General features: G+C 67.4%; 423 protein-coding genes, 10 tRNA genes, 2 pseudogenes and 2 riboswitches (2 of these 437 cut by a window edge). Of the genes and pseudogenes, 242 read left to right on the forward strand and 193 right to left on the reverse strand.

Features of this window, described 5'->3' with window-relative positions; all coding sequences use genetic code 11:
- The 4 genes from ACSQ86_RS11515 to ACSQ86_RS11530 all read left to right on the forward strand — a co-directional run.
- Positions 1–264, forward strand: the 3' portion of a protein-coding gene (locus tag ACSQ86_RS11515) for an aconitase X swivel domain-containing protein (protein WP_093109296.1). 192 nt of this gene lie to the left of the window's left edge; 264 of the gene's 456 nt are visible here — the last part of the coding sequence; the start codon falls outside the window, past its left edge; it ends in the stop codon at positions 262–264.
- Positions 261–1,961, forward strand: coding sequence for a dihydroxy-acid dehydratase (locus tag ACSQ86_RS11520; RefSeq protein WP_436308871.1), 1,701 nt, complete (start codon positions 261–263; stop codon positions 1,959–1,961). Before ACSQ86_RS11515 ends, ACSQ86_RS11520 begins: the two co-directional genes overlap by 4 nt.
- Positions 1,962–2,077: 116 nt before the next feature.
- Complete coding sequence (locus ACSQ86_RS11525; RefSeq protein WP_436303726.1) at positions 2,078–3,202, forward strand: porin; 1,125 nt, start codon at positions 2,078–2,080, stop codon at positions 3,200–3,202.
- 284 nt (positions 3,203–3,486) lie between these two features.
- Entirely contained in the window at positions 3,487–4,446 is a 960-nt protein-coding gene (locus ACSQ86_RS11530; RefSeq protein ID WP_093109293.1) for a Bug family tripartite tricarboxylate transporter substrate binding protein, read from the forward strand.
- Positions 4,447–4,450: 4 nt separating this feature from the next.
- Here the strand turns inward: ACSQ86_RS11530 and ACSQ86_RS11535 are convergent, their stop codons facing one another.
- From ACSQ86_RS11535 to ACSQ86_RS11550, 4 genes are all read right to left on the reverse strand, one after another.
- On the reverse strand, positions 4,451–5,272 hold the full coding sequence (locus ACSQ86_RS11535) for an aldo/keto reductase (RefSeq protein WP_436308872.1): 822 nt from the start codon (positions 5,270–5,272) through the stop codon (positions 4,451–4,453).
- Between the two features lie 3 nt (positions 5,273–5,275).
- Positions 5,276–5,614, reverse strand: coding sequence for a helix-turn-helix domain-containing protein (locus ACSQ86_RS11540; protein WP_436308873.1), 339 nt, complete (start codon positions 5,612–5,614; stop codon positions 5,276–5,278).
- A complete protein-coding gene (locus tag ACSQ86_RS11545; RefSeq protein WP_436308874.1) occupies positions 5,611–5,949 on the reverse strand; it encodes a type II toxin-antitoxin system RelE/ParE family toxin in 339 nt (112 codons plus the stop codon). Before ACSQ86_RS11545 ends, ACSQ86_RS11540 begins: the two co-directional genes overlap by 4 nt.
- Positions 5,950–6,097: 148 nt before the next feature.
- Positions 6,098–7,096: an IS1595 family transposase gene (locus tag ACSQ86_RS11550; protein ID WP_436303730.1), complete on the reverse strand. Its 999-nt coding sequence runs from the start codon at positions 7,094–7,096 to the stop codon at positions 6,098–6,100.
- 67 nt (positions 7,097–7,163) lie between these two features.
- Between ACSQ86_RS11550 and imuA the strand changes: the two genes are divergently transcribed.
- The 4 genes from imuA to ACSQ86_RS11570 are packed head-to-tail and all read left to right on the forward strand — an operon-like array spanning position 7,164 to position 13,186.
- Positions 7,164–7,964: a translesion DNA synthesis-associated protein ImuA gene (gene imuA / locus ACSQ86_RS11555; RefSeq protein WP_436303732.1), complete on the forward strand. Its 801-nt coding sequence runs from the start codon at positions 7,164–7,166 to the stop codon at positions 7,962–7,964.
- On the forward strand, positions 7,933–9,246 hold the full coding sequence (locus tag ACSQ86_RS11560) for a Y-family DNA polymerase (protein WP_436308875.1): 1,314 nt from the start codon (positions 7,933–7,935) through the stop codon (positions 9,244–9,246). The genes imuA and ACSQ86_RS11560 overlap by 32 nt, the downstream gene beginning before the upstream one ends.
- Positions 9,239–12,559, forward strand: coding sequence for an error-prone DNA polymerase (locus ACSQ86_RS11565; protein ID WP_436308876.1), 3,321 nt, complete (start codon positions 9,239–9,241; stop codon positions 12,557–12,559). The genes ACSQ86_RS11560 and ACSQ86_RS11565 overlap by 8 nt, the downstream gene beginning before the upstream one ends.
- A gap of 51 nt (positions 12,560–12,610) precedes the next feature.
- Positions 12,611–13,186: an NnrU family protein gene (locus tag ACSQ86_RS11570; protein WP_436308877.1), complete on the forward strand. Its 576-nt coding sequence runs from the start codon at positions 12,611–12,613 to the stop codon at positions 13,184–13,186.
- On the opposite strand, the gene ACSQ86_RS11575 is transcribed toward ACSQ86_RS11570, so the two are convergent.
- Positions 13,187–13,672 carry a SixA phosphatase family protein gene (locus ACSQ86_RS11575; RefSeq protein WP_436303736.1) on the reverse strand — a complete coding sequence of 162 codons (486 nt, stop codon included), beginning with the start codon at positions 13,670–13,672 and terminating at the stop codon, positions 13,187–13,189. It lies immediately after the preceding gene.
- 144 nt (positions 13,673–13,816) lie between these two features.
- Here ACSQ86_RS11575 and ACSQ86_RS11580 point away from each other — a divergent pair, with 144 nt between their 5' ends.
- Together ACSQ86_RS11580 and fusA are read left to right on the forward strand one after the other, a co-directional pair.
- Positions 13,817–14,614 carry a hypothetical protein gene (locus tag ACSQ86_RS11580; protein WP_436308878.1) on the forward strand — a complete coding sequence of 266 codons (798 nt, stop codon included), beginning with the start codon at positions 13,817–13,819 and terminating at the stop codon, positions 14,612–14,614.
- Positions 14,615–14,722: 108 nt separating this feature from the next.
- Positions 14,723–16,783, forward strand: coding sequence for an elongation factor G (gene fusA / locus ACSQ86_RS11585; RefSeq protein WP_436303738.1), 2,061 nt, complete (start codon positions 14,723–14,725; stop codon positions 16,781–16,783).
- Positions 16,784–16,815: 32 nt separating this feature from the next.
- Here fusA and ACSQ86_RS11590 read toward each other — a convergent pair whose 3' ends face one another.
- The 3 genes from ACSQ86_RS11590 to ACSQ86_RS11600 all read right to left on the reverse strand — a co-directional run bounded on the left by ACSQ86_RS11590 (position 16,816) and on the right by ACSQ86_RS11600 (position 20,609).
- The gene (locus ACSQ86_RS11590; RefSeq protein WP_436308879.1) at positions 16,816–18,348 is read right to left on the reverse strand and encodes an amidase; all 1,533 of its coding nucleotides are present in this window, start codon (positions 18,346–18,348) and stop codon (positions 16,816–16,818) included.
- 28 nt (positions 18,349–18,376) lie between these two features.
- On the reverse strand, positions 18,377–19,360 hold the full coding sequence (locus ACSQ86_RS11595; protein WP_436303740.1) for a Bug family tripartite tricarboxylate transporter substrate binding protein: 984 nt from the start codon (positions 19,358–19,360) through the stop codon (positions 18,377–18,379).
- A gap of 112 nt (positions 19,361–19,472) precedes the next feature.
- Complete coding sequence (locus ACSQ86_RS11600; protein WP_436308880.1) at positions 19,473–20,609, reverse strand: NAD(P)/FAD-dependent oxidoreductase; 1,137 nt, start codon at positions 20,607–20,609, stop codon at positions 19,473–19,475.
- 186 nt (positions 20,610–20,795) lie between these two features.
- Here ACSQ86_RS11600 and ACSQ86_RS11605 point away from each other — a divergent pair, with 186 nt between their 5' ends.
- Positions 20,796–21,362, forward strand: a complete 567-nt coding sequence (locus tag ACSQ86_RS11605) for a helix-turn-helix domain-containing protein (RefSeq protein ID WP_436303742.1) — start codon at positions 20,796–20,798, stop codon at positions 21,360–21,362.
- 47 nt (positions 21,363–21,409) lie between these two features.
- Entirely contained in the window at positions 21,410–22,333 is a 924-nt protein-coding gene (locus ACSQ86_RS11610) for a hypothetical protein (RefSeq protein ID WP_436308881.1), read from the forward strand.
- Between the two features lie 18 nt (positions 22,334–22,351).
- Here the strand turns inward: ACSQ86_RS11610 and ACSQ86_RS11615 are convergent, their stop codons facing one another.
- The 6 genes from ACSQ86_RS11615 to ACSQ86_RS11640 all read right to left on the reverse strand — a co-directional run bounded on the left by ACSQ86_RS11615 (position 22,352) and on the right by ACSQ86_RS11640 (position 25,502).
- Positions 22,352–22,759: a GreA/GreB family elongation factor gene (locus tag ACSQ86_RS11615; protein WP_093109278.1), complete on the reverse strand. Its 408-nt coding sequence runs from the start codon at positions 22,757–22,759 to the stop codon at positions 22,352–22,354.
- Between the two features lie 322 nt (positions 22,760–23,081).
- Positions 23,082–23,489: an FHA domain-containing protein gene (locus tag ACSQ86_RS11620; RefSeq protein WP_436308882.1), complete on the reverse strand. Its 408-nt coding sequence runs from the start codon at positions 23,487–23,489 to the stop codon at positions 23,082–23,084.
- A 293-nt stretch (positions 23,490–23,782) separates the two neighbouring features.
- Positions 23,783–23,856 (reverse strand) — tRNA-Gly (locus ACSQ86_RS11625).
- 61 nt (positions 23,857–23,917) lie between these two features.
- Positions 23,918–24,394, reverse strand: a complete 477-nt coding sequence (locus tag ACSQ86_RS11630; protein ID WP_436303745.1) for a c-type cytochrome — start codon at positions 24,392–24,394, stop codon at positions 23,918–23,920.
- A complete protein-coding gene (locus ACSQ86_RS11635) occupies positions 24,391–25,074 on the reverse strand; it encodes a TetR/AcrR family transcriptional regulator (RefSeq protein WP_436303746.1) in 684 nt (227 codons plus the stop codon). Before ACSQ86_RS11635 ends, ACSQ86_RS11630 begins: the two co-directional genes overlap by 4 nt.
- A gap of 2 nt (positions 25,075–25,076) precedes the next feature.
- Positions 25,077–25,502: an ester cyclase gene (locus tag ACSQ86_RS11640; RefSeq protein WP_093109274.1), complete on the reverse strand. Its 426-nt coding sequence runs from the start codon at positions 25,500–25,502 to the stop codon at positions 25,077–25,079.
- A gap of 210 nt (positions 25,503–25,712) precedes the next feature.
- On the opposite strand from ACSQ86_RS11640, the gene ACSQ86_RS11645 reads away from it, so the two are divergent.
- A complete protein-coding gene (locus tag ACSQ86_RS11645) occupies positions 25,713–27,137 on the forward strand; it encodes an FAD-binding oxidoreductase (protein WP_436308883.1) in 1,425 nt (474 codons plus the stop codon).
- A gap of 16 nt (positions 27,138–27,153) precedes the next feature.
- Here the strand turns inward: ACSQ86_RS11645 and ACSQ86_RS11650 are convergent, their stop codons facing one another.
- Together ACSQ86_RS11650 and ACSQ86_RS11655 are read right to left on the reverse strand one after the other, a co-directional pair.
- Positions 27,154–28,110, reverse strand: a complete 957-nt coding sequence (locus ACSQ86_RS11650; RefSeq protein WP_436308884.1) for a cupin-like domain-containing protein — start codon at positions 28,108–28,110, stop codon at positions 27,154–27,156.
- Between the two features lie 107 nt (positions 28,111–28,217).
- Positions 28,218–28,589: a DUF2784 domain-containing protein gene (locus ACSQ86_RS11655; protein ID WP_436303748.1), complete on the reverse strand. Its 372-nt coding sequence runs from the start codon at positions 28,587–28,589 to the stop codon at positions 28,218–28,220.
- A gap of 150 nt (positions 28,590–28,739) precedes the next feature.
- Here ACSQ86_RS11655 and alaS point away from each other — a divergent pair, with 150 nt between their 5' ends.
- Genes alaS through ACSQ86_RS11670 form a run of 3 tightly spaced genes read left to right on the forward strand, consistent with a single transcriptional unit; the run spans position 28,740 to position 33,670 of the window.
- Positions 28,740–31,364 (forward strand): alanine--tRNA ligase, encoded by a 2,625-nt coding sequence (gene alaS / locus ACSQ86_RS11660; protein WP_436308885.1) that lies wholly within the window; start codon positions 28,740–28,742, stop codon positions 31,362–31,364.
- A 5-nt stretch (positions 31,365–31,369) separates the two neighbouring features.
- Positions 31,370–32,401, forward strand: coding sequence for a 2-dehydropantoate 2-reductase (locus tag ACSQ86_RS11665; protein WP_436308886.1), 1,032 nt, complete (start codon positions 31,370–31,372; stop codon positions 32,399–32,401).
- 15 nt (positions 32,402–32,416) lie between these two features.
- On the forward strand, positions 32,417–33,670 hold the full coding sequence (locus tag ACSQ86_RS11670) for a D-amino acid dehydrogenase (protein WP_093109270.1): 1,254 nt from the start codon (positions 32,417–32,419) through the stop codon (positions 33,668–33,670).
- On the opposite strand, the gene ACSQ86_RS11675 is transcribed toward ACSQ86_RS11670, so the two are convergent.
- Genes ACSQ86_RS11675 through ACSQ86_RS11695 form a run of 5 tightly spaced genes read right to left on the reverse strand, consistent with a single transcriptional unit; the run spans position 33,661 to position 37,716 of the window.
- On the reverse strand, positions 33,661–34,410 hold the full coding sequence (locus tag ACSQ86_RS11675) for a transporter substrate-binding domain-containing protein (protein ID WP_436308887.1): 750 nt from the start codon (positions 34,408–34,410) through the stop codon (positions 33,661–33,663). The genes ACSQ86_RS11670 and ACSQ86_RS11675 overlap by 10 nt on opposite strands.
- A 41-nt stretch (positions 34,411–34,451) precedes the next feature.
- Entirely contained in the window at positions 34,452–35,264 is an 813-nt protein-coding gene (locus ACSQ86_RS11680) for a substrate-binding domain-containing protein (RefSeq protein WP_436308888.1), read from the reverse strand.
- Positions 35,265–35,310: 46 nt separating this feature from the next.
- Positions 35,311–35,496, reverse strand: a complete 186-nt coding sequence (locus ACSQ86_RS11685) for a hypothetical protein (protein WP_436303753.1) — start codon at positions 35,494–35,496, stop codon at positions 35,311–35,313.
- 4 nt (positions 35,497–35,500) lie between these two features.
- The gene (locus ACSQ86_RS11690; protein ID WP_436308889.1) at positions 35,501–36,844 is read right to left on the reverse strand and encodes a DUF5666 domain-containing protein; all 1,344 of its coding nucleotides are present in this window, start codon (positions 36,842–36,844) and stop codon (positions 35,501–35,503) included.
- Positions 36,841–37,716, reverse strand: coding sequence for a DUF6502 family protein (locus tag ACSQ86_RS11695; protein WP_436308890.1), 876 nt, complete (start codon positions 37,714–37,716; stop codon positions 36,841–36,843). The genes ACSQ86_RS11690 and ACSQ86_RS11695 overlap by 4 nt, the downstream gene beginning before the upstream one ends.
- Positions 37,717–38,241: 525 nt before the next feature.
- Here ACSQ86_RS11695 and ACSQ86_RS11700 point away from each other — a divergent pair.
- Positions 38,242–38,577, forward strand: coding sequence for a hypothetical protein (locus tag ACSQ86_RS11700; RefSeq protein ID WP_436292467.1), 336 nt, complete (start codon positions 38,242–38,244; stop codon positions 38,575–38,577).
- Positions 38,578–39,605: 1,028 nt separating this feature from the next.
- Complete coding sequence (locus ACSQ86_RS11705) at positions 39,606–39,944, forward strand: hypothetical protein (RefSeq protein WP_436308891.1); 339 nt, start codon at positions 39,606–39,608, stop codon at positions 39,942–39,944.
- Here the strand turns inward: ACSQ86_RS11705 and ACSQ86_RS11710 are convergent.
- From ACSQ86_RS11710 to ACSQ86_RS11730, 5 genes are all read right to left on the reverse strand, one after another.
- Positions 39,941–41,251: an MFS transporter gene (locus ACSQ86_RS11710; RefSeq protein WP_436308892.1), complete on the reverse strand. Its 1,311-nt coding sequence runs from the start codon at positions 41,249–41,251 to the stop codon at positions 39,941–39,943. The genes ACSQ86_RS11705 and ACSQ86_RS11710 overlap by 4 nt on opposite strands.
- Before the next feature lie 49 nt (positions 41,252–41,300).
- Positions 41,301–44,024: a CoA-binding protein gene (locus ACSQ86_RS11715; protein WP_436308893.1), complete on the reverse strand. Its 2,724-nt coding sequence runs from the start codon at positions 44,022–44,024 to the stop codon at positions 41,301–41,303.
- 16 nt (positions 44,025–44,040) lie between these two features.
- Entirely contained in the window at positions 44,041–45,336 is a 1,296-nt protein-coding gene (locus tag ACSQ86_RS11720) for an ATP citrate lyase citrate-binding domain-containing protein (RefSeq protein ID WP_436303760.1), read from the reverse strand.
- Positions 45,337–45,460: 124 nt separating this feature from the next.
- Positions 45,461–46,228 carry a class II aldolase/adducin family protein gene (locus tag ACSQ86_RS11725; protein WP_093109102.1) on the reverse strand — a complete coding sequence of 256 codons (768 nt, stop codon included), beginning with the start codon at positions 46,226–46,228 and terminating at the stop codon, positions 45,461–45,463.
- Positions 46,229–46,251: 23 nt separating this feature from the next.
- Complete coding sequence (locus ACSQ86_RS11730; protein ID WP_436308894.1) at positions 46,252–46,842, reverse strand: HD domain-containing protein; 591 nt, start codon at positions 46,840–46,842, stop codon at positions 46,252–46,254.
- Between the two features lie 97 nt (positions 46,843–46,939).
- Here ACSQ86_RS11730 and ACSQ86_RS11735 point away from each other — a divergent pair, with 97 nt between their 5' ends.
- Complete coding sequence (locus tag ACSQ86_RS11735) at positions 46,940–47,662, forward strand: Crp/Fnr family transcriptional regulator (protein WP_436308895.1); 723 nt, start codon at positions 46,940–46,942, stop codon at positions 47,660–47,662.
- Here ACSQ86_RS11735 and ACSQ86_RS11740 read toward each other — a convergent pair.
- Positions 47,659–48,837 (reverse strand): ABC transporter substrate-binding protein, encoded by a 1,179-nt coding sequence (locus ACSQ86_RS11740; RefSeq protein WP_093109105.1) that lies wholly within the window; start codon positions 48,835–48,837, stop codon positions 47,659–47,661. The genes ACSQ86_RS11735 and ACSQ86_RS11740 overlap by 4 nt on opposite strands.
- 234 nt (positions 48,838–49,071) lie before the next feature.
- Here ACSQ86_RS11740 and ACSQ86_RS11745 point away from each other — a divergent pair, with 234 nt between their 5' ends.
- The 5 genes from ACSQ86_RS11745 (at position 49,072) to ACSQ86_RS11765 (ending at position 53,709) form a co-directional block, all read left to right on the forward strand.
- The gene (locus ACSQ86_RS11745) at positions 49,072–50,553 is read left to right on the forward strand and encodes a DUF4331 domain-containing protein (RefSeq protein ID WP_436303763.1); all 1,482 of its coding nucleotides are present in this window, start codon (positions 49,072–49,074) and stop codon (positions 50,551–50,553) included.
- A 10-nt stretch (positions 50,554–50,563) separates the two neighbouring features.
- Positions 50,564–50,842: a hypothetical protein gene (locus ACSQ86_RS11750; RefSeq protein ID WP_093109107.1), complete on the forward strand. Its 279-nt coding sequence runs from the start codon at positions 50,564–50,566 to the stop codon at positions 50,840–50,842.
- A 14-nt stretch (positions 50,843–50,856) separates the two neighbouring features.
- Positions 50,857–52,023, forward strand: a complete 1,167-nt coding sequence (locus ACSQ86_RS11755) for a hypothetical protein (protein WP_436308896.1) — start codon at positions 50,857–50,859, stop codon at positions 52,021–52,023.
- Entirely contained in the window at positions 52,010–53,155 is a 1,146-nt protein-coding gene (locus ACSQ86_RS11760; RefSeq protein ID WP_436303765.1) for a HupE/UreJ family protein, read from the forward strand. The genes ACSQ86_RS11755 and ACSQ86_RS11760 overlap by 14 nt, the downstream gene beginning before the upstream one ends.
- Before the next feature lie 122 nt (positions 53,156–53,277).
- Complete coding sequence (locus ACSQ86_RS11765; RefSeq protein WP_093109110.1) at positions 53,278–53,709, forward strand: hypothetical protein; 432 nt, start codon at positions 53,278–53,280, stop codon at positions 53,707–53,709.
- Positions 53,710–53,712: 3 nt separating this feature from the next.
- On the opposite strand, the gene trmB is transcribed toward ACSQ86_RS11765, so the two are convergent.
- Genes trmB through ACSQ86_RS11785 form a run of 4 tightly spaced genes read right to left on the reverse strand, consistent with a single transcriptional unit; the run spans position 53,713 to position 57,449 of the window.
- Complete coding sequence (gene trmB / locus ACSQ86_RS11770) at positions 53,713–54,453, reverse strand: tRNA (guanosine(46)-N7)-methyltransferase TrmB (RefSeq protein ID WP_436292477.1); 741 nt, start codon at positions 54,451–54,453, stop codon at positions 53,713–53,715.
- Entirely contained in the window at positions 54,453–55,367 is a 915-nt protein-coding gene (gluQRS, locus tag ACSQ86_RS11775; protein WP_436303766.1) for a tRNA glutamyl-Q(34) synthetase GluQRS, read from the reverse strand. The genes trmB and gluQRS overlap by 1 nt, the downstream gene beginning before the upstream one ends.
- On the reverse strand, positions 55,364–56,437 hold the full coding sequence (locus tag ACSQ86_RS11780; RefSeq protein ID WP_139191722.1) for an NAD(P)/FAD-dependent oxidoreductase: 1,074 nt from the start codon (positions 56,435–56,437) through the stop codon (positions 55,364–55,366). The genes gluQRS and ACSQ86_RS11780 overlap by 4 nt, the downstream gene beginning before the upstream one ends.
- A gap of 58 nt (positions 56,438–56,495) precedes the next feature.
- A complete protein-coding gene (locus ACSQ86_RS11785) occupies positions 56,496–57,449 on the reverse strand; it encodes a LysR family transcriptional regulator (RefSeq protein ID WP_093109113.1) in 954 nt (317 codons plus the stop codon).
- Positions 57,450–57,592: 143 nt separating this feature from the next.
- Between ACSQ86_RS11785 and ACSQ86_RS11790 the strand changes: the two genes are divergently transcribed.
- The 4 genes from ACSQ86_RS11790 to ACSQ86_RS11805 are packed head-to-tail and all read left to right on the forward strand — an operon-like array spanning position 57,593 to position 60,278.
- Positions 57,593–58,294 (forward strand): pirin family protein, encoded by a 702-nt coding sequence (locus ACSQ86_RS11790; RefSeq protein WP_436303767.1) that lies wholly within the window; start codon positions 57,593–57,595, stop codon positions 58,292–58,294.
- Positions 58,295–58,333: 39 nt separating this feature from the next.
- A complete protein-coding gene (locus tag ACSQ86_RS11795; RefSeq protein WP_093109115.1) occupies positions 58,334–58,777 on the forward strand; it encodes a DoxX family protein in 444 nt (147 codons plus the stop codon).
- A 17-nt stretch (positions 58,778–58,794) separates the two neighbouring features.
- Positions 58,795–59,364 carry a flavodoxin family protein gene (locus ACSQ86_RS11800; RefSeq protein ID WP_436292479.1) on the forward strand — a complete coding sequence of 190 codons (570 nt, stop codon included), beginning with the start codon at positions 58,795–58,797 and terminating at the stop codon, positions 59,362–59,364.
- The gene (locus ACSQ86_RS11805) at positions 59,361–60,278 is read left to right on the forward strand and encodes a pirin family protein (protein ID WP_436303768.1); all 918 of its coding nucleotides are present in this window, start codon (positions 59,361–59,363) and stop codon (positions 60,276–60,278) included. The genes ACSQ86_RS11800 and ACSQ86_RS11805 overlap by 4 nt, the downstream gene beginning before the upstream one ends.
- On the opposite strand, the gene ACSQ86_RS11810 is transcribed toward ACSQ86_RS11805, so the two are convergent.
- Entirely contained in the window at positions 60,275–61,060 is a 786-nt protein-coding gene (locus tag ACSQ86_RS11810; RefSeq protein WP_436303769.1) for a sulfurtransferase, read from the reverse strand. The two genes, ACSQ86_RS11805 and ACSQ86_RS11810, sit on opposite strands and share 4 nt — an antisense overlap.
- 63 nt (positions 61,061–61,123) lie before the next feature.
- Here ACSQ86_RS11810 and dnaE point away from each other — a divergent pair, with 63 nt between their 5' ends.
- A complete protein-coding gene (gene dnaE / locus ACSQ86_RS11815; protein ID WP_436303770.1) occupies positions 61,124–64,624 on the forward strand; it encodes a DNA polymerase III subunit alpha in 3,501 nt (1,166 codons plus the stop codon).
- 9 nt (positions 64,625–64,633) lie between these two features.
- Here the strand turns inward: dnaE and tolA are convergent, their stop codons facing one another.
- The 13 genes from tolA to ACSQ86_RS11880 form a co-directional block, all read right to left on the reverse strand.
- Complete coding sequence (gene tolA / locus ACSQ86_RS11820; RefSeq protein WP_093109256.1) at positions 64,634–65,584, reverse strand: cell envelope integrity protein TolA; 951 nt, start codon at positions 65,582–65,584, stop codon at positions 64,634–64,636.
- Between the two features lie 20 nt (positions 65,585–65,604).
- The gene (locus tag ACSQ86_RS11825; protein WP_093109120.1) at positions 65,605–66,042 is read right to left on the reverse strand and encodes an ExbD/TolR family protein; all 438 of its coding nucleotides are present in this window, start codon (positions 66,040–66,042) and stop codon (positions 65,605–65,607) included.
- A 16-nt stretch (positions 66,043–66,058) separates the two neighbouring features.
- Positions 66,059–66,772 (reverse strand): protein TolQ, encoded by a 714-nt coding sequence (tolQ, locus tag ACSQ86_RS11830; protein ID WP_093109121.1) that lies wholly within the window; start codon positions 66,770–66,772, stop codon positions 66,059–66,061.
- On the reverse strand, positions 66,769–67,233 hold the full coding sequence (gene ybgC, locus ACSQ86_RS11835; RefSeq protein WP_093109122.1) for a tol-pal system-associated acyl-CoA thioesterase: 465 nt from the start codon (positions 67,231–67,233) through the stop codon (positions 66,769–66,771). Before ybgC ends, tolQ begins: the two co-directional genes overlap by 4 nt.
- Complete coding sequence (locus ACSQ86_RS11840) at positions 67,230–68,429, reverse strand: pyridoxal phosphate-dependent aminotransferase (RefSeq protein WP_436303771.1); 1,200 nt, start codon at positions 68,427–68,429, stop codon at positions 67,230–67,232. The genes ybgC and ACSQ86_RS11840 overlap by 4 nt, the downstream gene beginning before the upstream one ends.
- A complete protein-coding gene (nusB, locus tag ACSQ86_RS11845) occupies positions 68,426–68,959 on the reverse strand; it encodes a transcription antitermination factor NusB (protein ID WP_436303772.1) in 534 nt (177 codons plus the stop codon). The genes ACSQ86_RS11840 and nusB overlap by 4 nt, the downstream gene beginning before the upstream one ends.
- Entirely contained in the window at positions 68,956–69,420 is a 465-nt protein-coding gene (ribH, locus tag ACSQ86_RS11850) for a 6,7-dimethyl-8-ribityllumazine synthase (protein ID WP_436303773.1), read from the reverse strand. Before ribH ends, nusB begins: the two co-directional genes overlap by 4 nt.
- 31 nt (positions 69,421–69,451) lie before the next feature.
- Entirely contained in the window at positions 69,452–70,612 is a 1,161-nt protein-coding gene (gene ribBA, locus ACSQ86_RS11855) for a bifunctional 3,4-dihydroxy-2-butanone-4-phosphate synthase/GTP cyclohydrolase II (RefSeq protein ID WP_436303774.1), read from the reverse strand.
- Positions 70,609–71,262 carry a riboflavin synthase gene (locus ACSQ86_RS11860; RefSeq protein WP_436303775.1) on the reverse strand — a complete coding sequence of 218 codons (654 nt, stop codon included), beginning with the start codon at positions 71,260–71,262 and terminating at the stop codon, positions 70,609–70,611. The genes ribBA and ACSQ86_RS11860 overlap by 4 nt, the downstream gene beginning before the upstream one ends.
- Before the next feature lie 42 nt (positions 71,263–71,304).
- Positions 71,305–72,423, reverse strand: coding sequence for a bifunctional diaminohydroxyphosphoribosylaminopyrimidine deaminase/5-amino-6-(5-phosphoribosylamino)uracil reductase RibD (gene ribD / locus ACSQ86_RS11865; RefSeq protein ID WP_436303776.1), 1,119 nt, complete (start codon positions 72,421–72,423; stop codon positions 71,305–71,307).
- A 430-nt stretch (positions 72,424–72,853) separates the two neighbouring features.
- Positions 72,854–73,297, reverse strand: a complete 444-nt coding sequence (nrdR, locus tag ACSQ86_RS11870; RefSeq protein WP_093109128.1) for a transcriptional regulator NrdR — start codon at positions 73,295–73,297, stop codon at positions 72,854–72,856.
- A 15-nt stretch (positions 73,298–73,312) separates the two neighbouring features.
- Positions 73,313–74,557, reverse strand: a complete 1,245-nt coding sequence (glyA, locus tag ACSQ86_RS11875) for a serine hydroxymethyltransferase (protein WP_436292486.1) — start codon at positions 74,555–74,557, stop codon at positions 73,313–73,315.
- A 41-nt stretch (positions 74,558–74,598) separates the two neighbouring features.
- Positions 74,599–74,725: riboswitch (ZMP/ZTP riboswitch) on the reverse strand.
- A gap of 39 nt (positions 74,726–74,764) precedes the next feature.
- Entirely contained in the window at positions 74,765–75,598 is an 834-nt protein-coding gene (locus ACSQ86_RS11880) for a transglycosylase SLT domain-containing protein (protein ID WP_436292487.1), read from the reverse strand.
- Positions 75,599–76,191: 593 nt separating this feature from the next.
- Here ACSQ86_RS11880 and ACSQ86_RS11885 point away from each other — a divergent pair.
- Positions 76,192–79,998 carry a DUF748 domain-containing protein gene (locus tag ACSQ86_RS11885; protein ID WP_436303777.1) on the forward strand — a complete coding sequence of 1,269 codons (3,807 nt, stop codon included), beginning with the start codon at positions 76,192–76,194 and terminating at the stop codon, positions 79,996–79,998.
- A gap of 89 nt (positions 79,999–80,087) precedes the next feature.
- Positions 80,088–82,895 carry a DUF349 domain-containing protein gene (locus ACSQ86_RS11890; protein WP_436303778.1) on the forward strand — a complete coding sequence of 936 codons (2,808 nt, stop codon included), beginning with the start codon at positions 80,088–80,090 and terminating at the stop codon, positions 82,893–82,895.
- A 12-nt stretch (positions 82,896–82,907) separates the two neighbouring features.
- Here ACSQ86_RS11890 and ACSQ86_RS11895 read toward each other — a convergent pair whose 3' ends face one another.
- The 5 genes from ACSQ86_RS11895 to ACSQ86_RS11915 form a co-directional block, all read right to left on the reverse strand.
- The gene (locus ACSQ86_RS11895) at positions 82,908–83,693 is read right to left on the reverse strand and encodes a zinc-dependent peptidase (RefSeq protein WP_436303779.1); all 786 of its coding nucleotides are present in this window, start codon (positions 83,691–83,693) and stop codon (positions 82,908–82,910) included.
- Positions 83,693–84,454 (reverse strand): UDP-2,3-diacylglucosamine diphosphatase, encoded by a 762-nt coding sequence (locus ACSQ86_RS11900; RefSeq protein ID WP_436303780.1) that lies wholly within the window; start codon positions 84,452–84,454, stop codon positions 83,693–83,695. Before ACSQ86_RS11900 ends, ACSQ86_RS11895 begins: the two co-directional genes overlap by 1 nt.
- A gap of 7 nt (positions 84,455–84,461) precedes the next feature.
- Positions 84,462–84,971, reverse strand: coding sequence for a peptidylprolyl isomerase (locus ACSQ86_RS11905; RefSeq protein WP_436303781.1), 510 nt, complete (start codon positions 84,969–84,971; stop codon positions 84,462–84,464).
- Between the two features lie 16 nt (positions 84,972–84,987).
- Positions 84,988–85,560: a peptidylprolyl isomerase gene (locus ACSQ86_RS11910; protein ID WP_093109135.1), complete on the reverse strand. Its 573-nt coding sequence runs from the start codon at positions 85,558–85,560 to the stop codon at positions 84,988–84,990.
- A 71-nt stretch (positions 85,561–85,631) separates the two neighbouring features.
- Positions 85,632–86,213 carry a tetratricopeptide repeat protein gene (locus tag ACSQ86_RS11915; protein WP_436308897.1) on the reverse strand — a complete coding sequence of 194 codons (582 nt, stop codon included), beginning with the start codon at positions 86,211–86,213 and terminating at the stop codon, positions 85,632–85,634.
- A gap of 190 nt (positions 86,214–86,403) precedes the next feature.
- Here ACSQ86_RS11915 and cysS point away from each other — a divergent pair, with 190 nt between their 5' ends.
- The 6 genes from cysS (at position 86,404) to ACSQ86_RS11945 (ending at position 91,899) form a co-directional block, all read left to right on the forward strand.
- Positions 86,404–87,780: a cysteine--tRNA ligase gene (gene cysS, locus ACSQ86_RS11920; protein WP_436303783.1), complete on the forward strand. Its 1,377-nt coding sequence runs from the start codon at positions 86,404–86,406 to the stop codon at positions 87,778–87,780.
- A gap of 17 nt (positions 87,781–87,797) precedes the next feature.
- A complete protein-coding gene (locus ACSQ86_RS11925) occupies positions 87,798–88,448 on the forward strand; it encodes a DNA-3-methyladenine glycosylase family protein (protein ID WP_093109137.1) in 651 nt (216 codons plus the stop codon).
- Between the two features lie 15 nt (positions 88,449–88,463).
- On the forward strand, positions 88,464–89,444 hold the full coding sequence (locus tag ACSQ86_RS11930) for an acetyl-CoA carboxylase carboxyltransferase subunit alpha (RefSeq protein ID WP_093109138.1): 981 nt from the start codon (positions 88,464–88,466) through the stop codon (positions 89,442–89,444).
- A 35-nt stretch (positions 89,445–89,479) separates the two neighbouring features.
- Positions 89,480–90,430: a tRNA lysidine(34) synthetase TilS gene (gene tilS, locus ACSQ86_RS11935; RefSeq protein WP_436303784.1), complete on the forward strand. Its 951-nt coding sequence runs from the start codon at positions 89,480–89,482 to the stop codon at positions 90,428–90,430.
- Positions 90,431–90,515: 85 nt separating this feature from the next.
- Positions 90,516–91,784: an aspartate kinase gene (locus ACSQ86_RS11940; RefSeq protein WP_093109140.1), complete on the forward strand. Its 1,269-nt coding sequence runs from the start codon at positions 90,516–90,518 to the stop codon at positions 91,782–91,784.
- 22 nt (positions 91,785–91,806) lie between these two features.
- Positions 91,807–91,899: transfer RNA gene (locus ACSQ86_RS11945), tRNA-Ser, on the forward strand.
- 902 nt (positions 91,900–92,801) lie between these two features.
- Here ACSQ86_RS11945 and ACSQ86_RS11950 read toward each other — a convergent pair.
- Positions 92,802–93,005, reverse strand: coding sequence for a hypothetical protein (locus tag ACSQ86_RS11950; protein WP_436303785.1), 204 nt, complete (start codon positions 93,003–93,005; stop codon positions 92,802–92,804).
- A gap of 267 nt (positions 93,006–93,272) precedes the next feature.
- On the opposite strand from ACSQ86_RS11950, the gene ACSQ86_RS11955 reads away from it, so the two are divergent.
- The 3 genes and pseudogenes from ACSQ86_RS11955 to ACSQ86_RS11965 form a co-directional block, all read left to right on the forward strand.
- On the forward strand, positions 93,273–93,869 hold the full coding sequence (locus tag ACSQ86_RS11955; protein WP_436303786.1) for a phosphatase PAP2 family protein: 597 nt from the start codon (positions 93,273–93,275) through the stop codon (positions 93,867–93,869).
- 87 nt (positions 93,870–93,956) lie between these two features.
- Positions 93,957–94,565 carry an ABC transporter ATP-binding protein gene (locus ACSQ86_RS11960; protein ID WP_436303787.1) on the forward strand — a complete coding sequence of 203 codons (609 nt, stop codon included), beginning with the start codon at positions 93,957–93,959 and terminating at the stop codon, positions 94,563–94,565.
- 55 nt (positions 94,566–94,620) lie between these two features.
- Positions 94,621–95,139, forward strand: a pseudogene (locus tag ACSQ86_RS11965) (ABC transporter permease); the annotation flags it as partial.
- A 12-nt stretch (positions 95,140–95,151) separates the two neighbouring features.
- On the opposite strand, the gene ACSQ86_RS11970 reads toward ACSQ86_RS11965, so the two are convergent.
- Together ACSQ86_RS11970 and ACSQ86_RS11975 are read right to left on the reverse strand one after the other, a co-directional pair.
- Positions 95,152–96,393, reverse strand: coding sequence for an NAD(P)/FAD-dependent oxidoreductase (locus ACSQ86_RS11970; RefSeq protein ID WP_436303789.1), 1,242 nt, complete (start codon positions 96,391–96,393; stop codon positions 95,152–95,154).
- On the reverse strand, positions 96,371–96,493 hold the full coding sequence (locus ACSQ86_RS11975; RefSeq protein ID WP_280142649.1) for a hypothetical protein: 123 nt from the start codon (positions 96,491–96,493) through the stop codon (positions 96,371–96,373). The genes ACSQ86_RS11970 and ACSQ86_RS11975 overlap by 23 nt, the downstream gene beginning before the upstream one ends.
- Before the next feature lie 96 nt (positions 96,494–96,589).
- On the opposite strand from ACSQ86_RS11975, the gene ACSQ86_RS11980 reads away from it, so the two are divergent.
- Positions 96,590–97,420, forward strand: coding sequence for an IclR family transcriptional regulator (locus tag ACSQ86_RS11980; RefSeq protein WP_436303790.1), 831 nt, complete (start codon positions 96,590–96,592; stop codon positions 97,418–97,420).
- Positions 97,421–97,453: 33 nt separating this feature from the next.
- On the opposite strand, the gene ACSQ86_RS11985 is transcribed toward ACSQ86_RS11980, so the two are convergent.
- From ACSQ86_RS11985 to ACSQ86_RS12005, 5 genes are all read right to left on the reverse strand, one after another.
- Positions 97,454–97,630: a hypothetical protein gene (locus ACSQ86_RS11985; protein WP_170855677.1), complete on the reverse strand. Its 177-nt coding sequence runs from the start codon at positions 97,628–97,630 to the stop codon at positions 97,454–97,456.
- A gap of 95 nt (positions 97,631–97,725) precedes the next feature.
- Complete coding sequence (locus tag ACSQ86_RS11990; RefSeq protein WP_436303791.1) at positions 97,726–98,532, reverse strand: PPK2 family polyphosphate kinase; 807 nt, start codon at positions 98,530–98,532, stop codon at positions 97,726–97,728.
- Between the two features lie 49 nt (positions 98,533–98,581).
- Positions 98,582–99,007: an RNA-binding S4 domain-containing protein gene (locus ACSQ86_RS11995; RefSeq protein WP_093109148.1), complete on the reverse strand. Its 426-nt coding sequence runs from the start codon at positions 99,005–99,007 to the stop codon at positions 98,582–98,584.
- A gap of 5 nt (positions 99,008–99,012) precedes the next feature.
- Positions 99,013–100,425: a sensor histidine kinase gene (locus ACSQ86_RS12000; protein ID WP_436303792.1), complete on the reverse strand. Its 1,413-nt coding sequence runs from the start codon at positions 100,423–100,425 to the stop codon at positions 99,013–99,015.
- Entirely contained in the window at positions 100,422–101,099 is a 678-nt protein-coding gene (locus ACSQ86_RS12005) for a response regulator (RefSeq protein ID WP_436303793.1), read from the reverse strand. Before ACSQ86_RS12005 ends, ACSQ86_RS12000 begins: the two co-directional genes overlap by 4 nt.
- 102 nt (positions 101,100–101,201) lie before the next feature.
- Between ACSQ86_RS12005 and ACSQ86_RS12010 the strand changes: the two genes are divergently transcribed.
- The 6 genes from ACSQ86_RS12010 to ACSQ86_RS12035 all read left to right on the forward strand — a co-directional run bounded on the left by ACSQ86_RS12010 (position 101,202) and on the right by ACSQ86_RS12035 (position 107,072).
- Positions 101,202–102,161, forward strand: a complete 960-nt coding sequence (locus ACSQ86_RS12010) for a Bug family tripartite tricarboxylate transporter substrate binding protein (RefSeq protein ID WP_093109151.1) — start codon at positions 101,202–101,204, stop codon at positions 102,159–102,161.
- A gap of 77 nt (positions 102,162–102,238) precedes the next feature.
- On the forward strand, positions 102,239–102,799 hold the full coding sequence (locus tag ACSQ86_RS12015) for a tripartite tricarboxylate transporter TctB family protein (RefSeq protein WP_436308898.1): 561 nt from the start codon (positions 102,239–102,241) through the stop codon (positions 102,797–102,799).
- Between the two features lies 1 nt (position 102,800).
- Positions 102,801–104,321, forward strand: coding sequence for a tripartite tricarboxylate transporter permease (locus ACSQ86_RS12020; protein WP_093109153.1), 1,521 nt, complete (start codon positions 102,801–102,803; stop codon positions 104,319–104,321).
- A 108-nt stretch (positions 104,322–104,429) separates the two neighbouring features.
- Positions 104,430–104,798, forward strand: coding sequence for a hypothetical protein (locus tag ACSQ86_RS12025; RefSeq protein ID WP_436303795.1), 369 nt, complete (start codon positions 104,430–104,432; stop codon positions 104,796–104,798).
- A gap of 108 nt (positions 104,799–104,906) precedes the next feature.
- Positions 104,907–105,977, forward strand: a complete 1,071-nt coding sequence (locus ACSQ86_RS12030) for an alpha/beta fold hydrolase (protein ID WP_436303796.1) — start codon at positions 104,907–104,909, stop codon at positions 105,975–105,977.
- Positions 105,978–106,118: 141 nt separating this feature from the next.
- Positions 106,119–107,072, forward strand: coding sequence for a hypothetical protein (locus ACSQ86_RS12035; protein ID WP_436303797.1), 954 nt, complete (start codon positions 106,119–106,121; stop codon positions 107,070–107,072).
- A gap of 6 nt (positions 107,073–107,078) precedes the next feature.
- On the opposite strand, the gene ACSQ86_RS12040 is transcribed toward ACSQ86_RS12035, so the two are convergent.
- The 4 genes from ACSQ86_RS12040 to ACSQ86_RS12055 are packed head-to-tail and all read right to left on the reverse strand — an operon-like array spanning position 107,079 to position 113,232.
- Positions 107,079–107,444, reverse strand: a complete 366-nt coding sequence (locus ACSQ86_RS12040) for a hypothetical protein (protein WP_436303798.1) — start codon at positions 107,442–107,444, stop codon at positions 107,079–107,081.
- Between the two features lie 39 nt (positions 107,445–107,483).
- A complete protein-coding gene (locus ACSQ86_RS12045) occupies positions 107,484–110,609 on the reverse strand; it encodes an efflux RND transporter permease subunit (protein ID WP_436303799.1) in 3,126 nt (1,041 codons plus the stop codon).
- On the reverse strand, positions 110,606–111,757 hold the full coding sequence (locus tag ACSQ86_RS12050; RefSeq protein ID WP_436303800.1) for an efflux RND transporter periplasmic adaptor subunit: 1,152 nt from the start codon (positions 111,755–111,757) through the stop codon (positions 110,606–110,608). Before ACSQ86_RS12050 ends, ACSQ86_RS12045 begins: the two co-directional genes overlap by 4 nt.
- Complete coding sequence (locus ACSQ86_RS12055) at positions 111,754–113,232, reverse strand: efflux transporter outer membrane subunit (protein WP_436303801.1); 1,479 nt, start codon at positions 113,230–113,232, stop codon at positions 111,754–111,756. Before ACSQ86_RS12055 ends, ACSQ86_RS12050 begins: the two co-directional genes overlap by 4 nt.
- A 236-nt stretch (positions 113,233–113,468) precedes the next feature.
- On the opposite strand from ACSQ86_RS12055, the gene ACSQ86_RS12060 reads away from it, so the two are divergent.
- From ACSQ86_RS12060 to ACSQ86_RS12095, 8 genes are all read left to right on the forward strand, one after another.
- Positions 113,469–114,992: a sigma-54 interaction domain-containing protein gene (locus ACSQ86_RS12060; protein ID WP_436303802.1), complete on the forward strand. Its 1,524-nt coding sequence runs from the start codon at positions 113,469–113,471 to the stop codon at positions 114,990–114,992.
- 151 nt (positions 114,993–115,143) lie between these two features.
- The gene (locus ACSQ86_RS12065) at positions 115,144–116,340 is read left to right on the forward strand and encodes a substrate-binding domain-containing protein (protein ID WP_436303803.1); all 1,197 of its coding nucleotides are present in this window, start codon (positions 115,144–115,146) and stop codon (positions 116,338–116,340) included.
- Between the two features lie 4 nt (positions 116,341–116,344).
- The gene (locus ACSQ86_RS12070) at positions 116,345–117,178 is read left to right on the forward strand and encodes an ABC transporter ATP-binding protein (RefSeq protein ID WP_436303804.1); all 834 of its coding nucleotides are present in this window, start codon (positions 116,345–116,347) and stop codon (positions 117,176–117,178) included.
- Entirely contained in the window at positions 117,175–117,903 is a 729-nt protein-coding gene (locus ACSQ86_RS12075; protein WP_436303805.1) for an ABC transporter ATP-binding protein, read from the forward strand. Before ACSQ86_RS12070 ends, ACSQ86_RS12075 begins: the two co-directional genes overlap by 4 nt.
- Positions 117,900–118,883 carry a branched-chain amino acid ABC transporter permease gene (locus ACSQ86_RS12080; RefSeq protein WP_436292508.1) on the forward strand — a complete coding sequence of 328 codons (984 nt, stop codon included), beginning with the start codon at positions 117,900–117,902 and terminating at the stop codon, positions 118,881–118,883. Before ACSQ86_RS12075 ends, ACSQ86_RS12080 begins: the two co-directional genes overlap by 4 nt.
- A gap of 41 nt (positions 118,884–118,924) precedes the next feature.
- Positions 118,925–119,989, forward strand: coding sequence for a branched-chain amino acid ABC transporter permease (locus tag ACSQ86_RS12085; RefSeq protein ID WP_093109166.1), 1,065 nt, complete (start codon positions 118,925–118,927; stop codon positions 119,987–119,989).
- Positions 119,986–120,861, forward strand: coding sequence for an alpha/beta fold hydrolase (locus ACSQ86_RS12090; RefSeq protein ID WP_436303806.1), 876 nt, complete (start codon positions 119,986–119,988; stop codon positions 120,859–120,861). The genes ACSQ86_RS12085 and ACSQ86_RS12090 overlap by 4 nt, the downstream gene beginning before the upstream one ends.
- A 46-nt stretch (positions 120,862–120,907) precedes the next feature.
- On the forward strand, positions 120,908–121,414 hold the full coding sequence (locus ACSQ86_RS12095; RefSeq protein WP_436303807.1) for a DUF1993 domain-containing protein: 507 nt from the start codon (positions 120,908–120,910) through the stop codon (positions 121,412–121,414).
- 2 nt (positions 121,415–121,416) lie between these two features.
- Here ACSQ86_RS12095 and hemH read toward each other — a convergent pair whose 3' ends face one another.
- Entirely contained in the window at positions 121,417–122,448 is a 1,032-nt protein-coding gene (hemH, locus tag ACSQ86_RS12100; protein WP_436303808.1) for a ferrochelatase, read from the reverse strand.
- Between the two features lie 15 nt (positions 122,449–122,463).
- Here hemH and ACSQ86_RS12105 point away from each other — a divergent pair, with 15 nt between their 5' ends.
- The gene (locus ACSQ86_RS12105; RefSeq protein WP_093109170.1) at positions 122,464–123,189 is read left to right on the forward strand and encodes an HAD family hydrolase; all 726 of its coding nucleotides are present in this window, start codon (positions 122,464–122,466) and stop codon (positions 123,187–123,189) included.
- A 103-nt stretch (positions 123,190–123,292) separates the two neighbouring features.
- Here ACSQ86_RS12105 and hpnE read toward each other — a convergent pair whose 3' ends face one another.
- The 3 genes from hpnE to hpnC are packed head-to-tail and all read right to left on the reverse strand — an operon-like array spanning position 123,293 to position 126,314.
- A complete protein-coding gene (gene hpnE, locus ACSQ86_RS12110) occupies positions 123,293–124,567 on the reverse strand; it encodes a hydroxysqualene dehydroxylase HpnE (RefSeq protein ID WP_436303809.1) in 1,275 nt (424 codons plus the stop codon).
- Positions 124,564–125,403: a presqualene diphosphate synthase HpnD gene (gene hpnD / locus ACSQ86_RS12115; RefSeq protein WP_093109177.1), complete on the reverse strand. Its 840-nt coding sequence runs from the start codon at positions 125,401–125,403 to the stop codon at positions 124,564–124,566. Before hpnD ends, hpnE begins: the two co-directional genes overlap by 4 nt.
- Positions 125,400–126,314: a squalene synthase HpnC gene (gene hpnC, locus ACSQ86_RS12120; protein WP_170855674.1), complete on the reverse strand. Its 915-nt coding sequence runs from the start codon at positions 126,312–126,314 to the stop codon at positions 125,400–125,402. Before hpnC ends, hpnD begins: the two co-directional genes overlap by 4 nt.
- 60 nt (positions 126,315–126,374) lie before the next feature.
- Here hpnC and ACSQ86_RS12125 point away from each other — a divergent pair, with 60 nt between their 5' ends.
- The 13 genes from ACSQ86_RS12125 to ACSQ86_RS12185 all read left to right on the forward strand — a co-directional run bounded on the left by ACSQ86_RS12125 (position 126,375) and on the right by ACSQ86_RS12185 (position 141,473).
- Positions 126,375–128,288: a potassium transporter Kup gene (locus ACSQ86_RS12125; RefSeq protein ID WP_436303810.1), complete on the forward strand. Its 1,914-nt coding sequence runs from the start codon at positions 126,375–126,377 to the stop codon at positions 128,286–128,288.
- A 103-nt stretch (positions 128,289–128,391) separates the two neighbouring features.
- The gene (locus ACSQ86_RS12130) at positions 128,392–129,558 is read left to right on the forward strand and encodes an efflux RND transporter periplasmic adaptor subunit (RefSeq protein ID WP_436292516.1); all 1,167 of its coding nucleotides are present in this window, start codon (positions 128,392–128,394) and stop codon (positions 129,556–129,558) included.
- 10 nt (positions 129,559–129,568) lie between these two features.
- Positions 129,569–132,763 carry an efflux RND transporter permease subunit gene (locus tag ACSQ86_RS12135; protein ID WP_436303811.1) on the forward strand — a complete coding sequence of 1,065 codons (3,195 nt, stop codon included), beginning with the start codon at positions 129,569–129,571 and terminating at the stop codon, positions 132,761–132,763.
- 111 nt (positions 132,764–132,874) lie between these two features.
- Positions 132,875–132,961 (forward strand) — tRNA-Leu (locus ACSQ86_RS12140).
- A 28-nt stretch (positions 132,962–132,989) separates the two neighbouring features.
- Positions 132,990–134,303, forward strand: a complete 1,314-nt coding sequence (tig, locus tag ACSQ86_RS12145) for a trigger factor (RefSeq protein WP_093109180.1) — start codon at positions 132,990–132,992, stop codon at positions 134,301–134,303.
- A 94-nt stretch (positions 134,304–134,397) separates the two neighbouring features.
- Entirely contained in the window at positions 134,398–135,006 is a 609-nt protein-coding gene (gene clpP / locus ACSQ86_RS12150; protein WP_093109181.1) for an ATP-dependent Clp endopeptidase proteolytic subunit ClpP, read from the forward strand.
- A 138-nt stretch (positions 135,007–135,144) separates the two neighbouring features.
- Positions 135,145–136,410, forward strand: a complete 1,266-nt coding sequence (gene clpX, locus ACSQ86_RS12155; protein WP_093109182.1) for an ATP-dependent Clp protease ATP-binding subunit ClpX — start codon at positions 135,145–135,147, stop codon at positions 136,408–136,410.
- Between the two features lie 123 nt (positions 136,411–136,533).
- On the forward strand, positions 136,534–138,975 hold the full coding sequence (gene lon, locus ACSQ86_RS12160; RefSeq protein ID WP_436303812.1) for an endopeptidase La: 2,442 nt from the start codon (positions 136,534–136,536) through the stop codon (positions 138,973–138,975).
- A gap of 54 nt (positions 138,976–139,029) precedes the next feature.
- Positions 139,030–139,105, forward strand: a tRNA-Gly gene (locus tag ACSQ86_RS12165).
- A gap of 56 nt (positions 139,106–139,161) precedes the next feature.
- A tRNA-Cys gene (locus tag ACSQ86_RS12170) sits at positions 139,162–139,235 on the forward strand.
- A gap of 86 nt (positions 139,236–139,321) precedes the next feature.
- A tRNA-Leu gene (locus ACSQ86_RS12175) sits at positions 139,322–139,414 on the forward strand.
- A gap of 22 nt (positions 139,415–139,436) precedes the next feature.
- Positions 139,437–140,069, forward strand: coding sequence for a DUF6806 family protein (locus ACSQ86_RS12180; RefSeq protein WP_436303813.1), 633 nt, complete (start codon positions 139,437–139,439; stop codon positions 140,067–140,069).
- A 69-nt stretch (positions 140,070–140,138) separates the two neighbouring features.
- Positions 140,139–141,473, forward strand: coding sequence for an MFS transporter (locus tag ACSQ86_RS12185; RefSeq protein WP_436308899.1), 1,335 nt, complete (start codon positions 140,139–140,141; stop codon positions 141,471–141,473).
- Here the strand turns inward: ACSQ86_RS12185 and ACSQ86_RS12190 are convergent.
- From ACSQ86_RS12190 to ACSQ86_RS12200, 3 genes are read right to left on the reverse strand one after another with little or no spacing between them, the layout of a single operon-like run.
- On the reverse strand, positions 141,440–142,201 hold the full coding sequence (locus ACSQ86_RS12190) for a hypothetical protein (RefSeq protein ID WP_436292518.1): 762 nt from the start codon (positions 142,199–142,201) through the stop codon (positions 141,440–141,442). The genes ACSQ86_RS12185 and ACSQ86_RS12190 overlap by 34 nt on opposite strands.
- A gap of 8 nt (positions 142,202–142,209) precedes the next feature.
- Entirely contained in the window at positions 142,210–143,034 is an 825-nt protein-coding gene (gene murI, locus ACSQ86_RS12195) for a glutamate racemase (protein WP_436303815.1), read from the reverse strand.
- Positions 143,031–144,584: a fumarate hydratase gene (locus ACSQ86_RS12200; protein WP_436303816.1), complete on the reverse strand. Its 1,554-nt coding sequence runs from the start codon at positions 144,582–144,584 to the stop codon at positions 143,031–143,033. Before ACSQ86_RS12200 ends, murI begins: the two co-directional genes overlap by 4 nt.
- 60 nt (positions 144,585–144,644) lie before the next feature.
- On the opposite strand from ACSQ86_RS12200, the gene fumC reads away from it, so the two are divergent.
- Positions 144,645–146,030, forward strand: a complete 1,386-nt coding sequence (gene fumC, locus ACSQ86_RS12205) for a class II fumarate hydratase (protein WP_436308900.1) — start codon at positions 144,645–144,647, stop codon at positions 146,028–146,030.
- A gap of 4 nt (positions 146,031–146,034) precedes the next feature.
- Here the strand turns inward: fumC and ACSQ86_RS12210 are convergent, their stop codons facing one another.
- Positions 146,035–146,652 carry a TIGR00645 family protein gene (locus ACSQ86_RS12210; RefSeq protein WP_436303818.1) on the reverse strand — a complete coding sequence of 206 codons (618 nt, stop codon included), beginning with the start codon at positions 146,650–146,652 and terminating at the stop codon, positions 146,035–146,037.
- 149 nt (positions 146,653–146,801) lie between these two features.
- On the opposite strand from ACSQ86_RS12210, the gene acs reads away from it, so the two are divergent.
- Together acs and ACSQ86_RS12220 are read left to right on the forward strand one after the other, a co-directional pair.
- Entirely contained in the window at positions 146,802–148,799 is a 1,998-nt protein-coding gene (acs, locus tag ACSQ86_RS12215) for an acetate--CoA ligase (RefSeq protein WP_436308901.1), read from the forward strand.
- Positions 148,800–148,965: 166 nt separating this feature from the next.
- On the forward strand, positions 148,966–149,490 hold the full coding sequence (locus tag ACSQ86_RS12220) for a LapA family protein (RefSeq protein WP_436303820.1): 525 nt from the start codon (positions 148,966–148,968) through the stop codon (positions 149,488–149,490).
- An 8-nt stretch (positions 149,491–149,498) separates the two neighbouring features.
- Here ACSQ86_RS12220 and ACSQ86_RS12225 read toward each other — a convergent pair whose 3' ends face one another.
- Positions 149,499–149,804 (reverse strand): c-type cytochrome, encoded by a 306-nt coding sequence (locus ACSQ86_RS12225; protein ID WP_093109192.1) that lies wholly within the window; start codon positions 149,802–149,804, stop codon positions 149,499–149,501.
- Between the two features lie 105 nt (positions 149,805–149,909).
- On the opposite strand from ACSQ86_RS12225, the gene ACSQ86_RS12230 reads away from it, so the two are divergent.
- Entirely contained in the window at positions 149,910–150,173 is a 264-nt protein-coding gene (locus ACSQ86_RS12230; protein WP_436303822.1) for a TIGR04438 family Trp-rich protein, read from the forward strand.
- 70 nt (positions 150,174–150,243) lie between these two features.
- Here ACSQ86_RS12230 and ilvD read toward each other — a convergent pair whose 3' ends face one another.
- Complete coding sequence (gene ilvD / locus ACSQ86_RS12235; RefSeq protein ID WP_436292522.1) at positions 150,244–151,938, reverse strand: dihydroxy-acid dehydratase; 1,695 nt, start codon at positions 151,936–151,938, stop codon at positions 150,244–150,246.
- A 95-nt stretch (positions 151,939–152,033) separates the two neighbouring features.
- On the opposite strand from ilvD, the gene ACSQ86_RS12240 reads away from it, so the two are divergent.
- The 7 genes from ACSQ86_RS12240 to ACSQ86_RS12270 all read left to right on the forward strand — a co-directional run bounded on the left by ACSQ86_RS12240 (position 152,034) and on the right by ACSQ86_RS12270 (position 159,416).
- Positions 152,034–152,984, forward strand: coding sequence for a LysR family transcriptional regulator (locus ACSQ86_RS12240; protein WP_436303823.1), 951 nt, complete (start codon positions 152,034–152,036; stop codon positions 152,982–152,984).
- A 4-nt stretch (positions 152,985–152,988) separates the two neighbouring features.
- Positions 152,989–153,819 (forward strand): prolipoprotein diacylglyceryl transferase, encoded by an 831-nt coding sequence (lgt, locus tag ACSQ86_RS12245; RefSeq protein WP_436308902.1) that lies wholly within the window; start codon positions 152,989–152,991, stop codon positions 153,817–153,819.
- Between the two features lie 122 nt (positions 153,820–153,941).
- A complete protein-coding gene (locus tag ACSQ86_RS12250; RefSeq protein ID WP_436308903.1) occupies positions 153,942–154,610 on the forward strand; it encodes a GntR family transcriptional regulator in 669 nt (222 codons plus the stop codon).
- Positions 154,607–156,085, forward strand: a complete 1,479-nt coding sequence (locus ACSQ86_RS12255; protein ID WP_436308904.1) for a malonyl-CoA decarboxylase — start codon at positions 154,607–154,609, stop codon at positions 156,083–156,085. Before ACSQ86_RS12250 ends, ACSQ86_RS12255 begins: the two co-directional genes overlap by 4 nt.
- A gap of 36 nt (positions 156,086–156,121) precedes the next feature.
- Entirely contained in the window at positions 156,122–157,108 is a 987-nt protein-coding gene (locus tag ACSQ86_RS12260; RefSeq protein WP_436303826.1) for a Bug family tripartite tricarboxylate transporter substrate binding protein, read from the forward strand.
- Positions 157,105–157,863 (forward strand): enoyl-CoA hydratase/isomerase family protein, encoded by a 759-nt coding sequence (locus ACSQ86_RS12265; RefSeq protein ID WP_436303827.1) that lies wholly within the window; start codon positions 157,105–157,107, stop codon positions 157,861–157,863. The genes ACSQ86_RS12260 and ACSQ86_RS12265 overlap by 4 nt, the downstream gene beginning before the upstream one ends.
- A 2-nt stretch (positions 157,864–157,865) precedes the next feature.
- A complete protein-coding gene (locus tag ACSQ86_RS12270; RefSeq protein WP_436308905.1) occupies positions 157,866–159,416 on the forward strand; it encodes a malonate--CoA ligase in 1,551 nt (516 codons plus the stop codon).
- Here the strand turns inward: ACSQ86_RS12270 and ACSQ86_RS12275 are convergent.
- A complete protein-coding gene (locus ACSQ86_RS12275; RefSeq protein WP_436303829.1) occupies positions 159,413–159,796 on the reverse strand; it encodes a VOC family protein in 384 nt (127 codons plus the stop codon). The genes ACSQ86_RS12270 and ACSQ86_RS12275 overlap by 4 nt on opposite strands.
- A 97-nt stretch (positions 159,797–159,893) precedes the next feature.
- On the opposite strand from ACSQ86_RS12275, the gene ACSQ86_RS12280 reads away from it, so the two are divergent.
- Complete coding sequence (locus tag ACSQ86_RS12280; RefSeq protein ID WP_436303830.1) at positions 159,894–160,859, forward strand: helix-turn-helix domain-containing protein; 966 nt, start codon at positions 159,894–159,896, stop codon at positions 160,857–160,859.
- A 13-nt stretch (positions 160,860–160,872) separates the two neighbouring features.
- Here ACSQ86_RS12280 and ACSQ86_RS12285 read toward each other — a convergent pair whose 3' ends face one another.
- The 5 genes from ACSQ86_RS12285 to ACSQ86_RS12305 all read right to left on the reverse strand — a co-directional run bounded on the left by ACSQ86_RS12285 (position 160,873) and on the right by ACSQ86_RS12305 (position 164,919).
- Positions 160,873–162,564 carry an esterase/lipase family protein gene (locus ACSQ86_RS12285; RefSeq protein WP_436308906.1) on the reverse strand — a complete coding sequence of 564 codons (1,692 nt, stop codon included), beginning with the start codon at positions 162,562–162,564 and terminating at the stop codon, positions 160,873–160,875.
- Positions 162,565–162,718: 154 nt separating this feature from the next.
- Positions 162,719–163,144, reverse strand: a complete 426-nt coding sequence (locus ACSQ86_RS12290; RefSeq protein ID WP_093109205.1) for a universal stress protein — start codon at positions 163,142–163,144, stop codon at positions 162,719–162,721.
- A gap of 123 nt (positions 163,145–163,267) precedes the next feature.
- Positions 163,268–164,083 carry a sulfite exporter TauE/SafE family protein gene (locus ACSQ86_RS12295; protein WP_436303832.1) on the reverse strand — a complete coding sequence of 272 codons (816 nt, stop codon included), beginning with the start codon at positions 164,081–164,083 and terminating at the stop codon, positions 163,268–163,270.
- A gap of 276 nt (positions 164,084–164,359) precedes the next feature.
- Positions 164,360–164,695 carry a cell division protein ZapA gene (locus tag ACSQ86_RS12300; RefSeq protein WP_093109207.1) on the reverse strand — a complete coding sequence of 112 codons (336 nt, stop codon included), beginning with the start codon at positions 164,693–164,695 and terminating at the stop codon, positions 164,360–164,362.
- Entirely contained in the window at positions 164,695–164,919 is a 225-nt protein-coding gene (locus ACSQ86_RS12305) for a DUF904 domain-containing protein (RefSeq protein ID WP_093109208.1), read from the reverse strand. Before ACSQ86_RS12305 ends, ACSQ86_RS12300 begins: the two co-directional genes overlap by 1 nt.
- 39 nt (positions 164,920–164,958) lie before the next feature.
- Positions 164,959–165,196: riboswitch (cobalamin riboswitch) on the forward strand.
- A gap of 80 nt (positions 165,197–165,276) precedes the next feature.
- Between ACSQ86_RS12305 and ACSQ86_RS12310 the strand changes: the two genes are divergently transcribed.
- Genes ACSQ86_RS12310 through ACSQ86_RS12345 form a run of 8 tightly spaced genes read left to right on the forward strand, consistent with a single transcriptional unit; the run spans position 165,277 to position 172,917 of the window.
- Complete coding sequence (locus ACSQ86_RS12310; RefSeq protein ID WP_436292528.1) at positions 165,277–167,154, forward strand: TonB-dependent receptor domain-containing protein; 1,878 nt, start codon at positions 165,277–165,279, stop codon at positions 167,152–167,154.
- Positions 167,151–167,723, forward strand: a complete 573-nt coding sequence (gene cobU, locus ACSQ86_RS12315; protein ID WP_436303833.1) for a bifunctional adenosylcobinamide kinase/adenosylcobinamide-phosphate guanylyltransferase — start codon at positions 167,151–167,153, stop codon at positions 167,721–167,723. Before ACSQ86_RS12310 ends, cobU begins: the two co-directional genes overlap by 4 nt.
- Positions 167,720–168,580, forward strand: coding sequence for an ABC transporter substrate-binding protein (locus ACSQ86_RS12320; RefSeq protein WP_436308907.1), 861 nt, complete (start codon positions 167,720–167,722; stop codon positions 168,578–168,580). The genes cobU and ACSQ86_RS12320 overlap by 4 nt, the downstream gene beginning before the upstream one ends.
- Before the next feature lie 41 nt (positions 168,581–168,621).
- Entirely contained in the window at positions 168,622–169,581 is a 960-nt protein-coding gene (locus ACSQ86_RS12325) for a FecCD family ABC transporter permease (RefSeq protein ID WP_244503956.1), read from the forward strand.
- Entirely contained in the window at positions 169,581–170,369 is a 789-nt protein-coding gene (locus ACSQ86_RS12330) for an ABC transporter ATP-binding protein (protein WP_436303834.1), read from the forward strand. The genes ACSQ86_RS12325 and ACSQ86_RS12330 overlap by 1 nt, the downstream gene beginning before the upstream one ends.
- 20 nt (positions 170,370–170,389) lie before the next feature.
- On the forward strand, positions 170,390–170,959 hold the full coding sequence (cobO, locus tag ACSQ86_RS12335) for a cob(I)yrinic acid a,c-diamide adenosyltransferase (RefSeq protein ID WP_093109213.1): 570 nt from the start codon (positions 170,390–170,392) through the stop codon (positions 170,957–170,959).
- A gap of 9 nt (positions 170,960–170,968) precedes the next feature.
- Positions 170,969–171,925 (forward strand): adenosylcobinamide-phosphate synthase CbiB, encoded by a 957-nt coding sequence (gene cbiB / locus ACSQ86_RS12340; protein WP_436303835.1) that lies wholly within the window; start codon positions 170,969–170,971, stop codon positions 171,923–171,925.
- A complete protein-coding gene (locus tag ACSQ86_RS12345) occupies positions 171,922–172,917 on the forward strand; it encodes an aminotransferase class I/II-fold pyridoxal phosphate-dependent enzyme (RefSeq protein WP_436303836.1) in 996 nt (331 codons plus the stop codon). The genes cbiB and ACSQ86_RS12345 overlap by 4 nt, the downstream gene beginning before the upstream one ends.
- Before the next feature lie 3 nt (positions 172,918–172,920).
- Here the strand turns inward: ACSQ86_RS12345 and ACSQ86_RS12350 are convergent, their stop codons facing one another.
- Positions 172,921–173,835, reverse strand: a complete 915-nt coding sequence (locus tag ACSQ86_RS12350; protein WP_436303837.1) for a LysR family transcriptional regulator — start codon at positions 173,833–173,835, stop codon at positions 172,921–172,923.
- Positions 173,836–174,003: 168 nt separating this feature from the next.
- Between ACSQ86_RS12350 and ACSQ86_RS12355 the strand changes: the two genes are divergently transcribed.
- The 4 genes from ACSQ86_RS12355 to ACSQ86_RS12370 all read left to right on the forward strand — a co-directional run bounded on the left by ACSQ86_RS12355 (position 174,004) and on the right by ACSQ86_RS12370 (position 181,080).
- The gene (locus ACSQ86_RS12355; RefSeq protein ID WP_093109217.1) at positions 174,004–174,876 is read left to right on the forward strand and encodes an alpha/beta hydrolase fold domain-containing protein; all 873 of its coding nucleotides are present in this window, start codon (positions 174,004–174,006) and stop codon (positions 174,874–174,876) included.
- A gap of 141 nt (positions 174,877–175,017) precedes the next feature.
- Positions 175,018–176,256 (forward strand): efflux RND transporter periplasmic adaptor subunit, encoded by a 1,239-nt coding sequence (locus tag ACSQ86_RS12360; RefSeq protein WP_093109218.1) that lies wholly within the window; start codon positions 175,018–175,020, stop codon positions 176,254–176,256.
- A gap of 27 nt (positions 176,257–176,283) precedes the next feature.
- Positions 176,284–179,553 (forward strand): efflux RND transporter permease subunit, encoded by a 3,270-nt coding sequence (locus tag ACSQ86_RS12365; protein ID WP_093109219.1) that lies wholly within the window; start codon positions 176,284–176,286, stop codon positions 179,551–179,553.
- 42 nt (positions 179,554–179,595) lie between these two features.
- Entirely contained in the window at positions 179,596–181,080 is a 1,485-nt protein-coding gene (locus ACSQ86_RS12370; RefSeq protein WP_436303839.1) for an efflux transporter outer membrane subunit, read from the forward strand.
- Positions 181,081–181,082: 2 nt separating this feature from the next.
- Here the strand turns inward: ACSQ86_RS12370 and ACSQ86_RS12375 are convergent, their stop codons facing one another.
- Positions 181,083–181,316, reverse strand: a complete 234-nt coding sequence (locus ACSQ86_RS12375; RefSeq protein ID WP_093109221.1) for a hypothetical protein — start codon at positions 181,314–181,316, stop codon at positions 181,083–181,085.
- Positions 181,317–181,460: 144 nt separating this feature from the next.
- On the opposite strand from ACSQ86_RS12375, the gene ACSQ86_RS12380 reads away from it, so the two are divergent.
- Genes ACSQ86_RS12380 through ACSQ86_RS12395 form a run of 4 tightly spaced genes read left to right on the forward strand, consistent with a single transcriptional unit; the run spans position 181,461 to position 185,312 of the window.
- On the forward strand, positions 181,461–182,933 hold the full coding sequence (locus ACSQ86_RS12380; RefSeq protein WP_436308908.1) for a cobyric acid synthase: 1,473 nt from the start codon (positions 181,461–181,463) through the stop codon (positions 182,931–182,933).
- Positions 182,930–183,973, forward strand: coding sequence for a nicotinate-nucleotide--dimethylbenzimidazole phosphoribosyltransferase (gene cobT / locus ACSQ86_RS12385; RefSeq protein WP_436303841.1), 1,044 nt, complete (start codon positions 182,930–182,932; stop codon positions 183,971–183,973). Before ACSQ86_RS12380 ends, cobT begins: the two co-directional genes overlap by 4 nt.
- A complete protein-coding gene (locus tag ACSQ86_RS12390; RefSeq protein WP_436303842.1) occupies positions 183,970–184,764 on the forward strand; it encodes an adenosylcobinamide-GDP ribazoletransferase in 795 nt (264 codons plus the stop codon). The genes cobT and ACSQ86_RS12390 overlap by 4 nt, the downstream gene beginning before the upstream one ends.
- Positions 184,761–185,312, forward strand: coding sequence for a histidine phosphatase family protein (locus ACSQ86_RS12395; protein ID WP_436303843.1), 552 nt, complete (start codon positions 184,761–184,763; stop codon positions 185,310–185,312). Before ACSQ86_RS12390 ends, ACSQ86_RS12395 begins: the two co-directional genes overlap by 4 nt.
- On the opposite strand, the gene nth is transcribed toward ACSQ86_RS12395, so the two are convergent.
- Positions 185,313–185,951, reverse strand: a complete 639-nt coding sequence (gene nth / locus ACSQ86_RS12400) for an endonuclease III (RefSeq protein WP_436303844.1) — start codon at positions 185,949–185,951, stop codon at positions 185,313–185,315.
- A gap of 75 nt (positions 185,952–186,026) precedes the next feature.
- Between nth and ACSQ86_RS12405 the strand changes: the two genes are divergently transcribed.
- Positions 186,027–187,214, forward strand: a complete 1,188-nt coding sequence (locus ACSQ86_RS12405; RefSeq protein WP_436303845.1) for a PLP-dependent aminotransferase family protein — start codon at positions 186,027–186,029, stop codon at positions 187,212–187,214.
- Between the two features lie 4 nt (positions 187,215–187,218).
- On the opposite strand, the gene ACSQ86_RS12410 is transcribed toward ACSQ86_RS12405, so the two are convergent.
- From ACSQ86_RS12410 to mfd, 6 genes are all read right to left on the reverse strand, one after another.
- The gene (locus ACSQ86_RS12410) at positions 187,219–188,283 is read right to left on the reverse strand and encodes an Ldh family oxidoreductase (RefSeq protein ID WP_436303846.1); all 1,065 of its coding nucleotides are present in this window, start codon (positions 188,281–188,283) and stop codon (positions 187,219–187,221) included.
- A gap of 5 nt (positions 188,284–188,288) precedes the next feature.
- Complete coding sequence (locus tag ACSQ86_RS12415) at positions 188,289–189,794, reverse strand: tripartite tricarboxylate transporter permease (RefSeq protein ID WP_436306288.1); 1,506 nt, start codon at positions 189,792–189,794, stop codon at positions 188,289–188,291.
- 7 nt (positions 189,795–189,801) lie between these two features.
- Complete coding sequence (locus ACSQ86_RS12420; protein ID WP_436292538.1) at positions 189,802–190,269, reverse strand: tripartite tricarboxylate transporter TctB family protein; 468 nt, start codon at positions 190,267–190,269, stop codon at positions 189,802–189,804.
- Between the two features lie 22 nt (positions 190,270–190,291).
- Positions 190,292–191,263 (reverse strand): Bug family tripartite tricarboxylate transporter substrate binding protein, encoded by a 972-nt coding sequence (locus tag ACSQ86_RS12425; RefSeq protein ID WP_436303847.1) that lies wholly within the window; start codon positions 191,261–191,263, stop codon positions 190,292–190,294.
- Between the two features lie 123 nt (positions 191,264–191,386).
- Complete coding sequence (gene serB, locus ACSQ86_RS12430) at positions 191,387–192,100, reverse strand: phosphoserine phosphatase SerB (RefSeq protein WP_436303848.1); 714 nt, start codon at positions 192,098–192,100, stop codon at positions 191,387–191,389.
- Entirely contained in the window at positions 192,097–195,627 is a 3,531-nt protein-coding gene (mfd, locus tag ACSQ86_RS12435) for a transcription-repair coupling factor (RefSeq protein WP_436303849.1), read from the reverse strand. Before mfd ends, serB begins: the two co-directional genes overlap by 4 nt.
- Positions 195,628–195,729: 102 nt before the next feature.
- Here mfd and ispD point away from each other — a divergent pair, with 102 nt between their 5' ends.
- Positions 195,730–196,443, forward strand: coding sequence for a 2-C-methyl-D-erythritol 4-phosphate cytidylyltransferase (ispD, locus tag ACSQ86_RS12440; protein ID WP_093109234.1), 714 nt, complete (start codon positions 195,730–195,732; stop codon positions 196,441–196,443).
- The gene (gene ispF / locus ACSQ86_RS12445; RefSeq protein ID WP_093109235.1) at positions 196,440–196,925 is read left to right on the forward strand and encodes a 2-C-methyl-D-erythritol 2,4-cyclodiphosphate synthase; all 486 of its coding nucleotides are present in this window, start codon (positions 196,440–196,442) and stop codon (positions 196,923–196,925) included. Before ispD ends, ispF begins: the two co-directional genes overlap by 4 nt.
- On the opposite strand, the gene ACSQ86_RS12450 is transcribed toward ispF, so the two are convergent.
- A complete protein-coding gene (locus ACSQ86_RS12450) occupies positions 196,916–198,331 on the reverse strand; it encodes a sensor histidine kinase (protein WP_093109265.1) in 1,416 nt (471 codons plus the stop codon). The genes ispF and ACSQ86_RS12450 overlap by 10 nt on opposite strands.
- An 82-nt stretch (positions 198,332–198,413) precedes the next feature.
- Positions 198,414–199,145, reverse strand: a complete 732-nt coding sequence (ompR, locus tag ACSQ86_RS12455; RefSeq protein WP_028250078.1) for an osmolarity response regulator transcription factor OmpR — start codon at positions 199,143–199,145, stop codon at positions 198,414–198,416.
- Positions 199,146–199,316: 171 nt separating this feature from the next.
- Between ompR and ACSQ86_RS12460 the strand changes: the two genes are divergently transcribed.
- The gene (locus ACSQ86_RS12460) at positions 199,317–199,661 is read left to right on the forward strand and encodes a hypothetical protein (RefSeq protein ID WP_436303850.1); all 345 of its coding nucleotides are present in this window, start codon (positions 199,317–199,319) and stop codon (positions 199,659–199,661) included.
- 104 nt (positions 199,662–199,765) lie between these two features.
- Complete coding sequence (locus ACSQ86_RS12465) at positions 199,766–200,437, forward strand: SIMPL domain-containing protein (RefSeq protein WP_436292554.1); 672 nt, start codon at positions 199,766–199,768, stop codon at positions 200,435–200,437.
- Positions 200,438–200,529: 92 nt separating this feature from the next.
- On the opposite strand, the gene ACSQ86_RS12470 is transcribed toward ACSQ86_RS12465, so the two are convergent.
- The gene (locus ACSQ86_RS12470) at positions 200,530–201,300 is read right to left on the reverse strand and encodes a 3-hydroxybutyrate dehydrogenase (RefSeq protein WP_436303851.1); all 771 of its coding nucleotides are present in this window, start codon (positions 201,298–201,300) and stop codon (positions 200,530–200,532) included.
- 115 nt (positions 201,301–201,415) lie between these two features.
- On the opposite strand from ACSQ86_RS12470, the gene ACSQ86_RS12475 reads away from it, so the two are divergent.
- From ACSQ86_RS12475 to rimO, 5 genes are all read left to right on the forward strand, one after another.
- Positions 201,416–203,647 carry a RelA/SpoT family protein gene (locus tag ACSQ86_RS12475; RefSeq protein WP_436292542.1) on the forward strand — a complete coding sequence of 744 codons (2,232 nt, stop codon included), beginning with the start codon at positions 201,416–201,418 and terminating at the stop codon, positions 203,645–203,647.
- Between the two features lie 51 nt (positions 203,648–203,698).
- A tRNA-Val gene (locus ACSQ86_RS12480) sits at positions 203,699–203,775 on the forward strand.
- A gap of 179 nt (positions 203,776–203,954) precedes the next feature.
- Positions 203,955–204,323, forward strand: a complete 369-nt coding sequence (locus ACSQ86_RS12485) for a hypothetical protein (protein ID WP_093109239.1) — start codon at positions 203,955–203,957, stop codon at positions 204,321–204,323.
- Positions 204,324–204,418: 95 nt separating this feature from the next.
- Positions 204,419–204,955: a polyhydroxyalkanoate synthesis repressor PhaR gene (gene phaR, locus ACSQ86_RS12490; RefSeq protein WP_436303852.1), complete on the forward strand. Its 537-nt coding sequence runs from the start codon at positions 204,419–204,421 to the stop codon at positions 204,953–204,955.
- Positions 204,956–204,994: 39 nt separating this feature from the next.
- On the forward strand, positions 204,995–206,401 hold the full coding sequence (rimO, locus tag ACSQ86_RS12495; RefSeq protein WP_436303853.1) for a 30S ribosomal protein S12 methylthiotransferase RimO: 1,407 nt from the start codon (positions 204,995–204,997) through the stop codon (positions 206,399–206,401).
- Between the two features lie 82 nt (positions 206,402–206,483).
- On the opposite strand, the gene ACSQ86_RS12500 is transcribed toward rimO, so the two are convergent.
- Positions 206,484–206,568, reverse strand: a tRNA-Leu gene (locus ACSQ86_RS12500).
- 92 nt (positions 206,569–206,660) lie between these two features.
- Here ACSQ86_RS12500 and rnr point away from each other — a divergent pair.
- Both rnr and ACSQ86_RS12510 read left to right on the forward strand, forming a co-directional pair.
- The gene (rnr, locus tag ACSQ86_RS12505; protein ID WP_170855681.1) at positions 206,661–208,916 is read left to right on the forward strand and encodes a ribonuclease R; all 2,256 of its coding nucleotides are present in this window, start codon (positions 206,661–206,663) and stop codon (positions 208,914–208,916) included.
- Positions 208,917–208,929: 13 nt separating this feature from the next.
- Positions 208,930–209,691: an SDR family oxidoreductase gene (locus ACSQ86_RS12510; RefSeq protein ID WP_093109242.1), complete on the forward strand. Its 762-nt coding sequence runs from the start codon at positions 208,930–208,932 to the stop codon at positions 209,689–209,691.
- Between the two features lie 6 nt (positions 209,692–209,697).
- Here the strand turns inward: ACSQ86_RS12510 and ACSQ86_RS12515 are convergent, their stop codons facing one another.
- The 3 genes from ACSQ86_RS12515 to ACSQ86_RS12525 are packed head-to-tail and all read right to left on the reverse strand — an operon-like array spanning position 209,698 to position 213,808.
- Complete coding sequence (locus tag ACSQ86_RS12515; protein ID WP_436308909.1) at positions 209,698–211,146, reverse strand: NAD(P)H-hydrate dehydratase; 1,449 nt, start codon at positions 211,144–211,146, stop codon at positions 209,698–209,700.
- 19 nt (positions 211,147–211,165) lie between these two features.
- Complete coding sequence (locus ACSQ86_RS12520; protein WP_436303856.1) at positions 211,166–212,422, reverse strand: D-amino acid dehydrogenase; 1,257 nt, start codon at positions 212,420–212,422, stop codon at positions 211,166–211,168.
- A gap of 54 nt (positions 212,423–212,476) precedes the next feature.
- Positions 212,477–213,808, reverse strand: a complete 1,332-nt coding sequence (locus tag ACSQ86_RS12525; protein ID WP_436308910.1) for an amidase — start codon at positions 213,806–213,808, stop codon at positions 212,477–212,479.
- A 183-nt stretch (positions 213,809–213,991) separates the two neighbouring features.
- On the opposite strand from ACSQ86_RS12525, the gene rpsB reads away from it, so the two are divergent.
- The 21 genes from rpsB (at position 213,992) to ACSQ86_RS12630 (ending at position 235,573) form a co-directional block, all read left to right on the forward strand.
- Positions 213,992–214,747: a 30S ribosomal protein S2 gene (gene rpsB / locus ACSQ86_RS12530; RefSeq protein ID WP_436292547.1), complete on the forward strand. Its 756-nt coding sequence runs from the start codon at positions 213,992–213,994 to the stop codon at positions 214,745–214,747.
- Between the two features lie 112 nt (positions 214,748–214,859).
- The gene (tsf, locus tag ACSQ86_RS12535; RefSeq protein ID WP_436303858.1) at positions 214,860–215,783 is read left to right on the forward strand and encodes a translation elongation factor Ts; all 924 of its coding nucleotides are present in this window, start codon (positions 214,860–214,862) and stop codon (positions 215,781–215,783) included.
- A 93-nt stretch (positions 215,784–215,876) separates the two neighbouring features.
- Positions 215,877–216,599, forward strand: coding sequence for a UMP kinase (pyrH, locus tag ACSQ86_RS12540; protein ID WP_093109248.1), 723 nt, complete (start codon positions 215,877–215,879; stop codon positions 216,597–216,599).
- A 14-nt stretch (positions 216,600–216,613) separates the two neighbouring features.
- On the forward strand, positions 216,614–217,174 hold the full coding sequence (gene frr, locus ACSQ86_RS12545; RefSeq protein ID WP_093109249.1) for a ribosome recycling factor: 561 nt from the start codon (positions 216,614–216,616) through the stop codon (positions 217,172–217,174).
- Positions 217,174–217,908 carry a polyprenyl diphosphate synthase gene (gene uppS, locus ACSQ86_RS12550; protein WP_093109250.1) on the forward strand — a complete coding sequence of 245 codons (735 nt, stop codon included), beginning with the start codon at positions 217,174–217,176 and terminating at the stop codon, positions 217,906–217,908. The genes frr and uppS overlap by 1 nt, the downstream gene beginning before the upstream one ends.
- A 4-nt stretch (positions 217,909–217,912) precedes the next feature.
- Entirely contained in the window at positions 217,913–218,758 is an 846-nt protein-coding gene (locus tag ACSQ86_RS12555) for a phosphatidate cytidylyltransferase (protein WP_436308911.1), read from the forward strand.
- Positions 218,758–219,945: a 1-deoxy-D-xylulose-5-phosphate reductoisomerase gene (gene ispC / locus ACSQ86_RS12560; RefSeq protein ID WP_436308912.1), complete on the forward strand. Its 1,188-nt coding sequence runs from the start codon at positions 218,758–218,760 to the stop codon at positions 219,943–219,945. Before ACSQ86_RS12555 ends, ispC begins: the two co-directional genes overlap by 1 nt.
- Before the next feature lie 24 nt (positions 219,946–219,969).
- Positions 219,970–221,340, forward strand: a complete 1,371-nt coding sequence (gene rseP / locus ACSQ86_RS12565) for an RIP metalloprotease RseP (RefSeq protein ID WP_093109253.1) — start codon at positions 219,970–219,972, stop codon at positions 221,338–221,340.
- A gap of 38 nt (positions 221,341–221,378) precedes the next feature.
- Positions 221,379–223,793, forward strand: coding sequence for an outer membrane protein assembly factor BamA (gene bamA, locus ACSQ86_RS12570; RefSeq protein WP_436303861.1), 2,415 nt, complete (start codon positions 221,379–221,381; stop codon positions 223,791–223,793).
- A complete protein-coding gene (locus tag ACSQ86_RS12575; RefSeq protein ID WP_093107820.1) occupies positions 223,793–224,323 on the forward strand; it encodes an OmpH family outer membrane protein in 531 nt (176 codons plus the stop codon). Before bamA ends, ACSQ86_RS12575 begins: the two co-directional genes overlap by 1 nt.
- Before the next feature lie 14 nt (positions 224,324–224,337).
- Positions 224,338–225,324, forward strand: a complete 987-nt coding sequence (lpxD, locus tag ACSQ86_RS12580) for a UDP-3-O-(3-hydroxymyristoyl)glucosamine N-acyltransferase (RefSeq protein ID WP_436303862.1) — start codon at positions 224,338–224,340, stop codon at positions 225,322–225,324.
- On the forward strand, positions 225,321–225,764 hold the full coding sequence (gene fabZ, locus ACSQ86_RS12585; protein WP_093107816.1) for a 3-hydroxyacyl-ACP dehydratase FabZ: 444 nt from the start codon (positions 225,321–225,323) through the stop codon (positions 225,762–225,764). The genes lpxD and fabZ overlap by 4 nt, the downstream gene beginning before the upstream one ends.
- Positions 225,765–225,777: 13 nt before the next feature.
- The gene (gene lpxA / locus ACSQ86_RS12590; protein WP_436303863.1) at positions 225,778–226,566 is read left to right on the forward strand and encodes an acyl-ACP--UDP-N-acetylglucosamine O-acyltransferase; all 789 of its coding nucleotides are present in this window, start codon (positions 225,778–225,780) and stop codon (positions 226,564–226,566) included.
- 8 nt (positions 226,567–226,574) lie between these two features.
- On the forward strand, positions 226,575–227,720 hold the full coding sequence (lpxB, locus tag ACSQ86_RS12595) for a lipid-A-disaccharide synthase (RefSeq protein ID WP_436308913.1): 1,146 nt from the start codon (positions 226,575–226,577) through the stop codon (positions 227,718–227,720).
- Entirely contained in the window at positions 227,692–228,399 is a 708-nt protein-coding gene (gene rnhB, locus ACSQ86_RS12600) for a ribonuclease HII (protein ID WP_093107810.1), read from the forward strand. The genes lpxB and rnhB overlap by 29 nt, the downstream gene beginning before the upstream one ends.
- Positions 228,396–229,175 carry a TrmH family RNA methyltransferase gene (locus ACSQ86_RS12605; protein ID WP_436308914.1) on the forward strand — a complete coding sequence of 260 codons (780 nt, stop codon included), beginning with the start codon at positions 228,396–228,398 and terminating at the stop codon, positions 229,173–229,175. Before rnhB ends, ACSQ86_RS12605 begins: the two co-directional genes overlap by 4 nt.
- A gap of 136 nt (positions 229,176–229,311) precedes the next feature.
- Positions 229,312–230,496: a glutamine-hydrolyzing carbamoyl-phosphate synthase small subunit gene (carA, locus tag ACSQ86_RS12610; RefSeq protein ID WP_436303866.1), complete on the forward strand. Its 1,185-nt coding sequence runs from the start codon at positions 229,312–229,314 to the stop codon at positions 230,494–230,496.
- Positions 230,489–233,725, forward strand: a complete 3,237-nt coding sequence (gene carB, locus ACSQ86_RS12615; RefSeq protein ID WP_436303867.1) for a carbamoyl-phosphate synthase large subunit — start codon at positions 230,489–230,491, stop codon at positions 233,723–233,725. The genes carA and carB overlap by 8 nt, the downstream gene beginning before the upstream one ends.
- A 10-nt stretch (positions 233,726–233,735) precedes the next feature.
- Positions 233,736–234,605: a Kdo hydroxylase family protein gene (locus ACSQ86_RS12620; RefSeq protein ID WP_436303868.1), complete on the forward strand. Its 870-nt coding sequence runs from the start codon at positions 233,736–233,738 to the stop codon at positions 234,603–234,605.
- A gap of 66 nt (positions 234,606–234,671) precedes the next feature.
- The gene (gene greA / locus ACSQ86_RS12625; protein WP_436303869.1) at positions 234,672–235,151 is read left to right on the forward strand and encodes a transcription elongation factor GreA; all 480 of its coding nucleotides are present in this window, start codon (positions 234,672–234,674) and stop codon (positions 235,149–235,151) included.
- A gap of 8 nt (positions 235,152–235,159) precedes the next feature.
- Positions 235,160–235,573 (forward strand): DUF4149 domain-containing protein, encoded by a 414-nt coding sequence (locus tag ACSQ86_RS12630; protein WP_436303870.1) that lies wholly within the window; start codon positions 235,160–235,162, stop codon positions 235,571–235,573.
- On the opposite strand, the gene ACSQ86_RS12635 is transcribed toward ACSQ86_RS12630, so the two are convergent.
- Together ACSQ86_RS12635 and ACSQ86_RS12640 are read right to left on the reverse strand one after the other, a co-directional pair.
- The gene (locus ACSQ86_RS12635; protein ID WP_436303871.1) at positions 235,574–236,338 is read right to left on the reverse strand and encodes a glycosyltransferase; all 765 of its coding nucleotides are present in this window, start codon (positions 236,336–236,338) and stop codon (positions 235,574–235,576) included.
- A gap of 2 nt (positions 236,339–236,340) precedes the next feature.
- Positions 236,341–236,820 (reverse strand): YhbY family RNA-binding protein, encoded by a 480-nt coding sequence (locus ACSQ86_RS12640; RefSeq protein ID WP_093107796.1) that lies wholly within the window; start codon positions 236,818–236,820, stop codon positions 236,341–236,343.
- 20 nt (positions 236,821–236,840) lie between these two features.
- On the opposite strand from ACSQ86_RS12640, the gene ACSQ86_RS12645 reads away from it, so the two are divergent.
- The 5 genes from ACSQ86_RS12645 (at position 236,841) to ACSQ86_RS12665 (ending at position 242,322) form a co-directional block, all read left to right on the forward strand.
- Positions 236,841–237,509, forward strand: a complete 669-nt coding sequence (locus ACSQ86_RS12645) for an RlmE family RNA methyltransferase (RefSeq protein ID WP_093107794.1) — start codon at positions 236,841–236,843, stop codon at positions 237,507–237,509.
- A 165-nt stretch (positions 237,510–237,674) separates the two neighbouring features.
- Positions 237,675–239,588, forward strand: coding sequence for an ATP-dependent zinc metalloprotease FtsH (ftsH, locus tag ACSQ86_RS12650; RefSeq protein WP_093107792.1), 1,914 nt, complete (start codon positions 237,675–237,677; stop codon positions 239,586–239,588).
- Between the two features lie 58 nt (positions 239,589–239,646).
- The gene (folP, locus tag ACSQ86_RS12655) at positions 239,647–240,507 is read left to right on the forward strand and encodes a dihydropteroate synthase (RefSeq protein ID WP_436308915.1); all 861 of its coding nucleotides are present in this window, start codon (positions 239,647–239,649) and stop codon (positions 240,505–240,507) included.
- Positions 240,504–241,838, forward strand: a complete 1,335-nt coding sequence (gene glmM / locus ACSQ86_RS12660) for a phosphoglucosamine mutase (RefSeq protein WP_436303873.1) — start codon at positions 240,504–240,506, stop codon at positions 241,836–241,838. The genes folP and glmM overlap by 4 nt, the downstream gene beginning before the upstream one ends.
- A 16-nt stretch (positions 241,839–241,854) precedes the next feature.
- Complete coding sequence (locus ACSQ86_RS12665) at positions 241,855–242,322, forward strand: GNAT family N-acetyltransferase (RefSeq protein ID WP_436306289.1); 468 nt, start codon at positions 241,855–241,857, stop codon at positions 242,320–242,322.
- On the opposite strand, the gene ACSQ86_RS12670 is transcribed toward ACSQ86_RS12665, so the two are convergent.
- From ACSQ86_RS12670 to ACSQ86_RS12690, 5 genes are read right to left on the reverse strand one after another with little or no spacing between them, the layout of a single operon-like run.
- Positions 242,323–243,594 (reverse strand): acyl-CoA dehydrogenase family protein, encoded by a 1,272-nt coding sequence (locus ACSQ86_RS12670; RefSeq protein ID WP_436308916.1) that lies wholly within the window; start codon positions 243,592–243,594, stop codon positions 242,323–242,325. It lies immediately after the preceding gene.
- Between the two features lie 26 nt (positions 243,595–243,620).
- Complete coding sequence (locus tag ACSQ86_RS12675; RefSeq protein ID WP_436303875.1) at positions 243,621–244,709, reverse strand: phosphotransferase; 1,089 nt, start codon at positions 244,707–244,709, stop codon at positions 243,621–243,623.
- A 14-nt stretch (positions 244,710–244,723) separates the two neighbouring features.
- On the reverse strand, positions 244,724–245,443 hold the full coding sequence (locus ACSQ86_RS12680; RefSeq protein WP_093107781.1) for a Crp/Fnr family transcriptional regulator: 720 nt from the start codon (positions 245,441–245,443) through the stop codon (positions 244,724–244,726).
- Positions 245,444–245,498: 55 nt separating this feature from the next.
- A complete protein-coding gene (locus ACSQ86_RS12685; RefSeq protein WP_436303876.1) occupies positions 245,499–246,278 on the reverse strand; it encodes an oxepin-CoA hydrolase, alternative type in 780 nt (259 codons plus the stop codon).
- A 12-nt stretch (positions 246,279–246,290) separates the two neighbouring features.
- Positions 246,291–247,811 carry a 3-hydroxyacyl-CoA dehydrogenase gene (locus tag ACSQ86_RS12690; RefSeq protein WP_093107777.1) on the reverse strand — a complete coding sequence of 507 codons (1,521 nt, stop codon included), beginning with the start codon at positions 247,809–247,811 and terminating at the stop codon, positions 246,291–246,293.
- Between the two features lie 50 nt (positions 247,812–247,861).
- Here ACSQ86_RS12690 and ACSQ86_RS12695 point away from each other — a divergent pair, with 50 nt between their 5' ends.
- Both ACSQ86_RS12695 and ACSQ86_RS12700 read left to right on the forward strand, forming a co-directional pair.
- The gene (locus tag ACSQ86_RS12695; protein ID WP_436308917.1) at positions 247,862–248,683 is read left to right on the forward strand and encodes a hypothetical protein; all 822 of its coding nucleotides are present in this window, start codon (positions 247,862–247,864) and stop codon (positions 248,681–248,683) included.
- A 101-nt stretch (positions 248,684–248,784) separates the two neighbouring features.
- On the forward strand, positions 248,785–250,095 hold the full coding sequence (locus ACSQ86_RS12700; RefSeq protein ID WP_436303878.1) for a type IV pilus assembly protein FimV: 1,311 nt from the start codon (positions 248,785–248,787) through the stop codon (positions 250,093–250,095).
- Here the strand turns inward: ACSQ86_RS12700 and ACSQ86_RS12705 are convergent.
- From ACSQ86_RS12705 to lexA, 4 genes are all read right to left on the reverse strand, one after another.
- Positions 250,085–251,257 carry an MFS transporter gene (locus tag ACSQ86_RS12705; RefSeq protein ID WP_436308918.1) on the reverse strand — a complete coding sequence of 391 codons (1,173 nt, stop codon included), beginning with the start codon at positions 251,255–251,257 and terminating at the stop codon, positions 250,085–250,087. The genes ACSQ86_RS12700 and ACSQ86_RS12705 overlap by 11 nt on opposite strands.
- Positions 251,254–252,261, reverse strand: a complete 1,008-nt coding sequence (locus tag ACSQ86_RS12710) for a D-2-hydroxyacid dehydrogenase family protein (RefSeq protein WP_436303880.1) — start codon at positions 252,259–252,261, stop codon at positions 251,254–251,256. Before ACSQ86_RS12710 ends, ACSQ86_RS12705 begins: the two co-directional genes overlap by 4 nt.
- Positions 252,262–252,380: 119 nt before the next feature.
- A complete protein-coding gene (locus ACSQ86_RS12715) occupies positions 252,381–252,689 on the reverse strand; it encodes a hypothetical protein (RefSeq protein WP_436290523.1) in 309 nt (102 codons plus the stop codon).
- 116 nt (positions 252,690–252,805) lie between these two features.
- Positions 252,806–253,480 (reverse strand): transcriptional repressor LexA, encoded by a 675-nt coding sequence (gene lexA, locus ACSQ86_RS12720; RefSeq protein ID WP_093107767.1) that lies wholly within the window; start codon positions 253,478–253,480, stop codon positions 252,806–252,808.
- 74 nt (positions 253,481–253,554) lie between these two features.
- On the opposite strand from lexA, the gene ACSQ86_RS12725 reads away from it, so the two are divergent.
- Genes ACSQ86_RS12725 through ACSQ86_RS12735 form a run of 3 tightly spaced genes read left to right on the forward strand, consistent with a single transcriptional unit; the run spans position 253,555 to position 255,466 of the window.
- Entirely contained in the window at positions 253,555–254,550 is a 996-nt protein-coding gene (locus ACSQ86_RS12725; protein WP_436308919.1) for an asparaginase, read from the forward strand.
- Between the two features lie 4 nt (positions 254,551–254,554).
- On the forward strand, positions 254,555–254,971 hold the full coding sequence (locus tag ACSQ86_RS12730) for a hypothetical protein (RefSeq protein ID WP_436303882.1): 417 nt from the start codon (positions 254,555–254,557) through the stop codon (positions 254,969–254,971).
- 21 nt (positions 254,972–254,992) lie between these two features.
- The gene (locus tag ACSQ86_RS12735) at positions 254,993–255,466 is read left to right on the forward strand and encodes a DUF6152 family protein (protein WP_436303883.1); all 474 of its coding nucleotides are present in this window, start codon (positions 254,993–254,995) and stop codon (positions 255,464–255,466) included.
- Here ACSQ86_RS12735 and adk read toward each other — a convergent pair whose 3' ends face one another.
- The 6 genes from adk to ACSQ86_RS12765 all read right to left on the reverse strand — a co-directional run bounded on the left by adk (position 255,467) and on the right by ACSQ86_RS12765 (position 259,217).
- The gene (gene adk, locus ACSQ86_RS12740; RefSeq protein ID WP_436308920.1) at positions 255,467–256,123 is read right to left on the reverse strand and encodes an adenylate kinase; all 657 of its coding nucleotides are present in this window, start codon (positions 256,121–256,123) and stop codon (positions 255,467–255,469) included. It lies immediately after the preceding gene.
- Between the two features lie 123 nt (positions 256,124–256,246).
- Positions 256,247–257,011 carry a 3-deoxy-manno-octulosonate cytidylyltransferase gene (kdsB, locus tag ACSQ86_RS12745; RefSeq protein ID WP_093107757.1) on the reverse strand — a complete coding sequence of 255 codons (765 nt, stop codon included), beginning with the start codon at positions 257,009–257,011 and terminating at the stop codon, positions 256,247–256,249.
- Positions 257,012–257,013: 2 nt separating this feature from the next.
- Entirely contained in the window at positions 257,014–257,196 is a 183-nt protein-coding gene (locus tag ACSQ86_RS12750; protein ID WP_093107755.1) for a Trm112 family protein, read from the reverse strand.
- Positions 257,177–258,124 (reverse strand): tetraacyldisaccharide 4'-kinase, encoded by a 948-nt coding sequence (gene lpxK / locus ACSQ86_RS12755; RefSeq protein ID WP_436308921.1) that lies wholly within the window; start codon positions 258,122–258,124, stop codon positions 257,177–257,179. Before lpxK ends, ACSQ86_RS12750 begins: the two co-directional genes overlap by 20 nt.
- Positions 258,125–258,153: 29 nt before the next feature.
- Positions 258,154–258,579: an ExbD/TolR family protein gene (locus tag ACSQ86_RS12760; protein ID WP_093107753.1), complete on the reverse strand. Its 426-nt coding sequence runs from the start codon at positions 258,577–258,579 to the stop codon at positions 258,154–258,156.
- 5 nt (positions 258,580–258,584) lie between these two features.
- On the reverse strand, positions 258,585–259,217 hold the full coding sequence (locus tag ACSQ86_RS12765; RefSeq protein ID WP_436303886.1) for a MotA/TolQ/ExbB proton channel family protein: 633 nt from the start codon (positions 259,215–259,217) through the stop codon (positions 258,585–258,587).
- Between the two features lie 313 nt (positions 259,218–259,530).
- Between ACSQ86_RS12765 and xseA the strand changes: the two genes are divergently transcribed.
- Together xseA and ACSQ86_RS12775 are read left to right on the forward strand one after the other, a co-directional pair.
- Entirely contained in the window at positions 259,531–260,841 is a 1,311-nt protein-coding gene (xseA, locus tag ACSQ86_RS12770) for an exodeoxyribonuclease VII large subunit (RefSeq protein ID WP_436308922.1), read from the forward strand.
- Positions 260,842–260,888: 47 nt separating this feature from the next.
- On the forward strand, positions 260,889–261,470 hold the full coding sequence (locus ACSQ86_RS12775) for a superoxide dismutase (RefSeq protein ID WP_093107747.1): 582 nt from the start codon (positions 260,889–260,891) through the stop codon (positions 261,468–261,470).
- A 60-nt stretch (positions 261,471–261,530) separates the two neighbouring features.
- Here the strand turns inward: ACSQ86_RS12775 and ACSQ86_RS12780 are convergent, their stop codons facing one another.
- The gene (locus tag ACSQ86_RS12780; protein ID WP_093107745.1) at positions 261,531–261,983 is read right to left on the reverse strand and encodes a DUF192 domain-containing protein; all 453 of its coding nucleotides are present in this window, start codon (positions 261,981–261,983) and stop codon (positions 261,531–261,533) included.
- A gap of 157 nt (positions 261,984–262,140) precedes the next feature.
- A complete protein-coding gene (locus tag ACSQ86_RS12785) occupies positions 262,141–262,458 on the reverse strand; it encodes a cell envelope biogenesis protein TolA (RefSeq protein ID WP_436303888.1) in 318 nt (105 codons plus the stop codon).
- A 192-nt stretch (positions 262,459–262,650) separates the two neighbouring features.
- On the opposite strand from ACSQ86_RS12785, the gene icd reads away from it, so the two are divergent.
- The 8 genes from icd (at position 262,651) to ACSQ86_RS12825 (ending at position 271,108) form a co-directional block, all read left to right on the forward strand.
- On the forward strand, positions 262,651–263,910 hold the full coding sequence (gene icd / locus ACSQ86_RS12790) for an NADP-dependent isocitrate dehydrogenase (RefSeq protein WP_436303889.1): 1,260 nt from the start codon (positions 262,651–262,653) through the stop codon (positions 263,908–263,910).
- A gap of 210 nt (positions 263,911–264,120) precedes the next feature.
- A complete protein-coding gene (clpS, locus tag ACSQ86_RS12795) occupies positions 264,121–264,480 on the forward strand; it encodes an ATP-dependent Clp protease adapter ClpS (protein ID WP_436306290.1) in 360 nt (119 codons plus the stop codon).
- Positions 264,481–264,534: 54 nt separating this feature from the next.
- Positions 264,535–266,856: an ATP-dependent Clp protease ATP-binding subunit ClpA gene (clpA, locus tag ACSQ86_RS12800; RefSeq protein ID WP_093107739.1), complete on the forward strand. Its 2,322-nt coding sequence runs from the start codon at positions 264,535–264,537 to the stop codon at positions 266,854–266,856.
- Between the two features lie 91 nt (positions 266,857–266,947).
- On the forward strand, positions 266,948–268,405 hold the full coding sequence (gene cls, locus ACSQ86_RS12805; protein ID WP_436290516.1) for a cardiolipin synthase: 1,458 nt from the start codon (positions 266,948–266,950) through the stop codon (positions 268,403–268,405).
- Positions 268,406–268,407: 2 nt separating this feature from the next.
- A complete protein-coding gene (gene sbcB, locus ACSQ86_RS12810) occupies positions 268,408–269,847 on the forward strand; it encodes an exodeoxyribonuclease I (protein WP_436303890.1) in 1,440 nt (479 codons plus the stop codon).
- A gap of 18 nt (positions 269,848–269,865) precedes the next feature.
- Complete coding sequence (locus ACSQ86_RS12815) at positions 269,866–270,270, forward strand: DUF3224 domain-containing protein (RefSeq protein WP_436303891.1); 405 nt, start codon at positions 269,866–269,868, stop codon at positions 270,268–270,270.
- Positions 270,271–270,285: 15 nt separating this feature from the next.
- A complete protein-coding gene (locus tag ACSQ86_RS12820) occupies positions 270,286–270,582 on the forward strand; it encodes a putative quinol monooxygenase (RefSeq protein WP_436303892.1) in 297 nt (98 codons plus the stop codon).
- A 4-nt stretch (positions 270,583–270,586) separates the two neighbouring features.
- Complete coding sequence (locus ACSQ86_RS12825) at positions 270,587–271,108, forward strand: N-acetyltransferase family protein (protein ID WP_436308923.1); 522 nt, start codon at positions 270,587–270,589, stop codon at positions 271,106–271,108.
- Positions 271,109–271,110: 2 nt separating this feature from the next.
- Here the strand turns inward: ACSQ86_RS12825 and ACSQ86_RS12830 are convergent, their stop codons facing one another.
- From ACSQ86_RS12830 to ACSQ86_RS12885, 12 genes are all read right to left on the reverse strand, one after another.
- Positions 271,111–272,391 (reverse strand): amidohydrolase family protein, encoded by a 1,281-nt coding sequence (locus ACSQ86_RS12830; RefSeq protein WP_436303894.1) that lies wholly within the window; start codon positions 272,389–272,391, stop codon positions 271,111–271,113.
- A 2-nt stretch (positions 272,392–272,393) separates the two neighbouring features.
- Positions 272,394–273,314 carry an ABC transporter permease gene (locus ACSQ86_RS12835; RefSeq protein ID WP_436303895.1) on the reverse strand — a complete coding sequence of 307 codons (921 nt, stop codon included), beginning with the start codon at positions 273,312–273,314 and terminating at the stop codon, positions 272,394–272,396.
- Positions 273,305–274,366, reverse strand: coding sequence for an ABC transporter permease (locus ACSQ86_RS12840; RefSeq protein WP_436306291.1), 1,062 nt, complete (start codon positions 274,364–274,366; stop codon positions 273,305–273,307). The genes ACSQ86_RS12835 and ACSQ86_RS12840 overlap by 10 nt, the downstream gene beginning before the upstream one ends.
- A gap of 85 nt (positions 274,367–274,451) precedes the next feature.
- A complete protein-coding gene (locus ACSQ86_RS12845) occupies positions 274,452–275,978 on the reverse strand; it encodes an ABC transporter ATP-binding protein (RefSeq protein WP_436303896.1) in 1,527 nt (508 codons plus the stop codon).
- Positions 275,979–276,124: 146 nt separating this feature from the next.
- Entirely contained in the window at positions 276,125–277,126 is a 1,002-nt protein-coding gene (locus ACSQ86_RS12850; protein WP_093107719.1) for a BMP family protein, read from the reverse strand.
- A 26-nt stretch (positions 277,127–277,152) separates the two neighbouring features.
- A complete protein-coding gene (gene upp, locus ACSQ86_RS12855) occupies positions 277,153–277,782 on the reverse strand; it encodes a uracil phosphoribosyltransferase (RefSeq protein WP_093107717.1) in 630 nt (209 codons plus the stop codon).
- Positions 277,783–277,810: 28 nt separating this feature from the next.
- Entirely contained in the window at positions 277,811–279,220 is a 1,410-nt protein-coding gene (locus ACSQ86_RS12860; protein WP_436303897.1) for a URC4/urg3 family protein, read from the reverse strand.
- The gene (locus ACSQ86_RS12865; RefSeq protein ID WP_244503887.1) at positions 279,217–280,527 is read right to left on the reverse strand and encodes a GTP cyclohydrolase II; all 1,311 of its coding nucleotides are present in this window, start codon (positions 280,525–280,527) and stop codon (positions 279,217–279,219) included. Before ACSQ86_RS12865 ends, ACSQ86_RS12860 begins: the two co-directional genes overlap by 4 nt.
- A 133-nt stretch (positions 280,528–280,660) precedes the next feature.
- Positions 280,661–281,146, reverse strand: coding sequence for a DoxX family protein (locus ACSQ86_RS12870; protein ID WP_436308924.1), 486 nt, complete (start codon positions 281,144–281,146; stop codon positions 280,661–280,663).
- The gene (locus ACSQ86_RS12875; RefSeq protein WP_436303899.1) at positions 281,143–281,904 is read right to left on the reverse strand and encodes an HvfC/BufC family peptide modification chaperone; all 762 of its coding nucleotides are present in this window, start codon (positions 281,902–281,904) and stop codon (positions 281,143–281,145) included. Before ACSQ86_RS12875 ends, ACSQ86_RS12870 begins: the two co-directional genes overlap by 4 nt.
- Complete coding sequence (gene bufB, locus ACSQ86_RS12880) at positions 281,901–282,743, reverse strand: MNIO family bufferin maturase (RefSeq protein WP_436303900.1); 843 nt, start codon at positions 282,741–282,743, stop codon at positions 281,901–281,903. The genes ACSQ86_RS12875 and bufB overlap by 4 nt, the downstream gene beginning before the upstream one ends.
- Before the next feature lie 20 nt (positions 282,744–282,763).
- Positions 282,764–283,051, reverse strand: coding sequence for a BufA1 family periplasmic bufferin-type metallophore (locus ACSQ86_RS12885; protein ID WP_436303901.1), 288 nt, complete (start codon positions 283,049–283,051; stop codon positions 282,764–282,766).
- A 176-nt stretch (positions 283,052–283,227) separates the two neighbouring features.
- Here ACSQ86_RS12885 and ACSQ86_RS12890 point away from each other — a divergent pair, with 176 nt between their 5' ends.
- Positions 283,228–283,782, forward strand: coding sequence for a sigma-70 family RNA polymerase sigma factor (locus tag ACSQ86_RS12890; protein WP_436290504.1), 555 nt, complete (start codon positions 283,228–283,230; stop codon positions 283,780–283,782).
- On the forward strand, positions 283,779–284,420 hold the full coding sequence (locus tag ACSQ86_RS12895; RefSeq protein WP_436303902.1) for an NrsF family protein: 642 nt from the start codon (positions 283,779–283,781) through the stop codon (positions 284,418–284,420). The genes ACSQ86_RS12890 and ACSQ86_RS12895 overlap by 4 nt, the downstream gene beginning before the upstream one ends.
- Positions 284,421–284,422: 2 nt before the next feature.
- Here the strand turns inward: ACSQ86_RS12895 and ACSQ86_RS12900 are convergent, their stop codons facing one another.
- The 4 genes from ACSQ86_RS12900 to ACSQ86_RS12915 form a co-directional block, all read right to left on the reverse strand.
- The gene (locus tag ACSQ86_RS12900; protein ID WP_436310264.1) at positions 284,423–285,496 is read right to left on the reverse strand and encodes a TAXI family TRAP transporter solute-binding subunit; all 1,074 of its coding nucleotides are present in this window, start codon (positions 285,494–285,496) and stop codon (positions 284,423–284,425) included.
- Positions 285,497–285,574: 78 nt separating this feature from the next.
- Entirely contained in the window at positions 285,575–286,351 is a 777-nt protein-coding gene (locus ACSQ86_RS12905; protein ID WP_436303903.1) for a hypothetical protein, read from the reverse strand.
- On the reverse strand, positions 286,348–287,859 hold the full coding sequence (locus ACSQ86_RS12910) for a hypothetical protein (RefSeq protein WP_436303904.1): 1,512 nt from the start codon (positions 287,857–287,859) through the stop codon (positions 286,348–286,350). The genes ACSQ86_RS12905 and ACSQ86_RS12910 overlap by 4 nt, the downstream gene beginning before the upstream one ends.
- A gap of 86 nt (positions 287,860–287,945) precedes the next feature.
- Complete coding sequence (locus ACSQ86_RS12915) at positions 287,946–289,463, reverse strand: helicase HerA-like domain-containing protein (protein ID WP_436303905.1); 1,518 nt, start codon at positions 289,461–289,463, stop codon at positions 287,946–287,948.
- Positions 289,464–289,563: 100 nt separating this feature from the next.
- Here ACSQ86_RS12915 and ACSQ86_RS12920 point away from each other — a divergent pair, with 100 nt between their 5' ends.
- From ACSQ86_RS12920 to fabG, 10 genes are read left to right on the forward strand one after another with little or no spacing between them, the layout of a single operon-like run.
- Positions 289,564–289,872 (forward strand): phosphopantetheine-binding protein, encoded by a 309-nt coding sequence (locus ACSQ86_RS12920; RefSeq protein ID WP_093107687.1) that lies wholly within the window; start codon positions 289,564–289,566, stop codon positions 289,870–289,872.
- Positions 289,873–289,890: 18 nt separating this feature from the next.
- The gene (locus ACSQ86_RS12925; protein WP_436308925.1) at positions 289,891–290,514 is read left to right on the forward strand and encodes a hypothetical protein; all 624 of its coding nucleotides are present in this window, start codon (positions 289,891–289,893) and stop codon (positions 290,512–290,514) included.
- Entirely contained in the window at positions 290,511–292,199 is a 1,689-nt protein-coding gene (locus ACSQ86_RS12930; protein WP_436303907.1) for an AMP-binding protein, read from the forward strand. The genes ACSQ86_RS12925 and ACSQ86_RS12930 overlap by 4 nt, the downstream gene beginning before the upstream one ends.
- Entirely contained in the window at positions 292,196–293,176 is a 981-nt protein-coding gene (locus ACSQ86_RS12935; RefSeq protein ID WP_436290496.1) for an acyl-CoA synthetase, read from the forward strand. Before ACSQ86_RS12930 ends, ACSQ86_RS12935 begins: the two co-directional genes overlap by 4 nt.
- Positions 293,148–293,744: a LolA-related protein gene (locus tag ACSQ86_RS12940; protein WP_436308926.1), complete on the forward strand. Its 597-nt coding sequence runs from the start codon at positions 293,148–293,150 to the stop codon at positions 293,742–293,744. The genes ACSQ86_RS12935 and ACSQ86_RS12940 overlap by 29 nt, the downstream gene beginning before the upstream one ends.
- A complete protein-coding gene (locus ACSQ86_RS12945) occupies positions 293,741–296,131 on the forward strand; it encodes an MMPL family transporter (RefSeq protein ID WP_436303908.1) in 2,391 nt (796 codons plus the stop codon). Before ACSQ86_RS12940 ends, ACSQ86_RS12945 begins: the two co-directional genes overlap by 4 nt.
- Positions 296,131–296,970 carry a polysaccharide deacetylase family protein gene (locus ACSQ86_RS12950; RefSeq protein WP_436303909.1) on the forward strand — a complete coding sequence of 280 codons (840 nt, stop codon included), beginning with the start codon at positions 296,131–296,133 and terminating at the stop codon, positions 296,968–296,970. The genes ACSQ86_RS12945 and ACSQ86_RS12950 overlap by 1 nt, the downstream gene beginning before the upstream one ends.
- A complete protein-coding gene (locus ACSQ86_RS12955; RefSeq protein WP_436303910.1) occupies positions 296,967–297,722 on the forward strand; it encodes a methyltransferase domain-containing protein in 756 nt (251 codons plus the stop codon). The genes ACSQ86_RS12950 and ACSQ86_RS12955 overlap by 4 nt, the downstream gene beginning before the upstream one ends.
- Positions 297,719–298,189: a hydroxymyristoyl-ACP dehydratase gene (locus tag ACSQ86_RS12960; protein ID WP_436303911.1), complete on the forward strand. Its 471-nt coding sequence runs from the start codon at positions 297,719–297,721 to the stop codon at positions 298,187–298,189. The genes ACSQ86_RS12955 and ACSQ86_RS12960 overlap by 4 nt, the downstream gene beginning before the upstream one ends.
- The gene (gene fabG / locus ACSQ86_RS12965) at positions 298,186–298,917 is read left to right on the forward strand and encodes a 3-oxoacyl-ACP reductase FabG (RefSeq protein ID WP_436308927.1); all 732 of its coding nucleotides are present in this window, start codon (positions 298,186–298,188) and stop codon (positions 298,915–298,917) included. The genes ACSQ86_RS12960 and fabG overlap by 4 nt, the downstream gene beginning before the upstream one ends.
- On the opposite strand, the gene ACSQ86_RS12970 is transcribed toward fabG, so the two are convergent.
- From ACSQ86_RS12970 to ACSQ86_RS12985, 4 genes are read right to left on the reverse strand one after another with little or no spacing between them, the layout of a single operon-like run.
- Positions 298,918–299,694 (reverse strand): glycosyltransferase family 2 protein, encoded by a 777-nt coding sequence (locus ACSQ86_RS12970; RefSeq protein ID WP_436303913.1) that lies wholly within the window; start codon positions 299,692–299,694, stop codon positions 298,918–298,920.
- A complete protein-coding gene (locus ACSQ86_RS12975; RefSeq protein WP_436303914.1) occupies positions 299,661–300,461 on the reverse strand; it encodes a lysophospholipid acyltransferase family protein in 801 nt (266 codons plus the stop codon). Before ACSQ86_RS12975 ends, ACSQ86_RS12970 begins: the two co-directional genes overlap by 34 nt.
- Before the next feature lie 15 nt (positions 300,462–300,476).
- Positions 300,477–301,508, reverse strand: coding sequence for a hypothetical protein (locus tag ACSQ86_RS12980; RefSeq protein ID WP_436290490.1), 1,032 nt, complete (start codon positions 301,506–301,508; stop codon positions 300,477–300,479).
- Positions 301,505–302,863 carry an NAD(P)/FAD-dependent oxidoreductase gene (locus ACSQ86_RS12985; RefSeq protein ID WP_093107663.1) on the reverse strand — a complete coding sequence of 453 codons (1,359 nt, stop codon included), beginning with the start codon at positions 302,861–302,863 and terminating at the stop codon, positions 301,505–301,507. Before ACSQ86_RS12985 ends, ACSQ86_RS12980 begins: the two co-directional genes overlap by 4 nt.
- A gap of 171 nt (positions 302,864–303,034) precedes the next feature.
- Here ACSQ86_RS12985 and ACSQ86_RS12990 point away from each other — a divergent pair, with 171 nt between their 5' ends.
- From ACSQ86_RS12990 to rng, 8 genes are read left to right on the forward strand one after another with little or no spacing between them, the layout of a single operon-like run.
- On the forward strand, positions 303,035–303,760 hold the full coding sequence (locus tag ACSQ86_RS12990; protein WP_436303915.1) for a YebC/PmpR family DNA-binding transcriptional regulator: 726 nt from the start codon (positions 303,035–303,037) through the stop codon (positions 303,758–303,760).
- Between the two features lie 25 nt (positions 303,761–303,785).
- A complete protein-coding gene (gene purD, locus ACSQ86_RS12995; RefSeq protein WP_436290488.1) occupies positions 303,786–305,081 on the forward strand; it encodes a phosphoribosylamine--glycine ligase in 1,296 nt (431 codons plus the stop codon).
- Complete coding sequence (gene hemF, locus ACSQ86_RS13000; RefSeq protein WP_436303916.1) at positions 305,081–305,995, forward strand: oxygen-dependent coproporphyrinogen oxidase; 915 nt, start codon at positions 305,081–305,083, stop codon at positions 305,993–305,995. Before purD ends, hemF begins: the two co-directional genes overlap by 1 nt.
- Positions 305,986–306,606, forward strand: coding sequence for a nicotinate (nicotinamide) nucleotide adenylyltransferase (gene nadD / locus ACSQ86_RS13005; RefSeq protein ID WP_436303917.1), 621 nt, complete (start codon positions 305,986–305,988; stop codon positions 306,604–306,606). Before hemF ends, nadD begins: the two co-directional genes overlap by 10 nt.
- Positions 306,606–307,253 carry a ribosome silencing factor gene (rsfS, locus tag ACSQ86_RS13010; protein WP_436303918.1) on the forward strand — a complete coding sequence of 216 codons (648 nt, stop codon included), beginning with the start codon at positions 306,606–306,608 and terminating at the stop codon, positions 307,251–307,253. The genes nadD and rsfS overlap by 1 nt, the downstream gene beginning before the upstream one ends.
- Positions 307,250–307,717 (forward strand): 23S rRNA (pseudouridine(1915)-N(3))-methyltransferase RlmH, encoded by a 468-nt coding sequence (gene rlmH, locus ACSQ86_RS13015; protein WP_093107651.1) that lies wholly within the window; start codon positions 307,250–307,252, stop codon positions 307,715–307,717. Before rsfS ends, rlmH begins: the two co-directional genes overlap by 4 nt.
- Complete coding sequence (locus ACSQ86_RS13020; RefSeq protein ID WP_093107649.1) at positions 307,714–308,319, forward strand: Maf family protein; 606 nt, start codon at positions 307,714–307,716, stop codon at positions 308,317–308,319. The genes rlmH and ACSQ86_RS13020 overlap by 4 nt, the downstream gene beginning before the upstream one ends.
- Before the next feature lie 4 nt (positions 308,320–308,323).
- Positions 308,324–309,850 (forward strand): ribonuclease G, encoded by a 1,527-nt coding sequence (rng, locus tag ACSQ86_RS13025; RefSeq protein WP_436303919.1) that lies wholly within the window; start codon positions 308,324–308,326, stop codon positions 309,848–309,850.
- Positions 309,851–309,859: 9 nt separating this feature from the next.
- On the opposite strand, the gene msbA is transcribed toward rng, so the two are convergent.
- Positions 309,860–311,644: a lipid A export permease/ATP-binding protein MsbA gene (gene msbA, locus ACSQ86_RS13030; RefSeq protein ID WP_093107645.1), complete on the reverse strand. Its 1,785-nt coding sequence runs from the start codon at positions 311,642–311,644 to the stop codon at positions 309,860–309,862.
- 155 nt (positions 311,645–311,799) lie between these two features.
- Between msbA and tolB the strand changes: the two genes are divergently transcribed.
- The 6 genes from tolB (at position 311,800) to ACSQ86_RS13060 (ending at position 315,902) form a co-directional block, all read left to right on the forward strand.
- Positions 311,800–313,116 carry a Tol-Pal system beta propeller repeat protein TolB gene (gene tolB / locus ACSQ86_RS13035; RefSeq protein WP_170855609.1) on the forward strand — a complete coding sequence of 439 codons (1,317 nt, stop codon included), beginning with the start codon at positions 311,800–311,802 and terminating at the stop codon, positions 313,114–313,116.
- A gap of 19 nt (positions 313,117–313,135) precedes the next feature.
- Positions 313,136–313,651: a peptidoglycan-associated lipoprotein Pal gene (gene pal, locus ACSQ86_RS13040; protein ID WP_093107643.1), complete on the forward strand. Its 516-nt coding sequence runs from the start codon at positions 313,136–313,138 to the stop codon at positions 313,649–313,651.
- 2 nt (positions 313,652–313,653) lie between these two features.
- Positions 313,654–314,403: a tol-pal system protein YbgF gene (ybgF, locus tag ACSQ86_RS13045; RefSeq protein ID WP_436303920.1), complete on the forward strand. Its 750-nt coding sequence runs from the start codon at positions 313,654–313,656 to the stop codon at positions 314,401–314,403.
- A gap of 23 nt (positions 314,404–314,426) precedes the next feature.
- Complete coding sequence (locus tag ACSQ86_RS13050) at positions 314,427–315,230, forward strand: tRNA threonylcarbamoyladenosine dehydratase (RefSeq protein ID WP_436308928.1); 804 nt, start codon at positions 314,427–314,429, stop codon at positions 315,228–315,230.
- Positions 315,231–315,278: 48 nt separating this feature from the next.
- Positions 315,279–315,354, forward strand: a tRNA-Lys gene (locus ACSQ86_RS13055).
- 245 nt (positions 315,355–315,599) lie between these two features.
- Positions 315,600–315,902, forward strand: a complete 303-nt coding sequence (locus ACSQ86_RS13060; RefSeq protein ID WP_139191694.1) for a hypothetical protein — start codon at positions 315,600–315,602, stop codon at positions 315,900–315,902.
- 100 nt (positions 315,903–316,002) lie between these two features.
- Here the strand turns inward: ACSQ86_RS13060 and ACSQ86_RS13065 are convergent, their stop codons facing one another.
- The 9 genes from ACSQ86_RS13065 to ACSQ86_RS13105 all read right to left on the reverse strand — a co-directional run bounded on the left by ACSQ86_RS13065 (position 316,003) and on the right by ACSQ86_RS13105 (position 325,671).
- A complete protein-coding gene (locus tag ACSQ86_RS13065; protein WP_436303922.1) occupies positions 316,003–316,227 on the reverse strand; it encodes a hypothetical protein in 225 nt (74 codons plus the stop codon).
- Between the two features lie 164 nt (positions 316,228–316,391).
- Entirely contained in the window at positions 316,392–316,958 is a 567-nt protein-coding gene (locus ACSQ86_RS13070; RefSeq protein WP_093107633.1) for a hypothetical protein, read from the reverse strand.
- Between the two features lie 25 nt (positions 316,959–316,983).
- Positions 316,984–318,945, reverse strand: a complete 1,962-nt coding sequence (locus tag ACSQ86_RS13075) for an ABC-F family ATP-binding cassette domain-containing protein (protein ID WP_436308929.1) — start codon at positions 318,943–318,945, stop codon at positions 316,984–316,986.
- A complete protein-coding gene (gene prmB, locus ACSQ86_RS13080) occupies positions 318,942–319,808 on the reverse strand; it encodes a 50S ribosomal protein L3 N(5)-glutamine methyltransferase (protein WP_093107629.1) in 867 nt (288 codons plus the stop codon). Before prmB ends, ACSQ86_RS13075 begins: the two co-directional genes overlap by 4 nt.
- Positions 319,805–320,986, reverse strand: coding sequence for a succinyl-diaminopimelate desuccinylase (gene dapE, locus ACSQ86_RS13085; RefSeq protein WP_436303924.1), 1,182 nt, complete (start codon positions 320,984–320,986; stop codon positions 319,805–319,807). The genes prmB and dapE overlap by 4 nt, the downstream gene beginning before the upstream one ends.
- A 15-nt stretch (positions 320,987–321,001) precedes the next feature.
- A complete protein-coding gene (locus ACSQ86_RS13090) occupies positions 321,002–322,150 on the reverse strand; it encodes a PilT/PilU family type 4a pilus ATPase (protein ID WP_093107625.1) in 1,149 nt (382 codons plus the stop codon).
- Between the two features lie 45 nt (positions 322,151–322,195).
- Positions 322,196–323,020: a 2,3,4,5-tetrahydropyridine-2,6-dicarboxylate N-succinyltransferase gene (gene dapD / locus ACSQ86_RS13095; protein ID WP_093107623.1), complete on the reverse strand. Its 825-nt coding sequence runs from the start codon at positions 323,018–323,020 to the stop codon at positions 322,196–322,198.
- A gap of 21 nt (positions 323,021–323,041) precedes the next feature.
- On the reverse strand, positions 323,042–324,247 hold the full coding sequence (gene dapC / locus ACSQ86_RS13100; RefSeq protein WP_436308930.1) for a succinyldiaminopimelate transaminase: 1,206 nt from the start codon (positions 324,245–324,247) through the stop codon (positions 323,042–323,044).
- 8 nt (positions 324,248–324,255) lie between these two features.
- Entirely contained in the window at positions 324,256–325,671 is a 1,416-nt protein-coding gene (locus ACSQ86_RS13105) for a PLP-dependent aminotransferase family protein (RefSeq protein WP_436303926.1), read from the reverse strand.
- Positions 325,672–325,847: 176 nt separating this feature from the next.
- On the opposite strand from ACSQ86_RS13105, the gene ACSQ86_RS13110 reads away from it, so the two are divergent.
- Genes ACSQ86_RS13110 through ACSQ86_RS13150 form a run of 9 tightly spaced genes read left to right on the forward strand, consistent with a single transcriptional unit; the run spans position 325,848 to position 336,469 of the window.
- On the forward strand, positions 325,848–327,473 hold the full coding sequence (locus ACSQ86_RS13110) for an ABC transporter substrate-binding protein (RefSeq protein WP_436303927.1): 1,626 nt from the start codon (positions 325,848–325,850) through the stop codon (positions 327,471–327,473).
- A gap of 18 nt (positions 327,474–327,491) precedes the next feature.
- Positions 327,492–328,433, forward strand: a complete 942-nt coding sequence (locus ACSQ86_RS13115) for an ABC transporter permease (protein ID WP_093107615.1) — start codon at positions 327,492–327,494, stop codon at positions 328,431–328,433.
- A gap of 5 nt (positions 328,434–328,438) precedes the next feature.
- Positions 328,439–329,311, forward strand: a complete 873-nt coding sequence (locus tag ACSQ86_RS13120; protein ID WP_436290479.1) for an ABC transporter permease — start codon at positions 328,439–328,441, stop codon at positions 329,309–329,311.
- Positions 329,312–329,321: 10 nt separating this feature from the next.
- Complete coding sequence (locus ACSQ86_RS13125; RefSeq protein ID WP_093107611.1) at positions 329,322–330,971, forward strand: dipeptide ABC transporter ATP-binding protein; 1,650 nt, start codon at positions 329,322–329,324, stop codon at positions 330,969–330,971.
- 37 nt (positions 330,972–331,008) lie between these two features.
- Positions 331,009–332,418, forward strand: coding sequence for an amidase (locus ACSQ86_RS13130; protein WP_436308931.1), 1,410 nt, complete (start codon positions 331,009–331,011; stop codon positions 332,416–332,418).
- On the forward strand, positions 332,418–333,110 hold the full coding sequence (locus tag ACSQ86_RS13135; RefSeq protein WP_093107607.1) for an AzlC family ABC transporter permease: 693 nt from the start codon (positions 332,418–332,420) through the stop codon (positions 333,108–333,110). The genes ACSQ86_RS13130 and ACSQ86_RS13135 overlap by 1 nt, the downstream gene beginning before the upstream one ends.
- Complete coding sequence (locus ACSQ86_RS13140; RefSeq protein ID WP_093107605.1) at positions 333,107–333,436, forward strand: AzlD domain-containing protein; 330 nt, start codon at positions 333,107–333,109, stop codon at positions 333,434–333,436. Before ACSQ86_RS13135 ends, ACSQ86_RS13140 begins: the two co-directional genes overlap by 4 nt.
- 20 nt (positions 333,437–333,456) lie before the next feature.
- Positions 333,457–334,965, forward strand: coding sequence for a M81 family metallopeptidase (locus ACSQ86_RS13145; RefSeq protein ID WP_436303929.1), 1,509 nt, complete (start codon positions 333,457–333,459; stop codon positions 334,963–334,965).
- A 10-nt stretch (positions 334,966–334,975) separates the two neighbouring features.
- A complete protein-coding gene (locus ACSQ86_RS13150; RefSeq protein WP_436308932.1) occupies positions 334,976–336,469 on the forward strand; it encodes a M81 family metallopeptidase in 1,494 nt (497 codons plus the stop codon).
- Here ACSQ86_RS13150 and argA read toward each other — a convergent pair.
- On the reverse strand, positions 336,456–337,802 hold the full coding sequence (gene argA / locus ACSQ86_RS13155; RefSeq protein WP_093107599.1) for an amino-acid N-acetyltransferase: 1,347 nt from the start codon (positions 337,800–337,802) through the stop codon (positions 336,456–336,458). The two genes, ACSQ86_RS13150 and argA, sit on opposite strands and share 14 nt — an antisense overlap.
- 135 nt (positions 337,803–337,937) lie before the next feature.
- Between argA and hrpA the strand changes: the two genes are divergently transcribed.
- A complete protein-coding gene (gene hrpA, locus ACSQ86_RS13160; RefSeq protein WP_436306292.1) occupies positions 337,938–341,813 on the forward strand; it encodes an ATP-dependent RNA helicase HrpA in 3,876 nt (1,291 codons plus the stop codon).
- A 58-nt stretch (positions 341,814–341,871) separates the two neighbouring features.
- Here hrpA and ACSQ86_RS13165 read toward each other — a convergent pair whose 3' ends face one another.
- The 6 genes from ACSQ86_RS13165 to lptF form a co-directional block, all read right to left on the reverse strand.
- The gene (locus tag ACSQ86_RS13165; RefSeq protein WP_093107595.1) at positions 341,872–342,030 is read right to left on the reverse strand and encodes a DUF3309 family protein; all 159 of its coding nucleotides are present in this window, start codon (positions 342,028–342,030) and stop codon (positions 341,872–341,874) included.
- A gap of 109 nt (positions 342,031–342,139) precedes the next feature.
- The gene (locus tag ACSQ86_RS13170) at positions 342,140–343,300 is read right to left on the reverse strand and encodes a pyridoxal phosphate-dependent aminotransferase (RefSeq protein ID WP_436303931.1); all 1,161 of its coding nucleotides are present in this window, start codon (positions 343,298–343,300) and stop codon (positions 342,140–342,142) included.
- The gene (locus tag ACSQ86_RS13175; RefSeq protein ID WP_093107591.1) at positions 343,297–344,238 is read right to left on the reverse strand and encodes a CysB family HTH-type transcriptional regulator; all 942 of its coding nucleotides are present in this window, start codon (positions 344,236–344,238) and stop codon (positions 343,297–343,299) included. The genes ACSQ86_RS13170 and ACSQ86_RS13175 overlap by 4 nt, the downstream gene beginning before the upstream one ends.
- 63 nt (positions 344,239–344,301) lie before the next feature.
- Complete coding sequence (locus ACSQ86_RS13180; RefSeq protein ID WP_093107589.1) at positions 344,302–344,670, reverse strand: sirohydrochlorin chelatase; 369 nt, start codon at positions 344,668–344,670, stop codon at positions 344,302–344,304.
- Between the two features lie 8 nt (positions 344,671–344,678).
- Complete coding sequence (gene lptG, locus ACSQ86_RS13185) at positions 344,679–345,788, reverse strand: LPS export ABC transporter permease LptG (protein WP_093107587.1); 1,110 nt, start codon at positions 345,786–345,788, stop codon at positions 344,679–344,681.
- Entirely contained in the window at positions 345,785–346,882 is a 1,098-nt protein-coding gene (gene lptF, locus ACSQ86_RS13190; protein ID WP_093107585.1) for an LPS export ABC transporter permease LptF, read from the reverse strand. Before lptF ends, lptG begins: the two co-directional genes overlap by 4 nt.
- A 21-nt stretch (positions 346,883–346,903) precedes the next feature.
- Between lptF and ACSQ86_RS13195 the strand changes: the two genes are divergently transcribed.
- The 4 genes from ACSQ86_RS13195 to ACSQ86_RS13210 all read left to right on the forward strand — a co-directional run bounded on the left by ACSQ86_RS13195 (position 346,904) and on the right by ACSQ86_RS13210 (position 350,585).
- Positions 346,904–348,406 carry a leucyl aminopeptidase gene (locus ACSQ86_RS13195; protein WP_436308933.1) on the forward strand — a complete coding sequence of 501 codons (1,503 nt, stop codon included), beginning with the start codon at positions 346,904–346,906 and terminating at the stop codon, positions 348,404–348,406.
- Positions 348,403–348,840: a DNA polymerase III subunit chi gene (locus ACSQ86_RS13200; RefSeq protein ID WP_436303933.1), complete on the forward strand. Its 438-nt coding sequence runs from the start codon at positions 348,403–348,405 to the stop codon at positions 348,838–348,840. Before ACSQ86_RS13195 ends, ACSQ86_RS13200 begins: the two co-directional genes overlap by 4 nt.
- A complete protein-coding gene (locus tag ACSQ86_RS13205; protein WP_436290471.1) occupies positions 348,840–349,247 on the forward strand; it encodes a hypothetical protein in 408 nt (135 codons plus the stop codon). Before ACSQ86_RS13200 ends, ACSQ86_RS13205 begins: the two co-directional genes overlap by 1 nt.
- A 123-nt stretch (positions 349,248–349,370) precedes the next feature.
- On the forward strand, positions 349,371–350,585 hold the full coding sequence (locus ACSQ86_RS13210; RefSeq protein WP_093107577.1) for a branched-chain amino acid ABC transporter substrate-binding protein: 1,215 nt from the start codon (positions 349,371–349,373) through the stop codon (positions 350,583–350,585).
- A gap of 45 nt (positions 350,586–350,630) precedes the next feature.
- Here ACSQ86_RS13210 and ACSQ86_RS13215 read toward each other — a convergent pair whose 3' ends face one another.
- The 5 genes from ACSQ86_RS13215 to ACSQ86_RS13235 form a co-directional block, all read right to left on the reverse strand.
- Entirely contained in the window at positions 350,631–351,011 is a 381-nt protein-coding gene (locus ACSQ86_RS13215) for a response regulator (RefSeq protein ID WP_093107575.1), read from the reverse strand.
- Between the two features lie 134 nt (positions 351,012–351,145).
- Positions 351,146–351,442, reverse strand: coding sequence for a hypothetical protein (locus ACSQ86_RS13220; RefSeq protein ID WP_093107573.1), 297 nt, complete (start codon positions 351,440–351,442; stop codon positions 351,146–351,148).
- A 140-nt stretch (positions 351,443–351,582) separates the two neighbouring features.
- Positions 351,583–351,673: transfer RNA gene (locus tag ACSQ86_RS13225), tRNA-Ser, on the reverse strand.
- A gap of 36 nt (positions 351,674–351,709) precedes the next feature.
- Positions 351,710–352,639, reverse strand: coding sequence for an SPFH domain-containing protein (locus tag ACSQ86_RS13230; RefSeq protein WP_093107571.1), 930 nt, complete (start codon positions 352,637–352,639; stop codon positions 351,710–351,712).
- Positions 352,640–352,669: 30 nt separating this feature from the next.
- Positions 352,670–353,095: an NfeD family protein gene (locus tag ACSQ86_RS13235; protein ID WP_436308934.1), complete on the reverse strand. Its 426-nt coding sequence runs from the start codon at positions 353,093–353,095 to the stop codon at positions 352,670–352,672.
- 110 nt (positions 353,096–353,205) lie between these two features.
- On the opposite strand from ACSQ86_RS13235, the gene ACSQ86_RS13240 reads away from it, so the two are divergent.
- Together ACSQ86_RS13240 and ACSQ86_RS13245 are read left to right on the forward strand one after the other, a co-directional pair.
- A complete protein-coding gene (locus ACSQ86_RS13240; RefSeq protein ID WP_436303935.1) occupies positions 353,206–355,503 on the forward strand; it encodes an Orn/Lys/Arg decarboxylase N-terminal domain-containing protein in 2,298 nt (765 codons plus the stop codon).
- Between the two features lie 120 nt (positions 355,504–355,623).
- Positions 355,624–356,181 carry a fasciclin domain-containing protein gene (locus ACSQ86_RS13245; RefSeq protein ID WP_093107565.1) on the forward strand — a complete coding sequence of 186 codons (558 nt, stop codon included), beginning with the start codon at positions 355,624–355,626 and terminating at the stop codon, positions 356,179–356,181.
- 24 nt (positions 356,182–356,205) lie between these two features.
- Here the strand turns inward: ACSQ86_RS13245 and ACSQ86_RS13250 are convergent, their stop codons facing one another.
- The gene (locus ACSQ86_RS13250; RefSeq protein WP_436308935.1) at positions 356,206–357,123 is read right to left on the reverse strand and encodes a DNA ligase; all 918 of its coding nucleotides are present in this window, start codon (positions 357,121–357,123) and stop codon (positions 356,206–356,208) included.
- An 82-nt stretch (positions 357,124–357,205) separates the two neighbouring features.
- Entirely contained in the window at positions 357,206–358,000 is a 795-nt protein-coding gene (fabI, locus tag ACSQ86_RS13255; protein WP_093107561.1) for an enoyl-ACP reductase FabI, read from the reverse strand.
- A gap of 37 nt (positions 358,001–358,037) precedes the next feature.
- Between fabI and ACSQ86_RS13260 the strand changes: the two genes are divergently transcribed.
- The 13 genes from ACSQ86_RS13260 to ACSQ86_RS13320 all read left to right on the forward strand — a co-directional run bounded on the left by ACSQ86_RS13260 (position 358,038) and on the right by ACSQ86_RS13320 (position 374,634).
- The gene (locus tag ACSQ86_RS13260) at positions 358,038–359,834 is read left to right on the forward strand and encodes an extracellular solute-binding protein (protein WP_436303937.1); all 1,797 of its coding nucleotides are present in this window, start codon (positions 358,038–358,040) and stop codon (positions 359,832–359,834) included.
- 9 nt (positions 359,835–359,843) lie between these two features.
- Positions 359,844–360,878 carry a microcin C ABC transporter permease YejB gene (locus ACSQ86_RS13265; RefSeq protein ID WP_093107557.1) on the forward strand — a complete coding sequence of 345 codons (1,035 nt, stop codon included), beginning with the start codon at positions 359,844–359,846 and terminating at the stop codon, positions 360,876–360,878.
- A 1-nt stretch (position 360,879) separates the two neighbouring features.
- A complete protein-coding gene (locus ACSQ86_RS13270; protein WP_436310265.1) occupies positions 360,880–361,914 on the forward strand; it encodes an ABC transporter permease in 1,035 nt (344 codons plus the stop codon).
- Entirely contained in the window at positions 361,911–363,533 is a 1,623-nt protein-coding gene (locus tag ACSQ86_RS13275) for an ABC transporter ATP-binding protein (RefSeq protein ID WP_436303938.1), read from the forward strand. The genes ACSQ86_RS13270 and ACSQ86_RS13275 overlap by 4 nt, the downstream gene beginning before the upstream one ends.
- Before the next feature lie 20 nt (positions 363,534–363,553).
- Positions 363,554–364,759 (forward strand): YbfB/YjiJ family MFS transporter, encoded by a 1,206-nt coding sequence (locus ACSQ86_RS13280; protein WP_436308936.1) that lies wholly within the window; start codon positions 363,554–363,556, stop codon positions 364,757–364,759.
- 170 nt (positions 364,760–364,929) lie between these two features.
- On the forward strand, positions 364,930–365,544 hold the full coding sequence (gene rimP, locus ACSQ86_RS13285) for a ribosome maturation factor RimP (protein ID WP_436303940.1): 615 nt from the start codon (positions 364,930–364,932) through the stop codon (positions 365,542–365,544).
- A gap of 17 nt (positions 365,545–365,561) precedes the next feature.
- Positions 365,562–367,046 (forward strand): transcription termination factor NusA, encoded by a 1,485-nt coding sequence (nusA, locus tag ACSQ86_RS13290; RefSeq protein WP_093107547.1) that lies wholly within the window; start codon positions 365,562–365,564, stop codon positions 367,044–367,046.
- Between the two features lie 24 nt (positions 367,047–367,070).
- Positions 367,071–369,986: a translation initiation factor IF-2 gene (gene infB, locus ACSQ86_RS13295; RefSeq protein ID WP_093107545.1), complete on the forward strand. Its 2,916-nt coding sequence runs from the start codon at positions 367,071–367,073 to the stop codon at positions 369,984–369,986.
- Positions 369,987–370,007: 21 nt separating this feature from the next.
- Positions 370,008–370,379, forward strand: a complete 372-nt coding sequence (gene rbfA, locus ACSQ86_RS13300) for a 30S ribosome-binding factor RbfA (RefSeq protein WP_093107543.1) — start codon at positions 370,008–370,010, stop codon at positions 370,377–370,379.
- Between the two features lie 2 nt (positions 370,380–370,381).
- Complete coding sequence (truB, locus tag ACSQ86_RS13305) at positions 370,382–371,401, forward strand: tRNA pseudouridine(55) synthase TruB (RefSeq protein ID WP_436303941.1); 1,020 nt, start codon at positions 370,382–370,384, stop codon at positions 371,399–371,401.
- A complete protein-coding gene (gene typA, locus ACSQ86_RS13310) occupies positions 371,398–373,230 on the forward strand; it encodes a translational GTPase TypA (protein ID WP_093107539.1) in 1,833 nt (610 codons plus the stop codon). Before truB ends, typA begins: the two co-directional genes overlap by 4 nt.
- 34 nt (positions 373,231–373,264) lie before the next feature.
- Entirely contained in the window at positions 373,265–374,134 is an 870-nt protein-coding gene (locus tag ACSQ86_RS13315) for a DMT family transporter (RefSeq protein ID WP_436303942.1), read from the forward strand.
- A gap of 71 nt (positions 374,135–374,205) precedes the next feature.
- The gene (locus ACSQ86_RS13320; RefSeq protein WP_436308937.1) at positions 374,206–374,634 is read left to right on the forward strand and encodes a hypothetical protein; all 429 of its coding nucleotides are present in this window, start codon (positions 374,206–374,208) and stop codon (positions 374,632–374,634) included.
- 3 nt (positions 374,635–374,637) lie between these two features.
- On the opposite strand, the gene ACSQ86_RS13325 is transcribed toward ACSQ86_RS13320, so the two are convergent.
- From ACSQ86_RS13325 to smpB, 5 genes are all read right to left on the reverse strand, one after another.
- Positions 374,638–375,027 carry a COG4315 family predicted lipoprotein gene (locus tag ACSQ86_RS13325; RefSeq protein ID WP_093107533.1) on the reverse strand — a complete coding sequence of 130 codons (390 nt, stop codon included), beginning with the start codon at positions 375,025–375,027 and terminating at the stop codon, positions 374,638–374,640.
- 73 nt (positions 375,028–375,100) lie between these two features.
- Positions 375,101–375,823 carry an anti-sigma factor family protein gene (locus tag ACSQ86_RS13330; RefSeq protein ID WP_436303943.1) on the reverse strand — a complete coding sequence of 241 codons (723 nt, stop codon included), beginning with the start codon at positions 375,821–375,823 and terminating at the stop codon, positions 375,101–375,103.
- A gap of 17 nt (positions 375,824–375,840) precedes the next feature.
- Positions 375,841–376,350, reverse strand: a complete 510-nt coding sequence (locus ACSQ86_RS13335) for a sigma-70 family RNA polymerase sigma factor (protein WP_436303944.1) — start codon at positions 376,348–376,350, stop codon at positions 375,841–375,843.
- A gap of 52 nt (positions 376,351–376,402) precedes the next feature.
- Entirely contained in the window at positions 376,403–376,978 is a 576-nt protein-coding gene (locus ACSQ86_RS13340; RefSeq protein WP_436308938.1) for a putative colanic acid biosynthesis acetyltransferase, read from the reverse strand.
- A 10-nt stretch (positions 376,979–376,988) separates the two neighbouring features.
- Positions 376,989–377,465 (reverse strand): SsrA-binding protein SmpB, encoded by a 477-nt coding sequence (smpB, locus tag ACSQ86_RS13345; RefSeq protein WP_093107525.1) that lies wholly within the window; start codon positions 377,463–377,465, stop codon positions 376,989–376,991.
- Positions 377,466–377,527: 62 nt separating this feature from the next.
- On the opposite strand from smpB, the gene ACSQ86_RS13350 reads away from it, so the two are divergent.
- Positions 377,528–377,974 (forward strand): type II toxin-antitoxin system RatA family toxin, encoded by a 447-nt coding sequence (locus tag ACSQ86_RS13350; RefSeq protein ID WP_093107523.1) that lies wholly within the window; start codon positions 377,528–377,530, stop codon positions 377,972–377,974.
- Positions 377,974–378,306, forward strand: a complete 333-nt coding sequence (locus tag ACSQ86_RS13355; RefSeq protein ID WP_436308939.1) for an RnfH family protein — start codon at positions 377,974–377,976, stop codon at positions 378,304–378,306. Before ACSQ86_RS13350 ends, ACSQ86_RS13355 begins: the two co-directional genes overlap by 1 nt.
- Before the next feature lie 125 nt (positions 378,307–378,431).
- Here ACSQ86_RS13355 and ACSQ86_RS13360 read toward each other — a convergent pair whose 3' ends face one another.
- On the reverse strand, positions 378,432–378,950 hold the full coding sequence (locus ACSQ86_RS13360; RefSeq protein ID WP_436308940.1) for a DUF4124 domain-containing protein: 519 nt from the start codon (positions 378,948–378,950) through the stop codon (positions 378,432–378,434).
- Between the two features lie 149 nt (positions 378,951–379,099).
- Here ACSQ86_RS13360 and guaB point away from each other — a divergent pair, with 149 nt between their 5' ends.
- From guaB to ACSQ86_RS13385, 5 genes are all read left to right on the forward strand, one after another.
- Positions 379,100–380,569 carry an IMP dehydrogenase gene (guaB, locus tag ACSQ86_RS13365; protein ID WP_436303947.1) on the forward strand — a complete coding sequence of 490 codons (1,470 nt, stop codon included), beginning with the start codon at positions 379,100–379,102 and terminating at the stop codon, positions 380,567–380,569.
- Between the two features lie 10 nt (positions 380,570–380,579).
- The gene (gene guaA / locus ACSQ86_RS13370) at positions 380,580–382,193 is read left to right on the forward strand and encodes a glutamine-hydrolyzing GMP synthase (RefSeq protein WP_436308941.1); all 1,614 of its coding nucleotides are present in this window, start codon (positions 380,580–380,582) and stop codon (positions 382,191–382,193) included.
- A 252-nt stretch (positions 382,194–382,445) separates the two neighbouring features.
- The gene (locus ACSQ86_RS13375; RefSeq protein ID WP_436303949.1) at positions 382,446–382,613 is read left to right on the forward strand and encodes a hypothetical protein; all 168 of its coding nucleotides are present in this window, start codon (positions 382,446–382,448) and stop codon (positions 382,611–382,613) included.
- Positions 382,614–382,739: 126 nt separating this feature from the next.
- On the forward strand, positions 382,740–383,024 hold the full coding sequence (locus ACSQ86_RS13380; RefSeq protein ID WP_436303950.1) for an antitoxin of toxin-antitoxin stability system: 285 nt from the start codon (positions 382,740–382,742) through the stop codon (positions 383,022–383,024).
- A 3-nt stretch (positions 383,025–383,027) separates the two neighbouring features.
- Positions 383,028–383,312 carry a type II toxin-antitoxin system RelE/ParE family toxin gene (locus tag ACSQ86_RS13385; protein WP_436308942.1) on the forward strand — a complete coding sequence of 95 codons (285 nt, stop codon included), beginning with the start codon at positions 383,028–383,030 and terminating at the stop codon, positions 383,310–383,312.
- A 107-nt stretch (positions 383,313–383,419) separates the two neighbouring features.
- Here ACSQ86_RS13385 and ACSQ86_RS13390 read toward each other — a convergent pair whose 3' ends face one another.
- From ACSQ86_RS13390 to ACSQ86_RS13420, 7 genes and pseudogenes are all read right to left on the reverse strand, one after another.
- Positions 383,420–383,632 (reverse strand): hypothetical protein, encoded by a 213-nt coding sequence (locus ACSQ86_RS13390; RefSeq protein ID WP_436303952.1) that lies wholly within the window; start codon positions 383,630–383,632, stop codon positions 383,420–383,422.
- A 107-nt stretch (positions 383,633–383,739) separates the two neighbouring features.
- Complete coding sequence (locus ACSQ86_RS13395) at positions 383,740–384,564, reverse strand: SDR family NAD(P)-dependent oxidoreductase (RefSeq protein WP_436303953.1); 825 nt, start codon at positions 384,562–384,564, stop codon at positions 383,740–383,742.
- 132 nt (positions 384,565–384,696) lie between these two features.
- Positions 384,697–385,693, reverse strand: a pseudogene (locus tag ACSQ86_RS13400) (NADP-dependent oxidoreductase).
- 105 nt (positions 385,694–385,798) lie between these two features.
- Positions 385,799–386,617 carry an alpha/beta fold hydrolase gene (locus ACSQ86_RS13405; protein ID WP_436303954.1) on the reverse strand — a complete coding sequence of 273 codons (819 nt, stop codon included), beginning with the start codon at positions 386,615–386,617 and terminating at the stop codon, positions 385,799–385,801.
- Between the two features lie 98 nt (positions 386,618–386,715).
- Positions 386,716–387,702 carry an acrylyl-CoA reductase (NADPH) gene (gene acuI, locus ACSQ86_RS13410; protein WP_436303955.1) on the reverse strand — a complete coding sequence of 329 codons (987 nt, stop codon included), beginning with the start codon at positions 387,700–387,702 and terminating at the stop codon, positions 386,716–386,718.
- A 35-nt stretch (positions 387,703–387,737) separates the two neighbouring features.
- Positions 387,738–388,526 (reverse strand): SDR family NAD(P)-dependent oxidoreductase, encoded by a 789-nt coding sequence (locus ACSQ86_RS13415; protein ID WP_436303956.1) that lies wholly within the window; start codon positions 388,524–388,526, stop codon positions 387,738–387,740.
- A 59-nt stretch (positions 388,527–388,585) separates the two neighbouring features.
- Complete coding sequence (locus tag ACSQ86_RS13420; RefSeq protein WP_436306293.1) at positions 388,586–389,431, reverse strand: alpha/beta fold hydrolase; 846 nt, start codon at positions 389,429–389,431, stop codon at positions 388,586–388,588.
- 132 nt (positions 389,432–389,563) lie between these two features.
- On the opposite strand from ACSQ86_RS13420, the gene ACSQ86_RS13425 reads away from it, so the two are divergent.
- Positions 389,564–390,148: a TetR/AcrR family transcriptional regulator gene (locus tag ACSQ86_RS13425; RefSeq protein WP_436310266.1), complete on the forward strand. Its 585-nt coding sequence runs from the start codon at positions 389,564–389,566 to the stop codon at positions 390,146–390,148.
- A 506-nt stretch (positions 390,149–390,654) separates the two neighbouring features.
- Here the strand turns inward: ACSQ86_RS13425 and ACSQ86_RS13430 are convergent.
- Genes ACSQ86_RS13430 through ACSQ86_RS13440 form a run of 3 tightly spaced genes read right to left on the reverse strand, consistent with a single transcriptional unit; the run spans position 390,655 to position 392,009 of the window.
- Positions 390,655–391,062: a nucleotidyl transferase AbiEii/AbiGii toxin family protein gene (locus tag ACSQ86_RS13430; RefSeq protein WP_436303958.1), complete on the reverse strand. Its 408-nt coding sequence runs from the start codon at positions 391,060–391,062 to the stop codon at positions 390,655–390,657.
- 28 nt (positions 391,063–391,090) lie between these two features.
- Entirely contained in the window at positions 391,091–391,420 is a 330-nt protein-coding gene (locus ACSQ86_RS13435; RefSeq protein ID WP_436308943.1) for a nucleotidyl transferase AbiEii/AbiGii toxin family protein, read from the reverse strand.
- The gene (locus ACSQ86_RS13440; RefSeq protein WP_436303960.1) at positions 391,413–392,009 is read right to left on the reverse strand and encodes a DUF6088 family protein; all 597 of its coding nucleotides are present in this window, start codon (positions 392,007–392,009) and stop codon (positions 391,413–391,415) included. The genes ACSQ86_RS13435 and ACSQ86_RS13440 overlap by 8 nt, the downstream gene beginning before the upstream one ends.
- Before the next feature lie 210 nt (positions 392,010–392,219).
- Between ACSQ86_RS13440 and ACSQ86_RS13445 the strand changes: the two genes are divergently transcribed.
- From ACSQ86_RS13445 to ACSQ86_RS13460, 4 genes are all read left to right on the forward strand, one after another.
- Complete coding sequence (locus tag ACSQ86_RS13445; protein ID WP_436303961.1) at positions 392,220–392,909, forward strand: helix-turn-helix domain-containing protein; 690 nt, start codon at positions 392,220–392,222, stop codon at positions 392,907–392,909.
- A 4-nt stretch (positions 392,910–392,913) separates the two neighbouring features.
- Positions 392,914–394,182 carry a type II toxin-antitoxin system HipA family toxin gene (locus tag ACSQ86_RS13450; protein WP_436303962.1) on the forward strand — a complete coding sequence of 423 codons (1,269 nt, stop codon included), beginning with the start codon at positions 392,914–392,916 and terminating at the stop codon, positions 394,180–394,182.
- Positions 394,183–395,031: 849 nt separating this feature from the next.
- Entirely contained in the window at positions 395,032–396,309 is a 1,278-nt protein-coding gene (locus tag ACSQ86_RS13455; RefSeq protein WP_436303964.1) for a S8 family peptidase, read from the forward strand.
- Positions 396,310–396,330: 21 nt separating this feature from the next.
- On the forward strand, positions 396,331–397,134 hold the full coding sequence (locus ACSQ86_RS13460) for a DUF6065 family protein (RefSeq protein WP_436303965.1): 804 nt from the start codon (positions 396,331–396,333) through the stop codon (positions 397,132–397,134).
- 41 nt (positions 397,135–397,175) lie between these two features.
- Here the strand turns inward: ACSQ86_RS13460 and ACSQ86_RS13465 are convergent, their stop codons facing one another.
- Positions 397,176–397,454 (reverse strand): hypothetical protein, encoded by a 279-nt coding sequence (locus tag ACSQ86_RS13465; protein WP_436303966.1) that lies wholly within the window; start codon positions 397,452–397,454, stop codon positions 397,176–397,178.
- A gap of 227 nt (positions 397,455–397,681) precedes the next feature.
- Here ACSQ86_RS13465 and ACSQ86_RS13470 point away from each other — a divergent pair, with 227 nt between their 5' ends.
- Complete coding sequence (locus ACSQ86_RS13470) at positions 397,682–400,822, forward strand: PAS domain-containing protein (RefSeq protein WP_436308944.1); 3,141 nt, start codon at positions 397,682–397,684, stop codon at positions 400,820–400,822.
- A 5-nt stretch (positions 400,823–400,827) separates the two neighbouring features.
- Positions 400,828–402,714, forward strand: coding sequence for a GspE/PulE family protein (locus ACSQ86_RS13475; protein ID WP_436308945.1), 1,887 nt, complete (start codon positions 400,828–400,830; stop codon positions 402,712–402,714).
- A 4-nt stretch (positions 402,715–402,718) separates the two neighbouring features.
- Here ACSQ86_RS13475 and ACSQ86_RS13480 read toward each other — a convergent pair whose 3' ends face one another.
- From ACSQ86_RS13480 to cyoA, 8 genes are all read right to left on the reverse strand, one after another.
- Positions 402,719–403,405: an EAL domain-containing protein gene (locus tag ACSQ86_RS13480; RefSeq protein WP_244503882.1), complete on the reverse strand. Its 687-nt coding sequence runs from the start codon at positions 403,403–403,405 to the stop codon at positions 402,719–402,721.
- Between the two features lie 174 nt (positions 403,406–403,579).
- On the reverse strand, positions 403,580–404,119 hold the full coding sequence (locus ACSQ86_RS13485) for a response regulator transcription factor (RefSeq protein ID WP_093107472.1): 540 nt from the start codon (positions 404,117–404,119) through the stop codon (positions 403,580–403,582).
- Positions 404,109–405,407 (reverse strand): ATP-binding protein, encoded by a 1,299-nt coding sequence (locus ACSQ86_RS13490; RefSeq protein ID WP_436303969.1) that lies wholly within the window; start codon positions 405,405–405,407, stop codon positions 404,109–404,111. The genes ACSQ86_RS13485 and ACSQ86_RS13490 overlap by 11 nt, the downstream gene beginning before the upstream one ends.
- Positions 405,391–406,131, reverse strand: a complete 741-nt coding sequence (locus tag ACSQ86_RS13495) for an SURF1 family protein (RefSeq protein ID WP_436303970.1) — start codon at positions 406,129–406,131, stop codon at positions 405,391–405,393. The genes ACSQ86_RS13490 and ACSQ86_RS13495 overlap by 17 nt, the downstream gene beginning before the upstream one ends.
- A gap of 29 nt (positions 406,132–406,160) precedes the next feature.
- On the reverse strand, positions 406,161–406,541 hold the full coding sequence (gene cyoD / locus ACSQ86_RS13500) for a cytochrome o ubiquinol oxidase subunit IV (protein WP_093107466.1): 381 nt from the start codon (positions 406,539–406,541) through the stop codon (positions 406,161–406,163).
- On the reverse strand, positions 406,538–407,179 hold the full coding sequence (gene cyoC / locus ACSQ86_RS13505) for a cytochrome o ubiquinol oxidase subunit III (protein WP_436303971.1): 642 nt from the start codon (positions 407,177–407,179) through the stop codon (positions 406,538–406,540). Before cyoC ends, cyoD begins: the two co-directional genes overlap by 4 nt.
- Positions 407,172–409,175, reverse strand: a complete 2,004-nt coding sequence (cyoB, locus tag ACSQ86_RS13510; protein WP_436303972.1) for a cytochrome o ubiquinol oxidase subunit I — start codon at positions 409,173–409,175, stop codon at positions 407,172–407,174. Before cyoB ends, cyoC begins: the two co-directional genes overlap by 8 nt.
- A 13-nt stretch (positions 409,176–409,188) precedes the next feature.
- Positions 409,189–410,247, reverse strand: a complete 1,059-nt coding sequence (cyoA, locus tag ACSQ86_RS13515; RefSeq protein WP_436303973.1) for a ubiquinol oxidase subunit II — start codon at positions 410,245–410,247, stop codon at positions 409,189–409,191.
- Positions 410,248–410,422: 175 nt separating this feature from the next.
- On the opposite strand from cyoA, the gene ACSQ86_RS13520 reads away from it, so the two are divergent.
- Together ACSQ86_RS13520 and ACSQ86_RS13525 are read left to right on the forward strand one after the other, a co-directional pair.
- Positions 410,423–411,766 (forward strand): MFS transporter, encoded by a 1,344-nt coding sequence (locus tag ACSQ86_RS13520; RefSeq protein WP_093107458.1) that lies wholly within the window; start codon positions 410,423–410,425, stop codon positions 411,764–411,766.
- Positions 411,767–411,771: 5 nt separating this feature from the next.
- Entirely contained in the window at positions 411,772–412,353 is a 582-nt protein-coding gene (locus ACSQ86_RS13525; protein ID WP_436303974.1) for a 2'-5' RNA ligase family protein, read from the forward strand.
- A 9-nt stretch (positions 412,354–412,362) separates the two neighbouring features.
- On the opposite strand, the gene ACSQ86_RS13530 is transcribed toward ACSQ86_RS13525, so the two are convergent.
- Complete coding sequence (locus tag ACSQ86_RS13530) at positions 412,363–413,256, reverse strand: LysR substrate-binding domain-containing protein (protein ID WP_436303975.1); 894 nt, start codon at positions 413,254–413,256, stop codon at positions 412,363–412,365.
- A gap of 151 nt (positions 413,257–413,407) precedes the next feature.
- On the opposite strand from ACSQ86_RS13530, the gene ACSQ86_RS13535 reads away from it, so the two are divergent.
- Positions 413,408–414,148 carry an SDR family oxidoreductase gene (locus ACSQ86_RS13535; RefSeq protein WP_093107453.1) on the forward strand — a complete coding sequence of 247 codons (741 nt, stop codon included), beginning with the start codon at positions 413,408–413,410 and terminating at the stop codon, positions 414,146–414,148.
- A gap of 26 nt (positions 414,149–414,174) precedes the next feature.
- Entirely contained in the window at positions 414,175–415,071 is an 897-nt protein-coding gene (locus ACSQ86_RS13540) for an SDR family oxidoreductase (RefSeq protein WP_436303976.1), read from the forward strand.
- 6 nt (positions 415,072–415,077) lie between these two features.
- Here the strand turns inward: ACSQ86_RS13540 and ACSQ86_RS13545 are convergent, their stop codons facing one another.
- Genes ACSQ86_RS13545 through ACSQ86_RS13565 form a run of 5 tightly spaced genes read right to left on the reverse strand, consistent with a single transcriptional unit; the run spans position 415,078 to position 419,314 of the window.
- Positions 415,078–415,548 (reverse strand): tetratricopeptide repeat protein, encoded by a 471-nt coding sequence (locus ACSQ86_RS13545; protein ID WP_436308946.1) that lies wholly within the window; start codon positions 415,546–415,548, stop codon positions 415,078–415,080.
- Between the two features lie 36 nt (positions 415,549–415,584).
- Positions 415,585–416,115, reverse strand: coding sequence for a tetratricopeptide repeat protein (locus ACSQ86_RS13550; protein ID WP_436308947.1), 531 nt, complete (start codon positions 416,113–416,115; stop codon positions 415,585–415,587).
- A 15-nt stretch (positions 416,116–416,130) separates the two neighbouring features.
- Positions 416,131–417,267: an alpha/beta fold hydrolase gene (locus ACSQ86_RS13555; RefSeq protein WP_436303977.1), complete on the reverse strand. Its 1,137-nt coding sequence runs from the start codon at positions 417,265–417,267 to the stop codon at positions 416,131–416,133.
- A 38-nt stretch (positions 417,268–417,305) separates the two neighbouring features.
- Complete coding sequence (locus tag ACSQ86_RS13560) at positions 417,306–418,295, reverse strand: NAD(P)-dependent oxidoreductase (RefSeq protein WP_436303978.1); 990 nt, start codon at positions 418,293–418,295, stop codon at positions 417,306–417,308.
- The gene (locus ACSQ86_RS13565) at positions 418,292–419,314 is read right to left on the reverse strand and encodes an NAD(P)-dependent oxidoreductase (protein WP_436303979.1); all 1,023 of its coding nucleotides are present in this window, start codon (positions 419,312–419,314) and stop codon (positions 418,292–418,294) included. The genes ACSQ86_RS13560 and ACSQ86_RS13565 overlap by 4 nt, the downstream gene beginning before the upstream one ends.
- 111 nt (positions 419,315–419,425) lie before the next feature.
- Here ACSQ86_RS13565 and ACSQ86_RS13570 point away from each other — a divergent pair, with 111 nt between their 5' ends.
- Positions 419,426–420,016, forward strand: a complete 591-nt coding sequence (locus tag ACSQ86_RS13570; RefSeq protein WP_436308948.1) for a TetR/AcrR family transcriptional regulator — start codon at positions 419,426–419,428, stop codon at positions 420,014–420,016.
- On the opposite strand, the gene ACSQ86_RS13575 is transcribed toward ACSQ86_RS13570, so the two are convergent.
- From ACSQ86_RS13575 to ACSQ86_RS13585, 3 genes are read right to left on the reverse strand one after another with little or no spacing between them, the layout of a single operon-like run.
- Positions 419,981–421,033 carry a DUF72 domain-containing protein gene (locus ACSQ86_RS13575; protein ID WP_436303981.1) on the reverse strand — a complete coding sequence of 351 codons (1,053 nt, stop codon included), beginning with the start codon at positions 421,031–421,033 and terminating at the stop codon, positions 419,981–419,983. The two genes, ACSQ86_RS13570 and ACSQ86_RS13575, sit on opposite strands and share 36 nt — an antisense overlap.
- A 37-nt stretch (positions 421,034–421,070) precedes the next feature.
- A complete protein-coding gene (locus ACSQ86_RS13580; RefSeq protein WP_093107439.1) occupies positions 421,071–421,964 on the reverse strand; it encodes a response regulator transcription factor in 894 nt (297 codons plus the stop codon).
- Positions 421,948–425,328 (reverse strand): hybrid sensor histidine kinase/response regulator, encoded by a 3,381-nt coding sequence (locus ACSQ86_RS13585; RefSeq protein WP_436308949.1) that lies wholly within the window; start codon positions 425,326–425,328, stop codon positions 421,948–421,950. The genes ACSQ86_RS13580 and ACSQ86_RS13585 overlap by 17 nt, the downstream gene beginning before the upstream one ends.
- A gap of 241 nt (positions 425,329–425,569) precedes the next feature.
- Here ACSQ86_RS13585 and urtA point away from each other — a divergent pair, with 241 nt between their 5' ends.
- The 7 genes from urtA to ACSQ86_RS13620 all read left to right on the forward strand — a co-directional run bounded on the left by urtA (position 425,570) and on the right by ACSQ86_RS13620 (position 432,194).
- A complete protein-coding gene (gene urtA, locus ACSQ86_RS13590; protein ID WP_436303983.1) occupies positions 425,570–426,832 on the forward strand; it encodes an urea ABC transporter substrate-binding protein in 1,263 nt (420 codons plus the stop codon).
- 159 nt (positions 426,833–426,991) lie between these two features.
- Complete coding sequence (gene urtB / locus ACSQ86_RS13595; RefSeq protein WP_093107435.1) at positions 426,992–427,906, forward strand: urea ABC transporter permease subunit UrtB; 915 nt, start codon at positions 426,992–426,994, stop codon at positions 427,904–427,906.
- 10 nt (positions 427,907–427,916) lie between these two features.
- The gene (gene urtC / locus ACSQ86_RS13600; RefSeq protein ID WP_436303984.1) at positions 427,917–429,122 is read left to right on the forward strand and encodes an urea ABC transporter permease subunit UrtC; all 1,206 of its coding nucleotides are present in this window, start codon (positions 427,917–427,919) and stop codon (positions 429,120–429,122) included.
- 9 nt (positions 429,123–429,131) lie between these two features.
- Positions 429,132–429,878 carry an urea ABC transporter ATP-binding protein UrtD gene (gene urtD / locus ACSQ86_RS13605; RefSeq protein WP_093107431.1) on the forward strand — a complete coding sequence of 249 codons (747 nt, stop codon included), beginning with the start codon at positions 429,132–429,134 and terminating at the stop codon, positions 429,876–429,878.
- 13 nt (positions 429,879–429,891) lie between these two features.
- Positions 429,892–430,581, forward strand: a complete 690-nt coding sequence (gene urtE, locus ACSQ86_RS13610; RefSeq protein ID WP_093107429.1) for an urea ABC transporter ATP-binding subunit UrtE — start codon at positions 429,892–429,894, stop codon at positions 430,579–430,581.
- Between the two features lie 24 nt (positions 430,582–430,605).
- Positions 430,606–431,838 carry a formamidase gene (gene fmdA, locus ACSQ86_RS13615; protein ID WP_436303985.1) on the forward strand — a complete coding sequence of 411 codons (1,233 nt, stop codon included), beginning with the start codon at positions 430,606–430,608 and terminating at the stop codon, positions 431,836–431,838.
- Positions 431,839–431,852: 14 nt separating this feature from the next.
- A complete protein-coding gene (locus tag ACSQ86_RS13620) occupies positions 431,853–432,194 on the forward strand; it encodes a zinc ribbon domain-containing protein (protein ID WP_436303986.1) in 342 nt (113 codons plus the stop codon).
- 6 nt (positions 432,195–432,200) lie between these two features.
- Here ACSQ86_RS13620 and bglX read toward each other — a convergent pair whose 3' ends face one another.
- On the reverse strand, positions 432,201–434,372 hold the full coding sequence (bglX, locus tag ACSQ86_RS13625) for a beta-glucosidase BglX (protein ID WP_436308950.1): 2,172 nt from the start codon (positions 434,370–434,372) through the stop codon (positions 432,201–432,203).
- A gap of 247 nt (positions 434,373–434,619) precedes the next feature.
- Here bglX and ACSQ86_RS13630 point away from each other — a divergent pair, with 247 nt between their 5' ends.
- The 9 genes from ACSQ86_RS13630 to ACSQ86_RS13670 all read left to right on the forward strand — a co-directional run bounded on the left by ACSQ86_RS13630 (position 434,620) and on the right by ACSQ86_RS13670 (position 441,625).
- Positions 434,620–435,663: an aliphatic amidase gene (locus tag ACSQ86_RS13630; protein WP_436290431.1), complete on the forward strand. Its 1,044-nt coding sequence runs from the start codon at positions 434,620–434,622 to the stop codon at positions 435,661–435,663.
- Between the two features lie 33 nt (positions 435,664–435,696).
- The gene (locus ACSQ86_RS13635; RefSeq protein ID WP_436303988.1) at positions 435,697–437,157 is read left to right on the forward strand and encodes a sensor histidine kinase; all 1,461 of its coding nucleotides are present in this window, start codon (positions 435,697–435,699) and stop codon (positions 437,155–437,157) included.
- The gene (locus ACSQ86_RS13640) at positions 437,154–437,777 is read left to right on the forward strand and encodes a response regulator transcription factor (RefSeq protein WP_093107417.1); all 624 of its coding nucleotides are present in this window, start codon (positions 437,154–437,156) and stop codon (positions 437,775–437,777) included. The genes ACSQ86_RS13635 and ACSQ86_RS13640 overlap by 4 nt, the downstream gene beginning before the upstream one ends.
- 117 nt (positions 437,778–437,894) lie before the next feature.
- On the forward strand, positions 437,895–438,410 hold the full coding sequence (locus tag ACSQ86_RS13645; protein ID WP_093107832.1) for a GlcG/HbpS family heme-binding protein: 516 nt from the start codon (positions 437,895–437,897) through the stop codon (positions 438,408–438,410).
- A gap of 5 nt (positions 438,411–438,415) precedes the next feature.
- The gene (locus ACSQ86_RS13650; RefSeq protein ID WP_436308951.1) at positions 438,416–438,727 is read left to right on the forward strand and encodes an ankyrin repeat domain-containing protein; all 312 of its coding nucleotides are present in this window, start codon (positions 438,416–438,418) and stop codon (positions 438,725–438,727) included.
- A gap of 62 nt (positions 438,728–438,789) precedes the next feature.
- Positions 438,790–439,434, forward strand: coding sequence for an FMN-binding negative transcriptional regulator (locus ACSQ86_RS13655; RefSeq protein ID WP_436303990.1), 645 nt, complete (start codon positions 438,790–438,792; stop codon positions 439,432–439,434).
- A gap of 1 nt (position 439,435) precedes the next feature.
- On the forward strand, positions 439,436–439,630 hold the full coding sequence (locus tag ACSQ86_RS13660) for a hypothetical protein (RefSeq protein WP_093107413.1): 195 nt from the start codon (positions 439,436–439,438) through the stop codon (positions 439,628–439,630).
- On the forward strand, positions 439,620–440,696 hold the full coding sequence (tadA, locus tag ACSQ86_RS13665; RefSeq protein ID WP_436303991.1) for a tRNA adenosine(34) deaminase TadA: 1,077 nt from the start codon (positions 439,620–439,622) through the stop codon (positions 440,694–440,696). Before ACSQ86_RS13660 ends, tadA begins: the two co-directional genes overlap by 11 nt.
- Positions 440,693–441,625, forward strand: coding sequence for an LD-carboxypeptidase (locus ACSQ86_RS13670; protein ID WP_436290427.1), 933 nt, complete (start codon positions 440,693–440,695; stop codon positions 441,623–441,625). The genes tadA and ACSQ86_RS13670 overlap by 4 nt, the downstream gene beginning before the upstream one ends.
- 31 nt (positions 441,626–441,656) lie before the next feature.
- Here ACSQ86_RS13670 and ACSQ86_RS13675 read toward each other — a convergent pair whose 3' ends face one another.
- Positions 441,657–442,100: a hypothetical protein gene (locus tag ACSQ86_RS13675; RefSeq protein ID WP_436303992.1), complete on the reverse strand. Its 444-nt coding sequence runs from the start codon at positions 442,098–442,100 to the stop codon at positions 441,657–441,659.
- A 193-nt stretch (positions 442,101–442,293) separates the two neighbouring features.
- Between ACSQ86_RS13675 and ACSQ86_RS13680 the strand changes: the two genes are divergently transcribed.
- Positions 442,294–443,241, forward strand: a complete 948-nt coding sequence (locus ACSQ86_RS13680; RefSeq protein WP_093107405.1) for an adenylate/guanylate cyclase domain-containing protein — start codon at positions 442,294–442,296, stop codon at positions 443,239–443,241.
- 106 nt (positions 443,242–443,347) lie between these two features.
- Positions 443,348–444,575 carry the 5' portion of a phenylacetate--CoA ligase family protein gene (locus ACSQ86_RS13685; RefSeq protein WP_436303993.1) on the forward strand. It continues 161 nt past the right edge of the window, so 1,228 of the gene's 1,389 nt are visible here — the first part of the coding sequence; the start codon lies at positions 443,348–443,350; the stop codon falls past the right edge of the window.

A 444,575-nucleotide genomic window follows, 5' to 3' on the forward strand; every position in this document is an offset into this window, starting at 1 on the left:
GTGTTTCCGGGCGCCAAGGGGTCCTCGGGCTGGTCGGCGATGTTCCATGTCGCGCGGCTGATGGGCATGGCGCCAGCCGCGATGCTGTTCAACGAGATGACCACCAAGATCGCGTTGGGCGCGGTGGTCACGCACGCGCCTTCGCTGACCGATTTCGACCGCGACCCGCTCGACTGCATAGCGACCGGCGACTGGGTGCGCGTCGATGCCGAACGCGGCATCGTCGAAGTCACGAAGAAGAACACGACCGGAGACCACGCATGACACGCCCCCTGCGCAGCAACTTCCCGCGCGGCTCCTACCTCTGGTCGGTGCGCAACGCGCACTGGCGCGCGCTCGGCATTCCCGAGGAAGACTGCGAGAAGCCGAAGATCGCGATCGTCAACAGCTCGTCCGAGCTCGCGGCCTGCTTCAGCCATCTCGACCAGGTGGCGGCCGAGATCAAGACCGCTATCCGCGCGGCCGGCGGCGTGCCCTTCGAGATCCGCACCGCGGCGCCGAGCGACTTCATCACCGGCGCCGGCGCGCGCGGCGCCTACATGCTGGCCGCGCGCGACCTGGTGACCAATGACATCGAGGTGGCGGTCGAGGGCGCGCAGCTCGACGGCATGGTCTGCCTCACCTCCTGCGACAAGACTGTGCCGGGCCAGCTCATGGCCGCCGCGCGCCTGAACATCCCGACGCTGCTGGTGCCCTGCGGCTACCAGCCCAGCGGCGAGTACCGCGGCCGGCACATGGACATTGAGGAAGTGTTCATCGGTGCGATGCATGCGGTCACCGGCAAGCTGCCGGTGGAAGAGCTGGTCGGCATGAGCCGCGAGGCGATCCGCGGACCCGGCGTGTGCTCGGGCCTGGGCACCGCGAACTCGATGCACATCGTTTGCGAGGCGCTTGGCATGGCCCTGCCCGGCAGCGCGCCGGTGGCGGCGCTGAGCCCGAAGATGATGGCCGACGTACGCGCCGCGGGCACGCGCATCGTGCAGATGGTGTGGGACGACCTCAAGCCGCGCGACATCCTGAGGCCCGGCGCTTTTGCCAACGCGGTGCGCGCGGTGCTGGCCGTCGGCGGCTCGCTCAACACGGCCAAGCATCTGCAGGCGGTGGCGACCGAAGGACAGTGCGGTGTCGACGTCTACGGCCTGTTCGAGCGTCTCGGCCCGACGACGCCGGTGCTCGCCGGCGTGCGGCCGATCGGCGAGCACAGCATCGAACAGTTCGAGGCCGCGGGTGGCTGTCGCGCATTGATGAAGCAGCTCGAGCCGCTGCTCGACGCCGCTGCGTTGACGGTGACCGGCGACACGGTCGCGCACAACCTGCGGCGTGCCGAGGTGGCGGATGCGGAGGTGATCCGTCCCATCGAACGCCCGGTCGCACCGCTTCCGGCCATCGTGCTGCTGCGTGGCAACCTGGCACCCGAATCGGGGCTCATCAAGACCGGCATCACCCCGCGCAAGGTGCGCCGCTTCACCGGCCCGGCCGTGTGCTTCTGGAGCGCGGACGCGGCCATTGCGGCGCTGAAGCGGGGCAGCATCCGCCCCGGCCAGGTGGTGGTGATGCGCGGTGCCGGCGCCTGCGGCGGGCCCGCGATGGGCGGCGGCGCCTCGCGGGTGGTGTTCGCGATCGATGGTGCCGGGCTGGGCGACGAGGTCGCGCTGCTGACCGACGGCCATCTCTCGGGCCTGGTCTGCAAGGGGCTGGTGGTGGCCGAGGTATCGCCGGAGGCAGCGCTGGGCGGTCCGCTGGGGCTGCTGCGCGACGGCGACACGATCACCATCGACCTCGACGAGCGCCGCCTCGACGTCGACCTGAGCGACGCGCAGCTGCAGGCGCGCCGCGCCGACTGGCAGGCACCGGCGCCGATGCACGACACCGGCTGGCTGCAGCAATACCGGCGCAACGTGGGCGCACTCTCGCAAGGCGCAGTGCTGGTGCGCTGCGAACCTCTGAAGCCCACGGGCTAGACCCCGGCCCATCCCACGGTTCACAGGCCTGGCGCGGACGGACACGTCCGCACCCGGCGGCGCAGCCATGCCTGCCCTTCGAGTTTTCAACAAAGAGAAAAGCAGGAGACACAAAGATGAAGAGACTGTTGCTGTGGTCGGCCGTCGGGCTGGCCGGTACCGCGGCCCATGCGCAATCCAGCGTCACGGTGTTCGGCGTGATGGACCTGGGCGTTCAGCGCAGTACATCGGGCGGCGTTTCGCTGACTTCGCTGTCGAACGGCGGGCTTTCTACCAGCCGGCTGGGCTTTCGCGGCCAGGAAGATCTCGGCGGCGGGCTGGCCGCGGGCTTCTGGCTCGAAGGCAGCCTCAACCCCGACACCGGAACGGGCCGCGCAAGCAACACCAACAACCAGGCCAGCGGCGCCGGGATCGCGGGCCTGCTGACCTTCGACCGCATGTCCTACGTCAGCCTCTCGTCCAGCGACTGGGGCGAAGTGCGGCTGGGCCGCGACTTCATTCCCACTCACTACAACAGCATCTACTTCGATCCCTTCAACGCCAACGGCGTGGCCCGCGCGGGCAACCTCACCTTCGCGGGAACGGGCACGGGTCCGCTGCCCACCACCATTGCCGGCAGCAACACGGTGAGCTACTGGCTGCCGAGATCGCTCGGCGGCTTCTACGGCATGGCGATGGCGGGGATGGGGGAGAACACGCAGCCGGCGCCGAACGAGCACGACGGCAACTTCGCCGGTGCGCGCATCGGCTTCGCGTCCGGGCCCTTCGACGTCGCGGCGGCGGTGACGCGCACCAGCGCGCTCACCACGGCCACCATGGGCAAGTACACGCATGCCAACGTCGGCGGATCGTGGGACCTCGGCTTCGCGAAACTCTTCGTGCTCTACAACGCCGTGACGGTGAAGCTGGCCGCCGGCGCGGTGCACAAGAACACGGCGGAGATCGGCGCCCACATCCCGGTGGGCGGCGTCGGACGCATCCGTCTGAGCTACGCCCGCCTCGACGACCGCAGCGACGACACCTTGCGCAATGCCGACCGCTCCGCGCAAAGCGGCAACGATGCACGGCAGTTCGGCCTGGGCTATGTGCACACGCTGTCCAAACGCACGGCGCTCTATGGCACCTACGCGCGCCTGACGAACAAGGGACTGGGGCGCTACGTGGTCAGCGGCGCGCCGGCCGCGCTGATTCCGGGACGCCGCTCTTCGGGGCTGGAGTTCGGCGTGCGGCATCTTTTCTGAAACTAGGGCCTGTTAACACATGAATCACCTCCGCGTGGGGCCCCAGAGAGGGCCCAATCTAGGCGCCAAGCGGAACTGGGTTGCACACCCAGTGAGCATTGGCAACGACGAGTGGGCCCTCTGTGGGGCCTCACCCGGAGGGCCGGGGCGGCAAGCGGCGCATGGCGTCGTTGCGGTCCTTGCCCGGGGGATCACCCCGGGCTGCGGCCCGCGCCTAGCCCTGCACCCCTTGCCGCCCCGGCGCGGGGGTGATTCATGTGTTAACAGGCCCTAAGGAGACGGATATGCAACGCAGAACCATCGTGAAGTGGGCTGCCTTGGCGCTGCCGGCGACGGCGGCCTGGGGTGCGGGCGGCTATCCGCAGAAACCGGTGCGCCTGATCGTGGGCTTCGCGCCGGGCGGCGGCGCCGACGCGCTCACGCGCATCATCGCGCAGGGCTTGTCGAAGCAGCTGGGGCAGCAGGTGATCGTCGACAACCGGCCCGGCGCCGACGGCATCCTGTCGGCGCAGGCGGTGGCGAGCGCTGCGCCCGACGGCTACACGCTGCTCATGGGCACCAACACCGCGATGGTGGCCGCGCCCACGCTGCGGCCGAACCCGCCCTACGACCCCTTCAAGGCCTTCACGCCGATCAGCTCGGCCGGCCAGTTCTCGATGTTCCTCGTGGTGCCTTCGGATTTTCCGGCGAAGAGCGTCAACGAATTGCTGGCAGCGGTCGCGGCCAGGCCCGGCGGCTACAACTCGGCCTCGAGCAACAGCGCATCCGAACTCGCCATGCTGCAGTTGCTCGGCGAGCAGCGGAAGGTGGTCAACGCGCGCTACAAGGGCGACATGCAGGCCATGACCGATCTCCTGGGCGGGCAAATCCACATGATGTTCACCACCGGCACCCTGGCACCCGGCTTCGTGAAGGAAGGGCGCATCCGCGCCCTCGTCACGCTGCAGCCGCAGCGCAGTGCCTTGCTGCCCGAGGTGCCGACGGCGAGCGAGCTGGGCCTGGGCAAGCTCACCATCACGCCGTGGGCCGGCTTCTTCGGGCCGCCGGGGCTGCCTGCAGCGATCACCGACAGGCTTTCGACCGAGCTGCAGAACACGCTGGCGCGGCCCGAAGTGCGCGAGCAGCTCGTGCAGCAGGGCTTCGAGGGCTACGGCATGAGCCCGGAGAAGTTCGCCGCTTTCTTTCGCACGCAGTACGACGCCTTCGGCGCGACGGTGAGGCAGCACAAGCTGAAGTTCGAGTAGCAGCTCAGCGGTCGATGCTGTGCGCGTGGCGCTGCCAGAAGGCGGCATCCGGAAAGCCGCCCGTGCCGGCTGCCGCGTTGTCCGCCATGTGCTCGGGCCGGCTGGTGCCGGGGATGGTGCAGGTCACGGCCGGGTGGCTCAGCACGAACTTCAACGACAGCTGCGCCCAGCTCGCGCAGCCGATCTCGGCGGCCCAGCCGGGCAGGGGCTTGCCGCGCAGCCGGCGCATGAGGCTGCCGCCGCCGAAAGGCATGTTGGCGATGACCGCGACGCCGCGCTCGGCCGCGAGCGGCAGCAGGCGTTGTTCGGCCTCGCGCGCATCGAGCGAGTAGTTGATCTGCAGGAAGTCGAGCTTCTGCTCGCGCAGCACGGCCTCGACCTCAGCGTAAGCCGACGAGGTGTAGTGCGTGATGCCGAGATAGCGCACGCGGCCCTGCTCCTGCCAGCCGCGCAGCGTTTCGAGGTGGGTGCGCCAGTCGACCAGGTTATGCACCTGCATCAGGTCGATGTGTTCGGTGCGCAGGCGCTGGAAGGACTGCGCCATCTGCGCGATGCCGGCCTCGCGGCCACTGGTCCAGACCTTGGTGGCGAGGAAGGCGTTGTCGCGCTGTTTCGCCGCGGCCAGCAGCTCGCCGGTCACGGCCTCGGCGCGGCCGTACATAGGCGAGCTGTCGATCAGCTTGCCGCCGGCGGCGAACAGCGCATCGAGCACGCCGGGCAGGCGCTGGTGCTCGGCGCTGCCGGCGGCGACATCGAAGCCCATCCAGGTGCCGCAGCCGATGACGGGGAGGGCTTCCTGGGTGGAGGGGATGGGGCGGGTGGTCATGCCTCAGGCGAGCGTCAGCTCGACGTGCACGCGGCGCCCGATGGCGGTCGCGATGTTGACCAGCGCGTCGAGCGAAAAACGGGATACGCGGCCTCGCAGCAAGTCGTTCATGCGCGGCTGCGTGATGCCGCAGTGCGTGGCGGCTTGTGTTTGAGTCCAGCCATTTGCTTGCACGATGGACGCGATTTTTTGCATCAGCTCTGCGCGCGTGCGGAGATTGGCTGCCTGCTCGGGCGTGTCGGCGATCGCATCCCAGACGCTGGCGTAAGTGGTGGTGCTCATTGGATAAACCTCCGCGCTGCGCGCTGCGGTATTCGCCTTGGGAGCGGCCCGGCGGTTCATGCTTGCTCCTTGATGCATTGGTGAAAGCGGCGTCGTGCGGTTTCGATGTGCTGTCGCGACGTGGCCTGTGTTTTCTTTTGGAAGGCGTGCAGAACGATCACGGCGTCAGCCATCCGTGCGGTGTAGATGACGCGATAGGTGCCGGCGCTGTCCCAAACTCTGAGTTCTTCGACACCCTTGCCGATCGCGGGCATGGGCTTGAAGTCATCAGGCTGCTGGCCACGCTGCACCTTGTCGAGTTGATAACCGGCATCTTGTTGGGCATCCGGCGGAAATTCCTTCAAGCATTTGAGGGCGTCGCCCAGAAAGCGGATCGGCTTCGTGAGTATATTCAAATGGATATAGATCGATCAAGCGTGTCTTGAAGGCGCGCGGAGGGCAGGGGATTAAAAAATCCTGAGACGGCCCAAGAATACTGTATAAAAATATTTGGTATCCATTTAGCTCCAGCGCCCAGAGATATATGGATACCCATCCAGTAATCTACGCCACTTCCGCCGATTTGGGGATGTTGTCCACGACACCGCGATAGGTCAGCGGATCTGTGACGACGGCCTGCTCGAGCAGCCGGTAGAACAGCAGCCCTCGCGAGCGCGAGGCCCGGCGATTGAAGCGAAAGACGAATTCGTCGAGATAGGCGTCCAGGTGCGCCGGCTGCACGGCGCCCTGGTGCGTGCCCAGCACCCAGCGCTTGACCAGTGCGGCCACGCGGTGAACGCCGACCATGGAGACGTGCGCGGGAACGTCGGAGCCCAGATGGACAGTGCGCTGGTGCACATAGCCCAGATCCGCGAGATCGCGGTAGGCGGACGAGCCGTCGGTGCGCACCTGTGAGCCAGGCTCGATGTTGGCCAGCACGAAGGGGATGACCTGCTCGGTCGAGTCGTTCTGGATGCGCTCGAGCCGCAGCCGGCCGAAGCCCTTGGGCTCGTGCAGCTCCACGGCGATCACCACAAGTGTCTGGTGCGTCTGGCTTTTTCGACCCTTGCCTCGCCCGCGGGCGACAGGCTGCTCGCGATCGCTGAGGGCCAGATACGTCTCGTCGACCTCCACGATTCCGCTGAGCCGTTCGCGCTCGGGCCGCACCATCGCCCGGCGCAGGCGGTGCAGCATCGCCCAGGCCGTCTGGTAGCTGCCCAGGCCGAGCACGCGCTGCAGTCCGAGCGCGCTGACGCCATGCTTGTGGTTGGTGACGTACCAGGCGGCGGCCAGCCACACCCGCAGCGGCGTGCGGGTCTTCTCGAAGATGGTGCCCGCGGTCACCGTGCTCTGGGTCGAGCAGCTTCGGCACATCAGCCGTGCGCGGCTGGAGCGATAGGGCTCAGCGGCCACCCCGCAGCGCGGACACACGAAACCTTGCGGCCAGCGCAGCCGCTCCAGGTAGCCAAGACAGGCCTCTTCGGTGGCGAACCAGTCCAGAAACTGGTTCCAGTTGACCGGGTAGTCTTCTCCCGCCTTGGGGACTAATATATGGATATCCATCCAGTAATCCTAGTCGGACTGGAGCTAAATGGATACCCCATATAAAAATACAGTTATTCGATCCATCATGGGCCTCCCTTCCTTCGACTCCTTTTCCTCTTCTGCGCGCCATAAGGTCTGGCGCGGGGACGAGCTGGGCCTGGCCGACGGGCAGGTCATCGGCACCGGCCATGCGGCGCTCGATGCGCAGCTGCCCGGCGGCGGCTGGCCGGTGGGGGCGATGACCGAGCTGCTGCAGTCCGCGCCCGAGGCGCATGCCTGGCAACTGCTGCTGCCTGCGCTGGCGCAGGCGGTGCAGGGCGGCACCGGTCCCGTGGTCTTGATCGGCGCACCGCAGGAGCCCTTTGGCCCCGCGCTGGCGGCGCGCGGCTTGCCGGTGGAGGCGCTGCTGTGGGTTCGTTGCGAGGCATCGGCGGCCAGGCTGTGGGCCTGCGAACAAGCCTTGCGCTGCGCCGACATGGCCGCCGTGCTGGCCTGGCTGCCGCAGGCGCGCGTGGGCGAGCTGCGGCGGCTGCAGCTCGCGGCGGCGCAGCACGACAGCCTGCTGTTCGTGTTCCGGCCCGAGGCGGCGGCCCATTCGACCTCGCCGGCGCGGCTGCGCCTGCGGTTGGCGAGCTGCGAGGACGACAGCGCGCAAATCGACGTCCACATCCTCAAGCGCCGCGGCCCGCCGCTGGCTTCGCCCATCCGGTTGCCGGCGCGCAGCGAACGCATGACGGCGCTGCTCGCGGCCAGCCAGCTCAGGCGCAAGTTGCGGCGGCAGCAGGAGGGTGGGTTGCAGCCGATGGCGGAGGGCGCGACCGTGGTCCGCCTCGGCCTCCACCAGGAGAAAGGCCATGCACTGGATCGCATTGCGCTGGCCGCCTGAGCTCCTCTCCGATACCGCGCTGCCGTTGCCGCCCCTCGAGGCGCTCGGCTGGTGGGCCTTGCAGTTCACGCCGCGCGTCGTCTGGGTCGACGACGAGGCGCTGCTGCTCGAAGTCTCGGCCTGCGAGCGGCTCTGGGGCGGGCGCCTGGCGCTGATGCGCGAGCTGGCGCGAACCAATCCCGCGCCGGTGCCCGTGCAGCGGGCACAGGGCGCGACCAGCCTGATCGCGCTCGCACGGCTGCGCATGTTCGCGCGCGGCGAAGAGCCGCCGGGCGACTCGTCTTTCGACCTGCCGCTCGACACGCTGAGCGCGGCGCGCGATCACCTCGACGTGCTGGCGCACCTGGGTTGCCGCACCTGGGGCGACGTGGCGGCGCTGCCGCGCGGCGGGCTCACGCGCCGCTTCGGCAAGGAACTGCGCGAAGCGCTCGATGCCGCCTGGGGCCTGCGCCCCGAAAGCCATGCCTGGCTCACGCTGCCCGACGCGTTCGAGCAGAAGCTGGAGCTGCCCGCGCTGGCCGAAAGCGCGCCCGAACTCATGTGGTCGGCCAACCGCCTGCTCAGCGCGCTGCAGATCTGGCTCGCCGCGCGCCAGCGCGGCGCGGTGGCGCTCGAACTGCAATGGACGCTCGACCTCCGGCGCTTCAACGGCGTCGACCTGCCGCCGCACCAGCAGGTCACGGTGCGCACGGCCGAGCCCACGCAGGACATGGCGCACCTGCGGCGTCTTCTGGCCGAGCGGCTCGCGCTCACGACGCTGGCCGCGCCCGCCAGCTGGCTGCGCCTGCGCTCGATCGAGACCACGCCCTGGGCCGGCGCCAGCACGAGCTTTCTGCCGGAAGACAACCGCAAGGGCGACAAGCTGCACGAGCTGGTCGAGCGGCTCAGCGCGCGGCTGGGCGCGCAGCAGGTGCTGCGCGCGGTCGCACAGGCCGATCACCGGCCGGAATGCAAGCAGGTGTGGAAGCCCGCATTGCACAAGGCGCGCGCCGATGCGTCGCCTGTCTCGCAGCCGGATGCGCTCTATCCATCGTGGCTGTTGCGCGAGCCCCTGCGGCTGGACATGGAAGGCGAGCGCCCGTGCTACCAGGGCCGCCTGCGCAAGCTGGTCGGGCCGCAGCGAGTGGAGGCCGGCTGGTGGGGCGAGGGCCAACCCGTGGTGCGCGATTACTACATCGCGGAAAGCCCGAAGGCCGGCCTGGTGTGGATCTATCGCGAGCGGCCTTCGTCCTGCTTCACTTCCGAGGCGCCGCGCTGGTACCTGCAGGGCATGTATGCCTGAACTCAGCGACAAGCAGATCCAGAAGCGCGCACGGGCCTCGGCCACGGTGCATGCGCTGCCGTGGCGGTCGCAGCCCGAGCCGCTGCAGGCGCCGAGCCTGCCTTCTTATGCCGAACTGCACTGCATCACGAACTTCAGCTTCCAGCGTGGCGCATCGCACCCCGAAGAGCTGGTGCAGCGTGCCTACGACCTCGGCTACGAGGCGCTCGCGATCACCGACGAATGCTCGGTGGCCGGCGTGGTGCGCGCGCACGAGGGGCTCAGGGAATACCTCGAAACGCTGGCCCCCACGGAACGACATCCGTTCCGGCTGCTGTTCGGCAGCGAGTTCGCGTTCGAGCGCTTCAAGCTGGTGACGATCGCGCACGACCTCGAAGGCTGGGGCAATCTCTGCGAGTTCATCACCGCGGCGCGCACCACGGCGCCCAAGGGCAGCTACCGCGTGAGCTGGGCGCAAAGCGACGTGGCCTCGCTGCGCGATTGCGAAATTCTTTTCGTGCCGCTGCGCACGCCGGGCGCCATGCCCGATGTTGCAGCGCTCTGCGCCGATGTGGCTGAGGCCGCGCGTCTTTTCGAGGGGCATCTCTGGATCGCGGTCGAGTTGCAGAACGAGCTCGACGACGACCTCTGGCTCGCCGCCTTGCAGCAGGCGAGTGCGCAAACCGGCGTGCCGCTGGTGGCGGCCGGCGACGTGCACATGCACGTGCGTTCGCGCAAGCCGCTGCAGGACGTGATCACCGCCGTGCGCGAAGGCAGGCCGGTGGCCGAGTGCGGCTTTGCGCTGCAGTCCAATGCCGAGCGGCATCTGCGTTCGCGCCTGCGCCTGGCCGAGCTCTATCCGGCCGAGCTGCTCGCCAACACGCTCGAAGTCGCGCGGCGCTGCCGCTTCGATCTCGACGTGATCCGCGAGCACTACAAGTACCCGCTCGAGAGCGTAGCGAGCGGCGAGACGCCGGCCGAGACGCTGGTGCGCAAGACCTGGGAGGGCGCGCGAGTGAAATATCCCGCGGGCATTCCGCAGAAGGTGCGAGCGCAGGTCCAGCACGAGCTCGACCTGATCGTCGAACTTCACTACGAGATGTTCTTCCTCACCGTCGAAGACATCGTGCATTTCGCACGCTCCAAAGACATCCTGTGCCAGGGCCGCGGCTCATCCGCCAACTCGGCCGTCTGCTACTGCCTCGGCATCACCGCCATCGACCCCGATACCGGCCACCTGCTGTTCGAGCGCTTTTTGAGCCGCGAGCGCCGCGAGCCGCCCGACATCGACGTCGACTTCGAGCACCAGCGGCGCGAGGAGGTGATCCAGTACATCTACCAGAAATACGGCCGCGACCGCGCCGCCATCGCCGCGGTCGTGATCTGCTACCGCTCGCGCAGCGCGTTGCGCGACGTGGGCAAGGCGCTGGGCATCGATGCGCGTCTCGTCGACGAGTTCGCCAAGGACCACTACTGGTTCGACCACGTCGTGCTCGACCAGCGCCTCGAAGAAGCGATGCAGCGCGTGAACCTGCGGGAAGACATGCGGAAGCTGTACCAGTGGATCGAGCTCACGCAGCAGCTCAAGGGCTTTCCGCGCCACCTGAGCCAGCACGTGGGCGGCTTCGTGCTCACGCAGACCAAGCTCACGCGCCTGGTGCCGGTCGAGAACGCGTCGATGAAGGACCGCTCCGTCATCCAGTGGGAAAAGGACGATCTCGAGGCCATGGGCATGCTCAAGGTCGACGTGCTGGCGCTCGGCATGCTGAGCGCGATCCGGCGCGCGCTGGCCATGGTCAACGGCTGGCGCAAGACGGCGCTGCAAATGCACCAGATACCGAACGACGACGAGGCCGTGTTCGACATGATCTGCGATGCCGACACCATCGGCGTGTTCCAGATCGAGAGCCGGGCGCAGATGTCGATGCTGCCGCGCCTCAAGCCGAGAACTTATGAAGACCTGGTGATCGAAGTTGCGATCGTGCGGCCGGGGCCGATTCAGGGCGGCATGGTGCACCCGTACCTGAAGAACCGCGAGAAGGTGCGCAAAGGCATTCCCATCGAATACGCGAAGGAAGCTTTGCGCCCCGCGCTCGAGCGCACGCTGGGCGTGCCGATCTTCCAGGAGCAGGTGATGCAGATCGCGATCATCGCCGCCGGCTTCACGCCCGACGAGGCCGATCGCCTGCGTCGCGCGATGGCGGCCTGGAAGCGCAAGGGCGGCATCGACAAGTTCCACGACAAGCTGGTGGAGGGCATGGTCGACAGAGAGTACGACCGCGCCTTTGCCGAAGCCATCTACCAGCAGGTGCTGGGTTTCGGCGACTACGGCTTCCCCGAAAGCCATGCCGCGAGCTTCGCGCTGCTGGTGATCGTGAGCAGCTGGCTCAAGCTGCACGAGCCCGCCCGCTTCCTGGCCGCGATGCTCGACTCGCAGCCCATGGGCTTCTATTCGCCTTCGCAACTGGTGCAGGATGCGCGGCGCCATGGCGTCGAGGTGCGGCCGGTGGATGTGACGGCGAGCGAGTGGGATTGCACCCTGGAGTCGCCGGCGGAGGCGCCACCCGCTGTCAACCCGCGCTTCGCCACCCGCCTCGGCCACCCCCGCCAACCCGCCGTGCGCCTCGGCCTGCGCCGCATCGCCAGCCTCAGCGAGGCCGGCGCGAAGCGCATCCTCGAAGCCCGCGCCGAGGCCGCCTTCAGCAGCACCGAAGACCTGGCCCTGCGCGCCGAACTCGATGCCAAGGACATGGCGGCGCTCGCGGCGGCCGATGCATTGATCACGCTCTCGGGCCACCGCCGCCAGCAGGTGTGGGACGCCACCGCACAGCGCCGCGCGCCGGCGCTGCTCAAGGGCGTGCCCATCCACGAAGCGGCCCTGCAACTGCCCCTCGCGCCCGAGGGCGAGGAGATCGTGGGCGACTACGCCTCGCTGGGCTTCACGCTGCGCCGCCATCCCCTGGCGCTGCTGCGCCCGCGGCTCGCGCGCATGCGGCTATCGAGCGCCGAACAGCTGCGCGAGGTGCCGAGCGGCCAGACCGTGCGCGCCTGCGGCATCGTGATGGGACGCCAGCGCCCGCAGACCGCCAAGGACACCATCTTCGTCACGCTCGAAGACGAGACCGGCAACGTCAACGTGATCGTCTGGAGCCACGTGGTCGAGGCCTGGCGCGAGCCGCTGCTCAAGTCGCACCTGCTCGCGGTGCAGGGTACCTGGCAGCGCGACGTGGACAGCGGCGGCGAGGTGCGCCACCTGGTGGCCACCGGCTTCAAGGACCTCACGCCGCTGCTCGGCCGGTTGGCCAAGAGCAACAAGAGCCGCGATTTCCACTGACAATCGTTCAACGGCCACTGCGGCCAGCAGCGCCGCCTGGAGGTAGTTCCCATGTCTCTTCTTGTCGTTGGCCTCATCTTGTTCCTTGGCATTCATTCGGTGTCCATCGTCGCGCCCGCCTGGCGCGATGCGCAGGTCGAACGGCGCGGCGAGCGAGTCTGGAAAGGCATGTACGCCCTGGCCTCGCTCGCCGGCCTGCTGTTGCTCATCTATGGCTATGACCTGGCTCGCCAGACGCCGGTGGTGCTTTACACGCCGCCGCCCGCGCTGCGTCATGTCGCGCTGCTGTTGATGCTGCCGGTGTTTCCACTGCTGTTCGCGGCTTACCTGCCCGGGCGCATCCAGCGAACGGTCAAGCACCCCATGCTGCTTGCCGTGGCGCTCTGGGCAACGGCGCACCTGCTGGGCAATGGCACGCTGGCCGACGTGTTGCTGTTCGGGGCTTTCCTCGTCTGGGCAGTGGCCGACTGGATCTCCGTCCAACGCCGCGCTGTGCCACACAGCGTGCCTGGCGCCCCACCGGGTGCTCTGAATGACGTGGTGGCGCTCGCGGGTGGCTTGGTGGTGTATGCCGGCTTCCTGTTTGGGGCACACCGTTGGCTGACTGGGGTGTCGCTGCTCGCTTAGCTACCTCTTCGGCGCGTCCAGCTTCGCCTTCGCCGGGCCGGCCTCCGCGACATCCGCCCATGCCTTGGCATCGAAGCGGAACTCGGCGACGGCGCAGGTGGGCATGTCGATGATCTCGCTCGACAGCCGGTGCGCGAGCTCGGTGAACTCGGGGTTGTGGCCGAAGAGCATCACGCGGTCCAGCTTGTCGTCGAGCGCGCAAATGACGGCCAGCAGGTCGTCCGGGCTGCTGGCGTAGAGCCGCTCATCGACGACGATGTTCTTGCGTGGGTAGCCGATCTCGTCGGCGATGAGTTGCGCCGTCGTCAGCGCCCGCAGCGCCGGGCTCGACACGAGCAGATCGGGTTTCACCCCGCGCTGGGTCAGGCGCTTGCCCATCCTGGGCGCATCATCGCGGCCGCGATCGTTCAATGGCCGCTCCCGATCGGGCAAGGACGGATCGTCGCGACTCGACTTGGCATGCCGCACCAGAAACAAGGTTTTCATGGTCAGCCTTTTCGCCGATGCACTCGGCATGGTGAGGAATATTGTCGGCTGTTGCCTGAGGTGGCGGAAAATTGGATTCCGCCTCTTCGAGCTACCTGGAGTTCCGCCATGGTTGTGCCGTCGCTCTCACATCGCGAACGCGGATTGCTGATCCTGTTCGCCTTGCTGTGGGTGACCGCCATCATTGGGCCCGCGCTGCCGACGCCCGAAATGGCCGCTGCGGCCTTTGCCGACAACCGTGCCTGGCACGGGCTCCCGAACGCGATGGACGTGCTGAGCAATCTGCCCTTTGCGGCGATCGGCATCTGGGGCCTGCTCCGGCTGCGCCGGCTGGACCGGGCTCACAAAGACGCTCAGGACGCCGTGCCGGGCCCGCAGCCCCCGAACCAGCTCCCCGACAACGCGCTCGATTGCGCCTGGATGTTCTTCGCGGGGCTGATCCTCACCGCCGCGGGGTCGGTTTTCTATCACCTGCAGCCCGACGGCCTGCGGCTGGCCGCAGACCGTGCCGGCATGGCGGTCGCGTTCGCCGGCATCCTGGGCCTCGCGGTCTGCGACCGGGTGAGTGCGCGCGCCGGCTGGCCGGCGGCCTGGTTCGCGCTGGCCGGAGGGCTGCTGGCAGTGGGCGTCCATCACGAAACCGGGAACGTGCTGCCGTGGGCACTGGTCCAGTACGGCGGCATGGCGCTGGTCCTGACGCTGGCGCTCGCCAAGCCGATGAGCGGCGCCATCGGGGTCAAGCTGGGCTGGGTGATCTTCTTCTACGGCCTGGCCAAGCTGTTCGAGTTGTCGGACCACGCGATCTACGAGGGGACGCAGCAGCTGATATCGGGCCACACCCTCAAGCATCTGACGGCGGCGCTCGCGGCCCTGCCCGTGCTGCACGCCCTGGGAAGGCAGACCCTGCGAAACCCTGGAGGCGAAGCGATCGTCACGTCGTAGCTGCCCCGCTTGCGCCGGGCCGGTCAATCCCGTACGCTGGGTCGGCAGAGGCAACACGCGATCCCAACTAGCCGTCCGGCGCGCCTACCGGGCGGGAGGAGACCACCCATGCCAAGCCGATCGAACGGCCTCGCGGCCGAAATGGAGACGGTGCGCACACTGGCGCTCGTCGGGGCCTCGGCCTCGGGTAAGACCACCCTGGCCGAGGCCCTGCTTTACAAGGCGGGCGCCATCGGCGCGCCGGGCAGCGTCGAGCGGGGCAGCACCGTCAGCGACCACGATCCGATCGAGCGGCGTATGCAGCATTCGCTCAACGCATCGGTGATGCACCTGACGCATGCCGGCACGCGCATCCACTTCATCGACACGCCCGGCGGGCCCGACTTCCTCGGCCAGAGCCTGCCGGCGCTGGAGGCGGTTGAAACGGCGGCGGTGGTCATCAATGCCGCCACCGGCATCGAGCCGATGGCCGTGCGCATGATGGAGTACGCAGCCTCGCGCCACCTCGCCCGCATGATCATCGTCAACAAGATCGACTCGCAGGGCATCTCGCTGGCGGGCCTGCTGGCCGACATCCAGGCCACCTTCGGCCGCGAATGCCTGCCGCTGAACCTGCCCGACGGGGTCGGCAAGCAGGTGGTGGACTGCTTCTTCAACCGCTTCGGGCAGTCCGACTTCGGCCCCGTCGAAGCGGCGCACCGCGCGCTGGTGGAGCAGGTGGTCGAGGTCGACGCGGCCTTCGTCGACCGCTATCTCGAAGAGGGCGACGTGGATCCGGCCGAGCTGCACGCGCCGCTCGAGCAGGCGCTGCGCGAAGGCCACCTGATCCCGGTGTGCTTCGTCTCGTCGCGCAGCGGCGCCGGCGTGGCCGAGCTGCTGGACGTGATCGTCAAGCTCCTGCCCGACCCGACCGAGGCCAACCCGCCGAACTTCATCGTCGGCGAGGGTGCCGAGGCCAAGCCCATGGAGGCCAGGCCCGACCCTTCGCTGCACGTGCTGGCGCACGTGTTCAAGGTCACGGTCGACCCCTATGTCGGCAGGATGGGCATCTTCCGCGTGCACCAGGGCACGCTCACGCGCGACAGCCAGCTCTACATCGGCGACGGGCGCAAGCCCTTCAAGGTGGGCCACCTGTTCTTGCTGCAGGGCAAGGACCATGTGGAGGTGTCGCGCATGCTGCCGGGCGACATCGCGGCCGTGGCCAAGGTCGACGAGATCCATTTCGACGCCGTGCTGCACGACGCGGCCGAGGACGACCGGGTCCATCTCGCGCCGCTGGAATTCCCGATCCCGGTGCACGGGCTGGCGATCGAGCCCAAGCGGCATGGCGACGAGCAGCGCATGTGGGAGATCCTCGGCAAGCTGGTCGACGAGGATCCCTGCCTGCGGCTGGAGCATGTGGTGGTCACCAACGAGACCATCGTCTACGGCCTGGGCGAGCTGCACCTGCGCGTGCTGCTCGAGCGGCTGCGCGAGGTCTACCGCTTCGAGGTCAACACGCGGCCGCCGCGCATCGCCTACCGCGAGACCGTGACGGTGCCGGCCGAGGGCCACCACCGCCACAAGAAGCAGACCGGCGGCGCCGGCCAGTTCGGCGAGGTGTTCCTGCGCATCGAGCCGCTGCCGCGCGGTTCCGGCTTCGAGTTCGCCGACGAGGTGCGGGGCGGAACCATTCCGAGCCAGTTCATCCCCGCGGTCGAGAAGGGCGTGCGCGAGGTGCTCGAACGCGGCGCGATCGCCGGCTACCCGGTGGTCGACGTGCGCGTGGTGGTCTACGACGGCAAGCACCACAGCGTCGACAGCAAGGACATCGCCTTCGCCACCGCCGGCCGCAAGGCCTTCATCGCGGCCATCCAGGCGGCGCGCGCGATCGTGCTGGAGCCGGTGGTGCAGATCGACATCGCCGCGCCGGACACGGCGATCGGCGACGTCACGGGCGACCTGTCGGGGCGGCGCGGCCTGGTCACGGGCACCTCCAACGGCTCGGCGGGCACGGTGCTGATCCGGGGGCAGGTGCCGCTGTCGGAGCTATCGGGCTACCAGTCGCGGCTCAATGCGCTGACCAGCGGGCAGGGGCGCTACACCATCGAGCTCTCGCACTACGAGGCGGTGCCGCCGGCGCTGCAGCAGACGCTGATGGGACAGCACCGGGTGCGCGACGAGGAGTGAGGCGGAATCGCCTGCGGCGGCCTGAAGAGGCCCTAAACCGCCGCATGGCCCCCGGTTGCCGCGGGAGGCATGGCGGCGTCGAGGATCGGCGGGTGCGTCACGATCGATTTGAGCTCGGGCACGGGCTTCGCGAGGCGAGCGAGATCCGGCTGCGGCCGCTGCGTTTCGGGCATGCGCGCGAACGCGGCTTCCATCGCATGCGCCACCGACAGCAGTTCGGCATCGCCGCGGAAGCGGCCCACCAGTTGAAGGCCAAAGGGCATGCCGGCCGCGTCCACGCCGCAGGGCAGGGCGAGCGCCGGGTTGGTGGCCAGCGTCACGACGTAGGTCAGGCCCAGCCAGTGGTAGTAGTTGCGCAGCGGCTGGCCGTTGATCTGATCGAGGTAGGGCAGCGTCCAGGCGAAGGGCGACACCGGCGTGGTCGGCGACAGGATGAGATCGAAGTCCTCGTAGAGCGCCTGGAACGATCGGAAGATGCGCGTCTGCTCCAGGTGCGCCCAGGTGGCGTCTGCCATCGTCATGTTCGCGCCCATCTCGTAGTTGGCGCGCACGTTGGGCCCGAGCGAGTCCGGGTCGGTTTCGTAGGACTCGCGGAATGCCGCGACGAAGCTCGCGGCACGGACCACGTCGAAACAGCGGTCGGCTTCGCCCATGTCGGGCCGCACCGCGTCGACGCTTCGGAACAGGTGGCGGATCGCTGCGATGCGCTGGCGGAACAGCGTGCGGATGCCGTCGTCTACCGGGCAGACGCCGAAGTCTTCGGTGTAGCCGACGCGCAGCGAAGCGAGGTCCGCAGGTGCGAGCTGCGTGAACGTGCGGCCGTCCACCGCATAGGTGAGCGGGTCGCAGGTATGCTGCCCGACCTGGGCGCCGAACTGCAGGCAGGTGTCGGCCACGGTACGCCCCATCGGCCCGATCACCGAGATCGGCGTCCAGCCGAGCTGCCTGCGTTCCACCGGCACCAGCCCCGGCGAGGGACGGAAGCCGACCACCCCGCACAGTGCCGCGGGAATGCGCAGCGACCCGCCGGTGTCGGAGCCGGTTGCCAGCGGCAGCATGCCGGTGGCGAGCGCAGCGGCCGAGCCGCCCGACGAACCGCCCGCATTGCGCATCGGATCGAAGGGATTGCCGGTGGCGCCCCAGACCGGATTGCGCGTGTTGGCGCCGGCGCCCATTTCCGGCACGTTGGTCTTGCCGACCACGATGGCACCCGCGGCGCGCAAGCGCGCGACGAGTGCGTGGTCGCGCGCGGGCACCTGGCCGCGGAAGCGCGGCGAGCCGTAGGTCGTCAGCAGGCCGGCGGTGTCTTCCAGGTCCTTGATGCCGATGGGCAGGCCGTGCAGGCTGCCGAGCGCTTCGCCGCGCAGCACCTGCGCCTCGGCGCGGACGGCCTCTTCGCGCGCGCGCTCGAAGCAGGTGGCGGTGAGCGCGTTGACGGCCGGGTTCAGCGCCTCGATGCGCGCGATGCTGGACTCCAGCACCTCGACGGGCGAGACCTCGCGGCTGCCGATCATGCGGCGCAGTTCGACGGCGGACTGGTCTGGAAGGGTGTTGCCGGATGACATGGATGTGCGAGGCCCAAAGGGAAAAAGGTCAGTCGGGTTTGATCTGCGATTGTTCCGCGATCTTGCGCAGCCGGGTGATGTCCTTGCCGACCATGCCGCTCCAGTCCTTGATGGGCGCATAGGCGGGCTCGAAGCCCACGCCCTTGAGCTTTTCGCGCATCTCGGCGTCCTCCATGGCGGCGGCCAGGGCCTGCTCGAGCTTCTGCTTGACCTCCGGCGGCAAGCCGCGCGGCGCGACCAGCACGATCCAGGAACTCATCTGGTAGCCGGGGTAGCCGCTCTCGGCCACGGTCGGTACATCGGGCAGCAGTGCCGAGCGCGCGGCAGTGGTGACCGCCAGGGGCTTGATCTTGCCGGTCTTGATGTGCGGCACCGCGGCCACCACGCTGTCGAAGGCCAGCGGGATCTGTCCGCCGACCAGGTCGGTCATCGCCGGCGCACTGCCGCGGTAGGGCACGTGCGTGAGCTTGACGCCGGCCGCCGACTTGAACATCTCTCCGGCGAAGTGGGACACGGTGCCGTTGCCGAAGGAGCCGTACATGTACTTGTCGGGCTCGGCCTTGGCGGCTGCAACGAGCTGTTGCACGCTGCTCGCCTGCACCGTCGGATGGGCCACCAGGACCAGCGCCAGGTTGGCCACCATGCCCAGCGGCTCGAAGGCCTTGATCGGGTCGTAGGACAACTTGGGCTGGATGGCCGGATTGAGGGTGTAGGTGGAATTGGAGCTCAAGAGCAGCGTGTAGCCGTCGGGCTTGGCATTCGCCACGAACTGTGCGCCGATGGCGGTGCCCGCGCCGGGCTTGTTGTCGACGATCACCGGCTGCCCGAGCCGTGCCTCGAGTTGCCGCGACAGCAGGCGTCCCATCACGTCGCCCGCACCGCCCGGTGGGAACGGAACGATGATCTGCACCGGCTTTTCCGGATAGCCGGCGGCATGGGCGGACAGCGTGATCGCGAGGGATGCGCAGGCCCATGCTGCGGCATGAAGAAGGGCGCTGATGCGAAGTTGCATGAAAGTCCTTTCGGTGGTGGTTCGAAAATTCTCTTTAACGAGAATTCTCATATCCGAGCAAAGCCGAAAACCTGCATGAATCGTGCCAGTAGAAACCCCTGCGGCGCCGGAGTCAACGCAGTCGCCCCGGCCGGAATGCAAGGGGATCCACGCCATGGGCGAGCAGGTGCGCCGGCGGCGCCTCGTGGTGCAGCAAGGCTGCTGCAAGCTCCGACGCGCCCGCCGCCGTCTGGATGCCATAGCCGCCCTGGCCGGCAAGCCAGAAGAATCCTTCGCAGCTCTCTTCCCAGCCGAGCACGAAGTCGCCGTCCGGCACGAAGGAACGCAGTCCGGCCCACGCATGGCTCGGGCGACGGATCGACAAGGTGGTGGCGCTCTCGATGTGGTGGATGCCCAGGGCCACGTCCAGTTCCTCGGGCACCACGTCGTGCGGCACGACCGGGTCGGCATTGGCCGGGGAACCCAGCAGCTGGCCGGCATCCGGCTTGAAGTAGAAGCTTTCGTCGATGCCGACGACCGCCGGCCATGCCGTGCAGTCGAGGCCCTCGGGTGCCGCGAAGGTGAAGGCGCTGCGCCGCCGCGGTTCGAGCCCGACGCGCGCGGCCTTGCACAGGTCCGCGATCTGGTCGGCCCACGCACCTGCGGCGTTGACCAGGGTACGCGCTTGCACCTGCTGGCCGTCGGCCAGGCTCAGCTGCCAGAAGCCCTCGGTACGCACCGCCGCCGCGAGCTCCGCGTTGCAGCGCAGCGTGCCGCCGCGGGCCCGCATGCCCTTGAGGTAGCCCTGATGGAGTGCATGGACGTCGATGTCCTGTGCATCCTGCTCGAAGATGGCCGCATGCACGCGATCGGCGCGCAGCACCGGCACCATGGAAACGGCCTCCTCGCCGGTGACGAGGCGGACGTTCGCAGCGTTGCGCGACAGCGCCTCGAAAGTCGCCTGCAGCTCCTGCAACTGGGCCTCGCTGGCGATGTAGAGCGCGCCGCGCGGCGTGAGCAGCGGATGCGCGGCGAAGCCTTCGGGTGGTTGCTCGTAGAACGCGCGGCTCGCGCGCGTCAGCGCCCGGATGGCCGGCGTGCCGTAGCTTTCCATGAACATCGCGGCGGAGCGGCCGGTCGAGTGATAGCCGGGCTGGGACTCGCGCTCCAGCACGATCACACTGGAGCGCCCGGCCAAATGGAATGCGAGCGATGCGCCGGCGATGCCGGCGCCGATCACTGCGAAGTCGAAGGAAGGCGGCGTGCTCATGGAATCTGAATTCTCATTTACGAGAATTATCGTTCCGGGGCACAGGTACGGTCAAGCCGCGCCCCGTGCGCCATAATGCGCCGCCCCATGGTCCGTCCCTTGCGTCCTCCGCCCACGCCACCCGCGAAGAAATCGCGCCGCACCAGATCGGCCGCCGCGCCCGTCGAATCGATAGGACGCGATGTCATGGGCGAGCGGCTGCGTTCGATCCGCAAGGCCGCCAAGCTCACGCTGAAGGAGTTGTCCGCTCGTTCGGGCGTGGCCTTGTCCACGCTTTCGAAGATGGAGCTCGGGCAGATCTCCATCAGCTACGAGAAATTCGCCGCTGTCGCGCGGGCGCTGAACGTCGATATCTCGCGCCTGTTCGATCCGGCCGCGCGCCGCATGGGCAAGGCGGCGCCGACCTTCGTTCATTCGGCGCTCGACAGTTCGCCGAGCTATGCCAGCGACCAGTACGAATACCGGATGCTGTGCACCGACTATCCGGCGAAGACCATGGAGCCGATGCACGGCCGCATCCTGGCGCGCCACGAAAACGAGTTCGCCGATTTCATCCGGCATCCCGGCCACGAGTTCTGCATGGTCTTGTCCGGCGCCGTGCGCATCCGCTTCGAGACCGGCGAGTCGGTGCTGGTGCGGCGCAACGAGTCGGTCTACTTCGACAGCAGCGTGGGGCATGTCTATCTCTCGGTCGGGAAGACGCAGGCGCAGGTGGTGGTGGTCATGTCCGGGTCTGCGGGCCAGCGCCCGTAGCCGCGCCCGCACTCGCCTCGGCCGCTGCTTTTCGCTAACCTTGCGCGATGACAGCAGCACTCGCCTCGCAGGGCATCGACGTCAACGCACCCATCGGGCCGCCGCCGCCCGCGCCCGATCTGCCGATCCCGCCAACGCCCGCGCAACCGCCACCGCCGCCGCCCGAGGGCGACCCGCCGGCGGTTGATCCGCCGATGACCGAGCCGGGCGCGCCGCCGCCGGTGGCCGATCCGCCGCCCGGCGCGGCGGCGCTGGGGCGCCCGCATGCGCGCCGCCTGCGCGAGGTCTATCGCTCGGCCGGCTGGCCTTGCTGCGACGCCATCGAGGTCGACCTGCTGGCCGCCGGCCTGCTGGAACGCGTGCGCTCGGCGCCGGGCCACGAAACGCTGCGCGTCACCGATGCCGGCATCGCGCACATTGCGCGCACGCTGGTCGTCAACCGCGCGGTGCTCTCCAAGCACGAGGCGCTGGTCGAGCAGGTCGCGCGCGAGATGACGCGCGCCGGCCGCGTGGCCTGGCGGGCCTTAAGCCTGCGGGCGCGGCTGCCGGCCGCGAGCGAGGGCGACAAGCCGCGCTGGTGCATCGCGCGGCCGGACGTCTTCTCGATCCGCAACACCAGCGTCGAGGCCTATGCGCAACCGATCGTCCACGAAGTCAAGGTCAATCGCGCCGACCTGCTGAGCGACCTGCGCAAGCCTGACAAGCGCGCTGCCTACCTCGACCTCGGCGGCGAGTGCTGGTACGTGTTGGGCTGCGATGCGAAGGGCCGGCCCATCGGCGAGCCCGACGAGATTCCGGCCGAATGCGGCGTGCTGATCGCGCAAGAGGGCCGGCTGGTCGTGGCGCGCTCGGCCGTGCACCGCGCGCTGCCGCGCATGCCCTTCAGCCTCTGGATGGCCCTGGCCAAGGCGCAACCGGTGCCGGGCTTCGACGACGAGTCGCAGGATCTGCTGGCCGGCGTCGACGACTGAGGGTGTTTGCGCGGGCTCTCAGGTCGTGTAGTCGCCGCTGGCCTCGGGCTGGAACAGGATCTCGACCACCTCGGCGCGGCCTTCCTCGCCGCTCGGCAAAGTCCAGCTCGCCACCGCGCCGAGCCGCAAGCCGATCAGGCTCATGCCGACCGGCGAGAGCACCGAGACGAGGCCGGCGCCGGGGTTGGCATCCTTGGGGTAGCAGAGGGTCAGCTTGTGGCGCCGGCCCGAGGGCACATCCGCGATGGTCACTTGCGAATACATCGTGACGACATCCGCCGGCACTTCGCGCGAGCGCAGCAGTTCGGCGGCATCGAGGAGAGCTTCGAGCCCCGGGTGGGATTTTTCGTCGAGCAGCTTGCTGAGACGAAGGTGATCGAGTTCGGTGAGCGTGCGCTCGCCGCGAAGGGTGGTCGTCGATGACATGAAGCACTCCAATCGAATGCGAGCCGCAAAGGGTCGCTGTCGCGCGGGGCTTAAGCCCGGCGATCGATGGTTGCGCTAAACGAGAAGAGGGAAGGGCGATCGCCGGGCGGGGGAAAGTGCGGCTGGCGTGCGCTCAGCGGGCCGGGTCGCCTTGCCGTCGGCTGCGTGCGTGCGCCGGCCTGCCGCGAGGGCGGCGGGGGCTGCAGCGGGGCAGTCAGTGACGAGGAGGGTGGTGGCCGGGAAGCGCATGCGACCCATTGTAGGAGGCGGCGCGAGGGCGGCTTGGCGGATGACCCTTCGAGGAGTGCCGAGATCGAGCGGGTCAGGCGGCCGCGCCGCGCAATGCGTCAGCCCATGTGGGAGAGACGCGCTGAGATGCCAGTTCGAGCGGAAGCCCCGGGATCGTCAGCAGCCGCAAGGCCTCGACGGCCGTGTAGTCCTGATTGCCGGCCAGGAAGCGCATTCTGCAGCCGCCGATGGAGATACTGTCGCCATCGACAAGATGCTGCGTCTCCACCTTGACGTCGTTCACGTAGACGCCGTTGCTGCTGGCCAGATCCTTGATCGTCACGAATGGACCGTCGAGGACCAGCGCGGCATGGAGACGGCTGACTCTTTCATGCCTGATGACGATGTCGTTGCCCGAGGCCCGCCCGATGCTGGTTTCCGGCTTGCGCAGTTTGATCTGCCTGGTGGTGTTGGCGCTGATCAACAAGAGGAGTTTGGGCATGTCTCGCGTTCCGTTCTGTCGTTCTGTACCGGCAGATCGACGAACGCTGGAGCGCCAGGCACGCGTCTGCAGACCTCTGTCCGTCCCTTCAATGGGGGCGGATTGGAGGTCGGCAGAGGTTAGGGATGAGCGCTTCGGGAGTAAAACGCTTTGGGTGAATGGGATGCATCGATGGTGCGAATACGTCCTCGAAGCAACGCATGAAGGCCGACTCCGGGCCGTGACGATCGATACCACCAGCGCAATGAAAACGGCCCCTGCGAGAGGGGCCGTGATGCGCAATGGTCGGGGTTTGGAGCGGGTGAAGGGAATCGAACCCTCGTATGAAGCTTGGGAAGCTGCCGTTCTGCCATTGAACTACACCCGCAGCAGGCGCGGATTCTACTGCGGTCGCTGCCGCCTGAGCGCTCAGCGTGGCACGCGCTGCGTCACTCCGGGAACTGCACCACCGGCCCCGCAGCCCTCTTGCCGGGCGGCACATAGGCGGGTGCCGGCGAACCGCCGGGGCCTAGCGAGCGGGTGAATGCATAGATGGCCTTCAGGTCGGCATCGCTCATGGCGCGGACATTGAACCAGGGCATGGGTGGCCGCGGCCGCATGTTGCGCGCATGGTGGATCCACTGCTGCTCGCTCATGCTGGCCATCATCAGGCGCAGGTTGGTGGCATAGGTCGTGCCCCAGGGACCCGCCCAGCCCAAGGAATCGCCCGTGAGCCAGAGCTTCTCGTCGACCTGGCCGTTGCTGGGTCCGTAGTTCGGCGTGTGGCAATCGTTGCAACCGGCGACCTGTATCAGGTAGCGGCCGCGGCGCAGTTGGTCCTTGCCGGCTTCCGCCGGCCCGGCCAAGGTGCCGGCGCAGGCGAGAAGGGCGAATGCGGCGGCAACGAATTTCGGGTGCGCTGTCATGGAGAACTCCTTGGGCGTGATCGGCGGGGAAGAATCGTTTCCTTCGGCTTGCGCTGAACCGGCCTGGCCGGCGCCTGACCAGGCTGCGCCGCAGCCGCGACCAGCGCCCGGATCGCCCAGCGCCTGACCTTGCGCGCCTCGGCGTCGTCGAGTCGAAGCACATCCTTGAAGACCACCATGGCCTCGGGACCGATCACCAGTGCGAGCGCGTGCTTGAGGTTCTTCAGCGCCGCCGGCTTGATGGAGCCGTTCGCCGGCGCGAGCGCGGCTTCGAGCAGCGGCGTGCGGCGGTTCTGGCGTGCCGGCAGCTGCGCGTCGGTTTCGCCGCGGGCGCTTCGCTCCAGCGACTGCGCCAGCATCATTCGCAGCGGCGCCTCGTTGGCCGCGATCATCGTGTGCAGCGCGTCGTCCACGTGTTCGAGACGGGCGACCACGTCGTCCGCCGGCGCGCCGCGCAGCGCATCCTCCGCCTGCGGCGTCTCGATGTCGATCGATGCCTCCAGATGCAGCGCTTCGACGTTCGGAAAATAGCGGTAGGCAGTGGCGCGCGAAACCAGCGCCTCTTCGGCGATCTCCTCGAGCGTCGGCCGGCGTCCCTGTTTCGTCAGTTGCGATGCGGCCTGCAGCAGGGCCTTGCGGGTGCGCTGCTTCTGCTGCGGGCGGCCTTCGTTTCCCGCCATGCTCAGCCCACCTGGGGCAACTGCTGCAGGATGGCGCCCAGGTCGACCCAGACGTTCTCCCGGCGGATGTCGCCGTTGTCGGCGAACTCGATCACGTGCAGCAGGCGGAAGGCCAGCGGACGGTCGCGGCCGTCCATGCCGAAGGGGTGGCCCGGCGCCCGGCCGCTCCATAGCGAATCGTCGACCATGAAGTTGTCGCCGTAGAGGCGGCGCCTGGATTCGACCTTGCCTTCGGACAGGTCGGCGAACAGCGTCTCGTAGAACGGGCGCGCGCCTTCGCGGCTGCGGCTGGGGCCGCTGGGCCAGCCGACCACGTCGTGCTCGACGTCGGCGGTGAGCGTGGCCAGCACACCCTCCACGTTGTCCTGGGCTTCGAAATTGAAATGCTCGTCGAGCTTGCGATCCATTTCGCTGCGGGTCAGTGCCATGGTGAGTGTCCTTGCGGGTTGAAGTGCCAGCATCGTAATGAGATTTCAGTCTCATTACAAGAAAGTAATCTCATTTGATCCGAGAGCGCCCCAGCCCGCCACCGTCCGGACGCACGGATAGATTTCAAGGACGCCGGGTCAGGTGCGGGAGCGGCCAGATCGCAAGAATGAGCCTCCGGCTCTTCAACGCGTTCACTCCGGGAGCACCCCATGACCTCTCTGACCTACCAGACGCTGGACAAGGACGTCCGGCAACTCCAGCAGTCCGACGTCGCCGCTTTCGCGGCGCAGATCAGCGGCGGGGTGTTCGGCGCTGCCGATGCCGCCTACGACGAAGCGCGCAAGGTTTGGAACGGCACGGTCGACCGCCGACCGGCGCTGATCGCGCGGTGCATGAAAGACAGCGATGTCCAGGCCGCCGTGCGTTTCGCCGCGGCGCACAAGATGCTGCTCAGCGTGCGCGGCGGTGGCCATCACATCGCGGGCAATGCGGTCGCGGAGGGCGGGCTGATGATCGACCTGTCGGGCATGCGCACGGTCGTGATCGATGCCGCGAAGCGCACCGCGCGCGTCGCCGCGGGCGCGCTGCTCGGCGACTTCGATCGCGAGGCGCAGGCCCACGGCCTGGCCACGCCGCTCGGCATCAATTCCACCACCGGCGTGGCCGGGCTCACGCTCGGCGGCGGCTTCGGCTGGCTGACGCGCCGCCATGGCCTGACCATCGACAACCTGTTGCGCGCCACCGTCGTGATCGCCGACGGCACCGAGCGCGTCGCCTCGCCCACCTCGGAACCCGAGCTGTTCTGGGCCTTGCGCGGCGGCGGCGGCAACTTCGGCGTGGCGACCTCGTTCGAGTTCCAGCTGCATGAGGTCGGCCCCGAGGTGTACTCGGGCCTGGTGGTCTATCCGTTTGCGCAGGCGCAGCAGGTCCTGCGCGCGTGGCGCGACTTCACCGCCGGCGCGCCCGACGAGCTGAGCGTGTGGACGGTGATGCGCAAGGCGCCCCCGCTGCCCTTCCTTCCCGAATCGGTCCACGGCACGGAGGTGGTGATCTTGCCGCTCGTCTATAGCGGCGATGTCGAAGCCGGCGAGCGCGCCGCCGCGCCGGTGCTGCAGTTCGGCGATCCGCTCGGGACTGCGCTGGGGCCGACGCCCTATGTCGGCTTCCAGTCGGCCTTCGATCCGCTGCTCACGCCGGGCAGCCGCAACTACTGGAAGTCGAACAACTTCAGTACGCTGAGCGATGCGGCGCTCGACCTCGTGATCGCTTCCGTCGGCCGGCTGCCGGGACCGGAGTGCGAGATCTTCATCGCCCAGCTCGGCGGCGCGATGGCGCGCGTGAAGCCGGATGAAACGGCTTTCGTCGGGCGCGATGCGCGCTACATCATGAACGTGCATGGCCGCTGGTCCGATGCAGGCGACGACGAGCGGGTGCGCGCATGGGCGCGGCAGGTCTTCCAGGATGCCGTGCCGCACGCCACCGGCGGCGGCTACGTCAATTTCCTGACGGAGGACGAGGCCGAGCGCGTCGCGGGCAGCTACGGCGCGAACTACCCGCGCCTGCAGGCCGTGAAGCGGCAATTCGATCCGGGCAACCTGTTCCGCATGAACCTGAACATCGAGCCGGCGCCTTGAGCGCGTTGCGCCTTCGTCAGTGCGCGGCGGCCGAACGCGCGTGCCGGTGCTTGCGCAGCAACTCGAGCGGCACGTCCATCGCGTGCGCTGCCGCCGCCTTGGCGCGATCGGCGTACGGATGCTCGGCCCCGACCTCCGCCGGCGACCAGCCGCAGCGGCGCAGCACGTGGTTGAAGGCATGCGCGCTGGTCCGCAGGTCGGACTTCTGCGTGCGGAAGGTGAAGGCGAGCGAGACGGACAGGTCGGGGCCGGTATGGACGCGGTGGGGCGCGATGAAGGGATGGTGCACGCCGAAGCCGGGCCGCAGTTCGTAGCGCATCGCCTTGGCTTCGAAGGAGGGCTTGTAGCTCGGGCGCTGGCTCTCGAAAGCCGCGAGCAGGCGGTCCTTCTCGGCGGCGCTCATGATCTCGTCGTCGCGCGGATTCCAGAGCATCACTTCCTTCTCGCCGCGCACCTGCAGCAGGAAGTTCATCTCGCGGTCCATGTGGTAGGGCGTGACCGCGTCGCGCGTCGAGATGAAGACGTAGGTCGAGTACCAGGTGATCACCGGATCGATGTCTTCGATGGCCGCGGCGATCTCGGCCAGCAGGTCCTCCAGCACCGGCCGGTAGCCCGCATCGCGCTCCGGGTTGTAGATGCAGATGTAGGCCTTGCGTTCTTCGAATTGCTCCAGCACGTCGTCGAAGCGCAGGCCCTCGCGGTAGCGCTCGTAGGAGGAGTCGAAATTCGCATCGCCGGGAATGGCGCCGACGCGGTACTGCACCTGCCCGCGCGGCAATCGCCGGCAGAGCGCGAACAATGCGTCCAGCGAGAAGCTGGGGTGTTCGCAGAGATGGTGATGGATCAGGAACGGCCGCAGGTTGTATGAACTGCGCACCACGTCGGGCTCGAACTCGAGCAGGTGTTCCTGCTGTCGCCGCGCTCGTGCTGCAAGGGTGGCGGCCTGTTCTCTTGTGACGAATTCACCGAGCATGATGACCTCCTCAGGCCAACCGATCCTGCCGTGCGCGTGACGCGCCGGCGCCGAGCTGTTCGGCGAAAGAGTACTCCTTTTGTTTTCAATTTGCCAGCGGCTTGGCATCAGCTTCGCTTCGCGCGCCACCTGCGAAGAAGCAGCCCATACACCCCAAAATTGAGCACGGCGACGAATGTGCCCGACGCGATCTGCGCGCCGCGGGTGAGGCCTTCGGGATAGATCGCGCCGAGCAGGTAATGGTCGATGAAGCCGCCGCTGTAGCCGGCCTGGCCGGCCGCGAGCCGCAGTTCGTTCTCGAGCGGCGTCAGCGGGCAGTACCCTCCGGTCCATGCCACCCATGCGCCCCACAGCACCGCCGGCAGGTGCAGCCAGGCGAGCCGCGGCCAGCGCCACACGAGCAGGCCGCCCGCCACCACGAACAGGATGAAAAGGCCGTGCAGCACCAGCACGGCGTCGGCCAGCAGGCGGTCGTTCATGGGACCGAGCATAGGTCTTCGCCATACCAACAGGGGCGGTCGGGGCAGGGGGCCAAACCTATAATCGAATGTTCAAGCAAATCAAGCAGTTAGGTGGGTTCGATGCAGGGGCTGCCCGCTCGGCCGCCTCTCTCAGAAGTCCAGTCCAAGATGAGCCAGCCCACCTTCAGCGTTGCGGACATCCGCAAGTCCTTCCTCGATTTCTTCGCCTCCAAGGGCCATACCGTGGTGCCGTCGAGTTCGCTGGTGCCCGGCAACGACCCGACGCTGATGTTCACCAACTCGGGCATGGTGCAGTTCAAGGACGTGTTCCTCGGCACCGACAAGCGCCCCTACGTGCGCGCGGCCTCGGTGCAGGCCTGCCTGCGCGCCGGCGGCAAGCACAACGACCTCGAGAACGTCGGCTACACCGCGCGCCACCACACCTTCTTCGAGATGCTGGGCAACTGGAGCTTCGGCGACTACTTCAAGCGCGAGTCGCTCACCTGGGCCTTCGAGCTGCTGACCCAGGTCTACAAGCTGCCGGCCGAGAAGCTCTGGGCCACCGTCTACATCGAGGACGACGAGGCCTACGACATCTGGACCAAGGAAATCGGCCTGCCCCCCGAGCGCGTGGTGCGCATCGGCGACAACAAGGGCGGTCGCTACATGTCCGACAACTTCTGGATGATGGCCGACACCGGCCCCTGCGGCCCGTGCTCGGAAATCTTCTACGACCACGGCCCCGAGATCGCCGGCGGCCCGCCCGGCTCGCCCGATGAAGACGGCGACCGCTACATCGAGATCTGGAACAACGTGTTCATGCAGTTCGACATGCAGCCCGACGGCAGCGTGAAGCCGCTGCCCGCGCCCTGCGTCGACACCGGCATGGGCCTGGAGCGCCTGGCCGCGATCCTGCAGCACGTGCACAGCAACTACGAGATCGACATCTTCGCTGCGCTGATCAAGGCTGCCTCGCGCGAAACCGGCGAGAAAGACCTCGACAACAAGAGCCTGCGCGTGATCGCCGACCACATCCGCGCCACCGCCTTCCTGGTGGCCGACGGCGTGATCCCCAGCAACGAGGGCCGCGGCTACGTGCAGCGCCGCATCGTGCGCCGCGCGATCCGCCACGGCTACAAGCTGGGCCAGAAGAAGCCCTTCTTCCACAAGCTGGTGCCCGACCTCGTGGCGCTGATGGGCGACGCCTATCCGAAGCTCGTGGCCGACGAGAAGCGCATTACGGAGACGCTGAAGGCCGAGGAAGAACGCTTCTTCGAGACGCTGGCCAACGGCATGGAAATCCTCGACGCGGCCCTGGCCGATGGCGCCAAGGTGCTGCCGGGCGAAGTGGCCTTCAAGCTGCACGACACCTACGGCTTTCCGCTCGACCTCTCGGCCGACGTGTGCCGCGAGCGCGGCGTCGAGGTCGATGCGGCCGGCTTCAACGCGGCGATGGAAAAGCAGAAGGCCGCCGGCCGCGCCGCCGGCAAGTTCAAGATGGACCGCGCCGTCGAGTACAGCGGCGGGGCCAATACCTTCACCGGCTACGAGCACCTCGAAGAAGAGGCCAAGGTCGTGGCCCTCTACTACGAAGGCGCGCCGGTGCAGGAACTGAAAGAAGGCCAGCCCGGCATCGTGGTGCTCGACACCACGCCCTTCTATGCCGAGAGCGGCGGCCAGGTCGGCGACCAGGGCGTGCTGGTGGCCGAAGGCGTGCAGTTCGGCGTCGACGACACGCAGAAGATCAAGGCCGACGTGTTCGGCCACCATGGCACGCAGACGCAGGGCACGTTGAAGGTGGGCGATGCCGTCACCGCGCGCGTCGACACGATGCTGCGCGCCGCCACCATGCGCAACCACAGCGTCACCCACCTGATGCACAAGGCGCTGCGTGAGGTGCTGGGCACGCACGTGCAGCAGAAGGGCTCGCTGGTCGATGCCGACAAGACGCGCTTCGACTTCGCGCACAACGCGCCCGTCAGCGCAGCGCAGATCCTCGAGATCGAGAAGCGCGTGAACGCCGAGATCCTGGCCAACCAGGCGACCCAGGCGCGCCTGATGGACATGGAGTCGGCCCAGCAGACCGGCGCCGTGATGCTGTTCGGCGAGAAGTACGGCGACACCGTGCGCGTGCTCGACATCGGTTCCAGCCGCGAGCTGTGCGGCGGCACGCACGTCGCGCGCACCGGCGACATCGGCCTGTTCAAGATCGTGAGCGAAGGCGGCGTGGCCGCCGGCGTGCGCCGCATCGAGGCGCTGACCGGCGCCAATGCGCTGGCCTATCTGCAGGAGCTCGAGGCGACGGTGAACAGCGTGGCCGCCACGCTGAAGACGCCGGCCTCGGAGCTGCAGCCGCGCCTCACGCAGGTGCTCGATCAGGTGCGCGCGCTGGAGCGCGAGGTCGGCGCGCTCAAGGGCAAGCTCGCTTCGTCCAAGGGCGACGAACTGCTCGCGCAGGCGGTGGACGTGGGCGGCATCAAGGTGCTCGCCGCCAAGCTCGACGGCGCCGATGCCAAGACGCTGCGCGAGACCATGGACAAGCTCAAGGACAAGCTCAAGACCGCGGCCATCGTGCTGGCGGCCGTCGACGGCGGCAAGGTGCAGATCGCCGCCGGCGTCACGGCCGACACCATGGGCAAGGTGAAAGCGGGCGAGCTGGTCAACTTCGTCGCCCAGCAGGTCGGCGGCAAGGGCGGCGGCAAGCCCGACATGGCCATGGCCGGCGGCACCGATGCGGCAGGCCTGCCGGCCGCGCTGCAGTCGGTGCAGGGCTGGGTCGCGGAACGGATCTAGCGCACATGGCCGAGCCCGAGTCCGAGCCGGTGCCCGTCGACGTGCTCGTGATGGGTGCCGGCACCATCGGCTGCTTTATCGGCGGCTGCCTGGCGGCGGAGGGCGTGCGCGTGGTCTTCGTCGGCCGCCCGCGCGTGCTTCAGACGCTCGCGCGGCGCGGGATCACGCTCAGCGATCTCGACGGCATGGAGCGCCACGTGCCGCCCGACGCGTTGCATCTCGAGGAGCGGGTGCCTCTGGGCATACGGCCCTCGCTGGTCCTCCTGACCGTGAAGAGCAGTGCGACGGCCGAGGCCGCGGCCGCGCTGGCCGAGGCGCTGCCGGCCGGCACGCCGGTGCTTTCGCTGCAGAACGGCATCTCGAATGCGGCCGTCGCATCGAAGGTCGCACCCACGCTCTATGTGCTGCCCGGCATGGTGCCGTACAACGTCGCGGAGATCGAACCCGGCAGCTTCCACCGCGGCACGGTCGGCCGGCTGGCCGCCCGGCGCAGCAGGGCGCTGCGGCCCTGGCTGGCCGTGTTCGAGCGTGCCGGCGTACCGGTCGACACCTATGACGACATGCTGTCGGTCCAATGGGGCAAGCTGCTGCTCAATCTCAACAACCCGATCAACGCGCTCTCGGGCCTGCCGCTGCGCGAGCAGCTGCTGGACCGCGGCTACCGCCGCTGTCTGGCGGCCCTGATGGACGAAGCGCTGGATGCCCTGGCGTGGGCCAACATCGCGCCGGCGCAGCTCGCGGCGGTGCCGGCGCGGCGCCTGCCGTTCATGCTGCGCCTGCCGACGCCGCTGTTCCGCCTGGTCGCGGCGCGCATGCTGCGCATCGACGACAAGGCGCGCTCCAGCATGGCCGACGACCTGGCGCTGGGCCGGCGCACCGAGATCGACGCGCTGTGCGGCGAGGTGGTGCGGCTCGCCAAGTCGAACGGCGCCCGCGCGCCGATCAACGAGAAGATGGTGGCGCTGCTGGAAGCCTGGCCCGAGCGGCCGGAGCACTTGTCGGCACAACGATTGCAATCGGCGCTGGGTTTGACATAGACGGCAAGGATTCGCATGCAAGTACTGATTCTGGGCAGCGGGGTGATCGGCACCACCGTGGCCTACTACCTCGCCAAGGCCGGCCACGAGGTCACCGTGCTCGACCGCCAGCGGGCGCCGGCGCTGGAGACCAGCTATGCCAACGCCGGCGAGGTGTCGCCCGGCTACTCGGCGCCCTGGGCCGGGCCCGGCGTGCCGCTCAAGGCGATCAAGTGGCTTTTGATGCGGCACAGCCCGCTGGTCATCAGGCCGATGCTCGATCCCGCGATGTGGCGCTGGGGGATCGCGATGCTGTGCAACTGCACGCATGCGCGCTACGAACTCAACAAGGGCCGCATGGTGCGCCTGGCCGAATACAGCCGCGACTGCCTCCAACAGCTGCGCGCCGACACCGGCATCCGCTACGACGAGCGCGCGCTAGGCACGCTTCAGCTGTTCCGCACGCAGAAGCAGCTCGACGGCACCGGCAAGGACATCGAGATCCTCAAGGCCTACGGCGTGCCCTACCAGTTGCTGGACCGCGAGGGCTGCGTGCGGCACGAGCCGGCGCTGGCCGCGGTGAGGGAGAAGTTCGTCGGCGGCCTGCGCCTGCCGGGCGATGAAACCGGCGACTGCTTCAAGTTCACGCAGGCGCTGGCGCGGCTGGCCGAAGCGGCGGGCGTGCGCTTTCGCTTCGGCGTGGGCATCACCGACATCGCGCGCGACGCCGCCGGCGTGACCGCCGTCCATACCGAGGCCGGCCCCTTTCGCGCCGACCGCTACGTGGTGGCGCTGGGCAGCTACTCGCCGAAGCTGCTGAAGCCGCTGGGCATTCGCCTGCCGGTGTATCCGGTCAAGGGCTTCTCGATCACGGTGCCGATCGCCGACGCGGCGATGGCGCCCGAGTCGACGGTGATGGACGAGACCTTCAAGGTCGCCGTGACGCGGCTGGGCGACCGCATCCGCGTCGGCGGCACGGCGCAGCTCTCGGGCTACGACCTGCGGCTGAACGACCGGCGGCGCGACACGCTGGAGCACGTGGTCACCGATCTGTTCCCGCAGGGCGGCAGCGTCGAAGGCGCGGAGTTCTGGACCGGCCTCAGGCCGATGACGCCCGACGGCACGCCCATCCTCGGCGCCACGCCTATTTCGAAGCTGCTGCTGGCCACCGGCCACGGCACGCTGGGCTGGACCATGGCGGCCGGCACGGGCCGCGTGATGGCCGACCTGATCGGCGGCCGCTCGCCCGAGATCGATATGGAAGGATTGGGCCTGGCGCGCTACGCCTGAACGGCCGCAGGCGCCACGCTGGCGCCCTGGATGCGATGCCGCGCCAGCGCCTCGGCCACGAAGCCGCTGGCCTTCATCTCCTCGACGAAGGCGGCCAGCGCGGCGGCCGCTTCCGCGCCGCGCGAGGCCGGCGTGCCCATCGCCTGCTGGATCACCATGAAGCGCCCCGGCAGCAGGCGCAAGCCGGGCGTGCGTCCGGCCTCGGCCTCGAGCACCTGCCGAATGCCGGCCGCCACCTCGACCTGGCCCGCGTGCAGGCTCTCGAACACGCCCTTGGCGCCCTGCACGCGCTCGATCTGCGCCTCCTTGATCTCGCGCGTGAGGAAGAGGTCGTAGGCGCTGCCGGTGCCGACCGCGATGCGGACATCGCCCTGGTCCACCTGCTCGTTGCGCCGGATCGGCGAGGCCGCGGGCACCAGGTAGCTGCCCTCGATCAGCACATAGGGCGCGGTGAAGCGCAGGCCCTCGCTGCGCGCCGGATCGATCGCGAAGAAGCCGATATCGGCCTGCTCGTTGCGTACTGCATCGACGGACGCGGCCGCCTTCTCGAACACCACCAGCCCGATCGGAACGGACAGGCGTTCTGAAAGAGCACGCGCCAGGTCGACCGAGACGCCGGCCGGGTCGCCGCTGGCTGCATCCTTGTTCGCGAGGATCGGATTGCCGAGGTTGATGGAGGCACGCAGCGTGCCGGTGGGCGCAAGGGCCGAGACGATGGCGGGGGTGATCGGCGAGCTCATGGTCGTTGCGGGCGTCGGTGGTTGATCGGGGCCGCGCCAGTTTACGGGCCGCGTGCCACGATCGCTTCGAGCCCGGTGCGTTCGATCACCGGCGCGGCGGCCGGCGAGTTCATGTAGCGGATCAGCTGCCGCGCCGCCTCGGGCTGCTTGGCGCCGGTCGCGATGCCGGCCGAGAACACCGTGACGCGCTGCACTTCCGCCGGCAGCGGTCCGATGTAGTCGATGCCCTTGATGGGCAGCAGCTCGCTGACCTGCTGCAGGCCCAGCGCCGCATCGCCGCGTGCGACCACGGTGCCGACGCGTTCGCTGAGGATGCGCTGGCTCTTCGGCTTCACCTGGTCCTCGATGCCCAGCTTCTTGAGCAGCTCGGTCTCGTAGTAGGTGCCGCTGGCGCTGGCCGAATAGGCGATCGACGGCGCCGCGAGCAGCGTGCGCTTGAGTGCATCGACCGTGCTGATGTCGGGCTTGGGCGTGCCGGTGCGCACCGCGAAGCCGATCGACGAGCGCACCAGATCGACCTGGCTGCCGGACACCACCTTGCCCTGCGCCACCAGCGCGTCGAGGGCAGGGCGCGCAAGGATCACGATGTCGGCCGGCTCGCCGCGCGCGAGGCGGCTCGGGATCGAGTCGCTGGCCGCGCCCATCGAGGCGCCGTAGGCGGTCTGCACCTTGCGGCCGTTGGCTTTTTCGTAGCCGGGCGTGAGCTCGTTATAGGCGGCGGTGAAGCCGCCCGAGGTCATGACGTGGATCGGTTCGGCAGCGATGTCGGGCTTGCCGCCGAGGCTGCCGCAGCCGGCGAGGGCGAGGGCAGCGAGCAGCAATGCCGCGCGGCGCGTGAGCGTGGGAAAAGTCATTGGCGTCTCCTGGGTTGTCTGCCAGCCATCGTAGGGCTGGAAGCTGTCAGGCGGTCCGCCCCGCTCCGCCACCCCACATTTCTGCGGCGACTTCGACAGGATCGCGCTGCCCGTACGAGGCGTAGATGTCCTTCGCGAACTCCGCCGATTGCTCGGGATCGGCAAGCCCTTCGGATAGGCGGCACCACTCGGCCAGGAAGGCACCGACCCATTGGCTCATGGGATCGGTCATCGAACTAGCTGTCGAAGCTCACACGGGTGGCGATCAGCACGCCATCGACGACCTGCGCGCCCTCGACGCTCACGCGCACCCCGTTGCCCAGGTTCGACGCGGCGCCGTTGACGAACACGATGCCCGGGCCGCCGGCATTCACGAGTTGTCCTCGTACCCAGAAGCTCGATGCGGAGCTGAAGTTGCCGATGGGTCCGATCAGGGTGAACGACGCCGGCCCGCCGGTGCCAGGGATATGCCTGATCTTGAGCTTGGTGGCCTTGAGGATGCCGTTGGACATCGTGCCGGCCACGTCCACCTTCACGCCATTGCCGACCGAGTCCGCGAGCCCGCCGGTGATCTGCGCGGAAGAGGCGTCCACCGGCGTGCCCAGCACCCGCAGCGAACCCAGTCCCGCGTAGTCAGTGACGACGCCCGCGAGCTGGACCGGCGTGGCGTTCGCCGTCGGCACCGGGTACCACCACTGCACGAGGGTGGCAGGCAGGCGGCCCGGCAGGGCGGTGCTCGCACGCACGCGCACGAGGGTGCCGTTGGCAGGCGGGCGCCCGTCGGGGCTGCCACTCAGGGCCGCGACGCTGTAGTCGACGAGGAAGCCGCCGAGCGTGAAGGTGCGTCGTGCCTGATCGAGGTTCTGGACCGTGCCGGTGAGGATCGGTGCCGAGGGGCCGTGTTGCTCCACGCGCGTCGCACGAAGCACGCCAGGTGCCGCCGGCAGGCCCCAGACCTGCAGCGTCGTGTTGGGTGCGATGGCAGCAAGCCCGCCCGCATCGGCCCAGACGGTGGCGTTGTCGGTGGTCACCGTGGTGCCCATGATGACGAAGCTGCCCTGCGCCAGATCGACCGACGAAAGCGGGCCGCGAATATCGGCCGCCGAATCGACCCGGCGGGCCGTGCCGCTCGTGAAGTCGGCGTTGACCGGCCCGCTGACCTTCACGCTCATGCCCAGCTGCAGGGATGCGGCATCCTCGAGGTTGATGACGGCGGTGTCCGTGTCGTAGCGCAGTCCGCTGACGATGATGCTGCCCGCGCCATCGACCCCGCCGATGCCGGCCGCATCGGCGGTGCTCACGCCGGTACCGCCGGAGCCCACGCCCGATCCGTCGTCGCCGCTGGAGGCCGTTGTCGAGCCGCCATCCGTGCCGGACGAGCTTCCGCCCTGGCCGTCGCTGGTGCCGCCGCCGCCGAGCGACTCGGCGGTCAATCCTGCAATGCCGGCGCTGCCGAACGCTGCGCTTCCGGCTCCGCTGCTGCTGCTGCTGCTGCTGCTGCTGCTGCCGCCACCGCCGCAAGAGAGCAGCAAGCCGGTCAACAGCGCCAGCAAGCCATTGCGCAGCGAGTTGTTCGTCATGCTTTTCTTCCCCGTAGTCGTTTCGAGGGCGTGGCGGCCGGTGCTTCAGCGCGCTCGGCTGCGCCGTCTTCATAGTAGGTGTAAATGCCGACCCTGATGCGGCCCGAAGCCGTTTTCTCGGCCTCTTCGAAGGCGCGCGTCATTTCCCGGGTCAATTCGTGATGAAGTTGGCTCCACCGCTCGCGCACGAGCTCGTGGATGCGTTCGCAGTCCTCCAGCGCAATCCCGGCTGCGAATACCGATCGTTCGAGCAAGGGCGGCTCTGCGCCGAGCGTGTTGGCCACGCTCGCGAGCAGGTGGTCGCGCGTGTTGTCGCCCAGGAAGGCGAGCATCGTCTTCAAGTCCTTCGCCGGAACGAAGGCGGTGGCGTTGAGCTCGGCGCGGCCCTCGTGCTCGATCGCCATGTTCAAACGCACCAGCTCGTCGAGGATGGTGCGGTGGTGCACGTTGCCACGGCTGGCGCGCCGGGCGACGGTTTCGAACGATGACGCCGGGGCTTCGGCCACGATGGGCAGGGACCGGTGCGCAGGGTCCTCGTCGATCATGTGCAGCCACAAGGTCAGGGTCTTGGCCGCAGCCGACATCCCGGTGTGCGGCAACGGATCTTCCGCTTCACGCACCATGGCAGTCACCGCCTTGCGGTTCAAGCCTGTCGTCACCGACAGCTGACTGATGTTCGGCTCGGCGCCCTTGGATTTGAGCCAAGCGCTGCGCGCTTCGTCAACCAGCACGTCGCGCAGCAGTTCCTCCAGGTGGGGATGCTTGACGCCGAAGGCCAGCGCGAGCCTGACCAACGGCCGCATGACGCGTGCGCAAGCCGAGAGGACCCAGGCAAGTTGGCCTTCTGTGATCTGTGCCTTGTCGCTGGGCAATCGGTCCTCGGACAGTGACGGGCTTAACGCCCAGTTACCAACTGGACAGCGACTTGCGTCGCTGTCTTACAAAAAGAAGCACATCACTATAAGACAAGAGAACTACAGATGTGAAGATTTCACATCCAAGGTGCTTCCTCAGGAGAGAAAAATGTCAAAGCCTGTCACACGTAGCAAGAAAAAGATCACGCCCTGGAGGAGCGGCCGCCCGGTCGTTGCGTGGCGACGCAGCATGGCGGCGCCGCGAGTCTCGATCGCTCCTCATGAAATGAGCGCGCACCGGGCCTTTGCTGCAGCGACGCACGTCAGGAAAGCGATACAGGACCGCATCGTTCGCGCCTTCCGGAGGCACATCGAGGGTGCGGGGCGCGGGCCCACGGACGCAGAGCTGCTGATGTTCGCAAGACGCGCGATCGCGGAGCAACGATTGGGGCGCAGCCTTGCGCAAGCCAAGGCCGACCGGTACTGCGGCGCCGGGCAAACCTTCGGTGAACTTGCATCTGTCCTTCGTCGAGGAGAGCATCCATGACTGCCGCTTCTGTTTCTTTTGCCGAGCCTCCAGTCACGTCTTCGGGCGTCGCCTTTGGAAACCTCATCGATCTGGCGAGGTTGCAATCAGGCACTGCGTCAGCGGAAATCTGCGAGGCCTGCAGCACCATCAACATGGGCTCTGCGCGGTATTGCAAATGCTGTTCGCACAAGCTGCCGGCCTTCTATGCCAGCAGAGATGCAGGCAAAAAAGTGCCGCTGCCGAAGGAGTCGCGCATCGTCCCGCGGCGAGCATGGGCCTTGGACTTTGCAGCCTTCTGGCTCGTGATCAATTCACTGGTGATCGTCACGAAGTTCATCCCCATCCCATAGCGCTGCTTGTACTGTCCGACGGATCATCGGAATGACCAAGTTCTGCGAGTCGTGCCACACGCCCAACAGAGACAGCGCAAGGTATTGCCGGGGTTGTGCGGGCAAGTTCTCGGGCATCCGCTCAGGCACGACAACGTTCGATACCACCACGTCCAGTGAACCGCTCGCGGTGCCAACGGCGCCGCGCTATTCGTTGGCGTTGAAGGCTGTTGCTCGCGAGCCGCGGAGCACTGGTGCACTGAGACGCGTGGGATGGATTCCCGTGCCGCCAGGTGTCGACGTGTCCATCGTCTTGTTGTTGATCGTGCTGGCGCTGCTGCATGGCGCTTTCGTCTTCTGGTACTTGAGCCGCGATGCGACGCGCATTGTCCCGCCTTCGAGCGCGGCCTCATCCCTGTTGCAGCCGGCCAGCCCGGCTGCGGAGCAAACAGCAGTTGCTTCTTCGCCGCCGCCTGCCGCGTCCGTGGACCCCGCGCCGGAGGCCTCTGTTCAACCGGCGACGGCGGCAACAGGAGGCACGCCACAGCAGCCTGATGTGCCGCAGGCTCTATCGAGCGTGGGCTCACCAGCTGAAGCCTCGGTTGATCAAGACGATCTCGTTCCCCAGCCGGCTCGAACCACGGTGGCGACTGTTCAGGTTCAGCCCAGAACGGCGCGTGTCGAAGCAACGCCGGTGCCAGCGCCGATGCCGATGCCAAGAGCGCAGCCACCTATCCAACCCCGAACTGCCACGGCAGACGCACCCGAAGCCAAGGGCGACGCGCCTGCCGCTCCGGTCGTGGTGTTGGCGAGCCCACCTGTGGCCGATGCGCGCCCCAGCCTCAGCGAGGCGCGACCTGCGGCGCGCTCAGGCACACAGCTCCAAGCCGCCGCTCGTCCGGCAACAAGAAGATCGGCCGCCTGCGACGGATACAACCCCTTTGGAGAGGTGCCCTGCTTGAACTTCAGGCAGGCAGGTCAGGCGCCTCAGGCATCACAAGCCGGGACTGCCGGCGCAGTGATCATCTCCAAAGGTTCAGGCGGAGGTATTGGCGCCGATCCCGGCGGCAGCGGTGGCGGTAGCTCCTCGGGTGCTGGCTCCGGCGCTGGCGCTGCCGGTGCTGCGGGTGCTGCGGGTGCTGCGGGCGCTGGGGCCGCCGGTGGTGGTGGCGCTGGCGGTGGTGCCGGTGGTGGTGGCGGTGCCGGTGCCGGTGGTGGTGGTGGTGGTGGTGCCGGTGGGCCTGGCGGCGGCGGTGGGCCCGGTGGTGGCGCTGGGCCTGGCGGCGGCGGGGGGCCCGGCGGTGGCGGTGGGCCTGGCGGTGGCGGCGGGCCTGGCGGTGGCGGCGGGCCCGGCGGTGGCGGCGGGCCCGGAAGATGACTTGATCTAGGCTCGGACCACCCTCCCGGCCTGGCGCCGGTACAGCGCCAGCGTCGCAAGCAGCCCGCAGACCGCCGCGAAGCTCATCCAGTAGGCCGGCGCCGCCTTGTCCGCAGTCGCCTCGATCAACCAGGTCGACACGGCCGGCGTGAAGCCGCCGAAGATCGCGGTGGCGAGGCTGTAGGCCAGCGAGAAGCCGACCACGCGCACCTGCACCGGCATCACTTCGGTGAGCGCGACCACCATCGCACCGTTGTACATGCCGAACAGGAACGAGAACCACAAGAGCACGTCGAGCATGCGGCCGAAGCTCGGCGCCGCCGCCAGCCAGGACATGGCCGGATAGGCGGTGAGGATGGCCAGCACGGTCATCGCGACGAGCAGCGGCTTGCGGCCGATGCGATCGGAGAGTGCGCCGCCCACCGGCAGCCAGATGAAGTTAGTGACGGCGACCAGCAGCGTGACGACCAGGCTGTCCTTGGCGCTCAGGTGCAGCACCGTGCGGCCGAAGGTCGGCGTGTAGACCGTGATCAGGTAGAAGGTGGCGGTGGTCATCGCCACCAGCAGCATGCCGGCGAACACGATGCGCCAGTTCTGCCGCATCGATGCGGCCACCTCGCGCGTCGTCGGATGGTGTTTGCGGGCCTGGAACTCCTCGGTCTCCTGCAGCGAGCGGCGCAGCACGAAGATGCAGGGGATGATCGCGCAGCCGACGAAGAAGGGCACGCGCCAGCCCCAGCCGGCCAGCGTCTCGGGGCTCATGAGCTCGTTGAGTGCGAAACCCAGCGCCGCGGCCAGCACGATCGCGACCTGCTGGCTCGCCGATTGCCAGGCGGTGTAGAAGCCCTTGTGCCCGGGCGTCGCCATCTCCGAGAGGTAGACCGAGACGCCGCCCAGCTCGGCGCCCGCCGAGAAGCCCTGCAGCAGCCGGCCCAGCAGCACCAGGGCCGGCGCGAGCAGGCCAATCGAGGCATAGCCCGGGACGAAGGCGATCAGCACGGTGCCGCTGGCCATGATCGCGAGCGTGACGATCAGGCCCTTGCGGCGCCCGACCTCGTCGATGTAGGCGCCGAGGACGATGGCGCCCAGCGGCCGCATAAGGAAGCCGGCACCGAACACCGCGAAGGTCAGCATCAGCGAAGCGAAGTCACTGGTGGCGGGAAAGAAGGCCTTCGCGATGTAGGTCGCATAGAAGCCGAACAGGAAGAAGTCGAACTGCTCGAGGAAGTTGCCGCTCGTCACGCGGAGCACCGCGCCGAGCTTGGAGCCTTGTTGAACGGACGCGGGCGCGCCGTCGGCCAGGATGGCTGTGGTCATGATGGATCGTGCTTGCGGCATGCTGACCAGAGCCTGAACAGGCCCTGGCTCAGGCGACGAACTTGCAGAGCGAGGCGGCGGTGCGCGTGTCCATGTTGCGTCCGCGGTTCAGGTGGTCGTCGATCTCGGCCGCGCAGCCGAGCATGCGCGGGTAGAGGAAGATGGTGAAGGCTGCGGTCTCGAGCTCGCGTTCGCCGATCTCGCCCGACTGCAGCGGCTGCCACAGCATCTTGAGCAGCAGGGCCGCGATCACCGCGTCGACGTTCACGCAGTAGACGTTGCGCGAGACGCCGGCGTCGAACAGCTGCTGCACCAGCGCCCGGTAGAAATCGTGGAACACGTTGCAGTCGCCGCGCGCTTCCTGCAGCTTGGCGATGAACACTTCGCGCGGATCGAAGTTGACCGGCTTGTCCTTGAACACCGGATGGTTCACGCCGGGCAGCTTGGCGATGTCGAGGCTGCCCACGGTCTTCTTCTGGCTTTTGTATTGCGCGTACTGCTCCACCGCGCGCGCGGCCAGCGCCTTCAGGTCGATGCCGTGGTCCCCGGTGCTCGGATCCTTCAGGCCGCTCGCCTTGAACTGCTCGTTGAGGTAGGCGATGCCCTCATAGCCGTTGCCGCCGTGCGCATAGCCGGTGTGCGTGAGAAAGCCGACCAGCGCCTTGTTGAGCTGCACGCGCTCGGGCTGCTCGGGTCCGTCGGCCGAGACCGCGCCCTTGGCGCCCTGCGCCGAGATCGCGCCCGGGCCGTTGGTCAGCAACAGGCCGACCAGCGTCTGGAAGGCAAACAGATCCTTCTCGCCCGGCGTGTGGCCCAGGAGCGCCGCGAAGGCGATCTCGCCGAGGCTGAGGCTTCCCAGCATCTGCTCCTGCGCGATGCCGCAGAAGCGCCCGGCCTCGTGCTTCGAGGCCTCGGCCGAAGCGCCGATCAGCGTGCCGAACAGTTGCAGCCACCAGGGGAAGTTCTCGGCGGTCAGACGCGAGATGCGCTTGCGCGAGAGCGGGCCCCAGGCCAGCGTGGCCGAGATCGCGGCCAGCACCGCGGCTTCGGTCGGATGGCCCGGTTGGTTCTGCAGCCAGCGCAGGAACACCGAACGCGCGCCGCGTGCCCGGACGCCGGCGATCAGGGCCTGGGCGCGGGCATCGGGTGTCTCGGTCGTGAGCTCGGGCGGGTCCGAGGCATCGACCGTGCCGACGTCGAAGCTCTCGCTCAGCGAGGCGCCGAACTCGGTGCCCAGCCCGGCGGCATGGAAGCGCTCGAGCATGAACTTGAGCGCGGCGCGCGCCGCTTGCTGCCGCTTCGGCCCGACGATGGCGGCCGCGGCGGCCAGCACCGCGTTGGGCGCGTTGCCGGCCTCGCGGCTGGCTTCGGCTGCCGCCAGCTCGGGCCGGCCATGCAGGTTGACGAAGGCCGCGATCGCGGGTGCGATCAGCTTGCGGTCGTTCTCGCCGCCGGCGTCGTGCACCAGCGCCAGCGCGACGTTCGACTCCAGCGGCAGCGTGGCCGCATCGAGCATGCTGGTGCCGTGCAGGCTGCTGACCTGCGTCTTCGCGTCCATCTGCGAGGCGCCGGATGCATCCTTCATGGCCTGGCGCGGCACCACGCCGCCGATCTGCGTGTTGAGCAGCGCCACCTGTTCGTTGTAGGGCGCGACCGCTTCCACCACCAGCGGACGCAGTTCATCGGGCAGATCCAGCCCTTCGTCGGAACCGAACCAGGGCTTGAGCGCCAGGTTTCCTTCGGCCGCGAAGTCGGGCATGGTCGCATTGGCGCGCATCACGGCCGTGAGCGCGGCCGGGATGTGGGCGATGTTGGTCACCAGCGCGCCCTTGGCAGAGAACACCGGGTTGTCGGGCGTGAAGATCGCGTCGACGCCGAACTTGTCCATGAACCAGCGTTCCTTGGCCAGCGCGTCGTCCGAGCCGCCGGCCATCGCGCCGGCATGGCCGACCGCGCGCGTGAGCTTGCTCTTCCAGCGGCCCACCACGCAGGCCACCACCGGCTTGGTGAACTGGGCATCGAACTCGTAGTAGCCGCCGGGTTCGCAGTAGAGCACCGCGGCCTTGCTGCGCGCATCGTTGGCCAGCGCGAAGGCGAACTCGGGCGCCGCGTAGTGGATGTAGACGTCCTTGCCCGAGGAGATGACCGTGGTGGTGCCCCAGCCCGCCATGCGCAGGTACTGCGCGATGGTGGTCGAGAAGCCGCCCGAGTTGGAGAAGATCGCGATCGAGCCCGGCCTGAGCGAGTCGCCGGGCTTGTCGCCGCCCAATGCGCCGCCGATGCGCACCTGGTTCCACGAGTCGGCCACGCCGAGCCCGTTGGCGCCAAAGATGTCGATGCCGTTCTGCTGCCCCATGGCGCGGATCTCGCGCGCGTCGTGCACGGCGATCTTCTCGGTGATGATGAAGATCTTGCGCAGGTCGGGGTTGACGCGGATCAGTTCGGCCACGCCGTCGCGCGCGGCCGAGGGCGGCAGATAGACCACGCCGCAGTTGAAGCGGTGTCCCGCGGCCAGCGCGTCGCGCACGTTGTTGTAGACCGGGATGTTGCCGATGCTCGTCTCGAGCACCGCACCGCCCTTGCCCGGCGCCGTGCCGCACACCACGTTGCCGCCGGAGTACACATGGCTCACCGGCGTCACCTCGCTCGATTCACCGCCCAGGATGTTGAGCACGCAGACGCGGTCGTCGCGCGACGCCACCTGCGTGAGCGAGCTGATGCCGACGTGGTACTTGAAGTCGCCGACGCCTTTTTTCTGCCAGTTGGCTTGCATGGTGATCTCTCCTGCGTCAGTCGGCGTTGGCGGTTGAGGGGGCCTGGATGCCGAGTCGGGCCGCGATCTGTTCGCGTCCGCCGTCCTTCATCCAGTTGTTGACCTTCTTCGCGAACTGGATCACCTCGCTCATGTCGGAGTCGAAGCCGAAGAGGCGATAGGGCAGGCCCAGCGCATCGCAGGTGTCGCGCAAGGCGCCCATGCCGCGCACCAGGTTCGGCCCGCCGCGGCCCAGCACCACGTAGAGCGGCGTCGGCCCGTGCTGGCTGAAGTGCTCGCGCAGCGCATCGGCCATGGCGCGCAGGGTCTCGAAGATGTCGGTGTTGTTGCTCTTGCCGCCGATGATGAAGAGCACGTTGGCCTGCCTGAGCCAGTGCTTGAAGCAGATGCGCGCCACCTCCTTCATCTTCTCGTAGGGCGGGTTGCCGCCGAAGTCGGAGCTGATGATCGCGTCGTCGCCCAGCATTTCGGTCACCAGCGAGTTGGCGCCGCCGCCGAAGGTGGGCGCGAGCACCGTGCCGCGCTCGTTGATCACGTAGACATCGCTCTGGCCCTGGTGGGTGCGCAGCGTGTTGATCTCCTGCTCGAAGTCGGAATAGTCGGCAGCGAACAGGTGCGGCGGCAGGCCCAGGCGCAGCCAGCGCGGATCGTCGCGGTCGAAGCCGCACTTGAAGTCGCAGGCCACCGGCGTGAGCCGGCCCTTCTTGTCCTCGCGCATGCGGATCGGGTTGAGCTCCAGCGTGGTCATGCCGAAGTCGTGGAACAGCTCCCACAGCTTGGGCAACTGCTGCACCAGCGGCGAGATGATCTCCTTCGGTGCGCCGATCTCGGTCAGCGCATTGGCCACCACGAAGGCCTTGAGGCCGGTCAGCGGATCGAAGGGCACCATCGCGACCTGGCTCTTCTCGAGCTCCTCGATGTCCATGCCGCCCATGTGCGTGAGCGTCATGGTCGGCGCGCGGAAACGCGTGGAATCGCTGATCGAGAAGTAGACCTCGTGCTTGGCCGGCACGCCGGCCTCGAAGGTCACGCCGTTGGCCTTGGCCTTCACGTGGCCGACCGTGTGCTCGGCGAAGTAGAGGCGCTCCTTCTCGGCCAGTGCGGTCTTCAGATCGGTGGCGCGGCCCAGCAGGCCGGCCTTGCCCTTCTTGCCGATGCCGCCCTTGAAGACCGGCTTGACGAAGATGAGCCCGTACTTGTCGATCAGTGCCTTGATCTCTTCTTCGCTGGCCGCGGGGCCCAGCACCTCGGTGGCGGGGAAGCCTGCGAATTGCAGCAGCCGCGCGCCGTGCAACATACCCGTGATCTGCATGTCGATGTCTCCTGGTGTGCGCGAACTGCGCTGTGGGCATCCAGCGTGGGGATGCCCTGGAGAAATCGTAGAAAGCGAAGCTGTCGATCCGCCGTCACGGCGATCAGGGTTTGTACGGGGCCACCTAGTTTTTGTAGCCGGGATCGATGCGGTCGAGCTTGCGGATCAGCGAGGGCCAGACGAAGGCGCCTCCGAGACCGCCGGTCTGCACCTTCATCGCCTGGCCCACGCCCTCGACGATCTTCGGATTCACCTGCGTGAGTTCACTGCCGCCGGACTGCGCGGCGATCTGGATCTGGCAGGTGGTCTCGAAGACGTACATCGAGAGAAAAGCATCGGCGATGGTCTTGCCCACGGTGAGCAGGCCGTGGTTGCGCAGCATCAGGAAGTTGGCGTCACCCATGTCGGCCTGCAGGCGCGGCTTCTCGTCGTCGCGGAAGGCCACGCCCTCGTAGTCGTGGTAGGCCAGCGAGGCGAGCACGAAGGTCGACTGCTGGCTGATCGGCAGCACGCCGTTCTTCTGCGCGCTCACCGCGATGCCGGCGCGCGTGTGGGTGTGCAGCACGCACTGGATGTCTTCGCGCGCCGCATGCACCGCGCTGTGGATCACGAAGCCGGCCGGGTTCACCGGGTAGGGCGAGTCGATGATCTTGTTGCAGTCCTGGTCGACCTTGATCAGGCTCGACGCCGTGATCTCGTCGAACATCAGGCCGTAGGGGTTGATCAGGAAGTGGTGTTCGGGCCCGGGCACGCGCGCGCTGATGTGCGTGAAGACCAGGTCGCTCCAGCCGTAGAGCGCGACCAGCCGGTAGCAGGCCGCGAGGTCGACGCGCAGCTGCCATTCTTCGGCGGAGACGAGCTTCTGGATTTCGGGTTGGGTGGTGGCGTTCATGTGGGTGTCCTTGGGGTGAAATTTCAGACGGCCTCTGCAGGCTTCAACACAGCCTTGTAGATGCTTTGACGCGGCTGCGCCATCACGCGCTTCAGCATCGGTTCGAACTCGGCGATCGGCAGCGTCTCGGCCTTCGGGTCGAAGGCCGGGTTGTCGTAGAGCTCGCAGAACTCGGCCGTGCGTTCGTAGTTCGGATGGTTCCTGAAGTTGTCGCGCAGGTTGCGGTCGAGCCCGATGTGGTGGAAGAAGTAGTGGCCCTGGAAGATGCCGTGGTTCTGCACCATCCAGTGGTTCTCCTCGCGCACGAATGGCTTCAGGATCGCGGCCGCGATGTCGGGATGGTTGAAGGAGCCCAGCGTGTCGCCGATATCGTGCAGGAGTGCGCACACCACGTACTCTTCGTCGCGTCCGTCGCGCAAGGCGCGCGTGGCGGTCTGCAGCGAGTGGGTGTAGCGGTCGATCGGGAAGCCGCCGTAGTCGCCTTCGAGGATCTGCAGGTGCTTGATCACGCGCTCGGGCAAGCCGCTCGCGAACTGCATGAACTCGCCGCCGATCAGTTGCCAGTCTTCCCGCGTGCTGTCCTGCATGCGGGTGAAGTTCGCTCTTGCGGTCATCGTGTCTCCGTGGGGTGCGGCCCACTGTAGACCTGCGCTTGACCATCAACTGTCAAGAATTTGACAATCCAGGGCCCTGGTAAACCCCCGACCCTGCATGCCTCAGCCTCCCCGACCGCGCCTGTCTGCAGCGCACCGCAGCGCCATGGACGCCAACCCGTGGTTCGCCTCGATGCCGCGCGTGCAGCGCGAGGCCTTGCTGGGCGCTGCCAACCTGGTCCACCTGCGGCGCGGCGCGATGCTGTTCCGCCAGGGCGATCCGGTGCGGGCGGCGGGCAGCGGCTTCTACGGGCTGGCGGCCGGAACGATCAAGATCTCGACCTTGCGGCACGATGGGCGCGAAGCCATCCTGGCCGTGCTCGAGCCCGGCAACTGGTTCGGCGAGATCAGCCTGATCGACGGTTCGCCGCGCACCCACGATGCCACCGCGCTGAGCGCGCTCGACCTGCTGGTGGTGCCGCCTGAAGCCTTCGCGCAGCAGATGCAGGGCAGGGCCTTCTCCCATGCGATCGCGGCACTGCTCGCGGCGCGGGTGCGGGGACTCTATGGATTGATGGAGGACGCCACCTTGCGCGACCTGCGCGCCCGCGTCGCACGCCGGCTGCTGGTGCTGGCGCGCGGCGGCGCGACCCAGTCGGTGCATCTGCGCAAGCGCGTGCGCCTGCCGCAGGAGGCCTTGGCGATGATGCTGGGCGTGACGCGGCAGACGCTCTCGAAGGAGCTCAACGCGCTGGCGGAAGAGCGCGTGATCGCGCTCGGCTACGGCCGCATCGAGCTGTTGTCGCTCGATGCGCTGCAGCGCCTGGGCGGCACTGCTTAGCGCAATACGCGCCCGTCGGCCGTTATGCTGATCAGGTCGATGCTGCGCTGCGGATCGCGCAGGCCGGGGCGCAGGTTGATGCGAAAGCCGCCGACGTCGTAGTCCGTCATGCCGGCCATCACGCGCTGCAGGCTCGCGGGCGTGAAGCCGCGGCCGGCGCGGCGAACGGCTTCGCCCGCGGCCTTGGCGGCGATGAAGCCTTCCATGCCTTCGTAGGAGGCCGTCTGGTCGGAGGTGTCGATGGCGGCGAGGTATTCCTTGACGATCGGGATGGCCGAGGGCCGCGGCGAGGGCACGACCTGCGAGATCACGATGCCGCCGATGTCCTTGCCCAGCGCCGCGTAGAGCGGATCGATGCCGACGATCGAGAAGGCCATGAAGGCGCCGGAATAGCCGCTCTTGCGCAGCTTGCGGATCACATTGGCGGTGGTGCTCGAAAGCGACACCAGCACGATGGCCTGCGGGTTCTGCTTCTGCACCGCGGCGAGTGCCGCATCGAGCTTGTCGCCGGCGGCGGGCACCAGCGCGCTCGCCGCCAGGGACCCAAGCTTCTGATCGGTCATGGCCTGCTGCACGGCGGCGAGACCGGCGCGGCCCATGGCGTCGTCGTCGCCGACCAGCGCGATGCGCGTCTGCCCCACGGTGGCACATTGGCGCACGATCTTGAAGGCCTCGTCGGCCATGCTGGGACGCACGTGGAACACGTTCGGATGCGCGGCGCCGCGCAGGCTGTCCGAGGCGGCGAAGGGTGCGAAGAGCAGCGTGCCCTGCTGCGCGGCCGCGGCGGCACCGGCTTCGCTGCTGGCGGTGCCGACGAAGCCGAACAGCATGTCGGCCTTGTCGGTGGTGAGCAGGGTGCGCGCATTGGCGGCAGCGCGCGCGGCGTCGTAGCCGTCGTCGAGCTGCTGTAGTTTCAGGTGGATGCCGCTGGCGGCCTGCGTTTCGTTGAAGTGGGTCGCGTAGAGGCGGCAGCCGGCGGCAAAGGCCAGCCCGATCTCGCTGGCGGCGCCGGTCAGCGGAACCGATTGCCCGAGGATCACCGTGCGCGCCGAGGCCGCTGCCGGCGCGGCGGCGCGCGTGGTCTGCGCCTGGCCGATCCGGCTCGCACCGAGGCCGCCGCCCAGCAGCATTGTGGCCCCCACCTTGCCCAGCCAAAGCCTGCGTGACAGATCCATCGGAAACCTTTCGCTACATCAATCGGAAAAATGTAGCAATTTTGGTGCCTTATACGAAGGTAGTAAGTCACGTTGGGCCGGTTTGCTGGTGGGCGCCGCGTCGGCGGCGCGCTTGCCGGATACGCAACGCTGTATTGCGCGCTCTGCGCCGTATCCACGTGAACGATTGCCGCGTACTTCGAAGGCGCTCCGTGCGCTGTTTCGAAAACCGTTCCACTTCTTGAGGTGACGCCGATGAAATTCCCAACACATTCCCGCAGAGCCTGCGTCCTCGCCTTGTGCGCGGCAGCGGCCGGCGGCGCCTTCGCGTCCAGCCACCGCGAAGCGCCTTCCATCGCCGGCATGCCCAAGCTCGACGCGACCGACTTCTACATGTTCCGCAGCTACGAGCCGGGCCGGCAGAACTACCTGACGCTGATCGCCAACTACCAGCCCGACCAGGGTCCGTACGGCGGGCCGAACTACTTCACGATGGATCCGAACGCGCTGTACGAGATCCACCTGGACACCGACGGCGACGCGGTCGAGAACGTCACTTTCCAGTTCAAGTTCAAGAACACGCTGCGCGACATCCAACTGCCGATCTCCGGCAAGCAGGTGTCGATTCCGCTGGTGCAGTCGGGCGGCATCTCGGCGCCCAATGGCGCGACCAGCAACCTGCGCGAGACCTACACCCTGAGCGTGGTGTACGGCGACCGCCGCAAGGGGCGTGCGGAGGCGGTCACGATGGCCGGAGGCGGCACGGAGTTCGACAAGCCCACCGACAACATCGGCGACAAGACCTTCGGCGGCCCGACCGGCTATGCCGCCTACGCCAACCAGCATCTCTATGCGGTCAACATCCCGGGCTGCGCTACGCCCGGGCGCGTATTCGTGGGCCAGCGCAAGGATCCCTTCGCCGTCGCGCTGGGCCAGGTGTTCGACCTGATCAACCTCAATCCGCTGGGTGCGCCGAACGCCAATCCCGACTCACTGGCCGGCAGGAACATCACCACGATGGCGCTGGAAGTGCCGATCGCCTGCGTGACGGGCGCCGACCCCATCGTCGGCGGCTGGACCAGCGCCAGCGTGCGCCAGGGCCGCCTGATCGCGAGCCCGCCCAAGAGCGGCCACGGCACCACCGCGCTGAACGGCGGCGCCTGGGCGCAGGTCTCGCGTCTGGGGATGCCGCTGGTCAACGAACTGGTGATCGGCCTGAAGGACAAGGACAAGTTCAACAGCTCCAAGCCCAGGGACGACGCGCAGTTCGCCGACTACGTGACCAACCCGACCCTGCCGGCCCTGATCCAGACGCTGTTCCCTTCGGCCCCCGCGCCGACCAACTTTCCGCGCAGCGACCTGGTCGCGGCCTTTCTCACGGGCGTGGATGGCGTCAACAAGCCGGCCAACGTGAAGCCCTCGGAAATGTTGCGGCTCAACACAGGCATCGCGCCGACACCGAAGGCCAGCCAGATGAACCTCGGCGTCCTGGCCGGCGATACCGCGGGCTTCCCGAACGGCCGCCGGCCGGGTGACGACATCGTCGATGCCGAGCTGCGCGTGGCGATGGGCGTGCTCTGCGTCGCGACCGGCGCGAGCGACACGCTCAAGGTTGGTTGCATGCCTGCCGACGCTCCGGCCGGCGGCGCGGCGCTGACCGACGGGGCGGCCGTGAGTCCTGCCCAGTTCCTCGACGCCTTTCCGTACCTGAACACGCCGCTGCCCGGTGCGCAGTGAGGAGAACGGCATGAACCGCAAGACCCATCTGTGGAGTGCATCCTTGCTGGCAGCGGTCGTCCTGGCCGGGTGCGGCGGCGGAGGAGGGGGCGGATCTGGGGGCTTCCCCATCGGCACCGCACCGCCGCCTTCGAACCCACCGCCCGTGATGACCGATCCGTACGACGCCTTCATCGCCTACGTGAAAGGACTGATCGACATGGCGCTCGACACCGCCGAGCCGGCCGATGTCGCGGCTTTCGATCCGCCGCCGACTTCGGACACCAAAGACCCGCTTTCCACGCAGTGATGTCTGGAGCGGTCATGCGGGTGCGGGCGCTCATGCGATGGCTGGTTCCGGCCTTCGTCGTGCTCGCCGGGGCCGCAGGCGCGGCCCCTCGCGTGCCGGCGAGCGACGAGGCCATCGTCGAGACCCTGCCTTCCATCGCAGGCTGGTCGCGCGACGAGCGCAGGCTCCGGCGCGAGCTTGCCCAAAGTCCGCGCGACGAAGGCGTGGCCATCGCGGCGGCGCAGGCCTATCTGGACCTGGCCCGCGCGCAGGGCGATGCGCGCTACGCGGGCTATGCGATGGCTGCGCTGCAGGCCTGGGAACCGGTCTCGGCCGGCGCAACGCCGCCGGCGGTGCTGGTCATGCATGCGACCGTGGCGCAGTTCCTGCACGACTTCGACGGCGCTGAAGCCACGCTGAAGATGGCGTTGAGCCGGCAGCCGACCCATGCGCAGGCCTGGATCACGCTCGCCACCATCCTGCGCGTGCGCGGGCGCTATAGCGAATCGGATGCGGCCTGCCGCGCATTGGGCCGTGTCGGGCCGGCGCTGTACGCCATCGCCTGCCTGGCCGAGAACGCAGGCCTGCGCGGCGAGCATGCGGCGGCCCGCAGCGCGCTGCAGGGGCTCTTGGCCGACCCGGCGCTGGCGCACCCGCGCCAGGCCGGCACGCGCCAATGGCTGCTGACCAGCGTGGCCGAGATCGAGGAACGTGCGGGCCGCCCGGCGGCGGCCGAACTCGCGTACCGGCAGGCGCTCGATGCCGAACGCTCGGGCTACCTGCTGCTGGCCTACAGCGACTTTCTCCAGCGGCACGGGCGAGCGGCCGAGATTGCGCCTCTGCTCGGCAAGGAGCCGCGCAACGATGCCGTGCTGCTGCGGCTGGCCGTGGCCGGACGGCGCGACAGCGCGCAGCGGGAAGTGCAGGAGCTGCAGGCGCGCTTTGCGGCCGCCGCGCTGCGGCCCCATGCGACGTCGGTGCATGCGCGGGAACAGGCGCTGTTCGCACTCGATGTGCAGGGCGATGCGCGACGCGCCCTCGCGCTCGCGCGCGTCAACGTCCAGCTGCAGCGCGAACCGATCGACCTGCTGCTGTTCGCGCGCGCGGCCGTTGCGGCGCGCGACGAGGCCGCATGCGGCGAAGTGAAAGCGCTGCTGCAACAGACGGGGCTGCGAGATGCGCGCATCGATGCGATTCTTTGAGCGCCTTGGTGCGGTGCTGCTGTTCATCGCGCTGGCAGCCGCCTCACCGGCCGCGCGGGCCCACAAGGCGAGCGATGCCTACCTGCAGCTGCAGCGCAGCGGCGACACGCTGGACCTCCGCTGGGACATCGCGCTGCGCGACCTCGATGCGGCGCTCGACCTGGATCGCAATGGCGACCGGCAGCTGAGCTGGGGCGAGGTTCGCGCGCGCATGGACGACATCGGCGCCTACGCGTTGGCGCGCCTGCGCATCCAGCAGGGGCGCTGCAGGCTCGCGCACGCACAGCCGCCTGCCGTCGAAAGCCGCATCGACGGGGCCTACCTTGTGCTGCAGTTGCAGGCACGCTGCGACACCGGCCCCGCCATGGAACTCGACTACCGGCTTTTCAAGGAAGTGGACCCCACGCACCGCGGGCTGTTGCGCATCGGAGCGCAAGGCGACGCGGCGCCGACGGCGCGCTCGCTGGATCCGGCAGGCGGGCCGGTGGCCGTGGCCTGGCCGGAGGGCCCGACCGGGTCGGCATCGGGCACGAGCTTCTTTCACGATGGCGTGCACCACATCCTGATCGGCTACGACCACGTGCTCTTCCTGATCTGCCTGCTGCTGCCCGCCGTGCTGCGGCGCGGGGCGGACGGGTGGGTGCCGGTCGCAAACTGGCGCGAGGCCCTGTGGCCGATGGTCGGCATGGTCACCATGTTCACCGTCGCGCACTCCGTCACCCTCGCGCTGGCGGGCCTCGAACTGCTGACGATCTCGCCGCGCATCATCGAGCCGGCCATCGCGCTCACCATCATGGTGGCGGCGCTCGACAATCTCCATCCGCTGCTGCGGGGCCGGCGCAAGCTCTTCAGCTTCCTGTTCGGCCTGATCCACGGTTTCGGCTTTGCGGGCGTGCTCGGCGAACTCGAGCTGCCGGCCCGCGGCTTCATCACCGCGCTGCTTCAGTTCAACCTGGGCGTGGAGGCCGGACAGCTGGTGATCGTGAGCGCAGCGCTTCTCGTGCTGGTGGCCTTGCGCGGCTGGCGCGGCTATCGCCCTGTGGTCCTGCGAAGCGGCTCTGTGCTGGCCGTCGCCATCGCGGCGCTCTGGCTGTTCGAGCGGGTGTTCGATGTCCAGTTGGTGGCCGTGTAGCGTCGGAGTGCTCGGATGAGGTGTTAACTTTTGTTTTTGAAACGTGCTTTTTGCACACGGCGAAAGCGCGCTCCGATGGCAACATCCCCGCTGATCCCGGGCTCTTGTCCCCGGCAATTGACATGAAGAAAAAGCCATCCGATATCGCCTTGCTGGAAAGCGCCCTCGCCACCATCGAACAGGTGCTGGCCCGTGCCGACAGCGACATGCAGGGAGCGCCGTACTTCGGCCCCACCGCCAATATGCCGTTGGACGTCCTGCACTCGAACAAGCCGTCGGAAGACGGCCGTTTTCGCACCAGTGCCGCGCAGTCGGCCATCAACATCTGCCTCGGCTCGGCGGCCGCGTTGATCGACGTGAGCCAGGCGCTGATGAACCGCTCGGTCGACCGCTCGCCGCAGACGCTGGAGCGCGAGTGGCAGACGCTGATCGCGCACACCAAGATCGCCAGCCGCTCGGCCTATCGTGCGGCGCTCATCATGGCTGCGCAGAAGCACGTGCTGGCCGCGCAAGGCGAGTTGCAGACCGACGACGTGTACGGCGTCGCCCACTGAGCGCTAGATGCGCTCGAACACCACGTCCCACACGCCGTGGCCCAGCTTGAGGCCGCGATTCTCGAACTTGGTGAGCGGGCGGTAGTCCGGCTTGGGCGCATAGCCCGCTGCCGTGTTGCGCAACAGCGGCTCCTGCGACAGCACCTCGAGCATCTGCTCGGCATAGGGCTGCCAGTCGGTCGCGCAATGCAGGTAGCCGCCGGGCGCGAGCCGGTCGGCCAGCTTGCGCACGAAAGGCGGCTGGATCAGCCGGCGCTTGTTGTGCCGCGTCTTGTGCCAGGGGTCCGGAAAGAAGACATGCACGCCGGCCAGCATGCCGGGCATCAGCATGTGGTCGATGACATCGACCGCATCGTGGGCGCAGATGCGGATGTTGGAGAGTTGCTGTTCGCCGATGCGCTTGAGCAGCGCCCCGACGCCGGGTTCGTGCACCTCGCAGCACAGGAAATTCTTCTCGGGCTGGAGCGCCGCGATGTGCGCGGTGGCCTCGCCCATGCCGAAGCCGATCTCGAGCACGGTCGGCGCAACGCGGCCGAAGGCGGCGGCAATGTCCAGCGGCTCGGGGCGATAGGGCAGGAGGAACAGCGGGCCCAGTTCGGCGAAGGCGCGTGCCTGGCCCTCGGTGGTTCGACCGGCGCGCTTGACGAAGCTCTTCAGGCGGCGATGCAGGGGATGCGGCGGAGTTTCTTCGTCGGAAGCGGGTGCGGCGGGATCGCGCGCGGGGTCGGTGGCAGGCAGGGTCATCAGGGGGAGGGATTGTAGAGAGCCCGCCAGCCGGCCACCCAGTCAACCAGTGCCTCTGCGGGCGTTGCAGCCGTGGTGGCCGCCAGCCCGAGCACGCGCGCCGCGGCGTCGAGCGCAGCGAGCGCCGCGGCTGGCGTGCCGGTGTCGAGCGGCGCGGCGCCGTTCTGCTTCGAGAGCTTCTCGCCGTCGGCGCCGAGCACCAGCGGCGTATGCAGGTAGCTCGGCGTCGGCAGGCCGAGCGCACGCTGCAGCAGGATCTGGCGCGCCGTGTTGTCGGCCAGGTCTTCGCCGCGCACCACGTCCGTCACGCCCTGGTCGGCATCGTCGACCACCACCGCGAGCTGGTAGGCCCAGGGCCCGTCGGCGCGCCTGAGCACGAAGTCGCCGACCTCGTGCGCCACGTCCTGGCATTGCTGGCCCTTGCGGCGATCGACCCAGTACACGGCCTTCGATGCGCGGGCGGCTTCGAACTGCACCGTGGCGAAGCGCCAGGCGCGCGCCGGCTTGCCGTGCAGTCCGTCGCGACAGGTGCCGGGATAGACGCGTTCGCCGTGCCGGGCGTGCGGCACGCCGCGAAAGGCCAGCGCCTCGTCGATGTCCTTGCGCGAGCAGCCGCAGGGGTAGCTGAGGCCCAGGGCTTTCAGGTGATCGAGTGCGTGCGCGTAGAGCGCGGTGCGCTGCGTCTGCCACACGGGCGTCGCGTCGGGCACGAGCCCGCAGGCTGCGAGCTGCGAGAGGATGTATTCGCCCAGCCCGGGCAGGCAGCGCTCGGTGTCGGCATCCTCGATGCGCACCAGCCAGCGTGCCTGCGGGCCGCGGGCGCGCACATCGAGCCAGCTCGCGAGCGCGGCGACCAACGAGCCCGCGTGCAGCGGTCCCGTGGGCGAGGGCGCAAATCGACCGGTAAAAATCACGCCACTTTGAGCGCCAACGTCAGACCCGAAAGAAACGCATCTTCGACCCGGTGCCCGGTGCACCAGTCGCCGGCCACGCCGATGCGCGCCTTGGCGTCCCACAGGTGCGGCTTGCCGACCGGTACCTGGGTCTGGGCTTCGGGCCAGCAGCGCGCCTGCGCGTGCGAAGGTTCGGCGCGGATGCCGGTGATCTCGGCGAAGGCGCGCAACAGCTTGGCCTGGACGCGCGAGGCGTCGTCGCGCAGGTGTTCGTGCGACCAGGCCGCGCTGGCTTGCAGGGTCCAGCGCTCGATGCGATCACGGCCGGGCTTGGAGGATTCGCGCGCCAGCCAGGCCACGCGGTGGTGGGTGCTGCGCGCGGCGTTCCATTGCGGGCCGAGATGGGAGAGGTTCGCCTGGTTGGCCTGAGGGAAGGCGATCATCAGCGTCCAGCAGGGCGCGATGCGCACTGCTTCGATCTTCTCGCTGATGCCGGAGGAGAGCTTGCCGTTGTCGAGCAGGGCGCGCGTGCGAGCCGGCGGGACCGCCAGCAGCACGCCGTCGAAACCGGAGTACACGTGTTGCGAATCGTCGGCGCCCGCGGTGCGCAGTTGCCAGCGCTTTCCGTCGAGCGCGTCGCGCTCGATGGTCGTGACCTGGGTGCGCGTCACGAGCGCATCGCCCAGCGGCGCGGCCCAATGCGCAACCAGGGCATCCATGCCGGGCTGGGCAACCCAGTGCGGCTCGCGCGCGGGCAGGGCGGCCTCGGCGACGCGGCCGTGCGGGTCGAGTACGCGCACGAGGTTGGCACTCCAGGGCTTGCAGATTTGCGGCACGGTTTGGAGCACGCGCGCAAAGCGCGGGTCGCGCACGGTGAAGTACTGCGCGCCGCTGTCGAACTTGCCGAAGGGCGTGGATTCGCTCGCCATCCGGCCGCCGGCGGCGGCTTCGCGTTCGAACACGCTGACGCGGTGGCCGGCCTGCGCGAGGGTGCGGGCACAGGCGATGCCCGCCATGCCGGCGCCGACGACGGCGTAGTGGCGCGGGGAGGTGGATCGGTGGCGATCGGCGGGAGGACGGGAGGTGGTCATGTTGAGCGGTCTCGTTTTCTGTTGGCGATCAAGGGAGACTCTAACCGCCTCGACACACTCACCGGCCGCGATGCCTTTCAAGGAGCGCCCGGCGCGTCCCTTCGTGCTCGAACTGTTCGAGCCACCATTTGAGCGCGCGTCCCGGCTTGCCGGCGGTGCGCTCGCGCCATGCGCAATGCATGGTGCCGATCGGCGCCACGCGTTCGGTCTTGCGCTCGACCAGGTGGCCGGCCTCGATGTAGGGCCGCGCCATCGGCTCGGGCAGGAAGCCGCCGCCCAGGCCGTGGAGCTGCGCGGCCAGCTTGGCCTGCATGGTGGGCACGGTGAGCACATCCTGGCCGCCGACGAGATTGACCGTCATGCTCGGGCCGGCGCGCGAGGAGTCGGCCGCGGCCACGGCGCGGTGCTGGCGCAGCACGTTGTCGGAGAGGGGGGCGTCGATCCGCGCCAGCGGATGGTGCGGTGCCACCGCATAAACGAAATGCAACTGGCCCAGCGGCCGGCTGCGGATGCCGGTGGCGCCGAAGGCGAGGCTCGAGGCATCGAGCACGGCGCCGACGGCGAGATCGGCCTCGCCGCTGGACAGTGCCTCGATGGTGCCCAGCAGCGTTTCGTCGCGCAGCTTGAGCCGGGTCGGCGGGTCGAGCGCGAAGAAGGCGGTGGCCAGGTCCAGCATCGGATCGCGCGCGATCACGCTGTCGACCGCGATCGTGAGCATCGGCTCCCAGCCGGTCGCGACGCGCTTGACGCGGTTGGCCACCGCGTCGATTTCGCCGAGCAGCCACGAGGCCTCACGCAGCAATTCGGTGCCGGCTTCGGTCAGCCGTGCCTGGCGCGCGCTGCGGTCGAACAGCAGCACGTCGAGGGCGTCCTCGATCTGGCGCACGCGGTAGCTGAGGGCGCTGGGCACGAGGTCCAGCGTGCGCGCGGCCGCGGCAAAGCTGCCGGTGCTCACCACCGTCTGCAGCATCGCGAGCGCATCGGGCGTCAGGACATCACGGGCGCTGGGCATAGATCGTTCAAAAAAATTGAATGATGCCATCAAAAGCCGGCGCTTTCGAGGGCGGGGCCGCGACCTAAAGTTCTGGGCATCCGCTGCGCATGCGGCGCGGCATTCGAAGGCCCCAAGCCATCTGGCGGGGCAGGAGTTCAAAGATGCTTCAAGTTCGCAAGTCCCAGGAACGCGGTTATGCCGATCACGGCTGGCTGCGCTCGTTCCACAGCTTCTCCTTTGCCGGCTACTACGATCCGGCCCACATGGGTTATGGCAATCTGCGCGTGATCAACGAAGACCGCGTCGCCGCGGGCGCCGGCTTCGGCACCCACGGCCACAAGGACATGGAAATCATCAGCTACGTTCTGTCGGGCGAGCTCGCGCACAAGGACAGCATGGGCAACGTCGAATCGATCCCGCCGGGCGACGTGCAGCGCATGAGCGCCGGCCGCGGCGTGATGCACAGCGAGTTCAACCACAAGGCCGACGAGACCACGCACTTCCTGCAGATCTGGATCGAGCCCAACGTGCGCGGCATCGCGCCCGGCTACGAGCAGAAGAGTTTCTCGGATGCCGAGAAGCGCGGACAGCTGCGCCTGGTGGCTTCGCCCGACGGGGCCGAGGGCTCGGTGCTGGTGCATGCCGATGCGCGCATGTATGCCGGCCTGCTCGACGGCAACGAGCAAGCCAGCCTCGCGCTCGACCCGAAGCGCAAGAGCTACGTGCACCTGGTGCGCGGGGAGCTCGAGGTCAACGGCACGAAACTGGCTACTGGCGATGCGGCCCTGATCAAGGACGAATCGCACCTCACGCTCGGCGCCGGCAAGAATGCCGAAGTGCTGGTGTTCGACCTCGCGGCCTGAAGCTGCGTTATTTTTTCATCAACCCAGGAGTACTTTCCAATGGCATCCACCACCACCGCATCCGGCTACGCCGCCCCCGCCGGCGCGAGCGCTTCGCAAGACACGCTCGCGCTCATCGGGCGCATCCTGATCGCGGCGCTCTTCATACCTGCCGGTTTCGGCAAGATCGGCGGCTTCGCCGGCGTCGTCGGCTACATCAGCGCGGTCGGCCTGCCGCTGCCGCAGCTCGGCGCGGCGATCGCGATCATCGTGGAGCTCGGCCTCGGCCTGCTGCTCCTGGTCGGCTACAAGACGCGCATCGTGTCCATCGTGCTGGCCGTGTTCACCGTCGCCACCGCGGTGCTCTTCCACAACTACTGGGGCATGCCCGCCGACAAGGCCTATGTGAATCAGCTGATGTTCTTCAAGAACATCGCGATCGCAGGCGGCCTGTTGGCCATCGCAGCCTTCGGCGCCGGCCGCTTCAGCATCGACAAGCGCTGAGCAGCCATACTTCCCGCATGACCAACATCGTCGTTGTTTTTCATTCGGGTTACGGCCACACGCAGCGCATTGCGCAGGCGGTGGCCGATGGCGCAGGCGCCCACCTGCTCGCGATCGACGCCGACGGCAAGCTCCCGGCCGGCGGCTGGGAGATGCTGGCGGCCGCGGACGCGATCATCATGGGTTCGCCCACCTACATGGGCAGCGTGAGCTGGCAGTTCAAGAAGTTCGCCGATGCCTCCTCGAAGGTCTGGTACGTCCAGGGTTGGCGCAACAAGCTTTTCGCGGGCTTCACCAACAGCGCCGCCATGAACGGCGACAAGGACGCGACGCTGACCTACCTGTGGCACCTCGCCAGCCAGCACGGCGGCCTGTGGGTCAGCCTCGGCCTCATGCCGAGCAACGACCGTGCCGCGAAGCGCGATTCGATCAATTACGTCGGCGGCTACAACGGCCTGCTGACCACTTCGCCGACCGATGCCAGTCCGGCCGAGATGGCGAAGGGCGACCTCGAGACGGCCTATGCATTCGGCGAACGCGTGGCCGAAGTGGCAAGATCTCGATCGCCCCACGGAGAACCACGATGACCGAACCGCTGCTGCAGCTTCGACCGCATGAAAAGGACCTGGGCGGAGGCTTCAAGGTCCGGCGGCTGCTGCCGGCGGCGAAGCGGCGATCGGTCGGGCCCTTCGTATTCTTCGATCACTTCGGCCCGGCGATCGAGGAGCCGGGCAACGAGCACGACGTGCGGCCGCATCCGCATATCGGCCTGGCCACCGTGACCTATCTTTTCGAGGGCGCGATGACGCATCGCGACAGCCTCGGCGTGGTGCAGGAGATCCGCCCCGGCGCGATCAACTGGATGACGGCGGGGCGCGGCATCGTGCACTCGGAGCGCAAGCCCGAGCATCTGCTCGATGCGAGTTATGTCAACCATGGTTTGCAGCTCTGGGCCGCGCTGCCGCAGGCCCATGAGGAAGTCGAGCCCAGCTTTTCCCACACGGCGGCTGAGCAGATCCCGGCACTCGAAGTGCAGGGCGTGGCCGTGCGGGTTCTGGTGGGTGAAGCCTTCGGCGTGCGTTCGCCGGTGAAGACCTTTTCCAAGACGCTCTATCTCGACCTGCCATTGCCGGCCGGCGCGCGTTTCGAACTGCCGGCCTTGGCGCAGGAGATGGCTGTCTACGCGGTTGATGGCGAGATTCAGCTCGATGGCGAGCCCGTGGCGCGGCACACGATGGCCATGCTGCCGGAGGGCGAGGGCGGCATCTTCGAGACACGCGATGCCGTTCGCATCGTGGTCATCGGCGGCGAGCCGCTCGACGGCCCGCGCTTCATTACCTGGAACTTCGTCTCCAGCCGGCGCGAGCGCGTCCTCGAAGCCGGCGCCGACTGGTCCGCGCAGCGCATGGGCCATGTGCCCGGCGAGACCGAATTCATTCCACTGCCGGGACATCCGTTCCAGGTGCAGACGCCGGCCGATACCGGTACGGCGCCGGTCTAGCGCTTGATCGCGATGTCCGGGTCCTCGGCGGCCCGGGCGCTGGCGCCGCTCGCGCGCGCACTCAGGTCCGGCGCCAAAGTCTCTCGGCCATCGAACACGAAGCACTCGCCGTGGTAGTGCGCGCCGCCGACCTGCTCGAAGTACTTGAGGATGCCGCCTTCGAGCTGAAGCACGTCGGCCACGCCTTCCTCGCGCATCAGGATCGCGGCCTTCTCGCAGCGGATGCCGCCGGTGCAGAAGCTCACCACCGTCTTGCCGGCCAGGTCTTCGCGGTACTTCTTCAGCGCCTTCGGGAAATCGGTGAACTTGCCGATGCGCCAGTCGATGGCGCCGTCGAAGCTGCCGTGGTCGACCTCGAAGGCGTTGCGCGTGTCGAGCAGCGCGATCGGCTTGCCCGCGTCGTCGTGCCCCTGGTCGAGCCAGCGCTTGAGGGTGGGCGCATCGACGCCCGGCGCGCGGCCCGCGGCGGGCTGGATGGCCGGATGGTCCATGCGGATGATCTCGCGCTTCAGCTTGACCAGCATGCGGCGGAAGGGCTGGGCTTCGGACCAGCTTTCCTTCGCTTCCAGATCGGCGAAACGCGGGTCGGCACGCAGGCCCCGGAGGAAGTCATGCGCGGCATCTTTCTCGCCCGCGATGAACAGGTTGATGCCCTCGGGCGCGAGCAGGATGGTGCCCTTGAGCGCCAGCGCGTGGGTGGTGGCGCGCAGCGCGTCGCGCAGCAGCTCGCCGTCGTCGATGGCCACGAACTTGTAGGCCGCGATATTCAAAATCTCTTGCACGGAGCGCGATTGTAGGGAGAGCCAAACCACATGGTGGGGGTGCTGCTTTCTACAATGCGCACCATGTTCGTTCACCTGCGCCTGCACACCGAGTTTTCCGTCGTCGACGGCACCAACCGAATCGACGAAGTCGTCAAGGCCGCCGCGGCCGACCGGCAGCCGGCGTTGGCGATCACCGATCTCAACAACCTCTTCGGCGCGGTCAAGTTCTACAAGGAAGCGCGCGGCAAGGGTGTCAAGCCGGTGCTGGGCGCCGAGGTGTTCCTCGAAGGCCTGGGCGCGGAGATCGGCGCGCTCACGCGCATCGTGCTGCTGGTGCAGAACATGGAAGGCTATCTGCACCTGTCCGAACTGCTGGCGCGCGCCTGGACGCAGAACGTGGGCCGCGGCCAGGCCCAGGCGGTCTGCAAGCTGGCCTGGATCGAGGAGTTGCAGGGCGGGTTGATCGCGCTCTCGGGCGCGCAGGCCGGCCCGCTCGGCGCGCCGCTGCTGCAGGGCCAGGCCGAGCGCGCGGCCGAGATCGCGCTGCAGTTGGCGGGGCTTTTTCCGCATCGCTTCTACATCGAACTGCAGCGCGCCGGCCGCCCCGAGGACGAGCCGCATGTGTTGGCCGCGGTGCAGCTGGCCGCAAGGCTCGGGCTGCCGGTGGTGGCAACGCACCCGGTGCAGTTCGCCACCGCCGAGGACTTCGAAGCGCACGAGGCGCGCGTCTGCATCTCGGAAGGCGAGATCCTCGGCAACCCGCGCCGCGTGCGCAAGTTCACGCAGGAGCAGTATTTCAAGTCCGCCGCCGAGATGGAAGCGCTCTTCGCCGACGTGCCGAGCGCGATCGCCAACACGGTCGAGATCGCCAAGCGCTGCAACCTCACGCTCGTGCTCGGCAAGCCGCAGCTGCCGAACTTCCCGACGCCCAACGGCATGCCGATCGAGGAGTACTTCCGCGTCGCCTCCTTCGAAGGTCTGGAGGGGCGTCTCGCGCACCTCTACCCCGACGCCGCCAAGCGCGATGCCGAGCGCCCGCGCTACGTCGAACGCCTCGAGTTCGAGATCAACACCATCCTGAAGATGGGTTTCCCGGGCTACTTCCTGATCGTGGGCGACTTCATCAACTGGGCCAAGAAGAACGGTTGCCCGGTCGGACCCGGCCGGGGCTCGGGCGCGGGCTCGCTGGTGGCCTATGCGCTGAAGATCACCGACCTCGATCCGCTCGAATACAAGCTGCTGTTCGAACGCTTCCTGAACCCCGAGCGCGTCTCGATGCCCGACTTCGACATCGACTTCTGCCAGGGCAACCGCGACCGCGTGATCGACTACGTGAAGGACAAGTACGGCCGCGACGCGGTGAGCCAGATCGCGACCTTCGGCACCATGGCCGCACGCGCCGCGATCCGCGACGTGGGCCGCGTGCTCGACATGAGCTACATGTTCTGCGACGGCATCAGCAAGCTGATCCCGAACAAGCCGGGGCAGCCGGTCACGATCCAGTACCCGCCTTCGCCCAAGCCCGAGGGCGACAAGAACAACTACGCGATCGAGATGGAGCCGCAGCTCGCGGCCCGCATCGAGAAGGAAGAAGAAGTCCGCATGCTGGTCGAGCTGGCGCAGAAGCTCGAAGGCATGACGCGCAACATCGGCATGCATGCGGGCGGCGTGCTGATCGCGCCGGGCAAGCTCACCGACTTCTGCCCGCTCTACCAGCAGCCGGGCAGCGACTCGGCCGTGAGCCAGTACGACAAGGACGACGTCGAAGCCATCGGCCTGGTGAAGTTCGACTTCTTGGGCTTGGCCACGCTCACCATCCTCGAGATCGCGAAGGAGTTCATCGTCCAGCGCCACAAGGGTCAGGAGAACTTCGCCTACGAGAACATCCGGCTCGACGACGCGCCGACCTACCGGCTCTTCGCCGAGGGCAAGACCGAGGCCGTGTTCCAGTTCGAATCGCGCGGCATGCAGGGCATGCTGAAGGACGCGCGGCCGACGCGGCTCGAAGACCTGATCGCGCTCAACGCGCTGTACCGTCCGGGCCCGATGGACCTGATCCCCAGCTTCGTCGCACGCAAGCACGGCCGCGAGACGGTGGAGTATCCGCATCCGCTGGTCGAAGAGATGCTCTCGGAGACCTACGGGATCATGGTCTACCAGGAACAGGTGATGCAGACCGCGCAGATCCTGGGCGGCTACTCGCTCGGCGGCGCCGACCTGCTGCGCCGCGCGATGGGCAAGAAGAAGGCCGAGGAGATGGCCGAGCACCGCGAGATCTTCCGCAAGGGCGCGGCGGTGAACGGCATCGACCAGCAGAAGGCTGACGAGATCTTCGACCTGATGGAGAAGTTCGCGGGCTACGGCTTCAACAAGTCGCACGCGGCCGCCTATTCGCTCCTGGCCTATCACACCGGCTGGCTCAAGGTCCACTACACGGCCGAGTTCTTCTGCGCCAACATGACGGTGGAAATGGACGACACCGACAAGCTCAAGGTGTTGTTCGAAGATGCGCAGAAGCACTTCGGCATGACCTTCGAGCCGCCGGACGTGAACCGCGGCAACTACCGCTTCGAGCCGGTCACCGACAAGGTCATTCGCTACGGGCTCGGCGCGGTCAAGGGCACGGGGCAATTGGCGGTCGAGGCGGTGGTCAAGGCGCGGGAAGAGGGCGGCCCCTTCAAGAGCCTGTTCGACTTCTGCGTGCGCGTGGACCGCCAGCGCATCAACAAGCGCACCGTCGAGGCGCTGATCAAGGCAGGTGCCTTCGATTCGCTGCAGCAGAACCGGGCCTCGCTGATCGCCTCGGTCGACCGCGCCTTCGAATTCGCGAGCGCGACCGAGGCCAACGCCTCGCAGGTCGATATCTTCGGCGACTGCGAGCACGGCTCTGCGACGCAGGAGCCCGAGCTCATCGACGCCACGCCCTGGGGCGTGAAGGAACGCCTGACCTACGAGAAGACGGCCATCGGCTTCTACCTGTCGGGCCACCTGTTCGACGAAGTGGCGCACGAGGTGCGGCGCTTCTGCAAGCGCGAGATCGACGACCTGATCGACAGCCGCGAGCAACAGGTGATCGCCGGCATCGTGAGCGACTTCCGCGTCATCAACGGCCAGCGCGGCCGGCTGGCGATCTTCAAGCTGGACGACAAGTCGGGCGCCATCGACGCGACCGCCGACGAGGCGCTCTTCAACGCCAACCGCAACGTGCTGAAGGACGACGAACTGGTGATCGTGAGCGGCCGCCTGCAGCCGGGCCGCGGCGGCTTCGAGGCGCGCTTCCAGGTGCAGCAGGTGTGGGACCTGGCCGCAGCGCGCTGCCGCTTCGGCAAGTTCCTGCGCGTCGCGGTCAACGGGAAGGCGCCGGACATCGCGCGGCTGGTGCGCGACTTTCCGCCGCGCACCGAACAGAGCGAGCACGGCGAGCTGCTGCAGGGCTTGGCGGTGCGGCTGTCGATGGCGCGCGGCGGCGCGCAGGTCGAGCTGCAGCTGGGCGAGCGCGCGAAGTTCTTCCCGACCGACGCCGCGCTCGCGAGCTGGACGGCGCAGGCCGATGCGGGCCGCGCGGCGGTGGTCTACGAGTAGCGGGCGCTTTCAGCGCTGCTTTGGTTGAAGCACCACTGTCAGCGAAGGGAAGATGCGGCCATCTACGTCGCGCGGTACCTTTTCCGTTCTACGCAGCCCGCGCTCTGCGGCATCGTCCCAACTCGCCAAACCGCTCGATTTGCGTAGCTTGACACCCACGATCGTGCCATCGGGCGCCAAGTTGACGTCGAATTCCGCGGTCGGATTGCCGCTCACGAGATCGGCATCGGGGTAGACGATGTTGGGGCGCACAGCTGCCGCGATCCGAGCTCCGTAGCCGCCCGAAGGGCCGGAGGCCTTCAGCGCAGCCCCTTTCGAGTTGTCGTCACCGCTGGCGCCCGCCAGACCCTGCATGCGCTTGAGCGTGGCTGCACGGTCGGCCGCGGCCTGCGCAGCCGCCTTCGCATCGGCTTCCTTCTTCTTCGCGGCTTCGGCTTCCTGCTTCTTCTTCGCCTCGGCCAACTTCTGCTGCTGTTCCTTCTTGCGCTCGGCTTCGTCCTCGGCGCGCTCCCGGGCTTCCTGTTCCTTCTTCTCCTGCGCCGCTTTCTTCGCGGCTTCGAGCTTCTTCTGTTGCTGCTGCTCCAGCTCGCGCTCCTTCTGCTCCTTCAGCTTCTTCTCGCGTTCGAGCGCGATGTCGGGCGCACGCGGCGCCGGCGCGGGTTCGGGTGCTCGCGCCTGCGGGGGAGGTGGCGGCGGAGGGGGTGGTGCCGGCGTCGGTGCAGGCGCCGGAGTGGGTGGCGTCGGAACCGGCGGCGCAGTGAGGCGCGGCGCGGCCTGCTGCACGGTCGACGACCAGAGCTCGGCCTCGATCGCGGCGTCCTCCGCTTCGCGGCGCCAGCTCACGCCCCAGGTCAGCGCGATGATGAGCAGCCCATGCGCCAGCAGCGCCAGCAGCACGGCACGCGGCGTGCCGCGTTGCGGCGGCGGCGCGAACTCCGGGCGATCGGCGCCGAGCGACATCAGCGAAGAGGCCAAGGCCATCACTTGGCGCCCGTGGTCGTGACCGAAAGGCCGACGCGCTCGACGCCGCTCCTCTTGAGCGCGTTCATCGCCTTGACCACCGTCTCGTACTTGACCGACTTGTCGGCGCTGATGACCACCGGCCGCTGGTCGTCGCCGCCCTGCGCGGTCTTGGCCGCCGTGCCGATCTGCGTCATGGGGATCGAGGTGGCGCCGCTGCCGGTGGACGGGTCCTTCTTGATCTGGACCTCGTCGTCGCTCTTGATGACGATCTCGATCGGCTTGTCGGGCTGCTTGTTGGCGCGATCCACCGTGGGCAGGTTGATCACGCTCGGCGTGATCAGCGGCGCCGTGACCATGAAGATGATCAGGAGCACCAGCATCACGTCGATGAACGGGACCATGTTGATCTCGTTGATCGTTCGGCGGCCGCGGCCGCGGGAGGACATTGCTGGCATGGCGTGGTGCTCCGCTTCAGCGGCCGGTCGCCGGCGTCACCGATGCCGGGTTGACGTGGGCCGTCAGGTTGCGCTGCAGGATGTTCGAGAACTCTTCGATGAAGGTCTCGAGCGCGATCGCGATCTTGTCGATCTCGCGGGCGAAGCGGTTGTAGGCCACCACGGCCGGAATGGCGGCGAAGAGGCCGATGGCGGTGGCGACCAGCGCTTCTGCGATGCCGGGAGCGACGGTGGAGAGCGTCACCTGCGCCAGCGCTGCGAGGCCGGTGAAGGCATGCATGATCCCCCACACCGTGCCGAACAGGCCGACATAGGGCGAGACCGAACCGACGGTGGCGAGGAAGGACAGGTTCTGCTCCACCGCATCGAGCTCGCGCTGGAAGCTCGCGCGCATCGCGCGGCGTGCGCCGTCGAGCAGCGTGCCGGCGTCGGAGACATGGCGCTCGCGCAGCTTCTGGTACTCGCGCATGCCGGAAGCGAAGATACGTTCCATCGGGCCGGCGAACTTGGCGTTCTGCGCAGCCGAGGAGAACAGTTCGTTCAAGCTAGTGCCGGACCAGAACTCGCGTTCGAAGTCGTCGTTGAGCGCGCGCGTGCGCTTGAGAGAGAAGAACTTGCGGAAGATGGCCGCCCAGCTGGCGACGGATACCACGAGCAGCAAGGCCACGACAAACTGCACCGGAAGGCTGGCATGGAGCAGGAGGGAAAGGATCGACAGGTCTTGATTCATGGCTTCTGAGGTTGAGACATGGAGCCGGCATGGCGCCCGAGGGTTCCCGAAACTTGGGGTGGGATGCGCGCGGGCCGCAGCGTGGCCGCGTCGACCCAGCCGATGCGGATCGTGCCTTCGCAAAGGACCGCAGTATCGGGCGCCGGGCCGGTGGCCGGACCGTGCTCTGAATTTGATAGCACGCGCTGGCCGATTATCAGGGACGCGGAGCCCATCTGACGCAGCTCGGCTGTAACCAGCAGTTCGTCGTCGAGCCGCGCCGGGCGGTGGTACTTGAGCTGCGTCTCGCTGACTACGAAGATGCCGCCGGTCTCTTCGCGCAGCCGGCCTTGCGCGATGCCGAGCGAGCGCAGCCACTCGGTGCGGGCACGCTCCATGTACTTGAGGTAGTTAGCATAGAAGACGATGCCGCCGGCATCGGTGTCTTCCCAGTAGACGCGGATCGGAAATGCGAAGCTCATGCAGCGACGGTGGCGCCGGCCCAGGCGCGCAGGCGCTCCACCGATTCCTCGAGATGCGCCATCGAGCTGGCCGTCGAGAAGCGCACGAAGCGGGCGGTTTCGGCCGAGCCGAAGTCGCGGCCCGGCGTGATCGCGAGATGGGCTTTCTTCATCGCTTCGAAGGCGAAGTCCCAGCTGTTCGAGATGCCGAGCTTCTCGCCGAAGGCAGAACAGTCGGCCCAGGCATAGAAGGCGCCGTCGGGCACCACCGGCACCTTGAGGCCCAGCGCGTCGAGCTGCGGAATGAACCAGTCGCGCCGGGCCCTGAACTCGGCGCGGCGGCGCTCGTACTCGGCGATGCTCTCGGGCTCGAAGCAGGCGAGCGCCGCATACTGCGAGACGGTGCTCGCGCAGATGAAAAGGTTCTGCGCCAGCCGCTCGACCACCGGCACCAGCGCATCGGGCACCACCAGCCAGCCGAGGCGCCAGCCGGTCATGTTGAAGTACTTGCTGAAGCTGTTGATGCTGATGACCTGGTCGTCGATCGCGAGCGCGGTGTGGCCGAAGGCGTCGTCGTAGGACAGGCCAAGGTAGATCTCGTCGATCAGCGTGATGCCGCCGCGCTTCGACACCACCTCGTGGATGCGGCGCAGCTCGTCGGGCGCGATCGAGGTGCCGGTCGGGTTGGAGGGCGATGCGAGCAGCACGCCGCGCGTGCGTTCGGTCCAGGCGTCTTCGACCTTGGCGGCGCTGAGCTGGAAGCGCTCGGCGGCCGTGGTCGGCACCAGCACGGCACGGCCGTCGGCCGCGCTCACGAAGTGGCGGTTGCAGGGATAGCTGGGGTCGGGCAGCAGCATCTCGTCGCCGGCCTCAATCAGCGCCAGGCAGGCCAGCTGCAGCGCGGCCGATGCACCGGCCGTGACGACGATGCGGCGCGCCGGCACGTCGGCGCCGAAGCGTTCGCGGTACCAGCCGCTGATGCGCTCGCGCAGGTGGTCGAGGCCGATCGCATGCGTGTACCGCGTCGCGCCCGCGCGCACGGCGCGTGCGGCGGCTTCTTGCACCAGCGGCGGCGCGGTGAAGTCGGGCTCGCCGATGTTGAGGAAGATCATCGGCCGATCGGTGTGCGCGACTTCGCGCGCCAGCGCGGAGGCCGCCTTGGCGACTTCCATCACGTAGAAGGGCTCGATGCGCTCGGCGCGCTTCGAAATTCTCATGGCCGTGCCTTGCCCGTCGCTCGATCGGCTTCGACCTCGGCCGGGCGCAGTTGCGGCGCGAGGCCGTTGAGCACCGCGTTCACGTACTTGTGGCCGTCGGTGCCGCCGAACTCCTTGGCGAGCTCGATGCATTCGTTCAGCACCACACGCCAGGGCACGTCGAGGCAGTGCTGGAATTCGTAGACGCCGATCCACATCACGGCGTGCTCGACCGGCGAGATCTCTTCGAGCTTGCGGTCGAGCAGCGGCACGATCAGCGCATCGAGCTCGCCCGCGGCCGCGATCGAGCCGTGCAGCAGCGCGTCGTAGTGCGCCGCGTCGGCCTTGTGGAAGCCGGCCAGGTCGCGCGTGAACTGGTCGATGGACGCGGCGTCGTTGCGTCCCACCAGGTGCTGGTAGAGCGCCTGCAGCGCGAACTCGCGCGCGCGGCTGCGGGTCGACTTGGCGGAGGCCTTGCGTGCGCCCGTGCTGGTCAGCCCCGTGCGGGATTGGCGCGGCTTGTCGCTGGCGGTCTTGTTGTCTTCGGTCATGAAAGGGTGGCGAGCAGCTGCGCCATCTCGACGGCCACGCGCGCCGCATCGCGGCCCTTGTCGGTCTGCCGCGCGATGGCCTGTTCGAGGTTTTCGGTGGTGAGGATCGCGTTGGCGACCGGAATGCGGTAGTCGAGCGCGATGCGGCTCACGCTCGCGCCCGATTCGTTGGCCACCAGCTCGAAGTGGTAGGTCTCGCCGCGGATGATGCAGCCCAGCGCGATCAGCGCCTGGTAGCGGTTGCGCTCGGCCAGGGCCTGCAGCGCGACCGGCACCTCGAGCGCGCCCGGCACGCTGACATGGTCGATGTCGGCGTCGGCGACGCCGAGCACTCGGAGCTCGCCCAGGCAGGCCTCGGCCAGGGCGTTGGTGATGTCTTCGTTGAAGCGCGCCTGCACGATGCCGATGCGCAGGCCCTTGCCGTCGAGCGTGACATCGCTGCCCTTGTTCGCGTGCTGCATTAGGCTTCCCGCCTCGCGTGTGTGTTCTTCTTCATTGCTCTTCTTTCGTGATGTAGCCCGCGATCTCCAGGCCGTAACCTGCTGCCATGCTGGGCATGCGGCGCGGCGTGCCCAACAGGTTCATCCTGTGCACGCCGCACTCGCGCAGGATCTGCGCGCCGATGCCGTAGCTGCGCAGGTCCATGCGCCCACGTTCCGGCGCCTGCGCGGGCCGTGCAGTGCCGTCGAACTGCGACAGCAGCTCGGCGCCGGTCTCGCCGCAGTTGAGCAGCACGGCCACGCCCTTGCCTTCGGCCGCGATGTGGGCCAGGCTGGCATCGAGGCTCCACGAGTGCAGCGAACGGTTGACTTCCAGCGCGTCGAGCACCGAGAGCGGCTCGTGCACGCGCACGTCCACCGTGTCGCCCGGATTCCAGTTGCCGCGCACCAGCGCCAGGTGCACGCCGTGGCTGGGCTTGTCGCGGAAGGCATGGGCGGTGAACCAGCCCCAGGCGGTGTGGATTTCGCGGCAGCCGACCTTTTCGACCAGCGACTCGGTGCGGCTGCGGTGCTCGATCAGTGCGGCGATGGTGCCGATCTTGATGCCGTGCTCGGCGGCGAAGAGCTGCAGGTCGGGCAGCCGCGCCATGGTGCCGTCCTCGTTCATCACCTCGCAGATCACGGACGCGGGTGAGCAACCGGCCATGGCGGCGAGGTCGCAGCCGGCCTCGGTGTGGCCTGCGCGCATCAGCACGCCGCCGTCGACAGCCTGCAGCGGAAAGATATGGCCGGGCTGCACCAGGTCGGCCGCGACGGCATTCGGTGCGACGGCGGCCTGCACGGTGCGCGCGCGGTCGGCGGCGGAAATGCCGGTGGTCACGCCCTCGGCCGCCTCGATTGACACGGTGAAGGCGGTCGAGTGCTTGGCGCCGTTGCGCGCCACCATCGGCGGCAGCTGCAGCCGCTCGCACATCTCGCGGGAGAGCGTGAGGCAGATCAGGCCGCGCGCATGGCGTGCCATGAAGTTGATGGCCTCGGGCGTCACGTGGTCGGCCGCGAGCACGATGTCGCCCTCGTTCTCGCGGTCTTCCTCGTCGACCAGGATCACCATGCGGCCCGCGGCGAGCTCGGCCACGATCTCTTCGACCGACGAAATCGGCGCGGGCGCCCGGCCGCTGCGCGGGGCGGTGATCGGCGTGACGGAGGCGTTCATGGGGTCTTGTCTTTCTGTGGGACGGGCAGGGCGCCGGCCTGGAGCATGCGCTCCACGTAGCGGGCGACGGTGTCGATCTCGAGGTTGACGCGGCTGCCTTGCTTCAGGCTGCCGAGCGCGGTGTTTTCGACCGTGTGCGGAATCAGGTTGATGCTGATCTCGCTGCCGTCAGCGCCGTCGCTCACGCTGTTGACCGTGAGGCTCACGCCGTTGACGGTGATCGAGCCCTTGTAGGCCAGGAAGCGGGCGAGCGCGGGCGGCGCCAGCACACGCAGCTCCCAGCTTTCGCCCACCGGCGCGAAGTGGCTGACCGTGCCGATGCCATCCACGTGGCCCGACACGATGTGGCCGCCGAGCCGGTCGCTGGCGCGCAGTGCCTTCTCGAGGTTGACGCGGCCCGCTTCTTCGGCGAGGCCGGCCGTCTTGTCCAGCGATTCGGCCGAGATGTCGATGGTGAAGAGCTGCTTCGCCGGGTCGAGGGAGGTGACGGTCATGCAGGCGCCGTTGAGCGCGATGCTGTCACCGAGACCCACGTCGGCCAGATAGCCGTCGGGCACCGCGATGCTGAGCCGCTTGCCGTGGGATGAAGAGCTGCCGAGGTCGCGGACGGCGGCGATGCGCCCCACGCCGGTAATGATTCCGGTGAACATCGCGGCATTTTCGCAGAGATGCGAAGGCCGCTCGGCCAAACCCTAAAAGCGGTCTCGACCAGCGACCCGGGCGACGATTCGCAGGTCCGGGCCGACCGGCTCGAAGGACTTGAATTCGAGCGCCAATGCATCGCCAAGCACGGTCAGGGGGCCCGATGCATGCGGCTGGCTGGCCATGCCGAGCCCGTCTCCGATGAACTTTGGCGCCAAGTAAACCAGCAGTTCGTCGACCAGCCCTTCGCGGATCAGCGAGCCGTTGAGCTTGTGGCCAGCCTCGACATGGAGTTCATTGACCTCGCGCACGGCGAGATCGCGCAGCATGGCCGCGAGGTCGACCTTGCCCTGGGGGTTGGCGAGGTAGCTGACCGTCGCGCCCTTGGCCTCCAGCGCGGCCTGCCTGGCGTCGTTCCGGTTGGCGGCATAGATCCAGACGGGCCGGGCCGCGCCGAAGATCTTTGCCTCCGGCGGCGTCTGCAAATGGCTGTCGACCACCACGAGATGGGGCTGCCGCGGCGTTGGGACCAGCCGCACATCGAGGCGCGGATCGTCTTCGAGTACGGTGCCGACACCCGTCAGTACCGCACTTGCGCGCGCGCGCCAGGCGTGGCCGTCTGTGCGCGCTGCTTCCGAAGTGATCCATTGGCTGGTGCCGTTGGCCAGCGCCGTCTTGCCGTCGAGCGAAGCGGCGACCTTGAGCCGCACCCAGGGCGTCTTGCGGACCATGCGGCTGAAAAAGCCGAGGTTGAGTTCACGCGATTCATCAGCGCCCGCGCCGACCTCCAATTCGACGCCGGCGGCGCGCAGGCGCTCGAAACCCTGGCCGGCGACCAGCGGATTGGGATCGGCGATGGACGCCACGACTTTCTTGATGCCGGCCGCGATCAATGCGTCGCAGCAGGGGCCGGTGCGGCCATGGTGCGAGCAGGGCTCGAGCGTCACATAGGCCGTGGCGCCTTTGATCGGGCAATTGCGGGCGGCGGCGTCGCGCAAGGCCATGATTTCCGCATGAGGGCCGCCCACCGTTTGCGTGGAGCCTTGACCGATCACCGCGCCTTCTTCGTCGAGCAAAACGCAACCGACACGGGGATTCGGCTCCGCCTCGACGCTCGCCTGACGGGCGAGATCGAGCGCCTGCGCCATGGCCTGGATATCTCTATTCATGGGGGCGTCAATTCGCAATTCTTCAAATTCAGATTTGATTCAGATTTAGCGAGATTTCCGCTGATCCTTCAATTCAGTCCGTTTGTCGAAAGATTTGTTCATGCATCGCTTCCGGAATTTAGACTTCGCGCCGAATTGATTGAGCCAGGGGAGGAAGTTCGCGCCGGCCTGTCGGCGCGGATTGAATGTATGAAGCGACCATTTTGCTCGGGCCGGGACGGGTCTCGCCGGCGACCTGCAGGGATTTGCGGTTTTACTCGAACTGTTGGTCGTGGTTGCGCTCTTGGCGACCCTGGCGTCGTTGGCTGTGCCGAGCTTCAACTCATTCCTCGCACGGCGTGCCGTAGACGCCACGGCAGATGGCCTCCGACGCCTGCGGTGCTCTGACGATCACGAATACCGGCGTCAGAGGTGCCGCTTCCGGTGCGTCTCAGATATCCCGCAGCAACTGCCGGAACTCGTCCACATCCTCAAAGCTTCTGTAAACCGAAGCAAAGCGCACGTACGCCACCTTGTCCATGCGCTTGAGCTCCCGCATCACCAGTTCGCCCACCTTGGTCGATTCGATTTCCCGCAAGCCGCTGGACAGGAGCTTCTGCTCGATGCGCAGCAGCGCATGGTCGATCTGCTCGATGCTCACCGGCCGCTTGCGCAGCGCCAGCATCATCGAGGCGCGGACCTTCTTGGGATCGAAGTCGGCGCGGCTGCCGTCCTTCTTGACCACGACCGGGAAATTGACGTCCGGCCGTTCGTAGGTGGTGAAGCGCTTGTCGCAGGCGCCGCACTGCCGGCGGCGCCGCACGAAGTCGCCGTCTTCCGAAACGCGGGTCTCGACGACCTGCGTTTCGAGGTGACCGCAAAAGGGGCACTTCATGCGGTCACTTTCGGTTCAACCGTAGACGGGAAAGCGGCTGGTCAGTGCATGCACCTTCGCACGCACCGCTTCGATGGTGGCGGCATCGCGCGGGTTGTCCAGCACGTCGGCGATCAGGTTCGCGGTGGCGCGCGCCTCCTCGTCCTTGAAACCGCGCGTGGTCAGCGCCGGGGTGCCGATGCGCACGCCGCTCGTGACCATCGGCTTTTCCGGATCGTTCGGGATCGCGTTCTTGTTGATCGTCATGTGGGCGCTGCCCAGCACGGCCTCGGCTTCCTTGCCGGTGATGCCCTTGGCGCGCAGGTCGACCAGCATCACATGGCTCTCGGTGCGGCCGCTCACGATGCGCAGGCCGCGCCCGGTGAGCGTTTCGGCAACGATCTGCGCGTTCTTGACCACCTGCTGCTGGTAGGCCTTGAACTCGGGCGAGAGCGCCTCCTTGAAGGCCACCGCCTTGGCCGCGATCACGTGCATCAGCGGTCCGCCCTGCAGGCCCGGGAAGATGGCGCTGTTGATCGCCTTCTCGTGCTGCGACTTCATCAGGATGATGCCGCCGCGCGGTCCGCGCAGGCTCTTGTGGGTGGTGGAGGTCACCACGTCCGCGTGCGGCACGGGGTTCGGGTAGACGCCGGCGGCGACCAGACCCGCGTAGTGGGCGATGTCGACCATGAAGATGGCGCCGACGTCCTTGGCCACCTTGGCGAAGCGCTCGAAATCGATGCGCAGCGAGTAGGCCGAGGCGCCCGCGATGATCAACTTGGGCATCGATTCGTGCGCCTTGCGCTCCATCGCGTCGTAGTCGATCTCTTCCTTGTCGTTCAGGCCGTAGCTCACGACGTTGAACCACTTGCCACTCATGTTGAGCGGCATGCCGTGGGTCAGGTGGCCGCCTTCGGCCAGGCTCATGCCCATGATGGTGTCGCCAGGCTTCAGGAAGGCCAGCATGACGGCCTCGTTGGCTGAGGCGCCGCAATGCGCCTGCACGTTGGCCGCGTCGGCGCCGAAGAGCTGCTTGACGCGGTCGATCGCCAGCTGCTCGGCCACGTCGACATGTTCGCAGCCGCCGTAATAGCGCTTGCCGGGATAGCCTTCGGCGTACTTGTTGGTGAGCTGCGTGCCTTGCGCGGCCATCACGGCAGGCGACGCGTAGTTCTCGCTCGCGATCAGCTCGATGTGCTGTTCCTGCCGGGCATGCTCGGCCTGGATGGCGGCCCAGATTTCGGGATCGGTCTGTTCGACCAGGATATTGCGGTTGTACATGGCAGTCCTTTAAGACGATGGTCCTTGTTCTTCAACCAAACAAGGGCTGCCCAGGCGAACGGCTGAACGCCTGCTCAAGACCGCGGGCGGCACGCTTCCCAGTGGTGTTCCACGTCAGCGCAATGCACCTGAAAAGGGTTGCGCCTATCGCCAGTCGCGTGCCGGTCGAGTGTAGCTGACGGCGATGGCCGCCGTCTTCGAAAGGGCCTACAGATCGGACAGCAACGCCACGCTCTGCGTGTTCGCTTCCGGCTTGGCGGGTGCCACCACGGGCAGCGGCTGCGCCCGCATGCCGGGCGGTGTCGGCGTGGTGGTGGGCGGCGTGCGTCCGCCGACCACCTGCTGCAGGCGCGCATGTTCGGCCAGCACCTTGCCGGCATAGCCGCCGTCGTCGGGCAGATTGGCGGCGCCGACATAGAACTTGAGGCCGCCCTCGAGCGAACCTGCGCGCGCGATGCATTCCTGCAGCACCTTGACGCCCACGCGCATGTTGGTCACCGGATCGAAGGCGGTCAGGGTGCCGCCCGCGCGTTCGTACTTCTCGCCGTGCACGCGGGTCATCACCTGCATCAGGCCCTGGGCGCCGACCTGGCTCTGGGCAAAGGGGTTGAAGCTGGATTCGACCGCCATGATGGCCAGGATCAGGGTCGGGTCGAGCTTGGTGCGCTTGCCGAGTTCGAAGGCTTCGGCCACCAGCACGCTCAACGGCTCGACGGCCACGCGGTACTTCTTGCTCAGCCAGTAGGCGACGGCGGCCTGCTGCTTGGGCAGCTCGTGCGGGCTCGCCGCCGTGGTGCGGTCGATGGCCGTCGGCTCGAGATCGGTTGCCTCCGGCGGCGGCTTGCGCGACTGGAGCCAGCCCATGAGCTGTTCTTCGCCGGACTGGCGCAGGTCCGGGCGCGCGGCCAGCGCCAGCGCAGCGAACACGATGGCCAAGCCGACCAGGGCAAAGCCGTTGTGGGTGATCTCGAAAAAACCGTCGGCCACATCGGACACGACGGTCCGCAGCCCGCGGGCCGTGGCTTCAAACGCCTGTTTCATCGCTCTTCCTTTCTGTGCGGCACCTGAGTCGCAGCGCCAGAAGGGCGATGGTCGAAGGCAGCGGCGCTTGGATTGGTACGAATCAGGTTCCGCGCAAGGAGGGGGAGTGGAGCGCGGCCACCTGACTAAGCCGAAAGAATTCAGCAGCGGATATTGGTGGAGTCCCGGCTGCCAAGTGGCGGCGGGGGCTACGCGGATTCTAGGAGGGGCTAAATACACGGTCAAGAATAAGGATTTGAGTTTTTATGCTAACAAGGCTTGAAAAGGGGGGCGAATCGCCGGCCGCCGATCCATTGAAAAGCTCATTTGCAATCCTTGGAGCGCGCGCCTACCCTGAGGAGGCCTGAGCTTTCAGGCGTTAAACCAAGGTCCAGCAACCGGAAGAGCAATCGAACGGTTCAGCGGCCGAGGCCCAACGGTGGCAATCTCTTGCTGCCAGCACGGTCGGAACAAATTCACTTCCGGTCGAGCGAAAAGATGGCATGGGCGTTGCGCCCGCCATCGAGCCCGGAGGCCAGACTTCGCGTCGAGCCACCGGGCTTTCTTCTTTCTGGGAAGGTGCTCGCACTTTTGCGGCACACTCGCCCCCGATGATGAATGCTGCTTCGCTGAAACAGAACAAATGGGTGCGACGGGGAGTGCTGGCGTTGCTGGTACTGCTCGGTCTCTGGCTGCTTGCCTGGTTGGCGGTGCCGCCGATCGCCAAGAGCCAGATCCAGAAGGTCGCGAGCGAAAAGCTGGGTCGCCAGGTTACGGTCGGCAAGATCGACTTCAAGCCCTGGACGCTCGAGCTGACGCTGAAGGACCTGCGCATCGCCACGGCCGACGGCAGCCAGCCCCAGGTGGCGGTGGCGCGCATCTATGCCGATGCGGAGCTGCAATCGATCCTGCGTCTGGCGCCGGTGATCGATGCCATTGCCATCGACGCGCCGGCCATCCTGCTGACGCACCTGGCGGACGGCAAGTACGACATCGACGACATCCTGGCCAAGCTCGCCAGCGCGCCCGACGCGCCCAAGAGCGAGCCGCCGCGCTTCGCGATCTACAACATCGCCATCACCGGCGGCGCGGTCGATTTCGACGACCAGACCGTCAAGCGCAGGCACGAGCTGCGCGACCTCGTGCTCAAGGTACCCTTTCTCAGCAATCTGCCTTCGCAGCGCGAAATCAAGACCGAGCCCAAGCTGGCCTTCGTCCTGAACGGCAGCGGATTCGATTCGGCCGCTTTCGCCACGCCCTTCGCGGAAAGCCGCAAGACCGACGCGCAGGTGCACTTCAAGGATCTGGACCTGGTGCCTTACCTGGGCTACATCCCCGGCGGCCTGCCGGTCGCCCTGCGCGCCGGCAAGCTCGACGCGGACCTCAAGATCGACTTCGAACGCACCGCCACCGCGGGCCTCAAGCTCTCCGGCACGGTCGCGGCGCACAGCATCAAGCTGGCGGATTCGAAGGGGCGCGATCTGCTCGGCTTCGATTCGCTCAAGGTTGCGCTGGCCGACGTCCGGCCGCTGGAGCGCGTGGTGCATCTGGGCGAGGTGGCGCTGGCCGCGCCGCAGCTGGTCGTGGCGCGCGATGCAGCCGGGCAGCTCAACCTGCTGGCCACCGACCGGGCCACCGGCGCAACCGAAAAAGTGACACCCGCCGCGGCACCCAACACGAACGGCGAACCTGTACCGAAGCCGGCCGAGCAGCCGGCCTGGCGGGTTCGGGTCGACAAGCTGGCGCTTTCCGGCGGCGAGATCGGCTGGCGCGACCAGACCACCCAGCCGGCCGCGGCCATCGACGTGAAGCAGCTCAACATCGAAGCCAGCGCCCTGACCTGGCCGATGGACAAGCCGGCGCCTTTCAGCGGTTCCACCTCGGTCGGCGGGGCCCCCCTCAAGTTCAGCGGCGAGGCGACCGACAAGGTGGCCAAGGTCCAGACCGAGGTTGAGGGCTTGCCGTTGTCGCTGGCGGCCCCGTACCTCGCGCAGAGCCTGGAGCCCACGCTCGACGGCAAGCTCAGCGGCCAGATCGACGTGGCCTGGGCCCAGCCCGATCTGAAGCTCAAGGCGCGCCGCGTCGCGGCCGACGGGCTCGCGCTGACGCAGGCCAAGACCGCGCTGGCGAGCGTCGGGCGCTTCGAGCTCGTGGATGCCGAAGTCGACATGACGAAGCACACGCTCGCGATCGCTTCGTTCACGGCCACCAGTCCCAAGGTCGTCGTCGAGCGCGACAACGAAAAGCGCTGGATGTTCGAACGCTGGCTGAAAACCCCGGCGGGCGGCAGCCAGAGCAACGGCGCGGCTGCCAAGGTCGCGGCTCCCAAGCCCGCCGGGGCGGCCGCTGCGCCGGGCGCCAACACCAAGCCGTGGGAGCTTTCCATCGGCACGGTGGCGGTCGACAATGGCGCGCTCTCTTATTCGGACAAGGCCGGCGCCACACCGGTGGCCTTCGAGATCAGCGCGCTGAAACTCAACGCGCAGAAGATCGCTCCCAACAGCGCCACCGCTTCGCCCTTGCAGCTTTCGGGGCGCATCGGTGCCGGCCGCGCGGAAGCCGGGCGCTTCGATTACAAGGGTTCGGTCGTGCTCAAGCCGGTGGCGGCCGAGGGTCGGCTGGAGGTGGCCGCCATTCCGGCCCATGCCTTCAAGGCCTACTACGCCGATGCACTGAACATCGACATCCGGCGCGCGTTCGCCAACTACCGCGGCACGGTCAAGTTCGCGACGGCACCCGCGGGCATGAGTCTCAAGCTGGCCGGCGATACGGCGCTGGACGACTTCCGCGCCAACAGCGCAGCGCTGACCCAGTCGCCGGGCTTGGCGACCCGCAGCAACCAGATCCTGAGCTGGAAGACACTGAGCCTGCGTGGCCTGCAAGTCAACATGGCGCCCAGCGCGCCGCTGGCCGTGGACGTGCGCGAAACCACCCTGACCGACTTCTTCGCCCGCGTGATCGTCGATCCGGCCGGTCGCCTCAACCTGCAGGACCTCACCAAGAAGCCCGGCCAGACGACCGCCGCCGTAGCGCCGGCAGGCGAACCCACCACGCGCCGCAGCCTCGGCGGCACGACCACCACGACCACCGCCAAGCCCGCCGCACGCTCGGGAGGCGCCCCCGTCTCGGCGGAAGCCATGGTCGGCGGCGCAACCGAGACCGCCGCACCGGCCCCGGCGGCTGTGGCCAAAGCGCCTGCGCCCGACAGCGGCGGCCCGGCGCCGGTCATCAATTTCGGTCCGATGAGCATGGTCAACGGACGCATCGATTTCACCGATCTGTTCGTCAAGCCCAATTATTCCGCCGACCTCAGCGAGCTGACCGGCAAGCTCAGCGCCTTCTCGTCGAAGCCGCAAGGCGACAAGCCAGCGCTGGCCGATCTCGAATTGCGCGGCAAGGCGCAGCAAACCGCCCAGCTCGAGATCACCGGCAAGCTCAATCCGCTGGCCAAGCCGCTCGAACTCGACATCACGGCCAAGATGCGCGAGCTCGATCTGCCGCCGCTGTCGCCGTACTCGGTGCGCTACGCCGGGCACGGCATCGAGCGCGGCAAGCTCAGCATGAACGTCACCTACAAGATCACGCCCGACGGCCAGCTCACCGCCACCAACAAGCTGGTGCTCAACCAGCTGCAGTTCGGCGACGAAGTGCAGGGCGCGCCGAACAGCCTGCCGGTGCGCCTGGCCGTCGCCCTGCTGGCCGACCGCAATGGCGTGATCGACATCGACTTTCCCGTCAGCGGCTCACTCAACGATCCGCAGTTCAGCCTCGGCCCGCTGATCTTCAAAGCGATCGTGAACCTGATCGTCAAGGCCGCCACCTCGCCGTTCAGCCTGCTCACGGGCGGACTGGGCGGCGGCAGCGGCGAGTCGAGCGCGATCACTTTCGCGCCCGGCAGTTCGGATCTTTCGCCGGCCGCCAAGGAAAGCCTCGACAAGGTGGTGAAGGCGCTCACGGACCGACCCGGGCTGCAGATGACCGTGGTCGGCACCGCCAGCCTCGAGCAGGAGCGCGAGTCCTACCAGCGCCAGCGCCTGCGCGCACTCGCCCAGACCGAGAAACGCCGCGCCGCGGCGCGCAGCGGCAGCCAGAATGCAGCCGAAGTCACGCCCCTCACCGATGCCGAATACCCGGAGTTGCTGGCCGCGGTGTACAAGCGCTCCGAGATCACCAAGCCGCGCAACATGATCGGGCTGGCGAAGGATCTTCCGACCAAGGAGATGGAAGACCTGCTCATGGCCAGCATCCCGGTCGACGAGGATTCGATGCGGCAACTCGCCGTGGAGCGCGGCGCCGTGGTGCGCGACTACCTGCTGGCCCAGAAGCTTCCCAGCGAGCGGCTGTTCCTCGGTGCCGTGCGTACGAAGGCTGCCGGCAACGATTGGAAACCAGGTGCCGAACTGAATCTGGCGACCCGCTGAAAGCAGGGCACAAGTCGGTGAAAATGGCGGAGTGCGCCGGCAAATGCCGGCGCCTTCGCTTTTCTTCTTCAGATAACGACATTCGCGCAGTGACTTCAACTTCCACCAAGCCCAACGACCTCCAGTCCCTCGACACGATGACCGGCGGCGCCTTCACTGCACCGACCTCGGGTGAGCGTGCCCAGCGCATCCGCGATTGGCTCGCGGGCAATCCGGCGCCCGAGCAGATGCAGGAGGTCTTCAAGGAATTGAGCGGCCGCGACAAGGGCGCCGCGCGCCTGCTGCGCGAGAAGCTCGACGAGCTCAAGCGCGCCAAGGGCCAGGAAGCCATTGCCGCCGAATGGGCGCACAAGGCCGAGGCGCTGCTGGCCCAGCCCAAGCTCAACATCGCCGACGCGCTGGCCTGGCAGCGCGACGCGGCCAAGGCGGGTGCGCCCCTGTCGCGCGAGCCGCTGGCCGGCTTCAAGGCCCGGTTGGCCGAACGCGTGAAGGGCATCGAGGACCTGCAGCATCGCGCTCAGGTCCATCGCGAGGCCGCCGTGCTGCTGGCGCAGCGCTTCGAAGTGCTGTCGACCAAGAGCTGGCGCGATGCGCAGGCCGCCGAAGAAGCCTTGCGCGCCGACGTCGCGCACTGGCAGCAGCAGGCCGCGGAGATCACGGCCGACGGCAACTGGAACAGCCTCGACGCCAAGTTCGCGCCGCAGCTGGAGTCCTCCAAGGCGCAGTTGCTGGTGGTGTCCGATGCTTTCCACCAGGCGCTGGCGCAGACCATCGCGGCGGCCGAGGATGCGGCCGCGCCGCTGCCGCCCGTGCCGGTCTGGGCCGACGAGCTGCGCGTTGCGCGTGGCGGCGTGGCCGAGGCGGCTGCGCCCGCGGCGCAGAAGCCTCCCGTGCCGAAGGTCGATCCCGAGAAGCGGGCCGCCGCGCAGGCTGCCGTGGAGGCCGCGCTCGCCAAGCTCGAAAAGGAAACCGCCGAAGGCCATGGCAAGGCCAGTGCCGGTGCAGCCGCCGCACTGCGCGCCGTGCTCAAGGAGCACGGCAAGCTGGTCGAGCCGCCGCTCGAAGCCCGCGTGCATGCGGCCCTGGTCGCCGCCGGCGAACTCGAAGGCTGGCAGCGCTGGAGCGCCGACAAGGTGCGTGAAGAACTGGTGGCCAAGGCCGAAGCCCTGCTCAAGCGCCCCGAAGGCCAGGCCCTGGGCGGTCGCAAGATGCAGGAAACCTTGCGCACCCTGCGCGAGCAATGGAAGCAGGCCGACCAGGGCGGCGTGCCGAATCACGCGCTCTGGAAGCGCTTCGACGAAGCCTGCAACGAAGCCCACAAGGTGGTCGAGGCCTGGCTCGAGAAGGTGCGCGCCGACGCGGCCGAGCATCGCGCCCAGCGCCTGGCGCTGATCGAGGAAGTGAAGGCCTGGGCCGCGGAGCACGCGGATGCGTCCGATCTCAAGGCGCACAACCGCGCGCTGCACCAGTTCGCTGATCGCTGGCGCGATGCCGGCCATGTGGGCGAGAAGGTGTTCGCCGAACTCCAGCCGCAATGGAACGAGGCCTTTGGCTCTGCACGCGCGCCCTTCGAAGCGCAGCAGAAGGCCAGCATCGAACGGCGCCAGGCGATGATTGCCGAGGCCGCCGAACTCGGCGCCGCGCCGATGCTGCGCATCGATGCGGTCAAGGCGCTGCAGCAGCGCTGGCAGGCCGAGGCCCAGAGCGTGCCGCTGGATCGCCGCCAGGAACAGAAACTGTGGGACGCCTTCCGCGCGCCGATCGACGAGGCCTTCAATCGCAAGAGCGCCGAGCGCGAAAAGGCGGCTGCCGCCGTGAGCGAGCACGACCGCAACGTGCTCAATGCCTCGAAGGCGCTGGATGCCGCCAACAGCACCGGCGATGCGCAGAAGATCCGCGCCGCCGTCGCGCAGCTCGAAGCCGCGCTGCGCGGCGAAGCGCCTGCGCCTGCGTCCACGGCAACGTCCAACGGTCCCGCGGTGGGTGCCACCGAAGTGGTGGCACCGGGCCAGGCCGCGGCCGAGTTCGGCGAGAGCGCCGAGCAGGCCCCCGCGCCCGGCGACGCCGAGGCGTCGCCCGTGGCGCCCGCCGAATCCGCTGCATCGGCGCCCGATCTGGTGGCGCCGGCCGACGGTGCCGACCCCTCCGCGCGCACCGATGCCGCGGAGGCCGAAGCCAGCCCGGCACCCGCTGCGCCGCCCAAGCCCGCGCCGAAGCCGGTGATCGCCGTGCGCGGGGATGACCGTCCCGGCAACAAGAAGGCCGAGGCCTTGCCGGCTGGACGTGGCGGCAAGTTCGGCGATCGCCGCGACAGCCGCGGCGCGCCGGGCGGCCGTCCCAATGACCGGGCGCCCCGCGCCAACGATCGCGGCGCGCCCGCCGGCGGAGGCCGCTTCGGCGACCGCCCGCCGCGCTTCGAGGACCGCGGTCCGCGCCTCGGCGACGCCGCCTTCCGCGCGCAGCGCGAGGCGCTTGAACGCGCCGAGTTGGCGCTGCGCAAGCTCGCGGCTCAGGCGCACGGCGAGGCGCTCACGCAGGTGCTCGGCGCCTGGGAGCAGCGCGACGCGTCGAAGCTGCCCAGCGCTCAGGAACTGGGCCGCGCCGTCACGCCGGCGGTGCGCGGCCAGTGGTCGCAGGCCCTGGCCGCAGGCCCGACGGCCGCGGCCGACGATGCGGCCGAGGCCTTGCTGCGCCTCGAGATGGCGGCCGAAGTGCCAACGCCGGCCGAGCAGCTCGATGCACGCCGTGCGCTGCAGCTGAAGCTGCTGACCAAGCGCGGCGATCCGGCGCCGGTCCAGACCTGGGGGCAGGATGCCGGCAAGGTGCTCGCCGCTGCGCACGACGCGGCATCGGCGCGCCGGCTGCAGAACGCGCTCAAGGCCTTGCTGCGCAAATAAGGGGCAGGGCGCCTAGCGCTTGATGAAGAATTCGTCGAACAGGGCCACCAGTTCGGCGAATTCCGCGGCCAGCTGCGTGCGGTTCACGAAGTAGGCCTCGCAGGCCACGGCAAAGAACTCGCCGGGCGATTCGGCGGCGTAGGCATCGAGCCACGGCGGCTCGCCGCCGAAGCGCTCGGCCACGATGGTTTTCTCGCGGAAGGCGTCGTAGGCCGGCTGCAGCACAGCGAACCAGGCGGCGCGTGCATCGCGCGCCGACGAAGTGCCTGCGAAGCCGGCCTGCAGCGGCGGGCAGCCATCGGCGGCGCCGCCGCGCATGTCGATCTTGTGGGCGAACTCGTGGATCACGACGTTGTAGCCCGCGTCGCGCGTGACGCTGCTCGCGAGCACGTCCTGCCAGCTCAGCATCACCGGGCCGCGGTCCATGGCCTCGCCGGCCAGCACCTCTTCGTATTCATGCACCACGCCGGTCTCGTCGGTCGTCTTGCGGCGCGCCACGGCTTCGGAGGGATGCACCACGATGCCGACGAAATCGTCGTACCAGGTGAGGCCGCCTCTCAGGTGCAGCACCGGCAGCACCGCCTGCGCCGCCACCGCGAGCGCGACTTCGTCGGTGATGACGAAGCCGTGCGCGCCGTGGAATTCCTTGTCGCGCAGGAATTCCGCCGCGAGGCGGCGCAGGCGCTCCAGGTCGGCCGCCGGCCGCTCGGCGAGGAAGGGGTAGCGTGCCAGCGTGGCCTGCCAGGCAGGCTCGGGAATCGGGGGCGGGGCGCGCAGGTTGCGCAGCCAGCCGAACATCAGCGCAGATCGACGCGTTGCGCGCCGGCGCTCGAAAGACAGAGCAATTGGGCGCGCGCCGGGTGGGCTGTCAGGTCCCAGTCGCTCAGTACGATGCGCTCGAGCCCATCGCCGAGTGCATGTGTCGCGGGCCGGTGCGTGTGGCCGTGGACCAGCGTCGCCGCGCCGGCCTGCGCGAGCCATGCGCGCGCGGCATCCGCATCGACATCGGCCCAGACCATGCCGGGACTGCGCTTGCGGTCTTCGCTCTGCGTGCGCATCGAGCGGGCCAATGCGCGACGCTCGGCCAGCGGCCGTGCCAGAAAGGCGCTCCGCCAGGCAGGCGTTCGCACCTGGGCGCGGAATTGCAAGTACTCGGTGTCTTCCAGGCAGAGGAGGTCGCCGTGGCTCAGCAGCCAGCGCCGCTCATGCAGGACCAGCACGGTCGGATCGTCGAGCAGCGTCAGCTTGCACTGCGCCGCGAATGCTGCGCCGACCAGGAAGTCGCGGTTGCCGTGCATGAAGAAAACCGGCCGGCGCTCGGCCGCCGTGCGCAGCAACTCGGCGCATTGCGCTTCGAAGCCGGGTTCGGCCGCGGCATCGTCGCCGACCCAGACCTCGAACAGGTCGCCGAGGATGAAGATCGCATCGGCCGGCGTGGTTTGCAGATAGCCGCGCCAGGCGTCGAAAGTGGCCGCATCCGAGGCCTGCAGGTGGAGGTCGGAGAGGAGGTCGACCGTGTGCCACGCCGCAGGGGCCACGAGCTCGGCGAAAGCCGTCATCGATGGATCAGTCTTTGACGACGGCCTTCTCGATCACCACGTCTTCGAGCGGCACATCGTCGTGGAAGCCCTTGCGGCCGGTCTTCACGGCCTTGATCTTGTCGACCACTTCCTTGCCGCCGACGACCTTGCCGAACACCGCGTAGCCCCAGCCCTGCGCCGACGGCGCCGTGTGGTTCAGGAAGCCGTTGTCGGCCACGTTGATGAAGAACTGGGCGGTCGCCGAATGCGGTGCACTGGTGCGGGCCATGGCGACGGTGTAGTTGTCGTTCTTGAGGCCGTTGTTGGCCTCGTTCTGGACCTCGGCGCCGGTCGGCTTCTGCGTCATGCCCGGCTCGAAGCCGCCGCCCTGCACCATGAAGCCGGGGATGACGCGGTGGAACACGGTGTTGTCGTAGTGGCCCTTGGTCACGTAGGCGAGGAAGTTCTCGACCGTCTTCGGCGCCTTGTCCTGGTCGAGTTCGAGCGTGATCACGCCCTGGTCCTTGATGTGCAGTTCGACTTGGGGATTGCTCATTGGGTTGCTCCTTGGGTTACTTCGCCACGGTGGCGGACTGGATGGTGATGGTTTCGACCGGCACGTCCTGCATGCCGTTCTTGTTGCCCGTGCGCGCGGCGCGGATTTTGTCGACCACCTCGGTGCCCGCCACCACCTTGCCGAACACGGTGTAGCCGTAGCCGTCGGGGTTGGGTGCGTTGAGCATCGCGTTGTCCTTCACGTTGATGAAGAACTGCGAGGTGGCGGAGTTGGGGTTGCCGGTGCGCGCCATCGCGATCGTGTACTTGTCGTTCTTGAGGCCGTTGCCGGCCTCGAGCGGGATCGGCGCGCGCGTGGCTTTCTGCTGCAGGTCGGCCGTGAAGCCGCCGCCCTGGATCATGAAGCCGTCGATCACGCGATGGAACACCGTGCCGTCGTAGTGCTTGTCCTTGACGTACTGCAGAAAGTTCTCGACCGTCTTCGGCGCTTTGTCCGCCGCGAGTTCGACCACGATGTCGCCGGCCGAGGTGCTGAGCTTGACGCGCGGCGCGCTCTGCGCCCAGCTGGGGCTCGCGATGGCCAGGCTCGCGGCCAGGACGAGTGCCGTGCGGCGTGAAAGGACGTGCATGTTCAAGAGGACTCGCTTTCGAATGAAGAGCGCTGCGCCGTGCCGCTGCACGGGAGGCAGCGAGGGCCTATTTATTGACGAACGGGCTTGCGGATGACGCTGGTCGCGGGCGGCAGCGCGCCGGAGGTCGGCGTCGTGAAGAGCTGGCGGATCAGCGCGAGCTTCGGCGCCACGGTGGTGTTGCCGGCTTCGAGCTGTTGCGCGCGGCCATAGGACTGGCCGGCGAGGCGGGCGTAGACGTCGCCCAGGTTTTCGTGCGCGGTGGCATAGCTCGGGTTGAGCTTGATCGCCATTTCGAGCGCGGCACGGGCCTTGTCGAACTGGCTCTGGGCTGCGTACAGGGCCGCGAGGTTGTTGTAGGGCTCGGGCAGCTCGGGGAAATCCTGCGTGAGCTGGGTGAAGACCGCGGTCGCGTCGGCCTGCTTGCCCTGCTCGGTCAGGATCACGCCGCGCAGGAAGCGCATTTGCGGATCGCGCGGCTTGCCTGCGATGTAGGCATCGGCTTTTGCCAGCGCTTCTTGGGACTTGCCCTGACGCAGCAATGCGTTGACGTCGGCATAGTCGTCGGCTTGCGCCGCACCGGCGGCGAGCACGAACAGGAGGGCCGAAAGAATGCGTAGAACCATGGGGAAGGGGAGAGCGGCGTGCTTCATGAAGCCTCGAGAGATGGGGGCGCGGGCCTCGAAAACATCCGGAAAATATCCGGCGGCGGCCGTTTATACTGGGGTGGATTGTAGCCGAGGGGCCGCGTTCAACCCCTCGCTGCCACAGCATCCACACCCCTGAAAAACCCCTGTCGCCCGCCTGTATCGCATGGGTGCGAAGCGACGCGTTCCGAGCCTCATGAGTCTTCGCATCTACAACACGCTCTCGCGTGAGCTGGAGGAATTTTCTCCTTTGCAACCCGGCCGGGTGCGCATGTACGTGTGCGGAATGACGGTCTACGACTACTGCCACCTGGGCCATGCGCGCTCGATGATCGCCTTCGACGTGGTGCAGCGCTGGCTGAAGCAGTCGGGGTTCGAGGTCGACTACGTGCGCAACATCACCGACATCGACGACAAGATCATTCGTCGCGCGGTGGAGAACGGCGAGAGCATCCGGGCGCTCACTGACCGCATGATCGATGCGCTGCACGAGGATGCCGACGCCCTGGGCATCGAGCGGCCCACGCACGAACCGCGCGCCACGGAATTCATTCCGCAGATGCTGTCGATGATCGCCACGCTCGAGAAGAAAGGCCTGGCCTATCGCTCGACCAACGGCGACGTCAACTATGCGGTGCGCAAGTTCCCCGGCTACGGCAAGCTGAGCGGGAAGACGCTGGACGAGCTCCATGCCGGCGAGCGCGTGGCCGTGCTGGACGGCAAGGAAGACCCGCTCGACCCCGTCCTGTGGAAGAGCGCCAAGCCCGCCGAGCCCGACGAGGTCAAGTGGTCCAGCGACTACGGCGCGGGCCGTCCCGGCTGGCACATCGAGTGCTCGGCCATGGCCTGCCAATTGCTCGGCGAGACGGTCGACATCCACGGCGGCGGCATGGACCTGCAGTTCCCCCATCACGAAAATGAAATCGCGCAGAGCGAGGGCGCAAGCGGCAAGCCATTGGCCCGCGTCTGGATGCACAACGGCTTCATCAACATCGACGACGAGAAGATGTCCAAGAGCCTGGGCAACTTCTTCCTGATCCGCGACGTGCTCAAGCAGTACGACGCCGAGACCGTGCGCTTCTTCGTCGTGCGCGCGCACTACCGCAGCCCGCTCAACTACAGCGACGTGCACCTCGACGATGCGCGCGCCTCGCTCAAGCGGCTCTACACGGCGCTGCACCTGGTGGCGCCGGCAGCGGTCGCGATCGACTGGCTGGAGTCCTACGCCGCGCGCTTCAAGGCAGCGATGGACGAGGACTTCGGCACGCCCGAAGCGGTGGCCGTTCTTTTCGACCTGGCCGGCGAGGTGAACCGCACGCGCTCGGCCGAGGCTGCCGGGCTGCTGAAGGCGCTGGGCGGCTGCATCGGCCTGCTGCAGGCCGATCCGCAGCAATTCCTGCAGGCCGGCAGCACGCTCGACGATGCCTCGATCCAGGTCCTGATCGCACAGCGCGCCGAAGCCAAGGCGGCAAAGAACTTCGCGCAGGCCGACCGCATCCGCAACGATCTGCTCGCCCAGGGCATCGTGCTGAAGGACTCGCCGACCGGTACGACGTGGACCGTGTCCAAGTAAGGGGTCGAGAAGAAAAAATGCCTGCCGCCAAGAAACCGACCATCGAGGTCTTCACCCCCGACTACTGGGAAGAAGCCTGCAAGCACCTGGCCAAGAAAGACCGCGTCATGAAGCGGCTGATCCCGCAGTTCGGCGACGCCTGCCTGGAGTCGCGCGGCGACGCCTTCACCACGCTGGCGCGCAGCATCGTCGGCCAGCAGATCTCGGTGAAGGCGGCGCAGTCCGTCTGGGACCGCTTCGCCGAGCTGCCGCGCAGGATGACGCCGGCCAACGTGCTGAAACTCAAGGTCGACGACATGCGTGCCGCCGGCTTGTCGGCGCGCAAGATCGAGTACCTGGTCGACCTGGCCTTGCACTTCGATGCGGGCGTGGTGCACGTCGACGCCTGGGAAGACATGTCCGACGAGATGATCGTCGCCGAGCTGGTCGCGATCCGCGGGATCGGACGCTGGACCGCCGAGATGTTCCTCATCTTCCACCTGATGCGACCCAACGTGCTGCCGCTGGACGACATCGGGCTGATCAACGGCATCAGCCAGAGCTATTTCTCGGGCGACCCGGTGAGCCGCAGCGATGCCCGCGAGGTCGCTGTGGCCTGGGCACCGTATTGCAGCGTCGCGACTTGGTATATTTGGCGATCGCTCGACCCGCTACCGGTCGCATACTGACAACAGGAGAAGACGTTGGCGAAACGAACCTTCCTCGACTTCGAGCAACCCGTTGCGGAGCTCGAATCCAAGATCGAAGAACTGCGCTATGTACAGACCGAATCGGCGGTCGACATTTCGGAAGAGATCGATCAGCTCGGCAAGAAGAGCCTGCAGCTCACCAAGGAAATCTACAGCGACCTGACGCCCTGGCAGATCACCAAGATCGCGCGGCATCCGGAACGGCCCTACACGCTCGACTACGTGGGCGAGATCTTCACCGACTTCGTCGAACTGCACGGCGACCGCCACTTTGCGGACGATCTTTCGATCGTCGGCGGCCTGGCGCGCTTCAACGGCACGCCCTGCATGGTGTTGGGCCACCAGAAGGGCCGCGACACCAAGGAGCGGACCGCGCGCAACTTCGGCATGAGCAAGCCCGAGGGCTACCGCAAGGCGCTCAGGCTCATGAAGACCGCCGAAAAATTCAAGCTGCCGGTGTTCACCTTCGTCGACACGCCGGGCGCTTACCCGGGCATCGATGCCGAGGAGCGCGGCCAGTCCGAAGCCATCGGCCGCAACATCTTCGAGATGGCGCAGCTCGAGGTGCCGGTCATCGTGACCATCATCGGCGAGGGCGGTTCCGGCGGTGCGCTCGCCATCTCGGTCGGCGATCAGCTCCTGATGCTGCAGTACTCCATCTACTCGGTGATCAGCCCCGAAGGCTGCGCCTCGATCCTCTGGAAGACCAGCGACAAGGCACAGGAAGCGGCCGATGCGCTCGGCATCACCGCGCACCGGCTCAAGGCCCTGGGCCTGGTCGACAAGATCGTCAACGAGCCGGTCGGCGGCGCGCATCGCGACCATCGGCAGATGGCGGCCTTCCTCAAGCGTGCCCTCAACGACGCCTTCCGCCAGGTCAGCGACCTGAAGCCGAAGGAACTGCTCGACCGCCGCTACGAGCGCTTGCAGAGCTACGGCCGCTTCGCCGACACCAAGGCCGAAAGCGCCAAGTAGGCATCGCGCGGGCAATTGCCCGCCTGCCGCACCCCATGGAGAATCCTGCCGCCCCAGCGCTCGCGTCCTGGGTGGCGCCCTTGCCGCTGGGCATCGCTTACAGCGGCGGCGCCGATTCCACGGCGCTGCTGCATGCCGCGGCGCAGCGCTGGCCCGGACAGATCCAGGCGCTGCACGTGCATCACGGCCTGCAGCAGGCGGCCGACGACTTCGAGGACCATTGTGCCGCCACGTGCAGCGCGCTGGGCGTGCCGCTGCACGTGGGCCGTGTCGATGCCCGGCATGCGCCCGGCGAGAGCCCTGAAGACGCGGCGCGCCGGGCGCGCTACGCGACGCTGGCGGCGCTGGCCCAGGCCCATGGCCTGCGGCATGTCGCGCTGGCCCAGCATGCCGACGACCAGGTCGAGACGATGCTCATCGCGCTCAGCCGAGGTGCCGGCCTCGACGGGTTGGCCGGCATGCCGCGGCAGATCGAGCGGCATGGCGTCGACTTCCACCGACCGCTGCTCGATGTGCATGCGAGCGCGCTGCGCGAGTGGATCGCCGCCAGCGGCGTCGCGCACATCGACGACCCGAGCAACGCCGACCTGCGCTACACGCGCAACCGCATCCGGCTGCAGGTGCTGCCGGCGCTTGCCGCGGCGCTGCCGCAATTTCACGAAACATTCGCGCGCTCGGCACGCAACGCGGCCAAGGCGTCGGGCCTGCTGACCGAGGTCGCCGCCGGGGACATCGCGGCCGCGGGCTCGCCGCCTGCGCTGGCCGCCTTGCGTGCATTGCCGCGCGAACGTCTCGCCAACGCCCTGCGCCACTGGCTCAAGCGCGATCACGGCGCGGTGCCCAGCGAGGCCCAGCTCGAGCAGCTGCTCGACCAGATCGAGGCCTGCAGCACGCGCGGCCACCGCATCCGCCTCAAGGTTGCCGACGGTTACGTCCTGCGCGAAGGCGAGTCTCTGCGTTGGTACAATGCCCGTCCCCTGCCGTAGCCCGCAGCCCTCGCGCTGAATGGCCCGCGGCGGGACACGGATGCCGTCATCGCGGTATCCGAATCCTTCTGTCCTGACTTCACCCATGGCATTGATCGTTCACAAATACGGCGGCACGTCGATGGGCTCGACCGAGCGCATCCGGAATGTCGCCAAGCGCGTCGCCAAGTGGGCACGCGCCGGCCACCAGATGGTGGTGGTGCCGAGCGCGATGAGCGGCGAAACCAACCGCCTGCTCGGCCTCGCCAAAGAGCTGGCCCCGCCCAAACCCGGCGACGACCACAACCGCGAGCTCGACATGCTGGCTTCCACCGGCGAGCAGGCTTCGTCGGCGCTGCTGGCGATCGCGCTGCAGGCCGAGGGCATGCAGGCGGTCAGCTACGCCGGCTGGCAGGTTCAGGTCAAGACCGACAGCGCCTTCACCAAGGCCCGCATCGAAAGCATCGACGACGAGCGCGTGCGCGCCGACCTCGACGCCGGCAAGGTGGTTGTCGTCACCGGCTTCCAGGGCGTCGACGAGGCGGGCAACATCACCACGCTGGGGCGCGGCGGCAGCGACACCTCGGCGGTCGCGATCGCGGCGGCGATGAAGGCGCACGAGTGCCTGATCTACACCGATGTCGACGGCGTCTACACCACCGACCCGCGCGTCGAACCCGACGCGCGCCGGCTGACCACCGTGAGCTTCGAAGAAATGCTCGAGATGGCGAGCCTGGGCTCCAAGGTGCTGCAGATCCGCTCGGTCGAGTTTGCCGGCAAGTACCAGGTGCCGCTGCGCGTGCTGTCGAGCTTCACGCCGTGGGACATCGACATCAAGGAAGAAGCTCGCTCCGGCACCCTGATCACATTCGAGGAAGACGAAAACATGGAACAAGCCGTCGTATCCGGCATCGCTTTCAACCGCGACGAAGCCAAGATCTCCGTGCTCGGCGTGCCCGACAAGCCGGGCATCGCGTACCACATCCTCGGCGCCATCGCCGATGCGAACATCGAGGTCGACGTCATCATCCAGAACCTGAGCAAGGACGGACGCACCGACTTCAGCTTCACCGTGCACCGCAACGACTATGCGAAGGCGGTCGATCTGCTCAGGGCCAAGGTGCTGCCGACCCTGGGCGCCGCCGACATCGTCGGCGACACCAAGATCTGCAAGGTCAGCATCGTCGGCATCGGCATGCGCAGCCACGTCGGCGTGGCGAGCAAGATGTTCCGCGTGCTGAGCGAGGAGGGCATCAACATCCAGATGATCTCGACCAGCGAGATCAAGACCTCGGTGGTGATCGACGAAAAGTACATGGAGCTCGCAGTGCGCGCGCTCCACAAGGCCTTCGATCTCGATCAACCGGCCGCCTAAGCTGGCATAATTGCGGCTTCCAGGAACTGTGACCGAGTGGCCGAAGGTGCTCCCCTGCTAAGGGAGTATGGGGTGTAGAGCCTCATCGAGGGTTCGAATCCCTCCGGTTCCGCCAGATAGCTAGTAAAGACGGCCCTTCGCGGGCCGTTTTGCTTTTGTACGCCCTTCATACCCGCCTCTCCGCTGGCGGGGGATCCCCCGAAGAATAGGGCACTACTTCTTCGGCGACATCTTTGGAAGCTGGGGCGGAAGCCGCTCGGGCGCGCGCACCGTTTCTGTTCGGGTAGTGTTATCCGACGCCGCCTCGTTCCTCACCCCCAAACCCTCAAGCCACCGAAGAACGGCCGGCGTCTGTTGCGATCCCATGTACTTGACCATGCACACGATCGATGGATGGTGAAGACATGGGACGGCGCCCGTCTCTAGCCTCGATAGCGTTGAGTGCCGAGCATGCGGTCACCGCATATACGCGTAAGTCGGCACCGGCCAGGTGAAAGCCTGACGAGCCGACCGCGATGGGGAAGGTGTCTTCAAAGCCCGCTGACTGCGGGCTTTGCTGTTTTTGGTTGCGCCTCGTTTCTCCATCCAGTTGAGGAGGCGGCTGATGGTTCGGCGATATCAGACCTGACTCTCGGGAAATGGCCATCGGGTCAGTGGGCGCATTGGGCAGCGGCGACGTTCTGCCGAGACGCGAGTTCAAGCGCTGATCTTGGCGTCATGGCGGCCGTACCGATTGGCGTCGCGCGGCGAGATGCGCTGGCCGTAGGGCTGGTGTGACAGGCGCGTCGATCGCGGCGAGGCGGACCTTCACCTGCTCATACGAGCCAAGCGATCCACAGCGGGCCGTGAGGGTGTCGCCGTCACTTGTGCCGACGACTGGGCAGGTTCGGGGCTGGGCTTGACCGGCAAAGGGAAGGGCAAGAAGCAGGCAGAGGAGAGCGCGGAGCACTGGGAAAAGCGGCCCATGTCAGGGCGAGGGAAAGAGAACGGGCGAGATGATAAGAGGGTAAGAGGGCGTCAGGCCTCGCGTTCCTCGATCCAGTGAGTGCCGGCGCCGTAGGTCTCGTTGCCGGCCGCCATGACCTGTTCAAGGGTCCATCGGTTGCCGGGCGTATCGGGGTGCCACAGCCCTCCGCCCGGGTGAACCGGCACGCCTTCAACGGTGAGCTGCTCATCGTCTTTAGCGATCCCATCGGAACAGCGTAGTCGGATCTCTTTCATCGGAGCCTCGCTTTTGGTCAACTGTCGCACGCCCGTGCATGCTTCGTACAGGTGGCCTTCCCGGGTGCTCCGCTACCGCATCCCGCGACGATGCAGGGGTGCACGCCGCTGGTGGATTGCAGGCGGTCCTCCCGCGAGGACTTGGGCGGCCCACTCCATTGGCACTAGCAGACATGCCAAAGCTGAATCCGGTATTCAGCTTGCCTTCACAAGCGCCACCTAGAGTGGCGCCATGCCGACCACGCGCCTTCGCGGCTTCATGCTCGTATGAAGGCGCTGAATCTTGCCCTGCTTCAATGGATTGCGGCGGGCTACGAGCCCAGCCCGTGGCTTCTGCCCGTGGCGTCGGCCATCGCGCTGGGCGGGGCCTGGGCCGGCATGGCCCTCATGGGATGGGCCGCCTGGCGGCGGCCGTCGGAACGCGGCTACGTGATGGCGACGCTGGCCTTTGCGGTGGCCACCGCGGTGATCGCGCATGCCATCGCCACGGCGCTGAATCTACCGCGTCCTTTCATGCTGGGATTGAGCCCGGCCTACATTGCCCATGGCGCGCGCGGATCGCTGCCGAGTGCGCACGCTGCGGTGATGTTCACGGTTGCGCTGGTGTTTCTGCTGCGTCCCCGGCTTTGGGATCTGGGCATCGGCGTGGCGGCCGTGGCCGCGATCACCGGCTGGGCACGTGTCTACGTCGGGGTTCATTTCCCGGCCGACATCGTGGCCGGGCTCTTGCTGGCCGTCGTGATGGCGGGCATCTTTCTCGGGGTGCGGCGTTGGTATCGGCGCCATGTCGCACCGAGGATTACCCGCGACGACCTGCACGCGCGGGCGCCAGCCTTCGACGCCGACCCTCAACGACGCGCATGATGCTTGACCAGCCATGGCCTGGCTGGGTATCGGCGGAGGGACCCACATGCTGCGCAACGACGTCTGTGGATGGATGATCGAGGAGACATGAGTTCCCCCTTGCTCTCCATCCGCGGGCTGCACTCCGCCTTCGGCGGCCCCTTCGATATGGAGATCGGCCATGGCGAATGCGTGGCCGTCCTCGGCAAGTCGGGCTCCGGGAAGAGCGTGCTGCTGCGCCTGATTGCCGACATGGACCCGGGCACCGGCGAGGTCGAGCTCGAAGGGCGCAGCCGCGACAGCTGGCCCGCGCCCGAATGGCGGCGGCGCGTGGTCTACCAGGCGGCCGAGCCGGCCTGGTGGGCGCCGGACGCCGCGGCGCATTTCCGTTCGGGCGATGCGGCGCTGATCCATGCGCTGCTGCCAACGCTGGATCTCGCGCTCGACGTGCTTCGCGTCGACATCGCAAGGCTGTCGACCGGCGAGCGCCAGCGGCTGGCGCTCGTGCGTTCGCTGGCCCGCGCGCCCCGGGTGCTGCTGCTCGACGAGCCCACCGCCTCGCTCGATCCCGCCTCGGCCTCGGCCATGGAGGCCCTGCTTCGCAACCGCCTCGATGCCGGCCTGGCCATTCTCCTGGTCACGCATTCGCGCGAGCAGGCCGGGCGAATGAGCCGGCGTGCCTTCGAGATGATCGAGGGGAAGCTGCATCCGCTATGAGCCGCCGGGCCGTTCCCAAGGCGAATACCGTAGCGCGCAGCGCGGAGGTTATCCAATGAGCGTCGTCCACCTCGATATCGTGGACGTCGCGCTGGCCGCGCTGCTCGTACTCGTCAATGCAGGCGCATCGCTCGTGCTGCGCTTGCGGCTGCACTGGCCCATGCTGTGGGCGGCGCTGCGGATGATGGTTCAGCTGCTGCTCGTGGGCCTGGTGCTGCGGCTCGTGTTCGGCGCGGCATCGGCCGCCGCCACGCTGGCGATCGTCGTGCTGATGATCCTGGCCGCGGCGCGCGAGGTGGCCGTCCGGCCGAGGCAAAGGCTCCAGGGCGGCGGCAACTACCGCATCGGCGCGCTGGTGGTGACGCTGTCGAGCGTGGCGACCGTGGTGCTGGCGCTGGCGACCGCGATCAGACCCGAGCCCTGGTACGACCCGCGCTACGCCATTCCCCTGATGGGCATCGTGCTGGGCAGCGTGCTGAACTCGGCCAGCCTCGGGCTGGACAGCTTCTTCGGCGAGGTGGCGGCGCGCCGCGCAGCGATCGAGGCACAGCTGGCGCTGGGCGCCACCAGCCGCGAGGCAACGAGGCTATCCCGGCCGCGCGGCGAGCATGCCATCGGCAATGCGCTGCGCGGTGTTGATGGAATCCGTGAGGCCCAGGTGCCCGTGGCCGACCGCGAGCCACAGGCCGGGCCGGCCGGCTGCCGGGCCGATGACCGGCACCGAATCGGGCATGCAGGGCCGGTGGCCCATCCACTGCGTGGACGACAGCGCCTCGAGCCCGCCGAAGGTCTCGCGTGCAATGCGCTCGAGGATCGCGGCGCGGCGCGGTTCGGGCGGGCTCGCGAGGCCGCCGAACTCCACCGTGCCGCCCACGCGCAGGCCGTCTTCCATCGGCGTGACGAAGATCTTGCGGTCGGCCAGGATCACGGTGCGCGAGACGGTGTCGCGACCGCCGTCGAACTGCACGTGGTAGCCGCGCTGGCTTTCGAGTGCGAGCCGCACGCCGAGGGGGTCCAGCAGCCGGCGCGCCCACGCGCCGGCGGCCACCACGACCCGATCGAAGGTGTTGGCCGCGGCATCGGCCTCGGCGGCCGTGCGCAGTTGCCAGCGCCCGTCGGCCAGCGGCGTCATCGCCTGCACCTCGTCGCGCCGCTGTTGGCCGCCGCGCCTGGCGAAGCCGCGCACCATCGCCTGCACGTAGCGGAAGGGATTGACGATGGTCGCGTGGTCGGCCATGAAGACGCCGACCTGGTAGCGCTCGCCCACGCGCGGCTCGAGCGCCAGGATGCCGGCGCGGTCGAGTTGCTGAAACTGGTAGCCGTAGTACCTGCGCATGCGCCAGGTGCCGGCGTCCTTGGCCAGCGCCCGCGCGTCGGGATAGAGATGCAGATGTCCGCGGCGCACGAACAACTCGGGCACGCCCAGCTCGCGCGCAAGCTGGGCGTGGCGGTCGACGGCGCCCGCGTGCAGCGCGGCCAGCTTGGCGGCCGAGAGCGCGACGCGCGAGGGCTGCGCGGAGGCGACGAAGCGCAGCAGCCAGGGCAGCGCCGTCGGCAGGTAGCGCATCGGAAGGTGCAGCGGGCTTTCCTCGTCCAGCAGCATGCCGGGTACCGAGGACAGAATCCCCGGCATCGCGAGCGGCGCCAGCGAGCCCGGGCTGATGGCGCCCGAGTTGCCGTAGCTGCAGCCGCGCCCGGGCTCGTCGCGATCGATCAGCGTGACCGCGGCGCCGCGCTTCTGCAGCGCGAGCGCAATGCAGCTGCCGACGACGCCTGCACCGACGACCGCGACGGCGAGCTGCGTTTCACGCACCGGCACGTCCGGCATCGGCAGCGGCGCCGGATCGTCGGCGCTGCAGCGCGTGCGCCGCGGCGCCGGGCAGGGCGGCGGCGAGCAGGAAGGCGGTCAAAAGGGAACGTCGCAACATCGAGGATTCGTGAATCGCGCACTGTATTACCTGTCATATTGTTTATCAATATGTGATATCGCAATGCAATAATGCGCGATCGATCTCGAGGCAAGCATGTCCCAAGCCAGATCCACTGCTGCAGCGGCCGCCCGCAAGGCGCGCAAGGCCGGCGCCGGGCTCGAAAGCCCGCTCTTCATGGGTTCGGTCGCCAAGTGCTTCCAGGTGCTGGAGGCGCTCAACGCCGCCGGGCGCGCGGTGGCGTTGACGGAACTGTCAGCCATTGCGCAGATGGACCGCAGCGCGGTGCAGCGCATCACGCACACGCTGCACGCGCTGGGCTACCTGCGCCAGCATCCCGTCACGCGGGCCTTCACGCTCTCAGGTCGGATGCTCGAGTTCGGCCACACCGTGCTGGCGACGGACCGCCTGCGCGACAAGGTGACGCCGCATCTCGATGCGCTGAACCGCAAGACCGGCGAAACCGTGAACCTGATGGAGCTGGAAGGCCAGGAGATCGTCTATGTCGCGCGTTTCCCGAGCCTGCACGCGGTCAGCGTCGACCTGCACGTGGGTTCGCGCCTGCCGGCCTTCTGCAGCGCTGCCGGCCGCGCGATCCTGGCGCAGCTCGACGAAGAGGCGGCGCTCGCGATACTGGCGGCGGCCAAGCGAACGCCAATGACCAAGCGCACCGTGACCGATCTACCGGGGTTGCGCGCAGTGCTCGCGAAAGTGCGCGAACTCGGCTATGCGCTGAATGACCAGGAAGCCTTTGTAGGCGACATCTCGATCGCGGCGCCGCTCGTGAACCGCGCGGGCGAGCCGGTCGGCGCCGTCAACATCGCGGTGCCTTCGCCGCGCTGGCTGCTGGCGGACGTGCTGCGCCGCCTGGTTCCGGATCTCATGAAGACCGCGCGCGCCATCAATGACGAGCTGACCGATCTTTGATGACAGCCGGCAGCGCTCCGGCTGTGGCGGAGGTCAGCGCGAGGGCGCGTCCTTGCAGTCGTCGAGCAGGGCGATCGACTGTTCGACCCGGTGCGCGATCTCGTCGTGCAGCGCCTTCGGCTCCCTGCTGGTTGCCGTGAGGAGCAGCATGCCGGTGCCAAGGGCCGCAAGAAGGCCCGTGAGCAGCTCTGAGTAGGTCAAGACGTCCATCTTTGTCCTTGGCGTTAGTGATGGCCCGGAATCGAGCGAGCGCGAAGTCTCCCACCGGGCCCCAGCCCCTTCAATACGCCATTTGGGGGAGGTGGCTACTGAACGACCAGCCCGTCCAGGGCCGGATCGGCGGCCGGCGCCTTGAGCTTCATCTCGCGCAGGGTCTTCACAAGCAGCTGCGCGATCATCAGGTTTCGATGGCGCTTGCTGTCGGCCGGCACCACGTGCCAGGGCGCGTGGGCGCTGGAGGTGGCGGCCAGCGCCTGTTCGTAGGCACGCTGGTAGTCGTCCCACTTCTTGCGCGCGTCCAGGTCGCCCAGCTTGAATTTCCAGCGCTTGTCGGGCTCGTCGATGCGCGCCTGCAGGCGTTCGCGCTGCACTTCCTTGCTGATGTGCAGCATGCACTTGACGATCACCGTGCCGGTCTCGGCGAGCAGTCGCTCGAAGTCGTTGATCTGCGCGTGGCGGCGCTGAATCTCGGCCTTGTCGATCCAGCCTTCGACCACCGGCACCAGCACGTCTTCGTAGTGGCTGCGGTTCCACACCATGATCTCGCCGTTGCGCGGTACCGCGGCGTGGCAACGCCACAGGTAGTCGTGTGCGCGTTCCTCTTCGCTCGGCACCTTGAAGGCCGTCACCCGCACGCCGAGCGGCGAGGTGCGCGAGAACACCCAGCGGATGGTGCCGTCCTTGCCGCTGGTGTCCATGCCTTGCAGCACCAGCAGCAGCTTGCGTCGGCCCTCGGCATGCAGCAGGTTCTGCAGCTCGTCGAGTTCGACCGCCAGCGCATCGAGCCGCTCGCGCTGCGTGTCCTCGTGCCCTTCGATGAAAGTCGTATCGGCGGAATCGATGGCGGCGAACTTGAACTTGCTGCCGACGCGGTACTTCTTGAAGCTGGGCATGCGCAGGTACTCCTCTCGGAAACGACAAGCCCGAGAGGGTACGCGATGTTCAACTGTCGTCGGGATCCAGCGATGCGCTCCAGCGGCTGTCCCAGTCGACGCGGCGCGCCTGGTCGAGCTCGCGCCGGTCGCGCTTGGTGGGCCGCCCCTGTTCGATGCTGAGCGCCGGCTCGCTGCCCATGCGGCGCTGCTCGCGCGCGGCCGCCTGCGCCGCCAGGCTCTCGGGCGTTTCTTCGTAGAGCTGCTGCGCCACCGGCGCCGGGCCGCGCTGGCCACTGAGGCCGCGCACCAGGACGATGCGCGTCAGGGCGCCGAGCCGCATCGCCACCGTGTCGCCCACCTTCACCTCGCGCGAGGCCTTGGCCACGTCGCCGTTGACCTGCACGCGGTTCTTTGCGATCTCTTCGGCCGCGAGCGAGCGGGTCTTGAAGAAGCGTGCGGCCCAGAGCCACTTGTCGATGCGAAGTCGATCCATGTGCTTCAAGTATCGCGCGCCAGCGGGAGATGCACGACGGCATCCAGCCCGACATGCTGTCCGCTGGCTTCCCGGTTGTCGAGTGCGATGCGCCCGTCCAGCGCGAGCACGATTTCGCGGCAGATCGCCAGCCCGAGTCCGGAGCCGCTGGCCAGGTCGCCGGCCGCGAAGGGCGCGAAGAGGCGCTGCCGCAATTCGTCGGAGATGCCGGGTCCGTCGTCGCACACGCCGAGCACCGCCATCTCGCCCTCGGCATGCACGCGGACCGCGAGCGCGCCGCCGCGGGGGCTGTGCTTGATGGCGTTGTGCAGCAGGTTGCGCGCGAGTTCCTGCAGCATCCAGCGGTGCGCGCGCACCCATACCGGCGCCGCGTCGACCGAGAGCTCGAAGTCGAGTGCCTTGTCCGCCAGCAGCGGCGACAGGTCGAGCGCCACCTGGCGCACCGCCTCGCCGAGCTCCAGCGTCGCCGACTCGGGCTGCTGCCGCAACTGCTCCACCTTGGCGAGCGAGAGCATCTGGTTGGCAAGCAGGGTCGCGCGCTCCACTGTTTCGCTGATCTCGCCCAGCGCCTGCGCGGTCGGCACGTCGCCGCGGCGCGCCGACTGCACCTGGGCCTTGAGCACGGCCAGCGGCGTGCGCAGCTGGTGCGCGCTGTCGCGCACGAAACGCTTCTGGTGGTCCAGGAGCCGCTGCAGCCGACCCATGACCCGGGTGGTGGCGTCGACCAGCGGGCGCAGCTCGCGCGGCGCATCGGGTGCGTCGATCGGCGAGAGGTCGTCGGCGGCCCGGGCCTCGATGGCTTCGCCCAGCTCGCGCACCGGCCGGGTCGCGCGCTGCACCACGAACACGGTGACCCCCGCGATCACGCCCAGCAGCACCAGCTGGCGCCAGAGCGTGTCGATGAGCAGCTTGCGCGCCAGCGTCTCGCGCAGCTCCAACGTCTCGGCCACCTGAACCACGGCCATGCCGCGCCCGCGCGCGCTTGCCACCGGCTGCAGCAGCACCGCCACGCGCACCGGCTGCTCGCGGAAGCGTGCATCGTAGAAGTCCACCAGCGCCGCATAAGGCGGCCGGTCCGGCAGCTTGCCGCGCCAGAAGGGAAGTTCGGCAAAGCCCGAGATCATTTCGCCGTCCTGCGCCGACACGCGGTAGAACATGCGGCTCTTGTTGTCGGCCTCGAAGGCTTCGAGCGCGGAGTAGGGGACGATGGCGCGCAGCGACGCGGCCTCGTCATAGCCCTCCACATCGAGCTGCTCGCCGATGGTCTTGGCCGAGGCGAGCAGCGTGCGGTCATAGGCGGTGGTCGCGGCCGCAAGGCTCTGGCGGTAGAGGCTCACGCTGTTGATCACGATGAACAGCGCGACCGGCGCCAGGATGCCGACCAGCAGCCTGGCGCGCAGCGAGAAGGGCCGGATCATCGTTCTTCGCGCAGCAGATAGCCCAGGCCGCGCAGCGTCATCAAGGCGGCGCCGGTGCCGGCCAGCTTCTTGCGCAGCCGGTAGACGACGACCTCGATCGCTTCGTACTGCACGTCCGTCTCACCGGGAAAGACCAGCTCGAACAGGCGTTCCTTGCTGACCGCGTGACCCGGCTTGACCATCAGCGCCTTGAGCAGCGCGAGCTCGCGCGGCGTGAGCTCGAGCACCTCGGCGCGGTGGTAGATGGCGCCGCTGTCGGCTTCGTAGCGCAATCCGCCGACCTGCAGCTGGGTCAAGGCCTCGGGCCCAGCGCTCCGGTGGCGCCGGTGCAGGGCGCGGATGCGCGCTTCGAGTTCGTCGAGGTCGAAGGGCTTGGGCAGGTAGTCGTCGGCGCCTGCGTTGAGGCCGACGACGCGGTCGCCGACCGTGCCGCGCGCGGTCAGGAGCAGCACCGGCGTGCGCAGGCCTTCGGCACGCGCCTGCGCCAGCACCTGCAGGCCGTCCAGCGTGGGCAGGCTGAGGTCGAGCGCCACCACGTCGGGCTCGAGGGCGCGCCATTGCGCGAGCGCCTCCGCGCCGTCGCCGCAAAGACGCACGTCGATCATGCGGCGCCCGAGCGTGCGCTGCAGCGTGGTTTGCATCGACGGATCGTCTTCGACTAGCAGCAGCTTCATGGCCGGAATTTCGGTGTTTACCCCAGTGTGCCGGACAGCCAACTGACAGCGGGGCGGCGCATCATAGCGGGCGTTCAGCTTCCTAGATCCAAGGAGACATGCATGCGTCGAGATACCTTTCTGAAGTCCCTGGCCGCCCTGGCCGCCACCGGTGCCTTGCCACTCTCGGCTTGGGCCGGCCCCAACGTCAAGATGATGATCCCGGCCAATCCTGGCGGCGGTTGGGACACCACGGGCCGTGCGCTGGGCAAGGCGATGACCGACAGCAAGCTCGCCGACACGGTCACCTACGACAACAAGGGCGGCGCCGCCGGTGCGCTCGGCCTGGCCCAGTTCGTCAACGGCTCCAAGGGCGACCCGAATGCGCTGATGGTGATGGGCGCCGTGATGCTGGGTGGCATCATCACCGGCAAGCCGCCGGTCAACCTCTCGCAGGCCACGCCGATCGCGCGCATCACGAGCGAGTACAACGTGTTCGTGCTGCCGGCGAGTTCGCCGCTGAAGACCATGAAGGATGTGGTCGAGCAGCTCAAGAAGGACCCGGGCAGCGTCAAGTGGGGCGGCGGTTCGCGCGGCTCCACCGAGCACATCGCCGCGGCCATGATCGCGCAGAAGGTCGGCGTCGATCCGTCCAAGATCAACTACGTCGCCTTCCGCGGCGGCGGCGAAGCCACGGCGGCCATCCTGGGCGGCAACGTCACCGTCGGCGGCAGCGGCTACAGCGAGTTCGCCGAATACATCAAGACGGGCAAGATGCGCGCCATCGCCGTCACCTCCGGCACGCGCCTGCCCGGCAGCACCGTGCCGACGCTCAAGGAGCAAGGCATCGACGTCGAGATCGGCAACTGGCGCGGCGTCTACGGCGCGCCCGGCATCACGGCCGAGCAGCGCAAGGCGTTGACCGACCTGGTGCTGGCGGCGATCAAGACGCCGACCTGGGCCGAGGCCATGAAGAAGAACGACTGGACGCCGGCCGTCCTGTCGGGCGAGGCCTTCGCCAAGTTCGTGGACGACGAGTTCGCGAGCCTGCGCGCGACCATGATCAAGTCCGGCATGGTCTGAGCGCGCATTCGCGAAAGCGCGGGAGCACGCCCGGCGGCGTGCTCCTTTCTTCCTTGACCAACGCGAGGTCCAGAACAATGTCCAACATCGACCCCCTCTCGAGCGGATACGCGTCGCTCGAGCCCCAATCGCCGCCGTCTGCCGTCTGGCCGCAGACGCTGGTCGGCGTCGGCATCCTTCTCACCGGCCTGGCGCTCGGCTTCGGCGCGATCGGCATCTCGTCCGAGGCCGGCTACGGCGGCGTCGGCCCCAACTTCCTGCCCTGGCTGGTGTCGGTCGCGCTCACGGTGTGCGGCGCCTGGATCATCTGGGAGTCGCGCACCGGCGGTTTCCGCGAGATGGATGCGCCTTCCGGTGCGGTGCAGACCTACTGGAGCGGCTTCGCCTGGGTGACGGCCGGGTTGCTGCTCAACGCGGCGCTGATCACCACCATCGGCTTCATCCTGAGCTGCACGCTGTGCTACCTGTTGGCCGTGCAGGGCCTGCGGCGCGCGAGCGGCCAGGCGGCCGTCAATGCGCCGCGCACCTGGACCACCGACATCGTGACCGGCCTGCTGATCTCGGCACCGGTGTTCTGGCTCTTCACCAAGTTCCTGGCGATCAACCTGCCGGGCCTGACGACCACGGGATGGCTCTGACATGGACATCTTCAATGCATTGATGCAGGGCTTCGCGCTCGCGATCACGCCCGTCAACCTGCTCTGGTGCCTGGTGGGTTGTGCCCTCGGCACGGCCGTCGGCGTGCTGCCCGGCATCGGCCCCGCGGTGGCAGTGGCGATGCTGCTGCCGATCACCGGCAAGGTCGACATCACGGCCTCGATGATCTTCTTCTCAGGCATCTACTACGGCGCCATGTACGGCGGCTCGACCACCTCCATCCTGCTCAACACGCCGGGGGAAACGGCGAGCATGGTGACGGCGATGGAGGGCAACAAGATGGCCAAGAGCGGCCGCGCCGGCGCCGCGCTGGCCACCGCTGCCATCGGCTCCTTCGTGGCCGGCAGCATCGCCACCGTGGTCGTCACGCTGTTCGCGCCCTTCGTGGCCGACTTCGCCGTCCAGCTCGGGCCGCCCGAATATTTCCTCTTGATGGTGCTGGCCTTCACGACCGTGAGCGCCGTGCTCGGCAAGAGCACGCTGCGCGGCATGACGGCGCTCTTCATCGGCCTCGCAGCCGGCTGCATCGGGCTCGATCAGATTTCCGGCCAGGGGCGCTACACCGGCGGCATTCCCGAGCTGCTCGACGGCATCGAGATCGTGCTGGTCGCGGTCGGCCTGTTCGCGGTGGCCGAGGTGCTCTATGCGGTGCTATACGAAGGCCGCGTGGTCGAAAGCCAGAACAAGCTGAGCCGCGTGCACATGACGGCGCGCGACTGGAAGCGCTCGATCCCGGCCTGGCTGCGCGGCACCGCGATCGGCGCGCCCTTCGGCTGTATTCCGGCCGGCGGCACCGAGATCCCGACCTTCCTCAGCTACGCGACCGAGAAGAAGCTGGCCAAGGACCCGGACAGCAAGGCCGAGTTCGGCACCAAGGGCGCGATCGAAGGCGTGGCCGGCCCCGAAGCCGCCAACAACGCGACCGTGACCGCCGCGCTGATCCCGCTGCTCACCCTCGGCATCCCGACCTCGAACACAACGGCCATCCTGCTCGGCGCGTTCCAGAACTACGGCATCCAGCCCGGGCCGCAGCTCTTCACCACCTCAGCCGCGCTGGTGTGGGCGCTGATCGCGTCGCTCTACATCGGCAACGTGATGCTGCTGGTGCTGAACCTGCCGATGGTCGGCCTGTGGGTCAAGCTGCTCAAGATCCCGAAGCCGCAGCTCTACGCCGGCATCCTGATCTTCGCCACGGTCGGCGCCTACGGCATGCGCCAGAGCGCCTTCGACCTGGTGCTGCTCTACGTGATCGGTGTGCTGGGCGTCGTCATGCGGCGCTTCGATTTCCCGACCGCGCCGGTGGTGGTGGGCATGATCCTGGGCCCGCTCGCCGAAGCGCAACTGCGCAACGCGATGTCGATCGGCGAGGGCAGCGCGGCGGTGTTCTTCCAGCGGCCCATGTCCTTCGTGCTGATCGTGGTCGTGCTGGCGGTGCTGATCCTGCCGCGCGTGGCCAAGGCGATGGCGGAGCGCAAGGAGCGGCGCGCGGGCGCTGCGGCCTGAAGCGGCGGGTCCGCTAAGCTACGATCTCTTCGCCGCTGCGCTGATCGCCAAGCCACAAGGCTGGCGAGCGGCGCGCGTGACGGCGGTGTTTGGTCTTGGCGCGAGTTCTTGAAGCCGGACCACAGCCATGCACAAGATCTCACCATGAGTCGACAACCCCTGCGAATTCGATTGGGCAGCCGCTGGACCTTCTTTACCTACTCGCGTACCGACGTGCGCTTGCTCGGGACCGTTCAGGAAGGCATGCAGATCGGCGCATTGGCGCAGATGGAGGACGGCTCCTATGTGCAGATCAATGGCGACGTGGTTCGTGTGCTCAATACCAGCCGCGTCAAGAAAGCCCTGGGGCGCGACTTCGAGGCGCATGTTCCGAGCCAGTCCGGCCATCGAACGCCGCCGCTCGTGGTTCCGACCGTTGTCGTCAAGAAACGTCGCCTTGTCCAGCGACCCGTGGTGCGAGCCGCTGACGAAGAATGAGATTTCGATCCCGGATGACGTGGCGCGCATGCTAGAGCGCGGCTGACAAGCCGATCCCGCCATGGCACCATAACCCTCCGCTGGCACTGCCCAGCCGGGGGTGATGGGATGCCGCTGAAACAGCAGATCCGCTTCTGCACCGCGCCCGACGGCGTGCGGATCGCCTATGCCACGAGCGGCAGGGGGCCGCCCCTGCTGAAAGTCGGCAACTGGCTCTCGCATCTCGAGTTCGACCTCACCAGCCCGGTCTGGGGCCACGTCCTCGAGATGCTGTCGTCCCGCAACACCCTGGTGCGCTATGACCAGCGCGGCACCGGCCTGTCGGACCGGGAGGTCGAGCAGGTGAGTTTCGAAGTCTGGCTGCAAGATCTGGAGACGGTGATCGATGCCGCCGGCCTCGAACGCTTTCCGATGCTCGCGATCTCCCAGGGCGTCAGCCTGGCCATCGCCTACACGGCGCGCCATCCCGAGCGGGTGAGCCGCCTGGTGCTGCAGGGCGGCTATGCGCGCGGGCGCAGGAAGCGCGGCGGTGGGCGGGTGCTCGACGAGGAAGCCGAAACGCAGGCGAAGCTGATGGAGATCGGCTGGGGCCGTGCGGATGCGGCCTTCCGCCAGTTCTTCACGAGCCAGTTCCTGCCCGAAGGAACGCCCGAACAGCATCAGTGGTTCAACGAGCTGGCGCGCGTGTCGACCTCGCCCTCCAACGCGGCGCGCACCTTGCGGGCCTTCGACAGCATCGACGTGTCCGACCTGCTGCCGCAGGTGCATTGCCCGACGCTGGTGCTGCATGCCACCGGCGATCTGCGCGTGCCCTTCGACGAAGGCCGCCTCATCGCGGGCGCCATCACGCAAGCCCGCTTCGTGCCGCTGCACAGCGTGCACCACCTGATGCTCGCGCAGGACGAGGTCTGGCCGCTGTGGGTCGAAGAGGTGCGGGACTTCCTCGGCACCGTCGATGCCGGGGCGCAAGACCCGGCGCTCGCACGCCTGACCGCACGCGAGCGCGAGGTGCTGGAACTCATTGCGCAGGGCCGCGACAACACCCAGGCGGCGGCGGCGCTGCAGCTCAGCGAAAAGACGGTGCGCAACCACATCACCAGCATCTTCGCCAAGCTTGAAGTCGAAAACCGGCCGCAGGCGATCGTGCTGGCCCGCAACGCCGGTTTGGGACGCGGCTGAGGCCTACCCCGGACCGTGGTCCCGGGCTTTGCGTGTCGTGCGGCCCGCCGAACGCGATTTCCGGGACCACCACCTCATGGTCCCGAAGGCTGCTTCTTCGAACAATGAGTTCATCCCCTGACGCGTTCGAAGGAGCCCACCATGCAGTCCGTACAGACCGTGTCGTCCCAGGCGACATCCACCCTCCGCTATGCCCGTTGCATCGAGAACTCGAAGCGCATCCGCTGGGACATCGATCGCGACGTGATCCGCCAGCGCGAGTTCGGCGCGGCCGACAAGTTCCCGCCCGACGGGCTGACGCTGCTGCAGGAGCGCCTCGCTTTCCTGAGCTCCGGCGAGCGGCGTTTCCTGAACCGGATCCAGGGCCGCACCTACGCCAACATGTTCGGCCTGCTCGAACGCTTCGTCGGCGCCAAGATTCTCGAAGTGAGCCGCGATCACTGGCTGGGCGACCAGGTGGCGCTGGAGGCGCTGGTGCGCTTCACCGACGAGGAGCTCAAGCACCAGGAGCTGTTCCGCCGCATCGAAGGCCTGGCCGCGCGCTGCATGCCGGCCGGCTACCTGTTCGTGCCCGAGCCCAACACGGTGGCGCAGTTCGTGCTCGGCAAGTGCACCTGGGCTGTGCTCGCGCTGACCTGCGACGTCGAACTCATCACGCAGGTGCACTACCGCGAGAGCATTGCGGTGGATGCCGAGATCTCGGCGCTCTTCAAGGACGTGTTCCTCTTCCACTGGAAGGAGGAGTCGCAGCATGCCGTGCTCGACGAACTCGAGTGGCAGCGCGAGGACGCGAAGCTCACGCCGGAAGAACGCGATGCGGCCGTCGACGATCTCATCGCGCTGGTGGCCGGCATCGACGGCCTGCTGCAATTGCAGGCGGAGGCCGATAGTGCGTACTTCATGGCCAACAAGCCGCAGGCCGGCGTGCTGGACGCGGGCGAGGTAGAGACCATCCGCAAGACCTTGCTGGCGGCCTACCGGTGGCAGTACATCCACTCGGGTGCAGGCCAGGCGCGCTTCGGCGAACTGCTGACGGGGCTGATCACGCCTGCGCAGGGCCAGCGCATCCAGGCCGCCCTGGCCGGACTGCAATGATGCCGGCTAGCGAGGCGCGGTGCGATCGGCCGGCAGCACGATGGTTGCGCGGCCGTCGCGCGAGCGAACCGCATCGGAGCCGCTGGAGGGCAGTGGCGCGCCGGCCGGGCTGACGATCGTGGCGCGGCCGTCGGCGGAGGGCGCCGTGACGTCCGTTGGCGGGCCGCCGAGGGCGCGGTCCAGCGCGTTGCCGGCGGCGCGGATGCAGGCTTCGCGCGCCGGCGCCGGCAGCGTGCCGCTGTTGCAGGCCGCGATCTCTCTTTCGTAGCGTTGCCGGGCCTGCACCTCTTGGGCCGATTGGGCGCCTGCGGCCGTGGCCGCCGCCAGCAGGACGGCGCAGAACATCGCGGCAGGAATGCGCTTCGGGTTCATGGTTTGCCTCCGTGTGGGATCACGATGGCCCATGCTGCCTCAGTTCGGCGCCGGCTGCTGCTTCAGCGGCGGCGCCCCTTCCGGCGCATCGGCAGGGTCGGGCGCGCGGCCGCGGATGCGCGCGACCGTGCGCTTGATCCAGTGTTCGATGTCATCGATGTAGGTGAACACCGCCGGCACCACCAACAGACTCAGCACGGTGGAGGTGATCAGGCCGCCGATCACCGCCATCGCCATCGGCGCGCGGAAGCTGGAATCGGCCGCACTCAGCCCGAAGGCGATCGGCGTCATGCCGGCACCCATGGCCAGCGTGGTCATGATGATCGGCCGCGCGCGCTTGTGGCAGGCGTCGCGCAACGCGTCCCAGCGGCTCATGGCGTGGTCGCGGCGAGCGACGATCGCGTATTCGACCAGCAGGATCGAGTTCTTGGTCGCTACCCCCATCAGCATGATGAAGCCGATCATCGAGGGCATGGAGAGCGCCTTCTGGCCGATCAGCAGGCCGAGGAAGGCGCCGCCGAGCGCCAGCGGCAGCGCGCACAGGATCGTGACCGGGTGCAGGAAGTCCTTGAACAGCAGCACCAGCACGATGTAGATGCACAGCACGCCGGTCAGCATCGCCAGGCCGAAGCTCGCGAACAGCTCGCTCATCATCTCGGCGTCGCCGACCTCGGCCACCCGCACGCCGGGCGGCAGGTTCTGGATCGAGGGCAGCTTCATCGCCGCGGTCTTCGCATCGCCCAGGCCGACGCCCGAGAGCTCGATCTCGAAGTTAACGTTGCGCGAGCGGTCGTAGCGGTCGATCACAGCCGGGCCGCCTTCCATCGTCAACGTGGCGACCTGGCCGAGCATCACGGGCCCGTTCTTGCCGGGCACGCTGAGCCGTTCGAGCAGCGCGAGGTTCTGGCGCGCCGAGTCCTCGAGCTTGACCACGATCGGCACCTGGCGCTGCGCCAGGTTGAGCTTGGGCAGCGCCTGGTCGTAGTCGCCCAGGGTCGCGACGCGCAGCGTCTCGGCGATGGCCGAGCTGGTGACGCCCAGGTCGGCCGCGCGCGCGAAGTTCGGGCGCACCGCGATCTCGGGACGGATCAGGCTCGCGGTCGAAGTGATGTTGCCCAGGCCGGGAATGGTGCGCAGGTCCTTCTCGACCGCGCGCGCCGCGCTTGTGAGCGCCGCCGGGTCTTCGCCGGTCAGCACCAGGATGTACTTCTCGCCCGAGCCACCCAGGCCCACGGTGCTGCGCACGCCGGGCAGGGTCTCGAGCGCCCTGCGGATCTCGTTCTCGATGCCCTGCTTGCGCGGCCGGTCGCCGCGGTCCGCTAGCTTGATGGTGAGCGTGGCCTTGCGCGTTTCGGGCGTGCCGAAGTTGGCGAAGGGATCGCCGCCCGCGCTGCCGCCGCCCACTGTGGTGTAGACGCTCTTCACATGCTCGACCGCCATCACGCGTTGCCGCGTCTCCTCGGCCATCGCCATGGTCTGGGCCAGCGTGGCGCCCGGCGGCAGCGACAGATAGACCTGGGTCTGCGAGTTGTCGTCGGGGGGGATGAAGCCGGTCTTGAGCAGCGGGATCATCGCCACCGAGCCGAAGAAGAAGAGGGTGGCCAGCACCATGGTGGTGAAGCGGTGCCGCAGGCTGCGCTCGGCCAGGCGCATGTAGAAGGCGAGCCAGCGCGGCTCCTTCTCGGCGCCGACCAGGGGCTTCAGGATATAGGCCGCCATCATCGGCGTCAGCATCCGCGCCACCACCAGCGAGGCGAACACCGCCAGCGAGGCGGTCCAGCCGAACTGCTTGAAGAACTTGCCGGCCACGCCGCTCATGAAGGCGGTGGGCAGGAACACCGCGATCAGCGTGAAGGTGGTGGCGATCACCGCCAGGCCGATCTCGTCGGCGGCCTCCATCGCCGCCTGGTAGGGGCTCTTGCCCATGCGCAGGTGGCGCACGATGTTCTCGACCTCCACGATCGCGTCGTCCACCAGGATGCCGACCACCAGCGAGAGCGCCAGCAGCGTGACCACGTTGATCGAGAAGCCCAACAGGTACATGCCGATGAAAGCCGGGATCGCCGACATCGGCAGCGCCACGGCCGAGACGAAGGTGGCGCGCCAGTCGCGCAGGAACAGCCACACCACGAGCACGGCGAGCAGGGCGCCTTCGTAGAGCAGGTGCAGCGAGCCGTCGTACTCTTCCTGCACCGGCTCGACGAAGTTGAAGGCCTCGGTGAGCTGGATGTCCGGATGCTGCGCGCGCAGCTCGGCCAGCGCCTTCTGCACCGCGCCGCCGACCTCGACCTCGCTCGCGCCGCGGCTGCGCGCGACTTCGAAGCCGACCACCGGCTTGCCGTCGAGTAGCGCGGCAGCGCGCGGCTCGGCGATGGTGTCGGAGACGCGCGCCACCTGGTCGAGCCGGATGCGGCGGCCGTCCGAGAGCGGGATCTGCATGTCCGCCAGCTCGTCGGCCGAGCGCACGGTGGCCAGCGTGCGCACCGGCTGCTCGCTGCCGCCCAGGTCGGTGCGGCCACCGGCGCTTTCGGTCTGTACCTGGCGCAGCTGGCGCGAGATGTCGGCCGCGGTGGCGCCGAGCGCCTGCAGCTTGCCCGGATCGAGGTCGATGTGCACCTGGCGCGTGACGCCGCCCACGCGGTTGACGGCGCCGACGCCGCTGATGGCGAGCAGCTTTTTGGTCACCGTGTCGTCGACGAACCAAGAGAGCCCCTCCGGGTCCATGCGCGAGGAGGCGATGGTGAAGGCCAGCACCGGCTGGGCCGCGAAGTCGAGCTTGCTGATTACGGGGTCGCGCACGTCGGCCGGCAGGTCGGCGCGCACGCGCTGCACCGCGGAGCGCACGTCGTCGACCGCTTCCTGCACCGGCTTCTCGAGGCGGAACTCGACGATCAGCGTGGCCGCGCCGTCCTGCACCTTGGTCGTGATGTGCTTCAGGCCCTGCACGGTGGCGATCGAGTTCTCGAGCTTGCGCGCGACGTCGGTCTCGAGTTGCGAGGGCGCGGCGCCCGGCAGCGAGGCCGAGACGGTGACGGTCGGCAGGTCGATGTCGGGGAAGTTCTGCACCTTCATCGCGTTGAAGGACAGCAGCCCCGCGAAGGTGAGCAGCACGAACAGCATCACCGCCGGGATCGGGTTGCGGATGGACCAGGCCGAGACGTTCATGGACGCTGCTCCTTGTTCGGCAAGGCGTCCACCACCCGCACCAGGTCACCGTCGTTGAGGAAGCCGGCGCCCTGGACCACCACGCGCGCATCGGCCGGCAGCCTGGTCGTGATCTCGACGCGATCGCCGACGCGGCGGCCGGTCTCGACCTTGAGCTGCGCGACGCGGTTGTCCGGCTGCAGCAAGAGCAGATGGTTGAAACCGTCGCGCGGCACGATCGACGCCTGCGGCACGGTGAGCGCGCTGCTGCGGCCGAGCTGGAAATCGCCGCGCGCGAACATGCCGGCCTTGATGCCGGTGTTCTCCAAAACGTTGGGAATGTCGACGTACACCAGCGCCGCGCGCGTCTGCGGATCGACCGTCGGCGCGATGCTGCGCACCTTGCCGCTGACCTGGGCGCCGCTGGCGCTGATGACGATGGCCGGCGTGCTGACCGCGACGCGGCTCAGTTCGGCCGAGGTCACCTCGGCGCGCCATTCGAGCCGGCCCTGGCGGATCAGCCGGAACAGCTCGGTGCCGGCGCTGAGCACACTGCCTACGGTGGCGGTGCGCGAGGAGATCACGCCGTCGTCGGGCGCCAGCACCTGCGTGTTGCGGCCGCGCACCTGCTGCGCCGCGAGCACGGCCTCGGCCGCTTCGACGCGGGCCTTGGCCGTCTGCTCGGTGGTCTGGTACTGGTTGATCTGCTGCTGGCTCAGCGCGCCGGTGGCCTGCAGCGTGCGGGCTCGCGCGGCGTTGCCGGCTGCATCGGCGGCGGTGGCCTTGGCCTCGGCGAGCGAGGCGCGTGCCTGCGCGACGTCGGCCTGCACGGTCTCGGCCGAGAAGGTGGCGAGCACCTGGCCCTTCTTGACCACGTCGCCGACGTTGACCCGCACCTCGGCCAGGCGCAGGCCGTTGGATTCGGAGCCGATGCTGGCTTCCTGCCAGGCCGCGACATTGCCGTTGGCCGCGAGCGTGACGGTGAGCTCGCTGGTCTCGGGCTTGGCGACGGTCACGGTCAGCGCCGGCTTGGCCGGCGTTGCCGCCGCATCCTTGGGCTTGGCGGCAGCGCCCTCCGGCTTGCCGCGCGAGAACATGAACGCGGCCGCGGCGAGCAGCACGACCAAGGCGATCACGATGACGAGGGTGGAACGCTTCATTCTTTTCATGATGGCGACGTTGCTATCGTTGAGGTCGTTGTTGTCGTTGCGGATCCGGGCCGCGTCCAGCCGCCGCCCATCGAGCGATAGAGCGCCACCCAGGCCTCGGCGCGCTCGCGCTGCAGCGAGACGCGCGCGGTCTGCGCCGCGAACAGCGTGCGCCGCGAATCCTCGAGTTCGAACAGGCTGGCCAGGCCGCTCTGGTAGCGCGCGCTGGTGGCATCGAAGGAGGCCTGGTAGTTCTGCACCGCGGCATCGGCATCGCCGGCGCGCGCATCGGTGCTCTGCAGGTTGATCAGCGCTTCCTCGACTTCGCGCACCGCCTGGCGCACGTTGGCGCGGTAGAGCGCGACGGCCTCGTCGTAGCGCGCCCGCGCGGCATCGACATTGGCCGCGAGCGTGCCGCCGTCGAAGATCGGCACGCTGAGCGCGACCGGGCCGATGGTCCAGCTGTCCATCGTCTCGCGGATGCCGCTGGTGCGGATCTGCAGCCGCCCGATCGAGCCTTGCAGCGTGAGGCGCGGAAAGCGCTGCGCCAGCGCCGCGCCGGCGTCGGCGCTCGCCGCGGCCACGCCGAGCTCCGCCGAGTACACGTCGGGCCGCTGCGCAAGCGCCTCGGCCGGCACGCTGGCGACGGCCTGGACTGCCGGCAGCGGGCGATCGACCGGCGCGGCATCGAGCTTGGCCTGAAGCGTGCGCGCATCGATGCCGCTCAGCGCGACCAGCGCCTGCTGCTGCACCGCGCACTGCGCCCGCTGCTGCGTGAGGCGCGCCGACGCATCGGAGGCACCGGCGCGTGCGAGTGCGGCGTCGGCCGGCGCGGTGAAGCCGGCGCGCATCGACAGATCGTTCAGCCGTGCGGTCTCGGCACGCGACTGCGTGTCGGATGTGGCCACGGCGAGCTGGCGCCGGCAAGCGCGTTCGCCGAGGTAGGCGGTGGCGGTCTCGGCTGCGATCGAGACCCGTGCCTCGTGCCATTTCGCATCGGCGCCCGCAAGCCGAGCCTGGCTCGCATCGCGGCTCGCGCGCAGGCCGCCGAACAGGTCGATTTCCCAGCTCGATTGCAGGCCAGCCTGGATCGTCGTGACCGGCGGAATCGCGGTGAGGCCGCCGCCGCTGCTGCCGGTGCCGCCGAAGCCGCTGGTGGGCGAGTTGCCGCGGCTGGCCGATACGTTGCCCGTGAGATTCGGTGCCAGTGCCGCACCCGCAGACACGCGCGTCGCGCGCGCCTCGGCAATGCGCGCGGCCGCGCTGGCCACGCTGGGACTCGCGGCCTGTGCCGCGTCGATCAATTCGACCAGGAGCGGATCGTCGAGCTGGCGCCACCAGTCGGCCAGCACGGGCAGCGAGCCGCCATGGGGCAGGGGCGTGTGCCATTGCGCGGGCGTCGGTGCCGTCACCTGCTCGGGCGGGCGCGGCAGTGCGCAGGCCGACAGCAGCAGGGGAAGCGCGAGCCAGAGCGCGGGAAGCCGGGAATTCCTCATGAGAAAAGCGTTCCGCAAAAGTGGCGTGGCTGGCGAACCGATCGTTCGCCGCTGGGCCGGGGCGCAGCCGGGTGGGCCGTGCAAGGCGCGCAGCATAGCAAGTCTGCGAGCCTCGAGAACCATTGCCCTTACTGCAATTCGAAAAACCTCGCATCCTAACCAAGTGCTAAGAATTCATTGATGCCGAACTCGTCGGCCATTGATGCGCCGCAGGATGCGCGCGCTACGATCCGGCCATGTCCGCCGCCACCGCGCCACCGCCCGCACTGCCGCTCGATGCCGATGGCATCCTCGCGCTCGCCGCGCGCTCGATGTTCCATTTGTTCTCCAGCATCAGCCAGGGCATGTTCCTGGTCGACCGCGGCGGGCGCATCGTCTGGGTCAACGAGGGCTACCGGCGCTTCCTGCCGGCGCTGGGCTTCTCGTCCATCGACCAGTTCCTCGGCCACCAGGTGGAGGACGTGATTCCCAACACGCTGATGCATCGCGTGCTCGAAACCGGCGAGCCGATCCTGATCGACCTGCTCACCAACAAGGCCGGCACCTTCGTCGTCAGCCGCATTCCCTTGCGCGAGGAGGGCGAGGGCGGCGCGGCCGGCGCGGTCATCGGCGCGATCGGCATCGTGCTGTTCGACCATCCGGAAGACACGCTGCAGCCGCTCATCAGCAAGTTCGCGCTGCTGCAGCGCGACCTCGACGATGCGCGGCGCGAACTCGCGAGCCAGCGCAACAACCCGCTCTACCAGCAGTCGGCCGACGGCTTGCGCCGCTCGAAGTACACCTTCGCCAGCTTCATCGGCAGCAGCCCGGCGGCGGTGGAGGTCAAGCGCCATGCGCGGCGTGCGGCGCAGTCTTCCAGCCCGGTGCTGCTCCTGGGCGAAACCGGCACCGGCAAGGAGCTGCTCGCGCATGCGATCCACGCGGCCTCGGCGCGCGCACAGAAGCTCTTCGTGAGCGTGAACATCGCGGCCGTGCCCGACACGCTGCTGGAGGCCGAGTTCTTCGGCGTCGCGCCCGGCGCCTATACCGGCGCCGACCGCAAGGCGCGCGAAGGCAAGTTCAAGCTGGCCGACGGCGGCACGCTGTTCCTCGACGAGATCGGCGACATGCCGCTCGGCCTGCAGGCCAAGCTGCTGCGCGCGCTGCAGGAGGGCGAGATCGAGCCGCTGGGCTCGAACAAGCTGGTGCCCTTCGATGCGCGCGTGATCGCGGCCACTTCGCGCGACCTCGCGGTGCTGGTGCGGGAAGGGCGTTTTCGAGAAGACCTGTACTACCGGCTCAACGTGTTGCCGGTGCGCGTGCCGCCGCTGCGCGAGCGGCGCGCCGACATTCCGGCGCTGGTCGAGGCGCTGGGCGAGGACATGGCGCTGCGCAGCGCTGAGGCGCCGCCCGAGCTCACGCCCGATGCGCTGGCGCTGCTGGCCGCGCAGCACTGGCGCGGCAACATCCGCGAGCTGCGCAACGTGCTGGAGCAGGTGACCATGCGCAGCGATTCGCAGCGCATCGACGCGGCGCAGCTTGAGCGCATCCTGCGCGAGACCGGGCAGGAAAAGATTGCGGCGCCCGATGCGCTGCCGGCGGCCTCCGAAGCCGGCGACGGCAAGGCGCTGCTGCGGCCGCTCGCGCAGCAGATCGCGGAGCTGGAACGCCGGGCGATCGCCGCCGCGATGGCGGAGACCGGCGGCAACAAGCTGGCGGCGTCCAGGCTGCTCGGCATCTCGCGCGCGACGCTCTATGAACGTCTGGAAAACCCTGACTGAGAAACGTACAACTGTCTGAAATTAAGGCATTTCAAGTGTCTTGATTCCAGTCTTCCGCGTCTTCATACGAGGGAAAGTCCTTTGCCATCAAGGCGATCGTGACTGGCACGAACTGTGCAATATTCAGTCATCCCAAATCAGGAGACAAAGAATGCACCGTCGTCACATCGTCGCTATCGCGGCGCTCGCCAGCTTGGCCGCTTCGGCTCTCACGACCCCCGCCTGGGCCCAGTCGAACGAGATCAAGATCGCCCACATCTACAGCAAGACCGGTCCGCTCGAAGCCTATGGCAAGCAGACCCAGACCGGCTTCATGATGGGCCTCGAATACGCCACGGGCGGCACCATGGCCGTCAACGGCAAGAAGCTCGTCGTGATCGAGAAGGACGACCAGGGCAAGCCCGACCTCGGCAAGTCGCTGCTGGCGGCGGCCTATGCCGACGACAAGGCAGCGCTCGCGGTCGGCCCCACGTCCTCCGGCGTTGCGCTGGCGATGCTGCCGGTGGCCGAGGAGTACAAGAAGATCCTGCTGGTCGAGCCCGCGGTGGCCGACTCGATCACCGGCGACAAGTGGAACAAGTACATCTTCCGCACCGGCCGCAATTCGAGCCAGGATGCGATCAGCAATGCGGTGGCGCTCGACAAGCCCGGCGTCAGCATCGCCACGCTGGCACAGGACTATGCCTTCGGCCGCGACGGCGTGAAGGCCTTCAAGGATTCGGTCAAGAAGGCCAAGGTCGTCCACGAGGAGTACCTGCCGCAGAACACCACCGACTTCACGGCCGGCGCCCAGCGCCTGATCGACAAGCTCAAGGACCTGCCGGGCCGCAAGGTGATCTGGATCGTGTGGGCCGGCGCCGGCAACCCGTTCAAGATCGCCGACCTCGACCTGAAGCGCTACGGCATCGAGATCGCCACCGGCGGCAACATCCTGCCGGCGATGGCCAGCTACAAGCAGTTCCCGGGCATGGAAGGCGCGACCTACTACTACTTCGGCATCCCGAAGAATCCGGTGAACGAGGCGCTGGTCGCGGCCCACTACAAGCAGTTCAAGACGCCGCCGGACTTCTTCACGGCCGGCGGCTTCTCGGCTGCGATGGCGGTGGTGACGGCGCTCAAGAAGACCGGCGGCGACACCGGCACCAACAAGCTCATTTCCACCATGGAAGGCATGAGCTTCGACACGCCCAAGGGCCCGATGACCTTCCGCAAGGAAGACCACCAGGCGCTGCAGAGCATGTACCACTTCAAGATCAAGGCTGACCCGGCGTTTGCCTGGGGCGTGCCGGAGCTGGTGCACGAGATCAAGGCGTCCGAGATGGACATCCCGGTAAAGAACAAGCGCTAGCCCGATGCTCGAAACGCGCGGACTCACCGTCCGTTTCGGAGGCCATGTCGCGGTCAACGATGTCAGTTGCAGCTTTGCACCCGGCACGCTGACCGCGATCGTCGGCCCGAACGGCGCGGGCAAGACCACCTACTTCAACCTGATCTCGGGGCAACTCAAGGCGACGGCGGGCACGGTGTTGCTCGACGGGCAGTTGCTGTCGGGGCAGAGCGCCTCGGCGCGCACGCGCGCCGGGCTGGGCCGGGCCTTCCAGTTGACGAATCTCTTTCCCAATCTCACGGTGCTCGAGAACGTGCGCCTCGCGGTGCAGGCGACACGCGAGGGCGCGCACCGGCGCGGGCTCAATCTCTGGAGCATCTGGAGCGATCATCGCGCGCTGACCGAGCGCGCCGATGCGATCCTGGCCGAGGTCGCGCTCAAGGCCAAGGAGCATGCGACGGTCGCAAGTCTGCCCCACGGCGACCAGCGCAAGCTCGAAGTCGCGCTCCTGATGGCGCTCGAACCGAAGGTCTTCATGTTCGACGAACCGACGGCCGGCATGAACGCGGCCGAGGCGCCGGTGATCCTCGACCTGATCCGCGCGCTCAAGAAAGACAGGACGAAGACCATCCTCCTGGTCGAGCACAAGATGGACGTGGTGCGCGAGCTGGCGGACCGCATCATCGTGCTGCACAACGGGCAGCTCGTGGCCGATGGCGAGCCGTCGGAGGTGATCGCTTCGCCGATCGTGCAGGAGGCTTACCTCGGCTTGCCTGCGGCTGGCGCCGAGGACGCTTCGCGACATGTGACCCCCCCCATCCCGGCCTTCCCCCGCGCGGGGGAAGGAGCAACACCATGAGCCATCCAGCCTTGTTGCAACTCGAAGGCGTCCATACCCACATCGGCGCCTATCACATCCTCCACGGCGTCGACCTTGCGGTGCCCCGCGGCCAGCTCACGATGCTGCTGGGCCGCAACGGCGCCGGCAAGACCACCACGCTCAGGACCATCATGGGCCTGTGGCATGCGTCCGAAGGCCGCGTGCGCTTCGGCGAACAGGACATCACTGCGCTGCACACGCCGCAGATCGCCGGGCTCGGCATCGCCTACGTGCCCGAGAACATGGGCATCTTCTCCGACCTCACGGTCAAGGAGAACATGCTGCTCGCGGCGCGCGCGGCCAAGAACGCCGAGCAAATGGACGACGCACGCCTGAAGTGGATCTTCAAGCTCTTCCCCGCGGTGGAGAAATTCTGGAATCATCCGGCCGGCAAGCTCTCGGGCGGCCAGAAGCAGATGCTCGCGGTGGCCCGGGCGATCGTCGAGCCGCGCGAGCTGCTGATCATCGACGAGCCCAGCAAGGGTCTCGCACCGGCCATCATCAACAACATGATCGACGCCTTCAGCGAGCTCAAGAGGAGCGGCGTCACGATCCTGCTGGTCGAACAGAACATCAACTTCGCGCAGCGCCTGGGCGACACCGTGGCCGTGATGGACAACGGGCGCGTGGTGCACAGCGGGACGATGGCGGCCTTCTCGGCCGACGAACAACTGCAGCAATCGCTCTTGGGGCTGGCACTATGAAACTCGACTTCGACTGGAAGCCGATGGCGCTCGTGCCGGTGATCGCGCTGATCGCGTTCCCGCTGACCGGCTCCTTCTCCACCTGGCTCACGCTCACCGTCGCCGGACTCGCGATGGGCATGATCATCTTCATCATCGCCTCGGGCCTGACGCTCATCTTCGGCCTGATGGACGTGCTCAACTTCGGCCACGGCGTGTTCATCGCGCTGGGCGCCTTCGTGGCCAGCACGGTGCTCGGCGGCATGAGCGACTGGACCGGCTCGCAGGAGCTGTGGCGCAACCTGGTAGCGGTCTTCCCCGCCATGCTGGTCGCGATGGCGGTGGCCGGCGCGGTCGGCCTGGCCTTCGAGCGCTTCATCGTGCGGCCGGTCTACGGCCAGCACCTGAAGCAGATCCTCATCACCGTGGGCGGCCTGATCATCGGCGAAGAGCTGATCAAGATGATTTGGGGCCCGGGACAACTTCCGTTGCCGCTGCCTGATGCACTGCGCGGCTCGCTGCTGGTGGGCGATGCGGCGATCAGCAAGTACCGCATCCTTGCGGTGGCGGTCGGCGTCTTCGTTTTCGGGCTCCTGGCCTGGACGCTGGGCCGCACCAAGATCGGCTTGCTGATCCGCGCCGGCGTGCAGGACCGCGAGATGGTCGAGTCGCTCGGCTACCGCATCGGGCGCCTGTTCGTCGGCGTGTTCGTGGTCGGCAGCGCGCTCGCGGGACTGGGCGGCGTGATGTGGGGCCTGTTCCAGCAGAACCTCATTCCGCAGATGGGCGCGCAGGTCAACGTGCTGATCTTCATCGTGATCATCATCGGCGGCCTGGGCTCGACCACCGGCGCGCTGATCGGCGCCTTGCTGGTCGGCCTCATGACCAACTACACCGGCTTCCTGCTGCCGACCGCGACGCAGTTCGCCAGCATCGCGCTGATGGTGGCGGTGCTGCTGTGGCGGCCGCAGGGCGTGTACCCCGTCGCCAGCAGCCGTTGATCCTTCGACACGCTCAGGACTCAGGACGATCGGATTCATTCATGCTGTCTCGCCTTCTTTCCAACGACATGCCGCGCAGTCGCGTGCTCGCGGTGCTGCTCGTCGTGCTGGTGCTGGGCCTGGCCTTCGCGCCTTTCATCTTCCCTGGCGTCAAGGCCTTGAGCGTCGCGGCCAAGGTGCTGGTGTTCATCGTGCTGGTCGCGAGCTTCGACCTGCTGCTCGGCTACACCGGCATCGTGAGCTTCGCGCACACCATGTTCTTCGGCATCGGCGCCTACGGCATCGCGATCTCGGCGACGCGGCTCGGGCCCGGCTGGGGCACCGTGCTGCTGGGCCTGGGCGCGGCGCTCGCGGTTTCGCTGGTGCTGTCGCTCGCGATCGGGCTGTTCTCGCTGCGGGTGCGCGCGATCTTCTTCGCGATGATCACGCTCGCGGTGGCCTCGGCCTTCCAGACGCTGGCCTCGCAGCTGTCGGATTTCACCGGCGGCGAGGACGGCCTGACCTTCAAGCTGCCCGAGCTGATCTCGCCGAGCTTCGAGTTCGCCGAAGAACCTTTTCTCGGCGTCTCGCTCGACGGGCGGCTGCTCTGCTACTACCTGCTGTTCGTGACCGCGGTGGTGCTCGTGCTGGCCTTGCTGCGCATCGTGAACTCGCCCTTCGGGCGCGTGCTGCAGGCGATCCGCGAGAACGAGTTCCGCGCCGAGGCGATAGGCTACCGCGTGGTGGTCTACCGCACGACGGCTTCGGTGCTGTCGGCGCTGTTCGCGACGCTGGCCGGCGCGATGCTCGCGATCTGGCTGCGCTACAACGGACCCGACACCTCGCTCAGCTTCGAGATCATGGTCGACGTGCTGCTCATCGTCGTGATCGGCGGCATGGGCACGCTCTACGGCGCGGCTGTCGGCGCGGCGCTCTTCGTGGTCGCGCAGAGCTACCTGCAGGACCTGCTGCGCATCGGCAGCGAAGCCACGAGCGGCGCGCCCTGGCTGGCGGCGCTGCTCTCGCCCGATCGCTGGCTGCTGTGGCTGGGCGTGCTGTTCGTGCTCTCGGTCTACTACTTCCCGACCGGCATCGTCGGTCGCCTGCGTGCGAGGGCTCTCCGATGAACGCACCGACTTCGAACTACCTGCAGATCGCGGGACGCGAGATTCACTGGATGGATTGGGGCACGCCCGGCGGCCCTGTGCTCATCGCCTGGCACGGGCTGGCCCGCACCGCTCGCGACATGGACGAGCTGGCCGTGCACTTCGCCGAACGCGGTTTCCGCGTGATCTGCCCCGACACCATCGGCCGCGGCCTGAGCCAGTGGAGCCCGGCGCCGGACGACGAGTACCAGTTGTCCTTCTATGCCCGCCTGGCGACCGGTCTCTGCGACGCGCTCGCGCTCGAGCGCGTGCACTGGGTCGGCACCTCGATGGGCGGCGCGATCGGCATGGTCTGTGCCGGCGGGCTGCTGGAGCCGCGCATGAAACCGCGCATCGCGAGCCTGGTGCTCAACGACAACGCGCCGCAGATCGCGCAAGCCGCGGTCGAGCGCATCCGTTCCTATGCCGGCCAGCCGCCCGCCTTCGACACCGTGGCCGAGCTCGAGGCTTTCTTCCGCACGGTCTACAAGCCCTACGGCTGGCTCAGCGACGCGCAATGGCGCCGGCTCACCGAGACCTCCACGCGCCGCCTGCCCGACGGCCGCGTGACGCCGCACTACGACCCGGCCATGGTGCGCCAGTTCGTTGCCCATCCGGAGGACTACCTGCTCTGGTCGCACTACGACGCGATCGAAGTGCCGGTGCTGTGCCTGCGCGGTGCGGAGTCGGATCTCGTGCTGCCGGCGACGCTGGACGAGATGCGTCGCCGAGGCCCCGGCGCCGCGGGGCGCCTGCAGATCATCGAAGTGCCGGGCTGCGGTCATGCGCCGGCGCTCAATGTGCCGGAGCATCTGGCGCCGATCGAGGCCTTTGTGCGCGCCGCCGGCACGTGATTGATGCAATGGCCACAATCGGCCGCTGCATCAATCCGGAGCTTTCATGACGCTTTCCCTCTACGACATCTCGATCCCGGTGTTCATCCGCGGGCTCGGCCAACTCTCCCATCTGCTGGACAAGGGGCTCGCGCATGCGCAGGCCTCGGGAATCGACCCAGCGACGCTTGTCGATGCGCGGCTCGCGCCGGACATGCTGACCTTGGCAGGGCAGATCCAGCGCGCCAGCGACGCCTCCAAGCTCGGTGCCGCGCGGCTGGCCGCGATCACGGCGCCGAGCTTTCCCGATACCGAGAAGACCTGGGACGAACTGCAGGCGCGCATCGCCAAGACGGTCGACTTCCTGAACAGCGTCGATCGCGCCCAGATCGACGGCTTCGAGGAACGGTCCGTCTCGATGAAGGTGGGCAGCAACGAGCTGGAGTTCACGAGCCAGCGCTACCTGCTGCAGTTCGCGCTGCCCAACTTCTTCTTTCACGTGACCACGGCCTACGACGTGTTGCGGCACAGCGGCGTGCCGATCGGCAAGCGCGACTACCTGGGCCGCTATTGAACTCAGGCCGAACGCGTCGGCCAGCCGCTCAAGTGGCGTTCCGCGATCGCGGCCAGCGCCGCGATCCACGCGCTGCTGTCGTTGAGGCAGGGGATGTAGTGGAATTCCTTCCCGCCCGCATGCAGAAAGGCCTCGCGGCCTTCCATCGCGATCTCTTCCAGCGTCTCCAGGCAGTCGGCCGGAAAGCCGGGGCACATCACGTCGACGCGCGCGACGCCCGTCGCGCCGAGTTCTCGCAGGGTCGGCTCGGTGTAGGGTTCGAGCCATTTCGCGCGGCCGAAGCGGGACTGGAAGGCGACGCGGTACTGCTCGCGCGTGAGTTGCAGCCGTTCGGCCAGCAGGCCGGCGGTTACTAGGCACTGGGCCTGGTAGGGGTCGCCGAGCCGGATATTGCGCTCGGGGATGCCGTGGAAACTCATCACCAGCTGGTCGGGCCGGCCGTGGTCTTTCCAGTAGCGGAGCGCGCTCTGGGCCAAGGCCTCGATGTAGAGCGGCTCGTCTTGGTACTGATTGACGAAGCGGAACTCCGGCACGCGGCGCACGCGCGCGCTCCAGGCGTTGACGGCATCGATCACGCTCGCCGTGGTGGTGGCCGAATACTGGGGATAGGCCTGCAGCACCAGCACGCGGGTCGCGCCTTCGGCCTTGAGCGCATCGAGCTGCGCGGCGATCGACGGGTTGCCGTAGCGCATCGCGTCGCGCACCGTCACGCGGTGGCCGCGCTCGCCGAGCCAGCCCGCCAAAAGGGTGGCCTGCTTCTTCGTCCAGACCTTGAGCGGCGAGCCTTCGGGCGTCCAGATGCTGGCGTACTTGGCAGCCGACTTGGCGGGTCGCGTGCGCAGGATGATGCCGTGCAGGATCAGCGCCCACAGGGCCCGCGGAATCTCGACCACGCGCGCGTCGCCCAGGAAATCGGCAAGGTAGAGACGCACCGCGGCGGCGGTCGGCTCGTCGGGCGAGCCGAGGTTGCACCAGAGCACGGCGGTGCGCTCCTGGTTCGTTTCGACGGCAGGAGCTTCAGGGCGAAAAGGCATGCGCTATTCTCGGTCATGGCCTTTGCGACCCCCGATTCCCTGACCCTCGACGTGAAGCGCATCGCCGCGATCACGCTCGACCTCGACGACACGCTCTGGCCGATCTGGCCCACCATCGAACGCGCCGAGCGCGTGCTCTACGAATGGCTGGTGCGCGAGGCGCCGAAGACCGCGAACCTGCTGGTGACGCCCGGCGTTTTGCGCGAACTGCGCGAGGCCACGGCCAAGGAGCGTTCCGATCTTGCGCACGACCTGAGTGCGCTCAGGCGCGAATCGATACGCACGGCGCTCAGGCGCGCGGGCGAAGACCCGGCGCTGGCCGATCCGGCCTTCGAGATCTTCTTCGCCGAACGCCAGCGCGTGACGCTCTACGACGACGCCTTGCCCGCGCTCAAGTGGCTCAGCGAACGCTATCCGCTGGTGGCCGTCTCCAACGGCAATGCCGATGTCCATCAGACCGGAGTCGGGCGCTGGTTTCGCGCCGCCTTCAACGCGCGCGAGTTCGGCAGCGGCAAGCCGCATGCGCCGATCTTCCGCGCCGCCGCGGCCTCGGTCGGCTTGCTGCCCAAGGATGTGCTCCACGTCGGTGACGATGCGGCGCTCGACGTGGTCGGTGCGCTCGATGCCGGCATGCAGGCCGCCTGGCTGGTGCGCGACGAGCGGCCCTGGGAACATGGCGCGCGGCCGCAGCTGATCGTGCCGAACCTGCATGCCTTGTGCATGGCGCTCGACGCAGGTTGAGAGGACTCAGCGCGCACGCGGCGCGCGAGCTCGGCGTTTCGCGCATGACGCTGTACCGCCTGATGGGCAAGCACAGCATCGCGTTGAGTGCGCTGCTGAGCCCTTACGTGGACCCGCAACCGGCGGCCGCCGCGCGGCCGCTGCGCACGGCGCCTTCGATCGTCGCGGGATACGGACCTTCGACATAGTCTCCGCAGGCCAGCAGGCCCGGCGCCACCTGGGCCGCGGGGCGCACCAGCGCCGGTGTGCAGGCGAAGGTGGCGCGGCGTTCCACGACGGTCTGCACCGGCTGCAAACCGGTCAAGCCGAGTTGCTCGCGGGCTTGCGCGAGCACCTGGTGTTGCAGCGTTTCGCGCTCGTCGCCGCTGGCGCTGACCACGAAGGCCAGCAGGCCTTGCGGTCCGCCGAGTTGTCCGCGATCGAAGACGAACTGCGCCGGCGCGCCGGCACTCGCACGCAGCGCCAGCATCGGCGCACTCAATGCAGCGCCGCCTGCCATGTAGAGGGTCGCGATGCTTTCGTGTTGCAGTACCTCGGCCGTCTGCGACCAGGCCGCTGCGGCGGGCAGCGTCACGCCAGCGGCCAGGCGGGCGGCTTCCCACGGCGCGCAGGCGAGCACCACGCGGTCGAAGCTTTCGCCGTCGACCTGCCAGCCCGCTGGTTCGTGGGCGATGGCCTGCACGCGCGTGCCGCTGCGCACCTGGGCGCCATGCTGCGCGAGCCAGCGCGCCGCGGCATCCGGAAACAGCGCGCCGAGGTCGACGCGCGGCAGCAGCAGGTCGGCGCCGCCGCGCTCGACGAACAGGGCGTCGTGCAGCACGCGCAGGAAGACCTCGCCGCTCGCGTATCCGGTCGGCGTGTTAAGGGCCGAGACGCACAGCGGCTCGATCAGCTCGGCCATGACGCGCGGCGTCAGCGTTGCGCAGAGCGCGGCCACCGATGCGCCGGGGTCGCAGCGAAAGCCATTCCAGCGCCAGCGCAATGCGGCGCGCATCAGTGCGGCCTTGTCGCGCCAGGACCAGCCGCGCGCCCCCAGGATGCCGGCCAGCAGGTCCAGCGGCGGCGGCCAATGCGGCACCTGCAGCCCGCCGCCGTCGGCAAATCGCAGCGTGAGCGGCATGCGATGCAGCACGGCACCGGGATCGACGCCGAGCTCGCGCATCAGCGCCAGCGTGGCGCTGTAGGCGCCGATCATGATGTGCTGGCCGTTGTCCAGCAGCACCGGTTGCCCGTCGGGCATCTGCGCGGGCAGCGCGCGCGCACGGCCGCCGAGGGTGCGGGCGGCTTCGAACACGGTGATCGCATGACCGGCGCGCGTCGCTTCGATGGCGCAGGCCAGGCCGGCCCAGCCGGCGCCGATGACGGCAACCTGACTCAAAGTTTCCCTAGCGCTTGGACTCGCCACGCGAGCCACAGCTTGCGCACCGGAGTCAGGCTCACGCGCTGCTGCAGCACCTGGAAGTCGTCGCGTTCGATCTCGCGCAGCAGCGTGCGGTAGATGCTGGCCATCATCAGGCCCGGCTTCTGGGTGCGCCGGTCGGCAGCCGGGAGCAGGGCGAGCGCCTCGTCGTAGGCCGCATGCGCGCGCTCGGCCTGGAACTTCATGAGCGCGACGAAGCGCTCGGAGTACAGGCGGTTCAGGATTTCGTGCGCCTTGACGTCGAACTGCTGCAGCTCGCTGACCGGCAGGTAGATGCGTCCGCGCAGCGCGTCCTCCCCGACGTCGCGGATGATGTTGGTCAGCTGCAGCGCCAGGCCCAGCTTGTGGGCGTAGGCGGTGGTCTGCGCGTCGGTCTGGCCGAAGATGCGCGCCGCGCCTTCGCCCACCACGCCGGCCACCAGGTGGCAATAGCGCTTCAGGGCCTGGAAGTCGAGGTAGCGGGTCTGGTCCAGGTCCATCTGGCAGCCGTCGATCACTTCGTGCAGCTGGCGCTCCTCGATACCGTAGACCGTGGCGTGCGGCATCAGCGCCTGCATCGCCGGATGCTGCGGCCGGCCCGCGAAGGACTGGGCGACCTCGGTGCGCCACCAGGCCAGCTTGGTCGCGGCGACGCCGGGGTCGCTGACCTCGTCGACCACGTCGTCGATCTCGCGGCAGAAGGCATAGAAGGCCGTGATCGCGGCGCGCCGCGGCTTCGGCAGGAACAGGAAGGCGTAATAGAAACTGCTGCCCGAAGCGGCAGCCTTGTCCTGGACGTACTGCTCGGGCGTCATCGTGGAAAACTCTTCATCGCGGGGGATTGTCTCCGCATCCAGAAGGCGCGCCAGGCCAGAAGCGTCGCATCCGCCTTGCCGATGGTCGGACGCTGCGAAAAGCTGTCGCAACCCAGCGCCTCGATCTTGTCGAGGATGCGAAGTCCGCCCTGCACCACGAAGCGCAGTTCCCAGCCGGCCCGGCCCGGCAGGCGGTGCACCAGCGGCGCGCCTTCGTTCATCAGCGCACGCGCCCAGGCCACCTCACCGGCGATCAATGCAATGGCGGCGGGTGGCGGTGCGGCCGGGGCCAGCGGCCGGAAGCCTTCGAAGTCCTTCGCTGCGAGGCCATGCACGGCGCTGTCGGCGTGCGGCAGGTAGAAGCGGCCGCGCGGCAGGTCCACGCTCAGGTCCTGCCAGAAGTTGATGAGCTGCAGCGCGCTGCAGATGGCGTCGCTCTGCGCGAGGGCGCGTGCATCGTCCACGCCGTAGAGGTGCAGCAGCAGGCGGCCGATCGGGTTGGCCGAGCGGCGGCAGTAGTCGAGCAGTTCGGCGCGATCGGCGTAGCCCTGGCCGTCGCGCGTCTTCTCGATGTCCTGCATGAAGGCGGAGAGCAGGTCGGCCAGGAGCGGCTCGGGCAGCGCGAAGCTGCGCATGGCATGCGCGAGCGGACCGAAGACCTCGGGCCAGCGCGCCGATGGCGCCGCGCCGCGGGCGGCGGCGGCGAGATCGGCGCGAAAGGCGCGCAGATCGTCGAGCCGCTCGGCCGCGCCGGCCTCGCCTTCGTCGGCGATGTCGTCGGCCGTGCGCGCAAAGCCGTAGATCGCGGCGATCGGCGGCCGCAGCCGTGGCGGGCACAGCCAGGAGGCGACCGGGAAATTCTCGTAGTGCGTCGGCGCAGGCGCGGCGACCGGGTGGGGCGAGGAGGACACGCGCCGGATTGTCGTGTACCGCGCAGTACCATCGTCGCGCCACCGCTCGCACACCGCACCATGACCTCTTCCGCGCAGACCTTGAGTCCCACGGAGCCTGCCGCCTATGCCAAGGGTGGGCCTGTTCTTCTGATCGCCGCGCTGGGCGTGGTCTTCGGCGACATTGGGACCTCGCCGCTCTATGCCTTCAAGGAGACGCTGAACCCCGACCATGGCGTGCCGCTGACGCCGGACGCGGTGCTGGGCCTGCTGTCGCTGGTGTTCTGGGGCCTGACCTTCGTGGTGACGCTGAAGTACGTGGTGTTCGTGCTGCGCGCCGACCACGACGGCGAAGGCGGCATCCTCGCGCTGCAGGCGCTGGCGCGCAATGCGGTCGCCGGCCCGGCCACGCGGCCCTGGGTCTGGCTGATGGTCGGCCTGCTGGGCCTCGTGGGCGCCGCGATGTTCTACGGCGATTGCCTGATCACGCCGGCCATCTCGGTGCTGTCGGCGGTCGAGGGCCTGGAGGTGCAGGCGCACGGGCTCAAGCCCTTCGTGATCCCGATCACGATCGCGATCCTCGTCGGTCTGTTCTGGGTGCAGCGCAAGGGCACGGGCGTGGTCGGCAAGGTCTTCGGGCCGGTGATGCTGCTGTGGTTCGCGGTGCTCGCGGCGGCGGGTCTGTGGCAGGTGCTGCAGCAGCCGCAGGTGCTGGCGGCGCTCGATCCGCGCCATGCCATCGGCTTTCTCGTCTCGCACCGCGCGCAGTCGCTGGCGGTGCTGGGCGCGGTGTTCCTGGCTTTCACCGGTGGCGAAGCGCTCTATGCCGACATGGGGCATTTCGGCGCCCGGCCGATCCGGCTGGCCTGGCTCTTCATCGCCATGCCCGGGCTGGTGCTCAACTACTTCGGGCAGGGCGCGCTGGTGCTCGCGAATCCGGCCGCGATCGACAACCCTTTCTTCCGGCTGTTCCCCGCGTGGGGCGTGCTGCCGATGGTGGTGCTGGCCGCGATGGCGACGGTGATCGCATCGCAGGCCGTGATCTCGGGCGCCTTCTCGCTCACCACCCAGGCGATGCGCATGGGCTACCTGCCGCGCATGCGCGTGGTGCAGACATCCGGAGAGTCGATCGGCCAGGTCTATGTGCCCGTTGTCAACTGGCTGCTGATGGCGGGCGTGCTGCTGCTGGTGCTGGGCTTTCGCACATCGAGCGCGTTGTCGGCGGCCTACGGCATCGCGGTGTCGATCACGATGGTGACGACCACGCTGCTGGCCGGCGTGGTCGCCTACCGGCTCTGGCGCTGGAACCGTGTCGCGGTCGTGGTCGGCGTGCTGGCCTTCGCGGTGATCGACATCACCTTCGTCGTCGCCAACAGCCTCAAGGTCTTCGACGGCGGCTGGCTCACGCTGGCGGTGGCGGTGCTCGTGATGGTGTTGTTCACCACCTGGGCCAAGGGGCGGCGCCTGGGGCTCGAGGCTGCCGCGGCGCAGAGCATGCCGCTCGAGCCCTTCGTCGAATCGCTTGCCGCCAACATGCCGCATCGGGTGCGAGGCACCGCGGTGTTCCTGAATTCGGACGCAGACGCGGTGCCGCATGCGCTGCTGCACAACCTCAAGCACAACCAGGTGCTGCACGAGCAGGTGATCGTGCTGCGCGTGCTGGCCTGCCACACGCCGCGGGTCGACGCGCGGCAGCGCATCGAGGCCCGCTCGCTCGGGCATGGCGTGTGGGTCGTGACCGCGCGCCATGGCTTCATGGAGCGGCCCGACGTGCCCGAATTCATCCGCATCCTGGCGTACCAGCAGGGGCTGGCCTGCGAATCGATGAGCACCTCGTACTTCGTCTCGCGCGCCTCGCTGGGCGACAAGCCGCTGCCGGGCATGAATCCCGTGCGCCGGGCTTTGTTCGGCTGGCTGCAGCGCAATGCGGGGCGTGCGTCGGACTATTTCGAAATCCCCGGCAACAGATTGGTCGAGCTGGGACAACGAACGTAAATGGGCCCCCGACGGCGGCCGTGATTGACACGGGTTCTCGTTTACCCTAGATTACTAACCGGCTGGTCATTAATGACCCCGTTTGTCTTTTCTAGGGTGTTCCATGACCGCGTCCGCCTCCCCCGTTTTTCGTTCCGCCAGCCTCTTGTTGCTCGCCGCCCTGGCGCTCGCCGGCTGTTCCCGCCCGCCGGCCGCTGAGGAGCCCCTGCGCGCCGTCAAGGTGATGACGGTGGGCACCAGCGCCTATGGCACCGAGCCCGAGTTCTCGGCCGAGGTGCGGGCCCGCGTCGACTCCCGGCTCGGCTTCCGGGTGGCCGGCAAGATCACGCGCCGCCAGGCCGAGCTCGGCCAGCATGTGCAGGCCGGACAGGTGCTGGCGCAGCTCGATCCGCAGGACTACCGGCTGGCCGCCGATGCCGCCCGCGCGCAGCAGGCCGGGGCCCTGACCAACCGCGACCTGGCCGAGGCGGACCTCAAGCGCTACCGCGGCTTGCGCGAGCAGAACTTCATCAGCGCGGCGGAACTGGAGCGGCGCGAAACCACCTACAAGGCCGCCCAGGCGCAGCTCGAGCAGGCGCAGGCCCAGCTCGCATCGCAAGGCAACCAGGCCAACTACACGACGCTGGTGGCCGACGTGCCGGGCATCATCACGGCGATCGAGGCCGAGCCGGGCCAGGTGGTGTCGGCCGGCACGCCGGTCGTGCGCATCGCACAGGACGGCGCGCGCGATGTGGTGTTCGCGGTGCCGGAAGACCGCGCCGCGCTGGTCAAGCCGGGGTCGCCCGTCACGGTGCGCGGCTGGGCGGGCGGCGCCGAGATGGAAGGCAAGGTGCGCGAAGTGGCGGCCAGCGCCGACGCGGTGACCCGCACCTACAGCGTCAAGGTCGCGATCGATGCCGCCACCGCGCCCGCGCTGGGTGCCACCGTCTATGCGCGGCCGCAGGCGCTGTCGCGCACCGGCACCCCGGTGCTCAAGCTGCCGACCAGCGCCTTGCGCCAGGAAGGGCAGGGCAGCGCGGTCTGGGTGCTCGACAAGAGCAGCATGACGGTGCGCTCGCAGCCGGTGCAGGTGGCCACGGCGGACGGCAACGAAGCGGTGATCGCCGCCGGCATCACGCCGGGCACGACGGTGGTGGTCGCGGGCGTGCACGTGCTGTCGCCGGGCCAGAAGGTCTCGATCTACAGGGAGAAGACGGCCGCGCCGGCCAATCCGCTGCGTGAGGCCGTCAACGTGCAGGCGCCAGCGGCGGCTCCGGTTGCCACCCGCTGAGGACGCCGCCATGACGTCGCAGCAGACCGCAGCTGCCGGCAAGGCCGGCTTCAATCTCTCGAAATGGGCGCTCGAGCACGCCGCGCTCACGCGCTACCTGATGCTGGTGCTGATGGTGTTGGGCTTCGCGGCCTACTTCCAGCTCGGCCAGGACGAGGACCCGCCCTTCACCTTTCGCGCGATGGTGGTGCGCACCTACTGGCCGGGCGCGACCGCGCAGCAGGTGGCCGAGCAGGTGACCGACAAGCTCGAGCGCACGCTGCAGGAAGCGCCCTACGCCGACAAGATCCGCAGCTATTCGAAGCCGGGCGAGTCGCAGATCATTTTCCAGATCAAGGATTCGTCGCGGCCGGGCGATGTCGCGAACGTCTGGTACACGGTGCGCAAGAAGATCGCCGACATGCGCGGCACCCTGCCGGCCGGCATCCAGGGGCCCTTCTTCAACGACGACTTCGGCGACGTGTACGGCGTGATCTACGCGCTGGAGAGCGATGGCTTCAGCTACGCCGAGCTCAAGACTTTTGCCGACGACGTGCGCCAGCAACTCCTGCGCGTGAAGGACGTGGCCAAGGTCGAGCAGTTCGGCGTCCAGGACGAGAAGGTCTTCATCGAGGTCTCGCAGAAGCGCGTGGCGCAGCTGGGGCTCGATTTCAACGCGGTGCTGGCGCAGATCGGATCGCAGAACGCGATTGAGAGCGCCGGCACGATCCAGTCGCCGCAGGATGTGGTGCAGGTGCGCGTGGGCGGCCAGTTCACGAGCGTGGAGCAGCTGCGCGCGATGCCGATCCGCGGCAGCTCGGGCAACCAGATGCGGCTCGGCGACATTGCGGAGATCCACCGGGCCTACGTCGATCCGCCGGCGGTCAAGGTGCGGCACCAGGGCAAAGAGGTGATCGCGCTCGGCGTCTCGATGGGCAAGGGCGGCGACATCATCGCGCTCGGCAAGGCGCTGCGCGTCGCCACCGCCGAGATCGACAGGCGGCTGCCGGCCGGCGTGACGCTGGCGCAGGTGCAGAACCAGCCGGTGGCGGTCTCCAGATCGGTCAACGAGTTCGTGAGCGTGCTGATCGAGGCGGTGGCGATCGTGCTGGCCGTCAGCTTCGTCGCGCTCGGCCTGCACAAGGGCGGGCGCTTCGGCTGGTACATCGACATCCGGCCCGGGCTGGTGGTGGCGATCACCATTCCGCTGGTGCTGGCCGTGACCTTCCTGGCGATGAACTACTTCGGCATCGGGTTGCACAAGATCTCGCTCGGCTCGCTGATCATCGCGCTCGGCCTGCTGGTGGACGACGCGATCATCGCGGTCGAGATGATGGTGCGGAAGATGGAGGAGGGCTACGACAAGGTGCGTGCCGCCACCTTCGCCTACGACGTCACGGCCAAGCCGATGCTGACCGGCACCCTGATCACGGCCGCGGGCTTCCTGCCGATCGGCATCGCGAAGTCGGTGACCGGCGAATACACCTTTGCGATCTTCGCGGTGACGGTGATCGCGCTGGTGCTGAGCTGGATCGTCTCGGTGTACTTCGTGCCCTATCTCGGCACGCTGCTGCTCAAGGTGAAGCCGCACCCATCATCCGGTCATCCTGAGCTTGGCGAAGGGCCGCACGAGCTCTTCGACACGCCCTTCTACAACACCTTCCGGCACACCGTGAACTGGTGCGTGAAGCATCGCTGGCTGACCATCGGCGCCACCTTGCTGATCTTCGCGCTCGGCATTGTCGGCATGGGCAAGGTGCAGCAGCAGTTCTTTCCCGATTCCAGCCGGCCCGAGATCATGGTCGACCTGTGGTTCCCCGAAGGCACGTCTTTCGCGGCCAACGAAGAGGTGGCCAAGCGGGTCGAACAGCGCCTGCTGAAGGAAGAGGGCGTCACCACCGTCAGCACCTGGGTCGGCTCCGGCGTGCCGCGCTTCTACCTGCCGCTCGACCAGGTGTTCCCGCAGACCAACGTCTCGCAGCTGATCCTGCTGGCCAAGGACCTGAAATACCGCGAGACGCTGCGCCTCAAGCTGCCGGCCTTGCTGGCCGAGGAGTTCCCCGAGGTGCGCGGCCGCGTGAAGCTGCTGCCCAACGGGCCTCCGGTGGCGTACCCGGTCCAGTTCCGCGTGGTCGGAACCGAGCCGCAGCAATTGCGCATCCATGCCGACGAGGTCAAAGCCGTGATGCGCGAGAACGCCAACATGCGCGGCGTCAACGACAACTGGAACGAATCGGTCAAGGTGATCAAGCTCGAGATCGACCAGGACAAGGCGCGTGCGCTCGGCGTCACCAGTCAGGCCATCGCGCAGGCTTCGCGCACCATGTTCAGCGGCACGAATGTCGGCCAGTACCGTGAGAACGACCTCTTGATCGACATCGTGCTGCGCCAGTCGCCGGACGAGCGCGAGGCGATCTCGGACATCGGCAACGCCTACCTGCCCACGAGCTCGGGCCGCTCGATCCCGCTGACGCAGATCGCGCGGCCGGTGTTCAGCTGGGAGCCCGGCGTGATGTGGCGCGAGAACCGCGACTACGCGATCACCGTCCAGGGCGACATCATCGAAGGCCTGCAGGGCGCGACCGTCACCGAGCAACTGCTGCCGGCGCTGCGCAAGCTCGAAGCCAAATGGCACGCCGACGGCCAAGGCGCCTACCGCATCGAGGTGGCGGGCGCGGTGGAGGAGAGCAGCAAGGGTTCGGCCTCGATCGTGACGGGCGTGCCGATCATGCTGTTCCTGGTCTTCACGCTCCTGATGCTGCAGCTGCACAGCTTCAGCCGCTCGATGCTGGTGTTCGTCACCGGCCCGCTCGGCATCGCCGGCGTGGCGGGTGCGCTGCTGGTGCTGAACCGGCCTTTCGGCTTCGTGGCGCTTCTGGGCGTGATCGCGCTGATGGGGATGATCCAGCGCAACGCCGTGATCCTGATCGACCAGATCGAAAGCGATCGGGAAGCCGGCGTGCCGACCTGGGACGCGATCGTCGAATCGGCAGTCAGGCGCCTGCGGCCGATCGTGCTGACCGCCGCGGCGGCCGTGCTGGCGATGATCCCGCTGTCGCGCAGCGTGTTCTGGGGGCCGATGGCGGTGGCGATCATGGGCGGGCTCATCGTGGCCACCGTGCTCACCCTGCTGGCGCTGCCGGCGATGTACGCGGCCTGGTTCCGCGTCAAGCGCGACGAGCCCAGGCCGGCCGATGAGGCCGAAGAGGCCCTGGTTCGCGCTTAAAATACGCGGTTGACCGATTTCAGGCGGGAGGCCTCACAGGCCGCCCGCCGCGAATGACCGAAGGCGGCCTCCGGGCCGCCTTCGGTATTCATCACCTGAAAAACTGGAACCGCGCGGGTGGCGAAATTGGTAGACGCACCAGGTTTAGGTCCTGACGTTCGCAAGAACGTGCCGGTTCGAGTCCGGCCCCGCGCACCAGCACAAGACCCTCTCAAGGAAGATTCAAATGACCGTGAACGTTGAAACCCTCGACAAGCTCGAACGCAAGATCACGCTGACCTTGCCTGTCGGCACCATCCAGTCCGAGGTCGATTCGCGCCTCAAGAAGCTGGCCCGCACCGTCAAGATGGACGGCTTCCGTCCGGGCAAGGTGCCGATGAACGTCGTGGCCCAGCGCTACGGCTACTCGGTCCACTACGAAGTCATGAACGACAAGGTCGGCGAGGCCTTCTCGCAGGCGGCCAACGAGGCCAAGCTGCGCGTGGCCGGCCAGCCGCGCATCACCGAGAAGGAAGAGTCGCCCGAAGGCCAGCTCGCCTTCGACGCGGTGTTCGAGGTCTTCCCGGACGTCAAGATCAACGACCTGGCCAACGCCGAAGTCGAAAAGCTCAGCGCCGAAGTGGGTGACGACGCGATCGACAAGACGCTCGAGATCCTGCGCAAGCAGCGCCGCACCTTCGCGCAGCGCGCGCAGGACGCGGCCGTGCAGGACGGCGACCGCGTGACGGTCGACTTCGAAGGCAAGATCGACGGCGAGACCTTCCAGGGCGGCAAGGCCGAGGACTTCCAGTTCATCGTCGGCGAAGGCCAGATGCTCAAGGAGTTCGAAGATGCCGTGCGCGGCCTGAAGGCCGGCGACAGCCGTACCTTCCCGCTCTCCTTCCCGGCCGACTACCACGGCAAGGACGTGGCCGGCAAGCAGGCCGACTTCATGGTCACCGTGAAGAAGGTCGAGGCTTCGCACCTGCCCGAAGTCAACGAGCAGCTCGCCAAGTCGCTCGGCATCGCCGACGCCACGGTCGAAGGCCTGCGCGCCGACATCAAGCGCAACCTCGAGCGCGAGGTCAAGTTCCGCCTGCTGGCCCGCAACAAGACCGCGGTAATGGACGCGCTGATCGCCAACGCCGAACTCGATCTGCCCAAGTCCAGCGTGCAGGCCGAAGTCGACCGCATGGTCGAAGGCGCCCGCGCCGAGCTCAAGCAGCGCGGCATCAAGGATGCCGACAAGGCCCCGATCCCCGACGACATGTTCCGCCCGCAGGCCGAGCGCCGCGTGCGCCTGGGCCTGGTGGTGGCCGAACTCGTGCGCGCCAACAACCTGCAGGCCAAGCCCGAGCAGATCAAGGCCCACATCGACGAGCTGGCCGCCAGCTACGAGAAGCCGGCCGACGTGGTGCGCTGGTACTTCAGCGACAACCGCCGCCTGGCGGAGGTCGAGGCGGTGGTGATCGAGAACAATGTCACGGATTTCGTGCTCGGCAAGGCCAAGGTCAACGCCAAGCCGGTGTCCTTCGACGAACTGATGGCCCAGCAAGGCTGAACGCCGGTTCGCTGCGTTCCCATGGGGCTTGTGCTTTGATGCGCGAGCCCCATTTCGTCTGGGTACAGTACAACCCCTCTCTGGAGAGCAAAACATGAGCGCACAGGAAATTCAGGGCCTCGGCATGATTCCGATGGTCATCGAGCAATCGGGTCGCGGCGAGCGGTCCTACGACATTTATTCGCGGTTGCTCAAGGAGCGGGTGATCTTCCTGGTCGGCGAGGTCAACGATCAGACCGCCAACCTGGTGGTGGCGCAGCTGCTGTTCCTCGAGAGTGAAAACCCGGACAAGGACATTTCGTTCTACATCAATTCCCCGGGTGGCAGCGTGAGCGCCGGCATGGCGATCTACGACACCATGCAGTTCATCAAACCCGACGTGTCCACCCTGTGCATCGGCTTCGCGGCCAGCATGGGCGCCTTCCTGCTGGCAGCCGGCGAGAAGGGCAAGCGTTTCTCGCTGCCCAACTCCAAGATCATGATCCACCAGGTGCTGGGCGGCGCCCGCGGCCAGGCCACCGACATCGAGATCCATGCCCGCGACATCCTGAAGACGCGCGAGCAGATGAACCGCATCCTGGCCGAGCGCACCGGCCAGTCGTTCGAGAAGATCGCCCGCGACACCGAGCGCGACTACTTCCTGACGGCCGACGAATCCAAGGAATACGGACTGATCGATCAGGTGATCGCCAAGCGCAGTTAAGGTACCCCGGCGCCGAGGCGCCCAGGAAAAAACGGCGCTTTCCGTGTGGAAAGCGCCGTTTTTGTTCCGGTGTTCGCCGGTTCGGGGGGCTTTCATCTTCGCTATCATTGTTAAACCCCTGTTACGAGGCATCTGTCCATGGCCGAGAAAAAAGGCTCCTCCAGCGAAAAAACGCTTTATTGCTCGTTCTGCGGGAAGAGTCAGCACGAGGTCAAGAAGCTGATCGCAGGACCGTCGGTTTTCATCTGCGACGAGTGCATCGATCTCTGCAACGAGATCATCCGCGACGAGCTGCCCGCCGGCGAAGAGGCGCGCGAGGCGCGCAGCGACCTGCCGACCCCGTCGGAGATCAAGGCCAACCTCGACAACTACGTGATCGGCCAGGAGCCGGCCAAGCGCATGTTGTCGGTCGCGGTCTACAACCACTACAAGCGCCTGCGCCACAAGGACAAGGCCAAGGGCGACGACGTCGAGCTCAGCAAGAGCAACATCCTTCTGATCGGCCCCACGGGCTCGGGCAAGACCCTGCTGGCCCAGACCCTCGCGCGCATGCTCGACGTGCCCTTCGTGATGGCCGACGCCACCACGCTGACCGAGGCCGGCTACGTGGGCGAAGACGTCGAGAACATCATCCAGAAGCTGCTGCAGAGCTGCAACTACGAGGTCGAGCGCGCCCAGCGCGGCATCGTCTACATCGACGAGATCGACAAGATCTCGCGCAAATCCGACAACCCCTCGATCACGCGCGACGTGTCGGGCGAGGGCGTGCAGCAGGCCTTGCTCAAGCTGATCGAAGGCACCATGGCCAGCGTACCGCCGCAGGGCGGGCGCAAGCATCCCAACCAGGATTTCCTGCAGATCGACACGACCAACATCCTGTTCATCTGCGGCGGCGCTTTCGCCGGGCTCGAAAAAGTGATCGAGAACCGCACCGAGGCCTCGGGCATCGGCTTCGGCGCCTCGGTCAAGAGCAAGAAGCAGCGCAGCATCACCGAGGTGTTCCGCGAGGTCGAACCCGAAGACCTGATCAAGTTCGGCCTGATTCCCGAGCTCGTCGGCCGCATGCCGGTCGTGGCCTCGCTGGCCGAGCTCAGCGAAGACGCGCTGGTGCAGATCCTGACCGAGCCGAAGAACGCCGTGGTCAAGCAGTTCACCAAGCTGCTGCAGATGGAAGGCGTCGACCTCGAGATTCGTCCGACGGCGCTCAAGGCCATCGCTCGCAAGGCGCTGGCCCGCAAGACCGGCGCGCGTGGATTGCGCTCGATCCTGGAGCAGTCGTTGATCGACACCATGTTCGAACTGCCGAATGCCACCAACGTCGACAAGGTCGTGGTCGAAGAATCGACAATCGACGAAAACAAGCCACCGCTCCTCGTGTACCGCGAGGCGGCCAAGAAGGCCTGACTGAGTGACTTCCTGGCCGGCTCCTCCGATACAGGCGACCGGCGTCTTCGGCGATTACCGTGCCCGCGGGCTTGAAAAGCGCGCGTGGCCGACCATCTTTCCATGATCAAGTAAAGGATTCCCATGTCCGGTCATACCCCCCTGCCTGCCACCGAACTCGACCTGCCGCTGCTTCCGTTGCGCGATGTGGTCGTCTTCCCCCACATGGTGATTCCGCTGTTCGTCGGTCGCCCGAAAAGCATCAAGGCGCTCGAGCTCGCGATGGAAGCGGAGCGCCGCATCATGCTGGTGGCGCAAAAGGCCGCCGCCAAGGACGAGCCCTCGGTCGAGGACATGTTCGAGGTCGGCTGCATCTCGACCATCCTGCAGATGCTGAAGCTGCCCGATGGCACGGTCAAAGTGCTGGTCGAAGGCCAGCAGCGCGCGCGCGTCAACCGCATCGACGACGGCGAAACCCACTTCTCGGCCAACGTGACGCCGGTGGAAGTGGTCGAGGCCGCCGCTCAGAAGGGCACCGAGGTCGAGGCGCTGCGCCGCGCGGTGATGCAGCAGTTCGACCAGTACGTGAAGCTCAACAAGAAGATCCCGCCCGAGATCCTGACTTCGATCTCGAGCATCGACGATCCGGGCCGCCTGGCCGACACCATCGCCGCCCACCTGCCGCTCAAGCTCGACAACAAGCAGGCGGTGCTCGACCTGGCCGACATCAAGTCGCGGCTCGAGAACCTGTACGGGCAGCTGGAGCGCGAGGTCGACATCCTCAACGTCGACAAGAAGATCCGCGGCCGCGTGAAGCGCCAGATGGAGAAGAACCAGCGCGACTTCTACCTCAACGAGCAGGTCAAGGCGATCCAGAAGGAGCTCGGCGAAGGCGAGGAGGGCGCGGACATCGAGGAGATCGAGAAGAAGATCAAGCTCGCCAAGATGCCCAAGGAAGCGCTCAAGAAGGCCGAGGGCGAACTCAAGAAGCTCAAGCTGATGTCGCCGATGTCGGCCGAGGCGACCGTGGTGCGCAACTACATCGACGTGCTGATCGGCCTGCCGTGGAGCAAGAAGACCAAGATCAAGCACGACCTCGCGCACGCCGAAGAGGTGCTCAACGAAGACCACTACGGGCTCGAGAAGGTCAAGGACCGCATCCTCGAATATCTCGCGGTCCAGCAACGCGTCGACAAGGTGAAGGCCCCGATCCTGTGCCTGGTCGGCCCGCCGGGCGTGGGCAAGACCTCGCTCGGGCAGTCGATCGCCAAGGCGACCGGCCGCAAGTACACGCGCATGGCGCTGGGCGGCATGCGTGACGAGGCCGAGATCCGCGGCCATCGCCGCACCTACATCGGCGCGCTGCCGGGCAAGGTGCTGTCGAGCTTGAACAAGGTCGGCACGCGCAATCCGCTGTTCCTGCTCGACGAGATCGACAAGCTGGGCACCGACTTTCGCGGCGACCCGTCGAGCGCGCTGTTGGAAGTGCTCGACCCCGAGCAGAACCATACCTTCGGCGACCACTACGTCGAGGTCGACTTCGACCTCTCCGACGTGATGTTCGTCGCGACTTCGAATTCGATGAACATCCCGCCGGCGCTGCTCGACCGGATGGAAGTCATCCGCCTCGCGGGCTACACCGAAGACGAGAAGACGCACATCGCGCTGAAGTACTTGCTGCCCAAGCAGATGAAGAACAACGGCGTGAAGGAAGAAGAACTCCTGATCACCGAAGAAGCCGTGCGCGACATCGTGCGCTACTACACGCGCGAAGCCGGCGTGCGCTCGCTCGAGCGCGAGCTCTCGAAGATCTGCCGCAAGGTGGTCAAGGGGCTGCTGCTCAAGAAGATGACGCCCAAGGTCATCGTCGAAGGCAAGAACCTGAATGACTTCCTCGGCGTGCGCAAGTACAGCTTCGGCCTGGCCGAAAAGCAGAACCAGGTGGGCCAGGTGGTCGGCCTTGCGTGGACCGAAGTGGGCGGCGATCTGCTGACGATCGAAGCGGTCACGATGCCCGGCAAGGGCGTCATCAGCCGCACCGGTTCGCTCGGCGACGTGATGAAGGAATCGGTCGAGGCCGCGCGCACGGTGGTGCGCAGCCGCGCACGGCGCCTCGGCATCAAGGACGAGGTCTTCGAGAAGCGCGACATCCATATCCACGTGCCCGATGGCGCAACGCCGAAGGACGGCCCCAGCGCAGGCGCTGCGATGACGACGGCCTTCGTTTCGGCGCTCACCGGCATCCCGGTGCGCGGCGACGTCGCGATGACCGGCGAGATCACGCTGCGCGGCGAGGTCACGGCCATCGGCGGCCTGAAGGAAAAGCTCTTGGCCGCATTGCGCGGCGGCATCAAGACCGTGCTGATTCCCGAAGAGAACGCGAAGGACCTGCAAGACATTCCGGAGAACGTGAAGAACGGCCTCGAGATCGTGCCCGTGAAGTGGATCGACAAGGTGCTCGAGATCGCGCTCGAAAAGACGCCCACGCCCTTGTCCGATGAAGAGGTCGCAGCCTCTGCAGCGGCCGTGGCCGAGCTCGCGAAACAGCGCGGCTCGCAACCCGCGGAAGGTTCAGTCAAACATTGAGTCGCGAGACTTGCGGGACCTCGAAAAAATACTATATAATTCGAGGCTCGAAACGCGGGAATAGCTCAGTTGGTAGAGCGCAACCTTGCCAAGGTTGAGGTCGAGAGTTCGAGACTCTTTTCCCGCTCCAGTTTTGAAAAAAGGGAAGCTTCGGGCTTCCCTTTTTTTCGCGAGTTCAAACAGCAGGGCGCGATAGCAAAGCGGTTATGCAACGGATTGCAAATCCGTCTAGCCCGGTTCGACTCCGGGTCGCGCCTCCATCCATATCGATATCGATCCGACAGCCCCACCAACCATCGTTGCCGGGGCTGTTTTCGTTTCGGGTATCGTGCATATCTGCCCGGCCGCCCGGATGGTGAAATTGGTAGACACATCGGACTTAAAATCCGCCGCTTCCTGCATAAGGGGCGTACCGGTTCGACCCCGGTTCCGGGCACCATCACATACAAGGGAGCAATGACATGCCTCGCTACAACGCTCCGTTCGAAATCCATGTGCACGGCGATGTGCCGCTGCGCTCCGATGTGAGCTTCGAGCAGATCCAGGAAGCGCTCAGTCCACTCTGGAAATATGCCGGCGCCAAGTCGCTGGCCGATGGCGCGACCAGCGTCTACGAAGAAGAGCCGGGCATCCGTTTCGAGCAGAAGGAGCACATGCTCCAGATCTGCTGGACGGTCGCCGGCGATGAGGATTTCCGCCAAGCACTCGACGAGATGTGCATGGCACTCAACGAGCTCGCCGAACAAGGCGCTGCGCTCGAGGTCACTTTCTACGACACCGATTTCGACGAGGAAGAGGGCGACCCCGACGAAGAGTCGCGCGACGACTTCCTCATGCTCTTCGTGGGGCCGAACCCGGCCGCGATCATGCAGGTGCAGCGCGACCTCCTGGTGGAAGACGTGGTCAACCTCATGGAGCGCCACTTCGACGGTTCCGAACTCGGCGGCGTGGTGGCGGAAATCGACAAGCTCTTCGGCGACCGCTTCGATGCGCTCGTGAACTCGCTCGAGATCGGCAAGCGCCCCCGCGGCGGCACCGGTGGTCCGGGTACGGGCGGCCACGGTGGCGGACGCCGCCCGCGCCACCTGCACTAGCAAGAGCGTGCCACGGAGCGGTCAAGCCGCTCCGCTATGCTCGGCGACCTTCTGTTCGAGGAGAGTCGCTTGGCCTTGTTTTCACAATCTGCCCTCCGTCCCGGCGTGCGCAAGCGCGAAGTCTTCGGCTGGGCGATGTACGACTTCGCCAACTCGGGCTACACCACGGTGGTCATCACGGCGGTGTTCGCTGCCTACTTCGTCGGCGGCATCGCCAAGGGCGAGCCCTGGGCCACCTTCGCGTGGACGGCGGCGCTGAGCATTTCCTATGCGATCGTGATGCTGTCGATGCCGGCGATCGGCGCCTGGGCCGATCTGCATGCGGCCAAGAAGAGGTTGCTGGCCATCGTCACTGCCGGCTGTGTGCTCGGCACCGCGGCCCTTGCGCTCACGCCGAAGCTCGGCGGTCCGTATGCGGTGGCCTTGGCGATGGGCCTGGTGATCTTCTCCAACACCTTCTACTCTTACGGCGAATCGCTGACCGGCGCCTTCCTGCCGGAACTCGCCACGGCGGAGGGCATGGGCAAGGTCAGCGGCTGGGGCTGGGCCTTCGGCTACATCGGCGGCATGCTCTCGCTCGGCCTGTGCCTGGCCTATGTGCTCTCGGCGCAGGCCAAGGGATTGCCTGCCGCGCATTTCGTGCCGGTCGCGATGCTGATCACGGCCGCGCTCTATGGCGCGGCGGCCTGCGCCACCTTCGCGCTGCTGCCCGAGCGTGCGCTGCCGCAGCCGGCCGGCGCGCGGCAGAGCGCCTGGCGGCAGCTGCGCCACACTTTCCGCGAGGCGCGCGCCTACAGGGACTTCATGTGGCTCCTGGCCTGTACCGTCTGCTACCAGGGTGGGGTGGCGGTGGCGATCACGCTCGCGGCGATCTATGCCGAGCAGGTGATTGGCTTCGTCCCGAGCGAGACCATGGTGCTGATCTTCGTGCTCAACGTCGCGGCCGCGCTCGGTGCCTTCGGCTTCGGTTACCTGCAGGATCGCATCGGCCACCGGCGGGCGCTGTCGGGTGCGCTCGTGGCCTGGATCGCCGTGTGCGTGATCGCCGCCTCGGTCACGACCAAGGGCGGCTTCTGGTGGGCTGCATCCATCGCCGGCCTGGCGATGGGTTCGAGCCAGTCGGCCGGCCGCGCCATGACCGGCGTGCTGGCCCCGCCGCGCCAACTCGCCGAATTCTTCGGGCTCTGGACCTTCGCGACGCGGCTGGCCGGCATCATCGGGCCGCTGAGCTACGGCGCCATCACGTGGATGACCGGGGGCAACCAGCGCATCGCCATCCTCTCGACCGCCGCGCTGTTTGTCGGCGGCCTCTTGCTGTTGATACCGATCGACATGCGGCGCGGCCGCGCCGCTGCGCTGCGCGAAGTGTCTCAGTCGGAAGCCGTGCCCTTGGAGGCACGGTAGATCGTCCCGTCGTAGTGCAGCGTCATCGACGTGAACTTCGCCGGCCGTTCCTGCGTCACGCACTCTTCGCCCTGCGGGCTGGAGCGACTTAGAGTGCGGGTCTGGCGCAGCAGCAGGTCGGCATAGCCGTTGCTCGTGCTGCGCGCGATCGACAGGCTGCCGCGCACGGTCTCGAAGTTGCCGGCGCAGTTGGTGTCCCACTCGCCGCGCTCGAGTGCCGTCTCGAGCCCGTCGAGCACCTTGGCGAGCTTCGGGCCCTGCGGCACGTAGAGCGTGAGCGTTTCGTTCGAGTACGGGTTCGCACGCGACGAGCCCTGGTGGACGACCCGCACGCCGAATGCGCGCGCGTCGCCGGCCAGCGCGTAGCGCGCGGTGTCGACCTTGATCTCGCCGATGCGGATCGCGTCTTCGGTCAGCGCTGCGGGCTGAAACAAGCGGCTGACGACCGTTGCACGCTCGGTGTTGCCGTTGTCGGCCTGCTGCACCACGAGCACGTCGAGATCGAACTCGGTGAAGTTCGGTTCGGACGATGGGCGCGGCATCGGCAGCACCACGATGAAGCGGCCCGCGAAGCCGCGCCAGGGCTGGCACACGGCGCGTTCATGGTCGAGCAGGCGCTTCGGATGCAGCTTGGCATGCATGCGCTCCGCAAGGCCGGTATCGCAGGCGGCGTGGCCGGCAACGCAGAAGGCGGCCAGCAGCGGGGCGAGAAGCAGGCGGCCGCGCATGGACAGGATCAGGTGCTTGTTGCCGTCGATGCGCCGGCAGTCGTCGCAGGGCCGGCTGGGCGCGTGAGCCAGCGTGCGGCCGCGGCATCGAGCGCATCGGGTGCAGCGCTGCTGACGAGTGCGACGGCGCCGTCGTCTGCTTCGGCGAGTTGCCCGGCCTGGGACAGCAGCCGCCGCGTCTGCTGCGCGACCGGCGCGCCGGTATCGATGAAGTGCACCGTGTCGCCGGTATGGCGGCGCAACTCGGCCGCGATGAAGGGGTAATGGGTGCAGCCCAGCACCAGCGTGTCGATCTGTCCCGGTGCGCTGCCGAACGTGCCCGCCGCGCTCAGATAGCGTTGGCTCAGTGCCGCGATCTCGGCGCTGTCGGAACGCTCGATGGCGCCCGCCAGGCCGTCGCAGGGAACGATGCGGAAGACCGCTTGTTTGGCCAGCGACGCGTGCAAGGTCTCGAACTTGCGGCTTTCCAGGGTCACGCGGGTCGCGATCACCGCGATATGGCCGGTGCGGCTCGTCGCTACCGCGGGTTTGAGGGCCGGTTCGACACCGACCAGCGGCAGCGCCGGATGATAAGACCGCAGTTCATGGATGGCAGCCGCCGTCGCGGTATTGCAAGCGACGACCAGCGCCTTGATCCGATGCCGATCGAGCAGGTAGCGCGCGACCGTGCGGGTCCGCTCGGCCACGTAGGCATCGCCGCGCTCACCATAGGGCGCATGGCCCGTGTCGGCGAAGTAGACGAAGCGCTCGTGCGGCAGCTCCTCGCGCAGCGCGTTGAGGACCGAGAGCCCCCCGACGCCGCTGTCGAACACGCCGATCGGAAAGTGGCTCAAGCGGCTTCCATCATGATGGTCTTGAACTCGCCGCTGGCGATGCGCTTCTGCCACTCGGCCGGGCCGGTGATGTGGGCGCTGGTGCCTCCGGCGTCCACTGCCACCGTGACCGGCATGTCCACCACGTCGAACTCGTAGATCGCCTCCATGCCGAGATCGGCGAAGCCCACCACCTTGGCCGTCTTGATCGCCTTGCTCACCAGGTAGGCGGCACCGCCCACCGCCATCAGGTAGGCGCTCTGGTGCTTCTTGATCGCCTCGATCGCGACCGGCCCGCGCTCGGCCTTGCCGATCATTGCGATCAAGCCGGTCTTCGCCAGCATCATCTCGGTGAAGCCGTCCATGCGCGTGGCGGTGGTCGGGCCGGCCGGGCCCACGGCCTCGTCCTTGACCGGATCGACCGGGCCGACGTAGTAGATCACCCGGTTGGTGAAGTCCACCGGCAGCTTCTCGCCCTTGGCCAGCATGTCGGCGATGCGCTTGTGTGCGGCATCGCGGCCGGTGAGCATCTTGCCGTTGAGCAGCAGGGTGTCGCCCGGCTTCCAGCTAGCGACCTCGGCCGGCGTGAGCTTGTCGAGATCGACGCGCTTGCTCTTGTTGTAGTCGGGCGCCCACTCGATCTTGGGCCACAGGTCCAGCGAGGGCGCTTCGAGGTACACCGGTCCCGAGCCGTCGAGCACGAAGTGCGCATGGCGCGTGGCCGCGCAGTTCGGGATCATCGCCACCGGCTTGCTCGCCGCGTGCGTGGGGTACATCTTGATCTTGACGTCTAGCACGGTGGCCAGGCCGCCCAGGCCCTGCGCGCCGATGCCGAGCGCATTGACCTTCTCGTAAAGCTCGACGCGCAGCGCCTCCACCTTGCCGAGTTCGGCCCCGGAGCGCTTCTTGGCGAGCAGCTCGTGCATGTCGAGGTCGTCCATCAGGCTTTCCTTGGCGAGCAGGGCGGCCTTCTCGGCGGTGCCGCCGATGCCGATGCCCAGCATGCCCGGCGGGCACCAGCCGGCGCCCATGGTGGGCACGGTCTTGAGCACCCAGTCGACCACGCTGTCGCCGGGGTTCAGCATCACCAGCTTGCTCTTGTTCTCGCTGCCGCCGCCCTTGGCGGCCACCGTCACCTCGACGGTGTTGCCCGGCACGATCTCGGTGAAGATCACGGCCGGCGTGTTGTCCTTCGTGTTCTTGCGATCGAACTGCGGGTCGGCCACGACCGAGGCGCGCAGCATGTTGTCGGGATGGTTGTAGCCGCGGCGCACGCCTTCGTTGATGGCGTCGTCGAGGCTGCCGGTGAAGCCGCCCCAGCGCACGTCCATGCCGACCTTGAGGAAGACGTTGACGATGCCGGTGTCCTGGCAGATCGGGCGCTGGCCGGTGGCGCTCATCTTGCTGTTGGTGAGGATCTGCGCCATCGCGTCCTTGGCCGCCGGGCTTTGCTCGCGCTCGTAGGCACGGGCCAGGTGGGCGATGTAGTCGGTCGGGTGGTAGTAGCTGATGTATTGCAGCGCGGCGGCAACCGACTCGATCAGGTCGGCTTGTTGAATCGTGGTGGTCATGGGGGTTTTTGCTTGGACGGATACTGGCGGGTCCTCCATTTTGACAGCTCAGGCCCGCCCATGAAGACACGCACCGAACGCGACACCTTTGGCCCCATCGAAGTACCGGCAGACAGGCTCTGGGGCGCGCAGACCCAGCGCTCGCTGCAGAACTTCGACATCTCGGGCGAGCAGCAGCCGCGCGAGATCATCAAGGCCCTGGCGCAGGTCAAGCGCGCCTCGGCAGTGGTCAACCATGCGCTCGGCCTGCAGGACGAGACGAAGACGAAGGCCATCGTCGCTGCGGCCGACGAAGTCATCGCCGGCACGCATCCCGAGGAGTTCCCGCTGGTCGTGTGGCAGACCGGATCCGGCACGCAGACCAACATGAACGTCAACGAGGTGCTGGCCAACCGCGCGAGCGAGCTGCTGGGCGGCGAACGCGGGGAAGGACGTCTCGTGCATCCGAACGACGATGTGAACCGCAGCCAGTCCTCGAACGACGTGTTCCCGACCGCGATGCACGTGGCGGCGGTCGACGCGATCACCAACCGGCTGTTGCCCGCCATCGCCAGGCTGCGCGGAACGCTGGAAAAGAAATCGCAGGACTTCGCCGACATCGTGAAGATCGGCCGCACCCATCTGCAGGATGCGACGCCGCTCACGCTGGGCCAGGAATTCTCGGGCTACGTGGCGCAGCTCGCGCACGGCGAAGCCCACGTGCGCGCCGCGTTGCCGCACCTGTGCGAGCTGGCGCTGGGCGGCACCGCGGTCGGCACCGGGCTCAACGCGCCCAGGGGCTATGCCGAGCAGGTGGCGGCCGAGCTTGCCAGGCTCACCGGCCTGCCTTTCGTCACCGCGCCGAACAAGTTCGAGGCCATGGCCTCGGTCGATGGGCTGGTGCATGCGCACGGCGCGCTCAAGACCCTGGCCGCGAGCATGACGAAGATCGCCAACGACGTGCGCTGGCTCGCGAGCGGCCCGCGCAGCGGTATCGGCGAACTGAGCATTCCCGAAAACGAGCCGGGCTCGTCGATCATGCCCGGCAAGGTGAATCCGACGCAGAGCGAGGCGGTCACGATGCTGGCGGCGCAGGTGATGGGCAACGACGTCGCGATCAACATCGGTGGTGCCTCGGGCAACTTCGAGCTCAACGTATTCCGCCCGATGGTGGCGCACAACTTCCTGCAGAGCGTGCGCCTTTTGGCCGACGGCATGGTGAGCTTCAACGACCACTGCGCGGTGGGCATCGAGCCCAACCGCGAGCGCATCGCCGAACTCGTACAGCGCTCGCTGATGCTGGTGACGGCACTCAACACGCACATCGGCTACGACAAGGCGGCCTTCATCGCGAAGAAGGCGCACAAGGAAGGCACGAGCCTGCGCGAGGCGGCGGTAGCCTCAGGTCACCTGACCGGGGAGCAGTTCGATGCCTGGGTGGTGCCGGAGAACATGACCGGGCGATAGACGCTCAGTGATTGGCGGAGGGCGAGGGTGCCATCAGCTTGTCGGTCACCGCGATCGCCATCGCCGACAGCAGGAAGGTGATGTGGATCGCGGTCTGCGCGATCAGCACCCGGTCGGTGTAGTTGTCGGCGTTGATGAAGGTCTTGAGCAGGTGGATCGAGCTGATGCCGATGATCGCGGTGGCCAGCTTGACCTTCAGCACCGAGGCGTTCACATGGCTCAACCACTCGGGCTGGTCGCGATGGCCTTCGAGGTTCATGCGACTCACGAAGGTCTCGTAGCCGCCGACGATCACCATGATCAGCAGGTTGGAGATCATGACCACGTCGATCAGCGCCAGCACCACCAGCATGATCACGGTTTCGTTGAGCGTCGTGATCGGCGCGGCGGTCTTGTACCCGATGCTGGTGATGAGCAGTTGCAGCGCATCCTGGCTGCCGAACGCGGCCTCGACCAGGTGGAAGAGTTCGACCAGGAAGTGCAGCACGTACACGCCCTGTGCGACGATCAGGCCCAGGTACAGCGGCAGCTGCAGCCAGCGGCTGGCGAAGATCAGGTTGGGCAGCGGGCGCAGGGGCGAGACGTTGCCGCTGTTCGAGGTGGTGGGGTCGAGGGTGGACATCGGGTCGTTGTGGGCGGGAAACGCGCGATTCTAGGGTGTGCGCGAGCGCCCCGGTGTCACGCTCCTGTCGTTAACATGGAGCGTCAGTCATCCGTAAGTGCGGCCGCCGACATTAACGCCGGTCAATTGACAGGTACAGGAGACGAAGAATGAGCAGTGCACCGACGACGATCGAGTCCACCCTGGTCGAGAACCGCGTGTTTCCGCCGGATGCCCGTGCCACGCAGGGCGCGCGCATCGCGAGCATGGCGGCGTACGACGCGCTATGCAAGGAAGCCGCCGACGACTTCGAGGGCTTCTGGGCCCGCCAGGCGCGAAGCAACGTGGTGTGGACCAAGCCCTTCACCCGCACGCTCGACGAATCGAACGTGCCTTTCTACAAATGGTTCGACGACGGCGAGCTCAACGCCTCGGCCAACTGCCTCGACAAGCACATCGGCACCGCGGTCGAGAACAAGACCGCGATCGTTTTCGAGGCCGACGACGGCGCTGTCACCAAGATCACCTACAAGGAGCTGCTGGCTCGCGTTTCGCAGTTCGCCAATGCGCTGAAGGCGCAAGGCATCCAGAAGGGCGACCGCGTCATCGTCTACCTGCCGATGGCCATCGAGGGCGTGATTGCGATGCAGGCCTGCGCCCGCATCGGCGCCACCCACAGCGTGGTGTTCGGCGGTTTCTCCGCGAAGGCGCTGCAGGAACGCATCATCGATGCCGGCGCCGTGGCGGTCATCACGGCCAACTACCAGCTGCGCGGCGGCAAGGAACTGCCGCTCAAGGCCATCGTCGACGACGGCATCGCGCTCGGCGGCTGCGAATCGATCAAGACCGTGCTGGTTTATCAGCGCACCGCGACCGCCTGCAACATGGTGGCCGGCCGCGACAAGACCTTCGACGAGGCGCTCCAGGGCCAGAGCACCGAATGCGCGCCGGTGCCGGTCGGCGCCGAGCATCCGCTCTTCATCCTCTACACCTCGGGCTCGACCGGCAAGCCCAAGGGCGTGCAGCATTCGACCGGCGGCTACCTGCTGTGGGCCAAGCTCACGATGGACTGGACCTTCGACGTGCGCCCCGAAGACGTGTTCTGGTGCACCGCCGACATCGGCTGGATCACCGGCCACACCTACGTGGCCTACGGCCCGCTCGCCGCGGGCGCGACGCAGGTGGTGTTCGAGGGCGTCCCGACCTTCCCGCATGCGGGCCGCTTCTGGCAGATGATCGAGAAGCACAGGGTCACGATCTTCTACACCGCCCCGACCGCGATCCGCTCGCTGATCAAGGCGGCCGACAGCGACGAGAAGGTGCATCCCAAGAATTGGGACCTGTCGTCGCTGCGCATCCTCGGCACCGTGGGCGAGCCGATCAATCCCGAAGCCTGGATGTGGTACTACCGGAACGTCGGCGGCGAGAAATGTCCGATCGTCGACACCTTCTGGCAGACCGAGACCGGCGGCCACGTCATTACGCCGCTGCCGGGCGCCACGCCGCTTGTGCCGGGCTCCTGCACCTTGCCGCTGCCGGGCATCATGGCCGCGATCGTCGACGAGACCGGCAAGGACATCCCGCACGGCGCCGGCGGCATGCTGGTCATCAAGCGGCCCTGGCCCTCGATGATCCGCACCATCTGGAACGACCCCGAGCGCTTCAAGAAGAGCTATTTCCCCGAGGAAATGGGCGGGACCGTCTACCTGGCCGGCGACGGCGCGGTGCGCAGCGCCGACCGCGGCTACTTCCGCATCACGGGACGCATCGACGACGTGCTCAACGTGTCGGGCCACCGGCTCGGCACGATGGAAATCGAATCCGCGCTGGTCGCCAAGACCGACCTCGTGGCCGAAGCCGCCGTGGTCGGCCGGCCCGACGACGTGACCGGCGAGGCGGTATGCGCCTTCGTCGTGCTGAAGCGCGGCCGCCCGAGCGGCGACGAGGCGAAGCAGATCGCCGCCGAGCTGCGCAACTGGGTGGCCAAGGAAATCGGCCCGATCGCCAAGCCGAAGGACATCCGCTTCGGCGAGAACCTGCCGAAGACGCGCAGCGGCAAGATCATGCGGCGCCTCTTGCGCAGCATCGCCAAGGGCGAAGCGATCACGCAGGACACCTCGACGCTCGAGAACCCCGCCATCCTCGAACAGCTCGGCCAGGCTTACTAACGGCCCCCACGCTCCGTCACTGCGTGTACTCGCTGCCCCCCGAGGGGGCCGCAGGCCGCCTTGGGCGGCCCGGCGCCGGCCTGGGGATTCGCAGCCGCGCCCCTGTCCGACAGGGCATTGGCGCCGGATGCGTTACAACAGCCCATCGATTGTTGAGGAGACATCCATGGGATTGAGAACAGGCGTGCTGCTGGTGGTCGTGCTGCTGATCGCGGCGCTCGCGGCCTTGAACTGGGGCCTGCTCGTCACGCCCACCGCCATGTCGGTCGGCTTCATGCAGATCACGGCGCCCTTCGGGTTGATCATGCTGGGCCTCACGGTGCTTCTGAGCATCTTCTTCGTGGCCTACATCGTCTACCTGCAGACCACGGTGCTGCTCGAAACGCGGCGCCACACGAAGGAAATGCAGGCCCAGCGCAGCCTGGCCGACCGGGCCGAGGCTTCTCGTTTCACCGAGCTGCGCAGTTTCCTCGAGACCCAGGAGAACGTCCACATGGCGCGCAACGCCGAGCGGCATGCGGCGCTGCTGGCGCGCGTGGAGCAGCTGGAGACGATGATCAAGCTGCGCTCCGACCGGACCGACAACACGCTGGCAGCCCACATCGGCCAGCTCGAAGATCGCGTCGACCGCCGGGCGGCGACGGCGACGGTGGCGTCTTCGCCGCCCGTGGGCATGCCACCGCCGGTCTGAGGCCCGCGCTACTTCGTCAACAGGATCCAGGCCGCCAGCTTTTTCGCGTCCGCTTCGCTGACCTGGTTGTTGGCCGGCATCGGCACCTGTCCCCAGACGCCCGATCCGCCCTTGATGATCTTGCCGGCGAGCATGTCGGCCGCGCCCTTGTTGTCCTTGTACTTGGCCGCGACTTCCTTGAACGAAGGGCCGAGGATCTTGCGCTCGACCGCGTGGCAGCTCATGCAGTTCTTCGAGGTGGCCAGGGCCAGGTCGGCAAGGGCGGGTGCGGCGGAAGCCAGGCCCAGGGCGGCCAGCAGAAGCGCTCTTTTCATGAAGTCCTTGTCGCGTGGGTGCGTTAAAGTCGATCCAACGCGATTGTAGGTAGCGCGGTGCACGGTCCGCCGCGATGCGGGCCTGGAAAACCGGAGGGATTCTCTATGTGGTTTCTGTTGCTGGGCCTTCTTGGCGTGGCCCTCAAATACTTCGAAGTCGGCTTCGTGGCCCAGTGGGACTGGTGGATCGTGCTCTTCCCCTTCGCGCTGGCCGCGGCCTGGTGGGCCTGGGCCGACTGGTCAGGCTACACCAAGCGCAAGGTGGTCGAACGCGAAAACGCGCGCCGGCAGGACCGCATCGACCGGCAGCGCAGCAATCTGGGCCTTCTGACCAGCCGTTCCAACCGCCGCCGCCGCGGCGGACGCTAGAGCCCGAAACAGCGTCGTCGGCCTGGGCTTTGTCGTGTTCGGCACCAGCGCGTGGGTGTTGGCAGGGTGATCAGTACTTGTCGAGCACCGCACCCGAGCTCGCGCTCGATGCATTGAACGCGAACTTGGCCTGCACGCCGCGCGTGTAGCGCGGGGCAGGGGCCTTCCATCCTTCCCGGCGCTTCGCGAGTTCGGCGTCGGACACGTTGAGTTCGAGCTTGAGCTGGTGCGCGTCGATGGTGATCGAGTCGCCCTCGTTGACGAAGGCGATGGTGCCGCCGGCCGCAGCCTCGGGCGCCACGTGGCCGACCACCATGCCCCAGGTGCCGCCCGAGAAGCGGCCGTCGGTGATGAGGCCCACGCTTTCGCCGAGGCCGGCGCCGATCAGCGCGCCGGTGGGCGCCAGCATCTCCGGCATGCCGGGGCCGCCCTTGGGGCCGAGGTAGCGCAGCACCATCACGTCGCCGGCCTTGATTTTGCCGTCGAGGATGGCCTGGAGCGCCGACTGCTCGTCGTCGAACACGCGCGCCGGGCCGGTGATGACCGGGTTCTTGAGGCCGGTGATCTTGGCCACCGCGCCCTCGGGCGAGAGGTTGCCCTTAAGGATGGCCAGGTGGCCCTCGGCGTACATCGGATTCGTGATCGGGCGGATCACGTCCTGGTCGGCACGCGGCTGGTCGGGCACGTCCTTCAGCACCTCGGCGATGGTCTGGCCGGTGATCGTGATGCAGTCGCCGTGCAGCAAACCCGCGTTCAGCAGGATCTTCATCACCTGCGGGATGCCGCCGGCCTGGTGCAGGTCGACCGCGAGGTACTTGCCGCTGGGCTTGAGGTCGCACAGCACCGGCACCTTCTTGCGGATGCGCTCGAAGTCGTCGATCGACCATTCCACGCCCGCCGCGTGCGCGATGGCGAGGAAGTGCAGCACCGCGTTGGTGGAGCCGCCGGTGGCCATGATCACGGCCACCGCGTTCTCGATCGCCTTCTTGGTCACGATGTCGCGCGGCTTGATGTCCTTCTTGATGGCCTCGATCAGCACCTTGGCCGATTCCTTGGCCGAGTTGGCCTTCTCGTCGTGCGGGTTGGCCATGGTCGAGGAGTAGGGCAGCGAGATGCCGAGCGCCTCGAAGGCCGAACTCATGGTGTTGGCCGTGTACATGCCGCCGCAGGAGCCGGTGCCGGGGATCGCGCGCTTCTCGATTTCCTTCAGGTCCTCGTCGCTCATGTTGCCGGCGGCGTTCTGGCCGACCGCCTCGAACACGCTCACGATGTTGAGGTCCTGGCCCTTGTAGCGGCCCGGCAGGATGGTGCCGCCGTAGACATAGATCGCCGGCACGTTGGCGCGCAGCATGCCCATCAGGCCGCCGGGCATGTTCTTGTCGCAACCGCCGACCACCAGCACGCCGTCCATCCACTGGCCGCCGACGCAGGTCTCGATGCAGTCGGAGATGACCTCGCGGCTCACCAGCGAGTACTTCATGCCTTCGGTGCCCATGGCCATGCCGTCGGAAATGGTCGGCGTGCCGAAGACCTGCGCGTTGCCGCCGGCTTCCTCGATGCCGGCGATCGCGGCGTCGGCCAGCTTCTGCAGGCCCGAGTTGCACGGCGTGATGGTGCTGTGGCCGTTGGCCACGCCGACCATCGGCTTCTTGAAATCGCCTTCCTCGTAGCCCATCGCGTAGAACATCGAGCGGTTGGGCGCGCGCGACTTGCCTTCGGTGATGTTGGCGCTGCGGGCGTTGATCTTGATCGTCTGGGTGGCCATGGTGTCTCTGGTCTTGAATCGGGGGAAGGCAAGTATCGGACGATTGACTGATTGGTTCCAATCCGAATTTCAAGCCCGATTGATATGCTCGGCATATGAAAGAAGCCTGGATCGACCTGCGCGCCTGGCGCCAGTTCCTCGCGGTGGCCGAGGAGCTGCATTTCGGCCGCGCCGCCGCGCGCCTGCACATGACGCAGCCGCCCGTCACGCAGGCCATCGCGCAGCTCGAAAAAACGCTGGGCGTGCGGCTGTTCGACCGCACCCGGCGCCGGGTCGCGCTCACGCCCGCGGGCGAGGCGCTCTTGCCCGAGGTGCGCGAGCTGCTGGCGCGCGCGCAGGCGCTGCCCGTGCGGGCGAAGGCGGCGGCGGCCGGTGAAGTGGGGCGCGTGCGGCTCGCCTTCGTCTCGACCATCGGGTTCGAGCGGCTGCCGGCCTGGGTGCGCGAATTCCGCGTGAGCTGCCCCGAGGTCGCGCTGGAACTGGTCGAGGCCACCGGCGACGTGCAGCTCGAAGCCTTCGCCCGCGGCGAGATCGATGCCGGCCTGATGCTGCATTCGCCCGGTTTCGCGCCGCCCGGCCTGGAGCGGCTCGCGGTGTCCGAGGAGCCGCTGGTGCTGGCGTTGCCGGCGAAGCATCCCCTGGCCCGGATGCCGAAGCTGCCGCTGGCCGAGGTGCTGGCCGAGCCGCTGGTGATCTTTCCGCGTCGCATCGTGCCCTCGCTGCACGATGCGATCTTCGGGCTCTACCACGCGGCCGGCCTGGCGCCGCGGGTTGCGCAGGAAGCGATCCAGATGCAGACCATCGTGAACCTGGTGTGGGGCGGACTCGGCGTGGCCTGGGTGCCGGAGAGCGTGACGCAGTTCCGGCGCGCCGGCGTGGTCTACCGCGCTGCGACCGAGTTCGCGCCCACTGGACGGCGAAAGACCGCCGTCTTGCCCGGCTGCGAGACCAGCCTGGTCTGGCCCGGCCACACCGACAACCCGGCGCTCGCCCGCTTCGTGCGATTCGTCCAGGAGCAGGGACTGTCACATCCGTGGGCACAATAGGCCGATGCTCACCTACCCGCAGATCAATCCCGTCGCCCTGCAGCTCGGGCCGATCGCCATCCATTGGTATGGCCTGACCTATCTGGCCGCCTTCGCGCTGTTCTACTTCCTCGGTACGCGCCGGCTGCGGCACGAGCCCTTCCGTTCCATCACCGGACCGGGCGCCTGGACCCGCAAGGACCTGGAGGACATCCTCTTCCTCGGCGTCATGGGCGTGATCGTCGGCGGCCGGCTCGGCTATTGCCTGTTCTACAAGCCCGGCTACTACCTCACGCACCCGCTGGAGATCTTCTTCGTCTGGCAGGGCGGCATGAGCTTCCACGGCGGGCTGCTCGGCGTGATCGCCTCGATGCTGTGGTTCGCACGTTCGCGTGCGCGGCCGTACTGGCAGGTGATGGATTTCGTGGCGCCCTGCGTGCCCACCGGGCTGGCGGCCGGGCGGGTGGGCAATTTCATCAACGGCGAGCTGTGGGGGCGCTTCAGCAGCCCCGACCTCCCATGGGGCATGGTGTTTCCGCAGAGCGGATCGATGCTGCCGCGCCACCCCTCGCAGGTCTACCAGTTCCTGCTCGAAGGCCTGCTGCTGTTCGCGATCCTCTGGCTCTATGCACGCAAGGAACGGCGCGAGCGGCGCGTGTCGGCGGTGTTCCTGATCGGCTACGGGCTGATGCGCTTCGTCGCCGAATACTTCCGCGAGCCCGACGACTTCCTGGGCCTCCTGGCGCTCAACATGAGCATGGGGCAGTGGCTTTGCGTGCCGATGATCGTGTTCGGCATCTGGCTCTATGCCAGTGCACCCGCGGCGCGCTCAGCCGCAGCAGTGGCACGCGGCTGAGCGCGCCGCGGGCGCCAGGGTATCTCCGGGGGCAGAGATGCTTTGCCTTCTTGCGTCCGAGTTCTCATAATTACGTGTAATTACCGAAAATCACCGACGAAGCTCCCGATCTTTCATCCGCCATGCGCCTGGTCCACAACTCGCTGCACCACGAAGTCGCCGCCACGCTGCGCGAGGAGATCTTCGCCGGCACGCTGGCGCCGGGCAGCTTCGTCGACGAGGCGCCAGTGTGCGAGCGGCTTGCGATCTCGCGCACGCCGCTGCGCGAGGCGCTCAAGGTGCTGACGGCCGAGGGCCTGCTGCGGCACGAGCCGCGGCGCGGCTGCTTCGTGGCCGAGGTCACGCAGCGCGACCTGGACGACATCTTTCCCGTCATCGCGCTGCTCGAAGGGCGCTGCGCTTGGCAGGCGGCACGCAACGCCAGCGATGTCGAGCTGCTGGCACTCGAAGCCATGCACGACAAGCTCGCGAAGCACGCACGCGCCAAGCGCATCAACGAGTACTACGCGACCAATTTCGCGATCCACGAGGCGATCATCATGCTGGCCGATAATCGCTGGCTGGCGCAGGTGATCGGCGATTTGCGCAAGATCCTCAAGCTCGCGCGCCTGCAGCAACTGCATGCGCCGGGGCGGCTCGAACAGAGCCTGTCCGAACATCTCGCGGTGTTCGCCGCGCTGAAGGCGCGCGACAGCGACGGCGCCGAGGCCGCGATGCGCACCCACCTGAACCGCCAGCGCGAAGCCCTGCGGGCCATCGCGCTCCAACAGAAAGCGAAGCTGATCTCATGAATGCCAGCGACTGGATCACCCGCAGCGTCTCGCGCCTGCGTCCCGGCAGCGATGCCGCCGAAGTCAAGAAGCCCGCAGTGCCCGAAGCGAAGTCGAAGCCGGCGCCCAAGGCGGCCGCCACCGTCGGCCCGCGTCCGCTGGCCGAACGGCTGGAGGCCACGCTGCGCCGCCATGGCGAGGCGCTGGCGCCGCGTGCCTTGCGGCGCGCGCTCACCGAGTTGCAGGCGGTGGTCGACTCGAGCGTGAGCGAGGTGGAAGCAGGACGCCGCGCCCATGCGGTCGTGAAGTGGTACGCCGGGCGCGAACTCGACGAGCGGCGCGACGTCTGGCTGCTCATGAGCGAACGCTTCGCGCCCGATCTGCAGAAGGTCAGCAGCGCGCGCGACCGGCACGGGGCCGCGATGGGTACGCCCGACGAGGCCCAGGCCGAGGTGCACCTGCGCCGCGCGCTGGTCTCGCCGCGCGCGCGGCTGCTGCAGCGCTTCGCCATCGACCCCGACGGCATGCGCTTCCTGGTTGATCTGCGTGCCGAGCTGCTGCCGCACCTGAAGGGCGACCGGCGCCTCCTGCCGCTCGATGCCGAGCTCGAGCACCTGTTCTCCACCTGGTTCGACGTCGCCTTTCTGGACCTGCGCCGCATCAGCTGGGATTCGCCGGCCTCGCTGATCGAGAAGCTGATCCAGTACGAGGCGGTGCACGACATCAAGAGCTGGGCCGACGTCAAGAACCGGCTCGACAGCGATCGCCGCTGCTACGGCTTCTTCCACCCGCGGCTGCCCAACACGCCGCTGATCTTCGTCGAGGTCGCGCTGGTCGACCACATCAGCGAAGGCATCGTGCCGCTGCTCGACGAAGCCGCCGCGCCGGTCAAGCACGACCGCGCGACGACTGCGATCTTCTATTCAATCAGCAACACCCAGAACGGCCTGCGCGGCGTGAGCTTCGGCGATTCGCTGATCAAGCGCGTGGTCGAGGAACTGCAAAAAGAGATGCCGCGCCTGAAGATCTTCGCGACGCTGTCGCCGGTCCCGGGCTTTCGCGGCTGGCTGACGAAGAACGCGGGCTCCCTGCTGGAGCGGCTCGACGAGAAGCGCGCGACCGAGCTGGGCCGCGTGATCGGGTCCCTGCCGCCCACCGCCGAGCGCGTGCTGGCGGCGGCCGAGGAGGCGAGTGCGCTCGATGCCAAATCGCCGGTGCGCCAGCTGCTGATGAATGCCGCCGCCGAGTACCTCGGGCGGGCCACCGCCGAGGGCAAGCCGGTCGATCCGGTGGCGCGCTTCCACCTGGGCAACGGCGCGCGGGTGGAGCGGCTCAACTGGGCCGGCGATCCCTCGCCCAAGGGGCTGAAGCAATCCTACGGACTCATGGTCAACTACCTCTACGATCTGAAACGGCTCGACAAGCACCGCGCCCTGCTCGCACAGGGCAAGGTGGCGGTGTCGGGCGAGGTCGACGATCTTTTTCTCAAGGGCTGAGGCCCCCGACGGTTCATCACAAAAGGAGACAAGGCAATGACCCCAAGCTTCCAGCGGCGCGACATATTGCGCCTGGCCGCGGCCGCGGCCGCCGTTCTGGGCGGGGGCGCACGCGCCCAGGCCAGCTGGCCCGCCAAGCCGGTGACGATGGTGGTGCCCTTCCCGGCCGGCGGCGGCACCGACGCCTTCGCGCGGCCCTTGTCGGCGCAGTTCGCCAAGGTCGCCGGCCAGACGCTGGTGATCGACAACCGCGGCGGCGCCGGCGGCACCCTGGGCGCGAGTATCGCGGCCAAGGCGCAGCCGGACGGCTACACGCTCTTCATGGGGGCGGTGCACCATGCGATCGCGCCCTCGGTCTATCCCAAGCTCGACTACGACATCGAGAAGGATTTCGTGCCGCTGATGCTGCTGGCAAGCGTGCCGCAGGTGGTGGTGATCAACCCGAAGCGGGTGAGCGCGACCACGCTCAAGGACTTCGTCGCCGAGGCCAAGAGGAATCCCGGCAAGCTCAACTACGCCTCGGCCGGCGCCGGCACCTCGCACCACCTGGCGGGCGAGCTCTTCAAGCTGCAGACCGGCACCTTCATCACCCACATTCCCTATCGCGGCGCGGGTCCGGCGCTGCAGGACCTGATCGCCGGCAATGTCGACTGCATGTTCGACGGCCTGGGCTCGTCCTCGCAGCACATCAAGGCCGGCCGCATCAAGGCGCTGATGATGTCCGGCGCCAAGCGCAACCCCGCCTTCCCCGACGTGCCCAGCGCCGCCGAGGTCGGCCTGCCGGACTACACCGTGACCACCTGGTACGGCCTGTGGACGCCGAAGGGCACGCCGGCCGAGGTGCAGGCGAAGATCGTCGACGAGATGAAGAAGGCGCTCGCCACCGAGGAGCTGAAGGCCATCTGGGCCAACAACGGCGCCGAGATCCCGAACCTCGTGATGGCGCCCTATGGCAGCTTCGTCAACTCCGAGATCAGGCGCTGGGCCGGCGTCGTGAAAGCTTCTGGCGCCAAGCTGGAATGACGGCCTCGGTCAGGCTCGAGCGCGAGGGCGCGCTCGCCTTCGTGACGCTGGCCCATCCCGGACGGCTCAATGCCATGTCGCGCGCGATGTGGCGCGAACTGCGCGCCGTGTTCGAGCAGGAGCTCGCGCAAGACGACGCCACGCGCTGCGTCGTCGTGCGCGGGGAGGGCGCTGCGTTCTGCGCCGGCGGCGACATCTCCGAGTACCCCTCCTTCCGCTTCGATGAAGCCAGCCTGCGCGACTTCCACGAGAACGAGGTCTGGGGCGCGCTGGCCGCCATGCTGGCCTGCGAGCTGCCGCTGGTCGCGCAGATCGAGGGCGCCTGCATGGGCGCCGGCCTGGAGATCGCGAGCTGCTGCGACATCCGCCTGGCCGGCGAATCATCGAAATTCGGCGCGCCGATCGCGAAGCTGGGCTTTCCGATGGCGCCGCGCGAGGCGGCCCTGGTGCGTGTCGCCATCGGCGACACGCTGGCGCGCGACATGCTGCTGGCCGCCGGCGTGCACGATGCGCGCCGCCTCTACGACGCTGGCTTTGTGCTGAGCGTGCTGCCGGATGCGCAGGTCGCTGCGGGAGCGCTGGCGCATGCGCAGCGCATCGCCGCGCTGGCGCCGGAGGCTGCGCGCCTCAACAAGCGGACCTTCTTCGCCGGCACGGTCGACCGGCTGCTCGCCAGCGCCTACGATTACGCCGATTCGCCCGAACACCGCGAGGGCATCGCCGCCTTCCTCGCCAAGCGCAACCCCGTCTTCTGACCATGACCGAAACGACCAACGCCAACCTCTACGCCGCGCTGCGTGCGGCCTTCCCCGCCGATCTCGATGCCATCGCGGTCGAGACCGACGACGGCCTGTTCTATTCCTGGCGCGACCTGGAGCGCGCGAGCGCGATGATCGCGAACCTGCTCGACGCGCTGAAGCTCGACAAGGGCGCCCGCATCGCGGTGCAGGTCGAGAAGTCTGTCGAGGCCATGCTGCTCTACCTCGCGACGCTGCGCGCGGGCTACGTGTTCCTGCCGCTCAACACCGCCTACCGCGGCGCCGAGATCGAGTACTTCATCGGCAACGCCGAGCCGGCGGTGGTGGTCTGCAGCAGCGCGAATGCATCGTGGGTGGCGCCGATCGCGACCGCGGCCGGTACCCGCCACGTGTTCACGCTCGATGACGACCGCACCGGCACGCTGCTCGAAGTGGCGGCGCAGTGCAGCGACCGCCACACCGTCGCGCAGAAGAAGGACGACGACCTCGCCGCCATCCTCTACACCAGCGGCACCACCGGCCGCAGCAAGGGCGCGATGCTCACGCACCGCAACCTGCGCTCCAACGCCGAGGTGCTGAAGGACTACTGGGGCTGGCACAGCGGCGCGCAGGGGGAGGGCGATGTGCTGATCCATGCACTGCCGATCTTCCACGTGCACGGCCTCTTCGTCGCCATCCACGGCGCGCTGATCAGCGGCAGCAAGATGATCTGGCTCAACAAGTTCGATCCGAAGCGCGTGGTGGCCCGGCTGCCCGAGGCGACCGTGTTCATGGGCGTGCCCACGCTCTACGTGCGCATGCTGGCCGAGCCGGGGCTGACGCGCGAGGCCTGCAACGGCATGCGTCTTTTCATCGCGGGCTCGGCGCCACTGCTGATCGAGACCTTTGAGGCCTGGCGCGAGCGCACCGGCCACACCATTCTCGAGCGCTACGGCATGAGCGAGACCGTCATGCTCAGCTCCAACCCCTACAGCGCGGTGCAGGGCCAGCGGCGTGGCGGGACGGTGGGCTTCCCGCTGCCCGGCGTCCAGCTGCGCGTGCGCGACGATGCGGGCGAGCCCTGCCCGACGGACGAGATCGGCCACATCGAGGTGGCCGGCCCCAACGTGTTCGCCGGCTACTGGCGCATGCCCGAGAAGACCAAGGAAGAGTTCACCGCCGACGGCTATTTCAAGACCGGCGACGTCGGCAAGATCGACGGGCTCGGCTACGTCAGCATCGTAGGCCGCAGCAAGGACCTGATCATCAGCGGCGGCTACAACGTCTATCCGGCCGAGATCGAGGGCTACATCAACGAAATGGCCGGCGTGGCCGAGAGCGCGCTCGTGGGCGTGCCGCATCCGGATTTCGGCGAGGTCGGCGTCGCCATCGTCACGCCCAAGCCCGGTGCGGCGCTCGACGGCGACGCGATCATCGGAGCGCTCAAGAAGAAGCTGGCCAACTTCAAGATCCCCAAGCGCTGCTTCGTCGTCTCCGAGCTGCCGCGCAATGCGATGGGCAAGGTGCAGAAGGCCCTGTTGCGCGAGCAGCACAAGGGCTTGTTCGTCTAGCTGCCGCTGCCGTAGGGCCGCGTGAGGATCTCGAGGTTGTGGCCGTCGGGATCGTTCCAGTAGACGCCGCGGCCGCCGTCGCCGTGGTTGATCTCGCCGGCATGGCGGTGGCCCGGGTCGGCCCAGTAGGACAGGCCGCGTTCGCGGATGCGGCCGAAGATCTGGTCGAACTCGGCCTCGCTCACAAGAAAGGCCAGGTGCTGCCATGGGATGTCGCCCTCGACCTGCATGTAGTCGAGGGTGACGCCGTTGTCGACCTCGACGCCCTGGAAGGGGCCGAAGGGAACGGGCGCACCGCGGCCGAGGATCTCTGCCAGGAACACCGCGGATGCCCGTGGATCGCGGGCCCGGACGATCGTGTGATTGAGCTGGATGGCCATGCGGTGGATGGTAGCGCCGGGCGCGGGTTAGCGCTGTGGCATGCAAGCTGCTTTCGACGTAAGTTTTCGCCTCTCGCCCCGCATCCTCGGAGGACTCGTGAACCGCCTGCTCAGCACCGACGCCGTGCCGCGCGATCAGCGGCTCGCGTACTGGACCGACATGATCTGCAACATCTATGTGCAGCTCGGTTGCGATCCGGTGCGCAACGGCCCGCCGGGCGACTTCGAAGGCAGCATCCGCCAGCACACGCTGCCGGCCCTCGACGTCTCGGTGGTGCGCTCGGGCGCGCAAAGCGTCATGCGCACGCCGGGCCACATCGCGCGCTCTTCCGACGACTATTTCCTGGTCGGTATCCAGACCCGCGGCCATGGCGTGGTGCGGCAGGACGGGCGCGATGCCGTGCTGGCGGTGGGCGACTTCGCGCTCTACGACAGCACGCGGCCCTACCAGCTCTTCTTCGACGACGCCTTCGAGCAGATCGTGCTCAAGCTCCCCGGCGAGCGCCTGCGCAGCGAGCTGCGCGACACAGAAGCGCTGACGGCCACGGCGGTGTCCGGCCGCGAGGGCGCGGGCCACCTGCTGATCAACATGATCGGCACGCTGCGCGAGGACATCGATGCGCTGCAACCGGCCTCTGCGCTGGCGGTTGCGAACGGCGTGCTCAGCATCCTCGTGGCCGGCCTGCAGACGCTGCCCGCGGCCCGCTCGCCGAGCCTCAGCAACCTGACCGCCTTCCATCTCGCGCGCATCAAGCGCCGCATCGACGCACAACTTGGCGATGCCGGGCTCTCGGTCGGCAGCCTCGCGGCCGAACTCGGCCTGTCGGCGAGCCAGATCCACCGCGTGTTCAAGAGCGAGCCGCTCACGCCTGCGCAGTACATCTGGGAGCGTCGCCTCGAGGCCTGCAGCCGCGACCTGCTGGAACCCCGCCTGGCCGGCCGCACCGTGAGCGAGATCGCCTATGGCCGCGGCTTTAACGATGCGGCGCATTTCAGCCGCGCATTCCGCGAACGCTTCGGTTGCGCGCCGCGCGAATGGCGGCTGGGCGGCGGCCGGCAGTGACGGCGCCCCGCCGTCATGCCCAGGTGCGCATCTCGATCCTCAGCTGAGCCTTGATGCCGGGGGTGGTTCCGGGCGGCGAGACGACGGGAATCTTGAATGTCAGCGCGCCGGCCTGCGGGCTGACAGGCGCCGGAATTGCGGCCACATTGGGTGTCTGGCTCTGAAAGCCGTATTGCAGCCGCCAGCCTCCGGCCGCTGCAGGATCCGGAACGGCCTCCACGAGGATCTGGTCGCGATAGAGAAAGCCGCCCTCGAAGTGCTTGTTCAGCCAGAGCACGCCGTCGACTTCGTAGTCGGGCACCAGCACGTTGAGGTCGAATGCGAACGCGATCGAATTGCCCAGGTCGGGGGTGGCCCGGGTCGGATCGAGGAAGATCGAGAACAGGTGGGGGCTCGCCGCCTGGGCTGCCTTGCGCGCGATGCCGGAGCCTTGATCGGGAAAGAGGTCGTCGAACTTTCGCTGAATCGCGGAGTTCTCGCGCACCACCCTGCGGTGCAGCTGCCACTGGCTTCTGCGCAGGGTCGCGACGATCTCGAAGCGGTAGGAGGCGCGGACCGCGTGGCCGCTTTTTCTCTTCGCCTCCACCTCTTCGGGCAGGGCGACTTCTTCGATGTCGAGTATTCCGTCGGTCCGCACCGAGCCGAAGAGAAAGCGCGTGAGGTTCTGGTAGCCCTCCTCGGAATTGACGATGCCGTAGTGGCCCGAATGACTGCGGAACACGAACGCGCGCGGAGAGTCGACGCGCAGCCGGGGACCTTCTTCGGGCCCGACCATGCCGAAGGTCGTTGCGTTGTCCATCCGGACGAGGCCGTCGCTCGCGTCGCCCACGGCCCACGATGAAAGTCCCTGGAGCGCCAGATAGTCGGCGGGATTCGAGCCGACCAGATTGAACACGCGTTCGGCAGGAAAGTGCGTGAGTTCCGAGACGTCCGTCGCAGTCGGGGCGAGCTTCAGGTAGGACTTCATGGTGTCCCGGTTGAAGTTGGTGGCTTCGCCGAGTGCGCCCCAGCCGGGCACATTACGCACCACCCTGAGGTCGATGCCGTTGTGCGGCGTGGCGTAGGTGAACAGCTTGTCGACGGCATCCCGGGCCTCCTGAGTGCCCAGCGTGTCGTTCTGCAGGAAGGCGCGGCATACCAGGCCGCCCATCGAATGCGCGACCAGGTAGATCTTGAAGTCCTTTTCCTCCACGCCGTTGTCGAGCGGGTCGCCCAGGATCGGATGCTTGCCGTTCTTCCTGCAGACGAGGGTGCGCATGCGCAGGATGAGCTCGCCGAGGTTCTGCGCGAAATGGGTGATCGGATGCGGCTGCCCGTCGCCGAACTCGTTGGAGGCGTCATCGTAGTAGCGCAGGATCGCGATCGACTGGTAGGGCAGCGTGATGTCGGAGCGCAGCGGCTTGGTCTTGTCGTCGGGATCCGGTGCGGTCAGGTCTTCGCCGTTCACGTAGACATCGTCGTACCACTGGTCCGAGCGCTCTCGGCCGGTGGCGGTGCGTCGCCAGATGATCTCGTCCTTCAGGCGGACGAGCGGCGACTCGAAGAAGTACCGGCGCATGGTGCCGTCCCAGATACGGCGAGACTTCGTGCTGCCGATGTTGAAACCCATGAAAGGGTCTGCCACCGTGGCCTCGATCTCGCTCTGCGTGCCGGCGAAGCCGCGAACATAGATGATGGGGTGGTACGGCGCGTGCGGATTGGCCATGCGATTCTCCTGGCGCGGGCAGTCCGTACGAGTTCTTCACCGGCGCCGCGATACCGGGCGTTTATATGCCCGTCACCTCGTGCGCGACATCACTCGTTTGGTGTAGAGCGATGGATATGCGCCGGGCGCCGGTTGCCGGCGCAGCGGCGCGGCCCTACTGCACCAGCAGCACCGAAATGTCGGTCTCCGAAACGACCTTGGTCGCCACCGAGCCCATGAGGGCGCGGCCGAAGATGCCGTGGCCGTGGGTGCCCATCACGATCAGCTCGGCGCCGCCCGCGGTCGCGGCCTTCAGGATCTCTTCGGCGGCGTGGCCGTGGCGCGGCTCGGCGCGGTAGTTGCCGATGTCGTGCTTCGCGAAGAAAGCCTTGACGGGCTCGAGCACCTTGGCGTTTTCTTCCGTGTAGTAGTCCTGCACCACATCCTTGCTGAGATGGCGGACCGCATGGCCGGGCAGGCCGCTGCACACGTGCACCACGATCAGCGCATGGCCGTCGACGAACATGCCGCGATGGGCGGCCAGGTAGTCGAGCGCTTTCTGCGTATGGGAACTGCCGTCGACGGCGATCAGGATCTTCATGCACTGCCTCTCGTTCTCTTGCAACCTGCGGCGAAAGCGCCGCATGGCAAGGTTATACGGCGAGGTGCCGCGCACGTACAGAGAAGCCGAGTAGAAGCCGAGTGGATGCAGGGGGCCTTGCGCTCAGCCGCGCAAGCCCTTCCAGAGCATGTAGGCCGCCAGCACGTAGAGGATGCTTGCGAACACGCGCTTGAGCTTCGACACCGGCAGGCTGTGCGCGGCTTTCGCGCCGAGCGGCGCAGTGAGGAAGCTGCAGACCGCGATCACGGCCAGCGCAGGCAGCCAGATGTAGCCGATCGAGCCGGCCGGCAGGTCCTGCACCGATTGGCCGCTGGCCGCGTAGCCGAGCACGTTGGCCACCGCGATCGGAAAGCCCAAAGCGGCGCTGGTGGCGACCGCGTTGTGGATTGCGACATTGCACCAGGTCATGAAGGGGACGCTGATGAAGCCGCCGCCGGCGCCGACCAGGCCCGAGAGGAAGCCGATCGCGCCGCCGCCCGCGAGCTGGCCCGCGGTGCCGGGCATCTGTCGCGTCGGCTTGGGCTTGCGGTTCAGGAACATCTGCGTTGCCGAGAAACCGACGAAGAGCGCAAAGAAGACGGCGAGCGCCGAGCCCTTGAGCAGAGCGAACACGCCGAGACTGCCGACCAGGCTGCCGATCACGATGCCGGGCGACAGCCTTTTCACGATGTCCCAGCGCACGGCGCCGCGCCTGTGGTGCGCGAGCACGCTCGAGATGGACGTGAACATGATGGTCGACATGGAGGTTGCGATCGCCATCTTCACCGCCAGGTCGGCCGGCACGCCGCGATGGCCCAGGATGATCGTGATGAAAGGCACCATCAACATGCCGCCGCCGATGCCGAGCAGGCCGGCGAGAAAACCGGTACCGACGCCGAGCACGGCGAGTTCGGCGACCAGCAGGGGGGCGATCGTCATGAAAGGAGGCCTCTGAAAAAAGCCACGGCCCCGAATACGGGGCCGTGGCCGTCCAAAAAAGGTGTCTGCGAGTGAGGCCGGACTCGCATCCTGAACCAGGGTTCAGGTGGGCGAGGGCAGCAAGGCTTCGGGTTCATCTGACGCGAGATGATCACACCCGCCAAGCGATATACCAAGCCCTGCTCCGTAGAGCATTGGAACAAGGAAATATTAAGCCCGACACGCACCGCAGACGGAGTGGATTTTACGCCCGCAATGACGAGCGCATGTAGTCCGTCACAGCAAATGGTCGTCGCCGGCGAGGGCCTGGTCGAGGCGCTGGATCAGTTGTGCGGCACGGGCATCGTCGGCCGCTGCATCGGGACCCGCCGCAGGGGCGGCCGCTGGCGCGGCAGGCGCCGCGATCGTCGCTTCGCGCTGGGCCAGGTCGAAGGCGAGGTTCAGCGAGGCCAGCACTGCGATGCGGTCGCGCGCCTTTACCTTGCCCGCATCGCGGATCTTGCACATTGCGGCATCGACACGCTCGACGGCTTCGCGCAGCTGCGGCTCGCCGCCTTCGGGGCAGCCGAGCAGGTAGCTCTGGCCCATGATCTGGACTTCGACTTGTTTCATCAGGAGGAGGGAGCGTCTTGAGAGGGTTCTGCCGGCAGCTGTTCGAGCAGCGCATCGAGCCGCGTGCGTGCCGCGGCCAGCCGCGACTTGAGCGCATCGCGTTCGCGCGTGAGCGCGTTCACCTGGTCTTGCAGCAACGCATTGGTGCGCTGCACTTCTTCGTGGCGCACAAGCAAACGTTCGACGCGCTCGGCGATCTGTTCAATACGGCTCGGTGCAGGCATGGGGGGCGATTGTAGTTTCCGGCGAGCGCGCTTTCGCACTTAAAATCCCGCGCGTTGGTGCTCGCGCCGCGGTTCACGCGGCGCAGTTCAACGGGAAGCAGGAGTCGAAGCCCCCTCGGGCCGAGCCAGCCTGCGCTGCCCCCGCAACGGTCAAGCAGACGGCGTCTTTCCGATGCCACCCTCGTCAAGAAGCCACTGGGCGCCCTGAAACAGGCGCCTGGGAAGGCGACGGGGGCGCGCTGCCAGCCCGGATACCGGCCAACGAGGCGGCTGCCGCATGCGTGAAGCATGAGGCGGTCATGACGTCCAAGCACCGGCGGGGAAGCCGGTGACGGACATTGATCTCTTGTGTTTCCCATGATGACAACCTGCGTTTCTTCCGCACGCGCCGCCGGGCGTGCTTCGTCGCGTCCGCTGGCACGCCCCAGCGCCATTTCCCTTTCGGTTGCCGCGTTGCTGGGCATGCCCGCGCTCGCCTTCGCACAAGCTGCAGCCCCGGCATTGCCCGAAACGGTGGTGACCGCGACCCGCACGCCCACGCGTGCCGACGAGCTGGTGTCGGACACGGTGGTCATCGATCGCGCGCAGATCGAACGCCAGGCCAGCCGCACGCTGCCCGAACTGCTGGCGCGTGTCGCGGGGGTTCAGATGTCCGCCAACGGCGGTGCGGGCAAGGTCAGCAGCGTATTCATCCGCGGCACCGAAGCGCGCCACACGATCCTGCTGATCGACGGCGTGCGCTATGGCTCCGCCACAGCCGGCACGCCCTCGTGGGACAACATCCCGGTCGAGATGATCGAACGTATCGAAGTGGTCAAGGGGCCGGCCTCGGCGCTCTACGGCAGCGACGGCGTGGGCGGTGTGGTGCAGATCTTCACGCGCAAGGCCAAGCCGGGCGAGGACTCGTTCAGCCCGCGCGCGTCGAGCACCATCGGCAGCGAAGGCTACAAGCAGATCACCGGCGGCTTCACCGGCGCCTCGGGGCCCTTCACGTACTCGCTCGACGCGCAGCGCACGATCGACAAGAGCTTCTCCGCGACCAACCGCAAGGTGCAGTTCGGCAACTTCAACCCGGACCGTGATCCTTTCATGCAGAGCGCCCTCAACGCGTCGCTGGGCTACCAGATCAATCCAGACTGGAAGATCGACAGCGGCCTGCTGTACTCGGAAGGCCTGAACCATTTCGACGACGGCCCCAATCGCGACACCCGCGCCGTTGTGCGCACCCAGACCGCGTACATCGGCGCGCGCGGCAAGGTGATGCAGAACTGGTCGACGCAGCTGCGCTACGCACAGAGCCGCGACTACACGCGCTCCATCGTCGCCGCCACGCTGCCGGGCCTGTTCGAGACCACGCAGGACCAGTACCTCTGGCAGAACGACATCGCGACGCCGATCGGCACCGTGGTCGCCGGCTTGGAACGCCGCGTGCAGGAGGTGAACAGCGACACCGCGTACACAGTGACCAAGCGCGACATCGACTCGGCCTTCGTCGGCCTCAACGGCAGCGCGGGCGCCCACAGCTGGCAGGTCGATGCGCGGCACGACCGCAATTCGCAGTTCGGCGACAGCAACACCTGGTTCGCCGGCTACGGCTACCGGATCACGCCGAACTGGCGCGTCAACGCGTCGCACGGCACCAGCTTCGTCGCGCCTTCGTTCAACCAGCTCTACTTCCCCAACTTCGGCAACGCGGCGCTGCAGCCGGAAGAGGGCAAGAACACCGACGTCGGCATCACCTGGAGCCAGGACGGCCAGAGCGTGAAGCTGGTGCGCTACGACAACAAGATCCGCGGCTTCATCACCAACACCACCCGGCCCGAGAACATACTCCGCGCTCGCATCGAGGGCTGGACGCTGGGCTACGACGGCCAGTTCGGCCCCTGGGGCGTGCATGCGAACCTGGACTCGCTGGACCCGCGCAACGAGGGTACCGGCAAGCTGCTGCCGCGCCGCGCGAAGAACACCGTTTCACTGGGCATCGACTACGCCGTCGGCCCCTGGAAGTTCGGCGGCTCGGCGCTGCATGTGGGGCGCCGCTTTGACGACGTGGCCAATACGCGCAGACTCGGCAACTACACGACCGTCGATCTCTATGCCGAGTACCAGGTGGCGAAGGACTGGTCGGTGCAGGGGCGCATCACGAACCTCAACGACGTGACCTACGAGACAGCCTATGGCTACAACCAGCGCGGGCGCGCTGCCTACCTGACGGTGCGGTGGCAGCCGAAATGAACATCGCACGCCGCGAACTGATCCTCGGCGGTCAGCGCAGCGGCAAGTCGCGGCGCGCCGAAGGGCGCGCGGCCGAGTGGCTTGCGCGTTCTCCCGCGCACCACGCGGTGCTGATCGCGACCGCGATGGCGCACGACGACGAGATGCGCGAACGCATCGCCCGGCATCGCGAGGACCGCGCGCTGCGCGTGCCGGGCCTCGCCACCGTCGAGGAGCCGATCGCGCTCGGTCCCGCGCTGGCCCGGCTGAGCGCGCCGCACACGCTGGTGGTGGTCGATTGCCTCACGCTGTGGCTCACCAACCTGCTGATGCCGGTCGAGGCCGCGCCTCACGGAAGCAGCGCTTCGCTGGAGATGGTGCAGGCTTCGCTGCTGCGTGCCCTGCGCGAAGCGCGCGGCCCGGTGGTGCTGGTCGCCAACGAGATCGGTCTCGGCGTGATCCCGATGGGCCGCGAGGTGCGCGCCTTCGTCGATGCGCTGGGACGCCTCAACCAGGAGGTGGCGGCGGCCTGCGAGCGCGTCACGCTGATGGCCGCGGGCCTGCCGCTCAGTTTGAAAGAACCCGAATGAATCCGCTTTGCAGGTGGGCGCTCGCGCTGGCCGCGGCGGCGCTGACGGTCGCGGCGCATGCGGTGATCGTGACCGACGAGCGCGGCGTGCGCGTCGACCTGCCGCGGCCGCCGCAGCGCATCGTGAGCCTGCTGCCCTCGCTGACAGAATCGGTCTGCACGCTGGGCGCCTGCGAGCGGCTGATCGGCGTCGACCGCTACTCCAACTGGCCCGATGCCGTGCGCGCACTGCCGCAGCTGGGCGGCGGCATCGATCCGAACGTCGAGGCCATCGTGGCGCTCAAGCCCGATGTGGTGCTCCTGGCCAAGTCCTCGCGCGTCACCGAGCGGCTCGAGGCGCTGGGTCTCAAAGTGATCGTGCTCGAACCGAAGAGCCATGCCGACGTGCAGCGCGTGCTCGACGCGCTCGGCCAGGTGCTGGGCATCGGCGATGCGCAACGCGTGTGGCGCGCCATCGATGCCAGCGTGACGGCGGCGGCAGAGGCGCTGCCGGCGCGCGCGAAGAACAGGCGCGTGTACTTCGAGATCAACAGCGCGCCCTACGCGGCGAGCGAAGTCTCTTTCATCGGCGAGACGCTCGCGCGGCTCGGCGTGAAGAACATCGTGCCGGCTTCGCTCGGGCCCTTTCCCAAGCTCAATCCCGAATACGTGGTGCGCGCCGATCCCGACCTGATCATGGTCGGCGAGCGCAGCGCGCAGGGACTCGAGCAGCGGCCGGGCTGGGCTTCCATCCGGGCGGTGCGCGAAGGCCGCATCTGCCGCTTCAAGGCTGCCGAATCCGATGTGCTGGTACGGCCTGGCCCGCGCATGGGCGAGGCTGCACAGCTCATGGCGAAGTGCCTCCAGGACAAGGCGTGAAGAGCGAGCATCGCCGCGCCCTCTCGCTCGGCATCGGGCTGATGGTGCTGAGCGCCGCGCTGATCGTGCTGGGCGCAGGCATCGGCAGCACCGGCTTCGAGAGCGTGTTCGCGGCGCACCGCGATCCGGTCGCGCTGCAGATCGTGTGGGACATCCGCCTGCCGCGCACGCTGGGCGCCTGGCTCGCCGGCGCGCTGCTCGGCCTCGCGGGTGCGGTGGCGCAGGGCCTGTTTCGCAATCCCCTGGCCGACCCTTATCTGCTGGGCAGTGCTTCGGGCGCCTCGCTCGGCATGGCCGTGGCGCTGTCGCTGTTCGGCGTCTCGGCGGCCAGCACGCAATGGGTGGTGCGCCTGGGCCTGACCGGCGCGGCCTTTCTGGGGGCCGTGCTGGCGGTGCTGCTCACCCTGATGCTGGCGCGCGGCGTGCAGCAGACGCTCCGGCTGCTGCTGGCCGGCGTGATCGTCGGCGTGGTGCTCGGCGCCGCCAAGGACCTGATCACCATCGCTTCGGCCGACATCCTGCAGGCGATCCAGGGTTTCATGCTCGGCAGCACGGGCCTGGTCGGCTGGAGCGCCTGCGGCGTGATGGGCGCGCTCGGCCTCGTCTGCCTGCTGCTGGGCTGGGCGCTGGCGCCGGTGCTCGACGGGCTGGCGCTCGGCGAGGCCACGGCCAGCAGCCTGGGCTTGCCGCTGGGCGCGATGCGCGCCGCGCTGGTGGCGGTGCTCGCGCTTGCCACCGGCACCGCGGTGGCGCAGACCGGGCTCATCGCTTTCGTCGGCCTGGCGGCGCCGCACCTGGTGCGCTCGGCCGTGAAGACCACGCATGCGCGCCTGATCGTGCTGTCGACCGCGATGGGCGGCCTGCTGCTGATGGCGGCCGACCTGCTGGCGCGCTGGCTGATCGCGCCGCAGGAGCTGCCGGTCGGCGTGCTGACCGCAGTGCTCGGAGGCAGCTATCTGCTGTGGCTCATGCATCGGCGCAGCGCGCGGGGAGGCTTCTGATGGAGCGGGTGGTCGCGCGCGGCATCGCGCTCGAGGCAAGGCAGGTCAGCGCGACGCTGGGCCAGACCGAGGTGCTGCATGGCATCGATCTCGCGCTCGCGGCCGGCCGCTGGACCAGCATCGTCGGTCCCAATGGCGCGGGCAAGTCCACCTTGCTCAAGGTGCTGGCCGGCCTGCTGCCCCATCGCGGCGAGGTGCGCCTGTTCGGGCAGCCGCTCGATGCCATCTCCGGCCGTGCGCGCGCGCGGCGGCTGTCGTGGCTCGGCCAGGGCGGCGCGGGCGAAGGCTCTGCCGACGACCTGATGGTCTACGACGTCGCCATGCTCGGGCGCCTGCCGCACCAGCGCTGGCTCGCCGCGCCCAGCGATGCCGATCGCGCGGCCGTCGAGCGCGCGCTGCGCAGCACCCAGGCCTGGGAGTGGGGCGGGCGGCCGCTCGGCCAGCTGTCGGGCGGCGAACGCCAGCGCGTGCTGCTGGCGCGTGCACTGGCCGTCGAAGCCGAACTGCTGCTGATGGACGAACCGCTCGCCAACCTCGATCCGCCGCACCAGGCCGACTGGATGGCGAGCGCCCGTGCGCTGGTGGCCGAAGGCAGGACGGTGGTCAGCGTGCTGCACGAACTCAATGCCGCGCTGGCGGCCGATGCGATGGTGGTGATGGCCAAGGGCCGCGTGCTGCACCATGGCCGCTGCGACGATGCAGCGACGCACCAGGCGCTCGAAGCGGTGTTCGACGGCCGCGTCACTGTGCATCGCGTGGCCAACCAGTGGCTGGCCGTACCGCACTGAACACTCAACCGGGAACTCCCATGCAGATCGAAACCCCACCCAGCGACAAGCCCTACGAGAAGCCCGAGGGCGAGCGCCGCGGCCTCGTGATCGTCAACACCGGCGACGGCAAGGGCAAGAGCACCGCGGCCTTCGGCCTCGCGCTGCGCGCGCACGGCCGCGGCAAGGCCGTGAAGATCTTCCAGTTCATGAAGGTGCCGAGCGCGCGCTTCGGCGAGCATCGGATGTTCGAGCAGATCGGCATCCCGATCGAAGGGCTGGGCGACGGCTTCAGCTGGAAGAGTCAGGATCTCGAACGCTCGGCGCAGCTTGCGCGCGACGGCTGGGAGAAGGCGAGGGCGGCGATCCTCTCGGGCGAGCATTTCCTCGTGGTGCTCGACGAGATCACCTATCCGCTGATCTACGGCTGGCTGCCGCTCGAAGGCGTGCTGGAGACGCTGCGCACGCGGCCGCGCGAAGTCCACGTGGTGCTGACCGGGCGCCGCTGCCCGCCCGAGATCGTCGAGTTGGCCGATACGGTGACCGAGATGCAGATGGTCAAGCATGCGTTCAAGGCCGGTATTCCGGCGCAACGAGGCATCGAGGACTAGAGCTTGACGATGGTGGCCGCGCTTTGGGTCGCGCTCGCCATCGATCGATGGTTGGGCGAACCGGCCGCGCGTTGGCATCCCGTGGTCTGGATCGGCTGCTACCTGGGCTGGGCGGGGCGGCGCATCGCACCGCCGGCCGAAGCGGCGCGCTCACCGGATCTCGCGCGCTTCGCCGCGGGAGCGCTCGCTTGGTGGGCCGGCGCTGCCACGGTCCTGCTGGCCGCGTGGACGGTCGCGGTCGCCGCCGCGCGCATCCCGGGCTGGGCGGAGGTACTGTTTCTGGGTCTGGCGCTCAAGCCGCTGTTCGCCTGGCGCATGCTGCGCGACGAGGTCCTGGCCGTCGAAGCGGCGCTGGCCGGCTCGCTCGATGCCGGCCGCGACCGACTGGCGCATTTGGTCAGCCGCGATGTTCATGCGCTGAACGAAGCCGAGGTGCGCGAGAGCGCGATCGAATCGTTGGCCGAGAACCTCAACGACTCGGTGGTCGCGCCGGTGTTCTGGTTCGTGCTCTTAGGCCTGCCCGGGGCCGCGCTCTATCGTTTCGCCAACACCGCCGATGCGATGTGGGGCTATCGCGGCGTGCGCCAAGGCCGCGTCTGGGAATGGGCCGGCAAGTGGGCCGCGCGCGCCGACGATGTGCTGTCGTGGCTGCCTGCGCGCTTCACCGCCTTTCTGCTCCTCTCGTCTTGCGCCCTCTCCCGCGAGCGGGAGAGGGCTGGGGTGGGGGCTCTGCCCGCCACCGCCCGCGAAGCCCGCCATACCCCATCCCCCAACAGCGGCTGGCCCATGGCCGCGATGGCGCTCTGCCTCGGCGTACGGCTCGCCAAGCCCGGCGTCTACACCTTGAACGAAGCGGGACGCGCGGCCTGCGCGGCGGACACGCAACGCGCCGCATCGTTGGCGGCCAGGGTCGTCGTGCTGCTGGCCCTTGTCGCATCGGCATCGATCCTCGGGCTGGCTGTATGACTTCCTTCGACGAACCTCTGCACGGCGGCCCGGACGCCCGCGGCGCGGCGCCGCACGATTTCTCCACCAACGCCAATGCCTGCGGCCCTTGTCCATCGGCGCTGGCCGCGCTGCAGCAAGCGGACGCGCGCCGCTATCCCGATCCGCGCTACACCGCGCTGTGTGAAGGGCTCGCCCGCTTCCATGGTGTTGACGCCGAGCGCATCGTGATCGCCGCGAGCGCGAGCGAATTCATCGGGCGCATCACGGCCGCGGTGGCGCAGCAAGGCGGCCGTGGCGTCTGGATGCCGCCGCACAGCTATGGCGATTACCAGCGGACCGCCGGCGCGTGGGGCTTCGAGCCCGCGCCGGCAGCCGGTGCCGACCTAGCCTGGTGCTGCGATCCGTCCAGCCCATTCGGCCAAGCCCAGAACGGCTTGCAGGCCCTGATCGATGCGCCGCTGCCCTCGAAAGGCACCTGCGTGCTCGACCTCGCCTATGAGCCCTTGCGGCTCGAAGGCAGCCTGGGGCTGAGCCCGGCGCAGAAGGATCGCGTCTGGCAACTGTGGACGCCGAACAAGGCGCTGGGCCTCACCGGCATCCGCGCCGCCTACGCGATCGCGCCCCGGGATGCGGGCGCGATGATCGCGCGCCTCGGCCGCCTCGCGCCATCCTGGCCGCTGGGAGCGCACGGTGTCGCGCTGCTCACCGCCTGGACCGGCGCCGAAGCGCAGGGCTGGCTCCGGCACAGCCTGGACACATTGCGCGCGTGGAAACGCGAGCAAGAGGCCCTGTGCGCCGCGCTGGGCTGGACCTGCCTGCCCAGCGTCGCCAACTATTTCTGCGCGCGGCCGGATGTGCCTTATGCGCCGCGTGCCGCAGCGCTCCGTGATGCAGGCATCCAGCTGCGCGACACCCGCTCCTTCGGCCTGCCGGACCACGTGCGGCTCGGCGTGCTGCCGCCGGCCAGCCAGTCGGCGCTGCAACGCGCATGGCCGGCGGCGCGACCCTGAGGCTCAGCGCCGCTGCAGCCGCGGATTCTTCTGGAACAGATCGGCCGCCCAGTCGACGAAGACCCGCACCTTGGCGCTCAGGTGGCGGTTCGGCGGATAGACCACGTGCACCGGCAGCGGCGGCCGCGTCCAGTCCGGCAGGATCTCGATCAGCTCGCCGTTGGCCAGGTGGGATTCCGTCATGAAGGTGATGCACTGCGAGATGCCGAAGCCGCCGAGCACCGCCGCCAGGTGGGCGTTGCTTTCGTTGACCGAGACCCGGTAGGGACCCGACATCTCGATGTGCTCGTCGCCCTTGTGGAACTCGTGCGGGTAGACGCGGCGCGTGCCGCCGGCGAAAAAGCTCACGAGATGATGGCGCTTCTCGATGTCCGTCGGATGCTGCGGCACGCCGTAGCGCTTGAGGTAGGCCGGCGAGGCCACGGTCACGAATTCCAGCGTGCCGATGCGCCGCGCCACCAGGGACTGGTCGGTCAGGTCGCCGGCCCGGATCACGCAGTCCACGTTGTCGCTGATCAGGTCGACCGGGCGGTCGCTCACGCCCAGGTCGACCTGGATGTCGGGATAGCGGTCGCAGAAGCTCGCCAGCGCCGGCAGGATGATCATCCGCGCCGTCGAAGTGCCCACGTCGATGCGCAGCCGCCCGGTCGGGTTGGCCTGCGCATTGGTCATGCTGGCCTCGATCTCGTCGAAGTCGTTCAGGAGGCGCGCGGTGCGCTCGAAGTAGGCCGCGCCGTCGGGCGTGACCGTCACCCGGCGCGTGGTGCGGTTGAGCAGTTTGACGTGCAGGCGCGATTCCAGCGCCTGGATCTGCTTGGTGACCGTGCCCTTGGGCAGGCCAAGGGAGTCTGCTGCTCTTGTGAAGGTGCCGGCTTCTACGACGCGGACAAAGATCCGCATGGCCTGGATCTGGTCCATTTATGCTGCTCCTGGAAAACCCGGTGTTTCCACCGGGGTGCGGATTCTCACATGCCGCTTCTTAGCTGATTGTTAGCCAATTGGAAACAGAGTAGGGGCCAACAGCTCGTTGCAGCAGCCAATCCGGGTCGTAATATTCAACCCATCGTCCACTCACCGAGGCCGCTCATGTCATCCCGTCCCACTCCGCGTTCTGCTGAAGCCGCCAAGGCCCCGGCGGGAGCCGTTGTGCAAGGCGCCGAAACCGACATCAGCATCCCGCTACCCGGCCGCGAGCCGGTCGAGGCGCGCCTCTATGGCCAACGGGCCAAGGGTGCGGCGGTGCCGCTGGTGCTGCACTTCCATGGCGGCACTTTCATCAGCGGCGATCTGGACTTCGGCCGCAACGTGGCCCGCCTGCTGGCCGGCGCCGGTGCGGTGGTGGTCTCGCTGGCCTATCCGCTGGCACCTTTCCCCGAACCCATCGAGGTCGGCTTCGCGGCGCTGGAGTGGCTCTACAAGCAGCGCGTCAAGCTGGCAGGCAAGGGCGCCCGCGTCTACCTGGCCGGCGAGGAAGCCGGTGGCAACGTGGCGGCCGCGGTGGCGCTGATGGCGCGGGATCGCGCGCATCCGCCGCTGGCGGGCCAGATCCTGCTGTCGCCGATGCTGGACCCCTGCGCCGGTACGCAATCGCTGCGCAAGGCGACGAGCGACGCCGTGAAGTGCCGCTGGGCGACCGGCTGGCAGGAGTACCTGAGCCGCCCGATGAACGCGACGCACCCCTATGCGGTGCCGGGCGCCTCGCTGCGGCTGGCCGAATTGGCGCCCACGCTGGTGCTGGTCGGCGAGGACGATGCGATGCGCGACGAAGCCCTGCGCTTCGCGCAGCGGCTGCAGGATGCGGGCATTTCGGTGACCCGGGGCGTGCTGCCCTCGGCCGCGAAGTGTCCGGACGAGTTGTACGACCCCGCCTATGGCGATTGCGCGTGTCCGGAGACAGTCGGTGAGCACATGCGCGCATTTTTCGCTGCCACGGCGCCGCCGGTGCCTCCCCCGGTCTAGGCCCAGCCGGCCACGCCGGTAACCCGTTTTTCGAATCTCCTCGGTCCGCAGGCCTTGCCGGCGGTGCCGGATATCGCCCTCCTGTGTCACGACGCCGGTTGGGCCGTTGCATTCCCAAAGTCATTCAAAAGGACGTTCATCATGCAAAGCAAGCTGTCTAACCAGAACCGCCGCCGCCTCTGGCCCGCCGTGACCGGCATCACCGCAGCGGTCGCGATCGCCTGCGCCGCGCTCGGCTTGCCGAGCTTCAAGGCCGAGGCCAACAATGCGCCCGCGGCCGACGCCCCGCGCGCCACGCCGGTGTCGGTGGCCACGGTGGCCGCGACCGACGTCAACACCTGGGACGAGTTCTCGGGCCGGCTCGAGGCGGTCGAGCGGGTCGACGTGCGCTCCCGCGTGGCCGGCGCCGTGCAGGCGGCCCATTTCCGCGAAGGCTCGCTGGTCAAGCAGGGCGACCTGCTGATCACGATCGACCCCGCGCCCTATGCGGCCGAAGTGGAGCGCGCCGAAGCGCAAGTGGCCTCGGCCCAGGCGCGCGTGTCCTTCACGCGCAGCGAGCAGGAGCGCGCACGCCGCCTGTGGGAAGAGAAGGCCATTGCCCAGCGCGAGCTCGACGAGCGCGTCAACGCCGGCCGCGAGGCCGAGGCCAACCTGCGCGCGGCGCAGGCTTCGCTGCAAAGCGCACGCCTGAACCTGGGCTACACCCAGGTGCGCGCGCCGGTGGCCGGGCGCATCGGCAAGATCGAAGTGACGGTGGGCAACCTGGTCGCGGCCGGCCCCGGCGCGCCGGTGCTCACCACGCTGGTGTCGGTGAGCCCGATCTACGCGAGCTTCGACGCCGACGAGCAGGTCGTGGTCAAGGCGTTGAAGGATCTGCCCGGCGGCGCCAGTGCGCGCAACAAGATCGAAGGCATCCCGGTGCAGATGGGCACCGCCGGCCTCGAAGGCACCCCCTACGAAGGCAAGCTGCAGCTGATCGACAACCAGGTCGACGCCAGGAGCGGCACGGTGCGCGTGCGTGCCGCCTTCGACAACAAGGACGGTGCACTGATCCCCGGCCAGTTCGCCCGCATCCGCATGGGCCAGGCCCGCAGCGAGAGCGCGGTGCTGGTCAACGAACGCGCGGTCGGCACCGACCAGAACAAGAAGTTCGTGATGGTCGTCGACGCCGACAACAAGACCGTGTACCGCGAAGTCACGCTGGGCGCATCGGTCAACGGCCTGCGTGTCGTCACCAAGGGCCTGAAGGCCGGCGAACGCGTCGTGGTCAACGGCTTGCAGCACGTGCGCCCCGGCGCGCTGGTGGCACCGCAGGCAGTCACCATGGACGCCAAGGCCGAGGTCCAGCCGCAGCGCGTGGCGGCTGCCGCGAAGTCCTGAGCACAGGGCGCTCTCTAGAGAATCATCATGAATCTATCCAAGTTCTTCATCGACCGGCCGATCTTCGCGGGGGTGCTGTCGCTCCTGATGCTGATCGCCGGCCTGATCGCGCTGCGCGGGCTGCCGATCTCCGAGTACCCCGAGGTCGCACCGCCCTCGGTGGTGGTGCGCGCCCAGTACCCGGGCGCCAATCCGAAGGTGATCGCCGAGACGGTGGCGACGCCGATCGAGGAGCAGATCAACGGCGTCGAGGGCATGCTCTACATGGGCAGCCAGGCGACCACCGACGGCGTGATGACGCTGACCGTCACCTTCAAGCTCGGCACCGACCCCGACAAGGCGCAGCAACTGGTGCAGAACCGCGTCTCGCAGGCCGAGCCGCGGCTGCCCGAGGAAGTGCGCCGTCTCGGCGTGACCACGGTCAAGAGCGCGCCCGACCTCACGATGGTGGTGCACCTGGTGTCGCCCAACGACCGCTATGACATGACCTACCTGCGCAACTACGCGGTACTCAACGTCAAGGACCGGCTGGCGCGCATCGAGGGCGTGGGCCAGGTGCAGATCTTCGGCGGCGGCGACTACTCGATGCGCGTCTGGCTTGACCCGCAGAAGGTCGCGCAGCGCGGCCTCTCCGCCAGCGACGTGGTGGCTGCGATCCGCGGCCAGAACATCCAGGCGGCGGCCGGCGTGGTCGGCGCATCGCCTGGCCTGCCGGGCGTGGACATGCAGTTGTCCATCAACGCCCAGGGGCGGCTGCAGAGCGAAGAGGAGTTCGGCGACATCATCGTCAAGAGCGGCGCCGACGGTGCCGTGACCCGGCTGCGCGACATCGGCCGGCTCGAACTCGGCGCGGCCGACTATTCGCTGCGCTCGCTGCTCAACAACGACGCGGCGGTCGGCATGGGCGTGTTCCAGGCGCCGGGCTCCAACGCGCTCGACATCTCTTCCAACGTCCGCAAGACGATGGCAGAGATCAACAAGACCATGCCCGAGGGCGTGGAATACCGCATCGCCTACGACCCGACGCAGTTCGTGCGCGCCTCCATCGAATCGGTGGTGCACACGCTGCTCGAAGCCATCGCGCTGGTGGTGCTGGTGGTGATCCTGTTCCTGCAGACCTGGCGCGCCTCCATCATTCCGCTGCTCGCGGTGCCGGTGTCGGTGATCGGCACCTTCGCCGTGCTGCATGTGCTGGGCTTCTCGATCAACGCGCTGTCGCTCTTCGGGCTGGTGCTGGCGATCGGCATCGTGGTCGACGACGCGATCGTGGTGGTCGAGAACGTGGAGCGCAACATCGAGGCCGGGCTCACGCCGCGCGAGGCGACGTATCGAGCCATGCGCGAGGTGTCCGGGCCGATCATCGCGATCGCGCTGGTGCTGGTGGCCGTGTTCGTGCCGCTGGCCTTCATCAGCGGCCTCACCGGGCAGTTCTATCGCCAGTTCGCGGTGACCATCGCGATCTCGACCGTGATCTCCGCGATCAACTCGCTGACGCTGTCGCCGGCGCTCGCCGCGCTGCTGCTGCGCGGGCACGACCAGCCCAAGGACGCGCTGACGCGCGGCATGGACCGGGTCTTCGGCTGGCTGTTCCGCGGCTTCAACCGCTTCTTCCACCGCGGCGCGGAAGCCTACAGCGGCGGCGTCAAGAACGTCATCTCGCGCAAGACGCTGATGCTGGTGATCTACCTCGCGCTCGTCGGCGTGACCTTCGGCCTCTTCAAGGCGGTGCCGAGCGGCTTCGTGCCGGCGCAGGACAAGCAGTACCTGATCGGCTTCGCGCAGCTGCCCGACGGCGCCACGCTGGACCGCACCGAAGAAGTGATCCATCGCATGGGCGAGATCACCAAGAAGAACCCGAACGTCGAAGACGCGATCGCGTTCCCCGGCCTGTCGATCAACGGCTTCACCAACAGTTCGAACTCGGGCATCGTGTTCGCGACGCTCAAGCCCTTTGCCGAGCGCCAGCGCGCCGACCAGAGCGGCGGCGCGGTGGCGGGCCAGCTCAACCAGCAGTTCGCAGGCATCCAGGACGCCTTCATCGTGATGTTCCCGCCGCCGCCGGTGGCGGGCCTGGGCACCACGGGCGGCTTCAAGCTGCAGCTGGAGGATCGCGGCTCGGTCGGCTACGAGCAGATGGACGCGGCGGTGAAGGCCTTCATGACGAAGGCGCGTCAGGCGCCCGAGCTCACCGGCATGTTCACCAGCTGGCAGGTCAACGTGCCGCAGCTCTATGCCGACATCGACCGCACCAAGGCGCGCCAGCTCGGCGTGCCGGTGACGGACATCTTCGACACCATGCAGATCTACCTCGGCAGCCTGTACGCGAACGACTTCAACAAGTTCGGCCGCACGTACTCGGTGCGGGTGCAGGCCGATGCGCCGTACCGCGCACGTGCCGAAGACGTGGGCCTGCTGAAGGTGCGCTCGAACTCGGGCGAGATGGTGCCGCTCTCGGCGCTGATGAAGGTGAATTCCAGCTTCGGACCGGAACGCGCGATGCGCTACAACGGCTATCTCTCGGCCGACATCAACGGCGGCCCGGCGCCCGGCTTCTCCTCGGGCCAGGCGCAGGACGTGATCGAACGCATTGCGGCCGAGACGCTGCCCAAGGGCGTCAGCTACGAGTGGACCGAGCTGACCTACCAGGAAATCCTGGCGGGCAATTCGGCGGTGCTGGTGTTCCCGCTCGCCATCCTGCTGGTGTTCCTGGTGCTGGCCGCGCAGTATGAAAGCCTCACGCTGCCGCTGTCGATCATCCTGATCGTGCCGATGGGCCTGCTCGCGGCGATGACCGGCGTATGGATCTCGGGGGGTGACAACAACGTCTTCACGCAGATCGGGCTGATCGTGCTGGTGGGCTTGAGTGCGAAGAACGCGATCCTGATCGTGGAGTTCGCGCGCGAGCTCGAGTTCGCCGGGCGCACTCCGCTCCAGGCCGCGATCGAAGCCAGCCGGCTGCGCCTGCGCCCGATCCTGATGACCTCGCTGGCCTTCGTGATGGGGGTGCTGCCGCTGGTGCTGGCGACCGGCGCCGGTTCGGAGATGCGCTCGGCCATGGGCGTGGCGGTGTTCGCCGGAATGATCGGCGTGACCGCCTTTGGCCTGTTCCTGACGCCGGTGTTCTACGTCGTGCTGCGGCGCCTGACGGGCAACAGGCCGCTCAAGCTGCATGGCGAGGTGCCGCATCTGGACGACAGCTTCGTCTCGGCCGACCACCCGGCGGCGGCACCGCATGCGGCGGGCGGCGGCGGGGGCCTGCAGCCTGCACCGGCTTCGCCGCTCAAGTTGCATGAATAAACGGGATCAAGGCCCTCACGGCCTCCTTCAAGAAAGTCGATCATGAAATCCGATTCGAAACTCTTCCGCCCCTGGCGCGCCGCGCTGCTGCCGCTGGTCGCCGCACTGGTCCTGGTCGGCTGCGCGACCGCGCCGGCGGAGCTGCCGGCCTTCAACACGCCGGCCCAGTTCAAGGAGCAGGCCGCGCCGCAGGCCGAGGGCACGTGGACGCGCGCGCAGCCGGCCGAGTCGCAGCCGCGCGGCGAATGGTGGCGCGCCTTCAACGACCCGGTGCTCGACAAGCTCGTCGAACGGGCCGCTGCCAACAACACCAGCATCCAGTCCGCCGCCGCGCGCCTGGCCGAGGCGCGCGCCGTGCTGCGCAGCACCGATGCCGACCGCGCACCGCAGATCGGTTTGGGCGCGGGTGCCAGCCGGCAGGCCGGCCTGGATCGCAACCAGAGCAACAGGCCATCCACGCTGATCACGGCCGGCGTCGATTTCTCCTACGAGATCGATCTCTTCGGCCGCCTCTCGCGTGCCAGCGACGCGGCGCGGCTCGATGCCGAATCGCGCGAAGGCCTGCTGCAAAGCACGCGCCTGCTGGTCCAGGCCGAGACGGCCCAGACCTACCTCTCGCTGCGCGCGCTCGATGCCGAGCGCGCGCTGGTGCGCGAAACCGTCGGCGCCTACCGCGACACCCTGCGGCTGGTGCAGCGCCGCAACCAGGCCGGCGATCTCGCCGAACTCGACGTGGTGCGTGTCGAAACCGAAGTGGCAGCCACCGAATCCGAAGCGCTGACGCTGGACCGGCGCCGCGCGGAACTGGAGCACGCGCTGGCGGTGCTGACCGGCGAGACGGCGTCGAGCTTCGCGCTGGAGACGCAGGACTGGTCGACCGCCTTGCCCACCATTCCGGCCGGCGTGCCGGCGACGGTGCTGACGCGCCGGCCCGACATCTCGGCCGCGCAGAAGGCCGTGTTCGCTGCACAGTCTCGCGTCGGCGTCGCGCAGACCGCGTGGTTCCCGAGCATTTCGCTCACGGGCGGCGGCGGCTACGCCTCCTCGGACGTCAGCGACCTGTTCAAGTGGTCGGCGCGGTCCTGGGGCATCGGGGCATTGCTTTCGCTGCCCTTGTTCGACGGTGGACGCCGCGAAGCCGGAGTGCAGAGCGCGAACGCACAGCTGGACGGCGCGCTCGCCAACTACCGCGCGCAGGTGCTGGGTGCCTTCAAGGACGTGGAGGACCAGCTCTCGTCGCTGCGCATCCTCGAGCAGCAGTCGGGCGTGCAGGGAAGGGCGGTCGCTTCGGCGAGCCGGGCCACCACGCTGTCCGATTCACGCTACCGCAACGGGCTGGTCAGCCAGCTCGACCTGCTCGATGCGCGCCGCCAGGAACTGCAGAACCGCCGCCAGGCGCTGCAGGTGCGCTCGGCGCAGTACCAGGCCACGGTCGGGTTGGTGCGTGCGCTGGGCGGCAGCTGGGAAACGCCGCAGACCACGGGCGCTGCGACGCCGGAAGCACCGGCGCAAATTGCGACGCGCTGAGTCTAGGAGCCGGCGTCCGGTGCGGACGCCGGCTGCGCATCGGCCAGCCGGCGCAGCGCGGTGGCCCCCAGCGCCAATGCGCTCGAATAGCTTGCTTGCGGCGTCGCGGCCGACTTGAAGTGCCGATAGTGCAGCGCGTCGCCCGTGTCGTTGTCAAAAGCTTCGATCAGCACCCAGAAGAATTTTCCTTTCTCGCGCTCCTCCACCGTGAGCGCCATGTCGCGTATCGCGGGCATCAATCCACTCCCTCATTTGTTGATGGGAGGAGGCTACGGAGCAAACGAGGTGTTTGACGCAGGCACGTCCGAATGCAATGCGCCGAAGCGTGAAAGACTTCGCGAGCGCTCCGAATGGCTCGGGCCGTAGCGGACAATCCACCGATGATTACAAGTGTGGGACGAAGCGGCCAAGCCCGCTGCGTCATGGTCCTCGGCACCACCAGCGGTGCCGGCAAGAGCTGGCTGGCGACCGCGCTGTGCCGCTGGTATGCGCGCCAAGGCCTCGAGGTGGCGCCGTTCAAGGCGCAGAACATGAGCAATAACGCACGCGTGGTCGCCGGCGGCGAGATCGGCAGTGCGCAATATTTCCAGGCACTGGCGGCGCGCGCCGAGCCCGATGTGCGCATGAACCCGCTGCTGCTCAAGCCCGAGCGCGACACGCACAGCCAGGTGGTGCTGATGGGCCGCGTGAGTGCCGAGCTGTCGTTGCTGCCCTGGCGCGGGCGCAGCGAACGCGCCTGGCCGCAGATCGCACACGCGCTCGACGAACTGCGGGCCGAGAACGAGGTGGTGGTGATCGAAGGCGCCGGTTCGCCGGCCGAGATCAACCTGATGGCGAGCGACATCGTCAACCTGCGCGTGGCGCGGCATGCCGATGCGCGCTGCCTGCTGGTGACCGACATCGACCGCGGCGGCGCCTTCGCCCATCTCTACGGCACCTGGGCGCTGATGCCGGAGGCCGACAGGGCCTTGATCAAGGGCTTCGTGCTCAACAAGTTCCGCGGCGATGCGACGCTGCTCGCGCCCGCGCCGCAGCAGCTCGAAGAGCTCACCGGCATACAGACCGTGGCGACCTTGCCGATGTGGTGGCAGCATGGCCTGCCCGAGGAGGACGGCGTTTTTGACGACCGCAGCACGGCCAGCGGCGAAGTCACGCGCACCATCGCCGTCATCGCCTATCCGCGCATCAGCAACCTCGACGAATTCCAGCCGCTGAAGAACATCGCCGGCGTGCGACTGCGCTGGGCGCGCAGCCCGGCCGACGTGGCCGGCGCCGACTGGATCGTGCTGCCCGGCTCCAAGAACACCAGCGGCGACCTGGCCTGGCTGCGGGCGCAGGGCCTGGACCGCGCGGTGGCTGCGCATGCAGGACGTGGCGGCGCGGTGCTCGGCATCTGCGGCGGGCTGCAGATGCTGGGCGAGGCGCTGATCGATCCGCATGGCGTCGACGGCAATGGCCCCGGCCTCGGCCTGCTGCCGCTGGTCACCGTGTTCGCGGCCGACAAGACCGTGCAACCGCGCGAGGCCCGCTTTGCCGAACTGACCGGCCCCTGGGCCGCGCTCTCCGATGTCGCGGTGCGTGGCTACGAAATCCATCATGGCCAAACCGCGCCCCATGCCGCGATGGCTGCCGCCGGCGATCACGCGATGCCAGTGATGCCCGACGAGCTGGCCTGGCAGAACGCCGCCGGCAACGTGCTCGGGCTCTACCTGCACGGCCTGTTCGAAGACCCGGCCGCGCTGCATGCGCTCTTCGGCGCGACCGCGCGCACGCTGGACAGCGTGTTCGACGGACTGGCCGACCACATCGATTCCCACTTTGAAGCGGGCGTGCTGCGCTCCCTGATCGAATGACGCTTGAACTCCCCACCGCCCCGAAACTCGACGACGCCGCGCTTGCTGCGCGACTTCAACATCGGATCGACAACAAGACCAAGCCGCTCGGCGCCTTGGGCCGGCTGGAGGCGCTGGCCTTGCGGCTGGGCCTGATCCTCGGCAGCGAATCGCCGGTGCTCCAGGCGCCGCAGATGCTGGTCTGCGCGGGCGATCACGGCTTGGCGGCGCGCGGCGTGTCGGCCTATCCGAGCGACGTGACCTGGCAGATGGTCGAGAACTTCCTGGCCGGCGGCGCGGCGGTCAGCGTGCTCGCGCGCCAGCACGGCCTGGCGCTGACTGTGGTGGATTGCGGTGTGCGGCATGACTTTGCGCCGCGCGCAGGCTTGTCGATCCGCAAGGTCGCACCGGGCACCGCCGATGCATCGACCGGCCCGGCGATGAGCGCAGCGCAGCGCGATGAGGCGATCGCCAATGGCATCGCGCTCGTGCGCGAGCTGCCGGGCAATGCGCTGCTGCTGGGCGAGATGGGCATCGGCAATACCTCGGCTGCATCGCTGCTGCTGGCGCGGCTCACGGGCCTGGACATCGATGCCTGCACCGGCAGCGGCACGGGCCTCGATGCCGACGGCCTGGCGCGCAAGCGCCGGCTGCTGCGCGAAGTGCTCGCGCTGCATGCCGATGCCGGCACGCCGCTGGCCGCGCTCGCGGCCTTCGGTGGCTTCGAGATCGCCACCCTGGTCGGCGCCGTGCTGCAGGCCGCGCACGAACGGCGCGTGATCGTGGTCGACGGCTTCATCGCGAGCACCGCGGTGCTGGTGGCGCAGGCGCTGCAGCCCCACGTCGTGCAGCGCTGCGTGGCGGCGCACGAATCGGCCGAACCGGGTCATCGGCTGCTTTTGAATTCGCTAGGCCTCGAAGCGCTGCTGCGCCTGGACCTGCGCCTCGGCGAAGGCTCCGGCGCAGCGCTCGCCTGGCCCTTGCTCGAATCCGCGTGCCGCATCCTGCGCGACATGGCGAGCTTCGAGTCGGCCGGCGTTTCGCAGCAGGACAAGGGATGAACGGCGTGCGCCACTTCCTGCTGGCCTTGCAGTTCTTCACGCGCGTGCCGGTCACCGGGCGGTTGGCCGGGTGGGTGGGCTTCAGCCCGGCGATGCTGCGCGCGAGCGCCGCGCATTTTCCGGGCGTGGGCTGGCTGGTCGGCGCGGTGGGCGCCGGCGTGTTCCTGCTCGCGCAGGCGGGGCTGCCCGGCGTGGCAGGTGCTGCCGTTGCGGCGCTGCTGTCCACGGCTGCGACGGTATGGATGACCGGCGCCTTTCACGAGGACGGCCTGGCCGACGTGGCCGACGGCCTCGGCGGCTCGGCCGATCGCGCGCGAGCCCTGGAGATCATGAAGGACTCGCGCATCGGCGCCTTCGGTGCCGTTGCACTGGTGCTGGCGCTGGGCTTGAAGATCGCGCTGCTCGTCGTGCTGGTGGGGCAGGGCGCGATGGCGGTCGCCACCGCGCTGCTCGGCGCGCATGTGCTGTCGCGGCTGGCGCCCCTGTTCCTGATCCGCGGGCTCCCCTATGTCGGCGACCAAGGCGCGAGCAAGGCCAAGCCCCTGGCCGATGCGATCGGCGGCGGGGCCTTGCTGGTGGGCGTGCTGTATGCGTTGCCGGCCATAGCACTGCTGTTGCTGGCACATCCGCCGCTGCAGGGCGTCGCAAGCCTGCTCGCGTGCCTGCTCGGCGCGCTGTACATGGCTGCGCTGCTGCGGCGCCGGCTGCAGGGCTTCACCGGCGACGGCCTCGGCGCGACGCAGCAAGTCTGCGAGCTCGCGATCTACCTGGCGCTCGCCTGGCAGGCATGAAGCTCGGGCTCGTGCGCCACGCGCAGACCGACGCCGCGGCCGGCCTGTGCTATGGCCGCACCGACGTGGCGGTGCCGCCCGAAGCGATGCGCACGCTGGCCGAACGCATTGCGCCGCAGCTCGCCGAAGGCATCGACATCGTCTGCTCTCCCTTGCAGCGCTGCGCCGGATTGGCGCAGGCGATTGCCGCGCTTCGACCCGGCCTCGCGCTTCGCACAGATGCGCGCATCGCCGAGATGGACTTCGGTTCGTGGGAAGGCCGCAGCTGGTCGAGCATCGAGCGCGCCGAGTTCGATGCCTGGACCCGCAGCTTCGCCGACGCGCGCGCTGGCGGCAGCGGCGAAAGCACGCGCGCGTTCATGCAGCGGGTCGGCGAAGCTTTCGACGCGTGGCGCGACACCGGCCGCGATGCGCTGTGGATCACGCATGCCGGCGTGATCCGCGCCGTCTGGCTGCTGCGAGAAGGCGTGCGCTGCGCTGAGCGCGCCGACCAGTGGCCCGCGCAGAGCATCGCCTTCGGCGAATACCTGACCGTCGAGCTGCCCTGATCAGGGCGCCGGCGTCTTCGGCTTGTAGTCGCAGTACGGCGCGACCGCGCACTTCCAGCACATCGGCTTGCGCGCCACGCAGACATAGCGTCCGTGCAGGATCAGCCAGTGATGCGCATGCAGCCGGAACTCGGCCGGGACCCGCTTCATGAGCTTCTGTTCGACTTCGAGCGGCGTCTTGCCCGGCGCCAGCCCGGTGCGGTTGCCGACGCGAAAGATGTGCGTGTCCACCGCCATCGTCGGCTCGCCGAAGGCCACGTTGAGCACGACGTTGGCGGTCTTGCGGCCCACGCCCGGCAGCGCCTCCAGCTCGGCGCGCGTGCGCGGAACCGCTCCGCCGTGCTGTTCGACCAGCATGCGGCAGGCCTCCATCAGGTGCTTGGCCTTGCTGCGGTAGAGGCCGATGGTCTTAATGTAGCCCTCAAGGCCTTCGATGCCGAGGTCGAGGATCGCCTGCGGCGTGTTCGCGACCGGGAACAGCTTGCGCGTCGCCTTGTTGACGCCGACATCGGTGGCCTGCGCCGACAGCAGCACGGCGGCCAGCAGCTCGAAGGGGGTCGCGTATTCGAGTTCGGTTTCGGGCTCGGGGTTGGCTGCCTGCAGGGTGGCGAAGAAGGGCTCGATCTCGTTTTTTTTCATCGTGGCGGGCAGTGTAGGCCGGGGCCGGTGAACTTGCGACAATGGCGGGCGTCACCTCATCCGCAGAAGGTTCTCATGCAATTCGCCACCCGCCTCGACAACGTCGAAACCTCCGCCATCCGCGAACTCTTCAAGCTCCTGGGCAAGCCCGGCATCATCAGCTTCGCGGGCGGTTTTCCCGACAGCGCGATGTTCGACGTCGAGGGCTTGAAGGAAGCGAGTGCCAGGGCGCTGGCCGAGGAGCCGGGCGGTGCCTTGCAGTACGGCGCGACCGAGGGCTACGAGCCGATGCGCACGCAGTTGAGCGCCTTCATGAAGGGCAAGGGCGTCGAGGTCGCGCCCGAAGGCCTGATCGTGACCACCGGCAGCCAGCAGGCGCTGGACCTGCTCGGCAAGACCCTGATCTCGCCCGGCGACAAGGTGATCGTCGAAGGCCCGACCTTCCTCGCCACCATCCAGTGCTTCCGCCTCTACGGTGCGCAACTGATCAGCGCACCGATCGATGCCGACGGCGTCGACGTCGACAAGCTCGAGCAGCTGATCGCCGAGCACAAGCCCAAGTTCGTCTACCTGATTCCGACCTTCGGCAACCCGAGCGGCGCCATGCTGAGCCTGGCGCGGCGCAGGAAGGTGCTGGAGCTGGCGGTGAAGTACCAGACGCTGATGGTGGAGGACGACCCGTACGGCGACCTGTACTTCGGCAAGGCGCCGCCGCCCTCGATCATGTCGCTCACGAAGGAAGTGCCGGGCAGCCGCGAGCTGGTGGCGCATTGCGGCAGCCTCAGCAAGGTACTGAGCCCGGGCCTGCGCATCGGCTGGATGATCGCGCCGGCGGAGCTGCTCGCGAAGGCCACCATGTGCAAGCAGTTCAGCGATGCGCACACCAGCACCTTCGCGCAGGCGACAGCCGCGCAGTATCTGAAGAGCGGCCGCATGCCGGACACGCTGGCGCACGTGCGCAAGGTCTATGGCGAGCGCGCCCAGGCCATGGGCGCGGCACTGAAACGCGAACTCGGCGACGCGATCGCCTTCGAGCAGCCGGGCGGCGGCCTGTTCTTCTGGGCCCGGCTCACGGGCGCCAACGGCAAGCTGGCCGATGCCAATGTGCTGGCCCAGCGCGCGATCGAGAAGCTGGTGGCCTTCGTGCCGGGCGCGCCGTTCTTTGCCGAGAAGCCCGATGTCGCGACGCTGCGCCTGAGCTTTGCGACTGCCAACGTCGAGAAAATCGAAGAGGGCATCGCGCGCCTCGGCGCCGCGCTCTGAGCCCTCACCGCAGCGCGTCGGCGAGCTTCAGGCCGTAGCGCTGCCCGGCGTCCTCGAGCGAGGGCGCGATCGACGGGTGCAGGCGCACGCCCTGGTCGAGCTGCTCGGCGCGCCGCTGCAGCCCGCGTTCTCCGGGCACGCGCACCGGCCTGGCCGCATCGATCGGCGCATTGCCGCGGCACTGCATGGCCAAATGGTCCATCTGCCGGAGGAACTCCGCCTTGCCGCCGAAGGCCTGCAGATCGTGCAGCGTGAGGTGCACGGTCGCGCCCCAGCCTTCGCGCGCGTCGGCGCGGCCATGGCCTGCGAGGCCGGCGGTCAGCGCCTCCACCAGCAGCGCCAGCCCATAGCCCTTGTGGCCGTGGCTCAGGCCGCCCACCGGCAGCAGCGTGCCGGGCGGCTGGGCGAACAGCACCGCGGGGTCCCTGCTCGGGCGGCCCTGCGCATCGATCAGCCATTCCTCGTCGAACAGCTCGCCGGCCTTGTGCTTGCGGTTGCTCATGCCGTTGGTGGTGATGGAGGCCGAGATGTCGACCATCACGCCGCCTTCGCTGAGAGGAAAGCCCAGCGCCAGCGGATTGGGCGTGAACACCGCCTGCGTGCCGCCGAAGGGCGCGACGCTGGCGGCGTTCGGGTCGGAGCAGGCGAGCACCAGCAGCATGTCTTCCTCGAGCGCGCGCAGCAGGTAGACCGCCAGGCAGGCGATGTGGTGGCTGCGGCGGATCACGAGCGAGGCGGTGCCCAGCGCCCGCACGCGCGCCACCAGCAGGTCCAGGCCCTGGTGCACCAGCCAGGGACCGGGCAGGCGCTGGCCGTCCCACAGGACTGCAGCGGGACGGTCTGAAACGACGACCGGTGCGCCATCGCGCGTCATCGTGCCGGCCTCGAGTTCTCTCACATAGCCGGCCAAGAGCGCGAGGCCGTGCGTGTCGTGGCCCAGCAGGTCGCCTTGCACCAGCGTGTCGGCCACCGTATGCGCCATGGCTTCCGCCAGGCCGGCGTGCTGCAGCAGTTGCGCGGCGAATCGGGTGAGGGCGGCGGCGTCGTAGCGGATGGATGTGTCGTTCATGGGTTTCAGGTGGCTGCGGCGAGTCGCATCCGATGCCGCTGGCGCCGCCAGGCCATGGCGCCGGAACCAACCCAGACGAAGAGCGTGAAGATCGCCAGGCCGGCGGCGATCGGCCGCTCGACGAAGGGCAGCCAGCTGCCGTCGGACTTGATCATCGAGGTGATGAAATTCTCTTCGAGCATCTTGCCCAGCAGCATGCCGAGGATGGCGGGCGCGACGGGGAAGCCGTTTTCTTCCAGCAACCAGGCCGCGACGCCGAAGCCCAGCAGGATCCAGAGGTCGAAGAGCGCGTTGTTGATGGCGAAGGAACCCACCAGGCAGAACACCAGGATGATCGGCATCAGCACGTTGCGCGGCAGGCGCAGGATGCGCGCCGAGGCCTTGATGCAGGCCCAGCCCAGCGGCAGCATGAGCAGGTTGGCGAGGATGAAGACGATGAACACCGCATAGACGCTGTGCGGGTTGTTCATGAAGATCATCGGCCCGGGGTTCATGTTCTTCATGTAGAGCACGCCGATCACGATGGCCGTGATCGAATCGCCCGGAATGCCGAACACCAGCGCCGGAACCCAGGCGCCGGCGAGGGCGCTGTTGTTCGCGGCGCCGGCCTCGACCAGCCCTTCGGGATGCCCGGTGCCGAACTTCTCGGGCTCCTTCGAGAGCTTCTTGCTCATCGCGAAGGACATCCAGGCCGCGATGTCGGCGCCGGCGCCGGGCAGGATGCCGACGGCCGTGCCCAGCGCGCTGCCGCGCAGGGTCTGCTTGGCGTACTTCCTCATCAGGCCGCCCATGCCGGCGAAGACGGAGCCGATCTGCTTGCTGAAGCTGCCGATGTGGTCCGTGGTCACTGTGAAACGCAGGATCTCGGAGATGGCGAACATGCCGATCATGGCCGGGATCAGGCTCAGGCCGCCCAGCAGGTCCGCACTGCCGAAAGTGAAGCGCGGATGGCCCGCGGGGTTCTCCAGCCCGACGCAGCCCATCAGCAGGCCGAGAAAGAGCGTGATGAGGCCCTTGAGCGGCGTGTCGCTGGTGATGAAGACCGCGCAGGTCAGGCCCAGCACGACGAGCCAGAAATATTCGAAGGAGCTGAACTTGATCGCGACCTCGGCCAGCGCCGGCGCGGCGACGATCAGCACCGCGGTGCCGAACAGGCCGCCGATGCACGAGAACACCAGGCCGATGCCGAGCGCGGTCTCGCCCTGGCCCTTGCGCGTCATCGCGTAGGACTCGTCGGTGTAGGCGGCCGAGGCCGGCGTGCCCGGAATGCGCAGCAGCGCGCCGGGAATGTCGCCCGCGAAGATCGCCATCGCGGTGGCGGTGACGATCGCCGCGATGGCGGGCACCGGCGGCAGGAAGAAGGTGATGGGCACAAGCAGGGCCGTGGCCATGGTGGCGGTGAGCCCCGGCACGGCGCCGACGAACATGCCGAACAGGCCCGACAGCAGCATCACGACCAGCACGGTCGGCGTGGCGACCATCTGTACGGCGAGCAGAACGGAATCCATCAGTCGCCCCTCACCATGCCCAGCGCTGCAGCAGACCCCAGGGCAAGGGCACCTTGAGCAGCTTGTAGAAACAGGCGTGGATGACCAGCGTCGCGACGATGGCCACGGGTATGGCCATGCGCGGCCGCACGCCGCATGCCCACTGCAGCACGAAGAGCACCAGCACGCTGCACAGCACGAAGCCCAGCTTCTCCGACAGCAGGATGTAGAACACCATGCCGGCGATGGCGAGCACGAAGGCCGCCAGATGGCGCGGGGAACGCATGCCCTCGCCGAGCCGAAGCCACGGCTGGTGCGCCCGCAGGCCTTGCCACATCAGCACCGCCGACGACAGCGCAAGGCCGCAGGCGACGAGTCCCGGAAACACGGCCGGGCCGTAGTTCTGGCCGGAGGCGGGCGGAAAGCCCTGGATGTGCCAGAGCACGGCCAGGGCCAGCGCCAGCAGCACGCCGCCGATCAGGCTGTCATGAATGCGCATCGGACCGGGTCGCGTCTAGCGTCTATTTGGCGATGCCCACTGCCTTCATCGCGACGCCGAAGCTGGCGTCCTTCTCGGCCATGAACTTGCCGAATTCGCCCCGGTCGGCGTAGAGCGCGCCGAAGCCGCGCGAGGCGAGGAAGTCCTGGTAGCCCTTGCCGTCGAAGATCTTCTTGAGCGTTCCGGCCAGGCGGTCGGTCATGTCCTTGGGCAGCCCCTTGGGTGCCGCGATGCCGCGCCAGGCGCCAGCGTTCCACATCTTCCCTGAAGCGTCGGTGTAGAGCGGCACCTTGGGAAAGATGCCGTCGGGCTTGGAGCCCAGCAGGATCAGCGGCCGCACCTTGTCGGCGTCGATCAGCGAGCGCGCCTCGGGCAGCGAACACGACACCACGTCGACGCCGCCGGCCATCAGATCCTGCAGGCCCGGTGCGGCGCCCTGGCTGGGCACCCAGGCGATCGCATTGCCGGGCAGCTTGTTGTCGACCAGCCATTGCGCCAGGCCCAGATGCCAGATGCCGCCCTGGCCGGTGCCGCTGGCCTTCAGCTTGCCGGGGGCGGCGCGCGCGGCATCGAGCAGTTCCTTGGCGCTCTTGATCGGCGAATCGGTGCGCACGAAGATCGCGTTGGCATCGAAGTTCATCAGCGCGAGCGGCGTGTAGTCGGCGCCCGAGAGCTGGGTCAGGCCCGCGTGATGCATCATGCCGATCTCGACCGTGATGATGCCCAGGGTGTAGCCGTCGGGCGCGGCCGAGGCGATCGCCTGGTGGCCGACCACGCCGCTGCCGCCGGTGCGGTTGACCACGTTGATCGGCTGCTTGAGTTCCTTCTCGAGTTCGGCCGCGATGATGCGGGCCACGGCATCGGTGCCGCCGCCGGCGCCCCAAGGCACGATCAGCGTGATCGGGCGCTCGGGATAGGCTGCATGGGCGAGCCCGGGAAAAACCACGGTGGCAACGGCTGCACCCATGGCAGCGAGGGACTGGCGGCGCTTCATCTCGTCTCCTTCGTTGTTGGAAGGTCATTCAAGCACCCAAGGCGCCGGCCGCGAAACTGAAGATAACCCTAGGACATCGCAAGCCGCTTTTGCCGTAGGGGGAAACCGGTTTCGGGCAGCACCTCAGCGCAGCACTTCCAAGAGCCGGTCGAGCCCGCCGTCGTTGATGGCGACCATGGCCTGCTCGCGCACCTTGGGCTTGGCGTGATAGGCCACGGAAAGACCGGCCTCGGCCATCATCGGCAGGTCGTTGGCGCCGTCGCCCACGGCGATGGCCTCGCCCGGCGAGATGCCGAGCAGGGAGGCGACTTCGAGCAGCGTGCGGCGCTTCTCGGCGCCGTCGCAGATGTCGCCCCAGGACTGCATCACCACGCGACCGGTGAGCTTGCCGTCGGCCTCGTCGAGCAGGTTGGAACGCGCGAAGTCGATGCCCAGCCGGTCCTTCACGCGGTTGGCGAAGAAGGTGAAGCCGCCTGAGACCAGCAGCACCCTGAGGCCCGCCGCCTTGCAGGCTGCGACCAGCTCGGCTGCGCCGGGGTTGAGCTGCAGGCGCTGGTCGTACACCTGTTGCAGCGCATCGACCGGCACGCCTTGCAGCAGTGCGACGCGGCGACGCAGGCTCTCCTTGAAGTCCTTGATCTCGCCACGCATCGTGGCCTCGGTGATGGCCGCGACCTCGGCCTTCTTGCCCACCGCATCGGCGATCTCGTCGATGCACTCGATGTTGATCAGCGTCGAGTCCATGTCGAAGGCGATCAGCTTGAAGTCGGCCAGCGCGAGCGGCAGCGTGATGCCGCGCACGAGGAGGCCGGGGGAGATTTCCTTGATGGCGCTCATGCGACTGCCGCTTCCTGTTGTGTTTTGGGTTGTCCGAGGCTGCGCAGCACGTCGCGCACCATCTGAGCACGGTCCTTGGGCTCCTTGAGCTCGCGTTCGATGCGCAGCTTTTCGTTGCCTGCGAGCTTGATGTGCTTGTTCTTCTGGATCAGGGCGATGATGTTCATGGAGTCGATCGGCGGGTCCTTCTTGAAGGTGATGTGGATCACGCCCGGCGCGGCGTCGACCTTGACCACGCCGTAGGGCCGCGCCAGCACGCGCAGCCGGTGCACGTCGATCAGCGTCTGCGCCTGCGGCGGCAGTTTGCCGAAGCGGTCGACGATTTCTTCCAGCAGCGTGTCGATCTGGTCGGAGGTCTTCGCGGTCGCGAGCTTCTTGTAGAAGGATAGGCGCAGGTGGACGTCGCCGCAGTAGTCCTCGGGCAGCAGCGCGGGCGCATGCAGGTTGATCTCGGTGATCACCGACAGCGGCGCGAGCAGGTCGGGCTCCTGGCCGGCCTTGAGCGAGCGAACCGCTTCGGCCAGCATCTCGTTGTAGAGCTGGAAGCCGATCTCCATCATGTTGCCGCTCTGGTTCTCGCCCAGCACTTCGCCGGCACCGCGGATCTCGAGGTCGTGCATCGCGAGATAGAAGCCGGAGCCGAGCTCTTCCATCTGCTGGATGGCGTCGAGGCGCTGCGCCGCCTGCTTGGTGAGGCCCTCGGTGTCGGGCACCATCAGGTAGGCGTAGGCCTGGTGATGGCTGCGGCCGACCCGGCCGCGCAGCTGGTGCAGCTGGGCCAGGCCGAACTTGTCGGCGCGGCTCATCACGATGGTGTTGGCGCTCGGCACGTCGATGCCGGTCTCGATGATGGTCGAGCACAAGAGCAGGTTGTAGCGCTGGGCCACGAAGTCGCGCATCACGCGCTCCAGTTCGCGCTCGGGCATCTGGCCGTGGGCGACGGCGATGCGCGCCTCGGGCAGGATCTGTTCGAGCTTCTGGCGCCGGTTCTCGATAGTCTCGACCTCGTTGTGCAGGAAGTAGACCTGCCCGCCGCGCTTGAGCTCGCGCAGCACGGCCTCGCGGATCACGCCCGTGCCCTCGTTGCGAACGAAGGTCTTGATCGCGAGCCGCCGCTGCGGCGCGGTGGCGATCACGCTGAGGTCTCGCAGGCCCTCGAGCGCCATGCCCAGCGTGCGTGGGATCGGCGTGGCCGTGAGCGTGAGCACGTCGACCTCGGCGCGCATGGCCTTCATCGCCTCCTTGTGCCGCACGCCGAAGCGGTGTTCCTCGTCGATGATCAAGAGGCCCAGGTTCTTGAACTTGACCGATTGCGAGAGCAGCTTGTGCGTGCCGATCACGATGTCCACGCTGCCGTCGGCCAGGCCCTTGGCGGCCGCATTGATCTCCTTGGTCGAGCGGAAGCGGCTCATCTCGGCCACCTTGACCGGCCACTTGGCGAAGCGGTCCATCAGCGTCTGGTAGTGCTGCTCGGCGAGCAGCGTGGTGGGCGCGAGGAAGGCGACCTGCTTGCCGCCGGTGACCGCGATGAAGGCGGCGCGCAATGCGACCTCGGTCTTGCCGAAGCCGACGTCGCCGCAGACCAGCCGGTCCATCGGCTGCGGCGAGATCATGTCGTGGATGACCGCATGGATGGCGGCCTTCTGGTCGGCGGTTTCGTCGAAGCCGAAGTCGTTCGCGAACACCTCGTAGTCGGCGGCCGAGAAACGGAAGGCATGGCCTTCGCGCGCCGCACGGCGGGCGTAGATGTTGAGCAGCTCGGCGGCGGAGTCGCGCACCTGCTCGGCGGCCTTGCGCTTGGCCTTTTCCCATTGGCCGGAGCCCAGCTTGTGCAGCGGCGCTTCTTCCGCGCTGACGCCGGTGTAGCGGCTGATCAGGTGCAGCTGCGAGACCGGCACGTAGAGCGTGGCCTTGTCGGCGTACTCCAGGTGCAGCATCTCCTGCAGCAGCGGCTTGCCGTCGGCGTCGGTGCCCTGGCCCAGGTCCATGTGCATCAGGCCGCGGTAGCGCCCGATGCCATGGGCCGAATGCACCACCGGGTCGCCGATCGCGAGCTCGCTCAGGTCCTTGATCAGCGCCTCGACGTCGCTGACCTGCTCCTGCTTCTTGTTGCGGCGACGGGTGGCCGGCGCGGTGGCGAAGAGCTCGGTCTCGGTGACGAAGTCGATGCCCTGTTCGCGCCAGGCGAAGCCGGCGACCAGCGCTCCGGTCGCGATGCCGATCTTCTCGTCGGGCGAGGATTCGAACTCGGCCAGTGAGTCGAAAGCGGGCGGGCTCACGCCGCTGGCGCGCAGGAAGTCGAGCAGGCTCTCGCGCCGGCCGTCGCTCTCGGCGATCAGCAGCACGCGGTGCGGCGTCGTGCGGATGTGCTCCTTGAGCTTGACCAGCGGGTCGTCGGCGCCGCGGACGACGGCGAAGGGCGGCAAGTGGTCGAATTCGACATAGTCCGTTCGGGCTGAGCTTGTCGAAGCCGGGGCGAGCCCTTCGACAAGCTCAGGGCGAACGGTGGTGGATCTGATCGCCAGCTGCGCCAGCGGTTTCGCCCGTTGATAGAACTGCTCCGCATTGAGGAACAGCGCCTCCGGTGGCAGCGCCGGCCGTTCCGGATCGCCGCGCACCAGCCGGTAGCGCTCGCCTGTGTCCTGCCAGAAATGCTGAAAGGCGGGTTCGAGTTCGCCGTGCAGCACCACCGTGGTGTCTGCGCCGAGGTAGTCGAACACCGTTGCGGTCTCTTCGAAAAAGAGCGGCAGGTAGTACTCGATGCCGGCAGTGGCGACGCCGTTGCCCATGTCCTTGTAGATGCGGCTGCGCGTCGGGTCGCCCTCGAGCAGTTCGCGCCAACGGCTGCGAAAGCGCGCGCGGGCATCGTCGTCCATCGGGAACTCGCGGCCCGGGAGCAGGCGCACCTCGGGCACCGGGTAGAGGCTGCGCTGGGTGTCGGGGTCGAAGTTGCGGATCGAGTCGATCTCGTCGTCGAACAGGTCGACGCGGAAGGGCATTGGCGAACCCATCGGGAACAGGTCGATCAGCCCGCCGCGCACCGCGTACTCGCCGGGGCTCACGACCTGCGTCACGTGGCTGTAGCCGGCCAGCGTGAGCTGGGCCTTTAGCTTGGACTCCTCGAGCTTCTGCCCGCTCTTGAAATGGAAGGTGTAGCCGGCCAGGAAGGCGGGCGGCGCCAGCCGGTAGAGCGCCGTGGTCGCGGGCACCAGCACCACGTCGGCCTCTTTCTGGCTGATGCGCCAGAGGGTGGCGAGCCGTTCGCTGATCAGGTCCTGGTGCGGCGAGAAGTTGTCGTAGGGCAGCGTCTCCCAGTCCGGGAAGAGGGCGCAGCGCAACTCGGGCGCGAAGAAGGCGATTTCGTCGATCAGGCGCTGCGCGTCGTTTGCGTCGGCGGTGAAGACGGCGGTGGCGCGGCCTGCCGCCTTCTCGCGTTCGGCCAGTTGTGCCAGCAGCAGCGCATCGGCCGAAAGCGGGGGGCGCGGCAGCGTGAAGCGCTTGCCTGCGGTGAGTTGGGGGAGGTCCATGAAGTGTTGGAGAAATGCAGAACACCCCGCGCCGGCCGGCGAGGGGTGTGAAGGCCGATTCTAGAATGGCTGCCTTTTTGCCGTTGCAGGTTGGCGGACCCCATGATCGCTTCCCGTCTTTTCGTGTTGATCCCCTGTGCGGGCTCCGGCAGCCGTGCGGGCGGCACGGGCCCCAAGCAGTACCAGCGCATCGCCGGCCGGCCGATGGTGCGCCACACCCTCGATGCCTTCCGCGCGCTTGCGGGGCGCTTTGCGGGCATTGCGCTGGTGGTGTCGCCCGAAGATCGCGAGGTTTCTGCGGCGCTGCCGCGTTTCCCGGCCGAGGGAGAACATCTGCTGCATGTGGGCGGCGCGACACGCGCCGCCACCGTGCGCAATGGCCTCATGGCCTTGCGCCAGCTCGGCGCCGGCCCGCACGACTGGGTGTTGGTGCACGATGCCGCGCGCTGTCTGGTCACGCCGACGCAGATCGAGGCCCTGATTGCGGCCTGCGAACACGACGCCGTCGGTGGCCTGCTGGCGCACCGCCTGCCGGACACGCTCAAGGTCGCTTCGCCCGAGGGCCGCGTGGCGAGCACCCTGACCCGCGCCGACAAGTGGCTGGCCCAGACGCCGCAGATGTTCCGCATCGGCATGCTGCTCGATGCGCTGGAGCGCGCCGGCGATGCGGTGACCGACGAGGCCGGCGCCATCGAGGCGGTCGGGCTCACGCCGCTCCTCGTGCCGGGCAGCGCGCAGAATTTCAAGCTGACCTATGCCGAGGACTTCGCGCTGGCCGAGGCGCTTCTGCACAGCCGGCGCTCAGTAAAACCATGACTGCTTTCAATGTTCGCGTCGGCGAGGGCTGGGACGTCCACCAGCTGGTGGCAGGCCGCAAGCTGATCCTGGGCGGCGTCGAGGTACCCCACAGCACCGGCCTGCTCGGCCATTCGGATGCCGACGTGCTGCTGCACGCGATCACCGATGCGCTGCTCGGCGCGGCTGGGCTCGGCGACATCGGCCGGCACTTTCCCGACACCGATCCGCAGTTCCGCGGCGCCGATTCCGCCACGCTGCTGGCCGAGGCCGCGCGCCGCGTGCGTGCGGCGGGCTGGCAGATCGGCAACGTCGACAGCACCGTGATCGCGCAGGCGCCCAAGCTCGCGCCGCACATCCCGGCCATGTGCGCGCGCATCGCCGCCGCGCTCGAGATCTCGGTCGACCAGGTCAATGTCAAGGCGAAGACCGCCGAGAAGCTCGGGCCGGTGGGTGAAGGCCGGGCGATGGAAGCGCGCGCCGTCGCGCTGCTTCACCGCTGAGGGTTGTTGGCCGCGGCCGAGGCTTCGGGCTTGACCGCAGCGGCTCGCGGCATGCGGATGTGGGCCGCGAGGCCGCGGCCCGGCGTGCTGGTCAGCGCGAAGGTACCGCCCATGCGCTCGATGTTTTTTGTCACGATCGACAGGCCCAGTCCGGCGCCCGCAGCCGAGGTGCGTGCCACGTCGCCGCGGAAGAAGGGCTTGCTCAGCTGCGACAGCAGGGCGGGCGCGACGCCGGCGCCGTGGTCGCGCACCTTGATGAGCACGGCGTCGTTGTGCGCTTGCGCCTGGATCGCGACATCGGCGACGCCGGTGGACGGTGTCTTGCCGTAGCGCCGCGCGTTCTCGATCAGGTTCGAGATCACGCGCTGGAGCTCGACCTCGTCGGCCATCACGCGCAGGTCGGCCGGCACGTCCACCGTGATGCGGATGTCCTCGTGGTCCTGCACCGCGTAGGTACAGGCATCGATCACGTCGCGCAGCAGCACCGGCTTGAAGTCGACGTGGTCGGGGCGCGCGTAGTCGAGGAACTTGTCGATGATGGCATCGAGCTGCGCGATGTCGGCCGCCATGTGGTCGCGCGCGTCCTCGTCGGTCACGCTCATCTCGGTTTCGAGTCGAAGGCGCGCCAGCGGCGTGCGCAGGTCGTGCGAGATGCCGGCTAGCATCACGGCGCGGTCCTGCTCGATCTTGGCGAGCTGGTCGGCCATGCGGTTGAAGCCGACGTTGACCGCCCGGATTTCGTTGGTGCGCGCGCGTTCGTCGAGCCGGTGCGCCTCGTATTCGCCCTCGCGCACCTGCATCGTGGCTCGCGACAGCTGCTTGAGCGGCAGGTTGATGAGGCGCGTGATCAGCGCCGCGCCGGCCAGCGACAGCATCATCGTCGTGACCAGCCAGACCAGCCAGGTGCGCCCGCCCAGCCGCGTGAAGCGCGTGGGATCGAGCAGCAGCCAGTACATGTCGCTCTCGATGGTGAAGCCGATCCAGAGGCCGGGCTCGTCGTTGACGCGGCTGGCCACCGTCGTGCCTTCGCCGAGCCGGTCGATCAGCTCTTCGGTCACGCGCTGGTCGAGCGCGCCGGTGGTGTAGGGGACGAAACGGTCGTTCGGCTCGCGCGGCAGGATGCGCACGCCTTCCTGGTCGGCCAGGGTCTTGATCAGCGACACGCGCGTGATGGCGTCGGAATACACCAGCGCCGCCCGCGTCAGGTTCACCAGCGAGGCGATCTGGTGCGCGGTCTGGATGGCGCGCGGCTCGTACTCGAGCGCGCGGAAGGTCTGCAGCCAGGCGACCGTGCAGCCGATCAGGAGCAGCACCAGCAGGAAGAAGGTGCGCCAGAAGAGGCTGAGGCCGAGCTGCAGCCTGGGGCGGCGCCTGGACTGGCCAAGGCCCTCCAGCGGGCTCGGCAAGGTGACCTGGGGACCGTCTTCGCCGAAAGGGCTCGGCTGTGTCGTCTTGGGGCCGATGGTGGCGGCCACGAGCGTCAGCGCTTCAGGTCGTGCCGTCCGGCACGAACACGTAGCCGACGCCCCATACCGTCTGGATGTAGCGCGGCGCCGCGGCATCGGATTCGACCAGCTTGCGCAGGCGCGAGATCTGCACGTCCAGGCTGCGGTCGAAGGGTTCGAACTCGCGGCCGCGCGCCAGCTGGGCCAGTTTTTCGCGCGACAGCGGCTGCCGCGGATGCCGCACCAGCGCCTTGAGCATGGCGAACTCGCCGGTGGTCAGCGAGAGTTCCTCGCCGTCCTTCTTGAGCGTGCGCGAGCCGAGGTCGAAGCTGAAGGGGCCGAAATTCACGGTTTCGTTGTCGGTCGAGGGCGCGCCAGGCGCCTCGAGCGGCGGCCGGCGGCGCAGCACCGCATGCACGCGTGCCAGCAGTTCGCGCGGATTGAAGGGCTTGCCGAGGTAGTCGTCGGCGCCGACCTCGAGGCCGACGATGCGGTCCACGTCCTCGCCCTTGGCGGTCAGCATGATGATCGGGGTGCGGTCGTTGGCGGCGCGAAGGCGGCGGCAGACCGAGAGGCCGTCCTCGCCGGGCATCATCAGATCGAGCACGATCAGGTCGACCGTGTCGCGCAAAAGTATGCGGTTGAGGGCCTTGCCGTCTTCCGCAACGATGACCTCGAAACCCTCCTGGGTCAGGTAGCGGCGCAGCAGGTCGCGGATGCGGGCGTCGTCGTCGACGATGACGATCTTGTCTGTGCGGGCGGGAGCTTGATTCATTTCTACAACGCTGAATTTGTAACAACGCCAATTCTGAAGCCGTTGAGACCCCATTGAGCCGCTTTTCACAATGCTTTGACACTAAGTTACAAAACTTGCGGGCGCTCGCCTTCCAGATATCTATGCCATGCCCGGCGGTGGCACAGTGACTTTGGTCCCCGACTCAGCATCATGAAATCGACTGTTCTCCCGTTGTCTGTCTTGCTCGCCTGCCTTTCGGTTCCCGCCGCGGCCGAACCCTGGGGATTCCTGCGGGTGAGCGACCTGCGGCGCAACGAGGTGCGTGATGCGGTGGAGGCTCACCGGGCCGCCAAGCGCGAGGAGGTGCGGCGTCAGGAAGCGGCGGCCGGACGCCGCCTGACCGCCGCCGAACTGGCCGAGTTGCGGCAGCAGGTGCGCCAGCAATGGACGCCGCGACAGGAGATCGTCCACTCGGCAGAATCGCAGCCGGCTGAGCGGATGGCGCCCACGCCCTCGTCGGCCGGCAGGGTGGCGCCGCGCAGCCAGCGCCCGTGAGCGGCGCCCCTCGGGGGCGCGACGCTTTTTCTCTTTTTCTCCACTCGGGTTCTCTTGCTTTGAACAATAAGAATGTCAGACGGATCGCGGCGTGTGCCGTGTTGATGACGAGCGCCGGCGCCGCCTTGGCCCAGAGCGCGCCCTGGGCGCCGCCGCAGAACGTGCTGCAGCTGTCGGCCACGGGAACGGTCGAAGTGCAGCAGGACCTGCTGAGCATGACGCTCAGCACCACGCGCGATGCGGCCGACGCCGCAACGGTGCAGGCACAGCTGAAGACTGCGCTCGACGCGGCGCTGGCGGAGGCGCGCAAGAATGCGCAACCCGGCCAGCTCGATGTGCGCACCGGCAATTTCAGCCTCGTGCCGCGCTACACGCGCGACGGCAAGATCACCGGCTGGCAGGGCACCACCGAGCTGGTGCTGGAAGGCAAGGACTTTCCGCGCATCACGCAGACCGCGGGTCGCGTCTCCACGCTCACGGTGGGCGGCATCGGTTTCGGCCTGAGCCGCGAGCAGCGCGCCAAGGTGGAGGCCGAGGCGCAAACGATCGCGATCGAGAACTTCAAGCAGAAGGCCGGCGAGTTGGCCAAGGGCTTCGGCTTCGGCGGCTACACCTTGCGCGAAGTGTCGGTCAACGCCAATCAGGGCGGGCCGATCCGGCCGCGCATGATGGCCGTGGAGGCTTCGTCGAAGATGAACTACGACGCGGCGGTGCCGGTCGAGGCCGGCAAGACCAGCGTCGTCGTCAACGTTTCGGGCTCGGTGCAGTTGAAATAGTCGGCCGCCGCCGGGCCGCCCCAAGGCGGCCGAGCCTCCCCCTCGGGGTGGAGTTACACGCAGCGAAGCGGAATGAAATGCCGGGGGCTGTACTACTGCGCGGTCCAGCCGCCGTCGACTTGCCACGCGACGCCGCGCACCTGGTCGGCAGCGGGCGAGCAAAGAAATACCGCGAGCCCGCCCAGTTGTTCCACCGTGGTGAACTGCAGCGAAGGCTGCTTTTCGCCCAGCAGATCGTTCTGCGCCTGCGTGACCGAAATGCCTTCGCGCGCAGAACGGTCGTCGATCTGCTTCTGAACCAGCGGCGTCAGCACCCAGCCCGGGCAGATCGCATTGCTCGTGATGCCGGTGGTCGCGGTTTCGAGCGCCACGGCCTTGGTGAGGCCGACGATGCCGTGCTTGGCGGCCACGTATGCGGATTTCTGGGCCGAGGCCACGAGACCGTGCGCCGAGGCGATGTTGATGATGCGGCCCCAGTTGGCTTCGCGCATGGCGGGCACGGCGAGGCGGGTGGTGTGGAAGGCGCTTGTAAGGTTGATCGCGATCACGGCATCCCAGCGCTCCACCGGGAAGTCCTCGACCTTCGCGACGTGCTGGATGCCGGCGTTATTGACGAGGATGTCGACGCGGCCGAACTTTTCAGCCGCGAACTTCATCATCTCTTCGATCTGTGCCGGCTGGCTCATGTCGGCGCCGTGATAGGCGACCCTCACGCCGAGCGCTTCGACCTCGGCCTTGGGCTTGTCGGCATCGCCGAAACCGTTGAGCACGATGTTGGCGCCCTGTTGCGCCAGCGCCTTCGCGATACCGAGGCCGATGCCACTGGTGGACCCCGTGACAAGCGCGGTTTTGCCTTTGAGCATGATGGTCAATCTCCGGATGAATTAGGATGCAACGAGACAATTATCTTCATCGCGACTTCTTCTGTTTCATGATCGAGCCTGCTCTCCAATACGCTGCCCGGGAGGGAGCGACCGAGTGAAGCGCGAACAGCCCAATCTCTCGTTGTCCGGCTCCGCGGTGGTCGACTATCCGCTGTCGGCAGCGACGGCCGATCGCACGCCGGTGGTCGAGAACATGCTCGCGCGCGCACGCGCCTTCGCCGAGCCGCTGATCGCCGACGAAACGCTGGACACCGGCGAGAACACGCTCGCGCATGCCGATGCGGTGGCCGCGATCGTCGCGGCCATGGGCGGATCGGAGGCGATGCAGGCGGCCAGCTACCTGGTCTACTCGTGCCAGCACCTGAACCGGCCGCAGGAAGTGATCGCCAAGGTGTTCGGCGACAACTTCGCGGCGCTCGCGGTGGAAACCACCAAGCTCGTGCATGTGCAGAAGCAGGCGCGTTCGGCGACGGCCAGCGCGCACCTGGCGGATGGCGCGGGCACGCAGACGGAGAACGTGCGCAAGATGCTGCTTGCGTTCTCTCGTGATCTGCGGGTCGTGATGCTGCGGCTGGCTTCGCGCCTGCAGACGCTGCGCCACGCGGCTTCAGTCAAGCAGCCCGTGCCGGAAGGCGTGGCGCGCGAATCCCTGCAGGTATTCGCGCCGCTCGCGAACCGGCTCGGCATCTGGCAGGTCAAGTGGGAGATCGAGGACCTGTCCTTCCGTTTTCTCGAGCCCGAGACCTACAAGGTCATCGCGCGGCTGCTCGACGAGAAGCGCGTCGAGCGCGAAGGCTACGTCGAACAGTTGCGTGCGCGCCTCGAACGGGAGCTGGCCGAGGAGGGCGTCAAGGCGACCGTGCAGGGCCGGCCGAAGAACATCTACAGCATCGTGAAGAAGATGCGCGGCAAGTCGCTCGACTTCGCGCAGGTCTTCGACATCATGGCGCTGCGCGTGGTGGTGGCGGACGTCAAGGATTGCTATGCGGCGCTGGCCTGGGTGCATTCGCACTTCCAGCCGATCGACGAGGAGTTCGACGACTACATCGCGCGGCCCAAGCCCAACGGCTACCAGTCGCTGCACACGGTGGTGCGCGAAGTGGTCGACGGCCAGGCCGGCAAGCCGATCGAGATCCAGATCCGCACCGAGGAGATGCACGACCACGCCGAGCACGGCGTGGCTGCACACTGGGCTTACAAGGAAGCGGGCCACAAGGGCTATGCCGGCGTCTGGGCGAGCGGCGAGTACGACGCCAAGATCGCGGTGCTGCGCCAACTGCTGGCCTGGGAGCGCGACCTGTCCGGTGGCTCGCAGGGGCAGGGCCTGTTCGACGACCGCATCTACGTGCTGACGCCCGACGCGGCGATCGTCGAATTGCCACAGGGCGCGACAGCGGTCGACTTCGCCTACACGGTGCACACGAGCCTGGGCCACCGCTGCCGCGGCGCGCGCGTCGACGGCGCGATGGTGCCGCTCAACACGCCGCTGCAGAACGGGCAGACGGTGGAGATCATCGCGGCCAAGGAAGGCGGCCCCTCGCGCGACTGGCTCAATGCGGAGCTGGGCTACCTCGCGAGCCATCGCGCACGCGCAAAGGTGCGGGCCTGGTTCAACGCGCAGATCACGCACGAGACGGTGGCGCGCGGCCGCGAGGCGGTCGAGAAGGTGCTGCAGCGCGAAGGCAAGACCGCGCTGAAGCTCGACGACCTCGCTTCGCAGCTGGGCTTCAAGTCGGCCGACAACCTGTTCGAAGTGGTGGGCAAGGACGAGTTCTCGCTGCGCAACATCGAGATGCTGCTGCGTCCTCCGGAGCCCGCGCCCGGTCCGGACGACGGTGTGATCATCAAGAAGGCACGCGCCGGTGGCAACGCGGGCAAGGGCGGCGTGCTGGTGGTCGGCGTCTCCTCGCTGATGACGCAGCTTGCCAAGTGCTGCAAGCCGGCGCCGCCCGATGCGATCCGCGGCTTCGTGACTCGAGGCCACGGCGTCAGCATCCACCGTGCGGACTGCAGCAGCTTCCGCATGATGGCCATGCGCGATGCCGAGCGCGTGATCGATGTCGAGTGGGGCGAGCAGAAGGCCGATGCGGGCTCGGTCTACGCGGTCGACGTGGCGGTCGAAGCCGCTGATCGCCAGGGCTTGCTGCGCGATATTTCCGATGTGTTCGCGCGCGAGAAGATGAACGTGATCGGCGTGCAGACCCAGTCCGTCAAGGGCACCGCATGGATGACTTTCACGATCGAGATCGCCGATGCCGCGCGGCTCGCACAGGTGCTCAACGTGGTGGCCGCGGTGGCCGGTGTGCGTTCTGCCCGTCGTCGCTGAAAAAAGCGGCCTCGCGGCCTGCTACAATCTCGGCTTCTCGGACACATCCTTAGGCGCGTAGCTCAGCTGGTTAGAGCACCACCTTGACATGGTGGGGGTCGTTGGTTCGAGTCCAATCGCGCCTACCAATTTTTCCCTGATCGCAGCATCCGCTCAACCAACGGCTGCCTGCGCTTCCAGGTCTCGCATCCCCCGGTTTCCTGCGTCCTCAACGCAAGGCCTACTGCCTTCGTCGACTGGCGGATACGCCGTCAGTTGTGGTAACTTGGCCGTCCGCCATCTCCAAAGCACTTGACTCAGGGAACCGATGAACACGCCAGCGGCTGAGAGCGACCCGGCACTCGAGGAGCTTCGTCTCGCCGCCCTGTTGCGGCAGGCTCCGCTCGAATTCGCACGCGTGGTCTACGGACTCAACGATCGCGCCAACGGCCGGGCCGGCACCATGGCTGCGGAAGACGTCGCGCGCACGGTGCGGCAGGGCGCTCCGGTCACGCGGGAGCGTGCCGAACAGCGCGCCCGAGGCTATCTGCCGCTGGCCGGCCAGGAGCATTGCCCGCGTTGCTGGGTTTTCAACGGCGTCAAGAGCCCCTTGCACTTTCGCGAAAGTAACGAAGAGCGCCCCGAATCGGCCGTCTGCAAGGTGTGCGGCGCGGAATACACCACTTCGCTGGACTGACGCTCCCGTCAGGGTAAACCTTGGCGCGGTGCAGCAAAACCGCTCCCTAGAATTTGTTCGCGCGCCCCTGGCGTGAAAACTTGAAGGAGTCCGTAGTGCAGAGCAAGAAATCCGCCGGTGCCAAACCGGTACAGCGGGTGATCAAGAAGTATCCGAACCGAAGGCTCTACGACACGGAAACCTCCACCTACATCACGCTCGCCGAGGTCAAGCAACTGGTGATGGACAAGGCGCCCTTCGTGGTGCGCGACGCCAAGAGCGGCGACGACCTCACGCGCAGCATCCTCTTGCAGATCATTCTCGAAGAAGAGGCCGGCGGCGCGCCGATGTTCACCGAACAGGTGCTGGCCAACATCATCCGCTTCTACGGCCAGGCCATGCAGAGCTACATGGGCCCCTATCTCGAGAAGAACATCCAGGCCATGACGGAGGTGCAGGCGCAATTGGCCGAAAAGGCGCAGAACCTGACGCCCGAGATGTGGGCCCGGTTCATGACCATGCAGTCCCCGATGCTGCAGGGCCTGATGGGCAGTTACGTCGAACAATCGAAGCACGTGTTCCTGCAGATGCAGGACCAGATGCAGAAGAACACGGAGCAGGTTCTGGGCGCCTTTGGCATCAAGCGGCCCTAGATCGGGCGCGGAGCCCGATAGCTGGGACAATAGGGGGATATGAGCGAAGTTGCCTCCCCTGAACGAATTGCCGCGCCGGCCGCCCCCAAAGTCGGCTTCGTGAGCCTCGGCTGCCCCAAGGCGCTGACCGATTCCGAACTGATCCTCACCCAACTGAGCGCCGAGGGCTATCAGACCTCCAAGACTTTCGAGGGCGCCGACCTCGTGATCGTCAACACCTGCGGCTTCATCGACGACGCGGTCAAGGAGAGCCTCGACACCATCGGCGAGGCGCTGGCCGGCAACGGCCGCGTGATCGTGACGGGATGCCTGGGCGCCAAGACGGGCGAGGAGGGCGGCAACCTGGTGCGCCAAATGCATCCCAGTGTGCTGGCCGTCACCGGCCCGCATGCGACGCAGGAGGTGATGGATGCGGTGCACGCGAATCTGCCGAAGCCGCACGACCCCTTTGTCGACTTGGTGCCGCAGGCCTTTGGCATCGCAGGGCTGAAGCTGACGCCGAGGCACTATGCATACCTGAAGATCAGCGAGGGCTGCAATCACCGCTGTACCTTCTGCATCATTCCCTCGATGCGCGGCGATCTCGTCTCGCGGCCGGTCGGCGACGTGTTGGGCGAAGCCAAGGCGTTGTTCGAAGGCGGCGTCAAGGAACTGCTGGTGATCAGCCAGGACACCTCGGCCTATGGCGTGGACGTGAAGTACCGTACCGGCTTCTGGGACGGCAAGCCGGTCAAGACGCGCATGCTCGAACTGGTGCGTACCTTGGGCGAAATCGCCGAGCCCTATGGCGCCTGGGTGCGCCTGCACTATGTGTATCCGTATCCCAGCGTCGACGAAGTCATCCCGCTGATGGCGAGCGGCCAGGTGCTGCCCTACCTCGACGTGCCGCTGCAGCACAGCCATCCCGACGTGCTCAAGCGCATGAAGCGGCCCGCGAGCGGCGAGAAGAACCTGGAGCGCATCGCGCGCTGGCGCGAGGTGTGTCCCGAGCTTGTGATCCGCAGCACCTTCATCGCGGGCTTTCCCGGCGAGACGGAAAAGGAGTTCGAGCACCTGCTCGCCTTCATCCGCGAGGCGGAGATCGACCGCGCCGGCTGCTTTGCCTACAGCCCGGTGCAGGGCGCAGCCGCCAACGAGATTCCGGGCATGCTGCCCGAGGCCGAGCGCGAGGCACGGCGTGCACGCTTCATGGAAGTGGCCGAAGCGGTGTCGATCGCGAAGCTGCAAAGGCGCATCGGCGCGACGATGCAGGTGCTGGTGGATTCGGCGCCCGGCATGGGGCGCAAAGGTGGCGTGGGTCGGAGCTACGCCGACGCGCCCGAGATCGACGGCATCGTGCGGCTGCTGCCGCCCGAGAAGATCAGCAAGACCTTGAAGGTCGGCGAATTCACCCGGGCCCGCATCGTCGGCGCCGAGGGCCACGACCTGATCGCGCTGCCTGTCTAATAGATGCCGCAGACGGACAAGAAAAAAGCCACCGGAAACCGGTGGCTTGAATCGAGGAACCCCGAGAGGGATTATCTAAACTTGGTGCCCAGAAGAGGACTCGAACCTCCACGATGTTACTCGCTAGTACCTGAAACTAGTGCGTCTACCAATTCCGCCATCTGGGCCCACATGCTGCTTGGGAACTAGTCCTTCGCAACAGGTTTTGAATTTCAGGAAAGAGAGAGATCATATCAAAAATTTAAGCCACCCCAGCGGACTGCTGGACGAGGTTGAAGGCACGGTGCAAGGCCATCGCGATGGACACGGTTTTGTGCAGCGCGACGACGGCGAAGCCGACATCTATCTGCCCCCCAACGAGATGCGCGCGGTGCTGCACAAGGACCGCGTCAAGGCGCGCGTCGTGCGCCAGGACCGCCGCGGTCGTCCCGAGGGGCGCGTGGTCGAGATCATCGAGCGGCCCGAGCAGCCGATCATCGGGCGCCTGCTGCATGAAGGCGGCATCTGGCTCGTCGCGCCGGAAGACAAGCGCTACGGCCAGGACGTTCTGATTCCCAAGGGCGCCACCGGCACGGCCAAGGTCGGCCAGGTGGTTGTCGTGCAACTGACCGAGCCGCCGGCGTTGTTCGGCCAACCCGTCGGCCGCGTGAAGGAAGTGCTGGGCGAGATCGACGACCCCGGCATGGAGATCGAGATCGCGGTGCGCAAGTACGGCGTGCCGCACGAGTTTTCCGAAGCCTGCCTGGCCGAAGCCAAGGCGTTGCCCGACAAGGTGCGAGCGGCCGACAAGAAGGGCCGCATCGACCTGACCGACGTGCCCCTGGTCACCATCGACGGCGAGGATGCGCGCGACTTCGACGATGCGGTGTACTGCGAGCCGGCCAAGGTGGGCCGCGGCAAGGGCTGGCGCCTACTGGTCGCGATCGCCGATGTCAGTTCCTATGTGCAGACCGGCTCCGCGATCGACATCGATGCCTACGACCGCGCCACCAGCGTCTACTTCCCGCGCCGCGTGATCCCGATGCTGCCCGAGAAGCTGTCGAACGGGCTGTGCTCGCTCAACCCCGAGGTCGAGCGCCTGTGCATGGTCTGCGACATGCTGGTCGCGGCCGACGGCGAGATCTACGCCTATCAGTTCTACCCGGCGGTGATGTGGAGCCATGCGCGCTTCACCTACACCGAGGTGGCCGCCATCCTCGGCAACACGCGCGGCCCGGAAGCGGCGAAGCGCAAGGATCGCGTGAAGGACCTGCTGAACCTGCACGACGTCTATCGCGCGCTGCTCAACCAGCGTTCGAAGCGCGGCGCGGTCGACTTCGAGACCACCGAGACGCAGATCATTTGCGACGATGCCGGCCGCATCGAGAAGATCGTGCCGCGCACGCGCAACGAAGCGCACCGCCTGATCGAGGAGGCCATGCTGGCCGCCAATGTCTGCAGCGCGGACTTCATCGCCGAAGGCAAGCATCCGGGCCTGTACCGCGTGCACGAAGGACCCACCCCCGAGAAGAAGGAGATCCTGCGCGGCTACCTGAAGGCGATGGGCGTCGGGCTTTCGATCACGGACGATCCGAAGCCCGGCGAGTTCCAGGCCATCGCCGAGGCGACGAAGGAGCGTCCTGACGCGCAGCAGATCCACACCATGCTGCTGCGTTCGATGCAGCAGGCCATCTACACGCCAATCAACAGCGGCCATTTCGGTTTGGCCTACGAGGCCTACACGCACTTCACGAGCCCGATCCGGCGTTATCCCGATCTGCTGGTGCATCGCGTGATCAAGGCCATCCTCGGCAAGACCAAGTACCAGCTGCCGATGCTGCCGACGCCGGGCGAGGCGCATGCCAAGCTCGCCAAGCGGCTGGCGTTGCGCGTGAAGGCGCCCACGGCCAAACCGCAGAAGGCCACTGTGGCGCCCAGCAAGGAGGTGTTGGCGTGGGAAGCTGCGGGCCTGCACTGCAGCGCCAACGAGCGGCGCGCCGACGAAGCCAGCCGCGACGTGGAAGCCTGGCTCAAGTGCAAGTACATGCGCGAACACCTCGGCGAGGAATACGGCGGCGTGGTCACGGCGGCCACCACCTTCGGCATCTTCGTCACGCTCGACGCAATGTACGTCGAAGGCCTGGTTCACATCACCGAACTCGGCGGCGAATACTTCAAGTTCGACGAGCAGAGGCAGGAATTGCGCGGCGAGCGCACGGGCATCCGCTATGCGATCGGCACGCGGGTGCGGGTGCAGGTGAGCCGCGTCGATCTCGACGGCCGCAAGATCGATTTCCGCCTGGTGCGCGAAGGCGAGGAGTTGGGCACGCGTGCCATGAAGGACAAGGGCGTCGCCACCGGCGGCGTGCCGGCCAAGGCATCGGCCAAGCGCAGTGCGCGCAGCAAGAAGCCCGAGGCCGCCGTCGAACGCGGCGACCGGGTCGCTGCAGCCGCGCCGCAATCGGCCATGCAGGCCTTCCGGTCGGCCGTCAAGAAGGCGGCCAACAAGATGAAAGGGCGCAAGCCGCGCCGCTGAAGGAGAAACGAAGATGAGCACAGAGAAGAAGAACCGCATCGCGGTCGTCACGGGCGCAGGCACCGGCATCGGCCGCGCCGCCGCACTCGCGTTGCTGGCCGACGGCTGGAGCGTGGTGCTGGCCGGCCGCCGGCTCGAGCCGCTTGAGGATGTGGCCGATGCTTCTGGCGCCGGCGCGCGCGCGTTCCCGGTGCCTACCGACGTGGCCAATCCGGAGTCGGTGCAGGCCTTGTTCGCTGCCGCGGTGGAGCGCTTCGGCCGCGTCGACCTGCTGTTCAACAACGCGGGTGTCGGCAATCCGCCCGGCCCCTTCGAGGACTGGACGCCGGAGCAGTGGCGAGGCGTGGTCGACATCAACCTGAATGGGATGTTCTATTGCATCCAGCAGGCCTTCCGCACGATGAAGGCACAGACGCCGCGGGGCGGCCGCATCATCAACAACGGCTCGATCTCCGCCACCTCGCCGCGGCCCAACTCGATCGCCTATACCGCGACCAAGCACGCGGTGGAAGGCCTCACCAAGACGGCATCGCTCGACGGGCGCAAGCACGACATCGCGGTCGGACAGATCGATGTCGGCAATGCGCTGACCGAGCTGGCCGCGCGCATGGCCAAGGGCGTTCCGCAGGCCAACGGCGAGATCGCGATCGAGCCGGTGATGGACGTGTCCATCGTCGGCCAGTCGGTGCTCTACATGGCGAACCTGCCCTTGGAGGCCAACGTGCTGTTCCACACGGTGATGGCTACCAAGATGCCCTTCGTGGGGCGCGGATAGACGCGCTCAACCGCGCGCCAGTGCGCTGGCGGTGAGGGGGCTTTCGGCAGGCCATCGATCGGCGATGTGGCCGTGCCGCCATACCGCCTCGCAGGCCGCGGCCATCGCCGGCCGACCGGCAGCCAGCGCGGCGCCGATCATGCCGGCCAGCACGTCGCCCGTGCCCGCGGTGGCGAGCCGGGCATTGCCGGTGGTGTTGATCACGGGCGTGATGCCCGCTGCGGCCACGACCGTGCCCGAGCCCTTGAGGACGACCGTCGCGCCGAAGCGCTCCACGAGCCGATGCGCTGCACGCAGTCGGTCGCCTTGCACCTCGATCGCGTTCACATTCAACAGTCGCGCGGCCTCCAGAGGATGCGGCGTGAGCACCGTCGCACGGGCTGCCTGCGTGCGTGCAATGAGCAGGGTCTGCAAGGCGTCTTCGACTGCGATGGCATTGAGCGCGTCGGCATCGAGCACCAGCGCATGGGCCGTCTCCATCACTCGCGCTAGAAGATCGCGTACCGCCGAGCCGCCGCCGCAGCCGCAAACGACCGTCATGGCGCTCAAGTCCAGCGCTTCAGGACGCCGGAACATCAGCTCGGGCTGCACGGCGTCGAGCATGGCGAGCTGGGTGTCGAGTGGGGCGACGAACACGCGTCCGGCGCCGGCATTCAGGGCTGCGGACGCCGCCAGCAGTGCGGCACCGGCCATGCCGGGCGCGCCGCCGATCACCGCCACGTCGCCGTAGCTTCCCTTGTGTGAAGCGTGCCGTCGCGGCTGTTCGGGCGGCGCGCCGGCCAAGCGGGCGGTGGCGCGCTCGGCAGCCGGCGCGATGCCCAGGTCGTCGAACCACACATCGCCGGCTGCATCGCGACCCTGGGCCGTGAAGGGGCCGGGCTTGAGCGTCAGCAGGCTCAGGCAGGCGCGCCGGACGGCAGTGGAAGGCACGGGGAAATCCATCGACAGCATGCCGGTGTCTGCATTCAGGCCCGAGGGCGTATCGACGCTGAGCACGGCCGCGGGGCCGGTGTGCATGCGCCGCAGCCAGTCGGCCATCAAGCCTTTGGGCGGGCGCGCGGCCCCGATCCCCAGCAGCGCATCGATGGCGAGCTCGGCGTGCTGCGGCGGCGCATCCGCGAAGCGCACGCCGGCATCGCGCGCACGTTGCAGCGAAGCGCGCGCGTCGGCGGGCAGCCGGCTGTCGTCGCCGATCCGTGTAACGACCGCCGTGAAGCCGCGTTGCTGCAGCTGCGCTGCCGCTTCGAAGCCATCGCCGCCGTTGTTGCCAGGCCCGCAGGCGACCCAGATCGTGCGCGCGTCGGGCGCCATCGCCATGGCCAGGCGTGCGACCGCCAACCCCGCGCGCTGCATCAGCGTGTGCGGCGGCAGCACAGCCGCGGCCGCTTGTTCGATCCGGCGCGAGGCGGCGACGTCGAACAAGTCGGCGGTGGTGGCGGCGGTAATGCGCTGCATGGCCGTGGACGCTTCGCCTTCAGTGTTGCAGCAGGCGTTCGATACCCAAGCCTTCGAGGTCGACACCAGCGTCCCGGCCGCCCATCACGTCCGCCAGAACGCGCGCGCTGCCGCACGACAAGGCCCAGCCGCTCGAACCATGGCCGAGATTGAGCCACACGCCGGGTATACCGCTCGGGCCGATGATGGGCGGACCGTCCGGCAGCATCGGCCGTGCCCCTTTCCATTGCTGGACGCCGGCCTGCAGGGTGACGGCACCCGGAAACCAGTCCTGCAGCACCTTGTAGAGCGTCTGCAGTGCGGTGGGGTGCATCGCGTCGAGCGAACCGCCGAGTTCGGCGCTTCCGGCGACCCGCACGCGCAGGCCGAGGCGGGAGATCGCCACCTTGTAGCGCTCGTCCATCACGGCGCTGCGCGGAGCGTTGAGCGGTTCGCGGATGTTGGCGCTGATCGAATGGCCGTAGACCGGCGCGAGCGGAATGCGCAGGCCCAGCGGCCGCAGCAGGTTGGCCGAAGCCACGCCGGCGCACACCACGACCGCGTCGAAGCGATGGCCCTCCGAGCCGCTCGCCAGCGAGAGCTCGGTCGGCGCCGCGCGCTTCAGCGGCGCGAGGTCGCAGTTGAAATGAAACTGGGCGCCCAGCGCCTCGGCCTCCCACTTGAGCAGCAGTGCGAACTGCCGGCAATTGGCGACCTCGTCCTCGGGCAGGTGAATGGCGCCGGCGAGCGGGGTGTCGGCGCTGAGCGCGGGCTCGATCTTGCGGGCCTCGTCCGCATCCACCTCGCGGAAGCTGCTGCCCGCCGCGCGCAGCACCTCCAGGCCGGCCTGCACGAGCTTCTTCTCGCGCTTGGAACGCAGCAGCACCAGGTAGCCGTCGGCGCGCTCGTAGCTGAGCTCGCGGGCCTCGGTGATCTCGTGCAGCCGCGTGCGACTGTAGAAGGCCAGGCGCTGCATGCGCGCGCGGTTGCTCAAGTAGGTTTCGAGCTTGCAGGCGCGCTGCCAGTGCGCCATCCAGGACAGGTCGCGCCGCGACAGCGGCCAGCGCAGCTTGATGGCGCCGTGCGTGGAGAGCAGCGAGCGAAGCACCTTGCCGCGCATGCCCGGGCCGGCCCAGGGCGTGACATAGCCGGGTGCGACTACGCCGGCATTGGCAAAACTGGATTCCTCCGCGGCGGCGCCGCGGCGCTCGAACACGACCACTTCGTGCCCGTCCGACGCCAGCTCCCAGGCTGTGGTGACGCCGATGATTCCGGCGCCCACGATCGCGATTTTCATTCGATTCTTTGCGGTGAAGTATGTGCCGGTGCCTGCCTGCGAGGCGCGCGGCCGCTAGTGCTGCTGTTGTAACTCGCGTTCGGTCTGCAACGCGATCGCGAGCAGCGCGTCGTCGTGTAGGGCGCCATGCCAAAGCATGAGGCCGACGGGCAGTTCGCCCTCGACGTGGCAAGGCAGCGAGATCGCGCAGCCGTCGAGCATGTTGACGACCGACGGGTTGCGCAGCAGCAGCGCGTTGATGCGGAAAAAGGCCTCGTCGCGTTCTTCGCCGGGCGCCACGCTGGCGATGGCCGGCGCGGTGATCGGCACGGTGGGCGAGAGCAGTGCGTCGAAGGGCGCGAGCGCCCGTTCCATGCGGGCGATCCAGTCCCGGCGCGCGTGGACCAGGTCGATGTACTCGTGCGCCTTCATGGTCGCGCCCTTGAGGATGCGCTGCGCCACCCGAGGGTCGTAGCCGGCGCCGCTGCGCTCCAGCAGCAGGCGGTGCCAGGCATAGGCTTCGGCCGCAGAGAAGCCGCCGGTGGCGTTGATCGAGCGCAGATCGGCCAGTTCGGGCAGCGCGATCTCGTCGATGCGGGCGCCGGCTGCGCGCAGCGTCCGCAGCGTCCGTTCGAAGGCGCTTGCCACCGCGGGCTCGATCTCGTCGAAGAAGAGATCCTTGACCACCGCCAGCCGGTAGGCGGACAGCGCTGCCGTGCCGGCGGTGACGCGCCGGGCGGCGAGGATCTCATGCGCGGTGATCGCATCTCGCACCGAGCGCGTCATGGCGCAGACGGTGTCGAGCGTGGTCGACAGCGGCAGGGCGCCGTCTGCCGGCACCAGCCGCGCCGTGTTCTTGAAGCCGACGATGCCGTTGAGCGCGGCCGGGATGCGGATCGAGCCGCCGGTGTCGGAGCCCAGCCCGATGAAGACCGCGCCGCTCGCCACCGAAACCGCCGCTCCCGAGGACGAGCCGCCTGGAATACGCGGCGTGGCGGCATCGCTCGCGTTGGCGGGCGTGCCATGGTGCGGATTGATGCCCACGCCCGAGAAGGCGAACTCGGTCATGTTGGTTCGGCCGACGAGTGCGCCGCCGGCGGCGCGCAGGCGCGCGACCGCGGGGGCATCCGCCTTGGCTGCCGCCGCATGGGACAGCACGATCGAACCGGCCGGCGTCGGCTGGCCAGCCAGGTCGAACAAGTCCTTGACGGAAAAGGCCAGGCCGGCCAGGCGTTGCTGCGGGCTCGCGGACGCGGCGGCGTGGCGCGCCTCGTCGAACAGGGTGCGCGTGAAAACGTGCCGGCAGCCCGGAGACTGGGCCTGCGCAATCGAATGCTCCATTTCGGTGCGCACATCGGAAGCGCCCGCCAGCAGGGCGAGGCGGGTGGCGTGCAGGTCAGGGCGCATGGGTGAGGGTGGCTACAGAGAGAGGGCGATGGGGAGGTGCGTGCTATACTCTTTGGGTTTCGCCATGGGCATTTTCCCGAGGCGAGATGCATCCGCAAACCAGTCCATTCAAGGTGTTGTGAGCCTCTTTCGGAGGAGCGCAAAACGGGCTGGATTTTAGACCCAACCTTTGGAGTTATTTCTATGTCGACGACCATGCGCGAAATGCTGGAAGCCGGTGTCCATTTCGGTCACCAAACGCGCTTCTGGAACCCCAAGATGGCCCCGTACATCTTCGGCCATCGCAACAAGATTCACATCATCAACCTGGAAAAGTCGCTTCCGATGTTCCAGGAAGCGATGAAGTACGCCAAACAGCTCACCGCCAACCGCGGCACCATCCTGATGGTCGGCACCAAGCGCCAGGCCCGCGAGATCGTGGCGGCCGAAGCGCGCCGCGCCGGCGTGCCCTTTGTCGACACCCGCTGGCTCGGCGGCATGCTGACCAACTTCAAGACCGTCAAGACCTCGATCAAGCGCCTGAAGGACATGAAGGCCCAGCAGGAAGCCGGCCTCGACAGCCTGAGCAAGAAAGAACAGCTCACCTTCACCCGCGAGATCGAGAAGCTCGAGAAGGACATCGGCGGCATCCAGGACATGGCTGCGCTCCCCGACGCCATCTTCGTGATCGACGTGGGCTTCCACAAGATCGCCGTGGCCGAAGCCAAGAAGCTCGGCATCCCGCTGATCGGCGTGGTCGATTCCAACCACTCGCCTGAAGGCATCGACTACGTGATCCCGGGCAATGACGACTCGTCCAAGGCCGTCACGCTGTACGCCCGCGGCATCGCCGACGCGATCATCGAAGGCCGCGCCAGCGCGGTCAGCGACGTGGTGAAGGCCGTGGCCGAAGGCAGCGGCGATGAATTCGTCGAAGTCGAAGAGGGCGCTTCCGCCTGATCGGCGCTCGCCCGAGCCTGAAGAAGGGGCTTTGTTGCCCCTTTTTTTTAACTTGATTTTCGCGGCGCCCGGTGCGGGCCGCCGCAACTGACAAACCGAACGGAGAAACGACATGGCAACAATCACCGCAAGCATGGTCGGCGAACTGCGCGCAAAGACCGACGCCCCGATGATGGAGTGCAAGAAGGCGCTGACCGAGGCCGACGGCAACATGGACAAGGCCGAAGAGCTGCTGCGCATCAAGCTCGGCAACAAGGCCGGCAAGGCCTCGGGCCGCATCACCGCCGAAGGCGTGGTCACGGCTTTCGTCGAAGGCGACGCCGGCGCCATGATCGAGATCAACTGCGAAACCGACTTCGTCACCAAGAACGACAGCTTCCTGGCCTTGGCCAATGCCGCGGCGATGCTGGTCGCCAAGCACAACCCGGCCGACCTGGCTGCGCTGGGTGCGCTGCCCTACGAGCAGGACGGCTTCGGCCCGACGCTGGAAGACGTGCGCAAGGGCCTGGTCGGCAAGATCGGCGAGAACATGAGCTTCCGCCGCTTCAAGCGCTTCGCCGGCAACGGCAAGCTGGCCTCGTACCTGCACGGCACGCGCATCGGCGTGATGGTCGAGTTCGAGGGCGACGACACCTCGGCCAAGGACGTTGCGATGCACATCGCCGCGATGAAGCCGGTGGCCATCTCCAGCGCCGACGTGCCGGCCGATCTGATCGAGAAAGAGCGTGCGGTCGCCGCCGGCAAGGCCGAGGAAGACCGCAAGGCCGCCGAAGCCGAAGGCAAGAAGCCGCAGCCGGCCGACATCGTGACCAAGCGCATCGAAGGCGGGGTTCAGAAGTACCTGAAGGAAGTCTCGCTGCACAACCAGGCTTTCGTGAAGAACGACAAGCAGACCGTGGAGCAGATGCTCAAGGCGGCGAACACCTCGATCAAGGGCTTCACGCTCTATGTGGTCGGCGAAGGCATTGAGAAGAAGGTCGACGACTTCGCGGCCGAAGTGGCGGCGCAGGTCGCTGCGGCCAAAGCGGCAGCCTGAGTGCCGCCCCCAGGCGACGGCGCGCACCGCGCGCTGCCGCTTTTTCGCAATCACGTTTTACACTCGCCCCGCCAACTCCAAAGGAACCCACCCATGTCCGACGCCCGACCAGCCCACAAGCGAATCTTGTTGAAGCTGTCGGGCGAGGCATTGATGGGTGACGACGCCTTCGGCATCAACCGGGCGACCATCGTGCGCATGGTCGGCGAAGTGGCCGAGGTGGTGAACATGGGCGTCGAGGTTGCCGTCGTGATCGGCGGCGGCAACATCTTCCGCGGCGTCGCCGGCGGCTCGGTGGGCATGGATCGCGCCACGGCCGACTACATGGGCATGCTGGCGACCGTCATGAACGCGCTGGCGCTGGCCGACGCGATGAACAAGCAGGGCTTGATCGCCCGCGTGATGTCGGCCATCGCGATCGAGCAGGTCGTGGAGCCCTACGTTCGCCCCAAGGCGCTGCAGTACCTCGAAGAGGGCAAGGTCGTGATTTTTGCGGCCGGCACCGGCAACCCCTTCTTCACGACCGACACGGCTGCGGCGCTGCGCGGCGCCGAGATCGGCGCGGAGCTGGTGCTCAAGGCCACCAAGGTCGACGGCGTCTATACCGCAGACCCCAAGAAGGACCTGAGCGCGACACGCTACGCCCGCTTGAGCTTCGACGAAGCCATCGCGCAGAATCTCGGCATCATGGACGCCACGGCCTTCGCGCTGTGCCGCGACCAGAACCTGCCGATCAAGGTGTTCTCGATCTTCAAGAACGGTGCGCTCAAGCGCGTCGTGATGGGCGAGGACGAAGGCACGCTGGTGCATGCCTGAAGAGGACCAAGAAGATGACCATTGCCGAAATCCGCGATGCGACCGACGCCAAGATGAATCAGTCGCTCGCCGCATTCCAGAACAACCTGACCAAGATCCGCACCGGCCGCGCCAATCCCGCGCTGCTGGACTCGGTCCACGTCGATTACTACGGCTCCTCGGTGCCGCTGTCTCAGGTAGCGAACGTTTCGCTGCTCGATTCGCGCACCATCAGCGTCCAGCCCTGGGAAAAGGGCATGGGCGCCAAGATCGAAAAGGCCATTCGCGAAAGCGATCTGGGCCTGAATCCCGCGTCGATGGGTGACCTGATCCGCGTGCCGCTGCCGCCGATGAGCGAAGAGCGCCGCAAGGAAATGACCAAGCTGGTGCGCAACGAGGGCGAGACCGCCAAGATCGCGACCCGCAACCTGCGCCGGGACGCCAATGATGCGATCAAGAAGCTGGTCAAGGACAAGCTGGCATCCGAAGACGATCAGAAGCGGGCCGAGGCCGAGATCCAGAAGGTGACCGATCGCCACATCGGCGAGATCGACCGGCTGGTGGCGGCCAAGGAAGCGGAGATCATGGCCGTCTGATGACGACATCACCTGCCATGCCCCACCACATTGCCATCGTCATGGATGGCAATGGCCGCTGGGCCACGCGCCGCTTTCTGCCGCGCGTCGCGGGGCACAAGCAGGGCGTCGAATCCTTGCGCCGTTGCGTCAAGGCCTGCGTCGACCGCGGCGTCGCGGTTCTCACCGTGTTCGCCTTCTCCTCCGAGAACTGGAACCGTCCCGTCGAGGAAGTGTCGGGGCTGATGGATCTGATGGTCGGTGCGCTTGGCCGCGAAGTACCGAAGTTGAGCCATGACGGCGTACGGCTGCATTTCATCGGCGAGCGCGGCGGCCTGTCCGAGAAAATCGCCGCCGGCCTGCTGCAGGCGGAGGCAGCGACGGCCCACAATACCCGGCTGGTGCTCAACGTCTGCTTCAACTACGGCGGCCGCTGGGATATCGCCCGCGCAGCGGCCCAGCTTGCCGCGCGCGGCGAGCCGCTGACCGAGGCCAACCTCGATGCGGCGATGGCGCTGTCGCACGTGCCCGACCCCGATCTGTTCATCCGTACCGGCGGCGAGCAGCGGCTGTCGAATTTCCTGCTGTGGCAGAGCGCCTATGCCGAGCTGTTCTTCAGCGACCGCCTCTGGCCCGAATTCGACGAGGCCGCCCTCGACGAAGCCATCGCTGCCTTCCAGCGCCGCGAGCGCCGCTTCGGCCAGACTTCCGCGCAGGTCGCGGGCAACGCATGGCGCGATCCGCAGGCAGCCTGAGCGAATGCTCAAACAACGCATCATCACTGCGATCGTCCTGCTGGCGATCCTGCTGCCGGCGCTTTTCTATCCGTCGCATGTGCCCTTTGCCTGCGTGATGCTGGCGCTGATCGCAGCCGCGGCCTGGGAGTGGGGGCGGCTCAACGGCTACGGGTCGAGAGTGTCGCTGTTCCTGGGGCTGGAGACGCTCGTGCTTTGCGCGCTGTCCTGGTGGCTGGGGCTGCTCGATCAGTCGCTGCTGCCTGTCTGGATCTTCGCCAGCGCCGCCTGGGTGCTCTGCGGGGCTGCGCTGCTGCGCGTCGCAGTGCCCGGCTGGCCGCGCGTGCCGAGGGGTCTGCGCCTGGTCGGCGGGCTGCTGGTGCTTTGGGTCGCGTGGCTGGCCGCGGTCAAGGCACGGATGGTCGGCATCAACTTCCTGCTGTCGATCCTCGTGCTGGTGTGGGTGGCCGACATCTTTGCGTACTTCGCGGGGCGCGCATTCGGACTCAGGTTCACGCGCAACAAGCTCGCGCCGGCCATCAGTCCCGGCAAGAGCTGGGAGGGTGTCTGGGGCGGCATGGCCGGCGTCCTGGTTCTGGCCCTGGCCTGGGTCTGGGCCGACGCGGCCGCCCAGCCTGCGGTGGCCAGCCTCTACACGCGGCTGGCCGCGCGCGGATGGTGGCTGCTGCTGGTCGGTGTGGTCTTTCTGGCGGCGATGAGCGTGGTGGGCGATCTGGTCGAGTCGCTGATCAAGCGCAGCGCGGGCGCCAAGGACAGCAGCACCCTGCTGCCGGGCCACGGCGGCGTGCTCGACCGCGTCGATGCCTTGCTGCCGACGCTTCCTATTGCCATGATGTTGGCCTTCTTGTGATGACATACCCTAGGCAACGCATCACGGTGCTCGGTTCGACCGGCTCGGTCGGCGTCAGTACGCTCGACGTGATCGCCCGGCATCCCGAGCGCTTCGAGGTGTTCGCGCTGTCGGCTGCAACCAAGGTCGACGAGCTGCTGGCCCAGTGCGTGCAGTTCTCGCCGAAGTTTGCGGTCATGGCGAGCCCGCCGCATGCCCGGCTGCTGGCCGAAAAGCTGAAACAGAGCGGCCTGTCCACGCGCGTGCTCCAGGGAGCGGACGCCATCGAGACGATCGCCTCGCACGAGGAATGCGATGCCGTGATGGCCGCCATCGTCGGCGCGGCCGGGCTCGGGCCCTGCCTCGCAGCCGCTCGCGCCGGCAAGCGGCTGCTGCTCGCCAACAAGGAGGCCCTGGTGGTCGGTGGCGAGCTGTTCATGCGCACGGTGCGCGAGGGCGGGGCGACGCTGCTGCCCATCGACAGCGAGCACTCGGCGATCTTCCAGTCGCTGCCGGAAGACCCGGCCACCTGGCCGCGGCGCATTGACAAGATCATCCTGACCGCCTCCGGCGGCCCGTTCCGCACGCGCTCGCCGGACACGCTCGGTGCCGTGACGCCCGAGCAGGCCTGCGCGCACCCGAACTGGGTCATGGGCCGCAAGATCTCGGTGGATTCCGCCACCATGATGAACAAGGCCCTCGAGGTGATTGAGGCGCGCCACCTGTTCGGCGTGGCGCCCGAGCAGATCGAGGTCGTGATCCACCCGCAGAGCGTGGTGCATTCGATGGTGCAATTCACCGACGCCTCGGTGATCGCGCAGCTCGGCACGCCCGACATGCGGGTGCCCATCGCCGTCGGGCTGGCTTGGCCCGAGCGCATCCAAAGCGGTGCCGCCCGGCTCGATTTCCGGCAGATGGCGGCGCTGACTTTCGATGCGCCCGATGCCCAGCTCTTTCCCGGCCTGGGACTCGCATGGCAGGCGTTGCGCGCAGCCCCGGGCACGACCGCTGTGCTCAATGCGGCCAACGAGGTGGCGGTCGAAGCATTCCTGCATCACCGCTTGCGCTTCGATCGTATCCATGCGGTGAACCTGGAAACTTTGGATGCGGTGCAGCCCTCCAACCCAGCATCGCTGGCCGACCTGCTGGCACTGGATGCCAGCGCCCGGGCTGCTGCCAACGCCGCAGCGCTTCGCTTCGCAGCCTGACTTTTCCATACCCCGGGGGTCTCCATGCTCACAGTCGTTGCCTTCATCGTCGCGCTCGGCTTGCTGATCGCGGTGCACGAGTACGGCCACTATCGGGTGGCGGTTGCATGCGGGGTCAAGGTGCTGCGCTTTTCGGTCGGCTTCGGCAAGACGCTGTATCGCTGGCAGCCCAAGCGCCAGCACCCGGGGCAGGACACGGAGTTCGTGATCGCCGCGTTCCCGCTCGGCGGCTACGTGAAGATGCTCGACGAACGCGAAGGGCCCGTGGCGCCCGAAGAGCGGCACCGCGCCTTCAACACCCAGCCGCTGCGTTCGCGCGCTGCCATCGTCGCCGCCGGTCCGATCGCCAATCTCCTGCTGGCCGTCGTGCTCTACACCGCGGTCAACTGGATCGGCGTCGAAGAGCCTGTCGCGAAGCTGGGCCAGCCGGTGGCCGCTTCGCTGGCCGAGCAGGCCGGTTTGCGCGGCGGCGAGCACGTCGCGCGCGCCGGCTTCGACGGCGACCTGGAGCCTGTGCAGTCCTTTGAAGACCTGCGCTGGCGCATGACGCGCGGAGCGCTCGACGGCCGCGATCTGACGCTCGAGATCGCAGGGGAGGGCGCGCGGCCTGCGCGCGAGATCGTGCTGCCGTTGAGCCGCATCGAGGCCAAGGATGCCGACGCGCAGATGTTCCGCAAGATCGGCGTCGTCGCACCGCTGACGCGCCCCGAGATCGGCGAGGTGATGGCAGGCGGCGCGGCGGAGCGCTCGGGCCTGCGCCGCGGCGATGTGGTGCGCTCGGTCGGCAGCACGGCCATCGTCGACGGCCAGCAATTGCGCGACGTGATCCGCGCCTCGGTCGAGGGTGGCCAGCCGCGCACGCAGACCTGGGAGATCGAGCGCGACGGTCAGATGCTCCGCGTCGAAGTCACGCCGGAGGTGCGCGACGAAGCTGCGGCCAAGGTCGGCCGTGTCGGTGCCTATGTCGGTGCGCCACCCGAGATGGTGACGGTGCGGCTGGGCGTGGTCGACGGCGTCTGGCGCGGCGTGGTCCGCACCTGGGAGGTGTCGACGCTCACCGTGCGCATGATGGGCAAGATGCTGATCGGCGAAGCCTCGATCAAGAACCTGAGCGGACCGCTGACGATCGCCGACTACGCGGGCAAGTCCGCCAGCATGGGTCTCACGCAATACCTGGTGTTCCTCGCCCTCATCAGCGTGAGTCTCGGCGTGTTGAACCTCATGCCGCTGCCGGTCCTCGATGGGGGGCACCTGATGTATTATCTTTGGGAGGGCCTGACCGGCAAGAGCGTCTCCGATGCATGGATGGAACGGTTCCAACGCGGGGGTGTCGCGTTGCTGCTGGTCATGATGTCGATCGCACTCTTCAACGATGTGACTCGACTCTTTGGTTAACTTTCTGCTGGCCCTTTCCGCGCCGGCTCAATTCACAGATGAACAATAAATTCAGTCGCTTTCGCCTGCGCAGCGTTGCCGCGGTGGTCGCCAGTGCACTCGCCGCCACGGCCGCCTGGGCCGTCGAGCCCTTCACGGTACGCGACATCCGGGTCGAAGGCCTGCAACGCGTGGAGCCCGGCACCATCTTCGCCTCGCTGCCGTTGCGCGTGGGCGACACCTACAGCGACGAGCGCGGCACGGCTGCCATCCGCGCGCTGTTCGACCTGGGCCTGTTCAAGGACGTGCGCATCGACGTCAGCGGCAACGTGCTGGTGGTGATCGTCGAGGAGCGCCCCACCATCGCCGACGTCGACTTCGTGGGCACCAAGGAGTTCGACAAAGCCGCGCTGCAGAAGGCGCTGCGCGAGGTCGGCCTGGCCGACGGCCGCCCCTACGACAAGGCCCTGGCCGACCGCGCCGAGCAGGAGCTCAAGCGCCAGTACGTCAGCCGCAGCCTGTACAACGCCCAGGTCGTCACCACCGTCACGCCGATCGAGCGCAACCGCGTCAACCTGACCTTCACCGTCACCGAAGGCGAGGCCGCGCGCATCCGCGAAGTGCGCATCGTGGGTAACAAGGCCTTCAGCGAAGGCACGCTGCTGGATCTCTTCGACCAGGACGCGGGCGGCTGGATGAGCTGGTACACCAAGAGCAACCAGTACTCGCGCGCCAAGCTCAACGCCGACCTGGAGACGCTGCGCTCCTACTACATCACGCGCGGCTACCTGGAGTTCCGCATCGACTCCACGCAGGTGGCGATCTCGCCGGACCGCCAGGACCTCGCGATCACGGTGAACCTCACCGAGGGCGAGAAGTTCGTGGTGGCCGGGGTCAAGATGGAGGGCAACTACCTCGGGCGCGAGGAGGAGTTCAAGTCGCTGGTGACGATCCAGCCCGGGGAGCCCTACAACGGCGAGCAGGTGACGGAGACCACCAAGGCCTTCACCGACTACTTCGGCACCTTCGGCTACGCGTTCGCGCGGGTGCAGGCGGAGCCCGAGATCGACCGCACCAACAACCGCGTGTCGCTGACGCTGAAGGCGGAGCCCTCGCGGCGGGTGTACGTGCGGCGGGTGGCCATCGGGGGCAACAACCGCACGCGCGACGAGGTGATCCGGCGCGAGTTCCGCCAGTACGAGGCGTCCTGGTACGACGGCGACAAGATCAAGCTGTCGCGCGACCGGGTGGACCGCCTGGGCTTCTTCACTGAGGTGAATGTGGAGACGCAGGAGGTGCCGGGCTCGCCGGACCAGGTCGACCTGACGATCAACGTGGCCGAGAAGCCGACCGGTACGCTGCAACTGGGCGCAGGTTTTTCCAGTGCCGAGAAGGTGTCGTTCACCTTCGGTATCGCGCAGGAGAATGTTTTCGGCTCCGGCAACTACCTCGGCCTTCAGGTCAACACCAGCAAATACAACCGGGCGCTCTCGCTGACGACCACCGATCCCTACTTCACCAAGGACGGCATCTCGCGCACCTTCGGCATCTACCACACGACCACGCGGCCCTACTACAGCGTCGACGGCGACTACCGGCTGGTCAATGAAGGCGCCACCATTAAATTCGGCGTGCCGTTCAGCGAAGTCGACACGGTCTTCTTCGGCATCGGATTGGAACGCTACCGCTTCGACCCGGGCGGCAACGTCGCCTTCCTGACACCGCAGTCGTACCGGAGGTACTTCGGTTGCAGCACCAGTGCCGCGGGTCTTGTCACCGGCTGTACCAACGACAGCGTCTGGGGCGTGCCGTTGACCATCGGCTGGTCGCGCGACGACCGCGACAGCGCGCTGCTGCCGACCCGCGGACGCCTGCAGCGCGCCAACCTCGAGGTGGGCGTGGGCGGCGACATGAAGTACCTGAAGACCAACTACCAGTATCAGCAGTTCTTTCCGATCAGCAAGCAGTACACCTTTGCGATCAACGGCGAGCTCGGCTATGGCAAGGAATACGGCGGCAAGTCGTACCCGATCTTCAAGAACTTCTACGCGGGTGGCCTGGGGTCGGTCCGCGGCTTCGAGCAGAACTCGCTGGGGCCCCGCGACGTGCCGCTGCTGGGGCAGACCGAAGGCGCGGCGCTGGGCGGCACCAAGAAGGCGATCTTCAACGCCGAACTCAGCACGCCGTTCCCGGGCGCCGGCAACGACCGCACGCTGCGCCTCTACGGCTTCTTCGACATCGGCAACGTGTTCGGCACGCGCGATGCCTTCTCGACCGACGCCCAGTGGAAGGCGGCGAAGAAGCTCCGCGCCTCGGTGGGCCTGGGCATCAGCTGGATCTCGCCGCTGGGGCCGCTGCGCCTGGCTTACGCCATCCCGGTCAGGCAGCAGGATGAAGACCTGACCGACCCGCTGCATCCGATCCCGAAGGATAGAATTCAACGCCTGCAATTCCAGATCGGAACCTCTTTCTAATGAATCCATTGCTTCGCGCCGCCGGTGCGCTGCTGATCCCCGCTTTCGCCCTCGCGGGCGGGCTCGCGCACGCGCAGGAAACTTTCCGCATCGGTTTCGTCAATCCCGATCGCGTGTTGCGTGAAGCGCAGCCTGCCAAGGCCGCGCAGGCGAAGCTCGAGTCCGAGTTCCTGAAGCGCGAGAAGGACCTGACGGGGCAGGGCGAAGCCCTCAAGGCTGCTTCCGAAAAGTTCGAGCGCGAGGCGCCGACCCTGTCCGAGAGCCAGCGCGTGGCCCGTCAGCGTGCCCTGGTCGACCAGGACCGTGACTTCCAGCGCCGCCGCCGCGAATTCCAGGAAGACCTCAACGCGCGCAAGAACGAAGAGCTGCAGCAGGTCTACGAACGCGCCAACCGCGTGGTCAAGCAGGTGGCAGAGGCCGAGAAGTACGACGCGATCCTGCAGGAAGCGATCTACATCAATCCGAAGCACGACATCACCGAGAAGGTGATCAAGGCGCTGAATGCGTCCACTTCTGCCGGCGGCAAATAGCGCAGCGAACCGGCGTGGCACTGCGGCTAGGCGCAATCGTTGAGGCCCTCGGGGGCGAACTGCAGGGTGACCCCGCGCTGTCGATCGAGCGGCTTGCGCCGTTGGCGACGGCGCAGGCCGACGCGCTCAGTTTCCTGAGCCATCCCAAGTACCGCAAAGAGCTCACTGCCTCGCAAGCAGGCTGCGTCATCGTGTCGCCTGCCATGCGGGAGCTGGCGGCCCAGCGCGGGTCGTTCATCGTGACGGCCGACCCCTACCTCTATTTCGCGCGTCTGACCCAGCTCTGGAAGCAATCTCATGCCAGGCCAGACAGCGCGCGCATCCATCCCAGCGCGGTGATCGACCCCGGCGCGCAGATTGACCCCAGCGCGCGTATCGGCGCACTGTGCGTCGTCGAGCGTGGCGCGCGCATCGGCGCAGAAACGGTGCTGAAGTCCAGGGTGACGGTGAGCGAGGACTGCGTCATCGGCGCGCGTTGCCTGCTGCATCCGGGCGTCGTGATCGGGGCCGACGGCTTCGGGCTCGCGCCGCACGAGGGCGCCTGGGTCAAGATCGAGCAGCTCGGCGCGGTACGCATCGGCGACGACGTGGAGATAGGCGCCAACACCTGCATCGATCGCGGTGCGCTCGAAGACACCGTGATCGAAGACGGCGTCAAGCTCGACAACCTGATCCAGATCGGCCACAACGTCCGCGTCGGCAAGCACACCGCCATGGCGGGCTGCGTCGGCGTGGCGGGCAGCGCGGACATCGGTGCGAACTGCACCATCGGCGGCGGCGCGATCGTGCTCGGCCACCTGAAGCTGGCCGATGGGGTGCACATTTCGGCCGCGACGGTGGTGACCCGGTCCATTCTCAAGCCCGGCCAGTACACCGGCGTGTTTCCCATCGACGACAATGCCGTCTGGGAGAAAAACGCCGCCACGCTCAAACAACTGCACGCTCTGCGCGAGCGCCTGAAGGCGCTTGAAAAACCGGTGGTGCAAGACAGAAAATCATGACGCTCGACATCCATCAGATCCTCAAACTGCTGCCGCACCGCTACCCCTTCCTGCTGGTAGACCGCGTGCTCGCGATGGAAAAGGGCAAGCGCATCACCGCGCTCAAGAACGTGACCATGAACGAGCCGTTCTTCAACGGCCACTTCCCGCACCGGCCGGTGATGCCCGGCGTGCTGATGCTCGAGGCGATGGCGCAGGCCGCGGCCCTGCTGTCCTTCCATTCGCTGGACATCGTGCCGGACGACAACACCGTGTACTACTTCGCGGCCATCGACGGCGCGCGCTTCAAGCGTCCGGTGGAGCCGGGCGACCAGCTGACGCTCGAGGTCGAGATCGAGCGCATGAAGGCCGGCATCTCGAAGTTCAAAGGGCGCGCGCTGGTCGGCAGCGAGCTGGCTTGCGAGGCCACCTTGATGTGCGCCATGCGCCAGATCAATTGATCGTGCTCGAGGCATGACGCAGGTTCATCCGACGGCCATCGTCGACCCCAAGGCCGAACTCGACCCGACGGTCAGCGTCGGCCCCTATGCCGTGATCGGTCCGCATGTGCGGGTCGGCGCCGGCACCACGATCGGCGCGCATTGCGTGATCGAGGGGCGCACTACCATCGGCCGCGACAACCGCATCTTCCAGTTCGCATCGCTGGGCGCCGTTCCGCAGGACAAGAAGTACGCGGGCGAACCGACCGAACTCGTGATCGGCGAGCGCAACACGATCCGCGAGTTCTGCACCTTCAACATCGGCGTGCCGGGGGCCGGCGGCGTGACGCGTGTGGGCAGCGACAACTGGATCATGGCCTACACGCACATCGCGCACGACTGCCGTGTCGACGACCACACCACGCTCGCCAACAACACGACGCTGGCGGGCCACGTGCACCTGGCGGACTGGGTGACGGTGGGCGGGCTGACCGGCATCCACCAGTTCGTCTCGGTCGGTGCCCACGCGATGATCGGTTTCGCCAGCGCGGTGGCGCAGGACGTGCCGCCTTTCATGCTGGTCGACGGCAATCCGCTGGCGGTGCGCGGCTTCAATGTGGTCGGCTTGCGCCGCCGCGATTTCTCCGCGGCACGGATCGCGGCCGTCAAGCAGATGCACCGGCTGCTGTACCGTCAGGGCAAGACGCTCGAGGAGGCCCGTGCCGCCATCGAGGCCCTGGCCATCGAAGTACCCGAATCGGCCGCCGATGTCGCGATGATGAGCGGCTTCCTGTCCAGCGCCACGCGCGGCATCGCGCGCTAGGGCACCGCATGTCGGAGGTACAGCGACAGTTTGCGCTGGTCGCGGGCGAGCCCTCGGGCGACCTGCTGGCCGGGCTGCTGCTCGACGGCTTGCTCTCGCGCTGGCCGGCCATGAAGGCCGTCGGCATCGGCGGCCCGCAGATGTTGGCGCGCGGCTTCGAGAGCTGGTGGCCGCAGGAAAAACTGGCGGTGCGCGGCTATGTCGAGGTGCTGCGCCACTACGCCGAAATCGCCGGCATCCGGCGCCGGCTCCGTGCCCGGCTGCTGCTTGACCGGCCCGAGCTCTTCATTGGCGTCGATGCGCCGGACTTCAATCTGGACCTCGAAGCCGCGTTGCGGGCCAGCGGCATGAAGACGGCGCATTTCGTCTGCCCCTCGATCTGGGCCTGGCGCCCGGAACGCGCGGAGAAGCTGCGCACAGCGGCCGATCATGTGCTGTGCATCTTTCCGTTCGAGCCCGCGCTGCTGGCCGAACACGGGATCGCAGCAAGCTACGTTGGCCATCCGATCGCCAACGTGATCCCGATGACGCCCGACCAGGCGGGCGCACGCGCCGCGTTGGGATTGGACACGGAAGCGCCGGTCGTCGCCTTGCTGCCGGGCAGCCGGCGCTCGGAGATCCGCTACCTCGCCGCAGGCTTTTTCGAAGCGGCCACGCTGATGCTGCGCGAGCGGCCTGAACTTCAGTTCATCGCGCCCGTGCTGCCGGGCCTCCGGGACGAGGTCGAGCAACTGCTGCAGGCCAGCGGCATGGCCGGCCGCGTGAAACTGCTCGACGGCCGTTCGCACGCCGCGCTCGCGGCCTGCGACGCCACCCTGATCGCCAGCGGGACCGCGACGCTCGAAGCCGCGCTGTTCAAGCGGCCGATGGTGATCGCCTACAACATGAACAAGCTTTCGTGGGCGCTCATGCGCCGCAAGCAGCTGCAGCCCTGGGTGGGTCTGCCGAACATCCTGTGCGGCGAATTCGTCGTGCCCGAACTGCTGCAGGAGGCGGCGACGCCCCAGGCGATGGCCGACGCGACGCTCGCCTGGCTTGCGTCGCCGGACAAGGTTCACGCCTTGCAACAACGTTTTTGCACGCTGCATGTCGAATTGCAGCGCGATACGCCGACACTGTGCGCCGATGCGATCCAGAAAGTTCTTGAAGGCTGAGCAGGCCACGCTCGCTTGGGACGCTCCCGGGCTCCTGGCCGGCGTCGACGAGGCCGGCCGCGGCCCGCTGGCCGGCCCGGTCGTTGCCGCGGCCGTGATCCTCGACGACGAGCGGCCGATCCGTGGCCTGGCCGATTCGAAGACCCTGACCGCGCTGCAGCGCGAGCGCCTGAACGACCAGATCCTGGCCAAGGCGCTGTGCTGCTCGGTGGCGCAGGCCAGCGTGGAGGAGATCGACACCCACAACATCCTCCAGGCGACGATGCTGGCCATGCGGCGCGCGGTCGAGGGCCTGCGGCTGAAGCCGGCAAAGGTGCTGGTCGACGGCAACCGGCTGCCCAGGCTGGACGTGCTGGCCGAGGCCGTCGTCGGCGGCGACGCGCGCGTGAAGGCGATCTCGGCCGCCTCGATCCTGGCCAAGGTGCACCGTGACCGGCTCTGCCAGGAACTGCACGCCGAATTCCCGCACTATGGCTTCGCGGGCCACAAGGGCTATGGCACGCCAGAGCACCTGGAGGCGCTGTTGCGCCACGGCGCTTGCGTGCACCACCGCAGATCCTTCAGCCCGGTCGCTGCCGTACTCGCACGCGCGACGGGGCAGACGGAGCCCATGACGGCGGCGATGTTGAGCGAAATGGTCGCGGAAACGACCCAGATCGAGGTGCGGATCGCCCCATGACCGCGGACGAGGTCAGCCACATCACGTCGCGGGACAACCCGCTCCTGAAGGAATTGCGCAAGCTGGCGCACGACCCGGGTGCCTACCGCAAGGCGGGCCGGGTCTGGCTCGAAGGCGATCACCTGTGCCGCGCCGCGCGCGAGCGCGGCGTCCGGCCGGCCGTGGCGGTCTTTGCCGAGTCGCTGTGGCCTTCGGCGCGCTCCGAATGGAGCGGGGCGGCGGCCAAGACCGTGGTGCTGGCCGATGCCTTGCTCGCCGGCGTGAGCGGTCTGGAGTCGCCCGCGCCGATGGGCTTCGTACTCGAACTGCCGGCGTCGCCGGCGGTCACCCCCGATGCGCCCACCGTGGTGCTCGATCGCCTCCAGGATGCCGGCAATGTCGGCTCCATCCTGCGCAGCGCGGCGGCCTTCGGCTTCGGCCAGGTGATCGCGCTCAAGGGCACCGCCGCGCTATGGGCGCCCAAGGTGCTGCGTGCCGGCATGGGTGCGCATTTCGGGCTGCAGCTGATCGAGGGCGCGGACATCCAGATGCTGGATGCGCTGACTGTGCCCTGGATCGCCACCAGTTCGCACCGCGGCGACTGGCTGCATCGCACGCAGCTGCCGTACCCGTGCGCCTGGTTGATGGGGCACGAAGGGCAGGGCGTTTCCGCCCTCCTGGAGACGCGCGCCGCCCGGCACGTGCGCATTGCGCAGCCGGGCGGCGAGGAGTCGCTCAACGTCGCGGCGGCGGCGGCGATCTGCCTGCATGCGAGTGCCGCCGCGGCCAAGGGATAAGCCCGCGCCGGCTATAATCAAGGGCTTTCCCGCTCACACCCCGCCCACAGCGCACGCAAGCCAACTCCTCGACGAAAGTCGCAGCCCAAAGTCACTTCTTGGGTTCGCTTTGGGCGTCATCCATCCGGAGATCCCAGTGCTTTTGTCTCTCAAGGGAAATTTCCCGCCCGCCATCCTGGCGCTTGCAGACGGCACGGTCTTTCTCGGCAACTCGATCGGCGCCCAAGGCGCCACCACTGGCGAAGTGGTGTTCAACACCGCCATGACCGGTTACCAGGAAATCCTGACCGACCCGAGCTATTGCCAGCAGATCGTGACGCTCACGTATCCGCACATCGGCAACTACGGCGTCAACGAGGAAGACATCGAGTCCGACAAGATCCATGCCGCTGGCCTGATCATCAAGGACCTGCCGCTGGTCGCGTCCAACTTCCGCAAGACGGCCACGCTGACCGACTACCTGGTGCGCGGCAACACGGTCGCCATCGCGAACATCGACACGCGCAAGCTCACGCGCCATCTGCGCACGAACGGCGCCCAGAACGGCTGCATCCTCGGCCTCGCTGCGGGCGAGGCCGTGACGCAGGCGCTGATCGACAAGGCCGTGGCCGCTGCCCGGGCCGTACCCAGCATGTCCGGGCTCGACCTGGCCAAGGTGGTGTCGGTCGAGGAGACCTACGAGTGGACGCAGACCGAGTGGAAACTCGGTGCCGGATACGGCGTGCAGATCACGCCCAAGTTCCACGTCGTGGCCTTCGACTACGGCGTCAAGAAGAACATCCTGCGCATGATCGCCCAGCGCGGCGCACGCATCACGGTAGTGCCGGCACAGACGCCGGCGGCCGACGTGCTCAAGCTGCGTCCGGACGGCATCTTCCTGGCCAACGGCCCGGGCGACCCCGAGCCCTGCGACTACGCCATCGAGGCCACGCGCGAACTGATCGAAACCGGCATTCCGGTCTTCGGCATCTGCCTGGGCCACCAGATCATGGCGCTCGCCTCCGGCGCGAAGACCTTCAAGATGAAGTTCGGCCATCACGGCGCCAACCATCCCGTGAAAGACCTGGACAACGGCCGCGTGAGCATCACGAGCCAGAACCACGGCTTCGCGGTAGACGAGAAGACGCTGCCCGCCAACCTGCGGCCCACCCACATCAGCCTGTTCGACAACACGCTGCAAGGCCTGGCACGCACCGACAAGCCGGCCTTCTGCTTCCAGGGCCATCCGGAGGCCTCGCCCGGGCCTCACGACATCGGCTACCTGTTCGACCGCTTCACGGCACTCATGCAAAGTCACAAAGAAGGACAGAAGAATGCCTAAGCGCACCGACCTCCAGAGCGTTCTCATCATCGGCGCCGGCCCGATCATCATCGGCCAGGCCTGCGAGTTCGACTACTCCGGCGTGCAGGCCTGCAAGGCACTGCGCGAGGAGGGCTACAAGGTCATCCTGATCAACAGCAACCCCGCGACGATCATGACCGACCCGGCCACGGCCGACGTGATCTACATCGAGCCGATCACCTGGCAGACGGTCGAAAAAATCATCGTCAAGGAACGCCCCGACGCCATCCTGCCGACCATGGGCGGGCAGACCGCGCTCAACTGCGCGCTCGACCTCTGGCGCAACGGCGTGCTCGACAAGTACAAGGTGGAGCTGATCGGCGCCACGCCCGAGGCGATCGACAAAGCCGAAGACCGGCTGAAGTTCAAGGACGCGATGACCAAGATCGGCCTGGGCTCGGCGCGCTCGGGCATCGCCCACTCGCTCGACGAAGCCTGGGCGGTGCAGAAGACGGTCGGCTTCCCGGTGGTGATCCGCCCCAGCTTCACGCTCGGCGGCACCGGCGGCGGCATCGCCTACAACCCGGAAGAGTTCGAGACCATCTGCAAGCGCGGCCTCGAAGCCTCGCCGACCAACGAGCTGCTGATCGAGGAGTCGCTGCTCGGCTGGAAAGAGTACGAGATGGAGGTGGTGCGCGACAAGGCGGACAACTGCATCATCGTCTGCTCGATCGAAAACCTGGACCCGATGGGCGTGCACACCGGCGACTCGATCACGGTCGCCCCTGCCCAGACCCTGTCGGACAAGGAATACCAGATCCTGCGCAACGCCTCGCTGGCCGTTCTGCGCGAGATCGGCGTCGACACCGGCGGCTCCAACGTGCAGTTCTCGATCAATCCGAAGGACGGCCGCATGGTCGTGATCGAGATGAACCCGCGCGTCTCGCGCTCCTCCGCGCTGGCTTCCAAGGCCACAGGCTTCCCGATCGCCAAGGTCGCGGCCAAGCTGGCCGTGGGCTATACGCTCGACGAGCTGCGCAACGAGATCACCGGCGGCGCCACGCCGGCGAGCTTCGAGCCCAGCATCGACTACGTGGTCACGAAGATCCCGCGTTTCGCCTTCGAGAAGTTTCCGCAGGCCGACTCGCGCCTGACCACGCAGATGAAATCGGTGGGCGAGGTGATGGCCATGGGCCGCACCTTCCAGGAGTCGTTCCAGAAGGCGCTGCGTGGGCTGGAGGTCGGCGTCGACGGGCTCAACGAGAAGACGCAGGACCGCGAAGTGCTCGAAAAAGAGCTCGGCGAGCCCGGCCCCGACCGCATCTGGTACGTCGGCGATGCCTTCGCCATGGGCCTCTCCGTCGACGAAGTGTTCGCGCTGACCAAGATCGACCCCTGGTTCCTGGTGCAGATCGAGGAGATCGTGAAGATCGAGCTCGAGCTCGAAACCAAGTCGCTGGACGACATCGACAAGAGCACCCTGCTCGCGCTGAAGAAGAAGGGCTTCTCGGACCGCCGTCTCGCCAGGCAGCTCAGGACCACCGACACCGCGGTCCGCGAGAAGCGGCGCGCGCTCGGCGTGCGCCCGGTCTACAAGCGCGTCGACACCTGTGCGGCCGAGTTCGCGACCAACACCGCCTACATGTACTCGACCTACGAGGACGAGTGCGAAGCCGCGCCGACGGACAAGAAGAAGATCATGGTGCTCGGCGGCGGCCCCAACCGCATCGGCCAGGGCATCGAGTTCGACTACTGCTGCGTGCATGCGGCACTCGCGATGCGCGAGGACGGCTACGAGACCATCATGGTCAACTGCAATCCGGAGACCGTCTCGACCGACTACGACACCAGCGACCGCCTTTACTTCGAGCCGCTCACGCTCGAGGACGTGCTCGAGATCGTCGACAAGGAAAAGCCGACCGGCGTGATCGTGCAGTACGGCGGCCAGACGCCGCTCAAGCTCGCGCTCGACCTCGAAGCCAACGGCGTGCCGATCATCGGCACCAGCCCCGACATGATCGACGCGGCCGAAGATCGCGAGCGTTTCCAGAAGCTGCTGAATGAGCTCCAGCTGCGCCAGCCGCCGAACGCGACCGCGCGCACCGAGGCGGAAGCGCTCGAGAAAGCCGCCCAACTGGGCTATCCGCTGGTGGTGCGCCCCAGCTATGTGCTCGGCGGCCGCGCGATGGAGATCGTGCACGAGCAGCGCGACCTCGAACGCTACATGCGCGAAGCCGTCAAGGTCAGCAACGATTCGCCGGTGCTGCTGGACCGCTTCCTGAACGACGCCGTCGAATGCGATGTCGACTGCTTGCGCGATGCCGAGGGCAACACCCTGATCGGCGGCGTGATGGAGCACATCGAACAGGCCGGTGTGCACTCCGGCGACTCCGCCTGCTCGTTGCCGCCCTATAGCCTCAAGGCCGATACCGTGGCCGAGCTCAAGCGGCAAAGCGCCGCCATGGCCAAGGCGCTCAATGTCGTCGGCCTCATGAACGTGCAGTTCGCGATCCAGGAAAAGGACGGACGGGACGTCATCTATGTGCTCGAAGTGAATCCGCGCGCCTCGCGCACGGTGCCCTACGTGAGCAAGGCCACCGGCATCCAGCTGGCCAAGGTGGCGGCGCGCTGCATGGCGGGCCAGTCGCTGGTTTCGCAGGGCGTCACGCGCGAAGTCACGCCGCCGTACTTCAGCGTCAAGGAGGCGGTGTTCCCCTTCGTCAAGTTCCCCGGCGTGGACACCATCCTCGGCCCGGAGATGAAGTCGACCGGCGAAGTGATGGGCGTGGGCAAGACCTTCGGCGAGGCGTTCGTGAAGTCGCAACTCGGCGCCGGCACGCATCTGCCGAAGTCGGGCAAGGTGTTCATCTCGGTCAAGAACAACGACAAGGCACGCGCGGTGGAAGTGGCGCGTGGCCTGGCTGCGCTGGGCTTCGAACTGATCGCGACCAAGGGCACCGCCGCCGCCATCAACGCGGCGGGCATCGCCTGCGCCGTGGTGAACAAGGTGACCGAGGGTCGCCCGCACATCGTCGACATGATCAAGAACAACGAGATCGCGCTGGTCATCAACACGGTGGAAGAGCGCCGCAACGCGATCACCGATTCGCGCCAGATCCGCACCTCGGCGCTGCTGGCCCGCGTGACCACCTTCACCACCATCTTCGGCGCCGAAGCCGCGGTCGAAGGCATGCGGCACATGGACGAACTCGACGTGATCTCGATCCAGGAAATGCACGCGCAACTCGCGCAGTTCGCGCTCGCCTGAAGAGTTGTCCATGGAAACGCAGCTCGTCGAGCTCGACCTGGCCGACTGGAACGGCGCTGCGCCGAACGATGCGTGGATCGCCGCGCTCGAGGCTGGCAAGGTGCTGTATTTCCCGCGGCTCCCCTTCGAGCTGCGGCCTGAAGAACGGGCCTTGTTCTCGCCCGCGGTGCTGTCGCCAGGCGTCCGCAACATCAGTCTGGATGCCGAAGGGCGCCTGAAGGGCGTGGCGGGCGACGAGGGCGTGCAGCAGGCCGTGGCGGCAATGGTCGGGCGTTTTCGTGCGCAGTCGCAGCAGCTGATCCACGGATTGCTGCCGCACTACACGCCGGCCCTGCGGCTGGCGCCGACCAGCTACCGCCCGGCGCAGGTGGAAACACGCGTCCAGTCGTGGCGGGCCGACGACCGGCGGCTGCACATCGACTCGTTCCCGTCGCGCCCCAACTACGGCGAGCGCATCCTGCGTGTGTTCACCAATGTCAATCCCGAGGGCGCGCCGCGCGTCTGGCGGGTCGGTGAGCCCTTCGAGACCGTGGCCAAGCGCTTCCTGCCGCGTGCCAAGCCTTACTCGCGCTGGCAGGCCCGCATGCTGCGGGCGCTGCGCGTCACCAAGTCCTTGCGCAGCGAATACGACCATCTGATGCTGCAACTGCACGACGGCATGAAGTCCGACCTGGAGTACCAGAAGAACGCGCAGCAGCAAACCGTGCCGTTCCCGGCCGGATCGGTATGGGTGTGCTTCTCGGACCAGACCTCGCATGCCGTGATGTCCGGCCAGTACATGCTCGAGCAGACGCTGCACCTGCCCGCCGCAAGGCAATACAATCCCGATTCGAGCCCGCTCGCCATCCTGAGCCGGCTGACCGGACGTCAACTCGTCTGATCTTTTTCCTTCCATGAACCGCCGAACGGCAGCGTTCGGCGGTTTCGCTTTCTGGAGAGACAAAACATGGCCACCACCATTCCGATTACCAAGCGCGGTGCGGAGAAACTTCGTGACGAGCTGCAACGCCTGAAGTCCGTCGAGCGGCCCGCCATCATCACGGCGATCGCCGAGGCCCGCGCCCAGGGCGACCTCAGCGAGAACGCAGACTACGACGCCGCCAAGGAGCGCCAAGGCTGGATCGAAGGCCGCATCAAGCAGATCGAGGGCATGCTCTCGAACGCCCAGGTCATCGATCCCTCCGACCTCGATGCGGGCGGCAAGGTCGTTTTCGGTTCGACAGTCGAACTGGAAGATGAAGACAGCGGCGACGCGGTCAAGTACCAGATCGTCGGCGAGGACGAAGCCGACCTGAAGCTCGGCCTCATCAACGTCTCCAGCCCGATCGCGCGCGCGCTGATCGGCAAGGAAGAGGGCGATACCGCCGAGGTGCAGGCACCGGGCGGGGTGAAGCGCTACGAGATCGTCGGCGTCAGCTACCTCTGAATTCACGGGTGAAGGACCGCGTCGCGCTGCTTTTGGCAGCCCTCTGGTGGGGCAGCCTGACGACGATCGGCTTCCTGGTCGTGCCGATGCTGTTCGCCAAGCTCGGGAATCCGGCCATGGCGGGCAATTTCGCGGGACGGCTGTTCGCGGCCCAGAGCTGGGTTGCGTTGGCCTGCGGACTGGCGCTCCTGACCTATTTCAGGTCGAAGATCCAAGACCGCGTGGATCGATCGTCACGCGTCGCCGTTGCCTGGATCGTCGTGGCACTGCTGCTGGCGCTGCTGCAGGAATACGCCGTCGCGCCCCGCATCCTGGCGCGGGAGAACCTCGGGCTCTGGCACTCGCTCGGCAGTGCCATGTACCTCGGCCAGTGGCTCTGCGCCGGAGTGCTGCTCTGGCGCATGGGGCGCCGCCCCGACTGATCAGGCCTTCCAGAAGCTGGTGATCCAGCGCGCCGGCCGGATGAAGCGGAAGCGCCGGTTGCGCCGCCCGGCCAGCGCGTCGGGCGGATTGCATTCCCCGTGGAAGACCATGATGCGCGCGCCTTCGGGCACGAAGGGCTCGCGCCAGTAGTTGGTGGGCCAGGTCGGAATGCCGTGGTACTTGAAGCTCGGACACCACTCGGCCGGCCAGTAGGCCAGCTTGCCCTGGTGGTAGAGAAAATCCGACAGGTAGGTCTGCTCGTTGCGGTACTCGGCCTGCACCGCATCCATGTTCTCGCGGAAATGCGCCAGCACGTCGGGATGTGCGCCGAGCTCGAAGCGGTACACCGACGAATTGCCCGTGATGCGCCGGCGCCGCCAGGGACGGGCGTAGTCGTGAATGATCAGGAACTCGCCGGGATGCTCGAAAAAGGCGTCCAGGCTGCCCACGACGACCACGTCGAGATCGATGAACAGCGCCCGGCCGCGCAGGCCGTAGAGGTCCCGTTCGAAGGTGGTCAGCTTCTTCCAGGCGCGGTCGACCTGTCCCGGCTTGAGCTCGAGGTCCAGCGGCGGGATCGGAAAGCACTGCACCTCGCTTCGGATGCCCTGGCTGTCGTCGGTCAGGCAGACGAAGTTGAAGTCGCCGCTCAGGTGGCGACGCACCATCGCGTAGAGGCGGTTGACGTAGTCGGGCCCGTATTTCGTGCCCCATTTCATGCAGAGGATGTGACGCTGCGGCGCTGCCGTTGGCTCGATCGGCATCCTCAGTCCGCCTGGCGACGCTTCTTGACCGACAGCGGCTTCTTGGCCTTGGCACGCTTGATGGTGCCGCCGGGCGTCAGCCGCTGGTTGCCGAGCACCCGAAGCGTCTTGATCTCCGGGCGCTGTCCTCCGCGCTTGCTGTACTTGATCACCTTGACGTCGCGCGGACCCGGCATGCGGTCCTCGTCGATCTCGCGCGCTTTTTCGGGGATGGGGCGCCAGAGCACGAGCAGCTTGCCGATGTGCTGGATCGGCGCCGCGTTCAGGTCCTCGGCCAGGGTTTGCAGCATGGCTTCGCGGGCCGGGCGGTCGTCGGAGAAAACGCGCACCTTGATCAGGCCGTGGGCCTTGAGCGCGGCATCGGCTTCCTTCTTGACGGCCGGCGTCAGCCCGTCGCCGCCGATCATGACGATCGGGTCCAGATGGTGCGCTTCGGAGCGGTGCACCTTGCGCTGCGCAGGGGTAAGTTGAATGGCGGGCATCCCCGTATTATCGAGCGTCAATGAATCCCAAACCCAAAGCCAAGAAGCTCAACAAGGCGTGGCTGCATGACCACATCAACGACCCCTACGTGAAGCTGGCCACGCGGGAGGGATACCGGGCCCGCGCGGCCTACAAGCTCAAGGAAATCGACGAGACGCTGGGCCTGATCCGGCCGGGGCAACTGGTGGTCGACCTGGGCTCGACGCCCGGCGCCTGGAGCCAGTATGTGCGGCGCAGGCTGTCGCCGAGCGGGGCAGCGGCCGGCGAGCTGGACGGCATCATCATCGCGCTCGACATCCTGCCGATGGAGCCGATCGAGGGCGTGACCTTCCTGCAGGGCGACTTCCGCGAGGCCGAAGTGCTGGAGCGGCTTGCGCAGGCCATGGACGGCCGGCTCGCCGACGTCGTCGTGTCCGACATGGCGCCCAACCTGTCGGGCATCGCCTCGGCCGACGCAGCCCGCGTCGCGCATCTGATCGAGCTTGCAATCGACTTCGCGCGCCACCACATGAAGCCTGAAGGCGCACTGGTCGCCAAACTTTTCCACGGCAGCGGCTACAGCGAGCTGACGCAGCTGTTCAAGAGCAACTTCCGGGTGGTAAAGCCCTTGAAACCCAAGGCTTCGCGCGACAAATCGTCGGAGACCTTCATGGTGGGCATCGGGCTCAAGAACGTCGATACGAATTGATACCCGGGCGCCGGCTGGCATTTGCCTCCAAAACCGTGCGCGTCCTATGGCTGCTATAGGGAAATTCCGGCATTTCGCAGGTTGAAAAGCCTAAAATGGGTGCCAATTGCGTGCCCTAGCGCGTTTTTTGTTTTTCGTGTCACGCGCTTTCGACTGGAGCTTCGTTTGAACAATCAGTGGTTTTCCAAAGTTGCCGTCTGGCTCGTCATTGCGATGGTGTTGTTCACTGTGTTCAAGCAGTTCGACACCCGCGGCGTCGCCGGCGCCGGCAATGTCGGTTACTCCGACTTCCTCGAGGAAGTCCGCAGCAACCGCATCAAGAGCGCGACCATCCAGGAAGGCCAGGGCGGCAGCGAGATCGTCGCGATCACCAATGACGACCGCAAGATCCGCACGACGGCCACCTACCTCGACCGAGGCCTGGTCGGCGACCTGATCGCCAATAACGTCAAGTTCGACGTCAAGCCGCGCGAAGAGGGCTCGCTCCTCATGACGCTGCTGGTGAGCTGGGGTCCGATGCTGCTGCTGATCGGCGTCTGGGTCTATTTCATGCGCCAGATGCAGGGCGGCGGCAAGGGCGGCGCCTTCAGCTTCGGCAAGAGCAAGGCGCGCATGCTCGACGAAAACAACAACCAGGTCACCTTCGCCGACGTCGCAGGCTGCGACGAGGCCAAGGAGGAAGTGAAGGAGGTCGTCGACTTCCTGAAGGACCCGGCCAAGTTCCAGAAGCTCGGCGGCCGCATCCCGCGCGGCCTGCTGCTGGTCGGGCCGCCCGGCACCGGCAAGACCTTGCTGGCCAAGGGCATCGCCGGCGAGGCCAAGGTGCCGTTCTTCTCGATTTCCGGTTCGGACTTTGTCGAGATGTTCGTCGGCGTGGGCGCGGCCCGTGTGCGCGACATGTTCGAGAACGCCAAGAAGAACGCCCCCTGCATCATCTTCATCGACGAAATCGACGCCGTCGGTCGCCAGCGCGGTGCGGGCCTGGGCGGCGGCAACGACGAGCGCGAGCAGACGCTCAACCAGATGCTGGTCGAGATGGACGGTTTCGAAACCAATCTCGGCGTGATCGTGGTCGCTGCGACCAACCGCCCTGACATCCTGGACGCCGCGCTGCTGCGCCCGGGCCGTTTCGACCGCCAAGTCTACGTGACGCTGCCGGACATCCGCGGCCGCGAGCAGATCCTCAACGTGCACATGCGCAAGGTGCCGCTCGGCCAGGACGTGAACCCGAGCATCATCGCGCGCGGCACCCCGGGCATGTCGGGCGCCGACTTGGCCAACCTGTGCAACGAGGCCGCGCTGATGGCTGCGCGCCGCAATGCGCGCGTGGTCGAGATGCAGGACTTCGAGAAGGCCAAGGACAAGATCTTCATGGGCCCCGAGCGCAAGAGCATGGTCATGCCCGAGGAAGAGCGTCGCAACACGGCCTACCACGAGTCCGGCCACGCGCTGATCGGCAAGCTGCTGCCCAAGTGCGACCCGGTCCACAAGGTCACCATCATTCCGCGCGGCCGCGCGCTGGGCGTGACGATGAGCCTGCCGGCGCAGGACCGCTACAGCTACGACCGCGAGTACATGCTGAACCAGATCAGCATGCTGTTCGGCGGCCGTATCGCCGAAGAAGTGTTCATGCACCAGATGACCACCGGCGCCAGCAACGACTTCGAGCGTGCCACGCAGATCGCGCGCGACATGGTGATGCGCTACGGCATGACCGAATCGCTGGGCCCGATGGTCTACGCCGAGAACGAGGGCGAAGTCTTCCTCGGCCGCTCGGTCACCAAGACCACCAACATGAGCGAGTCGACCATGCAGAAGGTCGATGCCGAGGTGCGCCGCATCATCGACGAGCAGTACGCCCTGGCGCGCCGCCTGATCGAGGAGAACAGCGACAAGATGCACGCCATGGCCAAGGCGCTGCTCGAATGGGAAACCATCGACACCGAGCAGCTCGACGACATCATGGCCGGCCGCGCACCGCGTCCGCCCAAGGACTGGACGCCGCGCATCCCGCCCTCGGGCGGCGGCAGCGGCGGTACGCCGGCGGTGAACCCGGATCCGGCGCCGACAGCGGCTTGAGCATGATGCTTTGGCTATCGACGGGGCCTCTGGCCCCGTTTTTTCTTTGGAAGGGCGTATGACGATCTGGCGCACGACGCGCTTTGCCATCGACCTCGCGCAGCCGCGCGTGATGGGCATCGTCAACGTCACGCCCGATTCCTTTTCCGACGGCGGCGCCCATGCCTCGACCGAAGCCGCGGTGCGGCATTGCGTTCAACTGGTGGAAGAGGGCGCCGACATCCTCGACATCGGCGGCGAGTCCACGAGGCCCGGAAGTCCTGCCGTACCGCTGGCGGAGGAACTGGATCGCATGCTGCCGGTGGTGAGCGAGGCGGTGAAGTTGGGCGTGCCGGTCTCGGTCGATACCTACAAACCCGAGGTGATGCGCGCGGTGCTGGAGCTCGGTGCCGACATCGTCAACGACGTGTGGGCGCTGCGGCAACTCGGCGCACGGCAGGCCGTGGCAGCGCATCCCTCGTGCGGTGTCTGCCTGATGCACATGCACCGCGACCCGCAGACCATGCAGGCGGCCCCCATGGAGGGCGACGTGCTCCCCGCGGTGCGTGCCTTCCTGACGCAGGGTGCGAAGGAACTGCTGGCGTTGGGCGTCGGTTCGGATCGCATCGTGCTCGACCCGGGCATCGGTTTCGGCAAGACCGTGGCGCAGAATTTCGCCTTGCTCGCACGCCAGCAGGAGCTGCTCGCCGCCGGCTGGCCGCTCTTGATCGGTTGGTCGCGCAAGTCCTCGCTCGGCGCCGTCACCGGCATCGAATCGGCGGCCGAGCGCATGGTGCCCAGCGTGGCGGCGGCGGTCTTGGCCGTCGAGCGCGGCGCATCGATCCTGCGCGTGCATGATGTGCGCGAAACGGTCGCCGCGCTGGCCGTATGGCGCGCGATGAAACGACAACAACAAGCACTGCAGGAGCCACATCCATGACAAGAAAATACTTCGGCACCGACGGCATCCGCGGCACGGTCGGCCAGGCGCCGATCACGCCCGACTTCGTGCTGCGGCTCGCGCATGCCGTCGGCCGCGTGCTCAAGAAGACGGAGGCGCGCCCGACCGTGCTGATCGGCAAGGACACGCGCATCTCGGGCTACATGCTGGAGTCGGCGCTCGAATCGGGCTTCAACTCGGCCGGCGTCGACGTGGTGCTGCTGGGGCCACTGCCGACACCGGGCGTGGCCTACCTGACGCGCGCACAGCGGGCCAGCCTGGGTGTCGTGATCAGCGCCAGCCACAACGCCTATCCGGACAACGGCATCAAGTTCTTCAGCGCACATGGCACCAAGCTCAGCGACGAATGGGAGCTGGCGGTCGAAGCCGCGCTCGAAGAGCCGCCCGTCTGGGCCGATTCGGCACAGCTCGGCAAGGCGCGCCGGCTCAACGATGCGCCGGGCCGCTACATCGAATTCTGCAAGAGCACCTTTGCCAACGACCTGACGCTGCGCGGTCTGAAGCTGGTGGTCGACGGTGCCCACGGCGCTGCCTACCAGGTGGCACCGCAAGTGTTCCATGAGCTCGGTGCGGACGTGATCAGCATCGGCTGCGCGCCCGACGGCCTAAACATCAACAAGGGCTTCGGCGCCACGCATCCCCAGGCGCTGATCGATGCGGTCCGGGCGCAGGGCGCGCACTACGGCATTGCGCTCGACGGCGATGCCGACCGCCTGCAGCTGGTGGACGCGAGCGGGCGCCTGTTCAACGGCGACGAACTGCTCTACCTGATGGCGATGGAGCGCATCGCGCGCGGCGAGAAACCTTCTGGCGTGGTCGGCACGCTGATGACCAACAAGGCGGTCGAAGTTGCGCTGCGCAAGCAGGGCATCGAGTTCGTGCGCACGCGCGTGGGCGACCGCTATGTGCTGGAAGAGCTGGAAAAGCGCCGTTGGCTGCTCGGAGGCGAGGGCTCCGGCCACCTGCTCGCGCTCGATCGCCACACGACGGGCGATGGCATCGTGAGTGCGCTGCAGGTGCTGCAGGCCTGCCAGCGCAGCGGCAAACGCGTGGACGAGCTGCTGGCCGATGTCACGCTCTTTCCGCAGACGCTCATCAATGTCCGATTGGCCGAGGGGCAGGACTGGAAAGCCAACCAGGCGCTGGCGGCCGAAACCCGGCGCGCCGAGGCCGAACTGGGCGATGCAGGCCGCGTGCTGATCCGCGCCAGCGGCACCGAGCCGCTGCTGCGCGTGATGGTCGAGGCGCGCGACGCAGCGCAGGCCGAGGCCTGTGCAAGACGCCTGGTGGCGGCCGTCGAAGCGGGTTGAACGCGTGATCGACGTCATGCTCGCCGATTACCGCAACCCGGCGCATGCGCGTGCGCTGGTCGAGCTGCTGGACAGCTATGCGCGCGATCCCGCCGGCGGCGGCACGCCGCTGGCGTCCCAGGTCCTGGATGAACTGCCCGAGGCGCTGGCCGCGCGGCCGCAGGCCTTCAGCGTGCTGGCCTACGACGCAGCGCAGCCGATCGGCCTCGTCAACTGCATCGAAGGCTTCTCGACCTTTGCCTGCAAGCCGCTGGTCAATGTGCACGATGTGGTCGTGCTGGCCAGCCACCGCGGCCAGCGGGTCACGCAGCGCATGCTGGCGCGTGTCGAGGAAGAGGCTCGCGCGCGTGGCGCCTGCAAGCTCACGCTCGAGGTGCTCTCAGGCAACCGCAGCGCGCTGCGCGCCTACGAGCGTGAAGGCTTTGCCGGCTACCAGCTCGACCCGGCCTTCGGCTCGGCCCTGTTCCTGCAGAAGAAGCTCTGATCAGAAGCGCGTGACGGGCATGTCGCTGTCGCCCTTGCCGGGGGCGTACTTGCCCAGCTCCCACTTGGCGATCGCATTGCGGTGCACTTCGTCCGGACCGTCGGCGAAGCGCAGGGCGCGCGCGCCGACATAGGCGTAGGCGAGCGGGAAGTCGTCGGACATGCCGCCGCCGCCGTGCACCTGCATGGCCCAGTCGATCACCTGGCAAGCCATGCTCGGCGCGACCACCTTGATCATCGCGATCTCGTTCTTGGCGACCTTGTTGCCGGCCACGTCCATCAGCCATGCGGCCTTCAGCGTGAGCAGGCGTGCCATGTCGATCTTGCAGCGCGCCTCGGCGATGCGTTCCTGCGTCACGGTCTGCGAGGCGACGGCCTTGCCGAAGGCGATGCGGGACGAGGCGCGCTTGCACATCAACTCCAGGGCGCGTTCGGCCAGGCCGATCAGGCGCATGCAGTGGTGGATGCGTCCCGGGCCGAGGCGGCCCTGCGCGATCTCGAAGCCGCGGCCTTCGCCGAGCAGCATGTTGCCGGCCGGCACGCGAACGTTCTCGAAGTACATCTCGACGTGGCCGTGCGGCGCGTCGTCGTAGCCCATCACGTTGAGCGGGCGCACGATGCGGATGCCCTTGGCATCGGCCGGCACCACGATCATGCTTTGCTGCGAGTGGCGCGGCGCCTCCGGGTCGCTCTTGCCCATGGTGATGAAGACCGCGCAGCGCGGATCGGCCGCGCCCGAGATCCACCACTTGTGGCCGTTGATGACGTACTCGTCGCCCTGCCGTTCGACGCGCGTGGCGATGTTGGTGGCGTCGCTCGACGCGACCTCCGGTTCGGTCATCGCGAAGGCCGAGCGGATCTCGCCTTCCAGCAGCGGCTTGAGCCAGCGCGCCTTGATCTCGTCCGAGCCGTAGCGCGCAATGGTTTCCATGTTGCCGGTGTCGGGCGCCGAGCAATTGAAGGCCTCGCTGGCCCATGGCACGCGGCCCATGATCTCGGCCAGCGGCGCGTATTCCTGGTTGGTGAGGCCGGCGCCTTCGTAGCCCGAGGCAGCGGCGCTGTCGACCGGCAGGAACAGGTTCCAAAGGCCCTGGGTCTTCGCCTTCTGCTTGAGCTTCTCGACCGTCTTGAGCGCGGTCCAGCGCTTGCCGGCCGCGCTGTTGGCGGCCAATTCGGCCGCGTACTCGGCTTCCGCCGGGTAGATGTGGTCTTCCATGAAAGCGGTGACGCGCTTCTGCAAGTCCTTGGTCTTGGCCGAATATTCGAAATCCATGGGGTCTCCTTTGAAATGGGGAAGGCTCAGGCCCGTTGTGCGAATTGCCAGGCCATCTCGGCCATCGGTCGCGCACCGCGGCCCGAGGCCACAGCTTGCTCGCTCGACGCGGTACCGGCCTCGACCCGCTTGGCGATGCCCTGCAGGATCGCGGCCATGCGGAACAGGTTGTAGGCCTGGTAGAAGTTCCAGTCGGTCGCGAGCGCCTCGGGCGTCGTGATGCCGGTGCGGTCGCAGTACTTGCGGATGTATTCGCTCTCGGTCGGGATGCCCAGGCTCTTCAGGTCGAGGCCGCCGATGCCGCGGAACGAACCCGGCGCGATGTGCCACGACATGCAGTGGTAGCTGAAATCGGCCAGCGGATGGCCCAGCGTCGACAGTTCCCAGTCGAGCACGGCGATCGCGCGCGGCTCGGTGGCGTGGAACATCAGGTTGTCGAGCCGGTAGTCGCCGTGCACGATCGAGGTCATCTTCTCGTCGCGCGCGCTGGCCGGGATGTGGGCGGGCAGCCATTCCATCAGGCGGTCCATTTCGGGGATGGGCTGCGTGATCGAGGCCACGTACTGTTTGCTCCAGCGGCCGATCTGGCGCTCGAAATAGTTGCCGGGCTTGCCGTAGTCGGCCAGGCCGCGCTCGGCGAACTTCACGGTGTGGAGCGCCGCGATGACGCGGTTCATCTCGTCGTAGACGGCGGCCCGCTCGGCATTGCTCATGCCCGGCAGCGACTGGTCCCACAGCACGCGCCCGGCCATGAATTCCATGACGTAGAAGGCGCGGCCGATAACGGCTTCGTCTTCGCACAGGCGGTACATCCGCGGCACCGGCACGCCGGTGCCGGCCAGGCCGCTCATGACCTTGAACTCGCGCTCGACCGCATGGGCCGAAGGCAGCAGCTTGGCGACCGGGCCGGGCTTGGCGCGCATCACGTAGCTTTGCGTCGGCGTGACCAGCTTGTAGGTCGGGTTGGATTGGCCGCCCTTGAACATTTCGACCGTGAGCGGCCCCTTGAAGCCGTCCAGGTTCTTGTTGAGCCAGGCGGTCAGCGCATCGACGTCGAAGACGTGCTGCTTGGATACGGCGCGGGTGCCGACGAAGTTGTCGAAGTCCTGGGTCATGTCTCTGCTGTCTTTTATTGATCGGCTTCGGAAATGCGCATCAGCGCCGCGCGGTCCAGCACCACCAGGCCGCCCGGCTCGATGCGGATCGCATCCTCGCGCTCCATGGCCTTGAGCTCCTGGTTCACGCGCTGGCGTGAGGCACCGAGCAGCTGCGCCAGCTCTTCCTGCGCCAGGTGCAGCCCGATGCGCATCTGGCTGCCGTCCGCCAGGTTCGGCACGCCGTAGCTGCGAACCAGGTGGATGAGCTGCTTGGCGAGCCTGGCGCGCAAGGGCAGCGTGTTGAGATCCTCGACCAGCCCGAAGAGCTGGCGGATGCGGCGCGCCTGCAGGCGCATCAGTGCCTCGTAAAGCTCGACATGGTTCGACAGGATCTTCTGGAAATCGGCGCGCGCCACGCAAAGGATCGTGGTCTCGCCATGCGCGTAGGCGTCGTGGGTTCGCCGGTCGCCGTCGAACATCGCCACGTCGCCGAACCAGATGCCCGGCTCCACATAGGTCAGCGTGACCTGCTTGCCCGAGACCGCCGTCGAACTCACGCGCACCGCGCCCTTGGCGCAAGCGATCCACTGCTCGGGCGGGTCGCCGCGTGCAGCGATCAGCTCGCCGTCCTTGTAGCGTTTGACGAAAGCACATCGGAGGATGTCGTGACGAAGCGATGGAGAAAGAGAAGAGAACCAGCGACCACCATTGATCGCTTCACGTTCTTCGATGGTAAGAATGGGGTCGTCCATGGACTGTCCTGTGCGTGACTGAAAAGCTGAGGGTTGTCGCGAGAGCGACGTGCCGCTACTCGTAGCGCGGCGTTTCCTTGGCGAGGAAAGCGGCGATCCCGATGCCGGCGTTGCGGTGGTGCAGGTTGCGCACGAAGTGGTCGCGTTCCTGCGACAGCTGCGAAGCCAGTGTTGCGCCTCGCGCCTCGCTCAGCAGCTCCTTGATGCTGGCCAGCGAGTTGGGCGCGCGTGCGTTGAGGCGGTTCGCCAGCGCGAGCGCCGCACTCAAGGCCTGGCCGCTCTCGGTGATCTCATTCACCAGGCCGAGCGCATGCAGGCGCTGTGCCTCGATGCGCCCTCCGAGCATGAGCCATTCGCTCGCGAGCTGCCGAGGCAGTGCCTGCGCGAGATGCCAGCTCAAGCCGCCGTCCGGCGACAACGCGACGGTGCTGTACGAGGCGGCGAATACTGCATCGCGCGCGGCGACGATGAAGTCGCAGGCCGCGGCGAGCGAGAAGCCGGCGCCGGCCGCGGCGCCCTCGACGGCCGCGATCACCGGCTTGGGAAAGGTGCGGATCGAATCGATCCAGTTGTGCAGCGACTCGATGCTCTCGGCCTGCACTGCGGGCTCGCGCTCGCGATTGGCCGAAAGGCGCTGCAAGGAGCCGCCGGCGCAGAACCATGCGCCTTCGCCCACGAGCACGACACTTCGGATCTCGTCGCTGTTCTCGGCGCCGCTGAGCGCCTCGATGCCGGCCGCGTACATCTCGGGGCCCAGCGCATTGCGCTGCGAGGGGTTGGAGAGCGTGAGCACCAAGGTCTGTCCTTCGCTCGTGCTTTTCAGTTCTGCGGTCATGGTCGGTGTCTCTTACTCTTCTTCATGCGTGAGGCTCAGGCCCAGTGCGCCACGACGGCGCAGCCACGGGCTCGGGCGGTAACGGGGATCGCCATACACGGTCTGGAGGTTGAAGAGCACTTCCAGCACATTCGTCGGCCCGTACAGGTCGCCCATCGCCAGCGGACCCTGAGGGTAGCCGAGGCCCAACCGAACGGCGACGTCGAGGTCGGCGGGCGAACAGACGCGCTGCTGGCACATGTCGGCGGCGATGTTCACGATGGTGCCTATCACGCGCTGGGTGACGAAGCCGCCGCTGTCGCGGATCACGCTTACCGCCTTGCCGTCGCGCGCGAAAAGCGCATGGGCCGCATCGCGCACGTCGCGCCGCGTCGCGGGATTGGTGGCCAGCACGCGGCGCTTGGTGGCTGCATCGTCCACCATCAGGTCGATGCCGACCGTGCGCGTCGCATCGAGCCGTTCGACGGCGGCGACGGTCGTGACGTCGAAGCCCAGCGGTGCGACCAGGATCAATGCGGCGGGCGAGGGCGTGGCGCCGCTTTCGAGCTGCGCGCCCAGCGCATGCACGAGCCGCAGCAAATCGGGCCGCCGTGCTGCGCGGGGCGAGACCCAGACGGCCGGGGCGGCGTCGACCGTCGGCACCGGCGCTTCGGTGGGCAACTGCGCCGCACCGTCGACATAGCGATAGAAGCCTTCGCCGGTCTTGCGACCGAGCGCACCCGCTGCGAGCCGCTGCGCGGTGATCACGCTGGGCCGAAAGCGCGGCTCCTCGTAGTACTGGCGGTAGATCGACTCCATCACCGGATGGGAAACATCGAGCGCCGTCAGATCGAGCAGCTCGAAAGGCCCGAGGCGAAAACCCGCCTGGTCCTTGAGGATGCGGTCGATGGTGGCGAAGTCCGCCACGCCTTCCCCGGCGATGCGCAGCGCCTCGGTGCCGTAGCCGCGTCCCGCGTGGTTGACGATGAAGCCGGGCGTGTCCTTGGCCTGCACAGCGCTGTGGCCCATCTGCGCGGCGTAGCCCGCGAGCCGGCGGCAAACCTCGGCCTCGGTCTTGAAGCCGGCCACGACCTCGACCACCTTCATCAGGGGCACCGGGTTGAAGAAATGAAAGCCCGCCATGCGCTGCGGATGCGCCATCACCGCGGCGATGGCGGTGACCGAGAGCGATGAGGTGTTGGTCGCCAGCACGGCCGAGGGCGCGACCACCGCTTCGAGTTCGCTGAACAGCTTGCGCTTGACCTCGAGGTCTTCGACCACGGCTTCGATCACCAGCTCGCAGCCGGCGAGCGCCTGGACCGATTCGACGGCGCGGACACGAGCGGACAGTGCATCGCGCTGCGCCTCGTCCAGTTTTCCCTTCTCGTGCTGCTTCTGCCACTGGGCGAGGATGGCATCGCGTCCGCGGACCGCGGCGCCCTCGAAGCTGTCGAGCAGCAGGACCTCGCTCCCGGCCTGCGCGGCGATCTGCGCGATGCCGCGCCCCATGGCACCGGCACCGATGATGCCCACATTGGAAAAGTTCACAGTCATTTGATAATTGTCTCTCTGAGGATGGCTGGCACGGATGCCCATGCCAGAATATGTCTACTTTCGATTACTTTTTTCGAACCATTTTGCAACTCCCACGCCTGGCGGCGGCCCTCTTTCTATTCGGGCTCGCACTTGACTCGCCTGCCTTGACGATCGGGCGGCCCCAAGGGGCTGTCTGGATCGGCAAGCCGCTGGATGTGGTGATTCCGCTTTCGCTGGATGCTGCCGAAGATGGGGGCGCGTTGTGCCTCGAAGCCGAGGTCGTGCAGGGGGACACCCGCATTGCCGATCGGAGCCTGACTGTATCGCTGGAGCCGGGGCCGAAGGCCAGCAGCCCGCGCATCCATATCCGTTCCACCGTCGCCGTGGACGAACCCGTGGTCAATGTGAACGTGCGTGCCGGCTGCGATACGAAGTCGACGCGCAGCTATGTGCTGCTGGCCGACGTTCCGTCCGAACCCGCGCTGCCCGTCCTTGCGCCGCCTTCGGGTGCAAGGGCATCGTCCGAGACCCCGGCGCGAGCGCCCGCGCGCGCGCCATCGCGTGCTGCGGCAGGGGGCGCATCGTCCGGCCTCGAAGGCCCGACCGCAGCGCCGGCGCGGCGCAGCACCCAGCGAGCGCCCGCCGCGCGCACGCGCGCGACGCCGACGGGTCGTCGCCGCGTCCCAGCGCTGCCTCTGCGCCCGCGCCGCGCCGGGCCGCCGCGGCGCAACCGCCCGCCACACCGCGTGCGGCCGCGCCGCGCACCGTCCCGACGGTCGCAGCCACTGAGCCGAGGCGCGGGGCCGTCGCCGGTGGATCCCGGCTCCAACTCGAAACGCTGGAACCGGTTCCCGTCGCGCAGCCCGGCCTCAAGACAAGCCCGCAACTGACGCTGCCGGCCAGCGAAGACCTCGCGCGCCGCGCCGCGGCCGCCGCCGAGTGGCGCGCGCTCAACATCGACCCCGAAGCGGCGCAGCGCGAGGCCCAACGCATGCAAGCGCTGGAAGCCACGCTGGCCGCGCTGCGCGAGCAGACGGCGCAGAACCAGCGCACCTTGCTCGAGATGCGCAGCGAGCTCGCGCAGGCGCACGACAGCCGCTACCGCAATCCACTGGTCTACGCGCTGATCGCCCTGTTGCTGATCGCGCTGGTGGCGATCGTGCTGCTGTGGCGCATGGCGCGCCGAGCCGCAGCGCCGGCCTGGTGGGGCGAGACGCCGTCGAAGGGCGAGGGCGGTCCCACGCGGCCGAGTTCCTTGCGCGCACTGCTCGACGAGGAGCCGGACGTCGACTCCGTACCGCCGCCGCGGCGCAGCGCGAACGCCACCAGCTTCGGCGCGGCGACCTTTGCAGCCCTGGAGCCCGACGACGACAGCGGCTTCGGCGATTCCGAACCCCAGCCGGCACGCACGCCCGATGGCGCGCCGGTGCGGCCGGTCAACACCGAAGAGCTGTTCGACGTGCAGCAGCAGTCGGACTTCTTCCTTTCGCTCGGCCAGCACGACCAGGCAATCGCGGTGCTGCGCGAACACATCGCCACCAATCCCGGCACCAGCGCGTTGGCCTACCTGGACCTGCTGCGGATTTTTCATTCGCTGGGGCGCAAGGAGGACTATGCGCGCCTGGCGGAGGAATTCGAACGGGCCTTCAACGCCGACGTCCCGGCGTTCGAGAATTTCAACGAGACGGGCAAGGGTCTCGAACACTATCGCAGCACCCTCGCGCGCATCGAATCGCAGTGGCCTGCGCCGGGCACCCTGGCGCTGATCGAGGAGCTGATATTCCGCAAGCCCGGCGCGCACGAGGACGAGGCCTTCGACCTGGCGGCCTACCAGGAGCTGCTGCTGCTCTATTCCGTGGCCAAGGAAGTGATCGATCCGAACAGCGCACCGCCTGCGCCCGTCACGCCGCACTCCTTCGTCGATACCTTCGGCCACGACCAGCTGGCCACGACGCCTGCGCCGCTCGATCGCGAGAGCGCGCCCGAGGCCGTCGAGTACGCCCCGACGCTGCCCCCCTCGATCTACGGCGCCATCGACGACCACCTGCACCATGAGACCGTGCTGGTGCCGGATGCGCCGCTTCCGGCGCCTCCCGCAGGCGCCGCACCGGTGCCGCGCGCCAAGCCCGACATCGACCTGGACCTCGCCGAATTCGACAAGACGGCCTTCGAAACCATGCGAGCGCCGATCGAAACGCCGAAGCCGCCGCCCGCACCGTCCAGCGATCCCCACGTGATCGATTTCGAGCTCTTCGATCCGGCCACCGAGGCGGAGATAGCTCCCAAGCCGGTCAAGCGCTGAACGCCGGGGCGCGGCGTTGCGCCCGGTCGACGGCCAGGCTGAGCGCCAGCGCGCAGAGCACCATCGCCAGGCCCGCCCAGCTCATCCAGGCGATCGCGTCATGGGCCAGCAGCCAGCCTCCGGCTGCGGCACCCACCGCTTGCCCCACGTAGATGCCGGAACTGTTGAGCGCCACCGAGCCCGGCGCGAGCGCGGGCGCCATCGAGACCAGGCGTGCCTGCTGAGCCGAGTTGGTGGCGAAGCAGCCGAAGCCCCAGGGCACGATGATCAGCGCCAGCCCCGCGAGCGTCACGCCCAGAGGCCACAGAAGAAGGCTCAGCGCGATCAGCGAGGTCGTGAGCAGCACCATCTGCGAGGCGCCCATGCGGTCGATGTACCGGCTCACGAGCATGTTGCCGAGCAGGCCGCAGACGCCGAACCAGCCCCACATCAGGCCCAGTGCCGTGGCGTCCGCGCCCAGCACTTGCTTGAGGACGGGTGCGAAATAGCTGAACAGAACGAACTGGCCCGCGCCTTGCAGCGCGGTGACGGAGACGACGCCCATCAGCAGCGGACTCTTGAGCACCTGGGCCCAGGCCGCGCGCGACAGCGCGGCCGGCCGGATGCCCGATGGGAGCTTGCGCCAGATCCAGGCTGCGCTGAGGATCGACAGGAGCGCGATCGTCGCGAACGCGGTGCGCCAGCCGAAATGACCGCCGATCAGCGTGCCGAGCGGAAGGCCCAGCACCGAGGCCATGGACCATCCCAGAAAAACGAAGGTGACGGCGCGGCCCCGCTGCTCGGGCGGCACCAGCAGACCCACGCAGGCGGCCGCCTGCGGCGTGAAGATCGCGGGCGCGACGACCGTCAGCATGCGCACCACCAGCAGCCCGCCGAAGTTCGGCATCAGCGTCGCGAGAAGATGCCCTGCCGCATACCACAGCATGGTGCAGGCGAGCAGCACCCGGCGGTCCCAGCCCGCGACCACGGCCGCCAGCAAGGGAGCGCCGAGGCACATCACGACGGCCGCCGCGGTGATCAACTGGCCGGCGGTAGCCGCGCTGACTTGCAGCGAGGTGCTGAGTTCGTTGAGCGTGCCGGGCACCACCATCACGCCCGTCCCGATCACGAAGTTGCCCGCCAGCAGGGCCCACAAAGCTGCCGGCAGCGCAGGCTGTTTCAACGGCGGACCTGCAGTGCGCCCGGATTCACGATGTTGGTGGGGTTGCCCTTGATGAAGCTGACGACGTTGTCGAAGGCCTGGCCGAAGTACATCTCGTAGCTGTCCTGCTCGACGTAGCCGATGTGCGGGGTGCAGATGCAGTTCTCCAGGCGCAGCAGCGCATGGCCTTGCAGCGGCGGCTCGCTCTCGAACACGTCGACGGCCGCCAGCCCGGGCCGGCCGCGGTTGAGGGCTGCGAGCAGCGCGTCCTGTTCGACCAGCTCGGCGCGCGAGGTGTTGACGAACAGTGCGGTGGGCTTCATGCGCGACAGATCCTCGAGGGTGACCAGGCCCCGTGTTTCCTCCGCCAGCCGCAGATGGATCGACAGCACGTCGGCCACGCTGAAAAAGATGTCCCGGTTCGGTGCCACCTGAAAGCCGTCGGACCGTGCCCTGGCGCAGCTCTCCTCGCGGCCCCAGATCACCACCTGCATGCCGAAGGCCTGCCCATAGCGTGCGACCAGCTGGCCGATGCGCCCATAGCCCCAGATGCAAAGCGTCTTGCCCTTGAGCACCGAGCCGAGCCCGAAATTGGGAGGCATCGAAGCCGACTTGAGGCCCGACTGCTGCCAGGCGCCATGCTTGAGGTTGCTGATGTACTGCGGCAAGCGGCGCATCGCCGTCATGATCAGCGCCCAGGTGAGTTCGGCCGGCGCCAGCGGCGAGCCCGTGCCTTCGGCCACCGCGATGCCTTGCTCGGTGCACGCATGCACGTCGATGTGGCTGCCGACCCGGCCGGTCTGCGAGATGAGCTTGAGCTTGGGGAGCTTCTCGATCAGCTGGCGAGAGATCTGTGTGCGTTCACGGATCAGCACGATCACGTCGGCATCCTTGAGCCGCACCGAGAGCTGCCCGATGCCTTTGACCGTGTTGGTGTAGACCTTGGCCGCGTACGCGTCGAGCTTGGAAGCGCAGCGCAGCTTGCGCACCGCGTCCTGGTAGTCGTCGAGGATCACAATGTTCATGGCATGCCATTGTGCCTCGCACCATCCGCGTACTCCGTGCCCTGCGTTCCACAGGCGCACGCTGCCCGGGGATAACCCAGGCTCGGTACGGCTTCAATTGCCGATCGGCATCGCCTCGCTCAATGCAGGCGGCTGGCGCGCGGCACGGTGTCCGCCGCTTCCAGGGCGGCCAGCCGATCGAGTTCGGCGCAGACGTCCGCCATGCGGCCCGAGATCACGACGCGGCCCGCGTTCTGGCCGGGGCGCTGCGCATCGACCGTGCGCACCACGCGCAGGGGACGCGTCGGCGCGGGTGCAGAGGCACAGCTGGGCCGAATGCCGACATAGCGAAGGCCGGACGAACGCCTGCGGCGCGAAGGCATCCAGCGATCGGCCAGCGATTGCAGCGGCATGAACAGATCAGCAAGGCTGAGAAGAGCGATTCCCATGTGAACTCCAGAAAAGTCAGAGGTTGAACACAGGCAGGATTGCTTTCATCGGCTGCTACAGGGTGATGGCCCTCGGCCATACGCCCGCCACCTGTCGCGGCCGGGGTTTGGACCCCCTACATGAGCATCGTGTTGCGGATCAGGCCTACGGCCAAGCCTTCGATCTCGAAAGGCTCGCCGGGCTGAACGACGATGGTGGGGTAGTCGGGGTTTTCGGCATGCAGCTCGATGACCTGCTTGTTGCGCTTGAGGCGCTTGACCGTGACTTCGTCGCCCAGCCGGGCCACCACGATCTGGCCGTTGCGGGCTTCCTTGGTGGCTTGCACCGCCAGCAGGTCGCCATCCATGATGCCGGCGTCGCGCATGGACATGCCACGCACCTTGAGCAGATAGTCGGGCTGGCGCTGGAACAGGGTGTTCTCGACGTAGTAGGTCTGGTCGACGTGCTCCTGCGCGAGGATGGGCGAGCCTGCAGCCACACGGCCGATCAGCGGCAGCGCGAGCTGGGCCATGCCGGGCAGCGACAGGGAGAATTGGTTGTTGCGCGATTCGTTCAGCGAGCGCAGTGCGTCGCCCTTGAGGCGGATGCCGCGCGAGGTGCCGCTCACGAGTTCGATCACGCCTTTGCGTGCCAGGGCCTGCAAATGTTCTTCGGCCGCATTGGCCGACTTGAAGCCCAGTTCGGCGGCGATCTCGGCACGCGTGGGCGGGGCGCCGGTGCGCGCGATGGCGCTCTGGATCAAGTCCAGAATCTGCTGCTGGCGGGCGGTAAGCTTGACGGCGAACTGCATTGATGACTCCTTGCGGCACTGGCTGAATATCCAGTACCTGTATTTTTAACCAGTTTCCGGAAGTTTGGCAAGACATGGTCGATACCCTTCGAGAAGGCAAGCGCCGCGTGATCGTTCTGGGCACCGGCGGCACCATCGCCGGCCGCGCTACGGCGGCCGGCGACAACATCGGCTACACGGCCGGGCAAGTAGGCGTGACGGAACTGCTGGGCGGCATCGAGGCGCCCGAAGGCATCGCACTCGCGGCCGAGCAAGTGGCGCAGATTGACAGCAAGGACATGAGCTTTGCGATCTGGCGTACGCTGGCCGAGCGCTGCGCCCATTGGCTCGCCGAGCCCGACGTAGCGGGCCTCGTGATCACCCATGGCACCGACACGCTGGAGGAAACAGCCTTCTTCCTGCAGTCGGTGCTGGCTCCGTCGAAGCCGGTGGTTCTGACCTGCGCGATGCGGCCCGCGACCGCGCTGTCGCCAGACGGCCCGCAGAACGTGCGCGATGCGATCGCGGTCGCGTCCAGCCCCGGCGCGCTGGGCGTGGTGGCCGTCTGCGCGGGCACGGTGCACAGCGCCTTCGATGTCCAGAAGGTCCACACCTACCGGCTCGACGCCTTCGACTCCGGCGATGCGGGACCGGTGGCCTATGTGGAGGAGGGCGCGGTGCGCGGCCTCCGAAGCTGGCCGGTATCGTCGCAACAAGATGCGCGCGAGCTCTTCGAACAGATGACGAATGCCGCCCGCTGGCCCCATGTGGAAATCGTGATGAGTCATGCGGAGGCGCGCGGCAGCCTGATCGACACACTGATTCGCGAGCGCCAGTCCGGCGCCGCCGAGCCGGTAGAGGGCCTGGTGCTCGCGGCCACCGGCAACGGCACCTTGCACCGTGCGCTGGAAGAAGCCGCGCTGCGGGCGCAGGCTGCCGGCATCGCGGTCGTGCGCGCCACGCGATGCACGCAGGGCCGCATCCTGCCGGCGCCGAATGCACTCTTGCGTGACGCGGGCGCACTGACTCCCGTCAAGGCGCGCATCGCGCTGGTGCTGGAGCTGATGGCAGATCAGCCGGCCGCCGATTGAGGCCATGTTCAGCGCTCTGCAATCGCACTCGTGGGCCTATCCGGCGCTGGAGGCGGTGCACATCATCGGTATCGCACTCCTGCTCGGCAATCTCGTGGCGCTCGAGCTGCGGGTGTTCGGACGTGCGGCTGCCTTGCCGGTGCAGGCGATGGCCAGGCTGTCGCTGTCGATCGCGCTCTGCGGCTTCACGCTGGCGGCGGCCAGCGGCTCGCTGATGTTCGCGACCCAGCCGGCCGAACTGCTCGCCAACCGGGCCTTCGTGATCAAGATGGGATTGTTGCTGGCCGCCGGATGCAACGCGGGCTGGTTCCACGCGCGAAGGTCCTTGCGCAAACTCGACGCGCTGGCGCGGGTACAGATGTTGTTGGCCACTGCGATCTGGCTGGCCGTCGTGTTCTGCGGCCGCTGGATCGCGTACTGAAGAGAAGAAGGAGTTTTTCCGATGAAACGTCGCAGCATCGTCATCGCCGCCGCATCCCTTCCCGTCGCGGCGCCGTTCGCCTGGGCGCACCACGGCTGGAGCAGCTTCGACCAGGAGCGTCCGCTCTACCTGGAAGGAAAGGTCGTGCGCGCGCGTTGGCAGAACCCGCATGCCGAGCTGGTGATCGAGGTTCCGCCGGGTCTCAAGGTGCCGGCAGACCTCGCAACGCGACAGCCGCCCGCGCAGAGCGCGCCGGTCGATGGCCCCGGACTTCTTGCCAAGGCGACCGCGCCGCGCCGCGCCGATCGCCAGTGGACGCTCGAACTCGCGCCGCTGACGCGAATGGAGGCCTGGAAGGTTTCGGAGATCAAGTCCGGCGCGACCATCTCGGCAGTGGGCTTCACCTTCAAGGAAGAAAAGGGCGAGCCGGTGATGCGCGTCGAATACCTGTTCGCCGACGGCAAGGTCTACGGGCTGCGCTCCAGCCCGGCCTGATCAGCTGCCGAGGGCGCCCAGCGCGCGCTGAGTGATCTCGTCGACCGTGCCGACGCCGCTGATGGCGCGGTACTTCGGCGCTGCGGCCGGGTCCGCCTTGGCCCAGGCCGAGTAGTAGTCGACCAACGGCCGGGTCTGCTGGCTGTAGACCTCGAGCCGCTTGCGCACGGTTTCTTCCTTGTCGTCCTCGCGCTGGATCAGGTCTTCGCCCGTGAGGTCGTCCTTGCCTTCGGTCTTCGGCGGGTTGAACTTGATGTGGTAGATGCGCCCCGACGCCGGATGCGAGCGGCGCCCGCTCATGCGTTCGATGATGTCGGCAAAAGGCACGTCGATCTCGAGCACGTAGTCGATCTTGACGCCCGCCGAGCGCATGGCCTCGGCTTGCGGAATGGTGCGCGGGAAGCCGTCGAACAGAAAGCCCTGGGTGCAGTCCGGCAACGCGATGCGTTCCTTGACGAGGTTGATGATCAGGTCGTCGCTCACCAGGGCGCCGGCATCCATCACGGCCTTGGCCTGGAGCCCGAGCGGTGTGCCGGCCTTGACGGCGGCGCGCAGCATGTCGCCGGTCGAGATTTGAGGAATGCCGTATTTCTGGCAAATGAAGGCTGCCTGCGTGCCTTTGCCTGCCCCGGGGGCGCCCAACAAAATCAGTCTCATGGTGTCCTCGGACGGTTCTTCGATTTCTGTCGCGCCATGCGTTTCACGAGGGAGATCGCAGGGCGGAGTTGCGTCGAGGATAGCACGCGCTCCGCGGCCGACTTGGCCTGCGCGGGGACGAAATCAGGCGTTGGAGAGCAGTGCGCGGACGCGTTCCAGATCTTCCGGCGTGTCGATGCCCGGCCCGGGCGCATGGGCGCTCACGTGCACGGCGATGCGGTGCCCGTGCCACAGTGCGCGCAGCTGCTCCAGTGCCTCCGTGGCTTCGACCGGTGCCGGCGGCAGGCTGGGAAACTGCCGTACGAAGCCGGCGCGGTAGCCGTAGATGCCGATATGGCGCAGCGCTGCGGGTGACTGCGGCAGCGCCGTCACGCCGCCTTTCGCGAAGCCGTCGCGCCACCAGGGAATCGGTGCGCGACTGAAGTAGAGCGCATTGCCCTGTGCGTCGAGCACGGCTTTCACGACGTTCGGATTGAGGAAATCTTCGAGGGATTCGATCGCGTGCGCGGCCGTGCTCATCGCTGCGTCGGGATGCGAGGCCAGCGTGTGGGCCACGGCGTCGATCAATGCCGGGTCGATCAGCGGCTCGTCGCCCTGGACGTTAACCACGATCGCGTCGTCGGCCAGACCGAGCTGCGCGCAGGCCTCGGCGAGGCGATCGCTGCCGCTCGCGTGGTCGGTGCGCGTGAGCAGGGCCTGGACACCGTGTGCCTCGCAAGCGGCGACGATGCGCGCGTCGTCGGCGGCCACCACCACGCGCTCGGCGCTCGATTGCAGGGCGCGCTGTGCGACGCGCACCACCATCGGCAGGCCGGCAATGTCGGCCAGGGGCTTGTCGGGCAATCGTGTGGACGCGAGCCGAGCCGGGATCAGGACGGCGAAAGGCAAGGTCAAAGTCCCAGCTCTTCGTCGGAAAGCGTGCGCGCCTCGGTTTCGAGCAGCACCGGGATGCCATCGCGCACCGGATAGGCGAGGCGGGCGCTGCGCGAGGCGAGTTCCTGCTTCTCGGCATTCCACGTGAGCGGCCCCTTGGTCACGGGGCAGACGAGCAGTTCAAGCAGCTTGGTGTCCATCGAGCGATGATAGCTTTGCGTCGAGCGCTTCGAAGAAGGCCGGCTCGGGTTCGAACACCAGCGGCAGCGCCAGCGCATCGGGGGCTCGGCGCCACAGCTTCACCGCGTCCTTCTCGGTGCAGATCAGCGTGTAGGCGCTGCCGGGCGGCGGGGTCCAGTCGCTGAAATCGTGGTGATCCGGCAACGCAATGCACTGCTGCGGTACCAGGGCGCGTTCGTGCAGCATCTGGAAGAAAGCCTCGGGCTTTGCAATCGCGGCAACCGCGACCAGCGCCCGGGCGGCCAGGGATGCGAGCGGGACCGGCGTGCCATCGAGGCGCAGCGCATGGTCGGCCAGCGCACGTCGTGCCGTGAAGCCGGCGAAGGCGGGTCGCGCGCCGGTGTGGATCACCAGGTCGCAGCGGCGCGGCCAATGCTCGCGCAGGGGGCCGGCCGGCAGCAGCCAGCCATTGCCCGTTCCGCGGTCGTCGAAGACGCAGATCTCGAGGTCGCGCGCCAGCGCAAGGTGCTGCAGGCCATCGTCGCTCACGATGAGCTGCGTGTCCGGGTGAAGAGCGAGCAGGGCACGCGCCGCTTCGGCACGCCGCCGCGCCACGAAGACCGGCACCGCGGTCGAGCGGCGAATCAGCGCCGGCTCGTCGCCGACCTCGCGCGGATCGCTGTCGTCCTGTACCGCGCGGCAATCGTCGGTCGCTCGCCCGTAGCCGCGCGATACCACGCCGACCTTCATTCCGCGGGCTTGGAGGTGTCGCACGACCGCCATCACGACAGGCGTCTTGCCGGAACCGCCGGCGATGACGTTGCCGACCACGATCACCGGCACGCCGACGCGCTCGGTCTGAAGGATGCCTCGGCGATAGAGCGCGCGCCGGACTGCGGCCAAAGCGCCATAGAGCAGCGAGAGAGGCCGCAGCAGCCGCGCGAGCATTCCGCGCTGAAGCCAGGCCCGCTGCAGCACTAGCGTCCCGCCTGCGCGGCCGACTGCGTGGCGAAGGTGATTTGCATGAGGCCCGCGCGCCGCGCGCCTTCCATCACCGTGATCACGGACTGATGGGCGGCGCTGGCGTCGGCGCTGATGATCACGACGCTGTCCTTGCCGCCGTTCGCCGCGGCGCTCAGCGCTGCGGCCACCGTCTCCACGCTGCGGTCGGGCAACTGGGTCTTGTTGATCGAATAGCGTCCGTCGGCGGAGACGGCGACGATCACTTCCTTCGGATAGTCGCGCTGGGCCTCCACGTCGGCCACCGGAAGGCGCAACTGCATCTCGGTGAACTTGCTGTAGGTGGTCGAGAGCATCAGGAAGATCAGCACGACCAGCAGCACGTCGATGAACGGGATCAGGTTGATCTCCGGCTCCTCGCGCGAGCCGTGGCTGAAATGCATTCGTTTCATGATCGCAGCGTGTTCAGGTGACGCGCAAAACGTTCGCCGGCGAGCTCCAGGTTCAGCAGGTACTCGTCGACCCGACTGCGGAAATAGCGCCAGAAGATCAGAGCCGGGATCGCCACGATCAGCCCGAAGGCCGTGTTGTAGAGCGCCACGGAGATGCCGTGCGCCAGCTGCGCCGGGTTGCCGGTGCCGACCGCGCCGTTGCTGGGCGACTGGGAACCGAAGATCTCGATCATGCCGATCACCGTGCCCAGCAGCCCGAGCAGCGGGGCCGCCGACGCGATGGTTGCGAGCGCCGGCAGGTAGCGTTCGAGCCGATGCGCAACCACGCGGCCGGCCGATTCCATCGACGCGCGCAGGTCGTCTTCGGTCGAAAGGGGGTTGGAGTTCAAAGTGCGGAAGCCGGCGGCCAGCACCTCGCCGAGCCCCGAGTTTCTTTCCAGCTTGGTCACCACGTCCGGGCCCGGGACCGCAGCGCGCGAGACCGTGATGGCCTCGTCGAGGAGCTTGGGCGGCAGGACCTTGGAGGTCTTCAGGCTGGTGAATCTCTCGATGACGAGCGCGAGCGCAATCACCGAACAAGCGAGCAGCGGCCAGATCGGCCAGCCCGCAGCAACTATGATCGAAAACAAGTATTCCTCCGGCCCCGTGGACTGCAAATGCGCGGCGATTATCCACCGGCGCGAAGCATTGTTCCGATTTGTATTCGCTGTAGGTTCAGACGCACAGTTTCTGTGGATAACTTTGTGGCTAACCCGCGGAGCAACTCATCTGGAGCCACACGCGGCGGGCTTTCCGCTGGATCGACTGAATTTTGAGCAGCACTTTTTTCAATCAAATCAATGGCTTGTACGTGGAGTCGTGGGTGTCGTGCGGATGCCTCGTGCGGCCGGGAGACCGCCGCCCCGCTTGTGGACGACTGTTCATCTGTAACACCGCCTCGACATGAGCGAGCGTGAAGCAATTCCGGCGGGACCGCGGGTCTGGGCCGTGGGTGCACTGTGTCGCGCCGTGGCCGATGCGCTCGATGCGCGCTTCAATCCGGTCGCGGTGCGCGGCGAGATTTCCGGCTTCTCGCGTGCGGCCAGCGGCCATTGCTACTTTGCACTGAAAGACGAATCCGGCCAGTTGCGGTGCGCAATGTTCCGGCGCGCCGCAGGCCTGCTCGATTTCTCGCCGCGCGACGGCGACCAGGTCGAGGTGCGCGGCCGATTGGCGGTGTACGAGCCGCGCGGCGACCTTCAACTGGTGGTCGAAAGCCTGCGTCGAGCCGGGCAGGGCGCGCTGTTCGAGCAGTTCCTGCAGCGCAAGGCGAAGCTGGAGGCCGAGGGCCTTTTCGATCCCGCCCGCAAGCGGCCGCTTCCGGCCATGCCACGCGCGATCGGTGTCGTGACCTCGCTCGGCGCAGCAGCCTTGCACGACGTCGTCAGCGCATTGCGCCGCCGCGTGCCGCACATTCCCGTGGTGCTGGCGCCGGCCGCGGTGCAGGGCGCCGGTGCGCCGGCGGAGCTGGTGCGCTCGCTGCAGTCGCTCTACGCGCTGCAGCCGACGGTCGACTTGATCCTGCTGGTGCGCGGCGGCGGCTCGATCGAGGATCTCTGGGCCTTCAACGACGAGTCGCTGGCGCGCACGATCGTGCAGAGCCCGGTGCCGGTGATCAGCGGCGTCGGCCACGAAACCGACTTCACCATCGCCGACTTCTGTGCCGACCTGCGCGCACCGACGCCGACCGCCGCGGCCGAACTCGTCGCTGCGCCGCGCGATCTGTGGCTTGGCGCGCTCGATCTGCTCGAAGAGCGGCTGCGCGACGCGATTTCCGCGCGCCTCGATGTCTTGAGCCAGCGCCTCGATCTGGCCGCGGGTCGGCTGGGGCGCCCCTCGACGCTGGTGACGCGCCAGCAACTGCGCCTGGCTCACCATGCGCAACGACTGCACTACGCCGTGCTCTCGAGGACGCAGCGGCTCGCGCAAGCGCAGCAGGCGTTGCAGGCCGAGTTGCCGCTCAAGTTCACGCGTGTCCTGGTTCAGCGCAAGGAACGGCTCGAACGGGCTGCTCTGCGCCTGCAACTGCTGGATCCGGCGCTGGTCTTGCAGCGCGGCTACGCATGGCTCACGAACGAACAGGGACAGGCCGTCACCAGCGTGCGAGGCCTGACACCCGGCGACGCGGTGCGCGCGCGCCTCGCCGACGGCACGGTCGACATGACGGTCAATCGAACGGGTACGACGGGACGGCGTCCGACGCGAGCCACGTGATTCCTTTCTAGAATGCTTCGTCCCACAACCAACCCGCGAGAAAAGACATGGAACACGTCCTCCCACCCCTGCCGTACGCGCTGGACGCCCTGGCGCCGGAGTATTCGAAGGAAACGCTGGAGTACCACTACGGCAAGCACCACAACGCCTATGTGGTGAACCTGAACAACCTGCAAAAGGGCACCGAGTTCGAGAGCCTGCCGCTGGAGGAGATCGTCAAGAAGTCCAGCGGCGGCATCTACAACAACGCCGCCCAGATCTGGAACCACACCTTCTTCTGGAACTGCATGAAGCCCGCGGGCGGCGGCGAGCCCACCGGCGCGCTGGCCAAGGCGATCGATGCCAAGTGGGGCAGCTACGCGGCCTTCAAGGAGGCCTTCGTGAAGTCGGCGGTGGGCAACTTCGGCTCGGGCTGGACCTGGCTGGTGAAGAAGGCCGACGGCTCGGTGGACATCGTGAACATGGGTGCCGCGGGCACGCCGCTGACCACGGGCGACACGGCACTGTTGACGGTGGACGTCTGGGAGCACGCCTACTACATCGACTACCGCAACCTGCGGCCCAAGTATGTGGAGACCTTCCTGGCCAAGCTGGTGAACTGGGACTTCGCGGCCAAGAACTTCGGCTGAGTCGAGGCTTGCCAAAAAAAAGCCGACCCGCGGGTCGGCTTTTTAATGGGCGGGCGATGCTCAGCGCCTGGCCGCAAACAGTTCGCCGCCGAGCTTCGCCCCCTTCTTGATGTTCTTCTTGGCGAACCAGCCTTGGTTCATCTCGAGCACGAAGCGAACCGGCTCCTCGGAACAATGCGACTCCTCGGTCAGGGGCTTCATGTCGGCCAGGTTGACGATGCGGCCGTCGTCGGCCACGAAGGCTGCGGTCAGCGGCAGCAGGGTGTTCTTCATCCAGAAACACTGGGTCGCGGGCTGCTCGAACACGAAGATCATGCCCTCGGTTTGCGGCATTTCCTTGCGGAACATGAGACCGATCTGCCGCTGTTCGGGGGTCTGCGCGACTTGCGCATCGATCTGGTACATGCCCGCGGACAGCTTCACGCGCTGGAGATTGGTTTGAGCTTCCTGACCGTGTGCAAAGGTCATCAATGAAGCTGACAGCGCAAGCAGGGCCACAAAACGCTGGAACATGGGTCGACTTTCAATAAAGCGGGCGGCAATGCAATACAAACAAAAAATGCCCGCTGATGCGGGCATGACTATTTGCCTTGAAGCTTACATCTTCTTGAGTGCAGACGAAAAGAAAGCGTTCCGAAGAACGCTTTCTTTTTTAGTGGTGCCAACCAGCTTACTGGGGCGTGGTGCCTTGCACGGGAACCGGCTTCTTGCCGCCACCCTTGGCCTGGCGGCGCGTGTCGCGCGAGTCACGGCGTGCCTGGGCGGCCTTGTCGGCGCCAGTGGCGGTCACGCCACCGCTACCCTCTGACACCTTGCTCTGGTCGCCGCCCGGAGCTTTGACTTGGCCGGCAGGCTTCGCGTCCTTCTTGGCTTCGGCGCGTTCGGCCGCCTTGCCCTTGCCTGTGGGGTCGACTTCGGCGGGCTTCGTCTGGGCATATGCGCCAACGGCGAACAGGCCGGCGATCATGACTGCGAGAACTTTGCTCATTACGGGTTCCTCTGTGGAGATGGATTGAAAATGCCTCCCGGCCAGCAGAAGGTCAGCCAACAACGAGACCCATATGGACTCGGTTGACAGAACCTTCGGACTCCTCCGGTTGCGTCTAAAATTCTACGGCTATTCAGCCGGCTGGAAACCTAGTGTCTTCCAGCCTTCAATTCATCCCGGAGCCCTTGCCTCATGTCCAGCTATCAGCACATCAAAGTCCCGGCCGAAGGCCAGAAGATCACGGTCAATGCCGACAACTCGCTCAATGTGCCTGATCAGCCGATCATTCCCTTTATCGAGGGCGACGGTACCGGCCTCGACATCACGCCCGTGATGATCAAGGTGGTCGACGCGGCAGTGGCCAAGACCTACGGCGGCAAGAAAAAGATCCAGTGGATGGAGGTCTACGCCGGCGAGAAGTCGACCAAGGTCTACGGTCCCGACGTCTGGCTGCCCGAAGAAACGCTGCATGCGGTGCGCGACTACGTGGTCTCGATCAAGGGCCCGCTGACCACGCCAGTCGGCGGCGGCATCCGCTCGCTCAACGTCGCGCTGCGCCAAGAGCTCGACCTGTACGTCTGCCTGCGCCCCATCCAGTACTTCGAGGGCGTGCCCAGCCCGGTCAAGGAGCCGCACAAGACCAACATGGTGATCTTCCGCGAGAACTCGGAAGACATCTACGCCGGCATCGAATTCGAAGCCGAAAGCGAGAAGGCCAAGAAGCTCATCAAGATCCTGCAGGACGAGTTCGGCGTCAAGAAGATCCGTTTCCCGAACACCTCGGGCATCGGCATCAAGCCGGTGTCGCGCGAGGGCACCGAGCGTCTGGTGCGCAAGGCGATCCAGTACGCGATCGACAACGACAAGCCCAGCGTGACGATCGTGCACAAGGGCAACATCATGAAGTTCACCGAAGGCGGCTTCCGTGACTGGGCCTATGGCCTGGCCGCCAGGGAATTTGGCGCCGAGCTGATCGACGGCGGCCCCTGGATGAAGTTCAAGAATCCCAAGACCGGCAAGGAAATCACCGTCAAGGACTCGATCGCCGACGCCTTCCTGCAGCAGATCCTGCTGCGCCCGGCCGAATACAGCGTGATCGCCACGCTGAACCTGAACGGCGACTACGTGTCCGACGCGCTGGCGGCGCAGGTCGGAGGCATCGGCATCGCCCCGGGCGCCAACCTGAGCGACACCGTCGCGATGTTCGAAGCCACCCACGGCACGGCGCCGAAGTACGCCGGCAAGGACTACGTGAACCCCGGTTCCGAAATCCTCTCGGCCGAGATGATGCTGCGGCACATGGGCTGGACCGAGGCGGCCGACCTGATCATCCGCTCGATGGAAAAATCGATCGCCAGCAAGAAGGTGACCTATGACTTCGCCCGCCTGATGGACGGCGCCACGCAGGTCAGCTGCTCGGGTTTCGGTCAGGTGATGATCGACAACATGTAAATCCCGGCGTCCGAAGCGCCGGCTGACGCCCTGGTGTGTAAAGCCCCGGCACCGCAAGGCGCCGGGGCTTTTTCGTTGGGGCCGGCGGCACGCAGCTTGCATGCGCCGAGGCGGCAGTTCCACAGGCATCCGTCTTGAATGTCACAAAGCCGCCACCAGTTGTGTCCCTTGCGCAAGTACAACCGGCGGCGGCTCTATAAAATGATTTTCATGGCTACCAAAATCCCCTCGACTCCCCCTACGCCGCCGGCCGTGAAGCCGGGGCGGGACGACGGCGATGCGGTCGTGATCGAGCGGCGGCCGCAAAAAACTGCGCCGCCGCAGATGTATCAGGTGGTGATGCTCAACGACGACTACACGCCGATGGAGTTCGTGATCGTCGTGATCCAGGAGTTCTTCAACAAGGACCGGGAAACCGCCACCCAGATCATGCTCAAGATCCATCTCGACGGGCGCGGCGTCTGCGGGGTGTATTCCCGCGACATGGCGGCCACCAAGGTCAATCAGGTGATGGAAGCGGCCCACCAGGCCGGGCATCCGTTGCAGTGCGTCAGTGAACCGGTTGAATAAATCGCGCTCCAACCCATCTGAGAATTTATTTACAGCAAGGCAAAAGGAAATCACATGATTGCCCAGGAACTGGAAGTCAGCTTGCACATGGCTTTTGTCGAAGCCAGGCAGCAGCGCCATGAGTTCATCACGGTGGAGCACCTGCTGCTCGCTTTGCTGGACAACCCGAGTGCCGCAGAGGTTCTGCGCGCCTGCTCGGCCAACGTCGACGACCTCAGGGCGTCGCTCACCAATTTCATCAAGGACAACACGCCCCAGGTGGCGGGTACCGACGATGTGGACACCCAGCCCACGCTCGGTTTCCAGCGCGTGATCCAGCGCGCCATCATGCATGTGCAATCCACCGGCAACGGCAAGAAGGAAGTCACCGGCGCGAACGTGCTGGTCGCGATCTTCGGCGAAAAGGATTCGCATGCGGTCTACTACCTGCATCAGCAGGGCGTGACGCGCCTCGATGTGGTGAACTTCATCGCCCACGGCATCAAGAAGAGCGATCCGCCGGAAGCTGCCAAGGGCAGCAGCGAATCGTCCTCCGGCGAAGGCGAGGAGGGCGGCGGCGAGAAGAACGAGAAGTCGTCCCCGCTCGAGCAGTTCACGCAAAACCTCAACCAGCTTGCCAAGGAAGGCAAGATCGATCCGCTGATCGGCCGCGAGTACGAGGTCGAGCGCGTGATCCAGATCCTGTGCCGCCGGCGCAAGAACAACCCGCTGCTGGTGGGTGAGGCCGGCGTCGGCAAGACGGCGATCGCCGAGGGCCTGGCCTGGCGCATCACGCAGAACGACGTGCCCGAGATCCTGGCGGAGTCCCATGTCTACTCGCTCGACATGGGCGCGCTCCTGGCCGGCACCAAGTACCGCGGCGATTTCGAACAACGCCTGAAGGGCGTGCTCAAGTCGCTCAAGGACAAGCCGAACGCGATCCTCTTCATCGACGAGATCCACACGCTGATCGGCGCCGGCGCGGCCTCGGGCGGCACGCTCGATGCCTCGAACCTGCTCAAGCCGGCGCTGTCCAGCGGCCAGCTCAAGTGCATCGGCGCGACCACCTTCACCGAGTACCGCGGCATCTTCGAGAAGGATGCGGCCCTGTCGCGTCGTTTCCAGAAGGTCGATGTGGTCGAGCCGACGGTGCAGGAAACCATCGACATCCTGAAAGGGCTGAAGTCGCGCTTCGAGGAGCACCACGGCGTGAAATACGGCGTGGCTGCACTGCAGGCCGCGGCCGAGCTGAGTGCCAAGTACATCAACGACCGTCATCTGCCCGACAAGGCGATCGACGTCATCGATGAGGCCGGCGCTGCCCAGCGCATCCTGCCCGCGAACAAGCGCAAGAAGACCATCAGCAAGGCCGAGGTCGAGGAAATCGTCGCCAAGATCGCGCGCATTCCCCCGGCCAACGTCTCGAACGACGACCGCGGCAAGCTGCAGACCATCGAGCGCGACCTGAAGAGCGTGGTGTTCGGCCAGGACAAGGCCCTCGAGGTGCTGGCTTCGGCGGTCAAGATGGCGCGTTCGGGCCTGGGCCGCGAAGACAAGCCGATCGGCTCCTTCCTGTTCAGCGGCCCAACCGGCGTCGGCAAGACCGAAGCGGCGAAGCAGCTGGCCTACATCATGGGCATCGAGCTGATCCGCTTCGACATGTCCGAGTACATGGAACGCCACGCGGTGAGCCGGCTGATCGGTGCGCCTCCGGGCTACGTCGGTTTCGACCAGGGCGGCCTCTTGACCGAAGCGATCACGAAGAAGCCGCACGCCGTGCTCCTGCTCGACGAGATCGAGAAGGCGCATCCGGACATCTTCAACGTGCTGCTGCAGGTCATGGACCACGGCACGCTGACGGACAACAACGGGCGCAAGGCCGACTTCCGCAACGTCATCATCGTCATGACGACCAATGCAGGCGCCGAGACCATGAACAAGGCGACCATCGGCTTCACCAACCCGCGCCAGGCGGGCGACGAGATGGCCGACATCAAGCGCTTGTTCACGCCGGAGTTCCGCAACCGCCTGGATGCGACCGTGAGCTTCAAGGCCCTCGACGAGCAGATCATCCTGCGCGTGGTCGACAAGTTCCTGCTGCAGCTCGAGACCCAGCTGGCCGAGAAGAAGGTCGACGTCACCTTCACCGACGTGCTGCGCAAGCACCTGGCGAAGAAGGGCTTCGATCCGCTGATGGGCGCACGGCCGATGCAGCGCCTGATCCAGGACACGATCCGCCGCGCCCTGGCCGACGAGCTGCTGTTCGGCCGCCTGCAGGAAGGTGGCCGCCTGACGGTGGACCTCGACGACAAGGAAGAGGTCCAGCTCGACATCCAGCCGCTGCCCAAGAAGGAAGGGCGCGCCAAGCCCGAAGCGGAAGAGGCTGCAACGGGCTGATCAACGGGCTGGTCCGCTCATCCGGAGTCCACTCCCAAGGCCGGTAGCATTGCGCTACCGGCCTTTTTTCATTCACCGACCTCTTTCGCCCTTGATCGTCCCCGAGCTCAGCCACGAATGGAAGACCGGCCTCTCCCTGGCATGGAGCGGCTACATCGCGGTGTTGTCCGTCTGGATCGTGATGCAGAAGCGCGCGCCGGTGTCGACGATGAGCTGGATCCTCTCGCTGGCGCTGCTGCCCTTCGCCGGCTTCGTCATCTACTACTTCCTCGGGCCGCAGCGCTTGAAGAAGCAGCGCCTGAAGCGGCTGCGCAGCCGCGCGATCGCCCAGGCGCCGGCCGACGTCGCCACGCTGCGCGAGGCCGCGGAACGTGCGCCGCCCGCCCTGCGGCAGATGGCCGCGCTGGGCACCGCCGCCTGCGGCCTGCCGGTGTCGAGCGCGACGGCGGCCCGCCTGTTGTCCGGCGGCGCCAGCACCTTCGACGCCATCTTCGAAGCGATCGGCAGCGCACGCGACCACGTGCACCTCGAGTACTACATCTTCGAGCCCGACACGATCGGCACCGCGCTGCGCGACCTGCTGATCGAACGCGCGCGAGAGGGCGTCACCGTGCGCCTGCTGCTCGATGCGCTCGGCTCCAAGCGCATCGGCCGCAAGTTCATGGCGCCGATGCAGGCCGCCGGCATCCAGGTGGCGCTGTTTCACGACACCCGCATCGGCCGGCGGCTGCGGCCCGTGACCAACTACCGCACCCACCGCAAGATCGTGGTGTGCGACGGGCGCGTGGGCTTCACCGGCGGCGTCAACATCACCGACGAGGAAGACCGGCGGGTGCGGCCCGACGCGTATCACGACGTCCACCTGCGCATCGAAGGCAGCGCGGTGCGCTGGCTGCAGACCACCTTTCTCGAAGACTGGGCCTACGCCACCGGCGAGGATCCGCGCCGGATGGACGAAGCCATCGACAGGCTGCTGCCGCGCCTGCCGGCCGAGGAGGGCGCGGGTGACATTCCGGTGCAGATCGTCACCAGCGGTCCCGACAGCGGCCTCGAAGCCATCCACCGCATGCATGTCGCGGCCATCCACTCGGCGGCGCAGCGCGCATGGCTCACCACGCCGTATTTCGTGCCCGGCGAACCAGCCTTGATGGCGCTTACCAGCGCGGCGCTGCGCGGCGTCGACGTGCGCCTCCTGGTGCCGCGGCGCAGCGACTCGCTGATCGTGAGCGCCGCGGCGCGCTCCTACTACGACGAGCTCATCGCGGCCGGCGTCAAGATCTGGGAATACAAGGCGCGCATGCTGCATTCCAAGACGCTGGTGGTGGACGACAACTGCGCGATGATCGGCACCGCCAATTTCGACAACCGCAGCTTCCGGCTCAACTTCGAGGTGTGCGCCGTGATCTATGGTCCGGCGCTGGCCAAGCCGCTCGCCGCGCAGTTCGAAACCGACCTTCACAGCGCCGCGGCCGTGCGCGCCAACCGGAAGCGCAGCTTCCTTCCCCAGCTCGGCGACGCGACGGCACGCCTTTTCTCACCTTTGCTCTGACGATGTCCCAAACCTTCCTCTGGCACGACTACGAAACCTTCGGCACCGTGCCGCGTCGCGACCGGCCCTCGCAGTTCGCCGCCATCCGCACCGACGCCGCGCTCAACGAGATCGGCGAGCCCATGATGATCTACTGCAAGCCCGCGCCGGACTACCTGCCGAGCCCGGGGGCCTGCCTGATCACCGGCATCACGCCGCAGATCTGCCTCGAGCGCGGCGTTCCGGAGCATGAGTTCGCCGCGCAGATCGAACGCGCGTTCTCGCAGCCCGGCACCATCGGCGTCGGCTACAACACCATCCGCTTCGACGACGAGGTGACGCGCTTCCTGTTCTGGCGCAACCTCATCGATCCCTATGCGCGCGAGTGGCAGAACGACTGCGGCCGTTGGGACCTGCTCGACGTCGTGCGGCTCACCTATGCCTTGCGTCCCGACGGCATCGAATGGCCGAAAAAGGACGACGGCACGCAGAGCTTCAAGCTCGAAGACCTCGCGCGCGCCAACGGCTTGCTCCACGAATCGGCCCACGATGCGCTGTCGGACGTGCGCGCCACGATCGCGCTGGCGCGGCTGATCCGCGACAAGCAGCCCAAGCTCTTCGACTTCGCCTTCGCGCTGCACAGGAAAGACCGGGTCGCGAGCGAACTGGGCCTGCCGGCCACGCGCGAGTCGGCACGGCCTTTCCTGCATGTCTCCGGCATGTTCCCGGCCGAGCGCGGCTGCCTGGCCGTGATGTGGCCGCTCGCGAGCCATCCGACCAACAAGAACGAGTTGATCGCCTGGGACCTGGCGCACGACCCGAGCGAGCTGCGCGACCTCGACGTGGCGACGCTGCGCCAACGCCTTTTCACGCGAAGCGCCGATCTGCCCGAAGGCGTGCTGCGCCTGCCGGTGAAGAGCGTGCACCTGAACAAGTCGCCGATGGTGGTCGGCAACCTGAAGACCTTGGCGCCAGCCATGGCCACGCGCTGGAGCATCGACCTCGAAGCGGCGCTGCGCAACGCCGCGCTGGCGGCCGCCTTGCCCGACATGAGCGCGATCTGGCCCCAGGTCTACGAGCGGCCGCGCGAAGCAGCGCCGGACGTCGACGAAGACCTCTACGGCGGCTTCGTCGGCAACGGCGATCGCCGGCGGCTGACCCAGCTGCGCAGCCTGTCGCCGGCGGAGCTCGCACATTCGCGCACCGGCTTCGACGATCCACGGCTCGAAGAGCTGCTGTTCCGCTACCGGGCCCGCAACTTTCCCGATACCCTCGACGAAGACGAAACCGAACGCTGGGAGGCGCATCGCGTCGCGCGCCTGCTCGAAGGCGAGGGCGGGGTGCGCAACGTCGACCAGCTTTTTGCCGAGATCGATGTGCTGGCCGAGACGGCCGATGAGCGCGGCGAAGAGATCCTCGGCGCACTCTACGAATACGCCGAGGCGATCGCGCCCGCGGTTTGAGGAAGAGAAGGAGCACCCATGAACAAAAAGGCAAGCGGCACCTTCGAAGTGAAGATGCAGCCGCTCTGGCAGAGCGAGCAGACCGAAGGCGCGACGCTCGGCAGGATGTCGCTCGACAAGCAGTTCAGCGGCGACCTCGCGGGCACCGGCCAGGGCGAGATGCTGAGCGCCGTCGCGACGATGCAGGGATCGGCCGGCTACGTGGCCATCGAGCGCGTGACGGCGACGCTGCACGGCCGCGAGGGCAGCTTCGTCCTGCAGCACACGGGCACCATGACGCGCGGCGAGCAGCAGCTGTCGATCACCGTCGTGCCGGATTCGGCCACCGGCCAGCTCGCCGGCCTTGCAGGCAGGCTGGCGATCCGCATCGCCGACGGCAAGCATTTCTACGATTTCGACTACAGCCTGCCCGAAGGCGCGTGACCCAAGGAGAGTCTCATGATTCTTGTGACCGGCGACATCCTCGCCAAGAGCGACACCGTGGACGAAGTCCTCGCGCTGAGCCTCGAACACGTGCGCCGTTCGCGCGCCGAGCCGGGCTGCATCTCGCATGCCGTGCACTGCGACGCGGAAAACGCGCTGCGCCTGGTCTTCGTCGAGCAATGGGTAGATCGCGCGGCACTCCTGGCCCACTTTGCGGTCCCGGCCTCGCGCGCCTTCGCCAAGGCGGCCGGCGGGCTTGCTGCGGCGGCGCCCTCGATCCAGATCTACGAGGCCGAGTCCGTCAAGCTGTGAGACCGTGAGCCTTCGCCGCCTGACCCCCGACGACGCCGAGGCCTACCGGGCGTTGATGCTCGAAGCCTACGAGCGCCATCCCGATGCCTTCACCTCCACGGTGGCCGAGCGCGAGGCCTTGCCGCTGTCGTGGTGGACGTCGCGGCTCGATGCCTCAGCGACGGCACCGCAGATCGTGCTGGGTGCGTTCGACCACAAGGGCCTTCTTGCGGGCGCAGCGGGCATCCTGTTCGAGTCGCGCGAGAAGTCGCGGCACAAGGCGAACCTGTTCGGCATGTATGTCGCGCCGGCCGCCCGGCAAGGCGGCTTCGGCCGTGAGCTGGTGCTGGGCCTGCTCGCGGAGGCCTCGGCGCGCGAGGGCGCCAGGCTGGTCCAGTTGACGGTGACCCAGGGCAACGATGCCGCGCAGGCCCTCTACGAGCGCTGCGGCTTTGCCGCCTTCGGCGTCGAACCGTTCGCCATCGCGCAGGGCGGCACCTTCCTGTCGAAGGTCCACATGTGGCGCGCGGTCGCTGCGCCGGCCTGAGATCAGTTCTTCGGATGCATCCAGGCGGTGGCCGCCGGCCGGGCCGCCAGGTGCAGGGCAGCCGTCGCAGCCGGCGTCTCGGCCAGCAGCCGGCCCTTGCGATACACCTTGAGCCGCGTCGCGCGCAGCCGGATCGCCTCGACCGGATCGCGCGCCTGCAGCAGCACGAAGCTGGCATCGCAACCTGCTTCGAGGCCGTAGCCGTCGAGCCCGAAGACCTTGGCGGCATTGACCGTGACTGCATCGAAGCACTGCCGGATGCCGCGCTGGCTGGTCATCTGCGCCACGTGCAGGCCCATGTGCGCGACCTCGAGCATGTCGCCCGAACCCATGCCGTACCAGGGGTCCATCACGCAGTCTTGGCCGAAGGCGACGTTCACGCCCTGGGCCATCAGCTCGGGCACGCGCGTCATGCCGCGCCGCTTGGGGTAGCTGTCGTGGCGGCCCTGCAGCGTGATGTTGATCAGCGGATTCGCGATCACGCTGACGCCGGCCTCGGCGATGAGCGGCAGCAGCTTGCTCACGTAGTAGTTGTCCATCGAATGCATCGAGGTGCAGTGCGAGCCCGTGACCCGGCCCTGCAAGCCCAGGCGCTGCGCCTCGAAGGCCAGCGTCTCGATGTGGCGCGAAAGCGGGTCGTCCGATTCGTCGCAGTGCATGTCCACCGGCAGGCCGCGCTCGGCGGCCAGCTCGCACAGCAGTTTCACGCTCGCGGCGCCGTCGGCCATGGTGCGTTCGAAGTGCGGAATGCCGCCGACCACGTCTAGCCCCAAGTCGAGCGCGCGCTTCAGGTTGTCGACGCCACCGGACGAACGCAGCACACCGTCCTGCGGGAAAGCGACCAGCTGCAGGTCCAGGTAAGGCGCCACGCGCCGCTTGACTTCGAGCAGCGCATCCACCGCGAGCAGGCTCGGGTCGCTGGTGTCGACATGGCTGCGGATCGCGAGCAGGCCCTTGGCGACTGCCCAATCGCAGTAGGCGAGTGCGCGCTCGATCAGTGCCTCGGCCGTGAGCAGCGGCTTGAGCTCGCCCCACAGCGCAATGCCTTCGAGCAGCGTGCCGCTCTGGTTGACGCGCGGCAGGCCGTAGCTCAGCGTGGCGTCCATGTGGAAGTGCGGGTCGACGAAATGGGGCGCGACCAGCAGGCCCTGGGCGTCGAGTTTTTCAGCAGCCGGCGCATCGAGCCCTGCGGTGACTTCGATGATGCGGCCGGCCTGCACCGCGATCGACATGCCGCTGCGACCGTCGGGTAGCGTGGCGTTGTGGACGAGCAGATCGAGCATGGCTAACGTTCGCCTTTGCGATAGGGCTTCATGAGGGCTTGCGGATAGCTGGCCTTGCGCGCCACCAGCACCAGCGCCACGATCGACAGCACATAGGGCAGCATCAGGTAGAGCTGGTAGGGCAGCACGGCATCGCCGGATTGTTGCAGCCGCAGCTGCAGCGCGTCGAAAAAAGCGAACAGCAGGGCGCCCAGCAGGGCCTTGCCGGGCCGCCAGGAGGCAAACACCACCAGCGCGACGCAGATCCATCCGCGGCCGTTGACCATGTTGAAGAAGAAGGCGTTGAAGGCCGACAGCGTGAGGAAGGAGCCCGCCACGCCCATCAGCGCCGAACCGGCGACGATGGCGCCGCTGCGCGTGGCTGCGACCGAGACGCCCTGGCCCTCGGCCGCCTGCGGGTTCTCGCCGACCATGCGCAGCGCCAGGCCCAGCGGCGTGCGGTAGAGGATGTACGCGAGCACCGGCACCAGCAGCAGCGCGAACAGCGTGAGCGGCGTCTGCGCATCGAGCACCGGGATGTGCAACCATTCCATCGGCGCGAAGGGCGTGACGGTCGGCGGCGTGTTGACCTTCGGAAAGCTCACGCGGTAGCCGTAGTAGCTGAGCGCCGTCGCCAGCAGCGTGATGCCCAGGCCCGAGACATGCTGCGAGAGCGCGAGGCCCACGGTCAGGAAGGCGTGCAGCAGGCCGAAGACCGCGCCCGTCAACGCCGCCACCGCGACGCCCACCCACAGCGGCGCCCCCGCATAGACCGAGAGCCAGCCGGCAAAGGCGCCCGCGACCATGATGCCTTCGATGCCGAGGTTCAGCACGCCCGTGCGCTCGCACAGCAGCACGCCCAGGGTGCCGAAGATCAGCGGCGTGGCGATGCGCAGCACCGCGACCCAGAAAGAGGCATTGCCGAGGATGTCGACTACTTCCATCGCACTCGATACTGTGTGAGCAAGGTCGCCACCAGCACCGCGATCAGCGAGGCAGCCACGATCACGTCCGCGACATAGGTCGGCACGCCGATCGCCCGGCTCATCGTGTCGGCACCGACCAGCACGCCGGCGACGAACACGCCCGCCGCCAGCACGCCCAGCGGATGCAGGCCGGCCAGCATCGCGATCACGATGCCGCTGTAGCCGTAGCCGGGCGACATGTCGAGCGTGACGTAGCTGGTGCGGCCCGCCACCTCGATCGCGCCCGCCAACCCGGCCAGCGCACCCGAGAGCAACGCCACCAGCACGACGGTGCGCGTGGCCGGCACGCCCGCAAAGGCCGCGGCGCGCGCATTCGCGCCGACCGCGCGGATGTCGAAGCCGATCACCGTGTACTTGAACAACACCCAGACCAGCACCGACAGCGCGCCGGCCCACAGCAGGCCGGTGTGCACGCGGGTCTGCGCGATCAGCCGGCCCAGTTCGAGCTCGGGCTGCAGCGACACGCTCTGCGGCCAGCCCATCGAGGTCGGGTCCTTCATCGGCCCGTCGAGCATCGCCGAGACGCCGAGCAGCACGATGAAATTGAAGAGCAGCGTGGTCACCACCTCGTCGACGCCGAGCTTGTTCTTCATCAGCGCCGGACCGAGCAGCAGCAGAGCGCCGGCGACTGCGGCGGCTAGCATCATCAGCGTGAACAGCAGCCAGACCGGCAGCGCGAAGCCCGTGCCGCCATGCAGCCCGCCCACGACCACGGCCGCCAGCGCGCCGCCGTAGAGCTGGCCCTCGGCGCCGATGTTGAAGAGCCGGGCCTTGAAAGCCACGGTGGCGGCCAGCCCGGTCAGGATCAGCGGAATCGCGCGCGCCAGCGTCTCGCTCCAGGCGAACACGGAGCCGAAGCCACCCTGCAGCAGCAGCGCATAAGTGCGGCCCACCGGTGCACCGGCCCAGAGCACCAGCAGCGCGCTGACCAGCAGGGTGAAGACGACGGCGCCGAAGGGTGCCAGCACCAGTGCCGCGCGCGAGGTCTCATGGCGGCGCTCTAGCCTCATGTATGTGGCCCCCACGCTCGGCACTGCGTGTCCTCGCTGCCCCCCGAGGGGGCGCGAGCTTGCTTGGGGCGGCCCGGCGCTGCGCTCATGAGCCCGCCATCGCGAGCCCGATGGCTTCGCGCGTCCAGGCCGAGGCCGGTCGCGGCTCGCCGAGCTGGCCTCCGTGCATGACGGCAACCCGATCGCCCAGCGCCAGCACCTCGTCCAGATCGTCGGAGATCAAGAGCACCGCGGCGCCCGCATCGCGCGCCGCGATCAGCTGCTGCTGCACATAGGCGACGGCGCCGATGTCCAGTCCCCAGGTCGGCTGGTGCGCGACGATCAGCCGCGCCGCCTTGCCGTGGCCTTTGGTCGCATCGGGCGCCAGCAGCGCCCGCCCGAGGATCAGCTTCTGCATATTGCCGCCCGAGAGCGTGCGCGCAGGCAATTCGAGTCCGGCGCCGCGCACGTCATAGGCTTTCTCGATGCGCCGCGCATGGGCGCGTGCGGCTGCGCGCCGCACCCACAGCCAGCGCGAGAAGGCCGTGCTGCGCAGTCGCTCCGACACCGCGTTCTCCCACACCGGCAGGTCGCCCACCACGCCGACCGCGTGCCGGTCTTCGGGAATGCGCGCCACGCCGCGCTGGACCAGCCGCGCAGGCGAGGCCGGCAAGGCCCGCCCCATCAGCTGTACCGTGCCGCCGATCGCGCGGCGCGTGCCGCAGAGCAGCTCCGCCAGCGCGACCTGGCCATTGCCGGAAACGCCCGCGATCGCCGTGATCTCGCCGGCCCTGAGCGTGAGCGTCACATCCGCCAGCCGGTCCTGACCGCTGCCGGCCGTTTGCACATGGTCCAGCACGCAGACCGCGTCGCCGACCCGCCGCGCGGGGCTGCGCACCACGCCTTCGATCGCATGGCCGACCATCCACAGCGCGAGCTGCGCCTGCGTGGTCTCGGGGGTGCGCGCTTCAGCCACCAGCTTGCCGCCGCGCAGCACCGCGATACGATGCGACACGCGCAGCACCTCGGCCAGCTTGTGGCTGATGAAGATGATCGACAGGCCCTGCGCCACCATCTGCGCCAGGGTGTGGAACAGCGCCTCGCTCTCTTGCGGCGTGAGCACGGCGGTGGGTTCGTCGAGGATCAGGATGCGCGCACCGCGGTACAGCGCCTTGAGGATCTCCACCCGCTGCCGTTCGCCGACCGAGAGGTTGCCGACCGTTGCGTCCGGCTGCACCGGCAGGCCGAAGCGCTGCGAAACTTCCAGCAGCCTGGCGCGTGCCGCGCTGCGCCGCGAGAAGCCCTGCCACAGCGGCTCGGTGCCCATCATCACGTTGTCGAGCACGCTGAGGTTGTCCGCCAGCGTGAAGTGCTGGTGCACCATGCCCACGCCCGCGGCCAGCGCCGCTTTCGGATTGCCGGGCGCGAGGGGCCGGCCGAAGACCTCGATCTCGCCCGCGTCGGCCGTGTAGTGGCCGAACAGGATCGACATCAGCGTCGACTTGCCGGCGCCGTTCTCGCCCAGGAGCGCCAGCACCTCGCCGGCCTGCAGTTCGAGCGAGACCGCGTCGTTCGCCACCAGCGTGCCGAAGCGCTTGGTGATGCCGCGAAGCGAGAGGACGGTCGCCAACAATTATTTTCAGTTGGGACAAAGGCCCCGCGCAGCGGCGGCCTTCGTTCGGGAAACACCGCGGAACCGGCTTTGCCGGGCCGCTGGTGTTGTCCCCGCTGAGGGGGTTGGCGCAGCGACAAGCAGTGCGCGAAGCCTGGGGGAGAGCTTCACTTGGCCGTGGACTTCGGTTGGCCGTCGTCCACTTTCACCGTGAACTTGCCGGAAAGGATGTCGGCCTCCCTGGCCTTGACCTTGGCGACGATGTCGGCCGGCACCTTCTTCTCGAAAGTACCGAGCGGCGCCAGCTCGGAGCCCTTGTGCTTCATCATCGAATAGGGGCCGTAGTCCTCGGCCGCGAACTTGCCTTCCTTCACCAGCTTGATCGCGCGGTCGGCCGAGGGCTCGAAGTTCCAGAGCGCAGATGCGACCACGGTGTCGGGGTACTTGTCCTGCGTGTTGATCACGTTGCCGATCGCGAGCTTGCCCTTTTCCTTGGCCGCGTCGCTGACGCCGAAGCGCTCGGCGTACATGAGGTCGGCGCCCTTGTCGATCATCGCGAAGGCGGCTTCCTTGGCCTTGGGCGGATCGAACCAGCTGTTGATGAAGCTCACGCTGAACTCCACCTTCGGGTTGGTTTCCTTGGCGCCGGCCATGAAGGCGTTCATCAGGCGATTGACTTCGGGAATCGGGAAGCCGCCGACCATGCCGATCTTGTTCGTCTTGGTCATGCCGCCGGCCACCATGCCGGAGAGGTAGGCGGGCTCCTGGATGTAGTTGTCGAAGACCGAGAAGTTGGGCGCCTGCGGCTTGAGCGAGGAACCCATCAGGAAGGCCGTCTTCGGAAAGTCCTTCGCGACCTTGCGCGCGGCCGCTTCGACGCCGAAGACCTCGCCGAGGATCAGCTGGTTGCCGGCCTGTGCGTACTCGCGCATCACGCGCTCGTAGTCGGCGTTGGCGACGTTCTCGGTGGCCTTGTATTCGATCTCGCCGCGCGCCTCTGCCGCCTTGAGCGCCTTGTGGATGCGGCCCACCCATTGCTGCTCGAAGGGCACGGTGTAGACCGCCGCCACCTTGAGCTTGGCCTGCGCGAGCGCGAGGCTGGGCGCCCCGGCCGCGAGCGCCGCGGCAATGGCGACCGAACGGACGATCAGATGACGGCGTAGGGACACGGACTTCTCCTCGTTGATATGGAAATTTATTTGGTGCCGAAGATGCGGTCGCCCGCGTCACCGAGGCCCGGCAGGATGTAGCCATGGCTGTTGAGCTCGCGGTCGATGGCCGCGGTGTAGATCGGCACGTCCGGGTGCGCGGCCTGGAAGGTCTTGATGCCTTCCGGGCAGGTGAGCAGGCAGACGAACTTGATCGACTTCGGGTTCAGTTCCTTGAGCCGCTCCACCGCGGCGACCGCCGAGTTGCCGGTGGCCAGCATCGGATCGACCACGATCGCGTCGCGCTCTTCCATGCCGCCGGGCATCTTGAAGTAGTACTCGACCGCGGTCAGCGTCTTGGGGTCGCGGTACAGGCCGATGTGGCCCACGCGCGCACCCGGCACCACGCTCAGCATGCCGTCGAGGATGCCGGTGCCGGCGCGCAGGATGGAGACCAGCACCACCTTCTTGCCGTCGATCACCTTGGCGTTCATCGTCTCGAGCGGGGTCTCGATCTCGATGTCCTGCATCGGCATGTCGCGCGTGACCTCGTAGGCCATCAGCATGCTGATCTCGTTGAGCAGGCGCCGGAAGCTGTTGGTGCTGGCCTCCTTGCGGCGCATCAGCGTGAGTTTGTGCTGGACGAGGGGGTGGTCGACGAGGTGGACGTTGCTCATGAGAGTTGTTGTGAGAAAAAGGAGAAGTCTAGAAGACAGTGCCGTCGCTCTCGATGCGCAAGGGTGGCGCACCGCCACGCAAGCGCTGTGCCAGCGCCCGGCCGGCGGCCCAGGTGCCGCCTTCCAGCACGCGGGCCAGCGGCAGCTCTTCCTCGCTGCGGTCGAGCACCTTGCGCACCCGGGGCACGAGCTCGTCGAGCAGCGCGATGGTCAGCGCGCGCCATTCGACGATGAACTCGTCGCCCACCTTCCAACTGCGCTCGAGCAGGGCCGGGTCCTTGGGCACGATCACGCCGCTGTCGAGCAGCAGGCCGCCGTTGCGGTACTCGGGCAGGGCGGTCAGCGCATCGAGATGGCGCACCTTGACGCCGGCCCACTCGAAGGGCTCGAGCAGCGAGTAGGTCAGCCACTGCGAGAGCTTGTGGAAGGGCATCCAGCCGTTGGTGAGCCCCGGCCCGCGCACCGCGCTGTGGCGCCAGCAGTCGCCCAGCGCGAGCGCCGGGTCGCCCGAGCCGATGCCGCCGGCCGCATCGCTGCCGTCGGCTGCGAGGCTGTCGATCGCGTTGGTGGCCGGCCAGATCCGCGACAACGATTCGAGCAGCAGCGAGAGGATCTCGTGCGCCGTGATCTCGGCCGTCGGCGCGGCGCCGGGTCCATAGGGGCCGACCAGCGCATCGAACAGGCCACCTGGCCGCCCCTCGTCGCCGAAGGTCTCGGGCTGCTCGCTCATCGCCTCGCCGAGCCGCCGCAGCAGCATCGCGCGGCCCGCGAGGCCCACGAGCGGATTGACCTCGCTGACCTGGAAGGCATCGCCCAGCCGGTCGGTCACCAGCGCGCGCAGGCCGGCGGCATCGGCTTGCAGCGGGTGGTCGGGATTCGAGGAGAACAGGCCGCTCGTGAAGGCATGGAAGCTGGCGACGCCCAGGCCTTCGGAGCGCGTGAAGCGCTGGCCGGTGGCGGCTTCGATGTAGTGCCAATCGGGGCCGGCGCCGGCATCGAGCAGCACGCTCACCAGCACCAGGTCGATGTGGGCGCGGGCCCGCTGGGGCGCGTCCAGGTGGCCCAGCAGCCGATCGAGTTCTTTCAGCCGGTTCACGTCGCCCGCTTCGAAATGGCGCCAGCGGCTGTGGTAAGGAATGGTGTCCCAGGGATAGCGTTCGCGCGTCACCTCCGCCACCGTGCGGGCCGTGTCTTCGAGCGCGGCCTCGTCGCCGATGGTGAACCACTGCGATTCGCCGCGGCGCGCGCGGGTCAGCAATGCGGCCGCGCGTATGCGCACCGCGCGGGTCGTGCGCAGAAAGGCCGCAGCGCCCGCCGGATGAGTGGTGTCGGTCACGAATTCGAGCGCCGGGTCCACGTGGCCGTCGGCATCGGCATGGCGCACGGCCGCGTTCGAGGTGGGGCGATCGGGATCGAGCCCATAGTTGTCCTTGCTCATTGATCCAGCTTCCGGCCCTTGGCCTTCTTGAGTTCCTCGGCGTCCGGCACCACGCCAGGCGTGAAGTAGCCGGCCGCCATCTTGGCGTCCATCTCGACGCGGGCGTCGGCCGGGATCAGTTCGTCGGGGATGTTCACGCGCGTGCCGATCTCGATGCCAGAGCCGGTGATGGCGTCGAACTTCATGTTGCTCATCGATACCAGCCGATGGATCTTGCGGATGCCGAGCCAGTGGAACACGTCGGGCATCAGCTCCTGGAAGCGCATGTCCTGTACGCCGGCCACGCACTCGGTGCGCGCGAAATACTGGTCGGCGGTGTCGCCGCCCACCTGGCGCTTGCGTGCGTTGTAGACCAGGAACTTGGTCACTTCGCCGAGAGCTCGGCCTTCCTTGCGCGAGTAGGCGATCAGCCCGACGCCGCCGCGCTGTGCGCCGCGTATGCACTCCTCGATCGCATGCGTGAGGTAGGGCCGGCAGGTGCAGATGTCGGAGCCGAACACGTCGGAGCCGTTGCACTCGTCGTGGATGCGCGCCGTGAGTTCGACATCCGGGTTGGCCAGGTCGCGCGCATTGCCGAAGATGTAGATGGTCTGGCCGCCGATGGGCGGCAGGAACACCTCGAGGTCGGAGCGCGTCACCAGCTCGGGGTACATGCCGCCGGTTTCTTCGAAGAGCACGCGGCGCAGGTCGGTCTCGGAGCAGCCGAAGCGTCTGGCCACCTCGGGCAGGTACCAGACCGGCTCGATCGCCGCCTTGGTGACCATCGCCGCGCCGCCGGGTGTGAGGAACTTGCCGTCGGCCTTCAGGCGGCCGGTCTGCAGCGCCTCGATCACCTCGGGCAGGATCACGTGCGCCTTGGTGATGGCGATGGTGGGGCGGATGTCGTAGCCGGCCGCCAGCTCGGTGGCAAAGGCCTCGGCCACCACCGCGCCCCAGGGATCGAGCGAGACAATGCGGCCGGGCTCGCTCCACTGCGGATAGGGGCCGATCACGTCGGTCGGCGCTGTATTGGTCAGGTCGGCCTTGTGCTCTCGCTTGAGCGCACCGGCCGCGACGGCCAGCGCGCGGTAGACGCTGTAGGAGCCGCTGTGCGTGCCGATCACGTTGCGGTGCGCGCGCTTGGTCGTGGTGCCGACCACCGGGCCGCGCTCGGCGGCGGTGGCGGCGCCCCACTGGATCGGCAGGGCGCCGAAGCCGCCCGCGTGCGAGGTCAGGCGGATGTGGGGCCGCTGGGACGGTACGGAAGAGGGCTCGGGATTCGCGGAAAGAGACGGCGTGGAAGGAGTCGGAACGGTGTCAACGGACATTGCAGGCCCTCAAAAAACACAATGTAGCGAGGGCTTCTGCGACTGGCAAGCCGCTGGCCCGGCGCCGGGCCGCCCCAAGCCGGGCTGCACCCCCTTGGGGGCAGCGACCACACGAAGTGAGGGAGCGTGGGGCTTAGCTGATGCGCAGCAGGCGGTCGATTGACAAGGTGCCGCCTCCGCGACCGACCAGGTAGAGCAGCAGCGCGGCCCACGAAAGATGCGTGGGCCAGGCGTCCGGATAGACCAAGACCTGGATCACCAGCGTCATGCCCAGCAACGCCAGGGCCGACAGCCGCATGAACAGGCCCAGCACCAGCAGCACCGGAAACAGATGCTCCGCATAGGCCGCGAGGTGCGCCGCGATCTCGGGCGGCACCAGCGGCAGCTTGTACTCGGTGCGGAACAGTTCGTAGGCGCTGTCGGTCAGCGTGAGGAAGCCCGTGACCTTGGTGCGGCCCGACAGAAAGAAGATCGCGGCGATGCTCATGCGCGCGGCCAGTGCCAGCAGGTCGTGCGGCACGATGCGCGTGAGCCACGAGGCCAGCAGGTTCCAGTGTGCGCGAAGGCCGTGCCCGTCGCTCGAGGCCAGGGCGTTGGAGGCTGTAGCGTTCGAGTTCATGGTGCTCTTTCGATGAAGGCGCCCGCGCGCAGCAGGCTTTCGAGCAGGGCGGCAAGGTCGGCATCGGGATCGATGGCCAGGGCGCGTTCGGCCGCCTCGGCCAGCGGCAGACCGGCGGCGCAGGCATCGAGAAAGGCGCAGCCTGCTTGGGGAATCGCGCGCCAGACCACGGTGTCGGCGGGACGCGTGAGCAACGCGCCTTCGCCTTGCCAGACGAGCTCTTCTTCATCGTCGGCGGGAGTGCGGTTGCGCGCCCAGATGCTGTAGACCGGCTGCTCGTCGAACCAGGCCCAGCGCGCCGCCGGATGGGGCTTGAGCACCAGGGTCGCGAGCAGTTCCGGTGTGCAGCGGGCAAGCCATGCGGCATCGAGCACGGGCGCATCCTGCGCGGCATGGGCTTCGCACGACAAGGCGTCGAGCCGTGCCGCGCCGGGCAGATAGGTCAGTTCGGCGGCCGGCTCGAAGCCCTGCAGGAAGGCGGCGAAGCCGCTTCCGTAGTTCAGCAACCGGCCGTCGCGCGGCGCCTCGGCCGCCACATGCAGCGCCGCGGCGGCACGAAACCATTCGCTGCCCACCAGCCGCGCCACCACGGGCAAGTTGGCTTCGAGCGCGTCGATGCAGCCCTTCATCACGGTGTTGCGATAGACCGCGAAGGCAGGTTGCGCCGCGAGCTGTTGCACCACCGGATCCGCGACGTCCTGCGGCGCGAACAAGGCCTTGGCGAAGGCGTCCTGGAACTGTGCGAGTGAGGTGCTCATGCCACGGTCTCCTGCGCGATGCGGCGCAGTTCGGCGTCGGCTTGCGACCGCTCGCCCATCAGTTCATCGAAGGCCGGCACATTGCCGTCGCGTTCGATCAGCGTGGGGCGGGCGCCCGCGCGCTCGATGAAACGGCGATAGAGGCCCCAGACCTCCGGCGCGATCGGTGCATCGTGCGAGTCGATCAAGAGCGCCTCGCCCAGCGTCGGATCGAGCGCATGGCCCGCGAGATGGATCTCGCTGACCAGCTCGTGCGGAAAACGGTCCAGCCAGTCCGCGGCCGAGAAGCCCAGGTTGCACGCCGACACGTGCGCGTTGTTGATGTCGAGCAGCAGCGTGCAGCCGGTGCGCCGCGCGAGTTCGGCAAGGAAGTCGATCTCGTCCCACGCGTGCCCTTCGAAGCGCAGATAGTGAGACGGGTTCTCGATCGCGATGGCGGTGTTCAGCGCGTCCTGCGTGCGCGCGATGTTGGCGGCAATGCGATGCAGCGCTTCGGTGCTGCGCGGAAAGGGCAGCAGGTCGGGAAAGTGCCGGCCCTTCCAGGCCGACCATGCGAGGTGTTCGGAGATCAATGCAGGCTGGATGCGCTGCGCCAGCGCCGTCAGCCGCTGGAGGTGCGCGGCATCGGGCTCGGCATCGCCCGCGAGCGAGAGCGAGACCCCGTGCAGCGACACCGGATGGCGCTCGCGGATCGCTTCCAGCCATTGCAGCCGCGGCCCGCCCGCCACCATGTAGTTCTCGGGGTGCACCTCGAACCACAGCCCTTCGACCTGCGACGACAGCGCGGCGTCATAGTGCTCGGGCTTGAGGCCGAGGCCTGCGGTGAGCGAGCTGGACATGATGGCGGCAGGGCAATCGATCAGGACTTGATCGGCGTCAGCGAGCCCGTGCCCTTCGGCGTCTTGATGGTCACGCAGGTGCCGGCCGGCGCGTTCTTCCAGGCGTTGCCCTGGTAGTCGACCTTGGAGGTGCCTGCACAGGTGGTGCCGGGGCCGGCGGCGCAGTCGTTCTTGCCGGCCATCGAGACGCCGTAGCACTTCTCCATCGCGGCCGTCTTGTCGGCCATCGGTTTGTCTTGCGCCATGGCGGAGCCGGCGGCGAGGGCGCCCAGGGCGAGGGCGGTGATAGCGAGAGGGCGAGTGATCATGGAATGAGCTCCAGTGGTTGAGTGAAGATTTTCAACCGCGCCGCTCGGCGCAGTCGGTTCTACTTCGTGGCCTGCGCGCCCGGGGTTACAGCGCACGGCACAATCCGCCGGATTTCTTTTTTTGGCTGCGCCTGTAACCGGCTTGAGCGAAAGCACGAATGACAAGTGGGAGCCCGATGGCAAAGAGCGAAGCGGAGACGGTGCTGCACGACCTGTTCGTGCGGGGCCTGGACGGCGACGCCCAGGCCTATCACGCGTTTCTGCAGAAGCTCAGCGCACACCTGCGCGCGTTCCTGGGCAGGCGGCTGTTCGGCTGGCCCGACGAAGTGGAAGACCTTGTCCAGGAATGCCTGCTCGCCATGCACAACCAGCGCCACACCTACCAGAGCGACCAGCCGCTGACGGCCTGGGTGCATGCGATCGCGCGCTACAAGATGATCGACCTGCTGCGCGCCAAGGCCAGCCGCGAGGCGCTCAACGATCCGCTGGACGACGAGCTGGCCGTCTTCGCCGAATCGGCCACCGAGGCCAGCGACGCGCGCCGCGACCTGGCGGGCCTGCTCGACACCTTGCCCGACCGGCATCGCCTGCCGATCGTGCACGTCAAGCTCGAAGGCCTGTCGGTGGCCGAGGCGGCGCGCAAGACCGGCATGTCGGAATCGGCGGTCAAGGTCGGCATCCACCGCGGGCTCAAGGCGCTGGCGCTGAAGATCGGAAAGTCCTCATCATGAAAACAGACGAGCTCGTTGCCCTGCTGGCGCGCGAAGCACCACCGGTGCCGCGGCATGCGGCCGCACGGCGCCTCACGATTGCGCTCTTGGCCGGCGTGCCGCTGTCGATCGCGTGGATGGTCATCGAGTACGGCGTGCGGCGCGACCTGGTGCAGACCATGTTCTGGCCGATGTTCTGGGTCAAGCTGGCTTTTCCGCTGTGCATCGCCATTGCGGGCTTCGTGGTGGTGCAGCGCCTTGCGCGCCCCGGTGCGCGGGTCCGCGCCGCATGGCTGGGCCTGGCGCTGCCGGTGCTGGCGCTGTGGGTGATGGGGTTCGCGGCCTGGTTTCTCGCGCCTGCGGACGAGCGCACGGCCTTGCTCTGGGGCCAGACCTGGCGCACTTGCGCCTTCAATATCGCCGCGATCTCGGTGCCGGTGTTCGTGGCCTCGCTGGTCGCACTGAAGAGCCTGGCACCGACGCAACCGGCACTGGCCGGTGCTGCGGCCGGCGCCATGTCAGCGGGGGTGGGGGCGGCGATCTATGCCTTGCACTGCCAGGAACTGGCGGCGCCGTTCCTGGCGATCTGGTATGTGGCGGGGATGGTGTTGCCTGTGGTGGCGGGGGCGGCTGTTGGGCATCGGCTGCTGCGATGGTGAACTCACCTCTTGCATAGGCCGAGCACCCACTCCTGCTCCGTGCAGACACGCCCTTGGGGTTGCTGCACGGCCCAGGCCGGCGCACCGGCCGCTGCCTGACCGGCGATGCAGGCGCGCATGCGCTTTTCCATCGGCGCGTAGTAGCGCCATCCCTGGCTGAGGGCAGGAAGCTCCAGGCGCACTTGCTTCCACTTGGGATGCCCATTGGCCTGGAGCTTGTCGAAGTTCTTGCAAAGCGACTCGGCAAAACGGCCGAGGTTTCCGACCGTCGACTGCAAGCCGTAGTCATAGGTGACCAGGTAGGCCTTCACGGTGAGGGTGGGAATGTCGGCCGTGAGCCATGTGGAGTAGCTCGCGGCGCGTATGGTCGCGGGAAAGTAGGTCTTCTTCGCACGCGCTGTTTCCGGCGCCGCGTCCTCCAGCTTCAGGATCTTGATGTAGTTGCGCGCCTCGGGCTTCATGTCCGAGAACAGCTTGGCCGGCTGTCCGGCAACGATGATGGCGACGTCGATCGATTTGTCGACGGTGAGCTTGGCGAGCGCCTCCTCGTTGCTCAGATACTGCGCGTTGGCAGCCGGTATCTGCTCGCCGAACATCAGCTGGTATAGCGTTCTCGAGGTGAGCGCCGTACCGCTGCCGAGCGCTCCGACTGCAATCTTCTTGTTCTTGATCTCGTGGATGGAGCTCAGCGGCGAATCGGCACGGGCGACGAAATAGATCTCCTCATCGTAGAGCGGCATGATGAGCCGCAGCGGACGGATGATGTTGCCCGCGTCGGCGTTTCCGGCCTTCGCCTCGTCCAGGAAGGCCTGGTAGACGTCGGACTGCACCAGGGCCAGCTTGACCCCCGGCTCGAAGCGCATGCGCTGAACGTTCTCCGCCGAACCCTTGGACTCCATGACCTCGAGCTCGATGCCGGCGGGCTCGGCGACCCACTTGGCAAGGTCGCGGCCGATCTGGATGTAGGTGCCGGTTTTCGATGCGGTGACTATCTTGTACTGCGCCCTGTGCTGCGCGGCGGCCGAGGACAGGAGGGCCATTGCTATCAGGCCCGTCAGGATTGATCTGATTGGCATTGCTGGCTCCAGTGAAGAGTCGTCATGGTAGTCCTGTCGGGCGATTAGCGGTACTCCGCGCTGCCCGCGCATCTCATCTCATCTCTCGCACAGAGCCAGTGCCGCAAGCGCGGCATCGCACTCGGTCTTCTGGGGGGCCGTCACGCCGCTCACCGGCGCGGGGACGGCGATTGGCGGCACTTCAGCTGCCGGCGGCGCTGGGCCAGGGGCCGGAGCAGGGGCCGGATCGCTAAGCCCGAGCGCCTTGGCCGCCCTAAGGGTGGCATCACGCAGCTGTTCACGCTTGGCCGTTTGCTCCCGCACGCGCTGATCGAGCTCGTCCTTCAACGCCCGCACGTCCGGATGATCCGGATGCGCGGCGGCCAGGGGGACCAGCGCGCGCTCCGCGGCTGTGAGGTCGCCGCGGCTCAAGGCGCTCTGCGCTTGCGCCAGTTTCGCCGTGAACTCTTGCAACCTGTCCGTCTCGTTCTGCTTGTCGAAATAGAGATAACCCAGAGCCAGGGCGAGCACAGCCAGAACCAGCGCCGCTGCCGTGCCCGTTGCCGAGCGCTTGAGGGCAGCGCCGGAAGGCGGCGCCACGGCAATCTGCGCGGGCAGCTCCTCTTGCCATCCAAGCCGGGCGGGGACGATGCGCGCAAGCTCGGAGCTCACATCCTCTTGGGTCTCATTGACAGGGGTTTCAAGCTCAGGCTCGAGGGCGGCCTCTGCCGCATCGGCGCCAAACGTGACGGACGCATCCTCGCCGCAGTACGGACAAAACTTGACCCGCCCATGCAACAGCGCAGCGCAGCGCTGGCAAGGCGCCGAGAGGTCCAGGTCCGATTTGGCCAAGCCCGGTTGGACGAGACGGCTCATGAGTCGATCCGCCAGCCCGGCGAGCGGCGCTTGTCGGGGTGATAGAGATACAGGTGGCCCGAATAGACGAACGGTCGCGTCGCCCACGGCCTGGGCATTCTGTCGACCCAGAACTGCACGTCATGCTCGCCGCGCAATTCGAAGGTGGTGGTGTACGTCTCGTTCGATGCGAAAAGGTCATCCACCGAGCGGGTATTCGACACGCGCGCACACAGCAGGGTCGATGCTGAAGTCGATGCCAGCAACGGGAAGATCACTTCGTCGGCGCTGGCAACAGGACTGTCGTCTTCGGGATCCAACCAGGGATCGCCCCGCAGGCGTGTCTCAAGCTGAAAACACGCGGCCCCGGTGCAGAGCCGCGGTGAACTTGCCGGTCTGATTTCCGGTTCGCTGAGTCCCAGTTGAACAAAGACGATTTGCCCTCCCTGCTCGTCCTGCAGCAAGCACTGCTGCCATAGATGGCCGCTGTCGGAAAGGTAGGGGCTGCCCAGATCGAAGCGGGGCGTGATGCCAGACGCCCATGGCAGAAAGGACGTTTCGAGCGCGGTGCCGCTGCCGCGCTTGACGATCAGTTGGCCCATCGCGGTCATCCAGATGATCTGCCGGCGATCAGCCAGCGGGCGAAACCATGCCGCTGTCGCGGTCGCGGCAGCGACTTTCGGCCCATGGACACGGCGAAGAGCACTGCCCTTTGGATTCAACGCGTAAACGCCGAGTTTTCTGTCTTCTTCCAGCATGGGCACATAGACCCTGCCTTTCCACATGACCGGCGCGCCTGCGCAGCGTCTGCCCACGAGCTGCGATTCGTAGGTCCGGGCCACAGGATTGACGGTCACGATGGCCAGCCCGTCCTCGGTAGGCATGAACAGCTTGGTGGATCCTTGCGGGTCCTTCACCACCATGCCCCAGGCGTGGTCGTCGAGAGAGCTCTCGACGAGTATCTCCGCTCCTCTGGGGTAGACCTCCAGCCAGCACTCCGAGTGCGGCAGCCAGTGATAGATGAGTCCCCGCGAAGCGTCGAGGGCGAACAATCCGGACTCGCATGCATGGCACGTGCTCACAAGGAACTGGTAGTTTCCCGCAGGCGGCATCCCCAGATGGCGGTCCGGCAGAGACTCGACGCTCAGCGTTGGCCGCAGCGCCAGGCGAACGGCTGTCTGTCCCAGCCCTTGCGGCTGGTCGGCAGCGGAACCATCGCCGCCGAAAGGCGGCAGCCACGTATCCAGATGGGCGATAGGCGGTTCAGGCAGCGCTCTACCGGTGATGGGAGAAAACTTGAACGCCCCGGGGTAGAGTGCGACCGGCTTGGCCCCCCGATCCGCCTCATCGAAGCTGACGCGCGCCCCGACCAGCGTCGCCAGGTCGAGCGGGTTGTACGCTGCCGGGGCTGCACCCAGCCCGCGGTAGTCGGCGAGACCAAAAGCACCCGTCGTCGGATTGCGCGACCAGACCTGATCGCCCAGCTCCCAACGCTCGTTCTGATGAGACGTCGTCAGCGACGTGGACATTCATCCAGTGTGCGGCCGGATATGGCCGTTGCTGATGAGGGAATCCCCGCCCTGGACGGGAGAGTGTCAACTCACCGCTGCCGTCATCAGCGACGCGTCTTCGCGCCGAAAATCCCACCCAGTACCCCGCGCAGGATCTCCTTGCCGACGGTGGTGCCCATGGTCCGCACCGCCGACTTGGCCATCGTCTGCGCAAGCCCATCGCGCTTGCCGCCGCGCGGGCCCGTGGAGCCGAACAGGATCTCGTTCAGCCCACCCATCAGCCCACCCGATTCCTCCGCCGCTGCAGCGCCAGGCTTGCCTTTGATAGCCGGCGCGTCAGGCGCCGTCTCGGCCCGTCCCTTGAGCTTTTCGTACGCCGACTCGCGGTCTACGGCCTTCTCATAAACCCCGGCCACCAGCGAGTTCGCAATCAACGCCTGCCGCTGCGCAGCAGTGATCGGCCCGATCTGGCTCCCCGGCGGCAGCACATACACACGCTCGGTGATCGTCGGCCGCCCCTTGCCGTCGAGAAAACTCACCAGCGCCTCCCCAACCGCCAGCTCCGTGATCGCCGTCTCGATATCCAACCCCGGCTTCTGCCGCATCGTCGTGGCTGTCGCCTTCACGGCCTTCTGATCCCGCGGCGTAAAGGCCCGCAGCGCGTGCTGCACGCGATTGCCCAACTGCGCCAGCACCGTATCCGGAATGTCCAGCGGGTTCTGCGTCACGAAGAACACGCCCACGCCCTTGGAGCGCACCAGTCGCACCACGAGCTCGATGCGTTCGACCAGGGCCTTGGGCGCCTCGTTGAAGAGCAAATGGGCCTCGTCGAAGAAGAACACCAGCTTGGGCTGCTCCGGGTCGCCGATCTCGGGCAGTTGCTCGAACAGCTCCGACAGCAGCCACAAGAGGAAGGTGGCGTAGAGCCGCGGCGAGTTCATCAGCTTGTCGGCGGCGAGGATGTTGACCACGCCCCTGCCGTCCGCGGTCTGCATGAAGTCCGCGATGTTGAGCATCGGCTCGCCGAAGAACTTGTCGCCGCCCTGGCTCTCGATCTGCAGTAGGCCGCGCTGGATCGCGCCCACGCTGGCGGCGCTGATGTTGCCGTATTCGGTGGTGAACTGGCTCGCGTTCTCGCCCACGTGCTGCAGCATGGCGCGCAGGTCCTTCAGGTCGAGCAGCAGCAGGCCGTTGTCGTCCGCGATCTTGAACACCAGGTTCAGCACGCCGGCCTGGGTTTCGTTGAGGTTGAGCATGCGGCCCAAGAGCAGCGGGCCCATGTCGGAGACGGTGGCGCGCACCGGGTGGCCCTGTTCGCCGAACACGTCCCACAGCGTGACGGGGCAGGCGAGGGGCTGGGGCAGCTCGATGCCGCGTTCCTTGAGGGTGGCGGCCATCTTCTCGCCGATGCTGCCTTGCTGGCTGGCGCCGGTCAGGTCGCCCTTGACGTCGGCCATGAACACCGGCACGCCGATGTTCGAAAGCTGTTCGGCAATGGTCTGCAAGGTGACGGTTTTGCCGGTGCCGGTGGCGCCGGTGATCAGGCCGTGGCGGTTGGTCAGGCCCGGCAGCAGGGCGCATTCGATGGTGTCGTGGCGGGCGATCAGAAGGGGGTCGGCCATGGGTGCTCCCGGTCAGTGGTACGCAGCGGAGTCTATCGAAGCGGCCTCCTATAATTCGCACCCCGTGCGATAGTTCATTCAAAAGTTCTCGGAGTTTGATTTGTCATCGACCCAGCCCCCTATTTCCGCCGTCGGCGATGCGCCCGAACAGTCAGCCCTCGAGAACGAGCTGGCTGTTCTTCTTGTGGAGTCGCTCAATCTCGAGATCGCACCCTCCGAGATCGTGCCCACGGCGCCGCTGTACGGGGAAGGCCTGGGGCTCGATTCGATCGACATCCTCGAAGTCGCGCTCGAGGTCTCGCGCAAGTACGGCTTCCAGCTGCGCTCCGATGACGAGCGCAATCAGCAAATCTTCCAGTCGCTGCGCAGTCTTGCGGCCCACGTCGCGCAGAATCGCGGCGCTTCCTGATCCATGTCTCGATGGCGCATGGCGCTCCTGCTGCTCGCGGGGGTGGCCTATGCCGGCGTTTCCCATTGGATGATGCTGTACCACGCCGCCGCGCCCTGGGCGGTGGGGGTGCTGCTCGCACCGCTGTGGCTGGCAGCGCTGGGCCTGGCCGGTAGCCGCTTCGGCGCCTGGGGCCTGGCAGTGGCCGGCGCGGCCGGTGTGATCGGCTTCGCGCTGGTGCTGCGCGGCGAGGCGGGGGACCCCAATCGGCTCTATGTGTTGCAGCACGCGGGCATCAACGCCTTGCTGTGCGGATGGTTCGGCAGCACGCTGCGCGGCGACCGCCTGTCGCTGATCGGCCAGTTCGCCGAGCGCATCCATCCGCTGTCGCCGGCCATGCGTGCCTACACCGCGCGCGTGACCTGTGTCTGGACCGCCTATTTCGCGCTCATGACCGTGGCCTCGATCGCGGTCTATGCCTTCCTGCCCTTCGCCGCCTGGTCGGTGCTGGCCAATCTGCTCACCCCTCTGATGGTGGCGGGGCTGTTCCTGGGCGAGTACCTTCTGCGCTATCGGCTGCATCCCGAATTCGAGCGCACCCGCCTGATCGACACGGTGCGCGCGTTCTACGGTGCGCCGGTCGATACCCACACCCGGCGATGAATCCGATTCCGCTTCTTTCCGATCGCGATCCTGAAGCGCCGCTCGCTTGGCGTCACGGCGTGCCGGTGAGCGCGCGCCAGTTCCTGGCCGACGTCGCGCGCTTTGCACCCGAGCTGGAGGCCGGCGGCCCGGTGATCAACCTCTGCGTCGACCGCTATGCCTTCGCGGTCAGCCTGGCGGCCGCACTGGTGCGCGGCGAGACCAGCCTGCTGCCGCCCGATGCACGGCCCGACACGCTGGCGCGCCTCGTCGAGGCCGGCGGCCACACCTTCGCCATCGTGGACGCGCAACAGGCCGAGACGCCGGGCATGCCGCGCATCCTGATCGAGAACCGCGCGCCCGTCGCCGACGCGGGCGATCGGCCTGTGCCCGAGATCGCGAGCGACCTGCATGCCGTCAGCCTGCTGACCTCCGGCTCGACCGGCACGCCACAGCCGCATGCCAAGTCGTGGCAGACGCTGGTGGGCGACGTGGCCGCGGCGGTCGATCGCTTGTCCGGCCTGCTCGGGCGCCCCTCGCTGGCCGGCCTCACGCTGGTGGCGACGGTGCCGGTGCAGCACAGCTACGGCCTCGAATCCTCGGTGCTGCTGGCCATGCTGGGCGGTGCCGCTTTCGATAGCGGACGGCCCTTCTTCCCGGCCGATGTCGCGGCGGCGCTGGCCTCGGTGCCGCAGCCGCGCGCGCTGGTGACCACGCCTTTCCATCTCAAGACCCTGCTGCTCTCGGGCGTGGCGCTGCCGCCGGTGGACCTGATTCTCTCGGCCACCGCGCCGCTCTCGCCGCAGCTCGCGGCCCAGGCCGAAGAGGCCACGGGCGGCATGCTGATCGAGATCTACGGCAGCACCGAATCGGGCCAGGTCGCGACGCGGCGGCCCACCCAGAGCGAGGTCTGGGAGACCTTCGGCCAGATCCGCGTGCATGCCGAGCACGACGCCGAGGGCGGCGAGCGCTTCATCTTCGAAGGCGATTTCATCCCCGAGCCGACGCCGCTGGCCGACGTGCTGGAGCTGGTCGACGATCGCCGCTTCCGCCTGCTGGGCCGCGCCAACGACCTGATCCACGTAGCTGGCCGGCGCAGCTCGCTGGGCTACCTCAATCACCATCTCAACAGCATCCCGGGGGTCGTGGACGGTGCCTTCTGGCTGCCCGACGACGTGACCGACGGTGTGGTGCGGCCGGTGGCTTTCGTGGTGGCGCCGGCGCTCGATGCGCACGCGATCATCGCGGCGCTGCGCGAACGGCTGGAAGCGGTGTTCGTGCCGCGCCGCGTGGTGCACGTCACGGCCTTTCCGCGCGAGGGGACGGGCAAGCTCACCGCCAGGGCACTGCGCGAGTTCGCGCTGGCGCAGCTCGCCTCCGACGGCACGCCGGTGCAGCTTACGCACGAGGTGCCGGCGGACCATCCGGCTTTCGCGGGTCATTTCCCGGGCCAGCCCTTGCTGCCCGGTGCGCTGCTGCTGTCGGAAGTGCTCGAAGCCGTGCAGGGCGTGCCCGCGCTGGCGGCCCGGCTCGGTGCACAGCCGACGCTGGCGGCGGCCAAGTTCCTCGCGCCGGTGCGCCCGGGCAGCACGCTCGTGATCGACCTCATTCCCGAAACCGGCGCCTCGCGCGGGCTGCGCTTCGAGGCGCACTCTTCCGGGGTGACGGTGGCGAGCGGGCGCTGGACGCCGGGCAGCACGGCATGAGCAGCATTCCGCCCGAGGCCGGCGACGCGAAGCCGCGCCAGGCCGACTGGTCACGCATGCCCGAGCGCAGCAACATGCTGGCGTTGCGCGTGATCTGCTGGATCGCCATCAAATGCGGGCGGCCGTTGGCGCGTCTCATCCTGCATCCGATCAGCCTCTACTTCCTGCTGTTTTCGCCGGCGCAGCGGCGCCACATCAAGCGCTACTTGTTCCGGGCGATCGGCCCGAATGCCGGTTGGGTCGATGGCTATCGGCTGCTCCATGCCTTTGCTTCAACGGTGCTCGATCGCATCTATTTGCTGCGCGGCCGCCTGGACCTGTTCGACATCCGGGTCTATGGCAATCTGCCGGTCGAAGCCGAAGCGCACGCGGGGCGGGGCGCCTTCCTGCTGGGGGCGCACATCGGCAGCTTCGAGGCGATGGGCGCCTGCAAGCAGCAGAGCCAAAACCCCGAAGACCTGCGGCTCGCGATGTTGATGTACCAAGACAACGCACAGCAGATCACCACGGTGCTCGACGCGATCAGCCTGCCCGGCCTGCGGCCCCACATCATCGCCCTGGGCCGGCCGCATTCGATGCTCGCGCTGCGCGACTGGCTCGACGGCGGCGGCCTCGCGGGCCTCCTGGCCGATCGCACGCTGGCGGGTCCGGACGAGGCGGGCCAGCAACGCGGCAACAGCATCGAGCTGCCTTTTCTCGGGCAGCCGGCGCTCATCAACGATGGCCCGTTCCGGCTGGCCGCGCTGCTGCGTCGCAAGGTGTTCTTCATGGCCGGGCTCTATGTCGGAGGGGCGCGCTACGATGTCCGCTTCGAGCCGCTGGCCGACTTCAGCGAGCGCATATCCGACCCGGCGGAGCGGGAACGCCGCATCCACGCCGCGCTCGAAACTTATGTGGCACGGCTCGAGGCCTTGTGCCGTGCCTATCCCTACAACTGGTTCAATTTTCATGACTTCTGGCTCGAAGATTCGGCTTGAGCGCTGGGGCAGGGGACTGCTGGCGGTGCTGGCTTTTTCCGCATCATCCGCCTGGGCCCTCGACCTTCCTGAACTGATGGGCCTCCTCGCCAAGCAGAAGAGCGGCGAGGCGCGCTTCACCGAGCAGCGCTTCGTGCGCGGCCTCGAAGGCCCGCTGGACGCCAGCGGCACGCTGAGCTTCCAGGCACCCGACCGGCTGACGCGGCGCACGCTCACGCCACGCCCCGAGACCATGGCGGTCGACGGCAACACGCTGACCTTGTCGCGCGGCGGACGCACGCGCACCATGACGCTCGACAGCATGCCCGAGCTGCTCGGCATGGTCGAAGCCATGCGCGGCACCTTGAGCGGCAATACCCAAAGCCTCGCGCGCTACTTCCGCACCTCGGTCTCCGGCACCCCCGACAAGTGGACGCTGGACCTCGTGCCCATCGATGAGAAGCTCGCGGCCCAGGTGCGCACGCTGCGCCTGAGCGGGCGCGCGGGCGAAGTGCTCGGCATCGAGATGGAGTTCATCGGCGGCGACCGCTCGGTGATGAGCATCACACCCACGCGCACCGCGCCGTGACGCGCCACGCTGCCGCACCCGGCCGGCGGCGCATCGCGCTGGTGCTCGGCATCTGGCTGCTGGCGCTCGCGGCGGGCGTCGCGCTGATCGCGCGCACGCATTTCAGCGCCGACCTCTCGGCCTTCCTGCCCGAAAGCCCCGACGAGCGGCAGCGCGTCTTGATCGAGCAGGTGCAAAGCGGGATCGCATCGCGCACGCTCTTCATCGGCATCGAGGGCGGCAAGGATGCCGCGCAACGCGCCGAGGTGTCGCGCGCCGTGGCCGCGGCGATGCGCGAGAGCGAGCTCTTCGACCAGGTGCAGAACGGCGACACCAGCGACTGGAAGGAGTCCGGCACCTGGCTCTTCGACAACCGCTACCGGCTGGCGCCCGACGTGAGGCCCGAGCGCTTCACCGCCGCCGGCTTGCGAGATGCGATCGTCGACACCTTGTCGCTGCTCGGCACGCCGGCCGGCAACATCACCAAGCCGTTGCTGGAGCGCGACCCCACGGGCGAGACGCAGCGCATCGCCGAAGGCCTGATCCCCGCGAGCTCGCCGCGCAGCGAACACGGCGTCTGGGCCTCGCGCCGCGCGCCGCGCGCACTGATCCTGGCGACCACGCATGCGGCCGGCAGCGACCTGGACGCGCAGGCGCTCGCGGTCGAGCGCGTGCGCAGCGCCTTCGAGGCCGCCACGCGCGAAATGGGCAGCGCCGGCCCGCGGCTGCAGATGAGCGGCGCGCCGGTGTTCTCGGTGCAGAGCCGCGACCAGATCAAGGGCGAGGCGATCAAGCTCGCCACCGTCGGCGGCATCGTCATGGGCGTGTTGCTGTTGCTGGCCTTTGCCTCGCCGCGCGCGCTGGTGATCGCGGTACTGCCGGTCGCGACCGGCGTGGTGGGCGGCACGGCGGCGGTCAGCCTGTGGTTCGGCGAAGTGCACGGGCTCACGATGGGCTTCGGCAGCACGCTGATCGGCGAGACCGTCGACTACGCGATCTACTACCTGATCCAGGCGCGCGGCGCGGCAGTGCCGGGCACCGGCTGGCAACGCTGGCGCGACATCCATTGGCCCACCGTGCGGCTGGGCCTGCTGACCTCGGTCTGCGGCTTCGCGGCGCTGGTGTTCTCGGGCTTCCCCGGGCTCGCACAGCTCGGCGTGTTCTCGCTGGCCGGCCTGATCGCCGCAGCGCTCGTCGCGCGCCACGTGCTGCCGGTGCTGGCGCCCGACGGTGCGACCGGCATGGGCATGCGGCGCCAGATGGCCCAGGTCGCAGGCGTCATCGTCCGTGCGTTGCCGCGCCTGCGCTACCTGTTCGCGGGCCTGGGCGCGGCCGCACTGGCGCTGGTGCTGTGGCAGGGCGGCCATCTGTGGCGGGCTGAACTCAGCGCCATGAGCCCGGTGCCCAAGGCGGCGCAGCAGCTCGACGAGGAACTGCGTGCCGACATCGGCGCCAGCGACGGCGGCACGCTGGTCGTGGTCCGCGGCGCCGACGAGCAGGCCACCTTGCGCAACGCCGAGGCCGCAGCCGCGAAGCTCGAAGCGCTGGTGGACCAGGGCGAACTGGCTGGCTTCGAGAGCGTCACGCGCCTGCTGCCCAGCGAGGCCGCGCAGGCCGCGCGCATCGCCAGCCTGCCCGATGCCGCGACGCTGAAGACGCGGCTGGCCGAAGCGACCCAGGGCCTGCCGCTGCCGGCGAGCCGGCTCACGCCTTTCCTCGCCGATGTCGAGAAGGCGCGCTCGCAACCCATGATCCGGCGTGCCGATCTCGAGAACGGGCCGCTGGGCGCCGTGGTCAATGCACTGATGTTCGAGCGGCCGGGCGGCGGCTGGTCGGCGCTGATCTCGCTGCACCCCGGCGAGCGCTTCGATGCAGGGCGCCTCGCGGCGGCGCTGGCGGATGTGCCCGAGGTGCAGGTGGTCAACGTCGGCGACGAGCTGCGCGGTCTCTATCGGCGCTACCTGCACGAGGCCTTCGTGCAGGTGATGCTCGGTGCGCTGGCGGTGGTGGTGCTGCTGGGCGTCTACCTGCGCTCCGGGCGCCGGCTGCTGGCCGTGTGCGAGCCGCTGCTGGTCGCGGTGCTGCTCACGCTCGGCGGCCTGGCGGTGCTGCAGGTGCCGCTGGGCATCCTGCATCTCGTGGGCCTGCTGCTGGTGGTGGCCGTGGGCTCGAACTACGCGCTCTTCTTCGACCAGCTGCGCGAGACCGGCCGCGCCGACGAAGACACGCTGGCTTCGCTGATGCTGGCCAACCTCACGACCGTGGTTTCCTTCACGCTGATCGCGATCTCGGACATTCCCGCGCTGTCGGCGATCGGCCGCGTGGTAGCGCCTGGCGCGCTGCTCGCGCTGCTGCTGTCGGCCGCGTTTGCGCGCGGGCCTGCCGGGGCTTCGGCGGCCCGTCAGTGATGGGAAAATCCTTCCCGATGCCCCAAACTCTTTCTGCTCCCGAGTCCTGGCCCTGGCCGCCGATCATTCGCGCCAGCGTCGGCTTGCATCTGCTCGCCATCGCGGCCGGTGTGCTGGTGCCGGGGGCGGCGCCGTGGGCCATCGGCGCGATCGTGCTCAACCATGTGCTGATCACCGCCGCAGGGCTCACGCCTCGCAGCAGCCTGCTGGGCCCGAACGTGACGCGGCTGCCGCAGCCGGCCGTCGCGCGCCGCGAAGTCGCGATCACCATCGACGACGGGCCTGACCCGGAGGTCACGCCGCAGGTGCTGGACCAGCTCGACGCTCATGGCCAGCGCGCCACTTTCTTCTGCATCGCCGAGCGCGTGCTCGAACACCCGGCGCTGGCGCGCGAGATCGTGGCGCGCGGCCACAGCATCCAGAACCACACGGCGCGGCATCGGCACAACTTCTCCTTTCTCGGGCCGCGCGGTTTCGCGGCCGAGATCTCGCGCGCGCAACAGGTGCTGCAGGAAGTGACCGGCGAGCGGCCGACCTGCTTTCGCGCGCCCGCGGGCCTTCGCAATCCTTTTCTTGCGCCGGTGCTGCATCGCATGGGCCTTTCGCTCGTGAGCTGGACGCGCCGCGGATTCGACACGCGCGAGCGCAACGCGGCCACCGTGCTGGCGCGGCTCACGCGCGATCTGCAGGCAGGCGACATCCTGCTGCTCCACGACGGCCATGCGGCGCGCACGGCGGCCGGACGGCCTATCGTGCTCGAGGTATTGCCCCCCCTGTTGGCGCGCATTCATGCGAACGGCTTGCGCGCAGTCACCTTGCCGGAAGCATTGGCCGCATGAGTTCACAGGTATCGACCACCACCGACGCCGCATGGCGCCGATTGCATGAAGCGGCCACTGCGCCGTACAGGAAGGCCGGCAACTTCGCCTGGCATTTCGCGCGCGGCAAGCTGGGGCGCGATCCGGTGTTCCGCGGCCTCGTCGAACGCGGCCTGATCGGCGAGAGCCACCAGCGCGTGGTCGACATCGGCTGCGGCCAGGGACTGTTCGCGAGCCTGCTGTCGGCGATGGCCGCGATGCAGTCGCGAGCGGGCCATTGGCCGCCTGCATGGCCTACGACACCGGCCGCCGCGGAGTACACCGGCATCGAGCTGATGCCCAAGGACGTGGCTCGCGCCGAAAACTCCATCGGCCATCTGCAGCCGGCGCCGCGCTTCGTCTGCGCCGACATGTGCACGGCCGCCATGCCGGCCTGCGACCTGGTCGTGATCCTCGACGTGCTGCACTACGTCGACCACGCCGCGCAGGAGGGCGTGCTGCGGCGCGTGCATGCCGCGCTGCAGCCGGGCGGGCGATTGCTGCTGCGCGTCGGCGACATGGCCAGCCGGCGCGGTTTCGCCATCAGCCAATGGGTGGACCGCACCGTCACGCGCATCCGCGGCCATCGCGTCTCGCCGACCTGGGGCCGGCCGCTGGCGGACTGGACGGCGCTGCTGCAGCGCCTGGGCTTCTCGGTGCAGAGCATGCCGATGAGCGAAGGCACGCCCTTCGCCAACGTGCTGCTGGTGGCCGACCGCAGGGAGGCTGCGTGACCACCGCACCGCAGCAGCTCGACCAGGCCGGCATCGCGAGGCGCATTCCGCACAGCGGCAGCATGTGCCTGCTGGAGCGCCTGGTGTCGTGGGATGCGCAGGCCATCCACTGCACCACCACGACGCATCGGCGCGAGGACAACCCCTTGCGCACGGCCAGCGGGCTGTTGTCGCCGAATGCGATCGAATATGCGGCGCAGGCCATGGCCTTGCACGGCGGCCTGATCGCGGAGGAGGGCAGCGAGCCCTCGGCCGGCTTTTTGGCCAGCGCGCGCAATGTGCGCTTTGCCGCGCAGCGCCTCGACGAGGTCGAAGGCGAACTGCACGTGCATGCGCAGCGCGCCTCGGGCGACGCCAGCCAGATCCTCTACGAATTCGCGGTGAGGGACGCGCAGGGCAGGCCGCTGGCAGAAGGCCGCGCGGTGGTTGTGCTCAATACGCCGCTTGCAACGGGAGCATCCTCATGAGCCTTACCGGTAAACGCGCACTGATCACCGGCGCCAGCGGCGCTCTCGGTGCGGCCATCGCCGAGCGCTTGGCGCGCGACGGCGCCACCGTGCTGCTGCATGCCAACTCGCGGCCCGAGGCGGTCGAGCAGCTCGCGGCCACTATCATCGCCGCGGGCGGCCAGGCCGAATGCCATGTGTTCGACCTGCAGAGCGACGGGGCCTCGCGCGCCGCGTGCGAACGCATGCTGGCCGGCGGGCCGGTGCAGGTGATCGTCAACAACGCCGGCGTGCACGACGATGCGGTGCTGCCGGGCATGAGCGCCGCGCAGTGGCACAAGGTGATCGACGTCTCGCTCAACGGCTTCTTCCGCGTCACGCAGCCCTTGCTGCTGCCGATGCTGCGCACGCGCTGGGGCCGCATCCTCAACATCTCGTCGGTGGCCTCGCTGACGGGCAACCGCGGCCAGGTCAACTACGCGGCCGCCAAGGGCGCGCTCAACAGCGCGACCAAGGCGCTGTCGCTCGAAGTGGCAGCGCGCGGCGTGACCGTCAACGCCATCGCGCCCGGCATCATCGCTTCGCCGATGGCCGACGGCGTGTTCGACAGGGCGATGATCGATCAGCTGGTGCCGGTGAAGCGGGCGGGCAGGCCGGAAGAGGTGGCTGCGCTGGCGGGGTTTCTGGCCAGCGATGAGGCGGCCTACATCACGGGGCAGATCATCTCGATCAATGGCGGGATGATCTGATCAACGCTGAAACGGCGGCGCTCGCCGCAGCCGGCGCAGCAGGAGAACGGGCAAGCGCAGCACGAACTCCAGCATCAGCCGCGTGTGCATCCAGCTCAGCAGCAGGTTGTCTCGCACGTAGTTGAAGTGCGAGACGCCGCCTTCCTCGGCCGTGAGGTACTTGACCGGCGCATCGATGTTGACCGGCTTGACGCCGCGCCACGCGAGGCGCACCACGGCCTCGGTGTCGAAGTCGAAGCGGCGCATCCAGGGCTGGCGCGCCATCACTGCGATCAGCTCCGGCACCGGATAGACGCGAAAGCCGTAGAGCGAATCGCCGATGCCGGCGAACAGGGTTTCGAGCTGGGTCCAGCCGTTCGAGACGCGCCGGCCGCGCACGCGCAGCAGCGGCGCCGAGGCATCGAAGACCGGGCGGCCCAGCACCATGGTTTCGGGCCGGGCCTGTGAGGCTTGCATGAAGGCCGGGATCAGGTCGGCCGGGTGCTGCCCGTCGGAGTCCATGGTGAGCGCATGCGTGTAGCCGGCCTCCTGGGCCGCGCGCAAGCCATGCAGCACGGCCGCGCCCTTGCCCTGGTTCTGCGGCAGCACCCACACGCGCAAGCCGGGGTCGGAGGCGGCCATCCGCTGCAGGCGTTCGCCGGTACCGTCGGTGCTGCCGTCGACCACCACCCAGACCGGGCTCCATTGCGCGCGGGCCGCGCTGACCGTCGAGAACAGGCGCTCGCCCGTGTTGTAGCTGGGAATCAGGACAAGGTGGGTGCGCGAGACGTCTGGCATGCGGGCTGCGCGTCGGAGGCGCGCTGTTCCATGGGGTGGCGAAAGTATTGTTCGATCTCGTGCAGCAGCGCGTCACTGTCCTGCTGCGGCGCAAAGCGTTGCCCGAGCCGGAGCCTGAAGACGATCGGCAGCGGCGGCACGCGCCACAGCGGCCAGCCTTTGCCGAGGTAGGGCGAATCGGTGTCGATGAAGACGGTTTGGATCGGCGCCTGTGCGAGCTTGGCGATCAGCGTGACGCCGGGGCGAAAGGCATTGAGCGGCGGTATCACGGTGCGCGTGCCCTCGGGGAAGATCACCAGCTGGCCGCCGTTCTTGAGATCTTCGACCGCGAGCCGCACCATGGTGCGCGCCGAGTCGTTGCGGATGTAGCGCGCCAGCCGCGCGCCGGCCCCGAGGAAGATGTTGCGCATCAGGTCGGCCTTCATGATGCAGGCGCTGCGCGGCAGGCGCGCCACCAGCAGCAGGGCGTCGAGCATGGTCGGATGGTTGGCGACGAAGATCACGCCGCGCTCGTCGCGCAAGGCGTCGAGGCAGCTCGCGTCGATGCGCATCATGCCGATGGCCGAGGCCGTGGCCCAGAACGAGCGGTAGGCGAAGGCGATGACGCTGCGGCCGAGCGAGCGGCCCACGCGCGCCGGCAGCACCGGGTAGAGCAGCATCGCGACCAGGTTCCAGGCCAGCGAGATGCCGCCCAGCAGCAGGAGCAGGGCGTAGAGTAGCAAGGCGAGCGGAATGAAGAGGATCCAGCGCAGCAGCCGGTTCATCATGGCGTGCTCGCGCTTTCAGGCGCGCAATGAGCCGTTGGCAACCGCATGGGCCTCGATCTCCACCAGCAAGTCCTGGCGGCAGATGTCCGCCTCCAGGTAGACCGCATGGCTCACGGTGTGAGCCTCTGCACCCAGCGTTTCTTCGAGCACCCGGCGCACGATCGGCGCATCGGCGACATGGCGCACGTACACCACGCAATCGAGGGCCGCGAGATCGAAGCGCGTGGTCGCGCGCTCGTTGGCCGCCGCGATCACCGCGCCGAGATTGCGCAGCGTTTCCTGGGTCTGCGCCACCACGTCGCCCAGGTGCACGGTTTCATGGCCGACGATGCTCGCCGTGCCCGAGATGAAGAGCGCCACGTCGCCGCCACCGATCTCGGCCAGCGCCGCGCGCGAGAAGGTCGGCGAGCGCGGGCCGTAGGTCGGCGGATAGCGGTAGGCCGAGACCTGCCGCGGGTTCTCGACCGGCAGCGGCGCGATGCGTCCCGCCAGGAAGCGGATGCACAGCGCGCCCTGGTGGATGCCGAGCGCGCAGGCAGCCGGCGCTCCTTCGAAAGCGGCTTGGCCGGCGTCGAAGAAGGCCTGCTGGCGGCCCAGGTTGAACTGCCGGTAGCGCTCGAGGCCGCCGCCGTCGCCATTGATCTGCGGCAGGTAGTTCCACACGCGCAGCAGGTGGGCGCAGCCCGTCTGCTCGAGCGACTCGAACAGGTCGCGATAGGCCCGTTGGGCGAGGGCGGCCAGGCCCACCTTTTCAGTGGCCTCGTCGAGATCGATGGCGCCCAGCATCCAGTGGCCGTCGCAGCGCCAGCGCACCACGCCGGTGGTGCCGGATTCGATGCGTTCGCTGGCATGCCACACGTCGGCCATGGCGCCCGCTCCCGAAAGAACGCGCGCATTGACCGTGGGCATCCAGGCTAGGTCGTCCGGTGTGCCGTAGCCCAGCGCGCCGAAGGGCGGGTTGCCGGCAGACAGCAGGGCCAGGCTTTGCGACAAGGACAAGCGCTGGACGCGCAGGGGCGGCACCCCGTTGAAATCGCGCGCGCTCACTGGGCCTCGACGATGTTTTCGCCGGCAAGCGGCCCGAGGTCGCGGATGTTGCTGCGTCGCCTGCGCCAGGCTTCCCAGGTGCGGCGCGGATGCCCGGCCGACACCAGGTAGTAGATTGCCTTGAGCACTCGCAGCGAGCGCCAGATCGGCGTCTTGCCGTAGATGTCGCCGGCCAGCAGCGACATGAGTGCTTCCTTTACGCGGAACGGGTTTTGCGGGTACATGAAGAACTCGCGAATGGTCGGGTTCGTGACGCGGAAGATGAACCACGAGAACTCGCGCGGACCCTTGCGCATGTAGCGCTCGAAGCGCTGCCGCGCCGGGGCGGCCTGCGCGGGTCGGTCGAGTGCGGTGGCCACCACCTCCGCGCCTTCGAAGGCGCTGTGCATCGCGAGGTAGACGCCCGAGGAGAACACCGGGTCGACGAAGGTGAAGGCATCGCCCAGCATCAGGTAGCGCTCGCCGCTGCAATGGGTGCTGGTGTACGAATAGTTACCGGTGGCGTAGACCGCGTCGCCGACCAGCGTGGCGTTCTTGAGGCGCGCGGCCAGCTGCGGGCAGCTCGCAATGGTGTCGGCGAAGAAATCCTTGAGCGGCTTGCTGCGCGACTTCAGGTAGTGCGGCCAGCACACGGCGCCGACGCTGGTCGTGCCGTCGGCCAGCGGGATGTACCAGAACCAGCCGTGCGCAAACCAGAAGATCGTGATGTTGCCCTCGAGCTTGCCCGGCAGGCGCTCGGCATTCGTGAAGTGGCCGAAGAGGGCCGAGCTGTTGTGCTTTGGGTTCTTCTGCTTGGCCTTGAACTTGTTCGACAGGAAGGTGTCGCGGCCGGAGGCGTCGATGACGAAGCGTGCGCGCCAGTTGCAGGAGGCGCCGTCGTCCAGCGTGGCCTGGACGGTGGCGCCGTCGTCGTCGAAGCGTACGTCGCGCACCCGGCAGCCTTCGATGGCCTGCGCGCCCTGGGTGGTGGCGTTGCGGAACAGGATCTCGTCCATCTCGGAGCGCCGCACCTGCCAGGCATAGGGCATCGACTTGTCCCAGGCCTCGGCGAATTCGACCATTTGCGCGTGATCGTGATCGGGCGAAACGAATTCGACGCCCCACTTGGGCATGCCGATGCGCTCGAGCTCGTCGCGCAGGCCCAGCTTGTCGAACAGTGCCACGTTGGCCGGCAGGAGCGATTCGCCGATGTGGAAGCGCGGATGGCGCGCCTTCTCGAGCAGCACGACCTTGCGGCCCTGCCGCGCCAGCAGGGCGGCGGCCGTGGAGCCGGCCGGGCCGCCGCCGATCACGAGCACGTCGCAAGTCTGCGGCGAAAGCGCGGCGGGTTCGGCTGTTGTTGTAGGGATGTTCATGCGCTTTGACTGGGATGGATTCCAAGAAGATGCCCGATCGGACGTGGCGCATCAGCGGCGGATTATCCCAAAAAGCATCTATGGTCTCGCTGTAGGACACGGGGCGTTGCGCGCGCCGGACAGTAAACTCGCTACCTGCTTTGAAAACACGAGATAGCGAGATAGAAAGCCATGGCCGGACACAGCAAATGGGCGAACATTCAGCACAGGAAGGGCCGGCAGGACGAGAAGCGCGGCAAGCTCTGGACCCGTGCGATCCGTGAAATCATGGTCGCGGCACGCGCCGGCGGCGGCGATCTGAGCGGCAATCCGCGGCTCAGGCTGGCGGTCGAGAAGGCCAAGGCGGTCAACCTGCCGGCCGACACCGTCAAGCGCAACATCGACAAGGCCACCGGCAACCTCGAAGGCGTCAACTACGAGGAAATCCGCTACGAGGGCTACGGCATCGGCGGCGCCGCGATCATCGTCGACACCATGACCGACAACCGCGTGCGCACCGTCGCCGAGGTGCGCCATGCCTTCTCCAAGCACGGCGGCAACATGGGCACCGAAGGCTCGGTCGCCTTCCAGTTCAAGCACTGCGGCCAGTTCGTCTTTGCGCCCGGCACCAGCGAGGACAAGGTGATGGAAGTGGCGCTCGAAGCGGGCGCGGAGGACGTGGTGACCGACGACGACGGCGCCATCGAGGTGCTGACCGCAGTCGGCGACTTCGAGACGGTCAAGAACGCGCTCGAGACGGCAGGCCTCAAGCCGGAGGTGGCCGAAGTCACGATGCGGGCCGAGAACACCATCGAGCTCACGGGCGAGGACGCCGCGAAGATGCAGAAGCTGCTCGACGTGCTCGAGGACCTGGACGACGTGCAGGATGTCTACCACAACGCAGCGCTCTCCGAATGAGGAAAGCGCCAATGAAAGCCTGCGAATGAAGGTACTGGTGATTGGGGGAGGGGGCCGCGAGCACGCGCTGGCGTGGCGGCTGGCGCAGGCCGCTCGGGTCAGCCGGGTCTATGTGGCGCCGGGCAACGGCGGTACGCGCGCGGATTCGCGCTACGAGTGCATCGATATTTCCGAGCCCGCCGCATTGCGGGCCTGGGCGCTGAAGAAAAAAATCGCATTGACCGTGGTCGGCCCCGAAGCGCCGCTGGCGGCCGGCGTGGTCGACGAATTCCGCGCGCACGGCCTGCGCATCTTCGGGCCCACCAAGGCGGCGGCGCAGCTGGAGAGCTCCAAGGCTTTTTCCAAGGCCTTCATGAAGCGCCACAAGATCCCGACGGCCGAGTACGAGGCCTTCACCGATGCCGCTGAGGCCCACGCCTACGTGGATGCCAAGGGCGCGCCGATCGTGGTCAAGGCCGACGGCCTGGCCGCCGGCAAGGGCGTGGTGGTGGCGATGACGCTCGAGGAAGCGCACGAGGCCATCGACTTCATGCTGGTCGACAACAAGCTCGGCATTTCGCACAACGAGGGTGGTGCGCGCGTCGTCATCGAGGAGTTCCTGCAAGGCGAGGAGGCCAGCTTCATCGTGCTGTGCGACGGCCGCAACGTGACCGCGCTGGCCACAAGCCAGGACCACAAGCGCCTGCAGGACGACGACCAGGGCCCCAACACCGGCGGCATGGGCGCCTATTCGCCGGCGCCGGTGGTCACGGCCGAGGTGCATGCGCGCGCCATGCGCGAGATCATCCTGCCGACCATCCGCGGCATGGAAAAAGACGGCATCCCCTTCACCGGTTTCCTCTACGCGGGTCTCATGATCGATGCCGCGGGCCATCCGAAGACGCTCGAATTCAACTGCCGCATGGGCGACCCCGAGACCCAGCCGATCATGATGCGGCTCAAGTCCGACCTGTTCGAGGTGTTCTGGCACGCCACCGACGGCACGCTTGACCAGATCGAGCTCGACTGGGACCGCCGCGTCGCGCTCGGCGTGGTGATGGCGGCCCACGGCTATCCGCTTTCGCCGCGCAAGGGCGACCGCATCACGGGCATTCCGCCCGAAGCGCCCGATGCAGTGGTGTTCCATGCCGGCACCACGCTCGAGAACGGCGAACTCAAGTCCAGCGGCGGGCGCGTGCTCTGTGTGACCGTGCTGGCCGACAGCGTCAAGCAGGCGCAGCAACGCGCCTATGCGGTCGCGGCGCGCATCCATTTCGACGGCGCGCAATACCGCAAGGACATCGGGCACCGCGCCGTCCACGCGCGCGGTTCGCAAGGCTGATGCGCGAGGATCCACAAGCGGTCGGCGACTACCTGCTGGGTCTGCAGCAACGCATCGTGGCCGCGCTCGAAGCGGCCGATGGCGGTACCTGCGTTCGCGACGAGTGGAAGAAGGAACCGGGCGAGCCGCTGCAGGGCAGCGGCCTGACCTGCATCCTCGAAGACGGCCTGCTGTTCGAGCGCGCCGGCTGCGGCTTCTCGCAGGTACGCGGCCCCAAGCTGCCGCCCTCGGCTACGCAGCACCGGCCGGAGCTCGCCGGCGCGCCTTTCGAGGCGATGGGCGTGTCGCTGGTGTTCCATCCGCGCAACCCCTATGTGCCGACCGTGCACATGAACGTGCGCATGCTGGCCGCGCTGCCGGCAGACGGCGAGCCGGTGTGCTGGTTCGGCGGCGGCATGGACCTCACGCCGTACTACGGTTTCGAAGACGATGCGGTGCATTTCCACCGCACTTGCCGCGACGCGCTGGCGCCCTTCGGCGAGGACAAGTACCCGCGCTTCAAGACCTGGTGCGACGAGTATTTCTTCTTGAAGCACCGCAACGAGCAGCGCGGCATCGGCGGCATCTTCTTCGACGATTTCGCCGAGCTCGGTTTCGAGCAGAGTTTTGCGATGCTGCGCGCGGTCGGCGATGCCTTTCTTCCGGCCTACCTGCCGATCGTCGAGCGGCGCCGCGACATGGCTCACGGCGAGCGCGAACGCGCGTTCCAGCTCTATCGCCGCGGCCGCTACGTCGAGTTCAACCTGGTCTGGGACCGGGGCACGCACTTCGGCCTGCAGTCGGGTGGCCGCACCGAGTCGATCCTGCTGTCGATGCCGCCGCTGGCGAGCTGGGCCTATCGCCGGCAGCCGGAGCCCGGCACGCCCGAGGCCGCGCTCTACAGCGACTTCATCGTGCGACGCGAATGGCTCTGACCGCGCCCCGCGTCGGTGTCTTCGGCGGCGCCTTCGATCCGCCGCACAACGCGCATGTCGCATTGGTCGAGGCCGCGCTGGCGCAGCTGAACCTGGCCGAACTGCGCATCTTCCCGACCGGCGACGCCTGGCACAAGCAGCGGGCGCTGAGTGCGGCCGAGCATCGGCTCGCGATGGCGCGGCTGGCCTTTGGCGGATTCGAGCGCACGGTGGTCGATGCGCGCGAAACGCTGCGCGCGGGGCCCACCTACACCCTCGACACCCTGCGCGAACTGCAGCAGGAGCAGCCCGCCGCCCAGCTGGTGCTGATCATGGGTGCCGACCAGGCCGCTTCGTTGCCGCGATGGCACGGTTGGCAGGAGATTCTGGCTATTGCTATCGTTTCCGTAGCGTATCGCGCAGGCGCCACGGGCTCTGCCGATCCTGTTGGCCCTAGAATCCTGCCTCCCCTCCCGTCCGGTGCGCGCGTCGAAACCCTCGAACTCGCGCCGATGGACATCAGCGCGACCGACATCCGGACCCGCGCTGCGACGCGCGTCGACTTTTCTCGTCTGGTTCCGCCGGCGGTTGCACGCTATATTGACCAACACCATCTCTATCGATCCGCCTGATGAACACTGAAGCCGCCGCCAAGAAAGACACCCAAAAACTCCAGAGAGCCATCATCGACGGCCTCGAGGACGTCAAGGCGCAGGACATCCAGGTATTCGACACCGAGCATCTCTCTCCGCTTTTCGAGCGCGTGATCGTCGCCTCGGGCACCTCCAACCGCCAGACCAAGGCGCTCGCCGCCAGCGTGCGCGATGCGGTGAAGGACGCCGGCTTCGGCAAGCCGCGCGTGGAGGGCGAGGACAACGGCGAATGGATCATCGTGGATTGCGGCGCCGCGGTCGCGCACATCATGCAGCCGGCGATCCGGCAGTACTACCACCTCGAAGAGATCTGGGGCGACAAGCCGGTGCGCACCAAGCTGGGCGCTTCGAAGCCCGCAGCCCCCGCCAGGGCGAGCGAGGAAAAGGCGCCCGCGGCCAAGAACAGCACCTCGCTGCGCCGTTCCAGCGCAGCCAAGACCGCGATCCGCGCGGCCGAACAGGCCGCCAAGCCGAAGAAGCCCGCGGCCAAGAAGACGGCCGCCCGGAAGGCGCCGGTCAAGACCATGGTTGTGAACAAGGCGCCCGCGAAAAAGGCCGCAGCCTCGAAGAAGGCCGCACCGGTGGCGAAGAAGGCGCCGCGCAAGACCGCTTCGTCCCGGTCATGAAGCTGCTGGTGGTCGCAGTCGGGCAGCGCATGCCCGACTGGGCACAGACCGCCTGGGACGACTACGCCAAGCGTTTTCCGCCCGAACTCAAGCTCGAACTGCGTGCGGTCAAGACCGAGCCGCGCGGCTCCAAGACGCTCGAAACGCTCTATGCGGCCGAGCGCGAGCGCATCGAGGCCGCGATCGCCAAGGGCATGCGCATCGTGGTGCTGGACGAGCGCGGCACCGCGCTCACCACCAAGGCGCTCGCTGCCCGGTTGCAGGCCTGGCAAGGCGAGGGTGACGACGTCGCGCTGGTGATCGGCGGCCCCGACGGGCTGGATCCCGCCTTCAAGGCCGCCGCGCACGAACGCATCCGCCTGTCGGACCTGACCTTGCCGCATGCGATGGCGCGCGTGCTGCTGGTCGAGCAGCTCTACCGTGCCTGGTCGGTCAATGCAGGACATCCTTATCACCGCGAATGAACCCGTCTTTCATCTATCTTGCGTCGCAAAGTCCGCGGCGCGCGCAACTGCTGGGACTGCTCGGCGTACACCACGAACTGCTGCTGGCCGGGCCGGATGAAGACACCGAGGCGCTGGAGCACGAGCTGCCGGGCGAATCGCCGACGGCCTATGTGCAGCGGGTCACCGCGCTCAAGCTCGATGCGGCCGTGGCGCGGCACAAGCGGCTGGACCTGCCGCCGGCGCCCGTGCTTTGCGCCGACACCACCGTGGCCCTGGGCCGCGCCATCCTGGCCAAGCCGGAGGGCGCGCGGGATGCCGAGCGCATGCTCGCGCTGCTGTCCGGGCGCACCCACCGCGTGCTGACGGCGATCGCGCTGCAGCACGGCAGGCGCCGGCATGCGGCGCTCAGCGTGTCGCGCGTGCGCTTTGCCGCCGTCGCCAAGTCGCGGATCGCCGACTACGTCGCCACCGGCGAACCGATGGGCAAGGCCGGCGCCTATGCGATCCAGGGGCGGGCCGCGGCTTTCGTCGAACACATCAGCGGCTCGCATTCGGGCATCATGGGCCTCCCGATGTTCGAGACGGCACAGCTGCTGCGCCGGGCCGGCTTTAGGCTCTAAAAACATGCAAGACATCCTGATCAACTGGTCCCCTCAGGAGACCCGTGTCGCCCTGGTCGAACATGGCGCCGTCCAGGAGCTGCACGTGGAGCGCACGCTCGAACGCGGGCTGGTCGGCAACATCTACCTCGGCAAGGTCTCGCGCGTGCTGCCGGGCATGCAGTCGGCCTTCATCGACATCGGGCTCGACCGCACGGCCTTCCTGCATGTGGCCGACATCGTGGCGCCTTTCACGCCCGGTTCGCGGCCGAGCGCGCCGCAGCCAGAGCGCGACGGCCGCAACGGCGGCGCCGTGGTGCCGATCGAGAGGCAGGTGTTCGAAGGGCAGTCGCTGCTGGTGCAGGTGATCAAGGACCCGATCGGCACCAAGGGCGCGCGGCTGTCGACCCAGATCAGCATCGCCGGCCGGCTGCTCGTCTTCCTGCCGCAGGACAACCATGTCGGCGTCTCGCAGAAGATTCCGCCGGACCTGCGCGATGCCTTGCGCACGCGCATGCAGGTGCTGATCGAGGCCGCCGCTGCGGCCGACAGCGGCGGCGTGGTGCCCGCGAACACCGGCGGCTTCATCCTGCGCACCAACGGCGAGGATTCGAGCGATGCCGAGCTGGCCGAAGACATCGCCTACCTGCGCAAGACCTGGTCGCGCATCCGCGAGCTCTCGTCGCGCATGCCGCCCATGTCGCTGCTGCACCAGGACCTGAGCCTGCTGCAGCGCGTGCTGCGCGACATGACCAGCGAGGACACGCAGACTATTCGCATCGACTCGCGCGAGCAGTTCGACCTACTCCTCAAGTTCGGGCTCGAATTCATGCCGCAGGCGGCCGGCAAGCTGCAGCTCTACAAGGGCGAGCGGCCGATCTTCGACCTCTATTCGATCGACGAGGAAATTGCCAAGGCATTGGGCCGCCGCGTCGACCTGAAGTCCGGCGGCTACCTCGTGGTGGACCAGACCGAGGCGCTCACCACCGTCGACGTGAACACCGGCGGCTTCGTCGGCGCGCGCAACTTCGACGACACCATCTTCAAGACCAACCTCGAGGCCGCGCAGGCCATCGCGCGGCAGCTGCGGCTGCGCAACCTGGGCGGGATCATCATCGTCGACTTCATCGACATGGCGCGCGACGACCATCGTGAGCAGGTGCTGGCCGAGTTTCGCAAGCAACTCGCGCGCGACCGCGTCAAGACCACGGCCGGCGGCTTCTCGCAGTTGGGCCTGGTCGAGATGACGCGCAAGCGCACGCGCGAATCGTTGGCCCACATGCTCTGCGAACCCTGCCTGGCCTGCAACGGGCAGGGCATCGTGAAGACCGCGCGCAGCGTGGCCTACGACGTGCTGCGCGAGATCCTGCGCGAAGCGCGCCAGTTCACGCCGCGCGAGTTCCGCATCGTGTCGTCGCCGCAGGTGATCGAGCTTTTTCTCGATGAGGAGAGCCAGCACCTGGCGGGCCTCAGCGATTTCATCGGCAAGCCGATCTCGCTGCAGGCGGAGCCGGCGATGGGGCAGGGGCAGTACGACATCGTGCTGCTCTAGCCGGCCGCGCTAGAGCGTCGGGTCTTGGCCGGCAGTTGCGCTGCGTACTGCATGCGTCTGCAGCCGCGCATAGAGTCCTTCCAGCGCCATCAGCTGCGCATGGCTGCCTTGCTCGGCGATGCGGCCATGCTCCATCACGATGATGCGGTCGGCATGCTGGATGGTCGAGAGCCGGTGCGCGACGATCAGGGTGGTGCGGTTCTGCATCAGCCGCTGCAGCGCTTCCTGCACCAGCCGCTCGGATTCGGTGTCGAGGGCCGAGGTGGCCTCGTCGAGCAGCAGCACCGGTGCGTCCTTGTAGAGTGCGCGTGCGATCGCGAGCCGCTGCCGCTGTCCGCCCGAGAGCTGCGTCGCGTTGTGGCCGAGCACGGTGTCGATGCCCTGCGGCAGGCTCTGGACGTGCACGGCCAGGTTCGCGGCCGCCACGCAGGCGAGCACGCGTTCGCGGTCGACCGCGGCGCCGAGCGCCACGTTGGCCGCCAGCGTGTCGTTGAGCATGATCACGTCCTGGCTGACCATCGCGAACTGCGCGCGCAGGCTTTTCAGCTTCCACTCGGCAACGTCGTGGCCGTCCAGCAGCACCTGGCCGGCACTCGGCAGCACGAAGCGCGGCAGCAGGTTGACCAGCGTGGTCTTGCCCGATCCCGAGGGGCCGACAAAGGCCACCACCTCGCCGGGCGCGATCGAAAGGCTCACGCCGTCGAGCGCCCGGGCCTCGTCCTCTCCGCGGTAGTTGACCCGCACCGCGCGCAGCTCGATGCGGCCTTCGGCCCGCGGCGTCTCGAAGCGGCCCTGTGACTCGGATGCGACGCTGTCGATCAAGGCCAGGCCGCGCTCGAGCGCCGCGAGCCCGCGCGTGATCGGGCCGGCGATGTCGGCGAGGCGGCGGATCGGCGCGATCAACATCAGCATCGCCGTGATGTAGGCGACGAAGCCGCCCACCGTCAGGCCCTGCTCGCCGCTTTGCCAGAGGGCGATCATCACGACCACCGACAGCGCGACGGCAGCCACGATCTGGGTCAGCGGCGTCATTGCGGCCGAGGCGATGGTGGACTTCACGGCCAGGCGATTCAGGCTGTGGCTGAGGCGGTCGAAGCGCTCGGTCTGGCTGGCCTCCGCGTTGTGCAAGCGCACCATGCGGTGCGCGAGCACGTTCTCCTCCACCACGTAGGCCAGCTCGTCGGTGGCCTGCTGGCCGAGTTGCGTGAGGCGATAGAGGCGCTTCGAGAACACCTTCATGATCCAGGCCACGCCGGGCGCCAGCACGCCGACGATCAAGGTCAGCTTCCAGTTCAGGTAGATCAGGTAGGCCAGGAGCGCAATGAGCGTGAAGCCGTCGCGCGACAGGCCCAGGAGCGCCTGCACCAGCAGCATGGCGCCGGTCTGGACCTCGTAGACCACGGTGTTCGACAGCGCGCTCGCCGACTGGCGCGAGAAGAGGGCGAGCTCGGCCGCAAGCAACCTTTCGAACATCACGCGTCGCAGCCGCTGCATGCCTTCGTTGGCGATGCGTGCCAGCGCGTACTGCGAGACGAACTGCGCGAGGCCGCGCACCGCGAAGAGCAGGATGATGGCCGCCGGTACCATCCAGAGCGCAAGTTGTCCGCGCGTGAAGCCGCGGTCGAGCAGCGGCTTGAGCAGCGCGGGCATCAGGGGCTCGGTCAAGGCGGCGACGAGGGCCGTGGCGAGCCCGAGCGCCCACCAGCGGCGCGAGCCTCCGAACCAGGTCATGAGTCGCGCAAGCCGGCGCGTGAGAGGAGGGCGCGCGGACTCGGCGTCGGGGGAAGGCTGCATGGCGGCGCATTCTACGGTTGCGTACGATCGGCCCCCGCTGTAGGACCACGCCTGCACATACACGTTTTGTGACCTTGCGTGCATCGCCTTGTGTACCATGTGGCCTCGTTTCGTCCGGGCATGAAACTTAAATCCCGGAAACCTCTCCGAACTGCATGAAAAAGCCGTTGCAAGAATTCTCCCCAACCCCTTCTTCATCGTTCTCCGTCCGCCGCACACTGATCGCGGCATTGGCTGCCTCCCCCGTACTTCCCGTGCTCGCCCAGTTCAGGGTCGAGGTGTCGGGCGTCGGATTGACGCAGCTGCCGATCGCGCTTGCGCCTTTCAAGGGCGAAGACGCATCGCCGCAGAAGCCCGCGGCCATCGTCCAGGCCGACCTCGAACGCAGCGGCCAGTTCCGCGGCGTCGACGCCTCGGGCCAGTCGCTCGACGAGACCTCGCGTCCCGACCTGAGCCTGTGGCGGCAACGCACGGCCGATTCGCTGGTCGTGGGCAGCGTGACGCGGCTCGCAGACGGCCGTTACGACGTGCGCTTCCGCCTCTGGGACGTGGTGCGCGGACAAGACCTCGGCGGCCAGAGCTACACCGTGCCGCAAGGCGATCTGCGCCTGGCCTCGCACCGCATCGCGGACTATGTCTACGAAAAGCTTACAGGCGAGAAAGGCATCTTCTCGACCCGCATCGCCTACGTGACCAAGGGCGGCACCCGCTACAACCTGTGGGTCGCCGATGCCGACGGCGAGAACGCGCAGGCCGCGCTCGCCAGCCCCGAGCCGATCATCTCGCCGGTCTGGTCGTCCAACGGCGCGCAGCTCGCCTACGTGTCCTTCGAATCGCGCAAGCCGGTGGTGTACGTGCACAGCGTCGCCAACGGCCAGCGGCGGCTGGTGGCCAACTTCAAGGGCTCCAACAGTGCGCCGGCCTGGTCGCCCGACGGCAGCACGCTGGCCGTCACGCTGAGCCGCGACGGCGGTTCGCAGCTCTACACCATCTCGTCGAACGGCGGCGAACCGCGCCGGCTCACGCAGAGCAACAGCATCGACACCGAGCCGGTGTACTCCGCCGACGGCGGCACCATCTACTTCGTGAGCGATCGCGGCGGCGCACCCCAGATCTACAAGATGGGCGCCAACGGCGGCAACCCGACACGCGTGACCTTCAGCGGCACCTACAACATTTCTCCGTCGGTCAGCGGCGATGGCCGGTGGTTGGCCTACATCTCGCGGGTGGGCGGTGCCTTCAAACTCCATGTGATGGAACTGGCGACGGGCAACGTGACGGCGCTCACCGACACCACGGCCGACGAGAATCCCAGTTTCGCCCCGAACAGCAAGCTGATCGTCTATGCCACCCGGCTGCAAGGCCGCGAAGCGCTGATGACAACAACACTCGACGGAAAAATAAAAGCTCGACTGGCAGGACAGGCGGGAGACATCCGGGAACCGGACTGGGGTCCGTTTCAAAAGCAATGATTAACTTGAGGAGTTCGAAATGTTGAAACGTACGATTTATTCGCTGGCCATCGTGGCGCTGATCGCCGGTTGCTCGTCCGGGACCAAGGTGAGCGACACGCCGGTGGTGGACCGCTCAGGCACCGCCGGGGGGGCCGGCGGAACGGCCAGCGGCGTCGCGCCGGTCAGCATCGACCCGCGCGCGCAGACCGCACAGGGCCCGGTCGGCGTGGCACGGATCGTTTATTTCGACTTCGACAGCTACACGATCAAGCCCGAGTTCCAGTCGCTGATCGATGGCCATGCCCGCTTCCTGAAGGCCAACCCGCAGCGTCGCATCTCGATCGAAGGCCACACCGACGAGCGCGGCGGCCGCGAATACAACCTGGCGCTGGGCCAGAAGCGCTCCGAAGCCGTGCGCCGTTCGCTCGGCCTCCTGGGCGTGCCGGACAGCCAGATCGAGGCCGTGAGCTTCGGCAAGGAAAAGCCGGCGGCGCCGGGCAGCACTGAAGACGCCTGGGCGCAGAACCGCCGCGCCGAGATCACCTACCGTTGATGATGCGACGAGTTTCCTTGCGTAGCGCGGCACTCGTTGCCGCCTTGTTGTGTGCCTCGCTGGGCGCACAGGCCGCGCTGTTCGAGGACGACGAGGCGCGCCGCGCGATCCTCGACTTGCGCCAGCGTGTCGAGGCCATGCGCCAGCAGGCCGAGCAGCGCCAGAACGACGAGAACGCGCAGCTGCGGCGCAGCCTGCTCGACCTGCAGACGCAGATCGAGCAGATGCGCGGCGATCTCCAGCGCATGACGGGCCAGAACGAGCAGCTCACGCGCACGATCACGGAGCTGCAGCAGCGCCAGGCCGAGATCGACGACCGGCTCAAGAAGAACGAGCCGTCGAAGGTCGCGGTCGACGGCCGCGAGTTCACGGCCGACCCGAAAGAGAAGGCCGACTTCGATGCGGCGCTGGGCATCTTCCGCGGCGGCCAGTTCGCGCAAGCGCAGACGGCCTTTGCCGAGTTCGTGAAGCGCTATCCGCAGAGCGGCTACAACGCCTCGGCGCTGTTCTGGCTCGGCAACGCGCAGTACGCCACGCGCAACTACAACGAGGCCATCGCCAATTTCAGGTCGATGCTCTCGCTGGCGCCCGATCACGCGAAGGCGCCCGAGGCGGTGCTGTCGATCGCGAACTGCCAGATCGAGCTGAAGGACACGCGCGCGGCACGCCGTACGCTCGAAGACCTGACCAAGGCCTATCCGCAGTCCGAAGCCGCGCAGGCCGGGCGTGAGCGCCTCTCGCGGCTCCGGTAAACCGGGGTAGCGGCTTGAACGCAATGTCTCCCGTCGTCACCCTGGACGACGCCGATCTGGCCCGCCGCTTCGGCGGGCTCGAGCGGCTCTATGGCGTGCCGGGTGCGGGCCGCATCCGCGATGCCCATGTGCTGGTCGCCGGCATCGGCGGCGTCGGCTCCTGGGCGGTCGAGGCACTGGCGCGCAGCGGCGTCGGACGGCTCACGCTGATCGACCTCGACCACATCGCCGAATCGAACATCAACCGGCAGATCCATGCGCTCGACACCACCGTGGGCCAGGCCAAGGTCGAAGCCATGCGCGAGCGCATCGCGCACATTCATCCCGCCTGCGAGGTGCTGGCGATCGACGAGTTCGTCGAACCCGGCAACTGGCAGGAGCTGCTGGCGAGCGCGCAGGCGGCGAACGGACCCGTGGCCGCCGTCGTCGATGCCTGCGACCAGGTGCGTGCCAAGCTGGCCATGGCGGCCTGGGCCCGCGAGACCGGCACCGGCTTCATCACCGTGGGTGCGGCCGGCGGCAAGCGCCTGGCCCACAAGGTCGACATCGACGACCTCGCGCTGGTCACCCACGATCCGCTGCTTGCGCAACTGCGCCAGCGCCTGCGCAAGGAGCACGGCGCGCCGCGCGAGGGCCGCAAGATCGGTGTGAGTTGCGTCTTCAGCCGCGAAAGCGTGGCGCCGCCCGACGCTTCCTGTGCGATCGAGGAGGGAGATGGCTCCCTCAACTGCCACGGCTACGGTTCGGTGGTGAGCGTGACGGCCACTTTCGGGCAATGTGCAGCGGGCTGGGTTCTGGACCGGATCTCGCGCAACGCCACGCTATAATTGTGGGCTTTGCCGGCCTCGACGCCGGCACCAAGAAAAACAAAGAGTGGGACGTTAGCTCAGTTGGTAGAGCAGCGGACTTTTAATCCGTTGGTCACAAGTTCGAATCTTGTACGTCCTACCACCAAGCCGCTCTGTTGCTGGAACCGGCGCTATTGCTTTTATAGCGCTGTTCCGCGATTCCTGAAGTTGTTCCGCAACTTGGCATAGAGGGCGCACCCTTTCATGAGCATGAAGGACGCACGTCCCGAATCCCTCGAGGCTCTCGCAGAACTTCAGCGCGCTCGCACTTGACAGCGCGGAGGATCTCAGTCACCCGGCTCTTTACGCAGCCATTTGTTGACGAACAAGTCCGGTAGGACCCTCAAGATGAACATACCAACGCCACCGAAACCCACCCTGACGGAACCGGTCCTGCAGTCTCCTTCGACCGTGTATGTGGATCAGATCGCGCAAATTGCCGTCGGACCGTTTGTCTCCAAGCTCATTTTCGGGGCCGAGGCTCGATCTGGTGAGGTGCCGAAGCCGGTTCAAACCATCGTGATGCCTACCCCAGCGCTGCTGCAGCTTCATCAGCAACTCGGCAGCCTTATTGAAGACCGGCAGATCATGGAGACCATATCGAAGAACGTCTTGAAGTTCGCGGACGCGTTGCAAAAGCCGGTCAAATAAGAAAGGCCCGCATGCCTGTTGACTTGCGGACCTCTTCGGGAAGCGAATTGCGGAACAGTTCTTAGGCTAAGCGCTTGATTTCCTTGGGAACTTCAGGGGTTCAGGCCGCCTCGTTGCCGCCCAGCGCCGGGTGAGTGCTCGAGATCGCTGAAACGATGCCGACGGCGCTCGCACGCAGCAGCTCCTGCCGCAAGGCCGCCTCCAACTGACGGCGCGCCGTGTCCGGGCGGTCGTGGTCGTACTCTTCATCCAGCTCGCAGTGCAAGTAGTAGTCGACCCGGGCCATGAGTCGCTCTATCGATGTTGCGAGGTCTGTCTCATTCATCTTTCGATCTCCCACCGTGGTCCCTGTTTGGCCTTTGGGGCTTGCCCCTAAATCGGTCGGGGGCTCTCCGTTGCTTTGGGCGCATTATCACCCGTCAGCACGATTGCGCCGGATTCTGCGGCGTGTTAGTCCAACTCCCTGTGGGGGCAAAGGCACGCCCCCTTTCAGTGCAAGCGGAGGCGATTCCATGTCTGGCGGATGCGGGACGAGGCTGCCGGCTCTTCAGCCCGCGGCGCGCCTTCGGGTGGCGGGAGCAGGTGCCGGACCGATTGCGCCACCTGCACGCACTCCTTGATGTGCAGCTCGCCCAACGTGCGCAGGGCGGCGTAGCCCAGCGCGGCCGAGACGACCTGGCCCGCGATGGGCACGTACTTGGTGGCCTGCTTCGCGGTCAGGCGGATGCCGGCGTGGCGGGCCAGCTTGATCAGCAATTCGCGGGTCACGAGCTTGCCCACCAGCAGGGCGCCGACGGCGGCGGCCGCTTGTTGCACGCGCTCGCGCTGATGGGGCGCCAGGCGCTGGATCTGGGTCGCCGAGAGGCCGAATTCCGCACTGATCTGGGGCACCACCCGCGAGAGCAGTGCCGCGTCGGCGGCCCAATCGACGCCGGGAAGCGGCACCGCGCTCGCGGCGGCAGCGATCAGCGCCTTGCGGCCGAGCAGGCGCCGGCTGCGCCGGATCGCCGCGATCAGCTGCGGATCACCCTGAGCGAGTTCGATGGCCGACGGCATATTCGGCGCAGCCTATCACGCCAGCTCAGGCCGCGAGCGCCTCGAGCCGGTCCGACAGCGCCAGCCAGCGCTCCTCGAGCTGTCCGATCTCGTCGTTCAGCGTCTTCAAGCGCTTGCCGGCTTCGGCGATCTCAGGCGCGGGCAGCGGATTCGCCAGCCGCGCTTCGAGCGAGGCCTTTTCGGTGCCGGCGGCGGCGAGCCGCTCGTCGATCTGCGCCAGCTCGCGCTTGATCGGCTTCGCCTGCTCGCTGCGCTGCTGGCGGTCCTGGGCCGCCGCCTGGGGAGAGGGTGCGGCCTTTTCGACGACGGCAGCAGCCTCGCGCGTCGCCAACTTGGCCTCTTCGCGCAGGCGCTTGGCCTCGTCCAGCAGGTAGCGCTGGTAGTCGTCGAGGTCGCCGTCGAAATCGGTCACCACGCCGCGGCCGACCAGCCAGAACTCGTCGCAGACCGAGCGCAGCAGCGCCCGGTCGTGGCTCACCAGCATCAGCGTGCCTTCGAACTCGTTGAGCGCCACGGCCAGGGCCTCGCGGGTGGCCAGGTCCAGGTGGTTGGTCGGCTCGTCGAGCAGCAGCAGATTGGGCCGCTGCCAGACCATCATCGCCAGCACCAAGCGCGCCTTCTCGCCGCCGCTCATGGTGCCGACCGCCTGTTTCACCATGTCGCCGCTGAAATTGAAGCTGCCCAGGTAGCCGCGCAGGTCCTGTTCGCCGGTGCGCTCCTTGACGCTCGAGCCAAGCTCGCGTGCCATGCGCACCATGTGTTCGAGCGGCGTGTCCTGCGGGCGCAGCACGTCGAGCTCCTGCTGCGCGAAGTAGCCGATGTTGAGGCCCTTGCCCTCGGTCACCGTGCCGGCGAGCGCACCCATTTCGCGCGCGATGGTCTTGACCAGGGTCGACTTGCCCTGGCCGTTGGCGCCCAGGATGCCGATGCGCTGGCCGGCCAGCACCGAGCGGTTGACGCCGCGCAGGATGGTCTTGGGCGGCTCGTCCTCAATCAGGTACCCAAAGCTCGCATCGCTGATCGAGAGCATCGGGTTCGGGATGTTCCCTGGCTCCTTGAACTCGAAGCTGAAGTCGGCCTCGGCCAGCAGCGGCGCGACCTTTTCCATGCGCTCCAGCGCCTTGACGCGGCTTTGGGCCTGCTTGGCCTTGCTGGCCTTGGCCTTGAAGCGGTCGATGAACTTCTGCAGATGGGCGATCTTGTCCTGCTGCTTGGCGAAGGCGGACTGCTGCAGCTCCATCTGCTGGGCACGCAAGGTCTCGAAGGCGCTGTAGTTGCCGCCGTAGCGCGTGAGCTTGGCGTGCTCGATGTGCAGCGTCACGTCGGTCACGGCGTCGAGGAACTCGCGGTCGTGGCTGATCACGATCATCGTGCCGGCGTACTTCTGCAGCCAGGCTTCGAGCCAGACCAGGGCGTCCAGGTCCAGGTGGTTGGTCGGCTCGTCGAGCAGCAGCAGGTCGCTTGGGCACATCAGCGCGCGGGCCAGCTGCAGGCGCATGCGCCAGCCGCCGGAGAAGCTGTTGACCGGCTGGTCGAGCTCGTGCGCCTTGAAGCCGAGGCCGAGGATCAGCGCCTGTGCGCGCGGCACGGCATCGTGCTCGCCGGCGTCGGCCAGGTCGGTATAGGCATGCGCCAGGTCCATGCCGATGTCGTGATCGTCGGGGTTGGCTGCATGGGCGGCTTCGATGACGGCGAGGGCTTCGCGCAACTCGGTGAGCCGCGTGTCGCCGCCGACCACGAAGTCGGTGGCGGACTCGTCGGTCTCGGGCATGTTCTGCGCGACCTGCGCCAGGCGCCACTGCTTTGGGGAGGCGAAGTCGCCGCCGTCCTCGTGCAGCGTGCCGTTGAACAGCGCGAACAAGGTGGACTTGCCGGCGCCGTTGCGCCCCACCAGCCCGACCTTCTCGCCGGGGTTGATGGTGACGCTGGCGCCGTCGAGCAGCACTTTGGCGCTGCGGCGCAGGATGACGTTTTTGAGAGTGATCATTGAAGAAGTGATTCGCGCGGGACCAGCAATACCTGGTCTTCGCCCGCGCTGGTGGCGAGCCACACCACTTCGAGCTGCGGGAACGCTGCCTCGAAGTGCGAGCGCTCGTTGCCGATTTCAAGCACCAGCACGGCGGATTCGCTCATGCGCGCCGGTGCGTCGGCGAAAAGCCGGCGGATGAAGTCCATGCCGTCGGCGCCGCCGGCCAGCGCGAGTTCGGGCTCGGCGCGGTATTCGGCGGGAAGCCCGGCCATGCTTTTCGCATTGACGTAGGGCGGGTTGCAAAGAATCAGGTCGTAGGGGCCGCGCACCTTTGCGAGGCCATCGGATTCGACGAGCGTGATGCGCGCATCGAGCTGGTGGCGCGTGACGTTGATGGCCGCCACTTCGAGCGCCGCGGTCGACAGGTCGGCCGCGTCGACGCTGATTTCCGGATAGGTCATCGCCGCCAGCACCGCGAGGCTGCCGTTGCCGGTGCACAGGTCCAGCACGCGCCGGGTGTGTTCGCCGAGCCAGGGATCGATGCTGCCATCGGCCAGCAGCTCCGCGATGAAGCTGCGCGGCACGATGGCGCGTTCGTCGATGTAGAAGGGCACGCCTTGCAGCCAGGCCTCCTTGGTCAGATAAGCCGCGGGCTTGCGCGTCGCGATCCGTTGCGCCAGCACGTCGGCCACCCGCGCTGCATCCGCCGGCGCGACCGCGCGATCGGCGACCGCATCCAGGTCGTCCAGCGGCAGGCCCAGGCGCCACAGCACCAGCCAGGCGGCTTCGTCGAAGGCGTTGGTGGTGCCGTGGCCGAAGGCCACGCCCGCATCGGCCAGCTGCGTGGCGCCGGCCTCGATCAATTCGATGACGCTGCTCATACGCCTTGCAGCGTTTCGAGCCGGTCCAGCGTGCGCTTGTAAATGTTCTTGAGCTGCTCGATCTCGGCGACGGTGATGTGCTCGTCGATCTTGTGGATGCTCGCGTTGACGGGGCCTAGTTCGACCACCTGCTTGCAGATCTTGGCGATGAATCGCGCATCGCTGGTGCCGCCGCTGGTCGACAGCTCGGTCTCGATGCCGGTCTCGTCGCGGATGGCCTGCTGCACCGCGCCGACCAGTTCGCCCGGCGTGGTCAGGAAGGGCAGGCCGCCGATGGTCCAGGCCAGCGTGTAGTCGAGGCCGTGCGTATCGAGCACGGCCCGCACGCGCTGTTGCAGCGATTCGGGCGTCGATTCGGTCGAGAAGCGGAAATTGAAATCGATCACCGCCGCGCCGGGAATGATGTTGCTGGCGCCGGTGCCGGCGTGGATGTTGCTGATCTGCCAGCTGGTCGGCTGGAAATAGGCATTGGCAGCGGCGTCCCAACCCCCGGCCGCGTTGATCGCGACCAGTTCGGCCAGCGCCGGCGCAAAGGCGTGGACCGGGTTCTTCGCCAGATGCGGATAGGCGATGTGTCCTTGCACGCCCTTGACGGTGAGCTTGCCGCTCATCGTGCCGCGCCGGCCGTTCTTGATCATGTCGCCGCAGCGCTCGACCGCGGTCGGCTCGCCGACGATGCAGTAGTCGATGCGCTCGCCGCGCGCGGCCAGCGTGCTGCAGACCACCACGGTGCCATCGAGCGCCGGCCCTTCCTCGTCACTGGTGAGCAGCAGGGCGAGCGTGAGGCGCGGATCGGGCGTCGTGGCCAGGAAGTCCTCGATCGCGACGACGAAGGCCGCCAGCGAGGTCTTCATGTCGCAGGCGCCGCGGCCGTAGAGCTTGCCGTCGCGGTGCGTGGGCGTGAACGGATGGCTGCTCCACTGCTCGAGCGGGCCGGTGGGCACCACGTCGGTGTGGCCGGCGAAGGCCACGGTGCGCGTGGCCTGCGGCCCGGCAGCGCCGGGGCGCACGGCCCAGAGGTTGGTCACGCGAAAGTCGGCCGGGCCGCTTTCGATGCTTTCGAGCCGGAAGCCGAGCCGCGCCAGCCGCTCGCCGAGGATCTGCTGGCAGCCCGCATCGTCTGGGGTGACCGAGGGGCGGGAGATCAGTTGTTCGGCGAGTTGCAGCGTTCGGGACATTGAAAGAGAAAAGGGCTAGTGACGGACGTCGAGCGTGATGTCCGTGAAGGTGGGTTCGTCGACCTGGTCGAGCAGCGCGCGGTCTTCGCGGCGTGCCGCCGGCGCGGCGCGGTTCTGCAGGCGCCACATCAGGTTGGTCGGGGAGTCGGCTTGCGCGAGGCCTTCCTCGCGGGTGATGAAGCCGTCGGTGATCAACCGGGCGATGTCTTCTTCGAAGGTCTGCGAGCCTTCGGCCATCGACTGCTCCATCGCTTCCTTGACGCCCGAGAAGTCGCCCTTGCCGATGAGCTCGGCCACCAGCGCCGTGTTAAGCAGCACTTCGAGCGCCGGCATGCGGGCGCCGTCGGGCGTGCGCAGCAGGCGCTGCGCGACGATCGCGCGCAAGGCGCCGCCGAGATCGCCCAGCAGCGTGGCGCGCACCTCGACCGGGTAGAAGCTCAGGATGCGGTTGAGCGCGCGGTAGCTGTTGTTGGCATGCAGCGTGGCCACGCACAGGTGGCCCGACTGGGCGTAGGCGATTGCGGCCGTCATGGTCTCGCGATCGCGGATCTCGCCGATCTGGATCACGTCCGGCGCCTGGCGCAGCGCGTTCTTGAGCGCGATCTGCAGCGACTGCGTGTCGCTGCCGACGTCGCGCTGGTTCACCATCGACTTCTTGTTGGTGAAGGTGAACTCGATCGGCTCTTCGACCGTCAGGATGTGGCCGGTCGCGTTCTCGTTGCGGAAGTCGAGCATCGAGGCGAGCGTGGTGCTTTTGCCGGCGCCGGTGGAGCCCACCATCAGGATCAGGCCGCGCTTCTCCATCACCAGCGTCTTCAGGATCTCGGGCAGGTTCAGCTCGGCGAAGGACGGGATGACCGAGGCGATGTGCCGCACCACCACCGCATAGCTGCCGCGCTGGCGCATGGCGCTGATGCGGAAGTTGCCCGCGTCCTCGAGCGCGATCGCCGTGTTGAGCTCGCCGGTGCGTTCGAGTTCGGCGATGCGCTCCGCATTCACCACCTCGGAGAGCAGGGCGAGCGGCGCCTCCGGCGGCAGCACCTGCGCATTGATGGGCAGGCAGTTGCCGTTGATGCGGATCAGCGCCGGGGAGTGCGCCGAGAGGTAGATGTCGGACGCCTTGCGTTCGGCCATCAGGCGAAGAATTCGCTCCATCGTCTTCATCGGCATTTCTCCTCGGCGTTGTGTTGTTGGTTAAGAACGAAGTGTTCAGTCGCGCAGCAGGTCGTTGAGCGAAGTCTTGGCGCGGGTTTGCGCGTCCACTCGCTTCACGATGATCGCAGCGTACAGGCTGTACTTGCCGTTGTCCTTGGGCAGCGTGCCGCTGATGACCACCGAGCCTGCCGGCACGCGGCCGTAAGTCACTTCGCCGGTCGCGCGGTCGTAGATCGGCGTGCTCTGGCCGATGTACACGCCCATCGACAGCACCGAGTTCTCTTCGACCACCACGCCTTCGACCACTTCGGAGCGCGCGCCGATGAAGCAGTTGTCCTCGATGATGGTCGGGCCGGCCTGCAGCGGCTCCAGCACGCCGCCGATGCCGACGCCGCCCGAGAGGTGCACGTTGGCGCCGATCTGGGCGCAGGAGCCGACCGTGGCCCAGGTGTCGACCATGGTGCCTTCACCGACGTAGGCGCCGATGTTCACGTAGGAGGGCATCAGGATCGCGCCCTTGGCGATGTAGCTGCCGCGGCGCGCCACCGCCGGCGGCACGATGCGCACGCCGGCTTCCTTCAGCTCGCCGGCCGAGAGGTGCGAGAACTTGGTCGGCACCTTGTCGTAGAAGCCGAGCGAGCCGGCCTGCATCTGCTCGTTGTCCTTGAGGCGGAAGGACAGCAGCACGGCCTTCTTGATCCACTGGTGCACCGTCCACTGGCCCACGGCCTCGCGGGTGGCGACGCGCAGCTTGCCGTTGTTGAGCTCGGCGATCACATGCTCGACCGCATCGCGAACTTCCTTCGGGGCGCTGGTGGCGGAGATGTTGGCGCGGTCTTCCCACGCGGCGTCGATGGTCTGCTGGAGTTGTTGGGTCATGTGGAATCGATGAAAGAGGGCTCAGCGGCCCCGTTGAACGAACTGGACGATGCGCTGCGCGGCCTCCACGCACTCCTTGGTGCTGGCCACGAGCGCCATGCGGATGCGGCCCCGGCCGGGGTTGGCGCCTTGCGCATCGCGCGCCAGGTAGCTGCCCGGCAACACCGTCACATTGTATTGAGCGTAGAGCTCGCGGGCGAAGGCGGTGTCGTCGCCGTTCCACACTGCCGGCACGCCCGCCCAGAGGTAGAAGCTGGCATCGGGCAGGCGCACATCGAGCACCGGCTCGAGCAGCGGCGTCACGGCTGCGAACTTGGCGCGGTACTGCGCGCGGTTGTCGACCACATGGCTTTCGTCGCTCCAGGCCGCGATGCTGGCCGCCGCCACCGCGCCGCTCATCGCGCTGCCGTGGTAGGTGCGGTACAGCAGGAACTTCTTCAGTATGGATGCGTCGCCGGCGACGAAGCCGCTGCGCAGGCCGGGCACGTTGCTGCGCTTGGACAGCGAAGTCAGCGCCACCAGGTTGCGGAAGTCGTCGCGGCCCAGCTTGGCTGCGGCTTCCAGTCCGCCCAGCGGCGGCTCGTCGCGGAAGTAGATCTCGCTGTAGCACTCGTCGGAGGCGATGACGAAGCCGTGCTGGTCCGCCAGCGCGAACAGCTTCTTCCATTCTTCAAGCGGCATCACCGCGCCGGTCGGGTTGCCGGGCGAGCAGACGTACACCAGCTGCGCGCGGGCCCAGACCTCGGCCGGCACGCTGTCCCAGTCGACGGCGAAGTTGCGCGCCGCCACGCTCGGCACGTAATAGGGCTCGGCGCCTGCCAGCAGGGCCGCGCCTTCGTAGATTTGATAGAACGGATTGGGGGAGAGCACCACCGGCGCCGGCGTCTTCGTGGGGTCGACCACCGTCTGCGCCAGAGAGAACAGCGCCTCGCGGGAGCCATTGACCGGCAACACCTGCGTTGCCGGATCGAGCGCCAGGCCGTAGCGCTGCCGCACCCAGCCGGTGAAGGCCTCGCGCAAGGGCTGCTCGCCCGCTGTCGCGGGGTAGACCGCCAGCGTATCGAGGCTGTTGCTCAATGCATCCTTGATGAAGGACGGCGTCGCGTGCTTGGGCTCGCCGATGCCGAGGCTGATCGGCTCGAAGGCGGGGTTCGGCGTGACGCCGGCGAACAGTTCGCGCAATCGCGCGAAGGGGTAGGGCTGCAGCTTGGCGAGCAGGGGGTTCATGGCTGCGATTATCGCGGGCCCGCCTGCGTTTCAGCCGCAAGAAAGGCGTAGAGACGCGGATCGTCGGCGTAGCCGACGTTGAATCGCATCCATGGCGTCGGCTGCTGGCCGGGCCGGAACAGGTAGCCGGGCGCCAGCATGATGCCTGCGGCCACGGCGCGCTGGGCCACGGCGAGCACGTCGACGTCCTCGGAGGGAAAACGGGCCCACAGGAACGGACCGCCCGCCGGCCGCGTGAACACCTCCAGGCCCGCGGCCGCAAGGCCATCGCACACCGCGTTCTGCGCGGCGCCGAGCCGTGCGGCCAGCCGGGCGATATGGGCGCGAAAGCGCCCCTCGACCAGCACCGCATGCACCAGCTTCTCGCCCAGTTCGGAACTGGTGAGGCTGCTGACCATCTTCTCGTAGATGAGCTTTTCCGCGAACTCCTCGCTGCTGGCGACGAAGCCCACCCGCAGGCTGGGGGAGATCGTCTTGGAGAAGCTGCCGACGTAGATCACGCGGCGCAGCTGGTCCAGGCTCGCCAGGCTGGTGGCGCCGGGCGGTTCCAGGCCGGCCATGACGTCGTTCTCCACCACGCGGAAGTCGTACTGCTCGGCCAGCCGCAGGATCTGGTAGGCCACGGCCGGCGAACACTGGCTGCCCGTGGGGTTGTGCAGGTGGGTGCTGATGAAGAAGGCCTTGGGCCGGTGGCGCTGCGCCAGCGCCTGCAGGGCCACGAGGTCGGGGCCGTCGAGCTTGCGCTCGACGCCGATCAGGCGCACGCCGAGCGATCGCAGGGTGGCGAAGAAGTTGGTCGAACCCGGGTCGTCCACCAGCACCGTGTCGCGCGGCTGCAGCAGGCAGCGGCCGGCGAGTGCCAAGGCCTGCGTGGCGCCATGGGTGAGCACGATCTGGTGCGGCGTGGCGTCGACGGCGCGCGCGGCCAAGAGGATCTGGATCTGCTGGCGCAGCGGCAGGTAGCCGTAGGGCGTGCCGTAGTTCGCCAGGCCGGCGGACTTCTTGCGCGCCAGGCCCGCCAGCGCCTGGCGCACGCCGTCGGTGTGCAGCCAGTCGGGCGGCAGCCAGCCGCAGCCGGCATTGAGCAGCGTGCTGTCGTCCTCATAGACGCGCCGTATCAGCCACAGCGAATCGACCGAGGTATGGCCGACGAAGGGCTTGCGGCGCTGCTGCATCGCGGTGCGGCTGCGGTTCGCGGCGACGAAGTAGCCGCTGCCTGGCCGCGCCTCCACATAACCCTCGGCCACCAGCCGGCTGTAGGCATTGGTCACGGTCATGGTGCTGATGCCGCATTCGCCGGCCAGCGCGCGCACCGATGCGAGCCGCGTGCCCGGGGGCAGCGCACCCTTGTCGATCTTCTCGACCAGCGCCTCGTAGACCTGCCGCACCAGCGGTACGGGCCGGGTGCCGTCAATGGAAATCATCGGTGCGTTCATCCAGGGTGGGGTACGGGTCGGTGCACTGTATATGGGCGTGCACCGCGTTGCTCAGTCTCGTGATCGTGCATGCTGATATAGCGCACATCGCACGAACTGTATATATCCACTTCGCGCATTCCCTGACTCAATCGGCGGCTCGTCTCATCCATCGGGAAATGCACATGCAGAAGCTGAATTTCACGCGCTCCCTTGCCGGCGGCATCGCCGGCGCCTTCACGCGCCGGCAGGCCGCCTGGTGCGTGGCCGCTGCGCTGGCCGCGAGCGCTGCCGTGCCGGCGCTGGCGCAGTCCTCGACGCTCAAGATCATTCCGCACTCGAACATCACGGTGCTCGACCCGATCTGGACCACGGCCTATATCTCGCGCAACTTCGGCTACATGATCTACGACACGCTGTTCGGCACCGACATCGACGGCAAGATCAAGCCGCAGATGGTCGACAAGTGGAGCGTCTCGAAGGACGGCAAGACCTGGACCTTCACGCTGCGCGACGGGCTGGAGTTCCACGACGGCAAGCCCGTCGCCAGCGAGGACGTGGTCGCGTCGCTCAAGCGCTGGGCGAGCCGCGACACCTTCGGCGGCCAGCTCGCCAAGGTCACCGACAAGTACGAGACGCCCGACGCCAAGACCTTCGTCCTGGTGCTGAAGGAGCCCTTCGGCCTGGTGCTCGAAGCGCTGGGCAAGCCCTCGGCGAACGTGCCTTTCATCATGCCCAAGCGCGTGGCCGACACGCCCGGCGACACGCAGATCAAGGAGACGATCGGCTCCGGCCCCTTCGTCTTCAAGGCCGACGAGTTCCGGCCCGGCGAACGCGCAGTGTTCGTCAAGAACGCCAAGTACAAGCCGCGCGCCGAAGCACCTTCGGGCACCACCGGCGGCAAGCAGGTCTACGTCGATCGCGTCGAGTGGCTCATCATCCGCGACGCGCAAACGCAGATGAATGCGCTGATCAACGGCGAGGCCGACATCCTCGAGCAGCCGGCCTTCGAGCAGTACGCCTCGCTGCGCACCAACCCCGACATCCAGCTGATCGATGCGCAGCCGGCCGGCAACCAGTTCATCTTCCGCTTCAACTTCCTGCACGCGCCCTTCGACAACGAGAAGATCCGCCGCGCCGCGATGATCGCGATGGGCCAGGAAGCCTTCCTCAAGACGCAGGTGGGCGCGCCCGGCCTCACGCGCTACTGCAAGAGCATGTTCCCCTGCGGCACGCCCTTCGAGTCGACGAACACCGGCGACTACAGCGGCGTGGCGAATCCGCAGAAGGCCAAGGCGCTGCTGCAGGAGGCCGGCTACAAGGGCGAGCCCGTGGTGCTGATGCGCCCGACCGATCTCGCCGCCATCGCCAAGCTGCCGCTGGTGGCCAAGCAGCAGCTGGAGCAGGCCGGCTTCAAGGTCGACCTGCAGACCATGGACTGGCAGACCCTGGTGGCGCGCCGCGCCAAGAAGGACCTGCCTTCCGCCGGCGGCTGGAATGCGTTCATGACATCGTGGACCTCGTCCGACATCCTCAACCCGCTGACCATGGCGATGATGAACGCGGCCGGCGACAAGGGCTGGTTCGGCTGGCAGGACGACGCCAAGCTCCAGGACATCAAGACCCAGTTCGCCAAGGCCGCGACCGAGGCCGACAAGAAGAAGCTGGCCGAGCAGGCGCAGTTGCGCGCTTTCGAAACGGTGACGCACGTCCCGGTGGGCCAGTACAGCCAGCCGGCCGCCGTGCGCAAGGGCGTGAGCGGCCTGGTGCCGGCCGGTGCGCAGGTGTACTGGAACATCAAGAAGCAATAAGGCCGCCGGCGTCCATCCATGCTCAGCTTTCTTGCCAAGCGCCTGCTGGCCACGCTGCCGGTGCTGCTGGTGGTGGCGATCGCGGTCTTCATGATCGTGCGCCTCACCCCCGGCGATCCGGCGGCCGTCATCGGCGGCAACAGCGCCACCAGCGAAGACCTCGACCGCATCCGCGAGCAGCTCGGCCTCACCCGGCCGCTGTGGACGCAGTTCCTGCTCTGGGGCGAGGGCGTGCTGCGCGGCGACCTGGGCTTCTCCTTCTTCCTCAACAAGCCGGTGCTGACGCTGATCGCGCAACGCATGGAGCCCACGCTCTCGCTCGCCGGCGGCACGCTGCTGCTGGCGGTGGCGATCGCGCTGCCGCTGGGCACGCTGGCGGCCTGGCGCATGGGCGGCTGGCTCGACAAGGCGGTGATGGCCTTCTCGGTGGCCGGCTTCTCGGTGCCGGTGTTCGTGGTCGGCTACCTGCTGATCTATGTGCTCGCGCTCAAGCTGCAGTGGTTTCCGGTGCAGGGCTACAGGCGCCTCGCGGGCGGCGTCGGGCCCTGGCTGCAGCAACTGGTGCTGCCCTGCCTGACGCTGGCCGTGACCTACGTGGCGCTGCTGGCGCGCGTGACGCGCGCGGCCGTCAGCGAGGCGCTGACCGAGGACTACATCCGCACCGCCCGCGCCAAGGGCATCACAGAACTGCAGGTGCTCAAGCACCACGCGCTGCGCAACGCGGCGGTGCCGGTCGTGACGGTGATCGGCGTCAGCGCCGCGCTGCTGCTCGGCGGCGTGGTGGTGACCGAGACCGTGTTCGCCATTCCGGGCCTGGGCCAGCTGACGGTCGACGCGGTGCTCAACCGCGACTTCCCGGTGCTGCAGGGCGTGGTGCTGTTCTTCGCGCTGCTCTATGTGCTGGTCAACCTGCTGGTCGACTTGAGCTACCTGTTCCTCGACCCCCGTATCCGCTACTGACCACCATGGGCACTCTAGGCAAACTCTGGCGCAACGGCGCCGTGCGCGGGGGCGTCATCGTGCTCGCGGTGCTGGTCGTGCTGGCCGCTGCGGCGCCCTGGCTCGGCACCTTCGATCCGGCCGCGATGGATCCGAGCTACGTTTCGGTGCCGGCCGGCAGCGCCGGCCTGGTCACGCTGCCCGACGGGCGCGAGCTGCAGCACACCTTCTGGATGGGCAGCGACAACTTCGGCCGCGACATCTGGAGCCGCGTGCTCTACGGCACCCGCATCTCGCTGGTGGTGGGCATCTTCACCGCGGCGGCGGCGATCGTGTTCGGCTGCCTGCTGGGCATGCTGGCCGGCTACTTCCGGGCGGTGGATGCGGTGCTGATGCGCATCATGGACGGCCTGATGGCGATCCCCGCGGTGCTGCTCGCGATCACGCTGGTGGCGGTGCTCGGCGCCAGCCTGCCGACGGTGATCCTCGCCATCGCCATGCCCGAGGTGCCGCGCGTGACGCGGCTGGTGCGCGCGCTGGTGATGGGGTTGCGCGACGAGCCCTTCGTCGAGGCGGCGCGCGCACTGGCCACGTCGAATGCCGTGATCCTCTGGCGCGACATCCTGCCCAACGCGCTGGCGCCGCTGATCGTGCAGGGCACCTTCATCGCCGCCTCGGCGGTGCTGACCGAGGCCATCCTGAGCTTCCTCGGCCTGGGCCTGCCGGCCGACGTGCCGACCTGGGGCAACATCATGGCCGAGGGGCGCGTGCTGTTCTCGCAGGCGCCGGGCAACGTGCTGTTCCCGGCCCTGTTCCTGGTGCCCACGGTGCTGGCCATCAATCTGCTGGGAGACGGCCTGCGCGACGTGCTGGACCCCAAGTTCTCCAAGCGCGTTTGAGGACGGCCGCATGACCACCCAACCCCAAGCCGCGGTGCCCGTGCTGCTGGTCGAAAACCTCCAGGTGGCGCTGCCGGCCGATGCCGACCGGCCCTATGCCATCGAGAGCCTGAGCGTGCGCATCGAGGCCGGCCGCACGCTGTGCATCGTCGGCGAATCGGGCTCCGGCAAATCGGTGCTCGCCACCACCGTGATGGGCCTGCTTGCCAAGGGCCTCGGCGTCGGGGCCGGCCGCATCTCGCTGGCCGGCGAGATGCTGCTGGCCGGCGGGCGCTACGTGTCGGACAAGCGGCTGCGCGAACTGCGCGGCACCGGCATGGGCATGGTGTTCCAGGAGCCGATGACCGCGCTGAATCCGGTCCACAGCTGCGGCGAGCAGGTGGACGAGCTGCTGCGTACCCACACGGCATGGAATGCGGCCGAGCGCAAGGCGCGCATCCTCGCCATCTTCGAGCGCGTGCGCCTGCCGGACCCGGCGCGCATGTTCGCAAGCTATCCGCACCAGCTCTCGGGCGGCCAGCGCCAGCGCATCGTGATCGCGATGGCGATCATCCTGAAGCCGCGGCTCCTGATCTGCGACGAGCCCACCACCGCGCTCGACGTGACCACGCAGGCCGAGATCCTCAAGCTCATCGCCGAACTGCAGGCCGAGCAGGGCAGCGCGGTGCTCTTCATCACGCACGACATGGGCGTGGTGGCCGAGATCGCCGACGACGTGATGGTGATGCACCGCGGCAAGGTGGTGGAGCAGGGCCTCTGCGAGCAGGTGCTGCGCGCGCCGCGCGAGGCCTACACGCGCATGCTGCTGGACGCGGTGCCCGGCATGACGCCGCCGCCGCCGCGCGACCTGCCGGGCGGCGCACCGATGCTCGCGGGCCGCGGCGTGGGCAAGACCTACGCGCGGCGCGACTGGATGGGCCGTGCCAGGCACAACACCGCACTGCGCGACGCCAGCGTGGCCGTGCACCGCGGCGAGACCGTGGGCGTGGTGGGCGAGTCCGGCTCGGGCAAGTCGACCTTCGCGCGCTGCATGATCCGTCTGATCGATCCGAGCGAAGGCAGCGTGCACTGGGGCGATGCCGAGGTGCAGCAGCTTCCCGAGGGCCGCCTGCGCCCGCTGCGCTCGCGCGTGCAGGTGGTGTTCCAGGACCCGAACCGCTCGCTCAATCCGCGCCGCACCGTCGGCTCCTCGATCGTCGAGGGCGCGATGAATTTCGGCATGGACCGGCAGCAGGCGCGCCACAGCGCCGAAGAGCTGATGGACCGCATCCAGCTGCCGCGCGCCGGGCTCGAGCGCTACCCGCACCAGTTCTCGGGCGGCCAGCGCCAGCGCCTGGCGATTGCGCGCGCCATTGCCTGCCAGCCGCAGGTGCTGGTGGCCGACGAGGCCGTCTCGGCACTCGACGTCTCGGTGCAGGCTCAGATCCTGGAATTGCTGCGCGAGATTCAGCGCGACCTCGGCCTGGGCATCCTGTTCATCACGCACGACCTGCGCGTGGCCGCGCAGCTGTGCGACCGCGTGATCGTGATGAGCCAGGGCAGCATCGTGGAACAGGGCGCCACCGGCGAGGTGTTCCGCCGGCCGCAGCACGACTACACGCAGCGCCTGCTGGCCGCCGCGCCGCGCGCGGAGCTGGCGCGCAGTCCGCTGGCGGCCTGAACCATCGATTCCTTCAGAAACAGAGAACCACCCTCTCATGACAGAACTCCACGCACTCCCGGCGCTCGAGATGATCGCTGCCTACAAGAGCGGCACGCTCTCGCCCGTCGAAGTCACGCAGGCCGTGCTCGACCAGATCGCACGCTGCGAGCCGCGGCTGCAGGCCACCTATGCGCTCGACCCCGAGGGCGCGCGGGCCATGGCCCGCGCCTCCGAAGCGCGCTGGCGAGCCGGCACGCCGCTGGCCCGCGGCGGCGTCACGCTCGACGGCGTGCCGGCCACCATCAAGGAGAACATCGCGACCCGCGGCGTGCCGGTGCCGCTGGGCACGGCCGCGACCGAACTCGTGCCCGCCGCGGCCGATGCGCCGCCGGCGGCCAGGATGCGCGAGGCCGGCGCGGTGTTCCTCGGCAAGACCACGATGCCGGAGTACGGCATGCTGTCCTCGGGCCTGTCGAGCTTCCATCCGTTGACGCGCAACCCGTGGAACACTGACAAGAATCCCGGCGGTTCGAGCGCCGGCGCCGGTGCGGCCGCAGCCGCCGGCTACGGGCCGCTGCACATCGGCACCGACATCGGCGGCTCGGTGCGTCTGCCGGCCGCCTGGTGTGGCGTGGCCGGGCTCAAGCCCAGCCTGGGCCGCATCCCGATCGACCCGCCCTACATGGGCCGCGTCGCCGGCCCGATGACGCGCACCGTCGCCGACGCGGCGCTGATGATGGCCGTGCTGTCCCAGCCCGACGCGCGCGACCACATGAGCCTGCCGCCGGCGCAGATCGATTGGCTGGACCTGGAGCGCGACATCCGCGGGCTGCGCATCGGCCTCTTGCTCGACGCCGGCTGCGGCATGCCGGTGGAACCGCAGGTGCGCGCGGCGGTGGAGGCGGCGGCGAAGCTGTTCGAAGCCGCCGGCGCCGTCGTCGAACCCATGACGCCCTGGATGAACGACGAGATGCTGCATGGCGTCGACACCTTCTGGCGCATCCGCTCGGGCATGGACGTGCAGGCGCTCGCGGCGGACAAGCGTGCGAAGCTGCTGCCCATCGTGCGTGCCTGGGCCGAGGCCGGGCTGGGCCTGACGGGCGAAACCGCCTTCCATGGCTACGCCCAAACATTCAAGACCCGCGCCGCAACCGTAGCCGCCACGCAGCCCTACGACTACGTGATCTCGCCCGTGTCGCCCAACACCAGCTTCGCGGCCGAATGGGCCTACCCGACCAACGATGTCGCGACCGCGATGGACCACATCGGCTTCACGCTGCCCTACAACATGAGCGAGCAGCCGGCCGCCTCGGTCAACTGCGGCTACGACAGCAACGGCGTGCCGATCGGCCTGCAGATTGCGGGGCGCCGCTTCGACGATCTCGGCGTGCTGCAGATCGCGCGGGCCTGGGAATCGATGCGTCCGGCCCAGCGCCCCTGGCCCGCCGTCCCGCTCGAACGCTGATGACAGTGCGCTGGCAGCCGGAGTTCGTGCAGGGCGCACGCGCGATCGCGGGCCCTGCGCTGGGCACCGTCGCGATGGGTCTGGCCACCGGCGTCGCGATGGCCAAGAGCGGGCTCGCGCTGCCGGTGGTGCTCGCGATGTCGCTGGGCGTGTTCGCCAGCGCCTCGCAGCTGGCTTGCGTGCCGCTCATCATGGCCGGCGCGCCCTTGTGGGTGATCGTGCTGACCGCCGGCATGCTGAATGTGCGCTTCGTGGTCTTCAGCGTGCATTGGCGGCACTACTTCGGCCGGCTTCCGCTCGGGCACCGGTTGCTGCTGGGCTATCTCGCGGGCGATCCGGTCTATGCGCGCTTCGTGCAGCGCCATCCGCGACCCGCGGCCGGGCAGCTGCCGTACTTCCTCGGGCTTGCACTGACGAACTGGGCCGTCTGGCAGTTGTCCTCGCTCGCAGGCATCTTTTTGGCCGATGCGATTCCCGTCGAGTGGGGGCTGCGCTTCGTCGGCGTGCTGGCGCTGCTCGCGTTGGCGCTGCCGATGCTGTCTGACCGCGCGGCCTGGCTCTCGGCCGCCGTGGCCGGCGCGGTGGCGCTGCTGGCCTGGCCGCTGCCGCTGGGCCTCAATGTGGCCGTCGCGATCGCCGCGGCAATGGCCGCGGGCCTTTGGGCCGACCGACGCGCGGGCCGTCTCGCATGAGCAACCTGCACGCCTGGATCGCCGTCTTCGCGCTGGTGGCGGTGACGGTGCTCACGCGCGGCGTGTTCCTGCTGCCGCGCCGCGAGCCGCGCCTGCCGGCCTGGCTGCAGCGCAGCCTGCGGCACGCGCCGCTCGCGGCGTTGGTGGCCGTGGTCGTGCCTGAGGTGCTGCTGTCGCAAGGCCACCTGCCGACCGACTGGCGCGATGCGCGCTGGTTTGCGGTCGCCGCCGCGACCGCCTGGTACGCATGGCGGCGCGACATCACCGGTACCATCTTCGTCGGCGCCGCCGTGCTGCTTGCACTGCGGCTCGGGCTGGGCTGGTAGCACTTCACACAAGGACACCCATGAACATCCTGATCGCCGGCTTCCAGCACGAGACCAACACCTTCGCTCCGACACGTGCCGACTGGGCCGCCTTTCTGCGCGGCGACAGCTTCCCGGCCTATGCGCAAGGGCCGGCGATGCTGGAGCGCTTCACCGGCTCCAGCCTGCCGGCGGGCGGCTTCATCGCCGAGGCGCAGGCGCGCGGCTGGCAACTGCTGCCGTCCTGCTGGGCCGGCGCCACGCCCTCGGCGCAGGTGACGCGCGACGCTTTCGAGCGCATCGCGGGCACCATCGTCGAGGCGGCGCGCAGCGCGCTGGCCGGGCCGGGACTGGATGCCATCTACCTCGACCTGCATGGTGCCGCCGTGGCCGAACACGTCGACGACGCCGAGGGCGAGCTGCTGGCGCGCCTGCGCGCGCTGGTCGGGCCCGAGATGCCGATCGTCGCCAGCCTGGATCTGCATGCCAACGTGACGCAGCAAATGCTCGAGCTGGCCGATGCGCTGGTGGCCTACCGGACCTATCCGCACGTGGACACCGAAGCGACCGGCCGGCTGGCCGCGCAGCTGCTGGAACGGCGCCTCGCGCGTGGCGCACGCGAGCCTGTCGCGGCGCGCCGCATCCCCTTCCTGATCCCGATCAACGCCGGCTGCACCATGATCGAGCCGGCCGGTGCGGTCTACCGTCAGCTGCCCGGGCTGGACGTACGCCACGCCACCATCGCCAGCGTGGCGATGGGTTTTCCGGCGGCCGATTTCCCCGAGTGCGGGCCGATGGTCTGGGCCTACGGCGACGCGGCCCAAGCCGTGGTGGACACGCTGTACACCGACATCTGCGAGCCGGCAGCGCGCTGGCGCGTAGCCACCTGGACGCCGGATGATGCCGTGGCCCAGGCCATCGAACTGGCGGGGCCGGCCGCACGCCCGGTGGTCATCGCCGACACCCAGGACAACCCCGGCGCCGGCGCCGACAGCAACACCACCGGCATGCTGCATGCGCTGCTTCGCGCGGGCGCAGGACAGCGCTTTCCACAGCAGGTAGCGCTCGGGCTGTTGTACGACCCCGAGTCCGCCGCGGCGGCGCATGCCGCGGGGCGGGGCGCGCGCCTGCGCCTGGCGCTGGGCCGCTCGGTACCCACCTGGTCGGGGCAATGGAGCGACCCGCCGGTGGAAGCCGAATGCACGGTGCGCGCGCTGCATGAAGGCGGCATCGTGCTGCAGGGGCCGATGATGACGGGCGTGCGAGTCCGGCTCGGCCCTTGCGCCTGCCTGGACGTGGACGGCGTGCTGGTCGTGGTCGCCAGCGGCAAGAAGCAGATGCTCGACCGCGCGCTGTACCGCTGCGTGGGCATCGAGCCGGAACAGATGAAGATTCTCGTCAACAAGAGCTCGGTGCATTTCCGCGCCGACTTCGCGCCGATCGCGCATGAGATCCTGGTGGCGCGCGCGCCGGGCCCGATGTCCGCCGATCCGTCGGACCTGCCATGGACCCGGCTGGCGGCATCGACATCGCCCCGGGTGCCGGATTGAGGAGCGCAGCATGAAAGTCCTCATCGCCCGGATGAACCACGAGACCAACACCTTCTCGCCGGTGCCCACGCCGCTTTCGGCCTTCGGCAACAAGGGGCCGCTGTATGGCATCGACGCCCGGCGCGAGGCCGAGGGCGGGCGCACCGCCATGTCGGCTTTCATCGACCTGGCGCGGGCAAGGGGCGCGGAGATGGTGACGCCGATCTCGGCATCGGCCAACCCGAGCGGCCGAGTGGAGGCGGCCGCGTACGCCGCGATCTGCGACTGCATCGTCGACGCATTGCCCGGCTGCGATGCCGTGCTGCTCGATCTGCACGGCGCGATGGTCGCCCAAGGCAGCGACGACGGCGAGGGCGATCTGCTGGCGCGCATTCGGGCTGCCGCGCCGGGCGTGCCCGTTGCCGTGGCGCTCGACCTGCACGGCAACGTGACGCAGAAGATGATCGACCACGCCGACGTGATCGTGAGCTTCAAGACCTATCCGCATGTCGACATGTACGAGACCGGCGAGCACGCAGGACGCTTGCTGTTCACCAAGCTGGACGGACTTTGCCGTCCCGTGCTGGCCTGGCGCCGGCTGCCGTTGATGACGCACACGCTGCGCAGCGCCACCGCCGAAGGCGCGATGCGCGACGCGGTCGCGGCGGCGCGCGCGGCGGAAGCCGATGGCATGGCCGCAGTCTCGATCCTCGCCGGCTTCAGCCTGGCCGACATCCCGAACCCTTGCATCAGCGTCGTGGTGGTGGGCGACGGCGACGCCGCAGCGGCCGACCGGGTGGCGGCCGCGCTGGCGGAGCGCATCTGGGCGGCGCGTGCGGACTTCGTCTATCGGTCCGAGCCCTTGGCGCAATCGCTGGCGCGCGCCTGCAAGCTGGCGGTGCAGGCCGATCGGCCGGTGCTGCTGCTCGATCACGGCGACAACTGCATGTCGGGCGGCAGCTGCGACACCATGGACGTGCTGATGGCGGCGCTTGCGGCCGGCATGCAGGGCATCCAGGCCGGCCTGCTGTGCGATCCGCAAGCGGTCGCGCAATGCGCCGAGGCCGGCATCGGCGCCGAGATCGAGCTGCTGCTCGGCCACAAGCGCCCGCTGGTGCAGATCGGCCGCAGCACGCCGCCGGTGCGGCTGCGCGGCACCGTGCGCGCGCTCACCGACGGGGAGTACGTGATCACGGGGCCGACCTACACCGGCCAGCGCGCCTGCATGGGCCGCTCGGCGGTGTTCGACATCGGCGCGGCGCAGATCGTCGTCACCGAGCGCACGCACGAGCCCTGGGACCTGGGCACCTTCGAAAGCGTCGGCCTCGATCCGCGCCGTGCGCGCTTCCTGCTGCTGAAGTCGCGCATGTACTGCCGGCCGGTCTTCGTGCCCATCGCCGCCGGGCTGGTGGAGTGCGACAGCCCGGGTGTCACCAGTTCGGACTATTCGCTGTTCCCGTTCGAGCGGCTCGCGCGACCGCTGTATCCGTTCGACGAGCCTTCTTATTCGGCTACAGCTTCTTGACCAGCACCTGGCTCTTGCGGTCCCAGTTGTACTTGCGCTTGCGCGCCTCGGGCAGCCAGTCGGGGTTGACCTGCTGGAAGCCGCGCTTCAGGAACCAGTGCATGGTGCGCGTGGTCAGCACGAAGATGCTTTCCAGCCCGCTGGCCTTGGCGCGCTGCTCGACGCGCTTGAGGATGCGTTCGCCGTCGCCTTGCGACTGCGACTGGGGCGAGACTGTCAGCGCCGCCATCTCCGCGGTCTTCGCCTCAGGATAGGGGTAGAGCGCCGCGCAGCCGAAGATCACGCCGTCGTGCTCGATCACCGTGTACTGGCCGACGTCGCGCTCGATCTCGGTGCGGCTGCGCTTGACCAGCGTGCCGTCGCGCTCGAAGGGTTCGATGAGCTGCAGGATGCCGCCGATGTCGTCCGCCGTCGCCTCGCGCAGCGATTCGAGCTTCTCGTCGATCACCATGGTGCCGATGCCGTCGTGCACGTAGACCTCGAGCAGCAGCGAGCCGTCCACCGAGAAGGGGATGATGTGGTTGCGCTCCACGCCCGCCTCGCAGGCCTTGACGCAGTGCTGCAGGTAGAAGGCCGTGTCGGTCGGGGTCTGGGGCGGCGCCAAGAAGGCCAGCAGCTTCCTGGCGCTGTCGAGCGGCAGCTCGGTGTCGATGGGGTTGTCCTCGCTGACGGGCTGGCTGGTGTCCTGCGGAATGCCTGGAACCTCGGTCAGGAAGATCAGCTTGTCGGCCTGGATCGAGATCGCCACGCTGGTCGCGACTTCTTCCATCGTGAGGTTGAAGGCCTCGCCGGTGGGCGAGAAGCCGAAGGGCGACATCAGCACCATGGCGCCGAAGTCGAGCCCGCGGCGGATGCCGGCGGCATCGACCTTGCGCACCAGGCCCGAATGCTGGAAGTCGACGCCGTCGACCACGCCGACCGGCCGCGCGGTGATGAAGTTGCCCGAGATCATGCGCACGGTGGAACCGGCCATCGGCGTGTTCGGCAGGCCCTGGCTGAAGGCGGCCTCGATCTCGTAGCGCAGCTGTCCGGCCGCCTCCTGCGCGCAGTCGAGCGCCACCTCGTCGGTGATGCGCATGCCGTGCGAGTACTTGGCCTCGTGGCCCTTGGCGCGCAGCTGTTCGTTGACCTGCGGCCGGAAACCGTGCACCAGCACCACCTTGACGCCCATGCTCTGGATCAGCGCCAGGTCCTGCGCGATGCTGGGCAGCTTGCCGGCCGCGATGGCCTCGCCCGCCATCGCGACCACGAAGGTCTTGCCGCGGTGCATGTGGATGTAGGGCGCCACCGAGCGGAACCAGGGGACGAAGGTGAAATTGAAGACGGTGGACATTGGCGGGGTAGGGCAGGCGAAAGTTCGGGCGCAAGATAATCGACGATTTTCCCCGAACTGCCAGCCTTGTCTTCGTCCCCACTTCGAATCGAGTTTCCAGAATCCCTGCCGGTGTCGGCCCGGCGCGACGAAATCATGGCCGCCATCGAGGCGAACCAGGTCGTGATCGTCTGCGGCGAGACGGGTTCGGGCAAGACCACGCAGTTGCCCAAGATCGCGCTGGCCCTGGGTCGGGGCAAGCTCAATGCGCCCCCTGGCAAGGGCCGGCTGATCGGCCACACGCAGCCGCGGCGCATCGCCGCATCGTCGGTGGCCAAGCGCATCGCCGAGGAGCTCAAGACGCCGCTGGGCGAGGTGGTCGGCTTCAAGGTGCGTTTCCAGGACCGGCTGGCGCGCGACGCCTCGGTCAAGCTGATGACCGACGGCATCCTGCTGGCCGAGACGCAGACCGATCCGCTGCTCAAGGCCTACGACACGCTGATCATCGACGAGGCGCACGAGCGCTCGCTGAACATCGATTTCCTGCTCGGCTACCTGCGCGAAATCCTGCCGCGGCGGCCGGATCTCAAGGTCATCGTGACCTCGGCCACCATCGATGCGGACCGGTTCGCGCGGCATTTCGCGTCGGCCCGCCCGGCGCCGGGCCGCCCCAAGGCGGGCGCGACCCCCTCGGGGGGCAGCGACGACGCGCAGCGCGGAGCGTGGGGGCCAATGACTCCTGCGCCCACGATCATGGTTTCGGGCCGGATGTTCCCGGTGGAGCAGCGCTACCGCCCCTTCGAGGAGTCGCGCGACTACGACCTCACCAATGCCATCGCCGAGGGCGTCGACGAGCTCTGGCGCGATCCGCACAACGCCGGCGACATCCTGGTCTTCCTGCCCGGCGAACGCGAGATCCGCGAGGCCGCCGACCACCTGCGCAAGCATCTGAGCCATCAGCCGCTGATGCGCAGCGCTGAGGTGCTGCCGTTGTTCGCACGCCTGTCGCAGGCCGAGCAGGACCGCATCTTCGACGGCCACACCGGTCGCCGCATCGTGCTGGCCACCAACGTCGCCGAGACCTCGCTGACGGTGCCGGGCATCCGCTACGTGATCGATGCCGGTACCGCGCGCGTCAAGCGCTACAGCTTCCGCAGCAAGGTGGAACAGCTGCTGGTCGAGCCGATCAGCCAGGCCGCGGCCAACCAGCGTGCGGGGCGCTGCGGCCGGGTCGCCGACGGCATCTGCATCCGGCTCTACGACGAGAAGGATTTCGAAGGCCGGCCGCGCTTCACCGATCCGGAGATCCTGCGCTCCTCGCTGGCCGGCGTGATCCTGCGCATGAAGTCGCTGCGACTGGGCGACGTCGAGCGCTTTCCTTTTCTCGAAGCGCCGCAGCGGCGCGCGATCGCCGACGGCTACCAGCTGCTCAACGAGCTCGGCGCGGTCGACGACGCGAACGAGCTCACGCCGATGGGGGCCGAATTGGCCAGGCTGCCGCTCGATCCGCGGGTCGGCCGCATGATCCTGGAGGCACGCACGCGCGGCGCGCTCGAAGAGGTGCTGGTGATCGCGAGCGCGCTGTCGGTGCAGGACGTGCGCGATCGGCCGATGGAGGCGCAGCAGCAGGCCGACCAGGCGCATGCGAAGTTCGACGACGAGAAGAGCGAGTTCAGCGGGTATCTGCGGTTATGGAAGTGGATCAACGACGCGCGCGGCGGCCATGGCGACACCCACAAGCTCAGCAACCGCCAGTACGAATCGCTGCTCCGGCAAAACTTCATCAACGTGCGCCGCGTGCGCGAGTGGCGCGACATCCATTCGCAATTGCTCACGGTAGTCACCGAGCACAAGTGGCGCATCAACAGCGAGCCGGCGGGCTACGAACCGCTCCACCTTTCGATGCTCTCCGGCCTGCTCGGCAACATCGGCTGGAAGCTGGAGGACCCTTCGACAGGCTCAGGACAGGCTTCGGAGTATCTCGGCGCGCGCGGCATCAAGTTCTACCGCCATCCCGGCGCGCATCTGAAGAAGAAACCCGGCCGCTGGATCGTCGTGGCCGAGCTGGTCGAAACCACGCGCCTCTTCGGCCGCGGCATCGCGAACATCGAGCCGCAGTGGCTGGAACAGGTCGCGGGCCATCTGCTCAAGAAGCAGCTGCTCGACCCGCACTGGGAGAAGAAGGGCGCGCAGGTCGCGGCGCTGGAGCGCGCCACGCTCTACGGGCTGGTGGTCTATAGCGGGCGGCGCGTGGACTTCAGCAAGGTCGACCCGGTGGCCGCGCGCGAGATCTTCATCCGCGAGGCGCTGGTCGGCGGGCAGTGGGAAAGCAAGCTGCCTTTTCTCGCCGCCAACCGCAAGCTGGTGCGCGAGGTCGAGGGTCTCGAGCACAAGTCGCGCCGGCAGGACGTGCTGGTCGACGACGAGCTGATCTACGCCTTCTACGACGCCCAGCTGCCGCCCGATGTGTCGAGCGGCCTCGCTTTCGAGAGCTGGTACCGGCAAGCGTCGAGGGAGCAGCCGCGGCTGCTGTTCCTGACGCGCGAGGAGCTGATGCGGCACACGGCCGCCGGCATCACGACCCAGTCCTTTCCGCCGACGATTCGGCTGGGCGGCGTCGATTGCGCCGCGACCTACCTGCACGAGCCCGGCGATGCCAAGGATGGATTGACGGTCACCGTGCCGCTCTTCGTGTTGAACCAGGTCAGCGAGGAACGCTGCGAATGGCTGGTGAGCGGCATGCTGAAGGACAAGGTGCAGGCGCTGCTGAAGAGCCTGCCGCAGAAGCCGCGCGCCCGCCTAGTGCCCTTGCCCGACTCGGCCGCGCGCCTCGCGGAGCAGCTGGCCGCACCCGAGGTCTTCGGCCACGGTTCGCTGACCGATGCGCTGCTGAAACGCGTGCGCGAGCAGACCAGCCTCGACGTGAAGCGGACCGACTTCAAGCTCGACATGCTGCCGCCGCACCTGTTCATGAACCTGCGCGTGGTCGACGAGCACGGCCGCCAGCTCGGCATGGGGCGCAGCCTCGGCGCGCTGAAGGCGGAGCTGGGCGCGCAGGCGCGCGGCGCGTTCCAGGCGCTGGCGGGACTCAACGTCAAGGCGTCCGTCGAGAAGCCCGATGCACCTGCGCCGGCCGAGAACAAGGCCGCGGCCAAGGCGCCGGCGGCGCCCGCGCTGCCGGCAGGCCAGCGCTACACGGCATGGACCTTCGGCGAGCTGCCGGAGCTGATGGAAGTGCGGCGCGGCGCGCAGTCGCTGATCGGCTTTCCGGCCCTGGTCGACGGCGGCGACGCGGTGACGATCGAGGTCTTCGACGAACCGGCGGTGGCCGCCGCGAAGCATCGTGCCGGCCTGCGCCGCCTGTTCGCACTGCAGCAGAAGGATGCGCTCAAGTACCTCGAGAAGAACATCCCCGACCTGCAGAAGATGGCGGTCGCCTACATGCCGCTCGGCACGGCGGAGGAACTGCGCGCCCAGATCGTCGACGTGGCGCTCGAGCGGGCCTTTCTGCAGGAGCCGCTGCCGGCCGACGAGGCGGCGTTCAAGCAGCGCGTGGACGAGGGCCGCGGGCGGCTCACGCTGATCGCCAACGAGGTCGCGCGGCTGGCTGGCACCATCCTTGCCGAGTACACGCTCGCCGTGCGCAAGATCAAGGACACGAAGATCCAGCCCGCCGCCACGGCCGACGCGGCGCAGCAATTGCAGCGCCTGGTCGGCAAGCGCTTCATCGCCGACACGCCCTGGCCGCGGCTTGCGCACTTCGCGCGCTACCTCAGGGCCATCACCCTCAGGCTCGACAAGCTGCGGGCCGACCCGGCGCGGGATGCAGAGCGGCTCGCGGAGCTGCGGCCGCAGGAGCAGCGCTACTGGCGCCTCCTGGCCGAGCGCAAGGGCGCGCTCGACGAACGCATGAGCGAGTTCCGCTGGCTGCTCGAGGAGTTGCGCGTGAGCTTCTTCGCGCAGGAGCTGCGCACGCCGCAGCCGGTCAGCGTCAAGCGGCTCGACAAGCTGTGGGTGCAACTCGAAAGCTGAGCGCGGACCCAAAAAAAAGCCCGCCGAAGCGGGCTTTGCTTTCAAGCGTTCGTGCCACCTATATGCGCCCCATGAGGAGCAGCACGATCACCACCAGCAGCACCAGACCCAGGCCGCCGCTCGGGCCATAGCCCCAGCTGCGGCTGTAGCCCCAGCTCGGCAACGCGCCGACCAGGAGCAGGATCAGAACGATCAGCAGGATCATTGAGAGCGACATGGATTTCTCCTAGGTCTTTTGTATGGAGGAGTCCATGCTCGGCATCGGCAGGCGAATCCATCGCCGGAAGGCGCGCCCTCCGGCGGTCAGGACTCTCCTACCGTTCGTGTCAGAGCCGCGCCAGTCGGTCGATGGCTGTCTGGAGCGTCTCGTCCTTCTTGGCGAAGCAGAAGCGCACCACGCGCTGGTCGAAACCGTCGGCATAGAAGGCCGAGAGCGGAATCGCGGCGACGCCGATCTCGCTCGTGAGCCACTGGCAGAAGTCGGACTCGCCGAGGTCGCTGACCTCGCTGATGTCCACGCACTGGAAGTAGGTGCCGGCGCTGGGCAGCAGCTTGAGCCGCGTCCTGGCCAGGCCGGCCGCGAACAGGTCGCGCTTGTGCTGGTAGAAGGCCGGCAGTTCGAGGTAGGGCGCGGGGTCGGCCATGTAGCTTGCCAGCGCATGCTGCATCGGCGTGTTCACGGTGAACACGTTGAACTGGTGCACCTTGCGGAACTCGGCGCTGAGCGCCGCTGGCGCGGCCACGTAGCCAACCTTCCAGCCGGTCACGTGGTAGGTCTTGCCGAAGCTGCTGACAATGAAGGTGCGCGCCGCGAGGCCCGGGAAACGCGCCGCGCTTTCGTGGCGCGCGCCGGCGTAGACCATGTGCTCGTAGACCTCGTCGCTGATCACCAGCACGTCGGTGGGCGCGAGCAGTTCCTCGAGGCGGCGCATCTCCGCTTCGGTCCACACGGTGGCGCTGGGGTTGTGCGGCGTGTTGACGATGATGGCGCGCGTGCGCGGCGTGATCGCGGCCGCGATCTTGTCGAAGTCGGGGCGGAAGCTGCCGGGCGTGAGCGGCACGCGCACCACGGTGCCGCCGGCCAGGTCGATGTTGGGCGCGTAGCTGTCGTAGCAGGGCTCGAGCACGATCACCTCGTCGCCCGCGTGCACCACCGCGAGGATCGCCGTGATGATCGCTTGCGTTGCGCCGGCGGTGATGGTGATCTCAGTGTTCGGGTCGTAGCTGTGCCCGTAGAGCGTCGAGATCTTCGCCGCGATCGCTTCGCGCAGGGCGGGGATGCCGGGCATCGGCGGGTACTGGTTGTGGCCGGCCGCCATCGCGCGGGTGACGGCTTCGAGCAGCTTCGGGTCGCAGTCGAAATCCGGAAAACCCTGGCCGAGGTTCACTGCCTTCTTCTCGGCGGCGAGCGCCGACATCACGGTGAAGATGGTCGTGCCGACGGTAGGCAGCTTGGTCTTGACGTCGGGGGTGCGGGCGATGCTCACAGCTCGTAGTCCTGGTGATGACCGCTCAAGGCCTTGGCGATCAGGTTGCGATCGAGCCGGTCGGAGAGCAGCTCGGCGAATTTGAAGACGAAGTTGCGCAGGTAGGCGCTGCGCTTGAATGCGACGCGTGCGATGTTGGTGCCGAACACATGGCCCATCGGCCGCACCACGAGATCGGCATTGGAATCGTCGCGCACCGCCATCTCGGCCACGATGCCGACGCCGAGACCGAGCCGCACATAGGTCTTGATGACGTCGGAGTCGATGGCCTCGAGCGCGATGCGCGGCGTGAGCTTCTTGTGCGCGAACGCATGGTCGATGCGCGTGCGGCCGGTGAAGGAAGGGTGGTAGGTGATGATCGGCTCGGCCGCGATGTCCTCGAGCGAGATGCGCTCCTTGCTCGCGAGCGGATGCTCCTTGGGCAGCACGAGCACGTGCTGCCATTCGTAGCAGGGGATGGTCACGAGATCGGCGTAGTCGGACAGCGATTCGGTCGCGATGCCGATCTCCGCGATCTCGTCGATCACCATTCGCGCCACCTGGTCGGGCGAGCCTTGGTGCAGGCTCACGTTGACCTTGGGATAGGCCTCGCGCAGCTTCGCCACCGGCACCGGGAGCACGTAGCGCGCCTGCGTGTGCGTGGTGGCGATCGAAAGCGTGCCGCTGTCCTGGGCGCTGAACTGCTCGCCGATGCGCTTGAGGTTGCCGACCTCGCGCATGATCAGTTCGATGCTTGCGAGCACATGCTGGCCGGGTTCGGTCACGCGCTTGAGGCGCTTGCCGTGGCGCGCGAAGATTTCCACGCCCAGTTCTTCCTCGAGTTCGATGATGGCCTTGGACACACCGGGCTGCGAGGTGTGAAGCGCCTTGGCCGCTTCAGTCAGATTGAGGTTGCGCCGAACCGCTTCCTGCACGAATTTGAACTGGTGAAGATTCATAACAAATTCCGTCTTAATTCGGAATTCATTATGCCTTCGATGTCTATCGAAAGCACCGCAAGTTCAGGATTTGAGTGCCACGCGAGCCAGCAGATCGATCACTTCCGGCTCTTCGCCGACGGCCTGCGCGAGCGAGAAGACGACCCCCGGATGCAAGGCACGCAGCGCGTCGAGCAAGCCGGGCAGGTCTTCGCGCAGATGCTTTCCCATGCCGAGAAAGAGCGGCACCACGCGGATGGCGCCGGCCCCGCCGGCGATCAGCTCTGCCGCCGCGGTGCGCAGGTCCGGCGCCACCAATTCGAGGTAGGCGCAGGCGACACGGGCCGAGGGATCGAGCGCCGCGACGCGACGCGCCACGGCCTCCACCGGCGCACGCCAGCGCTCGTCGCGCGAGCCGTGCGCAAAGAGAACGATGCCTGTCGCGGCCGTCATCAGGGCCGCTACCGCCGCAGCACCAGCCAGCTGAAAGCGGCCAGCGACATCACCGTGTAGATCAGGCCGGGCGCCGCCGCCGTGATCCAGGGCCACCAGTTGCTGAGGTTGCCCAGGTAGCCGAACACGTTGTTCAACAGGAAAAAGCTGATGCCGATCATCACGCCGCCGAACACGTAGGCCGTGATGCCGGCCTGGCGGAAATGCAGGTAAGCGAAGGGCAGGGCGAGCACCACCATCACGAGGCAGGACAGCGGATAGAACACCTTGCGCCAGAACTCGATCTCGTAGCGCTGCGCGGTCTGGCCGTTGGCGTTGAGATGCTGGATGTATTCGAACAGGTCGAGCGTGCGCATGCGGTCCGGACGCAGCAGGGCGACCGACACCATCTCGCGCGTGAGCGAGCTCGGCCAGTCCAGCGCCGCAATCTTGGTGGTGACGATGCGGGCCCGGTCTGCCGCGTTGCGCGTGTCGTACTGCTGCCGTTCGACGCCGAAGAGCGCCCAATGGCCATCCAGGATGCGCGCGAAGGATGCGGTGGTCTGCGAGGTCACGAAGCCGTTGCCGTCGAACTCGAAGATGCGCGGATCCTTCAGCGTGCCGTCGCGCGCCATCGAGACCACGTTGACCGCGTAGGACATGTCGCCCTGCTTTTCCTTCAGCCAGGCGCCCGTGTTGCCTGCGAGCGTGAAGACGCCCTGGTAGCGCGACTTGAGCAGCTGGGCAGTCCGGTCCGAAGCCGGCGAGACATAGTCGCCGACAGCGAAGGTCAGGAACACGAAGCCAAGTCCCAGCAGCAGCAGCGTGCGCAGCGCGCGCCAGGGCCCGAGACCGCTGGTGCGCAGGATCGTGTATTCGGAGCTCTGCGCGAGCCGCGCCATCACGAAGATGGTGCCGATCAGCACGGTGATCGGCAGCAGCTCGTACAGGTGGCTCGGGATCAGCAGCGTCACGAAGACCAGGGCCTGGGCGGCCCCGTAGGCGCCGCTCCCCGGCTTGCCGATCGACTGCAGTTCGTCAACGAAGTCGAAGAAGAAGAACAGGCTCAGGAAGCCGAGGGTGACGAAGGCCACGGCCTTCAGCACCTCCACGTAGATCAGTCGACGGATGGTTTTCACGCGTGCGGTGGCGTTGCGGGCCGCAGGCGCGGGCGGCCCCAGTTGAAGTGTCGCTTGGCAAGCCAGAGCAGGCCGAGCAGCAGCGCGCCGCCGTGCAGCGCCAGCATGAAGCCGCCCATGCTGTAGCGGCCGGAGCCCACCCAGTTCTGGCCGAGATTGAGCATGTTGTAGTAGAGGACGAAAGCGAACAACGCGAAGAGCAGATTGCCGCTGCGGCCCACGCGCGGATTCACACTCGTCAGGGTCAGCGCCAGCAGCACGAAATTGATGGCCGCGAGCATCATGCCGATGCGCCAGGCCAGTTCGCCGCGATTGGCCGTATTCGGTTCCCGCAGCAGGGTCAGCGTGGTGCGGGTGCGCACCGGGCTCGTGTCCGTCGAGACCCCCTCGTCGCCGCCGACTTTGGCGCCGTAGGTGTCGAACTCGCTGATCTTGAGCTCCAGCCCATCCAATGTCCGCGAGACGCGCTGGCCATTGCTGAGCATGAGGTAGCGCGCTTCTCCGATGTCTTCCATGCGGCCGCTGCGGGCCGATGTGATGATCTGCATGTTGCGCTCGATCGAGGAGATGAAAACGTTCGTGGCGGTGGCGCCATCCGGCGTGTCCTTGTCGATGAAGAACACGCGGTTGCGCCCGGCCGACTCGCGGAACTCGCCGGGCGACACGCGCTCGATGTCGCCGCGGCGCTGGTACTGTTCGCGCATCCCCTGGGTCTGCGAGTTGGCCCATGGCCAGCCGACCAGCGCGAACACGGCGATCAGCAGCAGCACCGGCCAGGCGAAGCGGAACAGCGGCAGCGCGAAATCCGCCAGGCCGCGCCCGCTCGAGAACCAGATCACCATCTCGCTGTCGCGGTACATGCGCGACAGGGTGCCGACGATCGAGATGAACAGGCTGAGGCTCAGGATCGTCGGCATGTAGCCGAGCACCGTGTAGGCCATCACGAGGAAGACCTCGGACGGATTCACGCTGCCCCGCGATGCCAGTCCGAGCGTGCGGATCAGCATCATGGTCATCACGATGGTGGCCAGAACCACGAGGGTGGCGCCGAAGCTGCGGGACAGCTCCTTGCGTAAAGAGGAATGGAATAACATCGTCGAGGGAAAAAAAGGATTATGGACTTTCAACTCAAGACCCTCTCCACCGCTCAGGCTGCCGCCGAAAAAGCCGATGTGCTGATCGTGCTCGTTGCCGCCGGCACCACCCCCTCCAAGGATGCCATCGCCACATTGATCGCCGAGGCCCGCAAGGCCGGCGACCTCCCCGACAAGGCCGGCAAGCTGCTGGCGCTGTACCGCCCGGCGCACGTCGCGGCGCCGCGCGTGGTGCTGGCTTCGGTGGGCGACGGCAAGCCTGCGTCGGTGCGCGCCGGTGTGCTTGCCGCGGTCAATGCGGCCAAGTCCGGCGACCCCAGGCGCGTCCTCATCGTCTTCGCGCAGGCCGCGGACGCTGCCGGTCTGCGTTGCGCGATCGCCGCGGCCGCCGACGCGAGCTACGTCTACACGACCTCCAAGTCCAAGGCCGAGCCGCGCTCGATCCGCTACCTGGGCTTCGGCGTCACGGAGGCGGGGCCGCTGCGAGAAGCTTACGACGAGGCCACGGCCATGGTCGCGGGCATCGAACTGGCCAAGGAGTGGGGCAATCGGCCCGGCAACTATTGCACCCCCTCGCTGCTGGCCGATGCGGCGCGCAAGCTGGCCGCGCTGCCGTGCGTGAAGTGCGAAGTGCTGGGCCCGAAGGAAGTGGAGAAGCTCGGCATGGGGGCGTTCAGCGCGGTCGCGCAGGGATCGGCCGAACCCTTGCGCTTCATCGTGCTGCGCTACCAGGGCGCGCCCAAGGATGAGGCGCCGGTGGTCCTGGTCGGCAAGGGCATCACCTTCGACACCGGCGGCGTTTCGCTCAAGCCGGCGGCCGAGATGGACGAGATGAAGTTCGACATGTGCGGCGCCGCGAGCGTGCTCGGCGTGTTCCGCGCGCTCGGCGACATCCAGCCCGCCCTCAACGTGGTCGGGCTGATTCCGTCGTGCGAGAACATGAACGACGGCCGCGCGGTCAAGCCCGGCGACGTCGTCACCAGCATGAGCGGCCAGACCATCGAGGTGCTTAACACCGATGCCGAAGGCCGTCTGATCCTGTGCGACGCGCTGAACTATGCCAAGCGCTTCGAGCCGGCTGCGGTGATCGACATCGCCACCCTGACCGGCGCTTGCGTGATCGCGCTGGGCGGCGTGCGCAGCGGTCTCTTTGCCAGCGACGACACGTTGGCCGCTGCGCTCGAAGCCGCCGGCGAAGAAGCGCAGGACCGTTGCTGGCGGATGCCGCTGGACGAGGACTACGCCGAGGGCCTCAAGAGCAATTTCGCCGACGTGGCCAACATCGCCGGCCGCGCGGGCGGGGCGATCACCGCCGCCAAGTTCCTGCAGCGCTTCGCGGGCGATTTCCAATGGGCCCACCTGGACATTGCGGGCACGGCCTGGAAGAGCGGTGCGGCCAAGGGCGCGACGGGGCGGCCGGTCGGGCTGCTGCTGACCTATTTGCTGGAACGGGCCCGCAAGGCGGCCGTGAAGACAGCGCCGCGCAAGTCCCGCAAGAGCGCCAAGACCCGGTCGGCAACGTGACCGAGATCGACTTCCACTTCAACACGCCGGACAAGGTGAACTACGCCTGCCGGCTGCTGCGCAAGGCCGTGGGCGCGCGCGGCGCGCGTGTGGTGGTGGTGGCTGATCCCCAGTTGCTGGATGCGGTCGACCTGGCCCTGTGGACCTTTGCGCCGACCGAGTTCATCGCCCATTGCCGCAGCGACGGCGAGCCGCACACGGTGGCGCGTTCGCCGGTCGTGCTGGCCGAAAGCGCCGCTGCGCCGCTGCCGCATCAGCAGGTGCTGGTGAACCTGGGTGCGGAACTGCCCGCTGGCTTCGAACGCTTCGAGCGCTTGATCGACATCGTGAGCGCCGACGACGCCGACCGGCTCGCGGGCCGCAAGCGCTGGCGGCACTACGCGGAACGCGGCTATGCGATCCAGCGCCATGACTTTGCCGGGAGTACCGCCTGATGCAGCGCACCCCTCCGCGTTTCGTGCCCACGCTGACGACCGTGCTGGAGCTGCCGCCCGAGCCTGCGCCCGGTGCCGAGCCCCTGCCGGAGCCGGTCGCACCTGCAGTGCCCGAGCCCTCGCAAGCGGTCGCGCTGGACCCCCAGGCGCTGCTGTCGGAGGCCGACGCCTTCCGGCTCGAAGAGCAGTTGCTGCACCGCGTGTTGCAGCGCATCGACCTGTCGCTCGAGGAGCGCGTGAGCGACGCCGTGTCAGTTGCCGTTCAGCAGCAGCTCGACACCATGATCCCGCGTTTGCGCGGCGAAATAGAGACCGTGCTGCGTGCTTTGGTGAGCGAAGCGCTGGCCCAGGAGCTTTCTGACAACACAGGGTCTACGCCAGCATTTGGCGCACAAAGCTTGGGCTAAACTGCGCGCCAGGTCGAAAGCGCGGGGGCGCTACGGGTCCTGCGGCGCGGAACTTGCTGAGTCTTCGCACGCGGATCGATAGACCGCTATGTACTCTTATTTATCAATGTTCTGGAGGTTCCCATGCAATTGAAATGGACTGCGGTCGCACTGGCTGCTCTCACGCTCGTGGCTTGCGGCAAGAAGGAAGAAGCAGCTGCGCCCGCCGCGCCCGCACCGACTGCAGCGGCACCCGCGCCTGCCGCACCTCCGGCCGATGCACTGGTGGTGAAGATCGGTCACGTGGGCCCCACGAGCGGCGCCATTGCCCACCTCGGCAAGGACAACGAATTCGGCGCGCGCATGGCCATCGAAGACCTCAATGCCAAGGGCCTCAAGATCGGCGACAAGGTTGCCAAGTTCGAACTGCTGGCAGAAGACGACGCGGGTGACCCGAAGCAGGGCACCGCAGTGGCCCAGAAGCTGGTCGACAGCAAGGTCAACGGCGTGGTTGGCCACCTGAACTCGGGCACCTCGATCCCTGCTTCCAAGCTGTACAGCGATGCGGGCATTCCGCAGGTCTCGCCCTCGGCAACCAACCCCAAGTACACCCGCCAGGGCTTCAAGACCACCTTCCGCGTGGTGGCTGACGACACGCAACTCGGCGGCACGCTGGGCAAGTACGCGGTCGAAACGCTGAAGGGCAAGAACATCGCCGTGATCGACGACCGTACCGCTTACGGCCAGGGCGTGGCGGAAGAGTTCGAGAAGGCCGCCAAGGCCGCCGGCGGCAACATCGTCGGCCACGAGTTCACGACCGACAAGTCGACCGACTTCAACGCCATCCTGACCAAGCTCAAGGGTGCCAAGCCCGACGTGCTGTTCTTCGGCGGCATGGACGCGGTGGGCGGCCCGATGCTCAAGCAGGTCAAGCAGCTCGGCATGAACGTCAAGTTCATGGGCGGCGACGGCCTGTGCACCGGCGAACTGGCCAAGCTGGCCGGCGATGCGATCGGCGAGGAAATGGTCGTTTGCGCGGAAGCAGGCGGTGTCGAAGGCGACTTCAAGCAGCCGCTCGAAGACTTCAAGACCAAGTTCAAGGCCAAGAACGGCGTCGAAGTGCAGATCTACGCGCCGTACGTCTACGACGCGGTCAACGTGCTGGCCGAAGCGATGGTCAAGGCCGGTTCTTCCGACCCGGCCAAGTACCTGCCCGAACTCGGCAAGGTCCAGTACAAGGGCGTGACCGGCCCGATCGCCTTCGACGAAAAGGGCGACATCAAGAACGGTGCACTGACGCTCTACACCTACAAGGGTGGTGCGCGTACGCAGATCGCCGTGGTGCGCGGAGCGAGCTGAGAAGCCCGCTCGACAGCATGAAAAAAGGGCCTTCGGGCCCTTTTTTCATGCTGTCGAGCGGCTGGCATCGTTGCAGTAGTCGAAGAAGGCATCGAGCTCCTTCGACTTGTCGAACACGGCGTCCGCACCGAGCGCCATGCAGCGTGCGCGGATGTCCGCGTTGACGTAATTGCTGAGGACCACGGCGCGCTGTAGTGGCGTGCGCTCCCTGCAGTTGCGCAGCACGCCCAGGCCGGAGCCCTCCTTGAGGAACAGGTCCACGATCAACAACTGCCATTCGCTCGCATGGGAGGCCAGCCAATCGGTCGCGTCCTTCTCGGTCTCGGCCGCGCCGACGATCCGGGCATGCGCCAGATCCTCCAGGGCCGGAATCAGGTTGTCCCGGATGGTCCTGTTGTCTTCGACGAGGAAGGTGAAGAGGGCCATGTGGTTTCCGGGTTTCCGGGCTGTGGGAATGCCAGCCTAGCGCGGGAGGCCTGCCGGGTTCCTAGCGACAGCCGCCAACTCATTGCGTAGGAGAAAGCAGACGGACGCTCGACTGCCAACCGCGAGCGAATGCATCAGCCGGCGTCGCGCTCTCGTTCGGTACGCTTCTCGATCTCCTCCGCCAAGGTGGCGTTGACTTCGGCGAGCGTCTCGGCCGACTCGGCCAGCTTCTTTTCAAGCTGGCCGGTGTGCTCGATGGCCTGTGCGACGTCGCCCACCTGCACTTCGTCCGGAAGCTCCTGTTCCAGCACCGTGTTGATGACGGCCAGGTCATCGGATGCGCGCTGCACCTCGGCAGCCACCGCTTCGGTCTTGTCCAGGGCCTGATCGAGCGGCGCTGCGGCCCGATCCGGTTTGCTTTGTCCGGCCATCCGAGCTCCTTCTCTGGGGATGGAAAAAAGTAAGGCGATGGTACTCTGTCGCCCGACGACCCCCAAACGAAAAAGCCCCGGGTACGGGGCTTTCACGACGACTCCCATGTGCGATGGGAGGGAACTGAATCGGTTTTTCCTGGCGGAGCAGGCGGGATTCGAACCCGCGGAGGGCTATTAACCCTCACACGCTTTCCAGGCGTGCGACTTAAACCGCTCATCCACCGCTCCGAAGCCCGCGATTGTAGCAGCGGGGACGAATCGATCTCAGGCGGTGCCCGATGTCTTTCCGGCCTGCACCATGCGCATCGCCGAGGCGATGAGCGCCGCGGTCTCGGTCATGTTGCTCGGCACGATCAGCGTGGTCGTGGCGTCGGCCGCGACCTTGCCGTAGGCATCGACCGCGCGCTCGGCCACCTTGAGCTGCACGGCCTGTTCGCCGCCCGGCTGCCGGATCGCGGCCGCCACGCGCTCGATGGCGCCGGCGGTCGCCTGGGCCACCGCGGTGATGGCTGCCGCCTCGCCCTGCGCGTTGTTGATCTGCGCCTGCTTCTCGCCCTCGGAGCGAGCGATGAAGGCTTCGCGTTCGCCGGTGGCGATGTTGATCTGCTCCTGGCGGCGGCCTTCGGAGGCCGCGATCAGCGCCCGCTTTTCGCGCTCGGCCGTGATCTGGCGCTGCATGGCCTGGAGGATTTCCTTGGGCGGCGTCAGGTCCTTGATCTCGTAGCGCAGCACCTTCACGCCCCAGTTCAGCGCGGCCTCGTCGATGGCGGCCACGACCTGGGCGTTGATGATGTCGCGCTCCTCGAAGGTCTTGTCGAGCTCGAGCTTGCCGATCACGCTGCGCAGCGAGGTCTGCGCGAGCTGGGTGACGGCCACGATGTAATTGGACGAGCCGTAGCTCGCGCGCATCGGGTCGGTCACCTGGAAGTACAGGATGCCGTCGACCTGCAGCTGCGTGTTGTCGCGCGTGATGCAGATCTGGCTCGGCACGTCGAGCGGGATTTCCTTCAGGCTGTGCTTGTAGGCCACCTTGTCGATGAAGGGGATCAGGAAGTTGGGTCCGGGGGTCATCGTGTTGTGGTACTTGCCCAGGCGCTCGCGCACCCAGGCGTTCTGCTGCGGCACGAACTTGATCGACTGGCTGATGACGATGATCGCGATGACCAGGATGACGAGGGGGACTGCGAGTTCCATGAATGCTTCCTTTTCGGTTCTTGCTTCTTGTCAGATCTTGTCGACGACCAGGCGGCTGCCGACCACCTCGGCCACGCGGTGCTCGCCGATCGACGGCGTGCTTCCGGCGCGGGGCACCACGGTCCATTGCGCGCCGCGGTAGCGCACGGTGGCGGTGCCGTCGGGATTCCAGGCGTCGACGTAGACGCTCTCGCCGATATCCAGGTTGACGTTGCGGTTGGCGGCGGTCGGCGGCTCGGCCGGCCGCCGACGGCGGATGATGTGCCAGATGAGCACGGCGCCCACCCCCACCACCGCCGCGACCACCAGCTGGGTGGTCAGGCTGGCGCCCGCATGGGCCGCCACCGCCGCCGCAGCGAAGCCCGCGCTCAGCAGCAGCAGGTAGACCGTGCCGGAGAGCAGCTCCAGCACGATGGCCCCTCCCGCAATCAACCACCAGACGGTGGAACTCGCCATGACGACTCCTCTCTTTATTGAAGGCACGACATTCTGAGTCAAAAGCCGATCAATTCCTTCATCTGAATTCCGTACACTTCGCGCCTATTTGCCAGTCCGGAGCCGCGCTCATGAAATTCCGCTTTCCCATCGTCATCATCGACGAGGACTTCCGCTCCGAGAACAGCTCGGGGCTCAGCATCCGCGCCCTGGCGCAGGCTTTCGAGAAAGAAGGCTTCGAGGTGCTGGGCGTCACGAGCTACGGCGACCTGAGCCAGTTCGCCCAGCAGCAAAGCCGCGCCAGCGCCTTCATCCTGTCGATCGACGACGAGGAGTTCACCGTCGGCCCCGACCTCGACCCGGCCGTGCTGAACCTGCGCAACTTCATCGGCGAGGTGCGGCGCAAGAACGCCGACGTGCCGATCTACATCTACGGCGAGACCAAGACCTCGCGCCACATCCCGAACGACATCCTGCGCGAGCTGCACGGTTTCATCCACATGTTCGAGGACACGCCGGAGTTCGTGGCCCGCCACATCATCCGCGAAGCCAAGAGCTACCTCGAAGGCGTGCAGCCGCCGTTCTTCAAGGCGCTGATCGACTACGCGGAGGACGGCTCGTACTCCTGGCATTGCCCGGGCCACTCGGGCGGCGTGGCCTTCCTGAAGAGCCCGGTGGGCCAGATGTTCCACCAGTTCTTCGGCGAGAACATGCTGCGCGCCGACGTCTGCAACGCAGTCGAGGAACTCGGCCAGCTGCTGGACCACACCGGCCCGGTGGCGGCCAGCGAGCGCAATGCGGCGCGCATCTTCAATGCCGATCACTGCTTCTTCGTGACCAACGGCACCAGCACCAGCAACAAGATGGTGTGGCACCACACGGTGGCGCCCGACGACGTGGTGGTGGTCGACCGCAACTGCCACAAGTCGGTGCTGCACGCGATCATCATGACGGGCGCTATCCCCGTCTTCATGAAGCCGACGCGCAACCACTTCGGCATCATCGGCCCGATCCCGCGGAGCGAATTCGAGCCGTCGGCCATCAAGGCCAAGATCCGCGCCAATCCGCTGCTCTCGCACGTGGATGCCGACCGGGTCAAGCCGCGCGTGATGACGCTCACGCAATCGACCTACGACGGCGTGATCTACAACACCGAAACCATCAAGGGCATGCTCGACGGCTACGTCGATACGCTGCACTTCGACGAGGCCTGGTTGCCGCACGCAGCCTTCCACCCGTTCTACGGCGCCTACCACGCCATGGGCAAGCGGCGCGTGCGTCCCAAGGAGTCGCTGGTGTTCGCGACGCAGTCGACCCACAAGCTCCTGGCCGGCATCAGCCAGGCCAGCCACGTGCTGGTGCAGGATTCGCAGAACCGCGCGCTCGACCGCGACCTCTTCAACGAGGCCTACCTGATGCATTCGTCGACCAGCCCGCAGTACGCGATCATCGCCAGCTGCGACGTCGCGGCCGCGATGATGGAGCCGCCCGGCGGCACCGCGCTGGTGGAAGAGAGCATCCTCGAGGCGCTGGACTTCCGCCGCGCGATGCGCAAGGTCGAAGCCGAGTTCGGCGCGGACGAGTGGTGGTTCAAGGTCTGGGGACCCGAGAAGCTGGTCGAAGAGGGCATCGGCCGCGCGAGCGACTGGATCATGGAAGGCGAATCGCGCACCGGCACGAACGGCAAGAACGGTTCGCGCAACTGGCACGGCTTCGGCAAGCTGGCCGACGGTTTCAACATGCTCGACCCGATCAAGTCGACCATCGTGACGCCGGGCCTGGACCTGCAGGGCAAGTTTGCCGAGACCGGCATTCCCGCCAGCATCGTCACCAAGTTCCTGGCCGAGCATGGCGTGATCGTCGAGAAGACGGGGCTCTACAGCTTCTTCATCATGTTCACCATCGGCATCACCAAGGGCCGCTGGAACACGCTGCTCACCGCGCTGCAGCAGTTCAAGGACGACTACGCGCGCAACCAGCCGATGTGGCGCATCCTGCCCGAGTTCTGCCAGCAGCATCCGGGCTACGAGCGCCTCGGCCTGCGCGACCTGTGCCAGCACGTCCACCAGCTCTATGCGCGCTACGACGTCGCGCGCCTCACGACCGAGATGTACCTGAGCGACCTGACGCCGGCGATGAAGCCGAGCGACGCCTACGCGCACATTGCGCACCGCAAGACCGAGCGCGTGGAGATCGACGAGCTCGAAGGCCGCATCACCACCAGCCTGATCACGCCGTACCCGCCGGGCATTCCGCTCCTGATCCCGGGCGAGGTCTTCAACAAGAAGATCGTCGACTACCTCAAGTTCGCGCGGCAGTTCAACACCGAATGCCCGGGCTTCGAGACCGACATCCACGGCCTGGTGGCGCGCATCGACGAGAACGGCAAGAAGCGCTACTACGCGGACTGCGTCCGCAACGCCGACTGAAGAAGGATCAGCCACGGCGCAGGATTGCGCGCGGTGCTTTGAATCCGCTTCGGCGAGCTCCTCGTATTGGTTGCAGCCGTCGCGCTTTCTGCGGCGGCTTCAATCCCAGAGGAGCTATTCATGAACCGTAGATTCCATCGCCTTGCATCCCTCACCCTGGCTGTCACGATGGCCGCTGCAGCGGCCTCGGCCGTCGCGCAGGTCATGGTCGGCGGCGCGCCGATGTTCGCCACCAAGGACATCATCGACAACGCCGTCAACTCGAAGGACCACACCACCCTGGTTGCGGCCGTCAAGGCCGCCGGCCTGGTCGAGACCCTCAAGGGTCCGGGTCCGTTCACGGTGTTCGCGCCGACCAATACGGCATTCGCCGCCTTGCCCGCCGGCACGGTCGACACGCTGCTCAAGCCCGAGAACAAGGGCAAGCTCACGGCCGTCCTGACCTACCACGTGGTACCCGGCAGGCTGGACGCCGCCGCGCTCGGCGGGCAGATCATGGACGGCAAGGGCATGGCCACGCTCAAGACCGCCGCCGGCGGCACGCTGACGGCCAAGGCGAGCGGCGGCAAGATCATGGTCGGCGACGAGAACGGCGGCTGGGCCACCGTGAGCACGGCCGACGTGTACCAATCCAATGGCGTGATCCACGTCGTCGACAAGGTGCTGCTGCCCAAGTAAGGCAGCAGCACGCGGGAGCCTCGGTCAGGACGAGGACGCGAGGTCTTCCCGCACCCGCAGAAAGCGCGCGAACCTCGGCAGGCCGCCGGGGCTCGTGCCGTTGTAGCGGTAGTTCACCCAGCTGCCGACGGCCGGCGGCTCGTTGCGCTGGGTATCGCTGAAGCCGCTGCCGAGCCTGAAGCGCTTGCCCTCGGGCGTCTCGACCAGCAGCGCGCCCATTCGGCGCGCATGCTTGCCGCGGCCGGGAACATGCGCCAGCACGCGCGCATCCGCATCGTCGTAGGGCTTGAGCTTGAGCAGATCGCTGTTGCGTTCGGCACGGTAGAGCGAAGCTCCCCGGTGCAGCATCAAGCCCTCGCCGCCCATGCGCACCGTCTTGTCGAGCAGCGCCTGCAGCGACTCGTGCGTCGTCGCGCGCTGCTGCGGGACCGGCACCAGCCAGGGCGCATCCGTGATCGGCAGCAGTTTTCGCAAGACGGCGAGACGGGCCGTGAAGTCGCCGGGCTGGGCCGGCAGATCGAAGACCATGAAGTGCAGCTCGTGCCATGCCGCGTCGTTCGGCGTCTGGCTGCGCACCGTGGACACCGCCTGCGCGAAGCGGCCGCGGCCGGCCCACAGTTCGCCGTCCATCGGCGCGGCGGGCAGCGAGGCGGTGAACCAGGCCGGCGCGACGATGCGTTCGCCGCCGCGCGTCCAGAGCTGCTTGCCGTCCCAGTAGCCGCGCACGCCGTCGTACTTCTCGCTGACCCAATGGTCGTCGAGTGGCATGCCGCGGCGGTACACCTCGGCGAGCATCAGCGTCGGGGCCGCTGTGTCGCGCGCCAAGGCCCCGGACGGGGCCGACAAGGTGCATGTGGCGGCCACGGCGCCGAGCAGGAGCGCTCGGCGCGACAGCTCGGCAGGCGCCTGCAAGGCGCGGCCTGAATGAATGCGAAAACTCATGATCGACTCCCCGCCATGTTTTATTGACAAGCCGGGGGATTGTGAGAGGTGCTGCCGGCGGCTTGCGCCGGTTGGACCAGGCTCAGCCCGCGGCCGGCTCGGCGATGCCGCCGACGACGTGGCTGAAGCCGCCGTCGACATAGGTGATCTCGGCCGTCACGCCGCTGGCGAGATCGCTCATCAGGAAGGCGGCCACGTTGCCCACTTCCTCGATGGTCACGTTGCGGCGGATCGGCGACACCTCGGCCACCACCGAGAGGATCTTGCCGAAGCCCTTGATGCCGCTGGCCGCCAGCGTCTTGATCGGGCCGGCGCTGATGCCGTTCACGCGCATGCCCTTGGGGCCCAGCGACTCGGCGAGGTAGCGCACCGAGGCCTCGAGCGAGGCCTTGGCCAGGCCCATGGTGTTGTAGTTGGGCAGCACGCGCAGCGCGCCCAGGTAGGTCAGCGTGAGCAGCGCCGACTTGTCGTTGAGATAGGGCAGGGCCGCCTTGGCCATTGCCGGGAAGCTGTAGGCGCTGATGTCGTGCGCGACCTTGAAGGCGTCGCGCGACAGGCCGTCGAGAAAATCGCCCGCGATCGCTTCGCGTGGCGCGAAGCCGATGCTGTGGACGAAGCCGTCGAAGGTGGGCCAGGTCTGCGAGAGATCGGCGAAGAGCTTGGCGATCTGGGCATCGTCGCCCACGTCGCAGTCGAAGACGAGCTTCGAATCGAAATCGGCCGCAAACTCGGTGATGCGATCCTTGAAGCGCTCGCCGACGTAGCTGAACGCGAGTTCGGCGCCCTGTTGATGGCAGGCCTTGGCGATGCCGTAGGCGATGGAACGGTTGCTCAGCACGCCCGTGATCAGGAATTTTTTGCCGGAAAGAAAGCCCATAAAGCGACCTCGTGAAAATCTTGTGCAGAATTCTCGCATGCGAGCTTGGCTGCTTCTGGTGTTGGCGCTCTCGGCAGCCCCCTCGTGGGCGGCCCATGCGTACGCGCAGTTCGGGGACGTCAAGTACGCGCCGGGTTTCACGCATTTCAGCTATGTGAACCCGAATGCGCCCAAGGGCGGCGAGATCCGCATGGTGCCGCCGACGCGGCCCACCAACTTCGACAAGTTCAATCCGTTCACGCTCAAGGGCACGGCGCCATCAGGCCTCGGCAACCTGATGTTCGAGAGCCTCTTGACCGGCAACTCGGAGGAGCCGACCACGGCCTACGGCCTGCTGGCCGAGGACGTCGAGGTGGCGCCCGACAAGCGGTCCGTCACCTTCCGCCTTCATCCCAAAGCGCGTTTCAACGACGGTTCGCCGGTGCTCGCGGCCGATGTGGTGCACTCCTTCACCACGCTCACGGGGCCGCTGGCGGCACCCCAGTTCCGCACGATCTACGCCGAGGTGAAGAGCGCCACGGGCATCGGCGAGCGCACGGTGCGCTTCGACTTCGCAAGCCCCAATCCCGAGCTGCCGCTGGTCGTGGGCGGAATGGCGGTATTCAGCCGTGCCTGGGGCGCCGGCAAGCCTTTCGACCAGGTCACGACCGAGGTGCCGATTGCGTCGGGGCCGTACAAGATCGCCAACCCGCGCATGGGCCGCGACATCACCTACACGCGCGACCCGAACTATTGGGGGGCCGAGCTTCCGGTGCGCAAGGGCTTCTTCAACTTCGACCGCGTCACCTTCAAGATCTACCTGGACGACACCTCGCGCTTCGAAGGGCTGAAGGCGGGCGAGTTCGACTTCATGCGCGAGTTCACCTCACGCAACTGGGCGCGCCAGTACACGGGCAAGCAGTTCACGTCCGGCGAGATCCGAAAGCGTGCGTTCGAGAACCAGAACCCGGGCGACTTTCAGGGCTATGTGTTCAATGTCCGCAACCCGAAGTTCAAGGACATCCGCGTGCGGCAGGCCATCGGACTCGCCTTCGATTTCGAGTGGCTCAACAAGCAGCTCTTCTACGGCCTGTACAAGCGCGTGCAGGGCTACTACCCGAACAGCGAGTTCCATGCCGAGGGGCTCCCCAAGCCGGACGAACTGGCGCTGCTCGAGCCGCTGCGCAGCAAGCTGCGGCCCGAAGTCTTCGGGCCGGCCGTGATCTCGCCGAGTACCGCGCCACCCGGCAGCCTGCGCGAGAACCTGCGCCGCGCGCGCACGCTGCTGGCCGAGGCCGGCTGGACCTACCGCGACGGTGCCCTGCGCAACGACAAGAACGAGGTCTTCACCATCGAGTTTCTGAACGACCAGCCTTCGCTGATCCGCGTCGTGACGCCGTTGCAGACGGCCTTGCTGAAGCTCGGCATCCAGATGAGCTTTCGCACGGTGGACTTCTCCCTCTCGCAGCAGCGCATGGACAACTTCGACTTCGAGATGACCTCGGTGCGGCTGCCCGGAACCACGGCGCCGGGCGGCGAGCTGCTGGAATTCTTCGGCTCCAAGGCGGCCGCCACCCACGGCTCCTCGAACATCTGGGGCATCGCCGATCCCGCGGTCGATGCGCTGCTGCAGAAGGTGGTCGGCGCCACCACGCGGCCCGAATTGAGCGCCGCGATGCGTTCGCTCGACCGCGTGCTCTCGCACGGCTACTACTCGGTGCCGCAGTACTACGGCGACGCCTTCCTGATCGGCTACCGGCCCCGGCCCTTCGTGCTGCCGGATGTGATCCCGCCTTACTACCAAGCCGATGCCTGGGCCATGAGCACCTGGTGGGCATCGCCTGCCAACAAGTGAAGCCGTCATATGGCCAGCTACATCCTCAAACGCCTGCTGCTGATGGTGCCCACGCTCTTCGGCGTGCTGCTGCTGACCTTCGTCACGGTGCAGTTCGTGCCGGGCGGCCCGGTCGAGCAGATGGTGGCGCAGCTGCAGGGCCGCGACTCGGGCGGCGAACGCGCAGCCAGTTCCGGCGCGGGCTACCGCGGCCGCCAAGGTCTGGACGAAAAGCGCATCGAGGAGATCAAGAAGCTCTACGGCTTCGACAAACCGCCCGCCGAGCGTTTCTGGCTGATGCTCAAGTCCTTCGCGCGCTTCGATCTGGGCACCAGCTTCTACCAGCACAAGGATGTGTGGGAACTGGTCAAGGAGAAGCTGCCCGTCTCCATCAGTCTGGGTCTGTGGACCTTCTTCATCAGCTACCTCATCGCAGTCCCGCTCGGCGTGGCGAAGGCCGTGCGGGCCGGCTCGCGATTCGATTTCGTCACCACCTTGATCGTGCTGATCGGCTATGCCATTCCGGGCTTCGTGCTCGGCGTGGCGCTGCTGGTGGTCTTCGGCGGGCAGCTGCAGTGGTTCCCGCTGCGCGGCCTGACCTCGCCCAACTGGGACAGCCTGAGCTGGGGCGCCAAGGCGATCGACTACCTGTGGCACATCGCGCTGCCCGTGACGGCGATGGTGCTCGGCAGCTTTGCCGTGACAGCGATGCTGACCAAGAACTCCTTCCTCGAGGAAATCCGCAAGCAGTACGTGCTGACCGCGCGCGCCAAGGGCCTGGCCGAGCGCCAGGTGCTGTGGAAGCACGTGTTTCGCAATGCACTGATTCCGATCATCACCGGCTTCCCGGCCGCCTTCATCGGCGCTTTCTTCACCGGCTCGCTGCTGATCGAGACGCTGTTCTCGCTCGACGGGCTCGGCCTCCTGAGCTACGAGAGCGTGATCCGGCGCGACTACCCGGTCGTGCTCGGCACGCTCTATCTCTTCACGCTGATCGGGCTGGTGACCAAGCTGATTTCCGATCTCTGCTACGTCCTGGTCGATCCGAGGGTGAAGTTTGACTAACATCAGCCCCGTGACCATTTCGCCCGGCCGCCGGGCCTGGATGCGCTTCAAGCGCAACAAGCTCGGCTTCTGGAGCCTCGTGCTCTTCACCGTCCTGGTGGTGCTGAGCCTGTTCGCCGAACTGCTTTCGACCGACAAGCCGCTGGTGGTGCGCTACGAAGGGCAGACCTACTTCCCGGTGCTGCGCGACTACTCCGAAAAGACCTTCGGCGGCGACTTCGAGACGCCGGCCGACTACCTCGATCCCTTCATCCGCGAGCGCATCACACAAGGCGGCAACTGGGCGATTTACGCGCCCAACCCCTACGGCCCCAAGACGCTCAACTACTTCGCGAAATCGCCGAACCCGGCCGCGCCTTCCAGTGAAAACTTTTTCGGCAGCGACGATCGCGGCCGCGACCTGCTGGCCCAGCTGATCTACGGCTTCCGCGTGAGCGTGCTGTTCGCGCTGGCGCTGACCGTCATCGGCGTCGTGCTGGGCATCGTCACGGGCGCGATCCAGGGCTTCTTCGGCGGCAAGACCGACCTCGCGTTCCAGCGCTTCATCGAGATCTGGGGCTCGATGCCGGAGCTGTATCTGCTGATCATCTTCAGCGCCGTGTTCGCCCCCAGCGTCGCGCTGCTGCTGATCCTCCTGAGCCTGTTCGGCTGGATGGGCCTGTCGGACTACGTGCGCGCCGAGTTCCTGCGCAACCGGCAGATGGACTACGTGCGCGCCGCACGCGCGCTCGGCGTCGGCAATCTGCAGATCATGTGGCGCCACATCCTGCCCAACAGCATGGTGCCGGTCGTCACCTTCCTGCCGTTTCGCATGAGCGCGGCGATCCTGGCGCTCACCTCGCTCGACTTCCTGGGCCTCGGCGTGCCGCCGGGAACGCCCTCGCTCGGCGAACTGCTGAGCCAGGGCAAGGCCAACATCGATGCCTGGTGGATTTCGCTCTCCACCTTCGGCGTGCTGGTGCTCACGCTGATGCTGCTGACCTTCATGGGCGACGCGCTGCGCGATGCGCTCGATCCGCGGAAGGCCGAAAAATGAGCCGGCCACTTCTGGACGTCCGCGGATTGCGCGTCGCCTTCGGCGGCAAGGAGGTCGTGCACGGCATCGACTTCGCCATCGCTGAAGGCGAAAAGCTGGCGCTGGTCGGCGAATCGGGTTCGGGCAAGACCGTCACGGCGCTGAGCCTGCTGCGGCTGGTGCAGAACGCCGATATCTCGGGTGCCGCAAGCTTTGCCGGCGGGGAGGGCGGAGGTGCAACACGCGAGCTGCTGTCGCTGCCGGAAGCCCGGCTGCGCGGCATCCGTGGCAAGGAGATCGCGATGATCTTCCAGGAGCCGATGACCGCGCTCAACGCGCTCTACACCGTGGGCGACCAGATCGCCGAGGTACTCGAGCTGCACGAAGGCATGCCGGCGCGCGCCGCGCAGGAAGCCGCCGTGCAGTTGCTGGCCGACACCGGCATTCCGGAACCGGCGCGGCGGGCGAGGGCGTTTCCGCACCAGCTCTCGGGCGGCCAGCGCCAGCGCGCGATGATCGCGATGGCGCTGGCCTGCAAGCCGCGCCTGCTCCTGGCCGACGAGCCGACCACCGCACTCGATGTCACGGTGCGCGCGCAGATCCTCGAACTGCTGGCCGAGTTGCAGCGCAAGCACCACATGGCCGTGCTGCTGATCACGCACGACCTCAACCTGGTGCACCGCTTCGCCGACCGCGTGGCGGTCATGGAGGACGGCCACATCGTCGAGCAGGGCGCCGTTTCGACCGTGTTCGGCGCGCCGCAGCATGCCTACACCCGCAAGCTGATCGACAGCCGGCCGACGCGCGACGTGCCGCCCGTTCCCGCGGAGGCGAAGGGTGCGCCACCGGTGCTCGAAGCCAAGGCGCTGCGCGTCAGCTATCCGGTCTCGCGGCCCGGGGTGGCCGGCTGGTTCCGCAAGGGCGAGTTCGTGGCGGTGCAGGGCGCCGATTTCCGCATTGCGCAGGGCGAGACGCTGGGTGTCGTCGGCGAATCGGGCTCGGGCAAATCCACCCTTGCGCTCGCCGCGCTCGGTCTGCTCAAGTACGGCGGAAGCCTCGGCGTTGCCGGCCAGCGCTGGAATGCCGGCGGCGCGAGCGACCGCGCGCTGCGCCGCCAGATGCAGGTCGTGTTCCAGGATCCGTTCTCGTCGCTCTCGCCGCGCATGACGGTCGAACAGATCGTCGGCGAAGGCCTGACGGTGCACGCGCCAGGCCTCGACACCGCGGCCCGGCGTACGCGCGCACTGGCCGCGCTGGCCGACGTGGGCCTGAGCGAGGCGCAGTTCCCCTCGCTGCTCGACCGCTATCCGCACGAGTTCTCGGGCGGACAGCGCCAGCGTCTGGCGATCGCGCGGGCGCTGATCGTCGACCCGAAGCTGCTGGTGCTCGACGAGCCCACCAGCGCGCTCGATGTCACGATCCAGAAACAGGTGCTGGGTCTGCTGCAGCGACTGCAGCGTGAGCGCGGCTTGAGCTATCTGCTGATCACGCACGACGTCGAGGTGATCCGCGCGATGGCGCACCAGGTCATCGTGATGAAGGACGGTGCGATCCTCGAATCGGGCGGCGTCGAGCGCGTGCTCGATGCACCCGAACATCCCTACACGCAGAAGCTGGTCGCTGCAGCGCTGGCAGATTAGAGAAAGACGGAGAGCACGAAATGTCGGCGATCGGAAGCGACCGGCGCGGCGCCTGGCGCGCAGCGCTCGCCTGCATGGTGAGCCTGGCGGTGGCGATGGGGCTGGGCCGCTTCGCCTTCACGCCCATGCTGCCGATCATGCTGCACGAGGGCAAGCTGGATCTGCAGGCGGGTGGGGTGCTGGCTTCGCTCAACTACCTCGGCTACTTCGTCGGCGCGCTGTCCTGCGCGGCGATCCGGCTCAAGCCGGCCACGATGGTCCGCGGAGCGCTGGTCGCCACCGCGGCGCTGCTGCTCGGCATGGGCCTGTGGGACAACTTCAGCGCCTGGGGCGTGCTGCGGACGGCGGCCGGCGTCATGAGCGCCTGGACCTTCGTCTTCGCCTCCGGCTGGGGCCTGCGGAGGCTGGCGGAAACAGGCGCCCCGACGCTGCAGGGCGTGATCTACGCCGGGCCGGGCGTCGGCATTGCGGTCACCGGTCTGGTGGGCGGCGCAGTGGGGCGCTGGGGCTCGGAGGCCGGCTGGATTGGCTTGGGCCTGCTGTCGCTGGTCCTGATCGCCGTGATCTGGCGCATCTTCAGCGACGGCGAAAGCGCGCACGCAGCGTCGCCGGCCGCCACCGCCGCGGCACCGAGTGAGGCTGAATCGGCCGCCGCGCGCAACGATGCGCGCTGGCTGGTCGGGCTCTACGGCCTGGCGGGCTTCGGTTACATCATCACGGCGACCTTCCTCCCGGTGATCGCGCGCCAGGCCTTGCCGGGCTCGCCCTGGCCCGATTTTTTCTGGCCCCTGTTCGGCCTGGCGATCGTTCCGGGCGCCCTGATCGGTGCGCGGGCGCCGGTCCACTGGGACAACCGGCTGCTGCTGGCGATCGCCTATGCGCTGCAGGCGCTGGGCGTCGTGCTTTCCGTAGCCTGGCCCACCATCATCGGCTTCACCCTGGGCAGCCTGCTGCTGGGCATGCCTTTCACCACCATCACCCTGTTCGCGATGCGGGATGCGCGGCGGCTGCGCGGCAACGCCGCGGCCGGGCTGATCGGCTATGCAACGGCTTCCTACGGCGTCGGCCAGATCCTCGGGCCGCTGTTTGCGGCGCCGCTGGCGCAGCGCACCGGCTCGTTCACGGTGCCGCTTTTGGTGGCTGCGGCGGTGCTGGCGTTCGGTGCCTTGCTTTTTGCGCTGGTCTGGTGGCGGTCGCAGCGGCCGGAAGGCGCTTTGACCACCTAGAAACCGACGTTCTTACACGTGTTTGGCATATAATTCGAGGCTCACGACCAAACGGGCGGGTACTCACCGCCCGTTTTTTATTGGTCGAAGCATTTCTCGATGCCGCAGGCGGGCAAGCAGGCAGGCGGGGGGCGGCATCGGGGGGCACACCAGAAGGCGCATACAGACACGTGGCATTGCAGCAGACAGTGGAACAAACCGTGGCCGGGCTCGGCTACGACCTGGTCGAGATCGAACGCTCGGCCGGAGGACTGCTGCGCGTGACGATTGATTTGCCCTGGAGTGGCCCCATTTCTGAGACTGCAGCTGCAGCCGGTGCGCCGGAGCCTTTCGTCACCGTCGAAGACTGCGAGAAGGTCACCCGCCAGCTGCAGTTCGCGCTCGAGGTGGACGGCGTCGACTACAAGCGGCTCGAGGTGTCCTCGCCGGGTATTGACCGACCGCTGCGCAATGAGCAGGATTTCGAACGTTTCGCAGGCGAGGTGATCGACATCACGCTGAAGGCGCCCATGGGCGCGGCGGCGGCCGGCCAGGTGGCGGCCAACCGCAAGAAGTTTCGCGGCACGCTGGAGCGGGTCGCAGGGGCCGATGGCGCGCAGGGGTGGCAGATCGTCTGGAGCGATGCACCTGAGCCGAAGCCCGGTCAGAAGATCAGCAAGAAGCGCGCGCCTGCACCCCTGCAGGCGCTGGGTTTTGCATTGGACGAGCTGCGCGAGGCGCGGCTTGCGCCGATAGTGGATTTCAAGGGGCGCAGGCCCAAACCCGACACGACGGTGTCGGAATGAACAAGGAGAGTGGTGGCATGAATCGCGAAATGTTGATGTTGGTGGATGCGATCTCGCGCGAGAAGAACGTCGAACGCGACGTCGTTTTCGGCGCGGTCGAGTCTGCCCTGGCGCAAGCCACCAAGAAGCTCTACCAGGGCGACGTGGACATCCGCGTCGCGGTCGATCGCGACAGCGGCGACTATGAGACCTTCCGCCGCTGGCACGTGGTGCCCGATGAGGCCGGCCTGCAGCTGCCCGACCAGGAAATCCTGCTGTTCGAAGCCAAGGAAGAGATGCCCGACATCGAGGTCGACGAGTACATCGAGGAATCGGTGGAATCGGTGCCGATCGGCCGCATCGGCGCGATGGCGGCCAAGCAGGTGATCCTGCAGAAGATCCGCGACGCCGAGCGCGAAATGCTGCTCAACGACTTCATGTCGCGCGGCGAGAAGATCTTCACCGGCACCGTCAAGCGGCTGGACAAGGGCGACATCATCGTCGAGGCCGGCCGCGTCGAAGGGCGGCTGCGCCGCAGCGAGATGATCGCCAAGGAAAACCTGCGCAACGGCGACCGGGTGCGGGCCATGATCATGGAGGTCGACCTCACGCTGCGCGGCGCGCCGATCATCCTGTCGCGCGCGGCGCCCGAGTTCATGATCGAGCTGTTCCGCCAGGAAGTGCCCGAGATCGAGCAAGGCCTGCTCGAGATCAAGAGCTGCGCCCGCGACCCCGGTTCGCGCGCCAAGATCGCCGTGCTCTCGCACGACAAGCGGGTCGACCCCATCGGCACCTGCGTCGGCGTGCGCGGCACGCGCGTCAACGCGGTCACCAACGAGCTTGCCGGCGAACGCGTCGACATCGTGCTGTGGAGCGAAGACCCGGCCCAGTTCGTGATCGGCGCGCTCGCGCCGGCCAACGTGTCGTCGATCGTGGTCGACGAGGAAAAGCATGCGATGGACGTGGTGGTCGACGAGGAAAACCTCGCGATCGCGATCGGCCGCGGCGGCCAGAACGTGAGGCTTGCCTCCGACCTGACCGGCTGGAAGATCAACATCATGGACGCCAACGAGTCGGCCCAGAAGCAGGCGAGCGAAACCGACGCCAGCCGCAAGCTCTTCATGGAGAAGCTCGACGTCGACGAGGAAATCGCCGACATCCTGATTTCCGAGGGCTTCACCAGCCTGGAAGAAGTGGCCTACGTGCCGATTTCCGAGCTGCTCGAGATCGAGAGCTTCGACGAGGACACGATCAACGAACTGCGCTCGCGCGCCAAGGATGCGCTCCTCACGATGGAAATCGCCAGGGAAGAGAACGTCGAGAGCGTCTCGCAGAATTTGCGCGACCTCGAAGGACTCGATCCTGAACTCATTCCGAAACTGGCCGAGGCGGGTGTGCACACCCGCGACGACCTGGCCGACCTTGCGGTCGATGAACTCACCGAGATCACCGGCCAGAGCGCCGATGACGCCAAGCACCTCATCTTGAAAGCCCGCGAACACTGGTTCGCAGGCCAAGAGTGACGGTCATGGAGGCACGAAACCAATATGTCCAGTACCACTGTCGCCGAGTTCGCGAACGAGCTCAAGAAGACTCCCGAAATCCTGCTTGACCAGCTCAAGAGCGCGGGGGTGGCCAAGGCCGCCCCGACCGACGCGCTCACCGAGGCCGACAAGCAGCGCCTGCTCGGCTTCCTGAAGGCCAGCCACGGCACGGTCGAGCCCGAGCGCAAGAAGATCACGCTGACCAAGAAGTCGACCAGCGAGATCAAGCAGGCCGACGCCACCGGCCGCGCGCGCACGATCCAGGTCGAGGTGCGCAAGAAGCGCACCTTCATCCAGCGCGACGAGGGCCACCCGGCCACGCCCGAGCCGGCGCAGCAGCCGGCCGAGGCGCCGGCCGCCGCCGCGCCCGCCGCGCCGCGCATCGACGAAGCCGAACTCGCACGCCGCGAGGAAGAAGCGCGCCGCCAGGCCGAACTGATCCGCCGCCAGGAAGAAGAACTGGTCGAGAAGCGTCGCCTGCGCGAGGAAACCGAAGCGCGCGAACGCGAAAAGATCGAGCGCGCCGAACAGGCCGAGCAGGAAGCCAAGGCTGCCCGCAGCAAGAAGGCCGCGGAGAAGCCCGCCACCGTGACCGAAGGTGCGCCCGAAGCGCCCGAGGAAGCACCGGCGGTGAGCAACCGCAAGGCCGCTGCCGAGGCTGCCGCCGCCCAGGTCAAGGAAGACGCCAAGGCCAAGGCGGCCGCCGAATCGAAGGCCCGTGCCGACGAGGAAGCCGTGCGCGCCAAGGATCTCGACGAGCGCCGCCGCAAGGCCCTGGCCGAGGCGGAAGCCATCCGCGCCATGATGAATGCACCGGCGCGCGTGCTGGTGCCGCACAAGGCACCCGAGAAGCCTGCGCCTGAAGCCAAGGCCGCGGTCAAGGGAACGCTGCACAAGCCGGCCACGCCCGCCGCCCGCACGGCGGCGCCGGCTGCGCCCGGCACGACGGCACCCGGCGCCGCCGGCGCCGGCAAGGAAGTCAAGTCGGCCAAGCTCTCGTCGAGCTGGGCCGGCGACACGGCCAAGAAGAAGGAAATCAAGACCCGCGGCGATGCCAGCGGCGGTGTCGGCCGCGGCAACTGGCGCGGAGGCCCGCGCGGGCGCCGCGGCAACGACCGCGGAGGCCAGGAAGAACGCGTGCAGGCCGCGCCGGTGGAGGCGCGCGTGCTCGAAGTGCACGTGCCCGAAACCATCACGGTCTCGGAACTCGCGCACAAGATGGCCGTCAAGGCGTCGGAAGTCATCAAGCAACTGATGAAGCTCGGCCAGATGGCGACCATCAACCAGTCGCTGGACCAGGACACCGCGATGATCATCGTGGAGGACATGGGCCATACCGCGGTGGTCGCCGCGCTGGACGATCCGGAAGCCTTCACCGACGAGGACGTGTCTGCGCAGAACGCCGAAGCGCTGCCGCGCGCACCGGTCGTGACCGTCATGGGCCACGTCGACCATGGCAAGACCTCGCTGCTCGACTACATCCGCCGCGCCAAGGTCGCCGCGGGGGAAGCCGGCGGCATCACGCAGCACATCGGCGCCTACCACGTCCAGACGGAGCGTGGCATGGTGTCCTTCCTCGACACCCCGGGCCACGAGGCCTTCACCGCCATGCGTGCCCGCGGTGCGCAGGCCACCGACATCGTGATCCTGGTGGTGGCGGCGGACGACGGCGTCATGCCCCAGACCAAGGAAGCCATCAAGCACGCGAAAGCGGCGGGTGTGCCGATCGTGGTCGCGATCAACAAGATCGACAAGGCCGATGCCAACCTCGAGCGCGTCAAGCAGGAGCTGGTGGCCGAGGAAGTGGTGCCCGAAGAGTACGGCGGCGATACGCCCTTCGTCCCGGTCTCCGCCAAGACCGGGCAGGGCGTCGACAACCTGCTCGAACAGGTGCTGCTGCAGGCCGAAGTGCTGGAACTCAAGGCGCCGGTGGATGCCGCGGCCAAGGGCCTGGTCATCGAAGCGCAGCTCGACAAGGGCCGCGGCCCGGTTGCCACCGTGCTGGTGCAGTCCGGCACGCTCAAGACCGGCGACGTGGTGCTGGCCGGCTCGACCTTCGGCCGCGTGCGCGCCATGCTCGACGAGGACGGCAAGACCATCAAGACGGCCGGCCCCTCGATCCCGGTCGAGATCCAGGGTCTGACCGAAGTGCCGCAGGCCGGCGACGAGTTCATGGTGATGGGCGATGAGCGCCGCGCGCGCGAGATCGCGACCTACCGCGCGGGCAAGTTCCGCAACACCAAGCTGGCCAAGCAGCAGGCTGCCAAGTTCGAGAACATGTTCTCGGACCTGAGCGCCGGCGAAGTCAAGATGGTGCCGATCATCATCAAGGCCGACGTGCAGGGTTCGCAGGAAGCGCTCGCGCAGTCCCTGCTCAAGCTCTCGAACGACGAGGTCAAGGTGCAGGTCGTGTACGCCGCGGTGGGCGGCATCAGCGAGTCGGACATCAACCTCGCGATCGCCTCCAAGGCCATGGTCATCGGCTTCAACGTGCGCGCCGATGCCGGTGCGCGCAAGCTGGCCGAAGGCAACAACGTCGGCATCAGCTACTACAGCATCATCTATGACGCTGTCGACGAGCTGAAGACGGCGATGGCCGGCATGCTGGCACCGGAGCGGCGCGAAGAGGTCATCGGCTCGGCCGAGATCCGCACCGTCTTCGTGGCGTCCAAGATCGGTACGGTCGCGGGCTGTATGGTCACTGCGGGTTCGGTCAACCGCAGCGCGCATTTCCGCCTGCTGCGCGACAACGTGGTCGTCTACACCGGCGAGATCGACTCGATCAAGCGCCTGAAGGACGACGTGCGCGAAGTGCGCGAAGGCTTCGAGTGCGGTATCAAGCTCAAGAACTACAACGACATCAAGGAAGGTGATCAGCTGGAGTTCTTCGAGATCAAGGAAATCGCCCGGACGCTGTAAGCGCCCGATGCGACCCTGGCCATGCCCAAGAGAAAAGCCGCTGCCCCCAACCGCGCCTTCAAGGTCGCCGATCAGATCCAGCGCGATCTGACGGAGTTGATCGCGCGCGAGTTGAAGGATCCGCGGGTGGGCATGGTCACGATCCAGGCGGTCGAGGTCACGCCCGACTACGCGCATGCGAAGGTCTTCTTCAGCCTGCTCGTCGGCGACCCGGTGGAAACCACCGAAGCGCTGAACCAGGCCGCGGGCTTCCTGCGCAACGGCCTCTTCAAGCGCCTGCACATCCACACCGTGCCCACGCTGCATTTCCAGTTCGACCGCACGACCGAGCGCGCCGCCGACATGAATGCGCTGATTGCGCAGGCCGTCGCTTCACGTTCCAAAGACGACTGAAGATGAACGCGCCACGCACACGGGTGCAGAGGCGCCCTGTGCACGGGGTGCTGCTGCTCGACAAGCCGCTGGGTCTTTCCAGCAACCAGGCGTTGCAGAAGGCCAAGTGGCTGCTGCGCGCCGAAAAGGCAGGCCACACGGGCACCCTCGATCCGCTCGCGAGCGGCGTGCTGCCGCTGTGCTTCGGCGCGGCGACCAAGTTCAGCCAGCTGCATCTCGATGCCGACAAGACCTATGAGGCGACCGCGCGGCTCGGCATCAAGACCTCCACGGGCGATGCCGAAGGCGGGGTGATCGCCGAGCGTCCCGTGGCCGTGACGGCCGAGGACCTGGTGCGCGTCGAAGCGCAATTCACCGGTCCGATCCGCCAGGTGCCGCCGATGCACAGCGCGCTCAAGAAGGACGGCAAGGCGCTCTACGAATACGCACGCGACGGCATCGAGGTCGAGCGCGCCGCACGCGACGTGACGATCCACAAGCTGGCGCTCGGCCGCGTGGAAGACGACCAGATCCGCATCCTCGCAACCGTGAGCAAGGGCACCTACATCCGCACGCTCGGCGAAGACATCGGCGAAGCGCTCGGTTGCGGCGCCCATCTCACCGCCTTGCGCCGCATCGCCACCGGCGGCTTCGACGTCTCGCAATGCGTGACGCTGGAAGCGCTGGAAGCCATGGGCGAGGAAGAGCGCCTGGCGCGGCTGCTGCCGACCGAAGCCCTGGTGGCCGGCCACACGAGCGTCACGCTCGGCGCCGAAGATGCGGCACGCTTTCTTTCGGGCCTGCGCCGTCGCGGCGACTGGCCCGACGCAGCGGAGGTCGCCGTCTTCGGGCCCGCGCCGTCGCACACCCCCGTTCGCCCTGAGCTTGTCGAAGGGCCGGCGCAGGCTTCGACAAGCTCAGCGCGAACGGATGAAAGAGCATTCCTCGGCACGGCGCACGTCACGGCCGGCGAACTGATCCCGGGGCGCTTGCTGAACCCCATCGAAATCCAGCAGACACTTTTGACCGAAGCGACACCATGAGCACCAACCAGATTCGCAACATCGCCATCATCGCCCACGTGGACCATGGCAAGACCACCATGGTCGACCAACTGCTGCGCCAGTCCGGCACCTTCGCCGAACACGAGAAAGTGGTCGACACCGTGATGGACAACAACGCCATCGAAAAGGAGCGTGGCATCACGATCCTGGCCAAGAACTGCGCCGTGACCTGGAAGGGCACGCACATCAACATCGTCGACACCCCCGGCCACGCCGACTTCGGCGGCGAGGTGGAGCGTGCGCTCAGCATGGTGGATGGCGTGGTGCTGCTGATCGACGCCCAGGAAGGCCCCATGCCCCAGACCCGCTTCGTGACCAAGAAGGCCCTGGCCCTGGGTCTGAAGCCCATCCTGGTGGTGAACAAGGTCGACAAGCCCGGCGCGCGCCCCGACTATGTGGTCAACGCCGCCTTCGACCTGTTCGACAAGCTCGGCGCGACGGATGAACAGCTCGATTTCCCCGTGGTCTACGCCTCGGGCATCAACGGCTGGTCGTCGCTGGAAGAGGGCGAACACGGCGAGCAGTGGGGCCCCGACATGTCGGCCCTGTTCGACACCATCCTCAAGCACGTGCCGGCCCATGCGGGAGATCCCGCCGCGCCGCTGCAGCTGCAGATCTCCGCGCTCGACTTCTCGACCTTCGTGGGCCGCATCGGCGTCGGTCGCATCAACGCCGGCACCATCAAGCCCATGATGGACGTGGTCGTGATGGAAGGTCCGGACGGCAAGTCCGTCAAAGGCCGCGTCAACCAGGTGCTGACTTTCCAGGGCCTGGAACGCGTGCAGGCCACCGAAGCCGGCCCGGGCGAGATCGTGCTGATCAACGGCATTGCCGACATCGGCATCGGCGTGACCGTTACCGACCCGGTGAATCCGGCGCCGCTGCCCATGCTCAGGGTCGACGAGCCGACGCTGACGATGAACTTCTGCGTCAACACCAGCCCGCTGGCCGGCCGCGAAGGCAAGTTCGTCACCAGCCGCCAGATCTGGGACCGCCTGCAGAAGGAGCTGCAGCACAACGTGGCGCTGCGCGTCAAGGAAACCGACGAGGAGGGCATCTTCGAAGTGATGGGCCGCGGCGAACTCCACCTGACCATCCTGCTGGAAAACATGCGCCGCGAAGGCTACGAACTGGCTGTGTCCAAGCCGCGCGTGGTGTTCCGCGACGTCGATGGCGTCAAGCACGAGCCGATCGAACTGGTGACCGCCGACATCGAAGACCAGCACCAGGGCGGCGTGATGCAGGCGCTGGGCGAGCGCAAGGGCGAGCTGGTCAACATGGAGCCGGACGGCCGCGGCCGCGTGCGCCTGGAGTACCGCATTCCGGCGCGGGGCCTGATCGGCTTCACCAACGAGTTCCTGAACCTGACGCGCGGCTCGGGCCTGATCTCCAACATCTTCGACAGCTACGAGGCGCACAAGGGCGACATCGGCAGCCGCAAGAACGGCGTGCTGATTTCCATGGACGACGGCGAGATCTTCACCTACGCGCTGGGCAAGCTGGACGATCGCGGCCGCATGTTCGTGCGGGCGAACGACCCGGTTTACGAAGGCATGATCGTCGGCATCCACAGCCGCGACAACGACCTGGTGGTCAATGCCACGCGCACCAAGCAGCTCACCAACTTCCGCGTCTCGGGCAAGGAAGACGCGATCAAGATCACGCCGCCGATCGACCTCACGCTCGAATACGGCGTGGAATTCATCGAGGACGACGAACTGGTCGAGATCACGCCCAAGAGCGTGCGCCTGCGCAAGCGCTTCCTGAAGGAACATGAGCGCAAGCGCGCCAGCCGCGACACAGTCTAGAGCCGCGCTGTCTCACGGCCGCGCGGTCTGGCTGATGGTCGCCGTGACCCTCATGTGGGCGACGGCGGGCGTGGTCACGCGCCACCTCGAACAGGCGCGCAGCTTCGAGATCACCTTCTGGCGCAGCTTCTTCACGCTGCTGGCCCTGCTCGTGATCCTGCCGCTCTGGCAGGGACGCGCAGTGTTCTCGAAGATCCGCGACGGCGGCCGCGCGTTGTGGATCTCGGGCGTCTGCTGGTGCGTGATGTTCACCGCCTTCATGGTGGCGCTCACGCTGACCAGCGTGGCCAACGTGCTGGTGACCATGGCTCTGGGGCCGCTCTTCACCGCGCTCGCGGCGCGGGTCTTCATCGGCCACCGGCTTCCGGCGCGCACCTGGGCCGCTATCGTGGTGGCGGGCCTGGGCATCGGCTGGATGTACGGCACCCAGCTCGGCGACGGCCTGCTGGCCGGCACGCTGGTGGCGCTGTGCGTGCCGCTGGCCGGCGCCTGCAACTGGACCGTGGTTCAGCATGCGCATGCCAAGGGCCGCGACATCGACCTGGTCCCCTCGGTGCTGCTCGGCGCCGCGGTCTCGTCGCTGCTCACGCTGCCGCTGGCCTGGCCGCTCCAGGCCAATGCGCACGACCTGGGCCTGCTCGCCTTCCTTGGCTTGTTCCAGCTCGCGATCCCGTGTGCGCTGTCGGTGGTCTGCGCGCGCATCCTGAAGGCGCCCGAGGTGGCGCTGCTCGCGCTGCTGGAAATCGTCTTCGGCATCGCGCTGGCCTGGATCGGGGCCGGCGAGGAGCCGGCGCCGAGCGTGCTGACAGGCGGTGCGCTCGTGATCGGCGCATTGGTGTTCAACGAACTGCTCGGGCTGCGTGACCGCCGCGCGGCTGCTATACCCTTGCCGGGGACCCACTAGACTTGGGACTTCTACCGATGTCCGGTGCAAACCCAGGGCCGTTTGACTTCCATTTCAAGAGGGAGATATCGATGCGACTTTCCACGTTCCTGCTGGCCGGTGCGCTGGCTACGGCATCCTTGGGCGCCGCGGCCCAGGTGTCGGTCAACATCCATGTGCCGGGCCTCATTGCCGTGGCGCCGCCGGCGCCTCGCTTCGAGCGCGTGCCGGCGCCACGCGTCGGCTACGTCTGGGTGGCCGGCCATTGGCAATACCACCAGGACGCGTATGGCTGGCGCCAGGGCTACTGGGAGCCGGCGCGCCCCGACCATGTCTACGCGCCGGGCCGCTGGGTAAGCGCCGACGGCGGCTGGCGCTGGGTCGAGCCCAACTGGAAGAGCAAGGGCGGCAAGCACCGCGACCACGACGACGATCGCTATGAACGTCATGGCCGGCATGACGATCACGGCCCCGGCGGCCATCACTGCCCGCCGGGACAGGCCAAGAAGGGCCGCTGCTGAGCCTCAGGGGCGCGCCACCTTCCAGACGTTGTTGACGCCATCGCCGGTCTTGTCGCCGGCCTTGGTGTCCTTGACCCAGTAGTAGAGCGGCCAGCCCTTGTAGGCCCATTGCTTCTTGCCGTCGTCGCGCACGACGATGGTGTAGGCGGCCATCGGCTTGGCCGTGTCGGCCGCCATCAGCGGCGGCCAGTTGGTGGCGCAGGGTCCGTTGCAGGTGGACTTGCCGCTGCCGGCGGTATCGCGATCGAAGGTGTAGAGCGTCATGCCGGTGGGGCCGACCAGCACGCCATCGGCGGTACGGGTCGGGGTGTCCGGCGCCGATGCGGTCCTGGACATGCTGCCGCATCCGGCGAGCAGGGCGGCCGCAAGAATCGAAGCGCTGAGCAGTTTCATGAAGTTTTCTCCTTCGGTTAAAAAATCGCAAAAGCCGATACGGCCGGGGCAGTCTAGCGCCCGGGCCTTTTGTTCATAGTTGACGGTAGACCACGCCGGCGAGGCCCAGCAGCGCATCGCGCGGCAGCTTGCCCGCCAATGCATAGCCGAAACCGCGATCGACCCAATAGAAGCTCGGCACCGGACCGTCCGCCGAGTAGCGGAACGCCGTTTCGCCCGCCTGTGCCGGCCCGGCGGCGCTGCCCAGGCTGCCGATGTAGAGGGTCACGCGCTCGCCGTCGGCGCGCTCGAACATGAACTGTGCCCTTGCCCCCTCGCTGCCCGGCAGCAGACGGCCGCCCACGAGCGCGTAGCCCTCGGCCGACAGATCCGGCACCTTGAGCGGCTTGTCGAGCCGCCTGGAGAGCCACTGGACGAGGTGCTGCTGCTCGGCAGCGACCACTTCGACCGGATGCCGCTTCTCGGGCGCATAGACCGCGTGCGCCACCGAGGCGGCATGCACGAACTCGCGCGTGGCCGGCGCGCGGGCCAGCGCGGCGCCGGTCTGCTGCGACGCCGACCATTGGTGGTTGCCGACCCAGCCGGCGGCGAAGGCGATCAGCACGCCCGCAGCCATCCCGCCCCAGCGCATCCAGCGCGCCTGTCGGGCCCGGCGATCATCTAGATGCCCGGCCGCCGCCAGCAGCGCTTTGGGAACGGGTTCGTCGAGCACTTCGCGATGCAGTTCGCGCAGCGCGTCGCGCTGGGCTCGCCAGGCGAGCTGGTCGGTGTCGGGAGGCGGCGTGGGGCTGTTCATGGCGGATGAGATGCGGGCTACTTGAGGCGGCGCAGACCGGGGCGGCCCGATGCCGGCGACTCGGTCCCTTCCATCAGGTCCTGAAGCCGGACCCGGGCCCGCGAGAGGCGCGACATGACGGTGCCCACGGGGACATCCAGAATCCTGGCGACCTGCGCGTAGGAGAGGTCTTCGAGCGCCACCAGCAGCAGCACGGCGCGCTGCTCCTCGGGCAGGCGCAGCAGGCAGCGCTGCAGGTCGATGGTCCGGTCGCGATGACCGTCGCCACTGCTCAATTCATGCGCCACATCATCGATGTCCACCGTGGCGCGCGGCGGTGCGCGCCGCACCTGGCTCGCGAACACGTTGTGCATGAGCGTGAAGAGCCAAGCCCGCAGATCGCTGCCCACGATCCACAAGCGCCACTTGCTGCAGGCGCGCTCCAGCGTGTCCTGCACCAGGTCGTCCGCGGCCCAGGCGTCGCCCGTCAGCGCGCGCGCATAGCGCCTGAGGCTGGGGATGTGGTCGACGAGCGCGCGTGAATCCATCGCTGCACTAACGCCGTGGGGGCGCGGTTTATTCCACCGTGCCCAAAAAAATTCAGTGCTCGCTGCGCAGCACTCGCCGCTTGATCGGCTTGGCAGGGTTGCCGCCGTACACCGTCCAGGGATCCAGGGAGCGGAAGGCGACGCTGCGGGCGCCCAGCACCGCGCCTTCGCCCACTTCCACACCGGGCCCGACGAAGGCTTCTGCCGCGATCCAGGCGTCGGCGCCGATGGTGATCGGGCTCGCCGTCAACTGGAAACTCGCAGAGGAAATGTCGTGGCTGCCTGCGCACAGGTGTGCGCCCTGCGAGACCAGCGCGGCGCGCTCGAGCCGGATCGGCGCCATGTTGTAGCAAATGACCCGTTCAGCCAGCATCGCGCGATCGGCCAGGTGCAGATTCGGCGGATACCAGACCCGCGCGCTGCCGCGCACGTCGCTGGATTCGCCCAATTGCGCGCCGAAGAGTTTCAGCAGAAAGCGGCGCCAGAAGCGCATCTGCGGCGGCGTCCAGGAGGCGAGCAGCGCCCAGCTCAGGTTCCAGGCCGCGCGCAGCAGCCGGTTGGAAAGCGAGAAACTGGGGCCGCCTTCGAGCGGGTTGACGCGCGCGGCGTCGAGGGGTTGGAGCGCCATGGTGCTTCCTTCAGCGGCTGCGGCTCTTCATGGCCCGCTCGACCTCGCGCTTGCCTTCGCGGTCCTTGATAGTGTCGCGCTTGTCGTGCTCGGCCTTGCCCTTGGCCAGCGCGATCTCGCACTTCACCTTGCCCGCTTTCCAATGCAGGTTGAGCGGCACCAGCGTGTAGCCTTTCTGCTCGACCTTGCCCACGAGGCGGCGAATCTGCTCCTTGTGCAGCAGCAGCTTCTTGGTGCGCACCGAATCGGGCGTGATGTGCGTCGAGGCCGAACGCAGCGGGTTGATCTGGCAGCCGATCACGAACAGCTCGCCGTCGCGGATCACGACGTAGCCGTCGGTCAGTTGCACCTTGCCTTCGCGCAGCGATTTGACTTCCCAGCCCTCCAGCACCATGCCGGCCTCGAAGCGTTCTTCGAAGAAGTAGTTGTACGCGGCCTTCTTGTTGTCCGCGATCCGGGAGGAGGTGTCTTGTTTTTTTGTGGCCATGGTGTGTCAGGTGAGGGCTGCATGGCTTCAATACAATCCGTCGCGCACGCTGTGCCGATTCTATGAAAACAGTCCACAAGTCCATCCTGATCTGGTACAGCGCCGAAGAGATGTACTCCCTGGTCACTGACGTGACGAAGTACCCCGAGTTTCTCCCCTGGTGCGACAAGGCCAAGGTGATCGAGCACGACGCCGCCGGCATGACGGCCGAAGTCGGCCTCGCTTTCAGCGGTTTTCACCACAGCTTCACCACCCGCAACACCCATGTGCCGGGCCGCGAGGTCCATTTGAAGCTGGTCGACGGACCGTTCTCCAACCTCGACGGCGTCTGGAAGTTCACCCCGGTGGGCGAGGCGGGCGAGCGGGCCTGCCGCGTCGAGCTCAACCTCAGCTACGGCTTCAGCAATTTCGCGTTGCAGGCGCTGGTCGGGCCGGTGTTCGACAAGGTCGCATCCAACCTCGTGGAGGCCTTCGTCAAGCGCGCCGAGCACATCTACGACAAGATCTGATGCTGCAGGTGACCGTGGCGTACTCGCCGGCGCCGCGCGAGGTGTTCGAAGAGGTGCTGGGCGTGGCCGAAGGCGCGACAGTGCGCGATGCCGTGCGCGCAAGCCATCTGCCGCTTCAATTCCCGCAGCTCGACTGGCAGGCGATGCAGCCCGGAATCTGGGGCCATGCGGTGGCATGGGATCAGGCTCTGGCAGACCTCGACCGCATCGAGCTCTGCCGCCCGCTCACGGTGGACCCCAAGGTCGCACGGCGCGAGCGATTCAAGAAACAGGGCGCACGCGGAACGGGCCTGTTCGCGCGCCGCCGCAAGGGCGGCAAGGCCGGGTACTAGGCTCGGGGTGTGCGGGAGATCAGGCGGGAAACACCGCGGAACCGGCTTCCCCGGGCCGCTGGTGTTGCCCCCGGAAGGGGGTTGGCGAAGCGACACGAAGTGCGCGAAGCCTGGGGGCGAGCCTATTACTTGCAGTCGGCGCCGATCACCGACTGCAGGCGCTCCTGCTCGGCGGCCCGCGCCTTGTCGTCCATGATCTCGCGCTCGCCCTGGGCGTTCACGCGGGCCACGCGGATGCCGCTGTCGAAGGTGGCCTTGGCCTGGCGCGCCCGCTGGCAGTTCTCGGCCTTGGCCTGGGCGATCTTCTGAGCCTCGGCGGCCTTCTTGGCCTTTTCCGCTTCCTCGGCCTTGCGCGTTTTCTCCTCGAGTTCCTTGTCCACGCCGCTGGGCCTGGCGCCGCTGGCGGCAAGGCGGGGCGCAGCAGCGGCATCGGCCTCGGGAGTTGCCGGTGCAGGGCTGAAGTTCGGCCGCGAGGAGGGCGCACCCGGCCGGCGCAGGATGTTCTTGTCCGGAATCTCGGGCGGCGGGGCCTGGTCGCTGAAGACCTTCTTGTTGTCCTTGTCGATCCACTGCCACTGGGCATTGGCGCCCATCGACAGCAACAGGCAGGCCGATCCGAGTACGAGCAAGTGCGCGATTTTCATGGCCGGCAGTTTAGCGCCGCCTTACGTTTTGCAACTTACTCGATGGCGTTTTTGCAACGTAACAACGGTATTCGTGCCGCAAGCCGATTCACCTTTGGCCCGGGTAAGTACCGAGCCATCGTTACAATCCGTCTTTTGGAGCTTCACCCATGCGCCTTCTCGGCAAAGCGCTCACCTTCGACGACGTGTTGCTGGTGCCAGCGTTCTCCCAGGTCCTGCCCAAGGACACCTCCCTCGCCACCCGACTCTCCCGCAATATCACACTGAACCTGCCGCTGGTCTCCGCGGCGATGGACACCGTGACCGAAGCGCGCCTCGCCATCGCGATGGCGCAAGAGGGCGGCATCGGAATCGTGCACAAGAACTTCACCGCCGCCGAGCAGGCTGCGCAGGTGGCCAAGGTGAAGCGCTACGAATCCGGCGTGCTGCGGGATCCGGTGGTGATCACGCCCACGCACACCGTGCTGCAGGTCATGCAGCTGTCCGACGAACTGGGCATCTCGGGCTTTCCGGTCCTCGACGGCGGCAAGGTGGTCGGCATCGTGACCGGGCGCGACCTGCGCTTCGAGAACCGCTACGACGTGCCGGTGAGCGAGATCATGACGCCGCGCGAGAAGCTCATCACCGTGCCCGACGGCACCACGCTCGCCGAGGCCAAGGCGCTGCTCAACAAGCACAAGCTCGAACGCCTGCTGGTCATCAACAACGCCTGGGAGCTCAAGGGCCTGATCACCGTCAAGGACATCACCAAGCAGACCAGTTTCCCGAACGCCGCGCGCGACGCCAGCGGCCGGCTGCGCGTGGGCGCCGCGGTCGGCGTGGGCGAGGGCACCGAGGAGCGCGTCGAGGCGCTCGTGAAGGCCGGCGTCGACGCGATCGTGGTCGACACCGCCCACGGCCATAGCGCCGGCGTGATCGAGCGCGTGCGCTGGGTCAAGAAGAACTATCCGCAGGTCGACGTGATCGGAGGCAACATCGCCACCGGCGATGCCGCCCGCGCGCTGGCCGATGCCGGCGCCGACGCGGTCAAGGTCGGCATCGGCCCCGGTTCCATCTGCACCACGCGCATCGTGGCCGGTGTCGGCGTGCCGCAGATCATGGCGGTGGACAACGTCGCCACCGCGCTGCAGGGCAGCGGCATCCCGCTGATCGCCGACGGCGGCATCCGCTACTCGGGCGACATCGCCAAGGCCATCGCCGCCGGCGCCAGCACCGTGATGATGGGCGGCATGTTCGCCGGCACCGAAGAGGCGCCGGGCGAGATCGTGCTGTTCCAGGGCCGCAGCTACAAGAGCTATCGCGGCATGGGCTCGATCGGCGCCATGCAGCAGGGCAGCGCCGACCGCTACTTCCAGGAATCGACCACCGGCAACCCGAACGCGGACAAGCTGGTGCCCGAAGGAATCGAGGGCCGCGTGCCCTACAAAGGCTCGATGGTCTCGATCGTCTACCAGATGTCCGGCGGCTTGCGCGCCAGCATGGGCTACTGCGGCTGCGCCACCATCGAGGACATGAAGAACAAGGCCGAGTTCGTCGAGATCACTACCGCGGGCATTCGGGAAAGCCACGTGCACGACGTGCAGATCACCAAGGAAGCGCCCAACTACCGCGCGGAGTGATCGGCCTCTCATGCACCACCAAAAAATCCTGATTCTCGATTTCGGCTCCCAGGTCACCCAGCTGATCGCACGGCGCGTGCGCGAAGCGCATGTGCTCTCCGAAGTCCATCCCTGCGACGTCACCGACGAATGGGTGCGCGAGTACGCGAGGGACGGCAGCCTGAAGGGCGTCATCCTCTCCGGCAGTCACGCAAGCGTCTACGAAGAGACGACCGACAAGGCGCCGCAGGCGGTGTTCGAGCTCGGCGTGCCGGTGCTCGGCATCTGCTACGGCATGCAGACCATGGCGCACCAGCTGGGCGGCAAGGTCGAGGGCGGCCACAAGCGCGAGTTCGGCTTTGCCGCCGTGCGCGCGCGCGGCCACACCGAGCTCCTGCGCGACATCGCCGACTTCACGACCGACGAAGGCCACGGCATGCTCAACGTCTGGATGAGCCACGGCGACAAGGTCACCGAGCTGCCGCCGGGTTTCAAGCTGATGGCCTCGACCGAGAGCTGCCCGATCGCCGGCATGGCCGACGAAGACCGGCATTTCTACGCCCTGCAGTTCCACCCCGAAGTCACGCACACGCAGCAGGGCAAGGCGATCCTCGAACGCTTCGTGCTCGGCATCTGCGGCGCCAAGCCCGATTGGGTGATGCGCGACCACATCGCCGAGGCGGTAGAGGCGATCCGCAAGCAGGTGGGCGACGAGGAAGTCATCCTCGGCCTCTCGGGCGGCGTCGATTCCTCGGTGGCCGCCGCGCTGATCCATCGCGCCATCGGCGACCAGCTGACCTGCGTGTTCGTCGACCATGGCCTCTTGCGCCTCGACGAAGGCGACAAGGTGATGGACATGTTCGTCGGCCAGCTGCACGCCAAGGTGATCCGCGTCGATGCAAGCGAGCTCTTTCTCGGCAAGCTGGCCGGCGTGAGCGACCCGGAGGCCAAGCGCAAGATCATCGGCGGCGAATTCGTCACCGTTTTCAAGCAGGAAGCGGCCAAGCTCACCAGCGCCGGGGCCAAGGGCGCCAAGTGGCTGGCCCAGGGCACCATCTATCCCGACGTCATCGAGTCCGGCGGCGCCAAGAGCAAGAAGGCCGTCACGATCAAGAGCCACCACAACGTGGGCGGCCTCCCCGAGCAGCTGGGCCTGAAGCTGCTGGAGCCGCTGCGCGACCTGTTCAAGGACGAGGTACGCGAGCTCGGCGTCGCGCTCGGCCTGCCGCCCGAGATGGTGTACCGCCATCCTTTCCCCGGGCCGGGCCTGGGCGTCCGCATCCTCGGCGAGGTCAAGAAGGAATACGCCGACCTGCTGCGCCGCGCCGACGCGATCTTCATCGAGGAGCTGCGCAACTTCAAGGACCCGTCCAGCGGCAAGAGCTGGTACGACCTGACCAGCCAGGCCTTCACCGTGTTCCTGCCGGTCAAGAGCGTGGGCGTGATGGGCGACGGCCGCACCTACGACTACGTGGTCGCGCTGCGCGCCGTGCAGACCAGCGACTTCATGACTGCCGACTGGGCCGAGCTGCCCTACGCTTTGCTGAAGAAGGTATCGGGCCGCATCATCAATGAGGTCCGCGGCATCAACCGCGTGACCTACGACGTGAGCAGCAAGCCGCCGGCGACGATCGAGTGGGAGTGAGGGGCGCGGATAATGCCTATATAAATCAATGACTTAGATCGAGTTTCGATGTCCGTGAGCACGACATCAATGGTGCTTCTCGAGAACTCTAAGTTGTTGAAAGATATGGGCTTTTTGTTGCAGCAAAAACCCTTCCGAAAGTGATCAGCGAAGAATGCAGCGCTACTTCTGACGGTATTTCTGACGGCATCCCAGCGTTGCTGGATTGACGCCGATTTTTTACCGCCATTCGCTCGCGCAGAACGAGGCCGCGTGCTGGCGCTGGCGATGGCGGACAGTGATGAGCTCACCACGCTGCGCGCGGAGAACGGCCGGCTGATCGCGCTGCTCGAATCGCACGGCATCGAATGGCGGGCGCAGCAGCAACCGTCCCCACCGTCCGTCGAGGCCGGCACCGTGCCGAACGAAAGCCTGCTTTGATGCGCTGATGCAGATTCAGGTGCGCTTGAATTGGAGCGAGCGGGCAGACCACTATCGGCGACGTAGCGTGACAGGAAGTATGACGTTGTATATACTTCGTTGATATCAATGTTTCCGGAGCCGGTCATGTCCAAAGAAGCCATGTTCACCATGAAGCTGGAGCCGGAGCTGCGCGACGCCTTCATGGCTGAGGCCGAAGCCAGCCACCGCCCGGCGTCGCAGGTGGTGCGCGAACTGATGCGCGAGTTCGTCGAGCGTCAACGGCAGGCCCGTGAGTACGACTCGTTCCTACGCGCCAAGGTCGACACGGCGCGCGCGCAGATCGCATCCGGTCAATACGCCAGTGACGCCGATGTCGAGGCCCGCTTTGCTGCCCGTCGCACTGCACTGCGGGCCAAAGCCGGCGGCTGACGCATGAGGGTCCTGTGGACCTTGTCCGCCGAGCAAGACCGCGCCGACATCGTCGACTTCATCGCTCAGGACAATCCGCTCGCCGCTATCCGCATGGATGAGATTTTCTCGGCAGCTGTCGGCCGGCTGGCCGAGCACCCCCTGCTGGGACGGGCCGGACAGATCCCGGGCACCCGCGAGTTGATTCCACACGAGAGCTATCGGCTGGTCTATGAGGTGCGGGCCGATACCATCTGGATATTGACCTTGGTGCATACCGCTCGCCTGTGGCCGCCGACCCGGTCGTGATCGGAGGCCAGCAAAAGCGCTCGGTTTTTGACGGTAGAAGTGACGGCAAAGCACGATGACTCGGACTACGAAAGGCAGTGCTCACGCGGGTTTCCGGCCCTCGGAAATCATTGAGTGGGAGTGAGGGCGCCGATATTACCTATATGAATCAATAGCTTAGAGAGATCCGTCAATGATTCTGCGTGCGACGTCAATGGCGGCTTCCCAAACGCTAAGTTGTTGAAGGCCATACCCTTTTTGCTGGCAGCCCCGTCTCGAAAACGAAAATCACCGACGTGAGCAGCTAATTTTTTGACGGTATTTTTGACGGCAATAGTCATCGGGTACACGTGAGAGTTGCTCCATGTTGGCAAGCGCGCAGCGCGCTGCTCTTGGAGCGATCCGGAGCAAATGCCCATGCAGTTGTCTACGATAGTTCCCCGCGGTCTCAAGTCATTTTTCGCGCCGGCAGTGCCAACCGCGGCTTGCCAAGCACTTGAGTCGCCACCCGCGACGCGAACCGCCGCGTCAAGAAACGCACGCCGAAGCACGACAGCTTGTTGAACAGTCCGGGCACAACCGTGCGCTTGCCGCGCAGCATCGCGCGGATCGCGGCGTGCGCCACAAACTCCGCGCTTTTCGTCGACGCGTTCGCGATCCACGAGTAGTCGCCCCCGCCAGACGCGGCGTGGAACGCGGTTTCTGTGCCGCCAGGGCAGATGCAGGTCACCGACAGCGGCGTGCCGCGGTGCTCGTCATGGAGGCCCTCGCTGAAGTTGCGGACGAACGCCTTCGACGCGGCGTACAGCGCCATGTTCGGTACTGACTGGTACGCGCCGGTCGACGCGATATTCACCATATGCGCGGGTCCGGTACTAGCCTTGCGCGCGTCGACGAAGCACCGCGCGAGCGCGACGAGCGAAGTCATGTTGAGTTGGACGAGCTCCGCGTCGCGCGCCCAGTCGACCTCGTCGAACCGGCGGAAATAGCCGAACCCGGCGTTGTTGATCAGGATGTCGATCGGGCCGCTGGCGATCGCGGCGTCCCACAGCGCGCGCGCGGCATCGGGCTTGCCGATATCCGCGGTGACGATCTCGACCTTCACGCCCTTGCAGGTCGCGGCGACCGCGTCGAGTGCGTCGCGGCGCCGCGCCGTCAGCACGAGATCAACGCCGAGCGCCGCGAGCTCACGCGCGATTGCCGCGCCAATGCCGCTGGATGCGCCGGTCACCAGCGCGCGCTTGCCGATGTTGACGGTTGTGTGTGTATTCAAATCGTTCTCCTTGTCGTGTGGAGCGGCCAAGGAACTCCAAGGCCTGCAAGGTTTGCGCGTCGCGCCATACGATGGCCTGTCCAGGTTGGACAAGGGCCTGATCGAAGACGCCAGCGCAGGCAAGTGCGGCAGCTACATCATTTGCACCACGACCTTGCCCTTGGCGCGACCACCGTCTACGTAGGCCAACGCTTTGTGGGTGTCCTGAAACGGGAATACCTTGTCGACGACCGGGCGGATTGCGCCTGATTCGATGAGGGTCGTGATCTCGCGCAACTGCGCCCCATCGGCCCGCATGAATACGAACGTGTATTCGCCCCCGTTCTTCTTCGCCTTCTTCCTGATGCCGAAACTCAGCAGGCGCAGCACTTGTTGGAGCGGCCAGGCCAGTCCTCGCGCGACGGCGAACGCCGGGGTGGGCGGCCCGGAGATGGAGATGAGATGTCCGCCCGGCTTGAGAACCTGGACGGATTTGTTCAGCTCGTCGCTGCCGAGGCTGTTCAGCACCACGTCGTAGCCACGAAGCACCGTGGCGAAGTCCTGCTGCTTGTAGTCGATGACGACGTCCGCGCCCAAGGCCTTCATCCAGGCGATGTTGGCCGTACTGGTGGTCGTGGCCACGAACGCCCCGAGATGCTTGGCAAGCTGGATGGCGATGGTGCCTACGCCGCCGGAGCCGGCATGGATCAGCACCTTCTGCCCCTTTTTCAGCTTGGCGGTCTCGACCAGTGTCTGCCAGGCCGTCAGGGCCACCAGAGGAAGGGAGGCGGCTTCGACCATGTTGAGATTCGCGGGCTTCAGCGCCAGCGACGATTCCTTGACGGCAATGAACTCGGCGAAGGTGCCGATGCGATCGTCGTCAGGGCGTGCATAGACCTCATCACCGGGCTTGAAGCTGCGAACGCGAGCGCCGCATGACCGTTCCGGCCAAGTCGTTGCCAAGGATCAAGGGGAGGCGGTAGGGAAGAATCAGTTTGAATTCGCCGCTCTTGATCTTCGAGTCCAGGGGATTGATGCTCGCCGCGTGGATCCGGATCAGGACGTCATCGTCCCGGACCTCGGGGTCGGGCATTTCGCCGATGCGGCCAACTTCTCTCTTTCCGTAACGATCGATGATGAAAGCTTTCATGGGGGACTTTTTTCCAGAGTTCTTTATTGAATGGGTTTTCAGCCCCGCGCCGCAGGGTGCGATCGGGAAAGGCGGCCTGAAGCGGGTCGCCAAGGATGCCGCCGCTCAGTCATTGAGGAAGGCCAGCGCCTTGGGCACGAACTCGCCGTGGTACTGGAAGATCCCGCCATGCCCGGCGTCTTTGTAGATGACCAGTTGCGAGCCGGGAATGCGACGCGCCATGTCATGACTGTTCACGGTCGGAACCATGATGTCGTTGTCGCCATTGGCGATCAGCACAGGGATGCGGATGCCGCCCAGATCCTGGGGCACCCGCCGGCCCCAGGCCTTAATTGCCTTCAGCTGCCGCAGGAAGGCACTGGGCGTCGGCCCCTTGTCCCGATCCGCCTTGCGCTCCTTCAGTCGCTCCAGGAAGGCCTTCGCGGCTTGCCGGCCATTGGCCGTGGAGGTGAAGAACAGGTAGGTCTTTGGATCGCGCAGCGTCAACAAGCCTTTGGCTATCAGCGGCCAGGAGACCGCCCCTACCTGGTCGATGCCTTTGCTGCCTGCCGGCCCCGTACCGGTCAGGATGAGTCGGCGCACCAGGCCGGGGGCTTTCAGCACGATGTCCTGCGCCACGAATCCTCCGAGGGAGAAGCCAAGCAGATCGACCTTCTCGAAACCCAGTGCGTGGATCAGTGCGATCGCATCCCGTGCCATCGCATCGATGGTCACAGGTGCCGTTCCGCCCGAAGCGCCAATTCCCCGGTAGTCGATGGCGATGATGCGATGCCTGCGGGAAAGCCCATCGACGATACGCGGGTCGAAATTGTCGAGGAGATTGAGCAGAACCAGCGGCACGCCACTGCGCGGCCCAAGGTCACGGTACGCGAATGCAGTCCCGTCGACATCGATCGATCGGGTGGCGGTGTCGATGTAGGGCATGCTCAATCCTGGGTGCTCGTCGGTAGGGGTCATCGTCTCTTCAAGGGGTTTCGTGTGGTGCGGAGAATCGAGGGGGCGAGGTGCCACCGGATTGGCGGTCACGCATTCACATCGACAACGGTGCGCCCCTGAACCTTCCCTGCGAGTACCTGGCTGGCGATTTCAGGAACCTCTGCCAGGCCAATCACCTTGGTTGTCCGTGCAAGCTTGCCCAGATCCAGGTCGCTGGCCAGACGCGACCACGCCTGCAGCCGCACAGGCTGGGGCGCATTGACCGAGTCGATACCTGCGAGGGTGATGTTGCGCAGGATGAAGGGCAGAACGGATGCCGGCAGATCCGCGCCCTGTGCGAGGCCGAAGGCCGCGACCACCCCGCGATACTGGGTCTGCGCCAGGACGTTCGCCAGCGTATGGCTGCCGACCGAATCGATGGCCCCGGCCCATTGCTCCTTGGCGATCGGTGCGCCCGCTTCGGACAGGGTGTGGCGGTCGATGACGTCCGCCACGCCCAGTTCGCGCAGGTAATCGGCTTCATCGAGACGCCCGGTCGAGGCGATCACGCGATAGCCCAGGCCCGACAGCAGTGCGATCGCCACCGACCCGGAGCCGCCATTGGCACCGGTCACCAGGATGTCGCCACGCTCGGGCGTCAGGCCGCCATGCTCCAGTGCGAGCACGGACAACATGGCGGTGAACCCGGCGGTGCCGATGGCCATGGCATCCCGGGTCGAAAAGACCTCCGGGATCCTGACCAGCCAATCACCGCTCACCCGCGCCTTCTGCGCGAAGCCACCGTGGTGCGTCTGACTCAGTCCCCAACCGGTCGCCAGCACACGGTCGCCAGCGACGAGGCCGGGATAGGTCGATGACTCGACGACACCGGCAAAGTCGATGCCCGGAATCAGCGGAAACTGGCGAATGACCGGTGACCGGCCACTGAGCGCCATCGCGTCCTTGTAATTCACCGTCGAGTACTCGACCGCGACGGTGACGTCGCCCGGCATCAGATCTTCGTCCTTGAAGTCGACCAGGCTGCTTGAAATGGTGTCGCCGGTCTTGCTGGCGAGCAGTGCCTTGAATGTCATGTGCCGTCCGTTCCGTTCTGGAGCTTTTTGCCGTTTCAGGCGGCGGTTCGATAGCGCTCTGCCACATGGGCCTGCCGGATGTCCGCGAGCAGGGTCTGACGTGCCGTGTTCAGCACCTCCCAGCGCGCGGCATCATGCAGCGGCGGGATAGTCACGAGTTCACGGCGGTCGAATCCGGCCAGCGCGGCATCCACCAGCTCATCCGCCGCCATCAAATCAGGCATCGCACTGCTGTCGATGCCCGCGCGCTCCCAGATCTCGGTACGAGTGCCGGCAGGCAACACCGCCTGCACGTAGACACCCTTGGGCGTGAGCTCCAGGCTCAGCCCCTGGGACAGGAACAGCACGAAGGCCTTGGTCGCACCGTAGACCGACATGCCGAACTCGGGCGCCAGGCCGACCACCGAGCCGATGTTGACGATCGCGCCCTTGCCGGCCTGCACCAGGCGCGGGGCGATGGCACTCGCCAGCCTTGCCAGTGCGACGGTGTTGAGGCTGATCAGGCGGGCGACATCGGCTGTCGATTGGTCGATGAATTGGCCGGACAGCGCGGCCCCGGCGTTGTTGATCAGGGTTTCGATCCTGGCGTCCTCGCGCAGGCGCGCCTCGACTATGGCCAGATCACCAGGCTGGGTCAGGTCGGCCGGGAGGGTATCGACGGCAGCGCCGGTTTCCGCACGCAGGCGCGCAGCGAGCGTTTCCAGGCGTGCCTTGTCGCGTGCCACCAGTACAAGGTCGTGGCCGCGGCGTGCGAAGCGGTCGGCATAGATGGCGCCAATGCCGGTCGAGGCGCCCGTGATGAGAACAGTGGAATGGGAGGTCATGTGTTTTCTCTTGATCGAAAAGGTCGTTGGTCAGGCAGGAAAAGGGGATGCGGGTGGCATCACTCTTCCAGAAACTGGATCGCGTGTTGGAGGAAGCGCTCGGGATGCTGGAACTGCGCGCCATGTCCGGCGTCGGGGTAGATCAACAGCTGCGCGTTGGGAATGTTCTGCGACAGATGCCAGGAGTTGATCGTGGGGATCATGATGTCGTGGACGCCGTTGAGCACCAGGGTCGGCTGCGTGATGGCGTTCAGGAAGGCATAGGGATTCGCACCCGGCAATGGCTGGAGGTAGGCGGCGTGCGCCTCGGTCTGGGCTTGAGCGACCGCCATGGAACTGGGCGGGTCCTGGTCGACGCGCTGGTGACGGCGCTCCCAGAAGGCCAGGCCCGCCTGCTTGGCAGCCTCCGAGCGGCCAAAGAACAGGTAGAGGAAGTCATCCGCGGTTGGCACGGGATTGGGCGCGACTTCCAGCACCCTGGGCTCCATCTTCGGATCGCCGCCGCGCAGTCCGGTGCCGAGCAGAAGGAGCTTGCGAACCAGTTGCGGGTGACGCAGTGCGACCTCCTGCACCTGGAAGCCCCCGATCGAGAAACCGAGCAGATCGACCCGGGACAGGCCCAGCGCTCGGATTACCAGGGCGATGTCGTCTGCCATGTCTTCGATCCGGTTGCGGGGCGTGCCGGTCGATGAGGCAATGCCACGACCGTTGTAGAGGATGACTTCGCGACCTGCGGCCAGACCATCAGTCAACAGGGGATCCCAGTGGTCCAGCCCGCCGCGGAAATGCTGGACGAAGAACAGAGGGGGTTGTTCGCCGGAGGTGTTGCCCCAGCGGCGGTAGGCGAATTTGTCGCCATCCACTTCGACGAAGCGGGTGGGGGCGGTCAGGTGGGTGTCGCTCATATCCGGAAGCCTTCCAAGGTAAGTTGGCTTAATGATGTCGATCATCATCTTTGTTGTCAAGGACTTTGATGATGATTGACATCAATGTATATTCACGACTTCACTGATGGCATATCTAGAGAGATCCTGGACATGAAGGTCACCAAAGCGCAGGCACAGGCGAACCGGGCGCGCATTGTCGAGACGGCCTCTGCGCTGTTTCGCGAGCGTGGCTACGACGGGGTGGGGATTGCGGACTTGATGGCAGTCGCCGGCTTTACCCATGGTGGGTTCTACAAGCACTTCGGGTCCAAGGCCGACCTGCTGGCGGAAGCGGCGACCTGTGGTTTTGCGCAATCGGCCGCCAAAGCCAAAGGGGTCTATGCGGCAGAAGTCGTCAAGCAATACCTGTCCCGAGAGCATCGCGACGCTCGGGGTGAAGGTTGCACGATGGCCGCGCTATGCGGAGACGCTGCGCGTCAGCCGGAGTCGATCAAGATGGCTTTTGCGACCGGCGTTGAAAGCTTGCTGACGAACCTGGCAAACCAGTGCGGCGCGCCGGAAGAGGGCGATCGGGGAGACGACATGCGCGCCAAGCGGATCGACGTCCTTGCGCAGGTGATCGGCGCAATAGTGCTGTCGCGGGCGTGTCCCGACGACTCGTCACTCGCCGATGAAATTCTGGATGTCTGCCGGGCGGCAGTCCTGTCGAGGCTATCGGCTCCCCTTGATGCGTAGTTGACGCACTCCGTGTGCGGACGCGACCACGACGTGCCTGATTTTTGACCTCTCTGCACCCGTTTCAGGAGGACACCATGGCCGAGCATGAAATCGCTTCTGACGGTAAAAGCGACGGTAAAGATCCATGTCGATCACAGCCAAGTCCTTGGACCATGCGGGTTTGGACGGCCTGTTGATGATGGAGTGGGAGTGAGGGGCGTCGAATTACCTATATGAATCAATAGCTTAGAGAAGGCTGCCGATGATCGTGAATACGACGTCAGTTGCGGCTTCCCAAACTCTAAGTCGTTGAATGCCATGCTCTTTTTCGTTGGCAGGCTAGTCTTGGAAACGAGATTCCCGACGAGAGCAGCGATTTTTTCTGACGGTACTTTTGACGGTAGAAGTCCACACCTAAATCAACGATGGATTTTTACCGTCAACTGCTCACGCAACCCTCGGCACGAAGCGTGGGCCTCAGACCGCAGACTCAACTCGGTACGCGGTGAAGCCTGAAGCAATATTCACTGGACAGCGAATATCGCCGTTTCACCAAATATGACCGGGAAGTCATGCCAGTGTCGCGCGTACCGCTCGCCACGAATCCGTCCCTGCGCGCAGTAGACATGGGTTGCGGTGGCCTTTTCCCAGAAGGTTCGTGCGACGCTCATCACCAAAGGGGACGCAGTCGGAAACGTCACGCCGTCACGCCGTTGACCTGGCCATCCCATGTCGCATGCCACAGGTACGACCTCGTGGGGCTCACCAGTCGCCCGGCCGCCGAATTCCAGCGTGACGACAGGCGCTACGTAGCCAGTCCCCTGCTTGACCGCCGGGTAGTGGAGTAGGAGCTTGTCGCGCTCGGCGCCCGCGATCTCCAGCTTGGCATCCAGCTTCGCCAGCTCCAGGGCCCGCTCAAGAATCGGCTGCACTTCGCCGGCGATCCACCCCGGCAGCCGGTCACGAACGGCCTTGCTCCATTTGCCGGCTTGCCGGCAGGAATTCCTCGCCGCCCGTGAGATCCGCGATCAGCCTGCGGATGTCGTACGTGAGGTCAAGGTCTTCGGAGAACCGGTCGATGATCTTGTAGGCCCTGTAGGCCTTCGAGAGCGAGGTTCCGCCCTTGAAGGTGAGGTCGGCGGCAAGCGCCGACTCGAACAGCGCGCCAAGCGTCCAGACGATCCACACATCCTTTTCGAGCAGGTGCGTGGGCCTGCCAGTCTTCTCGCGGGCCTGTTCGATGACTTCGCCCTGGTCCTCCTTGCTGAGGGCGAAGTAGTGCTCAGCCACGAAGCGCTTCTTCGCCGATGGCGCGCGCCATCCAGGAGGGCAGGGCAGCGCGCGCAGAGGTCAATGTCCGCCACTCGGAAGGAGGGAGCGTGCGCCGCAGCGCTGCCAACGACTCGCGCACGTGATTCGGCCCCATCCATGCCAAAGCCCGTATCGCCGCACCGGCCTGGCCAGAACCCAACGCGAGCATCCAACGCGGAGCATGCTTGACCGTGACTTCGGAGCGCCCCAGCTTGAGCTTTCGGGTGCGACCGGAGGTCAGGTAGACCTCGCGGATCGGCACCTGCTGGGTCAGGCCTAGCGCATTGGCAGCGTTGGCACCGTGAGGCGTCACAACTTCACCACTTTGCGCGGCTAACGCCTGCACGACTTTCTCTGGCGCAGGCGCACGCGTGCCAAATCGACTCGACACCGGGGTGACGTAGGTTCCACGCGCGACGCGCAGCAACTTGCCTTCCTTGGTGAGGCGGCACAGCGCCTGATCAACGGCCGCCCGGCTGCCAAGGTGCAAGAACTCTTTGGGCGACAGCACGCCTCCCTCCGAAAGGGACTGGGCATGCAACAGGATGGACTCAGGCAGGCTGCTCACAATCGTGACCCCTATCAGAAATGTAGCGCAGTTTCTGACATTCAGCCGCCGCAGACTGGGGCCTGGGTCTCTACTAGATGCCATAATTATAGCGTTTTTCTGAAAATAATGCCGGAATATTGCACTTTCTTAAGAAAGATGTGATCTTGCTTCGGAAAGTGTGTAAATATTATGGCTGTTTTTGCCAAAAACACCTAGAATATCGGCTTCATGGCCAAGAAGACAGCCCCTTTGCTCCCAGCCACCGATGAACTGCTACGTCAGTTCGGCGGCCGCCTGCGCCTGGCGCGGCTGCGCCGGCGGCTCTCGGCCAAGCAGGTTGCCGAGCGAGCCGGGATGGCGCCCATGACGCTGCGCAGCCTGGAGCGCGGCGGGTCGGGGGTGACCATGGGTGCCTACCTCGCCGTCATGCAAGTGCTGGGCATCGAAAAAGACCTCGACTTGCTCGGTAAGGCCGACCCTGTGGGTCGCGAGCTCCAGGATGCGCAGCTGCCCGCGCACACCAAGACAACACGACCAAGCTTGTCGCCGTCAGCCAAACGGCCGGCGACGGCCAAGAGGCCGGTGCCGGTTGCTGGCGCCGCGGCGGAGCTTCGCCATGCCATCGAAAGCTCACCGCAAGAACAACTGCGCAAGCTATTCGATTCCCTGCCCAGCGAGCAGATGCGCAAGGCACTTGAAGCACTGCCGGAAACACAGATGCGCAAGGCACTGGCCGCCATGCCGTCCGCGCACCTGCGTGAAGCCGTGGACCGGCTGGATGCCCCCAACAGGCAAATCAAGAAGCTGCTCAAGCCTTCTGAGGACGCGCGGGACTGGATCAAGAAGAGCGGCTTCGCCAGCGCCGATGCACTTGCTGGCTTGATTGACCCCTCGGTGTCGCTGAAGAAAGGGCGTTGAGCCCATGGCAGCGACCATCGCCGTCTATGCGGACTGGGTCGGCCTCGCAGAGCCGCTACGGCTGGGGTGGCTGCATGCCAGGCGCGGAGCAGGCCGGGAGGTTTTCGAGTTTGAGTTCGACGCCGCGGCGCTGGCCCACCCCGCCGCCGGGAACTTGCACCTGGATCCCCGGCTGGGCCTCTTCGAGGGCCGGCAGCACCCGCCGCAGGGTCACGAGACCTTCGGCGTGTTCGCCGATGCGAGCCCGGATCGTTGGGGCAGGTCGCTGATGCGCCGCCGGCTAGAGCGCGCGCAGCGGGCAGGGCAGGTGGGCAAGGCCGTGCGCCTGCATGAATCGGACTACCTGCTGGGCGTGCACGACGCCTATCGTTCCGGGGCGCTGCGCTTGCGACTTGATGACGCCGGCGATTTTCTGGACAACCAGCACGGCGCGGCAGCGCCGCCATTCGTGCAACTGCGCGAACTGGAAGCGGCCAGCCTGGCGCTGGAGCGCGATGAGGACAACACCTCTGCGGCGGGCGACGACTGGCTGCGCATGCTGATCGCACCCGGCGGCTCGCTCGGCGGTGCGCGGCCCAAGGCCAGCGTGGTCGATCCACAGGGGCAGTTGTGGATTGCCAAATTCCCGAGCCTACGCGACGAGCACGACGTGGGCGCCTGGGAACTGGTGGTGCAGACCCTCGCGAAGGGCTGCGGCCTCGCCGTGCCACAAAGCCTCGCACGCAAATTCGCGAGCCCGCACCACACCTTCCTGGTGAAGCGCTTCGACCGTACGTCAGACGGCCGGCTTCACTTCGCCTCGGCGATGACGCTCACCGGCCGCTTGGATGGCGACGATGCATCGACAGGTGCGAGCTATCTGGAGATCGCCCGCGTGCTGATCGATCACGGCGCGCACACTGTCGCCGATTTGCGCGAGCTGTGGTCGCGCATCGTGTTCAACATGCTGGTCTCCAACACCGACGATCACCTGCGCAACCACGGCTTCATCCTCGTGCCCGGCAAGGGCTGGCGCCTGTCCAATGCCTACGACATGAATCCTGTGCCCGAGGCGCAAGGCCTCAAGCTCAACGTCAGCGAGGCCGACAACGCGATGGATCTCGATCTGGCGCGTTCGGTGGCGCCATACTTTCGGGTCTCCAAGAAGCTGGCCGACGAGATGGTGTCGCGCAGCCAGGCCGTGGTGAAGCAGTGGCCCAAGATCGCCGACAGCCTGAAAATTCGTGTTCGAGAGCAGGAGCGAATGGCTCCAGCGTTCCAGCTCGCTGGCTGATCAGACCATCTGCTAGCCTTGGCAGAACAGCACCCAGTGTCCCGGAAAGGGAAGCCGAAGATGTGCAGAATGCTGTTACAAACCTCGGCGTTCGTTGAATCGCAACCTGCCGACTCTCCACTCGTTTTGTGGTGTCACTTCACGGCGCCAACTCTAGAGTTATGTAACCGCAGCAAGCGCAGCAAAGGCTCGCTTGGTACACCACAACCGAAACAATGATCGCCGCGCCGTTCGCTCGGGGAATCTCGCGTTGCCTCCTCTCTTCATTCCATTCGTCTTTGGCTATGGAATCGAGATATTGTTTTCTCTGTTTGACCGTGTCGTTCGCACATTCACTCAGCCGGAATCCGCAGATGGGCGTCCAGTCCGATCTGCATGACTGAGGCTTCCGGCTCCCCCGACACTCGGACGACACGCTGTGCGAGGGGCGGAGGACGCCTGGACAGGCCCCAAAGAACCTCAATTCATTCCCACTCAATGATTTCCGATGACCGAAAACCCGCATGGATGCTTGCTTTGAGAGGTCGGGGCATCGTACTTTACCGTCACTTTTACCGTCGAAAAACGAACGCTTTTGCTGGCGCGGGAGATGGACTCGGTTTGCGGGCGGCTACTCCAGCGCATCGATCGGGATGATTGGCATCTATTGAGGACTATTGGATCGCGCCCTCAACCGTATCCAAACGATTGATTCAAGAATAGTGGCTGCGCTGCGGAGTGCTTCCTTCAGCCCATGGATGGGGGTCTCCATCGTCTTGTGGACGCGCACACCCGAACGGCCGACTAACCTGACTTGAGGCGTCTTACCCCGAGCGCCACCGTGAAGAACCACCCGAGGAGTACCTGACCATGGCAAAGACCAAGAGGAGTACAGCGTCGTCCTCTGACGGCGACGCGCGCAAGTCGGTCATCGTGACCTTCAAGCCGAAGGAGACGCGGCGCAACAAGTCGGCCGACAAGATGGAGATCCTTGCCTCGAGCTGTCCACGCGCCGGCAACCTTTTCATCTACGATGTCGCCGGCGCCGACGCGTTCACCGTCGGCGCCCCGGGCCTGCCGACATCGATCGAGAGCGACAGCATCGGCTTCGACATCAACCTCTACGAGGCACCGATCGTCACGTTGAAGCTGTCGGATAGCGAGATCAAGGCGCTGAAGAGCAACCCCGACGTCTCCGCGGTCGAAGACGACGGCTGGGCCCATGCGCTCCCGCTGCAGAACTTGGTGTTCGAGGGGCAGCCGTCGGTGCAGGCCGAGACGGTGCCGATCGGCGTCTCGCAGATCCAGGCGGTGCCGGCCTGGGGTTGCTCGCGCGGTCGCGGCATCAAGGTCGCGGTGCTCGACACCGGCATCGATTGGAACCATCCGGATCTGCGGCCGAACGTGCGCAGCGCGATCAGCTTCGTGCCGGGCGAAACGGCGATGGACGGCAACAGCCACGGCACGCACTGCTCAGGCACCATCGCTGCGGTGATCAACGGCGCCGGCGTCGTCGGTGTGGCACCTGAGGCCTGGCTCTATGGGATCAAGGTACTGGCCAACAGCGGCAGCGGCCAGTTCAGCTGGATCATCGCCGGCATCAACTGGGCGATCCAGAACAAGATGCAGATCGTCAGCATGAGTCTGGGCGCGAGCAGCGCGCCAGCGGCGCTTGAAGCGATCTGCAACGCCGCGTTCAACGCCGGTGTGCTGCTGGTCGCGGCAGCCGGCAACGCCGGACCGCCGCCGGCCGGCCAGCCGACTTCGGTGGGCTTTCCGGGGCGCTACAGGAATGTGGTCGCGGTCTCGGCGATCGACAGCAACAACGTCATCGCGCCGTTCAGCAGCCGCGGGCCGGAGGTCGAGATCTGCGCGCCGGGCGTGCAGGTGCTGTCCACCGTGCCCGGCGGCGGCTACGGTCAGAAGAGCGGCACCAGCATGGCCTGCCCGCATGTCGCCGGCGCTGCGGCAGTGATCTGGGGCGCGCACCGATTCGCCACCAACGTGCAGATATGGAACCTGCTCGGGGCGAGCGCCGACAACCTCGGCAACCCGGGCTGGGACTCGCAGTACGGCTACGGCCGCGTCGACGTGGACCAGGCCGCACTGGCGGTGGTGCCGGCGCCAGCGGTTCAGTTGCGGCCCTGAGGCGCGGCGACGCAGCAGCCGATGCAGGTGCTGATCCTTCCGCTGGTGCCCGACGCGCCGCTGCCGCGGCGCGCGCAGGCGGCCTCCCGGTCACCTGGACGCCCAGGCTACGGCGTGCAGGAGCAGTGCCTGCCGTTTACCGCGGCCGCCGGGCTCGGCCTGCTGGTGCCTGCGCCGTTCGACTTCGGCCTGTGCCTGCCGGCTGAGGTGCCGCCGCTCGCGCGCGCCTTCAGGCCGCCACCCGCGGCCGATGTCGCCGGCGACCGACGGACGTTCTACGTGTGCGACCGGCCGTCAAGCCGCTTCACAGGCAATGCGTTCACCTTCGACGCCTTGCCTTTCGACGACGAGCAAGGGCAGCGCCGCGAGATACGCCCGGTGCATCCCGGATTGAGTTTCTTCGATCGTGAAGACCAGGCGCACCTGTTCAAGTTGCACCTGCCCTGGTTGCTGCGCACGCCGCCGCAGGTGGACAGCTTCTTCGGCCAGCCGATCAACCGTCCGGTGCCGGTGGCAATGCACGTCGGCCTGGTCGAGACCGACTGGTACGCGCATCCAGTGAACCTGGTGTTGCTGCGGCCTGCCGAAGGATCGCTGCATGTGCGCGCCGGCGACACCGTCGCTCAGGTGAATTTTGTCGCCCGCGCCGCCCGTCGCGTCGATCCCGAGATACTTCCGCGCGACGGCAGCACGGCCCACGCGCTGCACAACGAGTTGCTGCAATGGCACATCGCGCATGGCCGCGATCGCAGCGCCTATCGGAGGCTTGCGCGCAGCGAGCAGGGCCGACTCTTCGAGGCTCAGAGCAACGGCGCCGGACCTTGAGCCCATGCCGGCACAACGACGCGATGGGAAGAGCGACGGGCTCAGCCGCCGTCAGCGAACGCATCGAGCGCCTCGGCCAGTCCGTCGTACTCGATGCACTCCACCATCGGATGCGCCGCCAGGTCCAGTACCTGGCGTGCCGTCATCTCGCCGGCGACCATGCGGATCACTTCGATCTCTTGCGTCGCTACAAACGGCACGACATCGGCCGCCTTCGCGCCGGGCGCGAGCGTGACGATGAACTGGAGCTTTAGCTTTGGATGCCTGACAGCCAAGCGGGTGAGCACTGAGGCCGTGCGCGGTTCGAGAGGGTGTTTCATCGCGGCGATCTGATTGGCGGGGCTGGCGGATCCATGCTATCCCCGCCAAGAATAGTCGGGTTGCTCGAGCTGGCTTTGACCTGGACCTGCAGCGCGCAACCATGCGGCGAGTCGCGTGTCTTCGAAGTGTGGTGTAGATCATTGGTATTCAGGAATGCTCCCTGCTTGCTTGCGCAGCGCAGATCAGGGAAGCTCCTGCCACGTCGGTGCGCCGGCTCGCCTATCGAATGAATCCATCCGTTCTAAAAAACCGCCGCATCAGCCTGAATACGCGCCTGAGTCTGGGCGTCGCTGCGGTGGTGCTGGCAGCCACGTTCGCGATTGCGACGATCGCGTTGCACCTGGTCAAGGCCAGCATGCAGGCGTCGATTGCGAACGAGCAGTTCGCGCGCGTATCGACCATTGCGGAGGCGGTAGACCAGAAGTTCGCGAGCCGGCGAACCCTGCTGAAGACCTTCGCCGAAAGCGTGGAGACGCAGGGATTCACGAACGGTGCGCCGCTGCAGGCCTTCCTGAAACAACACGAGTCCCTTCGAGCAGCCTTCGACAACGTCGCCCTCCTGGACGTCGATGGCAATCTGGTGGCCAACTTCAACGGCGCGCAACAGATCGGCCGGTTGAACATCAAGGACCGTGCGTATTTTTCGGACACGGTCAGATCCATGGCCGGCGTGATCTCGCAACCGTACCGCAACCGGATCAACGGCCTGGCGCAGGTGGCGATCACGGAACCCGTGATGGACGGTACCGGAGGCGTGCAGTTCGTGATCTCGGGCTCCATCAACCTGAAGGAACGGAATATTCTGGGCTCGCTCGCCGACATCAAGTTCGGCGAGACCGGCTACCTGTTCATCACGACCACGGACGGCGTCGTGGTCGACCATCCCCGCGAGGCGCGCGTCCTGAACCGCTCCAGCGCAGAGAACGCTGGCAACCCTGAAATCGATCGCGCGATCGCGGGCTTCGAGGGCAAGACCGAGGGGCTCAACGATGCCGGCGTGCATGGCTTGTACGCCTTCAAGCGCATCCGCCACGCCAACTGGGTACTGGGCTCGATGTATCCGCGCCAGGAGGCCTTCGCCCGGATCGATGCCATCGAGCGCGCGGCCTGGGGCGGGGCGCTCGTGCTTGCCCTGCTGGCGGGCACGCTGGCGCTGGTCGTCGTGCGACGCCAGCTGAAGCCGCTGACGGAACTGCACCGGCACATGCGGGATGCGCAAGCCGCACCCGCCGAAGTTGCAACGCCACGCAGTTACCCGCGCGATGAGATCGGCGATCTTTCGCGAACCTTCGACGAGCTGATGCGAGAGCGGCAATCCAGCGAAAAATTCCTGCGCGACATCACCGACCACCTCCCCGCCATGGTGTCGCATGTGGATGCCCATGGACGCTTCGGCTTCGTGAATGCCCGCCTGTGCGACAAGCTGGGCCGCAGCGCATCCGAGCTCGTCGGCCAACCCGCGCAAGGCATGCACGGCGCGGACGACAGCGTCATTCCGGACCGCTACCTCCAGCGGGTGTTGGCCGGCGAGCCCGTGACTTTCGAGCGAAGAGGCTCGGTGAGGGGCGGCGAGCAGGCGCGTTTTTTCCAGACCGATCTCATCCCGGATCGCGATCGATCGGGATCGGTCCGCGGCTACTACGCGATGACCTCCGACGTGACGGAGCGCAAGCGCATCGAGCTCAGTCTCGCGCACAGCGAGGCGCAGATCCGCACCATTGCGGACAGCATTCCGGCACTGGTTTCGCACGTCGACGCTTCGTTGCGGTACACCTTTGTCAACGCCCACATCAAGGCGCTGCACAAGAACGATGCGATGGCCGGCAGGTTGATGCCCGAGGTTCGCGGGAAGGCGGACTTCGCCGTGGTCGAGCCTTACTACCGCCGCGCGCTCGCGGGCGAAACCGTGATCGTCGAAAAAAGCGGCGATTCGGCGCTGGGCATCGGCGACCGGACCTACAAGGCCCACTACATCCCCGACCAGGACGATGTCGGCATGGTGCAGGGCGTGTTCGCAATGACCTTCGATATCACCGACGAGGTCAGGGTACGCAAGGCGCTCAGCGAGCAGGAGAAGCGGCTGCGCGACCTCACCGACAGCATTCCGGCGCTGGTGGGTTATTTCGATCGCGAGGAGAACTGCCACTTCGGCAACAGTCGGGCGCGGCAGATGGCCGGCTTGGGCGATGGTCCGCTCGACGGCGTGACCTTGCGGTCCGCGGTGGGCGAGGAGGTGTACGCGCAGCACGTGCCGCACATTCCCATGGTGCTGGCAGGAAAGGCGGTGCGCTTTCCAGTCCAGGCGCCGCTTCGCGGCAAGGACGGCTACTTCCAGGTGAATCTGATCCCGGACAAGGATCTGCAGGGGCAGGTGCTGGGCTTCTACCTGATGACCTTCGACATCACCGCGCTGAAGGAAGCGGAGCTGCGCCAGGCTGAAAGCGAAATGCGCTTGCGCACCATCACGGACAACCTGCCGGCGCTGATCACGTACATCGACCGCGAGCAGAAGATCACTTTCGCGAACGCGACCTACCGCGAATGGCTGGGACTCGATCCGTCCGCGCTCGTGGGCCGCCATATCCGCGACGTGGCAGGCCCCGAGCTGTACCTGGCCCGCAAGGCCATGCTCGAGCGTGCGCTGGCGGGCGAGCGTGTCGAATTTGAAGCCAAGACCAAGAGAGAGGATTTCGATCGCATCACCCACGTCATCTACGTGCCCCACATCGGCGTCGACGGCTCGACGCATGGCATTTTCTCGCTCAGCCTGGACATCACTGCGCTCAAGCAGGTGGAGCGCCAGCTGATCGAGCTGGCGCGGGTCGATACGCTGACCGGCTTGCCGAACCGGCTCGCCTTCAACGAGTATCTGCCGAACGCCATTGCGCGTGCCAGGCGCACGGGCAGCACCATCGCGCTGATGTTTCTGGACATCGACCATTTCAAATCGATCAACGACACGCTCGGCCACGCGGCTGGCGACGAGGTACTGAGCGAATACGCAGGACGCCTGCTGGCCAGCGTGCGCAGCACCGACACCGTGGCGCGGCTCGCCGGCGACGAATTCGTCATCGTGCTCGAGAACCCGAGCACGCAGGAGGCGGCCGCGGCGGTGGCGCGGAAGATCGTCGGACGGGTCAACGCTCCGGAGTTCCAGGTCGATGGCCGGCTGCTGGATGTCACGACGAGCATCGGCATCGCATTTCATGAAGCGACCGATTCTTCCGTCACGGCCGAAGAACTGCTGGCGCTTGCGGACGCCGCGCTCTATGGCGCAAAGGCGGCCGGGCGCAACAGGTTCGAGTTCTCCGCTGACAATTTCGCCGGGGTGGCCCAGAATCCCCAGCGCCAATCGAACAGGAGCTAGAGGCCATGCCGTCTGCCGAAGTTGTTACGCCAGAGCAGTTGTTGAAAGAGATCGCAGCGCAAGGCCGCATGCCGATCGTGCGGATAGGTCAGGCGCTGGTGTCCCTGGGCATGGTCACGGACGAACAGTTGAGCGCCGCATTGGCGCAGCAGCAGCTCGATCGCAGCGTGCCGCTGGGCGAGACCCTGGTGCGCATGGCTGTGGTCAGCCGTGCCCAGCTGCAGACTGCGCTGGTGCGAAAGATGGGCTACCCCCTCGTCAATCTGCATCTGTTCCCGGTCGCTGCCGAAGCCCTGCGCAAGATCAGCCATGGCGTCGCGCGGCGCTTGCAGGTGATGCCGCTGATGATTCACGAGGGGCGTCTCATCCTCGCGCTCGACGATCCGGCTGGCCGGCATGCCGCCATCGACGAAGTGGAGTTCATCGCCGAGATGAAGGTGGTCCCGGTGCTCGGACAGTGCGGCGACCTGGACGGCGTGCTGCACAAGGCGTACGAGAAGATCGGCGCGCCGGCGGACGGACGCTCGGCAGCTGCCGACCCGATGGCCATCGACTTCGACCTGGCCGGCACCAGCGAACTGCTGGAGACCCTCGAGAAGGAAGGCCGCGCGCCTCCGGTCGACGAAGAGGCGCCGATCGAGCAATCGGACAACTCGCTGGTGCGGATGATCAACAGCATGATTCTCGAAGCGCACCGCGAGGGCGTGTCGGACATCCATATCGAGAGCTATCCGGGGCAGGAGAAAACCCGCATCCGTTTTCGCCGCGACGGAAGGCTCTACACCTATCTGGAACTCCCATCCAGCTACCGCAACGCGATCGTCGGACGCGTGAAGATCATGTGCGACCTCGACATCAGCGAGAAGCGCAAGCCGCAGGACGGCAAGATCAATTTCGCCAAGTTCTCGCCGCAGCATCACATCGAACTGCGCGTGGCGACCGTCCCGACCAGCAACGGCCTGGAAGACGTGGTGATGCGCATTCTTGCTTCGGCCAAGCCCGTCGCGCTGGACCAGCTCGGGCTTTCGGAGCGCAATCTTGCGCGCTTCACCGCGGCGGTCGAGCGCCCCTACGGCATGGTGCTCTGCGTCGGCCCCACCGGTTCGGGCAAGACCACGACCCTGCACTCGGCGCTCATGCACATCAACACGCCGGAACGAAAGATCTGGACCGCCGAAGACCCGATAGAGATCACGCAGGCGGGCTTGCGGCAGGTGCAGGTCAACCCCCGCATCGACTGGACCTTCGCCAAGGCCTTGCGGGCCTTCGTGCGCGCAGATCCGGACGTGATCATGGTCGGCGAGATCCGGGACGAGGAAACCGCCAAGACCGCGATCGAGGCATCGCTGACCGGCCACCTCGTGCTCTCGACCCTGCACACCAACAGCGCGCCCGAAACCGTGACGCGGCTCCTGGACATGGGGATGGACCCCTTCAACTTTGCCGACTCGCTGCTGGCGGTGCTGGCGCAGCGGCTGGTGCGCCGCCTCTGCACCCACTGCATCAGCAGCCGCCCCGCGAGCCCGGAAGAGACCGAGGAACTGCTGGCCGACTACCTGCACGCGTTCGCGAAGAAGGATTCGCCGGCCGAACGGGAGGCCGTGCTCAATTCCTGGCAGCGCCGCCATGCCCGCGATGGGCGGCTCATGCGCTTCGCGAGCGCCGGATGCAAGCACTGCGACGACACCGGGTTCAAGGGACGCGTCGGCATCCATGAGCTGATGGTGATGTCGAAAACGCTGCGCCGCCTGGTGCAAAACGGCGCTCGCGCGGAAGAACTGCAGGAAGCGGCGCTGCGCGAAGGCATGCGCACCCTGCGTCAGGACGGCATCGCCAAGGTTCTTTCAGGTCAAACGACGATCGAGGAAGTGCGCGCGACCAGCAACGTGTGAAGGCTCACGCGGCGTCCCATGCCACGGACGGCAACGCCGCGACGGCAGGCCTGGCAAACAGGTAGCCCTGGAACAGATCCACGCCCAGCGCGCGCAGCACGCGAACTTCTTCCGAAGCTTCGACACCTTCCGCGATCACCCTGATTTCAAGCTCCTCGCAGGTGGCGACGAAGCCTTTCACGATGGTCACCCGGACGGGGTCGATGTGGATGTCCCGCACCAGGCTTATGTCGATCTTCACCACATCGGGCTGAAAGGCCGCGAGGAGCTCGAAGCCGGCGTAGGCGGAGCCGAAGTCGTCGATGGCAGAGGTGAAGCCGTAGCGTTTGAAGGTGCGGAAGGCCGCCGCGAGACCGGGCAGGTCCTCGACGCGCTCGCCCTCGGTGATCTCGAACATCAGGCGGTTGATCGGAAAGTTGCAGCGCTTGGCCGTTGCCATGGCGGTACGAAAGCATTCTTCCTGCCCGGCCACGTCGTTGGGCATGACGTTGAGGCTGAGCTTGGATTCCATGCCCAGCGCCGAGGCCATCTCGATGGCCCGCACGCGGCAGGCTTCGTGGAAGGCAAAGCGCTGTTGCGGGCCCACGCGCCCAAGCACTTCGGACGCGCCTTCTCCGGACAGGCCGCGCACCAACGCTTCATGGGCAAAGATTTCCCGCCGGGCGAGGTCGACGATCGGCTGGAAGGCCATCGTGAACCCCGAGTCGAAGCCAGGGGAGTCGGCAACGGCGGTTGTTTCGGCTGTCACTGGCATGGACCTCGCAGGCGGTGTTGGTAAAGGCTGCATTGTGCTGGCGAGCCTGTGTAGTCCGGTGGCGCAAAAATACAAAGTGACCACAGGCGAGCGAAAAGTCGCACCTTGGTATTACTTCACCCGTTGCTTCACGAGCTTCCGCGCCAGCGTGCGCCGATGCATGCCGAGGCGCCGGGCCGTTTCGGAGATGTTGAAGCCGGTCTCGGCCAGCGTTTCGTGGATGCGCTCCCATTCGAGCGTCTTGATCGAGGTCGAGCGCTCGGTCAGTTCGACCTCAACATCGCCCTCGGCGCGGCCGAAGGCGGCCTCGATGTCGTCGGTGTTGGAGGGCTTGGCCAGGTAGTGGCAGGCACCGAGCTTGATGGCTTCCACGGCGGTCGCGATGCTGGCGTAGCCGGTGAGCACGACGATCAGCATCTGCGCGTCGTGCGCATGCAGCATCTGGACGCAGGCCAGCCCGGAGGCGCCGCCGGCGAGCTTGAGGTCGACGACCGCATAGCCTGGCGAGTGGGTCTTCAGGATCTCCGTCACCTGCTCGGCGGCCGTGGCCTGCAGCACCGTGTAGCCGCGGCGCTCGAAAGAGCGGCACAGGGTGCGCGCAAAGGCCGCATCGTCCTCGACGATGAGCAGCAGTCGTTCGTCAGTTTCCATTGCCTGCGATCTCCTCGAATTGGATCGCCGCCAGCGGCAGGCGCAGTGTCACGGCGGCACCACCTTCCGGCCGATTGTGCGCCGCCACGCTGCCGCCCAGGGTGCGCGCCACGTTGACGACCAGGAACAGGCCCAGGCCGCCGCCGGGGCGCCCCTTGCTTGACTGATAAGGCTTGCCCAGCTGCGCCAGCATCCCGGGTGCGAAGCCCGGGCCGGCATCGGACACGGTCAGGACCAGATCGTCGCCATCGCGCGCCGCATCGAGGCCGACCCAGCCCGGCGAGGCCTCGAGCGCGTTGTCGAGCACGTTGTAGATGGTCTGCTTGAGCGCGGAGTCCGAGACGATGGGCAGGTCGTCGCCGAAGGTGTTGGCGTAGGCCAGCGCGCCGGGCGAGCGCGTGGTGCGCCATTCCGCGACCAGGCCGTCGAGGAAGGCGCGGACGGTGGTCTGCACCGGCGACTCGCCGCGCGCTTCGCCGGCCGACAGCAGGATGCCGCTCACGATGGTCTTGCAGCGCGCCACCTGGGCCTGCATCTCCTCGATCTCCTGCCGTAGCTCGGGCTCGGCGGCAAAGGGCTGCATGCGCTGCCAGTCGCCGAGGATCACCGACAGCGTCGCCAGCGGCGTGCCGAGTTCATGGGCCGCGCCGGAGGCCAAGAGGCCCATGCGCACGATGTGCTCCTCCTCGGCGGCGCGCTGGCGCAGGTCCGCCAGGTGCGCGTCGCGCGCCCGCAGGTTGCGGCTGATGCGCGTGATGAAGATTGCCAGCAGCGCCGCGTTGAGCGCGAAGCAGATCAGAAGCCCCTGGATGTACGGACTGGCGAGCCCGCGCGCATTGTCCATAGGAATCGCCAGCGGGCGATGGACGAAGGTCAGGCCCATGAAACAGGCGGCGGTGACGGCGACCATGGTGCGGGTGTAGCCGGGGCGCAGCAGCACGGCGCCGAGACTGACCTGCAGCAGGTACAGGAAGATGAAGGGGTTGGTGGCGCCGCCGCTGAGATAGAGCTGGACGGTCAGCGTGCCGACGTCGACCAGGAGTGCGATGAAGAGCTCGCCGTCCGCGACCTCCTGCCGCCGGCGCCAGCGCAGCAGGCTGAAGAGGTTGAAGGCCACGAGAAAAGCCAGCGCCGCCCCCATGTGGTCCAGCGGCAGGCGGATGCCGAAGCCGAAGTGGACGATGGCGATGGTCAGGATCTGGCCGCCGACGGCCATCCAGCGCAGCTGGATCAGCTGCTGCATGTTCTTCAGGCCTGCCGAGTCGCCGGGTTCAGTGTTCTGCTGCATCCCTCTTTGCTCTCGTTGCGATGCGCTCCGTGCGCGCCACCAGCCAGGCCGCGCCCGCGACCATGAGGGCCAGCGCATACCAGGTGATGGCGTAGACCAGATGGTTGTTGGGGAAGGCGATCACCGTCAAGCCGGCGGCCGGCCAGCGCGGTTCGGCCGCTGCATTCGCCGGCTGCGGCGCAGGCGCATCCTCGTCCACGAAGAAGGGCGCCACCTCCGCCAGGCCGCGCGCCGCGGCGATGGCCTGCACGTCGCGCGAGAACCAGCGATCGGCTGCGGGATCGTTGCGGCGCAGGAAGCCGCCGCCGGGCTCGGTCATGCGCAAGAGGCCGATGAGGCTGACTTCGCCCGCCGCTTCACCGTCGGTGCGCTTCGCGCGCTCGCGCCGCTGCGGCGGCACGAAGCCGCGGTTGACCAGCACCACCGAGCCCTGCGCGGTCTGCAGCGGCGTCAGCACCCAGTGGCCGGCGCCGAGCACGGTCGAGGCCTGGACCAGGGTTTCACGCTCGTGGAGAAAGCGGCCGGTCAGCCGCACGTGCCGGTATTCGTCGTCGGCCGCATTCACGCGCGGCCATTGCGCGGGCGCGGGTGCATCCGCCGGCGGCGCATGCACGCGCCCTTCGACGCGATCGATCAGCTGGAGCTTCCAGCTGCGCCGCTCGAGCTGCCACGTGCCCAAGGCCAGGAACAGGATGAAGAGCAGGGCGCCGGCAACGGCGAGCATCGCCAGTGCCGGCCTGGAACGCGTTGCGCTCAAGGCGCGTTGCGCATCTCGTGCATCGAGGCCGGCATCATGTTGTGGTTGAGGTGGAACATCACCCACAGCGAGCCGCTCAGCGTGATCACGACCAGCACGATCGTGAAGATCAGCGCGAGCATGTTCCAGCCGCCCTGCGACTTGGCGTTCAGGTGCAGGAAGTAGATCATGTGGACCACGATCTGCACGGCCGCGAAGCCCAGGATGACGAAGGCCGTGAGGCCGGGCTTGTCGAACACCTTGCCCATCACCAGCCAGAAGGGGATGGCGGTCAGGATCACCGACAGGATGAAGCCGGTCAGGTAGCCCTTGAGGCTGATGTGCAGGTCCGCTTCGACGTGCGGGTCGTGTTCGTGAACGTCGTGCGCATCGCTCATGACAATGATCCGATCAGGTAGACGAAGGTGAAGACGCCGATCCACACGACGTCCAGGAAGTGCCAGAACATCGACAGGCACAGGAGCCTGCGCCGGTTCTCGGGGATCAGCCCGTGCTTGCCGACCTGGATCATCAGCGTGACGAGCCAGACGATGCCGAAAGTCACGTGCAGGCCGTGCGTGCCCACCAGCGTGAAGAAGGAGGACAGGAAGGCACTGCGCTGCGGGCCGGCGCCTTCGTGGATCAGGTGCGCGAACTCGTAGAGCTCGATGCCGATGAAGCCCGCGCCCAGCAGGCCGGTGAAGGCCAGCCAGGCCAGCGTCGCGCCGGTGCGCTTCTTCAGCATCTCGAGCATCGCGAAGCCGTAGGTGATCGACGACAGCAGCAGCAGCGAGGTGTTGAGCGCGACCAGCGGCAGCTCGAACAGGTCGGCACCCGAGGGGCCTGCTGCATAGCTGCGGCCCAGCACGCCGTACATCGCGAACAGGCAGGCGAAGACCAGGCAGTCGCTCATCAGGTAGAGCCAGAACCCGAGCAGCGTGCCGTTCTCGGGATGGTGCTCGTCCACGACGTGGAAGAGCGGGTTCGGTGCGGCGCTCACGGCGCCGTGGGGGGAGGGGACGGTGATCTCAGACATGGCCGGCCAGGAGTCGGGTGCGATCGCCTTCCGTGCGGACGACCTCGTCCACCGGGATGTGATAGTCGCGCTTGTAGTTGAAGGTGTGGATGATGGTCGCGAGCAGGAGCGCGGCGAAGGACACGCCGGCCAGCAGCCACATGTGCCAGATGAGCGCGAAGCCCATGGCGGCGCTGAGCATGGCCAGCACGAAGCCGGCGGCGGTGTTCTTCGGCATGTGGATCGGGGTGAAGCCTTCCAGCGGCCGCTCGTAGCCGCGCTGCTTCATGTCCCACCAGGCGTCGTTGTCGTGGATGCGCGGCGTGAAGGCGAAGTTGTAGGCCGGCGGCGGCGAGGAGGTGGACCACTCCAGCGTGCGGCCGCTCCACGGGTCGCCCGTCGTGTCGCGCAGCGATTCGCGCTTGCGGAAGCTGACGACCAGCTGGATGAGGAAGGAGAGAATGCCCAAGGCGATCAGGAAGGCGCCGAAGGCGGCGATCTGGAACCAGATCTGCAGCGACGCATCCTCGAAATGGCTCACCCGGCGCGTGACGCCCATCAGCCCGAGCACGTACAGCGGCATGAAGGCGAAGTAGAAGCCGGTCAGCCAGAACCAGAACGAGCACTTGCCCCAGAACGGGTCGAGCTTGAAGCCGGAGACCTTCGGGAACCAGTAGGTGATGCCGGCGAAGGCGCCGAACACCACGCCGCCGATGATCACGTTGTGGAAGTGCGCGATCAAAAACAGGCTGTTGTGCAGCACGAAGTCGGCCGGCGGCACCGCGAGCAGCACGCCGGTCATGCCGCCGATCACGAAGGTGACCATGAAGCCGATCGTCCACAGCATCGGCACCTCGAAGCGGATGCGCCCGCGGTACATCGTGAACAGCCAGTTGAAGATCTTCGCCCCCGTCGGGATCGAGATGATCATCGTGGTGATGCCGAAGAAGGAATTGACGCTGGCGCCCGACCCCATGGTGAAGAAGTGGTGCAGCCACACCAGGTACGAGAGGATGGTGATCACCACCGTCGCGTAGACCATCGACGCATAGCCGAACAGGCGCTTGCCGCTGAAGGTGGACACCACCTCCGAGAACACGCCGAACACCGGCAGGATCAGGATGTACACCTCCGGATGGCCCCAGATCCAGATGAGGTTGACGTACATCATCGGATTGCCGCCGAGCTCGTTGGTGAAGAAGTTCGTGCCGACGTAGCGGTCCATCGACAACAGCGCCAGCACCGCGGTGAGCACCGGGAAGGCGGCCACGATCAGCACGTTGGTGCAGAGCGCGGTCCAGGTGAAGACCGGCATCTTCATCAGGGTCATGCCGGGCGCACGCATCTTCACGATGGTCGCGATCAGGTTCACGCCCGACAGCAAGGTGCCGACCCCGGCGACCTGCAAGGACCATATGTAGTAGTCGACCCCGACGTCGGGACTGTAGGCAATGCCGGACAGCGGCGGATAGGCGAGCCAGCCGGTCTTGGCGAACTCGCCGACGAACAGCGACATCATCACCAGCACCGCGCCGCTCGCGGTCATCCAGAAGCTGAAGTTGTTGAGGAAGGGGAAGGCCACGTCGCGCGCGCCGATCTGCAGCGGCACGACGTAGTTCATGAGCCCGGTGACCAGCGGCATGGCGACGAAGAAGATCATGATCACGCCGTGGGCCGTGAAGACCTGGTCGTAGTGGTGCGGCGGCAGGTAGCCCGCCGCGTCGCCGAAGGCGATCGCCTGCTGCAGCCGCATCATGATCGCGTCGGCGAAGCCGCGCAGCAGCATCACCAGGCCGAGCACGATGTACATGATGCCGATCTTCTTGTGGTCGATGCTGGTGATCCAGTCGCGCCACAGCGTGCCCCAGACGCGGTAGTAGCTCAGCGCGCCCAGGAGGGCGAGGCCGCCCAGCACGACGGCGACGAAGGTCGCCATGAGGATCGGCTCGTGGTAGGGGATCGCCTCCCAGGTGAGGCGTCCGAAGACGAGCTTGGTCAGATCGGGATGGTCGGGCATCGTGATGAACGGATTACTGGATCGTCGTCCGGACGGCGAGCGGCGCCCCGGTCGGGTTGTCGATGGTGCAGATTTCGGCGGCGAGGGTGCGCATCGGCTGGCCTTGCTCGCCGCGCGGTACGGTCGTCATGGCCAGCGGGGACAAGCCGCCGCGGCCTGCGCCGCCGCTGGCATCGAGCGCCATCATGTGCTTCATGCACATCTTGCCGGGCTCCACGCAGCGGTTGACGATGGCGTCGTACAGGCCCGGCGCCACGCTGGCGTAGCGGCGCACCGGCTCGCGCTCGCTCGGGCGTTCGAGCTGCATGTAGCCCTCGCGGCTGAGCGCCTGGCCTTCGGCCTTGTTCTTCTGCACCCAGCGATCGAAGTCGGCACGGCTCATGCCGTGGAATTTGAAGCGCATGCCCGAGAAGCCGGCGCCGCTGTAGTTGGCGGAGATGCCTTCGTAGGTGCCGGCCTTGTTCATGACCGCGTGCAGCTTGGTTTCCATGCCGGGCATGGCATAGATCTGGCCGGCGAGCGCGGGGATGTAGAAGGAGTTCATGACCGACGAAGCCGTGATCCGGAACTGGATCGGCACGTCCACCGGCGCCGCGACCTCGTTGACCGTGGCGATGCCTTGCTCCGGATAAAGAAACAGCCATTTCCAGTCGAGCGCCACCACCTCCACCACCAGCGGCTTCGCGTTATCGGGCACCGGACGTCGCGAGTCGATGCGGTCGAGCGGCCGGTAGGGGTCCAGCGTGTGCGTGCTGATCCAGGTCAGCGCACCGAGCGCGATGATGATCAGGAGCGGCGCGGCCCAGATCACCAGTTCGAGCTGCGTCGAATGGTCCCAGTCCGGCTTGTAGGTGGCCTCGGTGTTGGACTCCCTGTACTTCCAGGCGAAGAAGAAGGTCAGGGCGATGACCGGCACGATGATCAGCAGCATCAGCATCGTGGACACCACGATCAGCCGGCCCTGCTGGGCGGCCACGTCGCCGGACGGGTTCAGCACCACCATGTTGCAGCCCGCCAGCAGGGCAGCGAGCACGAGGAGGGCCGGTCCGCGAAGGGTCTTGAGGAGTGGCATGCCTGGAGCGAGGAAAAAACGTAGGCCGCGGGAAAACGCGGATTGCGGATGAGCGCAAAATGTACGTCCATCGACCCTGTTTGGCGATTGGACGTTTTGTCCTATGGCGTAAAACCGCATCTGATGCGACCCTGAGCGACCTTGCAAGCCCCCCCCTGAACCCGAAGCACGCACGATGTCCAGCATCAGCCACGCCCCTTCCGAACCCTCGTCCGAGACCCTCGAGAGGGATGCTCGCCTCATCACTGCCGACCATTCGAAGGTGGCGCCCGGGGAAATCGCGGTCGGTGTGGTCATCGGGCGCGCATCCGAGTACTTCGACTTCTTCGTCTATGGCATCGCGTCGGTGCTGGTGTTCCCGGCCCTGTTCTTTCCGTTCGAGGACCTGCTGGAAGGAACACTTTACGCCTTCGTGATCTTTTCCTTCGCCTTTATCGCACGGCCCTTCGGCACCGTGATCTCGATGGCGGTCCAGCGCCGCTGGGGGCGCGGCACCAAGCTGACCATGGCGCTGTTCCTGCTGGGCACCTCCACCGTCGGCATCGCATTTTTGCCCGGTTACGAGACCGCGGGTTTCGCGGCCATCGTGCTGCTCTCGATTTTCCGCATCGGCCAAGGGCTCGCGCTGGGCGGCTCCTGGGACGGCTTGCCCTCGCTGCTGGCGCTCAACGCGCCGCCGAACCGCCGAGGCTGGTATTCGATGCTGGGCCAGCTCGGCGCGCCGGTCGGCTTCATCATCGCCAGCGGTCTGTTCGCCTTCCTGTATGCCAGCCTGTCGCCGGCCGACTTCCTTTCGTGGGGATGGCGCTACGCTTTCTTCGTGGCCTTCGCCATCAATGTGGTGGCGCTGTTCGCGCGCCTTCGGCTGGTGGTCACGCACGAGTACGAGGTGTTGCTCGACGAGCAGGAGCTGGAACCCACCGACGTGGTCGAGCTCGTCCGCGCGCAGGGTTCCAACCTGTTGATCGGCGCCTTCGCCGCGCTGGCGAGCTATGCGCTGTTCCACCTGATCACCGTGTTCCCGCTGTCGTGGATCCGGCTGTATTCGGAGCAGTCCATCACCGAATTCCTCGGCATCCAGATCGTCGGCGCGGTACTGGCGGCCGGCGGCATCGTCGCCTCCGGATGGATCGCCGACCGCGTGGGTCGGCGCCAGACGCTGGGCGCGCTCGCGATCCTGATCGCGGTCTTCAGCGGCTTCGCGCCGATCCTGCTCGACGGCGGCACCGTGGGCCAGGACGTCTTCATCCTGGTCGGCTTCGTGCTGCTGGGCCTGTCCTACGGCCAGGCCTCGGGCACCGTGACCTCCAATTTCATCTCCAAGTACCGCTACACCGGCGCTGCGCTCACCTCGGACCTGGCCTGGCTCATCGGCGCCGCGTTCGCACCGCTGGTGGCGCTGGGCCTGTCGGCGCACTTCGGGCTCGCCTACGTCAGCGTCTATCTGCTGTCCGGCGCGGCGTGCACGCTGGCGGCGCTGGGCATCAATCGCGCACTCGAGGCCCGCGAGCAGCCGTGACGCCCGTGCAGCCATCGTTCGACGGCGTGGCAGCTCGGCCACCGTCGACCGACCGGCTGTTCTTTGCGCTGCTCCCTGACGCGGCCGCCATCGCGCGCATCGAGAAGCTCGTGCGCGATCTGCAGAGCGATTTCGGGCTGAAGGGCAAGCCGCTCGGCGCAAAGCGCTTCCATGTGACGCTGCACGTCGTGGGCACCTTTGCGCGCTTTCCGCAGGAGCTTGCCGACGCGTCGGTCAGGGTCGCGCAAGCGGTGACCGCCATGCCGTCCTTCAAGCTCGGCTTCGACCGCGTCGGCAGCTTCTCGCGCAAGGCACGCAACATGCCGCTGGTGCTGCTGGGCGAAGACGGCTTGGTGACCGTGAAGACGCTGCAGCAAGCCCTGGACCGCGCGATGGCGCAGATCGGCCTCGGTCACGGCGGCCGCGAGCACTACACGCCGCACCTGACGCTGCTGTACGACGACCGCCACGTCGCCGCGCGACCGATCGAGTCCATCACCTGGACCGCGCACGAGTTCGTTCTCGTGCGCAGCCTGATCGGCCAGAGCCGGCACGAGGTGCTGGCGCGCTTGCCTTTGGGCGGCTGAGCGCGGAGTTCAGCCGCCGCGCTGCATCCGGTCCGCGACCCAGTCCACGAAGACCCGCACGCGCGGCGACAGCTGCCTGTGATGCGGATACATCACCGACACCGGCATCGGCGCAGGCCGGAACTCGGCCAGCACTTCGCGCAGCGTCCCGGCCGCGAGCTCCCGTTCCACGTGATAGCGCGGCATCTGCGCGAAGCCCAGGCCGGCCGCGCAGCAAGCCGCGTAGGCATCGGCATGGCTCACCGTCGCCGAGCCGCGCAACTGCATCGTGCGCCGCTCGCCGTCCACCATGAACTCGAAGGGCAGCACCTTGCCGCTGCCGCTCGCATAGTTGACCGCGCGGTGGGCCCGGAACTCCTCCGGCGTGCGGGGTTCGCCGAATTGTTCGAGATAAGCGGCGCTGGCGCAGGTCACCTGCTCGAGCAGTGCGACGCGCCGGCCCACCATGCTCGACTCGCGCGGCTCGCCGGCGCGCAGCACGCAGTCGATGCTTTCGCGCACCAGGTCCACCAGCCGGTCGCCGAGGCCGATCTCGACTTCGATGTCGGGGTAGCGCGCAAAGAACTCGCCGATGTGCGGCAGCAGGAAATGCATGGCGAGCGTGCCCTGCAGGTCGACGCGCAGCTTGCCCTTGGGTTTGGCCGCCGAACTGCGGAAGACCGACTCCGATTCCTCGAAATCCGACAGCAGTTGCTGGCAGCGCTGGTAGTAGGCCTCGCCATCCAGCGTGGCGCTCACATGCCGCGTGGTGCGGTGCAGGAGGCGTGCGCCGAGGCGCTTTTCGAGTTGCTGGATGGTGTGCGTGACCGTCGCGCGCGGCAGCTGCAGGTCGTCGGCCGCGCGCGTGAAGCTCTGCAGGTCGACGATGCGGACGAAGACGCGCATGGCATCGAGGCGGTCCATCTTCAGCCTTCCTTGATTGTTTGTGATTTTTGGACAGTGATGGCGAATCTACCGCATTTATCTGCTTCTGGTTAAACAGAACAATCCATCCCACTGACCCGCGAAGAAGCAAGCGGACCAGCCCTCAACCAACCCTTCCAGGAGCTCAGCCATGAACACATCGCAAGTCGCCATCGTCACCGGCGCATCCCGCGGCATCGGCGCCGCCATCGCCAGCCGCCTCGCCGCCGACGGCTATGCCGTGGTCGTCAACTACGCCGGCAACGCACAGGAAGCCGCCAAGGTCGTGGACGGCATCGCCGCCGCCGGCGGCCGGGCCGTCGCGGTGCAGGCCGACGTGGCCGATCCGGCCGCGGCGCGCCGCCTCTTCGACGAAGCGATCGCCGCCTACGGCCGCGTCGACGTGCTGGTCAACAACGCCGGCGTCATGCCGCCGGCGCTGCCGCAGCTGGCCGACACCGACGACGCCACCTTCGACCGGCTGTTCTCGGTCAACGTCAAGGGCAGCTTCAACACGATGCGCGAGGCGACGACGCGCCTGCAGACCGGTGGGCGCATCCTCAACTTCTCGACCAGCGTGATCGGCCTCGGCCTGCCGGGCTATGCGATCTATGGCGCGACCAAGGCCGCGATCGAGGTCATGACCAACATCCTCGCCAAGGAGCTGCGCGGCAAGGGCATCACGGTCAACGCCGTCGCGCCGGGCCCCACGGCCACCGCGCTGTTCCTCGACGGCAAGTCGCCCGAAGCCGTCGAGCGCTTCGCCAAGGCCGTGCCGCTGGAACGCCTGGGCACGCCCGAAGATATCGCCAACACGGTGGCCTTGCTCGTCGGCCCGCAGGCCGGCTGGGTCAACGGCCAGACCCTGCGCGCCAACGGCGGCCTGGTCTGAACTCCTCTCACACAGAAAGCAACACCATGAAGAAATCCGTCATCCTCGTGACCGGCGCCTCCACCGGCATCGGCCATCTCACGGCCCGCGCGCTCGCGGCGCAGGGCCACGTCGTCTACGCCAGCATGCGCGACATCGCCGGCCGCAACGCAGCGCGCGTGCGCGAGCTGCGCGACTGGGGTTTTGCAGGCGGCCACGACATCCGCGCGATCGAGCTCGACGTGCTCTCGCAGGCCTCCGCCGACGAAGCGGTTGCGACCATCGTCGGCGAACAGGGCCGGCTCGACGTCGTCGTCCACAACGCGGGCCATCTCGTGGTCGGGCCGACCGAGGCCTTCACGCCGGAGGAGATGGTCAAGGTGTTCGACACCAACGTGCTCGGCACGCAGCGTGTCAACAAGGCCGTGCTGCCCGTGATGCGCGGCCGGCAGTCCGGGCTCGTGCTGTGGGTCAGCAGCACCACGGTGCGTGGCGGCTTCCCGCCCTTCATGGGGCCGTATGCGGCAGCCAAGGCGGCGATGGATTCGTTGGCTGTCACGATGTCCTACGAACTCGCGCGCTTCGGCATCGAGACCTCGATCGTGGTGCCCGGCGCCTTCACCAGCGGCACCGCGCATTTCCCGAGTGCGGGCAAGCCGGCGGATGCGGCGACCGTGGCGGCCTACGCGCGCTACGACGGGCTCATGGACCAGGTGGGCGCCAAGCTCAGCGCACTGATGCCCGCGCATGCCGACCCGCAAGCCGTGGCGGACGAGATCGCGCGCATCATCGGGCTGCCGGCCGGCGAGCGGCCGTTCCGCTCGGTGATTGATTTCATCGACGACGGCGCGGGTGCCGTGACCGAAGTGGCCGAGCGCGTGCGCGAAGCCTTCGCGGCGCGTATCGGGATTGCCGACCTGCTCGAGCCCGCGATCCGGGCCTGAGAGCGGCTATTCCTCCGGAACGTACTTGCCGCCCGCGGCCTTGTACTTCTCGATCGCCTTGCTGAGGTCATCGAGCTCCTCGCAGGGCACGGTGCACAGCTTCACCAGCCGCGCATGGCGCTCCTCGGCCTTCGGCAGATCGCCCTTCACGAGATAGAGCTCGCCCGAATATTCGAGCGCGCCGCGGTGGTTGGGGTCGATGCGCAGGGCGGCGTCGTAGAAGTGCTCCGCGCCTTCCAGGTCCGGTGCGGACTTGTTCTTGCGCAGGCTATAGCCCATCAGGTTGTTCCAGTCGGCGCTGCGCGGGTCGTTCACCCGCTTGAGTTCGGCAATGGCCGCCGGCCAGTTCTTGGCCGTGATCTGCGCCCTGGCGGCCGCCAGCCGAAGCGCGGGCGGCGTCGAGTCGGTATCGGCCGCGAGCGCCGGCTGCAGCGAGAGGGCGGCGAGCAGGACGCAGGCGGCGAATCGATGGAGCATCCTCATGGGCGCCATTTTGCAGCGCCGCGGCAGATCTCAGGGCTCGGGGATGTACTTGTTGCCGGCTGCCTTGTAGCGCTCGATGGCCTGGCTGAGCCGCTCCTGTTCGAAGCATGCGTTGTTGCAGACCAGTTTCAGCGTCGTCAGCCGCTGCTCCGCCTTGGGCAGCTTGTCCAGCACCAGGTAGAGCTCGCCGGAATACGAGAGCGCCCCGCGGTGGCTGGGCTCGATGCGCAGCGCGGTGTCGTAGAAGCGTTCTGCGGCCGCATAGTCGGGCGTCCTGGCCTTGCGCAGGCTGAAGCCCATCAGGTTGTTCCAGTCGGCATTGTTCGGGGCGTCCACGCCCTGCAGTTCCGCGATGGCGCCTTTCCAGTCCTTGGCTTCGATCAGCGCCCTCGCGTTCGCAAGGCGGATCGACGCCGGCAGCGATGCCGAGTCCACGGCATGCACGCTCTGGTGCATCGCGAGCGCGGCGAGAAGGATGCAGGCGGCGAGGCTGAAGGTCGTCTTGGTCATGCTGCCGAGAATAGGCAGCGGCGCCGGCCTGGTCTTGAAGATTTGCGCCATCGCCGGCGCGGTGCATCACGCGGTCAGCTTGCCGAAGCCCGAGTCGCGCGCCAGCACGATCGCGCGGCCCCGGTTGTCGACCTCCAGCTTGGCGAACACGCTGGTCAGGTGGTTGCGCACCGTCTTTTCCGACAGGCCTAGCGTCGCTGCGATCTGGGCGTTGTCGCGGCCCTGGGCCAGCAGTTCGAGCAATTGGCGCTCGCGGCCGGTGAGCGCATCGAACACCGGGTCGTGCGCCGGCGCAGCGGTGGGCAGGAATCTGCGCACCTCGGCGAGCCAATGCGCCCAGCCGGGCTCGTCGAGCAGCAGGTGGTTGCCGCTGTCGATCGGCACGAAGCGCGCACCGCGGATGCCGCTCGCGATCAGCCGACCCTCGACGAAGGGCACGCGAAGATCGCGCATGCTGTGCAGCACCAAGGTGGGACAGCGCACTTCGGCCAGCAGATGCGTGACGTCGATGCGGTTGAACTCGCGCATGAAGCGCGCGGCGTTGGCGGGCGAGCTGGAGATGCGCTCCAGCTCGTTGAACCAGCGGTGCTGCTCGGCCGAGCCTCCCGGAATGAACTGGCTGGTGAAGAACTGGCGGAACGACGCGTCCTCCTTGCCCCAGCCCAGTTCGGCCAGCTTGCACATCATCTCGGCTTCTTCGCGCTGCAGGGCCGTGTTGCTGCGCACCAGGCGCCCGCGCGCATAGCCGCCATGCAGCACCATGTGGCTGACGCGATCCGGATGCTTCGCCGCGTAGGCGATCGCGATCGACGCACCTTGCGAGATGCCGAGCAGGCCGAAGCGCTCGGTGCTCAGCGCGTCGACCACGGTTTCGAGATCGCTCAGCCAGCTGTCGAAGCCGAGATCGTCGACCTCCCAATCCGACAGGCCACAGCCGCGCTCGTCGTAGCGCACGAAGGTGGCGTTGGCTGAGAGCCCGTGCAGCACGTGGCGCCAGACCGGGCTCTCCCAGTCGTACTCCAGGTGCGACAGCCAGGTCGCGGCCTTGATCAGCAGCGGGCCGCTGCCGGACATCGCATAGGCCAGCTGCACCCGGTCATGGCCGCGCGCGAAGCGGATTTCCTGTCGCGGGCGCGGCGGGCCGGCGGCGGATAGATAACTCGATTTCTGCACAGCCTTTAGTTGAGGACGTTTGTCTCCCATGGTCAATCGACCAGATGGCCGGTACCCGGCCGGACCGGCTAAGGCAAGCGCCGGATTTCCGTGCCGAAGCCCTGGAGCCGCTCGACCACATAGGCCGGATCCAGCAACTCCTCGGGGTCGTAAAGCCCCGGCACGACCGCCGAGCCGCCGGCCAGGCCGAGCAGACGCTCGACCGCCAGGGCCGCGCCGCGCGCGCTGAGGCCCGAGTAGACGTCGCCGTCGATCAGCGCGTGGCGCGTGACGCCTTGCCGGCCACCCTGCTGCTCACCCGCGATCTCCACGATCACCTCGTGCGAGGGTGCCGCGCGGCGCCGGCCCTCCCTGAGGGCGAGATCGACCCGGATCGACGGCGCGCCGGTCGCGGCCGCGAGGCTCACCACGTCGAGCAGCGGGTAGGCCTGCCCCTCGTGCGTGACGCCGTCGGCATCGACGAAGCGGCGCTTCGCCTGCGCTTCGTTCGCCCACAGCCAGCGGCCTTCATGCCGCAGCAGCGGGCGCGGCGTGCCGTGGCCCAGGCGTTCGATGTCGGCCTGCGCAACCGGCCCGCCGAGGTCGTCGGCATCGAGCAGCCCGCCGATCGCGATCGAATCGACGCGGCGGAACTCGCGCGCGAAATGCAGCGCGGCGAGCGCCGCCGTGCCGCCCAGGTACTGGCCCAGCAACAGGATGGGCGCGCTGTTCGGCTTGCGAACATGGAGCGCCACCTCCGGCCCGATGTCGAACACGAAATCGGAGAAGGACACATAGGGCAGGCCGCGGGCCTGGGCAAACCGCATCGAGTGCAGGCCAGCGTCCTTCAGCAGCACGACCACGGCGCTGTAGCCTGCATCGGCCGGCAGGCCAAGGTCCCTGCGGGCCAGGCCGATCATCACGGCGCCGGCGCCGCCGATCTCGCGTGCGAGCGCACCGGCCTTGTCCATGTCCCGAGCGCCGATCGCGATCGGCAGGTCCGGCTGGAGCTGGCGCAGCGTGCGCACGGCCCGGCTGCCCACCAGGCCGGAGCCGCCGATGAACAGGACGGGCTTCATGTCAGGCCTCCCTCGACGACTTGCAAGCCGGCCTCCTGCAGGCGCCGAAGCGCATAGCCCGGCTCGATCAGCACGTCGGGCAGGTAGAGTCCCGGCGGCGCCGCGGCGCCGCCGGCCAGGCCGAGCAGGCGCTCGATGCCGAGCGCCACGCCCACGGCCGTCACGGGCGCCTGGCCGCCCGGATGCACCAGCACATGGCGCGTGCGGCCCGGCTGGCCGTTGCTCTTCAGCCGGCCGCTCATCTCGATGATGATCTCTGTGGAGAAGGGCTCGCCGCGCCGGCGCGAGGCGCTTTCGCCGACGGCCAGGTCCACGCGGATCGAATGGGCGTCGGTGGCGGCGCCCAGGCTCAGCACGTCCAGCGGCGCGTAGGCCTGGCCCTGTTGTTCGACACCTTCCGAGTCCTTGAAGCGGCGCGCGGCGTCTTCGCCGGTGGCCCACATCCACTGCCCGTTCTTCAGGATCTGCGCGCTCGCCGCGGCCTGCGTGATGCGCTCGTAGTCCACGTAGGCCGCCGGACCGCCCATGTCCTGCTCGTCGAGTACCAGTGAGATCTCGATCGTCTCGACGCGCTCGAATCCGGCCGCGAACTGCAGCGTTGCGAAGGTGGCCACGCCGGCCAGCCAGTTGCTGGCCATCAGCACCGGTGCGCTGGCCGGCCTGCGGATGAACCAGGCCACCTCGGGGCCGATCTCGAAGCTGGCGCTGGAGACGCTGAGGTAGGGCAGGCCGTTCGCCTGCGCATAGTCCAGCGAATGCATCGTGTCGTCCTTCAGGAACATCGCGATGGCGCTGTAGCGCTTGCCGGCGGGCTGGCCCAGGTCGGCGCGCGCGAGGTCGATCGCCACCGCGTCTGCATGGCCGATTTCTCGCGCCACCGCCTCGGCCCTGGCCAGGTTTCGCCCGCCGATGGAGATGGGGAGTTCGGGGTGCAGGCGGCGCAAGGCCTTCGCGGCCTGGGCGCCGACGACGCCCGAGCCGCCGATGATGAGCACGGGTTTTGTTGAACGCGCTGGCATGGTGGGAACTCCTGTCTGGGATTGGGTAAGATGCAATCTACGTCAAGTAACTTACTATTGGTAAGTTACGGAAAGTAGAATCCAGACCGAAGACGCTGTCAAGCCCGCCCCATGAACGACCCTTTGCCCAAAAAGCTGTCCAAGGCCGAGCGCCGCGAACAGCTGCTCGAGACCGCGCTCGCCATCGTGCGGGAGCAGGGCACCGACGCCCTCACGCTCGGCTACCTGGCCGAGCGCGCGGGCGTGAGCAAGCCGATCGCCTACGAACATTTCAAGACACGCTCGGGCCTCCTGATCGCGCTCTACGAGCAGATCGACAACCGCCAGGTCGCGGCGCTGCTGCTCGCGCTCGAACGAACGCCGCGCCGGCTCGAAGAGGTGGCGCGGGTGGTCAGCACCGCCTACATGAACTGCTTCACTTCGGTGGGACCCGAATGGCACGCAGTCTCGGCCGCGCTCAAGGGCGACGAGGAGATGGAAGCCTGCCAGCGCGAGCTGATCGACAGCTACGTCGCTCTCTACCGCGATGCGCTCGCGCCCTATTCGAAGCTGCCCGAGGACGAATTGCGCCTGCGCTGCGTCGGCATCATCGGCGCCGGCGACGCGATCGCGCGCGACTTGGTCCGCGGGCGCATCGACGAGGCCGCGGCGGCGGCGAGCCTGGCCTCATTGATCGTCGGCTGGCTGGCTGCCAAGGCATAGCGCCAACGCCAGCACCGACAGCGGCGCCGACCCCTCGGCCTTGTTGTTGATCGTCACGTAGGCCGCATGGCCCGCGCCGCTGGTGGCGGCGATCACGCGGGCCAGCGTCCCGCGTGTCTCGGGGTCCGGGTCCACGAGCTTGTCGAAGGGCTCGTAGAGCTGCTTGGCTTCCTCGTAGCCGTAGGCGCCGTGCAGCCGGTTCAGGTTCCAGCGGCAGACCAGCGGGCCCGGCCACAGCGCGCGCAGCACCGGCAACTGCTCGCCGATCGGCGGCATCTTGGGATGCAGGCCGAGGCAGTAGGTGGCGCCGGCCTCGCGCAGCACGTCGGCGAAGGCCGGGGTCAGGAACTCGGGATTGCGCACCTCGACCGCGATCACGCCGTCCGGCGCGCTCGGGCGCAGCGCGGGCAAGGCCTGCAGCATGTGCCGCAGGCGCTGCAACAACTCAGGCATTTGCGACAGCATCGACGACGGCAGCGGACTGAGCTGGAACACGAGCGCGCCGATCTTGGCGCCCAGGCCGTCGAGCGCCGGCTGCACGAAATCCTGCACCGCCAATGCCGAATCGAGGAAGGCCGGATTGGGCTGCATGCCACGCCCGTCCTCGCCGCGCACCAGCGCATCGGCGACGACGCTCGGTGCCTTGACGACGAAGCGGAAGTCTTCCGGCACCTGCTGCGCGTAGGCAGCGAACTGGCTGGCCGACAGCGCGCGGTAGAAGCTGCGGTCCACGCTGACGGTGCGCAACAGCGGATGCTGCGCATAGGCCTTGAGCCCGTGCTTGGACAGCACCGACTGCTCGTACTCGCCGTCCCAGACCAGTCCGGCCCAGCCCGGGAAGAACCAGGAAGAGGTGCCGAGCCGCAGTTGCGGCGGCAGCGCCTTCGCCAGCGCCTGCTGCGCCGCATCGGACGGCGCGGGCTGGACCTTGGCCGCAGCAGCCTGGCCTGCGCGCTTCTTCGGCGCGGGCGAAGCGGGCGCGGGTTCGTTCGGATCGTCGAAAAGCGAGTCTTGCATCGTGTGGCAGGGCGAGCGCCACATTCTCCAGCAAGCCCTAGCCCAGCTGCCCGCTGGCCAACGCCGCCGCAGCCGAGCGCGTCTCGACGCCAAGCTTCTCGAAGATGTGCTCCAGGTGCTTGTTGACCGTGCGCGGGCTCATGCCGAGGATCTCGCCGATGTCGCGGTTGGTCTTGCCCTTGGCGAGCCAGGACAGCACCTCGGTCTCGCGCGGCGTCAGCGCCGCATCGGCCAGGCGCGAAGTGCCGGCGGCGCCTTCCTTGTGCGGCGCCAGCAGCAGCATCGTTTCGCCCAGCGTCGCGGTGCCCAGGTTGCGCACCGACAGGCGCGTGCCTGCCAAGGTCGAAAGCACCACGCTCGCGCCGCCCGCGAGCACCGGGTCCAGCGCCGCGGGCAGCTGGCCGGGCGCCGAAGGCTCGCCCAGCGCATGCAGCCACAGCGCGGCCTGCGGCGAACGCCAGGCCACGCGGCCCTGCGCGTCGATCAGCACCACGCCCATGCCCGCCACGTCGACCGCGTCGCGCGCCATGCGCGCGATGTGGGCGTTGCGCGCATGCGTGTGCAGGCGCGCCAGCACCTCCTGCGCGCGGATCGGCTTGACCACGTAGTCGACGCCGCCGCTCTCGAAGCCTTCGACCACGTGCGGCGTTTCGGACAGCCCGGTCATGAAGAGCACCGGGATGTGCGCCAGCGCCGCGTTGGCCTTGATGCGCCGGCAGGTGTCGAAGCCCGACAAGCCCGGCATCAGGCCGTCGAGCAGGATCGCGTCGGGCACCACCAGTTCCAGAAGGCGCAGCGCCGACTCGCCGTCGCCGGCCACCAGCACCGTGTAGCCGCTGGCCTCCAGCGTGTCGCACAGCACGCCCAGGCTACTCGGCGCATCGTCGACCACCAGCACCACGGGCCGTTCGCTTTCAGGGGTTGGATACATGCAGCAGATCCTCCGAAAGGGCTTTCTTGAAATCCTCGAGCTCGAAGCGCATGACCAGGCGGCGCAGGTAGCTGCAGCTGGCGGCCAGCGTCGCGTCTTCGGACGCGAGGCGGTCGAGCGCGCGCTGCAATCCGCGCACGTGGCCGAGTTGCACCAGGCTCATCAGCTCGGTGCGTGCGTCTTCCGGCAGGCCCAGCTGCGGCGGCGGCGCGGCTTCGGCCGGCGGCGGCGCATGGCCGGGCACCATCCATTCCAGGCCGAGGTGGCGCTCCAGCGTCATGATCAGCTCGGACTCGATCACCGGCTTGCCGATGAAGGCCTGGCAGCCGGCCATGCGCAGTCGCTCGCCCTGGTTCTCGAACACGTTGGCCGAGACCATCACGATCGGCACCGCGTCGAAGCCGGCGGCGCGAACGAGGGCGGCCGTCTGCCAGCCGTCCATGTCGTCCATGCTGATGTCGAGCAGGATGGCCGAGGGCACGTGCTCGCGCAGGCTGTCGAGGCACTCGGTGCCGCTGGCGGCCTCGCGCACGTCGAAGCCCAGCGGCGCCAGCATGCCGGCCAGCATTTGGCGTTGCACCGGCTGGTCGTCCACCACCAGCAGCGTGCGGCGTGGGCCGAAGTAGCCGGAGATCTGGCGTTGCGGCTCGGCCTGCGGTCCGGGATCGGGCACCTCGCGCAAGTAGACCCGCACGCTGAAGGTGCTGCCGGCGGCCGAACTCGCGGTCAAGGTGAGTTCGCCGCCCATCAGCGAGGTCAAGAGGCCGGTGATGGTCAGGCCCAGTCCGGTGCCCGGTTCGCCGCGCTGGCGGCCCGCGGCGCCGCGCTCGAAGGGCAGGAAGATGCGCTGGTGGTCCTGCGGCGCCACGCCGATGCCGGTGTCGACGACGTCGAAGCGCAGCACCTGCCGCCGCGCATCGACGTGCAGCGTGACCGTGCCGGCATCGGTGAAGCGCACCGCGTTCGCGAGCAGGTTGATCAGGATCTGCCGCAGCCGCTTGGCATCGGCCTGCACCCAGGCCGGCAGCCGCCCGCTCTTCGTGAAGACGAAGGCCAGGCCCTTGGCCTCGGCCTGCGGCCGCACCATGCGCACCACCTCGTCGAGGAACTCGGGCAGCGGCAGCGGCATGCGCTCCAGCTGCAGCCGGCCGGCTTCGATGCGCGCCAGGTCGAGCAGGCCGTCGATCAGGCTCAGCATGTGCTCGCCGCTGTGGTGGATGGTCTGCAGCGCGTCGCGCGGCGGGATCTGCTTGCCGTCCTCCTTCAACAGGATCTGCGAGTAGCCGAGGATGCTGTTGAGCGGCGTGCGCAGCTCGTGCGTCATGCCGGCCACGTAGCGCGTCTTGGCCTGGTTGGCGGCCTCGGCCGCGTCCTTGGCCGCCTGCAGCGCGGCGTCGGTGCGTTGGTGCGCCTCGATCTCCAGCGTGAGCAGGTGGTTGTGGCGATTCGATTCCTCCTGCGCCATCTCGCGGCTTTCGCTGCCGAGCACCACCCACCAGGCGCCCAGCGCCGCGGCCAGCGAGAGCAGCGCGAAGGCCTTGAGGAAGGCATCGCGCAGCGCGCCGCGCTCCACCGTGCTCTGGATCAGCTGCTGCTCGTACACCACGCCCATGATCACGGCCAGCAGCAGGATGAAGGAGCTCGCCACCACCAGATAGCGCGCCACGCGGAAGTTGAGCCGTGCCGAGAGCGCGGGCGGCAGCAGCGCCGTCAACCAGGTGTTGACCTGCTCGGCCGCGCGCGAACCGGTCTTGCAGCGGTCGTGGCAGCGCGACTCCAGCGTGCAGCACAGCGAGCAGATCGGCGCGTTGTAGGCCGGGCAATGGGCCATGTCCTCCGATTCGAAGGCGTTCTCGCAGACCGAGCACTTCACGCTTTGGCCCGGCGCCCAGGGCGTGTCGCCGCTGCGCGCGAGGTAGTAGCGCCCGCGCGTCCACCAGGCGAGCAGCGGCGAGACGAGGAGGGCGGTCAGGAGCGCGATGAAGGGCGAGAAGGCCTGGGCCAGCGGACCCAGCGCGCCGGCATAGGCCACGATGCCCAGCAGCGCGGCCACCAGCATCGCGCCAAGCCCCACGGGATTGATGTCGTAGAGGTGCGCGCGCTTGAACTCGATGTGCTTCGGACTCCAGCCCAGCGGCTTGTTGATGACCAGGTCGGCCACCAGCGCGCCGACCCAGGCGATGGCGAGGTTGCTGTAGAGGCCTAGCACGTTCTCGAGCGCAGCGAAGACGCCCAGCGTCATCAGCAGCACCGCGATCATCACGTTGAACACCAGCCAGACCACGCGGCCCGGATGGCTGTGCGTGAGGCGCGCGAAGAAGTTCGACCAGGCCAGCGAGCCCGCATAGGCATTGGTGAGGTTGATCTTGATCTGCGACACCACCACGAAGAGCGTGGTCGCGCCCAGCACCCAGGCCGGGTTGCCGAACACGTAGCCGAAGCCGGCCAGGTACATCTGCGTCGGCTCGACCGCCTGCTCGCTCGGGATCTGATGCTGCAGTGCCAGGAAGGCCAGGAAGGCGCCACCCAGCATCTTCAGCATGCCCGGCACGATCCAGCCGGCGCCGGCGACGAGCACCGCGCCCCACCAGCGGCGACGGTTGGCAGGCGTCTTCTCCGGCAGGAAGCGCAGGTAGTCGACCTGCTCGCCGATCTGCACCACCAGCGAGAAGGCCACTGTCGCGCCGGCGCCGAACATGATGGCGTCGAAGCCGCTGCTGCTCGAAATGCGGCCCGAGAGGCTGGTGAAATCGCTGAAGGCCTGCGGGTTCTTCAGCAGCACTGCGATGTAGGGGCAGACGAAGAGAACCATCCAGATCGGCTGCGTCCACAGCTGCAGCCGCGAGATCAGCGTGATGCCGTACATCACGATCGGGATCACCACCAGCGACGAGACCAGGTAGCACGCCGGCAGCGGCCAGCCGAAGTAGAGCTGCAGCGCGAGCGCGAGGATGGCCGCCTCCAGCGCGAAGAAGATGAAGGTGAAGCTCGCGTAGATGAGCGAAGTCAGCGTGGAGCCGAGATAGCCGAAGCCGGCGCCGCGCGTCAGCAGGTCCATGTCCAGCCCGTACTTGGCTGCGTAGTAGCCGATCGGCAGGCCGGTGAGGAAGGTGATGAGGCCCACCACCAGGATGGCCCACACCGCGTTGGAGAAACCGTAGCTCAGCGCGATGGTGCCGCCGATGGCTTCGAGCGCGAGGAAGGAGGTGGCGCCGAAGGCCGTGTTGGCGACCCGGAACTCCGACCACTTGCGAAAGCTGCGCGGCGTGTAGCGCAGCGCGTAGTCCTCCAGGGTTTCGTCGGCGACCCAGGCGTTGTAGTCGCGGCGAATCCTGAAGATTTTCTGGCCTGTCACAGATTGCATGGTGTTCCGGCGCTCGGCAGTGGAAGGCATGCGTTGCAAGAAGCGCTCCTGCTGGGCCGTGGGCAAGGCGGGCAGTGTGGCGCCGGGCGGCGCGGGCCCCGATACGTTGATTGACGTATTCGGATCGCCGGGTCCTCTTCCTAGAGTGGCGGCCATGGTGCTGGTCGCACCGCCGGCTGGATGCACAGCGGTGGTGCGCAGCAACCCAAAGCCTTTTCACAACCCGCCTGGAGAGTTCGATATGTCCCGTGACCCCAACGCCTCCCCCGAGTCGCTGCTGCTGCAGCGCCGCCGCCTGATCCAGGGCGCCGCCGCGCTGCCGATGCTGGGCCTCGGTGGCCTCGCCTTCGGCCAGCAATTCCCGACGGCCAAGGTGAACACCACCAAGCTCGCGGTGACCGACACCGAAGTGACGGTCGGCCAGCTGCATTCGTCCAGCGGCACGATGGCGATTTCCGAGACCGGTTCGATCCAGGCCGAGCAGCTCGCCATCGACGAGATCAACGCCATGGGCGGCATCCTCGGGCGCAAGATCAAGGTGATCAAGGAAGACGGCGCTTCCGACTGGCCGACCTTCGCCGAGAAGTCGAAGAAGCTGCTGGTCAACGACAAGGTCGCGACCGTGTTCGGCTGCTGGACCTCGGCCTCGCGCAAGGCGGTGCTGCCGGTGTTCGAGAAGGAGAACGGCCTCCTGTACTACCCGACCTTCTACGAAGGCCTGGAGCAGAGCAAGAACGTGATCTACACCGGCCAGGAAGCCACGCAGCAGATCATCTGGGGGCTGGACTGGGGCGCGAAGGAGAAGAAGGCCAAGACCTTCTTCCTGGTCGGCTCCGACTACATCTGGCCGCGCACCTCGATGAAGATCGCGCGCAAGCACATCGAGAACTTCCAGAAAGGTTCGGTCAAGGGCGAGGAGTACTACCCGCTGGGCCACACCAACTTCAACTCGCTGATCAACAAGATCAAGGTCGCCAAGCCGGACTGCATCTTCGCGGCGGTGGTGGGCGGCTCCAACGTCGCCTTCTACAAACAGCTCAAGGCCGCAGGCATCAGCGGCGACAAGCAGTTCCTCTTGACGCTGGCGGTGACGGAGGACGAGATGACGGGCGTGGGCGGCGAGAACTTCGCCGGCTTCTATTCGTCGATGAAGTACTTCCAGACGCTGCCGAACGACAACAACAAGAAGTTCGTCGCCGCCTTCAAGGCCAAGTACGGCAAGGACTCGGTGATCGGCGACGTCACGCAGGCCGGCTATCTCGGGCCCTGGCTCTGGAAGGCCGCGGTCGAGAAGGCCGGCAGCTTCGACGTCGACAAGGTGGTCGCCGCTTCGCCGGGCATCGAACTCAAGACCGCCCCCGAAGGCTACGTGAAGCTGGACCCGAACCACCACCTGTGGAGCAAGGCGCGCATCGGGCAGGGTATGCCGGACGGCAGCTTCAAGGTGGTGGCAGAGTCGAGCGAGCTCATTAAGCCGGATCCGTTCCCCAAGGGTTATCAGTAGCCCACCCCCTTGCTTGCTCACTTCGTGTAGCCGCCTCCCCCCTCAAGGGGGCGACACCGGTGGCTCGGCAAAGCCGGTTCCGCGGTGTCTCCCGAACGGGCTTCGCTTCGCTTGCCGCGAGTGTCGCCCGCGTCCTACGCTTTCAACGGGATCAGTGACATGAACTTTTCGGACATGTTGAACATCGGCCTGATGCAGGGCTTCGCGGGCCTGAGCCTGTTCGCGGTGCTGCTGCTGATGGGCCTGGGGCTGGCGATCATCTTCGGCCAGATGGGCGTCATCAACATGGCGCACGGCGAGTTCATGACGATCGGGGCCTACACGATCTACCTGGGCTCGACGCTCACCGAGGCGCATGCGCCGGCCTTGCTGCCGTACTACTTCCCGCTCGCCATCGTGATGGCCTTCGTGTTCGCCTTCATCGCCGGCTGGCTGGTGGAGTGGGGGCTGATCCGGCACCTCTACAAGCGCCCGCTGGACACCCTGCTGGCCACCTGGGGCATCAGCCTCGGGCTGCAGCAGATCTTCCGCACCGGCATCGGGCCCAAGGAAGTGAGCCCGACGCTGCCCGAGTGGCTGATGGGCTCGTGGGCGCCGGCCGAGGGGCTGGACATCCCGATCAACGGCCTCTTCGTGCTGGCGCTCACCGCCTTCGTGACGGCGGGCATCCTGATCGCGCTGCACCGAAGCCGCTGGGGCCTGCGCGTGCGCGCCACGGTCGCGAATCGCCAGATGGCCAACGCGACCGGCATCGACACCAGGAAGACCGACCGCCTGACCTTCGCGATCGGCTGCGGCATCGCCGGCGTGGCGGGCGCAGCCTTCACCACCATCGGCTCGACCGGGCCGACCTCGGGCCAGCTCTACATCGTCGACGCCTTCCTGGTCGTCACCTTCGGCGGCGCGGCCAGCCTGCTGGGCACGGTGGTGTCGGCCTTCGGCATCGCGCAGACACAGTCGATCTCGGAGTTCTTCATTACCGGCTCGATGGCCAAGGTGCTCACGCTCTCGCTGATCGTGCTGATTTTGATGATGCGCCCGCAAGGTCTCTTTGCCGTCAAGGTGCGGCGCTAGGACTTCTCACATGACTTCGCTTTTCGATTCGTTCAAGCGCTCGGGCCTGTGGAGCGTGATCGTGCTGGCGGTCCTGCTGGCGGTCGTGCTGCCGGCCACGCTCGATATCTTCCGCCTCAACCTGGTCGGCAAGTACCTCACCTACGCCTTCGTCGCCGTCGGCCTGGTGATGGTGTGGGGCTACGGCGGCGTGCTGAGCCTGGGGCAGGGCGTCTTCTTCGGGCTCGGGGGCTACGCGATGGCGATGTTCCTGAAGCTGGAGGCCTCGGACCCCGAGACCACCAAGATCCAGTCGACGCCGGGCATCCCCGACTTCATGGACTGGAACCAGATCACCGAGCTGCCGATGCTCTGGCTGCCCTTCAAGAGCCTGCCGCTGACGGTGATCCTAGTGATCGCGGTGCCGACGGCGCTGGCCTGGCTGATCAGCTTCGCGATGTTCAAGCGCCGCGTGGGCGGCGTGTACTTCGCGATCATCACGCAGGCGGTGGCGCTGATCCTGTCGGTGCTGATCATCGGCCAGCAGGGCTACACCGGCGGCGTCAACGGCATGACCGACCTGAAGACGGTGCTGGGCTGGGACACGCGCACCGACAGCGCCAAGTACATCCTCTACTACCTCTGCGTTGGCCTGCTGATGGCCAGCATCCTGCTGTGCCTGTGGATCCAGAAGAGCAAGCTCGGCACGCTGCTGCTCGCCATGCGCGACAAGGAAGACCGGGTGCGCTTCTCGGGCTACGACGTCTCGAACTTCAAGGTCTTCACCTTCTGCTTGGCCGCCGCACTCTCGGGCATCGGCGGTGCGATGTTCGCGCTGCAGGTGGGCTTCATGTCGCCGTCCTTCGTCGGCATCGTGCCCTCGATCGAGATGGTGATCTTCGCGGCCGTCGGCGGGCGCATGAGCCTGGTAGGCGCGGTGTACGGCGCGCTGCTGGTGAACGCGGGAAAGACCTTCTTCTCCGAGAGCTTTCCGGATCTGTGGCTGTTCCTGATGGCCGCGCTTTTCATCGGCGTCACGCTGGCCTTCCCGATGGGCTTGGCCGGGCTGTGGGAGAGCCATATCAAGCCCTGGTGGCTGCGCCGCGCGGCCGAGCGGAAACTGCATGCCGAGCAGCTGGCCGCCGCGCAGGCCCACTATCCGGAGCCGCCGCCGAAGGCGAGCCGCACCGTCGATGAACCCTCGCTGCCCGACGGTGTCGGCAGCCAGAGCGCCTGAGGATTCTTCATGAGCAGCAACACCGACTTCGCGCTCGCAGTGGAAGACCTCAGCGTCTCCTTCGACGGTTTCAAGGCCATCGACGATCTCACGCTCTACATCGATCGCAACGAGCTGCGCGTGATCATCGGCCCCAACGGCGCCGGCAAGACCACCTTGCTCGACCTGATCTGCGGAAAGACCAGGGCCACGAGCGGCAGCATCAAATTCCAGAACACCGAGCTCACCAAGATGGCCGAGCACAAGCGCGTGCGCCTGGGCATCGGGCGCAAGTTCCAGACCCCCTCGATCTACGAGAACCTGAGCGTGTTCCAGAACCTCGAGGTGTCCTTCCCCAAGGGGCGCTCGGTGTTCGGTGCGCTGGCCTTCCAGTGCGACGACGAAGTCAAGGCCAAGGTGCAGGCGGTGGCCGATGACATCGGCCTGGCCGGCAAGCTGCATACCGAAGCCGGCCTGCTCTCGCACGGCCAGAAGCAGTGGCTCGAGATCGGCATGCTGCTGATGCAGGAGCCCGAGCTGCTGATGCTCGACGAACCCATCGCCGGCATGAGCGCGCGCGAGCGCGAGCTGACGGCCGAGCTGCTCAAGCGCATCTGCAGGAACCGCGCGGTGATCGTGATCGAGCACGACATGGATTTCGTCAAGCAGATCGCGCACAAGGTGACCGTGATGCACCAGGGAAAGATCCTGGCCGAAGGGCCGATGGAGAAGGTGCAGGCCGACCCGAAAGTCATCGACGTCTACCTCGGTCATTGAGAGAAAGAGACCCATGCTCCAAGTGACAGACCTTCACGTCGCCTACGGCCAGAGCGAGGCGCTGCACGGCATCTCCTTCGAGGCCAGGGCCAACGAGACCGTCGCCATCATGGGCCGCAACGGCATGGGCAAGACCACGCTGTTCAAGAGCCTGATGGGCGTGCTGCCCATCAAGAGCGGAAGGATCGAGGTCGCGGGCCAGGACGTGTCGCGCGACGAGAGCTTCCGCCGCGTGGCCAAGGGCATCGCCTACGTGCCGCAGGGCCGCATGATCTTCCCGACGCTGACGGTCGAGGAAAACATCCAGACCGGCCTGGAGAACGCCAAGGTCAAGCGCATTCCCGAGGAGATCTACGCGCTCTTCCCGGTGCTCTTCGACATGAAGCGGCGCAAGGGCGGCAACCTCTCGGGCGGCCAGCAGCAGCAGCTGGCCATCGCTCGCGCGCTGGTCACCGAACCCAAGGTGCTGCTGCTCGACGAGCCCACAGAAGGCATCCAGCCTTCGATCATCAAGGACATCGCGAAGGCGCTCAACGAGATCCGAAAGATGCGGCAGATCACGATCGTCGTGTCCGAACAGGTGCTGAGCTTCGCGCTGGACGTCGCGGATCGGCTGTTCGTGATCGAAGGCGGCCGCCTGGTCCACGAAACCGCGCGCGACAAGACCGACGTGAACCACATCAAGGCCTACCTCTCCGTTTAACCGAACCCCAAAGAAGGAGCACGCATGACCGACACCCTGATCAAGGTCGACCTCACCCAGTCGCCCACCGAGAACGAGATGATCCACAACCGCTGGCATCCGGACATCCCGATGGCATGCTGGGTCAACCCGGGCGACGACTTCATCCTCGAGACCTTCGACTGGACCGGCGGCTTCATCAAGAACAACGACAGCGCCGACGACGTGCGCGACATCGACCTGAGCACCGTGCACTACCTCTCGGGCCCGGTGGGCGTGAAGGGCGCCGAGCCCGGCGACCTGCTGGTGGTGGACCTGCTGGACATCGGCGCCAAGCAAGACAGCCTCTGGGGTTTCAACGGCTTCTTCTCGAAGAAGAACGGCGGCGGCTTCCTCACCGACCATTTCCCCGAAGCACAAAAGTCGATCTGGGACTTCAAGGGCATGTTCACCAGCTCGCGCCATGTGCCGGGCGTCAACTTCGCGGGCCTGATCCATCCGGGCCTGATCGGCTGCCTGCCGGACAAACCGATGCTGGACGTGTGGAACAAGCGCGAGATCGACTTCATCGCGACCGACCCGGAGCGCGTGCCGGGCCTGGCCAACCCGCCCTTCGCCGCCACCGCCCACATGGGCAAGATGACGGGCGAGGCGAGGGCCAAGGCCGCCGCCGAGGGCGCGCGCACCGTGCCGCCGCGCGAGCATGGCGGCAACTGCGACATCAAGGATCTGTCGCGCGGCTCCAAGGTCTTCTTCCCGGTGTACGTGGATGGTGCGGGCCTTTCGGTGGGCGACCTGCACTTCAGCCAGGGCGACGGCGAGATCACCTTCTGTGGCGCGATCGAGATGGCCGGCTGGGTGCACATGAAGGTCAGCCTGATCAAGGGCGGCATGGCCAAGTACGGCATCAAGAACCCGATCTTCAAGCCCAGCCCGATCACGCCGAGCTACAACGACTACCTGATCTTCGAGGGCATCTCGGTCGACGAGGCCGGCAAGCAGTACTACCTGGACGTGCACATCGCCTACCGCCAGGCCTGCCTGAACGCCATCGAGTACCTGAAGAAGTTCGGCTATTCGGGCGCGCAGGCCTATTCGATCCTCGGCACGGCTCCGGTGCAGGGCCACATCAGCGGCGTGGTCGACGTGCCCAACGCCTGCGCCACGCTCTGGCTGCCGACGCAGATCTTCGACTTCGACATCAATCCGAACGCGGCAGGGCCGACGAAGATGATCGACGGCTCGATCGACATGCCGCTGTCGCACGACCTGCGCTGAGGCGGGCGGAATCGATGCCCACCTACGATTACGCCTGCAGCCGCTGCGGCGGCTTCGACGCCTTTCGCCCGCTGGCGGCACGCAACGAGCCTGCGGCCTGCCCGCATTGCGGCGAGGCCTCGCCGCGCGTGTTCGCGAATGCGCCACAGCTGGCTCTGATGGCCGGCAGCACGCGGCGTGCGATCGAGACCAACGAACGCGCCTCGCACGAACCGCGAATCTCGCGCGACTACGCGCGACTCAGGCACCCGGCCGGCTGTGGCTGCTGCTCGAGCGCGCGCTCAGGCGCCACGGTGAAGGCACCGAACGGCGCCAAGACCTTTCCCTCGAAGCGGCCCTGGATGATCAGTCACTGAAGCGCTTCACTCGGGCGCCAGCCTGAAGCTGGTCTTCAGGCCACCGACCGCCGACGGTCCGACCCACAGGTCGAAGTTGCCGGGCTCCACCGTGGGCTGCAGGTCCTGGCCGATGAACATCAGGTCGGCGCGCGAGAGCGTGAACTCGACCGCCATCGTCTGGCCCGCTGGCACGCGCACCTTGCGGAAGCTCTTGAGCTCCCGCACCGGCCGCGTGACGCTGGCGGCGCGGTTGCCGATGTAGAGCTGCACCACTTCCTCGGCCTCGCGCTTGCCGGTGTTGGTGATGCGCGCGCGCACGGTCAGCGTGCCGTCCCAGGCCATGCGGCCCGGGCTACTCAGTTCCAGGCCCTGGTAGCGCACGCGTGCATAGCCCAGCCCGTGGCCGAAGGGGAACAGCGCATCGTTGCTCGCGTCCAGGTAGCGTGCCTTGTAGAAGGTGGCCGGCGCATCGGCGAGCTGCGGCCGGCCGGTGCGCTTGTGGCTGTAGTAGTAGGGCACCTGGCCCGGCGTCTGCGGAAAACTCACCGGCAGCCGGCCCGAGGGATTGACGTCGCCGAACAGCACGTCGGCGATGGCCGGCCCGGTCTGCGAACCGAGGAACCAGGTGACCAGGATCGCGCGCGCATTGCGCACCGCGCCCCTGAGCGCCAGCGCGCGCCCGTTGCGCAGCAGCACGACCACCGGCTTGCCGGTGGCTGCGACAGCGTCGGCGAGCTCCTGCTGCGCCCGCGGGATCTCGATGTCGCTTCGCGAACGGGCCTCGCCCGACATTTGCTCGTTCTCGCCGATCGAAAGCACCACGACATCGGCCTCGCGCGCCGCAGCGACTGCGGCGTCGATACCGCCCGCGATCGGCGCATCGACGTCCGAGCCGCGCACCACTGTGAGCAGTTCGGGCGAGGCGAGCGAATTCCGGATCGCCTCCTCGATGCCGGCCGGCGACGCCTGGCCGGGAAAGACCATCCAGGGCCCGAACAGGTCGGAGGCACCGGCAAAGGGGCCGATGAGCGCGATGCGTTGCCCCGACTTCGACAGCGGCAGCACGTCGCCGTCGTTCCTGAGCATCACGATCGAGCGTCCGGCAGCATCGCGCGCCAGCGCCTGGTGCGCGGAACTGTCGAAGCGCGGGCTGGCCGCGTCTTCGAGCCCGCGGAAGGGCTGGTCGAACAGGCCCAGCCGCAGCTTGATCCGCAGCACGCGGCGCACCGCGTCGTCGAGGCGGGACATCGGCACTTCGCCCGAGGCCACCAGGCCGGGCAGGTGCTGCATGTACAGGCCGCTCTGCATGCTGACGTCCGTGCCCGCGAGGAAGGCGCGCTTGGCGGCTTCGCGCCCGTCGGCCGCGAAGCCGTGCGCGATGAGTTCCTCGTCGGCGGTGTAGTCGGAAACGACGAAGCCCTGGAAGCCCCATTCGCCGCGCAGCACGCCGGTCAGCAGGTTGCGGTTGGCGTTCGAGGGGATGCCTCCGATCTCGTTGAAGGCGCTCATGATCGACAGCGCGCCCGCATCGATGGCCGAGCGAAAGGGCGGCAGGTAGACCTCGCGCAGCGTGCGCTCCGAGAGATCGACCGTGTTGTAGTCGAGCCCGCCCTCGGCCGCGCCGTAGCCGGCGAAGTGCTTGGGCGTGGCGAGCATTGCATCGGCGCGCCCGAGGTCCTTGCCCTGGAAGCCGCGCACCCGCGCGGCCGCGAACTGGCGGCCCAGGTAGACGTCTTCGCCGGCGCCCTCGACGCCGCGGCCCCAGCGCGCGTCGCGCGCGATGTCGACCATCGGCGCGAAGGTCCAGCGGAAGCCGTCGGCCGTGGCCTCGACGGCGGATGCATGCGCCGTGCGTTCGGCCAGGGCCGGCTCCCAGCTGGCCGCCTCCGCGAGCGGCACCGGGAACACGGTGCGGAAGCCGTGGATGACGTCGGCGCCGAAGAGGAGCGGAATGCCCAGGCGCGACTCGTTGACCGCAGCCTGCTGCGCCCGGCGCTTGCCTTCGAGGCCCGCGTTGTTGAAGAGGCCGGTCACGCGGCCGGCGCGGATGTCGGCCAGCTGCTGCTCCTGGCTCTGACGCGCGGCCTGCGGATTGGCCACGATGTCGATGCCCGCGGGCGCGTAGAGGCTCAGCTGGCCGACTTTTTCTTCCACCGTCATGCGCACGATGAGGGACTCGACGCGCGCAATCGACATCGGGGTCAATCCGCCGGGCGTGGGGCCCGTGGCGCAACCGGTGATGCAGGCGAGAAGGAAGAGGAGGGCGAAGACGAGGCGGGGGAATCTGCAGACGCTCATTGCCCGCATTTTCGCGTGAGCCGAATGGCTCGGAAAATCGTCGGGCTCTCGGGCCCCGGCTGTCCCTACGTCAATCAACGTATTCGCCGCCGTCCGCCGGCTTCGCAGAATGGATCGCATCCATGGCCACAGACAAGGACCGATCATGATTCACGGCGATATTTCGAGCAGCAAGGACACCGTCGGCGTCGCGGTCGTCAACTACAAGATGCCGCGTCTGCACACGCGCGCCGAGGTGCTGGAGAACGCGAAGGCGATCGCGAAGATGGTGGAGGGCATGAAGACCGGCCTGCCGGGGCTGGACCTGGTGATCTTTCCCGAATACAGCACGCACGGGATCATGTACGACAGCACCGAGATGTACGAGAACGCGGCCACGGTGCCGGGCGCCGAGACCGAGATCTTCGCCGCCGCCTGCCGCAAGGCCAAGGTGTGGGGCGTGTTCTCGCTCACCGGCGAGCGCCACGAGGAGCATCCGAAGAAGGCGCCCTACAACACGCTGATCCTCATGAACGACCAGGGCGAGATCGTCCAGAAGTACCGCAAGATCATGCCCTGGGTGCCGATCGAGGGCTGGTACCCGGGCAACAGCACCTACGTGAGCGAGGGTCCCAAGGGCCTGAAGATCAGCCTCATCATCTGCGACGACGGCAACTACCCCGAGATCTGGCGCGATTGCGCGATGAAGGGGGCAGAACTCATCGTGCGTTGCCAGGGCTACATGTACCCGGCCAAGGAACAGCAGATCCTGATCTCGAAGGCGATGGCCTTCGCCAACAACACCTATGTGGCGGTGGCCAATGCATCCGGCTTCGACGGCGTGTACTCGTACTTCGGCCACTCGGCGATCATCGGCTTCGACGGCCGCACGCTCGGCGAGTGCGGCGAAGAGGAAATGGGCGTGCAGTACGCCGCGCTGTCGAAAAGCCTGATCCGCGACTTCCGCAAGAACGGCCAGTCGGAGAACCACCTGTTCAAGCTGCTGCATCGCGGTTACACCGGCATCCTCAATTCGCACGAAGGCGACAAGGGCGTGGCCGACTGCCCCTACGACTTCTACGCGCAATGGATCGCCGACCCGCAGGCCACGCGCGAGAGGGTCGAGGCACTCACGCGCTCCACGGTCGGCACCGCCGAAGCGCCGATCGACGGCATCCCCAACGAGGAGACCGCCAACCTCTATCGCTGAAGACACGCTGCCGGCGCGGGCACAATCCGCGCCATGAGGCAATGGTTGCGTACGCAGGGTGGCTGGTGGCTCGCATGGCTGCTGCTCGCCGGCGCCGGTGCGGTCTGGATCGCGCGCGCCGAACTCCGGCAGCTCCATGAGGAGTTCGAGGCCAACGGGCGCATCGCGCACCGCCTCATGAGCCAGCAGGTGGTGCAGTACGACGCGGTACTGGCCACGCTCGCATTGCTGGAAACCGCGCCGGACGGGGCCCGCTCGGAGCAGCGCCTGCCGTCCGTCTACCCCTCGATCCTCGGCGTGCAGCGGCGCGATGCCGGCGCGGCCTGGGCCGACCCTCCGTTGGCGGCGGCCGAGGCGAAGTCGCGCGAACTGCGGCGCCCCGAGCTTGCAACGCAGGACTTCGCGAACGGCCGCTACCGGCTCGTGATCGGCGCCGAGCCGACCAGCTATGCGCTCGACATCGACCTCGCGAGCACCGTGCCCTGGCGCGACTGGCCGATGGACCCGAAGCAGAGCCCGGTGCGCGTGGTGCTCGAGCATGCGGGCCAGCAGTTCGTGCTGCAGGCCGGACAGCCCGCGGCCTCGCAGGGCTGGCCCTTCAGCTTCCGCAAGGTGCTGGCCTCGGAAAGCCAGGCCTTCGACCTGGCGGCGCAGCGCCAGGTCTCATGGCGCGAACTGCCCTGGGCCTGGATGGCCGCCTGGGCGCTCGCGATGGCGGTGGTGCTGGCCGGCAGCTACGCGTTGCGGCGCCAGCGCATCGAGCGGCGGCGTGCCGAAGAGCTGCTGCGGCTCGGCCAGGTCGCGCGCCTCAATGCGCTCGGCGAGCTCGCGGCGGGCATGGCGCACGAGCTCAACCAGCCGTTGACCGCGGTGCTCGCCAACACGCAGGCCGCGCGCCGGCTGCTCGACGACGACCCGCCCGAGCTCGACACCGCACGCGCGGCGATGAAGCAGGCCGCCGAACAGGCGCGCCGTGCCGCCGACGTGGTGGCGCGCCTGCGCCGCGTGATCGAGCGCCCCGGGCATGCGACCGAGGCCAGGCCGGTGATCCTGCAGGAGGTGGTGCGCAACGGGCTGCACCTGCTCGGCCCGGAATTCGACAGGCGCGCGATCGCGCCGGCCTTCGACGGTGCGGCACAGGCGCCGGTGAGCGTACGGGCCGAGCCGGTGGCACTGGAGCAGATCGTCCACAACCTGCTGATGAACGCGCTGCAGGCGCTCGAAGAACTGCCGGCCGGCGAGCGGCAACTGCGGCTCACCGTGGTTCGCAACGGCGCATACGGTGTGTTGACCGTGAGCGACAACGGGCGCGGCATTGCGCCGGAGATCCTGCCGCGCATCTTCGAGCCCTTCTTCAGCACGCGCGAAGGCGGCCTGGGACTGGGCCTGAGCTTGTGCCAGACCTTGGCCGAGAGCGTGGGCGGCACGCTGGCCGCGGAAGCGGCCGCGCCGCGCGGTGCCCGCTTCACGCTGCGCTTGCCGCTTTCGTCATGAACGAGCCGCTCTCTCCGCTCATCCACCTGATCGACGACGACCTCGCCGTGCGCGAGAGCCTGGCCCTGCTGATCGGCACGGTGGGCCTGCGCACGCAAGGCTGGGCGGATCCGCAGGCCTTCCTCGAGGGCTTCGACCGCGGCGGCATCGGCGCCATCGTGCTCGACGTGCGCATGCCCGGCATCGGCGGCCTCGCGCTGCTCGAAACGCTGATCGCCCAGGGCGTCGACCAGCCGGTGATCATGCTCACCGGCCACGGCACGGTCGAGATGTGCCGGCGCGCCTTCAAGGCCGGCGCGGCGGAGTTCCTCGAGAAGCCGGTCGACGACGAACAGCTGCTCGAGGCGCTGCAGCACGCGGTGCGCCAGCACATCCGCTCGCGCGAACGGGCGCAGGCCGACCAGGCGGCGCGCGAGCGCCATGCCCAGCTCTCCGAACGCGAGCGCGAGGTGCTGGGCTTCATCGTGGCCGGACTCACCAACAAGGAGATCGCGCGTGCGCTCGCGTTGTCGCCGCGCACGGTCGAGACGCATCGCGCCAACCTGTTCGCCAAGCTCGGCTGCGATTCGCTGGCGCAGCTGATCCGGCGCTACGCAGCGCTCGTCGACAGCACTCCGTAGTTCTACGGAGCGGCCGGCGTAGCCGTACGAATGTTCCTTCGAAGGGCCTGTTTCTACAGTTGCGTTGCGGCCGGCAAGGCGCCGGCGCAAATCGATCAACCCCTTTCGGAGACCTACATGCATTCGACCCTTCGCCTCGGCAGCCTCGCCGTCCTGCTCGCCGCTTCCGCGATGAGCGCCCAGGCCCAAGCCCAGACGCCGAGCCCCGCCGTCCGCAGCGAAAAGAACATCTCGCTCGAACTCGCGAACCAGCTCGCCGCGGCGACCGTGGCAGCCTGCGCGGCCAACGGCTATTCGGTGGCGGCCACGGTGGTCGATCGCGCCGGCGTGGTGCGCGCGGTGCAGCGCGCCGACAACGCGGGCTCGCACACCGTGGGCGCCAGCGAGCGCAAGGCCTGGACCTCGGCTTCGGCCAAGGCGCCGACGCTGGCGATGATGGAGAACGCACAGAAGAACCCCGGCGCGGCCAACCTGGTGAACATCCCCGGCTTCCTGCTGCTCGGCGGCGGCGTGCCGATCAAGGCCGGCAACGAAGTCATCGGCGCCGTGGGTGTCGGTGGCGCGCCGGGTGGTCACCTGGACGAGCAGTGCGCCAACGCGGGGATCGAGAAGGTCAAGGCGCAGTTGGGCTGAAGGCGATGAAGGCCGTCCTTGTCTTCGCTGCGCTCGTGCTGACCGCGGGCGGCCTGGCTCCGCCTGCGGCGGCGCAGATGCCGCCGGCCGCCGCAGAGGTGCTGGCCTATGAAGGCTTGCACCAGGCGGCGTGGCGCGGCGACCTGCCGCGGCTGAAAGCGCTCATCGAGGGCGGCGCCGCTCTCGATGCGCGCGACAGTCGCGGCCACACGCCCTTGCACGTGGCGACGCATGCGCGCCAGCGCGAGGCGATCCGCATGCTGGCCAAGGCCGGCGCGAGGCTCGACGAAAAGCTCAAGGCCGCGGGCGCAAAGTAGGGGCCTGCGAACGGGCCCCCGGCTCGGGGACAATCGGGCGATCCTCGATGCAGGGCCGCTCCATGTACATGCCACCCCAGTTCAATTCGCAAGACCGTGCCATCGCCGCGGAACTGATGCGCGCGCATCCTTTCGCCAGCCTGATCTCGACCGACGACGACGGGCTGCCCTACGTCTCGCACCTGCCGCTGGTGCTCGACGACCGCGGGGAGGGCGGCTTCGCACTCTTTGGCCATTGCGCCAAGCCCAATCCGCACTGGCGCTACCTGCAGGCGCGGCCGCAGGCGCTGGTGAGTTTCCTGGGGCCGCATGCCTACATGTCGCCCTCGGTCTACCCCGACCTCGCGCGCGTGCCGACCTGGAACTACCTGGCGGTGCATTGCACGGTCCAGGCCCGGCTGATCGAGACGCCGGCTGAAAAAGATGCGCTGCTCAAGCGCTTGATCGGCCAGCACGAGCCGGCCTACGCCCAGCAGTGGCGCGAACTCGGTGAGGAGTTCCAGAACAAGATGCTGAACGGCATCGTCGGCTTCGAGCTGCAGGTGACGGCATTGCAGTGCAAGGTCAAGCTCAACCAGCACCGGCGCGAATCGCATGCCGCCATGCACGCGCGCTACAGCGAGGGCACGCCCGACGAACAGGCGCTGGCCGCGTGGATGCAGCGGCTCGGCATGAAGACCGGCGCGGCGCAGACGGAGGAAGGCTGAGATGCGCGCCCTCGGCTTGATCGGCCTGGTGCTCGCGCTCGCCATCGTCGGGCTGCTGGCCAGGAAGCAGATGGGCGGCGTCGCGGGCGCACCGGCCGCCGACGCACGCACGCAAAGCCAGCAGGTCCAAGAGCAGTTCAAGCAATCGCTGGACGCCGCGATGCAGCAGCCGCGCCCCCTGACCGATGACAAATGACGCGCACTGGATGCAGCTCGCGCTGGCCGAAGCGCGGCTGGCGGCCGAGGCCGGCGAAGTGCCGGTGGGCGCGGTGCTCGTGAAGGACGGCCGGCTCGTTGCCAGCGGACGCAACGCGCCGGTCGCGCAGCACGACCCCAGCGCGCATGCCGAAATGAACGCGCTGCGCGCGGGCGGTACGGCGCTCGGTAACTATCGCCTCGACGGCTGCGAGCTCTATGTGACGCTCGAACCCTGCGCCATGTGCGCCGGCGCGATGCTGCATGCGCGGCTGGCCCGCGTCGTGTTCGGCGCGGCCGATCCGAAGACCGGTGCCGCGGGATCGGTACTCGACCTGTTCGCGCAGAGCCAACTCAACCATCGCACGCACGTGCAGGGCGGCGTGCTTGCAGCGGAATGCGGCGATCTGCTGCAGGATTTCTTCAAGGGCCGCCGCAGCGCGGCGCGCGAAGCGGCCGAACCCCTGCGCGACGATGCCTTGCGCACGCCGGTCGAACGCTTCGGCGCGCTCGCCGGCTACAGCTTCGCGCCGAACTACGTGAGCGATCTGCCGAGTCTGCAGGGCTTGCGCATGCACTACCTGGACGAAGGGCCGAGTGGCGCCGCTTGCACCTGCCTCTGCCTGCACGGACCGGGCGAATGGAGCTACTTCTTCCGCCATCTCGCGGCCTTGCAGACGCTGCGCGTGCTGGCGCCCGACCTGATCGGCTTCGGCCAAAGCGACAAGCCCAAACGGGAGGCCGTGCACCAATGGACCTGGCATCGCGACGTGCTGCTCGAATGGCTGGAGCGCCTGCAGCCCGGCCCGCTGGTCCTGGTGCACAGCGCCGGCGCTTCCGAACTCGCGTCGCTGCTGCGCGCTGCCATGCCCGCGCGCTTTCCCTTGGCGCTGCTGGCGCCCGACGCCGGCGAGCCCGTGGCCGACGCATGGCGCGCGCCCTTTCCCGACCGCGGATACGAAGCCGCATTGCGTGTCCTGGGCCCGACTCCGCGGGGCGTCTCGGGCCCTGACGCAGCACAGGCGTCCCGGCTGGCACAGGAGGCAATGGGATACTTCGCCCCGTGAAAAAGAAACACATCTACATCTACTCGCCCTCCAGCGCGGTTCGCAACAAGGCCGCATTCCGGCGCGGCGTGAAGCGCCTGCAGGCGCTGGGCCATGAAGTCGAACTGGACGAAGCCGCGCTCGACAGCCATCAGCGCTTTGCCGGCGACGATGCCACCCGCCTGGCCGCCATCGCGCGCGCCGCGGGCAGCCGCGCCGACGTGGCGCTGATCTCGCGCGGCGGCTATGGGCTCACGCGCATCCTCGATGCCATCCCCTACAAGGCCGTGACCCGCGCGATCGAGCGCGGCACCGAGTTCGTGGGACTCAGCGATTTCACGGCCCTGCAGAACGCGCTTCTCGTGAAAACCGGCGCCGTGAGCTGGGCCGGCCCCGCGCTCGGCGAGGACTTCGGTGCCGAGGATGGCGCCGACGACATCATGGAAGCCTGCTTCGACGATCTGCTGAGCGGGCGGGGCGAAGGCACAGGCTGGCGCATGCCGGCGCGCGATGCCGCGGCGATGCCGGGCTTTCGCGGCATTCACGATGCGGTGCTGTGGGGCGGCAATCTCTGCGTGCTCACCAGCCTGCTGGGCACGCCGTACTTTCCCCAGATCGACAAGGGCGTGCTTTTCTTCGAAGACGTGAACGAGCATCCCTACCGCGTCGAACGCATGCTCGACCAGTTGCGCCACGCGGGCGTGCTGGGCCGTCAGAAGGCGGTGATCTTCGGGCAGTTCACCGGCGCCAAGAAAGTGCCGCACGATCGCGGCTTCAGCATGCAGACCGTCGTTTCACGGCTGCGCGAACTGATCAAGGTACCGGTGCTGGCGGGCCTACCCTTCGGTCATGTGCCGACGAAGGTGCTGTTGCCCGTGGGGGCCAAGGTGGAACTGGCGGCAGACGCACGCGACGTCTTCATGGTGTGGGGACACCGGCACGCGCATTGAAAAAAGAAAAAGGCTGCTATGCAACAGCCCATCAGGTGGTGATGCGGTGGTGCGGTCTGGGCCCCATCGCGCCGGGCAGGCCGCCCTTGAACAGGCGGTTGATCTGTCTCATCTGGCGGCGGGCGGCGACCTCGCCATCGATCGCGCTCAGCGCGGTCAGCACGTCCTGGCGCAGGTACCAGAGCGCCTCGAGATCGCCGGCAAAGCGAACGCGCTGGGCAACCCGCTGAACGGAATGGCCGCCGTGGACTTGCAGCAGCGACAGCATCGCAGTACGGATCTGGCCCATCTGACGGTCCGCCGAGCGGCGCAAGCCGAGGCTCGGGAACGACAGAAAGCGGAAGAAACTGCTAAGTGACACCATGAAAGACGAAGGCGTTTTGCCGGAGGCCTTGAGGGTTGCTACGTTAAAGCCGCGCAGGACGCCACACAAGTGTGGAAACATCATTTCATGTTCAAAAACAACATACTTCACGAATCAGTTCATGCACTGGTCGAAGAATTGATACCTAAGTTCTACTTGACGGGTGAAATGAGCGCCAAGCGCCTGTATCGAAATGAAAAAGCAACAGGCGTAGCGGCTTCCCGGTCGATTTGACATGCTGAAAGGGCGTTTTTCTGATGCTTTGACATAATCCCTCGGCGAGAGCTACCAAAAATTGCACACAATGAGCGCCCACCCCACTGTCGTTTTTGCTGACCTGACGGGGAGCACCCGGGTCTTCGAGGCCATGGGGAATGCACGTGCAACCGACACTGTCACAAGACTGATTCAGTGGATCGGGGGTGTTTGCGAGGCGCACGGCGGCCGCGTCGTGAAATCGCTGGGCGATGGCGTCTTTGCGATATTCGCCAATGGTGCGACCGCCACCCGGGCCGTGCTGGAACTCCAGCGCAACCACCAGAAGCGGCTTCAGACCTGGCCCGCACCGCTCAGGATGGAGCTTCAGATCGGCGTGGCGAGCGGCGAGGTGGTCGAAGTCGACGGCGACTGCTATGGCGACGCGGTCAACCTGGCTTCGCGGCTCAGCGATCTGGCCGGCCCGAGCCAGATCTGGGCCACGGAGTCGGTCATCGACGAATTGGTGGGCGGCGAGGTACGCCACCGCAGCCTCGGCCCGATCAACATCCGCGGCAAGAACGAGATGCCGATCGTCCACCGTATCGACTGGCAGGACGAGGTCTCGGAGTTCCTCACGATGCCGGCCTCCCTGGCGCCGCCGGCGCGAGGCGCCGATTCGTCCTTCGGGCAGATCGAACTCGCATGGCTGGACGTGCGCTCGATGTTTCGCGCCGCGGAGCTGCCTATCCATCTGGGGCGCGTCGACGAAGCCCAGTTCGTGGTCAACGATCCGCGCGTGTCGCGGCTGCACGCGCGCATCGAAGCGCGGCAGGGCAGTTGCGTGCTGGTCGACGTCAGCACCTACGGCACCTGGGTCCGCTTTCACGGCACGGCCGGCGCCAGCGGCGAGATCGCGCTGCGGCGCGACGAATGCGTGCTGCACGGCAGCGGCGAAATCGGGCTCGGTGCACCCTTGAGCGACTTCAGCGCACCGACCATCTCGTTCAACACCACCGGCGGCAACGTGTTGCTGGCGCGCCGCGACCTGCGGTAGGGCCTGTTAACAGGCCCTAAACCCCTGCCGGCATCGCGCCGCGCGCGAATCTTCTTGGCATTGCCGGCGAGTGCGTCCACCATGGCGCCTCTTTCTCCGCCGCACCATGCTGCCGCCCTTCGATCCCTGGCTCACGAGCTTTGTCGCCGCCGACGTGGCCGTGGCCTCGCATGCGAGCGCAGAGGCGCTGGCGGGCCGGCGGGCGCGGCGTCTGGCCGATCTGCTGAGGTCCGCAGCGCGCGGATCGGCGCTGTACCGCAAGCTGCTCGCGGGCCGCGATCCGGCGCGCCTGCGCCTCGAAGAGCTGCCGATTGCGCAGAAGGCCGAATTGATGCGCCGGTTCGATGACTGGGTCACCGATCCCGCGCTGCGGCTCGATGCGCTGCGCCGCTTCGCCTCCGACCGCTCTCGCATCGCGGACCCTTTCCTCGGCCGCTACGTGGTGTGGGAGAGCTCGGGCAGCAGCGGCGAGCCGGCCGTCTTCGTGCAGGACGCCCGGGCGATGGCGGTGTACGACGCGCTCGAATTTTGGCGGCGGCCGGTGCTGCGGCCGCTTCAGCGGATGATGGACCCGTGGTCCGTCGGCGAAGGCATCGCCTTCGTCGGTGCGACCTGCGGCCACTTCGCCAGCACGGTGTCGATCGAGCGGCTGCGGCGGCTGAATCCTGCGCTGGCCGGCAGCCTCCGCGGCATCTCGTTCCTGCAGCCCGCCGGCAAGCTGGTGGCAGAACTGAATGCATTGGCACCCGCTGTCATCGCCACCTATCCGAGCGTGGCCGTGCTGCTGGCGGAGGAGCGCCTTGCCGGCCGGCTCGAGACGGCGCCGCGCGAGCTGTGGACCGGCGGCGAAGACCTCTCGACGGCGACGCGCGATTTCCTGCAACAGGCCCTGGGCTGCCGGGTGGTCGACAGCTACGGCGCCTCGGAGTTCCTGACGCTCGCCGCCGAATGCCGTTGCGGCAGCCTGCATCTGAACTGCGACTGGGCGATCCTCGAATCGGTCGACGAAGGTGGTCGCCAGGTGCCCGTCGGTGAGGCCGGCGCGACCACCTTGCTGACCAACCTCGCGAACCACGTGCAGCCGCTGATCCGCTACGACCTGGGCGACCGCGTCACGCAGCGCGCTTCGGCTTGCGCCTGCGGCTCCCATCATCCGGTGATCGAGGTTCAGGGCCGCAACGACGACACGCTGCGGCTTGGCCGCCCCGGTGCGCGGATGGTGCGCATCCTGCCGCTGGCCGTGAGCACGGTGCTGGAAGACGATGCGGGCCTGTTCGACTTCCAGCTCGAGCAGCAGGGGCCTTGCGACCTGCTGCTGCGCACGGGATTGCATG

Source organism: Variovorax sp. LjRoot130 (assembly GCF_964253755.1).
Lineage (GTDB): Bacteria > Pseudomonadota > Gammaproteobacteria > Burkholderiales > Burkholderiaceae_C > Variovorax.

Coding starts and splice junctions, on each gene's coding strand:
- ACSQ86_RS11520 (WP_436308871.1), top strand. CDS start 261: ATGACACGCCCCCTGCGCAGCAACTTCCCGCGCGGCTCCTACCTCTGG.
- ACSQ86_RS11525 (WP_436303726.1), top strand. CDS start 2,078: ATGAAGAGACTGTTGCTGTGGTCGGCCGTCGGGCTGGCCGGTACCGCG.
- ACSQ86_RS11530 (WP_093109293.1), top strand. CDS start 3,487: ATGCAACGCAGAACCATCGTGAAGTGGGCTGCCTTGGCGCTGCCGGCG.
- ACSQ86_RS11535 (WP_436308872.1), bottom strand. CDS start 5,272: ATGACCACCCGCCCCATCCCCTCCACCCAGGAAGCCCTCCCCGTCATC.
- ACSQ86_RS11540 (WP_436308873.1), bottom strand. CDS start 5,614: ATGAACCGCCGGGCCGCTCCCAAGGCGAATACCGCAGCGCGCAGCGCG.
- ACSQ86_RS11550 (WP_436303730.1), bottom strand. CDS start 7,096: ATGGATATCCATATATTAGTCCCCAAGGCGGGAGAAGACTACCCGGTC.
- imuA (WP_436303732.1), top strand. CDS start 7,164: ATGGGCCTCCCTTCCTTCGACTCCTTTTCCTCTTCTGCGCGCCATAAG.
- ACSQ86_RS11560 (WP_436308875.1), top strand. CDS start 7,933: ATGCACTGGATCGCATTGCGCTGGCCGCCTGAGCTCCTCTCCGATACC.
- ACSQ86_RS11565 (WP_436308876.1), top strand. CDS start 9,239: ATGCCTGAACTCAGCGACAAGCAGATCCAGAAGCGCGCACGGGCCTCG.
- ACSQ86_RS11570 (WP_436308877.1), top strand. CDS start 12,611: ATGTCTCTTCTTGTCGTTGGCCTCATCTTGTTCCTTGGCATTCATTCG.
- ACSQ86_RS11575 (WP_436303736.1), bottom strand. CDS start 13,672: ATGAAAACCTTGTTTCTGGTGCGGCATGCCAAGTCGAGTCGCGACGAT.
- fusA (WP_436303738.1), top strand. CDS start 14,723: ATGCCAAGCCGATCGAACGGCCTCGCGGCCGAAATGGAGACGGTGCGC.
- ACSQ86_RS11590 (WP_436308879.1), bottom strand. CDS start 18,348: ATGTCATCCGGCAACACCCTTCCAGACCAGTCCGCCGTCGAACTGCGC.
- ACSQ86_RS11595 (WP_436303740.1), bottom strand. CDS start 19,360: ATGCAACTTCGCATCAGCGCCCTTCTTCATGCCGCAGCATGGGCCTGC.
- ACSQ86_RS11600 (WP_436308880.1), bottom strand. CDS start 20,609: ATGAGCACGCCGCCTTCCTTCGACTTCGCAGTGATCGGCGCCGGCATC.
- ACSQ86_RS11605 (WP_436303742.1), top strand. CDS start 20,796: ATGGGCGAGCGGCTGCGTTCGATCCGCAAGGCCGCCAAGCTCACGCTG.
- ACSQ86_RS11610 (WP_436308881.1), top strand. CDS start 21,410: ATGACAGCAGCACTCGCCTCGCAGGGCATCGACGTCAACGCACCCATC.
- ACSQ86_RS11615 (WP_093109278.1), bottom strand. CDS start 22,759: ATGTCATCGACGACCACCCTTCGCGGCGAGCGCACGCTCACCGAACTC.
- ACSQ86_RS11620 (WP_436308882.1), bottom strand. CDS start 23,489: ATGCCCAAACTCCTCTTGTTGATCAGCGCCAACACCACCAGGCAGATC.
- ACSQ86_RS11630 (WP_436303745.1), bottom strand. CDS start 24,394: ATGACAGCGCACCCGAAATTCGTTGCCGCCGCATTCGCCCTTCTCGCC.
- ACSQ86_RS11635 (WP_436303746.1), bottom strand. CDS start 25,074: ATGGCGGGAAACGAAGGCCGCCCGCAGCAGAAGCAGCGCACCCGCAAG.
- ACSQ86_RS11640 (WP_093109274.1), bottom strand. CDS start 25,502: ATGGCACTGACCCGCAGCGAAATGGATCGCAAGCTCGACGAGCATTTC.
- ACSQ86_RS11645 (WP_436308883.1), top strand. CDS start 25,713: ATGACCTCTCTGACCTACCAGACGCTGGACAAGGACGTCCGGCAACTC.
- ACSQ86_RS11650 (WP_436308884.1), bottom strand. CDS start 28,110: ATGCTCGGTGAATTCGTCACAAGAGAACAGGCCGCCACCCTTGCAGCA.
- ACSQ86_RS11655 (WP_436303748.1), bottom strand. CDS start 28,589: ATGAACGACCGCCTGCTGGCCGACGCCGTGCTGGTGCTGCACGGCCTT.
- alaS (WP_436308885.1), top strand. CDS start 28,740: ATGAGCCAGCCCACCTTCAGCGTTGCGGACATCCGCAAGTCCTTCCTC.
- ACSQ86_RS11665 (WP_436308886.1), top strand. CDS start 31,370: ATGGCCGAGCCCGAGTCCGAGCCGGTGCCCGTCGACGTGCTCGTGATG.
- ACSQ86_RS11670 (WP_093109270.1), top strand. CDS start 32,417: ATGCAAGTACTGATTCTGGGCAGCGGGGTGATCGGCACCACCGTGGCC.
- ACSQ86_RS11675 (WP_436308887.1), bottom strand. CDS start 34,410: ATGAGCTCGCCGATCACCCCCGCCATCGTCTCGGCCCTTGCGCCCACC.
- ACSQ86_RS11680 (WP_436308888.1), bottom strand. CDS start 35,264: ATGACTTTTCCCACGCTCACGCGCCGCGCGGCATTGCTGCTCGCTGCC.
- ACSQ86_RS11685 (WP_436303753.1), bottom strand. CDS start 35,496: ATGACCGATCCCATGAGCCAATGGGTCGGTGCCTTCCTGGCCGAGTGG.
- ACSQ86_RS11690 (WP_436308889.1), bottom strand. CDS start 36,844: ATGACGAACAACTCGCTGCGCAATGGCTTGCTGGCGCTGTTGACCGGC.
- ACSQ86_RS11700 (WP_436292467.1), top strand. CDS start 38,242: ATGACTGCCGCTTCTGTTTCTTTTGCCGAGCCTCCAGTCACGTCTTCG.
- ACSQ86_RS11710 (WP_436308892.1), bottom strand. CDS start 41,251: ATGACCACAGCCATCCTGGCCGACGGCGCGCCCGCGTCCGTTCAACAA.
- ACSQ86_RS11715 (WP_436308893.1), bottom strand. CDS start 44,024: ATGCAAGCCAACTGGCAGAAAAAAGGCGTCGGCGACTTCAAGTACCAC.
- ACSQ86_RS11720 (WP_436303760.1), bottom strand. CDS start 45,336: ATGCAGATCACGGGTATGTTGCACGGCGCGCGGCTGCTGCAATTCGCA.
- ACSQ86_RS11725 (WP_093109102.1), bottom strand. CDS start 46,228: ATGAACGCCACCACCCAACCCGAAATCCAGAAGCTCGTCTCCGCCGAA.
- ACSQ86_RS11730 (WP_436308894.1), bottom strand. CDS start 46,842: ATGACCGCAAGAGCGAACTTCACCCGCATGCAGGACAGCACGCGGGAA.
- ACSQ86_RS11735 (WP_436308895.1), top strand. CDS start 46,940: ATGCCTCAGCCTCCCCGACCGCGCCTGTCTGCAGCGCACCGCAGCGCC.
- ACSQ86_RS11740 (WP_093109105.1), bottom strand. CDS start 48,837: ATGGATCTGTCACGCAGGCTTTGGCTGGGCAAGGTGGGGGCCACAATG.
- ACSQ86_RS11745 (WP_436303763.1), top strand. CDS start 49,072: ATGAAATTCCCAACACATTCCCGCAGAGCCTGCGTCCTCGCCTTGTGC.
- ACSQ86_RS11750 (WP_093109107.1), top strand. CDS start 50,564: ATGAACCGCAAGACCCATCTGTGGAGTGCATCCTTGCTGGCAGCGGTC.
- ACSQ86_RS11755 (WP_436308896.1), top strand. CDS start 50,857: ATGCGGGTGCGGGCGCTCATGCGATGGCTGGTTCCGGCCTTCGTCGTG.
- ACSQ86_RS11760 (WP_436303765.1), top strand. CDS start 52,010: ATGCGATTCTTTGAGCGCCTTGGTGCGGTGCTGCTGTTCATCGCGCTG.
- ACSQ86_RS11765 (WP_093109110.1), top strand. CDS start 53,278: ATGAAGAAAAAGCCATCCGATATCGCCTTGCTGGAAAGCGCCCTCGCC.
- trmB (WP_436292477.1), bottom strand. CDS start 54,453: ATGACCCTGCCTGCCACCGACCCCGCGCGCGATCCCGCCGCACCCGCT.
- ACSQ86_RS11780 (WP_139191722.1), bottom strand. CDS start 56,437: ATGACCACCTCCCGTCCTCCCGCCGATCGCCACCGATCCACCTCCCCG.
- ACSQ86_RS11785 (WP_093109113.1), bottom strand. CDS start 57,449: ATGCCCAGCGCCCGTGATGTCCTGACGCCCGATGCGCTCGCGATGCTG.
- ACSQ86_RS11790 (WP_436303767.1), top strand. CDS start 57,593: ATGCTTCAAGTTCGCAAGTCCCAGGAACGCGGTTATGCCGATCACGGC.
- ACSQ86_RS11795 (WP_093109115.1), top strand. CDS start 58,334: ATGGCATCCACCACCACCGCATCCGGCTACGCCGCCCCCGCCGGCGCG.
- ACSQ86_RS11800 (WP_436292479.1), top strand. CDS start 58,795: ATGACCAACATCGTCGTTGTTTTTCATTCGGGTTACGGCCACACGCAG.
- ACSQ86_RS11805 (WP_436303768.1), top strand. CDS start 59,361: ATGACCGAACCGCTGCTGCAGCTTCGACCGCATGAAAAGGACCTGGGC.
- dnaE (WP_436303770.1), top strand. CDS start 61,124: ATGTTCGTTCACCTGCGCCTGCACACCGAGTTTTCCGTCGTCGACGGC.
- tolA (WP_093109256.1), bottom strand. CDS start 65,584: ATGTCGCTCGGCGCCGATCGCCCGGAGTTCGCGCCGCCGCCGCAACGC.
- ACSQ86_RS11825 (WP_093109120.1), bottom strand. CDS start 66,042: ATGCCAGCAATGTCCTCCCGCGGCCGCGGCCGCCGAACGATCAACGAG.
- tolQ (WP_093109121.1), bottom strand. CDS start 66,772: ATGAATCAAGACCTGTCGATCCTTTCCCTCCTGCTCCATGCCAGCCTT.
- ybgC (WP_093109122.1), bottom strand. CDS start 67,233: ATGAGCTTCGCATTTCCGATCCGCGTCTACTGGGAAGACACCGATGCC.
- ACSQ86_RS11840 (WP_436303771.1), bottom strand. CDS start 68,429: ATGAGAATTTCGAAGCGCGCCGAGCGCATCGAGCCCTTCTACGTGATG.
- nusB (WP_436303772.1), bottom strand. CDS start 68,959: ATGACCGAAGACAACAAGACCGCCAGCGACAAGCCGCGCCAATCCCGC.
- ribH (WP_436303773.1), bottom strand. CDS start 69,420: ATGCAGCACGCGAACAAGGGCAGCGATGTCACGCTCGACGGCAAGGGC.
- ribBA (WP_436303774.1), bottom strand. CDS start 70,612: ATGAACGCCTCCGTCACGCCGATCACCGCCCCGCGCAGCGGCCGGGCG.
- ACSQ86_RS11860 (WP_436303775.1), bottom strand. CDS start 71,262: ATGTTCACCGGAATCATTACCGGCGTGGGGCGCATCGCCGCCGTCCGC.
- ribD (WP_436303776.1), bottom strand. CDS start 72,423: ATGAATAGAGATATCCAGGCCATGGCGCAGGCGCTCGATCTCGCCCGT.
- nrdR (WP_093109128.1), bottom strand. CDS start 73,297: ATGAAGTGCCCCTTTTGCGGTCACCTCGAAACGCAGGTCGTCGAGACC.
- glyA (WP_436292486.1), bottom strand. CDS start 74,557: ATGTACAACCGCAATATCCTGGTCGAACAGACCGATCCCGAAATCTGG.
- ACSQ86_RS11880 (WP_436292487.1), bottom strand. CDS start 75,598: ATGAAACAGGCGTTTGAAGCCACGGCCCGCGGGCTGCGGACCGTCGTG.
- ACSQ86_RS11885 (WP_436303777.1), top strand. CDS start 76,192: ATGAATGCTGCTTCGCTGAAACAGAACAAATGGGTGCGACGGGGAGTG.
- ACSQ86_RS11895 (WP_436303779.1), bottom strand. CDS start 83,693: ATGTTCGGCTGGCTGCGCAACCTGCGCGCCCCGCCCCCGATTCCCGAG.
- ACSQ86_RS11900 (WP_436303780.1), bottom strand. CDS start 84,454: ATGACGGCTTTCGCCGAGCTCGTGGCCCCTGCGGCGTGGCACACGGTC.
- ACSQ86_RS11905 (WP_436303781.1), bottom strand. CDS start 84,971: ATGAGCAATCCCCAAGTCGAACTGCACATCAAGGACCAGGGCGTGATC.
- ACSQ86_RS11910 (WP_093109135.1), bottom strand. CDS start 85,560: ATGCACGTCCTTTCACGCCGCACGGCACTCGTCCTGGCCGCGAGCCTG.
- ACSQ86_RS11915 (WP_436308897.1), bottom strand. CDS start 86,213: ATGAAGCACGCCGCTCTCCCCTTCCCCATGGTTCTACGCATTCTTTCG.
- cysS (WP_436303783.1), top strand. CDS start 86,404: ATGAGTCTTCGCATCTACAACACGCTCTCGCGTGAGCTGGAGGAATTT.
- ACSQ86_RS11925 (WP_093109137.1), top strand. CDS start 87,798: ATGCCTGCCGCCAAGAAACCGACCATCGAGGTCTTCACCCCCGACTAC.
- tilS (WP_436303784.1), top strand. CDS start 89,480: ATGGAGAATCCTGCCGCCCCAGCGCTCGCGTCCTGGGTGGCGCCCTTG.
- ACSQ86_RS11940 (WP_093109140.1), top strand. CDS start 90,516: ATGGCATTGATCGTTCACAAATACGGCGGCACGTCGATGGGCTCGACC.
- ACSQ86_RS11950 (WP_436303785.1), bottom strand. CDS start 93,005: ATGAAAGAGATCCGACTACGCTGTTCCGATGGGATCGCTAAAGACGAT.
- ACSQ86_RS11955 (WP_436303786.1), top strand. CDS start 93,273: ATGAAGGCGCTGAATCTTGCCCTGCTTCAATGGATTGCGGCGGGCTAC.
- ACSQ86_RS11960 (WP_436303787.1), top strand. CDS start 93,957: ATGAGTTCCCCCTTGCTCTCCATCCGCGGGCTGCACTCCGCCTTCGGC.
- ACSQ86_RS11970 (WP_436303789.1), bottom strand. CDS start 96,393: ATGCCGGACGTGCCGGTGCGTGAAACGCAGCTCGCCGTCGCGGTCGTC.
- ACSQ86_RS11975 (WP_280142649.1), bottom strand. CDS start 96,493: ATGTTGCGACGTTCCCTTTTGACCGCCTTCCTGCTCGCCGCCGCCCTG.
- ACSQ86_RS11980 (WP_436303790.1), top strand. CDS start 96,590: ATGTCCCAAGCCAGATCCACTGCTGCAGCGGCCGCCCGCAAGGCGCGC.
- ACSQ86_RS11985 (WP_170855677.1), bottom strand. CDS start 97,630: ATGGACGTCTTGACCTACTCAGAGCTGCTCACGGGCCTTCTTGCGGCC.
- ACSQ86_RS11990 (WP_436303791.1), bottom strand. CDS start 98,532: ATGCCCAGCTTCAAGAAGTACCGCGTCGGCAGCAAGTTCAAGTTCGCC.
- ACSQ86_RS11995 (WP_093109148.1), bottom strand. CDS start 99,007: ATGGATCGACTTCGCATCGACAAGTGGCTCTGGGCCGCACGCTTCTTC.
- ACSQ86_RS12000 (WP_436303792.1), bottom strand. CDS start 100,425: ATGATCCGGCCCTTCTCGCTGCGCGCCAGGCTGCTGGTCGGCATCCTG.
- ACSQ86_RS12005 (WP_436303793.1), bottom strand. CDS start 101,099: ATGAAGCTGCTGCTAGTCGAAGACGATCCGTCGATGCAAACCACGCTG.
- ACSQ86_RS12010 (WP_093109151.1), top strand. CDS start 101,202: ATGCGTCGAGATACCTTTCTGAAGTCCCTGGCCGCCCTGGCCGCCACC.
- ACSQ86_RS12015 (WP_436308898.1), top strand. CDS start 102,239: ATGTCCAACATCGACCCCCTCTCGAGCGGATACGCGTCGCTCGAGCCC.
- ACSQ86_RS12020 (WP_093109153.1), top strand. CDS start 102,801: ATGGACATCTTCAATGCATTGATGCAGGGCTTCGCGCTCGCGATCACG.
- ACSQ86_RS12030 (WP_436303796.1), top strand. CDS start 104,907: ATGCCGCTGAAACAGCAGATCCGCTTCTGCACCGCGCCCGACGGCGTG.
- ACSQ86_RS12035 (WP_436303797.1), top strand. CDS start 106,119: ATGCAGTCCGTACAGACCGTGTCGTCCCAGGCGACATCCACCCTCCGC.
- ACSQ86_RS12040 (WP_436303798.1), bottom strand. CDS start 107,444: ATGAACCCGAAGCGCATTCCTGCCGCGATGTTCTGCGCCGTCCTGCTG.
- ACSQ86_RS12045 (WP_436303799.1), bottom strand. CDS start 110,609: ATGAACGTCTCGGCCTGGTCCATCCGCAACCCGATCCCGGCGGTGATG.
- ACSQ86_RS12050 (WP_436303800.1), bottom strand. CDS start 111,757: ATGAAAAGAATGAAGCGTTCCACCCTCGTCATCGTGATCGCCTTGGTC.
- ACSQ86_RS12055 (WP_436303801.1), bottom strand. CDS start 113,232: ATGAGGAATTCCCGGCTTCCCGCGCTCTGGCTCGCGCTTCCCCTGCTG.
- ACSQ86_RS12060 (WP_436303802.1), top strand. CDS start 113,469: ATGTCCGCCGCCACCGCGCCACCGCCCGCACTGCCGCTCGATGCCGAT.
- ACSQ86_RS12065 (WP_436303803.1), top strand. CDS start 115,144: ATGCACCGTCGTCACATCGTCGCTATCGCGGCGCTCGCCAGCTTGGCC.
- ACSQ86_RS12070 (WP_436303804.1), top strand. CDS start 116,345: ATGCTCGAAACGCGCGGACTCACCGTCCGTTTCGGAGGCCATGTCGCG.
- ACSQ86_RS12075 (WP_436303805.1), top strand. CDS start 117,175: ATGAGCCATCCAGCCTTGTTGCAACTCGAAGGCGTCCATACCCACATC.
- ACSQ86_RS12080 (WP_436292508.1), top strand. CDS start 117,900: ATGAAACTCGACTTCGACTGGAAGCCGATGGCGCTCGTGCCGGTGATC.
- ACSQ86_RS12085 (WP_093109166.1), top strand. CDS start 118,925: ATGCTGTCTCGCCTTCTTTCCAACGACATGCCGCGCAGTCGCGTGCTC.
- ACSQ86_RS12090 (WP_436303806.1), top strand. CDS start 119,986: ATGAACGCACCGACTTCGAACTACCTGCAGATCGCGGGACGCGAGATT.
- ACSQ86_RS12095 (WP_436303807.1), top strand. CDS start 120,908: ATGACGCTTTCCCTCTACGACATCTCGATCCCGGTGTTCATCCGCGGG.
- hemH (WP_436303808.1), bottom strand. CDS start 122,448: ATGCCTTTTCGCCCTGAAGCTCCTGCCGTCGAAACGAACCAGGAGCGC.
- ACSQ86_RS12105 (WP_093109170.1), top strand. CDS start 122,464: ATGGCCTTTGCGACCCCCGATTCCCTGACCCTCGACGTGAAGCGCATC.
- hpnD (WP_093109177.1), bottom strand. CDS start 125,403: ATGACGCCCGAGCAGTACGTCCAGGACAAGGCTGCCGCTTCGGGCAGC.
- ACSQ86_RS12125 (WP_436303810.1), top strand. CDS start 126,375: ATGACCTCTTCCGCGCAGACCTTGAGTCCCACGGAGCCTGCCGCCTAT.
- ACSQ86_RS12130 (WP_436292516.1), top strand. CDS start 128,392: ATGACCGCGTCCGCCTCCCCCGTTTTTCGTTCCGCCAGCCTCTTGTTG.
- ACSQ86_RS12135 (WP_436303811.1), top strand. CDS start 129,569: ATGACGTCGCAGCAGACCGCAGCTGCCGGCAAGGCCGGCTTCAATCTC.
- tig (WP_093109180.1), top strand. CDS start 132,990: ATGACCGTGAACGTTGAAACCCTCGACAAGCTCGAACGCAAGATCACG.
- clpP (WP_093109181.1), top strand. CDS start 134,398: ATGAGCGCACAGGAAATTCAGGGCCTCGGCATGATTCCGATGGTCATC.
- clpX (WP_093109182.1), top strand. CDS start 135,145: ATGGCCGAGAAAAAAGGCTCCTCCAGCGAAAAAACGCTTTATTGCTCG.
- lon (WP_436303812.1), top strand. CDS start 136,534: ATGTCCGGTCATACCCCCCTGCCTGCCACCGAACTCGACCTGCCGCTG.
- ACSQ86_RS12180 (WP_436303813.1), top strand. CDS start 139,437: ATGCCTCGCTACAACGCTCCGTTCGAAATCCATGTGCACGGCGATGTG.
- ACSQ86_RS12190 (WP_436292518.1), bottom strand. CDS start 142,201: ATGCGCGGCCGCCTGCTTCTCGCCCCGCTGCTGGCCGCCTTCTGCGTT.
- ACSQ86_RS12200 (WP_436303816.1), bottom strand. CDS start 144,584: ATGACCACCACGATTCAACAAGCCGACCTGATCGAGTCGGTTGCCGCC.
- fumC (WP_436308900.1), top strand. CDS start 144,645: ATGAAGACACGCACCGAACGCGACACCTTTGGCCCCATCGAAGTACCG.
- ACSQ86_RS12210 (WP_436303818.1), bottom strand. CDS start 146,652: ATGTCCACCCTCGACCCCACCACCTCGAACAGCGGCAACGTCTCGCCC.
- acs (WP_436308901.1), top strand. CDS start 146,802: ATGAGCAGTGCACCGACGACGATCGAGTCCACCCTGGTCGAGAACCGC.
- ACSQ86_RS12220 (WP_436303820.1), top strand. CDS start 148,966: ATGGGATTGAGAACAGGCGTGCTGCTGGTGGTCGTGCTGCTGATCGCG.
- ACSQ86_RS12225 (WP_093109192.1), bottom strand. CDS start 149,804: ATGAAAAGAGCGCTTCTGCTGGCCGCCCTGGGCCTGGCTTCCGCCGCA.
- ACSQ86_RS12230 (WP_436303822.1), top strand. CDS start 149,910: ATGTGGTTTCTGTTGCTGGGCCTTCTTGGCGTGGCCCTCAAATACTTC.
- ilvD (WP_436292522.1), bottom strand. CDS start 151,938: ATGGCCACCCAGACGATCAAGATCAACGCCCGCAGCGCCAACATCACC.
- ACSQ86_RS12240 (WP_436303823.1), top strand. CDS start 152,034: ATGAAAGAAGCCTGGATCGACCTGCGCGCCTGGCGCCAGTTCCTCGCG.
- lgt (WP_436308902.1), top strand. CDS start 152,989: ATGCTCACCTACCCGCAGATCAATCCCGTCGCCCTGCAGCTCGGGCCG.
- ACSQ86_RS12250 (WP_436308903.1), top strand. CDS start 153,942: ATGCGCCTGGTCCACAACTCGCTGCACCACGAAGTCGCCGCCACGCTG.
- ACSQ86_RS12255 (WP_436308904.1), top strand. CDS start 154,607: ATGAATGCCAGCGACTGGATCACCCGCAGCGTCTCGCGCCTGCGTCCC.
- ACSQ86_RS12260 (WP_436303826.1), top strand. CDS start 156,122: ATGACCCCAAGCTTCCAGCGGCGCGACATATTGCGCCTGGCCGCGGCC.
- ACSQ86_RS12265 (WP_436303827.1), top strand. CDS start 157,105: ATGACGGCCTCGGTCAGGCTCGAGCGCGAGGGCGCGCTCGCCTTCGTG.
- ACSQ86_RS12270 (WP_436308905.1), top strand. CDS start 157,866: ATGACCGAAACGACCAACGCCAACCTCTACGCCGCGCTGCGTGCGGCC.
- ACSQ86_RS12275 (WP_436303829.1), bottom strand. CDS start 159,796: ATGGCCATCCAGCTCAATCACACGATCGTCCGGGCCCGCGATCCACGG.
- ACSQ86_RS12285 (WP_436308906.1), bottom strand. CDS start 162,564: ATGGCCAATCCGCACGCGCCGTACCACCCCATCATCTATGTTCGCGGC.
- ACSQ86_RS12290 (WP_093109205.1), bottom strand. CDS start 163,144: ATGAAGATCCTGATCGCCGTCGACGGCAGTTCCCATACGCAGAAAGCG.
- ACSQ86_RS12295 (WP_436303832.1), bottom strand. CDS start 164,083: ATGACGATCGCCCCCCTGCTGGTCGCCGAACTCGCCGTGCTCGGCGTC.
- ACSQ86_RS12300 (WP_093109207.1), bottom strand. CDS start 164,695: ATGAAACAAGTCGAAGTCCAGATCATGGGCCAGAGCTACCTGCTCGGC.
- ACSQ86_RS12305 (WP_093109208.1), bottom strand. CDS start 164,919: ATGCCTGCACCGAGCCGTATTGAACAGATCGCCGAGCGCGTCGAACGT.
- ACSQ86_RS12310 (WP_436292528.1), top strand. CDS start 165,277: ATGATGACAACCTGCGTTTCTTCCGCACGCGCCGCCGGGCGTGCTTCG.
- cobU (WP_436303833.1), top strand. CDS start 167,151: ATGAACATCGCACGCCGCGAACTGATCCTCGGCGGTCAGCGCAGCGGC.
- ACSQ86_RS12320 (WP_436308907.1), top strand. CDS start 167,720: ATGAATCCGCTTTGCAGGTGGGCGCTCGCGCTGGCCGCGGCGGCGCTG.
- ACSQ86_RS12325 (WP_244503956.1), top strand. CDS start 168,622: ATGGTGCTGAGCGCCGCGCTGATCGTGCTGGGCGCAGGCATCGGCAGC.
- ACSQ86_RS12330 (WP_436303834.1), top strand. CDS start 169,581: ATGGAGCGGGTGGTCGCGCGCGGCATCGCGCTCGAGGCAAGGCAGGTC.
- cobO (WP_093109213.1), top strand. CDS start 170,390: ATGCAGATCGAAACCCCACCCAGCGACAAGCCCTACGAGAAGCCCGAG.
- cbiB (WP_436303835.1), top strand. CDS start 170,969: ATGGTGGCCGCGCTTTGGGTCGCGCTCGCCATCGATCGATGGTTGGGC.
- ACSQ86_RS12345 (WP_436303836.1), top strand. CDS start 171,922: ATGACTTCCTTCGACGAACCTCTGCACGGCGGCCCGGACGCCCGCGGC.
- ACSQ86_RS12350 (WP_436303837.1), bottom strand. CDS start 173,835: ATGGACCAGATCCAGGCCATGCGGATCTTTGTCCGCGTCGTAGAAGCC.
- ACSQ86_RS12355 (WP_093109217.1), top strand. CDS start 174,004: ATGTCATCCCGTCCCACTCCGCGTTCTGCTGAAGCCGCCAAGGCCCCG.
- ACSQ86_RS12360 (WP_093109218.1), top strand. CDS start 175,018: ATGCAAAGCAAGCTGTCTAACCAGAACCGCCGCCGCCTCTGGCCCGCC.
- ACSQ86_RS12365 (WP_093109219.1), top strand. CDS start 176,284: ATGAATCTATCCAAGTTCTTCATCGACCGGCCGATCTTCGCGGGGGTG.
- ACSQ86_RS12370 (WP_436303839.1), top strand. CDS start 179,596: ATGAAATCCGATTCGAAACTCTTCCGCCCCTGGCGCGCCGCGCTGCTG.
- ACSQ86_RS12375 (WP_093109221.1), bottom strand. CDS start 181,316: ATGCCCGCGATACGCGACATGGCGCTCACGGTGGAGGAGCGCGAGAAA.
- ACSQ86_RS12380 (WP_436308908.1), top strand. CDS start 181,461: ATGATTACAAGTGTGGGACGAAGCGGCCAAGCCCGCTGCGTCATGGTC.
- cobT (WP_436303841.1), top strand. CDS start 182,930: ATGACGCTTGAACTCCCCACCGCCCCGAAACTCGACGACGCCGCGCTT.
- ACSQ86_RS12390 (WP_436303842.1), top strand. CDS start 183,970: ATGAACGGCGTGCGCCACTTCCTGCTGGCCTTGCAGTTCTTCACGCGC.
- ACSQ86_RS12395 (WP_436303843.1), top strand. CDS start 184,761: ATGAAGCTCGGGCTCGTGCGCCACGCGCAGACCGACGCCGCGGCCGGC.
- nth (WP_436303844.1), bottom strand. CDS start 185,951: ATGAAAAAAAACGAGATCGAGCCCTTCTTCGCCACCCTGCAGGCAGCC.
- ACSQ86_RS12405 (WP_436303845.1), top strand. CDS start 186,027: ATGCAATTCGCCACCCGCCTCGACAACGTCGAAACCTCCGCCATCCGC.
- ACSQ86_RS12410 (WP_436303846.1), bottom strand. CDS start 188,283: ATGAACGACACATCCATCCGCTACGACGCCGCCGCCCTCACCCGATTC.
- ACSQ86_RS12420 (WP_436292538.1), bottom strand. CDS start 190,269: ATGCGCATTCATGACAGCCTGATCGGCGGCGTGCTGCTGGCGCTGGCC.
- ACSQ86_RS12425 (WP_436303847.1), bottom strand. CDS start 191,263: ATGAAGCGCCGCCAGTCCCTCGCTGCCATGGGTGCAGCCGTTGCCACC.
- serB (WP_436303848.1), bottom strand. CDS start 192,100: ATGAGCGCCATCAAGGAAATCTCCCCCGGCCTCCTCGTGCGCGGCATC.
- mfd (WP_436303849.1), bottom strand. CDS start 195,627: ATGGACCTCCCCCAACTCACCGCAGGCAAGCGCTTCACGCTGCCGCGC.
- ispD (WP_093109234.1), top strand. CDS start 195,730: ATGATCGCTTCCCGTCTTTTCGTGTTGATCCCCTGTGCGGGCTCCGGC.
- ispF (WP_093109235.1), top strand. CDS start 196,440: ATGACTGCTTTCAATGTTCGCGTCGGCGAGGGCTGGGACGTCCACCAG.
- ompR (WP_028250078.1), bottom strand. CDS start 199,145: ATGAATCAAGCTCCCGCCCGCACAGACAAGATCGTCATCGTCGACGAC.
- ACSQ86_RS12460 (WP_436303850.1), top strand. CDS start 199,317: ATGAAATCGACTGTTCTCCCGTTGTCTGTCTTGCTCGCCTGCCTTTCG.
- ACSQ86_RS12465 (WP_436292554.1), top strand. CDS start 199,766: ATGACGAGCGCCGGCGCCGCCTTGGCCCAGAGCGCGCCCTGGGCGCCG.
- ACSQ86_RS12470 (WP_436303851.1), bottom strand. CDS start 201,300: ATGCTCAAAGGCAAAACCGCGCTTGTCACGGGGTCCACCAGTGGCATC.
- ACSQ86_RS12485 (WP_093109239.1), top strand. CDS start 203,955: ATGAACACGCCAGCGGCTGAGAGCGACCCGGCACTCGAGGAGCTTCGT.
- rimO (WP_436303853.1), top strand. CDS start 204,995: ATGAGCGAAGTTGCCTCCCCTGAACGAATTGCCGCGCCGGCCGCCCCC.
- ACSQ86_RS12510 (WP_093109242.1), top strand. CDS start 208,930: ATGAGCACAGAGAAGAAGAACCGCATCGCGGTCGTCACGGGCGCAGGC.
- ACSQ86_RS12515 (WP_436308909.1), bottom strand. CDS start 211,146: ATGCAGCGCATTACCGCCGCCACCACCGCCGACTTGTTCGACGTCGCC.
- ACSQ86_RS12520 (WP_436303856.1), bottom strand. CDS start 212,422: ATGAAAATCGCGATCGTGGGCGCCGGAATCATCGGCGTCACCACAGCC.
- ACSQ86_RS12525 (WP_436308910.1), bottom strand. CDS start 213,808: ATGCGCCCTGACCTGCACGCCACCCGCCTCGCCCTGCTGGCGGGCGCT.
- rpsB (WP_436292547.1), top strand. CDS start 213,992: ATGTCGACGACCATGCGCGAAATGCTGGAAGCCGGTGTCCATTTCGGT.
- tsf (WP_436303858.1), top strand. CDS start 214,860: ATGGCAACAATCACCGCAAGCATGGTCGGCGAACTGCGCGCAAAGACC.
- pyrH (WP_093109248.1), top strand. CDS start 215,877: ATGTCCGACGCCCGACCAGCCCACAAGCGAATCTTGTTGAAGCTGTCG.
- frr (WP_093109249.1), top strand. CDS start 216,614: ATGACCATTGCCGAAATCCGCGATGCGACCGACGCCAAGATGAATCAG.
- uppS (WP_093109250.1), top strand. CDS start 217,174: ATGACGACATCACCTGCCATGCCCCACCACATTGCCATCGTCATGGAT.
- ACSQ86_RS12555 (WP_436308911.1), top strand. CDS start 217,913: ATGCTCAAACAACGCATCATCACTGCGATCGTCCTGCTGGCGATCCTG.
- ispC (WP_436308912.1), top strand. CDS start 218,758: ATGACATACCCTAGGCAACGCATCACGGTGCTCGGTTCGACCGGCTCG.
- rseP (WP_093109253.1), top strand. CDS start 219,970: ATGCTCACAGTCGTTGCCTTCATCGTCGCGCTCGGCTTGCTGATCGCG.
- bamA (WP_436303861.1), top strand. CDS start 221,379: ATGAACAATAAATTCAGTCGCTTTCGCCTGCGCAGCGTTGCCGCGGTG.
- ACSQ86_RS12575 (WP_093107820.1), top strand. CDS start 223,793: ATGAATCCATTGCTTCGCGCCGCCGGTGCGCTGCTGATCCCCGCTTTC.
- fabZ (WP_093107816.1), top strand. CDS start 225,321: ATGACGCTCGACATCCATCAGATCCTCAAACTGCTGCCGCACCGCTAC.
- lpxA (WP_436303863.1), top strand. CDS start 225,778: ATGACGCAGGTTCATCCGACGGCCATCGTCGACCCCAAGGCCGAACTC.
- lpxB (WP_436308913.1), top strand. CDS start 226,575: ATGTCGGAGGTACAGCGACAGTTTGCGCTGGTCGCGGGCGAGCCCTCG.
- rnhB (WP_093107810.1), top strand. CDS start 227,692: ATGCGATCCAGAAAGTTCTTGAAGGCTGAGCAGGCCACGCTCGCTTGG.
- ACSQ86_RS12605 (WP_436308914.1), top strand. CDS start 228,396: ATGACCGCGGACGAGGTCAGCCACATCACGTCGCGGGACAACCCGCTC.
- carB (WP_436303867.1), top strand. CDS start 230,489: ATGCCTAAGCGCACCGACCTCCAGAGCGTTCTCATCATCGGCGCCGGC.
- ACSQ86_RS12620 (WP_436303868.1), top strand. CDS start 233,736: ATGGAAACGCAGCTCGTCGAGCTCGACCTGGCCGACTGGAACGGCGCT.
- greA (WP_436303869.1), top strand. CDS start 234,672: ATGGCCACCACCATTCCGATTACCAAGCGCGGTGCGGAGAAACTTCGT.
- ACSQ86_RS12635 (WP_436303871.1), bottom strand. CDS start 236,338: ATGCCGATCGAGCCAACGGCAGCGCCGCAGCGTCACATCCTCTGCATG.
- ACSQ86_RS12640 (WP_093107796.1), bottom strand. CDS start 236,820: ATGCCCGCCATTCAACTTACCCCTGCGCAGCGCAAGGTGCACCGCTCC.
- ACSQ86_RS12645 (WP_093107794.1), top strand. CDS start 236,841: ATGAATCCCAAACCCAAAGCCAAGAAGCTCAACAAGGCGTGGCTGCAT.
- folP (WP_436308915.1), top strand. CDS start 239,647: ATGACGATCTGGCGCACGACGCGCTTTGCCATCGACCTCGCGCAGCCG.
- glmM (WP_436303873.1), top strand. CDS start 240,504: ATGACAAGAAAATACTTCGGCACCGACGGCATCCGCGGCACGGTCGGC.
- ACSQ86_RS12665 (WP_436306289.1), top strand. CDS start 241,855: ATGCTCGCCGATTACCGCAACCCGGCGCATGCGCGTGCGCTGGTCGAG.
- ACSQ86_RS12670 (WP_436308916.1), bottom strand. CDS start 243,594: ATGGATTTCGAATATTCGGCCAAGACCAAGGACTTGCAGAAGCGCGTC.
- ACSQ86_RS12675 (WP_436303875.1), bottom strand. CDS start 244,709: ATGACCCAGGACTTCGACAACTTCGTCGGCACCCGCGCCGTATCCAAG.
- ACSQ86_RS12680 (WP_093107781.1), bottom strand. CDS start 245,443: ATGGACGACCCCATTCTTACCATCGAAGAACGTGAAGCGATCAATGGT.
- ACSQ86_RS12685 (WP_436303876.1), bottom strand. CDS start 246,278: ATGACCGCAGAACTGAAAAGCACGAGCGAAGGACAGACCTTGGTGCTC.
- ACSQ86_RS12690 (WP_093107777.1), bottom strand. CDS start 247,811: ATGACTGTGAACTTTTCCAATGTGGGCATCATCGGTGCCGGTGCCATG.
- ACSQ86_RS12695 (WP_436308917.1), top strand. CDS start 247,862: ATGTCTACTTTCGATTACTTTTTTCGAACCATTTTGCAACTCCCACGC.
- ACSQ86_RS12700 (WP_436303878.1), top strand. CDS start 248,785: ATGCAAGCGCTGGAAGCCACGCTGGCCGCGCTGCGCGAGCAGACGGCG.
- ACSQ86_RS12710 (WP_436303880.1), bottom strand. CDS start 252,261: ATGAACATTGTGATCCTCGACGACTACCAGGACGCGGTGCGCAAGCTG.
- ACSQ86_RS12715 (WP_436290523.1), bottom strand. CDS start 252,689: ATGGGAATCGCTCTTCTCAGCCTTGCTGATCTGTTCATGCCGCTGCAA.
- lexA (WP_093107767.1), bottom strand. CDS start 253,480: ATGCAGTTCGCCGTCAAGCTTACCGCCCGCCAGCAGCAGATTCTGGAC.
- ACSQ86_RS12725 (WP_436308919.1), top strand. CDS start 253,555: ATGGTCGATACCCTTCGAGAAGGCAAGCGCCGCGTGATCGTTCTGGGC.
- ACSQ86_RS12730 (WP_436303882.1), top strand. CDS start 254,555: ATGTTCAGCGCTCTGCAATCGCACTCGTGGGCCTATCCGGCGCTGGAG.
- ACSQ86_RS12735 (WP_436303883.1), top strand. CDS start 254,993: ATGAAACGTCGCAGCATCGTCATCGCCGCCGCATCCCTTCCCGTCGCG.
- adk (WP_436308920.1), bottom strand. CDS start 256,123: ATGAGACTGATTTTGTTGGGCGCCCCCGGGGCAGGCAAAGGCACGCAG.
- ACSQ86_RS12750 (WP_093107755.1), bottom strand. CDS start 257,196: ATGGACACCAAGCTGCTTGAACTGCTCGTCTGCCCCGTGACCAAGGGG.
- lpxK (WP_436308921.1), bottom strand. CDS start 258,124: ATGCTCGCGCGGCTGCTGCGGCCTCTCTCGCTGCTCTATGGCGCTTTG.
- ACSQ86_RS12760 (WP_093107753.1), bottom strand. CDS start 258,579: ATGCATTTCAGCCACGGCTCGCGCGAGGAGCCGGAGATCAACCTGATC.
- xseA (WP_436308922.1), top strand. CDS start 259,531: ATGAGCGAGCGTGAAGCAATTCCGGCGGGACCGCGGGTCTGGGCCGTG.
- ACSQ86_RS12775 (WP_093107747.1), top strand. CDS start 260,889: ATGGAACACGTCCTCCCACCCCTGCCGTACGCGCTGGACGCCCTGGCG.
- ACSQ86_RS12780 (WP_093107745.1), bottom strand. CDS start 261,983: ATGTTCCAGCGTTTTGTGGCCCTGCTTGCGCTGTCAGCTTCATTGATG.
- ACSQ86_RS12785 (WP_436303888.1), bottom strand. CDS start 262,458: ATGAGCAAAGTTCTCGCAGTCATGATCGCCGGCCTGTTCGCCGTTGGC.
- icd (WP_436303889.1), top strand. CDS start 262,651: ATGTCCAGCTATCAGCACATCAAAGTCCCGGCCGAAGGCCAGAAGATC.
- clpS (WP_436306290.1), top strand. CDS start 264,121: ATGGCTACCAAAATCCCCTCGACTCCCCCTACGCCGCCGGCCGTGAAG.
- clpA (WP_093107739.1), top strand. CDS start 264,535: ATGATTGCCCAGGAACTGGAAGTCAGCTTGCACATGGCTTTTGTCGAA.
- sbcB (WP_436303890.1), top strand. CDS start 268,408: ATGTCCCAAACCTTCCTCTGGCACGACTACGAAACCTTCGGCACCGTG.
- ACSQ86_RS12815 (WP_436303891.1), top strand. CDS start 269,866: ATGAACAAAAAGGCAAGCGGCACCTTCGAAGTGAAGATGCAGCCGCTC.
- ACSQ86_RS12820 (WP_436303892.1), top strand. CDS start 270,286: ATGATTCTTGTGACCGGCGACATCCTCGCCAAGAGCGACACCGTGGAC.
- ACSQ86_RS12830 (WP_436303894.1), bottom strand. CDS start 272,391: ATGCTCGATCTGCTCGTCCACAACGCCACGCTACCCGACGGTCGCAGC.
- ACSQ86_RS12835 (WP_436303895.1), bottom strand. CDS start 273,314: ATGGAAGTAGTCGACATCCTCGGCAATGCCTCTTTCTGGGTCGCGGTG.
- ACSQ86_RS12840 (WP_436306291.1), bottom strand. CDS start 274,366: ATGAGGCTAGAGCGCCGCCATGAGACCTCGCGCGCGGCACTGGTGCTG.
- upp (WP_093107717.1), bottom strand. CDS start 277,782: ATGAGCAACGTCCACCTCGTCGACCACCCCCTCGTCCAGCACAAACTC.
- ACSQ86_RS12860 (WP_436303897.1), bottom strand. CDS start 279,220: ATGAGCAAGGACAACTATGGGCTCGATCCCGATCGCCCCACCTCGAAC.
- ACSQ86_RS12865 (WP_244503887.1), bottom strand. CDS start 280,527: ATGTCCGTTGACACCGTTCCGACTCCTTCCACGCCGTCTCTTTCCGCG.
- ACSQ86_RS12870 (WP_436308924.1), bottom strand. CDS start 281,146: ATGAACTCGAACGCTACAGCCTCCAACGCCCTGGCCTCGAGCGACGGG.
- ACSQ86_RS12875 (WP_436303899.1), bottom strand. CDS start 281,904: ATGAGCACCTCACTCGCACAGTTCCAGGACGCCTTCGCCAAGGCCTTG.
- bufB (WP_436303900.1), bottom strand. CDS start 282,743: ATGTCCAGCTCGCTCACCGCAGGCCTCGGCCTCAAGCCCGAGCACTAT.
- ACSQ86_RS12885 (WP_436303901.1), bottom strand. CDS start 283,051: ATGATCACTCGCCCTCTCGCTATCACCGCCCTCGCCCTGGGCGCCCTC.
- ACSQ86_RS12890 (WP_436290504.1), top strand. CDS start 283,228: ATGGCAAAGAGCGAAGCGGAGACGGTGCTGCACGACCTGTTCGTGCGG.
- ACSQ86_RS12895 (WP_436303902.1), top strand. CDS start 283,779: ATGAAAACAGACGAGCTCGTTGCCCTGCTGGCGCGCGAAGCACCACCG.
- ACSQ86_RS12900 (WP_436310264.1), bottom strand. CDS start 285,496: ATGCCAATCAGATCAATCCTGACGGGCCTGATAGCAATGGCCCTCCTG.
- ACSQ86_RS12905 (WP_436303903.1), bottom strand. CDS start 286,351: ATGAGCCGTCTCGTCCAACCGGGCTTGGCCAAATCGGACCTGGACCTC.
- ACSQ86_RS12910 (WP_436303904.1), bottom strand. CDS start 287,859: ATGTCCACGTCGCTGACGACGTCTCATCAGAACGAGCGTTGGGAGCTG.
- ACSQ86_RS12915 (WP_436303905.1), bottom strand. CDS start 289,463: ATGGCCGACCCCCTTCTGATCGCCCGCCACGACACCATCGAATGCGCC.
- ACSQ86_RS12925 (WP_436308925.1), top strand. CDS start 289,891: ATGGCGCTCCTGCTGCTCGCGGGGGTGGCCTATGCCGGCGTTTCCCAT.
- ACSQ86_RS12930 (WP_436303907.1), top strand. CDS start 290,511: ATGAATCCGATTCCGCTTCTTTCCGATCGCGATCCTGAAGCGCCGCTC.
- ACSQ86_RS12935 (WP_436290496.1), top strand. CDS start 292,196: ATGAGCAGCATTCCGCCCGAGGCCGGCGACGCGAAGCCGCGCCAGGCC.
- ACSQ86_RS12940 (WP_436308926.1), top strand. CDS start 293,148: ATGACTTCTGGCTCGAAGATTCGGCTTGAGCGCTGGGGCAGGGGACTG.
- ACSQ86_RS12950 (WP_436303909.1), top strand. CDS start 296,131: ATGGGAAAATCCTTCCCGATGCCCCAAACTCTTTCTGCTCCCGAGTCC.
- ACSQ86_RS12955 (WP_436303910.1), top strand. CDS start 296,967: ATGAGTTCACAGGTATCGACCACCACCGACGCCGCATGGCGCCGATTG.
- fabG (WP_436308927.1), top strand. CDS start 298,186: ATGAGCCTTACCGGTAAACGCGCACTGATCACCGGCGCCAGCGGCGCT.
- ACSQ86_RS12970 (WP_436303913.1), bottom strand. CDS start 299,694: ATGCCAGACGTCTCGCGCACCCACCTTGTCCTGATTCCCAGCTACAAC.
- ACSQ86_RS12975 (WP_436303914.1), bottom strand. CDS start 300,461: ATGATGAACCGGCTGCTGCGCTGGATCCTCTTCATTCCGCTCGCCTTG.
- ACSQ86_RS12985 (WP_093107663.1), bottom strand. CDS start 302,863: ATGAACATCCCTACAACAACAGCCGAACCCGCCGCGCTTTCGCCGCAG.
- ACSQ86_RS12990 (WP_436303915.1), top strand. CDS start 303,035: ATGGCCGGACACAGCAAATGGGCGAACATTCAGCACAGGAAGGGCCGG.
- purD (WP_436290488.1), top strand. CDS start 303,786: ATGAAGGTACTGGTGATTGGGGGAGGGGGCCGCGAGCACGCGCTGGCG.
- hemF (WP_436303916.1), top strand. CDS start 305,081: ATGCGCGAGGATCCACAAGCGGTCGGCGACTACCTGCTGGGTCTGCAG.
- nadD (WP_436303917.1), top strand. CDS start 305,986: ATGGCTCTGACCGCGCCCCGCGTCGGTGTCTTCGGCGGCGCCTTCGAT.
- rsfS (WP_436303918.1), top strand. CDS start 306,606: ATGAACACTGAAGCCGCCGCCAAGAAAGACACCCAAAAACTCCAGAGA.
- rlmH (WP_093107651.1), top strand. CDS start 307,250: ATGAAGCTGCTGGTGGTCGCAGTCGGGCAGCGCATGCCCGACTGGGCA.
- ACSQ86_RS13020 (WP_093107649.1), top strand. CDS start 307,714: ATGAACCCGTCTTTCATCTATCTTGCGTCGCAAAGTCCGCGGCGCGCG.
- rng (WP_436303919.1), top strand. CDS start 308,324: ATGCAAGACATCCTGATCAACTGGTCCCCTCAGGAGACCCGTGTCGCC.
- msbA (WP_093107645.1), bottom strand. CDS start 311,644: ATGCAGCCTTCCCCCGACGCCGAGTCCGCGCGCCCTCCTCTCACGCGC.
- tolB (WP_170855609.1), top strand. CDS start 311,800: ATGAAAAAGCCGTTGCAAGAATTCTCCCCAACCCCTTCTTCATCGTTC.
- pal (WP_093107643.1), top strand. CDS start 313,136: ATGTTGAAACGTACGATTTATTCGCTGGCCATCGTGGCGCTGATCGCC.
- ybgF (WP_436303920.1), top strand. CDS start 313,654: ATGCGACGAGTTTCCTTGCGTAGCGCGGCACTCGTTGCCGCCTTGTTG.
- ACSQ86_RS13050 (WP_436308928.1), top strand. CDS start 314,427: ATGTCTCCCGTCGTCACCCTGGACGACGCCGATCTGGCCCGCCGCTTC.
- ACSQ86_RS13060 (WP_139191694.1), top strand. CDS start 315,600: ATGAACATACCAACGCCACCGAAACCCACCCTGACGGAACCGGTCCTG.
- ACSQ86_RS13065 (WP_436303922.1), bottom strand. CDS start 316,227: ATGAATGAGACAGACCTCGCAACATCGATAGAGCGACTCATGGCCCGG.
- ACSQ86_RS13070 (WP_093107633.1), bottom strand. CDS start 316,958: ATGCCGTCGGCCATCGAACTCGCTCAGGGTGATCCGCAGCTGATCGCG.
- ACSQ86_RS13075 (WP_436308929.1), bottom strand. CDS start 318,945: ATGATCACTCTCAAAAACGTCATCCTGCGCCGCAGCGCCAAAGTGCTG.
- prmB (WP_093107629.1), bottom strand. CDS start 319,808: ATGAGCAGCGTCATCGAATTGATCGAGGCCGGCGCCACGCAGCTGGCC.
- dapE (WP_436303924.1), bottom strand. CDS start 320,986: ATGTCCCGAACGCTGCAACTCGCCGAACAACTGATCTCCCGCCCCTCG.
- ACSQ86_RS13090 (WP_093107625.1), bottom strand. CDS start 322,150: ATGAAGACGATGGAGCGAATTCTTCGCCTGATGGCCGAACGCAAGGCG.
- dapD (WP_093107623.1), bottom strand. CDS start 323,020: ATGACCCAACAACTCCAGCAGACCATCGACGCCGCGTGGGAAGACCGC.
- dapC (WP_436308930.1), bottom strand. CDS start 324,247: ATGAACCCCCTGCTCGCCAAGCTGCAGCCCTACCCCTTCGCGCGATTG.
- ACSQ86_RS13105 (WP_436303926.1), bottom strand. CDS start 325,671: ATGATTTCCATTGACGGCACCCGGCCCGTACCGCTGGTGCGGCAGGTC.
- ACSQ86_RS13110 (WP_436303927.1), top strand. CDS start 325,848: ATGCAGAAGCTGAATTTCACGCGCTCCCTTGCCGGCGGCATCGCCGGC.
- ACSQ86_RS13115 (WP_093107615.1), top strand. CDS start 327,492: ATGCTCAGCTTTCTTGCCAAGCGCCTGCTGGCCACGCTGCCGGTGCTG.
- ACSQ86_RS13120 (WP_436290479.1), top strand. CDS start 328,439: ATGGGCACTCTAGGCAAACTCTGGCGCAACGGCGCCGTGCGCGGGGGC.
- ACSQ86_RS13125 (WP_093107611.1), top strand. CDS start 329,322: ATGACCACCCAACCCCAAGCCGCGGTGCCCGTGCTGCTGGTCGAAAAC.
- ACSQ86_RS13130 (WP_436308931.1), top strand. CDS start 331,009: ATGACAGAACTCCACGCACTCCCGGCGCTCGAGATGATCGCTGCCTAC.
- ACSQ86_RS13135 (WP_093107607.1), top strand. CDS start 332,418: ATGACAGTGCGCTGGCAGCCGGAGTTCGTGCAGGGCGCACGCGCGATC.
- ACSQ86_RS13140 (WP_093107605.1), top strand. CDS start 333,107: ATGAGCAACCTGCACGCCTGGATCGCCGTCTTCGCGCTGGTGGCGGTG.
- ACSQ86_RS13145 (WP_436303929.1), top strand. CDS start 333,457: ATGAACATCCTGATCGCCGGCTTCCAGCACGAGACCAACACCTTCGCT.
- ACSQ86_RS13150 (WP_436308932.1), top strand. CDS start 334,976: ATGAAAGTCCTCATCGCCCGGATGAACCACGAGACCAACACCTTCTCG.
- argA (WP_093107599.1), bottom strand. CDS start 337,802: ATGTCCACCGTCTTCAATTTCACCTTCGTCCCCTGGTTCCGCTCGGTG.
- hrpA (WP_436306292.1), top strand. CDS start 337,938: ATGGCCGCCATCGAGGCGAACCAGGTCGTGATCGTCTGCGGCGAGACG.
- ACSQ86_RS13165 (WP_093107595.1), bottom strand. CDS start 342,030: ATGTCGCTCTCAATGATCCTGCTGATCGTTCTGATCCTGCTCCTGGTC.
- ACSQ86_RS13175 (WP_093107591.1), bottom strand. CDS start 344,238: ATGAATCTTCACCAGTTCAAATTCGTGCAGGAAGCGGTTCGGCGCAAC.
- ACSQ86_RS13180 (WP_093107589.1), bottom strand. CDS start 344,670: ATGACGGCCGCGACAGGCATCGTTCTCTTTGCGCACGGCTCGCGCGAC.
- lptF (WP_093107585.1), bottom strand. CDS start 346,882: ATGTTATTCCATTCCTCTTTACGCAAGGAGCTGTCCCGCAGCTTCGGC.
- ACSQ86_RS13195 (WP_436308933.1), top strand. CDS start 346,904: ATGGACTTTCAACTCAAGACCCTCTCCACCGCTCAGGCTGCCGCCGAA.
- ACSQ86_RS13205 (WP_436290471.1), top strand. CDS start 348,840: ATGCAGCGCACCCCTCCGCGTTTCGTGCCCACGCTGACGACCGTGCTG.
- ACSQ86_RS13210 (WP_093107577.1), top strand. CDS start 349,371: ATGCAATTGAAATGGACTGCGGTCGCACTGGCTGCTCTCACGCTCGTG.
- ACSQ86_RS13215 (WP_093107575.1), bottom strand. CDS start 351,011: ATGGCCCTCTTCACCTTCCTCGTCGAAGACAACAGGACCATCCGGGAC.
- ACSQ86_RS13220 (WP_093107573.1), bottom strand. CDS start 351,442: ATGGCCGGACAAAGCAAACCGGATCGGGCCGCAGCGCCGCTCGATCAG.
- ACSQ86_RS13230 (WP_093107571.1), bottom strand. CDS start 352,639: ATGGAACTCGCAGTCCCCCTCGTCATCCTGGTCATCGCGATCATCGTC.
- ACSQ86_RS13235 (WP_436308934.1), bottom strand. CDS start 353,095: ATGGCGAGTTCCACCGTCTGGTGGTTGATTGCGGGAGGGGCCATCGTG.
- ACSQ86_RS13240 (WP_436303935.1), top strand. CDS start 353,206: ATGAAATTCCGCTTTCCCATCGTCATCATCGACGAGGACTTCCGCTCC.
- ACSQ86_RS13245 (WP_093107565.1), top strand. CDS start 355,624: ATGAACCGTAGATTCCATCGCCTTGCATCCCTCACCCTGGCTGTCACG.
- ACSQ86_RS13250 (WP_436308935.1), bottom strand. CDS start 357,123: ATGAGTTTTCGCATTCATTCAGGCCGCGCCTTGCAGGCGCCTGCCGAG.
- fabI (WP_093107561.1), bottom strand. CDS start 358,000: ATGGGCTTTCTTTCCGGCAAAAAATTCCTGATCACGGGCGTGCTGAGC.
- ACSQ86_RS13260 (WP_436303937.1), top strand. CDS start 358,038: ATGCGAGCTTGGCTGCTTCTGGTGTTGGCGCTCTCGGCAGCCCCCTCG.
- ACSQ86_RS13265 (WP_093107557.1), top strand. CDS start 359,844: ATGGCCAGCTACATCCTCAAACGCCTGCTGCTGATGGTGCCCACGCTC.
- ACSQ86_RS13275 (WP_436303938.1), top strand. CDS start 361,911: ATGAGCCGGCCACTTCTGGACGTCCGCGGATTGCGCGTCGCCTTCGGC.
- ACSQ86_RS13280 (WP_436308936.1), top strand. CDS start 363,554: ATGTCGGCGATCGGAAGCGACCGGCGCGGCGCCTGGCGCGCAGCGCTC.
- nusA (WP_093107547.1), top strand. CDS start 365,562: ATGAATCGCGAAATGTTGATGTTGGTGGATGCGATCTCGCGCGAGAAG.
- infB (WP_093107545.1), top strand. CDS start 367,071: ATGTCCAGTACCACTGTCGCCGAGTTCGCGAACGAGCTCAAGAAGACT.
- rbfA (WP_093107543.1), top strand. CDS start 370,008: ATGCCCAAGAGAAAAGCCGCTGCCCCCAACCGCGCCTTCAAGGTCGCC.
- truB (WP_436303941.1), top strand. CDS start 370,382: ATGAACGCGCCACGCACACGGGTGCAGAGGCGCCCTGTGCACGGGGTG.
- typA (WP_093107539.1), top strand. CDS start 371,398: ATGAGCACCAACCAGATTCGCAACATCGCCATCATCGCCCACGTGGAC.
- ACSQ86_RS13315 (WP_436303942.1), top strand. CDS start 373,265: ATGGTCGCCGTGACCCTCATGTGGGCGACGGCGGGCGTGGTCACGCGC.
- ACSQ86_RS13320 (WP_436308937.1), top strand. CDS start 374,206: ATGCGACTTTCCACGTTCCTGCTGGCCGGTGCGCTGGCTACGGCATCC.
- ACSQ86_RS13325 (WP_093107533.1), bottom strand. CDS start 375,027: ATGAAACTGCTCAGCGCTTCGATTCTTGCGGCCGCCCTGCTCGCCGGA.
- ACSQ86_RS13330 (WP_436303943.1), bottom strand. CDS start 375,823: ATGAACAGCCCCACGCCGCCTCCCGACACCGACCAGCTCGCCTGGCGA.
- ACSQ86_RS13335 (WP_436303944.1), bottom strand. CDS start 376,350: ATGGATTCACGCGCGCTCGTCGACCACATCCCCAGCCTCAGGCGCTAT.
- ACSQ86_RS13340 (WP_436308938.1), bottom strand. CDS start 376,978: ATGGCGCTCCAACCCCTCGACGCCGCGCGCGTCAACCCGCTCGAAGGC.
- smpB (WP_093107525.1), bottom strand. CDS start 377,465: ATGGCCACAAAAAAACAAGACACCTCCTCCCGGATCGCGGACAACAAG.
- ACSQ86_RS13350 (WP_093107523.1), top strand. CDS start 377,528: ATGAAAACAGTCCACAAGTCCATCCTGATCTGGTACAGCGCCGAAGAG.
- ACSQ86_RS13355 (WP_436308939.1), top strand. CDS start 377,974: ATGCTGCAGGTGACCGTGGCGTACTCGCCGGCGCCGCGCGAGGTGTTC.
- ACSQ86_RS13360 (WP_436308940.1), bottom strand. CDS start 378,950: ATGAAAATCGCGCACTTGCTCGTACTCGGATCGGCCTGCCTGTTGCTG.
- guaB (WP_436303947.1), top strand. CDS start 379,100: ATGCGCCTTCTCGGCAAAGCGCTCACCTTCGACGACGTGTTGCTGGTG.
- guaA (WP_436308941.1), top strand. CDS start 380,580: ATGCACCACCAAAAAATCCTGATTCTCGATTTCGGCTCCCAGGTCACC.
- ACSQ86_RS13380 (WP_436303950.1), top strand. CDS start 382,740: ATGTCCAAAGAAGCCATGTTCACCATGAAGCTGGAGCCGGAGCTGCGC.
- ACSQ86_RS13385 (WP_436308942.1), top strand. CDS start 383,028: ATGAGGGTCCTGTGGACCTTGTCCGCCGAGCAAGACCGCGCCGACATC.
- ACSQ86_RS13390 (WP_436303952.1), bottom strand. CDS start 383,632: ATGACTATTGCCGTCAAAAATACCGTCAAAAAATTAGCTGCTCACGTC.
- ACSQ86_RS13405 (WP_436303954.1), bottom strand. CDS start 386,617: ATGCCCTACATCGACACCGCCACCCGATCGATCGATGTCGACGGGACT.
- acuI (WP_436303955.1), bottom strand. CDS start 387,702: ATGACATTCAAGGCACTGCTCGCCAGCAAGACCGGCGACACCATTTCA.
- ACSQ86_RS13415 (WP_436303956.1), bottom strand. CDS start 388,526: ATGACCTCCCATTCCACTGTTCTCATCACGGGCGCCTCGACCGGCATT.
- ACSQ86_RS13420 (WP_436306293.1), bottom strand. CDS start 389,431: ATGAGCGACACCCACCTGACCGCCCCCACCCGCTTCGTCGAAGTGGAT.
- ACSQ86_RS13425 (WP_436310266.1), top strand. CDS start 389,564: ATGAAGGTCACCAAAGCGCAGGCACAGGCGAACCGGGCGCGCATTGTC.
- ACSQ86_RS13445 (WP_436303961.1), top strand. CDS start 392,220: ATGGCCAAGAAGACAGCCCCTTTGCTCCCAGCCACCGATGAACTGCTA.
- ACSQ86_RS13450 (WP_436303962.1), top strand. CDS start 392,914: ATGGCAGCGACCATCGCCGTCTATGCGGACTGGGTCGGCCTCGCAGAG.
- ACSQ86_RS13455 (WP_436303964.1), top strand. CDS start 395,032: ATGGCAAAGACCAAGAGGAGTACAGCGTCGTCCTCTGACGGCGACGCG.
- ACSQ86_RS13460 (WP_436303965.1), top strand. CDS start 396,331: ATGCAGGTGCTGATCCTTCCGCTGGTGCCCGACGCGCCGCTGCCGCGG.
- ACSQ86_RS13465 (WP_436303966.1), bottom strand. CDS start 397,454: ATGAAACACCCTCTCGAACCGCGCACGGCCTCAGTGCTCACCCGCTTG.
- ACSQ86_RS13470 (WP_436308944.1), top strand. CDS start 397,682: ATGAATCCATCCGTTCTAAAAAACCGCCGCATCAGCCTGAATACGCGC.
- ACSQ86_RS13475 (WP_436308945.1), top strand. CDS start 400,828: ATGCCGTCTGCCGAAGTTGTTACGCCAGAGCAGTTGTTGAAAGAGATC.
- ACSQ86_RS13480 (WP_244503882.1), bottom strand. CDS start 403,405: ATGGCCTTCCAGCCGATCGTCGACCTCGCCCGGCGGGAAATCTTTGCC.
- ACSQ86_RS13485 (WP_093107472.1), bottom strand. CDS start 404,119: ATGGAAACTGACGAACGACTGCTGCTCATCGTCGAGGACGATGCGGCC.
- ACSQ86_RS13490 (WP_436303969.1), bottom strand. CDS start 405,407: ATGCAGCAGAACACTGAACCCGGCGACTCGGCAGGCCTGAAGAACATG.
- ACSQ86_RS13495 (WP_436303970.1), bottom strand. CDS start 406,131: ATGCTCGCCGTTGCCGGCGCCCTGCTCTTCATCCTGTTCCTGGCCTTG.
- cyoD (WP_093107466.1), bottom strand. CDS start 406,541: ATGAGCGATGCGCACGACGTTCACGAACACGACCCGCACGTCGAAGCG.
- cyoC (WP_436303971.1), bottom strand. CDS start 407,179: ATGTCTGAGATCACCGTCCCCTCCCCCCACGGCGCCGTGAGCGCCGCA.
- cyoB (WP_436303972.1), bottom strand. CDS start 409,175: ATGCCCGACCATCCCGATCTGACCAAGCTCGTCTTCGGACGCCTCACC.
- cyoA (WP_436303973.1), bottom strand. CDS start 410,247: ATGCCACTCCTCAAGACCCTTCGCGGACCGGCCCTCCTCGTGCTCGCT.
- ACSQ86_RS13520 (WP_093107458.1), top strand. CDS start 410,423: ATGTCCAGCATCAGCCACGCCCCTTCCGAACCCTCGTCCGAGACCCTC.
- ACSQ86_RS13530 (WP_436303975.1), bottom strand. CDS start 413,256: ATGGACCGCCTCGATGCCATGCGCGTCTTCGTCCGCATCGTCGACCTG.
- ACSQ86_RS13535 (WP_093107453.1), top strand. CDS start 413,408: ATGAACACATCGCAAGTCGCCATCGTCACCGGCGCATCCCGCGGCATC.
- ACSQ86_RS13540 (WP_436303976.1), top strand. CDS start 414,175: ATGAAGAAATCCGTCATCCTCGTGACCGGCGCCTCCACCGGCATCGGC.
- ACSQ86_RS13545 (WP_436308946.1), bottom strand. CDS start 415,548: ATGCTCCATCGATTCGCCGCCTGCGTCCTGCTCGCCGCCCTCTCGCTG.
- ACSQ86_RS13550 (WP_436308947.1), bottom strand. CDS start 416,115: ATGGCGCAAATCTTCAAGACCAGGCCGGCGCCGCTGCCTATTCTCGGC.
- ACSQ86_RS13555 (WP_436303977.1), bottom strand. CDS start 417,267: ATGGGAGACAAACGTCCTCAACTAAAGGCTGTGCAGAAATCGAGTTAT.
- ACSQ86_RS13560 (WP_436303978.1), bottom strand. CDS start 418,295: ATGAAGCCCGTCCTGTTCATCGGCGGCTCCGGCCTGGTGGGCAGCCGG.
- ACSQ86_RS13565 (WP_436303979.1), bottom strand. CDS start 419,314: ATGCCAGCGCGTTCAACAAAACCCGTGCTCATCATCGGCGGCTCGGGC.
- ACSQ86_RS13570 (WP_436308948.1), top strand. CDS start 419,426: ATGAACGACCCTTTGCCCAAAAAGCTGTCCAAGGCCGAGCGCCGCGAA.
- ACSQ86_RS13575 (WP_436303981.1), bottom strand. CDS start 421,033: ATGCAAGACTCGCTTTTCGACGATCCGAACGAACCCGCGCCCGCTTCG.
- ACSQ86_RS13580 (WP_093107439.1), bottom strand. CDS start 421,964: ATGTATCCAACCCCTGAAAGCGAACGGCCCGTGGTGCTGGTGGTCGAC.
- ACSQ86_RS13585 (WP_436308949.1), bottom strand. CDS start 425,328: ATGCAATCTGTGACAGGCCAGAAAATCTTCAGGATTCGCCGCGACTAC.
- urtA (WP_436303983.1), top strand. CDS start 425,570: ATGTCCCGTGACCCCAACGCCTCCCCCGAGTCGCTGCTGCTGCAGCGC.
- urtB (WP_093107435.1), top strand. CDS start 426,992: ATGAACTTTTCGGACATGTTGAACATCGGCCTGATGCAGGGCTTCGCG.
- urtC (WP_436303984.1), top strand. CDS start 427,917: ATGACTTCGCTTTTCGATTCGTTCAAGCGCTCGGGCCTGTGGAGCGTG.
- urtD (WP_093107431.1), top strand. CDS start 429,132: ATGAGCAGCAACACCGACTTCGCGCTCGCAGTGGAAGACCTCAGCGTC.
- urtE (WP_093107429.1), top strand. CDS start 429,892: ATGCTCCAAGTGACAGACCTTCACGTCGCCTACGGCCAGAGCGAGGCG.
- fmdA (WP_436303985.1), top strand. CDS start 430,606: ATGACCGACACCCTGATCAAGGTCGACCTCACCCAGTCGCCCACCGAG.
- ACSQ86_RS13620 (WP_436303986.1), top strand. CDS start 431,853: ATGCCCACCTACGATTACGCCTGCAGCCGCTGCGGCGGCTTCGACGCC.
- bglX (WP_436308950.1), bottom strand. CDS start 434,372: ATGTCGATTGCGCGCGTCGAGTCCCTCATCGTGCGCATGACGGTGGAA.
- ACSQ86_RS13630 (WP_436290431.1), top strand. CDS start 434,620: ATGATTCACGGCGATATTTCGAGCAGCAAGGACACCGTCGGCGTCGCG.
- ACSQ86_RS13635 (WP_436303988.1), top strand. CDS start 435,697: ATGAGGCAATGGTTGCGTACGCAGGGTGGCTGGTGGCTCGCATGGCTG.
- ACSQ86_RS13640 (WP_093107417.1), top strand. CDS start 437,154: ATGAACGAGCCGCTCTCTCCGCTCATCCACCTGATCGACGACGACCTC.
- ACSQ86_RS13645 (WP_093107832.1), top strand. CDS start 437,895: ATGCATTCGACCCTTCGCCTCGGCAGCCTCGCCGTCCTGCTCGCCGCT.
- ACSQ86_RS13650 (WP_436308951.1), top strand. CDS start 438,416: ATGAAGGCCGTCCTTGTCTTCGCTGCGCTCGTGCTGACCGCGGGCGGC.
- ACSQ86_RS13655 (WP_436303990.1), top strand. CDS start 438,790: ATGTACATGCCACCCCAGTTCAATTCGCAAGACCGTGCCATCGCCGCG.
- ACSQ86_RS13660 (WP_093107413.1), top strand. CDS start 439,436: ATGCGCGCCCTCGGCTTGATCGGCCTGGTGCTCGCGCTCGCCATCGTC.
- tadA (WP_436303991.1), top strand. CDS start 439,620: ATGACAAATGACGCGCACTGGATGCAGCTCGCGCTGGCCGAAGCGCGG.
- ACSQ86_RS13680 (WP_093107405.1), top strand. CDS start 442,294: ATGAGCGCCCACCCCACTGTCGTTTTTGCTGACCTGACGGGGAGCACC.